This is a genomic window from Micromonospora sp. WMMD980, from assembly GCF_029626035.1.
Taxonomy (GTDB): Bacteria; Actinomycetota; Actinomycetes; order Mycobacteriales; family Micromonosporaceae; genus Micromonospora.
In genome coordinates, this window is record NZ_JARUBE010000003.1 from 4,508,862 (window position 1) to 4,966,468 (window position 457,607).

General features: G+C 71.7%; 431 protein-coding genes, 4 tRNA genes, 13 pseudogenes and 1 riboswitch (2 of these 449 cut by a window edge). Of the genes and pseudogenes, 181 read left to right on the top strand and 267 right to left on the bottom strand.

What is annotated here, in order from left to right:
* Positions 1-828: the 5' portion of a tryptophan--tRNA ligase gene (gene trpS, locus O7618_RS21115; RefSeq protein ID WP_278107855.1), read on the bottom strand. The gene continues 198 nt to the left of window position 1, outside the view; the window shows 828 of its 1,026 coding nt (coding positions 1-828); its start codon is at positions 826-828; the stop codon falls past the left edge of the window.
* Positions 829-861: 33 nt separating this feature from the next.
* Complete coding sequence (locus tag O7618_RS21120) at positions 862-1,878, bottom strand: hemolysin family protein (RefSeq protein ID WP_278107857.1); 1,017 nt, start codon at positions 1,876-1,878, stop codon at positions 862-864.
* Between the two features lie 174 nt (positions 1,879-2,052).
* Here O7618_RS21120 and galE point away from each other — a divergent pair, with 174 nt between their 5' ends.
* Positions 2,053-3,039 (top strand): UDP-glucose 4-epimerase GalE, encoded by a 987-nt coding sequence (galE, locus tag O7618_RS21125; protein ID WP_278107859.1) that lies wholly within the window; start codon positions 2,053-2,055, stop codon positions 3,037-3,039.
* Positions 3,036-4,193, top strand: coding sequence for a galactokinase (gene galK, locus O7618_RS21130; protein WP_278107860.1), 1,158 nt, complete (start codon positions 3,036-3,038; stop codon positions 4,191-4,193). The genes galE and galK overlap by 4 nt, the downstream gene beginning before the upstream one ends.
* Before the next feature lie 57 nt (positions 4,194-4,250).
* Here the strand turns inward: galK and cysN are convergent, their stop codons facing one another.
* The 8 genes and pseudogenes from cysN to O7618_RS21170 form a co-directional block, all read right to left on the bottom strand.
* A complete protein-coding gene (gene cysN / locus O7618_RS21135) occupies positions 4,251-5,555 on the bottom strand; it encodes a sulfate adenylyltransferase subunit CysN (protein ID WP_278107861.1) in 1,305 nt (434 codons plus the stop codon).
* Positions 5,555-6,466: a sulfate adenylyltransferase subunit CysD gene (gene cysD, locus O7618_RS21140; protein ID WP_278107863.1), complete on the bottom strand. Its 912-nt coding sequence runs from the start codon at positions 6,464-6,466 to the stop codon at positions 5,555-5,557. Before cysD ends, cysN begins: the two co-directional genes overlap by 1 nt.
* Before the next feature lie 79 nt (positions 6,467-6,545).
* Positions 6,546-7,379 (bottom strand): inositol monophosphatase family protein, encoded by an 834-nt coding sequence (locus tag O7618_RS21145; RefSeq protein WP_278107864.1) that lies wholly within the window; start codon positions 7,377-7,379, stop codon positions 6,546-6,548.
* A gap of 75 nt (positions 7,380-7,454) precedes the next feature.
* Positions 7,455-8,045, bottom strand: a complete 591-nt coding sequence (gene pth, locus O7618_RS21150) for an aminoacyl-tRNA hydrolase (RefSeq protein WP_278107865.1) — start codon at positions 8,043-8,045, stop codon at positions 7,455-7,457.
* A gap of 102 nt (positions 8,046-8,147) precedes the next feature.
* The gene (locus O7618_RS21155; protein ID WP_278107866.1) at positions 8,148-8,840 is read right to left on the bottom strand and encodes a 50S ribosomal protein L25/general stress protein Ctc; all 693 of its coding nucleotides are present in this window, start codon (positions 8,838-8,840) and stop codon (positions 8,148-8,150) included.
* Positions 8,841-9,123: 283 nt separating this feature from the next.
* Positions 9,124-10,104: a ribose-phosphate diphosphokinase gene (locus O7618_RS21160; protein WP_269693872.1), complete on the bottom strand. Its 981-nt coding sequence runs from the start codon at positions 10,102-10,104 to the stop codon at positions 9,124-9,126.
* A gap of 56 nt (positions 10,105-10,160) precedes the next feature.
* A pseudogene (glmU, locus tag O7618_RS21165) lies at positions 10,161-11,723 on the bottom strand (bifunctional UDP-N-acetylglucosamine diphosphorylase/glucosamine-1-phosphate N-acetyltransferase GlmU); the annotation flags it as partial.
* 63 nt (positions 11,724-11,786) lie between these two features.
* Positions 11,787-11,858, bottom strand: a tRNA-Gln gene (locus O7618_RS21170).
* Positions 11,859-12,275: 417 nt separating this feature from the next.
* Here O7618_RS21170 and O7618_RS21175 point away from each other — a divergent pair.
* A complete protein-coding gene (locus O7618_RS21175) occupies positions 12,276-12,941 on the top strand; it encodes a TetR/AcrR family transcriptional regulator (protein WP_278107868.1) in 666 nt (221 codons plus the stop codon).
* Here O7618_RS21175 and O7618_RS21180 read toward each other — a convergent pair.
* The 6 genes from O7618_RS21180 to O7618_RS21205 all read right to left on the bottom strand — a co-directional run bounded on the left by O7618_RS21180 (position 12,931) and on the right by O7618_RS21205 (position 18,813).
* Positions 12,931-13,407 (bottom strand): DUF4383 domain-containing protein, encoded by a 477-nt coding sequence (locus tag O7618_RS21180; protein WP_278107869.1) that lies wholly within the window; start codon positions 13,405-13,407, stop codon positions 12,931-12,933. The genes O7618_RS21175 and O7618_RS21180 overlap by 11 nt on opposite strands.
* 115 nt (positions 13,408-13,522) lie before the next feature.
* The gene (locus tag O7618_RS21185; RefSeq protein WP_278107870.1) at positions 13,523-13,978 is read right to left on the bottom strand and encodes a DUF4383 domain-containing protein; all 456 of its coding nucleotides are present in this window, start codon (positions 13,976-13,978) and stop codon (positions 13,523-13,525) included.
* A gap of 85 nt (positions 13,979-14,063) precedes the next feature.
* Positions 14,064-15,863, bottom strand: a complete 1,800-nt coding sequence (locus tag O7618_RS21190; RefSeq protein ID WP_278107871.1) for an ABC-F family ATP-binding cassette domain-containing protein — start codon at positions 15,861-15,863, stop codon at positions 14,064-14,066.
* Between the two features lie 64 nt (positions 15,864-15,927).
* Entirely contained in the window at positions 15,928-16,881 is a 954-nt protein-coding gene (locus O7618_RS21195) for a 4-(cytidine 5'-diphospho)-2-C-methyl-D-erythritol kinase (RefSeq protein ID WP_278107872.1), read from the bottom strand.
* A gap of 84 nt (positions 16,882-16,965) precedes the next feature.
* Entirely contained in the window at positions 16,966-17,835 is an 870-nt protein-coding gene (rsmA, locus tag O7618_RS21200; RefSeq protein ID WP_278107873.1) for a 16S rRNA (adenine(1518)-N(6)/adenine(1519)-N(6))-dimethyltransferase RsmA, read from the bottom strand.
* Between the two features lie 81 nt (positions 17,836-17,916).
* A complete protein-coding gene (locus O7618_RS21205; protein ID WP_278110102.1) occupies positions 17,917-18,813 on the bottom strand; it encodes a TatD family hydrolase in 897 nt (298 codons plus the stop codon).
* An 81-nt stretch (positions 18,814-18,894) separates the two neighbouring features.
* On the opposite strand from O7618_RS21205, the gene O7618_RS21210 reads away from it, so the two are divergent.
* On the top strand, positions 18,895-20,139 hold the full coding sequence (locus O7618_RS21210) for a hypothetical protein (RefSeq protein ID WP_278107874.1): 1,245 nt from the start codon (positions 18,895-18,897) through the stop codon (positions 20,137-20,139).
* Between the two features lie 60 nt (positions 20,140-20,199).
* Positions 20,200-21,051, top strand: coding sequence for an alpha/beta hydrolase (locus O7618_RS21215; protein ID WP_278107875.1), 852 nt, complete (start codon positions 20,200-20,202; stop codon positions 21,049-21,051).
* Between the two features lie 54 nt (positions 21,052-21,105).
* Here the strand turns inward: O7618_RS21215 and metG are convergent, their stop codons facing one another.
* Positions 21,106-22,908: a methionine--tRNA ligase gene (metG, locus tag O7618_RS21220; protein ID WP_278107876.1), complete on the bottom strand. Its 1,803-nt coding sequence runs from the start codon at positions 22,906-22,908 to the stop codon at positions 21,106-21,108.
* A 127-nt stretch (positions 22,909-23,035) separates the two neighbouring features.
* Between metG and O7618_RS21225 the strand changes: the two genes are divergently transcribed.
* Positions 23,036-23,860, top strand: a complete 825-nt coding sequence (locus O7618_RS21225; RefSeq protein ID WP_278107877.1) for a hypothetical protein — start codon at positions 23,036-23,038, stop codon at positions 23,858-23,860.
* Positions 23,861-23,953: 93 nt separating this feature from the next.
* Here O7618_RS21225 and rsmI read toward each other — a convergent pair whose 3' ends face one another.
* Positions 23,954-24,802 carry a 16S rRNA (cytidine(1402)-2'-O)-methyltransferase gene (gene rsmI / locus O7618_RS21230; protein WP_278107878.1) on the bottom strand — a complete coding sequence of 283 codons (849 nt, stop codon included), beginning with the start codon at positions 24,800-24,802 and terminating at the stop codon, positions 23,954-23,956.
* Positions 24,803-24,885: 83 nt separating this feature from the next.
* Here rsmI and O7618_RS21235 point away from each other — a divergent pair, with 83 nt between their 5' ends.
* The 3 genes from O7618_RS21235 (at position 24,886) to O7618_RS21245 (ending at position 29,008) form a co-directional block, all read left to right on the top strand.
* Entirely contained in the window at positions 24,886-26,562 is a 1,677-nt protein-coding gene (locus O7618_RS21235; RefSeq protein WP_278107879.1) for a phospholipid carrier-dependent glycosyltransferase, read from the top strand.
* A 380-nt stretch (positions 26,563-26,942) separates the two neighbouring features.
* Positions 26,943-28,232, top strand: coding sequence for a VWA domain-containing protein (locus tag O7618_RS21240; protein ID WP_278107880.1), 1,290 nt, complete (start codon positions 26,943-26,945; stop codon positions 28,230-28,232).
* 2 nt (positions 28,233-28,234) lie between these two features.
* Positions 28,235-29,008 carry a peptidase gene (locus O7618_RS21245; protein WP_278107881.1) on the top strand — a complete coding sequence of 258 codons (774 nt, stop codon included), beginning with the start codon at positions 28,235-28,237 and terminating at the stop codon, positions 29,006-29,008.
* Between the two features lie 58 nt (positions 29,009-29,066).
* Here O7618_RS21245 and O7618_RS21250 read toward each other — a convergent pair whose 3' ends face one another.
* Positions 29,067-29,336, bottom strand: coding sequence for a hypothetical protein (locus O7618_RS21250; RefSeq protein WP_278107882.1), 270 nt, complete (start codon positions 29,334-29,336; stop codon positions 29,067-29,069).
* A gap of 117 nt (positions 29,337-29,453) precedes the next feature.
* On the opposite strand from O7618_RS21250, the gene O7618_RS21255 reads away from it, so the two are divergent.
* The 6 genes from O7618_RS21255 (at position 29,454) to O7618_RS21280 (ending at position 34,852) form a co-directional block, all read left to right on the top strand.
* Positions 29,454-30,110 (top strand): 4'-phosphopantetheinyl transferase superfamily protein, encoded by a 657-nt coding sequence (locus O7618_RS21255; protein ID WP_278107883.1) that lies wholly within the window; start codon positions 29,454-29,456, stop codon positions 30,108-30,110.
* Between the two features lie 75 nt (positions 30,111-30,185).
* On the top strand, positions 30,186-31,535 hold the full coding sequence (locus O7618_RS21260; RefSeq protein ID WP_278107884.1) for a hypothetical protein: 1,350 nt from the start codon (positions 30,186-30,188) through the stop codon (positions 31,533-31,535).
* A 130-nt stretch (positions 31,536-31,665) separates the two neighbouring features.
* Positions 31,666-32,385: a VOC family protein gene (locus tag O7618_RS21265; protein WP_278107885.1), complete on the top strand. Its 720-nt coding sequence runs from the start codon at positions 31,666-31,668 to the stop codon at positions 32,383-32,385.
* A 278-nt stretch (positions 32,386-32,663) separates the two neighbouring features.
* The gene (locus O7618_RS21270) at positions 32,664-33,395 is read left to right on the top strand and encodes a G5 domain-containing protein (protein ID WP_278107886.1); all 732 of its coding nucleotides are present in this window, start codon (positions 32,664-32,666) and stop codon (positions 33,393-33,395) included.
* An 80-nt stretch (positions 33,396-33,475) separates the two neighbouring features.
* On the top strand, positions 33,476-33,940 hold the full coding sequence (locus tag O7618_RS21275) for a hypothetical protein (RefSeq protein WP_278107888.1): 465 nt from the start codon (positions 33,476-33,478) through the stop codon (positions 33,938-33,940).
* 216 nt (positions 33,941-34,156) lie between these two features.
* Positions 34,157-34,852 carry a proteasome protein gene (locus tag O7618_RS21280; protein ID WP_278107889.1) on the top strand — a complete coding sequence of 232 codons (696 nt, stop codon included), beginning with the start codon at positions 34,157-34,159 and terminating at the stop codon, positions 34,850-34,852.
* Positions 34,853-34,911: 59 nt separating this feature from the next.
* Here the strand turns inward: O7618_RS21280 and O7618_RS21285 are convergent.
* The 6 genes from O7618_RS21285 to O7618_RS21310 form a co-directional block, all read right to left on the bottom strand.
* Positions 34,912-34,985 (bottom strand) — tRNA-Ala (locus tag O7618_RS21285).
* A gap of 184 nt (positions 34,986-35,169) precedes the next feature.
* Positions 35,170-35,952: a hypothetical protein gene (locus O7618_RS21290; protein ID WP_278107890.1), complete on the bottom strand. Its 783-nt coding sequence runs from the start codon at positions 35,950-35,952 to the stop codon at positions 35,170-35,172.
* Positions 35,953-36,130: 178 nt separating this feature from the next.
* Positions 36,131-36,769, bottom strand: a complete 639-nt coding sequence (locus O7618_RS21295) for a GNAT family protein (protein ID WP_278110103.1) — start codon at positions 36,767-36,769, stop codon at positions 36,131-36,133.
* Between the two features lie 25 nt (positions 36,770-36,794).
* Positions 36,795-38,108 (bottom strand): gephyrin-like molybdotransferase Glp, encoded by a 1,314-nt coding sequence (gene glp / locus O7618_RS21300; RefSeq protein ID WP_278107891.1) that lies wholly within the window; start codon positions 38,106-38,108, stop codon positions 36,795-36,797.
* Positions 38,105-39,058 carry a UTP--glucose-1-phosphate uridylyltransferase gene (locus O7618_RS21305; RefSeq protein WP_278107892.1) on the bottom strand — a complete coding sequence of 318 codons (954 nt, stop codon included), beginning with the start codon at positions 39,056-39,058 and terminating at the stop codon, positions 38,105-38,107. The genes glp and O7618_RS21305 overlap by 4 nt, the downstream gene beginning before the upstream one ends.
* Before the next feature lie 9 nt (positions 39,059-39,067).
* Complete coding sequence (locus O7618_RS21310) at positions 39,068-41,236, bottom strand: diguanylate cyclase (RefSeq protein WP_278107893.1); 2,169 nt, start codon at positions 41,234-41,236, stop codon at positions 39,068-39,070.
* An 84-nt stretch (positions 41,237-41,320) separates the two neighbouring features.
* Here O7618_RS21310 and O7618_RS21315 point away from each other — a divergent pair, with 84 nt between their 5' ends.
* The 3 genes from O7618_RS21315 (at position 41,321) to O7618_RS21325 (ending at position 43,317) form a co-directional block, all read left to right on the top strand.
* Positions 41,321-41,968: a 5-formyltetrahydrofolate cyclo-ligase gene (locus tag O7618_RS21315; protein ID WP_278107895.1), complete on the top strand. Its 648-nt coding sequence runs from the start codon at positions 41,321-41,323 to the stop codon at positions 41,966-41,968.
* A 63-nt stretch (positions 41,969-42,031) separates the two neighbouring features.
* Positions 42,032-42,391, top strand: coding sequence for an FmdB family zinc ribbon protein (locus tag O7618_RS21320; protein ID WP_278107896.1), 360 nt, complete (start codon positions 42,032-42,034; stop codon positions 42,389-42,391).
* Positions 42,392-42,834: 443 nt separating this feature from the next.
* Complete coding sequence (locus O7618_RS21325; protein WP_278107897.1) at positions 42,835-43,317, top strand: flagellar biosynthesis protein FlgA; 483 nt, start codon at positions 42,835-42,837, stop codon at positions 43,315-43,317.
* Positions 43,318-43,333: 16 nt separating this feature from the next.
* Here O7618_RS21325 and O7618_RS21330 read toward each other — a convergent pair whose 3' ends face one another.
* Positions 43,334-43,516 (bottom strand): hypothetical protein, encoded by a 183-nt coding sequence (locus O7618_RS21330; RefSeq protein ID WP_278110104.1) that lies wholly within the window; start codon positions 43,514-43,516, stop codon positions 43,334-43,336.
* 163 nt (positions 43,517-43,679) lie between these two features.
* Here O7618_RS21330 and O7618_RS21335 point away from each other — a divergent pair, with 163 nt between their 5' ends.
* Positions 43,680-44,324 (top strand): hypothetical protein, encoded by a 645-nt coding sequence (locus O7618_RS21335; protein WP_278107898.1) that lies wholly within the window; start codon positions 43,680-43,682, stop codon positions 44,322-44,324.
* Positions 44,325-44,348: 24 nt separating this feature from the next.
* On the opposite strand, the gene O7618_RS21340 is transcribed toward O7618_RS21335, so the two are convergent.
* Positions 44,349-44,831, bottom strand: a complete 483-nt coding sequence (locus O7618_RS21340; RefSeq protein WP_278107899.1) for a DUF2231 domain-containing protein — start codon at positions 44,829-44,831, stop codon at positions 44,349-44,351.
* Between the two features lie 119 nt (positions 44,832-44,950).
* On the opposite strand from O7618_RS21340, the gene O7618_RS21345 reads away from it, so the two are divergent.
* Entirely contained in the window at positions 44,951-45,802 is an 852-nt protein-coding gene (locus tag O7618_RS21345) for an oxygenase MpaB family protein (protein WP_278107900.1), read from the top strand.
* A 6-nt stretch (positions 45,803-45,808) separates the two neighbouring features.
* Here the strand turns inward: O7618_RS21345 and O7618_RS21350 are convergent, their stop codons facing one another.
* The 11 genes from O7618_RS21350 to O7618_RS21400 form a co-directional block, all read right to left on the bottom strand.
* Positions 45,809-46,642: a PD-(D/E)XK nuclease family protein gene (locus O7618_RS21350; RefSeq protein WP_278110105.1), complete on the bottom strand. Its 834-nt coding sequence runs from the start codon at positions 46,640-46,642 to the stop codon at positions 45,809-45,811.
* Positions 46,643-46,774: 132 nt separating this feature from the next.
* Positions 46,775-47,389 (bottom strand): MarC family protein, encoded by a 615-nt coding sequence (locus O7618_RS21355; RefSeq protein WP_278107901.1) that lies wholly within the window; start codon positions 47,387-47,389, stop codon positions 46,775-46,777.
* A 31-nt stretch (positions 47,390-47,420) separates the two neighbouring features.
* Positions 47,421-48,287: a PHP domain-containing protein gene (locus O7618_RS21360; RefSeq protein ID WP_278107902.1), complete on the bottom strand. Its 867-nt coding sequence runs from the start codon at positions 48,285-48,287 to the stop codon at positions 47,421-47,423.
* Between the two features lie 10 nt (positions 48,288-48,297).
* The gene (locus O7618_RS21365) at positions 48,298-49,569 is read right to left on the bottom strand and encodes a hypothetical protein (RefSeq protein ID WP_278107903.1); all 1,272 of its coding nucleotides are present in this window, start codon (positions 49,567-49,569) and stop codon (positions 48,298-48,300) included.
* Positions 49,566-50,303, bottom strand: coding sequence for a SigE family RNA polymerase sigma factor (locus O7618_RS21370; RefSeq protein WP_278107904.1), 738 nt, complete (start codon positions 50,301-50,303; stop codon positions 49,566-49,568). The genes O7618_RS21365 and O7618_RS21370 overlap by 4 nt, the downstream gene beginning before the upstream one ends.
* Before the next feature lie 102 nt (positions 50,304-50,405).
* A complete protein-coding gene (locus O7618_RS21375; protein WP_278107905.1) occupies positions 50,406-51,278 on the bottom strand; it encodes a PH domain-containing protein in 873 nt (290 codons plus the stop codon).
* A gap of 6 nt (positions 51,279-51,284) precedes the next feature.
* Positions 51,285-51,443, bottom strand: a complete 159-nt coding sequence (locus O7618_RS21380) for a hypothetical protein (protein ID WP_278107906.1) — start codon at positions 51,441-51,443, stop codon at positions 51,285-51,287.
* Between the two features lie 116 nt (positions 51,444-51,559).
* Entirely contained in the window at positions 51,560-52,258 is a 699-nt protein-coding gene (locus O7618_RS21385; RefSeq protein WP_347405389.1) for a TFIIB-type zinc ribbon-containing protein, read from the bottom strand.
* Between the two features lie 89 nt (positions 52,259-52,347).
* Complete coding sequence (locus tag O7618_RS21390) at positions 52,348-52,971, bottom strand: RNA methyltransferase (protein WP_278107907.1); 624 nt, start codon at positions 52,969-52,971, stop codon at positions 52,348-52,350.
* Between the two features lie 35 nt (positions 52,972-53,006).
* Complete coding sequence (locus tag O7618_RS21395; RefSeq protein WP_278107908.1) at positions 53,007-53,501, bottom strand: hypothetical protein; 495 nt, start codon at positions 53,499-53,501, stop codon at positions 53,007-53,009.
* Between the two features lie 91 nt (positions 53,502-53,592).
* Positions 53,593-54,108, bottom strand: coding sequence for a MaoC family dehydratase (locus tag O7618_RS21400; RefSeq protein WP_278107909.1), 516 nt, complete (start codon positions 54,106-54,108; stop codon positions 53,593-53,595).
* A gap of 546 nt (positions 54,109-54,654) precedes the next feature.
* Here O7618_RS21400 and trxA (O7618_RS21405) point away from each other — a divergent pair.
* The 3 genes from trxA (O7618_RS21405) to O7618_RS21415 all read left to right on the top strand — a co-directional run bounded on the left by trxA (O7618_RS21405) (position 54,655) and on the right by O7618_RS21415 (position 56,669).
* A complete protein-coding gene (gene trxA, locus O7618_RS21405) occupies positions 54,655-55,017 on the top strand; it encodes a thioredoxin (protein WP_278107910.1) in 363 nt (120 codons plus the stop codon).
* A 150-nt stretch (positions 55,018-55,167) separates the two neighbouring features.
* Positions 55,168-55,608, top strand: coding sequence for a hypothetical protein (locus tag O7618_RS21410; protein ID WP_278107911.1), 441 nt, complete (start codon positions 55,168-55,170; stop codon positions 55,606-55,608).
* On the top strand, positions 55,605-56,669 hold the full coding sequence (locus O7618_RS21415; protein WP_278107912.1) for an HTTM domain-containing protein: 1,065 nt from the start codon (positions 55,605-55,607) through the stop codon (positions 56,667-56,669). The genes O7618_RS21410 and O7618_RS21415 overlap by 4 nt, the downstream gene beginning before the upstream one ends.
* 200 nt (positions 56,670-56,869) lie before the next feature.
* On the opposite strand, the gene O7618_RS21420 is transcribed toward O7618_RS21415, so the two are convergent.
* On the bottom strand, positions 56,870-57,289 hold the full coding sequence (locus tag O7618_RS21420; protein WP_278107913.1) for a DUF393 domain-containing protein: 420 nt from the start codon (positions 57,287-57,289) through the stop codon (positions 56,870-56,872).
* A 91-nt stretch (positions 57,290-57,380) separates the two neighbouring features.
* On the opposite strand from O7618_RS21420, the gene O7618_RS21425 reads away from it, so the two are divergent.
* Genes O7618_RS21425 through O7618_RS21440 form a run of 4 tightly spaced genes read left to right on the top strand, consistent with a single transcriptional unit; the run spans position 57,381 to position 61,176 of the window.
* Complete coding sequence (locus O7618_RS21425) at positions 57,381-59,495, top strand: intein-containing Rv2578c family radical SAM protein (RefSeq protein WP_278110107.1); 2,115 nt, start codon at positions 57,381-57,383, stop codon at positions 59,493-59,495.
* 39 nt (positions 59,496-59,534) lie between these two features.
* Complete coding sequence (locus tag O7618_RS21430) at positions 59,535-60,242, top strand: hypothetical protein (protein ID WP_278107914.1); 708 nt, start codon at positions 59,535-59,537, stop codon at positions 60,240-60,242.
* 38 nt (positions 60,243-60,280) lie between these two features.
* The gene (locus O7618_RS21435; protein ID WP_278107915.1) at positions 60,281-60,685 is read left to right on the top strand and encodes a CoA-binding protein; all 405 of its coding nucleotides are present in this window, start codon (positions 60,281-60,283) and stop codon (positions 60,683-60,685) included.
* Between the two features lie 47 nt (positions 60,686-60,732).
* Complete coding sequence (locus O7618_RS21440; RefSeq protein ID WP_278107916.1) at positions 60,733-61,176, top strand: hypothetical protein; 444 nt, start codon at positions 60,733-60,735, stop codon at positions 61,174-61,176.
* Between the two features lie 13 nt (positions 61,177-61,189).
* On the opposite strand, the gene O7618_RS21445 is transcribed toward O7618_RS21440, so the two are convergent.
* Positions 61,190-61,789 carry a TetR family transcriptional regulator C-terminal domain-containing protein gene (locus O7618_RS21445; RefSeq protein ID WP_278107917.1) on the bottom strand — a complete coding sequence of 200 codons (600 nt, stop codon included), beginning with the start codon at positions 61,787-61,789 and terminating at the stop codon, positions 61,190-61,192.
* Positions 61,790-61,878: 89 nt separating this feature from the next.
* On the opposite strand from O7618_RS21445, the gene O7618_RS21450 reads away from it, so the two are divergent.
* Positions 61,879-62,535: a PH domain-containing protein gene (locus O7618_RS21450; RefSeq protein ID WP_278107918.1), complete on the top strand. Its 657-nt coding sequence runs from the start codon at positions 61,879-61,881 to the stop codon at positions 62,533-62,535.
* A 45-nt stretch (positions 62,536-62,580) separates the two neighbouring features.
* Here O7618_RS21450 and O7618_RS21455 read toward each other — a convergent pair whose 3' ends face one another.
* Positions 62,581-63,777 (bottom strand): acyl-CoA dehydrogenase family protein, encoded by a 1,197-nt coding sequence (locus O7618_RS21455; protein WP_278107920.1) that lies wholly within the window; start codon positions 63,775-63,777, stop codon positions 62,581-62,583.
* 153 nt (positions 63,778-63,930) lie between these two features.
* Here O7618_RS21455 and O7618_RS21460 point away from each other — a divergent pair, with 153 nt between their 5' ends.
* The gene (locus O7618_RS21460) at positions 63,931-64,332 is read left to right on the top strand and encodes a DUF4190 domain-containing protein (RefSeq protein ID WP_278107922.1); all 402 of its coding nucleotides are present in this window, start codon (positions 63,931-63,933) and stop codon (positions 64,330-64,332) included.
* Between the two features lie 4 nt (positions 64,333-64,336).
* Here O7618_RS21460 and O7618_RS21465 read toward each other — a convergent pair whose 3' ends face one another.
* Positions 64,337-65,227, bottom strand: a complete 891-nt coding sequence (locus O7618_RS21465; RefSeq protein WP_278107923.1) for an SDR family NAD(P)-dependent oxidoreductase — start codon at positions 65,225-65,227, stop codon at positions 64,337-64,339.
* 116 nt (positions 65,228-65,343) lie between these two features.
* Between O7618_RS21465 and O7618_RS21470 the strand changes: the two genes are divergently transcribed.
* Positions 65,344-65,820, top strand: coding sequence for a DUF4190 domain-containing protein (locus O7618_RS21470; RefSeq protein WP_278107925.1), 477 nt, complete (start codon positions 65,344-65,346; stop codon positions 65,818-65,820).
* Between the two features lie 43 nt (positions 65,821-65,863).
* Here the strand turns inward: O7618_RS21470 and O7618_RS21475 are convergent, their stop codons facing one another.
* Positions 65,864-66,820 carry a CoA ester lyase gene (locus O7618_RS21475; RefSeq protein ID WP_278107926.1) on the bottom strand — a complete coding sequence of 319 codons (957 nt, stop codon included), beginning with the start codon at positions 66,818-66,820 and terminating at the stop codon, positions 65,864-65,866.
* A 126-nt stretch (positions 66,821-66,946) separates the two neighbouring features.
* Between O7618_RS21475 and O7618_RS21480 the strand changes: the two genes are divergently transcribed.
* Positions 66,947-67,771: an SDR family NAD(P)-dependent oxidoreductase gene (locus O7618_RS21480; protein WP_278107927.1), complete on the top strand. Its 825-nt coding sequence runs from the start codon at positions 66,947-66,949 to the stop codon at positions 67,769-67,771.
* A 193-nt stretch (positions 67,772-67,964) separates the two neighbouring features.
* Here the strand turns inward: O7618_RS21480 and O7618_RS21485 are convergent, their stop codons facing one another.
* From O7618_RS21485 to O7618_RS21500, 4 genes are all read right to left on the bottom strand, one after another.
* The gene (locus O7618_RS21485) at positions 67,965-68,216 is read right to left on the bottom strand and encodes a hypothetical protein (RefSeq protein WP_278107928.1); all 252 of its coding nucleotides are present in this window, start codon (positions 68,214-68,216) and stop codon (positions 67,965-67,967) included.
* On the bottom strand, positions 68,120-69,178 hold the full coding sequence (locus O7618_RS21490; RefSeq protein WP_278107929.1) for an amino acid permease: 1,059 nt from the start codon (positions 69,176-69,178) through the stop codon (positions 68,120-68,122). Before O7618_RS21490 ends, O7618_RS21485 begins: the two co-directional genes overlap by 97 nt.
* A 47-nt stretch (positions 69,179-69,225) precedes the next feature.
* Positions 69,226-69,369, bottom strand: a complete 144-nt coding sequence (locus O7618_RS21495) for a hypothetical protein (RefSeq protein WP_278107930.1) — start codon at positions 69,367-69,369, stop codon at positions 69,226-69,228.
* A gap of 66 nt (positions 69,370-69,435) precedes the next feature.
* A complete protein-coding gene (locus tag O7618_RS21500; protein ID WP_278107932.1) occupies positions 69,436-70,131 on the bottom strand; it encodes an HAD family hydrolase in 696 nt (231 codons plus the stop codon).
* A 106-nt stretch (positions 70,132-70,237) separates the two neighbouring features.
* Here O7618_RS21500 and O7618_RS21505 point away from each other — a divergent pair, with 106 nt between their 5' ends.
* Positions 70,238-71,194, top strand: coding sequence for a DMT family transporter (locus tag O7618_RS21505; RefSeq protein WP_278107933.1), 957 nt, complete (start codon positions 70,238-70,240; stop codon positions 71,192-71,194).
* Positions 71,195-71,230: 36 nt separating this feature from the next.
* Here the strand turns inward: O7618_RS21505 and O7618_RS21510 are convergent, their stop codons facing one another.
* Positions 71,231-71,764, bottom strand: a complete 534-nt coding sequence (locus tag O7618_RS21510) for a hypothetical protein (protein WP_278107934.1) — start codon at positions 71,762-71,764, stop codon at positions 71,231-71,233.
* A 476-nt stretch (positions 71,765-72,240) separates the two neighbouring features.
* Positions 72,241-73,110, bottom strand: coding sequence for a PhzF family phenazine biosynthesis protein (locus O7618_RS21515; RefSeq protein WP_278107935.1), 870 nt, complete (start codon positions 73,108-73,110; stop codon positions 72,241-72,243).
* 33 nt (positions 73,111-73,143) lie between these two features.
* On the opposite strand from O7618_RS21515, the gene O7618_RS21520 reads away from it, so the two are divergent.
* From O7618_RS21520 to O7618_RS21530, 3 genes and pseudogenes are all read left to right on the top strand, one after another.
* Positions 73,144-74,424, top strand: coding sequence for a CBS domain-containing protein (locus O7618_RS21520; RefSeq protein WP_278107936.1), 1,281 nt, complete (start codon positions 73,144-73,146; stop codon positions 74,422-74,424).
* Positions 74,417-75,031 (top strand): DUF1003 domain-containing protein, encoded by a 615-nt coding sequence (locus O7618_RS21525; protein ID WP_278107937.1) that lies wholly within the window; start codon positions 74,417-74,419, stop codon positions 75,029-75,031. Before O7618_RS21520 ends, O7618_RS21525 begins: the two co-directional genes overlap by 8 nt.
* 10 nt (positions 75,032-75,041) lie before the next feature.
* Positions 75,042-76,188 (top strand): annotated as a pseudogene (locus O7618_RS21530) (Mrp/NBP35 family ATP-binding protein).
* A gap of 75 nt (positions 76,189-76,263) precedes the next feature.
* On the opposite strand, the gene O7618_RS21535 reads toward O7618_RS21530, so the two are convergent.
* Positions 76,264-76,689: a preprotein translocase subunit TatB gene (locus tag O7618_RS21535; RefSeq protein WP_278107938.1), complete on the bottom strand. Its 426-nt coding sequence runs from the start codon at positions 76,687-76,689 to the stop codon at positions 76,264-76,266.
* Between the two features lie 72 nt (positions 76,690-76,761).
* Complete coding sequence (locus O7618_RS21540; protein ID WP_278107939.1) at positions 76,762-78,054, bottom strand: trypsin-like peptidase domain-containing protein; 1,293 nt, start codon at positions 78,052-78,054, stop codon at positions 76,762-76,764.
* Between the two features lie 233 nt (positions 78,055-78,287).
* Between O7618_RS21540 and O7618_RS21545 the strand changes: the two genes are divergently transcribed.
* Positions 78,288-78,932 (top strand): O-methyltransferase, encoded by a 645-nt coding sequence (locus tag O7618_RS21545; protein ID WP_175441281.1) that lies wholly within the window; start codon positions 78,288-78,290, stop codon positions 78,930-78,932.
* Positions 78,933-78,942: 10 nt separating this feature from the next.
* Here the strand turns inward: O7618_RS21545 and O7618_RS21550 are convergent, their stop codons facing one another.
* Together O7618_RS21550 and O7618_RS21555 are read right to left on the bottom strand one after the other, a co-directional pair.
* Entirely contained in the window at positions 78,943-80,400 is a 1,458-nt protein-coding gene (locus tag O7618_RS21550) for a leucyl aminopeptidase family protein (RefSeq protein ID WP_278107940.1), read from the bottom strand.
* Positions 80,401-80,544: 144 nt separating this feature from the next.
* Positions 80,545-80,712 (bottom strand): DUF3117 domain-containing protein, encoded by a 168-nt coding sequence (locus O7618_RS21555; RefSeq protein ID WP_013283866.1) that lies wholly within the window; start codon positions 80,710-80,712, stop codon positions 80,545-80,547.
* 190 nt (positions 80,713-80,902) lie between these two features.
* Here O7618_RS21555 and O7618_RS21560 point away from each other — a divergent pair, with 190 nt between their 5' ends.
* Positions 80,903-81,721, top strand: coding sequence for a PaaX family transcriptional regulator C-terminal domain-containing protein (locus O7618_RS21560; RefSeq protein WP_181571519.1), 819 nt, complete (start codon positions 80,903-80,905; stop codon positions 81,719-81,721).
* Positions 81,722-81,725: 4 nt separating this feature from the next.
* Positions 81,726-82,517 carry an enoyl-CoA hydratase-related protein gene (locus tag O7618_RS21565; protein ID WP_278107941.1) on the top strand — a complete coding sequence of 264 codons (792 nt, stop codon included), beginning with the start codon at positions 81,726-81,728 and terminating at the stop codon, positions 82,515-82,517.
* 6 nt (positions 82,518-82,523) lie between these two features.
* On the opposite strand, the gene O7618_RS21570 is transcribed toward O7618_RS21565, so the two are convergent.
* The 4 genes from O7618_RS21570 to O7618_RS21585 form a co-directional block, all read right to left on the bottom strand.
* A complete protein-coding gene (locus O7618_RS21570) occupies positions 82,524-83,147 on the bottom strand; it encodes a hypothetical protein (protein ID WP_278107942.1) in 624 nt (207 codons plus the stop codon).
* A gap of 25 nt (positions 83,148-83,172) precedes the next feature.
* Positions 83,173-83,757: a DNA-3-methyladenine glycosylase I gene (locus O7618_RS21575; protein WP_278107943.1), complete on the bottom strand. Its 585-nt coding sequence runs from the start codon at positions 83,755-83,757 to the stop codon at positions 83,173-83,175.
* 61 nt (positions 83,758-83,818) lie between these two features.
* On the bottom strand, positions 83,819-84,316 hold the full coding sequence (locus O7618_RS21580) for an SRPBCC family protein (RefSeq protein ID WP_278107944.1): 498 nt from the start codon (positions 84,314-84,316) through the stop codon (positions 83,819-83,821).
* A complete protein-coding gene (locus O7618_RS21585) occupies positions 84,313-84,933 on the bottom strand; it encodes a DivIVA domain-containing protein (RefSeq protein WP_278107945.1) in 621 nt (206 codons plus the stop codon). The genes O7618_RS21580 and O7618_RS21585 overlap by 4 nt, the downstream gene beginning before the upstream one ends.
* Positions 84,934-85,303: 370 nt before the next feature.
* Here O7618_RS21585 and folP point away from each other — a divergent pair, with 370 nt between their 5' ends.
* The gene (gene folP / locus O7618_RS21590) at positions 85,304-86,173 is read left to right on the top strand and encodes a dihydropteroate synthase (RefSeq protein WP_278110108.1); all 870 of its coding nucleotides are present in this window, start codon (positions 85,304-85,306) and stop codon (positions 86,171-86,173) included.
* Positions 86,174-86,175: 2 nt separating this feature from the next.
* Here the strand turns inward: folP and ndhC are convergent, their stop codons facing one another.
* The gene (gene ndhC, locus O7618_RS21595) at positions 86,176-86,553 is read right to left on the bottom strand and encodes an NADH-quinone oxidoreductase subunit A (protein WP_278107946.1); all 378 of its coding nucleotides are present in this window, start codon (positions 86,551-86,553) and stop codon (positions 86,176-86,178) included.
* Between the two features lie 128 nt (positions 86,554-86,681).
* On the opposite strand from ndhC, the gene O7618_RS21600 reads away from it, so the two are divergent.
* The 3 genes from O7618_RS21600 to O7618_RS21610 all read left to right on the top strand — a co-directional run bounded on the left by O7618_RS21600 (position 86,682) and on the right by O7618_RS21610 (position 91,192).
* Positions 86,682-88,118, top strand: a complete 1,437-nt coding sequence (locus tag O7618_RS21600) for a hypothetical protein (protein WP_278107947.1) — start codon at positions 86,682-86,684, stop codon at positions 88,116-88,118.
* Positions 88,119-88,317: 199 nt separating this feature from the next.
* Positions 88,318-90,165 (top strand): 2-oxoacid:acceptor oxidoreductase subunit alpha, encoded by a 1,848-nt coding sequence (locus O7618_RS21605; RefSeq protein WP_278107948.1) that lies wholly within the window; start codon positions 88,318-88,320, stop codon positions 90,163-90,165.
* Positions 90,158-91,192, top strand: coding sequence for a 2-oxoacid:ferredoxin oxidoreductase subunit beta (locus O7618_RS21610; RefSeq protein WP_278107949.1), 1,035 nt, complete (start codon positions 90,158-90,160; stop codon positions 91,190-91,192). Before O7618_RS21605 ends, O7618_RS21610 begins: the two co-directional genes overlap by 8 nt.
* A gap of 66 nt (positions 91,193-91,258) precedes the next feature.
* Here O7618_RS21610 and O7618_RS21615 read toward each other — a convergent pair whose 3' ends face one another.
* Positions 91,259-91,906 carry an NAD(P)H-dependent oxidoreductase gene (locus O7618_RS21615; RefSeq protein WP_278107950.1) on the bottom strand — a complete coding sequence of 216 codons (648 nt, stop codon included), beginning with the start codon at positions 91,904-91,906 and terminating at the stop codon, positions 91,259-91,261.
* 83 nt (positions 91,907-91,989) lie between these two features.
* On the opposite strand from O7618_RS21615, the gene O7618_RS21620 reads away from it, so the two are divergent.
* On the top strand, positions 91,990-92,457 hold the full coding sequence (locus O7618_RS21620; protein WP_278107951.1) for a MarR family winged helix-turn-helix transcriptional regulator: 468 nt from the start codon (positions 91,990-91,992) through the stop codon (positions 92,455-92,457).
* Between the two features lie 70 nt (positions 92,458-92,527).
* On the opposite strand, the gene O7618_RS21625 is transcribed toward O7618_RS21620, so the two are convergent.
* On the bottom strand, positions 92,528-93,541 hold the full coding sequence (locus tag O7618_RS21625) for a potassium channel family protein (protein ID WP_278107952.1): 1,014 nt from the start codon (positions 93,539-93,541) through the stop codon (positions 92,528-92,530).
* 489 nt (positions 93,542-94,030) lie between these two features.
* Between O7618_RS21625 and O7618_RS21630 the strand changes: the two genes are divergently transcribed.
* The 3 genes from O7618_RS21630 (at position 94,031) to O7618_RS21640 (ending at position 96,461) form a co-directional block, all read left to right on the top strand.
* Positions 94,031-94,963: a hypothetical protein gene (locus tag O7618_RS21630; RefSeq protein ID WP_278107953.1), complete on the top strand. Its 933-nt coding sequence runs from the start codon at positions 94,031-94,033 to the stop codon at positions 94,961-94,963.
* A 106-nt stretch (positions 94,964-95,069) separates the two neighbouring features.
* Positions 95,070-95,702 carry a helix-turn-helix transcriptional regulator gene (locus O7618_RS21635; protein ID WP_278107954.1) on the top strand — a complete coding sequence of 211 codons (633 nt, stop codon included), beginning with the start codon at positions 95,070-95,072 and terminating at the stop codon, positions 95,700-95,702.
* 168 nt (positions 95,703-95,870) lie between these two features.
* The gene (locus O7618_RS21640; RefSeq protein ID WP_278107955.1) at positions 95,871-96,461 is read left to right on the top strand and encodes an ATP-dependent Clp protease proteolytic subunit; all 591 of its coding nucleotides are present in this window, start codon (positions 95,871-95,873) and stop codon (positions 96,459-96,461) included.
* A gap of 47 nt (positions 96,462-96,508) precedes the next feature.
* Here O7618_RS21640 and O7618_RS21645 read toward each other — a convergent pair whose 3' ends face one another.
* Together O7618_RS21645 and O7618_RS21650 are read right to left on the bottom strand one after the other, a co-directional pair.
* Entirely contained in the window at positions 96,509-98,302 is a 1,794-nt protein-coding gene (locus O7618_RS21645) for an adenylyl cyclase (RefSeq protein ID WP_278107956.1), read from the bottom strand.
* Between the two features lie 197 nt (positions 98,303-98,499).
* Positions 98,500-99,276 (bottom strand): HAD-IIB family hydrolase, encoded by a 777-nt coding sequence (locus O7618_RS21650; RefSeq protein WP_278107957.1) that lies wholly within the window; start codon positions 99,274-99,276, stop codon positions 98,500-98,502.
* A gap of 276 nt (positions 99,277-99,552) precedes the next feature.
* Here O7618_RS21650 and O7618_RS21655 point away from each other — a divergent pair, with 276 nt between their 5' ends.
* Positions 99,553-100,092, top strand: a complete 540-nt coding sequence (locus tag O7618_RS21655) for an AAA family ATPase (RefSeq protein ID WP_278107958.1) — start codon at positions 99,553-99,555, stop codon at positions 100,090-100,092.
* Positions 100,025-100,411, top strand: coding sequence for a VOC family protein (locus O7618_RS21660; RefSeq protein ID WP_278107959.1), 387 nt, complete (start codon positions 100,025-100,027; stop codon positions 100,409-100,411). The genes O7618_RS21655 and O7618_RS21660 overlap by 68 nt, the downstream gene beginning before the upstream one ends.
* Positions 100,412-101,633: 1,222 nt before the next feature.
* On the opposite strand, the gene O7618_RS21665 is transcribed toward O7618_RS21660, so the two are convergent.
* A complete protein-coding gene (locus tag O7618_RS21665) occupies positions 101,634-101,831 on the bottom strand; it encodes a hypothetical protein (RefSeq protein WP_278110251.1) in 198 nt (65 codons plus the stop codon).
* 213 nt (positions 101,832-102,044) lie between these two features.
* On the opposite strand from O7618_RS21665, the gene O7618_RS21670 reads away from it, so the two are divergent.
* The 8 genes from O7618_RS21670 (at position 102,045) to O7618_RS21705 (ending at position 112,374) form a co-directional block, all read left to right on the top strand.
* Positions 102,045-103,970 (top strand): glycosyltransferase, encoded by a 1,926-nt coding sequence (locus O7618_RS21670; protein WP_278107960.1) that lies wholly within the window; start codon positions 102,045-102,047, stop codon positions 103,968-103,970.
* Between the two features lie 139 nt (positions 103,971-104,109).
* The gene (locus O7618_RS21675) at positions 104,110-105,084 is read left to right on the top strand and encodes a DUF692 domain-containing protein (protein WP_278107961.1); all 975 of its coding nucleotides are present in this window, start codon (positions 104,110-104,112) and stop codon (positions 105,082-105,084) included.
* The gene (locus O7618_RS21680) at positions 105,081-105,911 is read left to right on the top strand and encodes a hypothetical protein (RefSeq protein WP_278107962.1); all 831 of its coding nucleotides are present in this window, start codon (positions 105,081-105,083) and stop codon (positions 105,909-105,911) included. The genes O7618_RS21675 and O7618_RS21680 overlap by 4 nt, the downstream gene beginning before the upstream one ends.
* Before the next feature lie 2 nt (positions 105,912-105,913).
* The gene (gene asnB / locus O7618_RS21685; protein ID WP_278107963.1) at positions 105,914-107,665 is read left to right on the top strand and encodes an asparagine synthase (glutamine-hydrolyzing); all 1,752 of its coding nucleotides are present in this window, start codon (positions 105,914-105,916) and stop codon (positions 107,663-107,665) included.
* Between the two features lie 11 nt (positions 107,666-107,676).
* Complete coding sequence (locus tag O7618_RS21690; protein ID WP_278107964.1) at positions 107,677-109,386, top strand: ABC transporter ATP-binding protein; 1,710 nt, start codon at positions 107,677-107,679, stop codon at positions 109,384-109,386.
* A gap of 17 nt (positions 109,387-109,403) precedes the next feature.
* Positions 109,404-111,203, top strand: coding sequence for an ABC transporter ATP-binding protein (locus O7618_RS21695; protein ID WP_278107965.1), 1,800 nt, complete (start codon positions 109,404-109,406; stop codon positions 111,201-111,203).
* A gap of 9 nt (positions 111,204-111,212) precedes the next feature.
* Entirely contained in the window at positions 111,213-111,350 is a 138-nt protein-coding gene (locus O7618_RS21700; protein ID WP_278107966.1) for a hypothetical protein, read from the top strand.
* Positions 111,351-111,600: 250 nt separating this feature from the next.
* Positions 111,601-112,374 (top strand): IS5 family transposase, encoded by a 774-nt coding sequence (locus tag O7618_RS21705; protein ID WP_278107967.1) that lies wholly within the window; start codon positions 111,601-111,603, stop codon positions 112,372-112,374.
* A gap of 19 nt (positions 112,375-112,393) precedes the next feature.
* Here O7618_RS21705 and O7618_RS21710 read toward each other — a convergent pair whose 3' ends face one another.
* Positions 112,394-113,908, bottom strand: coding sequence for an amino acid adenylation domain-containing protein (locus O7618_RS21710; RefSeq protein WP_278107968.1), 1,515 nt, complete (start codon positions 113,906-113,908; stop codon positions 112,394-112,396).
* A gap of 262 nt (positions 113,909-114,170) precedes the next feature.
* Between O7618_RS21710 and O7618_RS21715 the strand changes: the two genes are divergently transcribed.
* Together O7618_RS21715 and O7618_RS21720 are read left to right on the top strand one after the other, a co-directional pair.
* Positions 114,171-115,340, top strand: a complete 1,170-nt coding sequence (locus O7618_RS21715; protein WP_278104995.1) for an ISAs1 family transposase — start codon at positions 114,171-114,173, stop codon at positions 115,338-115,340.
* Between the two features lie 67 nt (positions 115,341-115,407).
* Complete coding sequence (locus O7618_RS21720) at positions 115,408-115,575, top strand: hypothetical protein (protein ID WP_278110252.1); 168 nt, start codon at positions 115,408-115,410, stop codon at positions 115,573-115,575.
* A 657-nt stretch (positions 115,576-116,232) separates the two neighbouring features.
* Here the strand turns inward: O7618_RS21720 and O7618_RS21725 are convergent.
* Entirely contained in the window at positions 116,233-118,641 is a 2,409-nt protein-coding gene (locus O7618_RS21725) for an AAA family ATPase (protein WP_278107969.1), read from the bottom strand.
* 792 nt (positions 118,642-119,433) lie between these two features.
* On the opposite strand from O7618_RS21725, the gene O7618_RS21730 reads away from it, so the two are divergent.
* From O7618_RS21730 to O7618_RS21740, 3 genes are all read left to right on the top strand, one after another.
* A complete protein-coding gene (locus O7618_RS21730; protein ID WP_278107970.1) occupies positions 119,434-119,622 on the top strand; it encodes a hypothetical protein in 189 nt (62 codons plus the stop codon).
* Positions 119,623-120,242: 620 nt separating this feature from the next.
* Positions 120,243-121,775, top strand: coding sequence for a hypothetical protein (locus tag O7618_RS21735; protein ID WP_278107971.1), 1,533 nt, complete (start codon positions 120,243-120,245; stop codon positions 121,773-121,775).
* Between the two features lie 138 nt (positions 121,776-121,913).
* Positions 121,914-122,843: a hypothetical protein gene (locus O7618_RS21740; protein WP_278107972.1), complete on the top strand. Its 930-nt coding sequence runs from the start codon at positions 121,914-121,916 to the stop codon at positions 122,841-122,843.
* 209 nt (positions 122,844-123,052) lie between these two features.
* Here O7618_RS21740 and O7618_RS21745 read toward each other — a convergent pair whose 3' ends face one another.
* Together O7618_RS21745 and O7618_RS21750 are read right to left on the bottom strand one after the other, a co-directional pair.
* On the bottom strand, positions 123,053-124,222 hold the full coding sequence (locus O7618_RS21745; protein ID WP_278104995.1) for an ISAs1 family transposase: 1,170 nt from the start codon (positions 124,220-124,222) through the stop codon (positions 123,053-123,055).
* Between the two features lie 286 nt (positions 124,223-124,508).
* A complete protein-coding gene (locus O7618_RS21750; protein ID WP_278107973.1) occupies positions 124,509-126,362 on the bottom strand; it encodes a DUF262 domain-containing HNH endonuclease family protein in 1,854 nt (617 codons plus the stop codon).
* A gap of 665 nt (positions 126,363-127,027) precedes the next feature.
* Here O7618_RS21750 and O7618_RS21755 point away from each other — a divergent pair.
* Both O7618_RS21755 and O7618_RS21760 read left to right on the top strand, forming a co-directional pair.
* Positions 127,028-128,428 (top strand): PIN domain-containing protein, encoded by a 1,401-nt coding sequence (locus tag O7618_RS21755; RefSeq protein ID WP_278107974.1) that lies wholly within the window; start codon positions 127,028-127,030, stop codon positions 128,426-128,428.
* A gap of 399 nt (positions 128,429-128,827) precedes the next feature.
* Entirely contained in the window at positions 128,828-129,037 is a 210-nt protein-coding gene (locus O7618_RS21760; RefSeq protein WP_278110109.1) for a PepSY domain-containing protein, read from the top strand.
* Here O7618_RS21760 and O7618_RS21765 read toward each other — a convergent pair.
* From O7618_RS21765 to dndA, 3 genes are all read right to left on the bottom strand, one after another.
* On the bottom strand, positions 129,034-130,059 hold the full coding sequence (locus O7618_RS21765) for an IS3 family transposase (protein WP_347405420.1): 1,026 nt from the start codon (positions 130,057-130,059) through the stop codon (positions 129,034-129,036). The genes O7618_RS21760 and O7618_RS21765 overlap by 4 nt on opposite strands.
* Complete coding sequence (locus O7618_RS21770) at positions 130,056-130,280, bottom strand: hypothetical protein (RefSeq protein WP_278104785.1); 225 nt, start codon at positions 130,278-130,280, stop codon at positions 130,056-130,058. The genes O7618_RS21765 and O7618_RS21770 overlap by 4 nt, the downstream gene beginning before the upstream one ends.
* A gap of 444 nt (positions 130,281-130,724) precedes the next feature.
* Positions 130,725-131,861, bottom strand: coding sequence for a cysteine desulfurase DndA (dndA, locus tag O7618_RS21775; protein WP_278107975.1), 1,137 nt, complete (start codon positions 131,859-131,861; stop codon positions 130,725-130,727).
* 127 nt (positions 131,862-131,988) lie between these two features.
* Between dndA and dndB the strand changes: the two genes are divergently transcribed.
* The 9 genes from dndB (at position 131,989) to O7618_RS21820 (ending at position 142,798) form a co-directional block, all read left to right on the top strand.
* Positions 131,989-133,149 carry a DNA sulfur modification protein DndB gene (gene dndB, locus O7618_RS21780; protein ID WP_278107976.1) on the top strand — a complete coding sequence of 387 codons (1,161 nt, stop codon included), beginning with the start codon at positions 131,989-131,991 and terminating at the stop codon, positions 133,147-133,149.
* Positions 133,146-134,693 (top strand): DNA phosphorothioation system sulfurtransferase DndC, encoded by a 1,548-nt coding sequence (dndC, locus tag O7618_RS21785; RefSeq protein ID WP_278107977.1) that lies wholly within the window; start codon positions 133,146-133,148, stop codon positions 134,691-134,693. The genes dndB and dndC overlap by 4 nt, the downstream gene beginning before the upstream one ends.
* 7 nt (positions 134,694-134,700) lie before the next feature.
* A complete protein-coding gene (gene dndD / locus O7618_RS21790) occupies positions 134,701-136,716 on the top strand; it encodes a DNA sulfur modification protein DndD (RefSeq protein WP_278107978.1) in 2,016 nt (671 codons plus the stop codon).
* Entirely contained in the window at positions 136,713-137,132 is a 420-nt protein-coding gene (gene dndE, locus O7618_RS21795; RefSeq protein WP_278107979.1) for a DNA sulfur modification protein DndE, read from the top strand. Before dndD ends, dndE begins: the two co-directional genes overlap by 4 nt.
* A gap of 113 nt (positions 137,133-137,245) precedes the next feature.
* The gene (locus O7618_RS21800; RefSeq protein ID WP_278107980.1) at positions 137,246-137,716 is read left to right on the top strand and encodes a hypothetical protein; all 471 of its coding nucleotides are present in this window, start codon (positions 137,246-137,248) and stop codon (positions 137,714-137,716) included.
* An 8-nt stretch (positions 137,717-137,724) separates the two neighbouring features.
* Entirely contained in the window at positions 137,725-139,926 is a 2,202-nt protein-coding gene (locus O7618_RS21805; protein ID WP_278107981.1) for a DEAD/DEAH box helicase family protein, read from the top strand.
* Positions 139,923-140,108, top strand: coding sequence for a hypothetical protein (locus O7618_RS21810; RefSeq protein ID WP_278107982.1), 186 nt, complete (start codon positions 139,923-139,925; stop codon positions 140,106-140,108). The genes O7618_RS21805 and O7618_RS21810 overlap by 4 nt, the downstream gene beginning before the upstream one ends.
* Positions 140,105-142,234 (top strand): AAA family ATPase, encoded by a 2,130-nt coding sequence (locus O7618_RS21815; protein WP_278107983.1) that lies wholly within the window; start codon positions 140,105-140,107, stop codon positions 142,232-142,234. Before O7618_RS21810 ends, O7618_RS21815 begins: the two co-directional genes overlap by 4 nt.
* 9 nt (positions 142,235-142,243) lie before the next feature.
* Positions 142,244-142,798, top strand: a complete 555-nt coding sequence (locus O7618_RS21820; RefSeq protein WP_278107984.1) for a hypothetical protein — start codon at positions 142,244-142,246, stop codon at positions 142,796-142,798.
* A 165-nt stretch (positions 142,799-142,963) separates the two neighbouring features.
* Here the strand turns inward: O7618_RS21820 and O7618_RS21825 are convergent, their stop codons facing one another.
* The 3 genes from O7618_RS21825 to O7618_RS21835 all read right to left on the bottom strand — a co-directional run bounded on the left by O7618_RS21825 (position 142,964) and on the right by O7618_RS21835 (position 144,515).
* Entirely contained in the window at positions 142,964-143,680 is a 717-nt protein-coding gene (locus O7618_RS21825; protein WP_278107985.1) for a prepilin peptidase, read from the bottom strand.
* A 30-nt stretch (positions 143,681-143,710) separates the two neighbouring features.
* Positions 143,711-144,061, bottom strand: coding sequence for a helix-turn-helix domain-containing protein (locus O7618_RS21830; protein WP_278107986.1), 351 nt, complete (start codon positions 144,059-144,061; stop codon positions 143,711-143,713).
* Positions 144,062-144,155: 94 nt separating this feature from the next.
* Positions 144,156-144,515 (bottom strand): hypothetical protein, encoded by a 360-nt coding sequence (locus tag O7618_RS21835; RefSeq protein ID WP_278107987.1) that lies wholly within the window; start codon positions 144,513-144,515, stop codon positions 144,156-144,158.
* Between the two features lie 343 nt (positions 144,516-144,858).
* On the opposite strand from O7618_RS21835, the gene O7618_RS21840 reads away from it, so the two are divergent.
* The 13 genes and pseudogenes from O7618_RS21840 to O7618_RS32270 all read left to right on the top strand — a co-directional run.
* A complete protein-coding gene (locus O7618_RS21840; RefSeq protein ID WP_278107989.1) occupies positions 144,859-145,395 on the top strand; it encodes a hypothetical protein in 537 nt (178 codons plus the stop codon).
* Entirely contained in the window at positions 145,395-146,255 is an 861-nt protein-coding gene (locus tag O7618_RS21845) for a hypothetical protein (protein ID WP_278110110.1), read from the top strand. The genes O7618_RS21840 and O7618_RS21845 overlap by 1 nt, the downstream gene beginning before the upstream one ends.
* Positions 146,256-146,356: 101 nt before the next feature.
* Positions 146,357-146,932, top strand: coding sequence for an SAF domain-containing protein (locus O7618_RS21850; RefSeq protein ID WP_347405427.1), 576 nt, complete (start codon positions 146,357-146,359; stop codon positions 146,930-146,932).
* Positions 146,933-146,952: 20 nt separating this feature from the next.
* The gene (locus O7618_RS21855; protein WP_278110112.1) at positions 146,953-147,687 is read left to right on the top strand and encodes a hypothetical protein; all 735 of its coding nucleotides are present in this window, start codon (positions 146,953-146,955) and stop codon (positions 147,685-147,687) included.
* A complete protein-coding gene (locus tag O7618_RS21860; RefSeq protein ID WP_278107991.1) occupies positions 147,684-148,994 on the top strand; it encodes an ATPase, T2SS/T4P/T4SS family in 1,311 nt (436 codons plus the stop codon). The genes O7618_RS21855 and O7618_RS21860 overlap by 4 nt, the downstream gene beginning before the upstream one ends.
* Positions 148,995-148,996: 2 nt before the next feature.
* On the top strand, positions 148,997-149,845 hold the full coding sequence (locus O7618_RS21865; protein WP_013289172.1) for a type II secretion system F family protein: 849 nt from the start codon (positions 148,997-148,999) through the stop codon (positions 149,843-149,845).
* The gene (locus tag O7618_RS21870; protein WP_278107992.1) at positions 149,845-150,717 is read left to right on the top strand and encodes a type II secretion system F family protein; all 873 of its coding nucleotides are present in this window, start codon (positions 149,845-149,847) and stop codon (positions 150,715-150,717) included. The genes O7618_RS21865 and O7618_RS21870 overlap by 1 nt, the downstream gene beginning before the upstream one ends.
* Before the next feature lie 27 nt (positions 150,718-150,744).
* Positions 150,745-150,951, top strand: a complete 207-nt coding sequence (locus tag O7618_RS21875) for a hypothetical protein (protein ID WP_170839468.1) — start codon at positions 150,745-150,747, stop codon at positions 150,949-150,951.
* A 2-nt stretch (positions 150,952-150,953) separates the two neighbouring features.
* Positions 150,954-151,406 carry a TadE/TadG family type IV pilus assembly protein gene (locus O7618_RS21880; RefSeq protein WP_278107993.1) on the top strand — a complete coding sequence of 151 codons (453 nt, stop codon included), beginning with the start codon at positions 150,954-150,956 and terminating at the stop codon, positions 151,404-151,406.
* A gap of 80 nt (positions 151,407-151,486) precedes the next feature.
* Entirely contained in the window at positions 151,487-151,870 is a 384-nt protein-coding gene (locus tag O7618_RS21885; protein ID WP_082171467.1) for a TadE family protein, read from the top strand.
* Positions 151,867-152,313: a pilus assembly protein TadG-related protein gene (locus O7618_RS21890; protein ID WP_278107995.1), complete on the top strand. Its 447-nt coding sequence runs from the start codon at positions 151,867-151,869 to the stop codon at positions 152,311-152,313. The genes O7618_RS21885 and O7618_RS21890 overlap by 4 nt, the downstream gene beginning before the upstream one ends.
* Positions 152,314-152,346: 33 nt before the next feature.
* Positions 152,347-155,679 (top strand): BTAD domain-containing putative transcriptional regulator, encoded by a 3,333-nt coding sequence (locus O7618_RS21895; protein WP_278107996.1) that lies wholly within the window; start codon positions 152,347-152,349, stop codon positions 155,677-155,679.
* 44 nt (positions 155,680-155,723) lie between these two features.
* Positions 155,724-155,981 (top strand): annotated as a pseudogene (locus tag O7618_RS32270) (hypothetical protein); the annotation flags it as partial.
* A 119-nt stretch (positions 155,982-156,100) separates the two neighbouring features.
* On the opposite strand, the gene ltrA reads toward O7618_RS32270, so the two are convergent.
* On the bottom strand, positions 156,101-157,558 hold the full coding sequence (gene ltrA / locus O7618_RS21905) for a group II intron reverse transcriptase/maturase (protein ID WP_278107998.1): 1,458 nt from the start codon (positions 157,556-157,558) through the stop codon (positions 156,101-156,103).
* 601 nt (positions 157,559-158,159) lie between these two features.
* On the opposite strand from ltrA, the pseudogene O7618_RS21910 reads away from it, so the two are divergent.
* Positions 158,160-158,315, top strand: a pseudogene (locus O7618_RS21910) (DUF2637 domain-containing protein); the annotation flags it as partial.
* Between the two features lie 1,130 nt (positions 158,316-159,445).
* On the opposite strand, the gene O7618_RS21915 reads toward O7618_RS21910, so the two are convergent.
* From O7618_RS21915 to O7618_RS22030, 24 genes and pseudogenes are all read right to left on the bottom strand, one after another.
* Complete coding sequence (locus O7618_RS21915; protein ID WP_278107999.1) at positions 159,446-160,039, bottom strand: hypothetical protein; 594 nt, start codon at positions 160,037-160,039, stop codon at positions 159,446-159,448.
* An 87-nt stretch (positions 160,040-160,126) separates the two neighbouring features.
* The gene (locus O7618_RS21920) at positions 160,127-160,798 is read right to left on the bottom strand and encodes a carbon-nitrogen hydrolase family protein (protein ID WP_347405390.1); all 672 of its coding nucleotides are present in this window, start codon (positions 160,796-160,798) and stop codon (positions 160,127-160,129) included.
* 61 nt (positions 160,799-160,859) lie between these two features.
* Positions 160,860-161,279: pseudogene (locus tag O7618_RS32275) on the bottom strand (nitrilase-related carbon-nitrogen hydrolase); the annotation flags it as partial.
* Positions 161,195-161,656: a DUF4262 domain-containing protein gene (locus O7618_RS21930; RefSeq protein WP_278108000.1), complete on the bottom strand. Its 462-nt coding sequence runs from the start codon at positions 161,654-161,656 to the stop codon at positions 161,195-161,197. The gene O7618_RS21930 and the pseudogene O7618_RS32275, both read right to left, overlap by 85 nt.
* 14 nt (positions 161,657-161,670) lie before the next feature.
* Positions 161,671-162,039 (bottom strand): hypothetical protein, encoded by a 369-nt coding sequence (locus O7618_RS21935; RefSeq protein ID WP_278108001.1) that lies wholly within the window; start codon positions 162,037-162,039, stop codon positions 161,671-161,673.
* A gap of 107 nt (positions 162,040-162,146) precedes the next feature.
* Complete coding sequence (locus O7618_RS21940) at positions 162,147-162,689, bottom strand: hypothetical protein (RefSeq protein WP_278108002.1); 543 nt, start codon at positions 162,687-162,689, stop codon at positions 162,147-162,149.
* Positions 162,686-163,297, bottom strand: coding sequence for a hypothetical protein (locus O7618_RS21945; RefSeq protein ID WP_278108003.1), 612 nt, complete (start codon positions 163,295-163,297; stop codon positions 162,686-162,688). Before O7618_RS21945 ends, O7618_RS21940 begins: the two co-directional genes overlap by 4 nt.
* A gap of 296 nt (positions 163,298-163,593) precedes the next feature.
* Positions 163,594-165,231, bottom strand: a complete 1,638-nt coding sequence (locus O7618_RS21950; protein ID WP_278108004.1) for a VWA domain-containing protein — start codon at positions 165,229-165,231, stop codon at positions 163,594-163,596.
* Between the two features lie 37 nt (positions 165,232-165,268).
* A complete protein-coding gene (locus O7618_RS21955) occupies positions 165,269-166,429 on the bottom strand; it encodes an AAA family ATPase (RefSeq protein ID WP_278108005.1) in 1,161 nt (386 codons plus the stop codon).
* A gap of 348 nt (positions 166,430-166,777) precedes the next feature.
* Entirely contained in the window at positions 166,778-167,251 is a 474-nt protein-coding gene (locus tag O7618_RS21960; RefSeq protein ID WP_278108006.1) for a hypothetical protein, read from the bottom strand.
* 112 nt (positions 167,252-167,363) lie between these two features.
* On the bottom strand, positions 167,364-168,455 hold the full coding sequence (locus O7618_RS21965; protein WP_278108007.1) for a DUF4314 domain-containing protein: 1,092 nt from the start codon (positions 168,453-168,455) through the stop codon (positions 167,364-167,366).
* A gap of 74 nt (positions 168,456-168,529) precedes the next feature.
* Positions 168,530-169,192, bottom strand: coding sequence for a hypothetical protein (locus O7618_RS21970; RefSeq protein ID WP_278108008.1), 663 nt, complete (start codon positions 169,190-169,192; stop codon positions 168,530-168,532).
* Between the two features lie 112 nt (positions 169,193-169,304).
* Positions 169,305-170,375, bottom strand: a complete 1,071-nt coding sequence (locus O7618_RS21975; RefSeq protein ID WP_278108009.1) for a M23 family metallopeptidase — start codon at positions 170,373-170,375, stop codon at positions 169,305-169,307.
* Positions 170,376-170,476: 101 nt separating this feature from the next.
* Positions 170,477-171,514, bottom strand: a complete 1,038-nt coding sequence (locus O7618_RS21980; RefSeq protein ID WP_278108010.1) for a hypothetical protein — start codon at positions 171,512-171,514, stop codon at positions 170,477-170,479.
* A 22-nt stretch (positions 171,515-171,536) separates the two neighbouring features.
* The gene (locus O7618_RS21985; RefSeq protein WP_278108011.1) at positions 171,537-171,983 is read right to left on the bottom strand and encodes a hypothetical protein; all 447 of its coding nucleotides are present in this window, start codon (positions 171,981-171,983) and stop codon (positions 171,537-171,539) included.
* 195 nt (positions 171,984-172,178) lie between these two features.
* Complete coding sequence (locus tag O7618_RS21990) at positions 172,179-172,478, bottom strand: hypothetical protein (protein ID WP_278108012.1); 300 nt, start codon at positions 172,476-172,478, stop codon at positions 172,179-172,181.
* A gap of 287 nt (positions 172,479-172,765) precedes the next feature.
* The gene (locus tag O7618_RS21995) at positions 172,766-173,413 is read right to left on the bottom strand and encodes a GGDEF domain-containing protein (protein WP_278108013.1); all 648 of its coding nucleotides are present in this window, start codon (positions 173,411-173,413) and stop codon (positions 172,766-172,768) included.
* Positions 173,414-173,507: 94 nt separating this feature from the next.
* The gene (locus O7618_RS22000) at positions 173,508-174,509 is read right to left on the bottom strand and encodes a MarR family winged helix-turn-helix transcriptional regulator (RefSeq protein ID WP_278108014.1); all 1,002 of its coding nucleotides are present in this window, start codon (positions 174,507-174,509) and stop codon (positions 173,508-173,510) included.
* Between the two features lie 227 nt (positions 174,510-174,736).
* The gene (locus tag O7618_RS22005; RefSeq protein ID WP_278108015.1) at positions 174,737-176,650 is read right to left on the bottom strand and encodes a TniQ family protein; all 1,914 of its coding nucleotides are present in this window, start codon (positions 176,648-176,650) and stop codon (positions 174,737-174,739) included.
* Positions 176,647-178,596, bottom strand: a complete 1,950-nt coding sequence (locus O7618_RS22010; RefSeq protein WP_278108016.1) for a TniQ family protein — start codon at positions 178,594-178,596, stop codon at positions 176,647-176,649. Before O7618_RS22010 ends, O7618_RS22005 begins: the two co-directional genes overlap by 4 nt.
* Complete coding sequence (locus O7618_RS22015; protein WP_278108017.1) at positions 178,593-179,864, bottom strand: TniB family NTP-binding protein; 1,272 nt, start codon at positions 179,862-179,864, stop codon at positions 178,593-178,595. The genes O7618_RS22010 and O7618_RS22015 overlap by 4 nt, the downstream gene beginning before the upstream one ends.
* On the bottom strand, positions 179,861-182,161 hold the full coding sequence (locus O7618_RS22020) for a hypothetical protein (protein WP_278108018.1): 2,301 nt from the start codon (positions 182,159-182,161) through the stop codon (positions 179,861-179,863). Before O7618_RS22020 ends, O7618_RS22015 begins: the two co-directional genes overlap by 4 nt.
* The gene (locus O7618_RS22025; protein WP_278108019.1) at positions 182,158-182,817 is read right to left on the bottom strand and encodes a TnsA-like heteromeric transposase endonuclease subunit; all 660 of its coding nucleotides are present in this window, start codon (positions 182,815-182,817) and stop codon (positions 182,158-182,160) included. The genes O7618_RS22020 and O7618_RS22025 overlap by 4 nt, the downstream gene beginning before the upstream one ends.
* Positions 182,818-183,066: 249 nt before the next feature.
* Positions 183,067-184,251 (bottom strand): ISAs1 family transposase, encoded by a 1,185-nt coding sequence (locus O7618_RS22030; protein WP_278104195.1) that lies wholly within the window; start codon positions 184,249-184,251, stop codon positions 183,067-183,069.
* On the opposite strand from O7618_RS22030, the gene O7618_RS22035 reads away from it, so the two are divergent.
* A complete protein-coding gene (locus O7618_RS22035; protein WP_278108020.1) occupies positions 184,239-184,682 on the top strand; it encodes a hypothetical protein in 444 nt (147 codons plus the stop codon). The genes O7618_RS22030 and O7618_RS22035 overlap by 13 nt on opposite strands.
* A 15-nt stretch (positions 184,683-184,697) precedes the next feature.
* Here O7618_RS22035 and O7618_RS22040 read toward each other — a convergent pair whose 3' ends face one another.
* Positions 184,698-185,153, bottom strand: a complete 456-nt coding sequence (locus tag O7618_RS22040; protein WP_278108021.1) for a hypothetical protein — start codon at positions 185,151-185,153, stop codon at positions 184,698-184,700.
* 264 nt (positions 185,154-185,417) lie between these two features.
* On the opposite strand from O7618_RS22040, the gene O7618_RS22045 reads away from it, so the two are divergent.
* Positions 185,418-186,134 (top strand): ABC transporter ATP-binding protein, encoded by a 717-nt coding sequence (locus tag O7618_RS22045; protein ID WP_278108022.1) that lies wholly within the window; start codon positions 185,418-185,420, stop codon positions 186,132-186,134.
* The gene (locus O7618_RS22050; protein ID WP_278108023.1) at positions 186,131-188,587 is read left to right on the top strand and encodes an FtsX-like permease family protein; all 2,457 of its coding nucleotides are present in this window, start codon (positions 186,131-186,133) and stop codon (positions 188,585-188,587) included. The genes O7618_RS22045 and O7618_RS22050 overlap by 4 nt, the downstream gene beginning before the upstream one ends.
* Positions 188,588-188,967: 380 nt before the next feature.
* On the opposite strand, the gene O7618_RS22055 is transcribed toward O7618_RS22050, so the two are convergent.
* The 12 genes and pseudogenes from O7618_RS22055 to O7618_RS22110 form a co-directional block, all read right to left on the bottom strand.
* Complete coding sequence (locus O7618_RS22055; protein ID WP_278108024.1) at positions 188,968-189,318, bottom strand: Lsr2 family protein; 351 nt, start codon at positions 189,316-189,318, stop codon at positions 188,968-188,970.
* Between the two features lie 27 nt (positions 189,319-189,345).
* Positions 189,346-190,482, bottom strand: a complete 1,137-nt coding sequence (locus tag O7618_RS22060) for an FAD-dependent monooxygenase (protein WP_278108025.1) — start codon at positions 190,480-190,482, stop codon at positions 189,346-189,348.
* Between the two features lie 260 nt (positions 190,483-190,742).
* On the bottom strand, positions 190,743-191,060 hold the full coding sequence (locus O7618_RS22065; protein WP_278108026.1) for a hypothetical protein: 318 nt from the start codon (positions 191,058-191,060) through the stop codon (positions 190,743-190,745).
* Positions 191,057-191,902 (bottom strand): hypothetical protein, encoded by an 846-nt coding sequence (locus tag O7618_RS22070; protein ID WP_278108027.1) that lies wholly within the window; start codon positions 191,900-191,902, stop codon positions 191,057-191,059. Before O7618_RS22070 ends, O7618_RS22065 begins: the two co-directional genes overlap by 4 nt.
* A 440-nt stretch (positions 191,903-192,342) precedes the next feature.
* On the bottom strand, positions 192,343-193,155 hold the full coding sequence (locus tag O7618_RS22075; protein WP_278108028.1) for a hypothetical protein: 813 nt from the start codon (positions 193,153-193,155) through the stop codon (positions 192,343-192,345).
* 480 nt (positions 193,156-193,635) lie between these two features.
* On the bottom strand, positions 193,636-194,538 hold the full coding sequence (locus tag O7618_RS22080) for a replication-relaxation family protein (RefSeq protein ID WP_278108029.1): 903 nt from the start codon (positions 194,536-194,538) through the stop codon (positions 193,636-193,638).
* A 327-nt stretch (positions 194,539-194,865) separates the two neighbouring features.
* Positions 194,866-197,385, bottom strand: coding sequence for a DUF87 domain-containing protein (locus O7618_RS22085; RefSeq protein ID WP_278108030.1), 2,520 nt, complete (start codon positions 197,383-197,385; stop codon positions 194,866-194,868).
* Positions 197,382-199,215 (bottom strand): annotated as a pseudogene (locus O7618_RS22090) (ATP-binding protein). Before O7618_RS22090 ends, O7618_RS22085 begins: the two are co-directional and overlap by 4 nt.
* Positions 199,215-200,177 carry a PrgI family protein gene (locus O7618_RS22095; RefSeq protein ID WP_278108031.1) on the bottom strand — a complete coding sequence of 321 codons (963 nt, stop codon included), beginning with the start codon at positions 200,175-200,177 and terminating at the stop codon, positions 199,215-199,217. Before O7618_RS22095 ends, O7618_RS22090 begins: the two are co-directional and overlap by 1 nt.
* Entirely contained in the window at positions 200,174-201,088 is a 915-nt protein-coding gene (locus tag O7618_RS22100; protein WP_278108032.1) for a conjugal transfer protein TrbL family protein, read from the bottom strand. The genes O7618_RS22095 and O7618_RS22100 overlap by 4 nt, the downstream gene beginning before the upstream one ends.
* 2 nt (positions 201,089-201,090) lie before the next feature.
* Entirely contained in the window at positions 201,091-201,507 is a 417-nt protein-coding gene (locus O7618_RS22105) for a pilin (protein ID WP_278108033.1), read from the bottom strand.
* Between the two features lie 648 nt (positions 201,508-202,155).
* A complete protein-coding gene (locus O7618_RS22110) occupies positions 202,156-203,040 on the bottom strand; it encodes a hypothetical protein (protein ID WP_278108034.1) in 885 nt (294 codons plus the stop codon).
* Between the two features lie 488 nt (positions 203,041-203,528).
* On the opposite strand from O7618_RS22110, the gene O7618_RS22115 reads away from it, so the two are divergent.
* The 9 genes from O7618_RS22115 to O7618_RS22155 all read left to right on the top strand — a co-directional run bounded on the left by O7618_RS22115 (position 203,529) and on the right by O7618_RS22155 (position 213,098).
* Positions 203,529-204,272: a TnsA-like heteromeric transposase endonuclease subunit gene (locus tag O7618_RS22115; protein WP_278105928.1), complete on the top strand. Its 744-nt coding sequence runs from the start codon at positions 203,529-203,531 to the stop codon at positions 204,270-204,272.
* 59 nt (positions 204,273-204,331) lie between these two features.
* A complete protein-coding gene (locus tag O7618_RS22120) occupies positions 204,332-206,314 on the top strand; it encodes a Mu transposase C-terminal domain-containing protein (protein ID WP_278105929.1) in 1,983 nt (660 codons plus the stop codon).
* Positions 206,311-207,366 (top strand): ATP-binding protein, encoded by a 1,056-nt coding sequence (locus O7618_RS22125; protein ID WP_278105930.1) that lies wholly within the window; start codon positions 206,311-206,313, stop codon positions 207,364-207,366. Before O7618_RS22120 ends, O7618_RS22125 begins: the two co-directional genes overlap by 4 nt.
* The gene (locus O7618_RS22130) at positions 207,363-208,397 is read left to right on the top strand and encodes a hypothetical protein (RefSeq protein WP_278105932.1); all 1,035 of its coding nucleotides are present in this window, start codon (positions 207,363-207,365) and stop codon (positions 208,395-208,397) included. The genes O7618_RS22125 and O7618_RS22130 overlap by 4 nt, the downstream gene beginning before the upstream one ends.
* A 668-nt stretch (positions 208,398-209,065) precedes the next feature.
* The gene (locus O7618_RS22135; RefSeq protein ID WP_278108035.1) at positions 209,066-209,992 is read left to right on the top strand and encodes a hypothetical protein; all 927 of its coding nucleotides are present in this window, start codon (positions 209,066-209,068) and stop codon (positions 209,990-209,992) included.
* Positions 209,976-210,977 carry a DNA methyltransferase gene (locus O7618_RS22140; RefSeq protein WP_278108036.1) on the top strand — a complete coding sequence of 334 codons (1,002 nt, stop codon included), beginning with the start codon at positions 209,976-209,978 and terminating at the stop codon, positions 210,975-210,977. The genes O7618_RS22135 and O7618_RS22140 overlap by 17 nt, the downstream gene beginning before the upstream one ends.
* A 278-nt stretch (positions 210,978-211,255) precedes the next feature.
* Positions 211,256-211,328: transfer RNA gene (locus tag O7618_RS22145), tRNA-Arg, on the top strand.
* A 523-nt stretch (positions 211,329-211,851) separates the two neighbouring features.
* A complete protein-coding gene (locus O7618_RS22150) occupies positions 211,852-212,076 on the top strand; it encodes a hypothetical protein (RefSeq protein WP_278104785.1) in 225 nt (74 codons plus the stop codon).
* A gap of 32 nt (positions 212,077-212,108) precedes the next feature.
* Positions 212,109-213,098 carry an IS3 family transposase gene (locus O7618_RS22155; RefSeq protein ID WP_278109923.1) on the top strand — a complete coding sequence of 330 codons (990 nt, stop codon included), beginning with the start codon at positions 212,109-212,111 and terminating at the stop codon, positions 213,096-213,098.
* Between the two features lie 572 nt (positions 213,099-213,670).
* Here O7618_RS22155 and O7618_RS22160 read toward each other — a convergent pair.
* The 25 genes from O7618_RS22160 to O7618_RS22280 form a co-directional block, all read right to left on the bottom strand.
* Positions 213,671-214,561, bottom strand: coding sequence for an IS3 family transposase (locus tag O7618_RS22160; RefSeq protein WP_278108037.1), 891 nt, complete (start codon positions 214,559-214,561; stop codon positions 213,671-213,673).
* Positions 214,558-214,857, bottom strand: a complete 300-nt coding sequence (locus tag O7618_RS22165; protein WP_018829231.1) for an IS3 family transposase — start codon at positions 214,855-214,857, stop codon at positions 214,558-214,560. Before O7618_RS22165 ends, O7618_RS22160 begins: the two co-directional genes overlap by 4 nt.
* A 224-nt stretch (positions 214,858-215,081) precedes the next feature.
* Complete coding sequence (locus O7618_RS22170; RefSeq protein WP_278108038.1) at positions 215,082-215,348, bottom strand: acyl carrier protein; 267 nt, start codon at positions 215,346-215,348, stop codon at positions 215,082-215,084.
* A 55-nt stretch (positions 215,349-215,403) separates the two neighbouring features.
* Positions 215,404-216,255: an LLM class flavin-dependent oxidoreductase gene (locus tag O7618_RS22175; RefSeq protein ID WP_278108039.1), complete on the bottom strand. Its 852-nt coding sequence runs from the start codon at positions 216,253-216,255 to the stop codon at positions 215,404-215,406.
* 52 nt (positions 216,256-216,307) lie between these two features.
* Positions 216,308-217,042: a hypothetical protein gene (locus tag O7618_RS22180; protein WP_278108040.1), complete on the bottom strand. Its 735-nt coding sequence runs from the start codon at positions 217,040-217,042 to the stop codon at positions 216,308-216,310.
* Positions 217,042-218,328: an ATP-grasp domain-containing protein gene (locus O7618_RS22185; protein WP_278108042.1), complete on the bottom strand. Its 1,287-nt coding sequence runs from the start codon at positions 218,326-218,328 to the stop codon at positions 217,042-217,044. Before O7618_RS22185 ends, O7618_RS22180 begins: the two co-directional genes overlap by 1 nt.
* A 170-nt stretch (positions 218,329-218,498) precedes the next feature.
* Positions 218,499-219,653: a DegT/DnrJ/EryC1/StrS aminotransferase family protein gene (locus tag O7618_RS22190; protein WP_278108043.1), complete on the bottom strand. Its 1,155-nt coding sequence runs from the start codon at positions 219,651-219,653 to the stop codon at positions 218,499-218,501.
* Positions 219,650-220,450 (bottom strand): inositol monophosphatase family protein, encoded by an 801-nt coding sequence (locus O7618_RS22195; RefSeq protein ID WP_278108044.1) that lies wholly within the window; start codon positions 220,448-220,450, stop codon positions 219,650-219,652. The genes O7618_RS22190 and O7618_RS22195 overlap by 4 nt, the downstream gene beginning before the upstream one ends.
* The gene (locus O7618_RS22200; protein ID WP_278108046.1) at positions 220,447-221,430 is read right to left on the bottom strand and encodes a phosphotransferase; all 984 of its coding nucleotides are present in this window, start codon (positions 221,428-221,430) and stop codon (positions 220,447-220,449) included. Before O7618_RS22200 ends, O7618_RS22195 begins: the two co-directional genes overlap by 4 nt.
* On the bottom strand, positions 221,427-222,719 hold the full coding sequence (locus O7618_RS22205) for a M20/M25/M40 family metallo-hydrolase (protein WP_278108047.1): 1,293 nt from the start codon (positions 222,717-222,719) through the stop codon (positions 221,427-221,429). The genes O7618_RS22200 and O7618_RS22205 overlap by 4 nt, the downstream gene beginning before the upstream one ends.
* A gap of 395 nt (positions 222,720-223,114) precedes the next feature.
* The gene (locus tag O7618_RS22210; protein WP_278103967.1) at positions 223,115-224,395 is read right to left on the bottom strand and encodes an IS701 family transposase; all 1,281 of its coding nucleotides are present in this window, start codon (positions 224,393-224,395) and stop codon (positions 223,115-223,117) included.
* Positions 224,396-224,477: 82 nt separating this feature from the next.
* On the bottom strand, positions 224,478-225,383 hold the full coding sequence (locus O7618_RS22215) for a DegT/DnrJ/EryC1/StrS family aminotransferase (RefSeq protein WP_278108048.1): 906 nt from the start codon (positions 225,381-225,383) through the stop codon (positions 224,478-224,480).
* A complete protein-coding gene (locus tag O7618_RS22220; RefSeq protein ID WP_278108049.1) occupies positions 225,380-226,276 on the bottom strand; it encodes a TIM barrel protein in 897 nt (298 codons plus the stop codon). Before O7618_RS22220 ends, O7618_RS22215 begins: the two co-directional genes overlap by 4 nt.
* Entirely contained in the window at positions 226,273-227,184 is a 912-nt protein-coding gene (locus O7618_RS22225; RefSeq protein ID WP_278108050.1) for a GNAT family N-acetyltransferase, read from the bottom strand. The genes O7618_RS22220 and O7618_RS22225 overlap by 4 nt, the downstream gene beginning before the upstream one ends.
* Positions 227,181-228,455, bottom strand: a complete 1,275-nt coding sequence (locus tag O7618_RS22230) for a condensation domain-containing protein (protein WP_278108051.1) — start codon at positions 228,453-228,455, stop codon at positions 227,181-227,183. Before O7618_RS22230 ends, O7618_RS22225 begins: the two co-directional genes overlap by 4 nt.
* On the bottom strand, positions 228,456-229,415 hold the full coding sequence (locus O7618_RS22235; RefSeq protein WP_278108052.1) for an NAD-dependent epimerase/dehydratase family protein: 960 nt from the start codon (positions 229,413-229,415) through the stop codon (positions 228,456-228,458).
* Between the two features lie 54 nt (positions 229,416-229,469).
* Positions 229,470-230,759, bottom strand: a complete 1,290-nt coding sequence (locus tag O7618_RS22240; protein WP_278108053.1) for an MFS transporter — start codon at positions 230,757-230,759, stop codon at positions 229,470-229,472.
* Positions 230,756-232,006: a nucleotide sugar dehydrogenase gene (locus tag O7618_RS22245; protein WP_278108054.1), complete on the bottom strand. Its 1,251-nt coding sequence runs from the start codon at positions 232,004-232,006 to the stop codon at positions 230,756-230,758. The genes O7618_RS22240 and O7618_RS22245 overlap by 4 nt, the downstream gene beginning before the upstream one ends.
* 172 nt (positions 232,007-232,178) lie before the next feature.
* A complete protein-coding gene (locus O7618_RS22250) occupies positions 232,179-233,567 on the bottom strand; it encodes an AMP-binding protein (protein ID WP_278108055.1) in 1,389 nt (462 codons plus the stop codon).
* Between the two features lie 5 nt (positions 233,568-233,572).
* Positions 233,573-234,742, bottom strand: coding sequence for an ISAs1 family transposase (locus tag O7618_RS22255; RefSeq protein WP_278104995.1), 1,170 nt, complete (start codon positions 234,740-234,742; stop codon positions 233,573-233,575).
* 1,547 nt (positions 234,743-236,289) lie between these two features.
* Complete coding sequence (locus O7618_RS22260) at positions 236,290-237,315, bottom strand: IS3 family transposase (RefSeq protein WP_347405420.1); 1,026 nt, start codon at positions 237,313-237,315, stop codon at positions 236,290-236,292.
* Positions 237,312-237,536, bottom strand: coding sequence for a hypothetical protein (locus tag O7618_RS22265; RefSeq protein ID WP_278104785.1), 225 nt, complete (start codon positions 237,534-237,536; stop codon positions 237,312-237,314). Before O7618_RS22265 ends, O7618_RS22260 begins: the two co-directional genes overlap by 4 nt.
* A gap of 312 nt (positions 237,537-237,848) precedes the next feature.
* Complete coding sequence (locus O7618_RS22270; RefSeq protein ID WP_278108056.1) at positions 237,849-239,054, bottom strand: IS110 family transposase; 1,206 nt, start codon at positions 239,052-239,054, stop codon at positions 237,849-237,851.
* Positions 239,055-239,410: 356 nt separating this feature from the next.
* Positions 239,411-240,568 (bottom strand): hypothetical protein, encoded by a 1,158-nt coding sequence (locus O7618_RS22275; protein ID WP_278108057.1) that lies wholly within the window; start codon positions 240,566-240,568, stop codon positions 239,411-239,413.
* A gap of 6 nt (positions 240,569-240,574) precedes the next feature.
* Positions 240,575-240,886, bottom strand: coding sequence for a hypothetical protein (locus tag O7618_RS22280; RefSeq protein ID WP_278108058.1), 312 nt, complete (start codon positions 240,884-240,886; stop codon positions 240,575-240,577).
* A gap of 61 nt (positions 240,887-240,947) precedes the next feature.
* Here O7618_RS22280 and O7618_RS22285 point away from each other — a divergent pair, with 61 nt between their 5' ends.
* The 3 genes from O7618_RS22285 (at position 240,948) to O7618_RS22295 (ending at position 244,634) form a co-directional block, all read left to right on the top strand.
* Positions 240,948-243,296, top strand: a complete 2,349-nt coding sequence (locus O7618_RS22285; RefSeq protein ID WP_278108059.1) for a DEAD/DEAH box helicase — start codon at positions 240,948-240,950, stop codon at positions 243,294-243,296.
* A 96-nt stretch (positions 243,297-243,392) separates the two neighbouring features.
* Entirely contained in the window at positions 243,393-243,959 is a 567-nt protein-coding gene (locus tag O7618_RS22290; protein WP_278108060.1) for a hypothetical protein, read from the top strand.
* A 3-nt stretch (positions 243,960-243,962) separates the two neighbouring features.
* Positions 243,963-244,634, top strand: a complete 672-nt coding sequence (locus O7618_RS22295) for a nucleotidyl transferase AbiEii/AbiGii toxin family protein (protein WP_278108061.1) — start codon at positions 243,963-243,965, stop codon at positions 244,632-244,634.
* A 205-nt stretch (positions 244,635-244,839) separates the two neighbouring features.
* Here O7618_RS22295 and O7618_RS22300 read toward each other — a convergent pair whose 3' ends face one another.
* The 4 genes from O7618_RS22300 to O7618_RS22315 all read right to left on the bottom strand — a co-directional run bounded on the left by O7618_RS22300 (position 244,840) and on the right by O7618_RS22315 (position 246,809).
* On the bottom strand, positions 244,840-245,247 hold the full coding sequence (locus O7618_RS22300) for a hypothetical protein (protein ID WP_278108062.1): 408 nt from the start codon (positions 245,245-245,247) through the stop codon (positions 244,840-244,842).
* A gap of 216 nt (positions 245,248-245,463) precedes the next feature.
* Positions 245,464-245,697: a hypothetical protein gene (locus O7618_RS22305; RefSeq protein ID WP_278108064.1), complete on the bottom strand. Its 234-nt coding sequence runs from the start codon at positions 245,695-245,697 to the stop codon at positions 245,464-245,466.
* A 136-nt stretch (positions 245,698-245,833) separates the two neighbouring features.
* Entirely contained in the window at positions 245,834-246,280 is a 447-nt protein-coding gene (locus O7618_RS22310; RefSeq protein ID WP_278108065.1) for a hypothetical protein, read from the bottom strand.
* A 103-nt stretch (positions 246,281-246,383) separates the two neighbouring features.
* Positions 246,384-246,809 carry a hypothetical protein gene (locus O7618_RS22315; RefSeq protein WP_278108066.1) on the bottom strand — a complete coding sequence of 142 codons (426 nt, stop codon included), beginning with the start codon at positions 246,807-246,809 and terminating at the stop codon, positions 246,384-246,386.
* A gap of 189 nt (positions 246,810-246,998) precedes the next feature.
* On the opposite strand from O7618_RS22315, the gene O7618_RS22320 reads away from it, so the two are divergent.
* The 4 genes from O7618_RS22320 to O7618_RS22335 are packed head-to-tail and all read left to right on the top strand — an operon-like array spanning position 246,999 to position 255,375.
* Positions 246,999-248,567 carry a TIGR02677 family protein gene (locus O7618_RS22320; protein WP_278108067.1) on the top strand — a complete coding sequence of 523 codons (1,569 nt, stop codon included), beginning with the start codon at positions 246,999-247,001 and terminating at the stop codon, positions 248,565-248,567.
* Positions 248,564-249,955: a TIGR02678 family protein gene (locus O7618_RS22325; protein WP_278108068.1), complete on the top strand. Its 1,392-nt coding sequence runs from the start codon at positions 248,564-248,566 to the stop codon at positions 249,953-249,955. The genes O7618_RS22320 and O7618_RS22325 overlap by 4 nt, the downstream gene beginning before the upstream one ends.
* 12 nt (positions 249,956-249,967) lie before the next feature.
* Positions 249,968-254,092 carry a TIGR02680 family protein gene (locus O7618_RS22330; RefSeq protein ID WP_278108069.1) on the top strand — a complete coding sequence of 1,375 codons (4,125 nt, stop codon included), beginning with the start codon at positions 249,968-249,970 and terminating at the stop codon, positions 254,090-254,092.
* Positions 254,089-255,375 (top strand): TIGR02679 family protein, encoded by a 1,287-nt coding sequence (locus O7618_RS22335; RefSeq protein ID WP_278108070.1) that lies wholly within the window; start codon positions 254,089-254,091, stop codon positions 255,373-255,375. The genes O7618_RS22330 and O7618_RS22335 overlap by 4 nt, the downstream gene beginning before the upstream one ends.
* Positions 255,376-255,710: 335 nt before the next feature.
* Here the strand turns inward: O7618_RS22335 and O7618_RS22340 are convergent, their stop codons facing one another.
* Together O7618_RS22340 and O7618_RS22345 are read right to left on the bottom strand one after the other, a co-directional pair.
* A complete protein-coding gene (locus O7618_RS22340; RefSeq protein ID WP_278108071.1) occupies positions 255,711-256,244 on the bottom strand; it encodes a transposase in 534 nt (177 codons plus the stop codon).
* Entirely contained in the window at positions 256,169-256,714 is a 546-nt protein-coding gene (locus tag O7618_RS22345) for an MFS transporter (RefSeq protein WP_278108073.1), read from the bottom strand. Before O7618_RS22345 ends, O7618_RS22340 begins: the two co-directional genes overlap by 76 nt.
* A 74-nt stretch (positions 256,715-256,788) precedes the next feature.
* On the opposite strand from O7618_RS22345, the gene O7618_RS22350 reads away from it, so the two are divergent.
* Positions 256,789-258,051, top strand: coding sequence for an ATP-binding protein (locus O7618_RS22350; RefSeq protein WP_278108074.1), 1,263 nt, complete (start codon positions 256,789-256,791; stop codon positions 258,049-258,051).
* Between the two features lie 26 nt (positions 258,052-258,077).
* Here the strand turns inward: O7618_RS22350 and O7618_RS22355 are convergent, their stop codons facing one another.
* The 5 genes and pseudogenes from O7618_RS22355 to O7618_RS22375 all read right to left on the bottom strand — a co-directional run bounded on the left by O7618_RS22355 (position 258,078) and on the right by O7618_RS22375 (position 261,714).
* Complete coding sequence (locus tag O7618_RS22355; protein ID WP_278108075.1) at positions 258,078-258,356, bottom strand: superoxide dismutase; 279 nt, start codon at positions 258,354-258,356, stop codon at positions 258,078-258,080.
* A 5-nt stretch (positions 258,357-258,361) separates the two neighbouring features.
* A complete protein-coding gene (locus O7618_RS22360) occupies positions 258,362-258,994 on the bottom strand; it encodes a superoxide dismutase (protein ID WP_278108076.1) in 633 nt (210 codons plus the stop codon).
* A 457-nt stretch (positions 258,995-259,451) separates the two neighbouring features.
* On the bottom strand, positions 259,452-260,201 hold the full coding sequence (locus tag O7618_RS22365) for an ABC transporter permease (protein WP_278108078.1): 750 nt from the start codon (positions 260,199-260,201) through the stop codon (positions 259,452-259,454).
* Positions 260,202-260,235: 34 nt separating this feature from the next.
* Positions 260,236-260,858: pseudogene (locus O7618_RS22370) on the bottom strand (VTT domain-containing protein).
* A gap of 493 nt (positions 260,859-261,351) precedes the next feature.
* On the bottom strand, positions 261,352-261,714 hold the full coding sequence (locus tag O7618_RS22375; RefSeq protein WP_278108080.1) for a histidine kinase dimerization/phospho-acceptor domain-containing protein: 363 nt from the start codon (positions 261,712-261,714) through the stop codon (positions 261,352-261,354).
* A 369-nt stretch (positions 261,715-262,083) separates the two neighbouring features.
* Between O7618_RS22375 and O7618_RS22380 the strand changes: the two genes are divergently transcribed.
* Both O7618_RS22380 and O7618_RS22385 read left to right on the top strand, forming a co-directional pair.
* Positions 262,084-262,929, top strand: a complete 846-nt coding sequence (locus tag O7618_RS22380) for a hypothetical protein (protein ID WP_278108081.1) — start codon at positions 262,084-262,086, stop codon at positions 262,927-262,929.
* A 32-nt stretch (positions 262,930-262,961) separates the two neighbouring features.
* The gene (locus O7618_RS22385) at positions 262,962-263,351 is read left to right on the top strand and encodes an LPXTG cell wall anchor domain-containing protein (RefSeq protein ID WP_278108082.1); all 390 of its coding nucleotides are present in this window, start codon (positions 262,962-262,964) and stop codon (positions 263,349-263,351) included.
* A 63-nt stretch (positions 263,352-263,414) separates the two neighbouring features.
* On the opposite strand, the gene O7618_RS22390 is transcribed toward O7618_RS22385, so the two are convergent.
* From O7618_RS22390 to O7618_RS22400, 3 genes are all read right to left on the bottom strand, one after another.
* Positions 263,415-264,062: a D-alanyl-D-alanine carboxypeptidase family protein gene (locus O7618_RS22390; protein WP_278108083.1), complete on the bottom strand. Its 648-nt coding sequence runs from the start codon at positions 264,060-264,062 to the stop codon at positions 263,415-263,417.
* 145 nt (positions 264,063-264,207) lie between these two features.
* Positions 264,208-265,449: a hypothetical protein gene (locus O7618_RS22395; protein ID WP_278108084.1), complete on the bottom strand. Its 1,242-nt coding sequence runs from the start codon at positions 265,447-265,449 to the stop codon at positions 264,208-264,210.
* Positions 265,436-265,969 (bottom strand): SigE family RNA polymerase sigma factor, encoded by a 534-nt coding sequence (locus tag O7618_RS22400; protein ID WP_278108085.1) that lies wholly within the window; start codon positions 265,967-265,969, stop codon positions 265,436-265,438. Before O7618_RS22400 ends, O7618_RS22395 begins: the two co-directional genes overlap by 14 nt.
* Before the next feature lie 39 nt (positions 265,970-266,008).
* Between O7618_RS22400 and O7618_RS22405 the strand changes: the two genes are divergently transcribed.
* Positions 266,009-266,440, top strand: coding sequence for a hypothetical protein (locus O7618_RS22405; protein ID WP_278108086.1), 432 nt, complete (start codon positions 266,009-266,011; stop codon positions 266,438-266,440).
* A 131-nt stretch (positions 266,441-266,571) separates the two neighbouring features.
* Here the strand turns inward: O7618_RS22405 and O7618_RS22410 are convergent, their stop codons facing one another.
* Positions 266,572-266,718, bottom strand: coding sequence for a hypothetical protein (locus O7618_RS22410; RefSeq protein ID WP_278108087.1), 147 nt, complete (start codon positions 266,716-266,718; stop codon positions 266,572-266,574).
* A 121-nt stretch (positions 266,719-266,839) separates the two neighbouring features.
* Between O7618_RS22410 and O7618_RS22415 the strand changes: the two genes are divergently transcribed.
* Entirely contained in the window at positions 266,840-267,607 is a 768-nt protein-coding gene (locus tag O7618_RS22415; protein WP_278108088.1) for a L,D-transpeptidase family protein, read from the top strand.
* A gap of 60 nt (positions 267,608-267,667) precedes the next feature.
* Here O7618_RS22415 and O7618_RS22420 read toward each other — a convergent pair whose 3' ends face one another.
* From O7618_RS22420 to O7618_RS22435, 4 genes are all read right to left on the bottom strand, one after another.
* Positions 267,668-269,077, bottom strand: coding sequence for a glycoside hydrolase family 6 protein (locus O7618_RS22420; protein ID WP_278108089.1), 1,410 nt, complete (start codon positions 269,075-269,077; stop codon positions 267,668-267,670).
* 145 nt (positions 269,078-269,222) lie between these two features.
* Positions 269,223-269,657, bottom strand: coding sequence for a DUF4913 domain-containing protein (locus O7618_RS22425; protein ID WP_278108090.1), 435 nt, complete (start codon positions 269,655-269,657; stop codon positions 269,223-269,225).
* 26 nt (positions 269,658-269,683) lie between these two features.
* The gene (locus O7618_RS22430) at positions 269,684-270,010 is read right to left on the bottom strand and encodes a hypothetical protein (RefSeq protein ID WP_278108091.1); all 327 of its coding nucleotides are present in this window, start codon (positions 270,008-270,010) and stop codon (positions 269,684-269,686) included.
* Between the two features lie 210 nt (positions 270,011-270,220).
* Positions 270,221-270,487 carry a hypothetical protein gene (locus tag O7618_RS22435; protein ID WP_278108092.1) on the bottom strand — a complete coding sequence of 89 codons (267 nt, stop codon included), beginning with the start codon at positions 270,485-270,487 and terminating at the stop codon, positions 270,221-270,223.
* A 155-nt stretch (positions 270,488-270,642) separates the two neighbouring features.
* Here O7618_RS22435 and O7618_RS22440 point away from each other — a divergent pair, with 155 nt between their 5' ends.
* Positions 270,643-272,217: a mucoidy inhibitor MuiA family protein gene (locus O7618_RS22440; RefSeq protein WP_278108093.1), complete on the top strand. Its 1,575-nt coding sequence runs from the start codon at positions 270,643-270,645 to the stop codon at positions 272,215-272,217.
* Positions 272,218-272,280: 63 nt separating this feature from the next.
* Here the strand turns inward: O7618_RS22440 and O7618_RS22445 are convergent, their stop codons facing one another.
* Positions 272,281-272,550 (bottom strand): GlsB/YeaQ/YmgE family stress response membrane protein, encoded by a 270-nt coding sequence (locus O7618_RS22445; protein ID WP_278108094.1) that lies wholly within the window; start codon positions 272,548-272,550, stop codon positions 272,281-272,283.
* A gap of 157 nt (positions 272,551-272,707) precedes the next feature.
* Positions 272,708-273,628, bottom strand: coding sequence for an ion transporter (locus O7618_RS22450; protein WP_278108095.1), 921 nt, complete (start codon positions 273,626-273,628; stop codon positions 272,708-272,710).
* A 176-nt stretch (positions 273,629-273,804) separates the two neighbouring features.
* On the opposite strand from O7618_RS22450, the gene O7618_RS22455 reads away from it, so the two are divergent.
* The gene (locus O7618_RS22455; RefSeq protein ID WP_278108096.1) at positions 273,805-274,998 is read left to right on the top strand and encodes an MFS transporter; all 1,194 of its coding nucleotides are present in this window, start codon (positions 273,805-273,807) and stop codon (positions 274,996-274,998) included.
* Here the strand turns inward: O7618_RS22455 and O7618_RS22460 are convergent.
* The 8 genes and pseudogenes from O7618_RS22460 to O7618_RS22495 form a co-directional block, all read right to left on the bottom strand.
* Positions 274,965-276,083 (bottom strand): magnesium and cobalt transport protein CorA, encoded by a 1,119-nt coding sequence (locus tag O7618_RS22460; protein ID WP_278108097.1) that lies wholly within the window; start codon positions 276,081-276,083, stop codon positions 274,965-274,967. The genes O7618_RS22455 and O7618_RS22460 overlap by 34 nt on opposite strands.
* A 57-nt stretch (positions 276,084-276,140) precedes the next feature.
* A complete protein-coding gene (locus O7618_RS22465; protein WP_278108098.1) occupies positions 276,141-276,821 on the bottom strand; it encodes a response regulator in 681 nt (226 codons plus the stop codon).
* Positions 276,818-277,987: pseudogene (locus O7618_RS22470) on the bottom strand (ATP-binding protein); the annotation flags it as partial. The pseudogene O7618_RS22470 and the gene O7618_RS22465, both read right to left, overlap by 4 nt.
* A pseudogene (locus O7618_RS22475) lies at positions 277,979-278,757 on the bottom strand (potassium-transporting ATPase subunit KdpA); the annotation flags it as partial. The pseudogenes O7618_RS22470 and O7618_RS22475, both read right to left, overlap by 9 nt.
* Positions 278,757-278,846 carry a K(+)-transporting ATPase subunit F gene (gene kdpF / locus O7618_RS22480; protein WP_036343797.1) on the bottom strand — a complete coding sequence of 30 codons (90 nt, stop codon included), beginning with the start codon at positions 278,844-278,846 and terminating at the stop codon, positions 278,757-278,759. The pseudogene O7618_RS22475 and the gene kdpF, both read right to left, overlap by 1 nt.
* A 216-nt stretch (positions 278,847-279,062) precedes the next feature.
* Positions 279,063-280,169 (bottom strand): FUSC family protein, encoded by a 1,107-nt coding sequence (locus O7618_RS22485; RefSeq protein ID WP_278110114.1) that lies wholly within the window; start codon positions 280,167-280,169, stop codon positions 279,063-279,065.
* A gap of 145 nt (positions 280,170-280,314) precedes the next feature.
* A complete protein-coding gene (locus O7618_RS22490; RefSeq protein WP_181571469.1) occupies positions 280,315-280,533 on the bottom strand; it encodes a hypothetical protein in 219 nt (72 codons plus the stop codon).
* 67 nt (positions 280,534-280,600) lie between these two features.
* Positions 280,601-281,635: a PHB depolymerase family esterase gene (locus tag O7618_RS22495; RefSeq protein ID WP_278108099.1), complete on the bottom strand. Its 1,035-nt coding sequence runs from the start codon at positions 281,633-281,635 to the stop codon at positions 280,601-280,603.
* Between the two features lie 160 nt (positions 281,636-281,795).
* On the opposite strand from O7618_RS22495, the gene O7618_RS22500 reads away from it, so the two are divergent.
* Genes O7618_RS22500 through O7618_RS22510 form a run of 3 tightly spaced genes read left to right on the top strand, consistent with a single transcriptional unit; the run spans position 281,796 to position 283,059 of the window.
* On the top strand, positions 281,796-282,221 hold the full coding sequence (locus O7618_RS22500; protein ID WP_278108100.1) for an ATP-binding protein: 426 nt from the start codon (positions 281,796-281,798) through the stop codon (positions 282,219-282,221).
* A gap of 26 nt (positions 282,222-282,247) precedes the next feature.
* Positions 282,248-282,610 (top strand): hypothetical protein, encoded by a 363-nt coding sequence (locus O7618_RS22505; RefSeq protein ID WP_278108101.1) that lies wholly within the window; start codon positions 282,248-282,250, stop codon positions 282,608-282,610.
* Positions 282,511-283,059 (top strand): PP2C family protein-serine/threonine phosphatase, encoded by a 549-nt coding sequence (locus tag O7618_RS22510; RefSeq protein ID WP_278110115.1) that lies wholly within the window; start codon positions 282,511-282,513, stop codon positions 283,057-283,059. Before O7618_RS22505 ends, O7618_RS22510 begins: the two co-directional genes overlap by 100 nt.
* Here the strand turns inward: O7618_RS22510 and O7618_RS22515 are convergent.
* The 4 genes from O7618_RS22515 to O7618_RS22530 all read right to left on the bottom strand — a co-directional run bounded on the left by O7618_RS22515 (position 283,056) and on the right by O7618_RS22530 (position 286,491).
* The gene (locus tag O7618_RS22515; RefSeq protein ID WP_278108102.1) at positions 283,056-284,033 is read right to left on the bottom strand and encodes an aldo/keto reductase; all 978 of its coding nucleotides are present in this window, start codon (positions 284,031-284,033) and stop codon (positions 283,056-283,058) included. The genes O7618_RS22510 and O7618_RS22515 overlap by 4 nt on opposite strands.
* Positions 284,034-284,078: 45 nt before the next feature.
* A complete protein-coding gene (locus O7618_RS22520) occupies positions 284,079-284,570 on the bottom strand; it encodes a DUF2231 domain-containing protein (protein ID WP_278108103.1) in 492 nt (163 codons plus the stop codon).
* 140 nt (positions 284,571-284,710) lie between these two features.
* Entirely contained in the window at positions 284,711-285,592 is an 882-nt protein-coding gene (locus tag O7618_RS22525) for a histidine kinase dimerization/phospho-acceptor domain-containing protein (protein ID WP_278108104.1), read from the bottom strand.
* A 170-nt stretch (positions 285,593-285,762) separates the two neighbouring features.
* On the bottom strand, positions 285,763-286,491 hold the full coding sequence (locus O7618_RS22530) for a DUF3152 domain-containing protein (protein ID WP_278108106.1): 729 nt from the start codon (positions 286,489-286,491) through the stop codon (positions 285,763-285,765).
* Between the two features lie 254 nt (positions 286,492-286,745).
* Between O7618_RS22530 and O7618_RS22535 the strand changes: the two genes are divergently transcribed.
* Both O7618_RS22535 and O7618_RS22540 read left to right on the top strand, forming a co-directional pair.
* Positions 286,746-287,936 carry a DUF2786 domain-containing protein gene (locus tag O7618_RS22535; protein WP_278108107.1) on the top strand — a complete coding sequence of 397 codons (1,191 nt, stop codon included), beginning with the start codon at positions 286,746-286,748 and terminating at the stop codon, positions 287,934-287,936.
* 648 nt (positions 287,937-288,584) lie between these two features.
* The gene (locus tag O7618_RS22540; RefSeq protein ID WP_278108108.1) at positions 288,585-288,878 is read left to right on the top strand and encodes a hypothetical protein; all 294 of its coding nucleotides are present in this window, start codon (positions 288,585-288,587) and stop codon (positions 288,876-288,878) included.
* Positions 288,879-288,938: 60 nt separating this feature from the next.
* Here the strand turns inward: O7618_RS22540 and O7618_RS22545 are convergent, their stop codons facing one another.
* The 4 genes from O7618_RS22545 to O7618_RS22560 all read right to left on the bottom strand — a co-directional run bounded on the left by O7618_RS22545 (position 288,939) and on the right by O7618_RS22560 (position 292,584).
* A complete protein-coding gene (locus tag O7618_RS22545; RefSeq protein ID WP_278108109.1) occupies positions 288,939-289,112 on the bottom strand; it encodes a CsbD family protein in 174 nt (57 codons plus the stop codon).
* Positions 289,113-289,181: 69 nt separating this feature from the next.
* Positions 289,182-291,437, bottom strand: coding sequence for a heavy metal translocating P-type ATPase (locus O7618_RS22550; protein ID WP_278108110.1), 2,256 nt, complete (start codon positions 291,435-291,437; stop codon positions 289,182-289,184).
* Positions 291,434-292,342 carry a hypothetical protein gene (locus O7618_RS22555; RefSeq protein ID WP_278108111.1) on the bottom strand — a complete coding sequence of 303 codons (909 nt, stop codon included), beginning with the start codon at positions 292,340-292,342 and terminating at the stop codon, positions 291,434-291,436. Before O7618_RS22555 ends, O7618_RS22550 begins: the two co-directional genes overlap by 4 nt.
* Before the next feature lie 35 nt (positions 292,343-292,377).
* The gene (locus O7618_RS22560; RefSeq protein WP_278108113.1) at positions 292,378-292,584 is read right to left on the bottom strand and encodes a heavy-metal-associated domain-containing protein; all 207 of its coding nucleotides are present in this window, start codon (positions 292,582-292,584) and stop codon (positions 292,378-292,380) included.
* 79 nt (positions 292,585-292,663) lie between these two features.
* Between O7618_RS22560 and O7618_RS22565 the strand changes: the two genes are divergently transcribed.
* The 3 genes from O7618_RS22565 to O7618_RS22575 all read left to right on the top strand — a co-directional run bounded on the left by O7618_RS22565 (position 292,664) and on the right by O7618_RS22575 (position 295,707).
* The gene (locus tag O7618_RS22565; protein WP_091062541.1) at positions 292,664-292,963 is read left to right on the top strand and encodes a metal-sensitive transcriptional regulator; all 300 of its coding nucleotides are present in this window, start codon (positions 292,664-292,666) and stop codon (positions 292,961-292,963) included.
* Between the two features lie 127 nt (positions 292,964-293,090).
* The gene (locus tag O7618_RS22570) at positions 293,091-294,392 is read left to right on the top strand and encodes a YibE/F family protein (protein ID WP_278108115.1); all 1,302 of its coding nucleotides are present in this window, start codon (positions 293,091-293,093) and stop codon (positions 294,390-294,392) included.
* Positions 294,393-294,546: 154 nt separating this feature from the next.
* Positions 294,547-294,677: riboswitch (cyclic di-AMP (ydaO/yuaA leader) on the top strand.
* A gap of 4 nt (positions 294,678-294,681) precedes the next feature.
* Positions 294,682-295,707, top strand: a complete 1,026-nt coding sequence (locus O7618_RS22575) for a hypothetical protein (protein WP_278108116.1) — start codon at positions 294,682-294,684, stop codon at positions 295,705-295,707.
* A 60-nt stretch (positions 295,708-295,767) separates the two neighbouring features.
* Here O7618_RS22575 and O7618_RS22580 read toward each other — a convergent pair whose 3' ends face one another.
* Positions 295,768-296,421, bottom strand: a complete 654-nt coding sequence (locus O7618_RS22580) for a carbonic anhydrase (RefSeq protein ID WP_278108117.1) — start codon at positions 296,419-296,421, stop codon at positions 295,768-295,770.
* Positions 296,422-296,588: 167 nt separating this feature from the next.
* On the opposite strand from O7618_RS22580, the gene O7618_RS22585 reads away from it, so the two are divergent.
* The gene (locus O7618_RS22585) at positions 296,589-296,930 is read left to right on the top strand and encodes a helix-turn-helix domain-containing protein (RefSeq protein WP_278108118.1); all 342 of its coding nucleotides are present in this window, start codon (positions 296,589-296,591) and stop codon (positions 296,928-296,930) included.
* Positions 296,931-296,990: 60 nt separating this feature from the next.
* Positions 296,991-298,229, top strand: coding sequence for a type VII secretion-associated serine protease mycosin (mycP, locus tag O7618_RS22590; RefSeq protein WP_278108119.1), 1,239 nt, complete (start codon positions 296,991-296,993; stop codon positions 298,227-298,229).
* Positions 298,230-298,311: 82 nt separating this feature from the next.
* On the opposite strand, the gene O7618_RS22595 is transcribed toward mycP (O7618_RS22590), so the two are convergent.
* The 3 genes from O7618_RS22595 to eccCa all read right to left on the bottom strand — a co-directional run bounded on the left by O7618_RS22595 (position 298,312) and on the right by eccCa (position 303,102).
* Positions 298,312-298,593 (bottom strand): WXG100 family type VII secretion target, encoded by a 282-nt coding sequence (locus O7618_RS22595; protein ID WP_278108120.1) that lies wholly within the window; start codon positions 298,591-298,593, stop codon positions 298,312-298,314.
* A 28-nt stretch (positions 298,594-298,621) separates the two neighbouring features.
* The gene (locus O7618_RS22600) at positions 298,622-298,930 is read right to left on the bottom strand and encodes a WXG100 family type VII secretion target (RefSeq protein ID WP_278108121.1); all 309 of its coding nucleotides are present in this window, start codon (positions 298,928-298,930) and stop codon (positions 298,622-298,624) included.
* Positions 298,931-299,136: 206 nt separating this feature from the next.
* Positions 299,137-303,102 carry a type VII secretion protein EccCa gene (gene eccCa, locus O7618_RS22605; protein WP_278108122.1) on the bottom strand — a complete coding sequence of 1,322 codons (3,966 nt, stop codon included), beginning with the start codon at positions 303,100-303,102 and terminating at the stop codon, positions 299,137-299,139.
* Between the two features lie 155 nt (positions 303,103-303,257).
* Between eccCa and eccD the strand changes: the two genes are divergently transcribed.
* Entirely contained in the window at positions 303,258-304,655 is a 1,398-nt protein-coding gene (eccD, locus tag O7618_RS22610) for a type VII secretion integral membrane protein EccD (RefSeq protein WP_278108123.1), read from the top strand.
* Here the strand turns inward: eccD and O7618_RS22615 are convergent.
* Positions 304,639-305,814: a type VII secretion protein EccE gene (locus O7618_RS22615; RefSeq protein WP_278108124.1), complete on the bottom strand. Its 1,176-nt coding sequence runs from the start codon at positions 305,812-305,814 to the stop codon at positions 304,639-304,641. The genes eccD and O7618_RS22615 overlap by 17 nt on opposite strands.
* Before the next feature lie 143 nt (positions 305,815-305,957).
* Here O7618_RS22615 and eccB point away from each other — a divergent pair, with 143 nt between their 5' ends.
* From eccB to O7618_RS22655, 8 genes are all read left to right on the top strand, one after another.
* Positions 305,958-307,427: a type VII secretion protein EccB gene (eccB, locus tag O7618_RS22620; protein ID WP_278108125.1), complete on the top strand. Its 1,470-nt coding sequence runs from the start codon at positions 305,958-305,960 to the stop codon at positions 307,425-307,427.
* A 116-nt stretch (positions 307,428-307,543) separates the two neighbouring features.
* Positions 307,544-307,915: a hypothetical protein gene (locus O7618_RS22625; protein ID WP_278108126.1), complete on the top strand. Its 372-nt coding sequence runs from the start codon at positions 307,544-307,546 to the stop codon at positions 307,913-307,915.
* Complete coding sequence (locus tag O7618_RS22630) at positions 307,908-309,191, top strand: WXG100 family type VII secretion target (protein WP_278108127.1); 1,284 nt, start codon at positions 307,908-307,910, stop codon at positions 309,189-309,191. Before O7618_RS22625 ends, O7618_RS22630 begins: the two co-directional genes overlap by 8 nt.
* 111 nt (positions 309,192-309,302) lie before the next feature.
* Positions 309,303-309,722 carry a hypothetical protein gene (locus O7618_RS22635; protein WP_278108128.1) on the top strand — a complete coding sequence of 140 codons (420 nt, stop codon included), beginning with the start codon at positions 309,303-309,305 and terminating at the stop codon, positions 309,720-309,722.
* A gap of 127 nt (positions 309,723-309,849) precedes the next feature.
* Positions 309,850-310,674: a hypothetical protein gene (locus O7618_RS22640; protein ID WP_278108129.1), complete on the top strand. Its 825-nt coding sequence runs from the start codon at positions 309,850-309,852 to the stop codon at positions 310,672-310,674.
* 40 nt (positions 310,675-310,714) lie between these two features.
* Positions 310,715-311,059 carry a YkvA family protein gene (locus O7618_RS22645; protein WP_278108130.1) on the top strand — a complete coding sequence of 115 codons (345 nt, stop codon included), beginning with the start codon at positions 310,715-310,717 and terminating at the stop codon, positions 311,057-311,059.
* 43 nt (positions 311,060-311,102) lie between these two features.
* Positions 311,103-311,516, top strand: a complete 414-nt coding sequence (locus O7618_RS22650) for a TIGR03618 family F420-dependent PPOX class oxidoreductase (protein WP_278108131.1) — start codon at positions 311,103-311,105, stop codon at positions 311,514-311,516.
* A gap of 141 nt (positions 311,517-311,657) precedes the next feature.
* Positions 311,658-312,269 carry a C39 family peptidase gene (locus tag O7618_RS22655; protein WP_278108132.1) on the top strand — a complete coding sequence of 204 codons (612 nt, stop codon included), beginning with the start codon at positions 311,658-311,660 and terminating at the stop codon, positions 312,267-312,269.
* Between the two features lie 78 nt (positions 312,270-312,347).
* Here O7618_RS22655 and O7618_RS22660 read toward each other — a convergent pair whose 3' ends face one another.
* Positions 312,348-312,530: an antitoxin gene (locus O7618_RS22660; protein ID WP_181571440.1), complete on the bottom strand. Its 183-nt coding sequence runs from the start codon at positions 312,528-312,530 to the stop codon at positions 312,348-312,350.
* A gap of 125 nt (positions 312,531-312,655) precedes the next feature.
* Here O7618_RS22660 and O7618_RS22665 point away from each other — a divergent pair, with 125 nt between their 5' ends.
* Positions 312,656-313,876 carry an AI-2E family transporter gene (locus tag O7618_RS22665; RefSeq protein ID WP_278108133.1) on the top strand — a complete coding sequence of 407 codons (1,221 nt, stop codon included), beginning with the start codon at positions 312,656-312,658 and terminating at the stop codon, positions 313,874-313,876.
* Between the two features lie 48 nt (positions 313,877-313,924).
* Here the strand turns inward: O7618_RS22665 and O7618_RS22670 are convergent, their stop codons facing one another.
* Positions 313,925-314,623 (bottom strand): dienelactone hydrolase family protein, encoded by a 699-nt coding sequence (locus O7618_RS22670; RefSeq protein ID WP_278108134.1) that lies wholly within the window; start codon positions 314,621-314,623, stop codon positions 313,925-313,927.
* Positions 314,624-314,769: 146 nt separating this feature from the next.
* On the opposite strand from O7618_RS22670, the gene O7618_RS22675 reads away from it, so the two are divergent.
* The 3 genes from O7618_RS22675 (at position 314,770) to O7618_RS22685 (ending at position 315,723) form a co-directional block, all read left to right on the top strand.
* Positions 314,770-315,162: a MerR family transcriptional regulator gene (locus tag O7618_RS22675; protein WP_278108135.1), complete on the top strand. Its 393-nt coding sequence runs from the start codon at positions 314,770-314,772 to the stop codon at positions 315,160-315,162.
* Positions 315,132-315,479 (top strand): thioredoxin, encoded by a 348-nt coding sequence (gene trxA, locus O7618_RS22680; protein WP_278108136.1) that lies wholly within the window; start codon positions 315,132-315,134, stop codon positions 315,477-315,479. Before O7618_RS22675 ends, trxA (O7618_RS22680) begins: the two co-directional genes overlap by 31 nt.
* Positions 315,480-315,543: 64 nt before the next feature.
* Complete coding sequence (locus tag O7618_RS22685) at positions 315,544-315,723, top strand: hypothetical protein (protein ID WP_278108137.1); 180 nt, start codon at positions 315,544-315,546, stop codon at positions 315,721-315,723.
* 48 nt (positions 315,724-315,771) lie between these two features.
* On the opposite strand, the gene O7618_RS22690 is transcribed toward O7618_RS22685, so the two are convergent.
* Genes O7618_RS22690 through O7618_RS22700 form a run of 3 tightly spaced genes read right to left on the bottom strand, consistent with a single transcriptional unit; the run spans position 315,772 to position 319,408 of the window.
* Complete coding sequence (locus O7618_RS22690) at positions 315,772-318,144, bottom strand: glycosyl hydrolase family 65 protein (RefSeq protein ID WP_278108138.1); 2,373 nt, start codon at positions 318,142-318,144, stop codon at positions 315,772-315,774.
* Positions 318,141-318,893, bottom strand: coding sequence for a beta-phosphoglucomutase family hydrolase (locus tag O7618_RS22695; RefSeq protein ID WP_278108139.1), 753 nt, complete (start codon positions 318,891-318,893; stop codon positions 318,141-318,143). Before O7618_RS22695 ends, O7618_RS22690 begins: the two co-directional genes overlap by 4 nt.
* 47 nt (positions 318,894-318,940) lie before the next feature.
* Entirely contained in the window at positions 318,941-319,408 is a 468-nt protein-coding gene (locus tag O7618_RS22700; RefSeq protein WP_278108140.1) for a DUF4442 domain-containing protein, read from the bottom strand.
* A gap of 82 nt (positions 319,409-319,490) precedes the next feature.
* On the opposite strand from O7618_RS22700, the gene O7618_RS22705 reads away from it, so the two are divergent.
* Positions 319,491-320,012 carry a hypothetical protein gene (locus tag O7618_RS22705; RefSeq protein ID WP_278108141.1) on the top strand — a complete coding sequence of 174 codons (522 nt, stop codon included), beginning with the start codon at positions 319,491-319,493 and terminating at the stop codon, positions 320,010-320,012.
* Positions 320,013-320,030: 18 nt separating this feature from the next.
* On the opposite strand, the gene O7618_RS22710 is transcribed toward O7618_RS22705, so the two are convergent.
* On the bottom strand, positions 320,031-320,879 hold the full coding sequence (locus O7618_RS22710; protein WP_278108142.1) for an AAA family ATPase: 849 nt from the start codon (positions 320,877-320,879) through the stop codon (positions 320,031-320,033).
* Between the two features lie 190 nt (positions 320,880-321,069).
* On the opposite strand from O7618_RS22710, the gene O7618_RS22715 reads away from it, so the two are divergent.
* Positions 321,070-321,771 carry a hypothetical protein gene (locus tag O7618_RS22715; RefSeq protein ID WP_278108143.1) on the top strand — a complete coding sequence of 234 codons (702 nt, stop codon included), beginning with the start codon at positions 321,070-321,072 and terminating at the stop codon, positions 321,769-321,771.
* Positions 321,772-321,947: 176 nt separating this feature from the next.
* Here O7618_RS22715 and O7618_RS22720 read toward each other — a convergent pair whose 3' ends face one another.
* Both O7618_RS22720 and O7618_RS22725 read right to left on the bottom strand, forming a co-directional pair.
* Positions 321,948-322,136, bottom strand: a complete 189-nt coding sequence (locus O7618_RS22720; protein WP_278108144.1) for a DUF397 domain-containing protein — start codon at positions 322,134-322,136, stop codon at positions 321,948-321,950.
* Complete coding sequence (locus O7618_RS22725) at positions 322,127-322,927, bottom strand: helix-turn-helix transcriptional regulator (protein ID WP_278108145.1); 801 nt, start codon at positions 322,925-322,927, stop codon at positions 322,127-322,129. The genes O7618_RS22720 and O7618_RS22725 overlap by 10 nt, the downstream gene beginning before the upstream one ends.
* Positions 322,928-323,082: 155 nt before the next feature.
* Here O7618_RS22725 and O7618_RS22730 point away from each other — a divergent pair, with 155 nt between their 5' ends.
* Positions 323,083-323,418 carry a hypothetical protein gene (locus O7618_RS22730; protein ID WP_278108146.1) on the top strand — a complete coding sequence of 112 codons (336 nt, stop codon included), beginning with the start codon at positions 323,083-323,085 and terminating at the stop codon, positions 323,416-323,418.
* A 47-nt stretch (positions 323,419-323,465) separates the two neighbouring features.
* Here O7618_RS22730 and O7618_RS22735 read toward each other — a convergent pair whose 3' ends face one another.
* From O7618_RS22735 to O7618_RS22760, 6 genes are all read right to left on the bottom strand, one after another.
* On the bottom strand, positions 323,466-324,788 hold the full coding sequence (locus O7618_RS22735) for an ABC transporter ATP-binding protein (RefSeq protein WP_278108147.1): 1,323 nt from the start codon (positions 324,786-324,788) through the stop codon (positions 323,466-323,468).
* 156 nt (positions 324,789-324,944) lie between these two features.
* On the bottom strand, positions 324,945-327,128 hold the full coding sequence (locus tag O7618_RS22740) for a bifunctional glycosyltransferase family 2 protein/CDP-glycerol:glycerophosphate glycerophosphotransferase (RefSeq protein ID WP_278108148.1): 2,184 nt from the start codon (positions 327,126-327,128) through the stop codon (positions 324,945-324,947).
* Positions 327,129-327,144: 16 nt separating this feature from the next.
* Positions 327,145-329,061, bottom strand: coding sequence for a DUF5941 domain-containing protein (locus tag O7618_RS22745; RefSeq protein WP_278110116.1), 1,917 nt, complete (start codon positions 329,059-329,061; stop codon positions 327,145-327,147).
* 113 nt (positions 329,062-329,174) lie between these two features.
* Entirely contained in the window at positions 329,175-329,918 is a 744-nt protein-coding gene (locus O7618_RS22750; RefSeq protein WP_181571425.1) for an ABC transporter ATP-binding protein, read from the bottom strand.
* Positions 329,919-330,746: an ABC transporter permease gene (locus O7618_RS22755; RefSeq protein ID WP_278108149.1), complete on the bottom strand. Its 828-nt coding sequence runs from the start codon at positions 330,744-330,746 to the stop codon at positions 329,919-329,921.
* Positions 330,747-330,811: 65 nt separating this feature from the next.
* Positions 330,812-332,182 (bottom strand): L-serine ammonia-lyase, encoded by a 1,371-nt coding sequence (locus O7618_RS22760; RefSeq protein ID WP_278108150.1) that lies wholly within the window; start codon positions 332,180-332,182, stop codon positions 330,812-330,814.
* Between the two features lie 989 nt (positions 332,183-333,171).
* On the opposite strand from O7618_RS22760, the gene O7618_RS22765 reads away from it, so the two are divergent.
* Positions 333,172-333,375: a PspC domain-containing protein gene (locus O7618_RS22765; RefSeq protein ID WP_278108151.1), complete on the top strand. Its 204-nt coding sequence runs from the start codon at positions 333,172-333,174 to the stop codon at positions 333,373-333,375.
* Positions 333,376-333,426: 51 nt separating this feature from the next.
* On the opposite strand, the gene O7618_RS22770 is transcribed toward O7618_RS22765, so the two are convergent.
* From O7618_RS22770 to pdxH, 7 genes are all read right to left on the bottom strand, one after another.
* Positions 333,427-334,194, bottom strand: a complete 768-nt coding sequence (locus tag O7618_RS22770; RefSeq protein WP_278108152.1) for a DUF4230 domain-containing protein — start codon at positions 334,192-334,194, stop codon at positions 333,427-333,429.
* Between the two features lie 99 nt (positions 334,195-334,293).
* Complete coding sequence (locus tag O7618_RS22775) at positions 334,294-335,454, bottom strand: acyl-CoA dehydrogenase family protein (protein WP_278108154.1); 1,161 nt, start codon at positions 335,452-335,454, stop codon at positions 334,294-334,296.
* 31 nt (positions 335,455-335,485) lie between these two features.
* Positions 335,486-335,791 carry a type II toxin-antitoxin system VapB family antitoxin gene (locus O7618_RS22780; RefSeq protein WP_091062625.1) on the bottom strand — a complete coding sequence of 102 codons (306 nt, stop codon included), beginning with the start codon at positions 335,789-335,791 and terminating at the stop codon, positions 335,486-335,488.
* A gap of 54 nt (positions 335,792-335,845) precedes the next feature.
* Positions 335,846-336,448, bottom strand: coding sequence for a nitroreductase family protein (locus O7618_RS22785; RefSeq protein WP_278108155.1), 603 nt, complete (start codon positions 336,446-336,448; stop codon positions 335,846-335,848).
* Between the two features lie 2 nt (positions 336,449-336,450).
* A complete protein-coding gene (locus tag O7618_RS22790; protein ID WP_278108156.1) occupies positions 336,451-337,377 on the bottom strand; it encodes an aldose 1-epimerase family protein in 927 nt (308 codons plus the stop codon).
* 15 nt (positions 337,378-337,392) lie between these two features.
* Positions 337,393-338,685, bottom strand: a complete 1,293-nt coding sequence (locus O7618_RS22795; protein ID WP_278108158.1) for an MFS transporter — start codon at positions 338,683-338,685, stop codon at positions 337,393-337,395.
* Entirely contained in the window at positions 338,682-339,311 is a 630-nt protein-coding gene (gene pdxH / locus O7618_RS22800; protein ID WP_278110117.1) for a pyridoxamine 5'-phosphate oxidase, read from the bottom strand. The genes O7618_RS22795 and pdxH overlap by 4 nt, the downstream gene beginning before the upstream one ends.
* 273 nt (positions 339,312-339,584) lie before the next feature.
* Here pdxH and O7618_RS22805 point away from each other — a divergent pair, with 273 nt between their 5' ends.
* The 5 genes from O7618_RS22805 (at position 339,585) to O7618_RS22825 (ending at position 345,458) form a co-directional block, all read left to right on the top strand.
* Entirely contained in the window at positions 339,585-340,691 is a 1,107-nt protein-coding gene (locus tag O7618_RS22805; protein WP_278108160.1) for a citrate synthase 2, read from the top strand.
* Positions 340,692-340,854: 163 nt separating this feature from the next.
* Positions 340,855-341,763 (top strand): IS5 family transposase, encoded by a 909-nt coding sequence (locus tag O7618_RS22810; protein ID WP_278108161.1) that lies wholly within the window; start codon positions 340,855-340,857, stop codon positions 341,761-341,763.
* Positions 341,764-341,993: 230 nt separating this feature from the next.
* Complete coding sequence (serC, locus tag O7618_RS22815; RefSeq protein WP_278108162.1) at positions 341,994-343,121, top strand: phosphoserine transaminase; 1,128 nt, start codon at positions 341,994-341,996, stop codon at positions 343,119-343,121.
* A 191-nt stretch (positions 343,122-343,312) separates the two neighbouring features.
* Complete coding sequence (sepH, locus tag O7618_RS22820) at positions 343,313-344,401, top strand: septation protein SepH (RefSeq protein WP_278108163.1); 1,089 nt, start codon at positions 343,313-343,315, stop codon at positions 344,399-344,401.
* A gap of 70 nt (positions 344,402-344,471) precedes the next feature.
* Entirely contained in the window at positions 344,472-345,458 is a 987-nt protein-coding gene (locus O7618_RS22825; RefSeq protein WP_278108164.1) for an aldo/keto reductase, read from the top strand.
* A gap of 73 nt (positions 345,459-345,531) precedes the next feature.
* Here O7618_RS22825 and thpR read toward each other — a convergent pair whose 3' ends face one another.
* The 5 genes from thpR to O7618_RS22850 all read right to left on the bottom strand — a co-directional run bounded on the left by thpR (position 345,532) and on the right by O7618_RS22850 (position 350,115).
* Entirely contained in the window at positions 345,532-346,098 is a 567-nt protein-coding gene (gene thpR / locus O7618_RS22830; protein ID WP_278108165.1) for an RNA 2',3'-cyclic phosphodiesterase, read from the bottom strand.
* A gap of 4 nt (positions 346,099-346,102) precedes the next feature.
* Complete coding sequence (locus tag O7618_RS22835; RefSeq protein WP_278108166.1) at positions 346,103-346,612, bottom strand: hypothetical protein; 510 nt, start codon at positions 346,610-346,612, stop codon at positions 346,103-346,105.
* A 112-nt stretch (positions 346,613-346,724) separates the two neighbouring features.
* The gene (locus tag O7618_RS22840; protein ID WP_278108167.1) at positions 346,725-348,011 is read right to left on the bottom strand and encodes an MFS transporter; all 1,287 of its coding nucleotides are present in this window, start codon (positions 348,009-348,011) and stop codon (positions 346,725-346,727) included.
* A gap of 69 nt (positions 348,012-348,080) precedes the next feature.
* Complete coding sequence (locus tag O7618_RS22845; RefSeq protein WP_278108168.1) at positions 348,081-348,530, bottom strand: MarR family transcriptional regulator; 450 nt, start codon at positions 348,528-348,530, stop codon at positions 348,081-348,083.
* A gap of 61 nt (positions 348,531-348,591) precedes the next feature.
* A complete protein-coding gene (locus tag O7618_RS22850) occupies positions 348,592-350,115 on the bottom strand; it encodes an NCS2 family permease (protein ID WP_278108169.1) in 1,524 nt (507 codons plus the stop codon).
* Between the two features lie 51 nt (positions 350,116-350,166).
* Between O7618_RS22850 and O7618_RS22855 the strand changes: the two genes are divergently transcribed.
* Positions 350,167-350,415, top strand: coding sequence for a DUF2530 domain-containing protein (locus tag O7618_RS22855; protein WP_278108170.1), 249 nt, complete (start codon positions 350,167-350,169; stop codon positions 350,413-350,415).
* A 4-nt stretch (positions 350,416-350,419) separates the two neighbouring features.
* Here O7618_RS22855 and O7618_RS22860 read toward each other — a convergent pair whose 3' ends face one another.
* Complete coding sequence (locus O7618_RS22860) at positions 350,420-351,259, bottom strand: DUF3027 domain-containing protein (protein ID WP_278108171.1); 840 nt, start codon at positions 351,257-351,259, stop codon at positions 350,420-350,422.
* A 65-nt stretch (positions 351,260-351,324) separates the two neighbouring features.
* Between O7618_RS22860 and O7618_RS22865 the strand changes: the two genes are divergently transcribed.
* A complete protein-coding gene (locus O7618_RS22865; RefSeq protein ID WP_278108172.1) occupies positions 351,325-352,998 on the top strand; it encodes an MFS transporter in 1,674 nt (557 codons plus the stop codon).
* Positions 352,995-353,645, top strand: a complete 651-nt coding sequence (locus O7618_RS22870) for a futalosine hydrolase (protein ID WP_278108173.1) — start codon at positions 352,995-352,997, stop codon at positions 353,643-353,645. Before O7618_RS22865 ends, O7618_RS22870 begins: the two co-directional genes overlap by 4 nt.
* Here O7618_RS22870 and O7618_RS22875 read toward each other — a convergent pair.
* Complete coding sequence (locus tag O7618_RS22875; RefSeq protein ID WP_278108174.1) at positions 353,617-354,507, bottom strand: GNAT family N-acetyltransferase; 891 nt, start codon at positions 354,505-354,507, stop codon at positions 353,617-353,619. The two genes, O7618_RS22870 and O7618_RS22875, sit on opposite strands and share 29 nt — an antisense overlap.
* A 727-nt stretch (positions 354,508-355,234) precedes the next feature.
* On the opposite strand from O7618_RS22875, the gene O7618_RS22880 reads away from it, so the two are divergent.
* Positions 355,235-356,065 (top strand): 1,4-dihydroxy-6-naphthoate synthase, encoded by an 831-nt coding sequence (locus O7618_RS22880; protein WP_278108176.1) that lies wholly within the window; start codon positions 355,235-355,237, stop codon positions 356,063-356,065.
* Here the strand turns inward: O7618_RS22880 and O7618_RS22885 are convergent.
* Positions 356,026-356,412 carry a cold shock domain-containing protein gene (locus O7618_RS22885; protein ID WP_073826071.1) on the bottom strand — a complete coding sequence of 129 codons (387 nt, stop codon included), beginning with the start codon at positions 356,410-356,412 and terminating at the stop codon, positions 356,026-356,028. The two genes, O7618_RS22880 and O7618_RS22885, sit on opposite strands and share 40 nt — an antisense overlap.
* Positions 356,413-356,440: 28 nt before the next feature.
* Positions 356,441-357,064 (bottom strand): HAD hydrolase-like protein, encoded by a 624-nt coding sequence (locus O7618_RS22890; protein ID WP_278108177.1) that lies wholly within the window; start codon positions 357,062-357,064, stop codon positions 356,441-356,443.
* Positions 357,065-357,101: 37 nt separating this feature from the next.
* Here O7618_RS22890 and O7618_RS22895 point away from each other — a divergent pair, with 37 nt between their 5' ends.
* Positions 357,102-359,567 carry a helicase-associated domain-containing protein gene (locus tag O7618_RS22895; protein WP_278108179.1) on the top strand — a complete coding sequence of 822 codons (2,466 nt, stop codon included), beginning with the start codon at positions 357,102-357,104 and terminating at the stop codon, positions 359,565-359,567.
* Between the two features lie 3 nt (positions 359,568-359,570).
* On the opposite strand, the gene O7618_RS22900 is transcribed toward O7618_RS22895, so the two are convergent.
* Both O7618_RS22900 and O7618_RS22905 read right to left on the bottom strand, forming a co-directional pair.
* Positions 359,571-359,804: a hypothetical protein gene (locus O7618_RS22900; protein WP_278108180.1), complete on the bottom strand. Its 234-nt coding sequence runs from the start codon at positions 359,802-359,804 to the stop codon at positions 359,571-359,573.
* 113 nt (positions 359,805-359,917) lie between these two features.
* Positions 359,918-360,793 carry a L,D-transpeptidase family protein gene (locus O7618_RS22905; protein WP_278108181.1) on the bottom strand — a complete coding sequence of 292 codons (876 nt, stop codon included), beginning with the start codon at positions 360,791-360,793 and terminating at the stop codon, positions 359,918-359,920.
* 174 nt (positions 360,794-360,967) lie between these two features.
* Between O7618_RS22905 and O7618_RS22910 the strand changes: the two genes are divergently transcribed.
* Positions 360,968-362,647 (top strand): DNA repair helicase XPB, encoded by a 1,680-nt coding sequence (locus O7618_RS22910; protein ID WP_278108182.1) that lies wholly within the window; start codon positions 360,968-360,970, stop codon positions 362,645-362,647.
* A 53-nt stretch (positions 362,648-362,700) separates the two neighbouring features.
* On the opposite strand, the gene O7618_RS22915 is transcribed toward O7618_RS22910, so the two are convergent.
* Positions 362,701-363,642 (bottom strand): zinc metalloprotease, encoded by a 942-nt coding sequence (locus tag O7618_RS22915; protein WP_278108183.1) that lies wholly within the window; start codon positions 363,640-363,642, stop codon positions 362,701-362,703.
* Between the two features lie 294 nt (positions 363,643-363,936).
* A complete protein-coding gene (locus O7618_RS22920) occupies positions 363,937-364,164 on the bottom strand; it encodes a winged helix-turn-helix domain-containing protein (protein WP_278108184.1) in 228 nt (75 codons plus the stop codon).
* A 367-nt stretch (positions 364,165-364,531) separates the two neighbouring features.
* On the opposite strand from O7618_RS22920, the gene O7618_RS22925 reads away from it, so the two are divergent.
* Positions 364,532-364,801: a hypothetical protein gene (locus tag O7618_RS22925; protein ID WP_278108185.1), complete on the top strand. Its 270-nt coding sequence runs from the start codon at positions 364,532-364,534 to the stop codon at positions 364,799-364,801.
* Between the two features lie 101 nt (positions 364,802-364,902).
* On the opposite strand, the gene O7618_RS22930 is transcribed toward O7618_RS22925, so the two are convergent.
* The 5 genes from O7618_RS22930 to O7618_RS22950 all read right to left on the bottom strand — a co-directional run bounded on the left by O7618_RS22930 (position 364,903) and on the right by O7618_RS22950 (position 368,719).
* Positions 364,903-365,784: a GNAT family N-acetyltransferase gene (locus O7618_RS22930; RefSeq protein ID WP_278108186.1), complete on the bottom strand. Its 882-nt coding sequence runs from the start codon at positions 365,782-365,784 to the stop codon at positions 364,903-364,905.
* Complete coding sequence (locus tag O7618_RS22935; protein WP_278108187.1) at positions 365,778-366,434, bottom strand: hypothetical protein; 657 nt, start codon at positions 366,432-366,434, stop codon at positions 365,778-365,780. Before O7618_RS22935 ends, O7618_RS22930 begins: the two co-directional genes overlap by 7 nt.
* A complete protein-coding gene (locus tag O7618_RS22940; protein ID WP_278108188.1) occupies positions 366,431-366,835 on the bottom strand; it encodes a YbaB/EbfC family nucleoid-associated protein in 405 nt (134 codons plus the stop codon). Before O7618_RS22940 ends, O7618_RS22935 begins: the two co-directional genes overlap by 4 nt.
* Before the next feature lie 20 nt (positions 366,836-366,855).
* The gene (locus tag O7618_RS22945; RefSeq protein WP_278108189.1) at positions 366,856-367,908 is read right to left on the bottom strand and encodes a hypothetical protein; all 1,053 of its coding nucleotides are present in this window, start codon (positions 367,906-367,908) and stop codon (positions 366,856-366,858) included.
* A gap of 73 nt (positions 367,909-367,981) precedes the next feature.
* Positions 367,982-368,719, bottom strand: coding sequence for a TIGR03089 family protein (locus O7618_RS22950; protein ID WP_278108190.1), 738 nt, complete (start codon positions 368,717-368,719; stop codon positions 367,982-367,984).
* Between the two features lie 75 nt (positions 368,720-368,794).
* Between O7618_RS22950 and O7618_RS22955 the strand changes: the two genes are divergently transcribed.
* A complete protein-coding gene (locus tag O7618_RS22955) occupies positions 368,795-369,031 on the top strand; it encodes a hypothetical protein (RefSeq protein ID WP_278108191.1) in 237 nt (78 codons plus the stop codon).
* Positions 369,028-370,182, top strand: coding sequence for a hypothetical protein (locus tag O7618_RS22960; RefSeq protein WP_278108192.1), 1,155 nt, complete (start codon positions 369,028-369,030; stop codon positions 370,180-370,182). The genes O7618_RS22955 and O7618_RS22960 overlap by 4 nt, the downstream gene beginning before the upstream one ends.
* Here the strand turns inward: O7618_RS22960 and ligD (O7618_RS22965) are convergent.
* The gene (gene ligD, locus O7618_RS22965) at positions 370,112-371,023 is read right to left on the bottom strand and encodes a non-homologous end-joining DNA ligase (RefSeq protein WP_278108193.1); all 912 of its coding nucleotides are present in this window, start codon (positions 371,021-371,023) and stop codon (positions 370,112-370,114) included. The two genes, O7618_RS22960 and ligD (O7618_RS22965), sit on opposite strands and share 71 nt — an antisense overlap.
* Positions 371,013-371,951: a non-homologous end-joining DNA ligase gene (gene ligD, locus O7618_RS22970; protein ID WP_278108194.1), complete on the bottom strand. Its 939-nt coding sequence runs from the start codon at positions 371,949-371,951 to the stop codon at positions 371,013-371,015. Before ligD (O7618_RS22970) ends, ligD (O7618_RS22965) begins: the two co-directional genes overlap by 11 nt.
* Positions 371,952-372,038: 87 nt before the next feature.
* Between ligD (O7618_RS22970) and O7618_RS22975 the strand changes: the two genes are divergently transcribed.
* Entirely contained in the window at positions 372,039-373,031 is a 993-nt protein-coding gene (locus O7618_RS22975) for a Ku protein (protein WP_278108195.1), read from the top strand.
* A 55-nt stretch (positions 373,032-373,086) separates the two neighbouring features.
* On the opposite strand, the gene O7618_RS22980 is transcribed toward O7618_RS22975, so the two are convergent.
* On the bottom strand, positions 373,087-373,479 hold the full coding sequence (locus O7618_RS22980; protein WP_278108196.1) for a PPOX class F420-dependent oxidoreductase: 393 nt from the start codon (positions 373,477-373,479) through the stop codon (positions 373,087-373,089).
* Between the two features lie 168 nt (positions 373,480-373,647).
* Between O7618_RS22980 and O7618_RS22985 the strand changes: the two genes are divergently transcribed.
* The 4 genes from O7618_RS22985 to O7618_RS23000 all read left to right on the top strand — a co-directional run bounded on the left by O7618_RS22985 (position 373,648) and on the right by O7618_RS23000 (position 377,111).
* Positions 373,648-374,310 carry an FKBP-type peptidyl-prolyl cis-trans isomerase gene (locus O7618_RS22985; RefSeq protein WP_278108197.1) on the top strand — a complete coding sequence of 221 codons (663 nt, stop codon included), beginning with the start codon at positions 373,648-373,650 and terminating at the stop codon, positions 374,308-374,310.
* 139 nt (positions 374,311-374,449) lie between these two features.
* Positions 374,450-375,298, top strand: a complete 849-nt coding sequence (locus tag O7618_RS22990) for a hypothetical protein (RefSeq protein WP_278110118.1) — start codon at positions 374,450-374,452, stop codon at positions 375,296-375,298.
* 28 nt (positions 375,299-375,326) lie between these two features.
* Positions 375,327-375,983 (top strand): HAD family phosphatase, encoded by a 657-nt coding sequence (locus tag O7618_RS22995; protein ID WP_278108198.1) that lies wholly within the window; start codon positions 375,327-375,329, stop codon positions 375,981-375,983.
* 114 nt (positions 375,984-376,097) lie between these two features.
* Positions 376,098-377,111 (top strand): NADPH:quinone reductase, encoded by a 1,014-nt coding sequence (locus tag O7618_RS23000; RefSeq protein WP_278108199.1) that lies wholly within the window; start codon positions 376,098-376,100, stop codon positions 377,109-377,111.
* Between the two features lie 175 nt (positions 377,112-377,286).
* Here O7618_RS23000 and O7618_RS23005 read toward each other — a convergent pair whose 3' ends face one another.
* Positions 377,287-378,921, bottom strand: coding sequence for a fatty acid--CoA ligase (locus tag O7618_RS23005; RefSeq protein ID WP_278110119.1), 1,635 nt, complete (start codon positions 378,919-378,921; stop codon positions 377,287-377,289).
* A 100-nt stretch (positions 378,922-379,021) separates the two neighbouring features.
* Between O7618_RS23005 and O7618_RS23010 the strand changes: the two genes are divergently transcribed.
* Entirely contained in the window at positions 379,022-379,513 is a 492-nt protein-coding gene (locus O7618_RS23010) for an NUDIX domain-containing protein (RefSeq protein WP_278108200.1), read from the top strand.
* Positions 379,514-379,519: 6 nt separating this feature from the next.
* Here the strand turns inward: O7618_RS23010 and O7618_RS23015 are convergent, their stop codons facing one another.
* Both O7618_RS23015 and O7618_RS23020 read right to left on the bottom strand, forming a co-directional pair.
* Positions 379,520-381,193 (bottom strand): MDR family MFS transporter, encoded by a 1,674-nt coding sequence (locus tag O7618_RS23015; RefSeq protein WP_278108201.1) that lies wholly within the window; start codon positions 381,191-381,193, stop codon positions 379,520-379,522.
* Positions 381,194-381,247: 54 nt separating this feature from the next.
* Positions 381,248-381,805, bottom strand: coding sequence for a type 1 glutamine amidotransferase domain-containing protein (locus O7618_RS23020; RefSeq protein WP_278108202.1), 558 nt, complete (start codon positions 381,803-381,805; stop codon positions 381,248-381,250).
* A gap of 132 nt (positions 381,806-381,937) precedes the next feature.
* Here O7618_RS23020 and rfaE2 point away from each other — a divergent pair, with 132 nt between their 5' ends.
* Complete coding sequence (gene rfaE2 / locus O7618_RS23025; RefSeq protein WP_278108203.1) at positions 381,938-383,863, top strand: D-glycero-beta-D-manno-heptose 1-phosphate adenylyltransferase; 1,926 nt, start codon at positions 381,938-381,940, stop codon at positions 383,861-383,863.
* Entirely contained in the window at positions 383,860-384,732 is an 873-nt protein-coding gene (locus O7618_RS23030; RefSeq protein WP_278108205.1) for a glycosyltransferase family 2 protein, read from the top strand. The genes rfaE2 and O7618_RS23030 overlap by 4 nt, the downstream gene beginning before the upstream one ends.
* On the opposite strand, the gene O7618_RS23035 is transcribed toward O7618_RS23030, so the two are convergent.
* From O7618_RS23035 to O7618_RS23045, 3 genes are all read right to left on the bottom strand, one after another.
* Positions 384,707-385,828, bottom strand: a complete 1,122-nt coding sequence (locus O7618_RS23035; protein ID WP_278110120.1) for a glycosyltransferase family 9 protein — start codon at positions 385,826-385,828, stop codon at positions 384,707-384,709. The two genes, O7618_RS23030 and O7618_RS23035, sit on opposite strands and share 26 nt — an antisense overlap.
* 151 nt (positions 385,829-385,979) lie before the next feature.
* Positions 385,980-386,507, bottom strand: a complete 528-nt coding sequence (locus O7618_RS23040) for an Hsp20/alpha crystallin family protein (protein WP_278108206.1) — start codon at positions 386,505-386,507, stop codon at positions 385,980-385,982.
* On the bottom strand, positions 386,504-387,004 hold the full coding sequence (locus tag O7618_RS23045) for a DUF2231 domain-containing protein (RefSeq protein WP_278108207.1): 501 nt from the start codon (positions 387,002-387,004) through the stop codon (positions 386,504-386,506). Before O7618_RS23045 ends, O7618_RS23040 begins: the two co-directional genes overlap by 4 nt.
* Positions 387,005-387,169: 165 nt before the next feature.
* On the opposite strand from O7618_RS23045, the gene O7618_RS23050 reads away from it, so the two are divergent.
* A complete protein-coding gene (locus O7618_RS23050) occupies positions 387,170-387,790 on the top strand; it encodes a pyridoxamine 5'-phosphate oxidase family protein (protein ID WP_278108208.1) in 621 nt (206 codons plus the stop codon).
* Between the two features lie 72 nt (positions 387,791-387,862).
* A pseudogene (locus tag O7618_RS23055) lies at positions 387,863-388,309 on the top strand (SRPBCC family protein); the annotation flags it as partial.
* Between the two features lie 239 nt (positions 388,310-388,548).
* On the opposite strand, the gene O7618_RS23060 reads toward O7618_RS23055, so the two are convergent.
* The 6 genes from O7618_RS23060 to O7618_RS23080 all read right to left on the bottom strand — a co-directional run bounded on the left by O7618_RS23060 (position 388,549) and on the right by O7618_RS23080 (position 391,963).
* Positions 388,549-389,169, bottom strand: coding sequence for a hypothetical protein (locus tag O7618_RS23060; RefSeq protein ID WP_278108209.1), 621 nt, complete (start codon positions 389,167-389,169; stop codon positions 388,549-388,551).
* 103 nt (positions 389,170-389,272) lie between these two features.
* Positions 389,273-389,671: a VOC family protein gene (locus tag O7618_RS23065; RefSeq protein WP_278108210.1), complete on the bottom strand. Its 399-nt coding sequence runs from the start codon at positions 389,669-389,671 to the stop codon at positions 389,273-389,275.
* 95 nt (positions 389,672-389,766) lie between these two features.
* Positions 389,767-390,912, bottom strand: a complete 1,146-nt coding sequence (locus O7618_RS23070) for a hypothetical protein (RefSeq protein ID WP_278108211.1) — start codon at positions 390,910-390,912, stop codon at positions 389,767-389,769.
* Positions 390,909-391,067 (bottom strand): sigma factor-like helix-turn-helix DNA-binding protein, encoded by a 159-nt coding sequence (locus tag O7618_RS32280; protein WP_347405391.1) that lies wholly within the window; start codon positions 391,065-391,067, stop codon positions 390,909-390,911. The genes O7618_RS23070 and O7618_RS32280 overlap by 4 nt, the downstream gene beginning before the upstream one ends.
* A gap of 12 nt (positions 391,068-391,079) precedes the next feature.
* Positions 391,080-391,415 (bottom strand): sigma factor, encoded by a 336-nt coding sequence (locus tag O7618_RS32285; protein ID WP_347405392.1) that lies wholly within the window; start codon positions 391,413-391,415, stop codon positions 391,080-391,082.
* A 239-nt stretch (positions 391,416-391,654) separates the two neighbouring features.
* Complete coding sequence (locus O7618_RS23080; protein WP_278108212.1) at positions 391,655-391,963, bottom strand: hypothetical protein; 309 nt, start codon at positions 391,961-391,963, stop codon at positions 391,655-391,657.
* Between the two features lie 550 nt (positions 391,964-392,513).
* On the opposite strand from O7618_RS23080, the gene O7618_RS23085 reads away from it, so the two are divergent.
* Entirely contained in the window at positions 392,514-392,894 is a 381-nt protein-coding gene (locus O7618_RS23085; protein WP_278108213.1) for a hypothetical protein, read from the top strand.
* 2 nt (positions 392,895-392,896) lie between these two features.
* Positions 392,897-396,589: an AAA domain-containing protein gene (locus tag O7618_RS23090; RefSeq protein ID WP_278108214.1), complete on the top strand. Its 3,693-nt coding sequence runs from the start codon at positions 392,897-392,899 to the stop codon at positions 396,587-396,589.
* A 14-nt stretch (positions 396,590-396,603) separates the two neighbouring features.
* Here the strand turns inward: O7618_RS23090 and O7618_RS23095 are convergent.
* The 3 genes and pseudogenes from O7618_RS23095 to O7618_RS23105 form a co-directional block, all read right to left on the bottom strand.
* Positions 396,604-396,878, bottom strand: a pseudogene (locus O7618_RS23095) (ATP-dependent RecD-like DNA helicase); the annotation flags it as partial.
* Between the two features lie 3 nt (positions 396,879-396,881).
* Positions 396,882-400,151, bottom strand: coding sequence for a DEAD/DEAH box helicase (locus O7618_RS23100; RefSeq protein ID WP_278108216.1), 3,270 nt, complete (start codon positions 400,149-400,151; stop codon positions 396,882-396,884).
* Positions 400,152-400,494: 343 nt separating this feature from the next.
* Positions 400,495-400,568, bottom strand: a tRNA-Thr gene (locus tag O7618_RS23105).
* Positions 400,569-400,700: 132 nt separating this feature from the next.
* Between O7618_RS23105 and O7618_RS23110 the strand changes: the two genes are divergently transcribed.
* Positions 400,701-402,437, top strand: a complete 1,737-nt coding sequence (locus tag O7618_RS23110; RefSeq protein WP_278108217.1) for a metallophosphoesterase — start codon at positions 400,701-400,703, stop codon at positions 402,435-402,437.
* An 88-nt stretch (positions 402,438-402,525) separates the two neighbouring features.
* Here O7618_RS23110 and ricT read toward each other — a convergent pair whose 3' ends face one another.
* The 6 genes from ricT to tmk form a co-directional block, all read right to left on the bottom strand.
* Entirely contained in the window at positions 402,526-403,368 is an 843-nt protein-coding gene (gene ricT / locus O7618_RS23115; protein WP_278108218.1) for a regulatory iron-sulfur-containing complex subunit RicT, read from the bottom strand.
* 262 nt (positions 403,369-403,630) lie between these two features.
* A complete protein-coding gene (locus O7618_RS23120; protein ID WP_278108219.1) occupies positions 403,631-404,299 on the bottom strand; it encodes a hypothetical protein in 669 nt (222 codons plus the stop codon).
* Positions 404,299-404,604 carry a hypothetical protein gene (locus O7618_RS23125; protein WP_278108220.1) on the bottom strand — a complete coding sequence of 102 codons (306 nt, stop codon included), beginning with the start codon at positions 404,602-404,604 and terminating at the stop codon, positions 404,299-404,301. Before O7618_RS23125 ends, O7618_RS23120 begins: the two co-directional genes overlap by 1 nt.
* Position 404,605: 1 nt before the next feature.
* A complete protein-coding gene (locus tag O7618_RS23130) occupies positions 404,606-404,935 on the bottom strand; it encodes a YbaB/EbfC family nucleoid-associated protein (protein WP_278108221.1) in 330 nt (109 codons plus the stop codon).
* A gap of 152 nt (positions 404,936-405,087) precedes the next feature.
* Positions 405,088-406,404, bottom strand: coding sequence for a DNA polymerase III subunit delta' (locus O7618_RS23135; protein ID WP_278108222.1), 1,317 nt, complete (start codon positions 406,402-406,404; stop codon positions 405,088-405,090).
* On the bottom strand, positions 406,401-408,626 hold the full coding sequence (gene tmk, locus O7618_RS23140; protein ID WP_278108223.1) for a dTMP kinase: 2,226 nt from the start codon (positions 408,624-408,626) through the stop codon (positions 406,401-406,403). Before tmk ends, O7618_RS23135 begins: the two co-directional genes overlap by 4 nt.
* Before the next feature lie 148 nt (positions 408,627-408,774).
* Here tmk and O7618_RS23145 point away from each other — a divergent pair, with 148 nt between their 5' ends.
* The gene (locus O7618_RS23145) at positions 408,775-409,983 is read left to right on the top strand and encodes an amino acid deaminase/aldolase (protein ID WP_278108224.1); all 1,209 of its coding nucleotides are present in this window, start codon (positions 408,775-408,777) and stop codon (positions 409,981-409,983) included.
* A 53-nt stretch (positions 409,984-410,036) separates the two neighbouring features.
* Here the strand turns inward: O7618_RS23145 and O7618_RS23150 are convergent, their stop codons facing one another.
* Positions 410,037-410,612: a TetR/AcrR family transcriptional regulator gene (locus O7618_RS23150; protein WP_091062759.1), complete on the bottom strand. Its 576-nt coding sequence runs from the start codon at positions 410,610-410,612 to the stop codon at positions 410,037-410,039.
* A 226-nt stretch (positions 410,613-410,838) separates the two neighbouring features.
* Here O7618_RS23150 and O7618_RS23155 point away from each other — a divergent pair, with 226 nt between their 5' ends.
* Together O7618_RS23155 and O7618_RS23160 are read left to right on the top strand one after the other, a co-directional pair.
* The gene (locus tag O7618_RS23155) at positions 410,839-412,146 is read left to right on the top strand and encodes a D-arabinono-1,4-lactone oxidase (RefSeq protein ID WP_278108225.1); all 1,308 of its coding nucleotides are present in this window, start codon (positions 410,839-410,841) and stop codon (positions 412,144-412,146) included.
* Positions 412,147-412,191: 45 nt separating this feature from the next.
* Positions 412,192-413,118: a hypothetical protein gene (locus tag O7618_RS23160; protein ID WP_278108226.1), complete on the top strand. Its 927-nt coding sequence runs from the start codon at positions 412,192-412,194 to the stop codon at positions 413,116-413,118.
* 41 nt (positions 413,119-413,159) lie between these two features.
* Here the strand turns inward: O7618_RS23160 and O7618_RS23165 are convergent, their stop codons facing one another.
* From O7618_RS23165 to O7618_RS23215, 11 genes are all read right to left on the bottom strand, one after another.
* On the bottom strand, positions 413,160-414,194 hold the full coding sequence (locus O7618_RS23165) for an NlpC/P60 family protein (RefSeq protein ID WP_278108227.1): 1,035 nt from the start codon (positions 414,192-414,194) through the stop codon (positions 413,160-413,162).
* A 45-nt stretch (positions 414,195-414,239) separates the two neighbouring features.
* Positions 414,240-414,674, bottom strand: a complete 435-nt coding sequence (locus O7618_RS23170) for a poly-gamma-glutamate biosynthesis protein PgsC/CapC (RefSeq protein WP_278108228.1) — start codon at positions 414,672-414,674, stop codon at positions 414,240-414,242.
* Between the two features lie 44 nt (positions 414,675-414,718).
* Complete coding sequence (gene pgsB, locus O7618_RS23175; RefSeq protein ID WP_278108229.1) at positions 414,719-416,512, bottom strand: poly-gamma-glutamate synthase PgsB; 1,794 nt, start codon at positions 416,510-416,512, stop codon at positions 414,719-414,721.
* Positions 416,481-418,643 (bottom strand): hypothetical protein, encoded by a 2,163-nt coding sequence (locus tag O7618_RS23180; RefSeq protein WP_278108230.1) that lies wholly within the window; start codon positions 418,641-418,643, stop codon positions 416,481-416,483. Before O7618_RS23180 ends, pgsB begins: the two co-directional genes overlap by 32 nt.
* 219 nt (positions 418,644-418,862) lie before the next feature.
* Positions 418,863-420,140, bottom strand: coding sequence for a CapA family protein (locus tag O7618_RS23185; RefSeq protein WP_278108231.1), 1,278 nt, complete (start codon positions 420,138-420,140; stop codon positions 418,863-418,865).
* 95 nt (positions 420,141-420,235) lie between these two features.
* A complete protein-coding gene (gene topA / locus O7618_RS23190) occupies positions 420,236-423,049 on the bottom strand; it encodes a type I DNA topoisomerase (RefSeq protein WP_278108232.1) in 2,814 nt (937 codons plus the stop codon).
* 313 nt (positions 423,050-423,362) lie between these two features.
* A complete protein-coding gene (locus O7618_RS23195) occupies positions 423,363-423,962 on the bottom strand; it encodes a hypothetical protein (RefSeq protein WP_278108233.1) in 600 nt (199 codons plus the stop codon).
* Positions 423,953-424,492: a hypothetical protein gene (locus tag O7618_RS23200; RefSeq protein ID WP_278108234.1), complete on the bottom strand. Its 540-nt coding sequence runs from the start codon at positions 424,490-424,492 to the stop codon at positions 423,953-423,955. Before O7618_RS23200 ends, O7618_RS23195 begins: the two co-directional genes overlap by 10 nt.
* Positions 424,493-424,588: 96 nt before the next feature.
* Entirely contained in the window at positions 424,589-426,937 is a 2,349-nt protein-coding gene (locus O7618_RS23205) for a sodium-translocating pyrophosphatase (protein WP_278108235.1), read from the bottom strand.
* A gap of 293 nt (positions 426,938-427,230) precedes the next feature.
* The gene (locus tag O7618_RS23210) at positions 427,231-427,668 is read right to left on the bottom strand and encodes an ATP-binding protein (RefSeq protein WP_091062769.1); all 438 of its coding nucleotides are present in this window, start codon (positions 427,666-427,668) and stop codon (positions 427,231-427,233) included.
* Positions 427,668-428,018 (bottom strand): STAS domain-containing protein, encoded by a 351-nt coding sequence (locus O7618_RS23215; protein WP_278108236.1) that lies wholly within the window; start codon positions 428,016-428,018, stop codon positions 427,668-427,670. The genes O7618_RS23210 and O7618_RS23215 overlap by 1 nt, the downstream gene beginning before the upstream one ends.
* Before the next feature lie 132 nt (positions 428,019-428,150).
* Between O7618_RS23215 and O7618_RS23220 the strand changes: the two genes are divergently transcribed.
* From O7618_RS23220 to O7618_RS23230, 3 genes are all read left to right on the top strand, one after another.
* Positions 428,151-430,583, top strand: coding sequence for a DEAD/DEAH box helicase (locus O7618_RS23220; RefSeq protein ID WP_278108237.1), 2,433 nt, complete (start codon positions 428,151-428,153; stop codon positions 430,581-430,583).
* Between the two features lie 261 nt (positions 430,584-430,844).
* The gene (locus O7618_RS23225) at positions 430,845-431,051 is read left to right on the top strand and encodes a hypothetical protein (protein ID WP_089154522.1); all 207 of its coding nucleotides are present in this window, start codon (positions 430,845-430,847) and stop codon (positions 431,049-431,051) included.
* A gap of 173 nt (positions 431,052-431,224) precedes the next feature.
* Positions 431,225-431,803, top strand: a complete 579-nt coding sequence (locus O7618_RS23230) for a hypothetical protein (protein ID WP_278108238.1) — start codon at positions 431,225-431,227, stop codon at positions 431,801-431,803.
* A gap of 91 nt (positions 431,804-431,894) precedes the next feature.
* On the opposite strand, the gene O7618_RS23235 is transcribed toward O7618_RS23230, so the two are convergent.
* The 9 genes and pseudogenes from O7618_RS23235 to ssd all read right to left on the bottom strand — a co-directional run bounded on the left by O7618_RS23235 (position 431,895) and on the right by ssd (position 438,176).
* Positions 431,895-432,179 carry a hypothetical protein gene (locus O7618_RS23235; RefSeq protein WP_278108239.1) on the bottom strand — a complete coding sequence of 95 codons (285 nt, stop codon included), beginning with the start codon at positions 432,177-432,179 and terminating at the stop codon, positions 431,895-431,897.
* 31 nt (positions 432,180-432,210) lie between these two features.
* Complete coding sequence (locus O7618_RS23240) at positions 432,211-432,876, bottom strand: hypothetical protein (protein ID WP_278108240.1); 666 nt, start codon at positions 432,874-432,876, stop codon at positions 432,211-432,213.
* Between the two features lie 140 nt (positions 432,877-433,016).
* Positions 433,017-433,370 (bottom strand): annotated as a pseudogene (locus O7618_RS23245) (Rv3654c family TadE-like protein); the annotation flags it as partial.
* Positions 433,371-433,486: 116 nt separating this feature from the next.
* Positions 433,487-433,885 carry a TadE family type IV pilus minor pilin gene (locus O7618_RS23250; RefSeq protein ID WP_278110121.1) on the bottom strand — a complete coding sequence of 133 codons (399 nt, stop codon included), beginning with the start codon at positions 433,883-433,885 and terminating at the stop codon, positions 433,487-433,489.
* A 59-nt stretch (positions 433,886-433,944) separates the two neighbouring features.
* Positions 433,945-434,112 carry a DUF4244 domain-containing protein gene (locus O7618_RS23255; protein ID WP_088997060.1) on the bottom strand — a complete coding sequence of 56 codons (168 nt, stop codon included), beginning with the start codon at positions 434,110-434,112 and terminating at the stop codon, positions 433,945-433,947.
* A 23-nt stretch (positions 434,113-434,135) separates the two neighbouring features.
* The gene (locus O7618_RS23260; protein WP_278108241.1) at positions 434,136-434,864 is read right to left on the bottom strand and encodes a type II secretion system F family protein; all 729 of its coding nucleotides are present in this window, start codon (positions 434,862-434,864) and stop codon (positions 434,136-434,138) included.
* Positions 434,864-435,403: pseudogene (locus O7618_RS23265) on the bottom strand (hypothetical protein); the annotation flags it as partial. The pseudogene O7618_RS23265 and the gene O7618_RS23260, both read right to left, overlap by 1 nt.
* A gap of 461 nt (positions 435,404-435,864) precedes the next feature.
* Entirely contained in the window at positions 435,865-437,076 is a 1,212-nt protein-coding gene (locus tag O7618_RS23270) for a TadA family conjugal transfer-associated ATPase (RefSeq protein ID WP_278108243.1), read from the bottom strand.
* Complete coding sequence (ssd, locus tag O7618_RS23275) at positions 437,073-438,176, bottom strand: septum site-determining protein Ssd (RefSeq protein ID WP_278108244.1); 1,104 nt, start codon at positions 438,174-438,176, stop codon at positions 437,073-437,075. The genes O7618_RS23270 and ssd overlap by 4 nt, the downstream gene beginning before the upstream one ends.
* 329 nt (positions 438,177-438,505) lie before the next feature.
* On the opposite strand from ssd, the gene O7618_RS23280 reads away from it, so the two are divergent.
* Positions 438,506-439,198 carry a hypothetical protein gene (locus tag O7618_RS23280; protein ID WP_278108245.1) on the top strand — a complete coding sequence of 231 codons (693 nt, stop codon included), beginning with the start codon at positions 438,506-438,508 and terminating at the stop codon, positions 439,196-439,198.
* Between the two features lie 679 nt (positions 439,199-439,877).
* A complete protein-coding gene (locus O7618_RS23285; protein ID WP_278108246.1) occupies positions 439,878-440,684 on the top strand; it encodes an HAD-IB family hydrolase in 807 nt (268 codons plus the stop codon).
* 10 nt (positions 440,685-440,694) lie between these two features.
* Here O7618_RS23285 and O7618_RS23290 read toward each other — a convergent pair whose 3' ends face one another.
* Positions 440,695-441,441 carry an oxidoreductase gene (locus tag O7618_RS23290; RefSeq protein WP_278108247.1) on the bottom strand — a complete coding sequence of 249 codons (747 nt, stop codon included), beginning with the start codon at positions 441,439-441,441 and terminating at the stop codon, positions 440,695-440,697.
* A gap of 196 nt (positions 441,442-441,637) precedes the next feature.
* Here O7618_RS23290 and acs point away from each other — a divergent pair, with 196 nt between their 5' ends.
* The 5 genes from acs to O7618_RS23315 all read left to right on the top strand — a co-directional run bounded on the left by acs (position 441,638) and on the right by O7618_RS23315 (position 451,011).
* Positions 441,638-443,626, top strand: coding sequence for an acetate--CoA ligase (acs, locus tag O7618_RS23295; RefSeq protein ID WP_278108248.1), 1,989 nt, complete (start codon positions 441,638-441,640; stop codon positions 443,624-443,626).
* 205 nt (positions 443,627-443,831) lie between these two features.
* Positions 443,832-446,624 (top strand): immune inhibitor A domain-containing protein, encoded by a 2,793-nt coding sequence (locus O7618_RS23300; RefSeq protein WP_278108249.1) that lies wholly within the window; start codon positions 443,832-443,834, stop codon positions 446,622-446,624.
* A 347-nt stretch (positions 446,625-446,971) separates the two neighbouring features.
* Positions 446,972-449,374, top strand: coding sequence for an immune inhibitor A domain-containing protein (locus O7618_RS23305; protein WP_278110122.1), 2,403 nt, complete (start codon positions 446,972-446,974; stop codon positions 449,372-449,374).
* A 110-nt stretch (positions 449,375-449,484) separates the two neighbouring features.
* Entirely contained in the window at positions 449,485-449,994 is a 510-nt protein-coding gene (locus tag O7618_RS23310; RefSeq protein WP_278108250.1) for a hypothetical protein, read from the top strand.
* An 84-nt stretch (positions 449,995-450,078) separates the two neighbouring features.
* The gene (locus tag O7618_RS23315; protein WP_278108252.1) at positions 450,079-451,011 is read left to right on the top strand and encodes an alpha/beta hydrolase; all 933 of its coding nucleotides are present in this window, start codon (positions 450,079-450,081) and stop codon (positions 451,009-451,011) included.
* Position 451,012: 1 nt separating this feature from the next.
* On the opposite strand, the gene O7618_RS23320 is transcribed toward O7618_RS23315, so the two are convergent.
* Together O7618_RS23320 and O7618_RS23325 are read right to left on the bottom strand one after the other, a co-directional pair.
* Positions 451,013-451,378, bottom strand: a complete 366-nt coding sequence (locus O7618_RS23320; protein WP_278108253.1) for a hypothetical protein — start codon at positions 451,376-451,378, stop codon at positions 451,013-451,015.
* Entirely contained in the window at positions 451,375-454,371 is a 2,997-nt protein-coding gene (locus O7618_RS23325) for an SseB family protein (protein WP_278108254.1), read from the bottom strand. The genes O7618_RS23320 and O7618_RS23325 overlap by 4 nt, the downstream gene beginning before the upstream one ends.
* 152 nt (positions 454,372-454,523) lie before the next feature.
* Here O7618_RS23325 and mycP (O7618_RS23330) point away from each other — a divergent pair, with 152 nt between their 5' ends.
* Complete coding sequence (gene mycP, locus O7618_RS23330; RefSeq protein WP_278108255.1) at positions 454,524-455,729, top strand: type VII secretion-associated serine protease mycosin; 1,206 nt, start codon at positions 454,524-454,526, stop codon at positions 455,727-455,729.
* A gap of 43 nt (positions 455,730-455,772) precedes the next feature.
* Here the strand turns inward: mycP (O7618_RS23330) and O7618_RS23335 are convergent, their stop codons facing one another.
* Together O7618_RS23335 and O7618_RS23340 are read right to left on the bottom strand one after the other, a co-directional pair.
* Entirely contained in the window at positions 455,773-456,066 is a 294-nt protein-coding gene (locus tag O7618_RS23335) for a WXG100 family type VII secretion target (protein ID WP_091062807.1), read from the bottom strand.
* A gap of 23 nt (positions 456,067-456,089) precedes the next feature.
* The gene (locus O7618_RS23340; RefSeq protein ID WP_091062809.1) at positions 456,090-456,407 is read right to left on the bottom strand and encodes a WXG100 family type VII secretion target; all 318 of its coding nucleotides are present in this window, start codon (positions 456,405-456,407) and stop codon (positions 456,090-456,092) included.
* A gap of 242 nt (positions 456,408-456,649) precedes the next feature.
* Here O7618_RS23340 and eccE point away from each other — a divergent pair, with 242 nt between their 5' ends.
* Positions 456,650-457,607, top strand: partial view of a type VII secretion protein EccE gene (gene eccE / locus O7618_RS23345; protein WP_278108256.1) — the 5' portion only. It continues 836 nt past the right edge of the window; 958 of the gene's 1,794 nt are visible here — the first part of the coding sequence; it begins with the start codon at positions 456,650-456,652; its stop codon lies off the right edge, out of view.

Below are 457,607 nucleotides of genomic sequence, written 5' to 3' on the forward strand. Positions count from 1 at the left end.
GTCGCCGTAGCCCCGGCCGTCGTACGCGCCGACCAGGTCGTCGATGCCGCGACCGGAGAGCGCGGAGTAGATGGTGAGCAGGTTGGAGACGCCCGGTTTCCCCTCCGCGTCGAAGACGATCTCGCGGCCGGTGTCGGTGACCGCCGAGCGGATCTTCTTGGCCGAACGGGCCGGGTCCTCCAGCAGGTCGATGATGCCGGCCGGCGAGGAGGACGACTTCGACATCTTGGCCGTGGGATCCTGCAGGTCGGTGATCTTGGCGGTGTCCTTCACGATGTGTGGCACCGGCACCGTGAAGGTCGGGCCGAACAGCGAGTTGAACCGTTGGGCCAGGTCACGGGAGAGCTCCAGGTGCTGCCGCTGGTCCTCGCCGACCGGCACCGCGTGCGCCTGGTAGAGCAGGATGTCGGCGGCCTGCAGGATCGGGTAGGTGAACAGGCCGACGCTGGCCCGCTCGCTGCCCTGCTTCTGCGACTTGTCCTTGAACTGGGTCATCCGGCCGGCCTCGCCGAAGCCGGTGATGCAGCCGAGCACCCAGGCCAGCTGCGGGTGCTCGGGCACCTGCGACTGGACGAAGAGGGTGCTGCGCTCCGGGTCGATGCCCAGCGCGAAGAGCTGCGCGGCCGCCACCCGGCTGCGCCGCTTCAGCACCGCCGGGTCGTGGCCCGCGGTGATCGCGTGCAGGTCCACCACGCAGTAGAACGCGTCGTGGCTGTCCTGCAGGGCCACCCAGTGCCGCAGCGCGCCCAGGTAGTTGCCGAGATGGAACGAGTCGGCCGTCGGCTGGATGCCGGAGAAGACGCGCGGGCGGACGGGTACGTCGGACATGGCGGTGATTCTGTCAGCAAGCCCCGGGATCCGTCATGACGGGCCGGCGGGTCGGGCCGGTACGGGTGGTGGCGGGCCGCTGACCTCGCGCCGGGGTTCGGGCAGGCGACGGGTGGAGACCGCCAGGCGGGACACCCGCCGGCCGTCGAGCGCCAGCACCCGCAGCAGCCAGCCCTCCGGATCGGTGGCGCCCGATCCGTCCACCGCGTCGACGGCCACCGGCACCTCGTCACCGGCCACCGGCAGGCGGCCCAGCGCGGCCATCACGTACCCGCCGACCGTCTCGTACGGGCCGGCGGGCAGGGGGACACCCGTGCGTTCGGCGAAGTCGGTCAGGTTGAGCCGGCCGTCGACCACGGCGGGCAGCCCGTCGGCGACCGGGTCGGGTGGGCCGCCGCCCTCGTCGTGGATCTCCCCGACCAACTCCTCGACCAGGTCCTCGCAGGTGACGATGCCGGCGGTGCCGCCGTACTCGTCGACGACCACGGCCAGGTGGTGCCCCTCGCGGCGCATCTCGGTGAGTGCCGCGAGCACCCGTTTGCTGCCCGGCAGCCGCTTGACCTCGCGGGTCAGGTCCCCGACCGTGACCGGACCGGCCGGCTCCGGGCGCAGCAGCACGTCCCGCAGGTGCACCAGGCCGACCACGTCGTCGTGGGTGCCGTCCACCACCGGGTATCGGGTGTGCGGCTCGACCCGCACCAGGCGCTGCGCCTCGGCCACGGGCAGGGCGGCGGGGAGGAAGACCACCTCGGTGCGGGGCACCATCACCTCGCGGACCAGCCGTGCGCCGGCCGCCAGCACCTCGTCGATGATCCGACGCTCGTCCGCGTCGAGCAGCGTGTTGGCGGCCACCAGGTCGCGCAGCTCGGACTCGCTGATCCGTTCCCGCCCGGCGGTGGGGCTCGCCCCGAGCAGTCCGGTCACCAGGCGGGTGGCGCCGTCGGCGGCGCGCACCACGACCCGGGCCACGGCCCGGGCCAGCGGGCGGGGTTCGCGCCGGGGTTGCCCCGACGGTCGCCGCCGGAGCCCGGGACCACCCGCTTCCCGCATGAGAAGCATGGTAGACAGCGCCCGCCGGAGGCCTGACCCGATGTGCGGATCTGTTCAATCCTGATGGTTCGTGGTGGAATAGCGCGGGGCTCACTCGACAGCGGCGGCACAGCCCCCGGCCGTAGGGTGATCACGAACGGCCGACGCGGACGCGGGCCAGGCAGGAGGACCGACGTGAAACTGCTCGTCACCGGCGGCGCCGGCTACATCGGCAGCGTGGTGACCCGGATGCTGCTCGACCACGGCCACCGGGTGACCGTGCTGGACGACCTGCGGACCGGCCACCGCGAGGCGCTCGCCCCCGACGCCACCCACGTCGACCTGCCGGTGTACGAGGCGGCCCGGGTGCTCACCCCCGACGCCGGGTTCGACGGCGTGCTGCACTTCGCCGCCCTGATCGCCGCCGGCGAGTCGATGACCCGCCCCGAGCTCTACTGGCACACCAACACCGTCGGCTCGCTCGCCCTCATCGACGCGGTCCGCGCCGCCCGGGTGCCGCGGATGGTCTTCTCCTCCACCGCCGCCGTCTACGGCAACCCCACCGAGCTGCCCATCCCGGAGACCGCAGTCAAGGCCCCCACCAGCACCTACGGTGCGACGAAGCTGGCCGTCGACATGGCGCTCACCTCCGAGGCGATCGCGCACGAGCTGGGCGCGGTCTCGCTGCGCTACTTCAACGTCGCGGGCGCCTACCGGCACGGCGGCGGGACCATCGGCGAGCGGCACGACCCGGAGACGCACCTCATCCCGATCGCGCTCGACGTGGCCGCCGGCCAGCGCGAGAAGCTCCAGCTCTTCGGCGACGACTACCCCACCGCCGACGGCACCTGCGTGCGCGACTACATCCACGTCGAGGACCTGGCCCGCGCCCACCTGCTCGCGCTCGACGCGGCCACCGGAGGCCGGCACCGGATCTACAACCTGGGCAACGGCAACGGCTTCACCAACCGCCAGGTGGTCGACGTGGTCCGCGAGGTCACCGGCCACCCGGTGCCGGTCGAGGTGGCGCCCCGCCGCGAGGGCGACCCGGCCGAGCTGGTCGCGTCGTCCGCGCTGGCCCGCGACGAGTTGGGCTGGGCGCCGGCGAAGCCGACCCTGCACGACATGGTCGGCGACGCCTGGGCGTTCTACCGCGAACACGTCGCGGGTCGTCGCGCATGAGCGGCGACGTCGCGGACCGCGCCACCGAGGGCTTCCGGCAGCGGTACGACGCCGAGCCGGCCGGCCGCTGGGCGGCTCCCGGACGGGTCAACCTGATCGGCGAGCACACCGACTACAACGACGGCTTCGTGCTGCCCTTCGCGCTCCCCCTACGTACCGTCGTCGCCGCGACGCCCGGCCCGCACGGACGCTGGACGGTCTGGTCGGAGCTGGACGACGAGCCTGTCGAGTTCGGGGCCGCGGAAGCCGACGAACCCGGCCGGGTCGACGGCTGGGCCGCCTACGTGGCCGGCGTGGTGTGGGCGCTGCGCGCCGCCGGCCTCGACGTCCCCGGCGCGCGACTCGCGATCGCCTCCGACGTGCCGGTCGGCTCCGGGCTCTCCTCGTCCGCCGCCATCGAGTCGGCCGTGCTGGCCGCCCTGGTCGACCTCGGCGGGCTCGACCTGCCCACCGACCGGTGGCCCCGGCTCGCCCAACGCGCCGAGAACGACTACGTCGGCGCGCCGACCGGGATCATGGACCAGTCCGCGGTCGTCCGGGCCGAGGAGGGGCACGCGCTCTTCCTCGACTGCCGCACCGAGGAGATCGAGCAGATCCCGTTCGACCTGGACGCCGCCGGGCTGGCCGTGCTGGTCGTCGACTCGCGCGCGCCGCACCGACACGCCGACGGCGAGTACGCCGCCCGGCGCGAGAGCTGCGAACGGGCCGCCGCGACGCTCGGGGTGACCGCCCTGCGCGACGTGCCCACCGCCGACCTCGACGCGGCGCTGGCCCGCCTCGACGACGACGAGACCCGCCGCCGGGTCCGGCACGTGGTCACCGAGAACCAGCGGGTGCTCGACACCGTCGCGCTGCTGCGCGCCGGGCGGGCCCGCGACATCGGCCCGCTGCTGACCGCCTCGCACGCCTCGATGCGTGACGACTTCGAAATCACCGTGCCGGAGGTCGACACCGCGGTCGAGGCGGCGCTGGCCGCCGGCGCGCACGGTGCGCGGATGACCGGCGGCGGCTTCGGCGGCTGCGTCCTCGCCCTGGTCGACGCCGCCGACGCCGACGCGGTGGCCGACGCCGTGACCGCCGCGTACGCCGAGCGCGGCTTCGCCGCCCCCGGCACCCTCACGGTGCTCCCCGCCCCCGGCGTCACCCCCGTGTAAGGAGGGGCCCCTTCTTAACGCCTGGCGTCAAGAAGGGGCCCCCTCTCACACAGCGGCTCAGCCGGCCTCGACGATCATGCCGGCGCCCACCGTACGGTTGGTGGACTCGTCGATGATCACGAAGCCGCCCGTGGTGCGGTTGCGGCGGTACTCGTCGGCGAGCAGCGGCACGGTGGTCCGCAGCCGAACCCGGCCGATCTCGTTGAGCTTCAGCTCGCCGGCCGACTCGTCCCGGTGCAGCGAGTTGATGTCCAGCCGGTAGTGCAGCTCGCGCACGATCGCCCGCGCCGACCGGGTGGTGTGCTTGATCGCGTACTTGCCGCCCACCTGGAGCGGCCGGCTCTCGTCCATCCAGCAGACCATCGCCTCGATGTCCTGCGCGACCATCGGGGCGTTGTTCGGCCGGCAGATCATGTCGCCCCGGGAGATGTCGATCTCGTCGGTCAGCCGGACCGTCACCGACATCGGCGGGAACGCCTCGTCCACCGGCCCGTCGGCGGTCTCCACCGCGGCGATCCGGCTGGTGAAGCCGGACGGCAGCACCATCACCTCGTCACCCGGCTTGAGCACGCCCGAGGCCACCTGGCCCGCGTAGCCCCGGTAGTCGGTGACGGTGGTGGACTGCGGCCGGATCACGTACTGCACCGGGAAGCGGACGTCGACCAGGTTCCGGTCCGAGGCGATGTGCACCCGCTCCAGGTGGTGCAGCAGCGAGGGGCCCGCGTACCACGGCATGTTCTCCGAGCGGGAGACGATGTTGTCGCCCTTCAGCGCGGAGACCGGCACCACGGTCAGGTCCGGCACGTCGAGCTTCGCGGCGAACGCGGTGAACTCGTCGGCGATCCGCTCGAAGACCTCCTGCGACCAGTCGACCAGGTCCATCTTGTTGACGCACAGCACCAGGTGCGGCACCCGCAGCAGCGAGCACAGGAACGCGTGCCGGCGGGACTGCTCGACCAGGCCCTTGCGCGCGTCCACCAGGATCAGCGCCAGGTCGGCGGTGGACGCCCCGGTGACCATGTTCCGGGTGTACTGGATGTGCCCCGGGGTGTCGGCGATGATGAACTTCCGCCGCGGCGTGGCGAAGTAGCGGTATGCCACGTCGATGGTGATGCCCTGCTCCCGCTCGGCCCGCAGGCCGTCGGTGAGCAGCGCCAGGTTGGTGTATTCGTCGCCGCGCGCCGCGCTGACCGCCTCGACCGCGGCCAACTGGTCGCTGAAGAGCGACTTGGTGTCGTAGAGCAGCCGGCCGATCAGCGTCGACTTGCCGTCGTCGACGCTGCCGGCGGTGGCGAAGCGCAGCAGGTCCATCGGCCGGACGGCGGTCTCGCCGTCGGCCGGGGCCAGGGTGTCGACACTCATCAGAAGTAGCCCTCCCGCTTGCGGTCCTCCATGGCGGCCTCGCTGACCCGGTCGTCGCCGCGGGTCGCGCCGCGCTCGGTGATCCGGGTGGCGGCCACCTCCTCGATCACCTTCTCCACCGTGTCGGCGTCCGAGCGGACCGCCGCGGTGCAGGAGGCGTCACCCACGGTGCGGTAGCGCACCTGGGTCTTGAACGGCTGCTCGCCGGCGCGGGCCCGGAAGAACTCGTTGACCGCGTAGAACATGCCGTCGCGCTCGATCACCTCGCGCTCGTGCGCGAAGTAGATCGACGGCAGCGGGATCCGTTCCCGGGCGATGTAGTGCCAGACGTCCAGCTCGGTCCAGTTGGACAGCGGGAACACCCGGATCGACTCGCCCGGGTGGTGCCGGCCGTTGTAGAGCGACCACAGCTCCGGGCGCTGGTTCTTCGGGTCCCACTGGCCGAACTCGTCGCGGAAGCTGAACACGCGCTCCTTGGCCCGAGCCTTCTCCTCGTCCCGCCGGGCGCCACCGAAGAGCGCGTCGAAGCGGTGCTTCTCCACCGCGTCGAGCAGCACCGGTGTCTGGATCCGGTTGCGCATGCCGTCCGCCGACTCACGAACCATGCCCCGGTTCAGCGCCTCCGGGACGCTCGCCACGATGAGCTGCAGGCCCAGCTCGGCCACCCGCTGGTCGCGGTAGTCGAGCACCTCGGGGAAGTTGTGCCCGGTGTCCACATGCATCACCGGGAACGGGACGTTGGCCGGCGCGAACGCCTTCTGCGCCAACCGGAGCATCACGATCGAGTCCTTGCCGCCGGAGAAGAGCAGCACCGGCCGCTCCATCTCGGCGACGACCTCGCGCATCACGAAGATGCTCTCCGCCTCGAGCGCGTCGAGGTGCGACACCTGGTAAGCGGCGGGGGACGTCATGACACGAACTCGATTTGCTCGGATCCGCACATCGGATTCCAGACCTTTCCGGTCGGACTCGTGAAGAAGAACGCTCAGGTTACCCGGAGTGCCGCTGCAACGCTGCAAGCAACCGACTCGCGAGATCCTTGCGGCAGACCAGCAGATCCGGTAGACGCGGGTCGGCCTCGTTGTATTCCAGCGCAGAACCGTCGATCCGGGAAGCGTGCAATCCGGTGGCCGTCGCCACAGCCACCGGAGCGGCCGAATCCCACTCGTACTGCCCGCCCGCGTGGATGTACGCGTCGACCTCACCGGTCACCACGGCGGCGATCTTCGCGCCCGCCGAGCCCATCGGAACCAGATGAGCGCCGACGTCCGCCGCCAGATCGGTCAGGAAAACCGGCGGACGGCTACGACTCGCCGCCAACCGGATGGTCCGCGACCCACCCGCCGTGGCCGCCTCCACCCGCATCGGCGGGTAGGCCGGCGGGTAGTCCGTGCCCAGCACCCGGTGCTGCGCCGGCAGGCCCACCGCACCCGCCACCAGGCCGTGCGGCGTGGGCGCGTGCCGCGACCAGAGCGCCACGTGCACCGCCCAGTCGGCGCGCCCCTCCTCGGCGTACTCCCTGGTGCCGTCCAGCGGGTCGACGATCCACACCCGGTCCGCGGTCAGCCGGGGCATCGCCTCGCTGCTCACCTCGGCGGTCCAGGCCAGGCGCGCGCCCTCGTCCTCCTCCGACAGCACCGCGTCCGCCGGACGCCACCGCGCCAGCTCGGTCCGGATCAGGTCGTGCGAGACCTTGTCCCCGGCCGACCGCAACGCGCCGGCGTCCGCGAAGCCCATCTCCGCGCGCAGGTCCGTCAACGCCTGCCCGGCCCGCGACGCCAGCCAGCGGGCGAACGCGCCGTCAATCATCGGAGGACTGCCCATCGTGTTACCGCTCCCGTCGCCCGCCTTCGCTCACGTCGAAAGGCGCAGACTACCGGCAGGCGCCGGGTCCGCCGGTCACGCCCCGTGGTACAGGTTCTGCGTCGGCTCCACACCCTTGGTGACCACCGACTCCACCACGTCCGCCGCGCGGTCGACCAGGAACTCCAGCTCCTTGCGCTCCGCCGCGGAGAAATCCGAGAGTACGAAGTCAGCCGGGTCCTGCCGGCCCGGCGGGCGTCCCACGCCGAACCGCACCCGCGCGTAGTCCTTCGTGCCGAGCGACTTCGACATCGACCGCAGGCCGTTGTGCCCGCCCTCGCCACCGCCGCACTTCACCCGCACCTGCCCGTACGGGATGTCCAGCTCGTCGTGCACCGCGATCACCCGCGCCGGCGGGATCTTGTGGAACTGGGCCAGCCCCGCCACCGGACCCCCCGAGAGGTTCATGTAGGTGAGCGGCTTCAGCAGCACCAGCTTCGGACCGCCGAATCCCAGCCGTCCCTCGGCCGCCTCGGCGACCGCCCGCTTGTGGCGACCGAACTTCGCGCCCATTCGCGCGGCCAACAGGTCGGCCACCATGAAGCCGACGTTGTGCCGGTTGTTCGCGTACTCCCGACCGGGGTTGCCCAGGCCGACCACCAGCCACGGCCCCGCCTCGTCCGTCACCTGAGACACCCCTTCCCGCTCACTTCCCCGACGATCCGCCCCGATACGCCGACAGGCGCCCCCGGAACACCGGGGACGCCTGTCGCACAGCCTGCGGACCGATCAGGCCTCGGTCTTCTCCTCGGCCGGAGCCTCGCCCTCGGCGGCCGGGGCGCCCTCCGGAGCCTCGGCGGTCTCCTCGCCGGCCTCGGCCTCGGCCTCCTCGGTGGCCTCCTCGACCTCGGGGAGGGTGGCCTCGAGCTGCTCGGCGGTCGGGGCGGCGGTCACCGAGGCGACCGGCAGCTCCGCGTCCGCGGCCAGCTCGACGCCGGACGGCAGCTCGACGTCGCCGGCGGTGATCGTGGTGCCCGGCTCGGCCCCCTCGATCGACGCCTCCAGGTGGTCCGGCACCTTGGTCGCGTCCGCGGTCACCGACAGCGTGTCGTGGTCGTGCACGATCAGGGTGTCCTTCGCGGCCTCACCGGTCAGCTGCACCGGGACCTCGACGGTGACCTTCTCGCCGCGGCGGACCAGCAGCAGGTCGACGTGCTCGAAGCTGTCCTTGATCGGGTCACGCTGGATCGCCTTCGGCAGCGCCAGCACCTGGGTGCCGTCGCTGACCTCGATCGCGAAGAGCTGGTTCGCGCCACCCTTGCGGATCGCGGCGGCGAACTCCCGCGCCGGCAGCGCGATGTGCTTGGGCTTCTCGCCGTGGCCGTACAGCACGGCGGGCACCTTGCCGGCCCGGCGGGTACGACGGGCACCACCCTTGCCGAACTCGGTACGGGGCTCGGCGCTGATCTTTACCTCGGACACGGGGAAACTCCTGATGCTTCGCTGCGGCGGCTTGTCGTCTGGCGGTGCTGGGCGAGGGGCTCGCTGGGGCTCAAGGTCATGAACGACCGCCCGGAGCACCGCGTCGATGACGGCGCCTCCGTGCGGTGCTATTCAGCAGCCCGCCGGGCACCCTCGCCGTGGCAACCGCACCAGTCTACCCGAGCGAATTCCCGGCTCTCCGGCAGTCCCCATATCACCGCTCCGGCCGGTCCGCAGGGCAACGGCGCGGCCGCCGGACGACGCCGACGGCCGCGCCCCACGATCAGCTCAGGCCACCGAAGAGGGTGGTCACCGAGCCGTCGTCGAAGACCTCGCGGATCGCCCGGGCCAGCAGCGGCGCGATCGACAGCACGGTCAGCTTGTCGAGCTGCTTCTCCGGCGGCAGCGGCAGCGTGTTCGTCACCACGACCTCGCTGATCGGGCTGTTCTTCAACCGCTCCGTCGCCGGGTCCGACAGCAGCGCGTGGGTCGACGCGACCACGATCTCCGCCGCGCCCGACTCCTTCAGGATGTCGGCCGCCTTGCTGATCGTGCCACCGGTGTCGATCATGTCGTCGACGATCAGGCACACCCGGCCCTCGACCTCACCGACCACCCGGTTCGCCACCACCTGGTTCGGCTTCATCGGGTCCCGGGTCTTGTGGATGAACGCCAGCGGGCAACCGCCCAGCCGGTCCGTCCACCGCTCGGCCACCCGCACCCGGCCCGAGTCGGGGGCCACCACCGTCATCGGGCGGCCCGCGTACTTGTGCTCGACGTACTCGGCCAGGATGTCCATCGCGAACAGGTGATCCACCGGGCCGTCGAAGAAGCCCTGGATCTGCGCGGTGTGCAGGTCGACGGTGAGGATCCGGTTCGCGCCCGCGGTCTTCAGCAGGTCGGCCACCAGCCGCGCCGAGATCGGCTCCCGCCCGCGGTGCTTCTTGTCCTGCCGGGAGTAGGGGTAGAACGGCAGGACCACGGTGATCCGCTTGGCCGAACCGCGCTTCAGCGCGTCCACCATGATCAGGGTCTCCATGACCCAGGTGTTCACCCCGTGCGTCACGGACTGCACCACGAAGGCGTCCGAACCACGCACCGAGTCCTTGAACCGTACGAAGATCTCACCGTTGGCGAAGTCGTAGGCGTCGGCGGGCGTCGGCGCGACGCCGAGCACCTCACCGATCTCCTTGGCCAGCTCCGGAAAACCCCTTCCGGAGAAGAGCATCAGGCTCTTGCGGTTCTCGGCGACGATGCTGCCCATGGGCCCGTCTGCTCCCGTGTGTCGGTGGTGCCCGGCGGCGGTGGGGCCGGGGACTGTTCGGTTGCAGTATCCCCCGGGTTCACCGGTCCACCCATGGCCCGGCAGCCCCCGTGGATTCAGTCACCTTCGCTTGCGGACCCGCCCGACTCCGACGCACCCTCGACGGCCCGTCGCGCCGCCTCCGCGGCCGCCGTCCCGGCCCGCTTGCGCAGCACCCAGCCCTCCACGTTGCGCTGCTGACCCCGGGCCACCGCCATCGCGCCGGCCGGCACGTCCGCGATGATCACCGAACCGGCCGCGGTGTACGCGCCGTCGCCCACCCGCACCGGCGCCACGAACATGTTGTCCGCCCCGGTGCGCGCGTGGCTGCCGATGGTGGTGTGGTGCTTGCGCACCCCGTCGTAGTTGACGAAGACGGAGGCGGCGCCGATGTTGCTGTGGTCGCCGATCGTCGCGTCACCCACGTACGACAGGTGCGGCACCTTCGAGCCCTCACCGATCGACGCCTTCTTGGTCTCCACGAACGTGCCGACCTTCGCCCTGCGGGCCAGCCGCGACTCCGGCCGCAGGTAGGCGTACGGGCCGACGCTGGCCTGCGGGCCCACCTCGGCGCCCACCGCGTGGCTGCGCACCACGCTCGCGCCCTCGCCCACGGCGGTGTCGACGAGCGTGGTGTCCGGGCCGACGAGTGCGCCCGCACCGACCGTCGTGCCGCCCTGCAACTGGGTGTTCTGGTCGATGACGGCGTCCCGCTCCACGGTCACCGTCACGTCGATCCAGGTGGTGTGCGGGTCGAGGATGCTCACGCCGGTGCGCATCCAGCTCTCGTTGACCCGGTCGCGCAGCAGCCGGCGCAGCCCGGCCAGTTCCACCCGGTCGTTGCAGCCGAGCGTCTCCACGTGGTCGGCCGCGACGTGCACCGCGACCGGCTCGCCCGCGTCCCGCAGCAGGGCGAAGACATCGGTCAGGTATTCCTCGCCCTGGTCGTTGTCGGTGGAGAGCTTGCCCAGCGCCTCGCGCAGCCGGGCCAGGTCGAACGCGTAGATGCCGGCGTTGATCTCCCGCAGCGCGCGCTGCTGTGACGTGGCGTCACGCTCCTCGACGATCTGCTCCAACTGCCCCTGCACGTCGCGCACGATCCGGCCCAGGCCGGTCGGCTCCGGCACCTCGGCGGCCAGCACGGTCGCCGCCGCGGCGGCACCCTCGTGCGCCTCGACCAGGGCCGCGACCGTCTCCGGCCGCAGCAGCGGCACATCACCGTTGATCACCACGACCGTGCCGGCGGCGTCCGGCACGGCGTCCAGCGCGATGCGGACCGCGTGCCCGGTGCCGAGCTGCCGCTCCTGGAGGACCGGCGTGGCCGCCGGGGCGACCTCGGTCAGGTGGGCGCGCACCTGGTCGGCGCCGTGGCCGACCACCACCACGGTGCGGTCCGCGGCCAGCGGCTCGGCGGCGACCAGGACGTGACCGAGCAGGGTGCGACCGAGCAGCGGGTGCAGCACCTTGGGCAGGGACGACTTCATCCGCTTGCCCTCACCGGCGGCGAGCACGACAACGGTGCGGAGGTGGGGCTGGGACACGAGTGGCTCCCGTCGGGACGGCGACAGTCTCGCGGTCATGCTAACCAGACCGGCGGGTAGGTTTCCGGGTACCCCAAGAAGGGTGCCTATACCTGGAAATTGCTCGGCCGCCAGGATTCGAACCTGAAACACAAGAACCAAAATCTTGGGTGTTGCCAGTTACACCACGGCCGAAGGGAACCCTGACAGCTTAGCGGGTCTCGCTCCCGCGGGGAGACCTCGGTCGAGGGGCCTCGTCACCCCGGCGGGTCTCCCTCGACGGCCCTACGGATCCGGCGATCACACCCTCCACACGCCAATAGAGCCGGTGACTACGAGGAACGGCAATCACCAGGCAGCCCTGGTAGTCCTCACCGTTGTTGCGCCGCACAGTTGCCGGATTGTGGTGTTTGAGCGTCGCTCGCGTGAACCGGTCCGACGGGAGCCGATGCCCAGCCGGGCCTGGCTCTGTGCGACGGAAAGCTGGTTCTCGACACGCAGCCGGCGCGCCTCGGCGGCAAGGGGATCGACCACCACATGAAATTGGAACGGGCGTACGACAGATCGTGGACCGGTCGGCCCGCGCGCACCGGGCCTGGCAGGATGGGGCGGGTGACCGATGTACCCGGCAGCGACCGCGCTCGCCGGCGGGCCGTCCCGGCAGCCAAGCCCTCCCGGGTCCGGATGTCCGCGACGCAGCGACGCGAGCAGTTGATCTCGATCGCTCGGCAGATCTTCGCCGAGCGCGGGTTCGACGCCACCTCGATCGAGGAGATCGCGGCCCGGGCCAAGGTCTCCAAGCCGGTGGTCTACGAGCACTTCGGCGGCAAGGAGGGGCTCTACGCGGTGGTGGTGGACCGGGAGGTCCGCTCCCTGCTGGACCGGATCACCACGGCGTTGACCGCCGGTCACCCGCGGGAGTTGCTGGAGCAGGCCGCGCTGACGTTGCTGACCTACATCGAGGAGGAGACCAGCGGGTTCCGGGTGCTGGTCCGTGAGTCGCCGTTGATGTCGGCGACGGGCAACTTCAGCAGCGTGATGAACGACGTGGCGCACCAGGTCGAGCACATCCTCGGCGCGGAGTTCTCCAGCCGGGGCTACGACCCGAAGCTGGCGGAACTCTATTCGCAGGCGCTGGTGGGCATGGTGGCGCTGACCGGGCGCTGGTGGCTGGAGGTGCGCCGACCGCGCAAGGAGACGGTGGCGTCGCACCTGGTGAACCTGGCCTGGAACGGACTGTCGCACCTGGAGTCGAAGCCGGGCCCGATCAGCGGTTAGGGCCCTCGGCGACCGGGTGGTGCCGGCGGCGGCGCTCCTCATCCGCGTGCTCGGGCGGCCCGACCTTGTCGTAGAGGCCGGTGGCGAGCAGGATCAGCCCGAACAGCATCGACACGATGACGGTGGACATCGAGAAGTTCAGGAAGTTCGCCGAGGTCTGCAGCACCGACATCATCAGGATGCCGGTGACCAGGAAGACCGCGCCGGCGGTGAGGTTCATGTAGTGCCCGAGGTTGTCGCGCCGGGACGCACCGAGCATGAGAACCGCGCCGAAGACCACCGAGACCAGCGAGAAGGCCAGGTTGGTGCGCAGCCCGAGGGCCGAGTTCGCGCTCCGGCCGAACAGGCCGTCGCCCCAGGTCTCGAAGACACCCCAGACGCCGAAGGCCAGGATGTAGAGACCGATGAGCCCGGACAGCACCCGGTAGAGCGGACGCGCGGGGTGGTTCACCGGGAAGTGCGCCATGGTGCCCTCCAGTCGTCTGACTGATTCGGGGCAATTGTCGCCTGAGTCGCCCGCCTCCGTCCTGGAAAACGCCGACGGCCCGGCGCTACGCGCCGGGCCGTCGGGGCGAACCGGATCAGAGCACCAGGCGGGCCTTCTGCCAGGCCTCGTGCTCGTCGTCGGTGCCGACCTTGCCGTACATGCCGACCACCAGGAGCACCAGCGACAGGGTGAGGACCACGACCACCGTCATGATCGAGAAGTTGAGCAGGTTGGCGTCCGTCTGGAGGAACGCCAGCGCGGCCAGGCCGACGACCATCAGGGCGTAGGCGATCCACTGGTTGATCACGACATCCAGGTTGCGGCCGATCGCGGCGCCGACCAGGATCACCACGCCGATCAGCACGGACAGGAGCGAGAAGCCCATGTTGGTGCCCTGGCCGAGGGCCTTGGTGTCGTCCTGGGCGAAGAAGTCGCCGCCGGCGGCGGCGATGACACCGAGCCCACCGAAGACGACGAAGTAAAGACCGACCAGCCCGCCGATCGCCCGGAAGATCGGCCGCGCGGGGTGGTTGACGGGGGTGTGGGCCATCTCTGCGTCTCCAAGACCGTTCGGATGAGGGTTCCACCGCAGATTGTCCCGTACGCCGGTCAGTGACGCCGCACACCCCCACTCCTCAGCCGCCGGGCAACTCCTCGGCCAGCGCCAGCCAGGTCTCCTCGGTGCGGTCCCGCTCGGCCCGCACCTCCTTGAGCTGGGCGTCCAGCTCGGCGACCCGGGCGTAGTCGGTGGCGTTCGCGGCGAGCTGCTCGTGCAGGCCCGCTTCCTTCTGCTCAAGCTTCGCGATCTGCCGTTCCAGCCGGTTGAGCTCCTTCTTCGCGGTGCGCACCTCGGCGGCGGACATGCCGTCTCGGGCCGGGGCGGCCGAGCCCGACGTGAGGTCCGCGGGCGCCGGACCGCCGGCCGCGGCGGCGCGCGCCAGGTATTCGTCGACGCCGCCGGGCAGGTGCACCAGCCGGCCGTCGCCGAACATCCCGTACGCGACGTCGGTGACCCGCTCGATCAGGTAGCGGTCGTGGCTGGCCACCACGATGGTGCCGGGCCAGGAGTCGAGTAGGTCCTCCAACGCGGCGAGGGTGTCGGTGTCCAGGTCGTTGGTGGGCTCGTCGAGCAGGAGCACGTTGGGCTCGCCGGCGAGCAGCCGCAGCATCTGCAGCCGGCGACGCTCGCCGCCGGACAGGTCGCTCACCGGGGTCCAGAGCCGCCGGTCGTCGAAGCCGAAGATCTCGGCGAGCTGGGAAGCGCTGATCTCCCGATCGCCGAACTGCACCCGGCGGGCCACCTCCTCGACGGCCTCCAGGACGCGTAGATGCCCGGGGAGTTCGGCCAGCTCCTGGGAGAGGAACGCCGGCCGCACGGTCTGCCCGGCGGCGAAACGCCCACCGTCGGCCCGGGTCACGCCGGCGAGCAACCGCAGCAGGGTGGTCTTGCCGGCGCCGTTGCGGCCGAGGATCGCCACCCGGTCGCCGGGCCCGACCTGCCAGGTCGTGTCGCGCAGGATCTCCTTCGGGCCGGCGTGCAGGGTGACGTGCTCCAGGTCGTACACCTGCTTGCCGAGCCGGGCGGTGGCCAGCCGTTGCAGCGACATGGTGTCGCGCGGTTCCGGCACGTCGGCGATGAGCGCGTTGGCCGCGTCGATACGGAACTTGGGCTTGGAGGTCCGCGCCGGCGGGCCCCGCCGCAGCCAGGCGATCTCCTTGCGGAGCAGGTTCTGCCGGCGGGCCTCGGTGGCCGCGGCGAGGCGCTGGCGCTCGATGCGGGCGAGTGTCCAGGCGGCGAAACCGCCCTCGTAGGCCCGGACGGTCTGGTCGGCCACCTCCCAGGTGGTGGTGCAGACCGCGTCGAGGAACCACCGGTCGTGGGTCACCACGACGAGCGCGCCCTTGCGAGTGACCAGGTGCCGGGCCAGCCAGTCGACGCCGCCGACGTCGAGGTGGTTGGTGGGCTCGTCGAGCACCAGCAGGTCGGCGTCGCGGACCAGCAGGGCGGCGAGCGCGACCCGGCGGCGTTCCCCACCGGACATCGGGCCGATCGGGGTGTCGAGGCCGAGGTGGGGCATGCCCAGGCCGTCGAGGATGGCCCGGACACCGGCGTCGCCGGCCCACTCGTGCTCGGCGCCCATGCTCTGGTCGAGCCACGCGGTGCCGAGCACCACGTCGCGCACGGTCAGGTCGCCGGCCAGGTCCAGGCGCTGCGGCAGCCAGGCCACGCGCAGGTCGCGACGATGGGTCACCCGGCCGTCGTCGGGCTCCTCGGTGCGGGTCAGCATCCGCAGCAACGTCGACTTGCCGGCGCCGTTCAGGCCGACCACACCGACCCGGTCGGCGTCGTCGAGGCCGAGCGACACGTCGGTGAGCAGCGGCCCGGCGGCGCCGTACCCCTTGGACACCCGGTCCAGGTTGACGATGTTGGCCACAGACCCACCCTTCATGACTCAGGCGCCCCGGGGGCCGGGACGCCTGAGTCAAGGGTACGGGTCCTCAGACGATGCGGGCGCCGTGCACCGGACCGTGCGCGACCCGGGCCTCCCGGCACACCTCGGCGGCGGTCAGCTCGTCGGCGATCCGCCCGGCGTCGGCGGCGTCGGCGGCGAGGAACACGCAGGTGGGCCCGGAACCGGAGACGATGCCGGCGAGCGCGCCGGCGGCCTCGCCGGCCTTCAGCGTGCCGGCCAGCGCCGGCCGCATGGTCAGCGCGGCGTCCTGGAGGTCGTTGCCGAGCGTGGCCGCGAGCACCCGCGGGTTCCGCTGGCGCAGCGCGCCGAGCAGCGCGTCGGTGCTGCCCAGCGGCGTGCCGGCGGCCCCGGTGTCGCGCAGCCGGTCCAGCTCGCGGTAGGCGGCCGGGGTGGAGAGGCCACCGTCGGCGATGGCCACCACCCAGTGCCAGGAGGTGGGTCGGGCCAGCACCGGGCTGACCGCCTCGCCCCGGCCGGTGCCCAGCGCGGTGCCGCCGTGGATCAGGAACGGCACGTCGGAGCCGAGGTCGGCGGCGATGCCGGCCAGTTCGTCGCGGGACAGGCCGGTGCCCCAGAGCGCGTCGCAGGCCACCAGCGCGGCGGCCGCGTCGGCGCTGCCGCCGGCCAGCCCGCCGGCGAGCGGGATGTGCTTGCGCAGGTGCAGCCGGGCGTGCGGGGCGACACCGGCATAGCCGGCGAGGGCGTGCGCGGCGCGCAGCACCAGGTTGGTGTCGTCGAGGGCCAGCTCACCGGCGCCCTCGCCCTCCATGGTGAGGGCGAGGGTGTCACCACGGCGGGCGGTCAGCTCGTCATAGATGGAGATCGCGTGGTAGACGGTGTTCAGCTCGTGGTAGCCGTCGCGGCGCAGCGGTCCCACCCCGAGGTGCAGGTTGACCTTGGCGGGCACCCGCACCTTGACCGGACCGCTGGCCCCGCGCCGCTGCCCGTCCTCGTCCTCCGGTCGCCAGGCCTCGGTCACCGGGGAAACTCCCGTGGACGCAGGCGGATGTCGAACGGCTTCTGCACGGTCAGCTCCTCGGCGGGGTCGGGCAACGGCGCCAGCCTACTGGGCGGCGGCGGGGCCGTCCGGGGCCGACGCGGCGATGGCGGCGAACTGCTCGACGGTGAGTGACTCGCCCCGTGCGCCCGGGTCCACGCCCGCGGCGGTCAGGGCGGCGGCGGCCCGGTCCGCGCCGCCGGCCCAGCCGGCCAGGGCGGCGCGCAGCGTCTTGCGGCGCTGGGCGAATGCGGCGTCGACCACCGCGAACACGGCCCGCCGGGGTACGTCCGGGAGGGGCGGCTCGCGGCGGGTGAACGCGACCAGCCCGGAGTCGACGTTCGGCACCGGCCAGAACACGTTCGGCGGAACCTTGCCGGCGGCCCGGGCGCGGGCGTACCAGGCGAGCTTGACCGAGGGAATGCCGTACACCTTGGAGCCGGGACCGGCGACGAGCCGGTCGGCGACCTCCTTCTGCACCATCACCAGGCCGTGCCGCAGCGTGGGCAGCTCGGCGAGCAGGTGCAGCACCACCGGCACGGCCACGTTGTAGGGCAGGTTCGCCACCAAAGCGGTCGCCGGCGGGCCGCCCAGATCGGCGGCGGTGACCCGCAGCGCGTCGGCGGGGTGGACGGAGAGCCGGGCGGCGTCCCCGCCGGCGAACCGCGCGGCGGTGTCCGGCAGCGCGGCGGCGAGCGCCGGGTCGAGTTCGACGGCGTGCACGTGCGCGGCGACCGGCAGCAGGGCCAGGGTGAGCGAGCCGAGGCCGGGGCCGACCTCCAGTGCCACGTCGTCCGGGGCGAGCCCGGCGGCGGTGACGATCCGGCGCACGGTGTTCGGGTCGTGCACGAAGTTCTGGCCGAGCTTCTTGGTCGGCGTGACGCCGAGCCGCGCGGCGAGTTCCCGGATCTCCGCCGGGCCGAGAAGTCCGGTCACGCCCCGTAGCGTAAGCGCCCCCGCCTCGGTGAAAGGAGGGGCCCCTTGTTAACGCCTGGCGTTAACAAGGGGCCCCTCCTTTCACCACGGGCCGAAGGCGCGGTCACCGTTGGTGGAAAGCGCGGCGCAGAGGGCGTCCAGGTCGGCGCCGGTGGTGTCGGCGAGGAAGCGGACGGTCAGCGGGATCAGGTACGACGCGTTGGGCCGGCCCCGGTGCGGCATCGGCGTCAGGTAGGGCGCGTCGGTCTCCACCAGCATCTGCTCGGGCGGGGTGACGGCGGCGGCCTCCCGCAGCGCACTCGCGCTGCCGAAGGTGACCGTGCCGGCGAAGCTCAGCAGGAAGCCGCGTCGGACGCACTCGCGGGCGAAGGCGGCGTCGCCGGAGAAGCAGTGCATCACCACGGTGTCCGGCGCGCCCTCGTCGTCGACGATCCGCAGCACGTCGGCGTGGGCGTCCCGGTCGTGGATGACCAGTGCCTTGCCGTGGCGCTTCGCGATGGCGATGTGGGCCCGGAAGCTCTCCTCCTGCGCGGCCCGCCCGTCGACGCCGGTGCGGAAGAAGTCCATGCCGGTCTCGCCGACGCCGCGGACCCGGTCCCGCCCGGCGAGGGCCTCGATCTCGCGCAGCGCCTCGTCGAGGTCCGCCAGGCGCGGCGCCTCGTTCGGGTGCAGTGCCACGGTCGCCAGCACCGCCGGGTGCCGGTCGGCGACGTCGACGCCCCAGCCTGACGACTCGACGTCCACTCCGACCTGGACGAGTCGGTCCACGCCGACGTCGGCGGCGAGGGCGATAGCGGCGGCCACCGGGTCGCCGGCGCCGCCCGGCGGCGTGCCGTACTCGCCGACGGTGATGTCGAGGTGGGTGTGGCTGTCCGGCACGGGCACCGGCAACGGCTCGGGGGCGGGCGGGAATTCGCCGGCCCGGCGGGCGGCGCGCTGCTTGCGGGTCTCGGTCTGCTCGGTCATCGCGGCCAGCATCACACACCCGCCGCCGGCGGCGTTCCCGGACCGCCACCGTCCGTTCACACGCCCCACATCTGGCCGGCTTAGCTTCCCGGGGTGACCGTCACTGACCAGGCCGGCGGGGCCGCCTCCGAGCGGACCGGGGTGCGCGTGACGTACGACGGCCGGGTGCACCCGGCCGAGGAGATCGCCCGGGGCGCGGCGTACGAGTTGTTCAGCGCCGACGAGGCGCCCGGCTTCGAGTGGTGCCCCCGGCCGGGGAGCGGCTACCCGTGGCGCAGGTTCGTGCACGCGACCGAGGTGGCGGCGGTGCACGGGGCGGCGGAGCCGACCGACGAGGCCGACGCGCCGCTGCTGATGCCGGTGCACCGCGAGCACGGCTGGGCGTACGTGCACCAGCTCAGCCAGCGCCCGGCGGCGGCCGGCGACCCGACGCTGGCCGCGGTGCGGGCGTCGGCGGTCGTCCGGCCGGGCACCCGGATGATGAAGGTGCTCTCCGCCCGGCAGCTCGCCGGTTACGTGCGGGGTTGGCTGCCGCACGGCTTCTGCTACCGAGAGCACGACGTGGCGCACCTGCGCACGCCGGCCGGGATGGCGGTGCTGCGGGGCGACCCGGAGGGCGGCGACGTGGCGTACGCGTTGCGCTGGCGGGCGGCCGACCCGGCCGACTACGACGTGCCGGTCGGCCCGGCGCACCGCGGGTTGACCGTCCTGCCGCCCCGCGACCGGCTCGGGCCGCCGGTGCTGGGCACCGGTTTCGTGCCGAGCGACGCGCAGCTCGTCCCGGAGTTCGTCACCCGGGACTTCGCCGACCTGCCGATGCCGGCGAACGCCACCCTGCTCGCCTACCCGGCCGAGGGGGTGGAGGTGGTGCTCTACACCTATCAGGCGGAGCAGCGCGGCTGGCTGCGGCTGGCCGGCCCGCAGTGGCGACACCTGCTGGCGGCGGTGCCGGGGCTCTCGGCCGACCAGGAGTACGTGCCGACCGGCGACGCGCCGCGCTCCACCCAGCTCGTCGGCGCGTATGCCGGGGTGGAGTACGAGGCGGTGGCCGACCAGCCGGGCGGGTTCCGGGTGCTGGCGATGACCCGGGCGGCCCGCTACCCGGTGGAGGCGGCGGCGCGTCGGCTGCGGACGGCGGCCTGGCGCGGGGTGCCCTGCCTGGTGCTGCGGGAGGAGGGGGGCTGGCTGCGGTTGCGGCTGCGCCGCCCGGATCCGGACGCGGTGGCCCTGACCGGGGCACAGTGTCACGAACGCGGCGTCTACGAGGTCTGGGCGCCGGGCGCCGAGTTGACCGACGACCGGGTGGTGGACCTGCCGTATCCGGGGCCGCACGAATAGACGGCGGCGGGTCGGGAAGGCGTCGGGGGTCCGAGACCCACGCGTAGGGGGAATCCCGACATGCCTTTCGTCACCGTCGGTACGGAGAATTCCGCACCCATCGACCTGTACTACGAGGATCACGGTTCCGGTCAGCCGATCGTGCTGATCCACGGTTTCCCGTTCAACGGGGCCACCTGGGAGAAGATGAGCGGTCCGCTGCTCGCCGCCGGGTACCGGGTGATCACGTACGACCGGCGCGGGTTCGGTAGTTCCGCCCAGCCGGCGTCCGGCTACGACTACAACACGTTCGCGGCCGACCTGGACGTGTTGATGACCGAGTTGGACCTGCGCAACGCGATCCTGGTCGGGCACTCGATGGGCACCGGCGAGGTGACCCGCTACCTGGGCGCCTACGGGTCGGACCGGGTGGACCGCGCGGTGGTGATGGCCCCGTTGGCGCCGTTCCTGCTGAAGACCGCCGACAACCCGGAGGGCGTCGAGAAGAGCCTGTTCGACGGGTTCCAGCAGGCGATCATCCAGGATCGGTTCGCCTACCTGACCCAGTTCTGCGACGCGTTCTTCAACGCCAGCGAGAACCGGGGCAAGCTGGTCAGCGACGAGGCGTACCACGCGCACTGGCAGATCGGCGCGCAGGCGTCGGCGAAGGGCACCCACGACTCGGTGGACGCCTGGCAGACCGACTTCCGCGGTGACCTGCCCAACATCGACGTCCCAGTGTTGATCGTCCAGGGCGACAAGGACAACGTGCTGCCGTACCCGAAGACGGGTCAGCGGCTGGTGAACATGCTGTCCGACGCCAAGTTGGTGACGTTGAAGGGCGCGCCGCACGGCACGCCGTGGACGCACCCGACCGAGGTCAACAACGCGATCATGGAGTTCATCGGCAAGCCGAGCATGGCCACCGCCTGACCCGGAACGACGAGCGGCCCCGGGGGTTCCCCGGGGCCGCCGCCGCGTCGGTGGTCACCCGGCGAGGCGGGCCAGCTCCTCGTCGACGATGGACGGGTCGAGCTTGCGGAACACCGGCTTGGGCGCCGCGAGCGGCCGGCCCACCGCCAGGGGTACGGACTCCCAGCGCGCGCCGACCGTGTAGTCACCGGTCAGCACCGGGTACGCCGGCCCGCCGTCGAGGTCGTCGACCTCCTCGATCACCGGCATCGGCGCGTGCACCCCGGTGCCGCCGAGCAGCTCGTGGATCTGCTGCGCGGAGTGCGGCAGGAACGGGGTGAGCAGCGTGTTGGCGTCGCTGACCACCTGGAGGGCGACGTGCAGGATGGTGCCCATCCGCGGCTTGTCGTCGTCGCCCTTGAGCTTCCACGGCGCCTGCTCGGACAGGTATTTGTTGGCCTCGGCGACCACCTTCATGGCCTCGCCGATGGCCTGCTTCTGCCGGTGCCGGGCGATCAGGTCGCCGACGACCCCGAAGCCGGCCTTCGCGGTGTCCAGCAGCGCCCGGTCGGCGTCGGTGAGCCCGGCCGGGTCGACCGGCGGGATCGCGCCGAAGTTCTTCGCCGCCATCGAGACGGACCGGTTGACCAGGTTGCCCCAGCCGGCGACCAGCTCGTCGTTGTTGCGGCGCAGGAACTCGGCCCAGGTGAAGTCGGTGTCGTTGCTCTCCGGGCCGGCGACCGCGATGAAGTAGCGCAGCGCGTCGGCGTCGTAGCGCTCCAGGAAGTCCCGGACGTAGATGACCACCTTGCGGGAGGAGGAGAACTTCCGACCCTCCATGGTCAGGTATTCGCTGGAAACGACCTCGGTGGGCAGGTTGAGCCGGCCCAGCTCGCCGGGCTCGCCGTCGCGGGCGCCCTCGCCGGAGTAGCCGCCGAGCAGCGCCGGCCAGATCACCGAGTGGAAGACGATGTTGTCCTTGCCCATGAAGTAGTAGCCCCGGGCGTCCTTTCCCTCGCCGTCCGCCGACCACCACTTCCGCCACGCCTCGGGGTCGCCGGTGCGCCGGGCCCACTCGATGGACGCGGACAGGTAGCCGATCACCGCGTCGAACCAGACGTAGATCCGCTTGTCCGACCGGTCCTGCCAGCCCGCCAGGGGGATCGGCACGCCCCACTCCAGGTCCCGGGTGATGGCCCGGGGCTGGAGGTCGTCGAGCAGGTTGCGGGAGAACCGGAGCACGTTGGGCCGCCAGCCCTCCCGGGTGTCCAGCCACTGCCGCAGCGCGTCGGCCAGGGCCGGCAGGTCGAGGAAGAAGTGCTCGGTCTCCACGAACTCCGGCGTCTCGCCGTTAATCTTCGACTTGGGGTCGATCAGGTCGATCGGGTCGAGCTGGTTGCCGCAGTTGTCGCACTGGTCGCCGCGCGCGCTGTCGTAGCCGCAGATCGGGCAGGTGCCCTCGATGTAGCGGTCGGGCAGGGTGCGGCCGGTGGACGGGGAGATCGCCCCGGTGGTGACCTTCGCGACGATGTAGCCGTTGCGGTGCAGCCCGGTGAACAGCTCCTGCACCACCGCGTAGTGGTTGCGGGTGGTGGTGCGGGTGAACAGGTCGTACGACAGGCCCAGCGCCCGCAGGTCCTCGGCGATCACCCGGTTGTATCGGTCGGCCAGCTCGCGCGGGGTCACCCCCTCCGCGTCGGCCTGCACCTGGATCGGGGTGCCGTGCTCGTCGGTGCCGGAGACCATGAGCACGTCGTGGCCGGCCATCCGCATGTACCGGGCGAAGACGTCGGAGGGAACGCCGAATCCGGATACGTGGCCGATGTGGCGCGGGCCGTTGGCGTAGGGCCAGGCGACCGCGGCGAGAACGTGACTCATGAGCGTCAAGACTAGTGATTGCCGTGGGCGCCCCGCGAACCAATAGGGCGGGTGCCGCCGTCGTACGCCCGATTTGTCGCCGACACGCGGCTTGAGCTGCCCGACGAGCCCGGCGTGCCGGTGTCCAATGAACGTCGTGACCAGCAGACCAGCGGCACCCGAGCCGGCCGCGGCCGCGCGGGCCGCACCCGGCGCTCCGGTCGCCCCGCAGCCCCGGCTGGACCCGGCCGACCCGCCGGTGGAGGTGGAGCCGACCACCGGCGCGCCGCGGGACGCCGTGCCCCGACGGGTGCCGGTGCGGCAGCCGCGCTGGCAGCGGCGCTCCGCCCGGGCGGGCGACGAGGCGACCGGCTGGGCGCCGATCGAGGAGGTGCACTGGGACGGCACGCCGCTGCGCGACGAACCGCGCCCGCGCGCGGTGGACGCGCCGGGCCGGCGCCCGCCGCCCCGCCCGGTGCACCCGCCGGACCCGCCCGTCGGGCTGACCGTGCTGCTGACGTTGAGCCTGCTCGCCGCGTTCTTCGCCTGGGTGAGCGCCGGCCCGTTCTGGCTGGCGGTGGGCCACTCCACCGGCGGCACGGTGATGATCACCGAGTGCGCCGGGGGCGGGCTGGCGCAGCGCTGCCGGGGGATCTTCGAGGCCGAGCACGACCGCTTCCAGGCCCAGGGGGTCCGGGTCAGCGGCGTGCCGGCGGGACGGACCGCCACCGGGAGCACGCTGCCGGCCCGGATGACCGGCCCGGATGGGGTCACCGCGTACGCGGACCGGGGCGTGGGCCGGCACCTGCGCTGGCTGCTCGGGTTGACCCTGGTGGTGGGCTGCGCGGCGGGGATCGCCAGGTGGACCGGAGCGACCCGGCTGACGGATCGGCGGCAGCGACGCTGGGCGGTCGGACTGGCGCTGGCCGGCCCGCTGCTCATCACGGTCGGCTTCCTCGCCGCCGCCTGGTGAGCGGGTAAGGAGGGGCCCCCTGTTAACGCCTCCGGTAGAGAAGGGGCCCCCTCTCACACCGAGGTGTTAACAGGGGGCCCCTCCTTGCACACCTCAGCGGTGCACCACCGCGTAGACCTCGCGGCGGCGCAGGCCGTACGCGGTGGCGACCTCGGTGATCGCGTCCCGCCGCGACGCGCCGGCCGCCTCGCGTTCGGCCACCGCGGCACGCAACGCGTCGTCGTCCGGGCGGACCGCCGGCGTCGCCGGCGCACCGGCCACGACGAGCGTGATCTCGCCGCGTACCTCGTTGGCGGCGGCCCACTCGGCCAGCTCGCCCAGCGGCCGGCGGACCACCTCCTCGTAGGTCTTGGTCAGCTCCCGGCAGAGCGCGGCGGGCCGGTCCGGGCCGAAGGCATCGGCCAGGTCGGCGAGCGCCCCGCCGATCCGGTGCGTCGCCTCGAAGAGCACCAGCGTGCGCTCCTCGCCGGCGAGCGCGCGCAGGCGGGAGCGGCGGGCGCCGGGGGTACGGGGCAGGAAGCCCTCGAAGCAGAACCGGTCGCAGGGCAGCCCGGACAGCGCCAGCGCGGTGGTGACCGCGCTCGGCCCCGGCGCGGCGGTGACCGGGACGCCGACCTCCAGCGCGGCGCGGACCAGGCGGTAGCCGGGATCGGAGACGCTCGGCATGCCGCCGTCGGTGACCAGGGCGACCGTGTAGCCGGCGGCGAGCACGTCGGCGAGTTCCGGGGTGCGCCGTTCCTCGTTGCCCTCGAAGTAGGAGACGATCCGGCCGGCGACGGTGACGTCGAGGTCGCGGGCCAGCCGGGTGAGCCGGCGGGTGTCCTCGGCGGCGACCACGTCGGCGGTGGCGAGCACCTCGCGAAACCGGGTGGAGGCGTCGGCCGGGTTGCCCAGCGGCGCACCGAGCAGCACCAACCGCCCTAGCTCGGACATTTCCCCCACGGTGCGCGCTCCCTCATCGATGGTCGTACCAATTTCGGGGACGACGGACGCCACCGGGCACCCTCGCAGCCTACGATCGCCGGGTGACGAGTGCGTCGACAGCACAGGAGCCCTCCACCACCGACCGGGCCGCCGGCTCGCCGACCGACGACGGCGGGGGCGGCGGGATCCCGGCCGCGGTCCGGCGGCGACTCGCCACCGTCGACGACCACCTGGGCCGGGGGCAGGCGTGGCTGGCCACCGCCGTGGTGGTGGGGATCGCCGCGATCCTGCGCTTCGTCGGGCTCAGCCATCCGTCCGGCAAGATCTTCGACGAGACCTACTACGCCAAGGATGCCTACGGGCTGATCGACCGCGGCGTCGAGTGGAACTACAAGGACAACGGCCCGTCGTACGTGGTCCACCCGCCACTGGGCAAGTGGCTGATCGGGATCGGCGAGTGGGCCTTCGGCTACCAGGACGCGGAGACCAACGTCTCGGTGCCCGGGCACCTGATGACCACCGCGCCGGAGTTCGGCTGGCGTTTCGGCGCGGCGGTCTGCGGCACGCTGTCGGTGCTGCTGCTGGTGCGCATCGGCCGGCGGATGTTCCGGTCCACCACGCTGGGTTGCGCCGCCGGCCTGCTGCTCGCGTTGGACGGCTTCCACCTGGTGCTGTCCCGCACCGCGATCCTCGACATCTTCCTGCTGCTGTTCGTGCTGGCCGCGTTCGGCGCGCTGGTGCTCGACCGGGACGCCCGGCGGCGACGCTGGGCCCGGGCGTTGGCGGACGGCCTCGACCCGACGGCGCCGGGGCGCGCCGGGCGACCGGCAGGGGGCTGGCGCAACTGGCCGTGGTGGCGCCTGGCCGCCGGGGTCCTGCTCGGCTGCGCCTGCTCGGTGAAGTGGAGCGGGATCTACTTCGTCCCGGCGTTCGCGCTGCTGGTGCTGCTCTGGGAGGTCGGCGTCCGCCGCTCGTCCGGCGTCCGCCGGCCGTGGCGCGACGCGGTGCTCGACGAGCTGCCCTGGCTGCTCGCGGCCGGCGCACTGATGGTGGTCACCTACGTGGCCACCTGGTCGGGCTGGCTGCTGAGCGACGAGGGCTACTACCGGCTGGCCAGCCGCTACCCGAACGTGCCGGGGTTGAGCGACACCCCGTTCCTCGGTCCGCTGATCAACCTGTGGGAATACCACAAGGCCGCCTACGGCTTCCACACCCAGCTCGACGACCCGCACAAATACCAGTCCTGGCCGTGGCAGTGGCTGCTGCTGGGCCGGCCGGTCGCGTTCGCCTACAACGGTGACGGCAGCTGCGGCGCGTCGAGCTGCGCCTCCGAGGTGCTGCTGCTGGGCACTCCGCTGCTGTGGTGGTCGTTCCTGCCGGCGCTGGCCGCGACGGCCTGGCTGGGCCTGGCCCGGCGGGACTGGCGCGCCGGGGCGATCCTGCTGAGCGCCGCCGCCGGGCTGCTGCCCTGGTTCTGGTTCGCCCTCGACGGCCGGACGATGTTCTCCTTCTACGCCGCGCCGGCGGTGCCGTTCCTGGTGCTCGCGGTGGTCTACGTGCTCGGCGCGATCGTCACGCCCGCGCCGGTCACCGGTTCCGCCCCACCGCCGACCGCCGAGCAGGCGAACGACCGTCGCCTGGTGGGCGGCATCATCGCGGGCGCCTACGTGCTGCTGGTCGCGCTCTGCTTCGGCTACTTCTATCCGATCTTCGTGGGGAGGATCCTCCCGTACGTGGACTGGTCCGCCCGGATGTGGCTGGACGGTCGCTGGATCTAGGCGGGGGCGAGCGCACCACGGCCCGGCGGGGATCTCCCCGCCGGGCCGGTTATTTGGTTGCGATCACTCGGCCGCGGCGTTCGAGCCCGTCGGGGCACGAAAAAGCACGCCCCGATCGCCTGCCACGGGGGAAGCGGGCGATTGGGGCGTGCAAGACAGAGCTTAACCACAGTGTGCCAGCCGCACAACGGGTGCAGCTGGGTCAGATTTCCGACCGACGCGCCACCCCCCGAAAGGTTTACATCATGCATTTAACGGTGGGTCATCCCGCCGGAACATGACGGGTCCGGCGGGATCACCGCTCGGGTCGGGCCCCGGCCGGCCCGGCCGGGGCCCGACCCGGATGATCTTCCAAAGTGGATCTCACTACACTTCGCCCGGTGATCAACAAGAGACGATCGACGGCCGTCCTGTGGGGACTGCTGGCGGCGACCGCGCTGATCGGTCCGAGCCCCGCCGGGGCCGACGACGAGACCACCGAACCCGCCGCCGAACCACCGAAGGTCGAGCTGGTCCTCGACGTCAGCGGCTCGATGCGGGCCCGCGACATCGACGGGCGCAGCCGGATCTCCGTCGCGCAGCAGGCGTTCAACGAGGTGGTCGACGGCCTGCCGGACGAGACACAGCTCGGCATCCGGGTACTCGGCGCCACCTACCGGGGCAAGGACAAGAAGCAGGGCTGCCGGGACACCCAGCAGATCGTGCCGGTCGGGCCGGTGGACCGCACCCAGGCCAAGGCCGCCGTCGCCGGACTGCGTCCCACCGGGTTCACCCCGGTCGGACTGGCACTGCGGTCCGCCGCGCAGGACCTGGGCACCGGCAGCACCGCCCGCCGGATCGTGCTGATCACCGACGGTGAGGACACCTGCGCCCCGCCCGACCCGTGCGAGGTGGCCCGGGAACTCGCCGCCCAGGGCACCCGGCTGGTGGTCGACACGCTCGGTCTCGCCCCCGACGAGAAGGTGCGCCGGCAGTTGCTCTGCATCGCCGGCGCCACCGGCGGCACCTACACCGCGGCGCAGAGCGCCGAGGAGCTGACCGGCCGGATCAAGCAGCTGGTCGACCGGGCCCGCGACACCTACACGGCCACCCCGGCGGTGGTCGGCGGCACGGCGGCGTGCGACGGCGCCCCGCTGCTCGCGCCCGGCGTCTACACCGACCGGGAGACCTTCTCCGAGCACCGCTGGTACCGGGTGCCGGTGCGCCCGGGGCAGGAGCTGCGCGCGTCGGTGAGCGTCGCGCTGGACCGGCCGGTGAACCCCGACTACGGCGTGCTGCTGCGCGCCACCGCGCCGGACGGGCGGGAACTGGTCCGCGGCGTCGACGCCGGTAGCGGACGCACCGACGTGGTCTCCGCCGGCCTCCGCTGGTCGGCCGCCGAGGAGGAGGAAGCGGCCACCCCCGAGCCGACCCCCAGCGGTACGCGGGCCGCCCGGACCGTCTGCCTGGTGGTCAGCAACTCGTTCGCGGCCCGGCCGGGCACCCGGGCCGAGCCGGGCATGCCGGTGGAGCTGACCGTGGACGTGGTCGCCGCCTCCCCCGCGCCGGACGGGCCGGACCTCGGCCGCGGCTGGGCCCTGCTGCTCCTGCTCACCCTGGCCGGCCTCGTCACCGGGCTGGTCGCCGGGCTGCTCACCCGCTGGTGGGTCGCCACCTGGAGGGAGAACTGAGGATGCGTACCCTGATCCGCGCCGCGGCGGCGACGGTCGCCGCCGGCCTCGCCCTCGCCCCGACCGCCGCCCTCGCCGCACCGAGCCCCTCGCCGGGCGCGACGACCGTGGCCAAGGCCGGCACGTCGTTCCTCACCGCCACCACCATCGCCGCCGGCCAACCGGTGCGGGTGGGCGCCTCCACCGGCGACCACCTCTACTGGTCGTTCCGGGCCGACGCCGGGCAGGTGCACGAGGTCGGCGTCACCGTCACCTTCGGAAAGCCGCGCTCCGGCGTGTCCACCTGGACCGTCGACGTGTTCGACGGGCTGCGTCGCAGGCAGGCCTGCACGGCGGGCGCGCAGACACCGACCGCGGAGGCGACGGCCACCAGCGTGACGCTCGGCTGCACGTTGCGTCGGGTGCGGCCGTGGGCCGAGCCGTGGTCGGGCGACCCGCTGCCCGGCACCTACTACGTCCGGCTGTCCGTCACCGACCTGCCCGAGCCCGACCTGGGCGCGCCGATCGACGTGGACCTGGTGGTCGGCGCCGCCGACGCCGGCGGCGGGTCCGGCGACGACGGTGAGCTGGCGGCGCCGCTGGTGCCGAACACCCGGGCCGGGACGGTGCTGGCCGCCGAGCCGACGCCCGAACCGGTCGCCGAGGAGAAGACCGACCTGACCGGCTGGCTGCCCCAGGCCGGTTCGCGCTGGGTCTGGACCGGCGTCGGCGGTGTGCTGGCCGCCGTGGCCGGCGTCGTCGGCTTCGCGCTCACCCGGCGGCCCCGCCGCCGCTGAGACCGCGACCGGTGGTCGCCGCGAACCCGACGCGGCGGCCACCGGAAGCGCCGGCGGGTCAGAGCGGACGCGGACCGCGCGGCACCCAGCCGATGAACCGGTCCTGCAACGCGGTGACCGGTGCGCAACGCAGGTCCTGCGTGGCGGCGGCCAGACAGGAACCGAGATAGACGCTCAACGACGCCCGGTCCACCTGGTACTCGATGAGCAGGTGCCGGCGTTTCGTGGCGCAGGGCCAGTCGTCGCCGCACGAACCGCAGGTCCAGTCGGGCGTCACGGGGACGTGCTCGCCGGACCGGGGTTCCGACGCCTCCGCACCGGGGGTCATCGGCCACTCCTTCCATGGATGTCGACACTGCCTCCCCCCGCAACGTTCCTTCAGCGCCACATCGCGCTAGGGCGTTACGGTACGGTCACCGCGTGTTCCCGTCACCCACCGACGCTCGTGCGTGATTTGTTGCCGCCCATCGTCGCCGTGGCGGTGGCCGGCCCGGCCGACTGGTCCGGCGAGTTGCTGCCGGCCGAGCGCGCCGCCCTGGGCGACCGCGCGGTGCCCAGCCGCCGGCGCGACTTCACCGCCGGGCGGGTGTGCGCCCGCCGGGCCCTCACCGCGCTCGACCTGCCGGTCACGCCGGTACCCGCCGCCACCGACCGCGCCCCGGTCTGGCCCGCCGGCGTGGTCGGTGCGATCACCCACACCGACGGCTACTGCGCGGCCGCCGTCGCCCACGCCGCCGACCTGCGCGCCGTCGGCATCGACGCCGAGCGGCACCGCCGACTCTCCGAGGGGGTACGCCGGAAGGTGTGCCGCCCCGACGAGGAGGCGGACCTGGCCCGGCTGCCGTCCGGTCCGCCCTGGCCCACCGTGCTGTTCAGCGCCAAGGAGACCGTCTACAAGGTCTGGTACCCGCTCGTCGGCACCTGGCTGGGATTCCCGGACGCCCGGGTCACGCTCGACCCCGACTCGGGGACGTTCCACGCGGAGATCGCACCGGCCCGGCTCGCCGCCGCTCCGGTGCCCGATCCGCCGTCGTCGGTGACCGGACGGTTCGCGGTGGACGACGACCTGGTGCGCACCGCCGCCGTCCTGGCACACCGGTGAGGGCCTGACGGCCGGGTTGCCTCCGGCTTGTACCGTCGTTCCGACTGAAAATCCCGAAGGTGCCCAAGGAGTACGGTGAGCCACCCTCAGCCTCCGTCCGGGTCGCAGGACCCGAACCAGCAGCCGCCGGAACCGCCGACCGAGGCGTTCTTCACCGCGCCGATGCAGCCGGTGTCCGGCAGCCCCTGGGCGAAGCCCGCCCCGGACGCGCAGCCCACCTCGGGCGCGCCGCAGCAGCCGATCTCCGGGGCCCCCGCCTCCGGGACGCCGCAGGCGCCCACCTCGGGCACGCCCTTCCCGGCACCGCCGACCGAGGCGTTCCCGCCCGCGCCGCCGACCGAGGCGATTCCACCGGCACCGCCGACCGAGGCGTTCCCGCCCGCGCCGCCGACCGAGGCGTTCCCGCCGGCACCGTCCACGGCGGCCTTCCCGCCGGCGCCGCCCACCTCGGGCGCGCCCTACCCGCCGCCGGGCGGCGGCCAGCCACAGTCGGGAGGGGACTACCCGCAGGCCGGCGGCTACCCACCGCCGAGCGGCCCGTACCCGCAGGCCGGCTCCTACCCGCCGCCGGGTGGCTCCTACCCGCCCGCCGGCGGCTCCTACCCGCCCGCCGGCGGCTCCTACCCGCCGCCGGGTGACTCGTACCCGCCCGCGGGTGGCGGCTACCCGCCGCCCGGCGGGGCGCAGCCGCCGTACCCGCCCACCTCGGGCGCGCCCTACCCGCCGCCCGGGCAGTACCCGCCGGGGGACGCGTACCCGGCCGGGCCGTACCCGCCGCCGGCGCAGCCGTTCGGGCCGCCGGCGAAGAAGTCGAACAAGAACGTCTGGCTCACCATCGGCATCGTGGCGGCGGTCCTGCTGCTGCTCTGCTGCGGCGGCGGCATCTTCGCCATCTACAGCGGGGCGAAGAAGACCCAGGAGGCCATCGACAACCTGCCCACGCCGGGCATCACCTACAGCGACCCGGTCGACGCCCCGACGACCGGTGCGCCGTCCGCCACGCCGCAGCCGGGCACCACCGACAACGAGACGTTCAACATGCCGGCCGGCGACAAGCTGATCATCAACGACGATGAGGGCACCATCGAGATCACGGTCGGCAACTTCCGCACCAAGGACGCCGCCTGCCGGGAGTTCATGCCCGGCCCGAAGAACGGCATGTTCCTGATCGCCGACGTGACCGCCGAGGTCACCAAGGGCATCGGCTCGATCAACCCGTTCTTCTTCACCTGGAAGGGCGCGGACGGCACCGAGGAGAGCGGCATCGGCGGCGCGTTCTCCGGCTGCGGCAAGCTGATGACCTCGGGCAACAACCTGCCGGCCGGCTCCAAGCGCAGCGGCCAGCTCATCTTCGACGTCAAGGACCGCAGCGGCGTCGTCGAGTACGAGCACCACCTGCGTACCGCCGGGTCCTGGAAGCCCTGACGCCCGCGCGACCCCGCACGAGGGGGCCGGTTCCGCCCGGGACCGGCCCCCTCGCCGTTCGGACGGTCCCGCCGCGCCGTTCGGGCCTTTCCATGTGCGCGCGCCGGCCGACGACCGGCAGGCTCGAACGATGGCGAACGAGACCACCATCCCCCTGCTGCCCTGCCGGCTCCTCGACGACGTGGCACCCTTCTACCAGGCTCTCGGCTTCGAGGTGACGCACCGGCAGGCCCGCCCCAACCCCTACCTGGCGCTCCGCCGGGAGGACCTGAACCTGCACTTCTTCGGCATGCCGGAGTTCGACCCGGCCGACTCGTACGGCAGTTGCCTGGTCGTGGTGGACGACCTGGTCGGCCTCCACCGCGCCTTCGCGGCGGGCCTGCGCGCCGCGTACGGGAAGGTGCTCGTCTCCGGGGTGCCCCGGATGACCCGGCCCCGGGCCCGGGGCAACGACCACGGGCACACCGGCTTCAGCATCGTCGACCCCGGCGGAAACTGGATCCGGTTCGTAGCCCGCACCAGGACGCCCGGTGCCGACGAGGACCCCACCGGGCTGGCCCGGGCGCTGCGGAACGCGGTGGTGCAGGCCGACTCACGGGGCAATCCCCGGCAGGCCGCGAAGATCCTCGACGGCGCGCTGGCCCGGCCGGACGCCGCCGACGATCCCGCCGTCCAGGTGGAGGCGCTGGTCTACCGCGCGGAGCTGGCACTGCTGCTCGACGAGCCGAAGGCGGCGCGGGACCTGCTGCGTCGGGCCGGCGCGGTGCCGCTGGGCGAGGAGCCACGCGAGCGGCTCGCCGACACCCTCCAGCACGCCGCCGACCTGTCCGCCGCGCTGCCGGCCGGCTGAATCCCGCCGCTCCCCCGAGGATCTTGGTACGACACGGCCCACGGAGGGGCCGAGAACTACCAAGATCTCGCGAGGGCGGCCGAACGGGTGGGCCTCTGCGGGACCGCCGGCCGTCGTGGCTCGGGCCGAACCGTCGCCTGTGCTCGGCGGGGCGGCGGCGGCTCTCATCGGTCGGTCCGAATACCGCCACCATCGTCATGGCTGGTTGCCGAACTGTCGCCACGGAGCGCTCCGGTCGACCGCTGGCAACTGTTGAGAACGCAAGCAGACTGGAGCGCGTGACGTATCCATCACCGGCTCCCGCCGGGTCGGCGCACCCCACGCCGCAACAGTCGAGGTGGCGTCGGCTCTCCGGCGGCGCGAAGGTCGCGGTCGTGTCCGCCGGCGTGCTGGTGCTCTGTTGCTGCGGCGGAGTGGCGATCGGCGCGGGCAGCGACTCCCCGGCCGCCCCCGGCAAGAAGGGCGCCGCTCCGGCCACGTCGGCGACGAGGACTGTCGAGGCTGCCGCGCCCGCGCCGGCGATCGTGGATCCGACCGCTTCGGCCCCGGCGCCGCCCGCGTCGCCGCCCGAGTCGAGCCGGAGCGCGTCCCCGCCACCCCAGGTTCAGATCAGAACCGTCTCCTCGACTACGAGGATCGCCTACCCCACCAGGACGGTGAAGGACGCCACCCTGGCGCGCGGGACGAAGAAGGTGCGCATCCGCGGCGTCGCGGGCGTTCGCACCCTCACCTATCAGGTGACGGTCACCGACGGGGTGCAGACCGCGAAAAAACTGATCCGCTCGGTGGTCACCAGGCAGCCCGTCGCACAGGTCGTGGCCGTCGGCACCAAGCAGACGCGCAGTTGCGATCCGAACTACAGCGGGGCCTGCGTACCGATCGCGAGCGACGTCGACTGCTCGGGCGGCAGCGGCAACGGTCCGGCGTACGTGGACGGTCCGGTCCGCGTCATCGGTAGCGACATCTACGACCTGGATCGGGACGGCGACGGAATCGGGTGCGACGACTGAGGGACCGGTGCCACCCACCCGGCGTTCGAGCACGTCGGTCGCGGACGGTGGTGCGTCCCGCGCACACCTATGCTGGGTCGATGGTTCTCGCGGACGTGACCGGCTCCTGGGTCGGCACCAACGGCTTCCGGTTGATGCCCGCCGACCCGCTCGTCGAGTCGCCCGCGACGCTGACCGTCGCGACCGCCGCCGGGGGTCATCTGACCACCGTGGCCTACTCCTGGGTGCATCCGGACGACGGCCCGCAGGACGGCCTGGTGCTGATCGCCGCGGGTGAGTCGCCGGGTTCGCTGGTGGCCTGGTGGGGCGACTCGTGGCACCAGCAGCCGACGACCATGTCGCTGACCGGCGCGGCGGACGACGCGAGCCCGGTCGAGCTGAGCGGCGAGTACGGCGGCGGTTGGGCCTGGCGGATCGTGTTCGAGACCGACGGGCCGGGCCGCCTGCGGATGCGAATGGACAACGTCGTTCCGGCCGACCAGGCCGAGCCCGACGCGCCCGCCGGCCCGTATCCGGTCATGGTCACCGACCTGCGCCCCGCCTGACCGCGCCCGGCAAGCCCCGCTGCCGGGAAGCCGCGCAGGTGTCAGCTCACCGTGCCGGTGACGGTGCCGCCCGACCGGGTGAGACGGTCAGCTTCGTGCCGCTCCGGAGGTGGGACGTCTGGGTGACCCGGTGGACGCGCCGGCGTCGGGGTGTAGGCGGGCGGACGGCCGGGTACCTCGCGCCCGACCCCTCACCCCCTGCTCAGGAGGCTCTCCATGACCGTCGTACTCGCCGTTGTCTGCAGCGACGGGGTGGTGATCGGCGCGGACTCCCAGATCACCGAGAGCGGCCGCGGTCTGAGCTTCCCCGCCCAGAAGTTGCACCCGCTGGGCTCCTGCGCGGCCTGGGGCGGCAGCGGCGCGCGGGGAGTACTCAACGACCTGCGCCCCCTCCTCCAGGACTCGGCCACCGCCATCCTCGAAGCACCGGACATCGGCGGCGAGTTGCAGGAGCGCGTCCTGCCCGTCTTCAAGAAGCACTACGAGAACTACATTCCGGACGTACCCGGCGAGGGCAGCGGCGGCGGGGTGTCGGCCTACCTGCTCGCGGCCGGCTACAGCCAGGGCGCACCGTGGATCGTGGAGATCAACCCCAACGGGCTCATCGGTCGCTACGAGGACGTCGGCTTCCACGCCATCGGCTCCGGTGCGCCCATGGCGCAGCAGGCCGGCGCGCTGCTGTCCCACTTTCGGATGACCACCCGCCCCGTCGAGTTCGGCGTGGTGGGCGTGGTGCGCGTGCTGGAGGCGCTGGAGCGGACCTCGCCGTCGGTCGGCGGTCCGTTCAGCGTCGCGTGCATCCGCGAGGAGGGTGCCCACCACCTCGACGAGAAGGAGATCACCAAGGCGCTGAAGGACGCCCAGCGCTGGCGCGACCTGGAAGAGGAAGCGCTCGATCGGCTGTTCGACTGACGCCGCACAGGTTCGAAGAAGGCCGTCTCCCAACCCGGGGAGACGGCCTTTGAACTGGGTGGAGCTGAGGGGATTTGAACCCCTGACCCCCTCGATGCGAACGAGGTGCGCTACCGGTCTGCGCCACAGCCCCTCCGCCGGCGGACCGGCGTTGATCCCACCCGGCTTTCACCGGGCGGGTCGGCGACAAGGCTAACAGGTCGGGCACCCGGCACGCGAACCGCCCCACCGCGCCCGACGGCGCCACCCCGGGGCGGTGGCGGGGCCCGCCGGGCTCGAACACCGCCACCTCGCCGGGCTGGAGTCGATCACGAGGGTCAGGCACCCCGGCCGGACTGGTAGGGGCGGCCGCGCAGGCCGCCGGCCCGGCGGTAGGAGACCGAGCCGCCGCTGGCGGCGGGCGGCAGGTCCGCCGGGCGGTCCAGGCCCATCGCGGTACGCCGGACCGCCTCCCGCTGGGCGGCCAGCCGGCGTTGCGCCTCCCGGCGGGCCGCCGCGCGCCGGGCCTGCTCGCGGCGCACCTCGGCCTGGCGGGCGGCCAGCCAGGCCGCCTCCCGGGCGTCCGCGCGCCGCCGCCGGCGCTCGGCCAGCGCCCGCTGCCGCAGGTGTACGACGTACGCGACGAGCAGCGCGCCGGTGACCGAGACGCTGATCCAGAACCCCGGGCCGACCAGCATCACGCCGCCCAACTCGACCAGGTTGAGCAGGAGCAGCGCGGCGAGCACCCGACGCCGGCGGTAGACCGCCGGGGTGTGCCGGCGTCGGCGCGGGTGCCGTCGGCGGGACTGCGCCGGGACCGCCGAAACGGGTCGGAGTCGGCCGGAGCGCCGCCGGACGGGCGGGGCGGAAACCGGTCGGGCAAGACCACCCGTGTCGGCGTCCTCACTCAAGGTGACGACAAGCGCCCGCGGTGGGTGCAGCGGGCGTCGTCCGGGCACGGTGCGGCGACGACGCTCGCGCTGGAGCACCCGCGCCGTCGACTGCGCCCGCTCCGCCACCAGCCGCTCGGTGGCGTCGTACCGGCGGACCAGCGCCGGAGCGAGGGCGAGCAGCCCGGCGGCGGCGAGGACGGCGAGGAGCACCGACGTCGGCACCCTCACCCCTCCCGTCACCAAGTTCGGGGCGAGCGCCGCACAGCCGCAACTTCTTCCGTCGACTCTCGTTAACGGCGCACATCATGCGGGCGGACAGCGCTTGCCACAGCTTGCAGTTACTTGAGGTTACGGGCCGCCGACCCGGTTCACCGTGCGCCGCGCCGGTCGGTCACCAGAGGAAGGGTCAGCGCCGGTTGTCACGTACGCGGTGCCAACGGGCCAGCAGCCCGCCCTCGGCGGCCACTTCCTCACCGGTCATCGCATATCCGATGTGGTCCCGCCAGGCACCGTCGATGTGCATGTACCGCACGTGGTAGGCCTCCTCGCGGAAGCCGAGCTTCTCCACCACCCGCCGGGACGGCACGTTCTCCGGCCGGATGTTCACCTCGATCCGGTGCAGGCCACCGGCGCCGAACGCGTGGTCCACGGCGAGCGCGACGGCGGTCGGGATCACGCCCTGCCCGGCCACCCGGGAGTCGACCCAGTAGCCGACGTACCCGGAGCAGAACGCGCGCCGCACGATGCTGCCCACGTTGAGGTGGCCGACCAACCGCTCCTGCCCCTCGGAGCGCAGGCAGACCGCGAACGGCATGCCGTCACCGGTGCGCGCGGACTTCCGCTGGTCGGCGTGGACCAGGCGGAACGCGGCCGGCGAGTTCGTCTCGTCCCAACCGCCCGGCACGTGCGACTCCCACGGGGCCAGCCACTCCCGGTTGGCCCGCCGGATCGTCGACCAGGCCACCGCGTCGGAACGCCGGTAGGGCCGCAGCACCACCGGGCCGTCCACCAGCACCGCCGGCCACCCCGGCGCCCGCCGGAACATCACCGGATCAACCTTCCGATCGCGCTCACCGGCGCCGGTCCAGCAGCAGAACATCCACGGTGGAGCCGGCCGCCGCGGTGGTGACCCGCTCGCCGAGCACCAGCAGGCCGTTCGCCTCGGCCAGGCCGGAGAGCGTGAACGGGCCGCCGGTCAACGGCTGCACGGTGTAGCCGCCGCCGCGCCGCTCGGCCACGTGTGCGGGGCGGAACTCGCGCAGCCCCACCGGGGACGAGACGGTCTCCAGCAGGTGCGCGCGCACGCTCGGCCGGAACACCGGCTCGGCCCCGGCCAGCAACTGGATGGCCGGGCGGGCCAGCACCTCGAAACCAATCAACGCCGCGCCGGGCTCACCAGGAAGACAGACCACCGGCACCTCCTCGGCGCCGACCGTACCGAACCCGAGCGCCGTTCCGGGATAGAGGGCCACCTCTGTGAAGGTGACCGGCCCGGCCCGGCCGCCGTCGCGCCGGGACAGGATCCGGCGGACCATGTCGCCCGGCCCGGTGCCGGTGCCGCCGGTCGTGATGATCAGGTCGGCCCGCAGCGTCTGGTCCTCCAGCAGGCCGCGCAGCGCCTCCGGGTCGTCGTCGCAGATCCCCACCCGGTAGGCGAGCGCGCCCGCCTCGGCCGCCGCCGCGGTCAACGCGTGCGAGTTGGTGTCCACCACCTGCCCGGGCTGGCTGCCCCGGCCCACGTCGACCAGCTCGTCGCCGGTGGCCACGATGACCACCCGGGGACTGGGTCGCACCACCACGTGCCCGATGCCGGTGGCGGCGAACACCGCCACCAGGGCCGGCGAGACGTACGCTCCGGCGCGGGCGAGCAGCGTGCCGGCGACCAACTCCTCCCCGGCGCGGCGCAGGCCGTACCCGCGCTTGGGGGCGCGGAAGATCTCGACGGCGGCCATGCCCTGGTCGGTCCACTCCACGGGGACCACCACGTCCGCGCCGATCGGCAGCGGCGCGCCCGCCGCCACCGAGAAGCACGCCCCGGGGGTGAGGCGGACCGGCCGCCAGCTCGCCGCGCCCAGGTCGCCGACCACGTTGAGCCGAATGCTGCGCCCGCCGGGCATACCGGAGGGGGCCGGGACGTAGCCCGGCCCCCGGCTCCCTCCGGAGATGTCCTCCCAACGCGCGGCGTACCCGTCCACCGCCGCCTGGTCGAAGGCGGGGAACGAGTGCGGGGCGACCACGTCCTCGGCGAGCACGTTGCCGTACGCCTGGGTCAGGTCGAGGTCGAGCGGAGGCAGCGCGCGTAACCTGCGCAGCACGCTGCCCAGGTAGTCGGCGAGCGGCGTCAACTCGTTCGCGGCCGCCTCGGCGTCGGCCGTCGCGGTCATGTATCGGCACCGCCGGACGCGTCGGTGTTGACGAACTCGGCCAGCCACTTGCGGAACTCGGCGCCGAGGTCCTCGCGCTCGGCGGCGATCTGGACCACGGTCTGGAGATAGCCGAGCGGCATGCCGGTGTCGTAGCGGGTGCCCCGGTAGACGATGGCGTGCACCGGCACGCCCTCGGTGCGCAGCAGCTCCATCGCGTCGGTGAGCTGGATCTCGCCGCCGCTGCCCGGCTCGGTGCGCCGGATCGCGTCGAAGATCCGCCCCGGGAGCACGTACCGGCCGAGGACGGCCAGGTTGCTGGGCGCCTCCTCCGGACTGGGCTTCTCCACCATCCCGGTGACCTTGACGACCTCGGCGATGTCGGCGTATTCCGACTCGGCCGGCTCGACCGAGGCGATGCCGTAGCGGCTGGTTTCGGCCGGGTCGACCTCGAAGAACGCGAGCACCACCCCACCGGTGCGGGCCTGCAGCTCCAGCATGGCCGGCAGCAGCGGCTCGGAGGGCTTGACGAACTCGTCGCCGAGCAGCACCGCGAAGGGCGCGTCGCCGACGTGCGACTCGGCGAACCCGACGGCGTGGCCCAGGCCGAGCTGCTCCGGCTGCCGGCAGGTGTAGATCGCGGCCAGCTCCTCGGTGCGCTTAACCGCGGCCAGCAGGTCGGGCTTCTTGGCGAGCCGTTCCTCCAGGTCGGGCCGGCGGTCGAAGTGGTCGACCATGGAGGTCTTGCCCCGCCCGGTGATCAGCAGCACGTCGGTGATGCCGGCCTGGGTGGCCTCCTCGACGATGTATTGCAGGACCGGCCGGTCGACGACCGGCAACAACTCCTTGGGGACCGCCTTCGTGGCCGGCAGGAACCGGGTGGCCAGGCCGGCGGCCGGGATGACGGCCTTGACCGCACGGGAGCGACCGGTCGCGGCGGTCGCTGAGGGGTTCGCTGAGTGCTCCGACATGCCGCGAGACTATCGGCCACGGCTCTGCCGCGGCGGGTGAGGACCGGAAGACGTGCCGCCCGACGGCTCCGCCGCGCCGGCCCTCGGCAGCCCGTCGGGCGGGGTGACCGTGGCCGCCACCACCGGAATCTCCTGGGTGGGCACCGGATCCCCGGCGGGCGCCAGCCGGTAGCCGTCCCGCCCGGCGGCCTTGGCCGCGTAGAGCGCGTCGTCGGCCGCGTCGAGCACCTGCTGACCGCCGCCGGCGTGGTCCGGGTAGACGGCGATGCCGATGGAGACGGTCACCGGCACCCGCAGCGGCTCGTCGCCGTGCCCGTCGACCGACACCGGCTGGTCGCGCACCACCGCGCCGATCCGCTCGGCGACGATGGTGGCGCCCCGGGCGTCGGTTTCCGGCAACAGCACCACGAACTCCTCGCCGCCGTGCCGGAACGCCAGGTCCACCTCGCGGATCACGCCGCGTACCCGGCGGGCGAACTCGACCAGCACGGCGTCCCCGGCGGCGTGCCCCCAGGTGTCGTTGACGTGCTTGAACCGGTCCAGGTCGAGGGCGAGCACGCTGAGCATCCGGCCGAACCGGTTCGCCCGCTCCACCTCCCGCCGGATCGACTCGCGCAGGTAGCGGTAGTTCCACAGCCCGGTCAGCGGATCGGTGAGGGAGAGCCGCTGCGCCTCCTCGTGCACCCGGACGTTCTCCACCGCCACCGCCGCGTGCCCGGCGAACGTCCGCAGCATGACCAGGTCGTCGTCGTCGAACTCGTCCCCGCCGAGCCGGTCGTAGAGCGCCAGCACGCCGAGCGCGGCGCTGGGTGGGGCGGCCGGGTCGCCGTCGGCCGGCGGGTGGCCGGGCCGCTCCGGGCCGCGCGGGTCGGGGGCGGCGAACGGCACCGCCACATACGTCTCGCAGGTCGGCTCCCCGGTCGGCGCCTCCGGCGGGGCCCACCGGCCGCGCAGTGGCTCCCCGGTGGCCGCCACCGCGCCCACCACCCCGGTGCCGACCGGCACCCGCAGCGTCGCCGGGTCGGCCGGGTCCTCGGTCGGCCAGCGCCCGGTCAACCCCTCCACGCACTGGCCGACCAGCACGCCGTGGCCGTCGAGCAGCAGCACCGCCCCGGCCCGCGCGCCGGTCCCGGCGACCGCGCTGTCCAGGATCACCCGCAGGATGCGTTGCAGGTCGTGCGTGCTGGCCAGGGTGTCGCCGAGCACCACGAGGTGGTTGCGGAGCTGGTCCCGACTGCTGGTCAACGCCGCCACGTAGCTGCCGGTCTCCCGGGTCATCCGGTTGAACGCGCCGGCCAGCCGGCCGATCTCGTCCCGGCTGCGCACCGGCACCCGCGCGGTCAGGTCACCGTGCGCCACCCGGTCCACCGCGCCGGCCAACTCGACCAGCGGGCGGGTGGTGACCCTCGCCAGCCGCCAGGCGGCCAGCACGGCCAGCAGCGCGGCGAGCACCACCGCGGCGACGAGCGCGCCGTACAGGCCGGGCGGGCGCTGCTCCGGCACCGAGAGCACCAGCGGCAGCGGCTGCCCGAGGGACGGTCCGACCCGGCGCACGTACCGGCCGTCGCCGGCGCCGGTCACCCGGTCCCCGGCGACCCGGCGGGCGGCGGCCAGCACCGCCGCGCGTACCTCCTGGTCCTCGGTCGTGTGGGCGATCCGCCCGGGGGCGCCGAGGAGGGTGACCCCGACGCCCGTCACGGCCGCGAGCCGCGCCACGAAGGCCGGGTCGACGGGCTGCGCGGCGGCCACCGCGCCGAGGTCGGCGCCGGCCTGGTCGCGGAGCCGGACCTGGACGGCGAGCGCGCCAACCGGGCCGGTCGGCGCACCGGCGCAGTCCTGCCAGGGGCCGGGCGGCCCGCCGGCGGTGGCGTAGCTGGTCCGGCCGGTCGGGTCGGCGATCACCACCGCGGCGGCCAGCCCGCGGCCGACCACCTGGTCGGCGGCGCGCGACCGGGCCGCCGGGTCCGCGACCAGCGCGACCGCGTCGGCCGCCGCGCGCAGTTGCTGGCAGAGGGCGTCGACCGAGGTACGCACGCCGGCCGCGGCCAGCCCCAGCCGTTCGGTGGCGCGGCTACGGTCCACGGCGCTCAACGTGGTGCCGACGAAAAAGGCGCCGAGCAGCACGGGGCCGAGCACCACCACGAGGAAGGCCACCGTCAACCGCCCGCGTAGCGTCAAGCCTTCCCCCCGGAAGTTCCGCGCCCCTTGGTGCGATGCTGACACAGAGCGACCGGTAGACAAGCGTTGCGTCAGGAGTGTTGCGTGCCGGATTTTTCGGATGAGGTGCACGAGGCGAAGCGGGAACTGCGCGGCACGCTGCTCGCCGCCCGCCGGTCGCTGTCCGCGACCCGCCGCGCCGAGGCCGCCGCGTCCGTGCAGGCCGAGCTGACGTCCCTGGTACGCCGGCTGCGGCCGGCCCGGATGACCGCGTACGTGCCGGTCGCCTCGGAGCCCGGTGGGCCCGACCTGCCGGAGGTGCTGCGCGCCGCGCTGCCCGACGACGCCGAACTGCTGCTGCCGGTGCTCGCCGACGACCTGGACCTGGACTGGGCCGCCCACACCGACCGGGAGTCGCTGCGGGCCGCCGGGCGGGGGCTGCGCGAGCCGACCGGCCCGCCGTGGGGCCGGGCGGCCGTGGCCGGGGCGGACCTGGTGGTGGTGCCGGCGCTGGCGGTGGACCGCCGGGGCGTCCGGCTGGGCCGGGGCGGCGGCTCGTACGACCGGGCGCTGGCCCGGGTGCCCGCGACCGTGCCGACGGTGGCGCTGCTGCACGACGGCGAACTGGTTCCGGCCGTTCCCGCCGACCCGCACGACCGGCCGGTGCACTGCGTGATCACGCCCGGGGACGGACTGGTCGCGGTGCCGGGTGTGGGACCGGGCGCTTCCGCTGGACGAATCCGGGTGCGATGACGCACCATTGGCACTCGAAGACCACGAGTGCCAGACCGGCCGTGCCGAGATCCGGAGGAGAACGTGCCCACGTACCAGTACGCCTGCACCACGTGCGGCCACCAGCTCGAGGCGGTGCAGTCCTTCTCGGACCAGCCGCTGACCGAGTGCCCCGCGTGTGAGGGGCGGCTGCGCAAGCTCTTCAACTCGGTCGGCATCGTGTTCAAGGGCTCCGGCTTCTACCGCACGGACTCCCGTTCGTCCGGTTCCGACAACGCCGCCGGCACCACGAACAAGCCGGCCAAGTCCGAGTCGTCGACCTCGTCGTCCTCATCCGACTCCTCGTCGTCCGGGTCGTCCTCGTCGTCCGGTTCGTCCTCGGGCTCGTCGGGGTCCGGTTCGGGCTCGACCGCGGGCAAGGCCTCGGCCGCCAGCTCCTCCTGATTCCGCACTCTCCGAGAAGTGGCCGCCCCGGTTCGGGGCGGCCACTTCTCGCGTTTCGCGCCCGGGTGCAAGGCGGGGCCCCCGGTTAACGCATTCGGTAGAGGCGGGGGCCCCTGTTAACACCTACCTCGTGGGCGAGCGGGCTGGCGGCCTGAGCGCACCCGGAGACAGCCGCCCGGCCCGGGCCCGCTGCTGAGCGGGACGGGGCCGCTCGCCGTCCACAGGGTGGCGGGTTATCCACAGGCCGAGTGGGCGGGGCGGCGCGGAGCGGCGGAACGCGCCTAGCCTGCTGACGGACCGAGCCGGGCCGGGAACGGGCGGGCCGGGCCGGGAACGGGCGGGCCGGGCCGGGAACGGGCGGGCCGGGCCGGGAACGGGCGGGCCGGGCCGGGAACGGGCGGGCCGATCGACGGTCGGGTGGCGGGACAGGCGGGAGGCCGGCGGTGGCGGATGCGGAGTCGACATTGCGACCGGTGCGCTGGCGCGGGCTGCCCCGACGCCGCGCGCTGATTCGGGTGACCCTGGTCGCGGTGCTGCTGGGGCTGGCCGCGGCGGTGCTGCAGACCCCGGCCGGCTGCCCACCCGGGCCGACCCCGGCCGACGCTCCCCCGACGCCCGACCCGGCGCGCACCACCGGGTCGCCGACGCTGCCCGCCGGCGCGGTGGGGGTGCCGATCCGGCTGGCCGAACCGGCCGCCCTCGCCGTGCTGCGCCCGGGCGCCCGGGTCGATTTGCTGGTGGTGCCGGCCGGCGGCTCGACCGACCCGAGCCTGCTCGCCCCGCGGGCGCTGGTGCTCGACGTGGTGGGTGCCACCGGGGCGGTCGACGGTTCCTCGGCGCTCTACCTCGCGCTCCCACCGGAGCAGGCCCGGCGCGCCGTCGGCCTGCCCGAGGGCAGCCGCTTCGCCGTGGTGGTGCGGGGCTGACCTCGACCGCGGCCACTCACTCCCAGTGTGGTGGGCGCTCGGCGAGCAGCCAGTCGTCACTGCCGCCGGGGCGCTCGCCCCAGCCACGGTCGGTGTCGTCGGTGGTCTGCTCGGGGAGCACCACGAAGTCTTCGCTGAGGTCGACCACGCGGTCGTCGTCGCCGCGCGGGACCCGGATGCCGGGTTCGGTCACGAGCAGCAACGATACCGCCGCCGGACGCCCACCTCGACCCTCCGACCGTCCGAGGTCCGCCGCGCCCTCGCCGCGCCGCGCCGCGCCGGCCGAGCATGATGCCGTCGGTGGATCGACGCTCGCCGCGTCGGGCGGCCGTCCGGCCGAGGCGTTGGTAGCGTCGGTCGGCGTGACGACGCCGAGCGGTGGCACCTCCGACGACGAGACCTGGCGACGCCCCGAGCAGACGGCCGCGGCGGACGGGGCACCGGCCCGGCACCGGCCGGCCGCCGATCGGACGGACGGCGCCGGTCCAGCCTTCGCGGGCACCGCCGGGGAAGCGAAGCCGGCCCCCGGAGGCGGCCGCGCCGACGCCGAGCGCCCGGCGGGAGCGAGCCCGACCGTTCCGGAGCCCGCCGAAACGAATGACCCGCCCGGCACGGACACCGGCACCACCCAGGGCCGGCCGCTCGACGCGGCAAGCCCGCGGTCGCGTGCGGGTGCCTCGGAGAGCCCGTGGGCCCGGCCGGACCCGGCCGCACCGGGCGGAGGCTGGACCGCGACCGGCGGTGAGTGGCCCTCGCCGGCCGGTCACACCGGCCGCCCGGCGCCGGACGGGTACGCCGGACCGCCGCCCAACACCCCGCCGCCGCCCGGCTGGCGGCCACCGGTGCACGTGCAGGTGCCACCGCCCCGCCGGCTGCCGCCGCAGGACATGGCCGCCATGGACCGTTCCGAGCAGCGCGCCCAGCAGCTCACCTACGGCATCGGGGCGGTCGTCGGCGTCGTGCTGCTGCTGCTGACGTGCCTGCTCTGCTCGCGGATCCTGTTCTGAGCGACAGCGGCTTCCGAGCGGGCGTCAGACGACGCCGTCCCAGACCGTCTGGGCCCCGCTGTCGCCGGTCAGGTAGACGTAGACCAGCGCGAACACGGCGAGCACGACCGCCACGGCGGTGAGCGCGATCGGCACCCACCGGGGCAGGTCGCGGAGGCGGGCGTAGCCCTTGGTGCTCAGCACCAGCAGGAGCGCGACGACGGCCAGGCCGATCGTGAACCAGAGCAGCGTCTCGCCGTACTCGGAGTGCTCGTGGATCTTCCGGAGCCCCTCGGCCGGGTAGCCGCGTGACTCCAGCACCTCCTCCAGTTCCTCGCCGGACTCCGTCGCCACCCAGGCGAGGATCGGGGTGATCACGGCGAGCGCCAGCACCGCCCAGTCCAGCCGGGGCCGCCAGCGGGGCAGCACCCCGTACGCGACGGTGAGCAGCGCCAGCAGCGGCACCAGCACCACCACGGCGTGAATGACCAGAACGTGGCCTGGGAGACCATTGACTTCCCTGAACACCGACACCTCCGGCGAGTGGACGGATTCGGGCGCGGTCAGCGTACGACGCGGCGTGGTCGCACACCGAGGTCCACGCGGTGCGAACCGTTCCGGTTCATCCGGCGTGGCACTCTTGACCGGTGGACACCGACGACATCGGCCTGTTCGGTCCGGGTTCGGTCACGTGGAAGGTGCACGAGGAACCGGTCCTGATCGTCGCCGGCCTGCGCTCGCTCTACCTGCAGGCGCTGCACCCGCGCGCGATGGCCGGGGTGGCGCAGAACAGCAACTACCGCTCCGACGCCTGGGGCCGGCTGGTCCGCACGGCCACCTACGTGGCGACGACGATCTACGGCACCACCGCCGAGGCGGAGGCGGCCGGCCGGCGCCTGCGCGGGCTGCACGCCCGGATGCGCGCCACCGATCCGGCGACCGGCGAGGAGTTCCGCGTCGACGAGCCGGACCTGCTGCGTTGGGTGCACGTCACCGAGGTCGAGTCGTTCGTGAGCACCGCGCGGCGGGCCGGGCTGACGCTGACCGACGACGAGGTGGACGGCTACTACACCGAGCAGCGCCGGGCGGCCGCCCTGGTCGGGCTGGACCCGGCGGACGTGCCGGGCACCGCCGCCGAGGTCGAGGCCTACTACCGGGACGTACGCCCGGAGCTGCGGATGACCCGGGAGGCGGCCGAGACCGCGCTGTTCCTGACCGCGCCGCCGATCCCGTGGAAGCTCAGCCCGCCGGTGAAGCTGGGCCTGAATGTCGGCCCGCCGCGCTGGGCGTATCTCGGGGTGGCCGGCACCGCGCTGGGGTTGCTGCCGCGGTGGGCGTTGCGGCTCTACGGCGGGCTGGGCCTGCCGACCACCGCGCTCTCGGCGGAGGTGGGCGTGCGGGCGTTGCGGCTCGCCCTGGCGGCGGTGCCGCGGCGCTACCGGGAGGGGCCGTTGCAGCAGGCCGCCAAGGAGCGCGCGGCCCGGCTCACGGCCGCCTGAGGCGACTCAGTCGGCGTCGGCGAAGCGTTCGACGGCCGACCACGGGTCCTTGCCCGGGGCCTGCGCGCCGGCCGGGCAGGTGCGCCGGTAGTCGCACCAGCCGCAGCGCGGGCCCGGCTCGGTGGGGAACTCCTCGTCGGGGTCGGCGCCGCCGGCCACGGCCCGCTCGGCGGTCATGATGTCGCGGGCGGTCTCCTCGGCTCGGGTGAGCTGCCGGTGCAGCGACTCCGGCGTGTGCTCGTGCGCGGCGACGGTGCCGGTGGGCAGGTGGTGCAGTTCGACCCGGCGGCACGGCCGGCGGAACACCCGCTCCGCCGCGTACGCGTAGAGCGCGAGCGCCTGCGAGCCGCGGGCGTCGTCGGCGTCGAGCCCGGTGCGGCCGGTCTTGTAGTCGACGATGACCAGCTCGGGCCGGCCGTCCGGGTCGGGGCGGGAGTCGATCCGGTCGGTGCGGCCGTTGAACGCCAGCACGGCGGTCTTGACGGCGACCACCCGCTCCACGCCGATCGGCTCGTCGGCCGGGTCGAGGCCCGCCACGTAGGACTCCAGCCAGCCCAGTGCCCGCCGGAAGGCGTCGCGTTCCTGCTCGTCGTCGCGGTAGCCCTCGCGGACCCAGACGCCCTTGAGCAGGGTGCCGAGCGTCTCGGGCCGGCGACGGTCGGGGGCCAGCGCATACCAGTTCTTCAGAGCGGTGTGGACGCTGGCGCCGAGTGAGTTGTGCGCCCACGGCGGCCCCTTCGGCGGGGCGGGCCGGTCCACGTAGGCGTAGCGGTAGCGCCGGGGGCAGTCGGCGTAGGCACCGAGCTTGCTGGGGGTGCAGACGAACAGCCGCTCGGGCATGCCCTCGAAGCCGAGCTGCTCGGCCTGCTCGGCACGGGGCCGGGGCGCCCGGCCACCGGTGGGTCGTCCGGTCGGTGAAGGTCGTCGCACACCGCAGATCCTGCCACCCGGCTGTGACACCGGCCGGACGGCTCAGGCGTTGTTGAGGTATTCGGTGACGAACGCCGCGATCGCGTCGGCGATGAGCTGCACCGCGATGGCGGCCAGCAGCAGGCCGGCGATCCGGGTCAGCACCTCGATGCCGCCCGGGCGGAGCACCTTGACGATCCCGCCGGAGAAGCGCAGCACCACCCAGACCGCGACCATCACCGCGACGATGGCCAGCGCGATGGCCACATAGTCGGTGACGCCGCCGGCCTGCTGCACGAACAGCATGGTGGCGACGATCGCGCCGGGGCCGGCCAGCAGCGGGGTGCCCAGCGGCACCAGCGCGATGTTCGAGGTGACCTGCTGGCTCGGGTCGTCGGCCTTGCCGGTCAGCAGTTCCAGCGCGACGAGCACCAGCAGCAGGCCGCCGGCGGCCTGCAACGCGGGCAGGTCGACGTGCAGGTAGGCCAGGATCTTCTGCCCGGCCACCGCGAAGATCACGATGACCCCGAGCGCCAGCGCCACGGCCTGCCAGGCGGCCCGGTTCCGGTCGCGGGCGGGCAGCGGCCCGGTGAGCGCGAGGAAGATGGGCATCATTCCGGGCGGGTCGACGATCACCAGCAGGGTCACGAAGACCTCGCCGAAGAGCTTGAGATCCACGCGGACACGGTAGCGGTGCGACCGGAACGCTTCAGCTCGAAGCGACCGGGGTCACCCCCCGGGCCAGCGCGACGATCCGCTCGTACGCCTCGGGGCTCGTGGTGTGCGCGCCGAGCCGGACGGTCTTGTGCGTGCCGTGGAAGTCCGACGATCCGGTGACCAGGAGGCCCAACTCGGCGGCGAGGCGGCGGACGTGCTCCCGCTCGGCCGGGCTGTGGTCCTCGTGGTCGGCCTCCAGGCCGGCCAGGCCGGCCGCCGCCAGGTCGACGATCAGCTCGTCCGGCACGATCCGGCCGCGCCGGCTGGCCCGCGGATGGGCGAAGACGGGCACCCCGCCGGCCGAGCGCACCAGCGCGACCGCGCGGAACACGTCGATGTCGTCCTTGGGCAGCCGGTAGCGCTCCCCCAACCAGTCCGGCCCGAACGCCTCGGTGGTGGTGGCGACCAGGCCGGCCCGGATCAGCGCCTGCGCGATGTGTGGCCGGCCGACCGTGCCGCCGGCCGCGCCGGCCAGGATCTCCGTCCAGCTCACCGGAGCGCCGTCGGCCTGGAGCAGCCGGACGATCCGCTCGCCGCGCTCCTCGCGGGCCAGCCGGACCCGGGCCAGCTCCGCGACCAGTTCCGGCGACTCCGGGTCGAAGAGGTACGCCAGCAGGTGCAGCGGGATCGCCGGTTCGGCGCCGAACCAGCGGCAGGAGAGTTCGGCGCCCCGGATCAGGGTGAGGCCGGGCGGCAGCGCGGCGACCGCGGCGGCCCAGCCCGCGGTGGTGTCGTGGTCGGTGAGCGCCACCACGTCGAGCCCCGCTCCGGCGGCGGCCGCGACCAGCTCGGCCGGGCCCAGCGTGCCGTCGCTGGCGGTGGAGTGGGTGTGCAGGTCGACGCGGGCGGGAACGCTCACCCGCCCGACGCTACGCCCCGTCCGGCACGACCGGGGTGTCGGCCACCACCACGGGCCGTTGCCCCGGCGACACCCCGTCGAGCGTCGACGGGGTGGGCCGCTCACCGGCCAGCACCCGATCGGGCGTGACCCGGACCAGGCCGCCGGCGGCGTCCGCGTGCAGGGCAGCGCCGGTGCGGGTCCAGGCCGGCGTGCCGGCCAGCAGCGGACCGGCCGGGTGGGCCGTCGGGGTGCCGGCCAGGTCGACGAGCACGGCGGTGCCGGCGGCGCCGTTCGCGAGCAGCCAACGGCCGTCCGGCGAGACCGCGCCGAGCCCGTCGGCGGACAGCCTCGGACCACAGCCGGTGCGCGCCGGGGTGAGGTCACGAGCCGGGTCGAGCAGCGCCAGGCAGGGCTGCCGCGACGGCCCGGTGGCGACCAGGCCGACCACCAGCCCGTCCGGGCGGTTGCCGTAGACACCGCGCACGTCCGGGTTCACCGTGCCGGGCACCCCGCCCAACGCGCGCCGCCAGACGCTCATGCCGCCGCGGTCGGGTTGGCTGACCAGCACGTCGTCGCCGGTGAAGCCGACCGGCACGACGCCGGTCGGCGCGGTCACCCGGCTGGGCGCGATGAGCTGGCCGGCGACCACCCCGGCGGCGACCAGGTCCGAGCCGTCCCGCCAGGCCACCTGGCGGCCGTCCGGGGAGACCGCGACGGCGTCCGCGGCGGCGAGCATCACCTGCGGCGCGCCGCCCGCGGCGGACACCCACCAGAGGGTACGACCGGCGGCGGTGGCCGCCGAGGTGAGCAGCCAGCCCTCCCGGTCGTGGATGCGCTGCGCCCGTTCGACGCGGCCCACCCCGGTCAGGTCCCGTCGTTCGCCGCCGCTGGTGTCCAGCAGGTCGCCGACGAGCAGGTCGAGTTCGGCGCGGACCGGGCCCGCCCGGTAGACCCGGGCGGACGCGGTGGGCAGCGGGGACGCGGAGGACCCGTGCGGGTCGCCGAGCACCACGGTCGGCGTGCCACCGCGCCCGCCCGGCTCGCCGAGCTGCGCCATCCCGGTGGTGACCAGCACCGTCGCCAGGCCGGCCAGGGCCAGACCGGTGAGCGCCCGGCGACGCCCGCTGCGACGGGCCCGCCGCAGCACGTCCCCCGCCGGGTCGGCGCGGAGCGGGCCGGGCCGGTCGACGCGGCGGGCGAAGGTCTCCCGCAGCGCCCGTTCCAGCTCGTCCTCGCCCACGCGGAATGGACGCTCCGGGCCGCGCGTCCGGTTGTCATCGGTGGGTCGGATGCCGCTCATCGGGTCTCCGCCGGAATTCCGACGGCCGGACGGACCGGGGCCGGCGTGGGCAGTGGGGTGGCCGGGCGGGACGCCGGGGCCGCGGGCCGGCGCGCGGTCTGGCCGGCGGGCACGGGCTGCCGTACGAGCGCCGGACGACCGGTGGGCGTGGGCCGGGCAGGCGCGGTGGCCGGGGCGGGGCGGCCGGCCGGGGTGGTCGACGTCGCCTCGGGCTCCGACCCGGCCGGCAGGCCCAACGCGGCCTCCGAGCCGAGCCGGCGGCGCAGGGTGTTCAACGCCCGGGAGGTCTGGCTCTTGACCGTGCCCGGGGAGATCTCCAGCAGGGCGGCGGTCTGCGCCTCCGACATGTCCTCGTAGAAGCGGAGCACCAGGACGGCGCGCTGCCGGGCGGGCAGCGCCCGCAGGTGCCGCCAGAGCGCGTCCCGGTCGAGCTGGTGCTCGATCTCGTCGACGCCGGCCCGTTCCGGAAGCACCTCGGTCGGCCGCTCACCGTGCCAGCGGCGACGCCACCAACTGGTCGACGTGTTGACCAGGACCCGGCGGGCGTACGGCTCGATGGCGTCGATCCCGCCGAGCCGTTTCCAGGCCAGGTAGGTCTTGGTGAGCGCGGTCTGGAGCAGGTCCTCCGCGGTGGCCCAGTCACCGGCCAACAGGTAGGCGGTGCGCAGCAGGGCGCCGGACCGGGCCGCGACGAACTCGCGGAACTCCTCCTCCAGCGGATCCCTGCTCGCCACGCTCACCTCCGCGCCCCGTCCTGCCTGGCAGGTTCCCACGGCCGAGCGGGTCGGGTCGACGGCGAAAGGTGCGCAGTCCTTCCGATGTTCGGACGAAAAGTTTCAGGCGCCGTCGTCGGCCTTGGCCTCGTCGGCCTCCTTGCCCAACCGCGCCTCCACGGCCTGCGGCTCGTACATCTCCTCCACCACGCGCAGGTAGAGCTCGTTCGGGTTGGGCAGGTTCTTGACCTCGCGCAGGGCCTGCTCCTGGCCCGCCGACTCCAGCACGAACGTGCCGTAGTTGAGGGCGCGGCCGGTCGGGGTCTGCTCGTATTTCATGTCGGTCACCCGGACCAGCGGCATCATCGCGACGCGACGGGTGATGATGCCGTTGACCACCATCACCCGCTTGTTGGTGAGGATGAAGCGGTCGTACCACCAGTCGGCGACCCGCCAGGCGACCCAGCCCATCACGGCGAACCAGAGCAGCACCGCGACGGTGGTCAGGGCGCCGACGTCCCGCCCCGCGAGGAAGCCGGAGAGGTAGCCGAGCACGAACGTGGCCGCGATGCCGACGATGATCGGCGTGGTGAGGTGGATCCAGTGCCGCTTCCACTCGCCCCGGTAGCGCTCGGTGGGGAAGAGGTAGCGGGCGACGAGCGAGCTGGGCTCGTCTTCCAGGGGCAGCACGCGGCGTGGGGCCATGCCGGACGCGTCGACCCGGAGACCGGCCAGCTCCTCCTCGGAGATCGGCTGCTCCGGGTAGCCCTCGGGGTCGCGCGCCCAGGCCCGGCCGGAGCGACCCTCACCCGCGTAGCCGGGACCGTCGCCGAACGCGGCGTCGTCCGACAGGGAGGGCCCGGCCCCGTAGCCGGGGCCGGAGCCGTAGCCGGGACCGTCGTCCGGGTCGATCCGCGGGATCGGCTCGGTGTCGCGCTCCCGGCGTGCCCGGTCGGGATCGTCCGGGTCGAAGGGGGGACCGGAAGGGCTGCCCATCGGTGGCTAGGCGACGAGGTTGGTGAAGAAGTCGCCGAAGCCCTGCGCGATGTCCATGATGCCGCCACCGAGAGACTTGAACACGTCGGCGGCCGAGTTCGGCCGGTAGGCGACGAAGAAGATCAAGAATGCGATGCCGACCCAGGTGAGGACCTTCTTGACCATAGCGGGCCATCCTCTCGCGGAGCCGGGTCCGTTTACCGCAGCGGCACCCAGAGTATCAGCATGGTGTCTTACCGTGAATATCTGCGTCCGGTCCCCGACTCGTCGGTGCCGGCCGGTCAGGCCCGCCCGTGCAGGTACGGGGATGGTGCGCCGTACACGAGCTCGGGCGGCGTCCACTCGGTGAGGTCGTGCAACACGACTTCTTCCGCGAGGAGGTGACCCGCGCTCGCCGGCCAGGCTATCGCATGGAGCCACATTCCCCGAGCCTCGCCGGCGTACGCGCTTCGATCCGTTTCGGACCGCACGAGCCACAGTGGAGCCGGATGACCGTCCACCCGGATCTTCGCGTGCGGCACACGCTCGGGGTGACCAGGGCCGGGATCGGTCAGCGCCTCCTCGATCTGGGGGCCGGGATCGGGGCCGGGCAGTCCCGCGAAGCGGGAACCCAGGCCGACGCCGGGCTCCTCGGCGACGAAGATCAGGTCGGCCGGCCCACCGTCGAGGGGCGCCGGACCGGCACAGGCGACCGCCGTGGCGCGGATCCCGACCCGGTCGTCACCCGCCCACGCCACACCGGTCAGCGTCCACCCCGGCGGGAGCGGCCACGGGCACCACAGCGGCATGCCGGGCCGGTCGGTCGGCCGGGGCTCGGCGGCCACCCGCTCGACCACGCTCGCCATGATCTCGGCGCCGACGTGCTCCGGCACGTGCAGGGGCACGACCGGGCCGCAGCGCAGGCACCGGTACTCGCCGTGCATCAGGTCCGGCTCGCGCACCGGGCCCGCGCACCTCGGACAACTCACCGCGACTGTCACGCATTCACCGTCGCCCCGGGCCGGCGAGGCGTCAAGCGGGCCGGGCCGACGAAGATGGGATTTCCACCCGGCGAGAAGACCGCCGAGCGTCAGTCAGGCGGCGGACCGGCGTACGACCGGATCCAGGCGTGCATGGCGATGCCGCTGGCCACCCCCGCGTTTATCGACCGGGTCGAGCCGTACTGGGCGATCGAGAAGAGCGCGTCGCAGGCGGACCGGGCGACCGGGGAGAGCCCGGGCCCCTCCTGCCCGAAGAGCAGCACGCAGCGGCGCGGCAGGACGCCGGTCTCCAGCGGGCGGCAGCCGGGCAGGTTGTCGATCCCGACCACCGGCAGTCGCTCACCGGCCGCCCAGGAGACGAACTCCTCGATCGTCGGATGGTGCCGGACGTGCTGGTAGCGGTCGGTCACCATGGCGCCCCGACGGTTCCACCGCCGGCGCCCGACGATGTGCACCTCGGCGGCGAGGAAGGCGTTGGCGTTGCGGACCACCGTGCCGATGTTGAAGTCGTGCTGCCAGTTCTCGATCGCCACGTGGAAGTCGTGCCGGCGCCGGTCCAGGTCGGCCACCACGGCCTCCCGCCGCCAGTAGCGGTAGCGGTCCACCACGTTGCGCCGGTCCCCGACGGCGAGCAGTTCCGGATCGAGGCGCGGGTCGTCCGGCGGGTCGCCGGGCCACGGCCCCACCCCCACGTCGAGCTGGTCGTCGGTCACGGTCTGCAGAGGGTACGGGCCGGTCGGGCGCTCCGTCAGCGCAGGTCGAGCGCGCCGCCGAGCCGCTCCAGGAAGCGCCGGTCGGCCGGGCCGGGCGAGGTCTGGCCGGCGTGACACACCCGGGCCGCCACCGATTCCACCCACTGCCGGTACGCGGCCGAGTCGGCCGGATCGGCCCGCCGCCGCAGCACCCGCACCGCGGCCCGGGCGGCGGCCAGCAGGTCCACCAGGTCGGTGAGGCGAGCGCCGCGCTCGGCCGCGCCGTCGTGGCGGGCGTAGATGGCGGTGACCACCGCGCGGACCAGGTCGCTGTCGAAGGCCCGGCCGGCGGCCACCGCGTCCAGGCCGGCCAGCCCGGCGGAGACGTCCCGGTGCGGGCGCCCCGGGCCGGGCGAGGCGGCGGCGACGAGAACCCGGCCGGGCAGGTCGGTCAGCAGGTCCCACTCCGCCGCGGTGTACGCGGCGGCGGTGGTGGGCGGTGCGGCGCGGCGACCGGCAGAGGACGGTTCTCCGGCGACGGAGTGGCTCATGGGCACCTCCAGCCAGAGCATATGCCCCGCGCACGGTCGCGGGCCCCGTCCCCGCCGAACGACGACGGGACCCACGTGGCGGCCGTGCGGGTCAGCGCGGCTCGGGGAAGCTCGGACGCTCCGGGTCGACGCCGTCCGGCGCGGCGGCGGCCGCGTACTCCCGCTTCGGGACCATGACCTTGCGCCGGAAGACGCAGACCATCGTGCCGTCCTGGTTGTAGCCCCGGGTCTCCACCGCCACCACGCCGCGATCGGGCTTCGAGGCCGACTCGCGCTTGTCGAGCACCGTCGTCTCGCCGTAGATCGTGTCGCCGTGGAAGGTCGGGGCGACGTGCCGCAACGACTCGATCTCCAGGTTGGCGATGGCCTTGCCGCTGACGTCGGGCACCGACATGCCCAGCAGCAGCGAGTAGACGTAGTTGCCGACCACCACGTTGCGCTTGAACTGGGAGGCGGACTCCGCGTAGTGGGCGTCCAGGTGCAGCGGGTGGTGGTTCATGGTGAGCAGGCAGAAGAGGTGGTCGTCGTACTCGGTGACCGTCTTGCCCGGCCAGTGCCGGTAGACCGCGCCGACCTCGAACTCCTCGTAGTAGCGGCCGAACTGCATCCTGGTCCCTTCGACGGGCGGCGATGGAGTTCGGCACAGCATGCCTTACCGCTGGTTAAGGCCGGGGCCGGGGCGCTCGCGCGGCGGAAATGTCACACCGGGCGCCACCCGGGGGGAGACGCAATGAGCGGCGGGGCCCTCCCCGGCACCCGCCGCCCACGCTCTGATGCAGAGGATTCTGCCGTACGGGGAGCGTCGACCAACAGAGATGGACGTCACATTTATCTTTTCGTAACACTACTCACCGTTACAGGAGCCCCCCTCCCAAGCGATCTCCGCAGGCCGGATACCCCCTCGTCAGAGCGCAAGTTACCGATTCGTAGCGAGAACTCAGCGTGATCTCCTTGGAAACGCTCCCATCACGTCCCGTCACGCAAATGCGTCCTGCACTTGCGATCCGCACGACCGCCAGGGACAGATGGAGTTCGATGTGCCGAAGATCACCTCCAGCCGGTCCGGTGTTTCGCCGCGCAGGTCACGGGAATTCCCCTGGACCGAGCGTGGTTCCACCGGACGTACGGCAATCCGCGGTGATCGGAGAGAGCAATGTCAACGGTTGAGCTGACCACGGCCAACTTCGACGAGGTGACCGGGCGCGACGGCATCGTCCTGCTCGACTTCTGGGCCGACTGGTGCGGCCCGTGCAAGCGCTTCGCCCCCGTCTACGAGCGCTCCTCGGAGAAGCACCCGGAGATCGCCTTCGGCAAGGTCGACACCGAGGCGCAGCAGGAGCTGGCGGCCAAGTTCAACATCAGCTCCATCCCGACCGTGATGGCGATCCGCGACGGCGTCATCGTGTACGCCCAGCCCGGCGCGCTTCCCGAGTCGGCGCTGGAGAACCTCATCGAGCAGGTGCAGCAGCTCGACATGGAGGACGTCCGTAAGAAGCTCGCCGAGCACAAGCACTGAGCACACGTTCCCGCCGCCGGTCGGCCCCCACCACGGGGCCCGGCCGGCGGCGTTCGCGTGCCGCGCCCGGCCCCCGGCGGGACGGACGGTCAGAAATGACCGACTGAGGGACAGTTGCGGACGGTTCACGCGGCGTATCGTCACGGACTGATGCAGACCTTGACCCCGCGCGGGCGTGCCGTCCGGCTGGCCGCCACCCTGCTCGGGCTGGCACTGCTCCTTATCGGCACCGTCCACGGCACCGACGACGACTTCCCGTTCGGCCCGTTCCGGATGTACTCCACCTCCGACCCGCCGGACGCCCCCGCCCCCGACACCCGGGTCGAGGGCGTCGACCGCACCGGCGCGGTGGTCTCCCTCGGCCAGGACGCCACCGGCATCCGCCGCGCCGAGATCGAGGGTCAGCAGGACCGCTACGCCGCCGACCCGAGCCTGCTGCGCACCGTCGCCGAGGCGTACGCCGAGCGCCACCCCGCCGCCCCGGCGTTGGTGGAGGTGCGCATCGTGGTCCGCTGGTACGACATCCAGGGCGGGCGCCCGACCGGCGAGTGGACCGACCGCACCGCCGTACGCTGGGAGACCGCCGGATGACCGGCTGGCTCACCGAGGCGGTGCCGCGCGGCCGGGTGGCCGCCTTCCGCACCCTCGTCTACCTCTTCGTCGCCGCCGACCTGGTCGTCTTCACCCCCTGGGTGCGCACCCGCGTCGACGTTCCCGGCGACCTCTACCAGCCGCTGCTGATCGGCCGGCTGCTGCCGCTGCCGACGCCCGACCCGGTGCTCGTCGGCGCGGTCTTCTGGGTGCTGCTGGTGGCCGCGCTGCTCGCCGCCACCGGCCGGGCGCCGCGGCTGCTCGGCTGGACGGTCTTCGCGCTCTACCTCGAGTGGATGATCGTGGCGATGAGCTACGGCAAGGTCGACCACGACCGGTTCGGCCTCCTGGTGGCGCTGGTCGCGCTGCCGACCGCCGGCCGGGCCCGGCACGGCGACCCGACCCGCACCGAGGCGGGCGGCTGGGCGCTGCGGGTCACCCAGATCGCGGTGATCTGCACCTACTTCCTCGCCGCCTGGGCCAAGTTCCGCTTCGGCGGCCTCGACTGGGCGACCGGCTCGGTGCTGGCCCGGGCGATCATCCGGCGCGGCACCGACCTCGCCGACCTGATCGCGCAGGTGCCGCACCTGCTGATCGTCGCCCAGTTCGGCATCCTGGCCTTCGAACTGCTCAGCCCGCTGGTGTTCGTGGTGCCGGCCCGGTGGCGGACGGCCGTCGTCGGCTTCTTCTACTCGTTCCACCTGGCCACGATCGCCACCATCACCATCTCGTTCGCACCGCACCTGGTGGCGATGACCGCGTTCCTGCCGCTGGAGAAGGTCCGCCCGCTGCTACTGGCCCGCCGCCTGCTCGGTCGCCGCACCGACCCGTCCGCGACCGCGCCGCCGGCGTCTGCCGGGCCGGCGCCGGCCGTCGAGCCGGTCGGTCCGTCTGCTTCCGCTGCCGACGACCCCCGGACCGTGACGTCGCCCGGTTCGGCTGCGTCGCCCGGTTCGGCTGCGTCGCCCGGTTCGGCTGCGTCGCCCGGTTCGGCTGCGTCCGGCGGGGTGGCCGGCTCGGCGTCCCTGGTGGCCGGACGCGACCCGACTGCCGGTCCATGACCTGACCCGATCACTCTCCGTGCCGCGCGGGGAAAGAGACTCCAGAAGAATGCGGTATGCCTCTCAGTCATAATTATGACCATGCGGCATATCGCTCAACAGCGATATCTTGTTTTCGGCGCGACACGCCCGCCGCCTCACCGCCCAGCAGCCGGCGGACCGCCGGCCACGCCCACCGCCCAAGGGTGGCGGCGGGTCGGTCAGGAGGTGGGGCCGGGTCGTCCCGTCGGACCGTACAGCCGCTCCCGCGCCTCCTGCGGCAGCGCGCACGCGGCGGTGCCGCCGGGCAGGCGGTGACGGTTGCGGGCCACCCAGCGGTACGCGGGCCAGGCCGCCGCGCGCACCGGCGCGAGACGCAGGCCGCCCCCGGCGACGCGCCAGAGCGGCCCGCTGTCGGCGAGCAGCCGGGCGATCGCGTCCGGCCCGGCGGCCCGGGAGCCGTCGGCGCCGACCCACTGGACCGCCTCCTCGCACTCGGCCTCGGTCAGGCCCAGCGCCGCCAGGTCGGCGAACTGCCACGGGACCACGCGGGCGCCGGTCGGGACACGACGCTCGATGAACTGCGCGCACCGGGTGCAGAAGGCGCAGTCGCCGTCGTAGACGAAGGTCGACGTCTCCATGTCACCATCCTGCACCCACGCCGGGCCCGGCGGCGCGCGGTGTCCGGCGCGTCACTTGCACTTCGTTCGTACACATGTTCGAATGAGATCCATGCGCTGGGACAACCTCTCCGCTCCCCCGGACGAGGGGACTCCCGATCGGGCGACGCCGGCGGCTCCACCCCTGCCGCTGGCGTTGCCCGGCGCGGTCGCCCGCACGTTCGACACCCCCGACTTCGCCGGCATGACCTTCTACGAGGTGCGGGCCAAATCAATCATCAACCGGGTGCCGGGCCGGTCGCGTGTGCCGTTCGAGTGGACCGTCAACCCCTACCGCGGTTGCTCCCACGCGTGCACATACTGCGTCTCCGACGACACGCCGATCCTGATGGCTGACGGGCGCACCCGACCGATCAGCGAGTTGGAGCCCGGCGACCGGATCTACGGCACCCAGCGGCGCGGCGCCTACCGCCACTACGTCGTCACCACCGTGCTCGACAAGTGGTCGACGGTGAAGCGCGCCCACCGGGTCACCCTGGCCGACGGCACCACGCTGGTGGCCAGCGGTGACCACCGCTTCCTGACCGAACGCGGTTGGAAGCACGTCACCGGGAGCATGCGGGGCGGTGCCCGCCGCCCCTACCTGACCACCCGCAACCGCCTGCTCGGCACCGGCCGCTTCGCCGTCGCGCCGAAGCGCTCCGCCGACTACCACCGGGGCTACCTCCACGCGTTGTTCCGGTGGCCCGAGCACCCCCGCCGGCAGCAGCCTGCGCACGACGACACGGCAACCCCCGACGTGCCCGACCACCGGCAGCCCGAGGACGCCGGGGCCGCCGGCGCGCGCCGAAGCTTCCGGCTGGCCACCGCCGAGGCGGAGGCGGTGGAGCGCGCCGAGCGGTTCCTCGCCGAGACCGGCGTCGCCGTCGAGCGGGTCGCCGGCCGGGCGGCGCGCCGGTCCACCGTGGTCCGCGTGGTGCGGCCGGCCGACGCCGAGGCCGTCGCGGCGCTGATCCACCCACCGGACGAGCCGACCGACGACTGGCTGCTCGGTTTCCTGGCCGGCTCGTTCGACGCCGGCGGCAGCTGCGGCCGGGGCGTGTTCCGGATCGGTGTCGCCGATGACGGGAGCCGGCGACGGGCGTCCGCCGCCCTCGACCGGTTCGCCTTCCGGTGGGTGCTCGACGACCCCGGCAGCCGCGGCGCGGCCTGCCAGCTCCGGCTGACCGGTGGCCTGCCGGCACGGCTGCGCTTCTTCCACCTGACCGACCCGGCCGTCACCCGGAAGCGTTCGATCGAGGGCGCGGCGCTCAAGTGCGCGGCCCGACTCCAGGTGACCGCCGTGGAGGATCTGGGCCTGGAGCTGCCGCTGTGGGACATCACCACCGGCACCGGCGACTTCATCGCCAACGGAGTGGTCAGCCACAACTGTTTCGCCCGCAACACCCACACCTACCTCGACCTCGACGCCGGGTCGGACTTCGACCGCAAGGTGATCGTCAAGGTCAACGCCGGCGAGCTGGTCCGGCGTGAGCTGGCCGCTCCCCGGTGGCGCGGCGCGCACGTCGCGATGGGCACCAACGTGGACTGCTACCAGCGGGCCGAGGGGCGCTACCGGCTGATGCCGCCGATCCTCGAGGCACTGCGCGACTTCGCCAACCCCTTCTCCATCCTGACCAAGGGCACCCTGCTGCTGCGCGACCTGCCCCTGCTGCGACAGGCCGCCGAGGTGACAGCGGTCGGGCTGTCCTATTCGGTCGGTTTCGTGGACGAGACGCTCTGGCGGCTGGCCGAGCCGGGCACGCCGAGCCCACGCCGCCGGCTGGACGCGGTCCGCCGGCTGACCGACGCCGGCTTCCCGGTCGGGGTGCTGATGGCCCCGATCCTGCCCGGCCTCAGCGACGACGAGGAGTCCATCGACGCCACGGTGGCCGCGATCACCGCTTCCGGGGCCGCCGACGTGACCCCGCTGGCGCTGCACCTGCGACCCGGCGCCCGGGAGTGGTACGCCCGATGGCTGGCCCGCGAGTTCCCCCACCTGGTGCCCCGCTACCGGCGGCTCTACCAGTCCGGCGCGTACGCGCCGCAGGTCTATCAGCGGGAGGTGACCGCGCGGGTCCGGATGGCGGCGCGCCGGCACGGGCTGCACCGCGGCGAGGTCGGCGACAACCGCCGGCTTCCCGACCCGCCGCCGGCACCGGCCGCCGAGCAGCTCTCGCTCCTCTAGGGACGGCAGGCGGCGACGCGCCTGTGTACGCTCCGAACCGTGCGGGAGATCATCGACGCGGCGCTGCAGCGGCAACGGACCACCATGCTCGTCGCGCTCCTGGTGGGCCTGGCCGCCGGCCTGCTCTCCCGCTGGGCGGATTCGCGGGGCACCCTCCCATCGTTGCTCGCCATGATCCCGCCGCTGGCGGTGATCGCCCTCGTGTTCCGGGAGCTGCGCAGCCACCCGGTCACCGGTGACCTGCGCGTCGACGAGCCCGGCGCGGTCTTCTTCGCCCCGCCCCGGCACCGGCTCGGCTTCCCACCGGTCATCGCGGCCTGGATGGTCGTCGTGGCGGTCGACGGCATCGGCCCACTGCCGTTGACGGTGCTGCTGGCCGCGACCCTGGTGGCGTTGGTGGTGACGCACTGGATCCGTATCCCGCTGGTGGCCCTGGACCCGGCGGGCGTGCGGGTCGGCAGCTCGGGTGCGCTGGTCGTTCCGTGGGACGCCCTCGACCCGGCGGCGGTCGCGGTGGGCCGCGGCGGTCGCGTCCGGTTGGTGGTGGCCCGGCCGGAGCGGGTCGAACCGCGCCGCTCGGGCCGATCCGAGATCGACCTACCCGTCCGGGACCTGGCCGTCGCGCCGGCCCTGCTGGTCGCCGCGATCCGTCACTACGTCATCCACCCGGAGCACCGTCCGGCGATCGGGACCACCGCCGAGCACGCGCGGCTGCGGCAGGAGCTGTCCGGCGGCGGGGCGACGTGACCGGACCGGGCGCGCGTCGCCCGGGATAGGCTCGGATGATGCGTTCCGCCCAGCAGCTCCTGGCCGACTCCGCCGTGATCGCCGTCGTCGGGGCCTCCCGTGACCCGGGCAAGGCCGCGCACCGCGTACCGCTGGAGATGCAGCGGCACGGCTGGCGGATCATCCCGGTGAATCCGACCGTGGACGAGTTGTTCGGCGAGAAGGCGTACCCGACGCTGGCCGACATCCCGCACCCGGTCGACCTGGTGGATGTGTTCCGGCCGGCCCGGGACGCGGTCGAGGTGGTGCGGCAGGCGGTGGCGATCGGCGCACCGGCGGTCTGGCTGCAGCTCGGGATCGTCTCCGCCGAGGCGCGCGGGATCGCCGAGGAGGCCGGCATCGACTACGTCGAGGACCGGTGCCTCATCGTCGAGCGGGCCGCGGCCGGTCTCTCCCGCCGCTGAGAATTCCGGTACGACGGGCGCTGGCGCGCGCCGCGTACCCTCCGGGCGTGTCTCTCTCCGGTCCGGTCGTGGGGTCGGCGGCACCCGGCCGCGACGGGCTCTGGTCCCGCCGGCTGCTCTCGCTCCTGGCGGGCACGGCAGTGGCCGTGGTGGTCGGCCGTGGCCTGCTCGCCCTGGGACCCGCATCCGTCCACCGGTTCCGCGACCTGGCGTGGGTGGTGACCGGCCTACACCTGGCGCAGCGGTACTGGCGACCCCGGCGGACCGGTCGACTGGTCCGGGCGGCCAGGCCGAACCCGGACCGGCGGGAGGGCGGGGTGATGCTGCGCCTGGACCCCGTCGAGATCCCCGGGCCGGTCGTCGGTGGGCGGGACGTGGCGGTGTCGGACGAGCGGCTGCTGGCCGCGATCGAGCGGTTCCGCGTCGCGCCGGAGACGTTGGCGGTGGGGCTGCCGGTCACTCCGCCGGAAGCGACCTCCCAACGGGGCTGACCCCGCCGGCCGTCTATTCGGGTCCGAAGAGCAGGTCGAGCTGGGCGTCGAGGGCGGCCAGCGCGGTCTCCGGCGGATAGTGACCGCCGAGCACGTGCACCCCGAGCCCTTCCATCACGGCGAGCAGGCCGACCGCGGCCCGCTCCGGGTCCACCCGGCCGTCCGCGGCGAGCGGTGATCCGGCGGCGATCTGCCCGGCGACGAACGCGTGCAGCGCGGCCGTCTCGCCGTGCAGCGCCGCGGCGACGGTGGGCCGGACCGCGGTGTACGCGAGGAAGGCGAGCGCCACGCGGCCGTCCGCCCGCCGGTCCTCATCGAGCGGCAGCAGCTCGGCCAGCATGGCGCGCAGCAGCGCCCGGGGGGCGGGGGCCGCGCCGAGCGCCTCGACCGCCCGGCGGACCCGGGCCTCGTTGCGCTCGCTCACCACGGCGAGGGCGAAGGTCATCATCTCGTCCCGGGTGCGGAAGTAGTGCTGCACCATCCCGGCGCTGACCTCCGCCGCGGCGGCCACGTGCCGCAGGCTGACCGCCTCCAGCCCCTGCTCGGCGGCGACCCGCATCAACGCGTCGGCGATCAGCGCCCGGCGCTCCCGGTGGTCGACCCGTTTCGGCATGCCCTCCCGCTTTCGCAATACGACTGCATTGACATGATCGCCGCTCGGCGTTTACATTACGAGTGTATTGCAAAGAGAGGGGTGCGGTGATGAGCCGAGCGGCCCGGTTGACGCGACGCGTCGTGGCGTACGAATGGGGCATGTGGCGCAGCCTGACCCGGTGGGTGCTGCGCCGGCCCTACCCGGTGCCCGCCGGCGCGGCGACGTTCGCCTACGTCGGCGGCGTGCAACCGATCCTGCTGGCCTTCATCGCCCTGTCCACGATCGAGATCCCGATCCTGGACGTGATCCTGCGGCACGCCGTCGACTCGCCGACGATCCGGCACGCCGCGATCGTGATCGGCGTCTGGGGCGTACTGTGGATGGTCGGGCTGCTGGCCAGCCTCCGGATCCATCCGCACGTCGTCGACGACGCGGGCCTGCGGGTGCGCAACGGCGTCTCGATCGACGTGACCGTCCCGTGGGCGGCCGTCGCGGAGGTCACGGTCCGCCGCCGGTCGCTGGTGTCCAGCCGCGCGGTCCAGTACGACGAGGACGACCCCACGGTGCTCAACCTCGGCGTCGGCGGCCAGACGGCGATCGACGTGGTGCTGCGGGAACCGCTGACGGTGCCGCTGCCGAAGGGGCCGAGCGCGCCGGTCCGGGAGATCCGGGTGTACGCCGACGACCCGGCCGCGCTGGTCGACGAGGCCCGCCGGCACCTTCCCGCCGCCGACCACGCCTCGCCCCACCGGCCCAAGCGTTAAGAGGGGGCCCCTCCTCTACCGAATGCGTTAAGAGGGGGCCCCGCCTTACAGCTTGTACTCCTTGAGGAGGCCGCGGGAGATGATGGTCTTCTGGATCTCCGAGGTGCCCTCGCCGATCAGCAGGAACGGCGCCTCGCGCATCAGACGCTCGATCTCGTACTCCTTGGAGTAGCCGTAACCGCCGTGGATGCGGAACGCCTCCTGGACCACCTCGGCGCAGTATTCCGAGGCGAGCAGCTTGGCCATGCCGGCCTCGACGTCGTTGCGCTGGCCGGCGTCCTTCAGCCGGGCCGCGTTGACCATGAGGGAGTGCGCCGCCTCGATCTTCGTGCCCATCTCGGCGAGCTTGAACGCGATCGCCTGGTGCCGCGCGAGCGGCTGGCCGAACGTCTTGCGCTGCTGGGCGTACGCGACGGCCAGCTCGAACGCGCGGATCGAGATGCCGCAGGCGCGGGCCGCCACGTTGACCCGGCCCACCTCGATGCCGTCCATCATCTGATAGAAGCCGCGGCCGACCTTCTCCTCGCCGCCGAGCACGGCGGAGGCGGGAACGGTGACGCCGTCGAGCACCATCTCGGTGGTCTCGACGCCCTTGTAACCCATCTTGTCGATCTTGCCGGGGATGGTCAGGCCGGGCGCGGTCTCGCCGAAGCCGGGCTCCTTCTCCAGCAGGAACGTGCTCATGTTGCCGTAGACCGAGTCGGCCCCGGTGTCGGTCTTGACCAGCGTGGCCACCACCGAGGAGTACGCCCCGTTGGTCAGCCACATCTTCTGGCCGTTCAGGACGTAGGAGTCGCCGTCGCGGACCGCCTTCGACTTGATCGCCGAGACGTCCGAGCCGCACTCCGGCTCCGACATGGAGAACGCGCCGCGCACCTCACCGGTGGCCATCTTCGGCAGCAGCCGGGCCTTCTGGTCCGCCGAGCCGTGCTGGGAGATGAGGTACGCCACGATGAAGTGCGTGTTGACGATGCCGGAGATCGACATCCAGCCCCGGGACAGCTCCTCGACCACCAGCGCGTAGGTCAGCAGCGACTCGCCGAGCCCGCCGAACTCCTCGTCGATGGTGAGACCGAACAGCCCCATCTCGCGCATCCCGTCGAGGATGTCGGCGGGGTACTCGTCGGCGTGCTCCAGCCGCTGGGCGTGCGGGATGATCTCCTTGTCGGCGAACTCCCGAACGGTTTCCAGGATCGACCGCTGCACGTCGGTCAGGCCGGGCGTCTGGGCGAGTCGAGCCATCTCAGCCTCCGGGGTCGGCGCATTACTCATGGGTAACTGAACGCTCGGTAAGTATCGGCCCCGGGACCGGCCGCGCCAAGGTGACCAGTCCACACAACCTCTGTGAAAAGGTTCACCGCTGCGGGTAGCGTCCGCAAGAGAGAGGGGGCGAGGGTGACCGACGAGCAGCCACCGTCGCCGTACGAGCCGCCGTCGCACGGCCAGCCGTACGGGCAACCGCAGTACGGGCAGCAGCACCCCCAGTGGGGCCAGCAGCCGCCGTACGCCCCGCAGCCGCCCTACGGCCAGTACGGCCCGCCCGGCGAGCCACCGCGACCACGCGGCCCGAACGTGCTCGCCATCCTGTCGCTGGTCTTCGCGTTCGTCTTCGCCCCCGCCGGCATCGTCTGCGGCCACCTGGCCAAGCGGCAGATCCGGCAGACCGGGGAGGAGGGCGACCAGCTCGCCACCTGGGGGCTGATCCTCAGCTACGTCTTCACCGCGCTCGGCCTGCTGGCCTGCTGCGGATGGATCGGCCTGGCCATCTGGGCCAACACCGACAACAACGGCTACTGACGGCTCAGCGGAACTGCGCCTCCCGCACGCTGTTGCCGCCGTCCACCACGAGCATCTGCCCGGTGATGTACGACGCGGCCGGCGAGGAGAGGAACGCGATCGCGGCGGCCACCTCGTCCGGCGTGCCGGGCCGTCCGACCGGCGTGCCGTGCCCCTGCTTGATCTCGGCCAGGGTGGACGCCGCGGTGTGGATGATGCCCGGCGCCACCGCGTTCACCGTCACCCCGTCGGCGATCATCTCCATCGCCAGCGCGCGGGTCAGCCCGACCACCCCGGCCTTCGCCGCCGCATAGCCGGCCTCGGTGGGCAGCGCGTTGACCGGCCCGGCGGTGGCCGCCAGGTTGACGATCCGCCCCCAGCCGCGCTCGGCCATGCCGCCGATGAACGCGCGGCTGCACAGGAACGCGGTGGTCAGGTTGCGGTCGATCTCACCGCGCCACTCGTCGTAGGTCAGCTGGGCCACCGGCCGCAGCACCTCCGGGCTGGCCCGGCTCGCCAGGCCCGCATTGTTCACCAGCACCTCGACGTCGCCGAGCTGCTCGGCCACCGCGTCGGCCAGCGCGCCCACCTCGGACTCGTCGGTGAGGTCGGCGACGAAACCGGTGACGCCCAGCTCGCCGGCGCGCTCGTGGATGCGCCTGGTGGTCGACACGATCGCCACCCGGGCGCCCAGGTCGGCCAGCCGGCGGGCGGTCGCATAGCCGATGCCGTCGGCGCTGCCCGCGCCGGTGACCAGCGCCACCCGGCCGTCCAGCCGCGTGGTGGCGGTCTCCGGGAGCGGCTCGGCCCGGTCCTGGTCGGCGGGGCCCGCCGGCTCGCCGGCACGCGGACGGCGCACCGACCCCGGCCGGCTCATGTCCCGTCGTGACCGACCGCCACGCGCGTCAAGTGCCATGCCGAGGATCCTGCCCGCTGTGGACCTTCCGGGCAATGCGGCACCCGGAAAGGGGGTCCTCCGGGTTGTTCCCGGGTGGCTACCCTGACCCGGACCACGTACCTGGAGATGATCAGATGAGCTATCCCCCACCCCCCGGCGGTTGGCAGGACCCGCAGTCGGCCCCGCCGGTCGACCCCTATGCGCCGGTCGACCCGTACGCGGGCGCGAAGTCGCCGTACCCGCCGCCCGCCGGCGACCCCTACGCGGCGCAGGCCGGCTACCCGGCGCAGGTCGGCTACCCGCCGCCGGGCGCCTACCCGCCCCCGTACCCCGGCTACGCGCCGGCCGCCCGGACGAACACGCTGGCGATCGTGGCGCTGGTGCTCTCGCTGGTCGGCTTCGCCTCCTGCATCACCGCGCCGATCGGCGCGATCATGGGGCACGTGGCCAGCAGGCAGATCCGGGAGACCGGTGAGCAGGGCGAGGGCATGGCCAAGGCGGCGATCATCGTGGGCTGGATCCTGACCGCCCTGCTGGTCGCCGCGATCATCTTCTACATCGTGGTGATCGTGCTCGCGATCAACTCGGGCAGTTCCTCCGTCGACTACTGACCCGGATCGGGCCGCCCCCGGCGAGGGGCGGCCCGGCGCGCGGTCACTGCGACGGCGGGGTGAACGACGAGGTACGCGCCATCCCGGCGGCCCGGCCCTTCGCCGCGATCACCAGCGCCATCTTGCGGGACGCCTCGTCGATCATCTCGTCGCCGAGCATCACCGCGCCGAGCTTCCCGCCCGCCTCCGAGGTGTAGTAGTCGTAGGCGTCGAGGATCAGCTCGGCGTGGTCGTAGTCGGACTGCGCCGGCGAGTAGACCTCGTTCGCCGCGTCGATCTGGCCCGGGTGCAGCACCCACTTGCCGTCGAAGCCCAGCGCCGCCGAGCGCTTCGCCACCTCGCGGAACGCGTCGGTGTCGCGGATCTGCAGGAACGGCCCGTCGATGGCCTGCTTGTCGTGCATCCGGGCGGCCATCAGGATCCGCATCAGGATGTAGTGGTAGGGGTCGCCCGGGTAGTCCGGGATCAGCGCGCCGACGACCAGCGACTTCATGTTGATCGAGGCCATGAAGTCGGCCGGGCCGAAGATGATCGTCTCCACCCGGGGCGAGGCGGCCGCGATGGCGTCCACGTTGACCAGCCCGGCGGCGTTCTCGATCTGCGCCTCGATGCCGATCCGGCCGACCTCCAGCCCCAGCGTCTTCTCGATCTGCGTGAGCAGCAGGTCCAACCAGTGCACCTGCTCGGCGTTCTGCGCCTTCGGCAGCATGATGCAGTCCAGGTTCGCCCCGGCGCCCTCGACCACCTCGATGACGTCGCGGTAGGTCCACGGCGTGGTCAGGTCGTTCACCCGGACCACCCGGGTCTTGCCGGCCCAGTCCCCCTCGTTCAACGCGGCCACGATGTTCTTGCGCGCGTCCGGCTTGGCCAGCGGGGCGACCGCGTCCTCCAGGTCCAGGAAGACCTGGTCGGCGGGGAGGCCCTGGGCCTTGCCGAGCATCTTGACGCTGGAACCGGGTACCGCGAGGCAGGACCGGCGGGGACGACCGACAGCGGCCATGGATGCGCTCCTTCCCGCGTCCAGCGGCAGCACGCCGACGCGGCGGTGGATGTCGAGAACTTAACGATCCCAAAGGACGGGGCCACGCCACGGTAACCTCGTGCCGTGACCGGGGTGAATGGACCTGTGGAAGATCTCACTGAGCGTCGGATCGTGGTGCTCACCGGCGCCAGCTCCGGCATCGGGCTGGCCGCCGCCGTCGAGCTGGCCCGGCGCGGCGACCAGGTGGTGCTGGTCGGCCGGGACCCGGCCCGGCTGCGCGCCGCCGGGGAGCGGGTGCGCGAGTCCTGCGGCGAGCAGCCGGAGCTGTTCCGCGCCGACTTCGCCGTGCTCGACGACGTACGCGGGCTCGCCGAGCGGCTGCGCGCCGGCTACGACCGGATCGACGTGCTGGCCAACAACGCCGGCGCGATCGTGTTGGAGCCGATCACCACGGTCGACGGCTTCGAGCTGAGCATGCAGGCCAACCACCTCGCTCCGTTCCTGCTCAGCCACCTGCTCCGGGACCGGATCGGGCGGATGGTGGTGACCGGCTCCGACGCGCACCGCAGCGGCGTGCTCGACCCGGACGACCTCAACGCCGCGCTGCGCCACTACCGACCGTTCCGCGCCTACGGCACCAGCAAGCAGGCGAACATCCTGTTCACCGCCGAGGCGGCGCGGCGCTGGCCGGAGCTGCCGTCGTACGCGTTCCACCCCGGCGTGGTGAGCACCCGGTTCGGCAACGAGAGCCGGATCGTGGCGCTCGGCATGCGGCTGCTGCCGTTCCGCACCCCGGAGAAGGGCGCCGAGACGCTGGTCTGGCTGGCCTGCCAGGACCCGTCCCGGCTGACCGACGGCGGCTACTACGCCGACCGCAAGCCGCACCGGCCGCGCCCGAAGGCGGCCGACCCGACGCTCGCCGCCCGACTCTGGACGGCCAGCGCGAAGGCCGTCGGGCTCGACGACTGACGGGTCCCCACGACGGCCGTCGCGCTGCCACACTCGACGCCATGACGTGCAACGAGGTGCTGCTGGTCGCGCTGGTCGACCTGAGCGCCGGCGCGGAACCGGTCCGCCTCCGCCGCCTCCGGCGCGATGTGCACCGCGAGCATCGGCCGGCCCAGCGACGCCGCGTACGCCAAGGCCCGCAGCGACGCCCGGTTCAGCCGGGCCACCGGCACCACCACAACGTCGCGCCGACCGCGTTGACCGCGAGCCGGCGCCGCCACCCCCGCCCCCGCCGGCGCCGCCAGTGCACCACCATCCCGCTCTGCGACAACGTGAAGGCGAGGAAGACGCCCACCGCGTAGAGCGGGATCAGCCGCGCGGTGTGCCCGCCGAAGGCCACGAAGACCACCACGGCGGCGAGCGCCAGCGCGACCAGGCCGTTGCTGAACGCCAGCCGATCACCCATGTGCAGGAACCGGCGCGGCGCGTGGCCGTCGCGGGCCATGAAGAACAGCAGCCGGGGGAGTCGTTGAACGCGGTGTTCGCCGCCAGCAGCAGGATCAGCGCGGTGGTGGCCTGGAGGACCGCGTACCACAGGTCGGTGGGGAACGTGACCCGGCCGAGCTGGGACAGCACGGTCTCGTCCGCCCGCGGCACCAGGCCGTCGAGGTGGATCAGCCCGACCAGGTCGGCGAAGAGCGTGACCAGCAGGGCGACCATCCAGCCCAGCGTGGTGCGGGCGTTGCGCCACTCGGTCGGACGGAACGCCGGCACCGCGTTGGACACGGCCTCGATGCCGGTCATCGACACCGCGCCGGAGGCGAACGCGCGCAACACCAGCAGCAGCCCCAGCCCTTCCGCCGCCGGCACCGCCGGCGGCGGCACCGATGCGAAGCCCCGCGCCGCGGCCTTCGCCCAGCCGACCGCCAGCACCGCGAGGACCACCGCCACGAAGGCGTACGTGGGCAGCACGAAGATGTTGCCGGCGGTGCGGACGCCGCGCAGGTTGCCGGCGAGCAGCACGGCGATCACCAGCACCCCGAGCGGCACGGTCCACCGGGCGAGCCCGGGCAGCGCCAAGGTGACCGCGTGCACGCCGGCGGCGATCGACACCGACACGGTCAGCACGTAGTCGAGCATCAGGCCGGCCGCGGCGGCCAGACCCGGCGTACGCCCCAGGTTGTCCCCGGCGACGAGATACGACCCGGCGCCGTGCGGGTAGGCCGGGATGGTCTGCCGGTAGGACAGGCCCACCGCGACCATCAGCACCACCAGCAGCGCGGCCAGCGGCAGGGCGAGCCCGAGCGCGGCGCTGCCGGCCAGCACCAGCACGGTGAGCATCGCCTCCGGCCCGTACGCGACGGAGCTGAGCAGGTCCGACGAGAGCACCGGCAGCGCGACCAGCTTGCGCATCCGCTCGTAGAGCACGGAGCTGCTGGCCAGCGGCGGGCCGACCAGGGTCCGGCGCGCCCGGGTCAGTGCCCGGCCGCGCGGGGGCCGTGCCAGCGCGCGCCGAGGCGGCCGAGCGCGGCCCGCTCCTCGGCGCCGAGCGGCGGGAACTCGGCCGAGGGCGTGACGACGGTGCCCTGTCCCGCCGCGTCGTCCCGGTCTGGCTCCACCCTCCGCACTTTCGCCTACGACGGCGGGGCCGGTGACCGCTTCGGCCACAGTTCGGCCGACCGGCGTCAGCCGACCGCGACCGGGTCGAGCAGGTCGAGCACGCCGGTGAGCGAGGTCAGCACCGGCCCGTCCCAGTCGCGCTCGGCGTTGAAGACCATGTGGCCGGCGAGGTCGGGGGCGGCCAGCCGGACGGCGCGCAGGCCCACCCGCGCCGCGCCGGTGAGTTCCTGGCTGCCGCCGTCACCCACGTAGAGGCAGTCGGCCGGGGCGTGACCAAGTCGGTGGCAGGCGGTCAGATAGAGCGCCGGGTCCGGCTTGCAGCGGCCGAGCCGCACCGAGAAGACCACGGAGTCGAGCAGCGGGGCGACCGCGAGCTGGGGCAGGAATGCCGGCAGTTCGTGGGTGCAGTCGCTGACCAGCCCGGTGCGTACGCCCCGGCGGCGCAACGCCGCCAGCACCGGCACCGCCTCCGGGCGCAGCCGGGTGTCGGCGCGTACCGCCCGGTGCCGGCTGGCGACGGCGGCGCGCACCGCCGCGTCGGAGGGGCGCACGCCGGCCTGGGCGCAGACCCACCGCATGGTCGACTCGGCGTCGCCGAACAACCCGCTGGCCCGCGCGTAGTAGCTGCCGTCGAGCACCTCGACCAGGGCCTCGGTGGAGCAGCCGAGCTGTTCCGCGATGACGTCGTGGGCGGCTCCGCGCCGGACGCTCTGGGTCAGCGTGCCGAAGAAGTCGAACAGCACCGCGTGGAACCTGGGCATGGGGAGATGCTCCGGACGTCGAGGGGGAGGACCGCCGGGTCGCGCATGATCGTAACGGAGTGCTGACGTTCCGTGTCGCCGGTCCCTCGTGTGAGGATTGCTCCCCGTGTCCACCGCTCCCCACCGCCCGCCGCCCGACGCGCTGACCCTCGGCGCGCTCGCCCTGGCCGTCGCCGCCGTCTCGTCCTCCGCCCCACTGATCGCGTTCGCCGCCGCGCCGGCGCTGGCCGTCGCGTTCTGGCGCAACCTGCTGTCGGCGGCGGCGCTCGGCCCGGTCGCGGTGCTCCGGCGGCGGGCCGAACTCCGCGCGCTCACCGTCGGAGCGGGCCGCCGCGAGGGGCTGTACTGCGTACTCTCCGGGGTCGCGCTGGCCGCCCACTTCGCCACCTGGATGCCGAGCGCGAAGCTCACCTCGGTCGCGGCCGCGACCGCGCTCGGCGCGACGCAGCCGGTGTGGCAGGGGCTGATCGCCCGCTGGCAGGGGCGGCGCCTGCCGGCGGCGGCCTGGGCCGGCATCACGGTCGCGGTCCTCGGCGCGGTGCTCGCCACCGGCGCTGACTTCGCCGTCTCCGGCCGCGCCTTCGCCGGCGACCTGCTGGCCGTGGCCGGCGGCATGTTCGCGGCCGTCTACACCGCCCTGGGCGAACGGGCCCGGGCCAGTATCAGCACCACCACCTACACCACCATCTGCTACGGCGTCTGCGCGGTGATCCTGCTGGTGGTGTGCCTGCTCGGCGGCGTGCGCCTGCACGGCTGGAGCGGCGGTACCTGGCTGGCCGTCCTCGGCCTGGTGGCCGGCGCCCAACTGCTCGGCCACTCGATGTTCAACTACGCGCTGCACCGGGTCTCCGCGACCACGATCAGCGTGCTGATCCTGCTGGAGGCGCCCGGCGCGGCCCTGATCGGCTGGGCCTGGCTGGGGCAACTCCCCCGGCCGCTCGCCCTGCCCGGCCTGGCGCTGCTGCTGGCCGGCGTCGCCGTGGTCGTACTCGGCGGGGCGCGAGCCGGACGCCGCGCCGCGCCGCCCACCGTGCCCGCCGACGCCATGCCGCCCGGCGGCTGATCGGACGCCGCACCGGCCGGGTGACCGACCAGACGGTCAGCGGCGGCGGACCCGGTGCAGGCGGAACGGCTTACGCACGACCCGGACCGCCGCCGCCGGCCGGGGCTGCTCGGTCAGCGGGCCGGCCGGCAGGTCGGCGCCGGTGACCGCCGTGCCCGCCGGGGTGAGCCGGTTGACCGCGCAGCCCTCGGCCGCCCAGCGCGCGACCAGGTCGGTGGCGGAACCGGAGGCGTTGAGCCGTTTCGCCGCGACCAGCGGCGCGGCGGCGTCCCACTCGTCGGTGCCGGGCCGCAGCCGGGTCACCCGCGCCGGCCAGGTGACGATCCGGCCGCCGTGGTCGCCGCGCAACGTCACCTCGGCCGCGTCGCTGTCGGCCAGCCCGGGCGCGGCCTGCTCGCCGGGGCCGGTCACCACCAGCAGCGCGCCGTCCAGCGGCAGGCACCACAACGCGTACGCCGGGCCGCCGTCGACGCCGACCCAGCACACCGCCGCCTTCTTCACCGCCTCGTCCACCAGCGGCGGGGTCACCCGCTCGTCCACCTCGTCGCTCACTCCGCCATCCTCCCGCATCCCGCGCCCGTCCGGGCCGACGACCGGACCGCCCCGGCCGACCGCGCCGGAGCGACACGAGCATGGCCACCCGTCCCCCGCGAGCCGGCCGGCGTGCCGCCACGCTCGGGGCTCGCCCACAGCCCCCGGCCCGCACGCCCACGGCCCCGCCTCTGACCGCGAAAGCCCTGGCCGGATCGCCCCTCAGCCCCCGTGGACGCAGCGGATCTGGCGCGCGCGGAACACCGCTGGCCAGTGCCTTTGGAGCTGACATCAGAAACGACTCAACCGGAGTTCACGCGTCTACGGCCCGGTACAGAACCGCTTGATATCACCAACGACTCAGCTCTAAAGGCGCTGGAACCGAACAACCTGCACAGCGCCGGAGCGCAGGCACAGGCCCAGCGACCGAGCCCGGGTACGAGCCGCCGCCCCAGCGCGGGGACAAGCCGCCGCCCGAGCGCGAGGACCAACCCGGCGCCGAGGCCGGGAACACCTCAGCCGATGAAGGGTGGGACGGCGATCTCGCCGCGCGCCACCGGCATCACCTGGCCGGAGACCGTCGCGCCGACCGCCGTCCCGCCCGCCGCGGTCACCGTGCAGGACAGCGACGAGGGCCGGTTGATCTCGATGCCCTGGCGCACCGCGTAGGGCGTCCGGCCCTCGCCGGGCAGCAGGCCGCTGGCGACCAGCCAGACACCCAGGCCCAGGGCGGCCGAACCGGTGGCCGGGTCCTCCGGAACGCCGATCCCGGGCACGAAGACCCGGGCGTGCGCGGTTTGCGACTCGGGGTCCCAGGAGAAGAGGCTGACGTGCTCGACGCCGTACCGCTCCGCCGCCGCCGTGTTCAAGCGTGCCCGGGCCACGGCGTCGGGACGTACCGGAAGGTAGGGAAACTCCAGCCCGCATCCGGCGACCCGCGGCGGCGGACCGGCGTGGTCGGCAGCGGTCAGGCCGACGATCTCCAGCAGCGGCTCCGGGTCGAGTTCCGGGCCGAGGGTCGGCGTGCCCCCGGTCAGCGTCGCGCCGGTCGCGGTCACCTCGATCGGCAGCACGCCCGCGCCACACTCCTGGGTGACCCTGCCCACACCGAAGACGCCGCGCCGGCCGGCGGTCACCGCCGCACCCACGCTCGGGTGGCCGGCGAACGGCAGCTCGTCGGTCGGCGTGAAGATCCGGGCCCGGTAGGTCGCGCCGGCCTGCGTGGGCGCCAGCACGAAGACCGTCTCGGACAGGTTGAACTCCAGCGCGAGCGCCTGCATCTGCTCGGTGGCCAGACCCTCCGCGCCGAACACCACGGCCAGCGGGTTGCCGGCGAACGGGCGGTCGGTGAAGACGTCCACGATCTCGTAGGCCAAGGTCGACATGCTGTTAGAGAGTAGGCCCTTAGGCTGGTACCCGTGAGCACGCCGAACCGGGTCTACATCGCTCGACTCGCCGGAGTCGCCGTCTTCGACCCGAACGGCGACCAGGTGGGCCGTGTCCGGGACGCGGTCGCCCGGATGCGTCCGACCCAGCGCCCGCCGGAGGTGGTGGGGCTGGTGGCCGAGATGCCGATGCGGCGACGCATCTTCCTCTCCATCAACCGGATCACCTCGATCGAGCCGGACGCCGTGGTGCTCGGCAGCGGCACCCTCAACCTGCGCCGCTTCGAGAAGCGCCCGAACGAACTGCTGGTCCTCCAGGAACTGCTCGACCGGCGGGTCCAGCTCGACACCGGGCGGTCCAGCTCGGTGGTGGACGTGGGCATGGAGTGCAGCCGGGGCGGCGAGTGGGCGCTGACCCGGGTCGCCGTGCGCGAGCAGACCAGCCGGCTCACCCGCCGCGGCCACCTGCACCAGGTCGAGTGGGACCGGGTCCGGGGCCTCGGCGTGGTGGGCGACAACCGGGGTACGGCGAACCTGCTCGCCGTGCTGGAGGACATGCGCCCGGCCGACCTCGCCAACGCACTCCAGGATCTGCCCGACGCCCGGCGCAACGAGGTCGCCGCCGCGCTGGACGACGAGCGCCTGGCCGACGTGCTCAGCGAGCTGCCCGAGCGCGACCAGGTAGAGATCCTGGCCGCGCTGGACCGGGAACGCGCCGCCGACGTGCTCGAGGAGATGGACCCGGACGACGCCGCCGACCTGCTCAACGAGCTGCCCCCGCCGGAGCAGGACGTGCTGCTCGACCTGATGGAGCCGGACGAGGCCGACCCGGTGCGGCAACTGCTGCGCTACGCGTCGGGAACCGCCGGCAGCGTGATGACCTCGGAGCCGGTGATCCTGCCGCCGGACGCCACGGTCGCCGAGGCGCTGGCCCGGATCCGCGAGGTGCAGCTCTCGCCCGCGGTGGCCGCGCAGGTCTTCGTGGCCCGTGCCCCGTTGACCACGCCGACCGGGCGCTACCTGGGTATGGTGCACTTCCAGCGGTTGCTCCGCGAACCCCCGGCCGACCTGCTCGGCGGGATCGTGGTCAACGACATCGACCCGCTCCGCACCTCGACCCCGCTGACCGAGATCACCCGCCGGATGGCCACCTACGACATGGTGGGCATGCCGGTGGTGGACCGGAACAACCGGCTGGTCGGCGCGGTGACCGTGGACGACGTGCTGGACCACTCCCTGCCGCGTGACTGGCGGGACCGGGACGCGGCGCCGACCCCGTCCGCCACGGACGACGGGACCGTGGACGATGACTGAGCAGCGACGCGGGGAACGGCTGGACCAGCCGCGCGCCCCGCGGGGCCTGCACCTGCCCCGGATCGACGCGGATTCGTTCGGCCGCTGGGCCGAGGGCATCGCCCGGGGCATGGGCACGGCGAACTTCCTCGTCTACATGACGCTGATCCTCGCCGCCTGGTTCCTGTGGAACACGCTGGCCCCGGCGCACCTGCGCTTCGACCCGTACACGTTCACGTTCCTGACCCTGGTGCTCTCCCTGCAGGCGTCGTACGCGGCCCCGCTGATCCTGCTCGCGCAGAACCGGCAGGCGGACCGGGACCGGGTCTCGCTGGACGAGGACCGGCGGCGGGCCACCATGCAGAAGGCCGACACGGAGTACCTGGCCCGCGAGATCGCCGCCCTGCGGATCGCGATGGGGGACGTGGCGACCCGAGATTTCCTCCGCTCCGAACTGACCCGGCTGGCCGAGGAGTTGGACGAGGCGGCCGAGCGGCGGCGCAAGCTGGACCGGCGGCAGCAGGAACAGAAGATCCGGCGACCGGCCGGCGGCGAACCGCTCGACGAGCCCCGCGACGAGCTGGACGGTGATTACGCCCACGACGGCCGGCAGGAGAGCCCGACGTAACATTGCGGGCATGTCAGCACCCGTCAGCACCGTCTCCGACGCGATCCAGGCCGCGCTGGCCACCGTCAACGACCCGGAGATCCGTCGGCCGATCACCGAACTCGGCATGGTCCGTTCCGCCGAGCGCGACGACGACGGCCTGGTCCGGGTCGAGCTGCTGCTCACCGTGGCCGGCTGCCCGCTGAAGGACAAGCTGCGGACCGACATCACGGCCGCAGTCGGCGCGGTGCCCGGGGTGAGCGGCGTCGAGATCATCTTCGGGGTGATGAGCCCGGAGCAGCGCCAGGAACTGCAGTCGAAGCTGCGCGGCGGCGGCACGGCCGAACCGGTGATCCCGTTCGCCCAGCCCGGCTCGCGGACCCGCGTCTACGCGGTCGCCAGCGGCAAGGGCGGCGTCGGCAAGTCCAGCGTCACGGTCAACCTGGCCGCCGCGCTGGCCGCCCGGGGCCTGTCGGTGGGCGTGGTGGACGCCGACATCTACGGCCACTCGGTGCCCCGGATGCTCGGCGCGGACGGCGCGCCGACCCGCGTCGAAGACATGATCATGCCGCCGCAGTCGCACGGCGTGAAGGTGATCTCGATCGGCATGTTCACCCCCGGCAACGCGGCCGTCGTGTGGCGCGGCCCGATGCTGCACCGGGCGTTGCAGCAGTTCCTCGCCGACGTCTACTGGGGCGACCTGGACGTCCTCCTGCTCGACCTCCCGCCGGGCACCGGTGACATCGCGATCTCGGTGGCCCAGTTGCTGCCGAACGCGGAGATCCTGGTCGTCACCACCCCGCAGGCGGCCGCCGCCGAGGTGGCCGAGCGGGGCCGGCGCCATCTCGCTGCAGACCCACCAGCGGGTGGTCGGCGTGATCGAGAACATGTCCTGGCTGGAGCTGCCGGACGGCACCCGGATGGAGGTGTTCGGGTCCGGCGGCGGCGCGGCGGTGGCGGAGTCCCTGACCCGGACCATCGGCGCGCAGGTGCCGGTGCTGGGGCAGATCCCGATGGACACCCGGGTCCGGGAGGGCGGCGACGCGGGCCGGCCAATCGTGCTCTCCGAGCCGGACGCGCCGGCCGCCAAGGCCATGTTCGACGTCGCCGACCGGCTCGCGGTGCGCCGTGAGTCACTGCTCGGCAAGCCGCTCGGCCTCAAGCCCGCTGGCCGCTAGACGCGATCCACCGCTCCCCCGCCGCCCCTTCCCGGTCCGACCGGGGAGGGGCGGTCCACGTCGTGGGCCGGTGGATCAGGTGGCGTCGTCGTAGGAAGGGCGGGGCGCCGGCGGGGTGGGCGCGGCGGGCGTCGCCACCGCCGGGCGCGGGGAGCCGTTGCGCAGGTCGGCCGCCTTGGCCACGTCCTTCAGCTCGTCGTGCACACCGGTGACGTCGGAGCGGAGGTTGTCGTACATGCTCTGCAGCGGCTTGCGGATCGCCTGTTCGTCGTCCTCGCTGAGGAGGTGCTTGCGGATGAACGCCTTGGGGTGCAGATCCTCCAGCTGGATGTCCGTGCCCAGCTCGCGGCTCAGGTCACCGGTGGCGTTGCGCGCCATGTTCCGCAGGTTGCGGACCATCCGGAGGCCGTCGTTGATCACGTTGGGCAGCCGGTCCCCGAAGATCAACAGTGCCAGGAGCAGCAGGACGCCGATCTCCCACCAGTTCAGGTTCTCGAACACTCCGGCCTCCTCGTCCGTGTCAGGGCAAGCCTACGCACGTGCGGGGATCCTCGGGGAGGGGGTGACCGGTCCTCACTTCGCGTCCGCGGCGAGCGTCACCGAGGTGTTCTGCCGAGCCGACCCGCGCCGGTACTCCACCGCCACCACCGACCCCGGCGCGTACTTGCGCACCAACGCCACCAGGTCGGTCGGGTCGGTCATCGGATGGCCGTCCAGCCGGAGCACCACGTCGCCGGTGCGCATCCCGGCCGCCGCCGCCGGGCCGGCCGGCTCGACCGCGTTGAGGCGGACCCCGCCGCCGGTGGCGCCGGTGCCGCCGACCGCGGCGCCGATCACCGTACGCCGGGCCTTGCCGGTGCCGATGATCTCCTCGGTGACCCGCTTGGCCTGGTTGATCGGGATGGCGAAGGCCAGGCCGATGTTCCCCGCCTCCTGCCCGTCGGCCACCAGCGACTTGATGGTGGAGTTCACGCCGACCACCCGGCCGCCCCCGTCCACCAGCGGACCGCCGGAGTTGCCGTGGTTGACCGCCGCGTCGGTCTGGATGGCCGCGTAGTAGCGGGTCGGGCCGCCCGGCTCCCCCGCCTGCATGGTGCGGTCGAGCGCGCTGACGATGCCGGCGGTGACGGTGTTGGTCAGCGACAGCGGCGAGCCCATGGCCAGCACCGGGTCGCCCACCGCGAGCGCGTCCGAGTCGCCGAACTGCACCGGGGTCAGGCCGCTGCGGCTCACCTTGATGACCGCGATGTCCGACTCCGGGTCCTGCCCGACCACGGTGCCGGCCGCGGTGCTGCCGTCGTTGAACAGGACCGTGGCCTTGCCCGGGCCGTCCGCGACCACGTGGTCGTTGGTGACGATGTGCCCCTCGGCGCTCACCACGAAGCCGGAGCCCTCGCTGGTGCCGCCGAGACTGGCCACCCGGATGGTGACCACGCTGGGCAGCACCCGCTCGGCCACCCCGGCCAGCGACTCGGGCTTGCGCTGGGCGAGCGCCGGAGCTTGACCGGCCTGGGCGCCGAGCGTCGGCACGTCCCCGCCGCGCAGCACCGCGTAGGTCAGGGCGCTGCCGAGCGAACCGGCGAGCAACGCGGTGATCAGTGAGACGAGCACCACCTGGCGCAGGCCCGGCCGGGTCGGCAGGTCCGGGTCGGTGACCGGCTCCGGCTCGGCGGACCCGTCGGGCGCGGCGGCCGGCACCACCACGGCCGCGGGCGCGTAGGGATCCCGCCACGGGTCCGCCAGCGCGTCGGTCCACCAGGGCGACGTCGTCGCTCCCCCGGCACCCTGCGGCGGCGGCCCGGGGGCCGGCCCACCCGCCGGCGCCCCGGCTCCGCCGGGCCGGCGCCAGTCCCAGCCGTCGGTCACGTCGTGCCTCCCACTCCGTCCCGCACGCCCCGCGCCGGGCGCCGGCGGAGCCGGACGACCGTGGCGCGCGGGAACCCATCCAGGATTGCACGGATGCCCCGGCTGGAGTCAGGGGTTGCCGCCGGTGATCGTCCGGCGGCCGACTCGCGGCTGCGCGGCTACCGGGTCGCCTCTACGCTCACAGTGCCAACCGACCCTTCCCACCAGACCCACCCCGGAGGTGTCCCATCGCCATGGTCGCCGGTCACGGCAGTTCGACGGCCCAGGCGCTGCAGTTCGCCGAGTCGTACGTCACCGAGGACATCGTGCTGCGCACGGCCCGTGCGCTCGCCCACGAGGTGGGCGTGGAGGCGGTGACGCCGGGCGCCGGCGCCGCGCTGCGGCTGCTCGCCGCCGCCGGCAACGCCCGGGCGGTGGTCGAGATCGGCACCGGCACCGGGGTCAGCGGCGTCTGGCTGATGCGCGGCATGCGTCCCGACGGCGTGCTCACCACGATCGACGTGGAGGTCGAATACCAACGCCTCGCCCGGCGGTTGTTCCAGGAGGCGGGCTTCCCGTCGGGGCGTACCCGGATCATCACCGGTCGGGCCCTCGACGTGCTGCCACGCCTCGCGGACGGCGTCTACGACCTGGTCTTCGCCGACGCGGCGGCGACCGGCTTCGCGGCGTACGTGGACGCCGCGCTGCGGCTGCTGCGCCCCGGCGGGGTGCTCGCGCTCAACGGCGCGCTGGCCGCCGGCCGGATCGGCGACCCGGCCGCGCGGGACGTGGAGACGGTCACCGTCCGCGAGACGATCAAGGCGATCCGCGAGTCGGAGCACTGGGTGCCCGCGCTGCTGCCGGTCGGCCACGGCCTGCTCGCCGCGGTGAAGAGCTGACCCGAGCCGGTCAGCCCAGCGTCGCCAGCCAGCGCAGCAACCCGCGTACGCCCCAGCCGGTGGCACCCTTGACCAGTTCGCCGTGCACGTCGTCGGACCACGAGGGGGCGGACATGTCCAGGTGTGCCCAGCGGTCCCGCAGCTCGCCGGTGAACTCCCGGAGGAAGAGCGCGGCCACCACCGAGCCCGCACCGCGCGCCGGCGAGCTGTGCAGGTCGGCGACGTCGCTGGCCAGGTATTCCAGGTAGTCGTCGGGCAGCGGCATCCGCCAGGCCCGCTCGCCGGCCGCGTCGATCCCGGCCAGCAGGCTGGCCGCCAGGTCGTCGTTCTCGCTGTAGAGCGCCGCGTGCCGCTTGCCCAGGGCCACCGCGTTCGCCCCGGTCAGGGTGGCCAGGTCGACCAGCAGGTCGGGCTTCAGCTCACGGACGGCGTACGCCATCGCGTCGGCGAGCACGAGCCGGCCCTCGGCGTCGGAGTTGGTGCTCTCGCTGGTCAGCCCGCCGTAGTGGCGGATGACGTCGCCGGGGCGGAACGCCGAGCCGCTGACCATGTTCTCGGCCAGCGGGGCCAGCGTGGTGATCCGGACCGGCAGCCGCAGCGCGGCGGCGCCCAGCGTCGCGGCGACCACGGCGGCAGCGCCGGCCATGTCCTTGCGCATCAGCTTCATGGCCGGCACCGGCTTGATCGAGATGCCGCCGGTGTCGAACGTGATGCCCTTGCCCACCAGCACCACGTGGGTACGCGCGTCGGCCGGCCGCCAGTCCAGCTCGACCAGGCGCGGGCCGCGGGCGGAGCCGCCCCCGACGGCGAGGATCCCGCCGAAGCCCTCGTCCGCCAGCTCGCGCGGGCCCCGGACGCGCAGGTGCAGGTCGGGTCGGCCGGACGCGGCGGCGGTCACCTGGTCGGCGAACCACTCCGGGTGCTTGGTCGACGAGGGGGTGTTGGTCAGGTCGCGGGCCAGCCAGGTCATCTCGGCGGTGGTGCGGGCCCCGGCCAGCGTGTCGGCCAGCGCCTCCGGATCGGCCACCAACAGGTCCACCCGGGCCAGGGCGGGTCGCGGGCCGGCCTCGGTGAGCCGGAAACGGTAGGAGCCGAGCAGCAGGCCCTCGACGAGCCCGCGCAGCGCCGCGGCGTCGTCGGCGAGCGAGATCGTGATCTGCGTCTCATCCACCGCGGCGCGGGCCAACGCGGCGCCCGCGCAGCGCCAGGCCGGCTCGTCGCCGTCGCCCACGCCGAGCAGCCAGAGGCGGGACGGGGCGCCACCGGGGCGAAGGTGCTCGCGCACCTCGCCGGCGGCGCCGGTGAGGCGGGTGGCGGGCAGCAGCGCGGCCGCCTCGGCCCCTACGTCGTCACCGGGCGGGCGCGCGGTCGGCGCCAGCTCGGGCGGGGCGTCCGGCCCACCGGGACGCACGGGCAGGACGAGGGTGTCGGGCCGGGTGGACCCGCTCACCAGACGAATGGCCAGCACGCTGGACCGTACCTCCGAAAACGCTCTAAGCGGGACACATTGCCGCTTGCCGGCCGATGAAGGCCCTGAGCCACCGGCCAAGCCGGTGGCTCAGGGTAGGACGAACCGCCCGCGCGGCGCGTGCCGCGCGGACCGCTCCTCGCATCAGCCGGCGGCCGCCTTCAGCGCGTCACCCAGCGCGGTGGCCTCGTCGGGAGTCATCTCGACGACGAGCCGGCCACCACCCTCCAGCGGGACCCGCATGACGATGCCCCGACCCTCCTTGGTGACCTCCAGCGGACCGTCGCCCGTCCGCGGCTTCATCGCCGCCATGTTGTCTCCCCTCAGACCTACGCCAGGGTCGGTGGGTTGCCCCACAGCCACTTCGCCATCGCCGCCCGCAAACGTCGCGGAGGCGTCGAGAGACGATTTTCCCTGATGAACACCGCCGGACCCAAACCGAAGCAGCATTGATGTAACAGCATCTAGCTTATCTTGGATAGGCCTGTCACAATGTGCGGTCATGCAGGCACGGTCGGCACTCTTCGACCTGTACGGCGACCACCTCCGCGCCAGGGGTGGCCGCGCACCGGTCGCCGCGCTGGTCAAGCTGCTGGCGCCACTCGGGATCGCCCCACCGGCGGTGCGCACCGCCGTCTCCCGGATGGTCCGCCAGGGCTGGCTGGAACCCCTCCGGCTCGCCTCCGGACCGGGATATTCGATCACCCCGAAAGCGGGCCGTCGACTGGACGAGGCGGCCTCCCGGATCTACCGGACCGGTCGGCACAGTTGGGACGGACGGTTCGATCTTCTCGTCCTCGCGGCCCCCGCCTCGCGGCGGGACCGGCAGCGGCTCGCCGCCAACCTCACCTTCCTCGGCTACGGCACCCTCGACGACTGCACCTGGGTGGCCACCCGCCCGGGAGAGGACGTCGACCTGCTGCTCGCCGAGGCGGGCGTGCGCTTCGAACGGTTCACCGCCGCCCACGCGGCCGGCACCCCCGGCGCGATGGGCGTGGTCCGCCGGGCCTGGGACCTGACCGAGATCGGCCGGGCCTACGAACGCTTCGTCGCCGAGCAGAAGCCGCTGCTCTCCGGCGTCACGGTCCGCAGCAGCGACGAGGAGGCGTACGCGGCCCGGTTCCGGCTCGTGCACGCGTGGCGTACCTTCCTGTTCCGGGACCCGCAACTGCCCCCGGCGCTGCTCCCCGAGCGTTGGCCGGGCACCAGCGCGGCCGGGTTCTTCGACCGCCACGCGGCCCGGCTCCGGCCCGCCGCCGACCGGTACGTCGAGCAGTGCCTCGACGCCAGCAACCGCCTCGCCCGACAGAAGGGTCGTTAGAAACGTGACCGAGCCGTTGCTCGTCGACCGCACCGACGCCGTCGTCACCCTGACGCTGAACCGCCCGACGGCGATGAACTCGCTCGACGTGGCGCTCAAGGAGGCGCTCCGGGACGTCCTGGCCGAGTTGGAGACCGACCGCTCCTGCCGAGCGGTCGTGCTGGCCGGCGCGGGCGGCTCGTTCAGCGCCGGGCAGGACCTGCGGGAGCACGTGCGGACCCTGGAGTCGGCGGACGCCCGACCGCTGGACACCGTGCGGGCGCACTACAACCCGATCGCCGCCCGGCTGGCCAACCTGCCCAAGCCGGTGGTCGCGGCGGTCCGGGGCATGGCCGCCGGCGCCGGCGCGTCGCTTGCGTTCCTGGCCGACTTCCGCATCGGCGGCCCGAAGACCCGGTTCCTGATGGCGTTCGCCGGCGTCGGGCTCGCCGCCGACACCGGCGCCTCCTGGACGCTCCCCCGCCTGGTCGGCCACGCCAAGGCGGTCGAGCTGCTGATGCTCGCCGAGCCGGTTGGCGCCGAGGACGCCTGCCGGCTGGGTCTGCTCACCCGGCTGGTGGACGACGACGAGCAGGTGCTCCCGGCCGCGCAGGAGCTGGCCGCCCGCCTCGCCGCCGGCCCGACCGTCGCCTACGGGGCGATCAAGCGCCAGCTCTCCGTCGCCGACGCCGGCACGCTCGCCGACGCGTTGGCCGCCGAGGCGCAGGCCCAGGCGATCTGCGGGGCCACCACCGACCACAAGGCCGCGACCATCGCCTTCGTCAACAAGCAGAAGCCGGTCTTCGAGGGCCGCTGAGCGCGGTCAGTCGTCCTCCTCCGGATCCTGGTTGGCCTCGACGCCGAGCACGAACGCCTGCATGGCCAGCTCGTCACCGGAGGGCGAGACGAACGCCGGCAGCTCACGCGGGCCCAACTCCTGCACGTAGGACCAGAAGATGCGGACCGCCTCGGCCCGCGAGGCCGCCTCGATCGGCAGGTCGAGGCTGACCAGCCAGGTGCGTCGCGCGGGCGGCGGCCCGAGCCGGTCGGCCAGTGCCCGCCAGCGCGCCGGGTCGAGCGCGACGACCGGGCCGTCCAACGCCGGGCCGTCGACCGGCACCGGCTCGTCGAGCGCCCGACGGATGTATGTCACCACGAGCGCGCCCGCCGTCGCGTCGGACTGCGGGTCGTCCGGGTCCTCCCGGCCCCCGACGCCGGCCCGGGTGACCCGGCCGAGCGCCACCAACCGCAGCGGCTCACCGATCAGCACCGCCACCCGGTCACCGGGGCGGGGGCGGGCCGCCGCCGGCAGCCCGGTCAGCTCCAGCACGTCGTGGTGCACCAGCCGCTCGGCCTGGTAGCGCTGGTCGGGCAGCAGCACCGCCCAGGCGCCCGCCGTGGGATCACCGTCGGTCGTCCCGCTCGTCCGCGGCTCGGTATCGGTCATGCCCCAATCCCATCACGCCGCCGGGTCACCGCTCGGGCCGGTCGCCGTTCACGTGGCAGTCGGCGAGGTGGTCGTCCACCATGCCGGTGGCCTGCATCAGCGCGTATGCCGTGGTCGGGCCGACGAAGCGGAAGCCCCGCTTCTTGAGCGCCTTGGCCAGCGCGGTGGACTCCGGGGTGAGCGCCGGAACCTCGGCGAAGGACCGGGGACGCGCCGGCCGGGGCGGGGGAGCGAACGACCAGAGCAGCGCGGAGAGGCCCTCGGGCAGGTCGAGCGCGGCGCGGGCGTTGGCGATCGCCGCCTCGACCTTGGCCCGGTTGCGCACGATCCCGACGTCGGCCAGCAGCCGGGCCTGCTCGGCCTCGCCGTAGCCGGCGACCGTCTCGATCCGGAACCCGTCGAAGGCGAGCCGGAACGCCTGCCGCTTGCGCAGGATGGTCAGCCAGGACAGGCCGGACTGGAACGCCTCCAGGGTCAGCCGCTCGTAGAGCGCGTCGTCGCCGCGTAGCGGCCGCCCCCACTCCTCGTCGTGGTAGACGGCGTAGTCGGGGGTGCTCGCTCCCCAGGCGCAGCGGGGCAGCCCGTCGGCGCCGGTCACCAGGTCAGTCACGCCGTACACGGTAGGCCAGGGCACCGACAGGCCGGGCCCGCCGCCCAGCCCGGCGTGCGGCTCAGGGCAGGCGGCCCTGCTCGACCAGCCGGGCGAACCGCTTCAACGCCTGGGTCAGGCTGAACTTGGAGCCGGGCCAGAGCACCGGCCAGGCCACCCGGCCGGCCGCCCCCCCGGGCAGGTGGAACCACTCGTGCCAGACCACCTGGGTGCGGTCGCGGTCCATCGGGGTGCAGCGCAGCACGCCCGGACCGCGCAGCAGCCGGCCGCAGTGCACCACCCCGACCTCGTAGGGCGCGTCGACCCGGACCACCCGCATCTCGTCGCGCAGCGCGGCCGGACCGAGGGCGGTGACCGCCTCGATCAGGCTCCCCTCGCCGCCGTCGCCCTCGACCACCCGGACCGTGGTGAACGGGATCCAGTCCGACTGCCGTTCCCACGCGGTCAGCGCGGCGAACACCCGCTCGGCCGGCGCGTCGACGATCACCGTGGCGGTGACCTCCGCGGCGCCGGGCTGGGCCGCCTCGGCGAAGCCGGCGGAGCCCTCCGCGCCGGTCACGCCGACTCCGAGCGGACCGCCGCCCCGCGCTCCCGGTCGCCCTCGACGGTCGTGGGACCGGTCGTCCCCACCGGGCCGGCGTCGCTCGCGCCCGCCGGGACGGTGTTGTCCTTCACCGCGGCGGCGGCCGGCGCTTCCGCCACACCCGCCTCCGCGGCCCCGGTGCCCGTGTGGTCAGCGCCGGCCGACGGCCCGGGCGCCGACAGGTCGATGGTCATCGGGTCGGCGGTCGACTGGTCGGCTTCGTCGGGGATGGCCGTGGCGGCCTCCTCGCGCGCCCGGCGGAGCGCGTCGGCGTCCTCGGTCCGCCCCTCCCGCAGCGCGGTGTTCTCGGCCTCCAGCACGCCGATCAGCTCCGACTTGTAGCCGATGTCGTAGGCGGCCCGCCGGAGCGCGGCGTCGACCTGGGCCATCCGGTAGCCGCGCAGCGCGGTGTCGAACCGGACGTCGGTCACGTCCGACTCGTCGAGCGGGCGGGCGCCCGGCAGGGGCACGGACCGCCCGTCCGGCTCGGCCGGCACCAGGCCCGGGTCTCGCCCGGAGACCAGCACCGTCACTCCGAACACCACTGCCGCGACGGTCAGCGCGACGACCAAGAGGAGGAGAACCTGACCCATGCAGAGATCGTGGCATGCTGACCGGGTTCGGGCGAGCCCTCCGCGGCCTCCGGTCCGGAAACAACGCGACCGCGCGCCAGGCGACACACCACATCGACGCTGCTCGATCAGCGCCGCTCACTCTCCGTGTCGAGTTTCAGAAGAGACTCCAAGAAAATGCGGTATGCCTCTCGGTCATAATTATGACCGAGAGGTATACCGCTCACCGGCGATGCCCTCTCTCCGGCGCGACACGCCCACGGCGCCGGCCGGGCAGTCCGCAAGACTGCCCTTCGAGCCGCGATCTTCCACACTCGAAGGGCCGTTTCGTACCACGATCTCGGAGCGGGTCGATGCGGGGCGCGGAGACGAGGAGACGGGTATGGCGGGCATGGGCGGGGCGTTGCGGCTCGGTGGGCGGACCTTCGCCCCGGGCGAGCTGGTGGTGATGGCGATCGTGAACCGCACGCCCGACTCGTTCTTCGACCGGGGTGCCACGTTCGCGCAGGACAGCGCGTTGCGCGCGGTCGAGCGGGCGGTGGCCGACGGCGCCGAGATCGTCGACGTCGGCGGGGTGAAGGCCGGCCCGGGCGACGAGGTGGACGTGGCCGAGGAGATCCGCCGGACGGTGGACACCATCGCCGCGGTCCGGTCCGCCTTCCCGGACGTGGTCCTCTCGATCGACACCTGGCGGGCCGAGGTGGCGGTGGAGGCGGTCGCGGCCGGCGCGGACCTGCTCAACGACACCTGGTCGGGGGCCGACCCGGCGCTCGCCCGGGTCGCCGCGGCGACCGGCGCCGGGCTGGTCTGCTCGCACGCCGGCGGGCTCGCGCCGCGGACCCGGCCGCACCGGGCGGCCTTCGACGACGTGGTGGCCGACGTGCTCGACACGGTCACCGCGCTCGCGGAACGGGCGGCCGGGCTGGGGGTACGGCGGGACGGCATCCTGATCGACCCGGCGCACGACTTCGGCAAGAACACCAGACACTCGCTGGAGATCACCCGGCGGCTCGCCGAGCTGGCCGACAGCGGCTGGCCGCTGCTCGTGGCGCTGTCGAACAAGGACTTCATCGGCGAGACGCTCGACCTGCCGGTGCCCGAGCGGCTGGAGGGGACGCTCGCCGCCACCGCGGTCTCGGCCTGGCTCGGCGCCCGGGTCTTCCGCGCCCACCAGGTCCGCGAGACCCGACGGGTGCTCGACATGGTGGCGTCGATCCGGGGTGACCGCCCGCCGGCGGCGACCCGGCGCGGGCTCGCCTAGGATCACGTCCAGCGCAGGACGCCACGCCGCCAGGCGTAGAGGATGCCGAGCGCGACGATCGCCACGAAGACGCCCATCTCCACCACCGTGGTCTCACCGAACCCGGGCCGGTCGAAGACCAGTGCCCACGGGAAGAGGAAGACCGCCTCCACCGCGAACAGGACGTAGAGATAGGCGTAGACGTAGTAGCGGATCTGCATCTGGGCCCAGTCGCCGCCGACCGGGTCGAGCCCGCACTCGTACGAGGCCCGCTTGCCCCACGGCTCGGCCGGGCGGGCCGGACGTAACACCCGGTTCGCCGAGAACGCCGTGACGAAGAAGAGCACTGCGGCGATCAGCAGCAGACCGAGCGTGGCGTACGAGCCGAGATATCCGGTCACGACCGGAGCGTACCGGTCCCGTCGAGGCGTCTCGGACACGTTACGAATTCGTTTCCTGGCGGGACTAGTGCCGGATGGCGACGGTCCCCGAATAATGAGAGCTCGTCGCAACGTCCCCCGGAGGACAGATGACCCGCCCACGCGTCCGACCCGTACCACGGGTCGCGCTCCGCCGAACCCTCGCGCTGTTCGCGCCCGCGCTGATCGCCGCGGCCGCAGCCGTCGTGGCGGTGGCACCGGGCTGGGCCGCGGCGGCCCCGGCCGCCGCGGGTGGGGTGGTGCGGCTGGCCGAGCCGGCCGCGCCGGGTGACCCGGGCGGCGATCCCGGCGGCGAGCCGACCGAGCCGACGCCCACCGGCGACGCGACCACCACCGCGCCCACGCCGACCACCGCGCCGCCGACGGAGGAGGCTCCGCCGCCCACCACCCCGCCGGCGCCGGCCACCACCACCGCGGCGCCCCCGCCGCCGACCACGGTCCCGCCGGTGCCGACCACCACCGCGCCGACCACCACCGCCCCGGCGCCGCCGCCGGTCATGCCGCCCGTGCAGCCCCCGCCCCCGCCGCCACCGCGCACCCAGCCGGCCGGCGGGCCGCTCGGGGTGCAGGTGAGCACGGACGACGTGGTGCTGACGCCGGACTACTGGAACGCCGACAGCACGGTGACCACGCTGCGGGTCACGGTGACCAACACCGGCGCGCGGGCGGAGCAGGTCAGCCTCGGCTACACGCTGCCGGCCGGCCTGGCCGACGCCGGCACTCCCGGCTGCGTCGCCGCCGGCGGCGGCAACCACCGCTGCGGCGGGTGGACCGCCTCGCCGGGCGCCCGGTTCAGCACCACCATCCGGGTCCGGATCGCCGGGGACGCCTGGCGGACCATGCCGCTGAGCGGGTCGGTCCAGGTCACCGCCGTCGCGCCCGGGGTCGACGGCGCGGCGTACGACGACGAGGGCTTCGCGGTGCTCTTCCCGCCCGGGCCGCCGGTGCCCGGCATCTCGCTGCGCGCCGACGAGGTCCTCTTCGACATCAGCGGCGCGCCGAGCACACTCACCGTCCGACTGGGCAACACCGGCGAGGTCGACGCCGCCGGCCGGGTGGAGGTGCTCCTTCCCGCCGGGGTGACGGTGAACGGCGACGGGTGCGCGCCGGCGGCGCCGGACCGGACCCGGTGCGAGATCGGCACGCTGCCGGCCGGCCGGACCGCCACCCTGCGGCTGCCGGTGACCGCGTCGGCGGAGGCCCAGCGCATGGCCCCGCTCGCCGGCGCGGTGATCGGCCGGTTGGATCCACGCAGCGGGCACCAGCGGCAGGTCCAGATGAGCTTCCGGATCAGCGCGGCGGCGGCCGGCTCCACCCCGGCGGCCGGGGCGCCCACGCCCACCGGCTCGCAGGGGGTGTTGGCCTCGTCCGGTCGCTCCGCCGACGACGACTCCTCGACCCGGCGCATCGCGATCGCCCTCATTGTCATGTCGGGACTGCTCGTGGTGCTCGCGCTGGCGTTGGCCACCCGTTCGCTGCGCCGCCGTAGCGACATCACCGTGCCGGGGCCGACGGCGGACCACTGACCACCCCCTAAATGTGGTGACCTGGATTACGGGGTGCGGTACTAAACCCCGCAAAGCAGGGCATACACCGGCCGAATCGAGTCTCACACGTCGGACCTCCACCAAGGCGGCCCTAACCGGCCGACGTAGGCTCTGACGTGAGAAACGGAGCGGGCCGTGCCGGCGGAGGTGACGGCGCTCAGCGAAGCGAGGTGCGGGAGTGACCAAGCAGATCCGTCAGCTGGACCGGGTGGTCATCCGGTTCGCCGGCGACTCCGGTGACGGCATGCAGCTCACCGGCGACCGATTCACCTCGGAGACGGCGCAGTTGGGCAACGACATCTCCACGCTGCCCAACTTCCCGGCCGAGATCCGGGCGCCCGCCGGCACGCTGCCGGGCGTCTCGAGCTTCCAGGTGCACTTCGCCGACTACGACATCCTGACGCCCGGCGACTCCCCGAACGTGCTGGTGGCGATGAACCCGGCCGCGCTCAAGGCCAACCTGGCGGACCTGCCGCGCGGCGCGGACATCATCGTCAACACCGACGAGTTCACCCGGCGCAACCTGGCCAAGGTCGGCTACGCCGGCAGCCCGCTGGACGACGACTCGCTCGCCGGCTACGCGGTGCACCCGGTCGCGCTCACCTCGATGACGGTCGGCGCGCTGGCCGAGCACGAGGTCTCCAAGAAGGACGCCGAGCGAGCCAAGAACATGTTCGCGCTCGGGCTGTTGAGCTGGATGTACTCCCGCCCCTACGAGTCGACGCTGCGGTTCCTGGAGCGCAAGTTCGCGGCCCGGCCGCAACTGGTGGCGGCGAACGTGGCCGCGTTCCGGGCCGGCTGGAACTTCGGTGAGACCACCGAGGACTTCTCGGTGCGCTACGAGGTCAAGCCGGCGAAGATGCTGCCGGGCACCTACCGCAACATCACCGGCAACGCGGCGCTGTCGCTGGGCCTGGTGGCCGCCGGCGTCCGCTCCGGGCTGCCGGTGTTCCTCGGCGCCTACCCGATCACCCCGGCGTCGGACATCCTGCACGAGCTGAGCAAGCACAAGAAGCTCGGCGTGGTCACCATGCAGGCCGAGGACGAGATCGCCGCGGTGGGTGCGGCGCTCGGCGCGTCGTACGGCGGCTCGTTGGGCGTGACCACCACCAGCGGCCCGGGCGTGGCGCTGAAGAGCGAGACGATCTCCCTGGCGGTGGCGCTGGAGCTGCCGCTGGTCATCGTCGACGTGCAGCGGGCCGGGCCCTCCACCGGTATGCCCACCAAGACCGAGCAGGCCGACCTGAACATGGCCCTGTACGGCCGACACGGTGAGGCGCCGGTCGCGGTGATCGCCCCGAAGTCGCCGTCGGACTGCTTCCACGCCGCGCTGGAGGCGGCCCGGATCGCGCTGACCTACCGGACCCCGGTCATCCTGCTGTCGGACAACTACGTGGCGAACGGCTCCGAGCCGTGGCTGCTGCCGGACGTCGAGTCCCTGCCCGACCTGCGGGTCGAGTTCGCCACCCGACCCAACGGCGAGGACGGCACCACCTTCCTGCCCTACCTGCGCGACCCGCAGACCCTGGCCCGCCCGTGGGCGGTGCCCGGCACCCCCGGCCTGGAGCACCGCATCGGCGGCCTGGAGAAGGCCGACAAGACCGGCGACATCTCGTACGACCCGACGAACCACGACTTCATGGTCCGCACCCGGGCGGCCCGGATCGAGACCATTCCGGTGCCGGACATCGAGGTCGAGGACCCGGACGGCGACGCCCGGGTGCTGGTGCTCGGCTGGGGCTCGACGTACGGGCCGATCGGCGCCGCCTGCCGGGGGCTGCGTCAGCGCGGCCTCCAGGTGGCCCAGGCCCACCTGCGGCACCTGGCTCCGATGCCGGCCAACCTCGGCGAGGTGCTGCGCTCCTACGAGCGGGTGGTCGTCCCCGAGATGAACCTCGGCCAGCTCGCCCACGTGATCCGGGCGCGGTACCTGGTCGACGCGATCGGCTACAACCAGGTCCGCGGCCTGCCGTTCACCGCCGCCGAGCTGGAGACGACGCTGGAAGAGGTCCTGAAGAATGTCTGAGCCCGTCGCCCTGAAGCTCACCGCCAAGGACTTCAAGTCCGACCAGGAGGTGCGCTGGTGCCCCGGCTGCGGCGACTACGCCATCCTGGCGGCCGTGCAGGGTTTCATGCCGGAGCTGAACATCGCCCGGGAGAACACCGTCTTCATCTCGGGCATCGGCTGCTCGTCGCGCTTCCCGTACTACATGAACACGTACGGCATGCACTCGATCCACGGCCGCGCCCCGGCGATCGCCACCGGCCTGGCGGTCTCCCGACCGGACCTGTCGGTCTGGGTGGTCACCGGTGACGGCGACGCGCTGTCCATCGGCGGCAACCACCTGATCCACGCGCTGCGCCGCAACGTCAACCTGAAGATCCTGCTGTTCAACAACCGGATCTACGGGCTGACCAAGGGCCAGTATTCGCCGACCTCCGAGGTCGGCAAGATCACCAAGTCGACCCCGGTCGGCTCCGCGGACGCGCCGTTCAACCCGCTGTCGCTGGCGCTCGGCGCCGAGGCGACGTTCGTGGCCCGGACGCTCGACTCGGACCGCAAGCACCTCCAGTCGGTGTTGCGGGCCGCCGCCGAGCACAAGGGCTCCGCGTTCGTCGAGATCTACCAGAACTGCAACATCTTCAACGACGGCGCGTTCGAGCCGTTGAAGGAGCCGGCCACCCGGGACGACTTCCTGATCCGGCTGGAGCACGGGCAGCCGATCACGTTCGGCCGCGACGGGCAGTTCTGCGTGGTCCACCCGCCGGGCGGCTTCGGGCTCGAGGTCCGGGAGACCGCGACCACCCCGGCGGAGGAGATCGTCGTGCACGACACGACCGTCGCCGACCCGGCGTACGCGTTCGCGCTGTCCCGGCTGCCCGGGCTCGACCTGCGCAACACCCCGCTCGGGGTGTTCCGCGCGGTGGAGCGGCCGGCCTACGACACGGTGGTGCAGGAGCAGGTCGCCGCGGCGCGGGCCGATGTCGACCAGACCCCGGAGCAGCAGCTCTCCGCGCTGCTCGGCAGCGGCGACACCTGGACCATCCTCTGATCCTCGGCTGATCCGCGCAGGCGTGGGCGGGCCGTTCCGACCCGGAACGGCCCGCCCACGGTCGTCTCAGACCCCGGCGGTAACCGGCGTCCACAGCTCGTCGATGGCCCGCTCGGCGGCCGCGAGGCTCGCCTCGTGCAGCGGGATCAGCTCGGCCATCGCCGGGTTGACCGGGGCGAGGGTCAGCTCGGCCGAGATGAACCGCGGCTCCAGGCCGGTGCGGGACAGCCCGTGCGGCAGCCAGGGCTCGGCGTGGTCCCACCCCTCGCGCGGGGTGCCGGCGCCGTAGCCGCCGCCCCGGGTGCCGAACACGATGAACTCACGACCGCCGAGCAGCCCGGCGCCGGTCTCCGGGTCGAGCGCGATGCCGGGTGCGATCAGGTGGTCGACCCAGGCCTTGACGCTGCTCGGCGGCCCGAAGTTGTAGAGCGGCAGGCCGAGCAGGACCGTGTCGGCGCCCTTGACCTCGGCCACCAGCTCCTCGGTGAGCCGCCAGGACGCCCGCTGCTCCGGGCTGTGCTGATCGGGTGGGACCGACCGGGCGAGGCCACCCGCGGTGTCGAGGTGCGGCAGCGGGTGCTGGCCGAGGTCCCGGTAGGTGACCGTGCCGCCCGGGTGGGCGGCGCGCCAGGCCGCGGCCGCGCGGGCGGTGAGCCGCCGGCTGACCGACCGCTCGCCGGTGATGCTCGAGTCGATGTGCAACAGGTGTGCCATTGATTACTCCTCCACAGATCGTTCGTGTAGCACCAACTATTTATAGCAGGCCGATGTTCCTCGTTCCGCGTAGACTGAGTCACATGTCAGCCGGGCCCGCCGAGTCGGGGCGTCGCTCCGGGCCACTGCTGCAACATCTGGCCCGGCGGATGCTGCTGCGCTCGGAGTCGGCGCTGACACCGCTCGGGCTGCGCCCCCGGCACCTGGTGGCGCTCACCGTGCTGCGCGAGTCGGACGGCATCAGCCAGCAGGGTCTGGCCGGCACGCTCCAGATCGACGGCACCAACGTGGTCGGGCTGCTCAACGACCTGGAGGCGGGCGGCCTGGTCGAGCGGCGCCGCTCTCCGGAGGACCGCCGCCGGCACGTGGTGAGCCTGACCGCGGCGGGCGCGAAGCGGCTACGCGAGGCGGAGTGCGCGCTCGCCGACGCGGAGAACGACGTGCTGGGCGCGCTGGCACCCGACGAGCGGGACCAGCTCTACGATCTGCTGCGGCGCGCCAGCCAGGGCTGCGCGGCGCAGTGCACCGAGGCGGTGCCCGACACCTGCTGAGCGGAGCGTGACGGGCCCGCCCACCGCCTCGGCGGAGGCCGGCGCCAGGTGTGACGCGGGACGGCCGGGTTCAGACCGTGGTGGTCGCCTGCGGCCGGTCGTCGCGGACGTGGACCAGCATGTCGCCGGTCTCGATCACCGCGCCGGCGCGGTCGTTGAGCGTGACCACCTTGCCCCGGCGCACCAGCGCGATGACCAGCGACTCCAGCTCACGCGGCGAGCGGCCCACCTCGCTGCGCTCGGCCGAACGCATCGCCAGCGCCATGCCCTGCCCGGGAGTGAGCAGGTCCTCCACCACGTCGATCAGCGGCGGGGCCGAGGTGGAGAGGCCGAGCAACCGGCCGGCCGTCGCCGACGAGACGATCACGTGGTGCGCCCCGCTCTGCTTGAGCAACGGCGCGTTCTCCGCCTCCCGGACCGCCGCGATGATCCGGACCTGGCCGGCGGTGAGCTGCCGGACGGTGAGCGCCACCAGCACCGACGCGTCGTCGCTGTCGGTCGCGATGATGACCGCCTTGGCGGTACGGACGTGCGCCTCCTCCAGCACCGACGAGCGGGTCGCCGAGCCCTCGATCGTCACCAGTCCGTTCGAGGTGGCCTGGCGCAACGCCGGCCCGCTCCGTTCGACCACGACGATCTTGGACTTGTCCGCCCCGTTCTCCAGCAGCGCAGAGACCGCACTGCGGCCCTTGGTGCCGTAGCCGCAGATGATGACGTGGTCCTTCACGGTTCTCCTCCACCGCGACAGGCGACGGCCGGTCCGGTACTGCTCGGTCAGGACTTCCAGGGTGGTGCCGACCAGGATGATCAGGAAGATCACCCGGGCCGGGGTGATGAAGAGGACGTTGATCAGGCGGGCCGAGGGGCTGGCCGGGGTGATGTCGCCGTAGCCGGTGGTGGAGAGCGAGACCACCGTGTAATAGAAGCAGTCGAGGAGGCTCAGCCCGTCCTCGTTGACGTCGCGGTAACCGTTTCGGTCGAGCCAGACGACGAAGACCGTGGCGAAGACCAGCCCCAGGGCGGCGAGCAGGCGCAGACTCAGCGCGCTCAGCGGCCCACGCCGTTGCGCGGGAAAATGGATCACCGTCGGTCCCGCTCCGCCACCGTCGCCTGCACGCCCTCAAGATAGCCGGTACGCCCCGAGTCGGCCGGGCGGGCCGGGGACCGGCCCTCGCGCCACGAGCGGTAAAGATCTCGTCACATTCATCGACGCGTTGGCGGGTGAGACTCAGAACCCGATCGTGACGAGGGGGAGTCGCATGCGCGCACGTATGGCACTGACCACGCTGGCCGTGGTCCTGGGGACGGCCCTGGTGGGGACGCCGCCCGCGGTGGCGGGCCGGCCCGGGGACCGCCCGCCGGAGACGACCCGGCCGACCCGGCCGAAACCCACGGTCGCCCCGTCGCCGACCGTCTCCCCGCGCCCGACCGCTCGCCGACGCCCACGGTGCGCCCGACGCTGTCCCCGTCGCCCACCGTGCGCCCGACGCCGACCGTCTCCCCGACACCCACCGTGCACCCGACGCCTACCGCGTCACCGACCGTCATCCCGGCTCCCACCACGCCGGCACCGATGCCGACGGCCGACCGGGCGGCCGTCGTGCTGCCGGGGCTGGACGGCCCGGGCAGCACCGCGTACGACGTCAACACCGCCGGGGTGGTGGTGGGCGCGGCGGAGTTGGCCAGCGGCTACTGGCACGCGGTTCGCTGGGTGGACGGTCGGATCGAGGACCTGGGCACGCTCGGCGGTCCGAACAGCCAGGCAGAGGCGATCGACGAGCAGGGCCGGATCGTCGGCACCGCCCAGGCCGCCGACGGCAACAGCCACGCCGTGGCCTGGGTCAACGGGAAGATCCAGGATCTCGGGCTGACCGGTGGCATCTTCTCGATCGCGTTCGACACGGCCGGGGACCGGGTGGTGGGCACCTACCACGTGACCGACAGCTTCAGCGGGCGGCGGGCGTTCGTCCGGACCGGGAACACCGAGATCGCGATCGACGCGCCGCCGGGTGCGAGCGCGGCCGCCGTCAACGAGGCTGGCACGGTCGCCGGCACGTACGGCTTCAAGGACTGGACCGATCCCCCGTTCGTCAACCAGGCGTTCGTCTGGCGCGACGGGGTCCTCCGGTCACTCGGCACCCTGGGCGGCCCCACCAGCACCGCCAACGGCATCAACGACCTCGGTCAGGTGGTCGGCACGAGCTGGACCGCGGACGACCAGTTCGCCGCGTTCTTCTGGGACGGTTCGACGATGCGGCGGCTGGCCACCAGCTCGGCCTCCCCGACGGCACAGTCGGTGAACGACTCGGGTCTGGTCGTCGGCACCGGCGGCGTCGCCAGCCGGGCGATGATCTGGCCCACGCCGACGACGAGTTCACAGCTGCTGCCGCTGCCGGACGGGGCGGTGAGCAGCGTCGCGATCAACGTCAACGACGCCGGTCTGATCGCCGGTCAGGTGGACTACCTCTCGCCGAGCTTCCACAGCCGCGCCGTCGTCTGGCGTTGACCGGCACCGGCCCGGTCGGCGCCACGGGGCCGACCGGGCCGGTCCACACCGCCGGGACGGGGCATGATGGGTGGCGTCGGCGAACGGCGACCGCGAGGAGGCCGGCATGTCGTTGCTGCGACGGGTGATCGGTGGTGTGCTGCGGCGCATCCGCCTGCGCCAGGGCCGCACGCTGCGCGAGGTGGCGCAGGCCGCCGGCGTCTCCCTGCCCTACCTGTCCGAGGTCGAGCGGGGCCGCAAGGAGGCATCCTCGGAGGTGCTGGCGGCGATCTGCCGGGCGCTCGGCATCCACCTCGCCGACCTGCTCGAGGAGGCGCGCGACGAGCTGCGCCGGGAGCGGCCGACGCCGGTCGGCCCCGGGGTCCCGCTGGCCCGGATCGAGCGGGTCCCCGCCGCCCGCGGCGGCCCGCAGCTGCGGGTCGGCCCGCCCCGGCTGCACGCCACCCGCCGCCCGGCCGGCCCGCACGCGCCGCTTCCCGCCCGTCCGGCCGCCCCGACGCCGGCGCCCGCCGACCGCCCGGTCGGCCGCACCCCGCTCTTCGGCGGTGCGCTGCGTCCGACGGGCTTCTCCCCCACGCCTGTCGGCCCGCCGCTCGGTGACGGTGCGCCGGCACTGTTCGGTGCCGGCAGCCGGATCTGGCTGATCCCGACGCCGGCCGTGCGCCCGCGTCCGCGTACCTCACCGGCGCTGGCCCGGCGCCGGGCCCGAGCGGCTCGACGGCGCCCGGTCGCGGCGTAGCCGTCGAGGTCGGCGCGGCGCCGCGCCCGAGGCCGGCCCGGCTTCTGCCGAGGGGCGAATCTGCCCCCGGCAGAAAGCCTGGGTCGCGAGCCGATGCCCGACGGACGCTGGAGACCGCCGGCTCGCCGGGCGGTCCCCCGCCCGCCGGCGCTACGGAGGTGGGCGGTCATGGGCAGCGTCTGGATGCGGGACGAGGGGCAGCCGGTCTTCGGGGACCGGGTCTTCGAACGACTGCTCAAGGAACGGATCATCTTTCTCGGCACCGAGGTCACCGACGAGTCGGCCAACCAGATCTGCGCGCAGATCCTGCTGCTCGCCGCCGAGGACCCGGAGCAGGACATCTTTCTCTACATCAACTCGCCCGGCGGTTCGGTGAGCGCCGGCATGGCGGTCTACGACACGATGCGGTACGTCCGCAACGACGTGGCGACGCTGGCGCTCGGCATGGCCGGTTCGATGGGCCAGTTCCTGCTCTGCTCCGGCGCGGCGGGCAAGCGGTTCGCGCTGCCGCACTCGCGGATCATGATGCACCAGCCCTCCGGCGGGATGGGTGGCACCGCCGCGGACATCACCATCCAGGCGGAGAACATGCTGCACGTGAAGCGCACCATGCAGGAGTTGATCGCCGAGCACAGCGGCCGCACGCTGGAGGAGATCCAGCGCGACTGGGACCGCGACCGCTGGTTCACCGCCGAGGAGGCCCGCGAGTACGGGCTGGTCGACCAGGTCCTCTCCCGCGTCGACCAGCTCGCCGCCTGACCGGTGCGGCCCGGCCGGTGTGACACCAGCCGGGCCGCCCGCGCCGGTCAGGGGTAGCTGACCACCGGGCTGGTGCCGTAGGAGCCGACGACCGGGGTGCCGACCTCGTTGATCGTGCGCTCGATCCCGCCGCTGCCGTCCAGGAACACGGTGATCGCGTCGTGGAACCGCACGCCGGCCCGGCGCGGCGCCTCGATCGCCCGGTCGCAGCGGATGTCCACGCCCTGGTTGAAGTAGGCGTAGACGCCGAGCCCCCACGCCTCGTGCGTGCGTACGTGCGGGGACACCCGGTAGGAGGCCCAGCCGTCGCCGGTCGGGCTGCGCCAGGCCGCCTGGCTGGGCGGGTCGTAGGGCAGTTCGCTCTGGTAGAACACGGTCCGGCCGCGCTCGCCGTTCCACACCGTCTGCCAGCGCTGGTAGTGCTCGACGAAGAGCCCGTACGCGGTCACGTCGTCGCCGTTGACCACCACGCCGGTGGCGGCGGTGTTCACGGTCCAGCCGATGGTGCCCGGATTGCCGTGGTCGCCGCGCCAGGCCCAGATGTTGTCGATCAGCGTGTGCCGGCTGTTGACCACGAGGCTGGTCGCCGCGCGGCCGGCGTACGGGCCGCCGATGCGGAAGAAGACGTCCTGGAGCGAGATCGGGTTGGTCGCGTGCGAGCGGTGGCTGTGCCGCCCGCCGACCTCGACCAGCACCTCGGACTCGACCGGCCCGGCGTCGACGAGCACCCCGGCGATCCGTACCCCGTCGACGTCCTCGATCCGCAGGGCCGCGTCGCCGGTGACCGGCGCGAGGCTGGGCATGCCGAGGCCGAGCACGACGGTGTTCGGCCGGCGGATCCGCAGCGCCCGGTCGAGGCGGTAGACGCCGGGGGTGAGCAGCAGGTGCCGCCCCCGGGCGAGTTCGGCGTTGATCCGCTTCGCCGAGTCGGTGGGCCGGGCGAGGTAGAAGTCGGCCAGCGGCAGCGAGGGCGTCGGCGCGCCGCCGGCGGCCCAGGTGGTGCCCGCGGTGTCCCGGCGCAGCCTCGGCACCGCGACCCGCCAGCGGCCGGCGCCGTCGACGAAGAGGTACGGCTTCTCCCGGATCACCGGGCTGGTCGGCAGCGTGGTGTACGGCGGGTCGGGAAAGCCCTGCGCGGGCGCGCCGACGACGCCGGAGAAGACCTGGTTCCACACTCCGTTGGTCCAGTCGCCGCCGAGTTCGCTGTCCCGGGTGAGCCACTGCTGCTGGGAGCCGTTGATGGTGATGCCGTCCACCTTGGAGTCGGCGATGAAGCCGCCGCTGGAGTAGCCGCCGTTGCCGGGCTCCAGCCAGAGGATGCCCTTGACGTGCACCCGGCGCATCGGCGACGCCTGCGAGACGGCCCACTGGTTCGACCAGTCGGTCGGGGTGACGGCGAGGTTCTCGGCCGAGCGCCAGAAGTTGGTCAGCGCGGAGATGCCGGCCGGCGAGTTCGGGTCGGGCTGGCCGACCACCCGGACCGCGCCGTGGATCTCCACGTCGTCCGGGTGGGCGCCGAGACCGGCGACGGTGGTGTAGTAGCCGAGCCGGGCGTCCACCTCGTAGCGGCCGGGCTTGAACAGCACGGCGTACCGGTCGAGGCCCATCTCGTTGTGCTCCTGGGCGGCGAAGATGCGGTCCAGGTCGGACTGGATCTCCGCGACCGGCGTGCTCGGGTCGTAGACGAGGACGTTCGGGCCGAGGTCGGGCTCGTGGGCGGGCCGGCCGGGTCGCGCGGCCGGGGACGCGGCGGCGGCGGCCGGAAGGCCGAGGGCGGTGAGCGAGGCCGCCGAGGCGGTGAGCGTGAGGAAGCGGCGGCGGGAGGGGTCGGGTGATCGCATCTGCCTGCCTGTTCGGTGATGGGAACGGAGAGCGCTCTCCGAGCTGTTCCTACCTCACCGTCGTCGATCCCACCAGACTTCTGGGTTCCGGAACCGGGAAGCCTCGCGACGCTGCTCGGGCGCGCGCCGACCACGCCGGCCGAGGCGATCCGCGCCGCGCTCTGCCGAACGGCCCGGCCTGCTCGCCCGAGCGGCGGTCAGGCGCGCTCGGCGCGCTGCTTCACGAGGTCGTCGACGAGGGTCTCGACGTAGTCGGCGGTCTCCTCCCAGCGGGTCACCGCAACGCTGCGGATGCCCATCGCCTTCACCGGGTAGTCGTTGCCGCCCACGTCGAGCCGGTCCCCCACGAAGAGCACGTTGTCGGTCTTCAGGTCGAGATGCTCCAGCAGCTTCCGCATGCCGTACGCCTTGTCCACGCCCTTGCGCGTCACGTCGATCGAGGTCGAACCACCGCCCCGGACCTCCAGGTCGGGCAGCTTCGCGGCGACCGCGTCCCGCAGCTTCTTCTTCTTGCTCCCGTCCGGGTCCCAGCCGTACTTCTCGGCCGGCGGGGCGGACTGCCCCAGCGCGGAGAACGTGATCTGGCTGCCCCGGTCCTCCACGATGTCGCCCCAGGTCTTCGACTCCCACAACCCGAGCGCCTGCGCCGATTCGGTCAGCGCGGCGACCACGCGGGCCTTGTCCGCCTCGCTCAGGTCCTCCGCGTAGACCAGCCGCCAGTCCCCGTCGGACCAGCGGTAGTAGCGGGTGCCGCAGGTGGGCATCAGGTGCAGCCGGTCGCGCTGCTCCTCGGTGAGGTCGAGGTGGGCCAACACCTGCGCCTGGAACTGCTCGAACCGGCCACCGGAGATGACCAGGACGTCCACCTCGGCGAGCAGGTGACCGAGCAGGTCCGCCATCCGACGATCGATCTGGGACTTGGAAATCGCCAGGGTGTCGTCCAGGTCGAACGCCACCACTCGAAGATCGTTCACGAATACCTCATGTGTCGTCGCGGGCCGGCCGGGACTAGCAGGGTACCGGTGCGACCTGGCACCTCTCTGAGCGCCCGCGAACTGGGCCTGTTGACGGAGGGTAACAAGACGACCGCGAGCGGCGGCCCGAAAAGGCGGTGACACACGCCGCGGCACGCCACCTCGTTCCCGGTGGGCGATTCGGTCGGGGCGGTGTGCGCCGACGTCTCCGGCGCCGAGTTCACCGGGGAGTCCCGCTCCCACGTGTCGGTCTACCGGCTGGCCTAGGCTTCGATGATGGCGAAGGTCCTCGTCACCGGCATGTCCGGCACCGGTAAGTCGACAGTCCTACGCGCCCTGGCCGCGCGCGGCCACCGCGCCGTCGACACCGACACCGAGCGCTGGAGCCGGTGGGTGACGCTACCCGACGGCTCGACCGACTGGGTGTGGCGGGAGGACGCGGTCGTCGCGCTGCTGGAAGGGCACCACGCCGGGCATCTCTTCGTGGCGGGCTGCAAGAGCAACCAGGGCCGATTCCATCGCAGCTTCGACCAGGTGGTGCTGCTCAGCGCCCCGGCCGAGGTGTTGCTGTCGCGCATCGCCCGCCGCACCGACAACCCGTACGGGAAGCGCGCCGAGGAGCGGGCCGAGATCCTGCGGAACCTGACCGAGGTCGAGCCGCTGCTGCGGGCGACCGCCACCGCCGAGATCGACGCCTCCGGGCCCGTCGAGGCGGTCGTCGGGCACCTCGAACGCCTAGCCTGTACGCGTGTTCAACTCAGCGCTGGTCAATCTCTACACCACCGACATCGAGGCGGGCATCCGCTTCTACCGTGACCTGCTCGGCTTCACCGAGACGTTCCGGACCCCCAGCGAGGGCGTCCCGGAGCACGTCGAACTCCGGCTCGGCGGGTTCACCGTCGGGCTCGGCACGGTCGAGGCGGCCCGGCGGGCGCACGGCGTGACTGCCGAACCGGGCCGCCCCGCCATGGCGCTGGTCATCTGGACGCCCGACGTCGACGCGGCCTTCGCGCGACTCACCGCTGCCGGCGTGCCGACGGTCCAGGCCCCGCACGACTCCGGCAACGCCAACCGCAACGCGCTGCTCCGTGACCCCGACGGCAACCTCGTCGAGATCGTCTCGAGGGTCGCCTGAGCGGACCGCCGGTGGCGACGGCGATCGACGCACTGACACCGATCCATGCCCTCCGCCACGATCGGCAATCGATGCATCGCCATGGGCAGCGATTTTGCTGATTTTCGAGGTGCCCCCGGCAGGATTCGAACCTGCGACACACGGTTACCAACCGTTACCCTGTCAGGCTTGCCATCGCTGGTCGCATTTTGGCATTGACCTGCACGAACACTGTCTTGTACTTATCGCTGCTTGTCACTCGTAGTAAGTTCTGGGGAGGGGTTTTCGGGGGGTAAACGGGGGCACCCTGCCCGGTGCCATCAGCGAACGGATGCTGGCGCAGGCTGGTGCCCTGGGGTGGGGATGCATGGATCAAGGAGCATCTCGTCGTGCGGACTCCGGACGTCGAGCGGTACGAGACGCTCCTGCGTTCCTGGCTCACACGAGTGCAGCTGGGTGCAACTCCTGGTCAGGTACCGAGATCGGCCACTGAACGAGGAGCGCCGTCGTCGATGCATGGACGAGCGCGGGTGGTGCATACTCGGCGGCGCCGTTTCGTCTTTGCCAGAGAGGGACGCCGTAGGTGGAGTTCCGCAAGGCAACGCCGGGGCCCGCGACGGCATCGCCGACAACTTCGTGCAAGTGCGACCGCGGCGCAGTCACGCGGCGGTGTTGGAGATCCGGCTGCCGCGTAGCGGCGACGAAACCAGTGCCCTGTTGGACGCTTCCGGCCTCGACGTGTTGGCGTACGCGGCACGGTGGGGCCGGTACCGGATGAGCGTGAACTCAGCCCACGTCGCCGCGCACCAGCAGCTGCTACTGGACCTGATCCGGCAAGCGGCCGGAACTCCAGCGCCAGCCAACGACCGACATCGCACATCAGCGCCACCTCGTTCGGCCGGCCCTGGGACTGCCGTCGGCCGGACTGCCGCGCACCCGCCGCCTCCGCGAAGAGGGTCGCACGCCCAGAACGACCCGCGTGCGTCGCAGCTGGCCGTCCGCGTGGTGGGGTTGAACTGACCGATGACGAGCGTGCCTGATCCGGTGGGCGCGGCGGGCTAAGTCGTCGCAGGCGCTGGCGTTGCGGCCCAAGATCGTCCTGTTGTGCGCCGATGATCTAGTGAAAGCGCATGCCGCGCAGCGGCTTGGGGTGTCGCGGGACATGGTGGGACAAGTGGCGCAGCCGGTTCCTTGCGCGGCGGCTGGAGGGCCTGGTCGACGAGCCGCGGCCGGGAGCGCCCTATCAGCGGACGATGAACCAAGTCCCGCCAGGCCGGCCGGTGGGCTCGAGCAAGCCGGTGATCTTACAGCTTTCGACGTGCTCGCGTAGGTCCCCGTCGGCGTCGAGGGCGGGGACCCAGTCGGTGGCGGCGGTGATGACCTGGGCGACATGTTGCGGCTCAAGTGGATCACGCAGTTCTGCATCGCCGCCTGGGGTCATCTGTTTGTGACGACCTACGGCAGGCGACGGGGCCGTCGCAAACGAGGAAGAACTCGTCGTTGACGTCCCGGGGTCAGGTGGGCAGGTCGTCAATCAAATGCACCATTCAGCATTCCCGCTCATGGGATTTGCAGTAATGAATACATTGACGCCGCGCTCCGCCTCCCTTACTCTGCATCTTGTGACTCCCGACCGATTCGGAGGAGTAGATCATTGAAGATCTGTTTCGTCGGAAAATATCCTCCGATCGAGGGTGGAGTCAGCGCGCAGAACTACTGGGCTGCCGCAGCGCTGGCATCACGTGGTCACGAAGTCTATGTCGTAACCAATTCAGATGAGGTCGAAAAACGTTTTCGACAACGCCTTGACGGCGTCGAGGCGGCAGATTTCGAACCGCAATTCCCAGCCGCGGGCGGCGCGGTCAGGGTGATTCGTCCGGAGCCGATGACGCCACGTCGAATGGCGCACATCCCGTCGAGCAACCCGTTTGTGTCGAAGCTGGCTGGCCTGGCTGCCGCAACCATCCACGAAAATGGCTGTGAACTCATCGTCGCCTACTACTTCGAGCCCTACGTGGTGGCCGGTCACCTGGCGTCGACGTTCACCCGCACGCCGATGATGGTCGAGCACGCCGGCAGCGACCTCGATCGGCTCATGCGCGTGCCCGAACTGGCAACGGTCTACAAGGAGATTCTGCGGTCGGCGGCCGCCGTGGTGACCAAACCGTCTCTGGTGCACCGGTTCCTCGGCATGGGGGTGGCCCGTGAGGCGCTGCGGTTCGGTCCTCCGTACCCGCTGCCGACGTCGGCGTTCTCACCCGAGGCCGTACCGCTGGACACCGGGGAAATCGCCGCGGCCTCGATCGACGAGTTTGGCTCGCGGTTCGACCCGGCGTTGCCGACGATCGGCATGTACGGCAAGCCCGGCGACCGGAAGGGCACGTTCGACCTGATCGCCGCGCTGGCCGTCCTCGCCGGTCGCGGGCTCCGGTTCAACGCGCTCTTCCTCAGCGGGCGGTCCCAGTTGGACCGAATGCGCGCCGAACTCCGCGCCGCCGGCCTCGCCGACCGGACCGCGATCCTCGACTTCATGCCGCCGTGGCGGGTCGGCCGCTTCATTCGCACCTGCAACGCCGTGTGCTTCCTGGAGCGCGACTTCCCGATCGGCATCCACGGCCCGGTGGTACCGCGGGAGGTGCTCGCCTGCGGCGTCTGCCTGGTGCTCTCCGGAGAGATCCTCGAAAAGCAGTCGTACGCCCACCGCCTCACCGACCAGGGCAACGTTCTGGTCGTCACCGACCCCAAGGAACACGACAAGTTGGCGGCCCAGCTCGAGATCGTCGTTCGGGACCCGGTGGGGGCGGCTCGGATCGGCGCGGCCGGCGGTGTGCTCGGAGCCGACTTCGACAGTTTCGAGACCTTCGCCGATGCCTGGGAGTCGCTTGTCGACATCGGGTCGCCGGCCCAGCGGATTCCCGCACCCCGCACCCCGGCCGACCTGCTGGCCGAATTCACGCCGAAACTGGCCGGGTTGTTCGGGCCCGCGTGGCCGGGCGTCGTCGCCGAGTTCGAGGCGGCGTGCGACATCGACGCTGCTTCCGGCGACTTCGCCGCTGCGGAGGCGTTCTGTCAGCATCTGACCCGACGACTCGACCAAGCCGCGCTGGACGCAGGCGTCAGTCCCGCGTACCTGGCCGACGCGCTGCGCTTCCAGCAGGCCCGGCTCTGGGCCGGTCAGGACGGTCCGCATGACCGGGACGGGCACGCCGGCATCCGGTTCTCCCCGGCGCTGCTGCGGCAGATGGCCCCCCGTCGCGCCGGCACGGTCCGGGTGGAGTCGTTCGACCACAACGTCACCGACCTGTTCTGTCGGCCGACGGGCCCGGTTGGCGTCCAGACCACGCAGCCGGGCGAGCGGAGTTTCGTCTGCTTCGTCCGCCGGCCGAACCTTGACCACCACGAGCTGCGGCTCAACGCTGCTACCTATCGGCTGCTCGGCCTCTGCGACGGCACCCGCACCGTCGGTGAACTGGTGGCCGTGTTGGCTCCGGCCGCGGAGGCCGACGCTCTCCGGGCCCTGGTCGACCTCCGGCGAGAGGGTGTCGTGGTGCTGGAGGACGCCGCCCAGGGCGCGCCCTGATACCCCGGCAGCGCGGCCCGCGCCGCCGGTCGGCAACTGCCAACGGGAGGGAGGTGAATCACATGGAGACCTTGGAGAACATCGTGTTCGAGATGGAGGAGCTTTCGCTCAGCAACGTTTCGGACATCGAGGCCCCCGGTTGCGCGAGCTGCTCGAGCTGCGGTGGGTGCACGGGCTGCGGCATGGAGAGCTGACCGGCCGTCCCGCCCACGCCGCGCAGGCCCTAGGCCGGCACCGCAGCCCGCACCCTCACAAGCTTCCACAGGAGGATGCAATGAGCAAGGCTCTACCACGGCTCGGCGCCGGCCTGGGGTACCGCACGGCGCTGCATCAGGACATCGTCGCCAACGCCGACCGGATCGACTTTCTCGAAGTCATCTCCGACCAGTATCTGTACGCACCGCCGGAGAAGCTCCTGCGGCTGTTGGAGCTTGGCGACGCGTTCCCACTCATTCCTCACGGGGTCGGCCTGTCCGTCGGTACGGCGGCACCCCTCGACGGCGAATACCTCGATCGGTTGGCGCAATTCGTTGAAGCGACGCGGGGCCACTGGTTCAGCGACCATCTCAGCTTCACCAAGACACCCGACGTCGATGTCGAGCAGCTCACCCCCGTGTGGTTCACGGAGGAGAGCCTCGAAGCGGTCTGCCGCAACGTCCGGCAATTGAAGGCGCGAATTCCGGAACCGCCGTTCCTGCTGGAGAACGTCACCTACTACTTCCCGATCCCGGACAACGACCTCAGCGAGGCTGACTTCATCACGCGGGTGCTCGAGGAAACCGACACCGGTCTGCTCATCGACGTGAACAACATCTGGATCAACTCAGTAAACCTGGGCTTCGACCCGTACGAGTTCCTGAACTCGATTCCATTGGAACGGGTTGTGCAGATGCACATCGCCGGCGGGGTCGAGTTGGCCGGCATGCTCGTCGACACCCACAGTAGCGCGGTCAACGAGCAGGTGTGGGCGCTCGCCGCCCACGTCATGGAACGGGCGCCGGTCAAGGCCATCCTGCTCGAATGGGATTCCGACTGGCCGGAGTTCGCCGAACTGCTGGACCACCTCGACCGGGCTCGTGACCTGTTGCCCACCCCGGCGAAAGCCGGGTCATGAGCCTGCTCGACATGCAACGGGCGTTCAGCCGGCTGCTCACCGATCCCCACTTCGAACGGGAGTTCTTCGGCGAAGGGGCGGACGCGCCGTCGGAGTACGACCTCACCGAGCGTGAGCTGGACAGCCTGCGTCGGATGGACCGGAAGCGGCTCCGGCTGCACGCCGGCAACCTGGCTCACGCCCGGCTGGGCCTGGCGCTCAAGTCGGTGCCGCTTTCCGCGCTGGTCCTGCACGGTCAACTCGACCGGCACCTGGTGCGCTTCTGCCGGGAGTATCCGCCGGTCCCGGCTGCGGAGAGCGCTGTCATCCTGGCCACGACACGGCTGTGCGACTTCGCCGAGCGGCTCTTCGCCGACGGGGACCTGCGACCCGCGTACGCCTGGGACCTGCTCCGTTACGAGAAGCACCTACTGGTGCAGGGATTCGGCACCACGTCCTGTCACGCCGCCGCCGAGTTCGCCCGGCGGCCGGCACCGCCGGAGCTGCTCGGCGACTGCGTCCCGATCACCGGCGCGCACGTGCTCGTCGACCACTTCCGGCATGACCTGCCCAGCCTGCTGCCCAGGTTGCAGGCTGGCGAGGTGCCCGAGGACGCGCCGCCGCTCGCGGAGCCGATGCGGATGATGTTCGTGAAGCGGCCGTTGAAGGCACTCGTCCAGACCTGCCGGCTCAACGCCGGGATGGAGTCGGTGTGGCACCTGTGCGACGGCACCCGCACGGTGGACGACATCGCGTCCCGCTACCCCGACCCGCAACCGGTCGTGACGGCGCTCCGCGCCCTCAACCGCTTCGGGGCGATCGCCTTCACCACCGAGAGGACGTGTTGAGGATGTGCGGCATCACCGGGATCTTCGGGACGGCCGACCGGTCGGCCCTGACGGCGATGACGGACTCGTTGCGTCACCGCGGCCCCGATGACGAGGGCCGGTACCTCGGGAAGCTCGCGGGCATGGGCCACCGGCGGCTGAGCATCATCGGGATCGACAACGGTGCCCAACCGATCCGGGGCGACCGACGCGACGTGTACGTGGTGGCCAACTGCGAGATCTACAACTACCGGCAGCTCCGCGACGAACTGCGGCGGCGGGGACACCACTTCGGCACGGACTCGGACGCCGAGGTCATCGTGCACCTCTACGAGGAGTACGGAGACCGTTGCGTCGAACATCTGCAGGGGATGTTCGCGTTCGCGGTCGCCGACGGGGACCGCCTGCTGCTGGCCCGTGACCGCTTCGGTATCAAGCCGCTGCACTACGCCGAGGTCGGTGCGGGCCTGCTGTTCGCGTCGGAGGTCAAGGCGCTGCTACAGAGCCGGCTGCTGACCCCGCAGATCGACGAGGAAGCGCTGGCCGACACGGCCGTGTTCGGTCATCCCGCCGGCCCCGGCACCCTGCTGCGGGGGGTGGCGAGCTTGCCACCCGGCCACACGCTGAGCGCGGTTCTGGCGGACGACCAGGTTGTCACCACCGTCACCCGCTACCACACGTTGCCCGAGGCGGAATCCGACCCGATGCCGTTCGCCGATGCCGCCGCCGGCCTGACGGAGCTGCTGCGGGCCACCGTCCGGTCGCACCTGATGGCCGAGGTGGAGATCGGGATCACTCTCTCCGGCGGCCTCGACTCGACGATCCTCGCGCGGCTCATGCGCGAACTGCACGACGGTCCGATCCGCGCCTACACCATCGGGGACCACGCGGACCATCCCGACGTGGTCCAGGCCCGGCGGCTGGCCGCGCGCCTTGGCCTGGATCACCATGTGTCGATCCTGACGTTCCAGGATTTCGTCGCGACCATCCCGCGCTACCTCACCGCCGCCGAGCAGCCCGCCGGCCTCGGCGGCATCGCGCTCAACTTCCTGTGCCGGCGGATCGGCGGCGACGTCAAGGTGTGCCTCAACGGAGAAGGCGCGGACGAGGTTTTCGGCGGCTACGGCGAGTACGTCAACCGGTCTTTCCGAACCCGGCGGATGGTCGAACGTCTCGCCGCTCTCGATGCGTCGGGTCGTCCGGTCAGCGGGCGGGGGCGGGAATACCTCGATTCGCTCACCGCCGACCAGCCGTTCCCTCAGTACCTTCGGATGCTGTTCGCGGAGAACATGCGGGAGCAGCTCACCCGGGACCACCTCGAACTCCTGGACGCTTCGTCGATGGCGGCGAGCCTGGAGATGCGGGTGCCGTTCCTCGACCACCACGTGGTCGAGTTCGCGTTTCGTCAACCGCTGGCATACCGGGTCGACTGGGAGTTGGGCATCACCAAGCGACTGCTCAAGCAGGCCGTCCTGAGGACCTGGGGCGACGAGGTCGATCTGGTGGGCAGTGTGCTGCGACGCAAGATCGGAGCCCCGACCTCCGTCCTCGGGCACCGGGAGCGGTTCATCCGCCTTTGCGAACAGGTGTTGCCGGCGGACTACCTCCGCGACGACGAGTACGGCACGTTCTTCGAACAGAAGTCCGACCTGCTGGTCTTCAACCTCTACCAGGAGATCTTCGTCCGATGCCGTGGTGTGCTCCCCGACGGGTTCACCATGCTGGACTTCATGGCGCAGCAGGCTCGCCGGCCGGCCCTGTCCGTGGCCGGCTGAGTTCGCCCGGCATGCCAACCGACACCGCGCACCAGCGGGACGCCCTGCTCCGCGTCCTGGGCCTGCTCCGACGGCAGCGGTGGGCGGCGGCAACCGCGGTGGCACTCGGTGTCGTGGTCATCCTGCTGACCAATGCGCTGCCGCTGGTGATCCGGCGCATCATCGATCACGGCCTGTTGCACGACAGCGACGCCACGACCTCCGGGCTCGCGCTGCTGCTCGGGCTCGCCGCTCTCCGCTGGCTCGGAGACGTGGTACGCCGAGAGGTTAGCGGCCAGGTCGGGCTGCGCCTGGAGGCGGACCTACGGGCTCGGCTCTTCGGGCACCTGCTCTCGCTGGACGCCGGGTGGCACGGCCGCACGGAGGCCGGGCGGGTGCTCTCCCTCGTCGGCTCCGACCTGCGAATCGTCCGCGCCTTCGTCTCCTACTCCGCCTTGTTCATCCTCCTCAACACGCTGACCGCAGCCGCCGCCCTGATCCAGATCTGGCGCCTGTCTTGGCCGGTCGGGGTGGCCGCCACCGCTGTCCTGCCGCTGTTCGGGCTGGTCACCATCGGCTATGGGCGTCGGACGTTCGCCGCCTCCGCCGGGCTTCAGGAACGGGTGGCCGCCCTCACCACGCACGCCGAGGAGAACGCGGCCGGGATGCGCGTCGTCAAGGGCCTCGGCCGCGAGAACGAGGAAGTTCAGGCGTTCACTCGCCGGTCGGCCGAGGTCCGTGACCACAACGTGGCCCTGTCCGCGCTCCAGGCCCGTTACCTGCCGTGGACGATCGGCCTGCCCGAGGTCGGCCTGGTGCTCATCGTGTGGTTCGGCGGCTACCTGACGATCCGGGAATCGCTGACGGTGGGCACACTCGTGGCGCTGAGCACCTACATGGCATTGCTGGTGTGGCCGGTCAGCTCCATGGTCGGGCTGTTCGGCTCCGCCCGGCGAGCCGCCGCCAGCGCGGCTCGGGTCTTCGCGGTTCTGGACGAGCCCCTGACGGTGGCTGACCGTCCCGGTGCGGTCGACCTGCCCCGAGCGTCAGGTGGCGCCTCCGTCACCTTCGACGACCTCTGCTTCCGGTACCCCGGCGGGACCTGGCCCGGCCTGCGGCGGATCCGACTGGACGTGGCCGCAGGTGAACACGTGACAATCGAGGGCGTCGGTGGTTCCGGCAAGTCCGCGCTGGCCGGGCTGCTGGTGCGACTCTGGCTGCCGGACTCCGGCCGCCTGATGGCCGACGGCATCGACGTCGCCGACCTCACGCTCGACTCGGTGCGCGCCGCGGTGGGTTACGTGCCACAGGACGCCGTCCTGTTCAACGGCACCGTCCGGGAAAACCTCCTCGTCGGTCACCCGACCGCGACCGCGACCCAACTCGACCGGGCCCTGCGCCTGGCCGCCGCCGACGAGTTGGTGCGGACGTTGCCCAAGGGGTTGCAGACCGTCGTCGGTGACCACGGGCATCTGCTCTCCGGCGGGCAGCGCCAGCGGTTGGCCCTGGCCCGCGCGGTACTACCGGAACCCCGGGTTCTCGTCCTCGACGACGCACTGACCCAAATCGACACGGAAACCAGACGGCGTGTTCGCAACCGGCTCGAGGAACTGGCCGGCGCGGTCACCGTCCTGCACCTGACCCGACCCGGCGCTACGGGACAACCCCACGGGCGGGTGGTCACCCTGACTCCCGACGGCGCCTTGCGCGAGATCACCGGCGCGGGCGGTGGGCACCGGTGACCGCGCGACGAGGTCGCGTGATCGCGCTCCTGCGACCGCTGCTCCGGACCTACCGGGGGTCGGTTCTGCTCGGCATCGGGGCGGCCATCCTCCAGACCGCTGCCGCGCTCACCATTCCGTACCTGATGAAGGTCGCCATCGACGACGGGATCCTGGTCGGAAACGTCACGGTGCTGTCCCTCGCGGCGCTGGCCGGCGTCGTGCTGGCCGGCCTGGAGGTGCTCGCGGCCCGTACCCAGATCCGCGCGGTGGCCCGCGCAGGGCACGGCATGCTCTCCAGCACTCGGGTCGCGCTCTTCGCACACCTGCAACGGCTGCCGATGCAGTACCACGAACACAACCGTCCGGGCCGGCAGGTCGCCAGCCTGACCGCGGACATCGAGGCGATGAGTGGGTTCCTGACCCAGGGATTCGTCACCCTCTTCGTCAGTACGCTCACCCTCACCGGTACGGCGGTCGTGCTCTTCCTGCTCGACGCCGGGCTGGCGGTCGCCTGCCTCGTCGTGATGCCGGTGCTGGCACTGGCGACGAGGTGGTTCCGCCGTCGGTCCGCGGTCGCCTGGCGACAGGTGCGGGAGACCGCGACCGCAGTCACCGTCGAGCTGCAGCAGGCCCTAACCGCCATTGCGGTCATCCAGGCGTTCCGCCACGAGCGGGCAACACTCGACCGGCTCGCCGCGGCTGACGGCGAGGAGCGGCGGGCCAAAGCCGCCACGGTCCGCACCGCCGGGATCTACTTTCCCACCCTCGACCTCTGCTCCGCCCTGGCCACCGTCGCCGTCCTCGCCATGGGGGCTCGTTCCGTCTCCGCCGATGGTCTGGAGATCGGCACCCTCACCGCCTTCCTTCTCTACCTGCGCGGCTTCTTCAGTCCGATCTACGAGTTGTCCTCCGTGTACGACACCCTCCAGTCGGCCGTGGCGGGGGCCGAACGGGTCATCGACATCCTGGCGACACCGGTGACGGTGCCCGAACCGGCGTCGCCGGTGCAACTCCCGGACCCACGCGGCGCGGTCACCCTGTCCGAGGTGACCTTCGGCTACCCCGACCACGACGGCCTCAGCGGACCGGATGTGCTGCACGACGTCAACCTGGCCGTCGCCGCGGGCAGCACCGTTGTCATCATCGGCCCCAGCGGAGCCGGCAAGTCCACGCTGGTGAAGCTAATGCTGCGCTTCTATGACCCCCAGTGCGGGCGAGTCACCCTGGACGGGGTCGACGTCCGTCGACTAGCCCACTCGGACCTACGTCGCGCGATCGCCTACGTGCCACAGGAGGGGTATCTGTTCACTGGCTCCATCTCGGACAACATCCGGATGGGCAACCCGACGGCCACCGACGACGAGATCGAGGCCGCCGCACGCACGCTTGGCGTCTGGTCAGTCCTGTCCACCACACCTGAGGGCCTCGACACACCCGTCGGCGTACGTGGTATGGCTCTGTCCGCGAGCCAGCGCCAGGTGATCGCGATCCTGCGCGCGTGGATGGCGGACCCGACGGTGTTGATCTGGGACGAGGCGACCAGCAGCCTGGATGTCGAGACCGACCAGAGGGTTCAGGATGCCACCCGCCTGCTGCGGGCCGGGCGCACCATGATCGTCGTAACCCACGACCTGCTCCGGAGCCTGGACGCCGACTCGGTGGCGCTGGTGCGGAACGGGCGGGTGGTGGCGTACGGGACGCCTGCGGAACTGCTGGCCACGGAGCGCTGGCTGTCCGAGGGCATCCAGCGGCCGACCCTCGCAGCCCACGGCCAGCCCACCGCCTATGCCGAGGAACCGGCGCGGACGGTCGGCATAGGGACGGATCCGAGTTGATCTCCACTGATGTGCACAGCGGATGACACCGCCGCGAGTGCAGCAAGCCGCCTGGTCAGCGCCTTCACGGTCGACGGTTTCGGCTTCCGCTCGGCGCTCGACGGCGACGCCAGTTCCAGCGCCGATACCGATCACTCCATTGGCTGAGGGACGTGCCCAGGGCTGCGGACGCGCGCATCGGCGGGAAGAGTGCCAGCCAGCCCTTGACGCTCGACCACTGCGCAACGATGACAAGAGTCAACAACACACGGTTACCATACGTAGCTCCGCCGGGCTTGCCATCGCTAGTCATACTATAGCGTTGAGCTGCACAAACGTCGTCTAGCGTTGCTCGCTACTTGTCACTGGTAGTCAACTCTTGGGAAGGGTTTTCGGGGGGTAAACGATCATCGAGCCGATGCTGCCGTCCCCGCAGTGGATGGGCAGACCGGAGAAGCATCCACGGCGGGCGGTCATCGACGCCATCTTGTACGTGGTGCGCACCGGTTGCGCGTGGCGGTACCTGCCGGTGGACTTCCCGCCGTGGCAGACCGTGTACGCGCACTTCGCCCGGTTGAACAGGCGGGGTGTGACCGAGCGGATCCTGACCGAGTTACGCGAGCAGATCCGGGTGGCTCACGGCCGCGAGCCCGAGCCCACGGCGGGAATCATCGACTCGCAGAGCGTGAGAGGCGCCGACACCGTGCCACGGGACTCCCGCGGCTACGACGCCGGGAAGAAGATCAACGGCCGGAAACGGTTCATCGTCACCGACACCCTCGGCTTGCTGGTCACCGTCTGGGTACTCGCGGCGTCATGGCAGGACCGCGACGGCGCCAAAGGCGCCCTGCTCGCCACCTACGCGGCCACCCCCATCCGGCACGTCTTCGCCGACTCCGGCTTCGCCGGCCGTCTCGTCGACTGGGCCCGTGACCTGCTGCGCACGACCGTCGAGATCGTCCGCAAACCCGCCGACCAACGAGGGTTCGTCGTGCACCCACGCCGCTGGGTCGTGGAGCGGACCCTGGCCTGGCTCACCGCGCACCGCCGCCTGGCCCGCGACTACGAAACCCACCGCGCGACGTCCGAGGCCATGATCAGATGGGCTGCGCTCGGCGGCATGCTCCGCCGCCTTGCCCGAGGCGAAGCCGCCACCCGCCAACAACGCCTCACCTTCAACACACCCGACTGACAGCAATGTGAAACGCGCTCTAAGCCTCGGGGGTCACTTCCGCGCTCAACTCACGCAAAGCACGCTGATCAAGTTTACCGTTCTGTGTGAGCGGCAGCCGGTCTACTCGGACATACTTGCTGGGCACGATGTGCAACGGCAGCGCCTGCCTGCACCAGTTGCGCAACTCGGAGTCGTCCGGGCCGGTGCCCTCTCGGAGAACGTAGTACGCCACCAACCGCTCGATCCCAGCCGCGCCCGCCGACACGATGACGGCCGAACTGGCCACAGCGCTGTGGGCATTCAACCGCTCCTCGATCTCCACTGGCTCGACCCGGTAGCCGCGAAGCTTGAACTGTCGGTCTTGCCTACCCAGGAAATCGAGCCCTCCGTCGGGCAGGACACGCGCCATGTCGCCCGTCCGGTACATCCGCAGCCGACGGCCGTTGACTGTCCGCCATTCGAAACGTTCGGCCGTCAAGTCCGGTCGGTTGAGGTAGCCCCGCGCCATACCCGGAGTGGTGAAGAAAAGGCCACCTGCCACACCCACCGGCACCGTCTCGCCCGAGTCGTCGAGCACGAACGTTTCCGCATCGAAGATCGGCCGACCGATCGAGATGACATGGGGAACCTCGGTCATGAGACAGGCCGTGATGTCCTGGACTGCCTCGGTCGGACCGTATACATTCAACAGCGGCACCGAACTGTGCGCGAACCAGTGGCGCACCAGTGACATGGTGAGCGCTTCGCCACCGCTGCGCAGCAACCGCAACGGTGGCCCGAGCCGAGCGATCGACGCGTCATCTCGTTGGGTCAGATATCTGATCATCGAAGGCGTCAACCACAAAACCGTCACACCCTGATCACTGATGTACTTCACAAGCTGCGCGGCACTGTACTGCCGGCCCTTGAGAACGACCCGGCCACCGGAAACCAGCGGCGCGAAAATCTGCCCGATAGAAGACGCGAATGACAGAGACGAAAATTGAAATACGACGTCGTCCTGGGCCAACCCGAATAGCCGCGCTGTCTTGGTCGCGTTGTCCCGCAGCGCATCCTGCTCGATCTCCACACCTTTCGGCTCACCAGTGGAGCCGGAGGTGTATATGATGTACGCCAGATCTGATCCCGCGTACGACGCATCCGGATCATCTCGAGGTGAATCCGCCAAGCTCGCATCGGACCAGTTCAGAACGACCTCGCTCGGGCCATGCTCGCCGAACCGTCCCTTCGCGCGCTCCTGGGTCACAAGGAACGCCGCGCCGGAGTCCCGCAGCATCAACTGAAGCCGTTCGGTCGGATATTCGGGATCCAAGGGAACGCAACAGCCGCCAGCCTTCAGCACGCCCAGCAACGCGACCACCGCGTCGCTACCGCGATCGACATGCACTCCCACCGGTGAGGACGATCCGATTCCATTCTTCAACAGCAGATGCGCCAACTGGTTCGCGCGCTCGTTCAACTCACCGTAGGACAGGGCCTCACCTTCCGCTGACAGTGCCATACGCTCGGGATGCGCCACCACACGTCGCTGAAATATCTCCACAAGGTTCATCGAAAGCCCCCGAGGTGCCAAGAGTCAGAACAGTGCGAGTCGACAATTACCCCCGACGGTTTGAATCGACAAGCGTCTGCCCGATACTATCACTGGCTGCTATGTATGAGGGTGTCAGTGCAGGGCCCCGGCAAAGTCGTAACGGTGTCCGACTTGTGAGGCTTGGGGTAGAAGCGCCGTTGGTGGTGGCAGCAAGGCGGGCATGACCGGCTCAGAAGATCATCAAGGTTCTCTACGCCATGCTGATCGCCCGAAGTGAGTCATGCCCGCGCTGCCATCATCGCTGATCTCGTCCCTGTCCTGCGCACCGGCTCTGACCGTTGCCGAAACCGCTGGTGGGCTGCCCGAAGCGCTCGCTGGTCTGCCTGATCCACGGGCCCGGCGAGGTGTCCGGCATCGGCTGACGGTCGTGGTCACCGCAGCCGTGTGTGCTGTGGTCGCCGGCTACCGCTCGTACGCCGCGATCGCCGAATGGGTCGCCGACGTGCCGGCCACGACGGCTCTCGCCCTGGGCATGCCTGCCGACCGGCGCCCGTCGGAGGCGATGATCCGCCGGCTGTTACAGGCCATGGACCCGCAGCTACTGACCGCGGCGATCAGTGTCTGGCTCGCCGGCCGGGCCACCGCCACCACCTCAACGGCCGGCCGGGCGATCGCCGTCGACGGCAAGACCCTGCGCGGCTCCCGCACCACCGACACCCCTGCCCGGCACGTGATGACCGCCTGCGACCAGGCCACCGGTGTGGTCCTGGCCAGCATCGACGTCGACGGCAAGACCAACGAGATCACCCGGTTCGCGCCGCTGCTCGACCAGATCAGCGACCTGCGCGACACGGTGATCACCGCCGACGCCCTGCACTGCCAACGCGAGCATGTCGACTACCTCGCCGAGCGCGGCGCGCACTGGATCCTGACCGTCAAAGGCAACCAACCCCACCTGCACGCCCAGCTCACCGCACTGCCCTGGCGGGCAGTCCCCGACGCCACCCGCGACACCGACCGCGGACACGGCCGCCGCGAGATCCGCAGCTGCAAGATCCTGACGATCTCCACCGGCATCGACTTCCCGCACGCCGCCCAAGCCATCCAGATCCGCCGCCGCAGACGCCGCCTCGACCAGCCGAAACGCTTCACCACCGAGACCGTCTACGCCATCACCGACCTCCGCGTCCACCAGGCAAAACCAGCACAACTGGCAGCGTGGACCCGCGAGCACTGGTCGATCGAGAACAAGGTCCACTGGGTCCGCGACGTCACCTACGACGAGGACCGCAGCCAGATCCGCACCGGCACCGGACCCGAGGTCATGGCCGCTCTACGCAACGCCGCGATCGGCGCACTCCGCACCGCTGGCGTCACCAACATCGCCGCCGCCAACCGGCATCACGCCCGCGACAGCATCCGCCCGCTGGCACTGCTCGGCATCACCTGACGACTTTGCCGGGGCCCTGGGTGTCAGGGACAGCACCGCCGACGCGTCTTGACAAGTAGGTTTGGCGTTGGTCGGGGATCGGTGGGAGCGCATGGTCCGGCTCGCCGACCGGTACGCCGCCGCGTTCGTGCCGTTCACCCTGCTGCTGGCCGGGCTCGCCTGGCTGCTGTCCGGCCAGTTCCTCCGGACCGTGGCGGTGCTGGTGGTGGCCACCATGAAACGAAGCGTGCGCTGACTTACTCGGCGGGCCTCGCCTTAGGCTGAGGGCTGACTGCGTCGGTCACTGCCGTCGGCGCGGGCCGCCGGGTTCCGGGCTGAGCGAGCGCACATCGTGATCTTCGATGATGTGCGCGGTGTGTGCTCTCCAGCGGATGCCAACCCGGGTCAGCGGGTACCAACGCGGGTCACCGCAACCAACCGCTGGTCGCAAACCGGGGTTCGTGTGCTCGAGCTGTGGTCCTGGCTTGGGCAAACGGGTGTCCGGGGAACGTAGGTGAACGCGGGCCACTCCCTGCCACCCCAGGTGAACCCCCAGGTCGCTAGACTAGGCCCTCGCGCCCTCGTAGCTCAGGGGATAGAGCATCGGTTTCCTAAGACGACGCTCTATCTGCATCCAGAGGCTCACTACCTGCGGCTTCCTATTCCTTGTCCATATTAGTGGGTCGCAGACGGGCGTTGCTGTGCTCGCTTGCCGAAGATCAGCAGGACAGGCGTAAGCCCTGCTCAGGACCTTCTTCGGCCGTGGGACGCGTCCCTTGCCGAGATCCCGTGAAGTTGCCGCGCCGCGTCAGTTTACGGTGCCGCAAGAGCTCGGGTCAGCAGCGTGGCGAGCTTGGCTGCGCGTGCCAAGTGGTGCTGACCGACCCAGGCAATTCACTGAGCGGCGTTGGGGCTAATAGCCGGGGCCGATGTCAATGTCGGGGTCCTGGTTGGCGAGGCGTTCCTGGCGAGTGAGGTCTTCAAGCCGTTGCCGGAAAGCCGGGAAATCGCTGATGTTCCTCGTCGGGTCAGTGCGGAGTGAGAAGTCTCGCCGTAGCGCCGTGATCTTGATTCTGAGGCCGTCGTGGGCTGCGGAGTCGTCGAGGCTGCTCTCGATCTCGCGCAGGCGGCTGTCGGCGACAGTGCGACTTGCGCCGTCTTGATAGTCGTCGAGAAATCCGCGGACGATGCGTCCCATGCGCTTCTCGCGACGGCGTTGGGTTTCGCTGACCGCGGCGTCTTCGAGCAGGTCGGTCAGGTCGCTCAAGAGCGCGATGAAGTTGTCCTCCAGGGTCTTAACCTCTGCTGGGCGTCGACCGTCACGTGGGATGTGGTTGAGATAACTGACAACTTCGCGGGCGAAGCCGACCTTGTCGATATTCGCGTCGAAGGCCTCGGCGAAGCTGTCCTTCAGGCAATCCCACAACGAGCGGCCTGATTCGAGTCTTGTCTTGAGGCCCGTTTCCTTCAGTTTGGCGGCGTCCTCGTCACCGAGTCCTAGCAGACGGGTGGCGTAGTTCCGCGCGGCGTAGACCGCAATGCGTGCAGGGACAAGATCCTCGATCTCGGTCACGTCCCCGGACTTGGTCGAAGCGGCCACCTTGATGTCATCGGGTGCCGATGCTGCGCGATTGGCAGCCCAGGTGTCCAGGCAAACGACGAACTTCGGGTCGAGGACCGGTTTGCGGTTCGCCTCGCTGCGCCTCAGTTTGCCGACGGCCCTTCGGCCGGCGTCGTCACCGTCGAGGAGCGCTACGCACGGGGGCTTGATCGGGTCGCGGCCGCGGGCGAGGTAGGCGATGTAGGGGACGCTGTCGGCGCTGCCGGCGGGCACGATCGTGACTTCGTTGAGGTCCAGCATCCGGGCGACGTCGGGCCGCCGGACGCGCAGCGCGTTGGACATCCCGGCCAGCATCACTTGGTCGGCGGATCCTTCGACGATGAGGTTCTTGCCACCGATGAAGGCGGTCTCGGCCACGTAGCTGCCCAGGGAGGAGCGCAGGGGCTCGTAGTGGGTGCGGGCGACGTCCCTGACTACGCGGGTGCCTTCTTCTTGAGCTCCCTTGTCGAGGACCCGCAGTCGATCCGCGGCGTTCTTGTTGATCAAGAAGGGTGAGTGGGTGACATAGATGACCTGGTCCGTCCGGCGTCGGTCGTCGGGAATCGCGAAGTTCTCCAGCACGCGCAGGAGGTCCTGCTGGCCGGAGTTCGACAGGTAGGCGTCGGGTTCATCCATGAGCAGGATCTCGTCGCGGTCCTCGGCCGGCCGGTGGGCCCGGAGCTGAACGAAGTAGGCGAGGAAGTGCGTCAGACCCCGGCTGCGTTCGCCGAAGGAGTACTCCGCCCCGGTGCGGTCGCGGATGGTGAACACGAGCTCCCGCTCACGAGTGGTGACGCGGAGTTTGAAGTCGTTGTCCTGGCTCCACCAGCGTGAGAGGTTGAGGTGTCGCGCCAAGCTCTCATTGATCTTGCCCTCAAGGCCACTGACTTCGCCCTCCTTGCCTTCGTTGATGGCCTTCTGGAGCTCCTTGAAGATGCTCTCGTCGATGCGGGCGACATCGACGAGCAGTTTCTTGGCTAGGGCTTGTGCGTTACGTTGAAGTGCTTGCTCGCGGCTGTCCGCCGTCGAGGTCGGGCGACGGAAGAACGACCACAACCGCCGGCCCCACGCCGTTGTGTCGGCGTCGTCGTCGGCATCAATTTGCTCGGCGGCTTCCAGGAACTCACCACGGAGGCGGCGGTCAGCGAGGTTGCCCAGCCGGCCACCCCAGAGCGACGCGATCGGCACGCTGTCGGGAACGGCGATGCTGGTGGAGAACCGTAATACCTGCGGCAAGATGCCTTCGAGCGCCTTCACCTCGGCCGGGTCGTCAAGCTCGACGATGGTCTCGTCCGCCACGATGAAGGGAGGCCCTTCCCCGGGCCGCATGAACAGGAACGTCTCGCCTACCGCCCTGGTCACGTCGAGTGTCGCCAGCAACTCGGACTCCGCCTGCCGGGTGACCATGAAGACGGCGCCCACGTCAGGTATCCGGACTTCGTCGGTCTCGACCGAGAACAGCTGCGAGTAGCGACAGAAGTCGCTACGCGTCACCTCGCGCTCACCCATGACGCACTCGATGGCGTCCAGCAGGTGGCTCTTGCCCGACTCGTTTGCTCCGACGATCGCGGTGATCTGGGGGTCGACGTCGAGGCGCACATGGGGATACCAGCCCTCCGGCAGGATCTCCCACGTCGCACGCTGAGCCTTTTCGTTCGCGCGGCGCTCATAGTCGAAGTTGAAGGACTTGAAAAACCTGACGTACACCCGCGTGAGGCGCACCGGCCCTCCTCGGCATCCCATGTCGCCTGGCACCACACGCCAGCCACGTACGAGGAACCTAGCCGGGGCGTACGACAGAAGGGCAGAGCTGCCCGTCTCGGGCCCCGCCGGATCGATACGTGGTCGATACGTGGCAGCGTGTCCCGACTCTGCCCGGTCGGGCGGGTGCATAGGCTTGCGGCGGAGGTATGGGCGGCGCGGCGCCGGGTACGAAGCCGTGGGTGGCAAGCTGGAGTGGGACGGGGCTGAGGAGCTCGGCGAAGAGCCCTCGTTGCAGCGCGCGGCGTTGGAATTTGGGGTGCTTCGATTAGTCGGCCGCGATCGGTTCATCCGGGGTGTAGTGGTGCAGCCGGACCTGCGGCAAGGCAGTTGACAGAGAAAGCTTGGCCCGGCCCGGTTGGCTTGTGCGAGCGCCGCGGACTGGCGAATGACTGTGGCGCCGGTCTGCTTGTGTACACCGATGCCCGCCTTGCTGGACAAAGGTGCGTAAGCCGCAAATAAGGAACCCTGGCCGACTTCCAGAGTAGGTGTGGCTGAGGCACCGGAACGCCGGCCATGCCGACACCAACGTTGGTGCTCGGGGATCCCTCGGTCGTGCCCCCGCCTACGGAGGCTGAGGACAACGAGGGGCTTGGCCCTTGAGGCAGTCCCAGCACCTTCCGGCAGCCTGGGCCCCCGTTGGTTAAGTCCTCTTTGCTGAACACTCAGACATATTCTCAGGGCCGGTGGGGATACAGGAGCGGAGACGAATAAACCGCCAGGCTATGAACGAGATTAGGAGGGATAACAGCCATGAGCGAGAAGTCCTGGACAGTTGAGCAGCTTCGCGCTGAGGTTGAGCGTTACGAGCGGGCGATTCGCCAAGCTGACATGACCGAGGATACGGTGGAATCGTATGTGAGCCGGGCAAACCGATTCATCTCTTGGCTTGGTCATGACTGGAAACCCTATCGCAATGAATATCAGCACTTGCACAAGTGACATTCCGAGTGCCACGGATCCTGGGGCGCGCGGTACGCGGTGTTCCGCCACTGGCGCCGCGATGGGAACTGGGCGAAGATTCTTGACCGCGTGACAGGCGGTGGCCGACGTGGCTGGGCCGATCACCTGGGACATGTCGGCGGTGCCTGTCACGCCTGCGTCGACAGTATCTCCCCCGGCGGGCATCCTGCCGAGGGTGCGGACATGGACGGGTCGTACGACAGGTTCGGGCGCGGCGGCGCTATCGGCGTTACAAGTTCTCCGCCAGTTGGGCGCGGATATTCGTTGCCGATCCAGTTCGAGGGTGGCTGACCAACGCGCCAGGCTCGTGGGAGGACGTTGTCATCTGCTCGGACGGGCCGGCGGCCGCGGCCATCGACAGGACGGAAATCTCAGACACGAAGTGGAACTTGCGTCTAGCGCACCAGGGCGGTAGGCAACCGGGTCGGACCGCCTCACCAGCCGCCGCCCTGGGTGATCGGCGCTGTGCTACCAGCGGCGTGGGAGTGAGCTCCAGGAAGAGCTTCAGTGGGCGCCGGTTCGGTCGCTTGCTCCGACCGGGATGCCATTACAGCCGTGTCCAGCTCCATCGAGTACGCCGTGCCCCTTACTGTCGGGTGGTGCAGCGATGGGATTCGCTCAATGAGCGGCAGCTCGACCTGCTTCGCCGGATCCACGGCGGTGATGACCTCAGCGGCCCGGATAGCGTCGAGTACCGCCGGTCGGCGCGTGCGCTCCAGGACCGGGGCTTGGTGACGGTGACACGCAAGGCAGGGGTGTGGAGGGCGTGCTCTACCGACGCCGGCCGCTTCTACCTTGAGCATGGCCACCATCCCGATCATCCCGACCACCGTGCTTCCCTCCCGCGGTCCGAGACGCCGGCACTCGGCGGCATCGCCGGCGGCGCTTCGTCGGAGGACCTGCTGCGATCGGCTCGCGAACTGCTCGACCGCCTACAGCACGAGGGCGGCATGGTCCGTATCGAGAGTCCCGACAGTGGAACGCGGGCCCGGTACCGGCGGATTATTCACGCGTTCAAGCAGCAGGGACTTGTGCCATCGGGCCACCATCTGCGCCACACTGGCCGCGACGCCGGGGACATCGTCATCCGCCTCTACGACGATGCAGGTCCGGACGAGACCGACTGGAACCGGATCCGGCTTAACACCCGACGTGTCACCACCGACCCGCATCTGGCGTTCAGCGCTCTCGAAGCCGATCCGACCAATCTCGCCGTCAGCCGGGACTCACTGCCCCGGGCGTTGCTGCTGATCAGGCAGCTCGCCGGCGAGGCGGCCCGGCGTGGGCACCGGCTCGGGGTCAACACCAAGGCGAAACACCCGCGGGTGTTCCTCCAGGCCGGGCAGGTCCGACGCACGGTCACCCTGACCGAGGAACGCGACCAGGTCCCGCACGAACCCACCGCCGAGGAGTTGAAGGTGCTGCGCCTGCGGCCGTGGATGAAACCCGCGGAGTTCGACGTCGTCGACTCCGGCAGGCTCCGCTTGGAGATCGCCCGGGCCGGACACGACAACCGGGACACCTGGACCGACACCGCACGCGTACGTCTGGAACAGCGCGTCGCGCAGATCATCCAAGGGTTCGAGGCTGGCGTCACCGCTGATGAACAGCAACGGCGGGCAGCCGAAGCCGCCCGGGAGAAGGTTGCGGCCGAGCACCGGCGGCGGCAGGAGGAAGCAGCGGCCGAGCGCAGACGGCAGGAGGAGGCCACCCTCGCGCAATGGCACGCCGCGATGGCCGACGCCCGCGTCCGGGCCGCGGACAACATCCGCGCGGAAACCTTCCGCAATGCCTATCAGGCGTGGACCACCGCAGCCGGCATCCGCGCGTTCTGCACCGCCCTTGAACAAGCGGCCGAGGGGAGGACCGGCGCCGGCGGGTACCTCGCCAGCTGGGTCGCGTGGGGCAGGGCCGCCGCCGACCGGATCGACCCCATCCGCAGTCCCCGTGTGCTGGCTGACATCGACTACAACCCCGAACCCGGACCCGACGACCTGCGCCCGTTCCTCGGTGACTGGAGCCCCCACGGGCCACGCAAGGAGCACCGCCCTGATCACGACCGGCAGGCCCACGCCGGCATCCGCCGACAGGCCGAATCGTGGCACCACGGGCTGCTCGACCACGGCGCCTGAAGGGCGTCGAGACCGCAACCGTCGCCACTCCGGCCGGATGCGCACGAGCCTGCGCCGGGACCTGCCGCCATCGCGGCGCGAACCGCCAGCACGACCCGGTACCACGCAACAAGTGACGCTTACCCGAAGGACGGCTGGATGAGAATCGACCCCTCCCGCTTCACCGTCGGCGACGAATGGGCGTACCGGCAGTCGGACCACGCACCGTCCGAACGCGTCCGCATCCTGGCAGTCGAGCCGAAGAAGACCAGCGCCCGCCTCGAGATCAGATTCCTCGACGACCCCGACGAACGGGTGGAGAAGGTCCCCGGGTCGCGGCTGCGGGTGCCGTGGAGCGAGGTTGGGACCTTCGACGCGCTGATGGCGAACTGGCAACGCATCGACGACCTGAGCCTCGATCGCACAGAGGAAGCCTGCGTGGAGGAGATCTTCGGCCTCTTGATCAGCGATGACGTAGCCGAACTGCTCTGGTCCCCGGTGTCATGCGCCACCGATATCCGCGACAGGGCCCGGCTGAGCGAGATCATCGACGGCCCGGTCGACGACATCCTCGCCTCGGCCCAATGGTTCGACCACGACGGCCGGACCATCCTGTCACCGGCCGGCACCCTCCAACTGGTCGAGGCCGCGTCCCGGGCCCATCCAACCCAGGTCCTCGACCTCGTCATCGAGCAGGAAGCCCAGTCCCGCCACAAATGCAAGTTCGGCGATGAGCACCGCGTCGGCCGCGACAGCCGGTCGACGACGCCGGCATGGGAGTACGACTGGTACCGCCGCCACGACCGGCCCCGTCACGAACTACTACGCCAGTGGTGCGGTCACCGGGCAATCACCCACCACGAACGGTTCCTCGCCGCCGAAGCCGAAACCCACCGCCTCGACATCCTGGTAACCGACCTCCTCAAGGCCCTGGACAACCTCGGCGAACACGATCAGGCCGCCCGGTTCGCCGAGGAGCACGAACGCGACCGCATCACACCCCACACGATGCGCCCCGTCGTCGAACGCCCCCTACACCCCTCCGAGATACCCGTACGCGAGATCAAGGTCAGGCGCCGCTGGTGGTGAACACCACCGCGCGACATGGACCGCGATGTTGTCCCTGCGCTCAGCGGGCAGGGACGGTGGCTGCCCGTTGATTTGGATGAGCGGGCGCGTTGCTGTGCTCGCTTGCCGAAGATCAGCGCACAGGCGTAAGTCCTGCTCAGACCGCTCTTCGGTCGGTTTAGAGCGTCCAACAAGCGTAGAGCAACGAGACCAGGGCCCCGGCAAAGTCGTCAGGTGATGCCGAGCAGTGCCAGCGGGCGGATGCTGTCGCGGGCGTGATGCCGGTTGGCGGCGGCGATGTTGGTGACGCCAGCGGTGCGGAGTGCGCCGATCGCGGCGTTGCGTAGAGCGGCCATGACCTCGGGTCCGGTGCCGGTGCGGATCTGGCTGCGGTCCTCGTCGTAGGTGACGTCGCGGACCCAGTGGACCTTGTTCTCGATCGACCAGTGCTCGCGGGTCCACGCTGCCAGTTGTGCTGGTTTTGCCTGGTGGACGCGGAGGTCGGTGATGGCGTAGACGGTCTCGGTGGTGAAGCGTTTCGGCTGGTCGAGGCGGCGTCTGCGGCGGCGGATCTGGATGGCTTGGGCGGCGTGCGGGAAGTCGATGCCGGTGGAGATCGTCAGGATCTTGCAGCTGCGGATCTCGCGGCGGCCGTGTCCGCGGTCGGTGTCGCGGGTGGCGTCGGGGACTGCCCGCCAGGGCAGTGCGGTGAGCTGGGCGTGCAGGTGGGGTTGGTTGCCTTTGACGGTCAGGATCCAGTGCGCGCCGCGCTCGGCGAGGTAGTCGACATGCTCGCGTTGGCAGTGCAGGGCGTCGGCGGTGATCACCGTGTCGCGCAGGTCGCTGATCTGGTCGAGCAGCGGCGCGAACCGGGTGATCTCGTTGGTCTTGCCGTCGACGTCGATGCTGGCCAGGACCACACCGGTGGCCTGGTCGCAGGCGGTCATCACGTGCCGGGCAGGGGTGTCGGTGGTGCGGGAGCCGCGCAGGGTCTTGCCGTCGACGGCGATCGCCCGGCCGGCCGTTGAGGTGGTGGCGGTGGCCCGGCCGGCGAGCCAGACACTGATCGCCGCGGTCAGTAGCTGCGGGTCCATGGCCTGTAACAGCCGGCGGATCATCGCCTCCGACGGGCGCCGGTCGGCAGGCATGCCCAGGGCGAGAGCCGTCGTGGCCGGCACGTCGGCGACCCATTCGGCGATCGCGGCGTACGAGCGGTAGCCGGCGACCACAGCACACACGGCTGCGGTGACCACGACCGTCAGCCGATGCCGGACACCTCGCCGGGCCCGTGGATCAGGCAGACCAGCGAGCGCTTCGGGCAGCCCACCAGCGGTTTCGGCAACGGTCAGAGCCGGTGCGCAGGACAGGGACGAGATCAGCGATGATGGCAGCGCGGGCATGACTCACTTCGGGCGATCAGCATGGCGTAGAGAACCTTGATGATCTTCTGAGCCGGTCATGCCCGCCTTGCTGCCACCACCAACGGCGCTTCTACCCCAAGCCTCACAAGTCGGACACCGTTACGACTTTGCCGGGGCCCTGGCAACGAGACGTCGTCAGCCGGTGTCTGAGCTGAAACAGCTCCGCCCTTCCGCCAAGCCGACGACGGCCCCGGCCAAGGAAGCCGGCCAGGCGGGAACGACATCGTCGTTCCCGCCGCGGCGTGTAAGCCGTACCAAGTACAAGCTATAGGCGGATTAGGTAGCACGCCTCATCGATGAGCTCCTGTTCGCGCCTCTCTAACGCAGCTAGATCCCAGCCTGGCAGCTTCCCCAGATCGCGGTTAAGGCCCACTTGACTTGCCGAATATTGCGGCTGCTTGGTCAGGAAGTCGTCATTACCTGCAGCGGAGTTGTCAGCCGGCGACCAATATGACAAGTTGCCCAACCGGTGAACATGGTCAGCCATAGCAGGATCCGGCACGGTTGGGTTCTGCGGATGAATGTGCTCAATACTTGCTTCGCTTAGGTCGAAGGTCGCCAGCTTGCTGGGTTTCGGAGAACCCTGAGCGCCAGCCTTGAGCCAGCCCCGATAATCTTCGAGAAGGGAAAGTAGTTCGCGAATATTGGGGCGCGCGGAGCCGTTCTGATAGTTCAGCTTGTTCCGCAGGCCGCTCCGGAAGATGTCATCAGAAGCCCGCTTTTCAAGCTGGACACGTAGGAGATTCTTCAGCTCGAACCAGTCTAGCTTGCTTCCGCGGGGCAGCCCGCGAAGACGTCTGCACTCTTTATAGTAAGCACTACTGGCGGGAGCGGTATGTGCACCGCAGATATTCTTATAACGGAAAGCGAATAGCTCGATTATGTGAACGAGTTCGGCGAACCCGGCTTCATCATTGTGAAAACGGGCTGCGAGGAGTAGGGGATCGGCCAGGTCGTGGCGAACGGTATTGACGAGCCGGCTTAGCCGTGAACGATCCCAATCGCCAACCGCGGATTGCGTATTACCCTTCTGTACGGCGAACGGCCAGGTGCCAGAACTGATATCTTGATAGTGCTGGAGCGACTCGTAAAGTGCGTAGAGTTCTTGGTACATCGCATGCGCATGCGCCTGCGACATCGGCACTTCGCGAAACAAGAGTTTCTTCACATCGTCAAACAGGCTCTGGGGTTTGGGTCTGGCACCCACAAGCGAAGCGTGATATACACCTAAGAAGCGATCGACATCCTCGCCACCGATAACTAGAATCTCATCCCAAAGAAGTGCCGCTTGCTCTCGCAGCTGGTCGTAAGCATCCAACATTTCTAGACTATGGCTTCGCAATAGATCGGCGACCGTCAGTCGAGCACCACGATCGTTCAACACTGCGAAAAGACGGTAACCACTAGCCCGGGAATCGCCGACGATATGAATGATGAAGGAGTCTAGCAGAACGGCAGTCTGGAGACGGAGCAAGCTCTGACGAGCGCTGGCAAAGCTTGTTTCGTCTACCGCCTTATCTACGAGCTCCATCCGGAGAGTATGCACGGCATCGACGAGCAGTTGGTGGCTCTCGCGTTCAGTCGTTGGAGGGTCTCCCATGAGAAGCGCTTGGAAGACCGGGTCATCAACCTTACTGAGTCGTAGTCTTGGTTCGGGCTCCTCGCTGCCCTTTTCCACGTCATAACGCTCAAAGTAGAGATAGGAATTCCGGATTTGTTTCGCATAGATGCCAAACTTGTTCGCGTCCTCATTCTCTCCGGCAACTTTCGCCGCCTCTTGGAGGCGATCTGCCTTTCGGGCCAGCTCTGCGAGTAGTAAGCAGAAGGTGGCTAGTCGCTGCTGCCCATCGACAACTTCGAAATAAGAACCACGCGGTTCGCTTGTGTCAGGAACAGAAATTGCCACCATCCCGCCATAAAAATGTCCCGCTTCTCCAGGGTTCTTTGCCAGCAGCCGCTTCAGGTCTTCTATTAAGTCGATGACGTTTTCGTCGGTCCATGCATAGCCTCGTTGATAGCGTGGCACCCGGGCGGGGTACCGGGAGTCCAGCAGGTCTCGGATTCTGAGGCTGGTGGGCTTAACGCCGGCTGCTGTCATGACTGGGCTTGGGTTGCTCACCGCAGGGTCCTCGCTATCGGATCGCATTCTTAGGTTATTCCTCACGTCCGCACCGTTCGCTGCTAATTCTCCCGCTGCGTGCTCTCAAGCTCAGTGACATGAGGTCTCCCAGGCTAGTCAGCACGCTTCGATCGATCATGCGGCGACAGTCCGGACACAGTAAGGTGAGATCTGCGCGTGTGTGGGTCCGCTGACGCGGAGAGGCGTGTGGCGACAGTACTCGACGTAGTCGTTGTCGCGTCCGCCGCATCTTGCGGAAGGTAAAGCCCGTGGCTTTGACAGGCGACTACCGAACGTCGGCGCTTATACACGTCGACTACCTCCAACGCAGCTTTGGGTCTCGTTTCCGACAGAGGTGCAGTCGCTGGGGCGTCCACCCCCTCGCCGGCGCTGAGCCCGTCGAGTTCCATGTTCGCCACCTCCGTCGTGCTGGCTGGCTCGTCCACAGTGCCTCGCCGGATCGCGACAGCCTACCGTTCCATCTTGGCGGCAACTGGGCGCGGCATCCACATGGCACTTAGGGGCACGCACCGTCCAGGTGGGGCTGAGTGCCAAGGAGGTCCTAACGGCCGATCCGGCAGGTCAGGTTCTGTTGATCTTTGTCGTGCAACTGTGCGCGAACCCCGAGTCCTCTCATCCGCGTTCGGTCGTGTAAGCATGGTTCGGTGGCCGACACGAGGCAGGAGACCGGGCGTGGACTTTTTGACGGCTTTGAAGGGTACCGAACCCCGACAGCCGAAAATTACAAGGAAGTTCTACTGCGCGGCATGGTGGTACCCGACGCCAATGTCCTGCTAAACCTGTACCGATATAACACGCAAACGAGAAAAGACCTCTTCGCAGTATTCGGCAAGCTAGGGGCTCGGCTGTGGGTCCCCCATCAGGTGGCGCGCGAGTTCTGGCGAAACAGGGAATCAGCGTCACGAGACCTGAGGGATTCGGCGAACGGAACCATTGCTACCCTTGAGGAGAATCGAAATCGGGCGCTGCAGGAAATCCGAACTTGGGCGAATAGGATAGCTCTCCCATCGGAGCGAATCGCAAGCATGCGGAAGTTGCTGGAAGGCGCATTCGAAGCCGTCGTCGAAGAGGTCAGCGAAGTGGTTAGCGCTGAAACCCTGGGCCCAGCGGCAGACACGAACCGTGATTCAATTCTGCAGTACTTAGAAGCTGTTTTAGATCAACGCGTAGGCCAACCCCTAGACGCCGCCCTCGAGCCTGACGCTGTTAAGGAAGGGTTGCGGCGCATTGCGGAGGAAATACCGCCTGGCTACAAAGACAAAGGGAAGTCAGATGGTCGTGAGGTCGGCGACTACCTCCTGTGGGCGCAGGTTCTTGAAGAAGCGGAGCGGCGAAAGTGTGACGTTCTGATAGTTACCGGCGACGTCAAAGAAGACTGGTGGCGAAAGGAACGCGGAGAGTTGCGCGGCCCCCGGCTAGAGTTGATCGCCGAACTAAGAAGGCGGACCGGATGCAACTTATACATGCTACGTCCCGACAGCCTACTCATTCATGCCAAAGACGTGCTGCGGCTTGCCATCAGTGACAAGTCTGTCCAGGAGGTTGAGCGCGTTGAGCGTTCCCTGTCTACAGGCTTTTCAACAGATGGCAGTGGGTCTGATGGTCGATTCCTCTTGGACAAACTTCCTGAGGGCCGTAAGGGTGGGTACCTGAATATCATTGCCGAGATGACTCGACTTGCAAGGGACTCTCCCGGACTGGATGAATTTCTCTCGCGATTCCAGGACCGTTTTCCATCCATCACGCTTAAGGATGTTGCTCGCCGACGCATGCGCGTCCTCGTGTCGCTTGGACTTGCAAATATCGCCGACAACTCGGTTGTGCTCACGTCCTTCGGTCGTGCCCTCGTGCGTGAGCCGCGCCTCGAGGCCCTTCAAGAAGCGATGCTAAGTCGAATTCAAGGCGCTGCGGAGGTAATGGATTTGGCCCAGAGCTACCCGATGAGCGAGCTGCGCGCTAAGTTGCATGCTGGACCGCCCGCAGGGCTGAGCGCCACTCAGGCGAGGCTGGTATTGCGCTGGCTGGAGCAACTGGAGCTTATCTAGCGAGTCCCTAATGTGGATCGGCGGCCAGCCAGATCGCAGACCTTGCTGACGCCGAACCTTCGTGGTGCTGCCCCGACCCTGGGTCGTCGAGCGAACTTCGTCTGGATCGGCAAGAAACGCCGCTGCGCCTGCGACTACGAACACCCGCCCAGCACCCACGCCGCATTCGTCACCTCGGCCATGATCCACGTCATGGTTACCCGCTCCACCTTGTAGCCACCAGCGATCCCGTTACCGCTGCTCGAATCCCGTTCCTGGCGGTCGCTGCATGTCGCAAGTCTCACGTAGACGATGACCCCACAGCTGGACCCCCTTGACTATGCCGAGCAGCTCACTGTCAATCGGGTCACCGGCACCGCATGTCCACTCACCCAGCAGGTCCCCGCCCGCTAGGACGACCTGCACCGCAACCTGCACCTCGGGGTCGTCGGCCGCTACTACTCCGAGGTCGACGCGAGTTGTCTGGGGGTCCTCGTACTCGGCGGGCTCGTGTTGTGGTGGCGCTGGCATCGTCCCCGGACAGGCGGGCACGGCGGCTGTTCGGGCTGGACCTGGGCGCCCGAGCGGAGCCTGTCAAGTCAACTGAGACATTTTCTTGATTTTGTTTAGCTTTGTGCTGCTGGTTGGTTGGGCACGGGCGAGGCGGTGGTCTGTTCGGGGTCGCTGTTGTCGGGTTTGTTGATCCATGCCCGGTCCGGGAGGCGGGGCGGGCGTGGACGGCGGCGGCCGAACCGTTGCGGGTGCGCTGCCCAGGCCGCGTCGAGGGTCTGTTGCCGCTGTTCACGGATCTGCCCGGCGGTGCCGTGATGCACCGATGCCGGGGTGTGCAGGCCGACCCCGGAGTGCCGGTGCTCGTGGTTGTAGTAGGTGTAGAACGCCTCGCAGTGCTGCCGGGCGTGCTGGATCGACCCGAACCGCTCGGGAAACGTCGGGTCGTACTTCAACGTCTTGAAGCTCGCCTCGATGTACGGATTGTCGTTCGATGTCTTCGGACGGCTGTGGCTACGGCCGATCTTCAGATCGGTCAGCAGCTGGGTGACGGTCTTGCTGGTCATCGCGGCGCCACGGTCGGCGTGCACGGTCAACTGATCGGCATCGACGCGTTCGCGGGCGGCCGCGTCAGCGATCAGCGCCTCGGCGAGCTGGCCGTCCTCGTGCGCGGCGACCAGGTGCCCGACGACGTAACGGGACCAGATGTCGATCACGGTGTAGAGGTGGAACCAGACGCCCTTCTGCGGGCCGCGCAGCTTGGTGATGTCCCAGGACCAGACCTGGTTCGCCGCGTCGGCCACGAGTTCGGGTTTGGTGCGGGCCGGATGGCTGGCCTGGCTGCGGCGTTCGCCGCTCTGCCCGGCAGCCCGCAAGATCCGGTACATCGTGGACTCCGAGCACCACCAGCGGCCCTCGTCGAGCTCGCGGGCCCACACCTGCGCCGGCGCCAGATCTTGGTACTCGGGCCGGTTTAGCAGTTGCAGCACCTGCTCACGTTCCGCCTCGGACAACGCCGACGGCGGTGGCCTGCGCGCGGTCCGCGGCCGTGAGATTAGCGGTGGTACGCGGTGCCGGTAGAGCGTCGCGCGGGAAACACCGGTCAGCCGGCAGGCCCCGGCGATGCCCCACGCCGGGGTCAGCGCCTGCTGTGCCTCGGCGAGGACGGGTTCGGCATCGGCGCGGAATCCGCGCTCTCGGAGAGCAGTTCCAAGAGCGCGTGCGCTTTTCCCATGATCTGCAAAGCGGTCTCAGTCTTGGCCAGCTTGGCCTGCAAGCGGGCGTTCTCCCGCTGAAGACGGGCAAGTTCGGCGCTCTCGGCCTTCTTCGCTGCCCGCGCGGCCGATTGCCGCCGGTCCGTCAAGCCGGCCGACGCTCCGGCGTCTCGGGCCTTGCGCCAGTCGAGAATGTGTGACCCGTACAACCGTTCCCGGCGCAGAATCGCCCCGCGAGCCGCCGCGTCCGGCGCCGCGTCGTACTCGTCCAGGATCCGCGCCTTGAACTCTGCGGTGAATGTCCGCCGCTGGGGCCGGGCGTCCGGATCCAGGCTCTCGTGGGGCTTCGACGTTATGCTAATGATCTCTCCTCAGGACCGTCCAGGAAGAGTATCCCCTGGTAGACGGGCTGTCTCACATCAGCGTGACAGGGAGGGGAGGCTGGGTACGGCGCGCACGCGGTTGGCACGCCGCCACTCCCTGGGGTCGTTGGCCGAAGGTTGGCTGCCTGCGCTGCCGACCAACAGGGACAATTCGCGGACCAGGTAGTCGATGGTCTGACCGCTACCGGCCGACCGGGTCAAGACACGATCTCAGGCCGTAATGAGGTCTCGCACTCGAGCCACCGCTTCCTGCCAGTCGACCGACTCGGTCATGTGGGTCCAGGACAGGCGCAGCGCGCTGCGCACCTGATCTTGTGGTAGCGCCATCGCGGTCAGTACGTGGCTGGGTTCGTACGAGGCTGAGGTGCAGGCGGATCCATTGGACACGGCGAGTAGACCACGCCAGGCGACCATGACGGCCTCCGAGTCGAGACCGGGGAGTGAGAGGTTCAGCACGTGCGCCATGGTGTGTTCGGCAGCACCGTGGACCTGCGGGTGTAGCGGCGCGAGGCCGCGAAGGACCTCTTGCCGATAGGCGGCGCAGCTTGCTTGCCGGTCGGCGTGTTCAGTCAGGGCGAGTTCGCTGGCAAGGCCCAGTCCGGCGATGAGCGCTACCGGCAGAGTGCCTGGTCGGAGGCCGCGCTCTTGGCCTCCCCCTACCAACAGCGGGGTCAGCGGGGGGCGACGGAACCCGCGCTTGCGAGCGATCAGCGCGCCGACGCCTTTGGGAGCGAAGATCTTGTGCCCGGAGGCAGAGATTAGGTCAATACGGTGGTGCTGTAGTTCGGGCACGATCTTGCCGAACGCCTGGGCCGCGTCGATGTGTAGGTACGGCGGCTCGTCCTTGAGCAGGCGGCACAACTGAGGGACTGGCTGGATGACCCCCGTCTCGTTATTAGCTGCCATCATCGACACCACGAGAGTGTCCGGCCGAACCTTTGCGGCGATCTGTTCTGCCGACACCCGGCCAGATGGATCTGGTTTGACCAGGTCAACCTCGAAGCCGCTGCTCGCCAGTCGCTGGAGCGGCTCGAGGACCGCTTTGTGTTCGATGGCGGTGGAGACGATGTGCCGCTTGCCGGTGCGCTCCCCTTCGGACGCGAGGCCGAGAAGTGCAATGTTGTTCGCCTCCGTCGCGCCAGAAGTGAAGATGACCTCGTCGTCCGTGCAATGGACCACCTGGGCGACCTGTCGCCGCGCTCGTGCCACGGCGGTCTGCGCGGCGTGTCCGATCTCGTGCGTCCGGCTGCCGGCGTTGCCGAACTCTTCCGTGAGGTATCTCATGACGAGGTCAGCAACGCGCTTGTCGACGGGCGTGGTGGCGCTCGCGTCCAGGTAGACGGTCATCGACGGGTACCTCCCTGGTCGAGCATGGCGGCGACCGCCATGCCGGCGACCTGCCGGCGGCTTGACTCACCCATCGGCGAAACCGTGGCAGGTTTGACGTTCGTACGTTTCTAACTTAACGTAGGGCGTGCGTGATCAACGGGAGGGCGGCACCGGTGAACTCGACGTGCCGAACATGAGCGCTGCAGCGCCTCTTTCAGGAATCTACGAGTATGCCTTTCCCGCTATTCGTGGGGTGCAGGCCGGTCGGGTGTACTTCGTGTCGATGTGTCCGCTCAAGCTGCTTGCCAAAATGTTCGTGTGGGATGACGACGACCTGCCGGTGCAGCTGCGTGCGCAGCGCACCTTGAACAAAGGGCGGATACCCGAGATCACCCGCTACATCGAGGAGAACGCCACCTCGTACACGTTTTCCGCAATCACCGCATCGGTGGATGCCTCGGTGCGGTTCGTCCCGGCGCAAGCTGCCGAAGCGAACTCCGGGCTGGGCACGTTGCGCATCCCGATGGACGGCCGGTTCGTAATTAACGACGGCCAACACCGTCGCGCGGCGATCGAACAGGCGTTACGCAACAGTCCGGAACTCGGAGACGAGACGATCGCAGTGGTGTTCTTCCTCGACAAAGGCCTGGAACGCTGCCAGCAGATGTTCGCCGACCTCAACCGGCACGCGGTTCGACCCTCCCCGTCCATAGGCGTGCTCTATGACCATCGCGATCCGCTGGCGGCGGTGACTAGGGCGGTGGTGGAGCAATCTCCGATCTTGCGCGGGGTGGTTGAACATGCATCGACCTCGCTTGCGAAGGCCTCGCGGAAGATGTTCACGCTCTCTGCCGTCCACGGAGCACACAAGGCCCTTTTCGCCGGGGTAACCGGCCTGAGTCAGCATCAGATGATCGACACCGCGCTAGGCATGTGGGAAGCGCTCAACGCGCAGTTCCCGGAGTGGACGATGATCCGTGCCCGGGAAGTCCCTGCCCCTGAAATCCGCCGCGACTTCATCCACACCCACGGCATCCTGCTGACGGCCCTGGGACGGGTCTGCAACACACTGCTGCTCGACGAAATCCCCTGCCAGCAGTGGCCGCAGCAGCTGCGACCACTGTCACAGATGGACTGGTCACGGACCAACACCGCGTTGTGGGAAGGCCGCGCCCTGGTCGGCGGCGTCGTCAGCAAGGCAAGCTCGAACATCGTGCTCACCACAGCAGCCCTGCGTAGCCACCTCGGCATGGCCCTGTCGGCTGAGGAAGAGAAGGCTGAACAACACCGGAAGGCACAATCATGAGCAAGGTGATGGTCCCGGCACCCCGGCGCCGGCCGTTCGGTGAGCTAGGCCTCGCCAAGACTGTGCAGGCCGTTGTGAACGAGATCGCTGAGCTGTACAAGGCCGACAGCATCCCGTGGGTGATCGGATACTCCGGCGGCAAGGACTCGACCGCAACCCTGCAGCTGGTCTGGACGGCTTTGCAAAAACTTCCCGCCTCGGCGTTGACCAAGCCCGTTCATGTGATCAGCACGGACACGCTGGTGGAGAACCCCATCGTCTCGGCATGGGTGAACCGCAGTCTCGACGTGATGGGCACTCGGGCCGCCGAACTCGGGTTGCCGCTGACGCCCCATAAGCTCACACCGGAACTCGCCGACACCTTCTGGGTGAACTTGATCGGTAAGGGGTACCCCGCTCCTCGGCCGCGTTTTCGTTGGTGCACCGAACGGCTGAAGATTAAGCCGTCCAACACCTTCATCCGCTCGATGGTACGAGCACACGGTGAGGCCATCCTCGTCCTCGGAATGCGCAAGCAGGAGTCAGCGACTAGGTCACGGGTGATGACGGCGCACGAGGCGTATCGGGTCCGCGAACGTCTCGCGCCGAACGCCAGCCTGCCGAACTCGCTGGTTTACACGCCGGTTGAAACCTGGAGTTCCGATGAGGTGTGGATGTACCTCATGCAAGTCGACAACCCGTGGGGCTATTCCAATCGCGATCTGCTGACCATGTACCAAGGGGCATCAGAAGACAACGAGTGCCCCCTGGTCGTTGACACCTCGACGCCCAGCTGCGGTGACAGCCGCTTCGGCTGTTGGACCTGTACACTGGTTGATCAGGACAAATCCATGACGGCCATGGTGCTCAACGACGCGGACAAGGCCTGGATGGAGCCGTTGCTGACACTGCGCAACGAACTCGACCTTCAGGATGACCGTCAGCTGCGCGACTTCCGGCGGATGAACGGTTCGGTACAGCTGTTCAACGACGAACCGCGGCCGATCCACGGTCCCTACACACAACCATCGCGGCAGCGGTGGCTACGCCGGCTGTTGGAGGCGCAGGAGGAGGTCCGCCGGACTGGGCCGCCAGAAGTCGCGCAGATCGACCTGATCACCCTCGCCGAGCTCGAGGAGATCCGCCGCATCTGGGTCGTGGAGAAACACGAATTCGAAGACACGCTTCCACGTATCTACGCCGAAGCGACCGGGCGACCGTACCCCGGTAAACCTCTTGATGAGGCGTTGCCGCTCGGGGCAGTCGAGGTGGAACTGCTCGCCGAGATTTGCGGCGACGACCGGCTTCAGTTCGAAACCGTCCGTGAACTGCTGGACGTAGAACGCCGGCACCGTAACCAGGTCCGTCGCGCGGGGCTGTTCACGGCGTTGGAGAATGCCTTGGCCAAGGGTTTCTACCGCGATCAGGACGATGCCGTCGACTACGCCCGCCGTCAGAAGGCGACCCGCGAGGCATTCAACGCCGACGACCTCGCCAGCGGGAACTTGCAGCTGATCCTCGACGCCGGTGCCGGCGACACGTCCGCGTTCGACGACATCTCCTAGGCGACTGATGATCTTCCAAGAACTCGTCCTGACCAACGTTGGCCCGTTCGCGGGCCGGCAAGCGATGCGCCTGGCACCGAAGGAGCCTGACCGCCCGATCGTGTTGTTCGGCGGCCTAAACGGCGCGGGTAAGACGACGGTGCTCGAGGCTCTGCTGCTGGTGCTGTATGGGACCCTTACTCCTGGCGCGAACCGGCGATCGACAAGCTATGAGAAGTATCTGACACAGCTGATCAACAACACGGCAGACCCTGCGGACGGCGCATCGATCGAGCTGCTTTTTCGGGCTGTGCATGACGGGGCTTGGCAGGAGTTTCGGCTGACCCGCCAGTGGGCGGTGGTCAGCGGAAAATTCCGCGAGCGGGTCGAGGTCAACCGCGACGGCTACCCGGACCAGGTGTTGACCGAAGGCTGGGCCGATCACGTCGAGACCCTGGTGCCGCGAGGTGTGGCCAATCTGTTCTTCTTCGACGGCGAGCAGATCGAGGCCTTCGCTGAATCAGATGTGTCTCAGGAGCTCGTCCGCGCCGCCGTCAGTGGGCTGCTCGGCCTGGATCTGGTCAACCGTCTGCAGGAAGACCTCATGGTGCTCGAACGGCGTCATCGCCAGGAAGCTACCCAGGGTGATCAACGCGAGACAATCACCGCCACGCAACACGCCCTGCAGCGGATGAAGCAGGACGAGATTGCGATGGTCCAGGAGATCGAAAGCGCCGAGCGTGAACTCAAGACCGCCGAGGAAAGCGCCGCACACGCACGCACTCGGCTGTACCGCGAGGGCGTGCAGCACTATCAGGACCGCGAGAAGATCACACAGCGAGCACACGAGGCGAAAGCAGCGGCAAAGATGGCCCGGCAAGCGATGATCGATGCCGTCGGTGGGTTCGGTCCCCTGCTGCTGGTGCCCGACCTACTCGCCGCCGCAGTCGCCCAGGCGACCGCCGAGCGCGATCATGCCGCCAACCTGATGCTGACTCGTATGCTTGCCGAGCGTGACGCTCAACTCCTCGAGTATCTTCGCGCACAGCGCGCCGGCGTCAAGGCACAGACGGCCGCCGCCGAGTTCCTCGCGGACGATCGCGCAAGTCGCGAGAGCAACGCCAGCACGGAAACCCTCCTCGGTGCGGACGAGGCGACGCTTACGACCGCTCGAGAACTACTCGACGGTGGCCTCACGGTAGCGCGGCGTGATCTAGAGGATCACGTCGCCGCTCTCGACAAGGCGCGCGTTGAACTCGACGCGGCAGAACGAGCAGCCGCTGCGGTCCCCCACGAGGACATTGGCAACGAACTCGTCGCGGAGTACGAGGAAGCTAACCACGTCGTGGCAAACATCCGCGGGAGGATCAATCGCCTGCACAACGACCTCGCCGCCGCCCGCACGAGCTACCAGAACTCGAAAAAGGCATTCGAAGCTCAACTGAAGCAGGCTTCAGACCAACAGCTGCGGACGGAGCGGTTGCGGCGCATCGTCGAGCACGCCGAACGGGCCCGCGCGACGCTGGCCATTTTGCGCACCCGAGCCACCGACCGGCACATCCAGCGGATCCAGTCCATGGTGCTGGAATCATTGCAACTGCTGCTGCGCAAGGACGGCCTCGTGCAGGAAGTGATCATCGACTCCGACACCTGCGAGATGGAACTCATCGGTCCGGAGGGACGTCCCGTACAACCCCGGACCCTATCCGCTGGCGAGCGTCAGCTATTGGCCGTCGCTCTGCTCGCCGGCCTCGCCAGAGCATCGGGACGCATGCTGCCCGTCGTCATCGACACGCCCCTGGGGCGCCTCGATAGTGATCACCGTGACCGATTCGTCCAAAGTTACCTGCCCAACGCCAGTCACCAGGTGATCGTTTTATCGACCGACACCGAGATCACCCCTGAGCTACTGGGCACCCTCGACGGCGCCGTTAGCCATACCATCCGTCTCGAGCACGATCCCGACAGCCACGCAACCTACCCCGTAGAAGGCTATTTCGCTGGCGCGCGTGAGGCCCAGCGACGCGAGGAGATGGCCCGATGACGCACCGGAGTAAGAGGTTTATAGCGGATGGCGCCGTCGTGGGCCCCCCGGACGCCGTCCGCATTGGAGCAGACGTTCGCGAGCAGCTGATCACAATGAAACGGCGGACCGGGGTGATGAATTGGAACGTGTTGTGCCGATGGGCGCTGTGCCGATCCCTCGCCGAGCCCACGGCTCCGACGGCCGCCTCGCTGAGCAGTGACACCGCAGTCGAGATGACCTGGAAGACATTTGCCGGCAACACCGGCGACCTCTACTGGTGGCTCATCAAACTGCGTACGCAGCAACTCCAGCTGTCACTCGATGAGCCCTCACTGCACGTTCAGCTGCGTGCTCACATCACCCGAGGCACGCAATATCTCGTCGGTGATGCAGGTATGCGCGATACGCCTGATCTCATCGCGCTCGTACGATGACGAAAGCCCATAGCAGAAGCGCGACGGGCTCAGGCACACATGGGATGCCCGATTCGCTGGGGCGAACGAGAGGCGCGACGCGGATCTGACCCCGGAAGGGTAGGCGAGTGGGTGTGGCGTATGAGCAGGCGGTCGTCGAAGTCTCACAGGCCGGCTCGGCAACAGACCGCCGCAGTACGGCGGCAACCTGGGCCCGGGTCCTAGCGTATGCGGACGACTCGGTGCCGCTCGGCACCCTGCTCGGCGGCCCGTCATTTGTCGATACCGACATCAGCGGCTGGTGCCGAACGCGTCGGGCTCAACGGGTTCTGGCCCGCCACGACCTCACCCATCTCGGAAAGCTGGTGGTCACGACACTCGGGCAGTTGCGCAGCATTCCCGACTGTGGTGCCGTCAGCGTCGACGACATCCTGGAAGCAGTACTGCTTGCGGTCATCGGTGACCACGAGTCCGCACTGCATGGCATTCTGCCCCTGCCGCGTGCGGAAAAAGATCAAGCCGTGCCCCTGGATGCAGCTCCGCCCATCGCCCGACAGGACACACCGGTATCGGACCCGCTGCTCGACATCCTCGAGAGTAGGTAGGAGTGAACATGCTGCCGTCCTGGGACCCGAACTGGAAGCGCCGCTACAACTCTCCCCCTGACAACCTGATCAACGACTTCTACATCCCGTCGTTCGCTCGGTCCACTACGTACGACCGAGCCGTCGGCTTCTTCTCTGCCAAGCTCCTAGCGTCTATCGCGCCCGCCATCGACCGGTTCGTGCTCAACGGCGGCAGGATGCGCCTCATCACCTCCCCAGCACACCTGAACGACGAAGAACTCGAAGCCATCGGTGAAGGCGAGGAGCTGCGGCAGCGCATCCGAGAAGACCTCATCGCAGCCGTCGCCAAGCCCATCCCTAACCCCGTCCTCGTCGACCGGCTGAAACTACTCACTTGGATGGTCGCAAACGACAGGCTCGACGTGCGCATCGCGCTACGCGAGCACCCGCGAGGATACGGTCTCTTCCACGAGAAGATCGGCGTGTTCGCAGACCATGAGGGCAACTGGATGACCTTCACCGGAAGCCCCAACGAAACGCTCGGCGGCGCCCAACTGCACTCAGAGTCATTTCCGCTGCACCGAAGCTGGGCCAACGAAGACCAACGCGCCTACGCGCAGGAGGAACGTGATCGCTTCGAGCACGTGTGGCAGGAACAGATTGACGGCATCGCACTCTGGCGAGTGAACGACTGGATCGAAGATCCCATGCGTTCGACCTTCGGCGTCCGCGCCCCCTCAGCGGCCCAGGCCAGAATCCACGAGCAAGGCGAACCCGACCGACTATACGTGTCGCTTGTTGATGACGCGACGTTCGTTCCGTCGCTCCCTGAGGACCTTGTTCTGCGAGACTATCAAAGGACCGCAGTCAATGACTGGCTCAAGGCCGGCGGCAAAGGCACCTTCGCCATGGCTACAGGGACCGGCAAGACACTGACAGCGCTCGCCGCCACAACCCAGGCTTCGATCTATGTCGCCAAAAGTGATCGTCCCCTACTGATCCTGGTCATCGTTCCTTCGATCGATCTCGTAGGACAATGGTTGTCTGATGCGGAGCGGTTCAACTTCCGGCCCGCCGTCTGCCATGGGGACCTGCGGCGCGGCCAAGAGGAGCATCTCAAGTCGGTTTTCTCGGCTGCTCGATCAAATCACGGACGCCGCACTGAGATGGTGATCACGACGGCCGACAGCCTAACCCCGCGCACCAATGAAGGCGGCTCAGATCATTTCCTGCAACGCCAGCTCGGGCGCCATAAGGGTCACCTGCTTGTCATCGGCGACGAGATGCATTCCCTGGGAACATCGAGCCGGTTGGCAGCGCTGCCCACCCACGCAACCATGCGGCTGGGACTGTCGGCCACGCCGAAACGCCATGGCGACGAAACCGGCACGGAAGCGCTGCTGGACTATTTTGGTGCCCCGGTGCTCTCCATCAGCATCAAAGAGGCCATCTACAGGTATTACGCCTTGGTGCCGTACGACTACTACCCGCAGCCGGTCGAGCTTACCGACGAGGAGAGCGTTCAATATCGCCTCATATCACAGCGAATCGCCCGGGCTTTTGCTGCCGAGGACGACCAAGCCGCCGAAGCGCACATTAGGGCACGCACTCGGTTGATCCAGCACGCGGCGAACAAGCGAGTGCGCTTGCGGCAGCTCATGGCGCAACGGCTGAGAAACGAGAGTCATCAGATCATCTACGTCGCGGAAGGCCGTGACCCTGAGTCGGACTTCTCGCAGCTAGAAGAAACCGAGCGGATGTTGGCCTCGGAGTTCGGCATGCGCGTTGAGCGCTACTACGGAGAAACTGACCGGCGCCGTCGAGAGCTGCTGCAGGCACGCTTGGCGTCCGGCGACATCCAAGCCCTGCTGGCGATGAAGTGCCTCGACGAGGGTGTCGACATCCCCTCGGCTCGGATCGGCGTGATCACCGCCTCCACCCAGAACCCACGGCAGTTCGTCCAGCGCCGCGGCAGGCTCCTGCGTCGGGATCCCGACAACCCGAAGTCACATGCGGTGATCTACGACTTCATCGTCATGCCGCCACGCCCGGACGGCGCGGCGTCGGAATCTGAGAAACGCCTGATCGGAGTCGAGCTGTCACGCGCCGCCGAGTTGGCGGATGCGGCTCGCAACAGCGAGGCTCTATCCTCAGTGATTGCCTGGGCGTACGAGTATGGGCTGCGCCCTGCCGAGTACACGTGGATGGACCTCACCGCTGAGGGCGACATGGAGGAGTGGGCGCAATGAGAGCCTTCGAGGAGCACATGAAAGAGCTGGCAGCACAGCTGAGCCCTCAAGCACTCCTCGTCACCAAGTTCATCATCGAGGCCGAGCACCGGCGCAGGTTCTCCGATGACCGCACTGACCTGCAGGAAGAGTTCGCCCTGCGCGCGTTGCAGACGGTGCAGAAGGCAGGGGAAGGTCAGTGAAGTTCACCTCTCTGACCATGAAGAACTGGCGGCCCTTCCACGGCACCCACCGCATCGACTTTTCCACCGACCCCGAACGGCCAGTGACGTTGATCCTTGGCCCCAACGGGGCGGGCAAGACCGGACTGCTCAACGCCTTCACGTGGGCTCTGTACGGTGACTTCACCGACGGCTTCGAGATTAAGGAGAGCCTCGTCAACATCGAGGCCCTCAAGAACGATCCTGATGCAGAAACCGTCGTCGAACTCGAGCTCGAACATGCAGGAGCGAACTACAAGGTCAAGCGGAAGACCGACGCCCGAAAGCAGCTCGACGGCGACTACCCCGTGACAGTCACCAGGAACGGTGAGCTGACGATCATGGATGAGATATACCGGATCTTGCCGAAGCCACTCAAGGACCTGTTCTTCTTCCCGGCGGAAACGTTTAACAACGCAAGTGTTCTGCAGGGCGATCGGCCGGGGGAAGGCGCATCTCTGAATATCGGGTCGGCAATCAGGGCGTTGCTGGCAGGAGACATTTACGATCACGCGGCCGAGGATCTACGCGGCGCCCTCGCGAGCGAGGCCCTGCGCCCGACTCAGAAGTACACCAACGAGACAGTGGACGCGGCGCGCCACGCCTGGGAGCAGGCACAGATCGAACTCACTGCCGCCGAAGACAGGCGCGACAAGCTCCCGGACCTGCTTGCACAGGCCCGGGATCAGGCCGCCCGGGCTAAGCGGGAGGCGGAAAAGTATAATCCCGACGAGGTAAAGAAGTGGGAACGCAAGTACTCCGCGCTCAAGGTTGCGGTAGATGCCGCCGATGGTATGGCACAGCGCGCTCATGATCTCTACCTCGCTTTGGTCCGAAACGCATACCTCCACTTCAGTCAACGCGCTACCGAATCAGCCGTTCAGCGGCTTGATATAGCCGAGAAGTACGGTCTGATGCCGCCGCGTATTCACGACTCAGTACTGGAGAAGTCCCTCGCTGACGGCGTGTGCGCGCTGTGTCGGACACCGCTCGCCGACGAAACGCGCACACGAGTCGCAGAACTGCTGTCCCACGTGACCGAGCACGCGATCGCCGTTCTCGGGCTGGAGACGCGAACAGAACTCAAAAGCCATCTGGAGCAGTTCGAGCGCCAGATCACCGATCTGCGCGTCCAGGTCGGCTCGCTCGCTGACGACCTAGGAGTGGCCGGGCCGGCAAAAGACGCGGACATGCGAATGCTGCAGTCGGTGCTGCGCATGAGCATCGAGGCGGCGAGCCGTGCACAGACCAAGAGTCGGCGCGAACTCAAGGAATTTATGGAGGAGCAGGACGCTCCGAGCGCGGTTGGCGGAAACAGCCCTGTTGACATCGCCATGTTCAAGCAACAGGCCGTCGACCGGCTCGAGCAGGAGTTCCGAGAAATCGATGCAGCCATCGAGGCCGCCAAGCTGCTCGAACGTGAGAAAATGGCCGACTACACCCGGAAGTCGTCCAAGCTGGACACTCATAATCGGCGGACGGCGGCTATCGAGATTCTTCGTGCAGCCAAAGATTTCTTCGATGCGGCCCGCAAAGGGTTGAGTATCCATGGTCGGCAGGATTTCGCCAATGCAATCAATGAAACCTATACTGATTTGATTGCTAAGCAATACGAGATCCGCGTTGGTGAGGACTTCAGTATCACTGTGGCCGCAGAGGGTCGCGACGAGCCGATGCCGCTGTCGCAATCGGAGAAAGTTCTCCTGCTGATCGCTTTCCTCGGCGCCATCGCGCGACTCGCGCCAGTCTATGCCGAGATTGCACGCAGGAACGAGCAGTTCCAGCGGGCAGGCGAAGTGAAGACATCTTCGAAGGAGGGTTTCCCCGTCGTGCTCGACTCTCCGACCAGTCCGCTGGACGACGAGTACGAGGTCGACGTAGTGCGGGCGCTTCCGCACCTCCTCCCGCAAACTATCGTCATTGTCTCGGCGAAGTCGGTCGAGACATGGGAGACGATCTCCTGCGATGTCGGGAGCGTCAATATCATGGAATTGACGTCCCATAAGCAAAGCAACCGGCATGTCCGCTGGAATGGGAAAGATCACATCTACAGCACCCAGGACGACGGTGTCGAACCGGCACGTACACGCATGACGAAGATTGGCTGAGGAGCCGTCGTGGCGAGTGTCTACATTTACCCTATGCACCGGCCGCTGCTCGATTCCCTGATCGCGACAGGGAAGGCGAAATCTGTTGCCGCAGGGACTAAGACAGGGCCGTTTCGAGAAATGCGCGACGCTTACGTATTCGTAGCCTCAATGGCGCTCGCGATGAATCAGCCCGCTACGCCGAACGCTATGCCTGATTCCAGGAAAGACGCTGTTGAGATTCAGGACCGGGTATTCCTGCGCGCCGAAGGTGCTCGCGAGTTGGCTGCTGCGGCGGTACTAACTAGCGCGGAGGCGGGCGATTTCGAGCGCGACACGCTGCGACACGAGCTGGACCTGCTCTCTGAGCAGTTGCTCGTAGAACGGCTCGCCCTTCTGGACCGCTACGCCTTCGCCGGCTTTGAGTGGCTGCGCGAGCGGCAGGACGACGAGAGTGGTGTTCGGGACCTGATTTTATCCGCGATCGACAGCGTCGACTGTGTCCAGCGGCAAGTGGACGATGATTCGGACGTTCAAGACCCGCTGTGGTCAATGCTCAGTGGTCTCCAGGACGAGGCGCTCTAGCCCAGCGCTCCCGTAGTAATAGTGGGAGCCGCGTCCTCGCGTACGAGGCGGTTCGCGGCTCAAATACGACGGTTGCCGTGCCACCGGGACTTCTCGACGGCACCGCTATTTCAGTATCGGGATTGTCAAGCCCTTAGTGCTCCCAAGGTATTTCGCGGCACGTGATCAGCTGTTTGCCAACGCGGCTATGAGCGTCCCGGTTACCAGGTATGGACCTAAGGCAATGTTGTGAGCATGGCGCAGCGCCAAGCGTGCTAGCGCTTCGGGTAGTGCGAGCACGAAGGGCAATAGGCTGCCGAGGAGAACCGCGTGCCAGCTGATGGTGCCCAGGGCAGTGCCGAGCAGGGCGGCTAGCCGCACGTCGCCCAGGCCCATTCCGCTGCCTGCCACGACGACCAAGGCCAGGTAGAGCCCGCCCAGCGCAGCTGCGGCGAGCGCGGCGGTGACCAGCGTTCGAGTCTGACCCGTGGTCGCCGCCTGGCCGGCCAGCACGACGCCGACGGTCAGGGCGGCGACGCTGATCACGGGCGTGGGCAGCCTGCGGACCGCGACGTCGACGGCGGCGAGCAGCACGCCGGTGTGCATCACCACCAGCCAGACCGCCAGTAGGGGCAGGCCGCCGGGGGCGTCGCGCAGAATCCAGGCCAGGCCGGCAGAGGCAACAGCCAGCCCGATGCCACACAGCTCCGATACGGCCACCAACGTCAACGCGCTCCTAGCCGGAACACGGCTGAAAGCCGGGCTGCCCATCCTGGCCGTCCCGGACGCGGGCGAGCCTGCGATGGCTGGCGGGTTGGTCACCAGCCAGGTGTACGCGTATGGCAGCGCCAAGCCGGCGAGGGCGCCGCCGGAGAGTGCCAGCCCCAGTACTGCGGGATTCATCGGCTGCGGTTGCCGTGGCGCGCGATGGGCCTACGCCGGGCCGGTATCGGCAGCGGTCGGCTGGGCACAGCCGTCGCGGTAGGTGTCCGACCAGCGCCGCATCTCGCGCATGAACGACGAGAGCAGCGGCAGCAGGTGCGTGCCGGCGGCAGTCAGGGAGTAGGTGCCGGCACCTGCGTCGTCGGTATGGTGCACCAAGCCGCCGTCGCGTAGGCGGCGCAGGGCGTCGTTGAGCGACTTGGAGCTCGGTGCCGGTTGGATCTCGCGCAGCAGCTCTGAGAATCGCATCGGCCGTTGGCCGAGTGCCGTGAGGATCTCCAGGGTCCACCGCTGGGCGCACAGTTTGATCGCGTCGTGCACGGCGTGAAGGTCGTCGTCCATCCGCCTCCCCTCCCCGTCAAGGTCGGCCAAAGGACGAGTCTAGGTGATCGACTGCTCTACGTGAACAAAGAATTCACGTTGAGTCAGGTGGAGATCATCGAGGCATCGAGTCACGTCGTTGAAGAGCTGGTGCGCCGGTAAGGTGGCGGCAGCCCTCCGCGAGCGCATTCAGGGCGCCCGCCAGAGCGTTCCCCATAGTGGACAGGCGATAGGCGCCCGTGGTGGCGACCACGTCCCAACTGCCGTGCGGTTCGCGCCGCAGAAGTCCGGTCGCCGCGAGCCAGCACAGGTCGGCCCGCAGCGCCTCACGGGAGGCCTCGTCCACGCCACCGAGGTCACCGACAGTGGCGGCAGCGCGGTCACGCAACGTCACGAGAGCCGCGATGGCTGTGGGCCGACGGGCGAGCTCCGCAGCAAGGTCGGCGGGCTGAGGACCCTCGGCGGTGCGGCTCATAATGCGCGCTCCCTTGAGATTTTCTGAGGATTCTAAGGCCTTCGATCCCTGCGGGCATAGTGTCGCGAATACGACACCGGCTGGTCGGATTGCGTCGAAAGACTCGCATTATCGGTGGCCTCGAGGTGAGCACCTGACGGTAATCACCGGAAGGTAAGCACGTTGCGGTAACCGTGGGGGCCGGGTGTAGAGGTGGGTTCAGGCATCCGTGCGTGCAACTTCCACGACAGCGGGGCGGGCCCGCGTCGCTGTGGCCAGGAACCGTCAGGAGGCAGGGCGGCAGATGACGAGCCGTAACAGACAGCGAACTTCCACCGTTCGATCGCGAGGCCGCCGCTCTCGCGTGGCGGGCTCGGCGATCGGCCTGTGCCTGGTGGTCGGCACCGGAGCGTGCGACGCCGGGAACACCGGGCAAGAAACTTCTCCCACCACCTCCGTCACTGTTCCCGCGCCCAGCCAGGATCCGCGCGGCGCCGCCGAAGGCGCAGCGCTGGATGCGTACCGCGGCATGTGGGCCGCGTACGCGGAGGCCGGCCTCACTGCCAACCCCGACGAGCCTGACCTCAGCAGGTTCGCCGGCGACGGCGCGCTGAAGACGCTGCGGAACGGCCTGGCCGCCTACCGGAGCAAGAAGCAGGTGCTCAAGGGCAAGTACGTCCTGAACCCGGAGGTGGCCGAGGTCGCGCTTACCGCCTCGCCCGCGACGGTGACGGTCACTGACTGCATCGACGACAGCGCCTTCCTGGTCTACAACCTGTCGGGTGAGCCGATCAACGACGTGCCCGGGGGCCGGCGGAGTGCGCGGGCCACGGTCACGAACCTCGCTGCCGGCGGCTGGAAGGTCACCAGCTTCGGCGTCCAGGACGTGGGGTCGTGCTGATGCGTCGCGCCGTCCAATCCCTGATCGCCGCGGGCGCGGCAGCGGTCGTGCTGGCATCCGGAAGCCCGGCACGTGCCGACGGCGGTATCGGCGGGGTCAGCTGCACGCAGAACCCGTCGGCCCCCGAATGCGAAATCAACGCCGGCACCCCCGGCGGCCCTGGCGGCTCCACCGGCGGCAGCCAGGGCGGCGGCGGGTCCGATGACGGCTCGGGTGGCGGCGGCGAGGACGGCTGCTACTGGGCGCCGGTCGACGTAGACCTCCCGCCCCCGCCGGGCAAGGGCCCAGAGGGCGGCTGGTATTCGCGGACCTGCGTGGGCAACGGGCTGGGTTCGCAGGAGGTGCCGGTGTGGCTGGACCAGGCGCCGACGGTGAATCTGACGGCGTTGGCGCAGACAGCGCGTTCTCGTCTGCGCCTGCCCTCGCCGCAGATCCGCACGAATCCCACCACGGCGCCGTTCGTGCTGGTGCAGGTGCCGGTGTGGCTGTGGGTGGACCCGGCGACGTGGGGGGCCCAATCGGCGACCGCGTCCGTGCCTGGGGTGTCGGTCACCGCCACCGCGACGCCGACCCGGGTGGTGTGGTCCTTCGGCGACGGCAGCGACGACCTGACGTGCACTGGTCCGGGCAAGCCGTGGAAGCCGGGCACCGATCCGCGGGCATCATCGCTGTGCGGGCACACCTACACCTCCTCGTCCGCTGCCGCGGCGGGGGCGGCGTTCCGGCTGCGGGCGACGGTGACGTGGTCGGTCACCTGGTCCGGTGCCGGTAGTGGGGGCACTCTCGCTCCGCTCACGACGACCTCGACGGTGTCCGTGCGGGTGGCGGAGTCCCAGGCGATCGTCGGAGCTGTCCGGTGAGCGTCACCACCGACCGTCCCCGGGCGGTGAACACCGCCGCTGCGGACCTGCCGCCGGTGCCCGCCGGTACGCGGCGGGTGGGGCGGCGCAGCGGGCGGCGTGTGGTCGCGGGGCTGCTGCTGGTCCTGGCGACGGTGGTGACGTTCTGGCAGGTGGACCTGCGCCGGCACGCCGATGAGCAATTCCTCGCCGTCGCGCGGGACGTACCGGCGGGTCAGGTCATCACCGACGCCGATGTGCGGGTGGTGCGGGTGGCGAACCCGTCCGGCCTGGACCTGGTCCCGGCCGAGCGGCGCGGCGGGATCGTCGGCCGTTCGGCGGCGGTGCCGCTGGCGGCAGGGAGCCTGCTGGTGTCGGCGCAGGTCGGGCCGGCGGCGTGGCCCGCGGCGGGGCAGGCGGTGATCGCGGTTCCGGTCAAGCCGGGCCGGGCCCCGACGAGCCTGACCGCCGGGTCGCGGGTGGTGGTGCTGGTCGCCCCGCCTGCGGGGGGCGGGCAGCAGGCGCCGCAGCAGAACAACGGTGTGCGCCGGGCGGTGGCCACGGTCGTGTCCGTGGCGGCAGGCGCCGACCAGGTGGGCACGCAGTTGGTGACGGTGCTGCTCGCCGCGGATGCGGCGGAAGCGGTCGCGGCGGCCCCGGGGGACGTGTCGCTGGTGCAGCTCGGCCCGTCCCAATGAGCTACGAGGAGGCGCGGGAGATGTTGGTGGTGGTGGCGTCGGTGTCCGGCGCGCCGGGCGCGTCGACGGCCGCGTTGGGGATGGCGGCGTTGTGGCCGGACCGTCCGGCGTTGCTGGTGGAGGCCGATCCCGGTGGTGGGGTGGTCGCGGCGCGGTTCGGGCTGGCGCAGGAGCCGGGACTGGCGTCCCTGGCGGCGGCCGCCCGGCACGGCGGGCACACCGGCGGGGCGGCACCGTACGTGCAGCAGGCGCCGTTGGGTTTGCACGTCCTCGTCGGGCCGGGTGCCGCCGAGACCGCCGCGGGGGCGGTGTCGGTCCTCGCCGGCCAGGCCGACGCGGTCGCGCGGTTGGCGCCGGTAGTGGTCGCCGACGCCGGCCGCCTCTACGCCAACAGCCCCGCGTGGGGTCTGTTGCGCTCCGCCGACGCGGTCGTGCTGGTCACCTCGAGATCGACGGAGTACCTGGATCACCTGGACACCCGCCTGCCGGCGCTGCGCGCCGCGGCGCGGCCGGGTGGTGTCGGGCTGGCGGTCTGCGGCAGGTCCGCCTACACCCCGACCGAGATCAGCGGGCGCCTCGGTGTCCCGGTGTGGGCGCAGCTGCCCGCCGACCGGTGGGGCGCGGGTGTCCTCGCCGGGCGGATGACGGGGCGGGCGTGGACACGTACCCGCCTCGCCCAAGCTTTGCGCGCCCTCGCCGCGTCCCTCGCGGCCGGCGGGCGGCCCACCGGTGCGGCGCTGGAGGTCGCGCGGTGACCGCCCCGACCCTGAACGGCGGCACGACCGCGGCGCCGCCGGAGGTGGTGGCGCGGCTGCGGGCCCGGGTCAGCGACCGCCTGGCCGCGCACGGCGCGCAGCTTCCCGACGGCGAGCGCCACGCGGTGATCGCGGGATACATCGCCGAGGAACTCGTCGTCCACGCCCGAGAGGACATCTCCGCCGGCCGTGTCCCGCTCACGCCGCAGGCCGAGGCGGCCCTGGCGCGGGCGTTGCGGGACAGCTTCACCGGCCTGGGCGGCCTGCAGAGGTTGATCGACGACCCGCGGGTGGAGGACATCTTCGCCAACGGCTGCGACAACGTGTGGATCCGCACCACCGACGGGCGGGTGCAGCGAGTGCCGCCGGTCGCCGCCTCCGACGACGACCTGGTCGACCTCGTGCGGGTCGCGGCGGCGCGCAGCGGGCAGGAGGAGCGCCGCTTCGACCGCGGTTCGCCCGGCCTGTCGCTGCGGCTGCCCGGCGGGCAACGCCTGTTCGCCGTGATGGCGGTAGCGAAACGTCCCTCGCTGTCGATCCGCCGCAACACCCTGCACCGGGTGACCCTGGACGACCTGCTGCACCGCGGGGAGATCACGGCGGGGTTGCGGGAACTCATCCGGGCGCTGGTGCGGGCGCGCAAGAACATCGTGATCTGCGGAGGCGTCGGCGTCGGCAAGACCACCATGCTGCGCGCCGCCGCCGGCGCGATCAGCCCCCACGAGCGGATCGTCACCGTCGAGGACGCCTACGAACTCGGCCTCGACGAGGACACCGACGCCCACCCGAACACCACCGCCCTGCAGCAGCGGGAACCGAACCTCGAAGGCGTCGGCGGCATCGACATGTCCACGATGGTGCGCTGGGGCCTGCGGATGCGCCCGGACCGGGTCATCGTCGGCGAGACCCGCGGCGCCGAGGCCGTACCCATGCTCCTGGCCATGTCGCAGGGCAACGACGGCAGCATGTGCACCCTGCACGCCTCCTCCAGCAAGCAGGCCCTGACCCGGCTGGCCATGTACGTCATGCAGTCGCCGGAGAAGCTGACCTTCGACGCGGCCAACGTGCTCATCGGCCAGGCCGTCGACTTCGTCGTGCACCTGGATGTCGCCACCGACGGCACCCGGGTGGTGTCCTCCATCCGCCAGGTCCTGGAGACCGACGGCACCCAGGTCCCCTCCAACGAGATCTACCGACCCGGCCCCAACCGGCGCGCCGTCCCCGCCGCGCCGATCCGCGCCGACACCCTCGACGAGCTCACCGCCGCCGGCCTCAACCCCGACCTCCTCGTCCGGGACCGGTGGTGAGCATGGACCTGCTGCCGATCCTGCTCGGCCTGGGCTGCGCCGCAGGCCTAATCCTCGTCGCCGACGGGCTACGCCGCCGCCCACCCGGCACTCCGACCACCCGGACACGGCAACGGTGGACGTCGGCCGACCGCACCCGGCTCCTCGCGGCCATCGTCGCCGGATTCGCCGCCGCGGCAGCGACGCGTTGGCCGGTCGCGGCGCTGCTGACCGCCGCCGCGGTGTGGGCGCTGCCCCGCGTCCTCGGCCCCGACCGGGAGCACACCCGCGCGATCGCCCGGATCGAGGCGATCGCCACCTGGGCCGAGCTGCTGCGCGACACCCTGTCCTCGGCCGCCGGCCTGGAGCAGGCCATCACCGCCACCGCCCCTGTCACACCCCAGCCCATTCGCCCCCAGGTGCAGGCCCTCGCGGGGGCGGTGCGCGGCGGAGCACGGCTGCCCGACGCGCTGCGCGCGTTCGCCGCCGACCTCGCCGACCCCACCGCCGACCTCGTCGTGCGCGCCCTGACGCAGGCCGCCGGCTACCACGGCGGGCAACTGTCCCAGTGCCTGACCAGCCTCGCCGCCACCGCTCGCGAGCTCGCCGGAATCCGGATGCGGGTGGCCACCAAACGGGCCGCGACCCGCACGGCCGCCCGGGTCATCACCGGCACGTCGGTGGCGATGGTCGCCGGGCTGATCCTGCTCAACCGCGGGTTCCTCGCCCCGTACCGCAGCGTCACCGGGCAGCTCGTGCTCCTCGTCGTCGGCGCGGTGTTCGCCGGCGGGTTCTGGTGGCTGGCCCGCGCCTCCCGCGTGCCGCAACCACCACGGGTGCTCTCGGCCGACCAGCCCGGGCAGGTGGCGTGATGGCCGCCTTCGTGGTGGCGTGCGGCGTCGTCGCCGGGCTCGGCCTGGTCCTGGCCGGCACCGGCCTTCATCCCGCCCGGCCCAGCCTCGCCCAGGCCCTCGACGCCCTGCGCCGCACCCCGGCTGCCCCGGAAGAACCAGTGGGGGCCAGGACCCGGCTGCTCGCCGCGCCCCTGCGTGCCCTCGGCCTGCCCCGGCAGCGGATGCGCGCCGACCTCGCCGTACTCGGACGGCCGACCGCCACCCACTTGGCCGACCAGGCCCTCGCGGTCCTCGCCGGCCTGCTGCTGCCCCCGGTCGCGATGGCCGTCCTCGCCTCCGGCGGGGTCAGCTTCGCCGCCGGCATGCCGCTGTGGGCGTCGCTTGCTGGCGCGGCCGGCGGCTGGTGGCTGGCCGAGACCACCGTGCACGCCGAGGCGCAGCGGCGCCGCGACGAGCTGCGCTACGCCCTGTCCGCCGTGCTCGACCTCGTCGTCATCTCCCTCGCCGGCGGCGCCGGTCTCGAACAAGCCCTCGACGACGCCTGCGCCGACACCCACGGCTGGGCCGCCGGACGCCTGAACCGGGCCGTGGCCACCGCCCGGCTGCTGCGCATCCCGCCCTGGCAGGCCCTCGGCCAGCTCGGCGAGGACACCGGCGTCGTCGAACTGCAGGAACTCGCCGCGACGATGAGTCTCGCCGGCACCGAAGGCGCCCGTATCCGCGACTCCCTCACCATCCGCGCCGCCACCCTGCGCGCTCACCAGGCCGCCGCCCTGGAGGCCCGGGCCAACTCCGCCACCGAACGTATGTCCATGCCGGTCATGCTCCTGGCCGCCGCCTACATGCTGTTCCTCCTCTACCCGGCTGTCACCGCCGTCGACAGCTTCTGACCCCGACACACCAGAAGGAGAAACGCCGTGCACCCCAGCAAGCTGATGGCCCTGCTGACCCTGGCACACCTCACCCTCGTCGACCGGGCCCGCCGGCTGCGCGACTCCGGCGACCGGGGCAGCGAGACCACCGAGAAGGTCATGTGGATCGCCCTGCTCGTCACCCTCGTCCTGGCCGTCTACGCCATCTTCCAGGGCAAGATCATCACCAAGATCACCGGAATCAACCTCTAGCCATGAACCGCACGCGACGAGGCAGGCGACGCCGGCTCGGTGGTGACCGCGGGTCGGTCACCACCGAGGTGGTCCTCTACGCGCCCCTGCTGTTCCTGCTCGTCCTCGTCGGCGTGCAGTTCGCCCTGTGGGCCCTGGCCCAACTCGGCGTCCAGCACGCCGCGAACCACGCCCTGCAGACCACCAGGGTATCCGGCGGCACCGCCGCCGCCGGCCGCGCCGACGCCGCAACCATCCTCGACCAAGTCGCCGGGCAGGTCGTCGTCGACCCGCGCGTGTCGGTCACCCGCACCGCCGACACCGCCACGGTGGCCGTGGCCGGCCGGGTGCCCGCCGTCGTGCCGTTCCTGCGCCTGCAGGTCAGCACCCACGCCAGCGCCCCGGTCGAGCGTTTCCGCCCCTCGACCCTGTCGCTGGCCCCCTCGCCGCCTGGAGTGGAAGGAGACTCGACATGACCCGCGAGCAGCGCCGCAGCCGACACCCACGCCGCTGGGCGCCGCGGCTGCGGGGAGACCGAGGTTCGGTCAGCGTCGAGATGGCGCTGAGCTACGTACCGCTGATGGTCCTGGCCGCCCTCGCGGTGGTGGCGTGCCTGCGCCTGGCCTCGGCCGCTATCGACGTCAACTCCGCCGCCGCCGCGGCGGCCCGCCAGGCGTCCCTCGCCCGCACCCCCGGCGAGGCCCGCGCCGCAGGCGCCGACGGTGCCTCCGCCACCCTGGCCGGGCGGGCCTTCACCTGCCAGCCGTCCACCGTCACCGTCGACCCCGGCGCGTTCGTCCCCGGCGGGCAGGTCAGCGCCACCGTGGCGTGCACCGTCCGCCTCGAAGACCTCTACGGCCTTGGCCTGCCCGGCACGATCACCATCCGCGGCACCTCACACCAGCCCCTCGACACCTACCGCGGAACAACGGCGCCATGAACCGGCTGCGTACCCGCCTGCGGCAGGCCCGCCACGACGACCGCGGCCAGATCACCCCGTGGACGATCTTCGGCGTCGTACTCGTCCTCATCCTCGCCGGCCTGGTCCTCGACCTGGGCCTGGGCATGTCGGACAAGGTGCGGCTGCTCGACGTCGCGCAGGGCGCCGCCCGGGCCGGCGCCCGCGAGATCGACCTCGCCACCTATAGGGCCACCGGCACTGTCCAGCTCCAGCCCGCCCAGGCCGCCGCAGCCGCGCGGAGCTTCGCCCAACAGGCCGGTGTCGACGGGCAGGTCACCGCGTCCGCCACCCCCACCGCCGTCACCGTCACCATCAGCGACACCCGGCCCACGCAGCTGCTGCACCTCGTCGGAATCAGCGCCCTGCCGGTGTCCGCGACCGCGACCGCCAGCCCTCTGACCGGCGTCACCGCACCGAACTGACCAGGACCGCCACCCCAACGACCGGGAGCCCCAGTGTTCGCATTCCTCGCCGCCACCGCCCGCCGGCTGGCCGGACTCGGGATCCTGGTGCTGCTCACCGCCGGCGTGCCGTACGCGCTCATCCGATACGTCGGCTGGCCGCTACCCCGCCAGGTCCCCACCTGGCAGGACGTCGGCACCGCCCTCACCTCACCGCTGACCGACGCCATGCTCGGCAACGCCGTCGTGTGCCTGCTCTGGGCGGTGTGGGCGGCGTTCATCTGGTCGCTGATCGCCGAGGTCGCCGAAACCGTCACAGGCATCCGCCTGCCGCAACCCCGAGCCATCGCGCCGGCCCGCGGGCTCGCCGCCATCCTGGTGGCCGCCATCAGCGGCGGCGTCCTCGCCACCGCCGCCCAGGCCGCACCGACCCTCACCCAGCCAGCACAAGCGACAACCGCCCACACCAGCGCCACCGCTACGGCCCCGGCAACCACCCTGCCCAGCAGCACCGTGCGGCTGGTGAGCACGGATGGGCACCACACGCAGACCGGGCAGGCACCCGCGTCGACGGCCGCCCTGCCGGGCATGGGAGATCCGGTGCCGGCCCGGCTGGTAGCGGGCCACGTGACGCTCGTGTCGTCCGGGCAGACCTACACCTGCGAGGTGCGGCGCGGGGACACCCTGTCGAAGATCGCCCAGCAGTGGCTCGGCGACGCCAACCGGTGGCCGGAGATCTTCGCCCTCAACCGGGGCACCCACTTCCGCGACACTGGCGGCACCCTCACCAACCCGAACCTGATCTACCCCGGCTGGACCCTGGAACTGCCCGACGACGCCACACCACCCGCCGGCACACCCCGGACCCCGCCACCCGCCGACCCCCCGGCGGCAGGCCCTGAACAGCCGACACCCGGCACCGCCGCGCCCGCGCCGACACCACCGAGCCAACCCAATCCGCTGCCACCCGACGCGCCGTCCGTGAGCCCGTCGCCAGGCTCCACCACCCGGGCACCGCATGACGGTGACGACGGCGTAGTCCACGTCCCTTCACCGCCGGTCTCCACCGCGCCCGCTGAGCAGCCGTCGGCCTCCGGAGCCTCGACGACGCCCAGCCCCGCGGTCGACGGGCAGCAGACACCCGGGCCGCGCACGGAGGCGTCCCCCGGTGTCTCACTCGGCACCGGCAGCTGGCTCGACGCCGGGCTCGTCGCCGCGATCCTCGCGGCCGTCGCCCTCGTCTGGGCCCATCGCCGCCGCCGCTACACCCGCCGGCCCGTGTCGGTCGACCTGCGCCTGGACGACCCCGACGTGGCGCCCATGCCGCCCGTGGTGAACCAGATCCGCCGCCTGCGCCACGCCACCACGACCCCCACCGACCCGGCTGGCCACGAGGTTCCGGACGAAAACCTCGGCCTGTTCACCGACCCGGCCGGCACCGAAGCGAACGACAAGACCGACGACGGCACCTCCGCACCGGACAGCCCTGACGCCTCCGATCAGGACGCCGGCCTGCTCGACGTCGACCGTCCGGGGATCGCCGGGCGGTACGACGAGGACGATCCTAAGACGCCGGCGCCTGCCGCGGACCCGAGCCTGGGCGATGACGCTGCGCTTCGCCCGGTGGTGCCGTCGCTGGCGCACCCGCTCGCCGCGGTCTGGCCGCCCGCCGGCCTGGGGCTCACCGGTCCCGGCGCGGAGGCCGCCGCCCGCGGGTTCATGGCCGCCGCCCTGGCCGCCGGAGGCCTCGACGCACCAGAGGACCGCACCTGGCTGGTCATGCCATCAGCGACCGCGGCGACGCTGCTCGGCGCCGGTGCCGTCGCGCTGCCCCGCACCCCGCGGCTGACCGTCACCGGTGGCCTGGACGAGGCACTCGACCTGCTCGAGGCGCAGACCCTGCACCGCAGCCGCATCGCCTACGCCCACGAGGTCGACACCGCCGCCGAGGCCCGCGCGGCGGACCCGACCGGGGAGCCGATGCCGCCAGTCCTGCTGCTGGCCGACGCCGACACCCGCCACCAGCGCACCCGTATCGCCGCGCTCCTCGCCCAGGGCCAGCGCCTTGACATCCACGGCGTGCTGCTGGGCACATGGCCCGACGGCGACACCGTCGTCGTCGCCGAAGACGGCACCACCAGCCGCGCCCACGGCGAAGGCTCCCGCCACAGCGGCCACCCGGCCGATATCGGCCGACTGGCCGTCCTCACCGCGTCCGAGACCAGCGACCTGCTCGTCACCCTCGCCGAATCCCACACCGGCCAGCCGCAGGCTCCCGCTCCGATCGAACCCGTCACCACCGCCCAGGCCACGACCGCCCCACCCGATGCGCAACCTTCTCCCGACACCGAGCCGGCGCCAGCCGACGTCCCCGTCCGCGAGGGTAACCACCTGCCGGCATCCGGCCCCGAGCCCGTGCCCGTCGCCCCGACAGCAACAGCGGGCAGCGCCAGCAGCGAGACCGCCCCGGCCACCCAGGCAGCTCCGCCCACCGACGCCCATGCCGGCGGCGCGGACACTGCCCGCGACGGTGCGCCCTCGCCCGCCGTGGAGGAACCGGACAACGACGGCGGGGCCGAGAACAGCCAGGAGGCCAGCCACGGGAGGGTGCAGGTCTCCGTCCTGGGCACCGCCGCGATCGTCGACGTGCCGCCCGGGCCGACGCTGCGCAAGAAATCCCTCGAAGTGCTCGTCTACCTGGCCGTCCACTACGGCGACGCCTCCGCCGAGGCGATCCTCGACGACCTGCTCCCCGACGCCCCCGCCAACAAGGCACCCGGCCGGCTCTACACCTACGTGTCCGACCTGCGCACCATCATGCGCCGCACCGCAGGACGCGGCAGCTACCTCACCCACCCCCACCAGCGCTACGTCCTCAACCGCGACGCCGTCGACGTGGACCTGTGGCGCATGCGCGCCGCGATCCGCGACGCCAACCAGGCCACCGACCCGGCCGAGCGCCTCGCCGCGCTGCGCCGCGCGGTCGACGCCTACCGCGGGCACCTGGCCGACGGCGCCGACTACGAATGGATCGAGCCCTACCGCGAAGCGGTCCGGCAGCAGGCACTCGACGCCTACCTCGCCCTGGTTGACGCCCTCACCGGTGACCCCGCCGAGCAGCTCACCGTCCTGGACGCCGCGATCGGCCACAACCCGTACGCCGAAGAGCTGTACCAGCAGGCGATGCGGGCCCGCGCCGCGCTCGGGCACCTCGATGCGATCCGCAGCCTGCGCCGTTCTCTGACCCGCGCCCTCGGCGAGATTGACGCCGAACCCAGCGACGAAACCATTGCCCTGGCCGACGAGTTGGTCGCCCAGGTGCAGCGTCCCGCCCGCCGACCCGACCTGCGGCCGGCACCCCGGCCCGGTGACGGAGCCGCCGCATGACCGCCACACCGCTACCCCGGCACACCTCCGCCCGTACCCCGGAGATAACAGAGGCCGACCTCCGGCACCTGACCCGCCTGCGGTGGGCCGTGCGGGCGGTGCTCGCCCTCGGCGTCGCCGCGTCGATCGCGGCGAACGTCCTACACGCCCGGCCGAACCTCATCAGCCAGGTCATCGCCGCGTGGCCGCCGCTGGCGCTGCTGCTGACCGTCGAACTCATCTCCCGCGTACCCGCGGACCGCCGCGGCCTGGCCGCCGCGCGGCTGATCGCCGCCGCCGTCATCGCCGGCATCGCCGCCTGGTGGGGTCGGGTCAGGGCGCGGTGCCGGCCTTTCGGTCCGGTCGTCTCCCTGACCCGCCCGCCCGAACCGGACGTGCGCGTCTCCGCGCATCCGGCTCTCCACGAGCACATGCCGTCAGGTCAGGTGCTGGTTGTGGCCGCCGGTTGATGCCATCTGTCCCACGGGGTGGGGATCTTCGTCCCGCGGTAGCGGTAGCGGTTGATCGCCACTTTCTGCGGGTCGAACAGGGTGATCCCCTCGTGCGTCGGTTTCCATCCAGGCAGGTACCGACGGATCAGGTGCTTCCACGGCACTCCGTCGTGGCGTTTGCGTATCCACCCGAGCACTCGCCGCCAGGCGTAGCGCGACAGGTAGCCGAAGGTGGCATTGGAGACGCCGTGACGGAAGTAGTTGCACCAGCCGGCAAGCGTCGGGTTCAACGCTTGCAGCAGGTCGGACAGATGCGCGTGTGCTGTTCGTCGGGTGATCGTCCGCACCTTGCCGACGATCGAGGCCAGGGCCTTCTTCGCCGGGTAGGTGTAGACGTACCGTTTGTTCGACCCCTGCTGTCGCCGGCGCTGGATGTGCCAGCCGAGGAAGTCGAACCCCTCGTCCAGGTGGACCACCTGCGTCTTCGGCCCGGACAGGCGAAGCCCGATCCGCGCCAACACCGCAGCGACTGTCTCCCGAAGCTCCTCGGCGTGCTCACGCCCGCCGGCCACCATGACGACGAAGTCGTCTGCGTAGCGCACCAGCCGCCAGTTGCAGCGGCCGGTGCGGAGCCGGTTGTGCCGCCGCCACGGGCTGCCCATCTCGTCCTGCCACGCCGCGACGAACCAGTCGTCGAGAGCGGACAGGGCGATGTTGGCCAGCAGCGGTGACAGGATGCCCCCTTGCGGCGTGCCAGTGCTCGTCTCCTGGTAGCCGGTATCGGCGCTGAGCACCCCGGCTTTCAGGAACGCCTTGACCAACGCCAGCACCCGCTTGTCTGCGACCCGTCGACGCACCCGGTCCATCAAGGCCGCGTGGTCGATCGAATCGAAGCACGCCTCGATGTCCGCTTCCAGCACCCACTCGTAGCCCTTGGCGCCGAAGTGGCGGATCTCAGCGATAGCGTCGTGCGTGCGCCGTCGAGGCCGGAACCCGTACGAGCACGGGCGGAACCCGGCCTCGAAGACCGGCTCCAGCACCAGCTTCAGGGCGGCCTGGACCACCCTGTCCCGCACGGTCGGGATCCCCAGCCGGCGCAGCCTGCCGCCGGACTTGGGGATCATCCGCTCCCGCACGGGCAACGGGGTGAACGCACCGGCCTTGACGTCGGCGCGCAGCTCGGCGAGAAACTCATCCTCGCCACGCAGCACCCGAATGTAGTGGGCGGTCTGCCCGTCCACTCCGGCGGTGCGGGCACCCTTGTTCGTCCGCACCCGCTCCCACGCGACCATCAGGAACGCGGGATCGGTGACAAGGCCGAACAGATCATCGAACCGGCGGGCCTCATCCTCGCCCGCCCATCGGTGCAGCTTCGCCTGGATCTCCAGTACCCGCCGCTCCGCCTGACCCAACTCGGGCCACCCGGACGGCGGCGCGCCAGTATTCACCGGCGACCTCCTGGCATTCCAGCATCTCCGCTGCGTACTCGCTGTCGCCCTTCGCCCCGTGGTCGGCTTTCCCGACCTCCGACTACTACGGCGACTCCGCCCCCAGCCGGAACCGTCAGCTGACGGTGCGCCTGCCCCACCGGCACGGCCTGGCTGGCCGACAGGCGGGGCGGTCCCGGACGGGTTCCCACGTTCACCACACGATCGTTCATCGGGTTAGGTGCCCAGCTCTGCCCCTGCGACCTCGCCACGGCTACGCCGCAGACCTTCACCGTGGCCTCCCCGCCAGCCAATACCAAACCAGCCAAGGAGTTACCCGACACCGAACCGGTGCCGGGATACGCGCCGCAACCCAGCCCACATCCGCCAGATTCGAGCTGGTGCCTAGTCTTGAGAGGCTTTACACGCTGGTTCCTCACGTACACCTTCCCAACTTGCTTGCCGGACCCGAGCCGTCTGGCAGTGCCAGCCCGTCCCGGCGTTGTCAGGGCCGCTTCCCACCCACACCCGGCACCTCCCGGAGCAGGCTGCCCTCAGCTACACCGCCCTGCTGCGACAGGAACGGCGGTGGCGGTCTTTCACCTCCACTCGATCGTGCAGCGCCTCGTGGCGCACGGTGAGTTACTGGCACATGGTCGGCGTCGCCGCCCGCTACGGCGAAACTGGCGCCGCCGCCTCCTACCTGCTGCCCATCTCCGTCGACGGATTGGTCGTCGTGGCTAGCATCAGCCTGGTCGAGATCGCGGGACGGATCCGCACCCCCTCCTTCAGCCCGGTCGACGGCCGGCAAACCGCTACCGCTCCAACGGAGACGCCATCCCCGCCGGCCGAACCCCCAAGCCTGGAAGCACCGGCCCCCGCATCCGAGCCGGTCGGCGCGACGCGGCTGGCCGGAGGCTACGACGCCTCGCCGCCGCCGCGGCCGGAGGCTGCGAACCGTGGCGATGAGGACAAGCAGCTGGCTACGGAGATCGCCGCGGACGCGTCGACCGGTTCGCGCGGCACCGAGGAGGTGGCACCCGAACCCGGACTGGTCGACGCCCGCGACCACGACGACGCTCACCACTTCCGGACCGGCGATGAAGCCTCGGCGCCCGGAGACACGACCCCGTTGCGGGGAACGGACCTGTCTCACCTCGACGCGGACCGACCTGGAGCCAACTGGTCCCGCACCACCGGGTATCCGGCCACGCCGATCGAGAACTCCGACGAGCGGGACTTGGTGAATCCCCCGGCTGACGCCGAGGACGCTGAACCGGACACCATCGAGGACCAGGGACAAGACCCCGAACCTGACCCGGGCGACGGCAGAAGCGGCCCAGTGGTGCCGTCCGACACCGCCGGGGCCGTGGCCTACTGGTACCGCCACGACCCGTCCCTGCACCCGGCCGACATCGCCACCAGAATCGGCCGCTCGGAACGCACCGTCCGCCGGTACTGGCCGCCCGTACCGCGAACCGCCAACGGACACGACATCAGCCGTTCCACCGAGCAGGTAGGCGCCTCGTGACCACCGCGTGACGCAGACCGGCAGCGCCCCCGCGCCCGCAGCCCTCGCCGCCAACCACCCAGACCCCGGCCCTTGAGACGCGAGAAGCACGAATCGCCTGGGGGCGCAGGGCGCCCATGTCGGCCTTGTCGACATCCGCAGCTCGCCGGCGACCTGACCGCTGAGTCGCCGCAGTAGACAGAATCTCGACCGTATACGGTGACTTCGCCGAGCCCCAGTGACGCCGGAATCTGCCGAGTTGAGTGCACTTGATCATTAGATGTGGACACCAAGTTTTGTGGTTGCATACGCCCAGATGCAGAGTGACTTGGGTAGCAGTCAACCGTGCGTCCTCATTCCCCCTGGCCGGGTAATGTCTGGCCAGGTACACAACGCGATTACTGCGGAGCCTCACCATGCTCGAAGCGAGCGGAACGGGCTTTAGTTAGAGCGGCAGCCAAATCCGTGTTAGTCCACCCCTCAGCGGTCCAGAACGATTTCCTGAGTCTCCAGTGCTCTAGTGGAATTCCCCTATATGAGGTCGGGCCGACCGCGAAACCCTCTGGGGTCTGTTGTATACCCTGCTGATCCTTAGGCGCGGCTCCGATCGGCTTCATATCCTGGATTGGCACGTACTCGGTCATGGCACTGAAGCACGGCACGGCTGCGATGCCCGGCTTGCCCGGGACGGGTGACGGAGATCGAGGAATGCCGCCCGCCAGCATCCGGTAGCGCCACCCGTCGACACACGCTTCACTGGCCAACTCTAGGGCGAGGTTCACTTCACGCTGCGTCGGAGTCTCACCCTTGATCTCCAGATGAACCTTTGCATGAGGCAGTCGGAAGTCTGGCAGGTAGCGGCCAGACGGCAACTCCCACCCCTCATGCTCGTACTCCCATCGCACGTCCATCAGGTCCATGAAGAAGGCCCACCGGGCCTCCAGGCGGCTGCGAAAACGGCAGCCCGCGTAGTGGGTCTCGATCGCCTTCATCAAGTCATTCTCCTAAGCAACGTCGAGCTGGGTGCATCCGGGCTCACTCATCTAATCGCGATCTAGTTACCAGCCTGCGTCCGCCGATTACTCATCAGGAATAGGGACCGCGGGTCGTCGGCCCAGCCGTCGTCGCAGCGTCCCGGATATTTCGCGCCTGGACCTTTGCGCATCCGGCGCACCTGACGCTGTACAGGAAGAGCGGTACGCCGATAGGCCTGACCGAATCGCGCTGCCAATGAAGAAAGGACCGGTCTCCTTACTCCGGACACGGTGAGCTGCCGGGTGCGTGCGTCCGCTCGGGCCATGTGACCGGTGCCGGTGGGTTATCTCAGCGATGGCCATGCTGGTGGTCCCTGTGAGAACGTGGGCAACCACCTGACAAGTCGGGTTAATGACGCGGGTTGGCCCCAGGCCTACCCGGAACTCGTCGCGTTCGCCGGTGACGTCGGCGGAGGCTAGCCACAGGCCGGGTTCGCGGGCTCGTCGGATCCTGATCTGGTTGTGCCGTTCCTGCCACCAGAGTGCTTTGTCTCGACGCATCATGTTCTGAGCGGGCATCAGCAACAGCTCCGCTCCGCCTCCGGCGACGGCGGCTGCCGCGTGCGGGAACTGGGTGTCGTAGCAGATGTTGGTGCCGAACCGTACGTTGGCGTGTTCGAAGACCGGGTAGGTGTCGCCCGGAGCAAAGATCGACTCCCCGCTGGTCAGGTGCGTCTTGCGGTATGCGCCCAAGGCCTGTCCGTCGGCGATGACCAAGCGTGTTGTGGTACCGGCCGCGGTGCCACTCGATGATGCCGAGCACCAGCATCTGCCGGATCCCGGCCAGCCGGTCCAGCAGCGAGATCAGTTCCGGGGAGGCCAGCTCGAGGGCCTGGTCGCGGACGTGTGGCTCGGTGACCAGGTAGCCCTGCAGGAAGCATTCGGGGAACAGAAGCACGTCAAGCTCTGCGCGTGTTGCCTGCACGGCGAAGCCGTGGATCGTGTCCACGGCCGCGTCCACGTCACCGAGGATCTCCGGGGTCTGGCATGCGCCGATTCGCACGACGACACGGTACCCGTCGATGTGGGCCGGCGGGCCTGGTCGTGCGCGGGCTCCGGGCGCCTGTGGCGGCGTCCGGAGCCCGGGCGGCGGTGGTCGGTCCGGTGGTCCGGTTACAGCTGGGCGATGAGCGGCTGTGCCTGAGGGTCGAAGTTGTACCCGCTGTCCCAGGGGAATCGGCCCTGCCGGTCGGGCCACACGAGCTGCTGGAGGCGGATCTGGTCGCGGCCGTAGCGGTTGATCGCCATGCTAGGCAGCAGCTCGTCGGTGGGTGGTCCGTCGATGATGATCGCGTCGTAGCCGGCGATGAGGTCGTTGATGCGCTGGCCGTGGGTGAACCGTTCGGCCTTGTCGTAGACCCGGCGGGCAAGGTCGTTGAGCAGGCTGTGGGCGACCTCGGGTGGCAGTCCGGCGGTGATCAGTTCGGGGTAGTCGTGGGCGGTGAGCCCGACGGTGTAGGCGAACGGGGCGGTGGTGTCGGGGTCGTCGTCGGTGGGCAGGACGTGGGTGACGGCCCAGCCGGTGGTGTCGATGATCCGTTCTTGGCGTTGGAGGAAGTCGTCGGTGTTTGGCACGTACTGTCTCCTGGTCATTCGGGCGTACGGGTGGAGTCCGGGTCGGGTGGCTCGACGTCGACGAAGCCCCAGAGTCGTTCCATGACCTGGAGTTGCCAGGTGCGGTAGCGGTCGGCGAATCCGCGGCAGATCGCGGGCGGGACCGCACTATCGGCGTAGGGCAGTGTGGAGTGGCAGATGATGTATCCCGCCGCACCCCGTGCCTCGGCGACCATCTGCTTGAGTCGGCCGGGGTCGAGGTGCATCGGGTTGCCGGGCTTGAAGATGCAGGTGGAGCACTCGCGGGCGAGCAGGCGAGTCTTGCGCAGTTCCGGGTCGCCGACGCTGAGCCGGGATGACCGGTCGGTACCCGGTTCGTCGACGGGATCGAACATGCTGTCCATAATCAACTCCTGGCGTAACGGCGTGGGGCCCGCATCCGTCGATGCGGGCCCCACGAATCCGAGTGAGCGGAAGGCCTCGGTGCCCGGGCGGCGCCGGTATGGCCTGGTCAGAGCCGGCGCAGCCAGGTCAGCACCGTGTCGATGTCGGCACGGCGCAGCCCGTGAGACGGGTTGACGGGGTGGAGCAGGGTGGGTACGCCGTCGCGGGTGCGCTGGTCGGCGGTGGTGGGGTCCTTGCCGCCGAACTCGTCGTCGAGGACGGCAAGTGCCCGCCGCGTGGCCCAGGGGTAGAGGGCGGAGAGTTTGCTCTGGTGGCCGAAGCGGACCCCGCCCGCGTGGACGGGGACGTGCGGCCAGGTGGTCGGCAGGTCGAGTCGTGGGGCGATCCATTGGGCGGCGAGGTGGTTCCAGCTGGTGCACCACACCGGTTGGGCGTGTTCGGCCAGTTCCCGCAGCCATGGCCCGTGGTCGGGGTGGAGCCAGACGGTGCCGGTGACGTGCTGCCCGTCGGGTCCGGGTCCGTCGTAGCGGTGCGGCTGGTAGCCAAGCGCTGCGGCGTGGGCCGGGTTGGCGGGGTTGAGGACGCCGTCGACGTCGAGGTCCACGATCGGCGGAAGCTCTGGGTGTGCCAGGGGTCGGGTGCTGGTCACGGCTGGGCCTCCTGAAGGGTGACCGGGTGCAGCGGCACGATGAGCCGGTCGGCTGCGCGGCCGGGTCCGCCGTCGGGTTGCCAGGTGTCGGCGGCGGTGTGGGTGGCGAACGGGCCGATGGCGGCGAGCCAGCCTTGGGTGCGGTCGAGTAGCACGAGGACGGCGGTGCGGGCGTCGTCGAGGGCGGGCCGTAGGGCCGCGGCGAGGGTGGTGGGCAGGTCGACCCAGCAGGTGGCGGGTAGGGCTGTTGTGGCGGGGTCGTGCAGCGGCACGGGTTTGGTCGCGGCGAGTGTGGTGCTGTCGAGCGCGAGCATGGGGGCGAGGGAGCGGGCTGTTTCGGCGCCGCTGGTGGGGCCGTGTGCGGCGAGTTCGCCGCCGGTGTGAACGGCGAGCAGCGCGTACGGGTCGCGGATCTCCAGGGAGTCCAGGACTGCGAGGGTGATCATGTCCCCGGTTCGCAGGTCGCCCAGGGTGAGCAGGACCGGCCGTCCGTCCGGGTCGCGGGTCCAGGTGATCACGTCGAAGTGTTCGCTGGTGACGTCGCCGAGACGTCGCCAGGCGCGGTTGTCGGTGTCGAAGGGGTGTTCGTTGTCGGTGCCGAAACGCATGGGATGAGCTCCTTGTGATGGGCGGCGTCGTATCGCGTCCGGACGTGGCCCACCGGGTCATTGGGGACGCGATGCATGGACGCTTCGATGGCGCGGGATGGTCAAGTCGCGGACCGGCGGCGAGGGCCGTCCGCTGCCGGCCCCGCGAGACGTGGCGGGTTGCCGGCGGCAGCCCGCCTCTGCGGGGCTTGGGTACGTCGTTGGGGGTGGCCGCGCGCGGCGCTGCCCGGCCACGGCCGTTGCAGCGCCGCGGCGCGGGGGTGGGACTGGTCGGTCGCCGGACGGCTCGGCTGGGCTTAGGCCTGGGTGAGCGCGGTGACGGCGGCGTCGGCGATCGCCGCGACGGCCTCGACGGGATCGGCGACAGTGAGGGTGGTGGTGTGCGTGAAGGTGTGCCTCCACATCTGGTCGGGGCCGGTCAGTTCGCTGTCGGCGAGCGGGTCGGCGGGGTGCAGCCACAGCACGGCACAGCCGGCCTGGTGCAGGGTGGTGACGAGTTGTTGCCCGGCGGGGATGTCGTCGAGGTAGCCGTCGGAGACGACGGCGAGCATCCGCACGGTGCGGCCGTGGCGTAGGTCGAGGAGTTGGTCGGCGACCTTGACCGCTTCCGGGAAGGTGGCGGTGGCGAGGCCGCTGCGCATGGTCAGCACCTGCGTGGGGCGGGTGCGTGGGGGTACCAGGACGGTGGTTCGGTCGCCGAAACCGATGGTGGTGGTCGTCGCGTCGGCGCGGCGTGCCGCGGTGGCGAAGATCCACGCGGCGGAGGACATCGCCTCGGTGTAGCGGTCCATCGAGCCGGACAGGTCGACCAGGACGGCCAGGTGCAAACGGGGTTTCTCCGGCGGCAGCTGGGCGCGTTGCTGCCAGGGAGCGGCGGTCGGGAGTTGCCCGGCGGCGATTTGTGCTTCGGCGGTGATGGCCTGCCGGGTTCGCAGCCGGCCGGGTGGGATTACCGAGGGGCGCCGGCCGGGTTCGGGGTGTTGGGTGCGGGCTTGCCGCAGCCGGTTGGCGAGGTCGCGGGCCGCGCGGTGTTCCTGCTCGGTCGGGTCCCGGCGGTTCCACTCCGACGGTGGGCTGTGTCGGTGGGCCAGCAGCGCTGCGGCGTACTCGGCCGGGGTAACGCCGGCGGCGACGGCGAGGTAGTCGACGAGGGCCGCGGCGAGGCGGTCGGCGAATTGCCCGGCGTCCGGTACGGGGGTGTCGTACTGCTGGTCGGGGTCGATGCCGAGGACTTGGCACCACCGGCGGGCCAGGCAGATCATGGTGTCGGCGTCGGTGTCGTCGCAGGTGTGGGCCTCGCGCCAGATGTCCCGCAGTTGCCGCAGGCGTTTGCGTCCGAGGACGCCGGTGACGGCGGCCCGGACCGGGCGGACGTCTTTGCTGGTGACGATGCGGGCGTCGACGCGGGCGAGCAGCAGGGCGGCGAGTTGCCCGGCGTGCCACGCGTCGTCAACGGCCGCGTCCTCGGGGTCGAGGAGGGTCGTCACGACGTGGCGCAGCCAACGGCGGTCGCCCCGGCGGCGGGCGCGTTGGCGTCCTTCGGCCCGGGATTCCTCCAGCATGTCGGCGACAGCGGCGAGGATCGGCGGGGTGCCGGGCGGGGTGGTCCAGCGGCTGTGCGCGGCGTGCGCGGCGCCGTGCACGAGCAGCCCGTATCCGGTGGGCACGAGGCGCTTGTGTCGGGCCTTGGCCGGGTCGGTGACGTCGGGGCTGTCGGCGATGTAGGTGGCGTCGACTTCGATCCGGTTCAGGGCGGGGTAGAAGCACTCGGGGGCATCTCCGGCGGCGCCGGGGGCGACGAGGACGGTGAGGTCGGTACGGCCGGTCAGCAGCGGAACGTGCTGGGTCCACGCCGCGGACCAGTCATGCCAGTCGCTGGCGCCGGCCGGCGTCGGCGGTGCGCCGTGCTGGAGGTGGGTGCGGGGGTGTGACACGGATTGGCTCCTTCCAGAAGTCTGAGGTGGGCGGCGGTTAGCGCTTGCCGATGGCGAGCGCGGTGATGGGCGTGCCGGTGTGTCGGGACAGGGCGGCGGTGACGTCGTCGCGGGCGTCCTCGGGCGCGATGCCGGCCAGGTTGGCCAGGGCGGCGGTCATACCCAGGTGGTCGCGGACTTTGACGAAGCCGAGCAGTTCGCGCAGCTGCGGCGCCCACATCGTCTTGCCGGCGGCGAGGTCGGTGTTGAGGTCGATCGCGGCGGCCACGACCTGTTTGGGGACGCCGAGTTGGCGGGCGAGGTCCCAGTCGGTGGTGACGTGCAGGTGGACGGTGAACCGGGAGGCCAGGGCCTCAGTGAGGACCGCGCCGTGCACGCCCGGGTTGTGGCCGGCGACGATGTAGAACCCGTCGACGGCCTGCACGCTCTCGTTGCCGTTTGCGGGGATGGTGATCACTCCGCGGCCGTCCATGGCCGGGTACAGGACTGCCAGGACGCGGGGTGGGATGAGGGTGGCGTCGTCGACCAGCAGCACCCGCCCCTCCCGCATCGCAGTGATGAGCGGTCCGTGGACGAACTCGTAGCCGCCGCCGGGGATCGGGTTGTAGGAGCCGAGGAAGTCGTCGACGACAGTGTCGCCGGTTCCGGCGACGGTCAGCAGGTCGGGAAACGCCGCCTCGACCATGGCCGTCTTGCCGGTCCCGGGCGGCCCGTACAGCAGCACGGGCACCTGCTGGGTACGCAGTCGCCGCAGTTCCTCGACGTCCCAGCCCCGGCCAAGCCGCCGCGGGTGGTACAGCGTGCCGTTCGGCCGCGCCACCGGCGCGGGCCGCGCCTGCCGGCCACCACCCTTGCTGGCGCGGGCGCGGGGTGCGGTGGCGGGGAGGGTGCCGGCGGCGTCGATGCCGGCCTGGGTGATCTGGAAGCGGTGGTGCGGGTCGCGGTGGTGGGTGGCGTGCCCGGCGGCGGCCATCTTCTTCAGTACCTCGAACACCGCGCCGGAGGACGGCGCGCCGATCGCCCGGGTGATCTCGCCGGTTTTGAAGATGTCGTCGGGGTGGTCGGCCAGGTGCAGGGCCACCTTCCGGTACAGGTAGCCGGACCGGCCGGGGGCGGCCTCAGCGGTGGGCGTGTCGGTCGCGGCCGGGTTGTTCTGCGGTGCGCCGGCCTGGGGGGCCGGTGGGGTTGGTGTGGTCATGGTGATGCCTCGATTCCAGGGTCGGGCCCGCGCACCCGTCTCCGGGTGCGCGGGCGGTGGGTACCGCACAGCGGAGACGGGTGGGGCCAACCCGTGCCTGCCTGGTCGGGCCGGGCGGGTGGGCGACCACACCCCGGTGGTGCTGAAGAGTTACGGCGGCACGTCGGGTCGCCGCCGGTGCGTGCTGGTCGGTGTTGACGCCGCGCGGGCGGTGTCTGCGCCGACGATGGAACGCCCCACAGCCCAATCGATCAAGTCGAATTGGTGCGGGGCGCGGGGTCGCTGACGTGCCGGTTGTCTACGCGGGCACGTCGAGGGTCGGGAGCTGGGCCGGTGGCCAGGTCGTGGTCAGTCGGCGCAGCCCCGTTCGCAGCCCTGCGGGTCGCACTGCTGACCGTCAGCCATCCGGGCCAGGGCCAGCCCGTCGTCGCCGTCGAGGAACGGCCAGCCGAACCCGTCGGCGAACGCCTTGACCTTGGGCGCCCCGTACATTGGGTAGCCGGCGTGGTCCATCGCCGCCACGATGTCGTCGCGGCCGAGGAGCCAGGCGAGTTCGCTGAGCTTGTCCACCGACCGGCTCGCCGAGTTGCCCCGGTGGTCGAGGATCTTCCCGATGGCGAACTCGAGGTAGTCCCGGGCGTAGGTCTCGTGGTCGACCCGCTGGGTCCACTCAACCGGGTGGCGGGGGGTGATGACCTGGCGGGCGTGGTCGAGGTCGAGTGACTCCACGAGCACGTCCTCCCGGAAGCCGAGGATGTCCTGTCGGTTGGCCCGGAGAGCCCAGACCCGGGTGACGATCTCCTCTTGGGTACGGATGGTCACTGGTTTTCCTTCCTGTTGGTCCTACCTGTCGTGGTGGTGTGTCGGGTGCCGCAGCCGGAGACGGCTCGGCTTCGGGTGACGCGGGGCGCGGCCTGGTCAGGGGCCGGCCGGCCTATGCCTGGTCGGGGTCAGGCAGGTCGCCGACGATCCGGTCGCAGGCGTACGGGTCGACGGCCTCCCAGCACCAGCTGCGGCCCATCACCACGTACCGGCCGTCACCGTCCGGGGCGACGCGTTCGATGGCTTCCGGATCGTCTGATAGGGCGCGCTGGTCGACCACGAGGACGTCTCCGTCGAAGGACAGGTCAGCCAGATCCGCGTCGACCCGGCGATCCAGGTCGTCCTCCGGTACGCCCTGCTCGCGCAGGCTGCGGCGGTGCTGGTCGCGGAGCCGGTACTGGTCGGTGACGATCGCCTCCGCCACCGAGCGGGTGCAGGAGAACACCCCCCACCCGTTCCAGTGGTCGATCAGTGTGCCGACGAAGCCGATCTCGAAGCGGTCATCGCCGTCCGGGCCGACGGTCATCGCCCACTCGCCGGAGAACACGCCGACGTCGCCGACGTGTACCCGGTCGGGGTGCAGGTGGGACACGTCGCGGCCGGTGGGGCTGGCCGCGAGGTGACACAGTGCGGCGACACGCTCTTCGGCCGCGGTGGCGAAGGCGTCGCGGTAGACGGTCATCGCCTCGTCGCGCTGCTGGAGGCGCAGCCCGAACCAGCCGGAGACATCGCCGGTGGCGTCGGCGAACAGCTCCCACCCGGCGGTATCGACCGACTCTCCAGCCGAGGAGAAGTGGGGCAACGTGTCGAGGACGGCGGGATCGGCGTCGTTGATGCCGGCCAGGATCCGGCGGGCGGCCAGGCGGGTGTCGCCGCTGACCCTGGCGCCGATGGTGTCCTGCGCCCACCACTCGGCGGCGGTTTGGCCGGCCTCGGTGCCGGCGGCCCGCATGCGTCGCAGCGTGGCGGCCCATTCGGTGGCCTCGGCGACCGGATCGCCGGTGGGCGGCGGGGTGGTGGCTGGTGCGATGCGGTCGCCGTCGTCGAGGCTCATCGACAGTGTCGAGCCGCTGTCCCAGGCGACCTCGACGATGTTCTGCCGCTGGTCGTGGCGGCGGACGGTGCCGGTGTCTCCGGGCCGCAACAAAGTGTGCGGGTCGCTGGTGTGGACCAGCGCGACGCGTTGGCCAGGCTGGTACCTCATGGTGGTCTCCGATCGGTAAGGGGACGGGCCATCGCTGCCGCTGGTGGGCGGCGACGGCGTGGGGTCGGGTGTGTTCATCGGGCGCTGCCTGTCGCGTCACCCGTCGTAGGGTTGTGCGGCGGCCAGGGCTTGCGGGTGACGTGGTCGCCGAACATCGGGTCGGTGACGACCGAGGAGCCGCAGCGGGTGCAGCTGGTGGCGGTGTCGTAGCCGTAGCCGGCCATGGACGACACCTCGATGTGGTCGATCTCGTCGACCGCGCCGCAGACGGTGCACACAGTCATCTCCGGGCCGCCGTCGTCAGCGGGTGCGGTGACGAACAGTTCCTCGGCGGGGTCGAGGTGGTGGGCGCTGTGCCGCAGCCAGCGGCCGTGGACCGTCGCCTCGTACACCACCAGTCGCCGCTGGTCGAGGTGCAGCAGGTACAGCCATTCGAGGGCCCCGTCAACGTCCTCGCGCAGCGCGCCCCGCCGGACGGTGTCGTTGTCGGCGGGGTAGCCCAGGCCCGGCACGGGCGGCTGCTGGTCCCAGCGGCGGGGCTTGGGGTTGACGGCGAGGGACCACCAGTTGCGGGCCAGCAGCGCCGTGGCCATGGCGTCGGTGTCGCGGCTGAACGTGTCGGTCCAGATCCGGCGCAATAGCGGCACCAGAACCTGCGGGTCCTCTCCAAACTGGATGAAGCGGGCGGTGTACCTGCCGCGGAACGCGGCGACACCGATGAGCGTGGGTGTGCTCACGGGCATTTCCTCCTCAGGTATGCGTGGATGGGGTTGCGGCGGTCGTCCCGGGGCGGGACGACCGCCGAGTTGGGGTGGAACACGCAGCCGCCGCCGGCATCCTCGATGGCGCCTACTGGTTGAGGGGCGCGCCGACGGAGGCCATGAAGGCGACCGGGTCGACGGCCGTGCCGGAGGTGTGGTCACCGAGGTGCACCTCGAAGTGCAGGTGCGGTCCGGACGAGTGGCCGGAGCTGCCGGAGACGCCGATGACGTCACCGGCCGCGACCTGTTGGCCCTCGGCGACGGAGGGGTGGGTGAGCATGTGGCAGTAGCGGGTGATCACCCCACCGGGGTGGGTGATGTCGACGTACCAGCCGCAGCCGCGGGTGAGAGCGGGGTCGCCGTCGCGGTCGCAGCCCCACTCGGCGCCGGTGCGCACGTCGACGGCGTTGCAGCGCACGACGGTGACGGTGCCGGCGGACGCGGCGTGGATCGGGCTGCCCTTGCCCACGATCAGGTCGACGCCGTCGTGCCCGGGCCGATCCGGGGTGCGGAAGCCGGAGCCGACGTCTCCGTGCAGCGGTTGGGTCCAGCCCTGCGCGCTGACGGTCACGCCGCAGGCGGCGAGGCCGGCGGTGACCCCGGTCAGGGCGGCGACGATGCGGCTGGCGTCGGGTTCCCACTTGGCGTAGGCGTCCGGGTAGGCCGACCGCTGCACCGCCTGGGCGGCCTCGGTCAGCGCCATCGCCTGCCAGCCGTCGACGGCCTGCAACTTCTGGTAGAACTTCGTCGCCGCGTACTGCGGGTCCCGTAGCTGCTCGGGGGTGCCCCAGCCCTGGGAGGGCCGCTGTTGGAACAGGCCGACCGAGTCGCGGTCCCCACCCGGGGTGTTGATCAGCGAGGATTCCTGCATCGCGGTGGCCACGGCGATGACCCAGCCGCGGGGCGGGACGCCGAGGCGCATGCCGACGGCGGTGATGGTGGCGGCGTTGCCGACCTGCTCGGCGTTCCAGTCACCGATCGGACCGATCCCGCCCGGGGCCGGGCTGCGCGTCGCCGACAAGGTAGTGGGTGTGACGCTGGTTGCCGTACCGCAGGCGCCGGCGCCGCCGCCGAAGATCAGGGTGGCGGCCAGTCCGGAGCACAGCAGCAGGACGCCGACGACCGCTATGGCGATCCCGGACAGCACGCGGGTGGTCATGACTGGTCACTCCTTCAAAGCGGCGGCCGGGTGGTGGGCGGGGACGGCGAAGGCCGCGCGGGCCAGTGGGAGGCGTCGCGCGGCCTTCGGGCGGGTGCGGGTCAGCGGGCGAGGACGGCGACTTTCTCGCCGTGCAGCAGGGGTGCCCCGTCGGGGCCTTTGATGTGGGCGTTGATCCAGATGCGGTAGGGGTGGCCGTCGCGGTCGATGAGGCGTCGCCAGTGGCCGCGGACGACGAACCGCACCCGGTAGTGCCACTTGGGTTCCCCGTCGGTGGGTTCGGCGAGAGGGCTGGTGCGGCGCAGCATGACCACGCGGGTGTCGTGGCGGATGCTGGCCCGCACGGCGCGACGTCGGGCGGCGCGGTCCAACGGGGCGGCGGCGACGGTGGCGAGGGGTTGGGCCTGGATGCGCCAGAAGGCGTAGGCGATAGCGGCGCAGGCGCGCATCGCGGTGGTGGTCTCGTCGATGCAGAACCGGCCGTCGGGGGCCGGTTCCCAGTCGCGGTCGTCTCCGTCGAGGACGGGCACGTCGGGGCGGGGGTCGACGGGCTGGCCGATGGGGATCTCGGTGAAGTCGGTCAGCACGTAGGGGGCGAACTGGCGGGCGAGGTCGGGCCGGTCAGCGAGCTGCTGCCGGCGGCGGACGGCCGCTGGGTCGTGCGGGTCGTGGTGGTCGGCCCAGCCGGCGATGGCCCAGAAGGACCGGCCGCTGTTCGTGTTGGTGGTGCGGGCCCAGGTGATCGCACCGATCGAGGACACCTCGCCGCTGAGGCTGCGGTGGTAGATCGGTTCGGGGAGGAAGAGCACCCCGCCGTCGTCGGGGGCGATGTCGGCGGGGAGCACCTCGCCGGTCAGGTCGAGGGCCGTCGCGGCGGCGGCGATGATCGCGGTCATTGCGGGGGCGATGACGTACGGCTCGCCGGATCGCCACGGGTTGGCGGTGATGGCGCGGACTGCATCGAGGACCTTCGCCATGCCCGCTGGGCTGGGGCTGGGGTGGTTGGCGAGGCGGCTGCCGAAGAACGCCTGCAGGTACTGCGCCGCGAGCGGGCTGCGGTGGTAGTCGACCATGCGGGTGCGCAGGTCCACCGCAGCGCGGGCGTAGCCGGCGAGAGTGTCGTTCGGTAGGAAGTTCACTGGTTGCCTCCAGGGTGCGTGCTCAGGCGGCCAGCGCCGCCACGGGTGGACGCCGGTAAACGCGGGATTCCGGCGGCACCGCGTCCGGTACGGGCGCGGGCCGCGTCAGGGGTGCCGGCGGGTGGGCCGGGGTGAACCAGCCGGTGAAGCGGCGCGGCGGGGCGGGCACGGGGGCGCGTCCCCGTACGACCCCGACCGGGCGCGGCGACGGCGGCGGGGGCGCCGGGGCGAGGGTGGCAGGGGCGCGGCGGGCGTGTTGTTCGGCGCGGCGGGCGGTGCGCAGCGCCCAGCAGGGGCCCTGCTGCCCGCGGCACTGCAGGTTCGTGCAGGCGCCGTCGGGTCCGGGTTGGTGGGCGGCGGCGACGTCGACCGCGAGCGCCCACAGGAGCCGGTCAGTGACGTCGTCCGGTACGGCGGTGCGGTCGCTGGGGCGCCGGCTGCGGCCCTTGGGCTGTGCGGGGTGTGCCATGGCGGGTGGCCCTTCGGTCGGCGGATCGCGGGCATGCGCGGTCGCCGCCCGACTCGCGTCGGAGCCCTTGGGAGTGCTGATGTCCGCACGATGGCCGACGACCAGCGATGATCGACGCTCATCTCTCGAAGAAGGTCAAGTCATGTCGGGCGGGCAAGGTTCTGCCCGCCCGGCACGGCAGCGTGGAGTCGTGGTTCAGGTGGTCTGTTCGGGGTCGAGGCGTACGCGGGTGGGGTCGACGGTGGTGAGCAGGTGGCGGGAGACGCCGCGCCAGTAGCGGCCGTTGTTGCCGCCGAGCGAGACGAGGGAGACGCGGCCGGTCCCGGTGTCGCGCAGCACCACGTACAGCTCGCCCGGAGGCTGCTTCCAGCCCGCGCCGGCGACGGTGACGAGGGTGCCCGGATGCAGCGGCGCCTCGTGGACCATGGTCAGCTCACGGCCGGTGGTGGTGTCCGCCGGGGAGGCGGGCCGCAGGTAGGTGGGGTTGACCTTCACCGGTCGGCCGCCGTCGACGGGTTCGACGACGACGTTGACCGGCAGCAGCCGGGTGACGCGGTAGGTGACGCCCCGGGGTGCTGGCGCGGGCCACCGCCGGGTCGGCGGTCACCCGGTCGCCGATGGAGTACGTGTGAGGGCTGCTCATGGCGGATGCGCTCCTTATCTGCGTCTCGGCGACCGTCGCCGAGGACGGGGAAAGCAGGGCTGGGCGGATGGAAGCGGGCACGGTGAGGACCTCACGCACGTCGACGGGCGCGAGGTCCTCTTGGTGTGTCCGTGAGCGGTCAGCGGCGGCGCAGGTCCCGCAGGCGGGTACCTGGCGGCGGTCCGGCGTGGCCGGTGGTGGCGGTGGCTCCGTGCACCCCGGCTCCGGTTTGTTTGGCCTGGTACATGGCGGTGTCCGCCTGGTGCAGCAGGGTGCGCGGGCCGACGCCGAGGGCGGCGCTGGTGTACCCGACGCTGGCGCGCACGGCCAGCGCATGGTCGCTGAGGTCGACGGGGTGGCGGCCGACCGCCCGCCAGGCGGCGCGGGCAGCGGCGGCGACGTCGTCGGCGCCGCCGTCGACCAGCAGGGCGAACTCGTCGCCCGACAGCCGCGCGGCGAGCCGTACCGGCCCTCGTAGGGCGGCCAGCCGTCGGCCGACCTCGGTGAGGACGTCGTTGCCGGCCTCGTGGCCGAGGGTGTCGTTGACGGCTTTGAAGCCGTCGAGGTCGAGCAGGACGAGCCCGAACGGGGCATCTGTGCGGGTGGCGCGGGTGAGGGCGGCGAGCAGTGCTCGCCGGTTGGGCAGACCGGTGGTGTCGTCGTGGTCGGCGGCGTGGCGGGCGCGGATCAGTGCCTGCTGTTGGCGCCACAGCAGCGCTGCGGCGAGGGCGAGACCGGCGAGGACTCCACCGGCGGCGGTGACGATCGAGGTCAGGATGGGAGACACTTGGGGAGCTCCTTGTCTGTGAAGGAGCACCGGGGGCGGGCGTGGTTCCGGGAAGTTCGACGCCCGCCTCCGAGCTATTGGCTGGCGGGGTCGTTCAGGCGGTGGTGTCGGCGAGGGCGAAGGTGGCGGGTTTCTCGGCGGCCAGCACTGCCCGCCCGGTCCCGACGAGTTTCACGGCGGCGTTGTGGACCGCGCCTGCGCTGGCCTTCTTCGCGCCGGTTCCCTCGTTGGCCCGGTCGACGAGCTTGCACAGTTCGCTGACCTTGTACTGCTGGCCGGGGTTGGCCTCGAGGATGTCGAGGATCGCGCCGCGCAGGGTGCCCAACGCTCGCCGTGTACGGGCCTGCGCCGCCTCGCCCGCCGCCTCCGTGGCCGGCGGTGCGGCGGGTACTTCCGTGGCGGGTTCACCCGTGGTGCTGTCGATGGCCCCGCCAGCAGGGGGAATATCCGGTGTGGCCGGTCCGGCGTCCGTTTCGTTCGCTGCGGGCGTCGTTCCGGTGGCCGGGTCGGTGTCGTCGGTCGTGACCGGTGCCTCGGGTTCGGCAGTCGAGCGGTCGTCATCGTCGCCGTCGTGGATTTCGGTGTCCTCGGCTTCAGCGGCCTCGTCGGGTGCCGCCTCGACACCATCAGGAGCCGGCGATGTCGACTCCTGAATGGCGTCCGGCTGCCCGTCGGCGGGAACCTCGGCGGCTGGCCGCTGGCCGTGGTCCTGCCCGGCGGCCTCTTCGCTGTTCTGCGTGTCGTCGCCGTGCGGCCCGTGTTCTGTGGCGGTGTCGGGTGTGTCGGTGTCGCGGGTGGCGGGCTCCGGTTCGGGCTGGCCGTGACCGCCGCACTGTTCGGCGTGAGAGCGGCCGGTGTCGGTCAGCCGCCACAGGCTGCGTCCGGTGTCGCTTCGGGTGGGCTCGGCCAGTCCCGCGGTTTCCAGGGTGCGCAGTTTCGGGGTGGTGGTGGAGTAGCCGAGGCCGGCTTCGGTGGCGATGGCGGCGGCGGTGGCCTCGCCGAGGCGGTGCAGCGCGGCGAGGACCTTCGCGACGCTGGGTGCCAGTGGCGCTGGTGCGGCCGTATCGGTGGTCGTGTTGGTTGGGGTGCTGGTCATGGGCGCGTGGCCCCCTTTCTCCTGCCGTCGGCAGGGGTTGGTGAGTGAGGCGTGTGCACTGATGCACGCTTCGGTTCGGGTTTTGATCAAGTCGTCTGCCCGGAGTGCGGGACTGCGGCGACGCGCACGGGTTGTGACGGTCAGCTATAGATGTCACTTTTCGACGGTGGTTGTCACCGGGGCTGATGCGGCGCTTCGGACTTGCTGGCTCGGAGACGATCGAGCGCTTATCGAAGCGACGGCTCGTTCGCGTCGATCTCGTAGGCGAGTCGGCCGATCAGGAGGTTGAGCTGTTCGCGGAGTGCGCGGAAGTGGCCGTTGACTGATGGCCGCAGGAGGTGGTTCCAGCGGGAGTAGATGTAGCGGGTTTCATCGCCGGGTGATCGTCGAGCGTGAAGGTCGGGGCGGATGGTGGGGGCGTAGATGTGGTCCCCGTGGGTGATCTCGGTCCAGACCCAGGTGCTGGCGAGTCGGCGTTTGCCGTGGCCCCAGTCGGTGTGTGGCACTCGCCGCTTGTTCACGAGTTGTTCGGGGAGTCCGTCGGTGATCTCGCGCCACTGGTCTTCTGGGATCTGCCAGTTGGCGAGCGCGTCGCGGCGTCGGCCGTAGTCGAGCAGTTCGGCGTCGGTGTCGAGGTGGTGGGCGAGCGCGTCGACAGCGTGGTGGAACGCGGCGGTGCGGGCGGAGGTGGTGAGCGCGCGGTGCACGACGTTCATGGCGTTGACGGCTGCATGCCGGGGTATGCCGAGGTGGGTGGCGGCGTCGGTGCTGGTGCTGTCGGAGGCGATGTGCGCGAGGCGTATGGCCACTGCGTGCTGAAGCAGCCGGGTCTTGAGGTCGGTGAAGTCGCTGAGGTAGTTGTCGATCCAGTGCTGTGGTGGCCGCTGCGGGATGTGCTGGACGCGCAGGCGGGTGGGTGGTGGTCCGGTCAGGCCTTGGCGGCGGGTGGCCCGGCTGGGCACTCCTGTGCGTTTGATGATGTGCAGGGCGCCGACTTCCGGGCCGAGCGCGGTGTGCAGGCCGGGTGAGCAGTAGCCGTCTCCGGGGAGGTACTGCTTGATCCACGGGCGAAGGCTCGGCGTGTTGTCGAGGAGGTTCGCGAGGAGATGCCGGACGGTGTCTGAGTCACCGGCTGAGGTGATGGCTGAGGCGGTGGTGAGCAGGGCCGCGTTCGTGGCGGCGTCGGTGGGTGGTTTGTCGTAGAGGGCGTTGTCGCGCGCTCGTCCGCGCTGCTGGCGGTCCTTGGCGATCTGGCGGCGGATGTGCTCGACGTGCCGGTCGATGAGCGCCGCGTTCCGGGTTGTGGTGACGAGAGGGCGGGCCAGCGGCCAGGATCCACCGATGACGCAGCTGAGGATGCGCAGGTCGGTGACGTATTGTCCGGCGGTGGCGTGTCCGCCGGCGCTGCGGGTGGGGCTGTTGTCGTGCAACAGGGTGAGCAGGCGCTCTTGCAGCGCGAGTGCCGCGGAGTCGGCGTCGTGGACGGCTGGCGGCGATTGATCGAGCCGTTGGCCGCAGCCGCGCTCGGCTGAGCGGCAGGGGCTTGGGCGGAGGTTGGCACGGCAGGCGACGGGATGCAGGGTGGCGTCAAGGCGCCGAGGCAGCATCCTGGTGCCGCTGTCACGGGCCAGCGCGGGTTGGCCGCAGGCCGGGCAAGCGTGGGCGAGCAGCCGCTGGTGCGCGGTGCAGGCGAACACGACGGGTAGCCGCCAGAGCTTGCTCCAACCGCCGCCGTGCTGGTTCTGGATGTCGCTGCCGTCGCCGGCCAGGCATTCGGGGCAGTGTCGGGTGAACCGGGCGAAGATCCAGTTCTCCTTGACGAGCATGCCGTGGGCGAGGCGTCGGTGCCGTCCGGTGCGCAGCGGGTTCAGTGGCGGGTAGGGGGTGCTCAGGCTGTCCAGGGTCAGGGCTGCGACTTCGTTCGGGGTGAGCCGGGTGGTGCGGGCGAACGTGGCCGCGCCGTGGCGGGTGAGGGTGATCATGTTGCTGGCGCGGGCGCCGTCGGGTGGTTGTGCGAGACCGGTGAGGTGTTCCAGTCGGGCGGGAGTGAGGTCCAGCCGGTGCGCGAGGCGCAGGATGTAGCCGGGCAGCGACTCGTCTGGCAGTGGTGTGAGGCTGCGTGGCAGCGGTGTGCCACTCACGGGCCGGCGGGGGTGTTGCGGGGAACGGCGAGGTTCGCCTGGCGGTGGTCGCGGCTGTCGATTTCGACGGCGAGTTGGGTGGCGTAGTCGACGAGCAGGCGGTCGAGGGCGATGTCGTGCAGGCGGATGCAACCGTCGCGGAAGCGGGCGACCATCGCGTAGGCGCTCAGCCGCCAGGCGTTGTGCAGGTGAGGGGGCTGCCGGTCGCGGATGGGATGCGGGGCGAACAGGTGTTCGCTGCCGGTCAGCCGTGACCAGACGATGATGGAGGCGCTCTGGCGTTTGCGGTCGCCGAGTTCGGGTTCGCGTCCGTGGATCCACTCCGGCGGTGGCAGCTGTTGCGTGAGGTGCCGCCAGGTGGCGGGGTCGATGCACCAGTCGCGCAGTGCGGTGCGCCGTTGGTGGTAGTCGGTGCGGCTGGAGGCGGCTTCGATGTGGTCGGCGAGGTCGTGGATGGCTGCCTCGAACTCGTGGGGGTCGCTGCGCTGGCGCGCCCACGCGTGCACCGCTTTGACGCTGGAGTAGCAGCGGGAGCGTGCGGCTGCGGTGTCGGGCAGTCCGAGACGCGCGGCGGCCTGGCCGATCGAGCCCCCTGCGGTCGTTTGACACAGGTGCAGCGCGGCGGTTCGTCGCAGGTGCACAGGGTTGACGTCGTCGAAGTGGGCCAGGAACCGCATGAACCAGTCGGGTTGCAGGAACTGGGCGATGTGTTCGGGGCCGAAGGGTGTGCGTCGGATCGGGACGCGCAGACCGCGGGCACGCCGTGGGCGGGCGTAGGTCTGCAGGGCCGGGGCGATGGCTTGGCGTAGCCCTTCGGAGCTGTTGGGACGTTCTTCGAGGAATTGGCGGCTCCAGTCGGCGCGGGCCGGGCGGCGCGGGTCGTGGGTGAGCAGGCCGCGCAGGTGGCCGGTCAACTCGCGCGGATGCGCGAGGGTCAACAGTCGGTCGGCGGTGGCCAGCAGCGCCGCGCAGGCGATTGCGTTGGCGGGCGGGCTGCGGTGATCGTCGATCGTCGGCGTCCGGTGCTCGCTGCCGGAGCGGTCCGTCGGGTGGTGTGGGGCTGCGGTGAGGTGGCGTTCGAGCACGTCGGCGAGCTCGATAGTGGGCACCAGGTCGTGGGCCAGCGGCCAGGAGCACCGGATGAGGTAGCTGAGTTGGATCAGGTCGGTGAAGTACTGGATGGCGGTGGTGCGTTGACCGAGGACGACGACGTTGTCGGGTCGGGTGGTGTCGAGCGCGTCGCGGATGCGCTGCTGCAGGCGCAGCGTTGCCGGTGGCGGCGTGACTGCGGTGACATCGCCGGTCAGCCAGACCCCGCAGCCGGCGGCCTGGTCTCGCCGGATCGGGCTGATGGTGGCCCGGCACTGGCTCGGGTGCAGGGTTTCATCGGACCAGCGAGGTAGCGCTCCGTTCTCCTTGTGGTGAGCGAGGTGCCCGGCGCTGCACTGGTGGTTCAGGTAGCAGCGATGCACGGGGCAGGCGAACACGACGGGCAGCCGCCAGGCGCGTCGCCAGCTGCCGGCATGCGGCCACGAGGCGGTGGAATCCGGCGGGGCCAGGCAGCGCGGACAGTAGCGGGAGTAGTTCGTCAACAACCAGCCGTCGAGGTGGCGCTTGACGCCGCGGCGTCCGCTCGGCTGCGGCCGGGGTCTGGCAGCGGGGTAGCGGGGTGCGTACGCGGCGAGGAACAACGCCTCGGTCTCGGCGTGGGTCAGCCGGGTGGCGTGCGCGAAGCGGTGACGCGCGGCCGGCTCGCCGTCAACGAGCAGCCCGGTCCGCGCCGCTGCGCGGTATCGGCTGCCCGTTGGCGGACAGACCAGGCCGGTGGCGACCACCAGCCGGGCCGGCGACCTCTCGAGCCGGCGCGCTAGGCGCAGCACGTAACCGACGATCGATTCGTCGGGAAGCGGGTCCAGGCTGCGGGGCAGTGGCAGGCGGCCGGTCACGCGCTGCGGGCGGAGTCAGCGGCGGGGATGCCTCGATCGTCGAAGACGGTGTTGCGGCCACGTTTGGCGGGCCGTCGGCGTGCGGCGTTGTCGGTGTCGACCGGGGGGACGGGCGGAATCTCACCGGCGGACGCATCGCGGGTCGGGTCGTCGCCGACCTCGACCACGACCCTGTCCAGCAGCGCCTGGGTGAGGCGTTCCTCGCCGCTGTCGAGGGCTTCGGCGCAGCCGTCCTCGATGAGCCGTTCCAGCAGGCCGACCACCCCGCCGGTGCGGCGGAACAAGTATTCGGGCATGGTGGCGTCGGTGAGCATCGCCGGGGCGGCGTTGAGCAGCCGCAGGTGCTGCTCCAGGCCGGTCAGGTGCGCGGTCCACGCGGCGATGCGTCCTGCGGTGTCGTAGCGGAAGGGCTCGAGATGGACGAGGTCGAACCGGCGTTCGGTCTGGGTGGAGAGGCCCTCCCCACTGGGCGGGGGTGGGAAGACGATTTGACCGGTGCGCCGGTCGTGGCGGCCTTCGCGCAGCAGGCCGGAGCCGGGGATGTCCACGCCGATGAGGATCAGCGTGGTGTGCATGCTCATGAACGCCCGCAGCAGGTCGAGGGTGTCCTGGTCGTCGGCGCGGTGCATCTTCAACCGGGTGATGTCGTCGAGCAGCAGCGCCCGGACGCCGTGGTCGTGCAGCGAGGTCCGCACCGATCTGGTCAGCTGCGGCAGCGTCATCTTGTGGTGATCGGCGCCGAAGAAGTCCAGGATCGCCTCGCAGGTGCTCTTCGGCTTCGCCGTCACCGGGGTCTGGACGTAGGCGACCGGCGCGTGCAGGTCCCGTGTGCCGGGGACTGCATTCGGGTTGAGCTGGGCGTGTAGCTCCAGCCAGGCGTCCTCGAACGCCGCCGCGATCTCGCAGGCGGTCTCGGTCTTGCCCTGGTATCCGCCACCGGTGATCATCAGTCCGGCGCGGGTGGTCGGTTTGTGTTTGAGGGCGTTGCTCTGCAGCCGCGAGCGCATCATCCGGGTGACCGTGAGGCTCATCGGAGTGTCCTGCATCGGCAAGTTCGCGTGGGTGGCGGCCCGGTGCAGATCATGCAGGTGACGTCGGCGGGGGCTCAGCAGTCGGTAGTCGGCCAGACTCAGCCGGGGTGCCGGAACGAAGGCGTGCCGGTTCAGCCGCCACCGCCGCCACCCGTCGACGGTCTCCCGGTCGGTGATCGGCCCGGGCAGGATGAACGGTGCCGTCCCGGTCGTTGGCTGATCGTCTGCGGCACTCACCGCTCCTCCGTGCGGTGCTGCCGCTGTCCCGGACCGTCGGCGTCGACGTCCGCGGTGTCCTCATCAGGCAGTAGGAACAGGTTGCGGCGTCGGAATCCGTCACCGAGGCGCGCCGAAGCGGCAGCGGGTTGCCCGGTAAGGGCTTGGCGGCGTCGGTGGGCGCGGTCATCGTCGACGGCTTGCTGCGCCTGCCGGGCCCGGTCGCGCCAGCGGTGCTGCTCGACGGATCCGTCACCGCCGCGGCTGGCACGACGACGCGCCGCCTGGTCACCGGCGAGGGCGGGGCGGTCAGTGGCGGCGGCGCCGGCCTGGGTGCTCTCCCGTGCGTGGGTGGTGCGTTCGGTCTTGCTCATCCGGGTCGGCCAGGCCTCCACGGGAATGTGCGCGCCGATCAGGTCCAGCAGCAACGGAAGCAGTTCGGCGTCCGAACGGGGCCGCAACCCGGCCCGGCGCGCCGTGGTGAGCAGCTCGCGTACGCGGGCATCGCTGAACGCCGGCACCTCACCGTCCGACGGCGATCCGACCCAGTCCAGGCGATGCCACTGATGCGTCGCCGGGTCCTGGAAGAACACCGCGCGGGCATCTCGCGGATCCCGGCGCACCACCCACTTCCCGGCATTGCGGCCACCGCGCCCGGACGGAGTATGGCGGTAGGCGTCCAGCGCAGGGCCGTCGTACCACAGTCCGCGGACCTTGACCCCGCGCTGGCCATGGATCGCGACGTGGTGGGCCGGCAGCAGTTGGTAGTAGAGCTCTGGCGACGGGATCTGCATGGCGAAGCCGCCCTGCGCCATGGCCGCCGCGAACAGCGTGTTCGGGCTGTGGTCCCCGGCCGGGTCCCAGCACGGGGCGTGCTCACCCAGGCGGCGGTTCTGCCAAATCTTCACCGTCCACGTCGCGATCAGGTGCTCCATCGCGTCGATGGTCAACACCGCGTCGGCTTCCGGGTCGACGCCGCGGTCGGCGACGTCGACACCGCTGTAGCCGAGCAGCTGCTCGAACAGCAGACTGCGCACCGCGCCGAAGGCCCGCTCGACCGCCTGCTTGTCGGTCGGGCGCAGCACCCGCGCCGGCAGGATGTTGGCCCCCAGCACACGCTGCACCTCCACCAGGTGGTGGTTGCGGTAGACGCTGCCGTGGTCGGTGGTCACCGTCTCCGGAGCGAAGAACGGCAGCCCGGCCACCTCGTAGCCGGCGAACTCGGCCATCACCGCACCGGGCAGTCCCGGGTAGGGCCAGGCCATGTCCTCGTCCCAGTCCGGGCGCATCGGCAGCGGCATGGTCACATCACGCAGCAGCATCGCCACGTCCACGGCACTGTCGGACACCAGCGTCAACCGGAACGCCACCATCGAGTGCGTGTAGACATCCAAGGCGAGGGTCAGATGCACTGAGACCGGCTCCGCGAAGACCGTCTCACGGACCTTCACCGGCAGGACCGTGGTGTCCAGCGCGAGGACCTGCCCCGGCCGGTGCACCACCACATGTCCGCCGCTGGCCGGTAGCTCGCCGCCGCGGGCGTAGCGCTGCCGGGCACCGCCTGGCCCGAACCACTCTCGCCAGACCAGCCGCAGCGTGCCGTAACTCGGCACCGCGGCCTGCGCGTCGGCGCCGAAGCGCTCCCGCACGTACTGATGGATCATCCGCTCGCGGGTGCGCATACTCACCCGCGAGCGGTGCAACGTCTCCTGACGCACCGCGTAGATGGCCTCACGGACCTGCTCACCGACGCTCGGATGACCGCTGCGGGGCCGCAGCCACCGGTCGTCGGCGCAGCCGACCGGCCCGAACCGTCGCCGCCGGGCCTCCCACCGCAGCAGCGTGCGGTAACCCACCCGCTGCAACGCCAACAGCCGCGCCTGCTCCGCGTCCAGCAGGGCCAACTCGGCGGCCTTCGCCCGTCGCCGCTGCGTCACCGTCGTCGCCGTCGGGTCATAGCAGGCCTTCGGCTCGCCCGGCCCCGGCCGCAATGGATCCCCGCCGCGGAATCCGGTCTCCACCTCCAGCAGATGCGCGACCCGCAGCGCCACCCACTCCCGCTGCCGCTGACTCAGGTCACCCAGCACCGCCGGCTGCCGACCCCGGTCCGCAGCCGCAAGCAACGGCGATCGGCTCGACTGCCGGCAGCCGGGGTTGCCGACCAGGAACCGCAGGCTCACCGGCATCCGCCGGCCCGCTGCGGACAACAACACCACCCGCCCGTGATGCGGCTCTGCCCGCTCGACCACCCATTCCGTCCCGTCGAGCACCAGAGCTGCGCCTGGCGACAGGTCCAACACCGCCGCCGCCGCGGTCACCGCCCGCGGCCTTCCGTCGCGCACAACAGCGTGGCATCAGTAAGCGGACGACTCAGCTCCATGCCTAATCGTCGATGCCACAACAGGTGCAGCAGATACGCCCGCGCGACCGCCGGAGCCGACGTCGCGTCCGCGACCTCGGCGAACCCGCGCGGCCCCGCGGACACCACCGCCAGCACCTGATCGACCATCCCCAACCGGTCGATCAGCGGACGGCGCTGCGCCGACATCGCATCCAACGAGGCCGGCACGTGCCGGTGCCAGCCGGTCACCACCGCGTAGCGCCACCCCAGACTCAGCGCCACCTCCGCGGTGGCGGCGAACGCCACCAGGTCCTCGTTCCGCACCCGTGCCGCCGGGCGCACGTCAATCAGCCACCGCCCCGCCCGCGTGTAGGCGAGAAAGTCCGGGATGTGCTCCCGAGAACCGGCGTCGGTCACATACCGCAACCGCAGCGGCTGCGCCAGCACGTCAACCAAGTCGCCGGCGAAGTCCAGCGCCAGCAACAGCCGCGCCTCCTGCAACGACTCGAACCCGTGATGGCGGCCAGTGCTCACCAGGAACTGCAACCCCGAGCGGTGCCGCTGCCCCCGCCGCCACGAGAACCGGCGCATCGGCTGACAACCCGAGGCCGGCATCGAGGCCAGATCACGCACCGGGCAGAGCACCTCACCGCCGGCGTACCGCCACGCCGCCGTCCACCTCCGCGTCCAGCCATCCCGCAGATCCAGGACCTCACGCAGGCCGTCCAGGCCACGACACAGCACGGCGAGATCATTCCAACGACACACGTGTGACCACTGCCGCTCTTGATCAGCGCGACGCGCACAGCCGGCACCTACGCCTTGTGTTCCTTCAGCCACCGTGCCATCGCAGGGCGTTCGCAAGGTTGAGGTATGTCCGTTCTAGGTGAGTCCGAGTATTTGTAGGGATCGGTGTGGGTCTCGGCTGTTTCGGCGCAGGGTTGGTGCGATCGAGGTGGCGCCGCTGAGGCGGAGCATGCTGATCGCGGTGTTGCGGAGGGTGGCCAGGGCGCGGGGCGCGTTGCCGGTGCGTAGCCGGCCGGCGTCCTCGCGGTAGGTCGTGTCGCGAATGTGGTGAAGGACCTCGATGGCCCAGTGTCCGCGTAGCCAGTTGGCCAGGTCAGCGGGACTGGCCGCGGCTGCGGTCAGGCTGGTGATCGCGTACACCGTGACGGTGGACCAACCTCCGGTGAGCGGGTTGTGTCGGCGGCGCCGGATGCGCAGGGCCTGGGCCGCGTGGGGGAAGTCCAGCGCGAGCGGCCCCAGACAGGTGACCGCCTGCAACTGCCGGATGTCGTAGCGGCCGTGCCCGCGCTCGCGGGTGGCGTCCAGGGTGGGGATCTTCCCCCAGGGCAAGGCCTTGACCTGCCGGTACAGCCGTGGCTGATTGCGCTTGACGACGAAGACGTAACCGGCATGCTTGTCCTCGACCAGCCAGCGGGCATGCTCGCGCTGGGTGTGCAGCGCGTCCGCCGTGATGACCGTCCCGGCCAGGTCCAGGCCGTCGAGCAACGGCTGGAACCGGCTGATCTCATTCGTCTTGCCATCGACGTCGATCTGCGCCAGGACGATCTGCTCGGCCTGGTCCAACGCGGCCAGCAGGTGCACCTGAGACCCGGCCGGGCCGCTACCACGCAGCGTCTTACCGTCAACGGCGATCACCCGCCGGCCCCGCCCGGCCAGACCGGCCCGGCCCAGCAGCCAGCGACCCACCGCGGCATCCAACGCGTCGGCGTCGATACCGGCCAGCACCCGACCCAGGGTGCCGTCATCAGGCACCCGCCGGGCCCCGGTCAAAGCGTCGCGGACCGCACCGAGACGATCCCACACCACGTCCGGCAGATCCGCAGCCCACTCCACGATCTCCACGACCCGGCTGGATCCCGAGAGCACCGCCGCGATCGCCATCGCGAGCAGCCCCGGCAGCGAATAGATCCGACCTCGGGCATCACGCGGGTCCGGAACCTCGGCAAGAACCTGCAGCAACCCCGGCGTGTCCCGCTCCGACAGCGGCGACACACCACCCAGACGTGCGGACAACCCGCCGATCAACGATGATGCTTCCACGAGCGCGGTCCTTCTCGATCATCCAGTCTAGACACCTGAATGATCACCAGAAGGCCGCGCTCTCCTACGTACCCGACGGAACCGGCGTGGCTACCCCACAACCGGCAATCCGGTCATCTCGCTACCTTGCGAACGCCCTGCGTGCCATCGAAGCCTACGACGGCCTCACGGTCGCCGCGACGCGCCGTCGCGAAGTGTGCGGTGGATCAACCAACGACGATCAGCCACAGCTCGTCAATGCTGCACTCTGCGCCGCGTCCGTCTCGCTGATAGAGCACAATACAGCGGACATGCCGGCGGTGCGCAAACGGCACGAACCAAGATGGGAAAGCGATTCTCTTTCGCGCTTCTGCCTGAACGGCGCCCACCCAAAGGTGGACGCCGTTCAGGGGTGCGTCATCCTGAGCGACACGAAGGACCCGCCGGCCTGACTGCCGCCAGCGAGATCAGACCGTGTAGGTGTAGACCTCGGCGGCGTTGCCCGGGCCGGACCAGCTGAAGTACTTGGTCGTTCCGCTCGGACAGGCCTTCTCGCTGTAGTTCCAGCTCCCGTTGATCAGCGCCTTGACCTGAACGCACTTGCCGTCGGACTTGGTGTCCTTGACTCGGCCGTCGACGTAGACGCTGCCACCGCTACAGGAGATGGTGTAGTGGGACTCGCCCCCAGGGATGTACACGTCCCGGGTCTTCGGGCACGTCTCGGCCAGCGCGGGGGCTCCGTCGAGAACCACAGCACCCATACCGGCCATCACCGACACGCCGGCAATCCCCAGCATTCGACGAACATTCATGTTGAGCCCTTTCTGATTGATGGGCTTCGCTGCGCGCGCGATAAACAACCTATAAAATCCAATTGCATAGAGCAAGGTCGCTGTCAAGTCGCGTAATGCCAGGTAGGTCATTTCGGCCATCCGACCACTCGCGCGTGATTTATTGATCACCGAGGATGGTCGCATCCTGGGCATTGGGCTACCTTGGTCCTGATTCACCGAGCGGGCAACAGGGCGGTGCGGGACGACCAGGATCCTTGGGGTGAACTAGCCTGGCCGATGACGTCGCCCCTGTATATTGATCAGCAGCCCGGGGGTTGCTTGCCGGGTGTCCGGCCGGGCGGTGACCGACGAGCCGTCGATATTGAATATTGGCGAGGGGTATGGTGATTGTCGATGACTACTCCCGTTTTGTGGTTCGACTCGGTGCGGAGGGACTACGTCACGGGTCCGGTGACGGTGCGAGCACTCGACGGTGTTGATCTAGCCGTGTCGGAAGGCGAATTCGTGGCCGTGATGGGGCCGTCGGGATCAGGCAAGTCGACACTGCTGGCTCTTGCGGGAGGCTTGGACTCGCCGACGGCAGGTGAGGTGTGGGTCGAAGGGCGACCGTTGTCGGGTCGCTCGATGGCCGACCGCGCACGACTTCGTCGCGACCACGTCGGGTACGTCTTCCAGGACCTCAACCTCATCAGCGCGCTGACCGCCGCCGAGAACGTGGCCATGCCTCGGGAACTGGCCGGAGTGGCGTCTCGTGTTGCACTGAGCGAGGCGCACGCGGCGCTTGACGAGGTACAGCTGGGCGATCTTGTCGACCGGTATCCGGACCAGATGTCTGGAGGGCAGCAGCAGCGTGTCGCGATCGCGCGAGCGTTGATGGGTGATAGGCGGCTTGTCCTGGCCGACGAACCAACGGGTTCGCTGGACAGTGAGACGGGGGACACCGTGCTGGCGGTGTTGCAGCGCAGGGTGCGAGACGGCGCGGCTTGCGTTCTCGTCACGCATGACGAGCGGTTAGCGCGTTTGGCCGACAGAGTGATCAGGTTGAAGGACGGCAGGGTGACGTCCGCTGGCCTCGCAGACCAGACTGAGACGGCTGGGTCCGCGTCATGACCGTGCCCGCACGACGCAGCGGACTTGCACCGTGGCTGCTGGCGATGCGCATCGCGCGTAGGTCCGCCATCCGCAACAAGGGTCGCGCCCTACTGATCGCTCTCCTGCTGGCCGTCCCGGTGTACGCCGGTGCGACCCTGCTGCTGGTGTGGCAGGCCAGCTACGCCTCGACGCAGAGCGAAGCTAGCTGGAAGCTTGGTCAGGCAGACCTTCGCCTAGACGTTCCTTCGACGGACGCCGTGACATCCCAGCTGCCGGCCGGCAGCAACGTCGTGGCGTTCAGTTCCGGCGAAACGGTGATCGAGGCACCCGCCGGCTATCGGGTCACCACGTTCGATGCTGCCGACGTGAGTGATCCGATGCATCAGGGGCGATATGTGGTGAGATCGGGCCGGCCCGCAGGACACGCGGGAGAGGCCACACTCTCCTCCTCCTTGGCTGAATCGATCGGTGTCAGACCGGGGTCGACGATCAGTCTGGGAGGCGCACCCGGGCGCGCACTCGCCGTCGTCGGAGTAGTGGACACGGCCGACCAGCTCAGTCGGCAGATGATGGTCGTGAGCAGCGCCGACCCGCTTGCCCAGCGGGGCACCCAGCACCTGCTCGTAGATTTACCCGGTGACCAGGCGCGGTGGGAACCGCCGGCGATCAACGGGCTCAGCTATGCCGACCGGGCCTCGATCGAGCCCACAGCCGCCCAGCAAGCAACGCGTATCGCCGGACTCGTCGTCGTAGTCGGATTCGCCGGGGTCCAGGTGGGCCTGCTGGCCGCGACCGCGTTCTCCGTCGGAGCACGCCGTCAGCGGCGTGAGATGGCCATGCTCAGCGCCGTAGGCGCCACACCGCCACAGGTGACACGAGTACTCCTGGCAGATGGTGCACTGCTGGGACTCCTCGGTGGCGCGACCGGGGTGATCGCCGCAGTCGCCACCTTCGCAGCCGCCCGAGACACCCTCGAACGGTTGGTCAACCACCCCCTGAAAGACACCGCACCGCCGGTCACGGCGTTACTCCTGCTTGTCGTCGGCGCGATCGGGTTCGGCCTGCTCGCCGCCCTCGGACCTGCATGGAACCTCGCGCGACTGCAAGTGTGGACGGCTCTCGCTAGCCGCGAACTCAAGCCGCGCGCACAGGCACTGCGGCTGACCAGGGCAGCGGGGGCGTTGGCCGCAGTGGGACTCCTCATCGTGCTCTACGCCGTCCGGCCCCAGGTCAGCGACGCCAAATTCGCAGCCATCGGCGCAGGACTGATCCTGCTTGGACTCGCTGCCGCCGGCCCGGCATTGGTAGCCGTTGCCAGCCGGGTAGTGACACGCCTGTCATTTCCTGCACGCATGGCGGTGCGACACGCAGACCGACACCGGCTCCGCACCGGCGCAGCCGTCGCCGCCATCTGCGCCGCAGTCGCCGGTAGCACAGCGATCGTTCTTTTCTTCTCGGCCGACACCAGCACCGGGGCGGCACGGCAACCCAACATCCGCTCCGGGCAACTCCTCATCCCAGCTCAAGGCGCCAGCGCGCTCACCGAAGGTGACCAGACGGCACTTCGGCAGCGCCTGCCCATTCGGGCTCTCGTGCCCATCACCACCGCACCCGCGACTGCCGGCTACTTCAGCCAAGGAGGCCCGTCGAATGAGCCTCCGCCGGACCTGTCCCAGGCCGTGGCCGTTGGTGGGGAGGACTTGATCAGCGCGGTCACCGGACGCGCCGCAACCGCCGAGGCACGCGACGCACTCAACCGCGGCGACGCGGTAGCGTTCTACCCGGCCTTCGCCAAGGACGGGCGCGCACGACTCGACATCAACGGCAAGAACGTCGACCTTCCCGCCCTCGTCGTACCGATCGACAACTACTACCGGCAGCTACCAGCAATCATGATATCCGCTGCCAGTGCTCAGCGACTGAACCTGTCCACGTCTAGCGCGGGCCTGATCATCGACACCATGCGTCCTCCCACGACGGAGGAAACCCAAGCCGCCGAGTCCGTCGTGCTCGGAGCCCAGGTCCGCGCCGAGGGCAACTCCCTTAGCCAGCCTGCCCGACTCGTCTCGCCGACCAAGGTCAGCACCGGTCAAGCCACGGACCCCTTGCTGTACGTCCTCGCGATCGTCAGCGGCGTCGTCACCATCGTCGCCACCACCGTGGTCGTCGGCCTAGCCCGCGTCGAGATGCGCACCGACCTGAGCACTATGTCAGCGATCGGAGCCGGACCTCGCATACTCAGATTCGTCAATGCTGTTCAAGCAGCGTTTATCGTCGGGCTCGGAGCGCTCGCCGGCACTGTGGCCGGGATCGCCCCTGCAGCGGGACTTGTCGCGCTTCGTCCCGACATGACGTGGCGCATGGCATGGGGACCCCTCGTCATCATCGTAGTCGGAGCCCCCATCCTCGCCATGGCCGTCGCTGCGACACTCCGCCAGCCCAGACTTCTGCTAACGCGACGTCTAGGTTGACGCATCCGACGCCCAACTACGCTCTCAGCGAATGACTGCCCCATCGTCGTCGCTGATCAGCGCCGGTAGATTTCCGTCAGCGCCCGGACGAGCCAGCCTGCGACCGAGGGACCGACAGCGGTACCGCTGCCCGGAGTCGCGGCATGAGAACGCCGAGGCCCGGGCAAGGCGTGCCCACAGCGACGAGAGACAGCATTCCCTTCTCGCTCGCTCCGACCGACGCAGGTGCCAACTATCTGTGAAATCAAGTGACACCAAGCTGGAACCAACCCAACCAGGACAGCAGGCCCGCTCCATGATCCGGTGACAACTACAGCTGATAGTCACACGGGTGTGCCGCCCCGGTGATCGCTCGCCGGGCGGCACGTTGGGGACCGGGGTCAGTGCGCGGCGCGGTAGGCGTCGCGCACCGCGGCGGGGATGACGCCCCCGGTTCGTGGTCGGGGCAGGTTCAGCTCCTGCCAATTCGTGGTCCACCACCAGGTGCGGATCTCCTGGCTCTGGGTGCGGCCGGTCGTGGTGCCGTGCTGCCGCCGTGGTGCCCGGGGCTGTTTCGGCAGGCGCCGTCCGGCGGTGATGAACGGGCCGAAGGCCGCGGCCATCCGGTCGAAGTTGCTGGCGGACAGGTCGATCTCGTAGGTGACGCCGTTGAAGGCGAACTGGTAGGTGCCGACGTCGTCGGTGGAGCCGTCGAGGTCGTCGACGACGATCGCGGTGGTCTTGGTGGCCACAGGGCCACCTCCTTCCTCTCGGGTGGGTTACTGGGCGAGGTGGTGGGTGCCGAGGCCGAGTTGGTGGCCGATGGCGGGTCCGCGGCGCACGGCGGCGACGGCGGCGGGCAGGTGCCGGCGTTGCCAGCCGTGCAGGGCGGCGGTGAGGTCGGCGGCGTACTTGCGGTGCTGGGTGAGAGCGGCGGCGAGGCCGGCGGCTTGTTCGATGCCGTTGTTGGCGCCGCGGGCGGTGTGCGGGCGGACGGGGGCGAGGGCGTCGCCGAGCAGGACGGCGTGGCCGCCGCCGACGGGCCAGACCATGCGCTCCGGTGGGGTGATGTCGAGGACTGGCATCGCCATGCGGGTGGTGGTGGCGTGGACGACAGCGGCGTGGTCTGCCGGGAGGAGCTGGTCGGCGTGGGTGTCGACGTGGGTGCGGGCGGCGGGGCTGACGTGTCGGGGTAGGGCGAAGACCCGGCGGGTGGGGTCGGCGCCGAACCGCTGTGTGTACTCGTTGCTGGTGCAGTTGAGGTAGAAGGTCCAGTCGCAGCCGCCGGGTACCGGGGCGAGGTTGAACTGCGCACCGGGGCAGGGCTGCAGCCGCAGGAAGTCCCGCAGGCCGGGCTGGGGGGTGGTGTCGGCGATGCCGCGGTGGGCGACGTAGCCGGCGTACCGCAGGGTCCGGTCAGGGTCGAGGATGCGGCGGCCGGTGGAGGACCGGCCGTCGGCGAACACGACCAGGTCGGCGGCCTCGGTGTGGCCGTCGCGGAACCGCAGCACCGGCTGGCCGGCTTGCTCGGCCAGGGCGGTGACCTTCATGCCGGAGTGCAGGACACCGGCGGGTAGGCGGCGGGTCAGGGCGTGGTGCAGCAGCGTCCAGGTGGTGTTGCGGCCCGGGTAGGTACGCCTGATCGTCTCGGCGGGGTGGCGGTCGCGGATGGTCATCTGGACGATGGCCTCGGAGTCGTGGGCGACGAACTCGTGCTGGCCGATGTCGAGGCGGTCGAGCACGTCGAGGGCGGGGTGTTCCAGACCGATGAGGCCGCCGCCCAGGGGCGCGGACGCCGGCGCGGCCTCAAAGACGGTGACGTCGTCGAATCCGGCGTGCAGCAACAGCAGCGCGGTGACGGGGCCGGTGAGGCTGCCGCCGACGACGGCGATGCGGGGCCTGCTGGTGGATGTCATCAGGGTTCCCTTCTACGGAGGGTGGGAACCCGGGCACGGCCGTGCCCGGGTGTGCGCGAGTGCGCGGGTGGCCGGGCATCGGCCAGGTCGTGCCAGTGCGAAAGCGCGTCAGCGGCGGTGGGCCGTGGACGCGCTGAGCAGTCCGCCGTGGTGCGGCGGGCGGATGAGGTTCGGAAGGTCCGGCGCCGGGGTGGGTCCGCTGGTGCGTGAGGTGGCGACCGGGCGGGCAGTGCGGCGCGGGAGGGCGTGGTCTTGGCGGGTTACCGGCCGGGCGTGGTGAATGGTGGCGGCACGGGAAGGATCTGCCGCGCCCGCTGCAGCACCTCGTCGGCGACCGGGATCAGCGGCGTCGCGTCGGGTGAGGTGGTCGGGGTGGTGCGGTGCCAGCCGCTACCGGGGCTGCTGGCGATGATCGTCCAGATGAACAGCGGGGTGAGGACCTCGGCGACCGCCGTGCTCTGCTTGGCGTAGCTGTCGCGGTAGACCCGGACCCGCAGGACGTACCCGTCGATGTGGTGCACCCGGGTCAGCTCGTAGCTGCCAGGGCCGCCCTGGTGGAACACCTCGTCGACGATCACCGCGACCGGTCCGTCGGGTCGGCGGCGCGGGAGGTTGCCTCGGAGGCGACGAGGGTCCAGGGCCACTGGTAGGCGCCGATGGCGTAGCAGCGGTTGGCGTCCGGGGTGACCCGGTCGTCCTCGACCCAGCGACTGTTCAGGCCGTCGTCGTTCTCCCACTCGACGGCGACCTCGTCGCCGTCGAACCGCAGCTGGGGGTGCTCCCCGGGCATGTCACCGGGGTGCAGGCCGTCGAGGTGGGCGGCCATGCGCTGCACCGCGAACAGGGGGAAGCGACACAGCACCCCGCTGCGGGTGAGGGTGGTGTAGCCGGGGGCGACCATGGCGCGGTAGGCGCCACCGCCGACCACGTCGCAGGTGACGGCCGCCGGGGTCCAGGTGGACAGCGGCGGGGTGACGTCGCCGCGGTGGCGGGAGACGCGGTAGCGGTCGTTGGTGTCGTCGCTCGCCGGGTCCGGGTGCAGCCCGAACCAGTGCATCCCGTGGTGGCAGGCGTAGCGGAGCAGGTCGAGCAGGTCCCGCCGGCCGTCGACGTGATCGGTGCGCAGGGGCAGGAATCCGTGCCCGTCGTCGGCGGGGACCGGGTTGCCGGTGGCGCCGGTAGCGGTGTGGGTCCAGGTTTCGGCGAGGGCCCGGTGGTCGGTGCCGTCGGCGTCGTACCAGCGGGGGACGCCGTTGGAGGACAACCAGTCACCGTCGGTGTCGTGGGACCAGATGAGCGCGGCCTGGTCCGGGACACCGGCCCGGTACTGCTGCCGGGTGCGCAGGTGCGCGCTGGTGGCGGCGGCGTGTTCGGCGAGGGGAACTATGTCGTCGACGCGGAACCACAGTCGGTCGGACATGGCGAAGGAACCTCCTGATGAGGGAAGAGGGAAAGGTCGGCCGTTCGCTGGCCGGGCTTGCGGGGCGCCCCAGCCCGGGGCGCCGGGCCGTGCGCGGGCGGCAGCGTGCTCACCCGCCGCGGCGACCCGACGTACGGCGTCGGACCCGGAAATCCGGATCGAGCGCGAGTGCCAGGTGGAGCTGAGGTGCGGGTGGCGGTGTCGGCGAGTACCCCGACAGGCGGTGAACTGCGGTGGCGGTCTCGCCGCGCTGGCCGGGTTAGGGGTGTGCGTCGCAGGCCGGCGGGGCTCATGGGTGCGGCTGGTAGAGCTCGCCGCCTGCTGCCAGGGCCGGCGCGGTGCGGTTGGGAATGGGGTGGAGCCGGTCGGGCCGCCGCCGATCCCCAGGGAAGAGGGGGATGGGTGGCGGTGCCCGACCGGATCCCGGATCCGGTGGTGCCTTACAGGGCGACGGCGAGCAGCCGCTGGTCGGTCTCGACGGTGTCGAGGTACCGCATCGCCTGCTCGAGGTAGGTCACCCGGTGGGCGAGGGCGTCGCTCGCGGGCGCGAACTTGTGCCCGTCCGGCGTGAGCAGGGCGTCGCCGCACACGGCGGTGGTGGCGCTGTAGTGCTGGTAGGCCATCGGGCCTGCCTGGAACATCTCCAGCTCCCCCACGGCGAGGTGGGCGGCGCCGTAGCTGGCCGCGTTGTGCATCCGCATCGCGTTGACGCGGGCCTGCTGGTGGAAGTCCGCCTCGGCCCGCTCGCGCGGGTAGCGGGCGGGGTCCGCCAGGTGGCGGGCCAGCAGGGTCGGCCACGGGGTGGCCGGCCGGGTGCCGTGCACGACCTGCTGCCACAGTTGGTGGCGGATGCCGGCGCCGACGCCGGCGGCGTGGCGCATGGCGGCGAGGTCGAGCAGCTTGACCGGTCCGCCGGCGCAGTACACCGGACGTCCCTTGCGCGGTGCGACCAGGTCGCGCCGCTGCCACAGCCACATGTCCGGGATGGCCCAGAAACGGGGCTGCAGGGTGCCGGACACGCCGAAGTGCCGGTCGAGCTGGGTGGCGGTCAGGGCCTGCGACGGCAGTCCGTCGGGCAGGCAGACGATCATGGTGTTGATCGTCGCGGTCGGCGTGACCATCGGGCTGGTGGGCGCCGTGGTGCTGGCGGTGGTGGCTGCGGGGGCGGGCTTGCGGCCCGGGCGGGGCGTCACCGTCGGCACGCGGGTGCCGTAGCGGCTCAGCGGGGTCGCGGCACCGTTGGTTGCGGTCATCTGGGGTTCCTCCTTCGGTAGGGCGCGTTGTTGGGCGCGCGGAAGCGGCCGGCCCACCGGGTACATGGGTCGACTCACGGGACGAACAGCGGATGGGTGCAGCAGAGTCGCTGCTGGTGGAGCGGGATGGTGCGGGGTGGTGCGGGTGGTGCGGTGCGACCTGGGGGTCGCCGCGCGGCGCGGGCGCCGACCGGCCGAGAAGGCGGGTGGGCGGAGCGCACCGTTGGGGTGCGGCGGTGGTTCCCGAGGTGGGACCGGACCGGGTGGAGCGATATATGGGTGAAGGTGGTGCCGATGAAGGTAGCGGCCGGATCTGTCAGCGCCGGCCGCCGTCATGATCGTCAGTAGTGCCGTTGACCTGCACTGTCAGACGACCGCCCGATTCCTCGGGCAAGGGACGGCGAGGCTGTGAGATCCGGGCGGTCTCACAGCCGCCCACGACGGTGGACGGCCCCCCTCCGCGTGCGGTGAAGGTGAATGTCAGGGCTCCGGGTCGGCGGGGCCGCTGAGGTCGGTGTCGGGGAAGCGGTGCGGGTTGGTGGCCGGGTTGTCCGGGCCGTGGTCGGACGGCAGTTCGTGCAGCCAGCGTCGCGGCCCGGGGTCGGTGGTCAGCGTCCAGGCAGGCCCGGCGGGGTGCTCGCCGTGGAGGCCAGTGGCCACGGGCATGGCGGTGGGCACCCCGGCGAGGGCGTCGAGGAGGTGCTGCTCGCGGCGGCGGCCGGGGACGCGCAGCAGCACCGGATACCGCGGCCCGTAGATGGCCAGCTGCTCGTACGCGCGCAGCTTCCGCAGCACGGTACCGAGAGGTTCGGTGCCATTGTCGTGTTCGAGGAAGAACCCGACGGTGCGCCCTCCGGCATGCCAGATGCCGTGCCCGTCGGGCTGGACACCGGTGCCGCTGCCGGCGGCGTAGGAGGCGGCGGCGAAGGCGGCAGTGGTGTGCTGCTCGGACCACCACCGGCGCAGCCGGGCGTTCCCGTCGGTGCGGGCGTAGCCGAGCAGGTCGGTGAACAGCTGGTTGGTGCCGAGCAGGTGGGCCAGGCGGCGGCTGCCGATGATGCGTTCGGTGCGGTCGATGCTGGTGCGTGGGGCGCGGGCGTCGGCGTGGTTCGGGTCGTTGAACTGGGTGGGGTGGACCACCGCGCCGAGCGGGCCGAGGGTGTAGAGGTACTGGCCGCTGCCGGTGGTGACGTCGACGAACCGGCTGACCGCCTCCATCTGGTGCAACTGGGCGAGGCGGAGCCGGGCCGAGCGACGCGACGGGAACAGCGCCGCCGTGACCTGGTCGGTGGACAGCACGTAGTGCTCGGCGAGCCACCGCAACAGCTGATGATCACGGACGGTAAGCCGACGAAGCCGGTCAAGACGAGCGAGACGAGACAACGAACGGGAACCTGACGAAGAGGCGCAGGAAGAGGCGGAGGATGAGGCAGAAGCCGAGCGGGAGACGGAGTTGTTGGTGGACACGATGGATGCTCCAGGCGGAAGAGGAGTTCCCTCCGAGGGAGGGTGTCTGAGTTCGGTGAGGTGGTCACCGGAGGCTGGACACGGCCGGTGAGCGGCACTGACAGAACCGGACGGCCGGATCTGTCAGTGCGGTGTGGTGATCGGTGGTGAAGGGCTGGTGAAGCCCGCACGGAAGGGGCAACCGGGACGCGGTCGGCCCCGGTCGACCGATCTGTCGATCTCGCGTCAACCGCCCTCCGGAGTTCAGGCGTTCGCCTCCGGACCGCTCTTGCCCCGGGACCGGCGGTTGTCGTCAGGTCGGGCCGAGAACCGGTCGACGAGGTCGTCGATCGCGCTGGTGTCCTGCGCCGGCACCGCCTGCGCCGCAGCCTGCCGGATTGCCGTCGCCTCGCCCACGACCGGCTTCGGCGGCCGGGTCTTGAAGGTGAACGCCGGCGTCTGCCGCCCACCGACGACGAGCCGCCCAACAGCGGTGTAGGCGTCCAGGTGCGTCAGGTCGTGCTCATCGAGCTCGGGCAGGGTATGCCGGGCCAGCACGCGGGCGTCCTCCGGTGCGACGGAGAAGTACAGCTTGTTACGGGCGTTCGCCGACGCCGCTGCCAGGAGGTCCTTCGGGAACTGGGCCAGGTCCTGGTGCGCGAGGACCATCGACAGCCGGTACTTCCGCGCCTCCGCCAACATCGAATCGAGGGAGTTGGCGAGAGTCAGGAAGTTCTGACACTCATCGATGATCAACGTGGCGTCGCGGCGCTTGTCCGCCGGCACGGCCGCCCGGGCGGTCGCCGCCTGCCACACCTGCGCCAGAACGAGGGAGCCGAGCAGCTTGCTGGTGTCCTCACCCAACTGCCCCTTCGGGATGCGCACCAGCAGCGCCCCACCATCGAGGACCTTGCCCATGTCGAAGCTGGACCGGGGGTAGCGCATGGTGCGCTTGACGAAGTCCCGCAGCAGGAACGCCCGCAACCTCGCGAGGACGGGACCGATGACCTGGGAGCGCAGGGCCGGGTTGAGCTGGTCGTACCACTGCCAGAACCCGGACAGGCCGGCCGGGTCGTCCAGGCCGACGGTCATCGCCGACCGGAACTGCGCCGAGTTGAGCAGGGGTGGGATGTGCTGGAGGGTGACGTTGGCGTGCCGCAGCAGGGTCAGGCAGGCCACCCGCATGACGTCGTCCATCCGCGGCCCCCACGCCTTCGCGAAGATGTTCCCGAAGATGCTGACGAGATTGTCGACGACCAGGTCCGGGTCGGTGCCGGACAGCGGGTTGAGGGTGGGCGGGTTCGGCTGGTCGGGGTCGAACAGCACCACCCGCCCAGCGACGCTGGCGGGGAGCCGGTCGAGGATGTCCAGGACCATGTCGCCGTGCGGGTCGATGACCACGGTACCCCGGCCGGCTTTGATGTCCTCGACGGCCATGTTGACCAGCAGGGTCGTCTTCCCGGAGCCCGTCGATCCGACCACATGCATGTGATACCTCGCATCGGCGACGGACAGGGCCACCGCGTGCCCACCAACTTCGGCATCGCCGAGGACCTTCATCCCGCGGCCGCCGGTCGGCACCGCCACCGGGGCAGGCATGGACTTCGCCCGCGCCCGATCCAGCCCCGGCACGGCCAGATCCCGCGGCAGCGCCGCGAGGACGGCCAGCTCGGGGGTGGAGGCCAGGAACCCCGCCCCGAGCCGCCGGGCGGCCAGCACAGCCACCGGCTGCGCCATCCGCGCCCGGTGCGCGAGCCGGTTGCGGCCGGCGTAGACGGCGAACGACGAGGCGACCGCGTCCGCGACACCCCGCAACCTGGGGTAGGGGTCGCTGCCGGCGCGGCGCGTGTTCTTGGCGACCGCGTAACGGATGCCGATCGTCCACAGCGGGTGGGCGGTCTTGTCGAGGATCGCCCGCACGTCCCGCTCCACGCCGGGGTCCCGGCGGCCGGCCGGCTGGCCGCCGCTGCGGGTGGTGGCGGTGCGGCCGGGTAGGAACGCCTCGATGAGCCACAGCAGCGGGGCGGCGGGGTTGATGGCCGGTACGGCCGTCTTGCCGTCGCGCATTCGGCCGGCGGTGCGGCGCGCCCGGACCGCGCGGCGGGGGGTGGCGGGGCGGGCGAGGACCTGCACGCAGGCGTACTCGTCCGGTTTCAGTTGCGACCCGGCCGACATGAGTGCCCGCAGCGGGTCGTTGTCGTGGTCGGTTTCGAACGGCAGCCACTCCGCGGCGGTCGGCAGCAGGTGCCCGCCGACGGCGGCCGGCACGTCGAGCGGGATCGGCGGTGGCGCCTGGTCGTCGGTGGTGCAGGCGGCGCCGGGCCACGCGGCGCGCACGGCGGCCTCGACGGCCCCGGCCGGCACCGTTCCGGGTACCCAGATCGAGATGAGCAGCTGCCGGCCGGTCCAGGTGTACTGCCACGTCACGTGTGGGCTGCCGTACAGAAGCCGGCGGCGGCGGGACGGGGTGAGGGTGCCGTGCAGGTTGGCCCACAGCGCGGCGGCGCTGTGCGGGTCGACCTCCGGCGGTGGGGCGACCGTGACGAGGCGGGCGCCGTCGGCGTGGCGGCGGTGCCGCCACCCGTCGACCAGGTTCCGCCCGGCGACGTAGACGACAAGTAGGAGGGCGGCGACGCCGAGCAGCCACGGCCGGTCGGCCGCCCAATCCGCAGCGTGGAGAACCCACCGCGCGGGTGCGCCTGGCGGAGAGATGAGACCGGCGCCCGGCCCGGACGGGCTGGGCGCCGGCGTCGGCGTCGGCGAGAGGGCACATAGGGATATCACAGCTCCTCCTCCCCATCGTCAGGGTCGAGGTCGGCGAGGTCAGACGGCTTCGTCGTGGCGAGGAGATGTTCGGCCTGCGAGGAGATCGACTCGAACGCGGTCCGGTTGGTGCCGGAGATCAACAGGCCATGCCCGACCCGGGCCGACAGCAGCATCCGCCGCTCCCCGGCTGTCAGACCGAACGCGTCGGCGACCTGGTCGATGGCCTGCGGGGCCTGCTTGAGCAGCACCTGCGTGGCCGCGTTCGAGACGACGGCGTGGCCGAGGTCGGTGCCGAGCACGTCGGCGACGTCCTGGGTGATGACCGACAGGCCGGCGTTGCGTTTCCGGCCGGCCTTGGACATCTTGAATAGGAACCGGGCGCCTTCCCCGTCGCGCATCAGCAGCCAGGCCTCATCCACCACCACCAGTCGCCGCCCCTGCGGGCGGGATCCCTCGCGGGACCGCCGCCGATACTGAGGTGGGAGGTCGACCTGCCGCCAGATCTCGTCTAGGGCCAGGAGGGTGCCGACGGCGCGGAGCTCATCGGGCAGGTTGCGCAGGCTCCAGACGACGAGGTGCCCGTCCGGGCGGGTCGTGGTCGGCGAGTCGAACAGGTCGGAGTACGAGCCGGCCACCCACGGGGCGAGCCGGGCGGCCAACTCTTGGGAGGCGGCGTTGTCGTCGGCCCGCAGGGTCGCGGCCAAGTCCTTCAGCAGCGGTGAGGGCCGGTGGTGGGTGGCCGGGTCGGCCGTGATGCCCGCCTGCCGGTAGACGGCGAGGATCGCCCGGTCCAAGGCGGCGCGCTCGGCGGGCGGCGGCACATGCCCCACCAACACGCTGATCAACGTGTGGAGGAACAGGCCGCGGCGGGTGAGCACGTCCGGGCGAATGTCCCCGACCGGCAGATCCAGGGGGTTGATCTTCACGCCGGGTGCGCCGAGCCGCACGATGGTGCCGCCGACCGCGTCGGCCAACCGGAGGTACTCGTCCTCGGGGTCGACGACGGCCACCTGCACTCCCTGGTACAGGTTGCGGAGCACGTCGAGTTTGACGAAGTAGGACTTGCCGGCGCCGGAGCGGGCCAGGATCACGCTGTTGTGGTTCTCCTGCGCCCACCGGTCCCACCAGACGATGCCCTGCGAGTCCGGGTTGACCCCGTACAGGACCCCCGCCGGTGGTGGCCGGGTCGCCGGGCAGCGGCGCGGGCAGATCGGCGCTGGCGAGGGGGAACGCGGCGGCCAGGGCTTGGGTGTCCATGGTGCGGCGCATCTGCAGGCTGTCGGTCGCGAGGGGCAGGGTGGTGGTCCAGCCGGGCAGGTGCCGCCACGTCGCGGGCTGCACTTCGATCAGAGTGGACGCGGCGGCGGCCTTCACCTGCGCACACGCCTCGAGGACCTCGGCCTCGGTGCGGGCGTGCACGGTCAGGTACAGGCCGACGCGGAACAGCTTCGCCGCCCCGCGAGCAAGGCGTTCGGCCAGATCGGCGGCGTCGTCGGCGGCGGCCTCCACGTACGGGTCGGCCAGCTTGCCCTTCTGCTCGTCGGCGCGCCGGCTGGATTCGAACCGGGCCCGCTGGTTGCGCAGCCGCGATGCCGCCACCGGCGCGGGAATCGGGTCGATGTGCAGGGCCAGATCGAGGCGGCCCGGCCAGGACAGCAGCGGCTCCAGCCACGCCGGCCCGACCTCCGCCGGATATCCGGTCACCACCAGGGTGGCCGCGTAGCCGTCGCCGACCCGCAGGAACCGCGGCGTAACCTCTACCGAGGCCGGAGCTACCGTCGCCGCGAGTCCTGCGGATGGCGGGCTGGTGCTGTCGTCGTTCGGGGTGCGTCGGCGCTTGACGGAGATCACGATGTCCTCCTGGTGCGTGGCCTCCTCGCCGGAGGCGCGGTGATGGTGGTGTCGGGTGCGGCGAGGCCCCCGGGGCGAGGCGGCCGGTAGGGGTCCGCCGCGGCGGCCAGGGCGGCGGTGGTCGCATGGCCGTCCAGGGCGCGGGTGGTGACGCCCAGCCCGGACAGGGACCGAACCGTCTGGTCGGCGCGGCGCCGGGCGGCGTGCTCGCTCCGTTCACCGCTGGTGGTGCGGGTGACGATGAGGACCTGCCGGCGCAGCGGATCCCGCCGCTCGGCGAGGTCGTCGAGGAAACGGGCGTGGTCGGCCGCCGCGTCGGCGAGAGCCGGGTGCGGCATCCCGTCCGCCGCCTGGGCGAGGGTGCGGGCGGCCGAGTGCAGGTCGACCGGCTGCGCCGACACCACGATCTGCGTCGGCGTGGACAGGCTGTTGAGCCACCGGCCGAAGGTGTCGACCAGGGCGGCCTGCTCGTCGGCGGTGCGCAACGCGAGGTTGACGCTGGTCGCCGCGACCATCGCCGCCTTCACACCGCCGAGGCTGATCTCCCCGTCGTCGTCAATGGCGTCGGCGGGCAGTTTCAGCGGCGCCGGCAGCATCACCTTCGACGCCGGGGCCTGCACCCAGTCGGGTGTCTTCGCGGTGGTGTCGGTGGTGGACAGCGCGCGTGGCGCCCGGGAGTGGCGGACCGCGGAGACCAGCCACACATCCATGGGCAGTCCGTCGCGGCGGCCGACAGCGAGGCCGAACACCAGGCCGCCGAGGACGACCGCGGCGCCGAGTAGCACCGGTGCGGGCACGATCGCGTGGAGGGCGCGCCAAGCGCCGTAAAAGATGACGGCGGCGACGGCGAGGATCGCCAGTTGCCGGAACGTCAGCCCATAGAGCACCTTGTCCGGCGCGTCCACATCGGCGGGCATGCGGGCGGTGACGGCCTGTTCGTCACGCCGGTCGCGGCTCATCGTCGCACCGCCCCCAGGCCGGGGATGCGAAGCCCGCGGGTGAGCTGCTGCACCACGACGACCCGCACGACCGCGCCGAGCACGTTGCCGCCACGCCCGCCTCCGCCGCTGGTGGCATAGCGGCGCATCAACCCCGGCACCTTGACCGTGGTCCACAGCAGGACCATCACGACGAACAGGTTGAGCACACCACCCGGTTCGACCGGCAGGCCCAGCAGCGGCAGCATGCTGCTGGTGTCCAGCAGCATCCACTGGCCGGCGAACAGCACGATCGCCTGCACCACCGGGATCGCCAGCATGGCAACGTACGACCGCCACCACATGCGGGCCACGCCGTCGGTCTGCGGCAGGGCGTGACACGCCAGCGCGATCGGCGCGACCGCGGTGAGCACCAACGCGACCGCGAAGCGGACGATCACACTGCAGGCGGTGGCGGCGAGCAGGAACACGATGATCGCCAGGCAGACGACGAACAGCAGACCGGCGGTCTGGTCACGCGCGGCCATCAGGTGGGTCCTGACGGCGTTCAACGCCCCGTCGCCGTTGAAGTCCTGCGCGGTCAGTGCGGCGGTGAACGCGTTGGCGTACTCGATGAGCGTGCCGGCGATCAGTTGAGAGAAGTGGGCGGTGACGAACCCGACGACGCACCGCGGCAGCAGATCCTTGGCGGTGTAACGGGCGCGTTCGTCGCCGCCGGCGACCATGGTCAGGACACCCGCGGCGACGAACACCAGGACGAACACTGTGTCGACGACCCAGATCGACCGCCCGGTCAGCGCCTGCACCTGCGGCAGGCTGGTCACGTCCGGGGTGATCAACAGCGCGTGGGTGATCGCGGTGATCAGCCCGTTCAGACAGTCCAGCAGCAGACCGGCGAACCAGTCCAGGATCTGGTCGAGCGCCCAGGCCATCGTCAGCCTCCGACGATTCCCTGGACGACCTCCAGCAGGATGGGCGCGAGCACGGCCAGGCCGTAGCCGACCAGGGCGTTCTTCAGTGCGCCCTTGGCCTTGTCGACCTGGGCCGGATCCCCGCCGGCGGTGGCCCAGTACACCCCGGCCAGGACCAGGAACAGGGTGGCGACGGCGGCCAGGATGCCCATCACCCAGGTCTGCAGGTTGGCGATGACGGTGGGCAGGTCGTTGGCGGCCAGCACGACCGGGCCGCCGGCGTCGGCGTAAGCGACGGCCGGCACGGCCAGCGTCACCACAGCCGCCGCCGCGGCGGGCGCGGCGACCCGGGCGACGAGGCGAAGCGCGCGGGTCGTCATCAGTGCGTGGGAGAGGGCGATGGTCAGGGCACGTGAACGTGCCAACAGCGGGCGGAACATGATGGCTGCACCTCCCACCCCGGCTCGCAGCCGGGGCGATTCGTCGAAACGGTGGGCGGAGAGCCGCCGCCGGGGCTCGGAAGACACACGTCGGCCGGGAACCGTGGTGAACCTCGGGAGGAGCTCGTCCTCCCGTTCGGGTTGGCGATGATCGATGAGGTGTCAGCGCATCAACGTGGCGCAGCACCCGAGGCACCCGGTCCCATGCCGACCCGGCCTCCCGGCCCGGCGGCGGGCGGAATCAACCCCCTGCGTGACGCCGTGGTGGCGTCGGAGGAGTTCCGCACCCTCAAACCGGCGTTTGTGAGCTGTGGCGAACACCTGCCGATCCCACAGCGCTCCGACACGACCTCACGAACCTCTGACAACCCTGGTCAGCGGCCTGTCCGACGATCGTGCCGCTGCTGGCGGACCTCGCCGTCGGCATCGGCACCGGGGTCTCACAGCCGCCGCCTCAACTCCTCGTGGGCGCCGCTGTCAGATCCGTGAGAGATCCGACGGGCCGCCCGAAAGTGAGTACGACGGCCCTTCCCGCACCAGGGTGGGAGCCGGTCGAAGTGGTGCGGCGCGGCGGGTTCGCCGTACGCGCTCGCGGGCCCGACCAGATGGTCGGGCCCGCGTCGGGAGAGCCTGCGGGATGGTCGGCGGTCAGGCGGCTGCCAGCGTCACCTGCGCCACAGGATGCCGTGCGCTGCCGCCGCGGGCGGCCCGGATGTGCTGCCGTCGCTCGGCCGCGGCGGTGAGGTCTTTTCGCGCCCGGGGTGAGGTCGCCTCGGTGAGCATTCCGGCGGCGAGCGCGTCGGCGATGCGGACGTCGATGCGCTCGACGCGCCGCCGCAGCGTGTCGACCTCCAGGCCGAGGCGGGCGGCGATGGGTTCGATGGCCCGGTGGCCCAGCCGCACGTCAATGTAGGGCTGCTCATCGCACTCGTCGACGATGCCCAACTCGACGGCCCGGCGTACGAGGAGGTCCGGATGGCCGTAAGGACGCTTCGGGGTGCGGGGGCCGGTGACGTGTTCGAGGTCGTCCACCGGAACGGCCTCGGCGCCGTCACGCTGCCGCAGCTCGTGGCCGGCCCGCCACGCCGCCATGCACAGCGCCGCGTACGGCGCCGGCTTGGCCAGGTCGACCCGGTCCCGCAGGGCGCCCAGGAAGCCGGTGAGGATCTCAGCGTCCAGGTCGTGAGCGTCACCGGCCCAGCCAGTGTGCAGCCGGCCGGCGTAGCGGCGCAGCGCCGGCATCGCCAGGGCGACCGCGGCGATGACCCAGGCGGGCCCGTCGAGACGGGCGCGGCGGACCAGCTCCCGCCACACGACGTCACGTGCCGTGTAGGCGCGGGGGTGCTCCAGCAGCCACTGCCGCAACGCCGGCAGCGCGATGACACCGCCGGGCAGACCACTGTCATCGCCGAGCTGATCGGCCAGCGGGTCGAGGTCCAGTGACAACGGGTCGGGGTCGCAGGTCAGGTCGGCGAACGCGGTGTCCACGGCGTCCAGAGGCGAGTCGGGCCAGTCCTTGGCGGACACGGTCATGTCACGAACTCCCATGTCAGAGACGAATGTCGATGACGGGCCGGAGGTGTACGGCCGGCGCGCCTGACCGCCATTGCGCCACCTCGGTCTCACCGGCCCCTGACAACGCAGGCCAACAGGCATGAATCCTCGGCTCGACAGCACCAGCCGCCACCGGCCACCCGCTGACTGACGACCGACGCTGGCGCGCGTCACCGTTCTGACAAAGCCGCCTTGACCTGCGCGTTGACACGACAGGAGACGAAGGGCACGGGACAAGGCCGCGAGGGACACGACATCGGCCGAGGGGTCTGACAACGGGGACCCAGCCGGTCTCACAGCGTCTAACAGCGCCCCGCGGGCAGCACGGTGTCAGATCGCGACAGGTGTCCGTTGCCAGCGAAGTTGAACTCCTTGCCATCGAATCTGGTTCGGATGGATTTTCTGCCACTACAGTTGGCCCACCCCGGTGATCGAGTCTGGAGTGGATGGTGGGATTGGCTCGGTCTGTGGCGGTGGAGCCCGGCCAGCAGGAGGTGGTGCTGGAGTTCGTCGGTGCCGCCGGGCGGCAGCGTGAGCCGTTGCTGGCGTGCCGGGCGATGGCGTTCGAGGACGTTGAGCCGGTGCGGCGTTTCCGCTGGTCGAGGGGTCGGCGGGATTTCGCCGGGTGGTGGTGGTCGGCCACGACGGGCCGGCACGTGGGCTACGAGTCCTGGCTCGAACGTGACCATGTGATGTTGCTGGACTTCGACCAGGAGGTGGTGGGTGTCGCGTCGCAGCCGTTCTGGTTGCACTGGTCGGACGGGACGCGGTCGCGTCGGCACGCGCCCGACTACTTCGCGCGGAGCGTGGACGGGACCGGCGTGGTGATCGATGTGCGGCCGGACGAGCGAGTCGCACCTGCTGACGAAGAGGCGTTCGCCGTGACGGCGTGGGCTTGCGCGCAGGTGGGGTGGGAGTTCCGCCGGGTTGGGGTGCTACCTGGTGTGTTGCTGAGTAACGTGCGGTGGTTGTCGCGGTATCGGCATCCCCGGTGCGGCCAGGACATCGATCTGGCGGACCGGTTGGGTGAGGTGTGTCAGCGGCCGAGGCCGTTGTTCGAGGCCGCCGCGGAGGTCGGTGACCGGCTCGCGGTGCTGCCGGTGCTGTTCCACCTGCTGTGGTGGCGGGTGCTTCGGGTTGATCTGGAGATCGAGTTGTTGCATCCGGGCAGCCTGGTGAGCGTCGCCGCCCAGGGCGGGGCCCTGCGGTGACCGGGCGGGGAAGGTTGGGGCCTGGTGATCGGGTCCGGGTCGACGGGGCGGTGTTGACGGTGGTCGGTGTCGCGGGGCCGGCGGTCCGGCTGGCCGATGCGATGGGCGTGGTCAGCACGGTGCCGTTGGCGGTGTTGCAGGCGTCACCGGGTTTCGCCGTGGTCGGCGCGGGAGCGCCGGCGGTGGTGCCGGCGGCTGGCCAGTTGGAGGATGTCCCGGCTGCCGTGCTCGAGCAGGCGCTCTGGTGGGAGCAGCACATTCTGGAAGTGCTGCATGGCCGCCGTCGTGACGGTGACGTCGGCGAGGGGCCGCGTCCGGAGTATGACCCGGTGGTGCAGTCGCTGGCCCGCAGGGAGCGGGCGAAGGTGGCCGAGCTGAACGCCGCTGGTTGCCCGGCGGCGATTAGTACGGTGCGTCGGTATCGGCTGCGTTATCAGGCGCAGGGGTTGTTCGGGCTGGTTGATCAGCGGGCGGCGCGGCGCACGCCGGTGTTCGGGCGGGTGGACGAGGCGGTGGTGGAAGCGATGCGCGCGGCGATCGCCGAGACCACGGACGCGTCCTCACGCACGGCCGGTTTCGTGCTCTGGCGCACCGAGCAGCTGCTCGCCGCCCGCGGTGATGCGGTGGTGGTGCCGTCGCAGCGCACGCTCTACCGGCTGTTCGACAAGCTCGCCGCGGGCAAGCACGTGACCGGGGCTGCGCGCACCCGCCGGTCGTTGGCCAACCGCCCGGACGGGCCGTTCGGGCAGGTGACGGTTTCCGCACCGGGTGAGCTGATGCAGATCGACTCGACCCCACTGGACGTGCTGGTCCTGCTCGATGACGGGGTGGTCGGCCGGGTGGAGCTGACCGGCATGATCGATGTCGCGACCCGCACGGTCACCGCCGCGGTGTTGCGTCCGACGACGAAGGCGGTGGACGCGTCGGTGCTGCTGGCGCGCACGGTGACGCCCGAGCCGATGCGTCCGGGGTGGGTCGACGCGCTGCGGATGTCCCGTTCGGTGCTGCCGCACCAGCGGCTGCTGAGCATCGATGAGCGGCTGGAACACGCCGCTGCCCGTCCGGTGATCGTTCCGGAGACGATCGTGTGTGATCACGGCAAGGTGTTCGTGTCGCACAACTTCCGGGCGTCCTGCCGGTTCCTGGGGATCAACTTCCAGCCGGCGCATAAGGCAACGCCGACCGACAAACCCCACATCGAGCGGATGCTGGCGTCGGTCGCGACCGGGTTCACGCAGTTCGTCGCCGGTTACACGGGCGCGAACGCCGAACGTCGCGGACGCAAGGTCGAGGACGGACCGTTGTGGTCGCTGCTTGAGCTGCAGGAACTACTCGACGAGTGGATCGTCGCGGCATGGCAGAACCGGCCGCATGACGGCCTGCGGGATCCGGTCAGCCCGGGGCGGGCGTTCACCCCGAACGAGAAGTACGCGGCGCTGATCGAAGCGGCCGGCTACGTCCCGGTGGCGCTGTCCGGCGCCGACTACATCGAGCTGCTACCGGCCCGCTGGCAGGCGATCAACGCCTACGGCATCCGAATCAACTACCGCACCTACGACGCCGAGGCGCTCAACCCGCTGCGCGGGCAGCCCTCCGGGGTGACGGCCAAGAACGACCGGTGGGAGATTCACTACGACCCTTACGACGTGTCCCGGGTCTGGGTGCGTGACCCGGCCGGCGGCTGGATCCGGGCGGGCTGGAAACACCTGGACAGGGTCATCAGTCCGTTCGGGGAACTCGCCTGGGACCACGTCCGCAAGGGCCTGCCGGAGGCCACCGAGGCCGAGCTCGCCGACGCGGTCAACGCCCTGCTGCAACGCGCGCATCGCGGACCGCCTGAGTCTTCCGCTGCTGCCGCGCCCTCGCGGCGAGACAGGCGGGTCGTCGCCCGCACCCGCGCCGCGACCCCTGCCGTCCCTCTGCCGTCGCCGCCCTTCGACGGCGCTCAGGACGAGGCGGACGGCGAGGACACCGGCCCGATCGCCCCGGTGATCCCGCTGGGAGTGTTCGACGCTCACGAGGAAGCGAAGAAACGCTGGTGACCGCCCGGCCCCAAAACTCCGACGACGGCACGCACCGGCAGCTGACCACCCTGGCCGGCTGGCGGGCGTTCGTGCAGGAGGCCCCGGTCGCGTCGAAGTTGCTCCCTGAGCGGGACTGGAACCAGCTGTCCGACCACGATCGCCTGACTTACGACGAGCGGCGCCTGAACTATCACGCCTACCTGCTGGTGGTGGCCACACCCACGATCCGGCAGGTCATCACCGAGGGACGCCGCCTTACCTACCTCAACCGCAACGCCCACTCCGGCCGCAGCGGACTGATCCTGTCCGGGGCCGCCCGCACCGGCAAGACCACCGCCCTGACGCAACTGGGCAAAACCCTCGACGTCATCCACCGGGGACGCCGCCCTGAATCCGCCGGTGACATTCCGACCGTCTACATCACCGTCCCACCGGCCGCGACGGCGAAGATGATCGCGATCGAGTTCGCCCGGTTCCTCGGCCTGCCCACGGCCCCACGAGCGAACATCACCGACATCATCGAGGCCGTCTGCGGGGTCTGCATCGACGCGCGCACCGCTCTGATGGCCGTCGACGAGATACACAACCTCGCCCTGGCCACCCGCACCGGCGCCGAGGCCTCCGACATGCTCAAGTACTTCTCCGAACGCATCCCCGCCACATTCGTCTACGCCGGCATCGACGTCGAACGCGCCGGTCTGCTGGCCGGCACCCGCGGCGAGCAGATCGCCGGACGCTTCAGCATGATCCGCACCGAGGCGTTCGCACCCGGCGAGCACTGGACCGGGCTCATCGCCGTCCTGGAAGACAGCCTCCGCCTGCACCGCCACCACCCCGACACCCTCACCGGCCTGGGCGACTACCTGCACCAACGCACAAGCGGCATGATCGGCAGCCTGCTGAGGCTCATCCGCGGCGCCGCGGTCCAAGCCGTCCTCGACGGCACCGAACGCATCACCCGCCGCAGCCTGGACTCCATCCAGATCGACATCGCCGCGCAGACCGCCGCCAGCAGGGCCACCCGCAGACCCCGCCAGCCCGCGAGCAGGCAAACCGCCCCGATCCCATGAGCCGCGACACCACGCCCGACCGTCCGCAGCGGCTACCCCGGCACGTTGCGCTGAGCCCAGGGGAAAGCCCAGAGTCGTTCCTGCGGCGTCTAGCCACCGCCAACCACCTGCGCCCCAGCTACCTGCGCACCTATCTCAGTTCCACGCCGGGAACCGTTGGTGGTCTCCAGGTCTCACGCCTGGCGGCCGTGACAGGCCGCACGACCGACGAGCTCACCCGGGTGATGCCCGCCCTCCGACCGGCAGCGCCCGGCCCCCCACTGCGCACACCGCGGCCAACCGACGCGACGCCCGTCACGCGGGAACCCCACGATCCGGCGGGCCTGCCCTCGGCCCTGCGCCGCGCAGCCGGCGCAGACGAAACCGTCAACCGACTGAGCAGGCAATTCGCGGTCCCGCGACGCACGATCATCCGAGCGCTAACGAACCAGACCGGGCCCCGCCACCACAACCGCAGCCCATGGAACAACCCCGTGCTGAACCACGTCGCCGGCCACCTCGACCACCTCATCGCCCAGAACCCGACGGCGACGATCTGGTCGATCTGGCAGCAGCTGCAAGCCGAGCAGGCCCTGACGGTCTCCTACTGGACCGTCCGCAACTACGTCAACCGCGCCCGCGCTGACCCCGCCGACACCGCATCCGCCCAATTCCTACTCAGCAGAGCCGAACTGTTCACCGCGATTCGCGCACACGCAGCCGGCCACGACCTCATCACCGCACTGGCCAGCCAGTTCCTCACCGACCCCGCAGTCGTCGAGCAAGCCCTCACCGGCCGGGCACCGGAACCAGCCACACCAAAAGCGCAGAGCACCTACAGCAACCCCATCCTGGATCGGCTCCGCCCCCACATCGACCAGATGATCACCACCGAACCAGACATCACGATCGTGTCCATCTGGCAGCGCCTCGTCGACGACCACCACGCCGAGACCTCGTATCACACCGTCCGTGACTACGTCTCCCGCGAACACCGCCAGCACTCCATCGGCAGCCGAACCCGTCAACGACCGAACCCGAACGCTCCCTAACCCGGTCGCAGCGCGACGGCCAACACCACGATCAGGTTCAGATTCGGTGGCACAGATCTCAAGCCCGACGGCCACATCTGAGCACGCGAACCAACTTCTTTGCCATCGAAGATGAACCGTCCCTGGTCACGACGACCAACACGGTTCAACTTCGCTGTCAACGGACAACAGGCTGACACTGCAGCCGAATGCCATCGTCAGCCCTGCGCGCCGCGGTGGCGCGCCGTCTGACGGCGTTCGTCCGGCGTGGGGAAGGTCTGACACGGCCGCCGCCTCCGATGACAATCCAGCACCGGTGTCCTCCGTGACGCCGCCGCCGTCAGGACAGACGCCGCCGCCGTCCGGGACATCGGACGGCGATCTGACAAGACCGGCCAGCGCCTCCGTGTCATCGATGCAAGTCGCTGTCATGGTCGAGGTGGTCGTGACCGTGCGTGTCTGACAGCCGGGGGCGGCCGATCGCTCTGACGATCTCACGACGCCGACCCCGGCCCGGTCGAGCCGGCGACAGCCGGATCATCCCGCGTTCCCGAGGCCAGCCGAGCGGACAGGAATCGGTTGTCAGACATTCGTGAGATCCCCGTGAGATCGCTAGGTGTTCGCCACAGCTCACAAACACCGGTTTGAGGGTGTCAGCGCACCACAGCGCGGCGCGGAGCCGACACCACATGAGCGAGCACACGCCGCAGCACCACAACCCGCAGCACGATCCCACCGTCGACACCGGCCTCCTGGCCGGGGTCGACCCGACACCGACCGACCTGGTCGCCGGCGACCCGCCGGTCCCGCTCACCGTCTGGCGCACCGCCCGCACCCCAGGCGACGCCGGCCGCAGCATCGGCACCCGACTGGCCGACCGCCTCATCGCCGCCTACAGCCGCCCCGGCGAGGCGGTCGTCGACCTCACCACCGACCACGCCCTCATCCAGGCCTGCACGGCCGGGGCGCGCCGTCACCACCCGGCGTGGTTCACCGACGCGTCCAGCCTGATCATCGGCCCGGCCACTGCGGTCCCGCCCGCCGGCACCACCGGCGGCGCGGAACCGGGCGAGGAGGACGACCTGCCCGAGATGGGCGCCTGGTTCGGTGACGATCTCACCGACCCGCAGCTGCACCCACCAGCCGACTCGGTGGCCGACCTGCCACCCGGCGGCTCCCTGCAGGCAGCGACCAGTCTCGTGGTCGCCTGCTGGCCCCTGCACGAGAGCGTCGCCGCGAACCGAGTGCGGCTGGCGTGGCTGCTGACCGGCTGCGCCGCGTTGCTGCAACCGGGCGGCTGCCTGATCCTCGTCGTCACCGTCCCGGCCGGCACCACCGCCGGCCCGGAGGACTTCTCCGGCGTGGTCCAGGCCGCCGCCGACGTCGGACTGGGCTACCTGCAGCACCTCGTCGCCGTCACCGCCGACACCGACGGGGACGCGTTCGTCTACCACGTCACCGACGAGGAACTGCTCACCCTCACCACCGCCATCAACCAGCGCTGGCAGGTGGCGCACCTACGAGTCCACGCGGACCTGATGGTCTTCAGCCAGGCCCAGAGCCAGCGCCACGCCCCGCGACAGGGCGGGCGCGAGGGCGGTGGTCGCCGTGGCTAAGCACCGCGCGGACTCTGTGGCGCCCGAACCCGACGAGCCGACCACCGCCAGCGGCGCCGCCGACAGGGCCGCCGGAGGACGCCACCGCGCCGCTCCGCCCGAGCGGCTGTCGGTGTGGGCGACCGCGCAGGCAACCGGCCCGGTCCAGCGCCGCGGCCGGTACGTGCGCGAATCGGTGCAGCACCCGGCACGGATGCTCCCGGCGATCGCCGCGCACGCCGTTACCGCCTACACCGCGCCCGGGGACCTGGTGCTCGACCCGATGTGCGGGATCGGCACCACCCTGGTCGAGGCGATCCACGCCGGCCGGGACGCGATCGGGGTGGAGTACGAGTCCCGCTGGTCCGACATCGCCGACGCCAACATCAAGCACGCCCACACCCAGGGCGCGACCGGCCGGGCCGGTGTCATCCGCGGCGACGCCACCAGCATCCTGTCGTTGGTGCCGGCGGCCCTGACAGGGCAGGTCGCCCTCGTGGTGACCTCGCCGCCGTACGGGCCGACCGTGCACGGCTTGGTCCGGCCCGGCGCCGACGGGGTGGCGAAGTTCGACAACGCCTACAACGACGGCACCGACCGCGGGAACCTCGCCTACCGCGACCTCACCGGGCTCGCTGACGGGTTCGCCCAGATCCTCGCCGGCTGCCACACCCTCCTGCGCCCCGGTGGCGTCGTCGTCGTGACCGCCCGACCGTGGCGCAAGCACGGCGAACTGGTCGACCTGCCGTCGGCCGTCATCGGCGCCGGCATCCGGGCGGGCCTCACCCCCGTCGACCGGTGCGTGGCGCTGCTCGCCGCCGTCCGCGACGGCGGTCTCGTCGCGCGGCCGTCGTTCTTCCAATTGCAGGCGGTCCGTAAGGCGCGGGCCGCCGGCACTCCCATGCACCTGATCGCCCACGAGGACGTCCTCGTGTTCATCAAGAGCCAGACCGACTCGGGTTCAGGAAGCCTGGGGGGCACCCTCGGGGGAGGGGTGGTCGCGTGAGTGCGCCTGCCCACCGCCACCCGAGCCGCGCGGCGGGAGTGCACAGCTGCTGCCTTCTGCGGTTGGCCGCGCGCGGTGAGACTCCTCCAGCGGATGCCAACCCGGGTGAACCGGTGCCAACGCGGGTCAACGCGGCCGACCGGCGGTCGCAAACCGGGGTTCGTGTGCTCGGCGTGTGCTCCTGGGCTGCGACAACGGCGGTCCGGGGAACGCGGGTGAACGTGGGCCACTCCCTGCCACCCCAGGTGAACCCCCAGGTCGCTAGACTAGGCCCTCGCGCCCCCGTAGCTCAGGGGATAGAGCATCGGTTTCCTAAACCGTGTGTCGCAGGTTCGAATCCTGCCGGGGGCACGTCACAGAACTGCAACAGCGGAACGTGGTTGATCGACACCTGATCGTGAAGGCCACCTTCGCGCTCTAGTAACTACGTGAGGATGCCCCGGCCGATCGGCCGGGGCATCCTCACGTAGTGGCGCGGTCGTTCTCGTGAGCCGTACAGGTTGGGGCTTCGGATTGCTCAGAGCCAGCCGTCGTCGGTGGAGGTAGCCGGGTTGGTGGCGTGTGCCAGAGCGCACGCGCAGAGCCCCCCTCCCTGTCACGCTGATGTGAGACAGCCCGTCTACCAGGGGATACTCTTCCTGGACGGTCCTGAGGAGAGATCATTAGCATAACGTCGAAGCCCCACGAGAGCCTGGATCCGGACGCCCGGCCCCAGCGGCGGACATTCACCGCAGAGTTCAAGGCGCGGATCCTGGACGAGTACGACGCGGCGCCGGACGCGGCGGCTCGCGGGGCGATTCTGCGCCGGGAACGGTTGTACGGGTCACACATTCTCGACTGGCGCAAGGCCCGAGACGCCGGAGCGTCGGCCGGCTTGACGGACCGGCGGCAATCGGCCGCGCGGGCAGCGAAGAAGGCCGAGAGCGCCGAACTTGCCCGTCTTCAGCGGGAGAACGCCCGCTTGCAGGCCAAGCTGGCCAAGACTGAGACCGCGTTGCAGATCATGGGAAAAGCGCACGCGCTCTTGGAACTGCTCTCCGAGAGCGCGGATTCCGCGCCGATGCCGAACCCGTCCTCGCCGAGGCACAGCAGGCGCTGACCCCGGCGTGGGGCATCGCCGGGGCCTGCCGGCTGACCGGTGTTTCCCGCGCGACGCTCTACCGGCACCGCGTACCACCGCTAATCTCACGGCCGCGGACCGCGCGCAGGCCACCGCCGTCGGCGTTGTCCGAGGCGGAACGTGAGCAGGTGCTGCAACTGCTAAACCGGCCCGAGTACCAAGATCTGGCGCCGGCGCAGGTGTGGGCCCGCGAGCTCGACGAGGGCCGCTGGTGGTGCTCGGAGTCCACGATGTACCGGATCTTGCGGGCTGCCGGGCAGAGCGGCGAACGCCGCAGCCAGGCCAGCCATCCGGCCCGCACCAAACCCGAACTCGTGGCCGACGCGGCGAACCAGGTCTGGTCCTGGGACATCACCAAGCTGCGCGGCCCGCAGAAGGGCGTCTGGTTCCACCTCTACACCGTGATCGACATCTGGTCCCGTTACGTCGTCGGGCACCTGGTCGCCGCGCACGAGGACGGCCAGCTCGCCGAGGCGCTGATCGCTGACGCGGCCGCCCGCGAACGCGTCGATGCCGATCAGTTGACCGTGCACGCCGACCGTGGCGCCGCGATGACCAGCAAGACCGTCACCCAGCTGCTGACCGATCTGAAGATCGGCCGTAGCCACAGCCGTCCGAAGACATCGAACGACAATCCGTACATCGAGGCGAGCTTCAAGACGTTGAAGTACGACCCGACGTTTCCCGAGCGGTTCGGGTCGATCCAGCACGCCCGGCAGCACTGCGAGGCGTTCTACACCTACTACAACCACGAGCACCGGCACTCCGGGGTCGGCCTGCACACCCCGGCATCGGTGCATCACGGCACCGCCGGGCAGATCCGTGAACAGCGGCAACAGACCCTCGACGCGGCCTGGGCAGCGCACCCGCAACGGTTCGGCCGCCGCCGTCCACGCCCGCCCCGCCTCCCGGACCGGGCATGGATCAACAAACCCGACAACAGCGACCCCGAACAGACCACCGCCTCGCCCGTGCCCAACCAACCAGCAGCACAAAGCTAAACAAAATCAAGAAAATGTCTCAGTTGACTTGACAGGCTCCGCCCCCTGATGACCGCTGAGACGAGGACGCGCATAAGGACTGCCCAGTCATGTCGCGGAGCCGCCCTCGGCTCGGATGGTTGGGCCTTTATTTTTGCAAGAGGGCGGCGGCGCGTTGGTCGAGCTGCTTGGCGAATGCGGGAAGCCGGGCACCGAGGCCGCCGAGGCGTGTTCGGATGTTCTTTACGGCCAGGTGGGCACGCCCAGATCTAATACCCGCCATCGTGTCCATGGCGTAGTTCCAGTTCTTGGAGGCCTCGTGAAGTCGACCTTGACTGCATTGGACATCCGCGATGTTCGCCAGCGTTAAGGTATGGATTCGGCGGTATGCGTCAGCGTTTCGAGTAGCAATCGATCGTCGGAGTTGTGTCTCGGCTCCGGGGAGATCGCCCAGGTCTCGAAGGGCCTGGCCAGCTTGGCTGGCGAGGGAGGTTTCGGTGAAGCCGCTGGTACGGATCCACATCGGCTCGTCGTCTGGGGAGGCGTTCGCCAGGTGCGCCTCTGTCAATCCCCTGGAATCGTGGAGGACTCGGTTATGCGGCCTGGTTTTCCAGGACGTGGGTAGTTGACCGTTCGTAGTCGATCGGTGAGCGTCCGTCGCAGACGGAGTGGCGGCGGCGCCGGTTGTAGAAGTCGGTGATCCAGGTGGCGATCTTCAGCCGGGCCTCGGTACGGGTGCGGAACTGGTGGCGGTGGACGTACTCGACCTTGATGGTGGAGAAGGTGGCCTCGGCCACGGCGTTGTCGAAGCACGAGCCGACCCGGCCCATCGACTGGCGTACCTTCCAGCGGGCGCACGCCCGGGCGAAGTCGGCCGAGCAGTATTCGCTGCCCCTGTCGCTGTGGAAGATCACTGCGGCGACGTCGCCGCCACGGGTGACCGCGGCCATGTTCAACGCGGCGACGACCAGACCGGCGTCGTGCCGGTCGCCCATGGCGTAGCCGAGGATGCGCCGGGAGTACAGGTCGATGACGGTGGCGAGGTAGAGCTTGCCCTCCTGCGTAGCGATCTCGGTCATGTCGCCGCACCAGGCCACGTCCGGCGCGGATGCGGTGAACTGACGCTTGACCAGGTCCGGGGCGGCTGGCCGCTTGCCCTGCCGAGTCAGCCCACGCCGGCGCCGTTTCGCTCTGGCGACCAGGCCCAGATCAGCCATGACCGCGGCGATCGTGTTGTCCGACACCCGCCAGCCCTGCTCACGTAACTCGTCGCCGACGCGTGGACTGCCGTAGGTGCCGCCCGAGGCGTCGAAGACGCGCCGGACCGCGTCCGTCAGCCTGGTCCGACGATCCTGGCGAGGCGTCGGCCGACGGTCGCGCCACTTGTAGAACCACGACTCGGACACCCCCAACGCCCGGCAGGCCACCGCGTGCGGCACATCGTGCTCGGTCCTCTGGGAAACGATGAAGGCGGCCACGCTCACCGGCCCGTCGCTTCCTTGACCCACAGGACCACGGATCGCTTGAGGACATCACGCTCCATCGCCAGCTCGGCGTTCTCCCGCCGCAACCGCGCCAGCTCCGCCCGCTCGTCCTCGGCCAGCTGCCCGGCAGCGGCTTCGCCACGAGCGGCACGATCCTGCTGAACCCAGTTGGCCAGGGTGCCGCTGTTGATCCCCAGATCACGCGCTACCTGCGCGATCGACTTCCCGGTCTCCCGCACAATCCGGACCGCGCCCGCGCGGAACTCCGGATCGAACCGGCGTCTCGTCTCAGCCATGAACCTCTATCCCCCAAGCTCTGGCCTCCACGTTACGAGGGGAACCACACTACCGACCCGGCTACAACCATCGACCGGACCCACTGTGCGACACACCCGACCCACCCACAAACCAAACGCGCTCTTAGACGCCGAGATCGGTGCGGTGCCTGCATCCGCGCAGATTCGCCGGCGTAGGCGCCCGATGCCGGTGCGGCGCCTACGCCCTGACAGCGGCGAAGCGCTCAGGTGGTGTGCGAACGACTGGAGAGATGACGGGCGAGGTCCACGGGAACCGGGTGCTCGAACACATCCTCGGGGAAGCATTCGAGGGGAAATTGATCCTCCATCGTGGCGCAGATCTCCAGAGCGCTCAAGGAGTCTAGTCCGAGGTCGAACAGATCGTCATTCGCGGTCACCGGTAGTTCAAGGGCCTCCGTCGCGGTCCTTAACAAAGCGTCCAGGACGGCGGGCTCGGAAACCTGGTGCTGGTTGGTCGGGTTCTCGATCATGTCTTCTCCTCAACGTCGGAAACGGGTCCGGCTAGGACGATCGGCCGGGTGTGGATCACAGGTTCGATGAGCGCGTCGGTGCTGCTCCGCCACCCGCCGGCCCTTGTCGGATGCGTTCGTATGCTGCCGCCGGTCCCCCTCGCCGCCAACCCACGTACTCCAGGAACCAGTCGGCTCCGGCACCGGCGTAGCCGTCGAATCTCGATTCCTCTCCGTCGGTCCGACCCTCGACGATCAGCTCGGTCCTCAGCCCGTCCGGTCGAGCGATGCCGTCCACGACGGCGCGCATCTGCGCGACGTCGTCAGGGGTGAGGTCACCATCCCGCTTTTCCGGGAACACACCGTCCGCGGTGGCGGCAAGCTCCAGGATCGATCGGCCTGGCCAGTAGCCGCCGGCCCAGATCGGAATGGGTGTGATCGGGAGCGGCAACAGCTTGACCGCTGCCACCTGGTAGTAGGTGCCCACATGGCGCGCCGGTGTCCCGTTCAGGAACTGCCGCAGAAGTCCGAGCGCCTCCAGCATTCTGTCGCGCCGCTGCTGGTATGACGTCTCGCGACCGAACGCACCGAAGTCCGCCTCCGCCGGACCTCCGGCTCCGGTCCCGAACCTGATGCGTCCGGGGGCGAGCTGCTGGAGCGCCACGAGTTGCTTTGCCACCGTCCACGGGTCGCGGCGGGCCAGAGCGGTGACCATGGGGCCGATCACGATTCTCCTGGTTTTCGCGGCGATGGCCGCCAGCGCCACCCAGGTGTCCGTGACCGGGGTGGGCACATCCCGCTTGTAGAGCAGGTAGTCGTTGAGAAAGAAGCCTTGCCAACCGTGTGACTCGGCCGCGACGGCTAGCGACACCAGCACTTTTGGGTCCGCGTACTCGCCGACTGTCGATACCATCAAGCCGCGCTTCACGTCTTTTCCTGTCTCTCCCGCGGTATCTTGCGGTCCGCGCGCCATCTGCCGGTCACCGCAGGAGCGCCCGGTGGTGCCGCCAGAGCCAGTCGAGGTAGGCCCGCAGTTCTTCGGGGCTAGCAACCCAACCTAGGTCCACGTATCTCAGCATGCGTAGGGCTTCTCCCGGCACGAGATCAAACTGGCTCATCCCGGTCTCGGGGCTCGGGCTTGTCGGTGCGAGTGGCACCGGTAGCGGCACGAGAGGCAACAGTTTGCCGCGCTTGACGAACTCCTTCAGGACGGTGAGGTAGACCCGGGGAAGGTGGTACGCCGCAACGGCGACGCCGACGACCTCTACGTCGAACTCCTCGACCCGGTCGACGATCCACGCAGCCTGGATCGCTGTGTTCGGCGCTGGTTCCCGCTGGACGTGGACCCCGTCCAAGCGGCGCAGGCCGAGCTCGTGTAGGTACTCCAGGGTGATCTCGCGGTACGTTCGCTCTGCCGGGTTGCCATTAGTGATCAGCAGCCGGCGTGCAGCGTCGTTCCTCTCCCACTTGTCGATGGCTGCTTTGAGGCGAGACTGCTCGCCCTGGCCGACCGGTACGGCGAGAGCGTCGGCGTGGTCGCTCGCGACCGCCGGTATTGTCAAGATCGACACCATTGCAGCCATTAGGTCCATCAAACGACCCGCGTCCAGGCCTGCAAGGTCGGTTTGCGCTACCACCCTTGACGTCCTCCGGCTTCCGATCATCGCCGCGTCCGCCCTCTTCCCCGGCTGTCCGCCCTCCACCGGCACGAGCACTAGGCCACCGCTTCCCGATACGTGACGTTGAGGTGCGCCAGGGCGGCGTCCGCGTCGGCGGCGGCCTTTGGGGCCGTCGGGGCACACGTCATCACGTACCCGATGCGGTCGTGGCTGTTGGTGGGCCAGCGCGTGTGCCAGCCGGGCGCGACCTTGATGCGGGACGACACGACGGTGGGAAAGTTGCTCAGGATACTCAAGTCTGGCACCGCTTCGACCACACCCCGACGACCCACCAGGAACCTGATGGCAGCCCCTCTCTTCCGCTTCGGGCGCAGGTCTGGCTCTCCGCCCGCATGGGCGGTGATCGACTCTTCGAGCAGGGCAATCCCGGTGGCGTGGTGCACGAGGTCAGGCACGAAGTCCCCTCCCGAGCGCGCGTTTATCTCGATTAGGAACGGGCCTTGCCCGGTCAGCTTGACCTCAGTGTGGGCTGGGCCGAAGTCGAATCCGATCGCGTCAAGGGCGGCCACCGCCAGATCGGCGACCGCCCGACGAGACGTCTCCGGCAGGAAGGACGGGAAGGTGTGCCCGAGTTCTATGAAGTGAGGTGTCGGGCCGAGCAGTTTGTCGGTCACTCCGAGCACTCTGGTCTGGCCGCCATAGGTGAAGGTCTCCACGCTGACCTCATGGCCGAAGAGGCACTCCTCGATGAGCCCTCCAGGGGTCCTGCGCTGGCCCCGGGAATTGATCGGGCTGATCATCAGCAGGCTGATCCGGTCATGCACCTCCTGCCGGGTCCGGCACAACGCCACACCGATGCTCGCCGACTCGTCGACCGGCTTGAGCACGCATGGCAGTCCGACAACGTCGAGAGCGGCGTCGATTTCCGCTGGAGACGAAACGAACCGGAAAGCTGGTACGGCGACGCCCCGCTCCGCACATGCGACGCGCGTCCTGAGCTTGTTCCGTGCCTTGTCCGCGGCCTGTGGACTCAGGCCCGGTAGTCCCAACCGCTGGGCGGTGGCCGCCGCGAGTGGTACGAAGTGATCCATGACGGTCATGACGCCGAGCACCGGGACGGGCAGGCTCCGCAACACCTTCTCCATGGCGTGTACGTCCTGGGTGTCGCACGTGACGACCTCGTCGGCCTGGCTGACTATGGTGTCGATGGCGTCCAGGTCGGCCGCGTAGCGGTCGAAGTCGGCGGTGAGAAAAGCGACGCGGTAGCCGTTGGCGCGGGCGAGCTTCAACGCCTGAATGCCGGTACCGGTCATGTTGCTCTCGATGAAGGCCAGGAACCGACGGGGTGGCGTCGTGTCGGTGCCTTGCGGGGCGGTTCTCATCATAAATCCTCCGTTGCGTCTGGTGGGCCGCTGAACGGTAGAGATGTCCCTGTGATGGGTGACGGCCCGGACACGAGGTGCCGCTGGGGTGGCGAGGCGGTGCCGCCGCGGGCGAGGCACCTCGGGCGAGCGGGGTGCCTAAGACGAGTTACTGGCTCTGCTCGGCGGGGTTAGCCCTTGAGCTCGGCCTCGGCGATGTCCAGTACAGCGGTGGTCACCGCGCTGATGTCGCGCGCCGTCATGCCGGGCCACAGGGGCAGGGAGATCATCCGTTGGTACTCCCCTTCCGCCTGAGGAAAGTCGCCGGGACGATAGGCATAGCGGCGTTGGTACGCGGAGTGCAGGTGCAGGGGTATGAAGTGCACGTTTGCTCCAATCCCGCGCTGTCTCAGCTGGTCGAGGAACGCGTCACGGGAGCAGTGGAGGCGATCGAGGTTGAGCCGCAGCACATAGAGGTGCCAGCTGTGCGACTCCTCGTCAAGCCGGCTCGGCAGTTGGAGAGCTGGATGACTCGCGAAGGCCGAGTCGTAGGCGTCGACAATCGTCCGGCGCGCGCTTCGTCGTGCTGTCAGTGTCGTCAACTGCTGTCGGCCCAACGCGGCCGCCACGTCGGTCATGTTGTACTTGAAGCCAAGATCCTCGATGTCGTACCACCACGACCCCGAGCCGTACCGGTCCAGCGCGCCCTTGCTCATGCCATGCAGCAACAGTTTCCGAGCACGGGCAGCCTGCTCACGGTCGGGCAGGATCACCATTCCGCCCTCGCCCGTGCTCAGCGTCTTCGTGGCGTAGAAGCTGAAGGCGGCGCCGTCGCTGACGGCGCCGGCGTGCCGTCCGTCACGGCTCGATGGGAGGGCGTGTGCGGCGTCCTCGAACACCAGGCGGGACGGACCGGCGGCGGCGGTGAGGTCCTTCATGTCACCGTGCAGCCCGGCGAAGTGGACCATCAGTACCGCCCGGGTCTGGCTGGTCAACCGGCGTTCGATCTCAGCGCCGGTCAACATCAGCGAGTCGGGGTCGACGTCCGCGAGTACCGGGCGTGCGCCCACATGGGCGACGCTGGCCGCCGTGGCGGTGAAAGTTAGCGTGGGAACGATCACCTCGTCGCCGGGTCCGATGCCGGCGGCGAGTAGGAGGAGGTGTAGCGCCGCGGTGCCGGACGAGACCGCGATGGCGTCCTTCACTCCGACGGCGCGGGCGAACTCCGACTCGAACTCTCGCACCTGCGGGCCGGTGGTCAGCCAGCCGGACCGAAGCGTCCGCACCATCGCCTCGATTTCGTCGTCTGAGGCGATCAGTCGGTGAAAGGGAACCTGGTGGGTCACGATGCCACCACCTCTGCCGTCAGCGCGGCGGACACGAGCGGACCCAGAGGACCGTTGGCGGTCACGGACACCTGTCCCGGCTGGTGGACGGAGTTCTGCCCATTGAGGCCGGACCAGGATCCTCCCGCCTCGACGACGCAGACCGCGACCGCGGCGATGTCGTGCGGCTCGGCGAGGAAGTCGATCATGACGTCGGCATGTCCCCGGATGACTTCCGTGTGGCCGAAGGAGTCCGCGTAGCCGCGCTCAGCCTCGGCCGATTGCACGATGCGGCGCAACTGGTCGAGCTTGTCCGTCCGGCAGGCGAAGTCTATGCCGTTGTGGAGAACGTACGCGTCCTCGATCCGGTCGACCAGGGATGTGCGTAACCGCTCCTCCCGTGCTCCGGTGCCGGCGTGGCATCCCTTTCCGCGTTCGGCCCACACCACCTCCTGTCGAGCGGGGTGAGCGATGATCCCTAGGTCGGGGACGTCGTCGGCGACGCAGGCCACGAGGATGCCCCAGAAGTCCTGACCGCGTACGTACTGCTGGGTGCCGTCGATGGGGTCGACCAGCCAGACCCGCCCGGATCGGGACGCGACGGCCTTGCCTTCCTCGCCGGCGAACCCGTCATCGGGAAAGCGCGCGCGGACGAACTTGAATAGCCTCTCCTCGATGTAAAGGTCCATCTCGGTAACCACGGTGCGATCGGGTTTGCGCCGAGTTGCGATGCCTGCGGCACGGGCCTGTACTGCCTTGTCACCCAGTTCGTTGACTAGCTGCAGCAATTCTTCGACGGGGTACCGGTAGTAACTCACGGGCAACGCCTCCCGAGTCGGTGGAGCATGTCGCGCCTGAATTTGGAGTCGCTGAACAGGGAGATGCGTCGGGCGTAGACGTTCGTCTCCGCCGGTTCATCGGCTTCGAGGGTCAACGGCAGGGTGTAGGCGAAGAAGCGGAAACAGTTCAGCAACATCGCATCCAGCAACATGTTGTTGTCTATCTTGGCCTGGGTGGCCTCGTATGCGGAGACGAAATCCCGGACGATCTCGACGTCAAGGTCGACGTCGCCGCGGAACGCGAACTCCATGGCAGCGATCGCCACGTCGAAGAACTGCGTGCCGTAGTAGGCGTCATCGAAGTCGATGACACCGACCACAGATCCGTTCCGGAGGATGACGTTGCCTGGGTAGAGGTCGGCGTGCACGAGCCCGAGGGGCAGCTCATCCGCGAGGAAGGGCTCGCGGGCTTGCTGCCACCTTGCGGTGATGCTCTCGGCGAGTGGGACCTCGCCGCGGGCGTGGAGGGCGCCCACCGCCTCCCGCACGAGATTGTCGATGAAGTCGCCGTCGCACCGTGCTTTTTGGCCGGCGGGCACGAAGCCCTCCAGGGCGTTCTGCATGTCACCAAGGAACCGGCCCATCTGCTTGCCGATGGCCGGAGAGACTTCCGCCTCGTCCATGATCTCACCCTCAATGAACGTGAGGATGGTGTACAACCGGCCTTCGAGTTCCCTCGGTCGATTTTCGACCGGGTCGACCGGGCGCTGAACCGGAATCCCGCCATCGTGGAGTCGCCGCAACGCGGACAGCTCGAACTCGATCTCGTCAATGCTGCGTTCAGCTTGGTAGATACGTAGCAGGTACGGCCGGTCCGTGCAGTCGACCCGGATGTTGGTATTGATGATCCCACCGCTCATGGGGGTCACTCCGACGGCCGTGAGAGTGTGGCTGGCGAATAGTTCCCGAACCACCTCCTCCCGAATATCGACCGTCGCGTGGAGTCGTGGTTCCGTCATGGCGTAACGTCCTCTACCGAGTTGTCAACCGTGAAATTCAAGATCAGCCGCGTGATCACCTTAGCGAAGGCGACGAGTGCGTCCACCTCGACGTGTTCGTCCGGTGCGTGAGCCTGCGCCAAGTCACCCGGTCCGCAAACCACTCCCGCTGCGCCAAAGGCGTGGTAGAGCCGCAGGTCGCAGGGGGAAGGGAAGCCGGTCCACTCGGGTTGTTCTCCGGTTGAGCGCAGGCAGGCCGCCAGGGAGGTTGGGAGGCGACGGTCGGCGGATGGGGGGTTTCCTGGAAACGACATCCGGGTGAGCCGGGGATCGGCCAATTCCGTGCCTCGCTCGCGTAGACCTGTGGCCAACAGTTCGCGCACGTCACCGATCGACATTTCGGGAGCAGAGAAGGCCACTCCCTCGACTCGGCAGGCCAGGGGAGGTACCGCCGCGTCGGACCCTCCTTGGACCTTGCCGATCGCCAGCGGGTTGCTGCTATATGCCGCGAAGCCCGGACTGTTTCGAATGCGGTTGGCGAGGTCCTGCCTAGTTGCGGCGACGGCGGTGATCGCTGCCGCCGCCCGCTCGATCGCCGAGTCTGCGTCGGACGACTCCGCCATGTGGGTCCGCCGGCCCTCGACGTTGAGGACGAAGTGGTGGAAACCCAGTGTCGCCTCGCAGATCCGCATGGACGTTGGCTCTCCGACGAGCACGTGATCCGGGGTGGGATGCGCCGCCAGCAGCGCCAACGTGCCGTTGCCGCCCAGCTCCTCATCAGGCACGCTGTGCACCTCAAGATTGACCAAAGGGCCGCCGAGCCGTGCTGCGGCACGGACGGCGACGGCGTAGGCCGCGAGTGAGCCCAGCATGTCGGAGGCGCCTCGGCCGAAGACTGCTCCGTCACGCAGGCAGCCCCCGGCGAGTGCCGGGTCCGTCCACTCCTGCTCGTCGACGGGCTCTACGTCGATGTGTCCGCTGAGCGCCAGCGTCGGTAGGGCGGGGTCGACGTCCACCCGCGCGACGACGAGGGGGTGTACGCCCGGCTCGTAGTGCGCGAAGTCGTCCGCCCATTCCTCTACGCCGACGTAGAGGGGGTGGTGTCGCAAGTTGGGAGCGGCTGGAACGTCGACGAGCCGCATGCCTGCGTCGCGCAGCGCGCTAGCCATGATGCTCTGCGCTTTGCGGATTCCCGTTGTCGGGCCCGCGTAGGTCGGGCGGCAGCCGATGAGTTCGGTGGTCAGTTCCACCATCAAATTGCGGTCTCGCTCGATTAGCCGGTCGACGTCTCGATCGATGTGTCGGGTCATTGGAAGTACTCCCGAATCGAGGCGGCCAGGTGAACACGCCGTGTGGGTGTCAGGGAACGGCAGGGGATCAGGAGGGTGCGTCGCCACAGGTGTTCGGAGCCGGGGTGTTCCTGGCGCGCGTACCGGGCATAGCGCCTCTGGCGGTGCAGCGGATAGTGCACCCAGCTGGTCTGGAACCCTCGCCAGCTGAGGAAGGCTCCTAACGGCCAACGGTGCTCGGGCGGCACACGGAGCACGAATGAGGCTCCTGACCACTGTTCGCCTCGCATCGCCGGCAGCCCGATGGGAAGATCCTCGAGCAGTTCGGCTAGAGCTTCTGCGCGGCGGCGCCATCGGATCACGTTCCGTGGCAGTTCCTGGATTTTGTGCCCTAGTACGGCAGCCGCCATTCGTGATCATGGTGGGAATTCGAGGTTGAGGCGGCGGGCGTAGTGGGCTCGTTTGGCTCGTGCTTGGTGTCGGCGTCGCCATGTTGACCAGCGCAAACGGTAGGCGATGCTGCGGGTCGGCCGGATGAGCAGGATGTTGATCAGGCGGCGGATCTCGTTGACGGTCAGCTCGATCATGTCGGGTTGACCGTGACGGTCTGCTGTTCGGGCGTCGGCGGCGCAGATCGCGAGGACCGCGAGGGCTGCCAGGGCCAGGGTGGTGAACCGGTGCCAGGACGTCCAGCGGCGGACTTGGTGCTGGTCAAGACCGACCTGACCCTTTCCGGCCTGGAACGATTCCTCCACGACCCAACGAACTCCCGCTACCCGCACGAGCTGGGCGAGGGTGGCCGGGCCGGGTGTCCAGCAACGGTAGAAGGCCAGCTCACCGGTGGTGTTGTTGCGGCGGATCAGCAGACTGTGCCGGCCGTCGTCGTCCGAGTCGCCGTCGGCGCCGACGTCGGTCAGCCATGCCCAGTCGTAGAACCGTGGCCCTTTCGACCCGTCGCCGGCACTGCGCCGGGTCCACGCGGTGGCAGGCAGGTCGGCGGCCAGCCGGTCGGCGCGACAACGGGTCTTCCCGCCGTCGATCGGCACGAGATGATCGCAGGAGACCGCCAGGACGTAGCCGAGGCGCAGTTTGCGCAGTTCACCCCGCAGCCGAGTGTTGTTGCCGTAGGCCTCGTCCGCGGCGACCCATCGGGCCGGGACCAGGGCTTGAACAGCGGCGGTGATCATGTCGTCGGCCAGCTCGGATCGGGTGGCGAACGCGACGTCGTCCGGGACGCCGGCCTGCTCACACCGCTGTCGATCGTCGGTCCAGGACTTCGGTAGGTAGACCCGGCGGTCGATCAGGGTGTGGCCGTGTCTGCTCGCGTAGGCCAGGAACACGCCAACCTGCGCGTTCTCGATCCGCCCGGCGGTGCCGGTGTATTGGCGCTGGACACCGACGGTGTGCACACCTTTTTTCAGATCGCCGGTCTCGTCAACGACGAGGACCCCGTCGGGGTCGCCAAGCCGGTCGACGACGACCTGTCGCACGTCGTCACGCACCGCGTCGGCGTCCCACTTCGCCCGATACAGCAACCTCTGCATCGCGTCCGGCCGGCCATGCCCGGCCTGCTCCGCCAACTGCCAACACGTCTTGATTTCGATATTCGTGAGCAGCCCTGTCACGAACGCCGCCGCCGCCCGCCGCGGCTCCACCCGCCCGAACCGTCCCGCGAACGCATCGCACACCCCGGCCAGGACCTGCCGCCACCGGGCAGGGTCTACGCTGTGGCACGCGGCCACCGCCAGATCTGAAGTTATGTCCACAGCAGACAGACGATCACGCGGTGGCCGCACCTCGTCTACCGACCCCCACCAGCAACATCTCAAACGGCGGCTGCCGTACTAGCAGCATGACCGACGCTGGAGCCATCGGCGTGGGCGGATTCGCACCCGCCGGCCGGGCCGCCAGCGCCTCCGCGACGTCGTGCAGGAGTGGACGTGGCGCGAGAACGCGTGACAGAGCTCGCCGTGCGGCAGGGCCGCGTGCGCGCACAAAACGCTCGTAGCCCAATCTCAGCGCGTGACGGCGTACGGTGTTGCGGCCGGGAGGAGCCATCCGGGGTGGCTGGAAGCGGGACGTCAGGAGCAGCGCGCCGCCGCCGAAGCAGTTCACCGGCTTGGTCCGCCCGAAGCTCAGGACACCGATGTCGCCCAGCCGGCCCGCCGGGATGCTGTGCAGGCTCGCGCCCAAGGCTTGTGCCGCATCATCGATGACGGGTATCGCCGCCGATCGCGCGAGGTTCAGCAGTTCGCCGGTGCTGTCGGCCACCGCACCGAAATGGTGGGTGAGGAGGATGGCGCGGGTCCGCCCTGTGATCGCGCGAGCCAGGCTAGCGGGGTCCGGCGCCCCCGTGACGGAATCGCTGTCGAACAGCACCGGCACCGCGTCAACGGCCAGGATCGCGTCGACGACTTGGGGGCAGTTGAACGTTGCGAGAGCAACCTCGTCCTCGGCGCCGATGCCCAGGCACCGCAGCGCCAGGGTGAGTGCGCTGGTGCCCGAGTCAGTCAGCAGCACCGGGTCGGGAGACGCGAGGTGCCGCGCGAGCGCACGGCCCGCTGCGGCCGGGGTGTTCTGGTGCGGCCGTCGGGCCAATCGCAGGAGGTCCAGGGCGGTGGGCGCGTCGTCGTACACGGCCTCGCGCAGCCGGGCCGGCATTGGAATGTAACGGGTGTCGCTCACGCCGGGGCCTGCCCGCCGGCGACGAAGCCGCGGTTGCTCAGCCAGTCGAGTCCTCGCCACAGGTTCACGCGTCGGCGGTAGTCCGCCTCGGTCAACTCCAAGCTCATCGTGAGTCCGGCACCGCACATGGACTGTGCCAGGGCGGCGTACCGCGGATCATCGCCGGGCAGATCGCCACCCTGCGCCCGCGACCGGCGGATCGGGAGCGCAACGCCGGATACCGCGCCGAAGTGTAGATGTTTGATCCTGTCCCGGAGGGCGGTGACGTCGAGCAGGTCGCAGTGCTGCACCGGCGGCAGGATCTCCGCAGGCAGTTCGTGCCTGGCGGCCTGATGGCTGCTCTCCAGCGCGCCGACCCAATGGGCGAGGTCGAAGGTGATCCCGACGTTGTTGAAGCGAAGAGCGGCGAAGTCGGACGGGTAGACGAAGACCGCGTCCACATCGTCACCGAGGTCGCCGATCAGCGGCATGTTCTCCACGCCGAGCCAGAGCCCCGTCCCGGCAAGGTACTCGTCCACCTCGCTGAACAGGTCGAGGAACCGCTGTCGCAACGCGGCAAGGTCGTGACGGTACAGGCGCTCCACCGGAATGAGGTAGTTGGTGTGTACCACCACTCCCCTCCCGCCATGGCGCAGCGCGATGTCGATGAACTCGTACAGCCGGTCCCGGATCCAGCGATCTTCGAGGTAGTTGGCGTCCATTGGGAAGTGCATGGTCAGGGGACCAGTCGGTGCTACGGTTGACAGATTGCGTTCCAACACGGCTAGCTCGTGCAGTTCGTCAGCGCGGAACAGCAGCGCCTCGACGCCGTGTCCGCAGTCGAGCCAACGCTGGTCAAGCTGGCTGACGTCCAAGCCCCAGAACGGCATGAGGGGGTGGATTCCGGCGGTCACGAAGTTGCCTCCTCGTAGACTTGGTACGGCCGCTCCACGGCTCCCCAGCGCGACTTGGCGAAGAGCTGACCCTCGGTCATCGAAGCGCCGAGGTCGATCACCGTCGTGCCCCGTTCTACGGCCTCTTTCACTGCGGCGCCGAGGATCGCGTGCGTGGACATGAGGTGACGATCCGCCGACCGGTAGGCGCCTATCCAATGGAACAGATGGTGTGAGTGTCGGAAGAACATGCCGATCCCGATTGGTCGCCCCTGGCAGTCGGCCCGCAAAAACCAGACGTGGTCGTCGCCGAGCGATACCAGGGCCCGCAGCAAGGCGGGTGGCGTGCGGTAGGTGGCACCGACGCGTTCCATCGACTCGTCGTAGATGTCGTAGACGCTGTTCACCTCGGCCGCGTCCCGGACCATGGTCACCGTGACACCGTTGTGCCGGCACGCGCGCACCGCCGTTCGCGCGTTGCCGGTTAGTACGGAGGACCAGGTGAGGTCCCAGGAGCGGGCTGGGCGCACGATGCTGGTCCTCTGCTCGCGACCGCCCGCCCGATTCAGCGTGAGTTCCAGGTCCGGAGAACAGACGATCCTGGTGAACCGTGTTCCCACCGCTTCCTCCACGGCAGCGAGGACGGCTTCCGGGTGGTCGGCCTCCGCAGCGTCGGATAGCGGCAGCGGGCCGCCGTATCCGATGGGCCCCGACTCGAGTCCGCGGGAGGTCTGGAAGCTCTGGCACAGCCAGCGGCCGCGAGGCGTGTCAATCACATGCCGGTGGGGTCGCCAGCCGAACTCGCGGCTGACGCACTCGGCCCACTCCCAGCTGTGAAAGAAGGTGGCGCCGACCGCCTGTGCTGCCAGAGCAGCCCACGTCCTCCGGTCCGTCACCGTACGTAGCCCCGTGACGGTCGCGGCGCTCACGCCAGCCCTCGATGCTGCGATTGGGTCATCTCCACAAGGTTCGCCCGGATGTCCGACCAGAGAGATTCGGCGCGCTGCGGGAGGAACAGGTCCGCGTCGTACGTCAGGGAGCCTCTGATCCGGTCGCCATCCGGGATGAGCCTAAGCTCGTAATCAAAGTTCGCGGTGCCGTTGTCTATCAGGGCCACGCGGGACAACTCGAGGTGGGGGAACGCGTAGGAGATGCCGGGCGGGGCTTGCACGTTGAGGCAGAACCGATAGGGCAGGCCCTCCTCGCCGTACAGGGTTCGCATGATGACCTCGGGTGGGATGCCGGGATGGCGCATAGCTGCCGTACTCACGGCCCGAGCGCGCTGAAGGCTTGCGACGGAGCAGCGGCCGGTTAGGTCGTTCAGGGCCATGGGCAGCACATTGGCGGTGTAACCGACCATCGCCCTCTGTTGCCGGCGGGTCCGGTTGTGAAACGGCACGCCGAGGATCACCTGGGAGGTCCCCGCCTGCGAGCCGGTTGCGGCACCGACCGCGTCAAGGATGACGTTGAAGACGGTGCACCGGTGTTCCCTGGCGAGATCACTCATCGCGAGGGACAGGCCTGCGTCGATCGAGAGCTCAATCGCTGCGCCGCGGCTCTCCGCGCCGTTCACGCGGGGTCGGTCGGAGGGCATGTCCAGAACGGGCAGCTCCTCGGGGAGCAGACGCCGCCAGTGCTCGATACGGGAGGCGAGCGGTTCCGATTCGGAAGATCGCGATTCTTCGGCGCAGTAGTCGGCGTACGTGTAGCCGAGCGGCGGAAGGTCCGCTGGTTTGCCGGCGAGCGCCAGGGCATACGCCTCTGACAAGTCCCGCAGGAACAAGTAGAGCGACCATCCGTCGACCATGATGTGATGGAACACGTATCCGAGCACGTGGTCGTCGGGTGCGAGGCGCAGCAGCCGGACCTTCCACAGCGGGAGTTCGTCAAGTTCGATCCTGGTAGCGGCGTCGGCGTTGACTGTTGCGATCGCCTCTGCGAGATCGGAGACCTCTTGGACAGGGAGCCCGAACACTCGCTCCTCGATCCGTTGGACCGGGTTGGTGCCACCCGTGATGCAGGTGCGCAGCGGCTCGTGCCGACGCACCACGGCGTCCAACGCTTCGGTGAGCGCCGGCATGTGCAGCGGGCCACGTAGCCGGAGCGCGCCGTAGACGTTTTCGCGGGCCGAATCGGTCGTTTGCTCGGCGCGCCACATCTCACGCTGCAGCGGTGAGAGAGGAATCTCGCGGTATGGCACTTAGCTCACCCCGGCCAACTCGACCGGTTGCCGCATCGCCGCAGCTACCTTGCCGATGCCTTCCATGAGGGGCACTTGCGGCACGTATCCCAGCTGGCGACCGGCGAGGCTGTGCGAGGCAACCCGGTGCTTGATCTCGATGTCCGGCGGCCGGTGGAGGTCTGCCGGATCGACGATGACGATCTCGCTGCGGGAACCGAGTGCCCGCACGACGCCGACGGCGACAGCCTCCAGATTCCAGGTGTCCGCTCCCGAGATGTTGTAGATGGCTGGGCCATGGCTTTTCTCGGCTACGGCGGCCAGGGTGCCCGCAACGAAGTCCGTGATGTAGGTGAAGGTGCGCAGCTGCTGGCCGTCTCCGACGAGCGTGATGGCCTTGTCGCGAAGCGCCAGGGACACGAAGCGGGGAATGACGAAGTCGAGACGCTGGCGAGGGCCGTAGACGTTGAACGGGCGAATGATCGTCGCCCGCATGCCGTGAGCTTTCGTCTGCTCCTGGACCAGCCGCTCCGCCGTGGACTTGGCCTTGCCGTAGGCGGACAGCGGGGCGTGAGGCGTCGATTCGGTGATGGGGAACGCGACCGCTTCTCCATAGACCTCCGACGACGACACGAACACGAAGTGCCGGCAACCGGCGCGCGCGGCCGCATCGAGGACTTCTCTCGTGCCGCCGACGATGGCGTCGGTCGTGATGTCCGCATCGGCAGCCGCCTCGGTCACGCCCACGACGGATGCCAGGTGGAACACGAGTTCCGGCTGGATCTCGCGAACGATCGAGGGATCGAGTGTGGTCACGTCGCCGACGAGGTGACGCTCGCCAGGGAACTCGGCGGCGGGTACGCGGTCGAGACCCACGACGGCCGCTCCGAGCGCCACCAGACGATGCACGAGGTGTCCGCCGATGAAGCCGGCGGCTCCCGTGACGAGGATCCGTTTCCCGCGGAAGTGTTCGAGGTTCATGGACGTCGTTGGCAAGGAACTCTCCGAGGGGTAGGGGCCGGTAGCGGCGGTCGTTCAGCGAAGGGTGGGCGATGACGGCGCGGCCGCCAATCGGCTGGGTGGCGTGAAGGCAAAGGCCAAGGCAGCGACCACGAGTGCGGCTGCGGCCACCGCGAGGCTCTCCCGGAAGCCGAGCCAACCGCCGAGGATTCCCGCGGTCGCGGCCCCGAGTGGCAGGCTGCCGTGAGCGACTACCCTGTAGCTCGCGTTGACCCTGCCCATGATCGACGGCGCGACCATGAGCTGCCGAAGGGTGACGGCATGGACGTTGAAGTGGGTGAACCCGAATCCGTAGATCGCGAACCCCAAGGCCATCACTCCGATGGCCACTGGGCCGCTGCCGGCCAAGACAACGAGGACCAGCGGGCCTGCCGCCGCGACGAGTCTGCCGAGCACGAGGTTCGTGCCCAACCTCAGCTTCGCCCCGATGCGGTTCGCGCAGATTCCGCCAATCAGCGAGCCAACGCCGATGGCGGCCAGCAGCACGCCGATGACGCTCGGCTTGAGCTGCAGGGTGCTTGTGGCGAACAGCAGGAAGTTCGCCATGATCACCTGGTCGAAGAAGTTGCCCCACGCGCTGAAGCCGGCGAGTGTCCCGAGCACCCGGTTTCCCAGGGTCTTGCGCAGGCCGACGCGGATGTCGACGAGCACCCCGCGCATTCCTCGGCGGGCTACCGGCTCGCGGGGAGGTTCGCGGCGCCTTATTGCCGTCATGGCTAAGGCGGACAGCAACATGCCGATCGCGTCGAACGTGATGGCGCCCGGCGCGGTGAGCAACGCGATCAGCAGGCCGCCGATGGCGGGCCCGGCGGTGTCGGCGATCGACGTGGTCGTGCTCAAGACCCCGTTGGCCCAGGTGAGCCGGTGGCGGTCGACTAGCGTCGGGACGTAGGCCAGGTAGGCGATGTTGAATACCGCGGCCAACACCCCGACGAGGAACGCGACGACCATGAAGTAGAGCAGGTGGAGATCGGTCAGCCAAGCCAGCAGCGGGATGGAGCCCAGTAACAGCGCCCGGGACAGGTTGATGCCGATGAGCAGCGGACGCAGCCGTACACGATCGACTAGCACCCCAACGAACGGTGTGATCAGCAGCAGCGGCAGCGTGGCGACGCTACCGAGACCGCCCACCTGCTCGGGCGTGGCATCGAGGATGTAGATCGCGGCGAGGGGCAACGCGATGAGGGTGACCCTTGCAAACAGGTCTGACACTGCTTCGCCGGCCCAGAACAGGTAAAAGTCCGTCTCGGCCCGTCGCGTAGGGATGCGTTGGCCGGAGTCGGCGGTGGTGGAGACAGCGTTCACAGCCGCACCACGTTGTCGCCGTGCAGGAAGCCGCGGGTGTCCAGCACCAGTCTTGCCGGGCTGAAGCTGGTGTTCACGTACTGGCTGTGTCGTTGAAGTACGACGACCACGTCCGCGAAGCGGAACGCTTCGTCCAGCGACCGGAGCGGAGCCAGGTCGGCGCCGCGCACCGGCAGGTACTCGATGTACGGGTCGTGGAACCTGACGTCGGCTCCTGCGGCGACGAGATGCTCGGCGAGAGGTACGGCAGGGGACTCCCGTGCGTCGGCGACATCCTCCTTGTAGGCGACCCCGAGCAGCGCGACCGAGGCGGGGCGGTCCTCGGGGGGTGGAAGCAGCTTCATCACCCGGGCAGCGACGTAGCGTGGCATGCGCTCGTTCGTCCGATCGGCGATGTCGATGAACTCTGAGTTGCTACCCAGGTCTCGTAATCGGTGGGAGAGATAGATCGGGTCGACCGGTATGCAGTGACCGCCGACTCCCGGGCCCGGAGTGAACGACTGGAAGCCAAAGGGCTTCGTCGCCGCGGCGCCCACCACCTCCCAGAAGTCCAAGCCCAACGCGTCACTGAGCAACAGCATTTCGTTGATGAGCCCGACATTGACGTACCGGTAGGTGTTCTCGAGGAGTTTTGCCATCTCGGCCTCCCGCGTGCCCCGCACCGGAACCACCTTGTTGACGATGCGGGAGTAGAAGCTCTCGGCGACCGTCGCGCAGGTTGCTGTATGGCCACCTACGATCTTGGGTGTGTTCCGCAGGCTGAACTCGGGATTCCCTGGGTCGATCCGTTCCGGCGAGAAGGCCAGGAAAAAGTCCGTGCCGGCGGCCAGACCGGACTGTTCGAGGATCGGCAGGATCACCTCCTCAGTGGTGCCCGGATAGGTCGTGGACTCCAAGACCACCAGGGTGCCGGGAGCGAGATGGGCTGAGACCCGCCGGGCGGCGGCCTGGACGGCCGAAATGTTGGGGCGACGTTGATCGTCCAACGGGGTCGGGACGCAGATCACCACCGTCGCCGCGGCGCTGATGACGTCGGCGGCGATCGTAGCGGTGAAGCCACCTGCAAGCATCCGGCTCAGGTCTTCGTCGGACACGTCTCGAATGTGCGAGTGGCCGGCCATGAGGCCATCCACGACGTCACCGTCGATGTCAACGCCCACCACGCTCAGCCCGCTCAGGGACGCCTCATACGCGAGCGGCATGCCGACGTAGCCGAGGCCCAGGACTGCTAGATCAAGTTGAGGCATTCGTCGTATTCCTCACTGAGAATGGGGCTATCGCCCGAGGGGTCCTGGCCACTGCGGCGCGCCGGTTCGGACCAGGTAAGGCTCCGGACAAGGCGCTCGTGCAGCGCAGTTAGTGCGCCGCGCCGCCTCGATGCGGCTGGCGAGGGTGTGCGCAACTCGCCCGGCGGCGAAGTCAGGTGCGCCGGGGTGGCGCGTCGGGCATCCGGGGCCGACGGTCGATCGGGATGTTCCGCAAGCTTTCGAAGGATTCCGCTTCGAGCTTTCCGTTCGGGCTGATCGGTATGTCGGTGCGGACGTCGAGCACGGACGGGACAGCACCCATCGGCAGCAGGGTCGCGAGGTGGGCGGCTAGTTTGCGCTTGTCGAGCTTGGCGTCCGGTGCGACGACTGCGGTGGCGCCGAGGGTGGCCTCCGAGACGGGATCCGCCGGGTCGGCCGGTATGACCGTGGCGATGGCGTCTTTGACGCCAGGGCACCGGCGGAGAGCCTCTTCCACCTCGCCCAGCTCGACCCGCAGGCCGCGAATCTTCACCTGGCGATCGGTGCGGCCGTCGAAAATCAGTTCACCGGTTTGAGTGAGATGCCCACGGTCGCCAGTCGCGTGCTCTTGTCCGAGCGGGGTTATCCGTCCGTCGACGATGCGACCGAGGGCGAGGTGGGGCGATCGGACGATGATCTCGCCCGGCTCGCCCAGCGGCGGCTCCGACCCGTTCGGGCCTACCAGCCGTACGTGGAACCCGGGCGCCGGCTTTCCCAGTGGCACTGGGCCATCACCCGTGGCGATGTCCTCATCTGAGGGCGTCAGGTGCATCGCTACTTGTGGTGTCTCGGTGGTTCCGTACACCGTCGTGAGCCGGGTATTCGGGGCGGCCGCCCTGAACTGCTGGAGATCGCGCCAGCGCAGCGGCTCGCCACCTAGGAGAATGCGGCGAAGTCGGGGCAGGCGAGTGAGTGCCGGTACGAGCACGCGCCGGGCCACGCTAGGGGTCAGATGCGCGGACGTGATCTCCTGCTCCGCGAGCCATTGTGCGAGGGCTGCTGGGCGGGCCCAGGTGCGCCCGTCGGGTATGTGCACGCTCGCGCCGATGGACAGCGGGAGGAAAACGTCGCGCAGGAGTGGGTCGTGCGACAACCCCGAGATCATGCTGAAACGGTCGTCCGCCGAGTACTCGAACTCGTCGACGCTCCACCGTAGGTAGTGAACGACGGCATCATGACCACCCACCAGGCATTTCGGCACTCCGGTTGTGCCCGAGGTGAAGGCTAGGTAGGCGACGTTTGAGGCGGCGCCGACCGCGATGCCACCACCGCCGCTGCTGATGGCAGTCACATCGATGTGCGGAGCGTCGACTTGTGGATGGCTCGCAACCCCGGAAGCGACGACCGCGTGCGGCTCCATCAGCTCCGCCATGGACTGCAGCCGCCGGCGTGGGTACGACTGATCAAGCACGGCGAAGCAGGCCCCGGCCAGCAGCGTACCGAGGATGCAGACGATCAGGTCCGGGCTGCGTCTGCCGAGCACCGCCACCCTCGATTCGGGTGTGACGCAGGGCCCCGGCAAAGTCGTCAGGTGATGCCGAGCAGTGCCAGCGGGCGGATGCTGTCGCGGGCGTGATGCCGGTTGGCGGCGGCGATGTTGGTGACGCCAGCGGTGCGGAGTGCGCCGATCGCGGCGTTGCGTAGAGCGGCCATGACCTCGGGTCCGGTGCCGGTGCGGATCTGGCTGCGGTCCTCGTCGTAGGTGACGTCGCGGACCCAGTGGACCTTGTTCTCGATCGACCAGTGCTCGCGGGTCCACGCTGCCAGTTGTGCTGGTTTTGCCTGGTGGACGCGGAGGTCGGTGATGGCGTAGACGGTCTCGGTGGTGAAGCGTTTCGGCTGGTCGAGGCGGCGTCTGCGGCGGCGGATCTGGATGGCTTGGGCGGCGTGCGGGAAGTCGATGCCGGTGGAGATCGTCAGGATCTTGCAGCTGCGGATCTCGCGGCGGCCGTGTCCGCGGTCGGTGTCGCGGGTGGCGTCGGGGACTGCCCGCCAGGGCAGTGCGGTGAGCTGGGCGTGCAGGTGGGGTTGGTTGCCTTTGACGGTCAGGATCCAGTGCGCGCCGCGCTCGGCGAGGTAGTCGACATGCTCGCGTTGGCAGTGCAGGGCGTCGGCGGTGATCACCGTGTCGCGCAGGTCGCTGATCTGGTCGAGCAGCGGCGCGAACCGGGTGATCTCGTTGGTCTTGCCGTCGACGTCGATGCTGGCCAGGACCACACCGGTGGCCTGGTCGCAGGCGGTCATCACGTGCCGGGCAGGGGTGTCGGTGGTGCGGGAGCCGCGCAGGGTCTTGCCGTCGACGGCGATCGCCCGGCCGGCCGTTGAGGTGGTGGCGGTGGCCCGGCCGGCGAGCCAGACACTGATCGCCGCGGTCAGTAGCTGCGGGTCCATGGCCTGTAACAGCCGGCGGATCATCGCCTCCGACGGGCGCCGGTCGGCAGGCATGCCCAGGGCGAGAGCCGTCGTGGCCGGCACGTCGGCGACCCATTCGGCGATCGCGGCGTACGAGCGGTAGCCGGCGACCACAGCACACACGGCTGCGGTGACCACGACCGTCAGCCGATGCCGGACACCTCGCCGGGCCCGTGGATCAGGCAGACCAGCGAGCGCTTCGGGCAGCCCACCAGCGGTTTCGGCAACGGTCAGAGCCGGTGCGCAGGACAGGGACGAGATCAGCGATGATGGCAGCGCGGGCATGACTCACTTCGGGCGATCAGCATGGCGTAGAGAACCTTGATGATCTTCTGAGCCGGTCATGCCCGCCTTGCTGCCACCACCAACGGCGCTTCTACCCCAAGCCTCACAAGTCGGACACCGTTACGACTTTGCCGGGGCCCTGGGGTGTGACGCCCCTGGTGACGAGTGCGGCGGCCACGTCTCCCGCGCGCTCCCGGAGTTCCCGGTACGTCAGCCTTGTGCTCGGCGACTGGACGGCCGTGCGGTGAGGCCCGTCCTCGGCCATGGCAAGGAATCGGGAGTGAATGCGGTCCCGGTCTGCGGTAATCCCCGTTGTAACTAGCACATTTCCCCGTTCCTGCGATGCCGCAACGCGGTTGGCGCGCGCAGCACCCATCACCCACTCTCCTCGCGGAGGTTGAGGGTGACGCCTCCTTATCTGTTGCGGTCGCACGACGTGTGATCATGGCGACCTGCCCGCAAACGGTAGTCGATGCCTCGACCGTCGGCAAGACCCGTGTTGGCTACCGATTAAGGCCGCAGATTTCCCACACTATCCCCAACCGGCGCGGCAACGAATTTGCGCATGTGAGCGCCGCCTCGAGCATACAACGAAGGGCTGATGTGAAGGCAGTCACATTGACATCTACGCCATCGCACCGGACCGATCACCGAGGATCGTGACCCATGTGACCTGCAAAAACCTGATGCGATGGGGAGCTTGACGGCGAGTCCCGAAGGACACGCGACCCTCGCCAGCGCTTCCGTCAGCAGATCTGACGAGCACTCGGACCACAGCCTTCTCGTCACGGCAGAGCCACGAAAAAATTCAGCTCTAATTACAGCTCTTAGAGAACCGTGATTATTAGAGTTGCCTCCGTTGAACGCATTTTTATACGCGGGTCGCAGCACAGGTTTGGAGAGCATCCGACGGCTCATGTGACGGGTTCCGCACCCGCACCCGCAAAGATGCGGGCGATCCAATCCACAGGATAAGCAGCTACCGCGTGGATCGCCGATGACTGTTCAATCACCCAACAGACGACGTCCCGGTAGCAGTTACTGGCGTCCAGTCCGCCATTCTTCAAGGGTGATCGACTGGCAACCCTTGGTAACATCTACCGAGGTCATGGGTCTTGGCGACCGGCCGTCGCCCCCTTCGGCATCCGGGCCTGGTAACGACTAGAGCTGGCAACGGCCGCTTTTGCGAAAGCTCCCTCCTCGCCGCAACCACACTCGAGTTGCACCTGCGACAGGTGGCCCAGCGGACAATCCCGCCCTACCCCATCCCGTGAGGCGGTCGCTTCATTCGCAGGAATTCTGGGGTTACGAGCAGGCGGCGAAAATCTTCGGGCACTCCCCGCGAGCCAAAAAGGAGCTACATTGATGGGTGTCGACGGTGCCTCCTCGACCGGGTTAGCGCTAGCCGCATGTGCCGTCTGTGTCAGGCTCCTGCTCACAGGAACCGCGGCCACCACAGCGAGCCTCCTCCGTCGTGATCATGCTGGTCAAAACGGGCGCCCAGAGCGGAGCCTGTCAAGTCAACTGAGACATTTTCTTGATTTTGTTTAGCTTTGTGCTGCTGGTTGGTTGGGCACGGGCGAGGCGGTGGTCTGTTCGGGGTCGCTGTTGTCGGGTTTGTTGATCCATGCCCGGTCCGGGAGGCGGGGCGGGCGTGGACGGCGGCGGCCGAACCGTTGCGGGTGCGCTGCCCAGGCCGCGTCGAGGGTCTGTTGCCGCTGTTCACGGATCTGCCCGGCGGTGCCGTGATGCACCGATGCCGGGGTGTGCAGGCCGACCCCGGAGTGCCGGTGCTCGTGGTTGTAGTAGGTGTAGAACGCCTCGCAGTGCTGCCGGGCGTGCTGGATCGACCCGAACCGCTCGGGAAACGTCGGGTCGTACTTCAACGTCTTGAAGCTCGCCTCGATGTACGGATTGTCGTTCGATGTCTTCGGACGGCTGTGGCTACGGCCGATCTTCAGATCGGTCAGCAGCTGGGTGACGGTCTTGCTGGTCATCGCGGCGCCACGGTCGGCGTGCACGGTCAACTGATCGGCATCGACGCGTTCGCGGGCGGCCGCGTCAGCGATCAGCGCCTCGGCGAGCTGGCCGTCCTCGTGCGCGGCGACCAGGTGCCCGACGACGTAACGGGACCAGATGTCGATCACGGTGTAGAGGTGGAACCAGACGCCCTTCTGCGGGCCGCGCAGCTTGGTGATGTCCCAGGACCAGACCTGGTTCGCCGCGTCGGCCACGAGTTCGGGTTTGGTGCGGGCCGGATGGCTGGCCTGGCTGCGGCGTTCGCCGCTCTGCCCGGCAGCCCGCAAGATCCGGTACATCGTGGACTCCGAGCACCACCAGCGGCCCTCGTCGAGCTCGCGGGCCCACACCTGCGCCGGCGCCAGATCTTGGTACTCGGGCCGGTTTAGCAGTTGCAGCACCTGCTCACGTTCCGCCTCGGACAACGCCGACGGCGGTGGCCTGCGCGCGGTCCGCGGCCGTGAGATTAGCGGTGGTACGCGGTGCCGGTAGAGCGTCGCGCGGGAAACACCGGTCAGCCGGCAGGCCCCGGCGATGCCCCACGCCGGGGTCAGCGCCTGCTGTGCCTCGGCGAGGACGGGTTCGGCATCGGCGCGGAATCCGCGCTCTCGGAGAGCAGTTCCAAGAGCGCGTGCGCTTTTCCCATGATCTGCAAAGCGGTCTCAGTCTTGGCCAGCTTGGCCTGCAAGCGGGCGTTCTCCCGCTGAAGACGGGCAAGTTCGGCGCTCTCGGCCTTCTTCGCTGCCCGCGCGGCCGATTGCCGCCGGTCCGTCAAGCCGGCCGACGCTCCGGCGTCTCGGGCCTTGCGCCAGTCGAGAATGTGTGACCCGTACAACCGTTCCCGGCGCAGAATCGCCCCGCGAGCCGCCGCGTCCGGCGCCGCGTCGTACTCGTCCAGGATCCGCGCCTTGAACTCTGCGGTGAATGTCCGCCGCTGGGGCCGGGCGTCCGGATCCAGGCTCTCGTGGGGCTTCGACGTTATGCTAATGATCTCTCCTCAGGACCGTCCAGGAAGAGTATCCCCTGGTAGACGGGCTGTCTCACATCAGCGTGACAGGGAGGGAGCTTGGGCATGGATGAGGAGTCTCTACGCGAGTTCGCATGGCACCAGCTCCGCTGATCTTGGTTGTTTGGGCTGGTAGGGCCTCTTGTCGCGGATGCAGGCCCAGAGGACGTTGAGGCGTTGTCTGGACAGGGCGGCGGTGGCTTGGCGGTGGGTCTTTCCTTCTGCTCTCTTCTTGTCGTAGTAGGCGCGTGATCGTGGGCAGTGGGTCAGGGCGGTGAAGCTGGACATGCTGAACACCCGGCGTAGGCCCCGGTGGTAGCGGTGCGGCCGAATCTGGTGACCCTGCCTGCGGCCGGAGTCGCGGGAGATCGGCGCGAGGCCGGCGTGCGCGGCGAGCGCTGCGGCGCTGGGGTAGGTGGTGAGGGTGCCGGCGTGGGCAAGGAACTCGGCGGCGAGGGTGGTGCCGATGCCGGGCAGGCTGGTGACGATCTCTCCCAGCTCGTGCTCCGCGACGATGCCGGCGATGGTTTCCTCGATGGCGACGATGCGATCGTTGACCGCTTCCAGGTCGGCGGCCATCTGTGCCAGAATCCCGGCTGCGGTGGCCTCACCGGCGACGTTGGCGGTCTGCGTCCGCGCGGCGGTGAGAACCTTGGCGGTGAGTGCCTTGGCTGCCCGCACGCCGTGCTCACGTAGGTAGTCCAGGATGCGGGCTTCACCGGCGCGACGCAGTCCGGCGGGTGTCTGCCACTGGGCGAGGAGCCGCAGCGCGCCCTTGCTGCGTAGGTTCAGCGCCTTCTCCAGGGCAGGGCTGATCATCGTCAGGAGGTCCTGGATGCGGGCGGTGATGCGGACTCGGTCGGCGACCAGGTCGAGGCGGCGGGAGACGAGCAACTTCAACTGCTGCTGCACCCCGTCCGCAACGGTGAGGGTCGGTAGGTCGCCGCGCATGCGCAGGGTCTGAGCGATGACGTACGCGTCGTGGGCGTCGGTCTTGCGTTCGCCGTGGAATGCCTCCGCCATCCGTGAGGTGACCGTGCCGCTGACGTAGCGCACGTCCGCGTTGCGGTCGAACAGGACCGCCAGCAGCAGTGCCGCTGGTCCGCCGCGCAGGTCGACGGCCCAGCGGATCGACTTACGGCGTTTGCCGAGCCGGCCGGCGATGCCGGAGATGGCCCGCTGATCGTTGGGAATCTTCTCGGACACCACCACGGTGCCGTCGTCGTCGACGACGCACACGTGGTGGTGGGTCTTGCCGACGTCGACGCCGGCCCACAGGCTGCCCATCGGGCATCACCCTCTTCGGTTGTCTGGTCAGGGGGCGTGGACCCGCCGCGGTTCAGTAGTCACAACTTCGGAAAGGGCGATCGGTCGCAAGTCTCCATCCAGTGCTGATATAGCGGTCATCAGCGAGGGCCGGGGCGTCCTACTCCAAGCTGGCCATGACATCGGCAGCACACACCCAGACAGTCACCCGACCCTCCGGGTCCAACCAGCAAACGACACAATTCGATGTCCGGTTGCGGGTCCCGACGGACACCCGGAGCCCAGGCCGCCGCTATCAGGGGCGTCGCGCCGGAGCGCCAGCGGTCCAGGATCTTGCGCACCTCGGTGATGGTCACCGGGCGGCGTGGACCATGCCGTCAGGTTTCGAGGCTTGCGAGGTTGAGGCGTTCGAGCAGGCTGGGCTTGCGGGCGTGCGCCGCCCGTAGCTGGGCCAGCCGGTGCTGGAACGACGAACTGTCCCCGTCGCGTTCGCTGAGTTCGCGCAAGTCGACGAGGAGTTGCACGGCGGTGTCGTATTCGCGGGGTTTCTTCGTGGCGATGAGTTCGTCGACTCGCTGCCATGCGGCGGGTTGGTCGACCGTGAGGGTGTCGAGGTGCCGTTGCCGGGCGGCTGCTGCGGACCGTTCCCGGCGAACCCGCTCGCGTTCGCGCTCCTCGGCGTCCCGTCGATCCCGCTGGGCGCGCAACTCCGCAGCGGTGGCGAGCAGTTGCCCGGCGGTGCGGGCGGCTGTCGGGGCCGGGTTATCGGTGCGGTGTGCGGCGCGGTAGCGGCGCAGCAGTCGGTTGCGCAGGTGGCTGTCGCCGCTGGTGATCAGGTCGGTCAGGATGGCGTCCTTGTCCCGAGCGGGCAGCCCGAGGACCCAGGTGCGTAGTTGCGCAGCGGTCGGTTCACCGGAGGCGGCCGGCGCCGACCCGACCGCCGCAGCCGCGATCAGGTCGGGGTCGATGCGCAGGAACTCGGTGATGGCGGTGAGGGGCGCGTCGAGGGTGCCCAGCCCGGCGGGGACGGGTGGTTCGGGCTCGTCGTCGGCGACGTCCTCTGACTGTACGCAGCGGAGCCAGGCCAGGTAGAGCAGGCGCAGGTCGCCGGCGGCGAGGCTGGCCCGGACCGGGATGATCGAGGCGAGCAGGCCGTGGCCGTCGAGGTCCCACTCGTCGGTGCCGTCCTCGTCCTCGTCCTCGTCGCGGAGGTCGATGATGACGTGCTTGCCGGCGGTCCACGCGGATGCGCTGTCACCGTGGCAGTACTGGGCGACGATGTCGCGGTCGAGCACGTGTGCCGGTAGCCGGAGCATGAGCCGGCGGGTGCCCCAGTTCGCCAGGTACAGGTGCGCGTCGAAGTACCGTTCCATCAGCGTGCGCGGGTCGCCCTTGAAGTCGCCCCACTCGTAGGTGTTGACGAAGCTGGTGGCGGTGATGTCGGCGCGGGTAGACAGCGACCGCAGCTCGGCCCGCTCCCGGCCGCTGAGGGGCCGGTCGACGGCGGCGAATTCGTAGTACTGGTACTCGCTCACCGTGGCCTACCGTCCGGCCCAGTGCCGGTAGGCGTCGATCCAGGCGGTGCCGTCCGGCGGCGGAGTGGGGAGCGGCAGGTCGAGTAGGTCGATCCGCTGCCGGTGGCGACCTCGGATGCAGACCGCGACGATGGTGTCCGCGGTCAGCTCGACCTTTCGCACGGTGACCTCGACGCCGAGGACGGTGGTGGTGAACGGCACCGCCAGATGCTCCTCGATCACGGTGAACAGGCCGGCGAGCTGCTCGTCGTCGCCGTACGCGTCGACGGTGGCTTCCTCGATCATCGCCTCCAGCGCGGCGGTTCCCTTCGATGCCATCGGTGGAGGATAGCGGACCGGTGCTGGGGTGTTCGGCGCCCGATGCGCGAGGATGGTCGGCATGGGTTCGGTGGCCGAGTTCGTCGATCTTCGACGGGAGGTGGAGCGGTTACGGGCGGAGAACGCCCGGCTGGCACGTCTGCTGGAGTTGCGCGGCCAGGACACGTCTGCGGCACCGGAGCAGTTGTCCGCTCCGGTCGAGCCACCGGGACTGGTCACCATGGCTTCGCCGACTCGGGACAAGCTGGCGTTGTTCGCCGACCGGTTCCGAGCACGGGCCGACGTGTACGCCGTGCGGTGGGACAACGCCCGTACCGGCGCTGCCGGGTGGATGCCCGCGGTGGCCGGCGGCTGGCGTAAGGGTATGGACCGGCGGGGTGCCACCTACCTGCCTCGCACGACGGAGGTCGTCGCGGCGCATCTGGTCGGCGACGTGTTCATGGGCCTGTACCCACTGATGCCCGGCAACACCTGCCACTTCGTCGTGGCCGACTTCGACGGGCCGACCGCAATGCTCGACGCCCTCGCCTACGTGAAAGCGGCACGAGCCAGCGCGGTGCCCGCCGCGTTGGAGATCTCCCAGTCCGGCCGCGGCGCCCACGTGTGGATCTTCTTCACCGGCGCTGTTCCCGCGGCCACCGCGCGGGCCGTCGGCACGGTCCTGCTGCGTGAGGCGATGGTGCTGCGCGGGTCGATGGACCTGCGGTCGTACGACCGGCTGTTCCCCAACCAGGACGTGCTGCCCGAGGGTGGCTTCGGCAACCTCATCGCCGCACCGCTACAGGGCCGCCGCCGCAAGGACGGGCTGACCACCTTCCTCGACCTCGGCACGCTCGAGCCGTACGCCGACCAGTGGGCGTTCCTGTCGACGCTGGACCGGCTCAGCCCCGGTGACGCCGAACACATCGCCCGGCAGGCCAAGCAAGCCGTCACCGGTGCCGACGTCGCCACGATGAGCCGGTCCGCCGCGACGCAGGTCCACCCTCCGCTACCTCCGGTGGTCCACGCGGAGGCCGGTGCCGGGTTGAGCCTCGACGCCGGACAGCTCACCCCTGCCGCGCTGGCGACTCTCAAGCACGCCGCCGCCATGGCCAACCCGAAGTTCTACGAGTTGCAGCGGCTCCGCAAGTCCACCTGGGACACCCCACGCTTCATCCAGGGCTACGACCTCACCCTCGACGACCGCCTGGTCCTCCCACGGGGCCTGCGGCACACCATCGCCGCCATCGTCGAACATGCCGGGTCACGGCTGGCCGTCACAGACGCACGAAACCCCGGGAGCGAGATCGACACCGCGTTCACCGCCGAACTCACCAGCAGGCAGGCCACCGCGGTCGGCGCGCTTCTCGCCCACGACGACGGGATCCTGGTCGCCCCACCCGGCTCCGGCAAGACCGTCATGGCCTGCGCCATGATCGCCGAACGCAGCACCTCCACCCTCGTCCTCGTCGACCGCAAAGCCCTAGCCGACCAGTGGCGCACTCGTATCGAGCAGTTCCTCAGCATCAAGCCCGGTCAACTTGGTGGCGGCCGACGCAAGCTCACCGGCACCGTGGACATCGCGCTGCTGCCCTCCCTCGCCCGGCGCGACGACGTCGCCACCCTGACCCAGGGGTACGGCCACGTCATCGTCGACGAATGCCACCACCTCGGCGCCGCCGCGTACGAGCACTCGGTCAAACGGATCGCCGCGCAGTTCTGGCTCGGCCTCACCGCCACCCCCACCCGGCGCGACGGCCTCGGCCAACTCGTCACCTGGCAACTCGGACCCGTCCGGCACACCCTGACCGACGAGGAACAAGGCACCCTCGCGGCAGCGATGCACGCCGACGCCGGACCCCGACGAGCGCTGTTCATCCACGAGACCACCTTCCAGCCCGGCGACGTCGACCTTGACGCCCCCGGCGCGCTCGCCGAGGTACACCGGCGACTAGCTCTCGACGAGCCCCGCAACACCCAGATCACCGACGATGTTGCCGTTGCCCTGACCCGCGGTCGCAACTGTCTCGTCCTGACCCGGCGGGTCGCCCAGGTCGAGGCTCTCACCGCTCTACTCGCCGCACGCGGACACCAGGCGCTCGTGCTCCAAGGCGCGATGAGCACCAGCGAACGGCGGATCATCGTTGACAGGCTCGACGGCGCCAAGACCGGCGACGGCCTGCTCGTCATCGGCACCACACCGTTCATCGGTGAAGGCTTCGACGCCCCCGCCCTCGACACCCTCTTCCTCGCCGGCCCGATCTCCTACGACGGCCTACTCGTCCAATGCGCCGGCCGCGTCATCCGCGCCGCGCCCGGCAAGGACCTCGCCGAGGTCCACGACTACCACGACCTGGCCACCCCCATCCTCGCCGCCTCACTCCCACGCCGCATGCCCGGATACCGGGCCCTCGGCTTCACCAAAACATGAGCGCATTCCACCGCCATCACCACGACTGGTCCCGCCTGTCACAGAGATACGACCAGACGCCAAGCATGCTGGGCCTAGCGTAGTAGGCTGAGGGACATGGGCCGGTTCTCCGAGGATGAACTGCACGCGGTTGTCTCCCGGTACGAGGCGACGCGGGCGCAGGCATTGACCGAGCGCGACGAGCAGCTGCGGGCATTTCACGCGGCCGGGTGGCGGCCGGTGGATCTGCAGCGGGTCACCGGGTACAGCCGAGAGACGATCCGCCAGGCACTCCGACCGGAGGTCCGGCGGGCGACCAACCTCAGCCGGCGCCGCACATCGCCCCAGCCGCCGGCGGACTACCGGACCTACGGTGACCGGAAGCCCTACGTGGTGGCCGAAGCCTTTGCGCACCTGCAGGGCCCGACCGAAGGTGCGGTGACGCTTCCGCGTCATCTGGACTGGTCCGGGCATGCCGAGTACGACCTTGACCGGCCCGCACGCCTGGCCAGCATGTACAAGGTGGTGCTCACCGAAGCCAGCACGGTCGAGGACCTCAACACCTGGCTCGATGCTGGCCTCCTCCGGCGACTCTGGCCCACCCTCTGGCTGCCACCCCAGCTCCGCCAGCGCTGGGAGGAAGCCTTCCCCGAACTCGCCGCCACCCGCAGCGACGCGGCGTAGCGGGTGGACCCCTTCCACGAACGCCTCGCCCGCACCGGGCTCGCGGCGGCCGACCGATACGGCTTCGCGCTGGCCGGCGGCTACGCGGTTCAGGCCGCCGGACTTCTCGAGCGGCCCAGCGAGGACGTCGACCTGTTCACCGCCTGGGACCGCCGCAACGAGTTCACCGCCGCGGTCACCGCCGTCGTGCGCGCCTACCGCGACGACGGCCTCACCGTCAAGGCCGAGCGCCAGTACGACGCCTTCACCCGACTGGCCGTCACCGACGGCATCCGGGTTTCCAAGGTCGAACTCGGCGTGGATTGGCGTGCCAACGAACCGATCCTCATGGCGATCGGATCGGTCCTGCACCCCGACGACGCGGTCGCGAACAAGATGAGCGCACTCTACGGACGAGCGTTCGCCCGGGACTTCATCGACATCGACGCCACACTCCGATCCGGCCGCTACACCCGCGACGCCCTCCTCACCCTCGCCCAGCGCGCCGACCGCGGTTTCGACCCGCGCATCTTCGCCGACGCCCTCGGACAAGCCGCCCAGCTCGACCCCGACGACTTCGCCCAGTACGGCGTCACCGGCCAAGCGCTCGACAATCTCCGAAGCCGATTCACCCAATGGCGCCGCCAACTACTCAGCGAGAAGGAGCCCCCGCGACCTGACGGCTCCGCCAGCTGATCTCCCAGCGCCCGGTAAAGAGGAATCCCAGCAGGAAGCCGCCGCCGATCACCGGCCGCGACCGTGCTCCGGTGGGGCTCGGCGAAATGGTTCTCTGCGCCGCGCCACATGCAGCGCGGACACCGATGACAGTCTCCGTTCTCTACGCTGCTCCCATGGCAGCGTGTCCCGAGCTGACCAGGCCGGCCCCCCGCGTGGGGTCCGGTCACGGTCTCTCCGGGGCAACCCCGGGGACGCGATACTCACCTCGGCACCACACCACAGGTGCGTCGGCACGCTCCGCGAGCCTGTGCACCCGCACGACCGGGCATCGTCGGGACACGCTGCCACCACCGGCCCCGTCATGACCACCATCCATGCCCTCGCCACCGCGCTCGCCGACGCGTTCCTCGCCGGCGACGGCTGGCGCCGCGCCGATCTCGTAGGCCAGGGTGGGCTCGTCCTCGGCGTCCGGCGGCGATGGCTGTGGCCGGTCGCCGACGCGGTGCTGGTCGCCTACCCGCGCCCACCCACCGACCGGCCACGCGAGCTGGCCACGTTCCTGAGCACCTTCGACCCGCTCCGTGCGGCAGTCGCCACCGCCCGCCAGCACCAGCGGCCGATCGTCATCCACGCGCGGCCCGCGACGCCGACCCGCACCGTCCACCGACCCTGGCACACCCCCGTCATCGACACCGTCGGCGATCTAGCCGCGATGCTCGACCTGAGCATCGAGCACCTCGACTGGTACGCCGACCGACGTGCCATGAACCGACGCGCCTTCGCCCACCGGCTGCACCACTACCACTACCGCTGGACCGACCGGGGCCGGCTGATCGAGGCACCGAAATCACGGCTCCGCGCCCTGCAACGCCGGCTGCTCACCGAGGTCCTCGGCCCCATCCCGGTCCACCCCGCCGCCCACGGCTTCGTACCCGGCCGCTCCGCACACACCTTCGCCGCCACCCACACCGCACAACCGGTCGTCGTCCGGATCGACCTGCTCGCCTTCTTCACCCACATCCCCGCCACCCGCGTCCACGGACTGCTCCGCACCGCCGGCTACCCCGAACCCGTCGCCCACACCCTCACCGGACTCTGCACCACCCGCACCCCGCACCCCGCACCCCGTCCTCCGCCAAGCACCCACCGACCTACCCCACCGGACAACCCGGCTCGCCGCGCTGCGCACCGGCCACCTGCCCCAGGGCGCGCCCACCTCACCCGCACTGGCCAACCTGTGCGCCTACCGACTCGACCGACGCCTCACCGGCCTCGCCCACGCGTTCGACATCACCTACAGCCGGTACGCCGACGACCTCGCCTTCTCCGGCGACCTCACCACCCGACGCATCGACGACCTGATCGCCGCCGTCACCGACATCGCCCGCGACGAGGGCTTCCGAGTCCACCCAGCCAAGACCCGCGTCCGTAGCCGAGCCGACCGGCAACTCCTCGCCGGACTCGTCGTCAACCACCACCCCGCCACACCCCGCGACGAATACGACCAGCTCCGCGCCATCCTCCACAACGCCACCCACACCGGCCTCACCGCGCAGAACCGGACCGGCCACCCCGACTTCGCCCAATACCTCATCGGACGAGTTACCTGGGTCAGCCATCACCACCCGGCACGCGCAGCCAAACTCGCCACGCTGCTGGCCCACGCTCTCGCGGCACCGTAAACTGACGCGGCACGGCACCTTCACCGGATCCCGCAAAAACGCGTCGAACCGACCGAAGCAGAGCCTGACCAGGACTTACACCTGATCATCGATGATCATCGTGCGCGCTCCAAGCACGGTCGGCGGCGGCGATCTGGTCGTGGAAGCGGGTGTGCACCCAGCAACGTTCGCCGAGGATGTTCAGCTGTGCCCACCGGCCGGAGGCAGGGCCGACCCGGGTGCGGCGGGGCAGGGTGCCGAGCAGACGTTCCGGTCGTGCGCCGCCGGATGACTTGGTGCTCTCCAGCACGTAGATGGCGTCGTCGGTGACCGCCACGCACCGGTACTTGTTCCACGCCGTGACTCCCACGAGGTAGGTCAGCATGACGAACATGAAGAAGCCGAAGTTCGGTGCGGTCTGGTAGGTGAACGCCTGGCGGATCACACTGCAGGCGGGCAGGAAAGGGGGCGCGCGTTCGACCAGATCTTTGCGTGGCTCGGATTTGCTTGTCACCACTGTCTGGTAGCACACGCCGCGTTCCGGCGGCAGGGGGGACAGCGCCGCGGTGTCCGGTCAAGAGGGCTGGCCACAGCACTCACCCAGGCGCAGCAGCCCGTGACGCACGTTTCACGATCACCCCGGAGTCCGCTGCTGCCGCGCACGCCGCGCCGAGGCCGGCTGGGTAGGGTGGGTAGCCGTTCGCGTCCCGTGAGGAGAACGATGACCGCGCAGCCATCCAGGCCCACGTTCGGCCTCGACGACTTCGGGCTGGACGACCGGATGCGGCTGTTCGGTTACGTGACGGCGGAGAACCGGTTCGCCTATCTGTGGCTGCTGCGGGCGTTCGATTCGGCACGGTCCAGCTACCACGTGGTGCTGCACACCTCCGACGTGGCGGCGGCGCTGGCGACGCTGCACGAGGCGGACGCCGACTGCCCGGATCCGGCCGGGCTGGAGTTGCCGCGGCTGCTCGACGCCCTGGTGGAGTGGGGGGTGCTCGACCGCGGGCAGGACGGTTCCCGGGCCACGACGCTGGCGGAATACCGCAACCGGCACTCGGTGTACCAGTTCACCGAGGCGGGCTACCGGGCGCACCGGGCGGTGGAGGCGGTGCTGTCGGCGAGCATGGACGACTCGACGCTGTCCCGGCTGGTCTTCGCCGACCTGCTGGCGGACCTGAACGCGCTCGCCGCGGCCAACGAGGCCGGGGACGCGGAAGAGGTCTACCGGAAGTTCAACCGGTTGGACCGGGCGTTGGCCGACATCGCCGAGCGGGCCGCCCGCTTCTACCACATGCTGGGCGACCTGGGGCGGACCAACGACGTGCGGCCGGAGGCGTTCCTCGCGCACAAGGACGCGCTGCTGGCTCATCTGCGGGACTTCCACGACGAGTTGCAGCGGTACACGCCCCGGCTACGCGCGGCGGTGCACGAGGTGGAGGCGACCGGCCTGGAGCGGCTGATCGAGGCGGCCGCCGAGGCCGACGAGCGGCTGTTCCACACCCCGGTGCAGCGGCTGGAGGACTGGCGGCGCCGCTGGGCCGGGCTGCGGTCCTGGTTGGCGCCGCCGGGCCCGGAGCAGCCCAGCGAGGCGGACCGGCTGTCGGACGCCACCATCGCCGCGATCGGTGACGTACTCGCTCTGCTGCGCCGGGTCACCGAGGCCCGACGTGGCGGGGTGAGCCGGGAGTCCCAGTTGCGGCACCTGGCCGCCTGGTTCACCTGCACCGGCACCCAGGAGGCCGCGCACGCCCTGTTCGACGTCGTGTTCGGTCTCGGCGCTCCGCGCCACGCGGGCGTGGCGCACCCGGATCCGGAGGCGATCGCCAGCCGGCTGTCGTGGTGGGAGGCCCCGGCGGTGGAGCTGTCCCGCACCCTGGTGACCACCGGTCGGGCACCGGGGCAGGGTCGGGGAAGGCCCGCCCGGTTGGACCGGGTCGACGAGCGCCGGCACCGGTTGCGCAGCGATCAGCTGGCCCGGGAGCACCGGTTGGCCGACGCGGCGACGGCGCTGACCGGCGTCGGCGTGGACGATCACCAGTTGGACCGGTCGCAGACCCAGGTCCTGCTGCGCCTGCTCGACATCGCACTCGCCGCCCGGGTGGGTGGCCGAGCCGGAGTGCCGCTGGCGGCCGCCGCGCACGGCGTCCGGCTGACCCTCACCCCGACGCCGGGCCGGTTCACCACAGTGCGCACCGCCGAGGGCCGGCTGCATCTGGACGGGTACGCGTTAACGGTCACCGCCGCGCAGCACACCGCGGTCCGCCGACCCGAGCTGGTGCCGGCGTGACCGCGGAGGCAGGGGCGCCGCGGCCGGCGGCCCACCGGTTCGCCGTCGACGTCCCCGAGTTGGAGTTGGCGGACTACCAGCGGGCGGTCCGGCTGGTCCTGCGCCACCCGCTGATCACGGCGACCTGGCCCGACGAGCGGGCGCTGCCCCGGGTACGACGGTTCGCCGCCACCCTGCGTCGGGATCTCGCCGAGGCGTTCGGATACCGCCTGGAGCTGCACGGTTCCACGGCCCGGCTGGTACGGGCGAAGGACCAGCTCGACGGCACCCAACCGGCGGTGTCGCGCACCGGGCGGCCGTTCGACCGGCAGCGCTACGCGTACCTGTCGTTGTGCCTGGCGGTGCTGGGCCGCGCCGGGATCCAGATCACCCTCAGCGAGTTGGCCGACTCGGTGGCCGCCGACGCGAACCGGATCACCGGCCTGGGGTTGGATCCGGACCGCGGCCCGGACCGGAGGGCGTTCGTGGACGCGGTCGGCTGGCTGGAGGAGCGGGGCGTGCTGCGGCTGGCCGATGGCTCCAGCGCCGCCTGGGCCAGTGACCCCGGGGCGGGTGAGGCGTTGTACGACGTGGCGCGGGACGTGGTGTTCGCGCTGTTCCGGCCGCCCCGGGTGCTGCAGCACGTCGACTCGGTGTCGGCGATGCTCGATCGGGCGATGAGCAGCAGCGGCAACGCCGAGCGCCGGCAGGCGGCCCAGGCGGCCCGGCGGGCGGTGGTGGAATTACCGGTCGTCTACCACACCGACGTCGACCCGGCGGTCGCCAACCATCTACGCGGCTCCGCGCTCGCCGCCGACCTGGCCCGGCTGACCGGTCTGCGGGTGGAGCGGCGGGCCGAGGGCGTGCTGCTGGTGGACACCGCCGGGTTCACCGCGGAGCGGTTCCCGGGCACCGGCTCGGTGGCGCAGGCCGCGGTGCTGCTGGCGGTGGAGATGGCCGACCGGGTGGCGGACCCCGACGGCCGCCGGGTCAAGCGGCTGACCCCGCCCGACGGGCGGGCCCGGCAGCAGGTGTTGGCGGGCCACATCGACACCGGCCTGCCCACGGCCACCCTGATACGCCTCGACGACGCCGGCTCGGACGAGCACTGGATTGTCGAAGGCGAGAGCGGCCTCGACGAGACCGACAGCGCCGGCCGGTTGCCGTTCATCACCGACAGCTTCCTGCGTACCGCCGTCGGAGAGATCCTGCAGCGGTACGGGACCGCGTTCGGCGCCCAGTGGCACGCCGACCCGGAGCGCCTGCGCGCCGAGGCGGTCGCGCTGCTGGAACGCTTCAATGCGGTCACCGCCGTGCCGGGCGGGGTGCTCGTCCGGCCGCTGGTGGGCCGCTACCGCCACACCGTCGCCACGGTCAAGCCCCGCGCCTCCACCGAAACCCTGTTCTGAGGGAAGTCGATCGTGATCGAGCAACGCGCCGTCCACCGGTTCGCCCCCACCCGCGCCGGGATAATCAATCTGTGGGACTACCGGGACGAGGAGTTCAGCTTCGTCGACGGGTGGCTGGTGCTGCGCGGGCCCAACGGCTCCGGCAAGACCAAGGCGCTGGAGGTGCTGTTCCCGTTCGTCCTCGACGGGCGGATCGAACCCCGCCGGCTCAACCCGTTCGCCAGCGAGGACCGGACCATGAAGTCGAACCTGCTCTATCGGGGGCAGGAGGTCACCCACGCGTACGTGTGGATGGAATTCGGCGACGGCGAGCAGTACGTGACGGTCGGCATCGGGTTGCGGGCGCACCGGCACGTCGATCGGGTCACCCGCTGGCACTTCGTGTTCGACGGCCGGGTCGGGGTGGACTTCTCCCTGCTGGACGCCGACGACCGGCCGCTGACCCGCCGCGACCTGATCGACCGGCTGGGCGCGGACGCGGTGCGGGACTCGGCGGAGGACTACCGCCAGCTCGTCGATAACAGGCTGTTCGGCCTCGGCCCGGCCCGCTACGAGCAACTGCTGGACCTGGTGCTGACCCTGCGCAAGCCGCAACTGGCCAAGGACCTGAACCCGGTCGAGCTGTCCCGCACGCTGCAACGGGGGCTGCGCCCGGTCGAGGACCACCTGCTGGTGGAGGCCGCCCGCTCGTTCGACGACATGGAGGCGGTCGCCCGTACCCTCGAAGGGCTGGTGGCGGCGGACGGCGCCACCGCCGCGTTCCTGACGGTCTACTCCACCTATCTGCGCACCCACGCGCGGGCCGCCGCCGACGCCCTGACCGCCCGCCGCGACGCGGTCGCCACCCGGTCGACCGCACTCGGCGACGCCCGTCACGCGGCCGACACGGCGGTCGAGGCGGAGGCCGCGGCGGGTGAGCGGCTGCGGACCGTCGAGGGCGGGCCCGGACGGCTGCGCGCCCACCTGGACAGCCTGAAGGCGTCGGCGGCCTACCAGTCCCACGAGCAGCTCGCCGACCTGCAACGGCACGTGCACGACCTGGCCGAGGCGGCCGGGCGGGCCGACGAGGGCGTCGCCGCCGAGGAGAGCGCGGCGGCCCGGCGGCGTACCGAATCGGAGCGGGCGACGGTCGCGGCCCGGGACACCCGGACGGCGGCCGACCGGCTCGCCGCCGATCTCCTGCTCGACGCCGAGGCGGCCGGGATCACCTGGAGCGCCGACGACGCCGCCCCGGACGACCTGGCGGCCCGGATCACCGCCCGGGCCGCCGCCCGCCGCGACGATGTGCGCGCCGTCCGCGCGCAGGTGGCGCGGCACGACCAGGCCGACCGGGACCATGCCCGGGCCGCCGCCGACGCTGCCGGCGCCACGGCCGCCGCCGCCGGGGCCGAGCAGGCCGAGCGGCGTGCCGAGGACGCCGTCGCGCAGGCCCGCGCCCGGCTGCGCGCCCAGCTCGAACAGTGGGCGCAGGGCAACGCCGGGCTGCTGGCCGACCTCGCGCGCCCGGACCTGGCTGCCGGGCTGATTGCCGCCGTGGACATTACCGGCGAACCGGGCGCGCGGACCCTGCGCGAGGTGTACGCCGAGGCCACGGCCACGGCGGTGGTCCACTGGCAGGAGCGGCTCGCGGCGTTGACGGCGCAGCGGGCGGCCCTGGCCGACCGGCGGGCCGAGGTGGCCGCCGAGCGGGACCGGATCGCCGCCGAGCACGACGACGCGCCGCCCGCCCCGGTGACGCGGCCCGCGCCACGCGCCGGCCGACCCGGCGCACCGCTGTGGCGGCTGGTCCGTTTCGCCGACGGGTTGACCGGCGCGGACGCGGCGGCCGTCGAGGCGGCGCTGCACGCCGCCGGGCTGCTGGACGCCTGGCTGCACCCCGACCCCGGGACCGCGACGGCCGCGCTGGCCGGCGACGACCTCGACGGCTACCTGCTGCCGCTGCCGCCGCACCGGCGGCCCACCGGGGCCACCCTCGCCGACGTGCTGGCCCCCGAGGAACAGGACGACGTGCCCGCCGCGCGGATCACCGAGGTGCTCACCTCGGTGGCGCTTGCCGACGTGTCCACGCCTGACGCCGCGCCGGTCATCGGCGTGGACGGCCGGTACGCCCAGGGCATCGCCGCCGGCCGGTTCGCCAAGACCTCCTGCGAGTACATCGGCGCGACCGCCCGGGCCACCCGCCGCGCCGCCCGGGTCACCGAGTGCGAGCGGCTGCTGGCCGTCATCGACGCCGACCTCGGCGCGGTGGACCGCGACCGCGCGTCCGTCGAGGCGCTGCTGGCGGCGGTGGACGCGGCCGCCGCGCACCTGCCGGCACCCGCACCGGTCCACGCGGCGCTGCGCGAGCTGGACCGGGCCGCCGCGACGCTGCGCGCCCGGCAGGAAGCCAGCGCGGCCGCCGCCGCCCGCCTCGACCAGGCCCTGGCCGAGCGGGCCGCCGCCGCGGCCGCGCTGCGCCGCAGCGCGGCGGAGCGGTCGCTGCCGGTCGACCGGCTCGACGACACCGCCGAGGCGGTGAGCCGCTTCGAGAAGCGAGGGGTACGCCTGGAGGGCGCGCGGACCGCCGCCGCGCATGCCGCCGAGCAGGAGGACCAGGCTCGCCAGCGACACGACGAGGCAGTCGACCGGTTCACCGCCGCGGCGGAGACCGCACGCACCGCCCGCGCGCGGCACCAGGAGAAGGCGGAAGCGTACCGGACGCTGCGCGACAGCGTGGGCGCCGACGCGGAACGGGTGCTGGCCGACGTGGCCCGGACCGCCGATGCGATCATCGAGGCGGAGCAGGCCGTCGAGCAGGCCCGTAGCTCACTCGGCACCGCCCGGGAGCGGCGGGTAGCCGCGCTGACCCGGGTGGAGCTGGGCGAGCACGCGCTCATTGCCGCCGTCGCCGAGGCGCAGCACGACGCCCGACGGCTGCGCCCGTACGCCCAGCCGGACCTGCTGGGCCTGCTGCGCTGCCCCACCGACCTGCGCTGGCCGGCGCAGATGTCGGACGACGACCTGCATCCGCAGGTGGCGGCGCTGCACGAGGCGATCCTCGCCGCCACCCGGGAGCTGAGCCCCACCGAGACGTCACTCAAGCAGAGCGCCACCCGGCTCACCACCGCGCTGGCCGAACTGCAGGCTCAACTACCTGCCGCCGGCCTCGACCACCGGCCCGAGTGGGACACCGACGACGGGGTGATCGTGGTCCGGGTCGCCGACGAGCAGGGCCTCACCCCCGTCGCCCACTTCGCCGACCGGATCGCCCGCGAGCGTCGCGACCAGGAACAACTGCTCACCGACTCCGAGCAGCGGGTGCTGGAGGACGCCCTGCTCGGGCAACTTGCCCGGCAGATCCACCACCGGACCATTGAGGCCCGCGACCTGGTGGCGGCCATGGACAGCCAGATGCGGGCCCGGCGGATGTCGTCGGGGCTCACCGTCGGCGTCGGCTGGCGGCTCGCCGACGACCTGGACGCCGAGCAACGCGACGTCTGCAAGCTCCTCGAACGCGACCCGGCCCGGCTCGGGCCGGCCCAGCTCACCACCATGCGCCGGCACTTCGCCGCCCGGATCAAGACAGCGCGGGCCGCCGCGCCAGAACGGCCCTACCGGGAACTGCTCGGCGACGTCCTCGACTACCGCCAGTGGCGGACGTTTGCGTTCACCCTCCACCGGCCCGGCGGCGGCACGGAGGCACTGACGCGGGCCCGACACAGCCAGCTCTCCGGCGGCGAACAGTCGGTCTCCCTGCACCTGCCGCTGTTCGCCGCCGCGAATGCGCTGTTCGGCTCGGCCCGACCCGACGCACCCCGGCTGCTCGGCCTCGACGAGGCGTTCGCCGGCGTGGACGACACCGGCCGGGGTGAGCTGATGGCCCTGGCGAAACAGTTCGACCTGGACCTGTTCATGACGGGCTACGACCTCTGGGCCACCCACCCGGCGGTCAGCGGCGCCGCCCACTACGACCTGTCGCACTCCGCCGTGGAACACGCCGTGTCCACTGTGCTGCTGGTCTGGGACGGCTCGACCAACATCGCCGACTTCGACGGAACCCTGGCCCGCGCGCTCGGCTCCCCGGAGACCCGCCGCGCCCCCGGTAATCAAGCCGGAACCGACCGGACCGGTGTCCTGCTCGACCTCACCGACGAATGACCGACGGGCACGGCGAACGGCCGTCGGATCGGGCCGCCGCACACCCGCCGCTGGTGCCGGCCGGGCGGGACCTGCCGGGCGGCCCGGTAGATCTCGTCGAGCAGCCCGGCTGGCGGAGATTGCTGGCGGCCGCACGGCGCAGCCTGGAACGCAGCGGTGGCCGGCTCGACACCACCGTGACGCTTTCCATCCCCACCGACGACGAACGTCTCGTGATCATCGGCATCACCGGCACCCACCGCTCGGCCGCAGCGGCCCGCCTCAGCATCCGACTCGGTGAGGTGGACGAGCACCTGCGCGGCGCGCACGGAGTCGGCCTGGTCGAGGTGCTCACCATGACGGCGCCGCTGCGCAACCGGGCGTCCGACCGGACACGCGAGGCGGTGGCCCGCGACGCCGTCCTCGCTGCGGCCCGCGAGGGCCGACACGCCGGCACCGCCTGGTACGCCGAGTGGCTCGACGGGCTGCGCCGCGACGGCACCCTGACCCGCATCGTCCGCGCCGGACTGCCGTTCCAGGACGTGGTCCGTGTCCTGGATGCGCTGCCCGCGGCCGACGAACCGATTCCGGTCTTCGCCGACCGGGTGCTGGACGACACGAAGGCCCTCACCGACGGTCCGCTGCGCGGGCTCGTCCTCCGTGCCGCCGCCATCTGGCAGCAGACGGCGCTCCCGGTCGATGGCGAGCGGGAACGGGCGTTGTGGGAATCGGTTGGTCTGGTCCCGGACGACCTCGCCAGCCAGGTGCTGGTGCTCAACGTACGGGCCACCGGCGGGCTGGTCGGGCGGTGGCTGACGGAGGCCGCGCAGGCGGGTGTTCCGATGCGGGTGACCCTGCACCAACTGCGCTTGGCACCGCTCACACTGGACTGCGACGAGGTGTACGTCTGCGAGAACCCCGCGGTGCTTCGCGCGGCCAGCACAACGCTCGGTGCCCAGGCCCCACCGCTGATCTGCACCGAAGGAGTGCCGTCGGTCGCCGTCCACACACTGCTCGGCGCCGCTCACGGGGCGGCGATCCGGTGGCGCAACGACTTCGACTGGACCGGCGTACGACTGACTGCGGCGGCTCTCCAGCGGTATCGGGGCGCGGTGCCGTGGCGGATGACCGCGGCTGACTACCTGCCGAGGGCGGGCACCGGCACGGCACTGATCGGTACGCCCACCCGGACGCCGTGGGACGAGTCGCTGGGCGAGTCGATGCGGCGGACCGGCCGCGCGGTGATGGAGGAGCGGCTGCTCGACCTGCTGATCGCCGACCTGCGCGTGACCGGAGCCGGGTAACGGCAGGCAGGAGTTGACCGACCTGCTGGATGCCGTAAGTCGAAGCCGCAGGCCCGCGTATCGAACACGGATGTAGCCGCAGATCGAACGAGCGCCTCCTCGCAGATCGAACGTGCGCTGGTTGAGTTGACCGGTCATCGACGAGGTAGGGCGAAGGCCCGACGTCGAGCCGGACGCGGCAGATCGCAAGAGACCCTACGGCGGTCGATGGAGAAGTGATGCTGATCAGCACTTACGCACTTCGCTGAGCTTCAGCAGGCGATCACAGCGGCGCGCACGTGCGACCGGCGCAGGACACCCAGAGGAAGGAGAAGCCGCAGGTCAACTGCCCGCGGCTACAGATAGAGCGTCGTCTTAGGAAACCGATGCTCTATCCCCTGAGCTACGAGGGCGCGAGGGCCCAGTCTAGCGACCTGGGGGTTCGCCTGGGGTAGCAGGGAGTGGCCTGCGTTCACCCACGTTCCCCGGACCGCCGTTGTCCCAGCCCAGGACCACAGCTCGAGTCTCCATGTGACTCCGGTTGATCTTGGCGGGCAGGGTGAAGCGGCCGGCGCGATGGGGTCGCGCCGGCGGAGAGCGAGCTTCTTCAGGCTGCGGCGCGGACGGGTTACTGCCGGTCGGCTGAAGGTCTTGCGGTCGCGGATGAGTGCCCAGAGGACGTCGACGCGTCGTCGCGCGAGAGCGAGAATCGCTTGGCGGCGATTCTTGCCTTCGGCACGTTTCTTCTCGTAATAGGCGCGCGATATAGGGCATTCCCTGGCGGCGGTGAACGCCGCCATCCACAGAATGTGCCTCAATCTTCGGTGGTAGCGGCGAGGCTGCCGATGGTTCCCGGAAACCGTTCCCGAGTCGCGGGAGACCGGCGCCAACCGCCCAGTACCTGCAGCCCGAGCGCCAGGAACGGGCCGATCGCGGCCCCGGTGCCCAGCGCACCACCCCAGACGCCGGTCGCCCGGGCCCGCTCCGGGCCTTCCGGGTAGGCGCTGCTGATCAGACCCAGGCTGCAGGCCAGGATCGCGGCACCCCCGATGCCTTGCACGATGCGTGCCGACACCAGCAGCGTCGAGGTCGGGGCGGCCGCACCGAGCAGGGAACCGGCGGCGAGGACCACCGCGCCGGCCAGGAAGATCCGACGACGGCCGTAGTCGTCGCCGAGAGCGCCGCTGATGAGCAGGCCGGCGGCGCAGCCCACGCTCATTCCACTCAGAATCCACGCCTGCGCACCCGCGCCGGCCCCGGAGGGACCCGAAGCTCGCGGTCGGACCGGCTGGCGGTGGTCACCTGCCGCTGTAGACGGGGAGGCACGAGACCGCGCAAATCGAACACCAAGCTGCCGCATTCCGAACGCATTCTCACCGCAAATCGAACGCGAAGACCCTCGCAGATCGAAACCTTACTGGCTATCATGATGTCGTGCCGACACCGCACCTGATTCCACGTCGGGCCGCCGCGCAGGTCGACGCCGCGCTGACCGACACCCGCGTCGTCCTGATCAGCGGAGCACGCCAGACAGGCAAGAGCACGCTGGTCCGCATCGTCGCCGGCGATCGTCTCGCCGAGCGCCGCGATCTTGATCGGGCTCAGGACCGGGCGGCGGCGATCGCCGACCCGGTCGGGTTCGTGGACTCCTCCGAGCTCTTGGTCATCGACGAGATCCAGCGCGCTCCGGAGCTCCTGTTGGCCATCAAGGCAGCCGTCGACGAGGACCCGCGCCCTGGCCGGTACCTACTCACCGGATCGTCCCGCCTCTTCGGCATGGTGGCCGCCCCGGACGCCCTGCCCGGCCGGATGGAAACCGTCGAACTCTGGCCGCTGTCTCAGGGCGAACTCGACCAAGCGCCGGACGGATTCGTCGATGCCGTCTTCACGCTCGGTCCGGACCTGCGACACGAGTCGGACGTGACCCGCGCCGACTACGCAGCCAGGATCGTGCGCGGCGGCCTACCCGAGGCCACCACCCGCACCGACCCACGCCGCCGCCAACGATTCCTCGACGCCTACGTCCAGGCGCTCATCGACCGCGACGTCCGCCAACTGTCCGACATCCAGCACAAGGGCGAACTCCGCAAGCTGGTACGCCTCCTCGCGGCCAGGTCCGCGACCATCATCGCCGCCAACTCCCTCGAATCCGCACTCGGGCTGAGCCGGCCGACGATCGCCCGCTACCTCCAGGCGCTGGAAGAGATCTTCCTGATCAGACGGATTCCCGGCTGGTCCCGCAACATCGGCACCCGCGCCACCGCCGCGCCAAAGCTGATCTTCGTCGACTCGGGCATCGCCGCCAACGAGACCGCGACCGACGCCCGGGCACTGCTGCGGCCGGGAGCACCGTTCGGCCCGCTGCTCGAATCATTCGTCCTGTCCGAACTCTCCCGCCAGCTCACCTGGTCCGAGCAGCCCGTCGACCTGTCCCACTACCGCGACCAGAGCAGGTACGAAGTCGACGCGGTGCTCGAGAACCGAGCTGGTCACGTGGTCGGGATCGAAGTCAAAGCAGCCACCACCGTCGGACCCGACGACTTCCGCGGACTACGCCGACTCGCCGACCGCCTCGGCGACGACTTCCTCGCCGGCATCGTCCTCTATACCGGATCGTCCACGCTGCCGTTCGGCGAAAGACTCCGCGCCATGCCGGTCAGCGCCCTATGGCAGGTTTCCGCCTCGACAGCAGGCTGACCTCGCTCGTAGGCGCTCCTCAGCCGTCATGGGAGTGGGCATGCCTCAGCCGGGCGGGGCGGTGGTGTGGTGGCGACGAGCAGGGTGAGTTCCCGGACCAGGTCGTCCAGGGACTGGCCGGTCTGCGCGCGGACCAGCCCGAGGGCGAGATCGGCGAGCAGGTAGAAGCCGAGCGTGCGGGCCTGGTCGGTGTCGAACGAGGCGAGCAGCGCTTTGGCGCCGGCGAGGTCACCGCGGTGACGGGCGGCGATGACCCCGGCGGCGCGTTGCACGAGGTCGGCGGCGACCGGATGCGGGCCGGTCACGCCGGTCAGAGCTTCGGCGCGGCGGCGCGGGCGGCGTCGAAGCGGGCGGTCACGTCGGCCCAGTCGACGAGGTTCCACAGCCGGTCGACGTAGTCCGGGCGCACGTTGCGGTACTGCAGGTAGTAGGCGTGCTCCCACGCGTCGAACACCAGCAGCGGGGTGGAGCCCTGCCCGACGTTGCCGTGGTGGTCGTAGACCTGCTCCACGATCAGCCGCTGCCCCAGCGGCTCCCACGCCAGGACACCCCAGCCGGAGCCCTGCACGCCCTTCGTCGCCGCGGACAACTGCCCGGCGAAGCCGTCGAAGGAGCCGAAGTGCTCCTCGATCGCCGCGGCCAGCTCGCCGTCGGGGCGGTCACCGCCGTCCGGAGACAGGTTGTTCCAGAAGATCGAGTGCAGCACGTGCCCGGACAGGTTGAACGCGAACGTCTTCTCCAACCCGACCAGCGCCGCGAAGTCACCCTTGTCGCGGGCCTCCGCCAGCCGCTCCAGGGCATCGTTGCTGCCCTTGACGTACGCCGCGTGGTGCTTGCTGTGGTGCAGCTCCAGGATCTCACCGGACATCGCCGGCTCCAGCGCACCGTAGTCGTACGGCATGTCGGGCAGAGAGTAGACGGCTACCAGCAACTCCTCGATCACTCGTCGTCGTCGTGAGCTGGGCGGGCACCCCGGCGGCGGTTCAGATCATCGCAATTGCTGGAGCACCCGCCCGCTGATGCCAGCATTACGCAGTTGCCAACTTGTGGCAATAAGCAGCATCCGGGCTAAGACGAGGTCAGACGCCTCCGCCCACAGCCCGGCTGCCCGCGCTGTTTGACCCCGCCGCTCATCGACGCTCTGCGAAGAGCCTGTACCAGCTCCGCGACTTTCCGGAGGATGGCGCCCGGTCCCACGAGGCGGCATCCCTCAGCGCCAGCCCGGTAACGACCGTCGTCGTAGCCGCATGGATCGGGATCGCTCGTCGCGGCGGCGACCTGATGGCCGCGTCCGTCGGTCTGCGCGGCCTGGCCGGCGGCGCGTGCGGCCGGGCGTCGAAGCGGCCTTGATCGAGGGACCACCACAGGTCGCCGTCGCGAGGCGGCACGTTTCGCTCGGCTCACGACAATCGCGGGCGTAGCCGCCCCCGCGCCATCAACTCGACGGTGAGGACGATGGCGGTGGCTTCGACGGCGAGGAGGCCGACGAGAACGAACAGTTGGGTGATCCCTGCGGTCAAGGGACTCGCGCCGCCGAGGAGCACGCCGACGAAGGCGCCGGGGAGGGTGACGAGGCCGACGGTGCGGGTCTGGTCGAGGGCGGGGATGAGTGCCTGGCTCGCGGCGGGGCGGCAGACGAGCAGCCGGGCGTCGCGGGGAAGTAGTCCCAGCGCGAGCGCGGCTTCCACCTCGCCGCCCCGGCCGCGAAGGTCGTCGTTGAAGCGCCGCCCGGCGAGGCTGGTGGCGGTCATGGCGCCGCCGGTGAGGATGCCGGCGATCGGGATGATCGCGATGCCGCGCAGGGGCACCAGCCCGGCGAGCAGGAGGGCGGCGACGACGGTCAGGCTGGCGACGGCGATCGGAACGGCCGCCCACCAGCCGTACGGCCCGCCGGTTATCCGCCGGCCGGAGGTGCCGGCGGCGACCGCGCACATGAGCAGGACGAAGGCCCGGGTGGCCCAGAGCGAGCCGACGATCGCGGTGATCACCAGCGACACGGCGGCCAGTTGCAGCGCGGCGCGGACCGCGGCAACGACGATCTGCCGGCCGTGCCCGAGCCGTCCGATCATCGCCACGCCGGCCGCGCAGGCGGTCAGCAGCACCAGTGCGAGGGCGAGTCTCGGCCCGACTACCAGCATCGACGAGGTCACCCGGCCAGTGTCGCCTCAGCCGCCGACGGAGCGTTCAGTCCGTGCGGGAGGATTTTCTGGCCGCCGCTGCCTCGGTTGGGGGGGTCGCCGCGCGGTGGCGGGAGCGCAGGAGCTGGATGCCGATGGGCAGGACGGAGACGAGCACGATGGCGATCAGGATGAACTCGATGTTCGACTTGACGAAGCTGATCTGCCCGAGGAAGTAGCCGAGCACGGTGACGCCGGTCCCCCACAGGACGCCGCCGAGGACGTTGTAGGTGACGAAGGTGCGGTAGTGCATGCGGCTGACGCCGGCGATGACGGGGGTGAAGGTTCGCACGATCGGGCCAGCACGATCGAGCGGGCGCCGTAGCGGGCGAAGAAGTCGTTGGCCCGACGTACGTTCTCCTGCTTGAACAGGCGGGAGTTGGGGCGACGGAACAGGCTCGGGCCGACGCGCTTGCCGAACAGGTAGCCGACCTGGTCACCGATGACTGCGGCGACTGCGGCGAGCAGGCAGAGCAGCCAGAGTGGTTGGTGCAGGTAGCGGCCGTCGGCGACAAGGAGGCCGGCGGTGAACAACAGCGAGTCGCCGGGGAGGAAGAGCCCGATGAGCAGCCCGGATTCGGCGAAGATGATCGTGAGGATGCCGATCAGCCTGAGGCGTGGAGATGGCATGACCTCCGGAACGAGGGGGCGGGGTGGTGCTCAGGCGCTGGCGACTGCCACGGCGGCGATAAGCGCATCTCCGGGGGTGCACCCCGGTCCAGACACGGGCGAATCCGATGATGGCGGCGAGTACGGTCAGGGCTACCCCCATCGGCGGGACAGAAACACCCGACGGCGAACGCCACCACGAACGCCGCGGTGGCGTGGTCGCTGGGCAGCGACGGTCCGGCTTCATGGGGGATCAGCTGGTGCACGGTGTGGGTCTGGAAGGGGCGTACCTCGGTGCTGAGCGCGGCGATGAACCGCCCGAGGGCGAACGCCAGCCCGAGGGACGCGACGACACGCACCGGGGCGGCACGCCCAGCACCGCAGGTGAGCCAGGACGGGTATGGCCGCGAGAGCGGCAAGGGCGTAGATCAGCCACCCCGCCGACCACTCGAAGACGTCGTCGACGAGGTCGCTGCGTCCGGCGGCGGTGTCGACGATCGTGACAGGTGATAGTTCATGGCACCCCGCAGCCGGTGGCGTCGATGCACGCGAGCAGCGGCAGATCCGCGACGAGATCGCCGAGCCGGCTTGTCTCGCGGCGCAGCAACGCGACCAGGTCGCGCTGCCCGTCGGGTACGCGCGCGAACGCCAGGCGGTCGAGACCGGCGCACAGGGTGGCCAGCGGGCTGCGCGGTTGGTGGCTGGCGTCGGCGACGTACCGGGCCTGGGCCGCAGCGGGGACAGCGGCACGGCGTCGCCGAGCGCGGCCGAGGCCGCCTCGACCCGTCCCGCCGGGTCGAGGACCTGCACCAACGTCTACTTCTCCCGGGCTGGGCTTCCGCGTCTGGGCGAGCGCGGCCTGATCGCCGGCGGCCACCGCCGCGACCACCTCGGCCGCCCGTTGCCGGCGGCGTCCACGTTGCCGGCGAGATCCTCGCGGGCGAAGTATCGGAGTGGGCTCTACCGAAAGCCTGAAGGCGGCGCGGCTGGGCGGGCGGCGTCGTCGGCGACTCGGACTGTCGACCACACCACCGGGGGAACCCGCCCGGTGCCCCACCCGATGGAGGAAACAACCCGGGGGACCCGGAGCGGAGGCGACCGCCCGCCCCACCCAGGACAGCGCAAACCGGTTACGGCAGGCGGCCGTCCCGGGTGACCCGCCGGGCGCCGGCACGGAGCAGTGACCGAAGCCGATTGCCGATAGTGTTCTCCGGCACACTGTCCGCGTGTCCTGAAGGGTGTCGCCATGAGCTTCGACCGTCGACGGCTGTCGCGAACCGTCGCCACCGCGCTGCTCCTGCTCGCCGGGGTGGCTGTCCCCGCCGGTCCCGCCGAGGCGGCGAAGAAGGGTCCGGACCTCACGGTCGACGCGTCCGGGACCACGATCCCGCTCGGGGTCGAGCGGAAGGTCGTCCATCTGAAGATCAGCAACCTCGGGGACCAGACCCCGAGCGACGTCGTCGTCCGAGTCCGCCAGCCGGCGGAGGGCCCCGACCCGTTGCCGGTCGCCCTGATCTGGCATTCCGGGGGTGTGGGCGAGTGCGACGGGGATTTCGGCGGGTTCTACTGCCAACTGTCGTGTGAGCTGATTCCGGGGCCGGGTGAGACCGTCGACGTCCCCGTCGACGCGACCGTCTCCGGAGCTACCGAGCCCTACGAGGGCACGTTCGAGGTCTCGGTCACCATCAGGCCGGAGAAGGACGCGAATCCGGCCGACAACACCAGGTCGTTCCCGCTGGTGCTGGTCGACCGGCCGGACGCCGACCTGTCGGTGGTCGCCCGGGACGTGAAGCGGTCGGTGCGGATCGGCGCCGGCGGCAGGCCCGAGCCCACCGGGACGTTGAACCCGGGCGAGACGGGCGCGGTGTGGCAGACCGTCGCCAACCAGAGCCGGAAGGCGGTCAGCGGGGTGCGGGTCACGTTGCGCCTGCCCGACGGGGTGACCTTCACCAGGCAGCCGACCGAGTGCGTGCTCGCCGACGCCGGGCGGTCGGCGGTCTGCGCCTACCGGAACCTGACCCTCGTGCGGTCGCCGAGGACACCGACCCGAACGACACGATCTACTCGGCGGTCGAGCTCTACAACCTGGTGACGACCGCGGCATCCGCCAAGGCGCCAGTCACGTTGCGGGGCGGAACCGCGCGGGTGGAGGGGCTCGCCGAGCGGTCGACGGACAGCCGCTCCGCGTCCGCGCGGAGCGGGCTGCCCGCGAACGCGGTCGCCACGCGGGTGGCCGACGTGGATCCCGGCGACAATCAGGACGGCTTCGCCGTGGTGCTGGCCGCGAGGAGCGGCGGCGGTGACGGCGGCAGCGGCGACGGCGACGGTGGTGGTGGCGAGAGTGGTGGTGGCACCGGTGGCGGTGACGGCGGATTGCCGGTCACCGGGCCGCAGGCCGGGCTGATCGGCGGAGTGGGCATCGCGGCGCTGGTGGCCGGAGGTGTGTTGTTCCTCGTCTCCCGGCGGCGCCGAATGGTCCTGGTGACCCCCGACGACGAGCCTCCGGCGGCCTGATCCGCATCGACGTGCGGGCGGGGCGATAGACCGTCCCGCCCACAGACGCGTGGACCCGGGCCGTCACGCGGACGCGCTCCGGGCGGCCCTGCCGCGGGTCGGCGGCGCACCCGGATGAGCGCGCCGCATCGGCGGCCCGTCGGGACGGTACTCGAAGTGCCACCACTCGTTGTCATACACGCGATGCAGGTGGTGGACCCGCCCGTACCGCTCCAGCCACCGCGCGCCCTCGGCGGGCCGGACGTCCAGCGCGGTGCCGGCGACGTGGCGCGACTCGTGCGGCGGCAGCGCCCACACCCGAGCCAGCGCCACCGACCCGGTGCGTCGGACCGCCTCGTCGAACAGGCGGGCCTGCACCCGCGCCTCCCGGTGCCCGGAGGTGAGGCCGATGAGTTCCCCGTCCCGCCACAGCGCCTGGGTACGCGCGGCTCGGAAGGCGGCGCTCGTCGCCGGCGTCAGGCCGGTGAGGTCCTCGGCCGGGAAGCGCGCCGCCAGCGCCCACTGGCAGGCCACGTGGCGAGCCCGGCGCGGCGCCACCAGGAACGCCACCGGCAGCAGCGACACCGCGAGCAGCCGGACGACGACCCGGTACACATGGTCGCGGTGCCGGGCCGGTTGCATCGCCGCGGTCGGGTCCCACGCCGCGCGGGGTCGCCTGCCGGGTGAGGCATTCTCGATCCGGCCGGCCGCCACGTTTCCAGGAGGAGGCATGCCAGCATGCTTCCTCGGTCGCCGGCCTGGGACCTGAGCCCGGTACTCAGCCCCGATGGGTACGGTCACCCGGATCGACGGGAAACCGCGACAGCGGCACCGCTCGTGCGCGGTGCCGCTGTCGCGTGCCGGTCGACGCGTGTCGTCACGGCCGCAGGGCGGTCGCGGCGGGGGTCCACGTGGACTCGTCCTCGACGTCGGCGACCGTGATCCCCCGGGCCACCTTCTCCAGTTCGGCGCGCGGCAGTTTGTCGCCGAGACCCGAGGCGCTGACCTGGAGGGCGACCGTGCCGTCGGCGTTCCAGACGTTGCAGAAGCCACCGACCGCCGGGCCGCCGTCGGGGACCCGCCGGTCGGATCCGTCGTAGCACCTCGTCGTGCCCGGCTCCGGCGCCTGGTTGGAACTGGTGCTGGGCGTGACGAAGATGTGGAACCCGTCGGCGATGGTGCCCTCGACCGCGTCGTAGGGCGCGGTCAGGCCCGTGGAGGGCACGGCCGGCCTGGTGTACGTCGCGCCGCCGTAGTCGCCGGCGCGGGCCGTGGCGATGCCGCTGAGGCCGGGCATGGCGTGCGTGCCGGTCTGCAGCGGCACGTAGCCGGCCGGCACGTAGCCCACCGTGAACGGCACCTTGGCCGGCGTCGGCCGGCTCGGCTTCAGCCCGTCGACCAGGCCCCCCAGGTCCGCGAAGGTCGGGGTGGCCGCGTCGCTGGAGAACGACGTGACGGCCGCCCAGGCGTTGTCGGCGTACTCCCAGGCGAACAGCTTGTTGCCCTCGTCCACCGGATTCCGCGGGTCGAGACCGACCGGTAGCCTCGCCTGTACCGCCTTGTGTCCGGCCACGGTGACGCGCCGTCCGTCCTTGATCCCGGCCGGGTCGAAGACACCGGGCCGGTAGACGGTCAGGTACGCCCACAGCGACGGCTTTCCGCCGGCGGACGCCTTCGTCCGCTCCAGGGTGCCGCCCTGCGCCTCGGCCTCCTCCGCCGTGAGGGGTTTGTCGTTCGAGGTGTGGCGGTCGGAGTAGACGGAGGCGATCTGGTAGCCGACCGAGGTGACGATGGGGTCCTGCACGTGCAGCGTGCCCGCGTCGTACCCCTGGAAGGTGAAGGTGAACGGCCCGCCGGTGGCCCACGTCGCCACCGCGGGCCGCGACGCCGCCGCACCGGCCGGGGCCGGGGCGGCCGGGGTGTTCCGCCCGCCGCCCAGGGCCGGCAGCACGAACGCGCCGGTGACCGCGACCGCGACGAGGCCGGCCGCGCCGGCCGACGCGAACCCGGCGCGGCGACGCCGCTCGGCGCGCCGCCCGGCCGCGACGATGTCGTCGGCGGTACGGGTCAGCGGCGGCTCGTCGCCGGTCACCGCGTCCACCAGTTCACGCAACTGCATTGGTCCGCTCCTCCATCGGCTGTGCGGTGAGGTTGATGCGGTCGCCGCCGAGTGACTCGCGCAGCTTCGCCAGGCCACGGGAGACCTGGCTCTTGGCCGTGCCCACCGTGCAGTCGAGGACGCGGGCGGTGTCCTCCAGGCTCAGGTCCAGGTAGTGCCGCAACACCACGGCGGCCCGTTGCCCGGCCGGCACCGCGTCGAGCGCCGCCCGCAGGCGCAACCGTTCGTCGGTCGTGCCGGCCGGGTCGCGGAACGCGACGTCGGGCATGGCGTCGCCGGCGGACCGCTCACGCCGCCAGGGGCGACGGGTCTCGTCCACGGCCGCCCGGTAGACCATGGTCTTCACGTAGAGATCGGGCCGGTCCAGCTTTCGCCAGCGGGGATAGAGCTTGACCAGCGCGTTGGCCACGGCGTCCTCCGCCGCGTGCCAGTCGCCGCAGGTCATGTACGCCAGCTTCCGCAGCGACGCCATCTGTGACGTCACGAACTCGCGGAATGCTTGCTCGTCTTCGGCTTTCACGTCGACTGCCTCCTCGTGACGGAGGTAGAACGGAGCCACGTGCCCGGAACGTTGCACCGACCGGGGAAGTGGTTCGCCGCGGTCGTCAGCGGGCGGGGCGGCACCACCATGCGCACCGACCACCCCGCACCGCGGATCGTCACGGTCAAGCCCGTCCCGGTTCCCACCACCGGACGCGACCTCGAACTGGCGGTCAAGGTCACCGCCCCGGCAACCGGCGACCACCTCCCCGTGATCGTCTTCTCGCACGGCAACGCCTGGTCGGTGGACGGCTACGAGCCGCTCGTCGACAGGTGGGCCGCCGCCGGGTTCGCCGTCGTCCAGCCGACCCGCCTCGACTCCCGTCGCCACGGCATCGGGTTCGACGACCCGAGGTTCGGCACCATCTGGCGGGTCGACGACAGCGCCTGGACCGCCCTCGGTGAGCGCGCCGCGACCGGCGACGGGAGCTGCCGCGTCACGTCCAGGTAGCGCTGTTCGGCCATTTCCCCGCGCGCCGCGTCGCACACCACAAGCGCCGGCGGCCCGAACCGGGCCCCGGTGTGCCGAACGGTGGCCAGCACCAGCAGGACGACGAGCAGTGCGGCGAGCAGGCGCGTGCCCTACCCGGTGATCACCGGCCAGGCGTAGGCCAGCAGGGCGCAGGCCGCCCCGAGCAGCGCGAGCGAGATGCCCCGGGTGCGCACGGGCAACGCGGCGAGCGCGAGCAGGATGACCGCGACCAGGTAGAGAAACGCTTGCACCGACACGGCAGTCTCCTCGGCTCGGCTGACGGACGGTGTGACCTCTACCCCCGCCGGTCCGCCCGCGAAACCCGATCCTCGTGCCGGGTGAGGCCGTCGACGTGCTCGCGGTGGGAGGATCGGGCGCATGAAGCGGAGATCTTTGATTATCGGTGCGGCCGCCGGCGCCGTCGCTCCCGTCGTCGCCGGCGCGGCACCGGCCGCGGCGGCCCTCGGTGCCGGCACCGGCCCGACCCGCCCGCGGCCAGGGGCGTCGCTGGCAGGCAACAAGGCGAGCCGGCTCACCACACTGCCGGCGGCCACCCGACAGGTCGTGGTGGTGACGGCGACCAGTTGGAAGACCAGTTACGCCACACTGGAGACGTTCGCCAAGGTGAGCGGGCGGTGGACCCCGGTGTCGGCGGCGCTGTCCGCCCGGATCGGGTCGAAGTTCTTCAGCGACCACCACGTCGAGGGTGTCCCGACCACACCGACCGGTGTCTACGCGTTCGGCCCGACGATCTACGGCATCGCCGCGAACCCGGGCGTCAGATACCCCTACCACCGGCTCGTGACGAACGACTGGTGGAACGAGAACCCGAAATCGTCCGCCTACAACACGTTTCAGCACCGGGCGACCAACCCCGGCGGCTACAGCGAGGCACTGTGGAAGGAGAAGCCGGCCTACACGCACTTCGCGGTGCTCACCTACAACATGGCGCCGAACGTGCCGAAGCCGGTCCCGAACGCGGGCAGCGGGATCTTCCTGCACGAGTTCAGCAGGACGCCCTCCGGTCCCACCGCCGGCTGCGTCAGCCTGGCGCACGCCGACCTGGTCCGCGTGCTCCGGTGGCTCGACCCGGCGGCCCAGCCGCGGATCGTGATGTGCCCGCTGGACAGCCTCGGCCGTTACTGACCGGTCGGCCCGGCGCGGAGCTGGTCCTCCGCGCCGGGCCGCTGGTGCGGTCGGGCGAGGTCAGCCGGCGGTGCAGCTGGCGGTCGCGCCTGGGCCGGTACCGGTGCCCTGGAAGCCGAAATTGGTCGACTGACCGGCGCCGACGCTTCCGTTGTAGCTCACGTTGCTGAACCGGACGGTTCCGCTGGTGCCGCTGGCCTGCGCGCTCCAGACGCCGGTGACCGCGGCGCCGCCGGGCAGCGTGAGGGTCACGCTCCAGCCGTTCAGGGCGGCCGAGCCGGCGGTGACCGTCACGCTCGCGGTGAAGCCGCCGGACCACTGGTTGAGCGACACCGACGCGGAGCAGCCGTTACCGGTCGGCGGCGGCGTCGTGGTCGGCGGGGTCGTCGTCGGCGGGGTCGTCGTCGGCGGAGTGGTGGTCGGCGGCGCCGTGGTCGGCGGCGCCGTGGTGGGCGGGGTGGTGGTCGGCGGCGCGGTGGTGGGCGGGTTGGGCGCGCCGTTGGCCAGGCTGAAGGCCAGGTCCGGCTGGAACGAACCGGCCGTGTAGCGGCAGCCGTCCGCCTCGCCCGGCGGCTTCACCCAGAGGTACGCGTCGATGTTGGCGTCGCCGGTGTTCGTCGTCGGGTACGTCCCGATGCGCCGGTCGGTGTTGTCGTCCGCGCACCAGTCACCGCTGGCGCCGCCGTTGCGGCTGGTGTCGATGACCTGGCGCTTGCCGGAGATGCCCATGCCGTTGAGCGCGGAGATGACCGCCCGGCCGAAGTTCGCCTCGCTGGAGGTGGGGTTGAAGTTCGACACGTTGGTGAAGAAGCCGTCGGCGTACTGCACGCCGGCGTTCCGGAGCCGGTTGGCCGTCTCGTTGGCGCTGTTCCAGGTGGAGTGACCGCCGTCGAGGTAGACCTTGGCGTTGGGGTTGCCCGCCTTGATGGTCCGGGTGGCCGTCGAGATCGCCTGGTTGCGCGCGTTCAACTCGGCGCCGCCCAGGCAGGTCTGCAGGGCGAGCGAGTCGGTCTCCAGGATGATCAGGACGGTCTGGTTGCCCAGCCCACGGGCGAAGTTGGACACCCAGGTCTGGTACTGGTTGAGGTCCGGCGCCCCACCGGCGCTGGCCCCGCCGCAGTCCCGGTTGGTGATCTCGTAGACCGACAGCACCGGGATCTGCTGGGCCGCGTTGGCCGCGCCCACGAAGCTGGAGACCTCGGACTGGATGGTCGAGGGGTTGAAGTTGGCGTACCAGCGGGCCTGCGGCTGGCTCGCGATCTTGTCGCGGATGGCGGCGGCGCGCGAGTCGCCGGGGTTGGCGGCGACCCAGCGGACGACTGCCGAACTCGGGTCGCGGTAGAGCGAGCCGGACACCGTGCCGGCGGACGCGCCGCCGACGGTGAGGCAGATCCCGGCGGCGGTGAGCCCGGCGACGGCCGCCGCACCGAGAGCCGCCGATCTGCGACGCCGGAAGGAGAGGATAGCCACGACGTGTTTCCTCCTGATCACATAGATGTATCTAAGTTCATGGGAGCGTTCCCATGAACGTAGCGGAGTGCGGCACCGCTGCCAAGACGGGAAAACGTCGAAGGGCGGGCCCGCGACGCTCGCGGACCCGCCCACAGCGGCTGCCTCACTCGGCGAAGTAGTCCTCCACCTCCGGACCGTCCTTGGCGCGGTGCACCCCGGTCTTGCACCCGGCGAACGGGCCCGCCGGGTCGCGCAGCGACGTCATCACCGGGTTGAGGTGGTCGCGGTGCCAGGACGCCGGGCCGGAGAGCCCGCCCCCCGGCCCGGTCAGCTCCTGCCAGGCCAGCCAGAGGCCGTGCAGGACGGCGATCGCCTCGGCGTGCTCCCACCAGCGCGGGCACCAGGGCGTCCCCGAAGTGACCTCCCGCCCGTAGATCGGCAGCAGCAGGTGCTGGACCCAGACGGCCAGCCCGGCCAGCGCGGCGTCGTACTCGTCGCCGTCCAGGTGCACGATGAACGGCGACCGGCGGGCCGGCGGGGCCGGCGGTGGCGGCGGCAGCTCCGGCACGCGGTCGGCGTCGACGACCGTGTCGGTCATGTGGTCCCCTTCCGCTCCGCCCGGGCTCACTTGCCCCGCGCCGCTCCCTTCCCCTTCGCCTCGGTGTTGGTGTAGGCCGACGTCCGGGTGGAGGCGGTCGCCTGGACCGGACCGATCCGGGCCACCTCACCGCCGGACACGCGCCGGGCGGACGCCTCGTTGTAGATCGCCCGGAGCTGGTTGGTGACCGGCCCCTGGAGCCGGGCGCTGTTCAACGTGCCGATCATCTCGGCGGCGACGCTCTCGTTGTGCTGGTGCGGCGTCGCCTGGACGTACTGCACCCGCTGTTCGACGTACGCCGACCAGCGGGGATCGCTCTGGATGCCCCGGTCACGGGCGGACGCCGAACGCACCTCGTCCCAGTTCGCGGAGATGGTGTCCGCCTGCCGGCCATAGGACTGGGCGAGCGCCGGCGCGTTGGCGTCGTTGCCGGGCAGGTGGAAGTTGGCCCCGTGGAGGTCACGGTCGACCGGGTGCTGATAGACCCGTTCCGCGTCCTGGTGGTGCAGCTCGTGGTCGAACGTCGCCTGCGAGGTGTAGCCGGGCGTCCCGGACTGCGGGTATTAGGAGTAGTTGGGGTCGTAGGTGATCGTGCCCGACCCGGCCTGGCCCGGTGCCCACTGGGCCGACTGGCCGTCGTTCTGCGCCTGGAACTGGACCCCGCCGACGTTCTGCGCGGCAGTGTCGCGGATGCGTGACGTCTCCGAGTCCGAACTGGACCGGCTCGACGACGCCCGGCCCCCGCTCACCTCCCGCAACCGCCGCTCGTACTCCACCCGGCTCATCTTGACGCTCTCGCCGTTGTCGTGCTTCTTGTCCTTCTTCCCCATCGCACCGTTCCTCATCCACTCGGGTCCGGCCCGCCTTGCCCGGCGCCGGACGATCGACACACCCCCACGACGTGGCGGTACCGGCTCCGGTTCACCGGCGCCGCCGGGAAACCGGACGGGACCGGCGCGAGCGCCGCTGAACTACCCTCGCCGCCGTGGACACCGCAGAGATCGAGGCGCCCGTCGTCGGCGTCACCGTCTATCCGGACCGCGCGCGGGTCACCCGCCGCGGCGGCCTCCGGCTCACCGCCGGTGAACATCGGGTACGCGTCGGGCCGCTCCCCGTCGGCCTCCGGCGCGACTCGATCCGGGTCGGTGGGCGGGGCGCGGCCATCGTGCTCGGCGTGGACGTCACCACCCGGCGCCTGCCACGCAGCACCGACACGCAGGTGGTCGACCTGGAGCAGCGACGCCGCGAACTGACCGACGAGCTGGCCGAGATCGGGGACGCGGACGGGATCGAGGAGCAGCGCGGCGAGTTCCTCGCCCGGCTGGCCGAGCGCGCCGGCGGCACGTACGCCCGGGCGCTCGCCGCCGGCGACGCGGCGCCGACGGACGTGGCCGCCTTCGCCGACTCGGTCGCCGGCCAGCTCGCCGACTCCCGAAGCCGACGGCGCGGGCTGGCCCGGCGGCGCACCGAGCTGGCCGAGGTGCTCGCCGCGGTCGAGCGCGACCTCGGCGACGCGTCCGGCAAGCGCGAACCGGACCACCTGGCCGCCGAGGTGACAGTCGCGGTGCAGGCCGACGACGCCGAGGTCGAGCTGGAACTGACCTACCTGGTGGACGGCGCCCGCTGGCAGCCCTCCTACGACCTGCGGCTGGTCGACGAGACCGTGACCGTGACCTGGTTCGGGCTGGTCAGCCAGAGCACCGGCGAGGACTGGCCGGAGTGCGAGCTGAAGCTCTCCACCGCCCGGCCGGCGGCGACGGCGGGCGTACCCGACCTGTCGCCCTGGTATCTCGACCGGGTCGCGCCGGCGATCCCGCGCGCGGCCACCGCGGACATGCCGCTCGGGATGCCGGCGCCGGCGGCGCCGGCCGGCGGCGGCCTCGCCCGGTCCGCGGCGTCCCTGCCCCGGCTGCGGAAGAGCGTCGCCGAGGTCGAGCCGGGGGTCAGCGCGGCCACCTACCGGCCGGCGCGGCCGGTGGCGGTACCGGCCGACGGCAGCGCGCACCGGGCCACGATCGCGGTGCTGGAACTGCCGGCCCGGCTGGACCACGTGACCGCGCCGGTCCGCGCCGCCGACGCCCACCTGCGGGCCACGGTCCGCAACGACTCGGACCACACGTTGCCCGCCGGCCCGGCGGCGGTGTTCCACGGCGCGGACTTCGTGACGTCGACCCGGCTGCCGGTCTGGGCGCCGGGCGAGGAGGTCGAGCTGGCGCTCGGGGTGGACGACCGGTTGCGGGTGGAACGCAAGCTGCACCGGCGCACCGAGACCAAGGCGACGCTCGGCTCGACCCGGCGGCGGGAGGTGGAGTATCGGATCACCGTCGCCAACCACACGCCGCGCCCGGCGGCGGTGGAGGTGCGCGACCAACTACCGGTGTCGCGCCACGAAGCGGTGGTGGTGCGGGAGACGGCGCTGACGCCGCCGCCGGCGGAGCGTACCGAGCTGGGCGAGGTGACCTGGCGGCTGGCGCTCGCCCCCGGCGAGAGCGGCGAGGTCACGCTGGGCTTCCGGGTGGAGCTGGCCAAGGGCGTCGAGGTGACCGGCTGGCGGGAGTAGGACGTTAGCAGGGGCCCCTTTTTATGCAGAATGCGTTAAGAAGGGGCCCCTGCTGACAAGGCGTCAGTGGCGACGGCGCCCGTAAGCCCCGGCGGCGATGTAGACACCGGCCGCGGCGAAGATGACCTGCAGCAGCAGCTCGATCCAGTCGATGCCGGCGGTGTCGTCCACACCGAACAGGCCGGCGACGAGCGTGCCCAGGATCGCGGCGACCACACCGATGACCAGCGTGAGCCAGATCGGGATGTTCTGCTTGCCCGGCACCACGAGGCGGCCGAGCGCGCCGATGACGAGACCGATGATGATCGCGGTGAGGAAACCGGTAACTTCCACGAGAGCCGTCCTGTTCTTCCGACTGAACTGTCGTCTCGTCCGGTGCCCCGATCGGGCTGCCGCCCAAACGCGAGGCGCTTTTCTTCACAGAACTGTCATGGCCCGGTGAAGAGCGGGATCAGGCCCGGAACAGGGCGCACGGCGACGCCGCCGCGCCTCAGCGCCGTGGCACGTCCTCCCGGTCGATCCGCAGCTCCCGTTCCAGCTCGGCGACCACCGTACGCAGGTCGTCCAGGCGTTGGCTGATGGCGATCCGGTCCACCTCGTCCGGCACCCCGTCGCCGTCGGAGTCGTAGTCCGGGGACAGCCCCTCGGTCATCTCCAGGCGGCGCGCCTCCTCCATCGAGTTGACGATGACGGCGATGAGGATGTTCAGCAGCAGGTTGACCGCGATCATCACGAAGCTGATGTAGTAGAGCAGCGTCCACGACGACACTTCGAGGCCCTGTTCGAGCAGGTCGGGCAGCGTCTCCAGGGAGAGCAGCACGAACAGCGTGACGAGCGAGCGGCCGATGTCGCCGTACTGCTCCGGATAGCGGTCACCGAAGATGAGCCAGCCGGCCATGCCGTAGACGTAGAGGGTGACGCCGGCCAGCGCCAGGAACGCCGCCACGCCGGGCAGGCTGCGCCACAGCGCCGTGACGATGGTGCGCAGGCCGGGCGAGAAGCGCACCAGCCGCAACACCCGGGCCACCCGGACGAACCGCAGCACGGCCGAGTCGCCGTGCAGCCCCGGTACGAAGATCGCGACGGTCACCAGCAGGTCGAAGACGTTCCAGCCGTGCCGGAAGAAATCCTGCGGCCGGCGGCCGTGGGCGAGCACCCGGATGGTGATCTCCACGACGAAGACCACCCGGAACATCCACTCGGTCCCGCGCAGCACCGACGCCGTGGTGCCCGCGTGCGGGTACGTCTCGATGCCCAGCACCGCCCCGTTGGCCATGATGAGCACGACGATCGCGACCTCGAACGGCCGGGACCGGACCATCCGGGCGCACCGGTCCGCCAGTCCCCGTCGCGCGCCGTCCGGACGACGCTCCCCCCGCTGGGCCGGCACCTCACCTCGCCGGTCAACCATCCCGACACCCTATTGGGTTACCGTCGGCGGGTGATCCCGACGGCGACGTACGCGCAGTGGATCACGCCTGCCCTCCCGCTCTACGGCGACGACCACGAGCGGGCCGACTTCGCTCCCTGAGGCGCGCGACGCACCGACGCCCTCCACCCGAACCCCATCTCCGGGAGCGATGCCCCATGTCCGTCGACACCTCCATCCGGGCGGTGCTGCGCACGCCGCAGGTCGTCCGGGTGCTGCTGGGCAGCCAGATCGGTCGGCTGCCCACCGCCAGCGGCCCGCTGGCGTTGCTGCTCTTCGCCCGCCAGTCGCTGAGCCTGGCCGCCGCCGGGTTGCTGGTCGCCGCCTACACGGCCGGCATGGCGGTGGGCACGCCGCTGCTGGCCCGGGCGGTGGACCGGTGGCGGCAACCACCTGTGCTCTGGGCCGCGGCGGTCGTCTCCGGCCTGGGCTTCGGCGCGGTGACGCTCAGCGGCGGGCGCCTGACCGGCGCGGCGACCGGCGCGGTGGTCGCCGGACTCGGCACGCCGCCGCTGGAGGCGTGCCTGCGGACGCTCTGGCCGGCCCTGCTGCCGTCGGCCGCGGTGCCCACCGCCTACACGCTCGACATCGCGCTGCAAGAAATGATCTTCGTGGTAGGACCGCTCGTCACGCTGCTCGCGGTGACCCTCGGCGGGCCGTCCGCCGGGCTGCTCGCCGCCGCCGTGGTGCAGCTCGCCGGCACCGCGATGTACGCGCTCAGCCCGGCCGCCCGGGTCTGGCGCGGGGTGGCCGCGGTGCGGCACTGGGCCGGGCCGCTGCGCGTACCCCGGTTCACGGTGATGATGCTCGGCGTCGTCGGCGTCGGTGCGGCCGTCGGCAGCATCGCGGTGGCGGTGACCGGCTACGCCGAGGCGGCCGGCGACCGGCGGCTCAGCGGCTGGCTACTGGCGGCGCAGGCGGTCGGCGCGCTGGTCGGCGGCCTGGCCTGGACCCGGGTCCGGCCGGGCGGGCCCGGCCGGCTGCCGCTGCTCGCCGCCGCGCTCACCGTCGGTTTCCTGCCGCTGCTGCTGGCGCCCGGCCCGGTCCCGATGGCCGGCCTGCTGGCGGTGAGCGGGCTGGCGCTGCCGCCGGTGCTGACCGCCGTCTTCCTCACCGCCGAGCGGCTGGCCGAGCCGGGCACGGTGGCCGAGGCGTTCGCCTGGGTGAGCACCGCGTTCGTGGTGGGCAGCGCCGCCGGCTCCGCGCTCGCCGGCGTGTCGACCGGCCTCCGGTACGGGCTGGTCGTCGCCCCGGCGGCCGCGCTGCTCGGCACCGCGGCGCTGGCGACGGTCGCGGCAGGGCACCCCCGCGGCCGGGCTCACAGCCAGCCGCGGCGCTTGAACAGCAGGTAGAGCGCGCCGCAAACGGCGACCATCAGGGCGACCGCGAACAGGTAGCCGTAGCGCCAGCCCAGCTCCGGCATGTGGGTGAAGTTCATCCCGTAGACGGTGCCGATCAGGGTGGGCGCGAACAGGATCGCCGCCCACGCGGAGACCCGCTTGACCTCTTCGTTCTGCTCGAAGCTGGCCGCGGTGAGGCTGCGCATCTCCTCGTTCTGCGCCTGCGAGACGAGCGTCGCGTTGACGGTGAGGATGCTCTGCAGCAGGTGCCGGAACCCGTCCACCCGCTCCACCACCTGGGTGAGGTGGTCGGCCACGTCGCGCAGCCGGCGGCGCAACTCCTCGTCGGTGCCGTAGCGGTCGAAGCCGCCGGTGAGCGCCTCGACGACCTTCAGCAGCGGCCGGGCCGCCCGCTGGAACTGGATCACCTCCCGGCTCAGCTCGTAGATCCGGCGGCTGGCGTTCGGGTCGCCGCCGAACACCTCGGTCTCGATCTCGTCGATGTCGTTCTCCAGGCCGGCCACCACCGGGGCGTAGCCGTCGACCACGCGGTCGAGCACCGCGTACAGGACCGCCTCGGGGCCGAGCGCGAGGACGTTCGGTTCCGCCTCCAGCCGGCGCCGCACGGCGGCCAGGTCGGGCGGGCCCCCGTGCCGGACCGTGATCACGAACCCGGGGCCGAGGAAGAGGTGCAGCTCGGCGAACTCGACCGCCTCCCGCGCGTCCAGGTAGCGGGCGGCGCGCAGCACCACGAACAGGGTGTCGTCGTAGCGTTCCAGTTTCGGCCGCTGGTGGGCGTTGATCGCGTCCTCGACGGCCAGCTCGGGGAGCTGGAACTCGGCGGCCAGCGAGGCGATCTGCTCCCGTCCGGGCCGGCGCAGCCCGATCCAGGCCATCGCCTGGTCGAGCTGCTGGAGGCAGCGGAACGTGTCGGCGAGGCCGGCCGGCGACGCGCGTCGTACGCCGTCGACGTAGACGCCGCTGTCGACCAGGCCGTCGGGTCGCTCCGGCTCCGCCGCTCCGGCGTCGATGGCGTGCTCGTCCAGCCGCCTGCCGAAGCCCTCCGGCGGTGGTGCCGCGAACCGGTCGTCCGCCATGCCCCTCCCCGCTGCTCGGCCGGCTCGCCGAGTCCCCCACGGCGGGCGGCGCAAACGTCAGGGGCGGTAGCGGTAGCCCATGCCCGGCTCGGTGATCAGGTGCCGGGGTCGGGCCGGGTCGTCCTTCAGCTTGCGCCGGAGCTGGGCCATGTACTGCCGGAGGTAGTTGGTCTCCTGCTCGTAGCCCGGCCCCCACACGTCGAGCAGCAGTTGCCGCTGGCTGACCAGCTTGCCGGGATTGCGCAGCAGCTTCTCCAGCATGGCCCACTGGGTGGGGGTGAGCTTGACCTCCGTGCCGTCGTCCCGGGTGACGCTCCGGTCGGACAGGTCGACGCTGTGCCGGCCGACCCGCAGCGCCGGGACGGTCGGCGTGGTCGGGGCCAGCCGGCGGGTCACCGCGCGGATCCGGGCGAGCAGTTCGTCCACCCCGAACGGCTTGGTCACGTAGTCGTCGGCGCCGGCGTCCAGCGCGGCGACCTTGTCCTCGCTGCCGGCCCGGCCGGAGAGCACGATGATCGGCACGGCGGTCCAACCGCGCAACCCGCGAATCACCTCGGTGCCGTCCAGGTCGGGCAGCCCGAGGTCGAGCACCACCAGGTCCGGCGGGTGGCCGGCGGCGGCCTTCAGCGCGGCCGCGCCGCTGTCGGCGACCTCGACCTCGTATCCACGGGCCCGCAGGTTGATCCGCAGGGCGCGCAGGATCTGCGGCTCGTCGTCCACGACCAGGACGCGGGTCATCGCTGCGGTCCTCCCGACTCGGTGGCGGCGGGCAGCCGCAGCACCATGGTGAGCCCGCCACCGGGCGTGGTCTCCGGGGTGATGCTGCCACCCATCGCCTCGGCCAGCCCCCGCGACAGCGCCAGCCCGAGCCCCACCCCGGTCTGGTTGTCCCGGTCGCCGAGGCGCTGGAACGGCAGGAACACGTGTTCCCACTGGTCCTCCGGGATGCCCGGACCGGTGTCGATCGCCCGCAGCTCGACCTGGCCGGCGTGCGCGCTGCCGGTGATCGTCGGCGGCCGGCCGGGTGGGCTGTGCCGCAGCGCGTTGGCGACGATGTTCACCAGCACCCGCTCCAGCAGGCCGGGGTCGGCCAGCGCGGCCGGCAGGTCCGGCGCGATGTCCGTGGTGACCTCCGCCGCCGCGGCGCCCAGTTCGTCCAGGGCCCGGGGTACGGCGTCCTCCAGCCCGATCGCGGTCGCGGTGACGCCCAGCGCGCCGGCCTGCAACCGGCTCATGTCCAGCAGGTTCGCCACCAGCCGGCCCAGCCGGTCGAGCGACTCGTCGGCGGTGGCCAGCAGCTCCTCGGAGTCGTCGGCGTCGAACTCGACGTCGTGGCTGCGCAGGCTGCTCACCGCGGCCTTGGCCGAGGCCAGCGGCGTCCGCAGGTCGTGGCTGACGGCGGCGAGCAGCGCGGTCCGCATCCGGTCGGCGGCGGCGAGCGGACGGGCGGTGGCGGCCTCCTCGGCCAGCCGCTCCTGGCGCAGTGCGACGGCGGCCTGGGCGGCGAACGCCTCGACCACCCGGCGGTCGGCGGCCTCCAACCGCCGGCCGGCGAGCACCACGCTGAGCCGGTCGTCGACCGGCACCACCGTCTCGCCCGCGCTCGGGCTGCCGGGCGGCCGGTCGCCGACGCTGGCGACCACCCGCCAGGCGGCCTCCTCGGCGGACCGGCCCGGCCGCCGCTCCGCCTCGGCGGCCAACTCCAGCACGCTCACCGCGCGCACCCCGAACGTCTCCCGCAGCCGGTCCAGCAGGGCGGGCAGGGGACACGCCCCGCGCAGCACGCTGCCCGCGACGGTGGCCAGGGTCTGCGCGTCGGCGGACGCCCGCGCCGCCTCCCGGGTACGCCGGGCCGCCACGTCGACCACTCCGCTCACCGCGACCGCGACGCCGACGAACACGCCGGCGCCGACGCCGCCCGGCGCGACCTCGCCGAGCATCATGTTGCCGAGCGTCATCATTCCGCCCAGCGCGGTGTACGAGTCGTGGAACGAGTTGACCGCGCCGGTCGAGGTGAGCGTGGTGGCCGCCGCGAAGGTGGCCGAGTTCGACACGTCGAAGCGCACCTCCTTGCCCTCCATCGCCGCGCCGACGGCCTGCGGCACCGTGCCGTGCCCGGTCAGCTCGAAGACGTTGGTCAGGGTGATGCTGGCGAGCGCCAGGATCGCCATCACCGCGGCGATCGCGTGGCCCTGCCGGGTCTGCCCGACCATCCGGCCGAAGACCACGGCCACCGCGACGGCGATACCGACCGCGGCGGAGACGAAGTTCTGCACCGCCAGGCCGGCCATCTGCACCAGGTGACCCATTGTCGACTCACCCGAGTACCACTGCCAGTTCGTGTTGGTCGTGAACGACACGGCCGTGTTCCACGCGCCGTGCGGCACCACCGGGTCGAAGCCCAGCGAGAGCCACAGGTGGTTCTGCAGGCGCTGGAACGCGTAGAGGAAGAGGACGGAGACAGCCGAGAAGGCGAGCACGCTGCGGACGTAGACGCCCCAGGTCTGCTCGGCGGCCGGGTTGACCCCGACCAGGCGGTAGATCCCCCGTTCGACAGGGAGGACCGGGTGCCGGAGACCGCCCGGTACATGTGGTCGCCGAACGGCCGGTGCACCGCGACCAGCGCCACCACCAGGGACAACACGAACAGCACGCCGGCTGTGGTCATGCTCATCAGAAGCGCTCCGGGAACAGCAGGGCGACGACCAGAAACACGCCCAGCCCGATCGCCAGCACCAGGCCGACGGCGTTGACGGCGCTCACAGCTTCTCCACACCCCTCACCACGAGGGCGAGAGCCGCGAACAGCCCCACCGTCAGCAACACGAACAGCACGTCAGACACGGCTGGTCTCTCCTAGCGGAAGATGTCCTCGCGACCGCCTGCCGGCCGCGCCGGGCAATCAAAACGCCAGGTCGCGCGAACGGACAGGGGCTATAACGCGACCATCACGCCGGGCGGCGGTTTCTTCACGCGCCTTTCACGCCGGCCGGTCGAGCGGCCCGAACGCGCTGCGCACCAACCGGTTCGCCTCGTCCTGGTCGACGTCGGTGGCGACCAGGAGGTCGCTGGCCGTGGTGCGTACCTGGGCCACCACCACCGCGCCGGAGAAGTCCACCCCGGCCCGGTAGGCGCGGCCGGCCTCGGCGACCGCCCGCAGCGCGGACTCCCGGCACCGGGTCGGTTCCGCCGCGCCACGGGCGAACTCCTTGCGCAGCTTCCGGGCCGCCTCGGCCAACGCGGAGACCGCGGCCGGCATGGCGTCCGGCACCCGCTCGCCGTCGGCGAGCAGGGTGACCGCACGCCGGATCAGCGTGCCGCTGTTGCGCATGGCCCGGTCCACCGGCTCCACGGACTTGGCGTACCGGCCGAGCGGCCCCTCCCGGGCGCTCCAGTAGACCGGCGACAGCGTGGCGGCCTCCCGGGCACCCTGCGCCGCCTCGCCGAAGGAGCCCATCTCCGCCTTGTTGTCCCGCAGCCGGTCACGGGCGACGCGGGCCTTCTCCGCGTCCCGCTCGCGCAGCGCCTCGGCGGCGCTGTCCAACTGGTCGGCGAGAAGGTCGAGCGCCGGGCCGGCCGCCCGGTTGATGATCCGCAGCGGGTTCAGCGGCAGCAGCACGGCGGTGACCAGCAGCGTGGCACCGCCGCCGATCAGCGCGTCGACCACCCGGGGCACCTCGAGGTTCGGCACGGACGGCGTCAACGTGCCGATCAGCACGGCTGTCGCGCCGGCCTGCACCACCAGCGCCGGGCTCCGGCCGACGAACGCCGCCACCACCACGGCGAACGCCACGATGACGCCGAGCTGCCACGCGCCGACCCCGACCAGACGGATCAGCAGGTCACCGATCAGGATGCCGACGGCGACCCCGATCACCAGCTCGATGGTACGGCGCAGGCGTTGGCCGACCGACGCGGCGAGCGCCACCACCGCCGAGATCGGGGCGAAGACCGGTTGGGCGATGTGCAGCAGCGAGTCCGCGACCCACCAGGAGAGGCCGGCGGCGAGCCCGGCCTGTGCCGCCAGCCCGGCGCCCGCGCGTACCCGACGGAACCGGTCGGCCGCCAGCGCCGGCACGGCACGCAGTCGGCCGGCGAGCGCCTGTCCGCCCCGCCCGCCCGTCTCCGCACCGGCCACGGCCCCGCGTACCCGTTTGCCGGCGGGTCAATCCGCGCCGCCGCGAGTCAGCGGGCGACGGCGACGGCGGCCGGGACCGACCGCCGGGCCGGGTTCAGCGGGGCATCTCCCGCCAGCCGGTGCCGCTCGACCGCCAGGCGCCGGCGAGGATGCTCGCCGAGACGCGGCTCGGGCACTGCTGGACCTTCGACCGGCCGGCGGCGCCACCGATCTGGGCTTGGACCTGCCACTGCTGTCCGTCGGTGCAGATGTAGACGTCGCGGCGCCCGCGAGGGATGCTGACGCCGTTCCACCAGTGTTCCTCCACGACCATGGGGTGACCGTACCGTAGGCGACCCGGTCCGGCCCAGACCCGCAGGTCGGGGCCGGACCCAGCCGGTTCAGCCGTCGAGCCGGCGGACCATATTCATGATCGTCTCAACCTGCGGGCCGCCCTTGATCGGGTAGTTCGTGAAGCCGAGGTAGCCCCACCAGTCCCAGCAGCCGTTCGGGTTCACCGCGGTGGCGGTCGCCTGCGGATAGAGCACGATCAGCCGGTTGGTGTCGGCGTACTGGTTGAGGTTGGCACGGTCGACGAAGGCGGTGCCGACCTTCGCGTACCCCTGGGCGCAGCCGTGCAGCGCGACGAGCAGCCGGCAGGTGCTGCCGGCGGCGCAGGCGCTCGGCACGTACGCGAACCCGTTGGCGTCCATGCTCAGTCCGTTCGCCCAGCCGTTGACCGCGAAGCTGTCCTGGCTGAATCGGATCAGCGTGCCGCCGAGCGGGCCGGTGTTCGGGGCGGAGACCGAGCCGAGCAGGTGCCCGAGGAACGCGCCCTGTGGATCGGTGCCGCAGTCGGCGAGGTACGGCGAGGCGGTGGCGGTGCAGCCGACCGTGCCGTAGGGGGTGACCCAGGAGTGCCCGGCCGCGCTGCCGGAGTCGTACCGGACCCGCGCGCCGAAGTCCTGGTAGTACCGGACCAGGTCGTCGCTGACCGATTTCTTCACGGTGGCGTCGCCGTTGCCGTGGTAGACGTACACCGGCTGGCCGGAGAGGTTGCCGGTGCCGTCGATCCACCCGTACCCGGCCCAGGTCCGGGTGTACGCCTCCAGGCTGCTCACGTGCGTGGGGTAGAGGTTGTCGCCGCAGCCGTAGAGCGCCTGCGGGATGCTGTTCTGCGCGCAGTAGTACGGCCCGGCCGCGAAGATCGCCGCGCCCCGGATCCGGGACGAGTAGGCGACCTGGAGCTGGGTGGCCAGGTAGCCGCCGGAGGAGACCCCGGCGACGTAGACGGCGGAGACGGGATACGCGCGCAGCGTGCCGGCGACCGGCGGCTTGGTGGACGGCGTGCCCGCGGCCCGGGCGGCGACGCCGCCGGGCAGGATCAGCAGGAGCGCGGCGGCGAGGGTGGTGACGGCTTTCCACGGTGTTGTCATGGCATGCTCCCGTCGGAGCGCCGGCGGGACGGCCGGCGTGCCGGCACCGTAGCGTGACATCGACCACAGCAGATATCCGTGCGGTCGACACGTCACCGGTCACCGCGGTGTGGGTCACCCACCGGGCTTAGCCGATCGCTACGGAGGGTAAAGGCAGATCATGGGACAGCTGCGCACGTCGCCGCCGCCGCCGCAGGCCACCGAGCTGGAGCGGTGGGTGCTCGACACCCCCGAGGAGCTGCGCGACGTGCGGGCCTCGCTGCGCGACGCGTTGAACCGGCACGGGCTGGTGCAGGGCGAGGACCTGGACGAGGTGCCGCACATGGTCCTGCTGGTCGCCACCGAGCTGTCCAGCAACGCGCTGCGGCACGGCCGGCCGCCCACCATCGTCACGCTGCTGGCGAGCGACGACTGTTTCCTGCTCGACGTGGCCGACCACGACGTCAGCTCGGTGCCCGAACTGACCGACATCCACCCGATGGACTCCGGCGGACGCGGGCTGTTCCTGGCCCAGTCGATCTCACTGGACGTCGGCTGGTACGCCACCGAGACCACCAAGCACATCTGGGCCTCGTTCTCCCGGTGACACGGCCGATCGACGGAAGGGCGGGGATGAGCGCACGCGACGCCCTGAACGACCTGCTGCGGCACGCCCGGCACGCCCGGCCGGAGGATCTGCCGCTGATGGCGCGCCGGGCCGCCGAGCGGCTCGGCGCCACCGACATGCTCCTCTACCTGGTCGACCACGAGCAGCGGGAACTACTGCCGATGCCCGCGCCCGACTCGCCGCACCGGGAACCGCTGGCCGTCGAGGGCACGCTCGCCGGCCGGGCTCGCAGGGCGGCCTGCGTGCCGTCACGCTGGCCAGCCTGGCGCTGGCCGCCTATCGCAACGCCCGACGGGCCCGCCTCGACCTCGTCGACACCTACCACCACATCGACTCCGCCGTCCGGGAGCACGACAGGCGTGGTCTGATCACCGGGGTGCTGGCCGAACTCGACCAGCGCACCGGCCGGCTCCGGGTGATCTCCGCCGGGCACCCGAACGGGCTGGTGCTGCGCCAGGGCCGGCTCGCCACGATGCTGCCCACCCCGACCGCGCTGCCGGTCACGCTCGGCGACCAACGCCCGCCCGTCGTGGTCGAGGAGGTGCTGGAACCCGGCGACGACCTGCTCCTCTACACCGACGGGATCATCGAGGCCCGGTCCGCCACCGGTGAGCTGTTCGGCACGGACCGGCTGATCGACTTCGCCGCCCGGGCTCTCGCCGACGATGTGCCGCTGCCGGAGACGGCGCGCCGGCTCGTGCACGCGATCCTCGCCTGGCAGGACGACAGGCTCGCCGACGACGCGACCGTGCTGCTGGTCCGGTGGCTGGGCCCGCCAGCGGCGGACCCGGAGCCGCCGGCAGACCCGCCGATCTAGAAACCGGACACCGGGTGCGGGACGTACGGCGCCTCCAGCTCCGCCACCTCCGCGTCGGTCAGCTCCAACTCCAGCGCGGCGACCGCGTCGGTCAGGTGGTGCGGCTTCGTCGCGCCGACGATCAGCGCGGTCACCGCCGGGTGGCGCGCCACCCAGGCCAGCGCCACCTGCGCGCGCGGCACGCCCCGCTGCGCGGCCACCCGCCCGACCGCGTCGATGACGGCCCGGTCGTGCTCCTCGGTGCGCGCGTAGAGCTTGCGGCCGAACTCGTCGGTGTCCGCCCGCGCGGTCCGCTCCCCCGGATCCCGGGTCAGCAGGCCCCGGGCCAGCGGGCTCCACGGGATCACCGCGACGCCCTCGTCGAGGCAGAGCGGCAGCATCTCCCGCTCCTCCTCGCGGTAGAGCAGATTGTAGTGGTTCTGCATGGCGGCGAACCGGGTCCAGCCGTGCCGCTCGGCGGTCCAGAGCGCCTTGGCGAACTGCCACGCGTACATCGACGAGGCGCCGAGGTAGCGGACCTTGCCGGCCCGGACCAGGTCGTGCAGCGCCTCCAGCGTCTCCTCGATCGGCGTGGCCGGGTCGAGGCGGTGGATCTGGTAGAGGTCGACGTAGTCGGTGCCGAGCCGGCGCAGGCTCGCGTCGATCTCGCTCATGATGTGCTTGCGGGACAACCCGCCCCGGTTCGGTCCCGCGCCCATCCGACCGTGCACCTTGGTCGCGATCACCACGTCCTCGCGGTCGGCGAAGTCCTTCAGCGCCCGGCCGACGATCTCCTCGCTGGTGCCGTCGGAGTAGACGTTGGCGGTGTCGAAGAAGTTCACCCCCAGCTCCAGCGCCTGCCGGATGAAGGGGCGGGCGGCGTCCTCCGGCAGCGACCAGGGATGCGTGCCCCGCCCGGGCTCGCCGTAGCTCATGCACCCCAGGCAGAGCCGGGACACCTGAAGGCCGGTGGAGCCGAACGTCACGTAGTCCATGCGTCCATCACACCACCGGCCGGCGAGGGTCGCAGTCCCGGCGGATCAGTCGCCGTGCTCCGCGGTGGCCGCCGGGACGTCGCCCCAGACCGCCTTCGCGCCGGAGTCCCCCACCCGGTAGACCTGCACCAGGTTCGCCGCCGCCACCACCACCGCGAGCACGGCCACCACCACGCCCAGCGCGCCCGCCCCGGCGTTCGGCCCGTCACCGGCCGGCCGTTCCGCGCGGCGGTGCAGCCAGACCAGCGCGAGCGCGACGACCAGCAACGGCAGCGCGAACCAGATCAACTGGTCGCCCAACTCGGCGTGTCGGCCCGCGTCGCCCACCCGGCGCTCCAGGCCCTCGCCGCTCTCCGTGGCCAGCGGGATCGCGGCCGTGGCCACCGCGGCGACCAGCACCACGAGCCAGCCGAAGCGTCCCCGCCAGACGGGGCGTACGGCCAGCGCGACCACGCCCAGGGCGGCCAGCGGCAGCAGCACCACCACGGCGTGCACCACAAGCGGGTGCAACGGCAGTCCGTTCACGGAGTCGGGCACGGTGATCTCCTCGGCGGTCGGGTTCCGATCCGGCTCCCACAGTGCCCGGTACTTCTTGTGAAGTTCTTGCGCCGCCCGCGGGACCGCTCAGGCCGGCGGCAGCGACACGGTGAAGGTGGCGCCGCGCCCCGGCGAGCCGGTCACCTCCACGGTCCCCCGGTGTGCCGACGCCACGTGCTGCACCAGGGCGAGCCCGAGACCGAACCGCCGGCCGTCCACCCCAGCTCCACCTGCCGCTCCGCGGCGTACGCGGACATGCTCGCCACCACCTCGCGGGCCACCTCGGCCAGGTCCACCTCGGTGTCCGGCAGCGGCTGGTGCTCGGCGGCGGCCGACACCAGCAGGTCCTCGACCACCTCGCCGAGCGCCCGGGTGTCCGCCACGAGCTGGTCGAGCTGCCCGGCCAGCCGCTCCGCCGGCCGGTCCCGGGCGCGCCGGGCCAGCAGCTGCGCCCGGGTGTGCAGCACGGTCAGCGGGGCCCGCAGCTCGTGCGAGGCGTCCGCCACGAACCGGCGCTGCATGCCCAGCGCGGTGGCCAGCGGGGCGACCGCCCGCCGGGCCAGCAGCGTGGCCGTGACCAGCGCGCCGGCCAGCCCGGCCAGCTCGGCGACCAGCAGCGCGAGACCGAGCTGCCCCTGTCGTCGACGCAGCGGGGCCAGGTCGGCGGCGACCGCCCAGCGGGTGCCGTCCGGCCGGCGCTCCGTCGCCACCCGGACCGGCCGGTCGTCGCCGGCCGTCGCGTCGAGACGGCCGGGCGTGCCCCGTACCGCCCGGCCGAGCACCCGGGTCAGCTCCGGCGACGCGCCCGGGGTCACCTCGACCGCCTGGTCGCCGGGGCGCTGCCGGGCCAGGAACTGCCGGGGCGGCGGGTCGTCCACGTCCTCGGCGGCGGCCAGCACCCGGCTCAGCTCGCCGTCCAGCGCCCGCGACTCCTGCCGGCTGGTCAACACGTACATCAGCGCGCCGACCAGCAGCAGCACCAGCCCGATGGCGCCGGCCGACCACCATGACCTGGTAGTCACGGGTCAACGCCCGGTGCAGACCGAGGTGCCCGTCGCCGGCCACCTCGACCTCGTACCCCTCGTCGGCGAGCAGGTCGGCGAGCACACCGGAGAGGGCCCGGTCGTCCTCGACCAGCAGCAGGCGGGGGTGGCTCTCCACCGGCCCAGTATCTATCCACCGACGCGGCGGCTCACCGGTCCCCGGACGGGATCGGGTCGTCGTACTGGCCGGACGGCCCGGCCAGCGGCTCGCCGCCGACCAGCGGCCAGGCGTTCGGCGCGCAGCCGTGCAGGCCGAGCGTCTGCTGCACCATCACCGGGGCCGGGCCGCCGGAGCGGGGGCAGCGCTCGTGGCCCCGGCCCAGCCGGTGGCCCACCTCGTGGTTGAGCAGGTACTGCCGGTAGAGATCCAGGTCGGGCACGTGCGGCACGCCGTACACCCAGCGGGCCACGTCGATCACGACCCGGTCGCCGTTGCGGCACGAGGTGTAGCGGTCGCTCGGGTCGCCGCACAGGTCGCCCCGGGTCGCCGGCGTGGTCAGCAGCACGGTGAAGTCGGCCGGCCCGTCCTGGCCCACCCGTTGCAGCCGCCACCGGCCGTCGCCGGTCCAGCCCCGCCGGTCGGCGAGCGTCGCCGCGACCTGCCGGGCGAAGCGCTCCACGTCCACGTTGCGGATGCCGTCCTCCACCGCGACCCGGTATCGCAGCAGCTCACCGGAGCGCCCGGCCACCGCGCCGACCGTGTCGGCGGTCCGGAAGCCGCCACCGCCGCGCGCGGGGTAGCTGATGCCGGGTGGGACCCGGCCGGCCACCGGGACCGGCGAGGGCGCGGCCGTCGCCGGCGGGCGCGCGGACGGCACCGCCGCCGGCACGGTCCGCTCCACGCCGCCCGAGGCCAGCAGGTCGGGTCGGGCACGCACGGCGTACCCTCCGCCGGCCGTGAGGCCGGTCACGACGAGGACCGCGACCAGCGCGCGGACGCCGGCCCGCGACCTCCGTCGCCGTCGATGCACGCCCCGGTCCCGCCCGCCCACGTCGCTCTCCGTCCGTCGTCCCGCCCGCGCTCCGCAGGAGAGTACGGGCGGCGGGGCCGGTCGGTTGAACCGATGGGCCGGGTACCGTCGAGTGCGGGGTGGGCGACCTGCCGCCTGTCGGAGTCCAGGGAGAGCCACCCGTGTCATCAGCCGAGCCGCTGCTCGACGCCGCCCTCGTGGCGGCGCGCGGCACCGACGTACGCGCCGCCGAGCGGGCCCTCGACGCGCTGGTGGTGCGCGACGGCGCGGCGGTGGACGCGGCGCTGCTCACCCGCCTGTGCCGCACGCTGGGCCGGCTCTGGCCGCGCGGCTGGCAACCGGTCGACCTGGACCGGCTCGCCGCCCGGCGACTCACGTCGCGCGGCGCCCGGCTGCTGCGTGACGCGCTGGCCGCCCAGCGGCGCACGCTGCCCGACCCGGTCCCGGCCTGGTTCGACGACCAGCTCGCCGACCTGGGCACCCGCTGGGACACCGACGCGGGTTGGCTGGACCGTCGCGCGGACGGCGACCGGATCACCGCGCTGCGCGACGCGGTCGACGCGCTCGTCCTGATCGAGGGGCTGCCCCCGATCGCGCTGCTCCGCCCGCCGCCCGGTGCCGCCGCCGTCCCGCTCGCCGCCGTCCCGGCCACCGGCTCCCGGATGCTCGACCGGGTACGCGCGCTGCTGGCCAAGGCCGAGTCGACCGCCTACCCGGCCGAGGCGGAGGCGTTCACCGCGAAGGCGCAGGAGCTGATGGCCCGGCACAGCATCGACACGGCGCTGCTCGACGCCACCGCGGCCCGCCCGGATCGGCCGGGCGGCATCCGCCTGGGCACCGACGCCCCGTACGCGGCGGCGAAGGCGCTGCTGATCCAGGAGGTGGCGGGCGCGAACCGGTGCGAGTCGGTGTGGTCCGACGACCTGGGTTTCGCCACCGTGCTCGGCTTTCCGGCCGACCTGGCCGCGGTGGAGCTGCTGCACACGTCGTTGCTGGTGCAGGCCACCGCCGCGATGCTGCGCGGGCGCGCCGCCCGGGGCCGGACCAGCGGGCGGCGCACCAAGGGCTACGATGAGTCGTTCCTCAACGCGTTCGCGCTGCGCATCGGGGAGCGGCTGCGGGCGACCAGCACGGCGGCGGCCGAGGAGCACGCCGACGGCCGGTTGCTGCCGGTGCTCGCGGCTCGCACGGACGCGGTCCGGGAACGCACCGAGCAGCTCTTCCCCGGCACCACCCGGCACCGGCTCCAGGTCCGCGACTCCGAGGGCTGGAGTTCCGGCACCACCGCCGCCGACCGCGCCTCCCTCGACGCCAACCACCCGACACCGCGCCCATTGCGCGGAGCCCGCTGAACCAGGCCCGCCTCGTCCTGCGGCGATCACGAGTGGTGGGCCCGTGTTTGAACCATGCGGGCAATCACCAGGCGTGACAGCGACGTCGGGGCCAGAGGTGACCGATCCGCGCCTTTGCTCTGCAGCCATCCGCGCAGCGGTGACGGATCGTCACCGAACCGGGCCATCACCGGTATCGGCGACTCTGACGTCAGCACAGGTCAACCGCCCGGTGCGGATATGGCTGCAGAGCAAAGGCGCCCAGATGCTCGGGCCACTCCCGGGCGATGCCATTACTCTCCGCACCCACCCGAACCGATCGCGCTGCGTAACCGACCGCTGGATCAGCTCAAGCCGAGCAGGAGCAGCGGAAGACCTTCAGGTCATCGCTTCTGCAAGGTGATCGACGCGTAATGGGCGAACCGCTCCACCGCCCAGTCGAACTGCGCACAGGCGTACCATTCCTGGCACTGCAGGCAGCCGCGCCTCGGCCCGAGCGATCACGAGTGGACCGCCGCAGGGGGCAGAGTCTGCACGTCGTGCTCCCCCACGGCGGGGCGGACGGAGCCCTCGGATTGCTGAAGTCCAGGAGCGCCCGACCGCTGTCTCACTGTCTCCACTTTGCCGCGCTGCCCGATGAGATCCGCCACCGGAGGTGGTCCACCAGGCATGGGAGATGTCTTCAGTCAACTGTCGGTGTCGCTGGACGGCTACGTGGCCGCGCCGGGTCAGAGCGTCCAGGATCCGCTCGGCCGGGGCGGCCTGCGGCTGCACGAGTGGGCCTTCGCCACCGAGAGTTGGCGCGCGCAGCACGGTCTCGCCGACGGGGAGCGCACCGTCGACGCCGAGGTGATCGGCGGCGGCACGCCGCTGTTCGACGGGCCGCTGGACGTCGCCCTGGCGCCGGAAAAGGTGGTGGCGGCACCCGGCGTCACCCACCTCCGCTACCGGGTACGCCACTGACCACAACACGCACGCCGGGCCGGCCCGAAGGCCGGCCCGGTGGGTTGTGCAAGTCGTACGTCAGCTCTTGAAGGCGTCCTTGATCTTCTCGCCGGCCTGCTTGAGCTTGGCGCCGGCCTGGTCGTTGCGGCCCTCGGCCTCGAGGCGCTCGTCGTCGGTCGCCCGGCCGACGCCCTCCTTGACCTTGCCCGCGGTGTCCTGGGAAGCGTTGTCGATCTTGTCGTCGAGACCCATGGGAACCTCCACCTCAGCTGTTGCGTGACGACAACTGGTTACCCCGGCGGTCGCCGGCCCAATCCCACGTCACCCGATCGGGCGAAACCGCCGCAGCCGGAGGCTGTTCGCCACCACGAAGACCGACGAGAAGGCCATCGCCGCGCCGGCGAGCATCGGGTTGAGCAGCCCGGCGGCCGCCAGCGGCAGCGCGGCCACGTTGTAGGCGAACGCCCAGAACAGGTTGCCCTTGATGATCGCCAGGGTGCGGCGGGAGAGCCGGATGGCGTCCGCCGCGGCCAGCAGGTCACCGCGGACCAGGGTCAGGTCGGCGGCCTCGATCGCCACGTCGGTGCCCGTGCCCATGGCCAGGCCGAGGTCGGCCCGGGCCAACGCGGCGGCGTCGTTGACCCCGTCGCCGACCATCGCCACCACCCGGCCCTCGCGTTGGAGCCGCTCGACCACCGCCACCTTGTCGGCCGGCAGCACCTCGGCGATCACCTCGTCGATGCCCACCTCGGCGGCCACCGCCGTCGCCACCGTGGTGTTGTCGCCGGTGAGCAGCACCGGGGTGAGCCCCAGGCCGCGCAGCCGGTCGACCGCCGCCCGGCTGGTCGACCTCACCGCGTCGGCCACCGCGAGCACCCCGCGGGCCCGCCCGTCCCAGCCGACCAGGACCGCCGTCCGACCGGCCGCCTCCGCGCCGGTCACGGCCCGCGCCACCTCGTCGGGTACGTCGAGACCGCGCTCCCGCAGCAGCCGGAGCCGCCCGACCAGCACGGCCCGGCCGTCGACCGTGCCGGCCACGCCCAGCCCCTCGGTGTTGGCGAAGTCGGCGACCGCCGGCAGCGGGCCGGCAGCCGTCGCTGCCTCGGCCACCGCCCGGGCGATCGGGTGCTCGGAGGCCGCCTCCAACGCGCCGGCCAGCCGGAGCAGCTCGCCGGCATCCTCGCCGGGCGCGGGCCGCACCTCGGCCAGCGCCATCCGGCCGGTGGTGACGGTGCCGGTCTTGTCCAGCACCACGGTGTCGACCCGGCGGGTGGACTCCAGCACCTCCGGCCCCTTGATCAGCACACCGAGCTGGGCGCCGCGCCCGGTGCCGACCAGCAGCGCGGTCGGCGTCGCCAGGCCCAGCGCGCACGGGCAGGCGATGATCAGCACCGCCACGGCGGCGGTGAACGCGGCGGTCGGCCCGCCGCCGGTGCCGAGCCACCAGCCGAGCGTGGCGGCGGCCAGGGCGATCACGATCGGCACGAAGACGCCGGAGATGCGGTCGGCGAGCCGCTGCACCGCCGCCTTGCCGGTCTGCGCCGCCTCCACCAGCCGCGCCATCTGGGCGAGCTGGGTGTCCCCGCCGATCCGGGTGGCCCGGACCACGAGCCGGCCGCCGGCGTTCACGGTCGCGCCCACCACGGCGTCGCCCGGCCCCACCTCGACCGGCACCGATTCGCCGGTGAGCATGCCGGCGTCGACCGCCGAGGTGCCCTCCTCGACCATGCCGTCGGTGGCGATCTTCTCGCCCGGCCGGACCACGAACCGGTCGCCGACCGCGAGCTGGTCGACCGGGACCCGCACCTCCTGCCCGCCGCGCCGCACCGCGACGTCCTTCGCGCCCAGTTCGAGCAGGGCCCGCAGCGCGGAACCGGCGGTGCGCTTGGCGCGGGCCTCGAAGTAGCGCCCGGCCAGGATGAAGACCGTGACGCCGGCGGCGGCCTCCAGGTAGATGTTGCCGGCGCCGTCGCCTCTTGTGATGTCGAACCGGAACGGGTGCGTCATCCCCGGCATCCCGGCATCGCCGAGGAAGAGCGCCCAGAGCGACCAGCCGAACGCGGCAAGCGTGCCGAGCGAGACCAGGGTGTCCATGGTCGCCGCGCCGTGCCGCAGGTTGACCAGCGCGGCCCGGTGGAACGGCAGCCCGCCCCAGACCACCACCGGCGCGGCCAGCGTGAGCGAGGCCCACTGCCAGTGGTCGAACTGCCAGGCCGGCACCATGGCCAGCACGATCACCGGCAGGGTCAGCACGGCGGAGACCCACAACCGGGTACGCGCGCCGCGCAGCTCGTTCACCGGCTCACCGGCCGTGGTCGCCTCGGTCCGGGTGGGCGGGGGCGGCACCACTGCCGTGTAGCCGGTCTTCTCCACGGTGGCGATCAGGTCGTCCGGCGCGACCTCGTCGGCGTACCGGACGGTGGCCTTCTCGGTGGCGTAGTTCACCGTGGCCTCGACGCCGTCCATCCGGTTGAGCTTCTTCTCGATCCGGGCCGCGCAGGACGCGCAGGTCATGCCACCGATCGTGAGTTCGATCTGGTTCGGCGCGGTCGGCAGCGCCTTTCCCGTGGTGGTCATCGCGGCACCTCCCCGGTGGGGTCGCCGGCCACGACGGTGAACTCGGCGGTGTGCACCGCGTCGCCGTGCCGGAAGTCCAGGTAGAGACGGTACGCCCCGGCGGAGGGCACCTCGGCCGCGAACGTGACCGCCGGTCCGGCCGGGGTCCGCCCGTCACCGAGCTCGCCCTCCGGGTGCACGTGCAGGTAGGCCAGGTCGCCCTGACGCAGCGCCACCAGGTGCCCGTACGCCCCGAGGTAGGGCTGGAGGTCGGTGACCGGGCGGCCGCCCCGGCTGACCGAGAGCGTGAGCCGGCTGGTGCGACCCGGCTCCGGCGTGCCGGTGAGCGTCACCGTGTAGCCGTCGACCGTCGTGCTGGTCGCCGGGGACGGCAGCGGCCGGGCGGCCAACAGGCCGGGAACGGTGACGTCGACCCCGAGGGTCAGCGCCTCCCCGCCGGTGGGGGTGAAGTCGGCGAACGCCCGCCAGACGCCGGGCGCGGCGAGCGGCGAGGCGACCCGCCAGGTGCCGTCGTCGGCCAGCTCCGGGTGCACGTGCCGGAAGCCGGACAGGTCGCGTCGGGCGACGATCAGGTGCATGCGCCTGTCGTGGGCCACCTCGTAGCGGGTGACCGGCTTCCCGTCCGGGCCGGTGATCCGGAACGCGAACTCGCCGGCCGGGGCGGTGACCGGCTGGAGCGTGTAGCCACGCTCGGCGACGAGCAGCCCGCCGGGCAGGTGCGCGGCGTCGCCGGAGCCCCGGTCGCCGTGTCCGGCGGCGCCGGTCCCGTGGTCGGTGTCGGTGGGGTCGTGGCTGGTCTCGGCGGCCGGGGCGACGGGACCGGCCAGGTGACCGATCCCGTACGCCCCGCCGAACACCGCCGCGAGGCCGAGGGCGAAGCCGCTCAGCTTCGTCGCCGTGTTCATGGTGCCTCCTCCGGTTGACGGATGCGTTGGGCCCGTCAGGCCTCGGCGAGGTCGTAGCCGGCCTCGTCCACCGCGGCGTGGACGGCGTCGGCGTCCATCGGGCCCTGGCTGGTGACGGTGACCCGGCCGGTGGCCAGGTCGACCTTGACGTCGGTGACGCCCGGCAGCGCGGTCAGTTCGGCGCTGACCGCGTTGACGCAGTGGCCGCAGGTCATGCCGGTCACCCGGTAGGTGGTCTCCATCTCGCCCTCCGATCTGATACCCCCTAGGGGTACATGGTGAACCTTACCATACCCCCGAGGGGTACGGTATCCTCGGCACATGACCACCCCGTCCACCCCGACCCGGGGCTACACCGCCAGCAAGGACCAGCTCCTCGCCCGGCTCCGTCGCGTCGAGGGGCAGGTCCGGGGCATCGAGAAGATGGTCGAGGACGACCGCTACTGCATCGACGTGCTGACCCAGATCTCGGCCATCCAGGCCGCGCTGGACAAGGTCGCCCTGGGCCTGCTCGACGGCCACGCCCGGCACTGCATGCACGAGGGCGCCGCCGAAGGCCGTGCCGACGAGATGGCGACCGAGATGATGGCCGCCGTGGGCCGCCTCATGAAGCGCGGCTGACCCCCTCCCCCCGTGGGGCTGGCTACCATGGCCCGGCGACGAACGGGCGTGGCCAGCACGCGCCCGCGCCGGCCGAGGACCAGTCGGGCCGGCGACCGGGTCGCGCCGTCGACAGTTGGGAGACGCCGTGGGCGCCGACCACAGCCGTCCCGCCCCCGCGCCGCCGCGCGTACGCCGGCTCCTCGTCGCGACAGTGGTGCCGCTCTTCGTGCTCACCGTCGTCGCGGCGCTGGCGCTCTGGCCCCGGCAGGGGCCGGAACCGGCGGGCGGCGAGAACGTGCCGCGCCACCACGGCACGGTGACCCGGGTGGTGACCGAGCCCTGCCCGCCGACCCCGGAGGCGCCGACGGGCGCCGCGGGACGGTGCGGCACCGTGACCGTCGCCGTGGAGCAGGGCCCTGACGCGGGCCGGCAGGTCGAGACGCCGATCCCGGACGGCCCCGGCGCGCCCCGGGTCGAGGTCGGCGACAAGGTGATCCTGGTCGAGCTGACCGACCCGGCCGATCCGACGGTGAAGACCTACAACATCGCCGAGCATCAACGCGGGACGTCGCTGATCTGGCTGGTGGCGCTCTTCGCGGCCGCGATCGTGGCGTTCGGCCGCTGGCGCGGGCTGGCCGCGCTCGGCGGGCTGGTGGCCAGTTTCGCCATCCTGCTCGGCTTCGTGCTGCCGGGGATCGGCGCCGGCCGGTCCCCGCTGCCGGTGGCGATCGTCGGCGCCGCGCTCATCATGTTCGTGGTGCTCTACCTGACGCACGGGATCAGCGCGCAGACCTCGGTGGCCGTGCTCGGCACACTCGGCAGCCTGGTGGTCACCGGCGTGCTCGGCACGCTCGCCACCGGCGCCACCCACCTGACCGGCTTCGGCAGCGAGGACGCCACCACACTGTCCATGTTCCAGGGTGACGTGGACCTGCACGGGCTGCTGCTGGCCGGCATCATCATCGGCTCGCTGGGCGTGCTGGACGACGTGACGGTCACCCAGTCGGCGACCGTCACCGAGCTGGCGCGGGCCAACCCGGGGCTGTCCCGGCGGCAGCTCTACCGGGCGGCCACCCGGGTCGGCCGGGCACACATCGCGTCCACCGTCAACACCATCGTGCTCGCCTACGCGGGCGCCTCGCTGCCGCTGCTACTCCTCCTGGTCGCCGACTCCCGCCCGGTCGGCGAGATCCTCACCAGCGAGTTCCTCGCCCAGGAGATCGTCCGCAGCGCGGTGGCCACGCTCGGCCTGATCGCCGCCGTACCGCTGACCACCGCGCTGGCCGCGGTCGTCACCACCGCCGGGCGGCGCGGGCCGGACGCGGACGCCGCGTCGCCGCCCACGGCCCGGCCGCCGCGCGGGCCGAACGAGGCGCTGGAGGCGCTCGGCGGCGGGTCCGCCGCGCGACGGCCCGGCGAACCGAGGAGTACGGAGGCCACATGGTGACACTCCGCAGCGTGACGGCCGACGTCAAACGCGATCCTGCTCACGCTGGGCAATGTCGAATTCTCGCGATTGGTCGGCTTCCGGACGTAGATCCCCGGTCGGGATCTCGGGTAACCTCGCCCCCGGTCACCGCCGAAGGCGCGCACCGGCGCCTGCGGTGCCGCCGCCCAATCGCCTCCGGGCGAACCGGGGAACCAGGTACATGGGGTGAATCCGCGCGAGCGGTAGGGGCCGCTTCCGTCCCGAACCCGTCAGCTAACCCGGTCGGCGGTCGACGGAAGGGAACACTGTGACGGCACCCCTGCGCCGCTGGTCGACACCCGTGGTGGCCGTGCTCGCCGCGTTCGCCGTGCTGGTCGGGCCGACCTCGGCGACGGCCGCCCCGCACGCCGCCGCTCCCAAACCCTCCGGGCACGCGGAGGACGACGAACCGCCGCTCATCACCGAGGCGATCGACTCCGCCAACCGGTCCTACCTCCAGGCGAAGTCGAAGCTCGCCAAGTCGCAGGAGCGCCAGAAGCGGCTGACCGCCGAGAAGGCGGCGGCCGAGGCCGAGCTTGCGGCGCTCAGCCCGCAGGTCAACCAGATCGCCGCGCAGTCCTACCGGACCGGTCGGATGGGCGCGATGGCGATGCTGCTGGAGAGCCGGTCGCCCGACTCGTTCGTCGAACGCGCCAGCGCCCTGGACGAGCTCAACCTCTTCAACGCGCAGCGGCTCGCCGCCATCAACGCCGCCAAGACCCGCGCCGAGCAGGCCCAGATCGCCGCCGACGCCGAGGTGCGCGAGCAGGAGAAGCAGACGAACGCGATGGCCCGCGAACGGACCGCGGCGCAGAAGGCGCTGAAGCTGGTCGGCGGCCTGGGCTTCACCGGCGGTCTGGTCTCGGCGACCTCGCCGGTCGCCAGGATCGGTCCCGGCCGCACCGCCGACGGCGGCTGGAAGGCGGAGTCGTGCAGCGAGAACGACCCGACCACGTCCGGTTGCGTCACGCCGCGCACGCTGCACGCCTACAAGGAGGTCAAGCGCGCCGGCTTCGACCGCTTCGTGGGTTGCTACCGACCGGGCGGGCCGTGGGAGCACCCCAAGGGCAGGGCCTGCGACTGGTCGCTGCAGAACAGCGGCTTCTCGCCGTGGCACAACAACGACACCCGCAGGTACGGCAACGAGGTGGCCGCCTTCCTCATCCGCAACGCGGACCGGTTGGGCATCTACTACGTGATCTGGAACCGGCAGATCTGGTTCCCGGCGACCGGCTGGAGTTCCTACAGCGGGCCCTCCAACCACACCGACCACGTGCACATGTCGCTGCTCTGACCCGACCGGCACGAAGAAAAGGGGCCGCCCGAGGGCGGCTCCTTTTCGGGTTTCCGCGACTCAGCCGGCGAGCGCCGGGTCCGCCGGCGCGGCCGGCGCGGGCAGCGCGGCCGGGGACTGCGCCACCGTCCGCACCTCGCCGCCGCTGAGCCGGTACGACATGCCGACCACCGCGCACGACCCGCCGGCCACCCGCTCGGCGAGCACCGTCGAACGGGCCAGCAGGGTCTCCACGATCTGCGCGATGTGGACGTCGACGATCCCGTCCAGATCCTCGATGCCCTGCCGGGCGGCGCGGAGCAGGCTGGGCGACACGGCGTCCACCACCGCGCCCAGGTGCCCGGCCGGGGCGGAGCCGGTGCGGACCGCCTCACGGGCCGCCTGGACCGCGCCGCAGGAGTCGTGACCGAGCACCACCACGAGCGGCGTGCCGAGCACGGTCACCGCGTATTCCACGCTGCCGAGCACCTCGGGGCCGGCGGTGTGGCCGGCGGTGCGCACCACGAAGAGGTCACCGAGACCCCGGTCGAAGATGATCTCGGCGGCGAGCCGGGAGTCGGAGCAGCCGACCACCACCGCGAACGGGTGCTGGCCCTCGGCGACCGCCGTCCGGCGTCCGGCGTCCTGGTTCGGGTGCTGCGGCACACCGGTGACGAACCGGTGGTTACCGGCACGCAGTTCGCCGAGTGCCTCGTCGGGGGTGGCCGGGATCATCGCTGCTCACCTCGTTCTCGCGCGGAACGACCAGGCCGGCGGCGGTGTCGGCCACGCGACCCACAGTCACACGCGGCCGAAGGCACGTCAAGATTTCGTGATCCGCATTTCATACGTCGCCGTTCGGACTCCCGCCGGGTCCGGGCACCGGCCGGGGACGCCATACGATGACCACCATGGCGACCACACCAGGCGAGGACGGGAGCCGCCGCAACTGGACCTTCCTCACCAACCACGGGCACGTGCTGCTGGCCATCGCGCGCAACCCCACCGCGCGCCTGCGGGACGTGGCCGACGAGGTCGGCGTCACCGAGCGGGCCGCCCAGGCCATCGTCGCCGACCTGGAGAGCGGCGGCTATCTCCACCGCACCCGGGTGGGCCGCCGCAACGAATACACCATCAACCCCAGCGGTCGCTTCCGGCACCCGGCCGAGGCCGACCAGCAGGTGGGCGCGTTGCTCGACCTCTTCGCCAGCGAGCCGGTCAAGGACGACACCGGCGACGCGTGACAGCGGCCGGGCGGCCCGCCCGTGCCCGCGCGCCGACGCTCGCGACGGTAATCTCACCGCGTGCGCGACAGCTTGCGGCCGAACGGGACGACGGGGCGCGTCCCCACCGGGCACCGGATCAGGTCCGTCCTCTCCGGAGCGGCGGTGACCGCGCTGCTCGGCGCGGCGCTGGCGGCACCCGCGCCCGCCGCGGCCGCGCCGGCCTGCGGCCCCACCGGCGGCCCGGCTCCCACCGAAGTGCCCTGGGCGCTGAGCCGGCTCGACCCGGCGGCCGCCTGGCGGGTCGGCAAGGGAGCGGGCGTCACGGTCGCGGTCGTCGACTCCGGCGTCTCGCCGAGCCACCCGCTGCTGCGCGGCCGGGTGCTCCCCGGTGAGGACTTCAACCAGTTGGTCCACCTCAAGGGGCAGTGCGACCTGGTCGGCCACGGCACCATGGTGGCGGGCATCATCGCCGGCCGAGAGGGCAGCGGCTCGCCCTACACCGGCATCGCGCCGGAGGCGCGAATCCTGCCACTGCGGGTGCTCGCCGAGAACAAGGAGAACTTCGACCCGGACGTGCCGGGCGAGATCGGGCGGGCGATCCGCTGGGCCGTCGACCACGACGCCGACGTGGTCAACCTATCCCTGGTCACGCTCGACGACCCGGCGCTGAAGTCGGCCGTCGACTACGCGCTCGGCAAGGGCGTGGTCGTGGTGGCGTCCGCCGGCAACCGGCAGGAGAACCGGGAGGACCGGCCGGCCTACCCGGCGGCCTATCCCGGGGTCATCGCGGTCGCCGGCATCGACGAGCAGGGCGGCCACGTCGGCAGCTCGGTCAGCGCCGACTACGTGGACATCGCCGGCCCCGGCCTGAACATCGTCGGCCCGGCCCCGCGGGGGTCCGGCTACCGCGCCGAGCCGCAGGGTGGGACGAGCTTCGCCACCGCGTACGTCTCGGGCGCCGCCGCGCTGGTGCGGGCGGCGCACCCGGACATCAGCCCGCAAGAGGTGGCCTACCGGCTGACGCGCACGGCCGACAACCCGCCCGAGGGGCACAACGCCCAGGTCGGGTACGGGATGGTCAACCCCTACCGGGCGGTGACCGGGCTGCTGGGCACGCGGACGGATCCGCCGCTCGGCGCGATGCCGGCCCCCGCGCCGCACGCCGACCCGCTGGCCTGGCAACGCACCGTCGCGGTCTGGGTCGCCGTCGTCGGCGCGCTGCTGGCCGGCGTCCTGCTGACGTTGCGGCCGATCCTGGTGCGCGGGCGGCGGCGCGGCTGGCGCCCCGGCCGGCGCGACCTGCCCCGGGGCGCCTGACCGGACGGGTTCCGGGGCCGGACAGGCGCCGCGGCCCCGCCCGGCGCGAGCCGGAACGGAGCCGCGGCGGACCCGTCGAGGGTCAGTTGCCCCAGACCTTGGAGTTGCTCATCTCCGTGGTCATGTAGTTCTCGCGGGCGATGCCCACCGCGCCGCCGATCTCGTTGAGGACCTTGTTGATGTCCCGCACGGCGGCGTCCCACTGGGCCTGGTGCTGCTGGTAGGCGACCCGGTCCTGGCCCTCCCACTCGAGCTTCGTCAGCATGGCCCGCAGCGTGTCCAGCTTCTCGTCGAGGGTCCGCGAGATGGCCTGCATCTGCTGGTTGCTGCTCTCGAGGACAGCGTAGTCAACCTTGATGCTCATCGATTCCTCCTCTGCCTGTCTTCGCGGATCACGGGTTGAGCGCAGCGTGGAACTTGTCCAGCATCTGCTGCTGCTCCTCGTCGTTGACCTGGTGAGTCGTGCCGGACTTGTCGAGCAGGTCCGCGATGTTGTCCATCGCGGTCAGCAGCTTGGCAGTGTCCTCGGTCCAGCGGTTCATCAGGCTCTGGAAGCCCGTGGAAGCCTGGCCCTTCCAGGCCATGGCCAGGTCGTCGACCACATTCCACAGCTTCTTGAGCTCGCCGTCGACATCGCTGCGCGTGGACCGCACGTCACTCGCGGCGGTGTGCAGAGTCGCTGCACTGACCTCGAACGCCATGCTTCACACCCTTCCGTCATGTTGTGGCGGCGGATCCGCCGCGCCCCTCCCCCGCGGCAAGGCGAACACACCCCACCGACGGACACTTCATCCGAACCGTAGCGGACGACGTCCAGCCCGCGCAGCCCTGCCGTCCCATCGTCGAATTCCGACAGGACAACGCGATCCGGCCGGCACCGTACGAGTTGGACGGTGCCTCACCGAGGTCAGGCCGGCTCGGCCCACGCGGTCTGGATCAACTGCTGGCCGTCGCGGCGGCGCACGAGCGTGCCCCGCCCCGGCGGCTGCGGGCTGGGTCGCAGATTGCCGAAGACCGCGCCCTCCTCCCGGCTGCCGGACATCAGCAGGCCCGGCGAGTCCAGCTCGCGCAACCGTTGCAGCACCGGCTCGTAGAGGGCCCGGGCCACACCACCCACCCGCCGCGTGACGATCAGGTGCAGGCCGATGTCCCGCGCCTGCGGCAGCAGCTCGTGCAGGGCGCTGAGCGGGTTGTTGCCGCCGGAGGCGACCAGGTCGTAGTCGTCCACCAGGATGTAGAGCTCCGGCCCCTTCCACCAGCTCCGGTCGCGCAGCTGGGCGGTCGTCACGTCCGGACCCGGCAGCCGGTTCTGCAGGGCGCTGCGGATCGAGCCGAGCCCCTGACTGAACACCTGGTTGGACGGCGCGTAGTCGAGCAGGTGGTCGCCCTCGACCGCGCCCAGCAGGCCACGCCGGTAGTCGGCGATGACCAGCCGCGCCTGGGCCGGCGTGTAGCGCTCGGCGATCCCCCGGGCGATCAGCCGCAACAGGTTGGTCTTGCCGCACTCGGCGTCGCCGAAGACGGTCAGGTGCGGCTCGCTCGAAAGGTCGAGGTGGACCGGGGCCAGCGCCGACTCGTTCACCCCGACCGGGATGCCCGGGGCCGCCCGGTCGACCACCCGGGCCAGCTCGTCGACGGTCAGTCTGCGCGGCAGCAGCCGCACCTTCGGCGCCGGCCGGCCCGGCCAGTTCGTCGCCACGTGCCCGGCCAGCGCGACCGACGCCTCGGTCAGGTCCTCGATGTCGCGCCGGCCGTCGATCCGCGAGATCGCGGTTAGGAAGTGCAGCTTGTCGCGGGTCAGGCCGCGCCCGGGCGCGCCGACCGGCACGTTCTGCGCGGCCCGCCGGTCGATCTCCGACTCGGACGCGTCGCCGAGCCGCAGCTCCAGCTTGGTGCCGAGCAGGTCCCGCATGTTGATCCTGATCTCCGCCCAGCGCACCGCCGTGATCACCACGTGCACGCCGAAGCCCAGGCCCCGGTTGGCCAGGTTGGTGACGGTCTGCTCCAGCTCCTCGTACTCCTGGCGCAGCGTGTTCCAGCCGTCGACCACGAGGAAGACGTCACCGAACGGGTCGTCGGCGAACTCGCCGGCGGCGCGCCGCCGGCGGTAGCTGGCCACCGAGTCGATGCCGTGCTGGGTGAACCGGTTCTCCCGCTCGTCGATCACGGCGACCACCTCGGCCACCGTGCGGCGGACCGCCTCGGTGTCGCGCCGGCCGGCCACCCCGGAGGTGTGCGGCAGCCCCTCCAGGCTGCGCAGCGCGCCGCCGCCGAAGTCGAGACAGAAGAACTGCACCTCGCGCGGGGTGTGGGTGAGGGCCAGGGCCGCCAGCATCGAGCGCAGCATGGTGCTCTTGCCGCTCAGTGACGCGCCCACGATCACCACGTTGCCGCCGGCGCCGGCGAGGTCGACCATCATCGGGTCGCGGCGCTGCTCGTAGGGTCGGTCCACGATGCCCACCGGGACGGCCAGCCGACCGCGACCCGGCCAGTCGGCGGTGGTCAGGCCGAACGTCGGGTGCACGCTCAACGGGGGCAGCAACTCGGCCAGCCCGGACGGCTCGGCCAACGGCGGCAGCCAGACCTGGTACGCCGGCCGGCCCCGGCCGTTGAGCTGCGCGATCAGCACGTCCAGCATGGACAGCGCCTTGCCGTCGCCGGCCCGGTCCGGCTCCGGCGCGGCCTCGGCCGGCGTGGGCAGCGCCGGCACCGGCACGTAGTCGATGCCGTACGGCACGATCCGGCGCTGCACCTGCGCCCGGGCGGAGCGCTGCGCCTGCCCCGGCGCCCGGTACGGACCGGACACGTAGGCGGCCCGGAACCGCAGCATGGTGGCCGTGTCGGTCTTCAGGTAGCCGTGCCCCGGCGCGCTCGGCAGCTCGTACGCGTCCGGCACACCGAGCACGATCCGGCTCTCCACCGCCGAGAAGGTGCGCAGGCCGATCCGGTAGGACAGGTGGGTGTCCAGCCCGCGCAGCTTGCCCTCCTCCAGGCGCTGGGAGGCGAGCAGCAGGTGCACGCCGAGCGACCGGCCGAGCCGGCCGATCATCACGAACAGGTCGATGAAGTCCGGCTTGGCGGCCAGCAGCTCGGAGAACTCGTCGCAGATGATGAGCAGGCTGGGCATCGGCTCCAGCGGTTCGCCGGCCGCCCGCGCCTTCTCGTAGTCGTAGCGGGAGACGTAGTTGCCGGCCGCCCGCAGCACCTCCTGCCGGCGGGTCATCTCGCCGGCCAGCGCGTCGCGCATCCGGTCGACCAGCGGCAGCTCGTCGGACAGGTTGGTGATCACAGCGCTGGTGTGCGGCAACGCGTCGAGCGAGGCGAACGTGGCGCCACCCTTGAAGTCGACCAAGACGAAGTTGAGCTCCTCCGAGGAGTGCGTCACGGCCAGCGCGCCGACCACCGTGCGCAGCAGTTCGCTCTTGCCGGAGCCGGTCGCGCCGATGACCAGACCGTGCGGGCCCATGCCCTCGTGCGCGGACTCCTTGAAGTCGAGCTCGACCACGTTGCCGTCCGGCCCCAGGCCCAGCGGGATGCGCAACCGGTCGCGCTGGCTGCGCGGGCGCCACGTCGACCGGGTGTCCACGGTGGCCGCGTCGCCGACCCCGAGCAGGTCGGGCAGCTCCATGCTGCGGGCCAGCGGCTCGTCGGTGCTGGCGCCCTGCTGCTGGGAGAGCCGGAACGGGGCGATCTGCCGGGCCAACCCCTCCGCCGCGGTCAGGGTCAGCCGGTCCGGCCGGCCCAGCCGGGAGGACGTGGCGCCGCGTACCAGGTCGAGCCCGTTGCCGTCCCCGGCGTCCAGGCAGAGCAGCCAGCGGCCGGCGTCGCGCGGCACCGCGCCGGACAGGTCCACCACTGTGGTGCCGAGCAGTCCCGGCCCGGTCAGCGCGCAGGTCGCCGACACCTCGCCGCCGTCGAGCACCACCACCAGGTGCGCCGCGCTGGTGAGCGGCTTCGCCTCGGGCGCGAACCGGGGGCGGCCGCCCAGCTCGTTGGCGAGCGCCGACTCCGCCTCACTGAGGCCGGCGAAGACCATCCGGCGCGCGCCGGCCGCGTCCGTCCGACCCGGGTGCTGGGCGTGCGGCAGCCACTTGACCCAGTCCCAGGCCGGCTGCCGGTCCGGCGCGGCCACCACGACCACCAGCAGGTCCTCCGGCGCGTGGAACGTGACCAACTGGCCCAGCGCGGCCCGGGCCAGGTCGAGCACCGCCTCCCGGTCACCGCGCAGCGCGATCCGGCTGAACGCGCGCAGCGACAGCGCGGTGGGCAGGTCCGGCACGCTGGAGTGGGCCCGGACGAACCGGCGCAGCGCGATCGCGCTCATCGGCTCCAGGTCCTCCACCGGTTTGGTCTCCGGCGGCACGATCTCCACCGCCAGCCGCTGCGGGCCGAGCGCGATCCGCACCTCGCCGAAGTCGTCCTCGGTGATCCGCCGCTCCCACAGCCGGCGCGACGCGGCGATCGACCAGAGCGCGTCCGGCTCCGGGTGCCGCCAGGTCATCGCCGCGCGCTGCTGCTCGGCCGCCCGCCGGGTGCGCCTGCGCATCTGCGCGAGGTAGCGCATGTAGTCGCGTCGCTGGGCGTTCAGCTCGGCCTTGTCGTTGCCGCCGTTGCCCAGCGTGCCGAGCGCCATGCCCAGCATCGAGACCCCGAACAGGCCACCGGCCACATAGGTCATCATGCCGCCGCCGCGGCCGGCGTAGAGGAAGGCCATCGCGCCGACGCCGCAGAGCATCGGCAGGATCATCAACACCTGGCCCATGCCCTTGGCCTGCGGCTCGGGCAGCTCGGGTGGGGACTCCAGCAGCACCTCGCCGCGTGGCAGCGCCGGCCCCGGTTGACGCGGCAGTCGGCGGAACACCACCGTACTCACGGCTCTCCCCTCCCCAGAAGGTCTGCCACCGCCGGCGAGCGTCGGGTGGGCAACCTGTGCGAGGGCCATCGTAGGTAATCTCCCGGAGGCGTCGTGGACCCGTGGGGGCGACGTCGACGGCCGGGTGGAGCGTAGGCGAGCACGAGGAGGCCACTGTGGCGACGAAGACGGCGACCGGCGGCCTGAGCCGGATCACCATCGTGGCGCCGCGCACCAGGATGGACCTGGCGTTGCCGTCCGACGTGCCGCTGGCCGACCTGCTGCCCACGCTGCTGCGCTACGCGGGTGAGGATCTCGCCGACGAGGGTGTGCGGCACGGCGGCTGGAGCCTCTCCCGGCTCGGCGGGCAGCCGCTCGACGGCGGGCGCACCGCCGCGCAGCTCGGCGTCCGCGACGGCGAGGTGCTCTACTTCAACCCCCGGGCCGCCACTGCACCCGAGATCGTCTTCGACGACGTGGTGGACGCCGTCGCCACCTCCACCACCCAGCGCCCCGGCGCCTGGCAGGTGGGCACCACCCGGGCGTACGCGGTGCTGCTCGCCTCCTCGGCACTGGCCGCCGGCGCGGTCGCGACGCTGTTCACCGGGCCGCCGCACCTGCCCGGCGCGGTGGCCGCCCTGGTGGTCGCGGTCGCGCTGCTGGTCGGCGCCGCGGTGCTGTCCCGGGCGGCCGGCGACAGCCGCACCGGCGCGGTGCTGGCCCTGGTCGGGGTGGGCTACGCGGCGGTCGGCGGCCTGCTGGTGCTCGCCGGGGACCGGCCGCTCGCCGAGCTGGCCAGCCCACACGTGCTGCTCTCCGGCACCGCCGTGGTGCTCGTCGCGGCGATCGCCGCGCTCGCCGTCGGGGACCGGTTGCCGCTGTTCCTCGGCGCCGTCGGTGTGGGCGCGGCGGTCAGCCTGGGCGCGGTGCTCAGCCTGGCGTTCGGCATCGGCGCGGCCGCGTCGGCGGCGGTGGTCTCCGCGGTGGCGTTCGGTGCGCTGCCGGCGCTGCCGATGCTCGCCTACCGGCTCGCCCGGCTGCCGGTGCCGTCGATCCCCACCGGCCCGGAGGACCTGAAGACCGACACCGAGTCGGTGGACGGGCCGTCGGTGCTGCGTGACAGCGAGCGCGCCGACGGGTTCCTCACCGGTCTGCTCTGGACCGTCTCCCTGCTGGTGCTCGGTGGTGAGGTGGTGCTCGCCGCCGAAGGCCGGCTGCCGGCGATCCTGCTCTGTCTGGTGCTGGCGCTGCTGTCGATGCTGCGGGCCCGCCCGTTTCTCGGCCGGGGCCAGCGCGTCCCGGTGCTGCTCGCCGGCAGCGCCGGTCTCGGGTTGACCGCCTGGGCGGTCTTCGACGCCGGGTCGCTGGCGGTCCGGTTGGGGCTGATCCTCGGCGGCCTGACCGTGCTGGCGGTGATCAGCCTGGTCTACGGGCTGACCGTGGCCGGCAAGCGCATCTCCCCGGTCTGGGGACGGACCCTGGACATCGTCGAGATCCTGCTGATCATCGCCTTGGTGCCGCTGGCCGTGTGGGTCTGCGGCATGTACGGCTGGATCGTCAACCTTCGACCGTGACGGTGCCCATCGCGGTGCCGACCGGCGCGGTGGCGTAGACGCCGGGGCCGTGCTGGCCGTCCAGCGGTCGGGCCGGCACCCCGGCCCGCCGGGCCGTCTCCCGGACCACCTTCACCAGCGCCTCGGCATGCCCGTCCATGGCCGCGACCCGCAGCAGCGGCGGGACCCGCCGGCCGCCGGGGAGCACCACGGCGGCGACGGTGTGCGAGGGCGCGGAGGTCGCGGTGACGGCGTCCACCAGCGCGCCCAGCGAGCCGTTGGGGCGGACCCGCAACGCGAGGCACCGCTGGGTCCAGCCGCCCCCGCGCAGGCTGGTCCAGGACTCGACGGGCGGCTCCGGCGCCAGATCGAGCCCGGCGCCGGAGACCACCGCCGCGTGCAGCTCGTCGCGGCCGAGCACCCGGTGGCCGAGCCCGGCGGCGTTGAGCGCCTTGCCGAGCCGGCCGACCCCGGCCGCCACGGTCCGGTGCACGCCGTGCAGACCACCGCCGCGGCTCACCGTCTCGGCGCGGGCGTCGCTCACCGACAGGCGCAGCGCCACCCACACCGTGCGGTGCGCCGCGGGTGGCGCGCCGGGCGCGGGATACCAGACCAGCGTGTGCGAGACGACCTGCGTCTGGGTGACCGGGCCGGCGAAGTCGGCGAGCACCGCGAGCGCCCGGTCCACGGTCGCCGCCTCGACCGGTCCGGCGGGGGTGCCGGGCCGGCCGGCCAGCGCCACCGCGGCGAACCAGCCGCGGTCGTCCTGGCCGATGCCGAGCCGGGTCCCGCGCTCGGTCAGCTCCACCACGGTCAGCTCGGGGGCGAGCGCGGCCAGCCGGGGGTCGCCGCCGGGCACCGCGCCCCGGGCCCGCCCGCGGCGGCGACCCAGCCGGCGGCGGAGCATCAGGTCCTCGTACCACCAGCGGCCGCCCCGCCTGGTGAACGCGAGCACCACGGCCAGCAGCGCCACCGTCGCGACGGTGGCGAGCAGCCAGACCGGGCCGGCGGTGGCGAACCAGACGGCGAGCGCCGCGCACTCGACCACGACGAGCTGACCGACGACGACCGGGCCGAGCCGGCCCCGCCGCCGCCCGTCGGCCGGGGTGACCGACCGGTCCGCCGGCGTCGCGGCGGACGCGGTGGCGGTACGACCGGGTGGCGCCTGGAGCTGCGTCATCGGTGAGCGTCCCTTCTGGACATGCTGGGGAGCCGGGGGCGGACGGGGTCCGGCACACCCCCGACAGCCCCTTATCGTAGGGAAGCCCGCGGCGCTGTTCGGACCTGATCGCCGCGTGGACCCACCCCTGTCGGAGGTTAGTCATGCGGACCCGCCGCGATCAGGTGCAGGCGTACCGCTTCGTCACCCGCCGCATCGTCTCGGCGCTGCTCTCCGGCGACCCGGAGACGAACGACCTGCCGATGCGCCGCCTCGGCATGGCGGTGTTCGGCAGCGTCATCGCGGCGGCGGTGGTGCTCGGCGGCGTGGGCGCGTACGGGCAGTTGACCAGCAACTCCGCACCGCTCGCGGCGAACACGGTGGTGATCGAGCGAGAAACCGGCGCCACCTACTACTTCGGCGACGACCAGGTGTTGCACCCGACGCTCAACTACGCCTCGGCCCGACTCGTCGTCAACGACGCCTCGGCCGAGGTGCGCACCATGTCGCAGGCGTCGATCAAGGACCGGCCGCGCGGCCGGATGGTCGGGATCATGGGCGCGCCGGACGACCTGCCGGACCGTGGGTCACTCGTCGGGCTCCCCTGGTCGGTCTGCGACGTGCCGGACCCGAACGACCCGCGGCGCTCGACCACCCGGCTGCTGGTCGACCGGCCGTTGCCCGGCGGCACGCCGCTCACCGACCGGGCCGTGCTGGTCCGCACGAGCGACGCCCGCTACCTGCTCACCGGCGGTGCCCGGCTGCGGGTGGCCGGCGACGAGCAGGCGCTCGTCGCGTTGCGGATGGCCGGCGCGACGAACCTCACCGTCGGGCAGCAGTTGCTGAACGCGGTACCGGTGGGTCCGGTGCTGCGCAAGCCCACGATCGATTCCGACGGTCGGCCGAGCGGGCTCACCGTGGCCGGCCGGCCGGCCCGGATCGGGCAGGTCTACCAGGCCGCCGGCCAGTACTACGTCCTCACCCGGCAGGGTCTGGCCACGGTGCGCGAGGTGACCGCGCTGCTGCTCCAGGGCGGTGGCGGCGGGGTGACCCCGATCACCCCGGACGAGGCCGGGCGGCTCTACACCGACCAGCGGTTGGAGCCGGAGGGGTTGCCGGCCCGGATGCCCACGTTGCACGAGGTGCGCCCGGGCCGCACCGTCCTCTGTGCCACCTACCGGTCCGGTCCGCCCGGCCAGCCGCCGACCACCACGCTCGAGGTCTTCGACGCGCCGCCGGCGGAGCTGACCGCCTCGACCGCGGTGCCGGCCCGGCAGGGCGCGCGGGACGCGGTCCGCACGGCCGAGAGCGTGCTGCTGCCCGGCGGCAAGGGTGTGCTGGTGCAGGCCACCGCCGGCGAGAGCGGCAAGCCGGCGGCCGGCGCCACGGTCTACCTGATCACCGCGCAGGGGATCCGCTACCCGCTCGGCGCCGACGGCGGCGGCGCCCGCAGCGCACTCGGCTACGGCGACGTGCCGCCGGTGGCGGTGCCCGCCTCGCTGCTGGCGCTGGTGCCGACCGGGCCGACCCTGGACCGGGCGGGCGCGCTGGCCTACTTCGATGCCGGGGCGGTGCCGACGGGCGCCTCGCCACCCCCGGCCGGTGGGGAGGCGGCCCAGGTCCAGGGCGGTTGACCGGCACGCGTCGGTCCGACGTGGAGCACCACGCCGACGGGTCGCCCGGGTTGGCGCGGTTCGACTAACCTGAGCGTGGCTCCAACGCTCTCGACGATGACAACGGGGATTCAGCGATGACCGGGCGCACGACAGTTGACGTACTGTCCCTGGAGGACTTCCACGGGCGACTTGAGCGGCGTCTGCACGAGGCGGAGTCGGTGCTGCGCAAGCTCAACACCGAGATGCAGTGCCGGCCGCCCGCGCTCGGCACCTTCACCGACGCCACCGACAACTCGCGTCGCTACTCCGAGATCCACCAGAGCTACGTCGACCACGTCGACCGGCTGCGCCGGGCGATCCTGGCCGCCCGTGACGCGACCGCGACGATCATGGCGAACTACAAGACCGCCGAGGCCCGCAACGCCGCCGCGGCGGCCGACATCGCCGCCGCCCTCGCCGGGCTCGACGAGGCGATGAAGCAGCCGAAGGAGGATCCTCGTGTCTGAATACACCCAGCGCTACCAGCACGTCAGCCACGAGGAGCTCTACCAGGGCGTCAACGCCGGCGACCCGACCCAGATCGAGGGGCTGAGCGCCCAGTGGACGTCCCTCAAGGGCACGCTCGACGACCTCACCCGTGATCTCACCGCCGATCTGGACGGGTTGACGAAGACCTGGTCCGGCGACGCGGCACGCGAGTTCCAGCGCCGGCTCACCATGGTCTCCGGCTACTCGGGCAACCTGGCCGAGGGCATGACCGGCATCCGGCAGGCGCTGGACATGATGGCCGGCGACCTGCGTGCCGCCCAGACCACTGCCGAGAGCCCGGAGAAGACCGACGACAACGACAAGCTGCTCTCCGGAGCCGGCAAGGGTTTCCTGCTCGGCGGCGCGCCGGGCGCGGTGATCGGCGGCATCATCGGCCACCAGCAGGACGAGGCCGAGCAGGAGAAGGCGCACCAGCGGATGGTGCAGGTCGTGGCGAAGCTGGCCGAGGGCTACGACTTCTCGGCCTACGGCCGGATCGTGGTGCCGGAGCCGCCGGAGAGCGAGTTGCCCGGCCACCACGACCGCACCGGTCCGACGCTGCACGACGGCCCGTCGGTCAAGACGCCGTCGTCCGGCCCGAGCCTGGGCAGCTTCGGTCCCGGGGCGAACGGCACCGCGACCACGTCGGGCGTGCACCACACGGCCCCCACCAGCGGCACGCCGGGCGACGGCGGTCCGGGCGGCGGCGACCCGGGCGGCCAGACCGGCGCGGGCGCTCCGGGTTCGGTCACAACCGGCGGCACGGTCGACCCGACCGGCACCTCGCTGGCCGGCGCCGGCCCGCTGACCGGCGGCACGGGCGGCCCGACGGTCGGTGGCGGCCCGGGCTTCGGGTCCGGCGCCGGCAACCCGCCGACGGTGACGGCCGGCGGTGGTGGCGGCGGGCTCTTCGGCGGGCCCGGCGTGCTCAGCACCGGCTCGCTCGCCGGCACCGGCCCGAACGCGACGTCCTCGGCCCGGCTTGGTGGCGTGCCCGGTGCGGAGAGCAGGTCGGCGGCCGGCACCGGGCGGCTCACCTCGGGCCGTGGCCTGACCGTCGAGACGGAGGGCAGGTCGAGCGGTCGCGGCAACGCCGCCGGGCGGCCCGCGATGGCCGGTCGCAACGGGGTGCTGGGTTCGCGCGGCCACCACGACGACGACGAGTCGGAGGGCCGGCTGACCTGGCTCACCGAGGACGAGATGGTCTGGGGTGACGGCAGGGCCGTCCCGCCGCCGGTGCTCGGCGGCAACTGACACCGCCGTCCCGCCGTCACATGGTCCGTCCACAGCGATCCGTGGGGCGGCTCACGCAACCGGCAAGATCGTCGAGCTGCGCGATCGAGCGTTGACCGATAGGTTGATGTGGTGCTGCCCGTAGCGTTCGCCTCGTCCACCTGGACGGCGATGCTGCGCCGGATCGCCCGCACCGCCGTGACCACGCTGGCGTTGATCGCCGGGTTGCAGGGCCTGGCGGCCGCACCCGCCGACGACGCGACGACGACGCGCGCCACGGTCGCGGTGGCCGACGTCGGCAGGGCGGCCACGACGGTGGCCTCCGACGGTGTCGACGCCGCGCCGCGCCGGCCGGTCTTCACCGCACGGGCGGCCGTCGTCGCACCGTCCACGGCGTCCGCGACCCACACGGCCGGGTCGGTCTCCACCGGGCCGACCGTCCCCGCCCGCACCGATGCCGGCGGCACCGAGCCGATTCCCGGCGTCGAGGTCGCCGCCGCCGCCGATCCGCTCCGGGCGACCATCTCCCGCCGCGGGCCGCCGCGCGCCTGACGGGCCGCCTTTCCGGCACGCCCCGGCGCGACCGCGCCGCCGCGCATCCCGTCGCGCCCCCGCGCACACCGCCCGCCAGCCGGGCCGAATCCTCGATCGACAATCGTTCCACCGTGAGGTGCCGCAGATGCAGACCGTCTTCTCCACCGTCCTGCCGGACGTCCCCGCCGCCGCCGTGATCTGGCTGGCCCTGCTCGCCCTCGCGGCGGTGGTGGTCGCCGCGCTCGTGGTCCGCCCGACCCGGTTCCGCGCGGTGTTCGGCGAACGGATCAGCGAGGCCGCGCGCCCGAGCAGCATCGACCTGGCCGAGCAGTCCCGCGAGCGGGCCCGGGAACGCAGCCGGTACGCCGACGAGGTGTCGGTGGCCGCGTCCCGCGCCGCGGTGACCGCCGAGCGGCGCCGGGCCGACTGGTCGACGGCCCAGGACGAGGCCGAGGAGACCTGGCTGGCCTACCAGGCGGCGGAGGAGGACGTGCGGCGGTTGGCCGCCGCTGCGGCGCTTCCGCTGCCCCGGACCGCCCGGACCCCCGCCGAGTACGCGGACCGGGAGCGCTGGCTGCACCGGGCGGCGCTCGACGCCCAGTGGCGCAAGGAGATCACCGTGCAGCAGCTCAGCGACATCCTCGGCGGGCGTGGCTGGGACCCGAGCCGGCACCCGGTGGAGCAGGAGCTGCTGCTGCGCCGGCTGGTGCGGGACAATCTCCGGGCCCGGCACCACGCCGCCGCGGAGCGGGAGCAGGCCGCGTGGCGGGCCGCCGAGACGGCCGCCTCGGCGGCGCGGAGCCTCCGCGAGGAGGCGTTCGCGGCGCTGCACCCGGTGGTCGAGCCGCAGGCGGCGCTCGCCGTCGTGGGCCTCGCGGGCCCGGAGAGCACCCGGGAGCTGTCGACCGGTGAGATCACCCGCGAGCTGGCGCCGGTGGCCCGGGGCCGGGCCGCGGTGGCGGCCTACTGATCGTCCGGCGGCGATGGCCCGGCTGGGCTAGCGTGATGCCGTGTCCCGTGAATCCTGGTTGCTGGTCGGCCTGGCCGTCGTCGTCGCGGCGGCGACGCTTGTCGGAGCGGTGCTGCTCGCGATCCGGGTGGTCCGCACCCGCCGCATGCTCGGGGCGCTCGGCGCCGGTGGCAAGGTCGCGTTCTACGGCGCGCTGATCTACACGATCCTGCCGATCGACCTGCTGCCCGACCCGATCTACCTGGACGACATGGGCGTGCTGGCCGGCGCGCTGTTCTATCTGGGCCGGCTGGCCGCCAAGCACCGGGCGGCGCAGCGGGTAACCCACGATGCCCCGACCACGTCGCTGCCCGCCGCCCCGCCGGGCGACGTGTCGCGTCGATGACCGATCATCAGCTCGACGGCCAGGCAGCGAGCGAGGAGACGGCATGCCCGGGGATCACCGGTTGGACCCGCACGACGGGCGGGTCACCCGCTTCTTCGCCGATCGGCACCTCGCCACGCTCACCACGTTGCGCGCCGACGGCACCCCGCACGTCGTACCGGTCGGGGTGACCTTCGACCCGGAGGCCGGGCTGGCCCGGGTGATCACCTCGGGTGGGTCGACCAAGGCCCGGCACGTGGCCGCCGCCGGGTCGGCGGGCACGCCGGTCGCGGTGTGTCAGGTCGACGGCCGCTGGTGGCTGACCGTGGAGGGCCGGGCGGTGCTGCGTCGTGACCCGGAATCGGTGGCCGAGGCCGAGCGGCGGTACGCCGCCCGCTATCGCCGGCCGCGTCCGAACCCGGAGCGGGTGGTCCTGGAGATCAGCGTGACCCGCCTGTTGGGGAATCTGCCCGACTGAGGCGTGCGTCCGGTTCTCCGGTGGCCGCGCTCACCCCCGGAATGGGGGCACCACCAGGGCCGTTGCACTCTGGCGTACGCCGAGCGCCACTGAAGGTGCCGCGTCTCCCCGTGGAGCGTCGACCCCCGAATGGAGCCCTGCATGAACCCGATCGTTCGTAGGTGCCTGCTCTCCGTCGCCGGCCTGGCCGCCGCCGGCAGCGCCGTCGCCGGCCCGGCCGCGGCCGCGCACGCCGCCCCGGTCAAGGGCAAGGGTGACCGCAGCGCCGACTACGAGTACCAGGCGCAGCCGAACTTCTTCTACTGCGGGCCGGCCTCGGCCCGGATCGCGCTCTCGGCCGAGGACAAGGATGTCAGCCAGGACGAGTTGGCCGCCAAGCTGGGCACCACCGAGAGCGGCACCGACTCCGCGATCGACATCACCCGGGTGCTCAACGAGTACACCGGCGGCAAGTACAGGACCACCGAGATTCGCGACGACGTGGCCACCCGCGAGCAGGTCGAGCGGCTGCGCGCGGACGTTCGCGCCGCGGTGGACGCGGACCGGCCGGTGGTGGCGAACATCCTGGGTGGCGCCCGGGACGTCGACGGGGTGGAGCACTACTACCCCGGCCACTACCTGACCGTGGTGCGGTACGAGGACGACGGGAACCGGGTGCTGATCGCCGACCCGGCCCGTCCGGACGAGCCGACGTACTGGATGAGCGTGACCGAGCTGGCCAACTGGATCGCCGGTCGCGGCTACAGCTCCTGACCCACCGACCGATCGTCGCGGCGGCCACGCTCCCCACCGGAGCGTGGCCGCCGTCGCATGTGGTGCCCTGAGGGGTGGTCAGCGTGCGGTGTCGCCCTGACCGGTGCGCTGCTGCGCCATGTCGACGCCCTTGTCGATCTGCTGGTCGTACTTGCCGCCGGTGCGCTGGTCGGCCATGTCGCCGGCCTTGTCGAGACCCTTGTCGACCTGCTCGTCGTGCTTGTCGGCGAAGTCCTTGGCCTTGTCCATGAAGTCACTCATGTCGCAATCTCCCTTCGGTACCTTGAAAACCTTCCCTGAGGCCGGGGGCGCAAACACCGGGCGGTCAGGCCCGGGTGTCGGATTCACCCGTGTCGGGTACCAACGGCCACGATCGAGGAGGCGACGTGGACGCTGGCAGGCCCGACCCGGCCCAGGTTGACCCGGCCCGGCAGGAGCCGGCCCGGCCGGACGACGCGCGGGCCGCCGAGGCGCGGGCCGGTGCGACGCAGCCGGGCGAGACGCGGCCGGCGGACGCGCCGTCGCAGGCGCGGGTCGGCGTGGCGCAGCCCGGGCCGCGACAGACCTGGACGGGGTTGCCCTGGCCGGTGCGGACGGCGGTCACCTGGAGCGCCTGCCTGCTGGTGGTGGCGGCCGGCCTGTGGCTGCTCGGGAGGGTCGCGGTGCTGCTGGCCCCGCTGGCGGTGGCGCTGGCCGGCACGCTGTTCCTCACCGCGCTGCTCGACCCGGTGCTGGTGCGGTTGCGCCGGCTGCGCGTGCCGGCCGCGCTCGCCGCGTTGCTCTCCCTCCTGCTGCTGCTCGGCGTTCTCGTCGGTGCCGGGGTGCTGGTCTGGAACCTCACCGCGAGCCAGTTCGGCGAGTTGAGTCAGCAACTCGACCAGGGCCTGCAACGCGGCCGCGAGTTCGTCACCTCCACCCTGCCGGTGTCCGACCAGCAGCTCGACGAGCTGATCGAGCAGATCCGCCAGGGGGTCAGCGCCGGCGCCCCCGACCCGGTGGCCGGCGCGCGGAAGGCGGCCGAGGTGGCCGGGGCGCTCCTGCTCGGTCTGGTGTTGCTCTTCTTCCTGCTCAAGGACGGCCGGTCGATGTGGCACTGGGTGCTGCGGCGGCTGACCGGGCCGCGTCGCGAGGTGACCGCCGCGGCCGGCCGGGCGGGTTGGCGGACGCTCGGGGCATACAGCCGGGGCACGATGATCATTGCGGCGATCGACGCGATCGGCATCGGGTTGGCGCTCGTCGTGCTGCGTGTCCCGCTGGCCCTGCCGCTCGCCCTGATCACCTTCGTCGGCGGGTTCGTGCCGATCATCGGCGCCACCGTCGCCGGCGCGGTGGCGGTGCTCGTCGCGCTGGCCGCGAACGGCCCCACCACCGCCCTGCTCACGCTCGCCGCGGTGATCGCCGTGCAGCAGATCGAGGGCAACCTGTTGGAGCCGCTCGTGATGCGCCGCCAGGTCCAACTGCACCCGGCGGTCATCCTGGTGGTGGTCACCGCCGGCACGCTGGTGGCCGGCGTCGCCGGCGCGTTCGTCTCGGTGCCGATCGCCGCGGTGCTCTGGCGGGTGCTGGACACCGTGCAGCGGCACCGGTCCGCCGAGGCCGCCGGCTGAGCCGGCCGGCCCACGGACGCCCAGCTCAAGGGCCGTCCGCGCCCCCGCTCAGGCTGGGTGCGGCTGGCGCAGGTGGCTGACGAACCAGGCACCGGCCTGGTCGGCCACCTGCTCCAGTGTGCCGGGCTCCTCGAAGAGGTGGGTGGCGCCGGGCACGATCCGCAGCTCGGCCACCTCGCCCAGCGCGTCGCGGGCCTGCTCGTTCAGCGTGATCACCTCCTCGTCCAGGCCACCGACGAGCAGCAGCGTCGGTGCGCGTACCGCCGTCAGTGAGCTGCCGGCCAGGTCCGGACGCCCGCCCCGGGACACCACCGCGCCCACCTGCTCGGGCCGGGTCGCGGCGGCGACCAGCGCGGCGGCCGCGCCGGTGCTGGCGCCGAAGAGCCCGACCGGCACCCGGCCCAGCTCCGGGTCGGCGCCCATCCAGTCGACGATGCCGGCGAGCCGCTCGGCCAGCATCCCGATGTCGAAGCGCAGCTCGGCGGTGACCTGGTCGCGGGCCTCCTCGTCGACGGTCAGCAGGTCGACGAGCACCGTTCCCAGCCCGCGTGCGGTGAGCGCCCGCGCCACGGCCACGTTGCGCGGGCTGTGCCGTGAGCTGCCGCTCCCGTGCGCGAACAACACCACGCCGACCGCTCCCGGCGGCACGACCACGTCCCCGACCAACCCGCCGTCCACCACCGGCACCGAAACCTCACGCACGCCCCTCACCTCCGCCACCCGCATACCCCCCACCCCGCCGATCATGAAGTTGGCCGCCGGGAGAGCGCTTCCCCAGCCGGCCGACCTTCATGATCGCCCCAGAGGGGTGCGGGGGGCGCGGGGTTGCGTTGACGTCGGCGGCAAGGTTTAGCGTCGAGCTGGAACGGGGGCGGGCGGGGCTGGAGGCGTGGATGCGGATCGGGGAGTTGGCGCGGCGGGCCGGCACGAGCACCCGCACGCTGCGCTACTACGAGACCCACGGGCTGGTCCGGCCGGGCCGGTCCGCCAACGGCTACCGGGTCTACGACGAGGCGGAGTTGCGCGTCGTGCACGAGATCCGGTCGCTGCTGGCGATCGGCTTCGGGCTGGACGACATCCGCCCGTTCGTCGCCTGCCTGCGGGCCGGGCACGACTCCGGCGACGTCTGCCCCGACTCCGTGGCGGTGCTGCGGCGCAAGCTCGCCGAGGTGGACGACTACCTCGACCGGCTCGGTTCGGTCCGCCGCCGACTGCACGACCAACTCGCCCGCGCGATCGCCCAACGGGAGGAAACATGCCTCAGGACACGCGGACCGGCACGCTGAGCCCGGTCACCGACGCCACGTTCGCGGCCGAGGTGCTGGCCGCCGACCGGCCGGTCGTTGTCGACTTCTGGGCCGAGTGGTGCCCGCCCTGCCGGGTGGTGTCGACGCACCTGGCCGAGCTGGCCGGGGAGTTCGGCGACGCGATCCGCTTCGTCACGCTGAACACCGACGAGAACCCGGCGACCACCCGCGCCTACCAGGTCATGTCCGCGCCGACGCTGCTCGTGTTCAAGGGCGGCGCGGTGGTCGGCTCGACCGTCGGCTCCCGGCCCAAGAACCACCTGCGGCAGAGCTTCGCCGGCCACCTGGACGGTTGAGCCACACCTCCGACGGGAACGCGCGGGGTGACCACGGACCCCGACCGATCGCGAGGTTCTGACGATGGCGAAGAAGGACAGGACGCGGGAGCAGGAACCGACCGACCAGAAACGGCGCGAACAGGAGTTGGAACGCTCGCCGGACTGGGCCGACCGCGCCGCGTCGGCGCGTACCCCCGAGGACCCGCGGGCGGTCGCGCCGCGCGACACGGGCGGACGTCCGTCCAACGGACCCCAGTTCTGAGGTACGCGGACCGCGCGGTCCCGCCCTCCGGGGCGGGACCGCCCGGCCTCAGCCGGCGTGCTCCGGCAGGTGCATCAGCGGTGCCCGGCCCGGCGGCTGCTCCGGCTGCGGCCCGGACGGGTGCGCCTGCGGCACCGGCACGGTGACCGGCCGGGCGCAGGTGACCCGCAGTGGCTCGCCGTGGTGCAGCAGGTCCAGCACCGTGTCCGGCCCGCCGTTGCGCAGCGAATATGTCGTCTGGTGCGGCCGGACGTCGACGCGCAGCCGCATCGACCGCCACTGCAACGAGAACTCCAGACGGCTGAGCCGGCTGGAGAGCCGGGGCGCGAAGGACAACGTCCCGTCGTGGTCGCGCAGCCCGCCGAAGCCCGCGACCAGCGCGATCCAGGCGCCGGCCAGCGACGCCATGTGCACGCCGTCGCGGGTGTTCTCGTTGAGGTCGTGCAGGTCCATCAACGCGGCCTCGCGCAGATAGCGGTGGGCCAACTCGGGGAACCCCACCTCGGCCGCGAGCACTGCCTGGGTGCAGGCGCTCAGCGACGAGTCGCGGACGGTGCGCCGCTCGTAGTAGGTGAAGTTGCGCAGCTTCTCGGCGGCGCTGAACGCGTCCCCGCGCCAGTGCATGGCGAGCACCAGGTCGGACTGCTTCACCACCTGCTTGCGATAGAGGTCGAAGTAGGGGTAGTGCAGCAGCAGCGGGTACTTCTCCGGCGGCGTGTGCTCGAAGTCCCACTCCTGCAACCGGGTGAAGCCCTCCACCTGCTCGTGCACGTCGATCTCGGAGTCGTACGGGACGTGCATGTCCTGTGCGGCGTCCCGCCAGGCGGCGGCCTCCTCCTCGGTGACGCCGAGTTGGAGCGCCTGGTCGCGGTAGCGCATCGCGCAGTCGGCGGCGGTGAACAGGTTCCGCTGCGCCATCAGGTTGGTGTAGACGTTGTCGTTCTTCACCGCGGTGTATTCGTCCGGCCCGGTCACCCCGTCGATGTGGAACCGGCCGGCGCGGTCGTGGTGGCCGAGCGAGCGCCACAGCCGGGCGGTCTCGACCAGCAGTTCCAGCCCGATCTCCCGCTCCAGCGCCTCGTCGCCGGTGACCAGCACGTAGCGGCGCAGGGCGTCGGCGACGTCGGCGGCGATGTGGAACGCGGCGGTGCCGGCCGGCCAGTAGGCCGACGACTCGGGTCCTTCGATGGTGCGCCACGGGAACGCGGCGCCCTCCAGGTTCAGGGTGCGGGCCCGTTCCTGCGCCTGGGCCATCGTGTCGTAGCGCCACTGCAACGCGTCGCGCACCGCGCCGGGCTGGGTGTAGGTCAGCACCGGCAGCACGAACATCTCGGTGTCCCAGAACGCGTGCCCGTCGTACCCGGGGCCGGAGAGGCCCTTGGCGGAGATGGGCCGCCGTTCCGCGCGGGCGCCGGCCTGGAGCACGTGGTACAGCCCGAACCGGACCGCCTGCTGCACCTCCGGGTCGCCCTCGACGCGCACGTCGGCGGCGTCCCAGAAGGTGTCCAGGTATTCGCGTTGCGCGCGGCGCATCCCGTCCCAGCCGTCCAGGCGGGCGGAGGACAACGCGGCGCCGACCTGGTCGCGCAGCGCCGGCAGCGACCGGCGGCTGGACCAGCCGTACGTCAGGAACTTGACCACGCGCAGCTTCTCGCCGGGCTTGAGCACGCAGCCGATGGTGGTGCGGACCCAGTCCTGGAAGCCCTCGGACTCGATGGTGGTGTGTTCCGGGCCGTGCACGTCGTGGCCCATCGCGGCGGCGACCCGCAGGCCGCTGACCTTCGTGCGGTGGATGAGCAGGCCGCCGTCGTCGGTGGTCAGCTCCTCCTCGGCCTGCAACGGCGACTCGAGGACGGCGGCGACCCGGGGGTCGCGGCTCTGCGGGGGCAGCGACTCGTTCGCCACCAGCTCGGACTGGAGGATCAGCCGTAGGGGTCCGTCGACCGCCTCCACCTCATAGTTGATCATCGCGACCGAGCGGTGGGTGAACGACACCAGCCGGGTGCTGCGCACCTTGACCTCGCGGCCGGCCGGGGAACGCCAGTGCACCTCCCGCTGAAGCGTGCCGGCCCGCAGGTCGAGGACCCGTTCGTGGTCGAGCAGCTCGCCGTAGCGGACGTCGAGCGGTTCGTCGTCGACGAGCAGCCGGATCAGCTTGCCGTTGGTGACGTTGACGATGGTCTGCCCGGACTCGGGGAAGCCGAAGCCGGCCTCCGCGTAGGGCAGCGGGCGCAGCTCGTAGAACGAGTTCAGGTAGGTGCCGGGCAGGCCGTGCGGCTCACCCTCGTCGAGGTTGCCACGCAGCCCGATGTGACCGTTGGACAGCGCGAAGACCGACTCGGACTGGGCCAGCACGTCCATGTCGAGCCGCACCTCGCGGACGTGCCAGGGCTCGACCGGGTAGGACCGTTCCCGGATCATGCGGCGGGCTCCGTGGTGAGCAGCTCGGCGAGATCGGTGACCACCACGTCGGCGCCGTGCGCGCGCAGCTCGTCGGCCTGGCCGACCCGGTCGACGCCGATCACGTAGCCGAAGCCGCCGGCCTTCCCGGCGGCCACCCCGGCGAGCGCGTCCTCGAAGACGGCGGCGTTCGCCGGGTCGACGCCGAGCACCCGGGCACCCTCCAGGAACGTGTCCGGGTGTGGTTTGCCCTGGAGCTTGCGGTGGCGGGCGACCACGCCGTCGACCCGCGCCTCCAACCAGCGGTCCAGCCCGGCGGCGCGCACCACGGCCTCGCAGTTGGCGCTGGCGGAGACCACCGCCCGGCGCAGCCCGGCCCGGGTCGCCGCCTCCAGGTAGCGCACCGAGCCGTCGTAGACCTCGACGCCGTCGTGCGCGATCCGCTGGAGCAGGACGACGTTCTTGCGGTTGCCGACGCCGTTGACGGTGTCCGCGTCCGGCGGGTCGTCGGGGGTGCCCTCGGGCAGCGTGATGCCGCGCGAGGCGAGGAACGAGCGCACCCCGTCGGCGCGTGGTTTTCCGTCCACGTACCGGTTGTAGTCCGGTCCGGGGTCGAACGGGCGGAACGGCTCGCCGGTCTCGGCCGACCGGTGCCGGAGGAACGCGTCGAACGTTTCGGCCCAGGCGGCGTTGTGCACCTTGGCGGTCTGCGTCAGGACGCCGTCCAGATCGAAGAGACACGCGGTCACGTGCGCGGGTAGGCCCAGCATTGCCTGAATCTATCCAGGCGGGTCACCGGGCAAACCCGATTCGGATGTCAGCGGTTCGGGCGCAGCGTCCAGGTGACGGTGAGTGTCGAGGTGACGACGCCGTCCTCGGTGCCGATCTCCACCTCGACGCCGAACTCGGGCCGCTGCCCGGCGTCCAGCTCGGCCAGCACGTCGGCCGGCGGACGGCCGAGCCGCGCGGTGGCCAGCACCGGCCCCATCGCCACCTTGCGGTAGCCGATGGTCGCGGTCACGGCCAGCGGTACGGCCCGGTCGAGCACCTGCCCGAACGCGGCGAGCACCACCGCGCCGGAGGCGGTCTCGCCGAGCGTGAACATGGCGCCGGCGTGCGGGCCGCCGACGTGGTTGTGGTGCGCCGGGTCGTCGGGGAGCCGGACCACGGCCCGGACGCCGCCGGCGGCCTCGGGCGCGACCTCGAGGATCTCGATGCCGAGGGTACGGGCGAACGGCACCGCTTCGAGGAGACCGGCCGCCACCTGCCGAGAGTCGATGGACATGCCCGAACGCTACTCGCCGGTAACTTCCTGGGCAAGCGGCCGGGCGTTTCGCCGGCCCTCGCCTCCGGGTAGCGGACGGCCCATGAACCGCAATCTCGTCACCGGTCTGCGGGTTGCGTGGGAGTCGCCGGAGTTCCGCGACGGGCTGCGACACCTCATCGACCTCGACGAGATAACGGTGCTTCTGGCCACGCTGGCCGACCCGGATCACGAGCGCGAGGTCGAGCGCAGCCTGCTGGGCCTGCTGCGGTCCGGCCTGGACACGGTGGAGATCCGGGAAGCCGTGTTGCTGCTGCTGGAGCGGGACGCGGTCCGCCGGCCACTCGTCGCGGCGGCGGTGGAGCCACTCGCGGACCGCCCGGGCCGGGCCGCCGCGATCACCTCGGCGACCGAGGACCCGGAGGTACGCCGTGAGGTGCGGAGGACGCTCGACAGCGCCGACGTGCGCGAGTTGATCTGGCGGGCGGTCGACGACCAGTTGAGCGAGAACCGGTTCGGCCTGATCCGTCGCGCGGCGGTGCTGTTCGTGCGGCATCCGAGCGCCCGGCGTCTCGCCTGGGCGCTGCGCCGGCACGGCGTGCTCCGCGAGCTACGCCGGACGTGATCCCGACACACGTCTGCGTCAGTGGCCGCGCACGAGGAGCCGGGCCCGGGACTGGGGCCAGGTCGTCCGGAGATAGAAGTCCTCGGCGGCACGCCACCGCGTGATCCACTCTTCGCTGTGCTCGCCACGCGCCCGCATCCGGCGCAGGCAGATCTCACGCGGCGTGTCGACATAGACGGTGAGGTGGTAGTAAGGGCTCAGCTCCGGCCGGGCGGAGTAGACGCCCTCCACGATGACCGGGGCTCCTGGGGTGACCTCCGTCCAGCCGGCGAGTCGCCCGGTGTTCCAGTCGTAGCTCTGGTAGCGCGCCGTCCGATCGGCGCGCAGCGGCACCAGGACCTGGTCGCGGAGCCGCTGCCAGTCGAAGTGCCGCTGGTAGCCCTGCTGCGGGTCGAGTTGGGCACGTTCGTGGTCGGGCATGGGTCGACAGAAGTCGTCGCCGTGGACGATCGTCGCGCCGTCGAGCAGTTCCGCGACGGTCTCCGCCAGCGTCGTCTTGCCCGATGCGCTCGGGCCGTCGACGGCGATGACTGTCGTCCGGTCGGCACCGATGACGACCTGTACGGCTTCGGCGACGTCCTGCGCGCGTTCGAGGGTGTCCACGAGCTGCTGGTGTGATCGCCGGACATCATCACGGGCGGGGCTGCTGAGCACGATCGCCTTGGCCTCACCGAGATCGCCCGCGCGGGCGCCCAGCAGTTCCCGCGTGATCAGGATCGCGTCGAAGACGCCGACGTCCCGGTCCCGCAGTAGCCGCTGGACGACCTCCCTGCCGTCGTCCTGGTCCCACAGCGGCAGGCATTCCCGGACCAGTGCGGTGAGCCGCGCGGCCCGCTCCGGATCGACACCAGGAGTCGGGTCGAACATCGGAACTCCTCGGGGGAACCGGTCACCACAGGTGGGACATCACGGCCGCCGCGCTGGCGGCCGGGCGGCCACCGGTACCCGCCCGGGCGAGCCGACGACCCGGAAGAACGCGCTCGGACGATGATAGATGCTCCTCAGCAGGTCACCGAGCCGGCGGGGTGAACCCACAAGGCACTTAGAATCGACGTCCATGCCGGACAGGATGTGGTCGCTTGCCGAGTCTCGCTTCGACGAGGGGATCGAGGCTGCCGAGGTCTACCTCGACAGCGGTTCGGGCCTGGCGCTGACGCCCCGAGACGAGGCGATCGCGTTCGCCCACGAGCGGGGGGCCAATCTCGTCGCCTGGTGGCCGTCCACCGTCGACGCGGAGGTTCCCTCGTGCGTCGTGGCGAAGGTGAGCCTGCCGCTGCGTTGGGAGCGGGCACCGCTCGACGAGCCCGCGGTCGACGAGCGGCTGTGGTTCGACGCCAACTGCGGCGGGCGCGATTTCCTCGTCGGGAACGGCCACACCTTCGTCGGTCGGATGGCCGCGTGGTGTCCCCACACCGGCGTGGGCTACAACGTCTCACGCGCCGGGATGGGGGCGATGTCGGAGGAGGCCCGCTATTTCGTCGCCGGTTTCCTGGCCGGCAGTGAGCCCGGGTGCCCGGAGGTCGACGGCGAGACTGACAAGGTCGACCTGGCCGCCTGGCGGGGCCGCCCTCGCCCGATTCCGCCGTACCGGGTCCTGGTACGGCCGCTGGGGAACCTGCCACGTGTGCGGGTGCGTCCTCCTGCCGGACACCACCGGCGACCGGTGCCACGAGCACCTGAGCACGGGTTGAGCCGACCAGGAGTGGCGGGAGCTGTGGATCATGCGATTCGCCGAGGACGGTCGGTGCAGGCCGGGTGAGGAGCCGCCGTTCTCGCCGGAACAGTCGACCGCCGACGCCGGGTGAGGCCGACACCGCGGCCCGGCCGGGTCATCCCCAGGCGCGGATACGCGCTGGTGCGAAGCGGCGCGCCGGGCGGAAGCCGCCTCGTCCCTCGCTGACCCCGATCATCACAGCGATGACGGCGACACACATGTCAAACCCGCTTGGTGTACGCGACGAACGCCGCCCAACTCGCCGGCGTGAACGCCAGCGCCGGCCCCCGCCGGTCCTTGCTGTCGCGGACCCCGACCACGCCGGGCAGGTTGTCCGCCACCTCGACGCAGTTACCGGAGTTGCCGCTGCTGCGGGTGCTCTTACGCCAGGTCGCGCCGGTCAGCTCCATCGTTTCGCCGCCTCCGAGATCGCCGCCAGGGTCGCCCCGTGCGGCATCGCCTCCGCGCGGACCGACTCCCAGGTCTGCCGCAGCGAGTTTATGTCCACCGTCCGCTCCACGATGGAACCGTGCAACTGGTTATCCAGATAGCCGACGTCATCCCCGTCCGCCGGGGTGGCGAGCACGAACGCGCCGTTGAGCCCCGGATAGGCACCGACCGTTTCCGGCACCAGATGCAGGTGCACCCGAGGCCGCCGCCCCATCTCGACCAGGTGCGCCAACTGCTCGCGCATCACCTTCGGCCCGCCGACCGGACGGGTCAGCACCGAGTGGTCGAGCACCGCCACGAACTGCGGCGGCGCCGGCCGGTCCAGCACCGCCTGCCGGGCGAGTCGGGCACCCACCTGCTGTTCCAGCGCCTCGCCGACGAGCGGGCTCGCGCCCTCGTGCAGTGCGCGGACGTACTCCTCGGTCTGCATCAGGCCGGGGACCACCAATGGCTCGAAGCTTCGCAGCGCGGCTGCCTCCTGCTCGATGCCCACCCACTCGCGGAACCACGGCATCAGCGCCTCCTGCACCAGCGCGTCCCGGATGCGGACCAGCAGGCCGCCGCCGTCGAGCACCTCGTCACAGCGCTCGGTGAACTCGGCGCGCGGCGCGCGGCGGCACTGCTCGACGGCCGCCACCAGCGAGGCCGAATAGCTCACCCGCTCGGCCAGCGCCTCCTGGGTCAGCCCGGCCTCGGTGCGAAGTCGCCGCAGCTCACCGGCGAAGAGTTCCCACAACGGCACACGGATCATCTGCACACCTCTGCACACGGCTGCACACGGAAGTCGGCCGGTCGGACGGCCCGGACGGTGGGGGCGGAACACCTTCCGACCCTAGCCACGCCGTGACGACACTGTCACGCAGTGAAGCCGAATTCGTCCGTTACCCGCCAACGACAGGAGCACCCGTGAGAAGCCAACCGCCGGACGGGCCGGCGGCGAACCGCCCGCGGCCGTACCCCGGTCACGCCGCGCCGCACACGCCGCTGCGTCCGATGTGGTGCTGCCGGGCGTGCGGCCAGCGGTGGCCCTGCCCGAGCGCCCGCCTGCTGCTCCGCGCCGAGTACGAGGACAACCCGGTCAGCCTCTCCATCTACCTGTGCGGGCTGCTCTACGAGGCGACGCGGGACCTCTACCGCCTGAACCCGGCCGGCGCTCCGTCGCCCACCGACATGTTCACCCGCTTCGTCGCCTGGGGGCCGTACCGCCGGCCACCGGTCGCGTCACCGCCCGACGAGCGTTAACAGGGGCCCCCGCCTATGCGGAATGCGTTAACAGGGGGCCCCTCCTTTCATCTCCAGCCGACGTCGATGCGGTCGCCGCGCTCGTCGAAGAAATGCAGCGCGTCCATCCGCACCTGCACCGCCAGCGGGTGCCCGGCCGACACCTGCGGGTAGGGCGCCAGCCGCACCGCCAGCTCGGCCGGGCGGCGGTGGTGCCGGCCCGGGTCGGGCAGCACGCTGGTGCGGTTGCCACCTCCCCCGTTGCCGTTGGACGACGGCGCGGCGGCGGCGTCGGGCGAGCCGGACCGGCCGGTGAGCCGCTGCACCACCTGGCCGAAGCGGCGCAGGCTGCGCTGGCCGGGGGCGGTCCGCTCGACCGGGGTGCCCATCTCGTCGACCACGATCGCGGTGGCGCCGATGTCGAGGAAGGCCAGCGACTCGTGGCCGTGGTGCTCCAGATAGCGGATCCGACCGTGCAGCACGTCACCGGCGGTGTCCGGGGCGACCGGGGTGAGCGCCTCGGCGCGCAGCCCGACCACGATCCGCTCGCCGTGGTAGTGCGCCACCGCGCGGCTGCGGATGTCGTCCCAGGGCAGATAGAGCGCCTGCTCACCGAGGTTCAGCGCGACGTAGCGGTCGAGGTGGACGTAGACCGACGCCTCCAGCAGGTTCATCCGGGGGCTGCCCAGGAACGCGGCGACGTAGAGCGTCGCCGGTCGCCCGTACACCTGGGTGGGGGTGCCCACGTCCTGGAGCACGCCCTTGCGCATGATGGCCACCCGGTCGGCCATGGTGAGCGCCTCGGCCTGGTCGTGGGTGACGTAGATGGTGGTGACGCCCAGCTCCCGGGTGAGCGCGGAGATCTCCGCCCGCAGCTCGGCGCGCAGCCCGCTGTCCAGGTTGGAGAGCGGCTCGTCCATCAGGAACAGGCCGGGCCGGCGGACTATCGCCCGGCCCATGGCCACCCGCTGCCGCTGACCGCCGGAGAGCTGGCTCGGCTTGCGCGCCAGCACGTCCCCGATGCCCAGCGCGCCGGCCACGTCCTGGATCCGCTCGCCGCGCGGCCCGGACTCGATGCCGGAGAGCCGCAGCGGGAAGCCGATGTTGTCGCCGACGGTCATGTGCGGATAGAGCGCGAAATCCTGGAAGACCATGGCGATCTTCCGGTCCCGCGGCGGCAGGTCGTTGGCCAGCTCACCGCCGAGCATGACCGCGCCGGAGGTCGGATCCTCCAGCCCGGCCACCATCCGCAGCACGGTGGATTTGCCGCAGCCCGACGGCCCCAGCAGCACCATGAACTCGCCGTCGTTGACGTCCAGATTTATGGTGTCGACCGCGATGGTTCCGTCCTGGAACACCTTGGTGACATCCTTGAGCGCGACGGTGGTCACCGTCACCTCCCCAGTCGCTTGCCCGAACTCGGGAATGACTGTGACCAGGATCATTGGATTCGCACATCGGGTAAACGTGCCATGTTCGGCTCGTGACAGTCCTATTAAGCGGTATTCGCCGGGCACCACGGTTAAGTGACCAACCAGTAACCCCTTTCAGGGGTTTTCGCCGAGGAACACCCGGCGCACCACCCGCTCGGCGGCGTACCCGTCGTCGAGCGCGCAGAACCGCGCCCGGAACGCGGCGCGCGCCCGACCTGCCGCCTCGCCGGCGACCGCGCCGGAGCGGAACAGGTCCAGCAGCCCCGGGAAGTCGACCGCAACCGCCCCCGGCGGCTCCGCCAGCAGGTCGAAGTAGACGCCCCGCGCCACCCGGTAGGCGTCCCAGTCCGGCGCGTAGACGACGATCGGCCGGTCCAGCACCGCATAGTCGAACATCGCCGACGAATAGTCGGTGACCAGCACGTCCGCGGCCAGGTAGAGATCCTCCACCCGCTCGTACGCGCTGACGTCGAGCACGCCGCCCGCCGCCGGCCCGCGCGGTCGGCGGTCCCGGTCGTGGAAGTAGTGGCTGCGCATCAGCAGCCGCCCGGCCGGGCCCAGCACGTCGCGCATCCGGTCCGGGTCGAACGGGGGTCGCCAGCCGGGCAGGTGCTCCCGGTGGGTCGGCGCGTAGAGCACCACGTACTCGTCGGGCCCGATGCCCAGCGCGGCGCGGACCTGGCGGCCCTCGTCGGCGGTGGCCCGGGCCAGCCGGTCGTTGCGCGGATAGCCGACCTCCAGCGTGACGTGGTCGGCCGGGTACGCCCGCTCCCACATCTGGGTGGAGAAGCTGTTCGAGGTGATGCTGTAGTCCCAGCGGTCCACCCGGCGCAGCAGGCCGGCGAAGTTCATCCCCATCGCGCCCCCCGGGTAGCGCTGCTGGTCCAGCCCCATCACCTTCACCGGCGTGCCGTGGTGGGTCTGCACGTGCACCGAGCCGGGGCGCTTGCGCACGAAGTCCGGGAAGTTCACGTTGTTGACCAGCCAGTGCGCCCGGGCCAGCACCCGGTGGTACTCGCGGGTGCCGGCGACGACGTACTCCACGCCCGGCGGCAGCGTGCCCACCCGGTCGCGGCGGACGATCCAGACGCCGCGCACCTGCGGGGCGAGCCGCCGGGCGGCCTCGTAGATCGCCGCCGGGTTGCAGGAGTAGCCCCGGTACCAGTAGGCCGCGTAGACCGCCAGCGTCGGGTCGATCGGGCGACGCAACTCGGCCCGGTAGTACTCGCGCAACGCGGTGTCCCGGGCCCGCCGGGCGGTCCGGCGCACCACCGGCGCCACCCGCCGCCGGGCCCGGCCGGCCGTCCCCCGCGCGGCGTCGCGCACCTGGTGGACCTCGCGCAACGCGCTGAACGTCCGCCACCGGCCGGCCGCCACCAGCCGGTGCTTCACCCCCTCCGCGCCGGGCGGGACCGGATAGCCGCCGGGCGGCAGGAAGTGGACGTAGTCGGCGTGCATCTGGGCGAAGAACGGCGCCCGCAGCTCCGGCGCGATCCGCTCGCCGTTGCCGAGCACGGTCAGGTAGTGCCAGATCATCCGCTCGAAGACCGCCGGCCGCAGCCCGTCCGCGCCCCACCGGTCCATCAGCCGGAACACCCGGTGCCACTGGGCGAAGACCTCGAAGTGCCGGTCGCCCCGGGTCCGGGTGATCGCCCCGGTGCGGCGCTGCCGGTAGTTGAGGCAGACCCGGTCCAGCACGCCGATCCGGTCGGCCGCCATCAGCGCCGGATAGCTGAACGAGACGTCCTCGTACCAGCCGGGCGCGAAGCGGAGCCCGTGCTCGGCGAGGAACTCCCGGCGGATCAGCCGGTTCCAGGCGGTGTGCAGCAGCTTCAGCGTCTCCGGCCGGTCCCGCAGCGCGAACGTCTCCGGGCCGGGCGGCTCGGGGAACACGTCGCGCATGGCGCTGCGGGTGCCGACGTTGTTCCAGTGCGCCCGCACGTGGTCCACGATCAGCACGTCCGGGCGGGTGTCCCGGAGCCGGTCGGCGACGTGCGGCAGGCAGCCGGACACCAGCCAGTCGTCCCCGTCGACGAACCACACGTACTCGCCGACGGCCCGGTCCAGCCCGATGTTGCGGGCCGGACCGAGCCCGACGTTCTCGGCGAGCCGGACCGGGCGCACCCGGGGGTCGCGGGCCGCGTACTCGGCCAGGATCTCGCCGCTGTCGTCCGGTGAGGCGTCGTCCACCCCGATCACCTCGACGTCGGCGAACGGCTGGTCGAGGATCGAGTCGAGGCATTCCCGCAGGTAGCCCTGCACCCGGTAGGCCGGCACGACGAAACTGATCAGCGTCATCCCGGCCCGCCCTCCGTCAGCCCGGCGAGGTGGCACCCCCACGGGCGCGGGCCGGCAGGACCACCCAGGCGAGGACCACGCTCGCGACGAAAACCACAAAAAGGTACGCTGTCATTGTAGTCAGAGCGAAGCTCACAACTCCGGCAGTTGCCGCTGCTGCCAGCAGCAGCGAGCGCCCCTCCCAGCCCAGCGTGGCGGCGTGCAGCGGCGGGACCGCCTGCCGCTTCTCCAGCCGCGCGGTCAGGTCGTAGTGGTGCAGCGTCAGCACCAGGACGTAGGCGAAGATCAGCCAGGCCGGCGCCCGCCCGGCCACCCCGACCGCGATCGCGAACAGATACTCGGCGGCCCGCAACGCGGCCGGCACCAGCCAGTCCAACGCCCCGGCGTGCGGCGCCCGGGAACCCTGCGCCGCGCCCAGCAGCAGCACCATCGCGACGATCACGCCCCAGCCGGGCAGGTCGCGCCCGTCGTGCACCGCCCACAGCGCCCAGACCAACAGCGCCGCCGCCGCGAACGCGCCCACCAACGCCGTCACCAGCGGCCGGCGGGTCGTCGGCAGCGTCCCGGTCAGCAGGCCGTCGTCGCGGTGCAGGTCGGCATCGACAGTGGTCAGCACCGGCACCCGCATCCAGCGCGCCCGCAGCGTCCGCAACGCCCCGGTGTACGCGAACGCCGACGTGCCCCAGACCAGCACCGCGCAGAGCGCCACCAGCGGCCCGAACAGCGCGGCGGCCACCGCGATCAACGCCCACCGCTCACCGATCGGGAACACCACGGTCCGCTTCAGCCAGTACGACACCGAGCCGGTGTCCGCCTGCACCCGCGTCGACGCGGCGTTCAGCTTGCCGCCCAGCCCGCCCACGTCGCCGGTCACCACCTTCGGCCGGCGCGCGGCCTCGTCGTGCAGCGCGCCGTACCAGGTGTCGGTCATGTGCCGCACGGTCTGCAACGTCATCGCGGCCAGCGCCAGCGCCCACCCGTAGCGGAACCCGGCGTGCGTCGCCCCGAAGCCGAGCCCGGCGTAGACGACGTACTCCTTGAACCGGTCCGCCATCGTGTCCAGCCAGCCGCCCCAGGCGCTGAAGTGCCGGGTGTAGCGGGCCACCTGCCCGTCCACGCAGTCGAGCACGAACCCCAGGTAGAGCAGCACCGCGCCGGCCACCAGCGCGGGCCGGCCACCGACGCCGAACAGCACCGCCGCCGCCACCGCGAACAGCACCGAGAACAGCGTCACCCCGCTCGGGCCCAACCCGATCCGGGCGGCGGCCTTCGCGACGTACGGGGACCAGGTGCTGACGAAGAACGTGGTGAAGAAGTCGTCCCGCTCCTTCACCGACAGCTTCAGCTCGGCCCGGTCCTCGTCGACCGCCGCCACCGCCGCCTCGGCGGCGGCCCGCCCGGCCGCGTCACCGACCCGGTGCGCAACCAGGAGGCGTACCCGATGGGCGAAGATCAGCGACCCCCGGGCGGCGAGTTCGGCCACCAGCCGGTCCACCGCGCCCAGCGGCCCGCCGGTCGCCGGCCCGGTCGCCGCGGCGCCGAACTCCGCCGCCTCGACCGACGCGGTGGCGACCGACGCCGGTCCGGCCGCCGCGCGGGCGGCGTCGACGAGCGCCGGCAGGTCGGCCGCGCCGACCCGCAGCGCGCCGCCGAACACGCCGGTCGCGTCCGCGTCGTCGCCGACCGCGACCACCTGGCCGCGTTCCTCCCGCACCGTCGCCTGCCCGGCGGCCGGCGGATCGGTGAGCACCAGCGCCACCGTCGGCCCCACCGGGCTGGTCGCGAGATGCCGGAGTACGGCCGTGTGCGCCACCAGGTCGACGCCGCCGACCAGCACCGGACCGGTCGCGCCGGCCACCAGGTCGGCCAGCTCGGCCAGGTCGGCGGCGACACGCACGTCGTCCGCCCCGGCCCGACGCCACTGCGCGGCCAGGCGTTCGGTGGGCGGTTCCCCGTCGGGTCGACCCGGAGCCGGCTCGGCCGGCGGGCTCGACGGCTCGGTGAGCCGGCCCGCCGCCGGCCCGGCGGCGAGCACGATCGCGAGCGTCACCGCTGCGCCGCGTCGGCGTAGGCCCGCAGTGCCTCGTCGATCGTCCCGTCGACCGTCAACCGTCCGGCGTCGAGGTAGAGCCCCCGACGACAGAACCGGGTGAGGTCCTTGTCGTTGTGTGACACCAGCACCAGCGTGCGCCCTTCCGCGAGAAGTCGCTCGATGGTCGCATAGCACTTCGCGCGGAACTCCGCGTCCCCGACCGCGGTCACCTCGTCCACCAACAGCACCGGGTGCGGCAGGTGCGCGATCACCGCGAACCCCAGGCGCACCTTCATCCCCGACGAGTAGTGCCGCACCGACGTGTCGATGGCGCGTTCCACCTGCTCGCCGGCGAACGAGACGATCTCGTCGAAGTGCCGGCGCAGGTAGTCGGAGGAGAGCCCGTGCAGCCCGCCGACCAGGTAGAGGTTCTCCCGGCCGGTCAGGTCCCCGGAGAATCCGGCGGACAACTCCAGCAGCGGCGCCACCCGGCCGTGCACCCGGATCGCGCCCTCGTCCGGGATGAGCACGCCGGCGATCAGCCGCAGCAGCGTGCTCTTGCCGGTGCCGTTGCGCCCCACCACCCCCACCGTCTCGCCCGGCTCGATCCGGAACGACAGGTCCCGCAGCGGCCAGAACCGCCCGGCGTCCGGGTCGCGGGCGCCCCGGTGCACGATCAGCTCCCGCAGCCGCAACTGGCGACGCCGGTTCCGGACGAACCGGATGCCCAGCCCGTCCGCCTCGATGATCGGCGCCACTCAGAGTTCCTTCAGCACGGCCGGTTCCAGGCGGCGGAACGCCCACCAGCCGAGCGCCAGCACCAGCAGGCTGCCCACCACGGTGATGGTGAGCAGCCGGGCGTCCGGGAACTCGTCCGGATACCAGACGGAGTGGTGCAGTTGGAAGATCCCGACCAGCGGGTTCAACTCGTAGCCGACTGTGAGCCAGCCCGGCATTCCGGAGTCCCGGACCAGGTTGAACGGGTAGATGATCGGGGTGGCGTAGAACAACAGCCGGATCGCCAGCCGCATGATCCGTTCGATGTCGCGCATCAGCACGTTGCCCGCCGACAGCAGCAGCGCGAGGCCCACCAGCAGCACGAACTGCACGGCCACGGCCAGCGGCAGGGCGAGCAGGCTCCAGCCCGGGTGGATCTTCCCCTGGGCCGCGTAGATCGCCGCGATGGCGGCCAGGATCGGCAGCCCGGCCAGATACTCGGCGAAACGGCCGGCGACCCGGCCGATCGGGAAGATCGGCCGGGGCAGGTTCATCGTGGTGATCAGCCGGGCCTGCCCGGTGAGCGCGCCGGCCGCCTCGGTCAACGCCGAACTGGCCCACATCCAGGCGAAGATCCCGGTGATCAGGAACAGCGGGTACGAGCCGGCCGCCTCGCCCAGATGCCGCCGGGTCGCCCCGGAATAGAGCACCCCGAAGACGAACCAGTAGATCAGGCCCATGCCCAGGGGTTCGATGAGCGACCAGAGGTAGCCCAGCACCGACTGCTGGTACTTCACCGCGAGATCCCGCCGGATGAGGATGCGCAGCGAGGTGCGGGCCGACCAGAGCGCCGCGACGCCGGACGTCACCGCACCATCGTCGCCTTCCTCCCCGCCGGCGCGGCGGTCGTCAGCGGGAGGTCACCCCAACGGGGTCAGCACTCGATGACGTTGACCGCGAGCCCGCCCCGCGCCGTCTCCTTGTACTTGACCTTCATGTCCGCGCCGGTCTCCCGCATGGTCTTGATGACCTTGTCGAGCGACACGTGGTGCACCCCGTCACCGCGCAACGCCAACCGGGCCGCCGTGATCGCCTTGATGCTCGCCACCGCGTTGCGCTCGATGCACGGGATCTGCACCAGCCCGCCCACCGGGTCGCAGGTGAGCCCCAGGTTGTGCTCCATGCCGATCTCGGCGGCGTTCTCCACCTGCTCCGGCGTGCCACCCAGCGCCTCGGCCAGCCCGGCCGCCGCCATCGAGCACGCCGAACCGACCTCGCCCTGGCAGCCGACCTCGGCCCCGGAGATCGAGGCGTTCTCCTTGAACAGCACCCCGATCGCGCCGGCGGCCAGCAGGAACCGGACCACCCCGTCGTCGGAGGCGCCCGGCACGAACCGCGTGTAGTAGTGCAGCACGGCCGGGATGATCCCGGCGGCGCCGTTGGTCGGCGCGGTGACCACCCGACCGCCGGCCGCGTTCTCCTCGTTGACCGCGAGCGCGAACAGCGTCACCCAGTCCATCGCGCGCAGCGGGTCGTCCGCGCCGTGCTCCGCCTCCAGGCCGCGCCGCAGCTCGGCCGCGCGGCGGCGGACCTTCAACCCACCCGGGAGTACGCCGTCGCGGGAGCAGCCGTTCGCCACGCACTCCCGCATCACCCGCCAGATGTGCAGCAACCCCGCGCGCACGTCCGCCTCGCTGCGCCAGGACAGCTCGTTGGCGAGCATCACCTCGCTGATCGACAGCCCGGTCTCCTGGGTGACCCGCAGCAGGTCCGCGCCGGTGAGGAACGGGTACCGCACCCGGGTGCTGTCCGGCTTGATCCGGTCCGCCCCGGCCGCCGCCTCGTCCACCACGAACCCGCCACCGACCGAGTAGTAGGTGCGGGACCGCACCTCGTTCCCGGTCGCGTCGAAGGCCGCGAACGTCATCCCGTTCGGGTGGTACGGCAACGAGCGTCGACGGTGCAGCACCAGGTCCCGGTCCGGGTCGAAGTCGACCTCCTGGCTGCCGAACAGGCTCAACCGCCGCTCGGCCCGGATCCGGGCGATCCGCTCACCGACCGCGTCCGTGTCGACCGTCTCCGGCGCCTCACCCTCCAGGCCCAGCAGGACCGCGCGGTCGCTGCCGTGGCCGTGCCCGGTGGCGCCGAGCGAGCCGAACAGCTCCGCCTGCACCCGGGCCACGTCGGCGAGCTGCCCGTCGGCCTTCAGGCCACCCACGAACGTCCGGGCGGCCCGCATCGGCCCGACGGTGTGCGAGCTGGACGGCCCGATACCGACGCTGAAGAGGTCGAAAACACTGATCATGGCTGCACTTTCCTCGCCGTCGTCCCCGTTGTGCGGTTCCGAGCCGGTGCGATGCCGCGCCCTCTGTCCGGGGTCGGCACGGCCGGCGCCAAGGGTGGAGGCGCCGACCGGCGAGCCTACCCGCCCAGCTCAATACCCGCCCCGACCCCGCCCCACGCCCCCCGCTCGCCTGCCCCCACCAGCCCCCTCTCGCCACCGTCCACCGCCCACGCCTCGCACCCGCCCCGTCGCCGCTCCTCGGCCCACGCCTCCGCTCACCGCCCAACGCCCGGCCCACGGCCCACGGCCCACGGCCCACGGCCCACGGCCCACGGCCCACGGCCCACGGCCCGAAAAGATCTTGGTAGAAATCGGCCCCTCCAGGGGCACTTTCCTTCCAAGATCTCCTCTTATCTCAATAAATGGAGCGTGGATCCCAAAAACACCCCCACTCACCCGATCCCGCCGCCTCCACATGCGGCATCGGGACACACACCCCACCCGCGTCGATCTTGGGGTTGTGGCACCTCCGATAAGGAGTTGGAGCCGACACACCATGGCACCACGACTCCTGGATCGACGGGATCGAGCCGATCGCGGCGGCCGGCGCGAGGACCCGGGCGCAAAGCGGGCAGGGCGGAAGGGGCGGCAACGGGGCGGAACCCCCGAGCCGAGCGAGAGCCATGCCAAGCGAGGCGAGCCGAGCCGAGCGGGGTCGAAACTTGAGCGGGGCGGAAGTAAGGGGCTGGTGGAAGCAGGTGCGGGGCGGATACGGGCGAGGCGCGAGGACGGGTGTCACGGAGACCGGAGCGTCCGACGGACGGCGGGCGGCGGGCGGATCGCTCGTCGATGTATCGGCGAATGTCGGTGGACGCGTCGGTGCGGGTGCTCCGGGGTAAGCACCTACGGGTGCCCTGGTTGCCGATCCTCCTCGGGGCCGAGGGCGCGGCGCGCACCCCTGCCTACCGTGGAATCAGCGCGGCGGATCGCCGCAGAAGTGGGAGACGACGATGAGTCGCAAACTGGTCCGGCCCCGTGAGGGGCGCATGCTCGCCGGCGTCTGTGCCGGCCTCGCCCGGCGGTTCGGCATGTCGGCCGGCATGGTCCGGCTGCTGTTCCTGCTGTCGCTGCTGCTGCCCGGCACCCAGGTGATCATCTACCTGATCCTGTGGGTGCTGATGCCGAACGAGGACCGCTACCTCGCCACCCGCTGACCCGCACGCGACGACGCGCCCGCCCTCCGAGGGCGGGCGCGTCGGGCCGGGTCAGGGCGCCGTGTAGGTGACGGTCACCTTCTGGTAGCCGAGGGAGCGCAGCAGACCCTCCAGCATCTTGCGGGTGTTCTCCTGCGCGCGGTCGGTGAGCCCGCTGTCCCGGGCGGCCGAGGTGATCCGGTCCTCGGCCAGCTTGTAGATCTGCTGCTGCCGGTTGGGGTCGCCCGCCACCAGGTCGTTGAGCCGGTTGATCAGGCCCCGCTCCTCCGCGAAGACGTAGCTCTTGTCCATGTCCAGGTCGGTCTCGCCGAGCTGCGGCGCGGGCAGCTTGATCTCGACGGACTTGCCGTCGTCGGAGACCACCACCGCCCCGTCGCCGATCTTCGCGAAGTCCACGTATGCCTCGACCCGGCCCGCGCCCACGAAGAGCGTGCGCTCGTTGAGCAGGAAGTCGGGCACGTTGCGTCGGTCCTTCTGCACGTCGACCACCACCTGGAAGTTGCCCTCCGCCGCCACGTAGCGGCTCAGGTCGCGGATCGACTTGAGCAGCGGCGGCTGGCTGCGGTCGGTCTGCTCCTTGGCGAACGGGTTGCGGAAGTCGGGCAGCAGGTTGGTCGCCTGCACGCCGAGCAGCACCACCACCGCGAGCGCGGCGGCGCCGAGCACCCAGAGCAGACCACGGGGACCACCGCCGCCGCCCGGCGCGGGGACGCCGGGCTGCGGGTCGGGCTGGTATTCCGCCCGGTCGTGCAGGGACTCGCTGGTCGGGTATTCCGGGAACTCCCTGGTGGGCTGCTGGGTGTCACCGTCGCGGGCCATCGCCCTCACCGTCCTCGTCCGACACATCGACTGACAATGACGGTACGGGCACCGTGCGACACTCGCTCGTTGAGCGCCACGATCGAGTGAAAGAGCAGGTCAGGCGAATGCGGAGAGCCCGGTCAGCCGCTGCCCGATGACGAGCTGGTGGATTTCCGAGGTGCCCTCGTAGGTGAGCACGCTCTCCAGGTTGTTGGCGTGCCGCATCACCGGATAGTCACCGGAGACGCCGTTCGCGCCGAGGATGGTGCGGCACTGCCGGGCGATGGCGAGCGCCTCCCGGACGTTGTTCAGCTTGCCCACGCTCACCTGCTCGGGGCGCAGCGCCCCGGCGTCGGCGAGGCGGCCCAGGTGCAGCGCCAGCAGCAGCCCCTTGTTCCACTCCACCGCCATGTCGGCGAGCTTCGCCTGGGTGAGCTGGAAGCCGGCCAGCGGCCGGCCGAACTGGGTGCGGGTTCGCGCGTACTCCAGCGCGGTCTCCAGGCAGTCGCGGGCCGCGCCGAGGGCACCCCAGACGATGCCGTGCCGGGCCTCGGTCAGGCAGCTCAGCGGCGCCTTCAGCCCGGCCGCCCCGGGAAGCTGCGCGTCCGCCGGCAGCCGCACGTCGTCGAGCGCGATCTCGCCGGTGAGTGAGGCACGGAGGGACATCTTCCGACGAATTTCTCGCGCGCCCACCCCGGGGGTTGCCATGGGTACCACAAAACCGCGCACGCCGGAGTCGGTGCGGGCCCAGATGACAGCGACGTCGGCGATCGGCGCGTTGGTGATCCACATCTTGCCGCCGGTGAGGATCCAGTCGTCCCCGTCGCGGCGGGCCCGGGTCGCCATCGACGCCGGGTCCGAGCCGTGGTCCGGCTCGGTCAGCCCGAAACAGCCGATCGCGTCGCCGGTCGCCATGGCCGGCAGCCAGCGCTGCTTCTGCTCCTCGCTGCCGAAGCGCCAGATCGCGTACATGGCCAGCGAGCCCTGCACCGAGACAAGCGAGCGGACGCCGGAGTCGCCGGCCTCCAGCTCCAGGCAGGCAAGCCCGTACGCGACGGCGGAAGCCCCGGCGCAGCCGTAGCCGGTCAGGTGCATGCCGAGCAGGCCCAGCTTGCCGAACTCCCGGGCCAGGTCGCGGGCCGGCACCTCGCCGTCCTCGTACCACCCGGCGACGTGCGGACGGACCCGGTCGGTGACGAGCTGGCGCACGACGGCGCGGATCTGGCGCTCCTCCTCGCTCAGCGACGCGTCGAGGTCGAGCAGGTCGAGAGGAGTCATGGCGTCACCTTAACGAAGACTCAGGGGGGCGTCACTCGCCCTGTTCGCCGAGGACCAGCACCCGGGCGTGGATCTGGTTGCGCTGCTGCAGGGCGGCGCGCAGCGCCCGGTGCAGGCCGTCCTCCAGGTAGAGCCCACCGTTCCACTGCACCACGTGCGGGAAGAGGTCGCCGTAGAAGGTGGAATCCTCCGCGAGGAGCTTGTCCAGCGCCAGTTCCCGCTTGGTGGTGATGAGTTCGGCCAACCGCAGCGGACGCGGCGGGATCTCGGCCCACTGCTTCAGCGTGTAGTTGTGCTCCGGGTAGGGACGCCCGTCCCGGACCGCCCTGAAGATCACGGCGCGCTCTCCTCCCCCAGGCCCGGCTGACGATGTGGGTGCCAGCCTAGCGGCTCAGCTCCACCGCCCCCGCCGCACCACATCATCCACCGGACGCCGCCCCCGCCGCAGCGACGGTGACCGGTGGTCGACGGCGCGGTAACCGATGGTGAGGGCACCGATCGGATGCAGCTCCGGCGGCACCCCGAACGCGTCCCGGTATTCCCCGATCCGCTGCGGCGGGATCCCGAAGAAGCAGGCGCCGAGACCCTCGTCCACGGCGGTGAGCAGCATCAGCAGCGCGGCGAAGCCGGTGTCCACGTACCAGTAGGGCACCGGCCAGCGCTCCTCGGCGCGGTCCGCCCAGCCCTTGTCCGGCTCGGCGTAGCGGTCCAGGTAGGCGTCGCGGTTGGCGTGCGGCACCACGATCAGCGGGGCCCGGCGCATCCCGGCCAGCCAGCGTTCCCGGCCGCCGCCGTCCGGCGTGGTGGCCGCCCAGAACCGTTCCCGGTCGGCCGGCTCCTCCAGCACCAGAAAGCCCCAGCCCTGCGCGAACCCGGCCGACGGGGCCCGGATCGCGTGCTCCAGCAGCCGTTCCACGGTCTCCGGCGGCACCGGCCGGTCGGGGTCGTAGTTGCGGACCATCCGGCGACGCCGGACCACGTCGGCGAACTCCACGCTCAGACCTCTGGCCGGACGCCCCACGCGCCCCGCCAGGTCTGCCCCGGGTCGAGCGTGATCAGGTCCTTGCCGGACCGGAACGCGTCCGGCGGGCAGGTCATCGGCTCCACCGCGACCGAACGGCGGTGCCGCTCCCCGCCGAGCGTGTCCCCGGTGAACACCTGCCACCAGCCGAACTCGCGGTCGGCCCAGATCCGCAGCCCGGACGCGGCGTCCGGGGCGCCGAGCGTCACCGCCGAACCGCCGTCGGCGTCCCGCGCCACGTCGCCGAAGGCCAGGTCGAGCATCAGGTCGCCGATCGGGCGGGGCGCGGTGAAGTCGTACTCGGTGCCGGTCACGTCGGTCGCCGCCACCGGCAGCAGCCGGCCGTCCGTCAGCACCCGGTTGCGCCCCGGCACCCGCAGCAGCAGGTCGTCCACCGCCACCTTGGGCAGGTGGAAGTAGGGGTGCACGGAGAAGCCGAACGGCGCCGGCTCGGCGGCCAGGTTGGTCACCTCGTGCTCGGCGCGCAGGCCGTCCGCGCCGACGCTCCAGCGGCTGCGCAGCCGCAGCGCCCAGGGGTAGCCGGGGGTGGGCGGCAGGTCGTAGCCGATCGTCACGCTCCCCGGCGACTGCTCGACCAGCTCCCACCGGACCCAGTTGACCAGGCCGTGCAGGGCGTTGTGCCGCTCCGGCTCGGTCAGGTCGAGCTGGAGCGAGCGGTCGGCGAACGTGTACTGACCGTCGCGGATCCGGTTCGGCCAGGGCGCCAGCACGTGGCCGGCCGAGCCGGGGCTGAGCTCGTCCTCGGCGTACCCGTCGAGGTAGTCCACCCCGTCGTGCCGGTAGGCCCGCAGCCCGCCGCCGACCTCCACCACGACGGCCTCGTGGCCGTCGGCGGAGATGGTCCACTGTGCCCCGGAGGGTGCCCGCACGTCTTTCCCCATTCGGCGACCCTACCGTCAGCGGCGCTCCCCGGAGGGGACGGAGGCGCGATAACGGACCAGCGCGGGGAACGCCACCACCAGCAGCGTCGCCAGCACGGCGGCGGCGATGCCACCGCCGACCATCGCGACGCCGGTGCCGAAGCCGGCGGCCGTGGCGCCGGCCCGCAGGTCGCCCAGGCGCGGCCCCCCGGCCACCACCACCGTGTTCACGCCCTGGAGCCGGCCGCGCATCCGGTCCGGCGCGTAGACCAGCAGCATCGACTGCCGCAGGGTCGCGCTGACCAGGTCGGCCGCGCCCGCCACGCCGAGCAGCAGCACCGCCAGCCAGAGCCGGCCGGCCAGCCCGGCGAGCGCGATCGCCACGCCCCAACCGACCACCGCCACGGCCAGCGCCAGCCCCTGCCGGCGGACCCGGCCGATCCAGCCGGAGGTGAGCCCGCCCAGCATCGCGCCGATGGCGATCGAGCTGTAGAGCCAGCCGACCGCCGCGCCGCCGCCGAAGCGTTCCTGCGCCAGCTCCGGGAAGAGCGCCCGCGGCATGGCCAGGATCATCGCGATCAGGTCGATGGCGAAGGAGAGCAGCAGCACCGGCGTGGTGGCCAGGTAGCGGAAGCCGTCGACGATGCTGCCCAGCCCGGCCTTGCGGACGCCGCCGCCCGGGTCCGGCTCGGGCGGCATCGCCGGCAGTCGCAGCGTGGCCCAGAGCGAGACGGTGAACAGCAGCGCGTCCAGCCCGTACGCGACGGGCAGCGCGGTGTCGACGCGCCAGGTGGCGAAGATCAGCCCGGCGGCCAGCGGGCCGAAGACGGCCGCGGCGGTGAACGTGGTGTAGTTCAGCGTGGTGGCCGCCGGCACCAGCTCGGCCGGCACCAGCCGGGGCAGGATCGCGCTGCGGGCCGGCGAGGTGATCGCGAACGCCACCGCCTGCACGCCCACCAGCAGCAGGAGCAGCACCGGGCTGCGCGCCCCGGCCAGCGACTGCACCAGCAGCCCGAGCGTCGCCGCCCAGAGCAGCGTGCCGGCCGCGAGCAGCACCCGACGCCGGTCCCGGGCGTCGGCGACCGCGCCGCCCCAGAGCCCGAAGACGAGCAGCGGCACGAACCCGGCGACGCCGAGCAGCCCGACCCAGAACGAGCCGCCGGTGAGGTCGAACATCTCCACCGGCACCGCCACGGCGGTGAACTGGAAGCCGAACATCGCCACCGCGTTGCCCAGCCACACCCGCCGGTACGCGGGCACGCCCAGCGGGCGCAGGTCGATCGCCCAGCGGCGCGGTCCCCGCGACCGGGCCTGCTCGACCTGCGTCACGGCGCGAGCCGCTCGACGACCCAGCCGCCACCGTCCGCCAGCCGGAACCGCAGCCGGTCGTGCAGTCGACCGGCCCGGCCCTGCCAGAACTCCACCGTCTCCGGGCGGACCCGGAACCCGCCCCAGTGCGGCGGCGCGGGGATCGGCTCGACGCCGGCGAAGCGCTCCGTCGCGGCCCGGTACTCCGCGTCCAGCGCGGCCCGGCCCGGCACCACCGCCGACTGGGTGCTGGCCCACGCGCCGAGCTGCGACCCGCGCGGCCGGACCGCGAAGTATGCCTCGGTCTCCGCCCGGGTGACCTGTTTCACCCGGCCGGTGACGGTCACCTGCCGCTGCATCGGGAACCACGGGAAGACCAGGCTGGCCCACGGGTTGGCGGTCAGCTCGGCGCCCTTGCGCGACAGGTGGTTGGTGTAGAGGACGAAGCCCTCCGCGTCGTAGCCCTTGAGCAGCACGGTGCGGCCGCTGGGCCGCCCCCGGTCGTCGGCGGTGCCGAGCACCATCGCGTTCGGCTCGGGCAGCGGGTGGGCCACCGCCTCGGCGAACCAGCGGGCGAACTGGGTGTGCCAGTCCGCGGCCAGGTCCGATTCGGTCAGGCCCAGGTCCGCGGCGTACTCGTTACGCATGCCGCCCGGGGCGGGTGTGTCGCCTGTCACTCTCGCCGTTCCTCTCCCGGGCACGCCCGCGTCCCCCGACGCTGGCCAGGCCCCGCCACCCAGTCTTCCCCCACCCACACCGGTGTCCACCGGCGGGGATGTCGCGTGGCGCACAGTGGCTGCGGGTCGCGCACGTGGTTACTCACCGGGCAAGATGTCACGAACCACATCCCTGAGGGTCGCCTGAGCTGCGGGGCCGGATCGGTCCCACCGGGCGCACCGAGCCGGAAGCCAGGAGACGACATGTCCGATTTCAAGCCGGGCCTGGAGGGCGTCGTAGCCTTCGAGACCCAGATCGCCGAACCCGACCGTGCGGGCGGATCGCTGCGCTACCGGGGCGTGGACATCGAGGATCTGATCGGCCAGGTCTCCTTCGGCAACGTCTGGGCGCTGCTGGTCGACGGCCGGTTCGGCCCGGGCCTGCCGCCGGCCGAGCCGTTCCCGGTGCCGGTGCACTCCGGCGACATCCGCGTCGACGTGCAGTCCGCGGTCGCCATGCTGGCCCCCTACTGGGGCCTCAGTCAGCTCCTGGACATCTCCGACGAGCAGGCCCGCGAGGACCTGGCCCGGGTGTCGGTGACCGCGCTCTCCTTCGTCGCCCAGTCGGCTCGCGGGCTGGGCCTGCCGGCCGTGCCGCAGAAGGAGATCGACAAGGCGGAGACCATCGTCGAGCGGTTCATGAAGCGCTGGCGGGGCGAGCCCGACCCGCGGCACGTCAAGGCCGTCGACGCGTACTTCATCTCGGCCGCCGAGCACGGCCTGAACGCCTCCACGTTCACCGCCCGGATCGTCGCCTCCACCGGCGCGGACGCCGCGGCCTGCATCTCCTCCGGCATCGGCGCGCTCTCCGGCCCGCTGCACGGCGGCGCCCCGTCCCGGGTGCTCACCATGCTGGAGGCGGTCGAGCGCAGCGGCGACGCCGAGGGCTACGTCAAGGGCGTGCTCGACCGGGGCGAGCGGCTGATGGGCTTCGGCCACCGGGTCTACCGGGCCGAGGACCCCCGCGCCCGCGTGCTCCGGCGCACCGCCAAGGAGCTGGGCGCGCCGCGCTTCGAGGTCGCCGAGGCGCTGGAGAAGGCCGCCCTGGCCGAACTCCAGGCCCGCCGCCCGGACCGCGTGCTCGCCACCAACGTCGAGTTCTGGTCGGCCGTGGTGCTCGACTTCGCCGAGGTGCCGGCGCACATGTTCACCTCGATGTTCACCTGCGCCCGGATGGGCGGCTGGTCCGCGCACATCCTGGAGCAGAAGAAGCTCCAGCGGCTGGTCCGCCCGTCCGCCACCTACGTCGGCCCGGGCACCCGCAAGCCGCAGCAGGTCGAGGGCTGGGACGCCATCCCACACAACGTCTGAGGTGTAAGGAGGGGCCCCCGCTTAACGCATTCCGCATAGGCGGGGGCCCCTCTTAGTGAGTGTTTGAGATTGGGGTGCGGCGGCGTGTCGGGTTGAGGTGAGGGAAGGCCCTCGGTAGGTCCGGTGGTGTCGAGCCAACCGTCTGCATACCGAGGGCCTTCTGATGACGTTGTACCCGATCACTGTCACGCCGTCCGCGTCGCCCCGCCGTTATCCGCCGCAGCGGGTGCGGCGGGAACGGGAACGGGCGACGCAGCGGCGGTATCCCGGTGAGCTGACCGATGCGCAGTGGGCGGTGATCGCGCCGCTGCTCACGCCGGCGCCGGCCGGCCGGCGGGGACGGCCGCCGGCGCATCCGATCCGGGCGATCGTCACGGCGATCTTGTACGTGACCTGCACCGGTTGCCCGTGGCGGGCCCTGCCGAGGGAGTTCCCGCCACCGGGAACGGTGTACTGGTGGTTCGCTCGATGGCGCGACGATCACACGTTGATGCGGCTGCACGACCGACTGCGGGAGCAGTGCCGCACCGCCGCCGGACGGCACCCGCATCCCACCGCCGGCGCGATCGATTCCCAGTCGGTGCGCGCCGCGGACACCGTGCCCCGATCCAGCCGCGGGTTCGACGTGGCGAAGAACGTCAACGGCCGTAAACGCCACATCGTCGTGGACACCATGGGCCTACTCCTGGCCGTCATGGTCACCGGCGCCCACGTCAACGACCGCACCATCGCCCGTGACCTGCTCTGGCGCACCCGACTGTTCCACCCCCGCCTACGCCTGATCTGGGCAGACGGCGGCTACATCGGCACCCTGAGCACCTGGGCCCGCCAAGCCCTCGACCTCACCGTGCAGTTGGTCCACAAACTCCCCGGACAACACACCTTCGTCGTGCTTCCCCGACGCTGGGTCGTCGAACGAACCTTCGCCTGGATCAGCAAGAAACGCCGCTGCGTACGCGACTACGAACGCCTACCGGTCAGCCACGCCGCCTTCGTCACCTGGGCCATGATCCACCTCATGGTCACCCGCCTAGCCCGACACACGAAACCGGCCCAGGCAACCCACACCTGAGCCGGAATCTCAAACACTCACTTAACACCTGAGCTGTGGCGTACGCCTCAACGGCCGGCGTGGGACCAGCGGCCGGGCGGGGCCGGGCGGGTGCGAGGATGGGGGCCGGCAGCGCTGCCGGCCGGGCTCGGATCCCGGCCGTCCCGTGCGTCCGGCGCACGAGCCGGTCGTCGGTCCGCGCCCGCAGGAGAAGGGCCCGCCCTCGCCCATGCGGAAGGATCGAGACAACCGTGGCTGACGCACCGACCATCCGGATTCCCGACGACCTCAAGCCCGCCGACGGCCGTTTCGGCTGCGGCCCGTCCAAGGTCCGTCCGGCGGCGGTCTCCGCGCTCGCCGACGTCGCCACCAGCTACCTGGGCACGTCGCACCGGCAGAAGACGGTCCGCGACCAGGTCGCCCGGCTGCGCCGCGGGCTCGCCGAGTTCTTCGCCCTGCCCGAGGGCTACGAGGTGGTGATCGGTAACGGCGGCACCACCGCGTTCTGGGAGGTCGCCACGTTCGGCCTGATCCGCGACCGGGCCCAGTTCGCCAGCTTCGGCGAGTTCGGCGCTAAGTTCGCCAAGTCGGTGGCCGACGCGCCGTTCCTGGGCGAGCCGACCGTCCGCAAGTCCGCGGCGGGCAGCGCGCCGTCCCTGGTCGCCGAGGCCGGCGTGGACGTCTACGCCACCCCGCACAACGAGACCTCCACCGGCGTGGCGGTGCCGATCAGCCGGGTGCCCGGCGCCGACGAGGGCTCGCTGCTGCTCGTCGACGCCACCTCCGGCGCCGGCGGGCTGGACGTGGACGTCGCCGAGACCGACGTCTACTACTTCGCCCCGCAGAAGTGCTTCGGCTCCGACGGCGGTCTCTGGCTCGCCCTGATGTCGCCGGCCGCGCTGGCCCGGGCCACCGAGGTCAAGGAGTCGGGCCGCTACGTCCCGGCCTTCCTCGACCTGGTCACCGCGATCGACAACTCGCGGCTGGAGCAGACCTACAACACTCCGGCGCTGGCCACCATCTTCCTGGCCGCCGAGCAGACCGACTGGATGAACGCACAGGGCGGGCTGGCCTGGGCGGCCAAGCGCACCGCCGAGAGCGCCGCCGCCGTGTACGGCTGGGCCGAGCGCTCCCCGTTCGCCGACCCGTTCGTGTCGGACCCGGCGCTGCGCTCCAACGTGGTCGCGACCGTCGACTTCGCCGACGAGGTGGACGCGACCGCCATCGCCAAGGTGCTGCGCGCCAACGGCATCGTCGACACCGAGCCCTACCGCAAGCTCGGCCGCAACCAACTGCGGGTGGCGCTCTTCCCGGCCGTCGAGCCGACCGACGTCGAGGCGCTCACCGCATGCATCGACCACGTGGTGGAGCGACTCTGATCACGCCGTGACGCTGGGTGGTCGCCGGGCCTCCGGCGACCACCCACCGTGACCATCGCCGCAGCTCAGTCGCGACATGCCGGGGTGTCGCTCTCCCCACCGCTGGGAAGATGAGCGTACGGTGGTTCGAGACGCCCGGGTGGCCGGCTCGTGGCGTGTGACGGCCAGCGAAGCGGGACGGAGGCAAGCCGATGCGCCCAGTACGCTTCGTCGCTCTCTCCGAGGACGGCCAGGCCCTGGTGCTCACCGACGAGGTGGGTCGCCTGCTCGCGCTGCCGATCGACGAGCGCGTGGCCTCGGTGCTGCACGCCGAGCCGGGCGCGACCCCGCTCGCGGTGGTGCCCGCCGCCACCGATCCCACGCCGTCGCTGTCCCCGCGCGACATCCAGGCCCGGATCCGGTCCGGCGAGTCCGCGGAGGACGTCGCCCGCATCGCCGGCGTCCCGGTCGACCGGGTGCTGCGCTACGCCGGCCCGGTGCTCCAGGAGCGGGCCATGCTGGCCCAGCACGCCCGCCGCACCCGGCTCAAGGGCGCCGAGAAGCCGACCCCGCTGGCCGAGGTCGTCAACGGCCGGCTGGCCCAGCACGGCATCGACACCGAGAAGATCTCCTGGGACGCCTACCGCCGCGACGACGGCACCTGGCGGATCATCGCCACCTGGCCGTCCGGCAAGGCCACCGCGCAGGCGGTGTGGGATCTCGACAAGTCCCGGCAGAACGTGATCGCGCACGACGACATGGCGCAATACCTGTGCGCCGAGCGTCCCACGCCGATTCTCGGCCAGGAGCCCGCGCCGGAGCGGGGCGGCCACGCGCTGCCCGGCCCGTCGCGCGGCGAGCCGAGCCGGGGCGGCCACGGCCTGCCGTCCGGGGTGGAGCAGGCCCGCCCGGGGCGGGACCCGATCCGCGCCGGCCGGGACGCGCTGCTCGCCTCGCTCGACCGTCCGCTCGGCGGCACGTCCGGGCGCGGGCTCGACACCCGCTCCCCGGCCGCGCTGGCCGGTTCGGACGCGCCCCGTCAGCGGGCGGTCGCCGGGGGCGCCGCCGCGCTGCTCGGCGGCGGTCAGGGCTCGGCGTTCGACGACGACTCGGACGCGCCGAAGGAGATCCCGGCGGTGCCGTCGCTGGCGGTGCTGCGGCCCCGCCGCACCGGCAACCCGCCGGCGTCCGGTGGCAACGGCACCGAGGCGGCCGAGGCCGGCGGCAAGCCCCGCAAGCGGCTGCCGAGCTGGGACGACGTCCTCTTCGGCAGCGGCCCGGCGGCGCGCGAGTCCTCCTGATCCACCGGTCCCCCCTGGCACGCTCACGTGAAGTGAGGCACTCGAAGTGCCCGCGTGCCAGGGTGGACCCATGGAGTACACGAACCTGGGACGCACCGGCCTGTCGGTGAGCCGGCTCTGCCTCGGCACCATGAACTTCGGGCCGCAGACGGACGAGCCGGACAGCTTCGCCATCATGGACCGGGCGCTGGAACACGGGATCAACTTCTTCGACACCGCGAACGTCTACGGCTGGAAGCTCGGCGAGGGCGTCACCGAGCAGATCGTCGGCCGCTGGTTCGCGCAGGGCGACGGGCGCCGCGACAAGGTCGTCCTGGCCACCAAGGTGTACGGCAAAATGAGCGAGTGGCCCAACGACCAGGGCCTGAGCGCCCGGCACATCGTCCGGGCCTGCGAGGATTCGCTGCGGCGTCTCCAGACCGACACCATCGACCTCTACCAGATGCACCACGTCTCCCGGACCACGCCGTGGGAGGAGATCTGGCAGGCGATGGAGACGCTCGTCGCGCAGGGCAAGGTGCTCTACGTCGGGTCGTCCAACTTCGCCGGCTGGCACATCGCCCAGGCCCAGGCCGCGGCCGGCAAGCGCAACTTCCTCGGTCTCGTCTCCGAGCAGTCCATCTACAACCTGCTCACCCGGCACGTCGAGCTGGAGGTGATCCCCGCCGCGCAGCACTACGGGCTGGGCATCATCCCCTGGTCGCCGCTGCACGGCGGGTTGCTCTCCGGGATCATCCGGAAGATGGCCGACGGCAGCGCGGCCCGGGGCACGTCCGGCCGCTCGGCTGACGCGTTGGCCGAGCACCGGACCACCATCGAGGCGTACGAGAAGCTCTGCGCCGACCTGGGCAGCGACCCGGCGGACGTGGCGCTGGCCTGGCTGCTCTCCCGGCCCGGGGTGACCGCCCCGATCGTCGGTCCGCGCACCATGGACCAGCTCGACCGCAACCTCGGCGCGCTCGATGTCCACCTGGACGAGCCCACCCTGACCCGCCTCGACGAGTTGTTCCCGCCGATCGGCAACGGCGGCCCCGGCCCCGAGGCCTGGGCCTGGTAGGTGTGTAAGGAGGGGCCCCCTGTTAACGCCTCAGGTATAGGAGGGGGCCCCTGTTAACCACTCGACGGCGGAGTCAGAGCGGCCAGGCGGCGAGCCGGGTGTAGCGCGCCGGGCGGCCGAGGTGACTGCGGACCAGCACCAGCTCGTCGGCCGACCACTCCGGTCCGGCGTACCCGTGCAACGTCTCCCGGTCGGCCCGCACCTCGGTGCGGGTCACCCGGTCGCCGGGACGCGCGATGGTCAGGTGGGCCCGGAACGGCTTGTCGTCGTACGGCAGCTCGGCCCGGCGCAACCCGTCGCGCACCAGCCCGGCGAGCGTGCCCAGCGCCTCGGTCTCACCCCCGACGTCCACCCAGAGCACGGTGGACCGGCCCTGACCGAAGCTGCCCCCGCCGCCCAGGCGCAGCCGAGGCGAGCTTCCCCGGCCGTCCCGGAACGCCTGTGCGGCCCGCCCGAGCGTGCTTTCCGCGTCGACCAGCCGGTCTTCCGGCACCTCGCCGAGGAACGCCAGCGTGAGGTGGAGGTGCGCCGGGTCGGCGAGCCGGACTCCCGGGGCCGCGGCGACCCGTAGCTCGGCGACCCGCGCGGTCAGGTCGGCGACCGCCGCCGCAGGCGGGTGGACCGCCGCGAAGAGCCGCACCCGGTCAACGGTGCCGCTGGTGGTGCGCCGCCCGGGCGGCCGGCAGGGTCAGCCCGGCGGCGTGCAGCAGCCCTTCGACGCGTACCCGTTCGATCTCCCGGTCGACGCCGTCCAGCTCGGCCAGGTGCTCGGCGATGCCGAGCGCGCGGCAGGCCGCGCGCAGCCGGTCGTCGTACGCCCCGATGACCGCGCCGTGCCAGACGACCGAGCGGTCGGCGGCGGCCAGCCGGTGGCCGCCGAGCCGGCGCAGGTCGACGGCGAGTTGCTCCAACGGGCGCCGGCCCTCCCGCTCGAACTCGGTCAGGTCGATGTCGCGGGTCAGGGCCTCGGCCTCGATGGCCCGATCGAGCCGGGCGATGGTGCGGCGCTCGCGGCGTTGCTCCCGCCACTCGGCCCAGCCGCACGCGACCCGGTCGATGATCTCGTCGGCGCAGAAGATCAGCGCGAACAGGGCGGGCAGGCAGCAGACGGCGAGGATCGCCAACGCCAGCAGAAGCCCCTGCCCCAATCCCACACATCGACGCTAAGCCCTGCCGCACCCACCCGCCACCCGTTTGCCAAAACCGACCCGGGTGTTAAGCGGGGCCCCCTGCTATGCAGAATGCGTTAACAGGGGGCCCCGCCTTTCACTCGGCCCCGGGGGACACCACGTAGAAGCGGGGCATCGGCAGCACCCGCATCCGCAGGCGCGCCCCGGAGCGGCGCAGTTGCCAGGTGAGCGCCAGCAGCGCGGCGGCCAGCGAGATCAGTCCACCGATCCAGATGCTCGCGCCGGCGCCGAACCGCTCGGCCACCCACCCGATGATCGGCGCGCCGACCGGGTTGGTGCCCAGGAACACCAGCACCCACAGCGCCATCACCCGTCCCCGGAAGGACGCGTCGACGCCGAGCTGCACCCGCTGGTTGGCGGCCTGGGCGAAGAAGACCATGAAGAAGCCGGTGGGCAGCAGGAGCGCCACCACCATCCAGTACGCGGGGGCGAGCCCGACCAGCGTGCCGAAGCTGGCACAGCCGACCGCCGCGCCGAGCACCAACCAGACCGAGGGCCGGCTGCGCCGGCCGGTGCCGGCGAGCGCGCCGACCAGCGCACCGACCGCCAGCGCGGTGCTGAACAGGCCGAACGAGGCGGCACCGGTCCGGAACACGGTCTTGGCCAGCGCGGCGAGGGTGAGCTGGAAGTTGAACAGGCTCATCCCGATCACCGACATGACGACCATGGGCAGCAGCAGGTCGGGGCGGCGGGCGACGTACCGCAGGCCGTCCACCACCCGGGCCTGGTCGCGTTCTCCGGTCGGCGGCAGGTCCTTGCGGTGCAGCTCGGCCGGACGCATCCGCACCACGTTGACCAGCGGGGCGATCGAGCTGAGCGCGGTGACCATGAAGACCGGGCCGACGTCGACGGCGGCGATGGCGAGGCCGGCGACGGCGGGGCCGACGATCCGGGCGGAGTTGAACACCGCCGCGTTGAGCGAGAGCGCGTTCGGCAGCAGCGGCACGCCGACCAGTTCGGAGACGAACGCCTGCCGCACCGGGGTCTCCACCGCGTTGGCGACGCCGAGCAGGGCGGCGAACGCGAAGACGTGCCAGAGCTGCACCAGGCCGGTGACGACGAGCAGGCTCATGCCGAGCGCCAGCACGGTCCAGAACGCGTTGGCGACGAAGAGCAGCATCCGCTTGTCGTACCGGTCGGCGAGGCGGCCGGAGAGCAGGGTGAGCAGGAGCACGGGGGTGAACTGCAACGCGGTGACCACGCCGAGCGCGGTCGCGGAGTTGTCGCTGAGCTCGAGGACGAGCCAGTCCTGGGCGATGAACATCATCCAGACGCCGATCAGTTTGATCAGCTGCCCGGTGGCGAAGAGTCGATAGTTACGGACTCGTAGGGACTGGAACATCGTGCTCAGCTTGGCCTGCACTCTAGGTGCGCCTCCTCGCGTCGGGTACGCCTCATCCACAACGGACGAAGCGGACCGCGCGACGCGGTTTCAGGCGCGGGCGATCCCCTGGAGGATGTCCGCGGCCCGCCGTAGCGTGTCGCGTTCGGACTCGGTGAGCGCGGCCAGCCGGCTGGCCAGCCATTCGTTGCGGGCCCGCTCGAACTGCTCGAGCACGGCCCGTCCCCCTTCGGTCGCCGCCAGGATGACCTGCCGTCCGTCGGTCGGGTGGGGGGTGCGCTGCACGAGGCCGCGCTCCTCCAACTTCGCGACGATCTTGGTCATCGTCGGTGGCTGCACCCGTTCGACGTCGGCCAGTTCCCGTGGCGTGAGGGCGCCCGCCAGGTTGAGGCTGGTGAGCGCCGACAGCTGGGTGACCGTGAGGTCGCCGACCGGCCGGGCCTGTCGGACCCGCCGGTTGAGCCGGGTGATCGCATCTCGCAGTTGGGGGGCCAACTGCGCCGGCGGCACGCGTCTCGCCGTCACCGTCCGCTCCGTCACACTAGTTAGCCTAACTAATGAGCCTGGCTAACGACACGCGTTATGACCAGGCTCACCAGCGTCAGAGCAGCACGGACTCGATCGGCCCGCGCAGGAAATAGAGAACGAAGAGCGCGGCCACGCCGTACAGCAGGGGGTGGACCTCCCGGGCCTTGCCCTTCGCCAGCTTCACCAGCACATAGCTGATCACGCCGGCTCCGATGCCGTTCGAGATCGAGTAGGTGAACGGCATCAGCACGATCGTCAGGAACGCCGGGATCGCGATCTCGTAGTCGGTCCAGTCGATGGTCCGGACCGCCGTCATCATCAGGAAACCGACCACCACCAGCGCCGTCGACGCGGCCTCGAACGGCACGATCGCCGACAGCGGCGCCAGGAACATGGCCAGCAGGAACAGCAGACCGGTGACCAGGTTGGCCACCCCGGTCCGGGCACCCTCGCCGACACCGGCGGCACTCTCGATGTACGACGTGTTGCTCGACACCGACGCCGCGCCACCCGCGGCGGCGGCGATCGAGTCGACCAGCAGGATCTCCTTGGCGCGCGGCGGGGTGCCCTGCTCGTCGAGCATGTCCCCCTCCTGGCCGATCGCGACCATCGTGCCCATGGTGTCGAAGAAGTCCGTGATCAGCAGCGTGAAGACGAACATCAGCGGGACCAGCCAGCCCACCCGGGTCCACGAGTCCAGCACGTTGAAGTGGCCCAGCAGCGACAGGTCCGGCAGGTCCACCACCTGCTTCGGCAGCTCGGGCACGTTGAGCGCCCAGCCCTTCGGGTTCGGCTTCCCGTCGACGAACGACGGGCCGATGTTGCCGATCGCCTCGACCACCACGGCCAGCACGGTGGAGGCCAGGATGCCGATCAGGATCGCGCCGCGCACCCGGCGGACCACCAGCACCACGGTGACCAGCAGGCCGACCACGAACACCAGCATCGGCCAACTGACGATCTTGCCGTTGATGCCGAGCCCGACCGGCACGGTGCTGTTCGCCGCGTCCGGCACCCGCCGGACGAACCCGGCGTCGACCAGGCCGATGATGGTCAGGAACAGCCCGATGCCGACGCCGATCGCGGTCTTGAGCTGCGTCGGCACCGAACGGAACACCGCGGTCCGCAGGCCGGTGAGCACCAGGATGCCGATCAGCACGCCCTCGATGACCACCAGGCCCATCGCGTCCGCCCAGGTCATCTGCGGCGCGATCTCGAACGCGACGAGCGCGTTCACCCCCAGCCCGGCGGCCAACGCGATCGGGAACCGGGCCACCACCCCCATCAGGATGGTCATCAGGCCCGCGACCAGCGCGGTCGCCGCGGCCAGCGCCGGGATGGCGAGGGTACGACCGTCCGCGTCCTCGGCGCCGCCGAGGATCAGCGGGTTCAACACCACGATGTACGCCATCGTGAAGAACGTGGCGAAGCCACCGCGGATCTCCCGCCCCGGTGTCGACCGGCGGGCGGAGATCTCGAAGTAGCGGTCGAACGCGTTGCGCGGGTGGGCGGGATCGGGCGGTGTGCCGTGTTCCGCCGGCGGAGCAATGGACATCGTGTCCTCATCTGGTTGATCGACCGGTCTCGTCGCGCGCATCGTGCCAGATCACCCGGCGGACAGGGAAGGACGATCACGTACGCTGGGCCGGTGCCCCAGGAGCAGCAGCCGCGGCCCGAGCCGCTCGACCCGCCGATGGTGCCGTTCGCCGTCGCCGGGCTGATCGCCTGGGCGGTGGCCGGCCTGGTGCTGCTGCTCTTCTTCCGCGACTGGCTCACCGCGCACGGTCATCAGAACTGGCTCTGGACCTGCCTCGCCGGTTTTCTGTGGGGCTTCCCCGGCCTGGCCACGATGATCCGGCACGACGCCAACCGGCGTCGCCGGCGGGCGCAGCGCTGATCGGTCAGGAGTGGCCGTACGGCTCCGCCGGTTCGGTCGACTCCACCGAGCCCGGCGCGCGGCTGACCGACATCGCCTCGACCGCGCTGTCGTCGTAGACCGTGGGCAGCTCGTCGACGGGCGTCTCGACCGCACCGACAAGCGTCTCCGAGTGCGCGCCGCAGCCGTGGTCGGCGCTCACCACCCGGCCGTCGTCGGGGGCGAAGAAGTTCCCGCACGCCCCGAAGGACAGCCGCAGCGAGCCGGCCAGCGGCAGGTAGAAGCCGCAGGTGCCGCAGCGGGCGGCGGCCGGCGCGGCGGTCGAGATGGCGGCGTCCGGCCCGTGGTCGCCGTCGTACCAACGCTGGGCGGTGTCGGCGCGCCCCTCCCGGGACATCACCCGGGCCCGGCCGAGGCCCAGCTCCCAGGCGGTCTCCTCCACTGCCGGGTCGTCGGAGCGCAGGTAGCCCGGGGCGAGCCGCTCGTCGTCGGCCGGGGTGGTCAGCAGGTCGCCGGGGCCCAGGTCGCCGGGCTGGAGCCGCTCCTGCCAGGGCAGCCAGCCCGGGGCGAGCAGCGCGTCGGGGCCGGGCAGCAGCACGGTCTCGCAGATGGTGACGTGCTTGCTGCGGGCCACCCGGGTCACCGTGACGGCCCAGCGCCAGCCGCGGTAGCCGGCCATCCGGCACTCGAAGTAGTGGGTGACGAGCCGATCGCCCTCGGCGACGGCCTGGAGGTGGTCGCCGATGTCGGTCGGCTCCACCTCGGTGATGGCGTCGCGGGCCACCTCGACGGCGGCGGCGCAGACCTGGTCGAGCCGGGGAGCGCGGGCGGATACGGGCCTGGTCACCATTCCATTGTTCCCCATGCCCGTAGGCGGGTTCTCGCCGGGTGAGGCGGCGCGGGCGGAGCGGATGGGCGAGGATGGGACACATGGCGCTGTCCTCCCGCTCCGGCCGCTCCTTTCTCGGGCGGACCGTCGGCACCGGCATCCGCGCCACCCGGCTGCTGCTGCGGGGGTCGCTGCACGGCGGCCGCTGGATGACCCGCCGCGCCGGCACCGCCCGGGCCCGCAGCGCCGGCAACGAGGTCGGCATGGTCCGCCTGTTCGACCTGCACGCGCTCTCGTGCGCCGGGGACACGCTGATCGCCATCGGCCTGGCCGGGACGATCTTCTTCGACGTGCCGCTGGGCGAGGCCCGCAACAAGGTCGCGCTCTACCTGCTGGTCACCATGGTCCCGTTCGCGATGCTCGCCCCGGTGGTCGGCCCGCTGCTCGACCACTTCCGCCACGGCCGCCGCTACGCGCTGGCGACCACCATGCTCGGCCGGGCCTTCCTGGCCTGGCTGATCTCCGACTACATGGGCGGCCTCGGGCTCTATCCGGCGGCGTTCGGGGTGCTCGCCCTGTCCCGCGCCTACGGCGTGGCCCGGTCGGCGGCGGTGCCCCGGCTGCTTCCCGAGGGGCTGGGGCTGTCCCAGGTCGGCGCCCGGGCCAGCGTCTACGGCACGGTGGCCGGCGCGCTGGTCGCCCCGATCGGGCTGGCCGCGTTCTGGCTGGGGCCGCAGTGGCCGCTCCGGGTCGCCTCGGTGATCTTCCTGCTCGGCATGGTGATCTCGCTGCGGCTGCCGCCGAAGGCCGACTCGGAGCCGCCGGAGCGGATGCCGCACCCGTGGCGGGCGATGCGCCGCCGCGACGGCGAGCGCCCGCTGGGCCGGGGCCGCCCGGCCGGTCGCCTGGTGATCGCCACGCTGATCGGCGCCGCGGCGCTGCGCGGGCTCTACGGCTTCCTGCTGCTGTTCCTCGCCTTCGCCATCAAGGCCGGCGACCTGACCACCGACTTCTTCGGCCGCGAGCTGGGCGCACAGGCCGCGCTGGGCCTGGTCGGCGGCGCGTTGGCGGTGGGCACGTTCCTGGCCACCGCGCTCGGCACCCGGCTGCGGATCCACCGGCCGACCGCGATCCAGTCCAGCGGCACGATCGTCGTGGCCGGCGTGGCACTGCTCGCCGCGATCAAGTTCTCGCTGCCCATGGTGGCGCTGCTCTGCCTGGTGGCGGCGCTGATGAGCGGGATCGCCAAGCTGGCGGTGGACGCCTCGATCCAGGAGCGGATCCCGGAGCGGCTGCGCGCCAGTTCCTTCGCGCACTCCGAGACCGCCCTGATGCTCGCGTTCGTGGCCGGCGGTGGGCTCGGCCTGGTGCCGTTCACCGGCCTGATCGGGGTGGCGATCGCCGCCGGCGTGGCCGCGTTGGTGGCGCTGCGCGGGGTGTTGGTCGCCGGCCGGCTGCGCGGCGAGCATCTGGCCGGCCGCCCCTTGGACGACGACGAGTTGGCCACTGGCCGGCCCCTGGGCGACGACGGGCCGACCCGCCCGGCGGACCCGACGCGCGACCCGGCGGCCGGCTCGTTCCCGGAGCCGCCCGTCACCTCGTTCGACGACCCGGCGCCCACCTCGCCGGCGCCGCAGCGCGTCGACGCGCCGCCGCCGGACGACGACGACCTCGCACCGCCCGGCTTCCACATCTACCGCCCCTCCTCGTCCGTGGGCGGTCCTGGCGCTGCCGAGGACGAGAACCGGCGCGACCCCCGAGGGCCGGTCGCGTGAGCGGTCTGCTGGTGGTCACGGCGGTGCCCGCCGAGGCCGAGGCGGTCCGCGCCGGCCTCACCGACCCGAGCGTGACGGTGCGACCGGTCGGGGTCGGCCCGGCCGTCGCCGCCGCCGCCACGGCCCGGCTGCTGGCGCTGGCCGAGGCGGCCGGCCGGCCGTACCGCGCGGTGGTCAGCGCCGGCATCGGCGGCGGCTTCGTCGGTCGGGTCGCGGTCGGCGACATCGTGCTGGCCGACCGCAGCGTCGCCGCCGACGTGGGCGCCGAGTCACCGGCCGGCTTCATCCCGGTCGAGGAGCTGGGCATGGCCCCCGAACTGCTGGGCGTCGGCCGGACGGTGCCGGCCGACCCGACGCTGCTGGTGGCCCTGCGCGCGGCGCTGCCGGCGGCCACCGTCGGCGCCGTGCTGACGGTCGGCACGGTGACCGGCACCGCCGCGAGCACCACGACCCTCGCCGACCGGCACCCGGACGCCGTGGCCGAGGCCATGGAGGGGTACGGCGTGGCCGTCGCCGCCGCCCTGGCCGACGTGCCCTTCGCCGAGCTGCGCACGATCTCCAACCCGATCGGCCCCCGCGACCGCGCGGCGTGGCGCATGCGCGAGGCGTTCGCGGCGCTCACCACCGCCGCTGCCGCACTCCGCTGACCGCCTGGTCGAACCGCATCGCCGCCGGCCGGCTCCACTCGGTCTCGAAGCCGCACGCGCGCAGGAAGTCGATGCCCGCCAGCTCGGTCAACGCCCGGACGCAGACCACGCCGCGACTTTCGGTGATCGCCGCGACCAACGCCTCGACCAGCCGCCGACCGATCCCCAACCGCCGGTACGCGGCGACGACCAGCACCCCGTCGAGCACGGTCTCCCGTTCCTCGCACAGCAGGCTGTCACCCCACCGCAGGTGCGGGCTCTCGTCGTGGGCCCGTAACTCACCGATCAGCTCGCCGCCGGGAAGCTCGGCCGCGAACCGCCAGGCCGTTGGCGGCACGGTCGGACCGGTCACCCGGCGTACCGTCACCGACCGTCGGACGCGCTCACGATCCCGGCGCTCGTCCCGGTAGTCCCGGTTCAGTCGATAGGTCGCCGACGGCACGGGCAGCGGCCACAACCGTGGCGGCAACGTGTACCACTCGGCCCACCACGCGCCCGGCCAGTCGCGGGGCTCGCGCACCTCCCAGACGTCGAGGTGGGCGGGGTAGCGGCGGCCCGCCTGGTCGCGCAGGTCGTCATGTGGCACCGGCCCCGGATCGGTCGATGTCGCCGCCCGCGTGTCGGTTCCGGGTGCGGGGCCGAGTTCGACGCGCATCCCGCCGCCGGCTGCCCGCACCAACCGTTCGACGGTGCGGTAACGCGGATTGCTGGCTCGCCCGGACTCGATCCGGGCAACCGCCGCCTGCGGAAGACCCGCTCGCCCAGCCAACTCGCGTTGGCTCAGATCGGCGCGTCGCCGCAGCCGCCGGAGCAGGTCGCCCAGGTTGATTCCCGGATCGGTCGGCGGTGTCGGATCAGTCACGACGCCATGGTCCCGAGGGCGGTCTCCGTTCTTCAACAGGTCGCACCCGCCTGTGGATAAACCTGTGGACATCGACGTTGTCGCGGATCGGGATGTGGACAGTTGAGTGCCTTTGGAGCTGAGTCGTTGGTGATGTCGCGCGGCCCGACAGACCTCCGGCGAGCGAGGCGGGCCGGGCACCCGATCGGATTGAGCAGCCGACCGAGCCGGATCCGGCCGAGCGGACCGGACACGACACGACACGACACGACACGGAACCGTACGAGGCCGAGCGGGACGAGGCGCAGCGGGAACAGGACCAGGCGCAGCGGGAACGGGACCAGGGCGGGATCGTCGGGCCGGCCGGTCATGGCGGGACCGGGACTTGGCAAGGAGTCCAGGGCCGGGCGGCAGCGGCGCGCAGCTGCGGCGGACACGCCGGGTGGTCGGCCGGGACGGGCGAGCTTGAGTCGTTTCTGACGTCAGGTCCAAAGGCATCCGACACCAGTCATCGCGCCGGCTCGGGCGGGAGGTCAGGCTCCGGCGAAGGCGGACCCGGACCGACCCACCAGCACCCACCCGCGACGACGATCACCCAGCCCGGCACACCGGCACGCCGGCACACCGGCACGCCGGCACACCGGCACGCCGGCACACCGGCACGCCGGCACACCGGCACGCCGGCACGCCGGCACGCAAGGGCTCACACCTGCCGAGTCGGGGTAGCGGGCGGAGTTACGGTGGGGGCGTGACGCTCTCCCTGGCGATCTCCCCCTGCCCCAACGACACGTTCGTCTTCGACGCCCTCGTGCACGGGCGGGTGTCCGGCGCGCCGCCGGTCGAGGTGACCTACGCGGACGTGGACGTCACCAACACGGCTGCCGAGCGGGGCGCGTTCGACCTGGTGAAGGTCAGCTACGCGGCGCTGCCGTGGCTCCTCGACGACTATCACCTGCTGCCCTGTGGGGGCGCGCTGGGCCGAGGCTGCGGCCCGCTGGTGCTGACCCGGGGCGACCGCGCCGACCTGTCCGGCGCGACCGTGGCGGTGCCCGGCGAGCGGACCACGGCGTACCTGCTGTTCCGGCTCTGGGCGGCGGACCAGGCGCCGACGCGGATCGAGGTGGTGCCGTTCCACGAGATCATGCCCGGTGTGGCCGCCGGTCGGTACGACGCCGGCCTGGTGATCCACGAGGCCCGCTTCACCTACCCGCGCCACGGGCTGACCGCCCTGGTCGACCTGGGCGAGTGGTGGGAGGGGGACACCGGGCTGCCGATCCCGCTCGGCGCGATCCTGGCCCGCCGGGGCGCGGTCGACCCGGTCGAGGCCGCCGCGTGGGTTCGCGAGTCGGTGCGGCAGGCCTGGGCCGACCCGGGGGCCAGCCGGGAGTATGTCCTCGCGCACGCGCAGGAGATGGAGCCCGACGTGGTGGACCGGCACATCGGCCTCTACGTCAACGAGTTCACCGCCGACCTGGGCGAGGCCGGCTTCGCCGCCGTGGAGGCGCTGCTGGGCCGGGCCGCCGACGCCGGGCTCGTCCCTCAGACCTCCAGCTCGCGCGCCACCGCGTGGACGAGCTGAGCGATCTTCTGCGCGGCCTTGCGGTCCGGGAAGCGACCCCGGCGCAGGTCCGGCTGCACCTTCGCCTCCAGCACCTTGATCATGTCTTCGACCAGGCCGTGCAGTTCCTCGGCCGGCCGGCGCCGCAGCTCCGCCACGGACGGCGGCGCCTCCAGCAGCTTGACGCCCATGGCCTGGGCGCCCCGCCGGCTGTCCACCACGCTGAAATCGACCCGCTGGCCACCCTTGAGGTCGGCGACACCCGCCGGTAGCGCGCCCTTCGGCAGGAACACGTCGCCACCCTCGTCGCTGGTGACGAACCCGTATCCCTTGGCCGCGTCGTACCACTTCACTCGACCCGTCGGCACCTGTCGAACCCCGCTCCACTCGAACCGTCTACCCCTCCAAGGCTAGCCCGATGATCCGGTCGACCGCCTTCGGGAATTCGGCAAGATCATTGAGCACCAGGTAGGCGCCCGCCGCACTCAACTCCGCCGCCCGACAGGGCCCGGTCGCCACTCCCACGCCCGGGATTCCTGCCGCCCGCGCCGCCGCCATGTCGGCCACGTGGTCACCCACGTAGAGCGTGGCGCCGTGCTCCCGCAACGCGGTCGCCTTCTGCTCGGCGAACAGGTCACCCGCCAGCTCGTCCACGGCCAGCCCGAGGTGGTCCAGGTGCATACGCGCCAACCGCCCGATCTTGGAGGTCACCACCATGACCCGTCCCCCACGCTCGTGCACCGCGCGCACCGCGGCCTCCGCGCCCGCCATCGGCGTCGTCGGCGTGATCGCGTACGCCGGGTACAGCTCGCGGTAGAGCGTCACCGCCTCCTCGATGCGCTCCGGCGGGAACCAGTGCGCCAGCTCGGTGCGCAGCGGCGGGCCCAGCCGGGACACGGCCAGTTCCGCGTCCACCGGAACGCCCGTGCGCTCGGTCAACGCCCGGTAGGCGGCGGCGATGCCGGGGCGGGAGTCCACCAGGGTCATGTCGAGGTCGAAGCCGACCATCAGCGGAGACATGCCGAGAACCTACCCAGCGGGCTAGCGTGGTACGACGATGACCACCTCACTCGCCGACCACCTGCGGGCCCTCCCCGACGAGTCCCTGGCCGCCCTGCTCCAACTGCGGCCGGACCTCGTCGTGCCGGTGCCGGCCGATGTGTCCGCCCTCGCCCTACGCGCCCAGTCCCGGGTCTCCGTGGCCCGCGCCCTCGACGGGCTGGACCAGTTCACCCTGCAGATCCTCGACGCCGCCCGGCTCACCCGCGGCCCCGAGGGCGGCACCTCCACCGACCAGATCCTCGCCATGGCCACCGCCGGCCCACACCCGCCCGCCCCGACCGCGGTCCGCGCCGCGATCGACCGGCTCCGGGCGCGGTTCCTGCTGTACGGCCCCGAGCACGACCTCCACGTGGTCGGCGGCGTCGACGAGGTCTCCCCGTACCCCGCCGGGCTGGGCCGGCCGGCGGCGGAGCTGGACCCCCGCGCGGCGGCCCTCTGCGCGGACCCGGCGAAGCTACGGCGGACGCTGCTCGCCGCGCCGCCCTCGGCCCGGGCGGTCCTGGACCGGCTCGCCGCCGGGCCGCCGGTCGGCACCGTGGCCCCGGGCGCGTTGGAGGCGCCCGCCACCGGCGTCGAGGACGTGCTCCCGCCCGACCTGGTCAACGGCGGCGCGCCCACCGGCTCCCCGATCCGCTGGCTGGTCGAACACCGGCTGCTGGTGCGAATGTCCGGCGGCCCCCACGGCACCGTCGAACTGCCCCGCGAGGTGGGGCTGGTGCTGCGCCGCGAAGCCGGGCCGCTCGGCCCGCTGCGCACCGGCCCGCCGGAGGTCTCCGCCCCGGCCCGCGAGATCAAGGCCGTCGACTCGGCCGGCGCCGGGCAGACCATGGAGGTGGTCCGGCACGCCGAGGCGCTGCTGGAGGCACTTGTCGTCGAACCGGCCCCGGTGTTGCGGTCCGGCGGCGTCGGCGTGCGCGACCTGCGCCGGCTCGCCCGTGGCCTCGGGCTGGACGAACCGACCACCGCGCTGATCTTCGAGGTGGCGTACGCGGCGGGGCTGACCGGTGAGCTGGAGCTGACCGGCGCGACCACCACCCGCTACGGCGGCGACCAGCAGATCCTCCCCACCGGCGGATACGAGGTGTGGCGCGCGGCTTCGCTGGCCCAGCGCTGGGAGCAGCTCGCCCGGGCGTGGCTGGCGATGCCCCGTCAGGTCGGCCTGATCGGCCAGCGCGACGACCGGGACCGGCCGATCTCGGTGCTCTCACCCGAGGCGGAACGCGCCGCGGCGCCCGCCGCCCGCCGGGCGGTCCTCGCCGTGCTGGCCGACCTGCCGCAGGCCACCGCGCCGACCCCGGACGAGGTGCTGGAGCTGCTGGACTGGCGGGCCCCCCGCCGGGCCCGGGGGCGGGAGACGGCGCACCGCGAGGTGCTGGCCGAGGCGGCCCGGCTCGGGCTGACCGGGCTGGGCGCGCTCACCTCGTACGGGCGGCTGCTGCTGGCCGAGCTGACCGACGCCGACGAGCGGGGCGACGACCCGCTGGGGCTGCGCTCCGACACCGAGTCGGGCGACCCCTCCACGGCGGTACGCGCGCTGGACGGGCTGCTCCCCGCGCCCGTCGACCACGTGCTCGTGCAGGCCGACCTGAGCGTGGTGGTGCCCGGCCCGCCCGACCCGGCGCTCGCCGCCGAGCTGGACGTGGTGGCCGAGCACGAGTCGGCGGGCGGGGCGAGCGTGCACCGGGTCACCACGGCGAGCATCCGGCGGGCCCTGGACGCCGGCTACACCGCCGACGACCTGCACGCGCTGTTCCGCCGCCGGTCCCGGACCCCGGTGCCGCAGGGGCTGAGCTACCTGGTCGACGACGTGGCCCGCAAGCACGGCGGCCTGCGGGTCGGCTCGGCCGGCGGGTACGTGCGCAGCGACGACGAGGCGCTGCTCACCGAGGTGCAGGCGGACCGGCGGCTGGAATCGTTGGCGTTCCGCCGGCTCGCCCCCACGGTGCTGGTCACGCCGTACCAGGTGAACCGGATGCTGCTCGCCCTGCGCGACGCCGGGTACGCGCCGGTGCCCGAGGACGCCAGCGGCGCGACGGTGCTGGCCCGGCCGAAGACCCGGCGGGCGCCGGCCCGGACACCGCTCACCGGTCGTGCGGTGGACCCGCTGGCCACGCCGAAGCTGCCGATGCCCCGCCTACTCGGCGTGGTGGAGCAGATCCGCCGGGGTGACGCGGCGGCCCGGGCGGCGCGGCGGGCCCCGGCGGTGGTCCGCGGCGCGGCGGCGACCGGCGGCCCGGCGCCGGTGACCGGGCACGGCGACGCGCTGGCCGTGCTCCAGCAGGCGGTACGCGACAAGGCGCTGGTCTGGGTGGGTTACGTCGACGCGCACGGGGCGACCGCGTCCCGGCTGGTCCGGCCGGTGTCGATCGGCGCCGGCTACCTGCGCGCCGAGGACGACCGCACCGAGATGCTGCACACGTTCGCGTTGCACCGGATCACGGCCGCCGTGCTGGAGGAGTGACGGCTATTCCCCGTTGCGTCGCAGCGTCCCGATCACCGAGACGGCCAGCAGCAGCGCGAACGCCGCCCCGGCGGACTCGCCGACCGAGTCGACGAAGCCCTGCCGCTGCACCAGCAGCCCGAACAGGAACCACCCGAACACGCCCACGGCGGCGACCGCGTAGCCGACCACCGCCGCCGTGGAGACCTGCTGCGGCGCCCGCTCGGCCTCTCGAAGCACGTCCTGATCGACGGTCATGCCAGCCCCTCCCCGCCCCGTGGTGGACCCGGCTTCCAGAGTGGCACCGACCGAACCGCGCGGACAGGGGTTAAAACCCTGATCCGGGCGGTCCGGTCACGGGGCGGGCGGGCTCAGGTGCCGGGACGTCGGCCGATCACCACCACGCGGGTGCCGATCGAGCCCAGTTCCCAGAGGCGTACCGCGTCGCGGTGCAGCAGGTTGACGCAGCCGTGCGAGCCGATCGCGCCGTTGTGCAGGTAGGTGGTGGTCTCGTGGAAGCCGATCCCGCCGTTGAACCGCTGCCAGTAGGGCAGCCACACCTCGTACGGGTTGGACCACTCGCGCGGGTTCCGGCCGCCGACGGAGTAGGTCCCGGCGGGGGTGGCGTAGCCGGACATGCCGGTGCGGGTGACGGTCGGGCCGAGCACCACCTTCCCGCCGCGCATCGCCCACACGGTCTGCCGGGTCAGGTCGACGCAGAACGTGAGGCGGGAACCGGCCCGGCACCGCGACACGTCCGTGCCCGCCAGTCGCTTCGCCACGTCGTACGTGGTGGGGCCGGCGCGGCCGGCGGCCGGGCTGATGCCGTAGCGGGTCTGGAACTTCTTGATCGCGGCGCAGTCGGCGGCGGACTGCGTGCCGTCCACGGTCAGCGTCCCGAAACCGCCCAGCCGGCTCAGGTAGCCCTCCACGGCCCGCTGGTGCTCGCCCTGCGGGCACCCGGCCGACCGGGACGGCTTGGGCCGGGGCTTCGGTGACGCGGTCGCCGACGGCGACCGGGAGGGTTTCGGCGTGGCCGTCCGGCTCGGCTGCGCCGACGGGGACGTCGCCGGCCGCTCGGGCGTGGGCGGCGCGCTCGCCCCCGATGCTCCCTCCGTCAGCCCGACCGGCGCGGGGGTGGTGACCCCGGCGCCCTCCGTCTGCGGATCGAGCGCGCACGCGCCGACGCCGACCAGCACGACCACCGCCAGGCCGGCGACCCGGGCGAAGAACCGGACACGCTGCATGGGCCCTCCCTGGTCAGTTGTCCCGCTTGCTAGACGTGTGGGGCGAGTATGACGTTGCCTGTCCAGCGAGACTTTTTTCCGGTGTTCCGCGCCGTGCAACACTTGATGGTCCGCCATCGGCAGGTCAGCCACCGTGCGGGCAGGGAGCCCGGGACGATGCGAGGAGGACGCGGCGTGAGCGGTGGACCACTGATCGTGCAGTCGGACAAGACGCTGCTGCTGGAGATCGACCACCCGGACGCGCATGCCTGCCGGATGGCCATCGCGCCCTTCGCCGAGCTGGAGCGCTCGCCCGAGCACGTGCACACCTACCGGCTCACCCCGTTGGGCCTGTGGAACGCGCGGGCCGCCGGCCACGACGCGGAGGGCGTGGTCGACACCCTGATCAAGTACTCGCGCTATCCGGTGCCGCACGGCCTGCTGGTGGACGTGGCCGAGACGATGGACCGGTACGGCCGCCTCCAGCTCGCCAACGATCCGGCGCACGGGCTGGTGCTGCGCGCCCTGGACCGGGTGGTGCTGATCGAGGTGGCGAAGAGCAAGAAGCTCGCCGGCATGCTCGGCGCGAAGCTCGACGACGACACCATCGCGGTGCACCCGTCCGAGCGGGGCCGGCTCAAGCAGGCGCTGCTGAAGCTGGGCTGGCCGGCCGAGGACCTGGCCGGCTACGTGGACGGCGAGGCGCACCCGATCGAGCTGGCCGAGTCCGGTAAGGACGGCGGCAAGGCGTGGACGCTGCGGTCCTACCAGCGGGAGGCGGTGGAGGCGTTCTGGGCGGGCGGCTCCGGCGTGGTGGTGCTGCCCTGCGGCGCCGGCAAGACGCTCGTCGGCGCGGCGGCGATGGCGGAGGCGAAGGCGACCACGTTGATCCTGGTCACCAACACGGTGGCGGGCCGGCAGTGGAAGCGCGAGCTGATCGCCCGCACGTCGCTGACCGAGGAGGAGATCGGTGAGTACTCGGGCGAGCGCAAGGAGATCCGCCCGGTCACCATCGCCACGTACCAGGTGCTCACCTCGCGGCGCGGCGGCGCGTTCACCCACCTGGACCTGTTCGGCGCCCGCGACTGGGGCCTGGTCGTCTACGACGAGGTGCACCTGCTGCCCGCGCCGATCTTCCGCTTCACGGCGGACCTCCAGGCCCGCCGCCGGCTCGGCCTCACCGCGACGCTGGTACGCGAGGACGGCCGGGAGGGCGACGTGTTCAGCCTGATCGGCCCGAAGCGGTACGACGCGCCGTGGAAGGACATCGAGCAGCAGGGCTGGATCGCCCCGGCCGAGTGCACCGAGGTACGGGTGACGCTCACCGACGCGGAGCGGCTGGCGTACGCGACGGCGGAGGCGGAGGAGCGCTACCGGATGGCGGCGACCGCCCGCACCAAGCTGCCGGTGGTGCGCGCGCTGGTGGAGCGCCACCCTTCCGAACAGGTCCTCGTCATCGGTGGCTTCCTCGACCAACTGCACCAGCTCGGCGACTACCTGGACGCGCCGATCGTGCAGGGCGCCACCACCAACAAGGAGCGGGAGCGGCTGTTCGACGCGTTCCGGTCGGGTGAGATCCGCACGCTGGTGATCTCGAAGGTGGGCAACTTCTCGATCGACCTGCCGGAGGCGGCGGTGGCGATCCAGGTGTCCGGCACGTTCGGGTCGCGGCAGGAGGAGGCGCAGCGGCTGGGCCGGGTGCTGCGGCCGAAGGCCGACGGCCGGCAGGCGCACTTCTACACGGTGGTGTCCCGGGACACCATCGACACCGAGTACGCCGCGCACCGCCAGCGCTTCCTCGCCGAGCAGGGGTATGCGTACACCATCGTGGACGCCGACGACGTGCTCGGCCCGCCGCTGCCGAGCGTCGACTGACCGGCGCGGACGCCGGGCGGGCCGCGTGTTCCGCGACCCGCCCGGCGTCGCGGTCAGCCCCTGCCGCTGGCGCGGAACGCGACCCAGGCGTCGCTCATCCGGTCGGCCTGGCCCGGGGTGAACATGTTCATGCAGGAGTCCTGCGTGTAGTCCATGAAGTTGTGGATCGGGTCGAGCCCGGGCGCGGTGCAGGTGTCCGCGCCGACCGGGCAGTTGAACTGCGGCGCCGCCTCACGCGGCGTGTCGGCGACGAAGTCGCCGGAGGCGGAGCAGCCGTGCGCGAACGTGTGCTCCAACATCAGCCAGTGCCCCACCTCGTGGGTGAGCGTGTCGCCCTCGGCGTACTTGCCGGCCGTGCCGCCCGGCATCGACTCGTCGAGCATCACCACGCCGTCGATGTAGTCGCGGCCGTTGTTGTAGCCCTTCGGGAAGTACGCCCAGCCGAGCAGCCCGCCGCCGATGTTCGCCGCGTAGACGTTGAGCGTGCGGGAGTCACCGGTGTAGAGCGCCTTCTTCATGTCCCGCTCGTTCTTGCCCGGCACCACCGTGTACCAGGCGCTGTTCACGGTCCACGTGGTGTCGACGAGCGAGAACCGGAACGGCGTGTCCGAGGCGTCGGCGGCGGTCCGGCCCGCGTACGAGTCGTTGAGCACGGTCATCTGCGCCGCGATGAGCGTGTTCCACCGGGCCTTCTCGGCCGCGCTCAGCTCGTGGTCGGAGACCATGTGGAAGACGGTCGGGACGGTGACGCTGCCGTTGGCCAGGCGCGGCGAGTCCTTGATCACGCCGTAGGCGTTCGCCTCGTTCTTCGAGTAGAGCTCCGGCTCCTGGGCGGTGGCGCCCGCGCCGACCCGGGCGGCGCTGTGCGTGTCGGCGCCCGGCGCGCAGGTCGCCGCCGGGGTGGCGGAGGCCGTGGCGGGCGCGCCGCCGGCGGTGAGGAACGTGGCGGCGGCAGCGGCGAGCACTGCCAGGTGGATGGTCGGTTTCCTGTGCATCGCTGCACCTTTCGAGAGGCAGGAAGGAACACCGACGCGGGGTTGTCAACGCTGCGGATCGATGACGCCGTCGTCCCGACATAAGACCACGTCAACGGCGTTCACAACACCCCCGTACGCGCGCAACGGCACTGCCTCTCGTTCCTACGAACTTGATGGCACGCATGGTTCACCGGCTACCGACCAGGAGCCCCTCCCACCCAGGAAGATTCGCGTTCCAGCTCTTGGACAGCGTGGAAATCTTGGTACGAAATGGCCCCTCCAGGGGCCGATTCCTACCAAGATCTCGCACGGTCAGCGGTGATCGGACTCGGCGACGAATACGCCTCGGCCCGGGCGGCCCACCAGCACACCCTGCTCCCGCAGCTTCGCCACAGCTCGGTGGATCGTTGCCACGGACACGTCATAGTGGTCGGACAACTGCTGGGTGGACGGAATCTGCGAGCCGGGCAGGAACTCGCCCTCCTTGATCCGCCTCAGCAGATCCTCGATCAACTCAGCCATGGTCGGCGGAATCGGCACGTGAAGGCCCCTTGCGGTCGGTTGGCCCTCCCAGTATCGAGCAACAGGTGAAACAGCGGCAACAACTGAAGTAGGAGCAGAGAGAGTCGGGCTAGCTAGATTCGATAGGTAAGGGAGCGTCGACATAGGTGATAGGTATCGGTAGCGTCGCTCTCGGTGATGCGGTGCTGTTGCGGTCGGTTGGCGCCTCTCGTACCGGTCTCGCATCGCCGCCGAGACCTCACCCAACGCGCCCCGCCGGTCCGGAACGGCGGAAGCCGCCTCACTGCTACCACCTTCCGAAGGGCGGTCACCTCGTGCGCAACCCGTTCCTCCCGCCCGCGCTCTGCGCCTGGCCCGGCGCACCGTCGACGCGGCACCGCCACCGATGACCGAGCGTTGGGTGATCCACCTGCCGGTGACCGCGCCGGACCTGCACCGGGCACGCATCTTCGCGCGTACGGCCGCCCGGGTGTTGGCCCAGCTCAGCGCGCGGGTGGAGCCGGGCGGGGCGACCGTGTCGGCCGAGGACGCGCAGTGTGTACGCCATTGGGTCTTCTGCGATCGACCGTTGCCGGACGGCGGCGGCCGGTGTGCGCTGCCGGTGGATCACGTATCGGCGTGCGCCCGCCGCGCACCCTGGCTTCGGCGACGGTGATCCATCCGCGCCATCAAGTTCGTAGGCGCCGGAGAGAGCACCAGCCGAGGACCCTCAGCGCTCGGTCGGCGCCGACGTCACCGGGTCGGCCCGGGGCACGGTCAGCGGCGCAGGTAGCGGGCGCGGCGACCGGCGTCGCGGAACCCGAGCCGGCGGTACAACCCCGCCGCCGGATTGTCGTCGTTGACGCAGAGCCACGCGCCGTCCGCGCCCGCCTCGGCCAGGCCCCCCAGCACGCGCGCCACCAGGTACGCGCCGATCCGCCGGCCGCGCCAGCCGGGCACCACGCCGACCTGGTCGATCCAGTTGCCGAGCACCGTGACGAAACCGGCCGTGTCACCGTTCGGCCCGCGCGCGACCAGTGACAGCTCCGGCCGGTAGTCCTCGTCGTCGCGGAGGTCGCCCAGCCACTCGTCCGCCGCCGGCTCGACGAACCCGGGCCGGTCGGCGAACGACGCGCGATAGACGCCGAACAGCTCCGGCCCGAGCGTCGCCGGCTGCACCGTCACGCCGTCCGGCGCGGCCACGTCGGGCGGCGCGTCGAGGTCGTGCCGCAGCACCCACTCCAGGAACGTCCGCTCGAAGCCGCGCGCGGTGAACAGCACCTCCGCGTCGGCGGTCCACGTCTCGGTGGTGAGCAGCAGGTTCGCGCCGGCCGCCTGCTCGTCGGCCCAGTCGAGCAGCCGGGTGCCGATCCCCCGCCCTCGCCAGGCCGGATGCACCAACCCGGTGGCGGTGGCCGGCGTGCGGTCCGCGTCGACGCTCGCGGCCGCGACCAGGTCGGCGCCGTGCCAGACGCCGAGGGTACGCGGTTGCAGCAGGCGCGCCCGCAGCAGCGGCACCGTGGTGAACAGCGGCAGCCCGCCGTCGGCGGCGAGGGCCGCCTCGACCAGCCCGGCCAGCGCCGGCAGCTCCGCCTCACCCAGCTCGTGCCAGTCCCCCTCGTCAAAAGGGGGCCCTTTCTCTACCGGAGGCGTTAACAAGGGGCCCCTCCTTGCACGCCGAGTGCGGCGAGCAGGGTGCGGAGCTGGCGTTCGCGGCGGAGCCGGCCGACGTAGAGGCCGACCTGCCAGGCAGCCGGACTGTCCACCCGCTCGTTCCAGTGTCGAGCCAGCTTGCCGGAGTCCTCGTCGGCCAGCAGCGCCGCCGCCGGCTCGGGCGGCAGGTCGAGGATCAGCAGCGGGCCACCGGGGCGGTCGCGTTCCACCCGCACGCCGGTGAGCGCGGCGATCGGCATCCGCAGGTCCCACCAGGAGGGGTCGGTCGGGTCGGCGGCGGCGACCTCGCCGGCCCACACGCCACGCAGCCGGCCCCGGACCTCCCCGTCCGCGACCGAGAGCATCGGGTGCCCGGCGCCGTAGGCGTACCAGGTGACCGCGGCGAGGGTCAGGACCGGGTACGGCAGCGCGATCCCCGCCGCCACCACGAACGCGAGGACGTAGGGCAACGCCGAGCCGCGCCGGCCCAGCGGCGCGCCGACGATGACGAGCAGCACGAACGCGACCGCGGCGAGGACGAGGAGCGGCAGCAGGATCGCCGGGCGCATCTGGTAGCCGGCGGGGACCGGGCGCAGCGCGCCGAGCACCCGCAGCAGCGGGCGACGCAGGCGCAGCTCCGCGGTCGCGCGGCTCATGACCGGCCGAGGTCGGCGCGGAGCTGTTCGAGCTTCTCCCGCTGCGCGTCGACGAGCCGCTGGTACTGGGCCACCTGTTCGCGGGCCTGGCGGACGGCGTCGCCGCCGTACACGTCGGCGCCGCCGGTCATCTGCGCGACCACCTCGGCGAGCTTCGCGGCGGCCGAGTCGGTGGCCCGGCCGGTGGCGGCCAGGATCGCCGCACGCAACTCGTACGTCTGCATCCGCCGGGTCTCCGCGGCCAGCTCGATGTCGACGAGGCGCCCGCCGGCGGCGCACGACGCCCGCACCAGCCCGGCGTCGTCGCTGCCCTCGCCGGTGAGGTCCGACATGGTGGCGGCGAACCGGTTGGCCTGCTCGGCCATGCCCTCGATGCGGCGCCGGGCGTCCGGGTCGATCATGGCGTCTCCTCTCGCACGGCTCAGGCGAAGTTCTCGCCGACGCGGAACTCGGTCAGGTCCGGAGTGCCGGCCGCGCCGTCGTCCGGCAGCGTCATCAGCTTGAGGAAGTCCTTGGCGAGACCGTTGACCAGCGCCAGGGCCAGCCCGCCGACCGCGCCGACGGCCGCCACCATCGAGGTGACCGAGCTGGCCACGGCCACCCCGGCCGCCTCGATGAGCGGTTCGAGGGCGACGGCGGCGCCGGGGATCAGCTCGGCGGCGCGCATGGCGATCAGCCAGGTCAGGAACGGCACGGTCATCGCGCCCAGGGCGATCCACAGGCCGCTGAGGGCGATCTCCAGGGAGTGCAGCGCCTCGCCGAGGATCCGGATGTACGCGCCGAGTTCGTCCAGGTGCGCCTTGAGCTTGGTGGCCATGACGACGAAGCTGTCCTTGCCCTCGCCCTTCCAGGTGCCGGTGGCGGCGGAGCAGATCTTGTCGAAGTTGGCGTTCAACGCCTTCTGGAGCTGGTCGCCGTGGCGGATCAGGTCGGCGCCGGCCTGGGCGATGCCCAGCGGGTTGGCGACGAAGAGCACGGCCCCGGCCAGGCCGATGACGAAGGTGGGGCAGAGCGCCGCGCAGGCCGCCATGCCACCGACGACCCCGCCGATCTCGGCCAGCGTGATCGTCGCGCCGACGGTGGCGGCGGCGCCGAGCGTCGCCGGGTCGGTGACGAGTTGCGCGGTGCCCGTCCGGCCGTACGCGTCGCCGTAGGAGCCCATCGGGGCCGGCGTGCCGCCGAACCCGCTCACGTGCAGGTCCTCCGCGCGCTCGTACTGGTCGGCGACGACCCCGAGCTTCGCGCCGATCTGCCGGCACACGTCGGCCGCGCCGCGCACGTCGTCGATCAGGAACCCGACGTGCTGGATGTAGAGCGCCTCGAACGGCGACAGAGCGATGCCGAACCCGGGCGGGTCGATGACGCTGTCCCGGGAGATCTCCTCCGCCCGCTGCGCGTAGTCCTCGGCGACGGTGCGGCCCAGCGTCCGCCCATGGATGCGGACGTCGTCCGGATCCACGGTGAAATCGGCCATGCTGCCCTCCCGGTGCGCTCCCCGGGCATCGTAGGCGAACCGCCGCGCCCCGGGGTGCCCGAAGATCAGCGGCTCAGAGGACGCGGGTGGCCCGGTCGGCGGCGAGGTGGGCGTCCAACCGGGAGCGGTCGAGGTGGGCGTGGACGACGACCGAGGCGCCCGCGGCGAGCGGGGCCAGCAGCCACTTCAGCGGCTGCTCGTGCTCGGCGGCGTCGACCAGCAGCCGGTCGCCGGGGCGCAGGTCGAGCTGCGTGGCGACCGCCGCGGCCAGCCGCCGCCACGCGCCGAAGCTGGTGCCGTCCGGGGTGGCCGGACCGGCCGGGTCCACGGCGGTGTAGTCCGGCGGGTCGGCGCGGTGGCGCAGCACCTCGGCCGACCAGTCCAGCCAGCCCGGCGGCACCTCGTCGAGCGGGCCCGGCCCGGTGCCGACCAGGTAGCGGTGGGTCCCCTCCGGCACGTCCTCCAGCCAGTCGTCGAGGCGTTCCGGGGTCACGAACACCGCGTCGTACGGTCGGTCCGCGCCCGGCTCCAGCACCGGCAGCCCGGCCAGCGCCCGGGGCCGGAAGGAGACCGTCAGCCCGACCGACCAGGCACCCAGCAGCAGCGCCGCGGTGCGCCAGTGCGGGGGCAGCAGCACCGCCGCCCGGTCGCCGGGGCGCAGCCCGCAGCCGTCGCGGAGCAACCCGGCGCTGCGGGCCGCCCATGCCCCCAGTTGCGCCGCGTCGAGATCGGCGTGCTCGCCGGTCGCGTCGTCGCGGTAGCTGAGGAGCGGCTCGCCGGTCGGCACGGCGGTGGGTACTGGTGCGGCCATCGGGTGCGCTCCTCCGTTGCGGTCAACTCACCCTAGCCGGGCGAACCGGTCGACCAGGAGGGCCAGCCGCCGCTCGTGTCCGGCCCGTCGCAGCCGCCCGTCGCGCATCAGCGTGACCAGGCCGTGCAGCCCGCTCCAGAAGGTCTCGGCGAACGTCTCCAGGTCGTCGTCCCCGGCGAACGGGCGCAGGGCCTCGGCCAGCCGGGCGAAGCCTCGGGCGAGGTCGACCGGCGCCGTCGACTTTGGTCGTGGATCCGATCGGCCGATGGCCGTATCGACGGGCCGGACGGTTACGGCACGGTGCGGGCATGACGACCGAACCGCTGCGCCGCCGGCTCGCCCCGGCCGTCGCGTTGCTGCTGCTCGCGCCCTGGACCGCGGAGTGCGTCTGGGGCGGCTTCACCCTCCCCGGGATGCCGTTCGTCGTGGTCCTGCTCGCCCCCATGTACGGCGGGGCGGCGCTGCTGATCCGGGAGACCGCCCGACGCCTCGGGTTGGGCTGGCCGGGGATCGTCCTGCTCGCCGCCGCCTTCGGCGTGGTCCAGGCCGGCCTGGTCGACCAGTCGCTGTTCAACCCCGACTACCTCGACGACACCCAGTTCGCCGACGCCCGCGCCACCGCCGAGGCGACGCTGGTGCCCGGCCTCCGGTTCAGCGCCCGGCAGGCGGTCGACTACGTGGGCAACCACGTGGCTCTGACCATCTGCGCGGCGATCGCGCTGGTCGAGTCGTACCTCGGTCCGGGTCGCCGGTCGCGGCCCTGGCTGGGCCGCCCGGGGCTGGCCGTGACCGCGTTGCTCTGGCTCGGCGGCAGCCTGCTGGTCTTCGCCGACGACGGCGGCCGCAAGGGCTTCCTGGCCTCGCCGGTCCAGCTCGCGGTCGCGACCGGGGTGGCACTGGCCCTGACCGCCGTCGCCCTGCTGCGGGCCCGGCGACCCGCCGACCGGTCGCGCCCCGGCCGGAGCGGCGCGGCCGATTCGCCCCTCGCCGCGCCCGGCGCGACCGACCCGGACGTCGAACCGGCGCGGCCGTCCGGCACCGGTTCGGAACCGGCAGTGGCCCGGAAGGTGCCGGCCGCGCCCTGGCCGGTCTGCCCGGGGGCGGTGGTGCTGGTCGCCTACCTGGGCGGCGGGATCGTGCCGGGGTGGCCGGGAATCGTCCTCGCGCTCGCGCTCGCGGCGGCTACCGCAGTCCTGCTCACCCGCTGGTCCCGGCGGACCGGCTGGGGACCGTCCCACCTGCTCGCCGCCGGCTCGGCCAGCGTGCTCGCGGCCGCCGCCTCCGCCTACGACGTGCCGACCTACTCCCCGTCGAGCCCGGCGGCGGACCTGGTGGGCGACGTGGCGATCAGCGTGATCGTGGTGCTCCTGGTCGGCGGGGCGTGGTGGCGGGTCAGGCGGGCAGCTCGGGACCGCCGTCGAGCAGCGGGGCCAGCAGATCACCCTGCTCCGCCACCCGCCTGAGCACCTCGGCCGCGGTGTACGGCCGGCTCGCCGGGCGCTTCCCGGCCGCGCCGGCCGCCACCTCGTCCCAGGTCAGCGGCGTGGACACGGCGGGCACCGGCTGGGCCCGCAGCGAGTAGGGCGCCACCGTCGTCTTCGCCGCGTTGTTCTGGCTCCAGTCGATGAAGACCTTTCCCGGGCGGAGGTTCTTCGCCATCTTCGACAGGATCAGCTTCGGGTGTGCCTGCTCCAGTTCCTGGGCGATCCGCCGGGCGTAGCCGGAGACCAGCTCCGCGTCCTGGGTGCCGGCGATCGGGCAGCAGAGCTGCATGCCCTTCTTCCCGGACGTCTTCGGGTAGGCGTCGATCCCGTCGTCGGCCAGCCGGTCGCGCATCAGCAGCGCCACCTGGCAGCACTGTTTCAACGCGGCCGGCGCCCCCGGGTCCAGGTCGACCACCATCAGGTCCGGGTGCGCGCCGATCTTCCACTGCGGCGTGTGCAGCTCCAACGCGGCCAGGTTGGCCAGCCAGACCAGCGTGGGCAGTTCGTCGCAGACCACGTAGTCGATCGTCTCCCGCCCCTTGCTGGACCCGGGGGCGGGCAGGTTCTCGGTGCGTACCCAACCGGGGGTCGCGGCGGGTGCGTTCTTCTCGAAGAACGAGCCGCCGTCGACGCCGTTGGGGAAACGGATCCGGGTCAACGCGCGGTCGGCCAGGTGCGGCAACAGCACCGGCGCGATCCGGGTGTAGTAGTCGATCACCTCGCCCTTGGTGAACCCGGCCTGCGGGAAGAGCACCTTGTCCAGGTTGGACAGCTCCAGCGCGCGCCCCTCGACCTCGACCTTGAACCGGTCAGCCGGCATCGTCGACCTCCTCGGGCGGCTTGTCCGGGCGCAGGCGCAGAATCCGCGGGAAGCGCAGCCGGCCGTCCGGGGTGCGCTGGCCGTACTTCACCTCCACCACCACCCGGGGGGACACCCAGATCGCCCCCCGGGCATCCTCGCGCGGCACACCCGCGGCGAACGGCGAGGCGTCGGCGCGCAGCGGCTCCAGCTCGCGCAGCAACTCCCGCTCGATCGCCGCGCCGATCCCGCCGCCGACCCGCCCCCGGTAGACCAGCCGCCCGTCCGGCCCCGGCACGCCGACCAGCAGCCCGCCGATCCGGCGCGCGCCGGGCCGCCAGCCGCCGACCACGAAATCGCCGGTGACCTCCAACTTCACCTTCACCCAGTCCGGCGAGCGCACCCCGGGCCGGTAGAGCGAGTCGGCCCGCTTCGCCATCACCCCCTCCAGCCCGTGCTCGCCGGCCGCCGCCCAGGTGGCCGGGCCGTCGGTGAAGACCGGCGGCACCGCCCAGCGGGCGGCGCCGAGCCCGAGCGACTCCAGCGCCGCCCGCCGCTCCCGCCACGGCCGGGCGGTCAGGTCAACGCCGTCGAGCCGCAACAGGTCGAAGATCATGTACGTGACGGGGGCGGTCGCCGCCAGCCGGGCCGCCTTGGCCGGGTTACGCACGTGCATCCGCTCGGCAAGCGCGGTGAACGACGGCTGCCCGTCGGTGAAGAGCACCACCTCGCCGTCGAGCAGCGCGTCGTCGACCTGCTCGGCCAGGTTGAGCAGCTCCGGGTAGGCGGTGGTCACCTCGACCCCGGACCGGGCGTACAGGTGCCGGCTGCCGTGCGAGAGGTCGGCGAGCGCGCGGATGCCGTCCCACTTGAACTCGTACGCCCACGCGGCACCGGCCGGGAGCTGCCCGGTCATCGCGAGCATCGGCTTCAGCGGGGCGCCGGGCACCTCCTGACTGTAGTTGCACGCCGAAGGGCGTGCGTCCGGTTCGATCGTTTGCGATTCTGGTCTTCAGCCGGGGAGAGGAGCACGGGGATGCGGGCCATCTGGAAGGGAGCGGTGTCGTTCGGCCTGGTGTCGATCGGGGTGAAGGTCTATTCCGCCACCGAGGAGAAGGACATCCGGTTCCACCAGGTGCACCGCGAGGACGGCGGCCGCATCCGCTACAAGCGCACCTGCTCGGTCTGCGGCGAGGAGGTGACCTACGACGACATCGCCAAGGGCTACGACATCGGCGGCGGCGAGATGGTCATCCTGACCGACGAGGACTTCGCCGACCTGCCGTTGAGCACCTCGCACGCGATCGACGTGCTGGAGTTCGTGCCGGCCGAGCAGGTCGACCCGATCCTCTACAACAAGGCCTACTTCCTGGAGCCGGAGGGCACCGCCACCAAGCCGTACGTGCTGCTGCGCGACGCGCTGACCGACTCGGAGCGGGTGGCGATCGTCAAGGTGGCGCTGCGCCAGCGGGAGCAGTTGGCCACCCTGCGGGTCCGCGAGGGGGTGCTGCTGCTCAACACCATGCTCTGGCCGGACGAGATCCGCCGGCCCGACTTCGGCTTCCTCGACGAGGACCTGAAGGTCCGCCCGCCGGAGCTGGCCATGGCCAGCTCACTGATCGACTCGATGGCCGGCGAGTTCGAGCCGGACGCGTTCACCGACGACTACCGGGCCGCGTTGCAGGAGGTCATCGACGCGAAGGTCGAGGGCCGCGAGGTGGTGCAGCCGGAGGAGGAAGAGGCCGCGCCGGCCGCCGCGGTGGACCTCATGGCGGCGCTGAAGGCGTCGGTCGAGCGGGCCCGGGCGGCCCGGGGCGAGACACCGTCCGGCGGCGGGGCCGAGCCGACGCCGATCTCGTCGGCGCGCTCGGCGAAGAAGACCACCGCGAAGAAGACGCCGGCCAAGAAGGCCGAGCCGGCGAAGAAGACCACTGCCAAGAAGACCGCCGCGAAGAAGACCACGGCCAAGAAGACCGAGCCGGCGAAGAAGGCCGCGAAGAAGGCCCCCGCCCGCAAGAAATCCGCCTGAGGTGCAAGGCGGGGCCCCCGCTTAACGTTTCCGGTATAGGAGGGGCCCCCGCTTATCAGCCGCGGCCGAGCTTCTCGGTGGGCGTGATCCGGACGATGACGCGTTCCTCGCCGGGGCGCCGCCACGGGTAGGTGTCCTGACCGAGATACTTCTTCGCCATCCGGTCGATGTGCTCGTCGGCGCCCTCGGTGACGAACTCCGCGGTGCCCTTGACCCAGAGCGTGCGGAAGTCGTCGGCCTTGTCCACCACCGACACCGCGACCACCGGGTTACGGGCCATGTTCAGGTGTTTCTGCCGGCCCTTGGCGGTGTTGAACAGGATGTGCTCGCCGTCCGTGTCCACCCAGACCGGGGTGACGTGCGGGGTGCCGTCGGACTCGACGGTGGCCACGTGCGCGAGCTGCGGCTCGCCGAGCAGGGCCAGGTCTTCTTCGGTGAGGATCGCCATGGTCGAGAACGTACCTCGATGCGTCGGCGGCCGCCGCCGGTACGGCTGAGCTGTTAACCGGGGGCCCCGCCTATACCGAATGCGTTAAGAAGGGCCCCCGCCTTTCCGCACTGCGGGGGTGTGGGCGGGTACCGTTTGCGCGCATCCACCCACCTGCAGGGAGTCGACGTGAGCGAGCGTGTGGAGAACCGGTCGGAGGACCAGGCCGCCCCGGCCACCAAGGCAGGGCGGCGGCTGGCCGCCCAGCTGGCCGAGAAGAAGGCCGCCGAGGCGCGACGGCGCAGGCAGTCGATGCTGGGCGCGGCGGCCGGTGTGCTCGCCGTGGTGGCCCTGGTCGGCGGCCTGGTCTGGTTGAACAGCGGGGACGACGACAAGCAAACCGCCTCCGCCACCTCGGCCAGCCCCAGCGCCCCGGTCGAGCCAACCGCGCCGCCCGCCCCGGAGCTGCCCGCGAACATCGACCCGGCGCTGAAGACCAAGCCGACCGTGAAGGCCGGCACCGGCGAGCTGACGAAGCTGACCGTCACCACCCTGGTCAAGGGCACCGGCCCGGCGGTAAAGGCCGGCCAGACCATCACCACGAACTACGTGGGCGTGTTCTACAAGGACGGCAAGCAGTTCGACGCGTCCTGGGACAACGGCCAGCCGGCCACCTTCCCGATCGGCGTGGGCCAGGTCATCAAGGGCTGGGACCAGGGCCTGGTCGGTGTGCCGGTCGGCAGCCGGGTGCAGCTCGACCTGCCGGCCGCGCTGGCGTACGGCGACAAGGCCGAGGGCGGTCGTCCGGCTGGCCCGCTGCGCTTCGTCGTCGACGTGCTGGCTGCGCAGTAGATCACTCCAGGCTTCCGCCCGGTCACCCACCGGCAGTAGGTTCATGGTCACCGCGGGCGGCCCGACCGCTCGCGGTGACCTGTATACCGACGCGGAGGTGCACGTGGCGGCGCTGGACGACCCCGGGGTGGCCCGGCAGATGTGGACGCTCTTCGAGCCGGTCCACGCGGTCACCTACTTCCACCCGCGGGCGCGGGCCGCGTTCGAGACGGTCGGGCTGCGCGGCTACTGGCGCGGCTACTTCGCCGGCCGGGCCGCGCCGCTCGGGCCGGCCGACGCGCCCACGGTGACCGCGGCATTCTTCAGCTTCGCGCCGGGCATGGTGGCCCGGGCGTTGCCGTCGGTGTGGCGGCTGGCCTCCCCGGAGGAGGCGTTGCGCGCCCGGCTCACCGGCGCCGTACAGGCGCTCGCCGAGTTCACCTACGAGCTGCCCGAGTCGCACCTCGTCGAGGTCGCCGGCCTGCTGGAGGAGGCGGCCGGCCGGGTCGACACGGCCGGGCGGGTGCTCGGCGCCGTCAACGCCGCCCTGCCCCGTGGCGAATACCCGCTGGCCCGGCTCTGGCAGGCCGCCGCCACGCTGCGCGAGCACCGGGGCGACGGGCACGTCGCCGCGCTGGTCGGCACCGGCCTGGACCCGGTGGAGGTGGTGGCCTGGCGGTGCCGGGTGGACCAGTTCCGCGAGTTCCACCAGCCGGCCCGGGGCTGGACCGACGAGGAGTGGTCGGCGGCCGAGGAGCGGCTGGTGGACCGGGGTTGGCTGACCGACGAGCACGGCCCGACCGCGCACTCCACCGCCGCGTTCCGGGCGGTCGAGGAGGCCACCGACCGGGCCGCGTCGGGCCCGTGGCGGGCGCTGGGCGCGGAGCGTACGGCGCGGCTGCGGGAGCTGCTCGAACCGATCGCGACCCGGTGCCGCACGATCATTCCGCCGAAGGCCCCGATCGGCCTGCCGGCGCAGCGCTCCGCCGGGGCGCCGCTTCCGGGCTGAGCCGGGCCGGCTGGGGCAGGATGGCGGCATGGTGGACGCGGTGCTCTTCGACCTGGATGGCGTGATCGTGGACTCGGAGCCGGTCTGGGAGGAGGTCCGGCGGGCGTACGTGGCCGCGCACGGGGGCACCTGGCAACCCGACACGCAGCGACGGCTGATGGGCATGAGCACCGGCGAGTGGGCCCGTTACCTCAGCGGCGAGCTGGGCGTCGACCGGTCGGCCGAGCAGGTCGCCACCGAGGTGGTGGCCGAGATGGTCGGGCGTTACGCGGAGCGCGTACCGCTGATCGACGGGGCCGACGCGGTGGTGCGCGAGGTGGCCGCGCGGTGGCCGCTGGGCCTGGCCAGCTCGTCGCCGACCCGGCTGATCGCGGCGGCGCTGGACGCGACCGGCCTGGCCGACGCGTTCGGCGCTACGATGTCGACCGAGGAGACGGCCCGGGGCAAGCCGGCGCCCGACGTGTGGCTCGCGGTGGCGGCCCGGCTGGGCGTCGACCCGGCCCGGTGTGTGGCGGTGGAGGACTCGTCCAACGGGGTCTGTTCGGCGGCGGCGGCCGGGTGCCGGGTGGTGGCGGTGCCGCACCTGTCGTACCCGTTGGATCCGGACGCCGAGGCCCTCGCGGACGTGCTGCTCCCCTCGATCGACGCCCTCACCCCCGAGCTGCTGGCCGGATTGCGGCGTTAAGCGGGGCCCCTTCCTCTACCGGAAGCGTTAAACGGGGGCCCCGCCTTTCCGCGGAGCGGCATGTTCGCGTGGGGTTCGGGTAGCGCAATCGACGACGACGGCGGAGGGACGGCGATGAGGGCGATCGTGTACGAGCGCAGTGGGGACGCCTCGGTGCTCCAGTTGGTGGAGCGGCCGGTGCCGGAGCCCGGCCCCGGCGAGGTGCTGGTGCGGATGGCCGTCTCGGGGGTGAACCCGACCGACTGGAAGGCCCGTGAGGCGTGGCCCCTGCCGGCCGGCTGGCAGATCCCGCACCAGGACGGCGCCGGGGTGGTGGAGGCGGTCGGCGAGGGTGTCGACCGGATCCTGATCGGCGAGCGGGTCTGGGTGTGGGAGGCGGCGTGGCAGCGCCCCTGGGGCACCGCCGCCGAATACACCGTGGTCCCGGTGCGGCACGCGGTGTCGCTGGGCTCGGCCTCGTTCGACCTGGGCGCGGCGCTGGGCATCCCGTTCATGACCGCGCACCGCTGCCTGACCGCCGGCGAGTTCATGCCGGAGAAGCTGCACGCCGGCGCGCTGAGCGATCACGTGGTGCTGGTGCAGGGCGGGGCGGGCGCGGTGGGCAACGCGGCGATCCAGCTCGCCCGCTGGGCCGACGCCTGCGTGATCACCACGGTGAGCACACCGGAGAAGGCGCAGCTCGCCGCCGCCGCCGGGGCCGACTTTGTGATCAACTATCGCGAGCAGGACGTGGTGGAGGAGGTCCGCAAGATCGCGCCCGACGGGGTGCACACGATCGTCGAGGTCTCCGCCGCCCGCAACGCCGCCGCGGACGTGCGGATCCTGCGGACCGGCGGCGCGGTCTGCGTCTACGCCGACGATGGCGGCGACGAGGTGACGTTGCCGATCCGGCCGCTGATGGGCCCGAACGCGCGCTGGCAGTTCGTGCTGGTCTACACCGCGCCGAAGGTGGCCAAGGCGCAGGCGGTCACCGACGTCGCGGCGGCGGTGGCGCAGGGCGCGATCCGGGTCGGCGAGGAAGCCGGGCTGCCGGTGCACCGTCACCCGCTGGCCGAGACGGCGACCGCGCAGCAGGCGGTGCGGGACGGTGCGGTGGGCAAGGTCCTGGTCGTCACCGCCGACGAGTAGCCGATTTCCCTGACATCAGGACAGAGGCGAACAAGTTTCGCAACAATGGCGGTGCGGGTCACCCCGTGACGGACGGGCGGCCCCGGCGCGGTGCGAACGCCGGGGCCGCCCTCTGGGAGGAATGTCCGTTTGAAACATGTTCCTACCCGTGTTGGCGACGGTACGCCGGAAAGTGTTACGGCGCGGTCAGTTCCCGCACCTCCAGCCCGCCGTCGGCATAGCGGGAACGCACCACCTTCTTGTCGAACTTGCCGACGCTGGTCTTCGGCACCGCGTCGATGAACGCCCAGCGCTCCGGCAACTGCCACCGCGCCACCGAGCCGGCCAGGAAGTCGCGCAGCTCCTCGGCGGTCACCGAGGCGCCCTCGCGGACCACCACGGTGGCCAGGGGCCGCTCGTCCCACCGCTCGTCCGGCACGCCCACCACGCACGCCTCCAGCACCGCCGGGTGCGCCATCAGGGCGTTCTCCAGCTCGACCGAGGAGATCCACTCCCCGCCCGACTTGATCACGTCCTTGGCGCGGTCGGTGAGCGTGATATAGCCGTCCGGCGAGAGCGTGCCGACGTCCCCGGTCCGCAGCCAGCCGTCCCGGAACTTCTCGGGGTCCGGCACGTCGTCGCCGACGTACCGGGCGGTCACCCAGGGCCCACGGACCTCCAGCTCGCCCACGGACGTCCCGTCGGCGGGCAGCGGCTCGCCCAGCGGGCCGACGATCCGCGCGGCCACCCCGGCCGGGACGCGGCCCTGGGTGTAGCGGTAGCGCCAGGCGTCGTCGCCGGTGGCGCCGGCCGGGGCGCGGGACACCGAGCCGAGCGGGGACATCTCGGTCATCCCCCAGGCGTGGATGACCTCGACGCCGTGCCGGTCGTGGAACGCGTGCATCAGCGCGGGCGGGCAGGCCGAGCCGCCGACGATCACCTCGGTCAGCGAGGAGGTGTCCACCTCGTGGCTGTCCAGGTAGGCCAACAGGTCGGTCCAGATGGTCGGCACCGCGCCGGCCAGCGTGGGCCGCTCGGCGGCGATCATCGCGGCGATCGGCTCGGCCTGGAGGAACCGGTCCGGCATGATCAGCGAGGCGCCGGAGAGGAACGCCGCGTAGGGCAGACCCCAGGACATGGCGTGGAACATCGGCACGATGGCCAGCTCCCGGTCCTTCGGGCCGAGCCCGAAGCCCTCCGGCATGCACACCTGGAGCGAGTGCAGGTAGATCGAACGGTGCGAGTAGGCCACACCCTTGGGGTTTCCGGTGGTCCCGGAGGTGTAGCAGAGCGCCGCCGCGTCCCGCTCGTCCACCTCCGGCCAGTCGAAGACATCCGGCCGGTCGGCCAGCAGCGCGTCCCAGTGGTGCACGGTGATCCGCTCGCCGGCCGCGGACACCAGCGGGGCCGGGTCGCCGCCGCCGACCACCACCACGTGGCGCACCGTGGTCAGCTCGCCGATCACGCGGGCGAGCAGCGGGATCAGCGTGCCGTCGACGAGCACCACCCGGTCCTGCGCGTGGTTGGCGATGTAGGCGACCTGGTCCGGGAAGAGCCGCAGGTTGAGCGTGTGCAGCACCGCGCCCATGCTCGGCACGGCGAAGTAGGCCACCAGGTGCTCGTTGTTGTTCCACATGAAGGTGGCGACCCGCTCGTCGCCGGTCACGCCGCACTCGTCGCGCAGCGCGTGCGCCAGCCGGGCGGCGGCGCGACCGACCTCCGCGTAGGTCATCCGGCGGGGTTCGGCGCCGGTCCAGGTGACCACCTCCGCCGCGCCGTGCACGGTGGCGCCGTGCTCGAGGATCCGGGAGACCTGGAGGGGGGCGTCCATCATCGTGCTACGCATGGGTAACAACGTAGTGTCGCCGTTCACACGAACGGAACCCCCGGAACGGCCGAGGGGGTACGGAATGCGTGCGTAGATTGTCCGGGTGAGCATCTCGTGGGCCGACTCGTACGTTGGGCAGCTCCGCGCACTGGCCGGTGATCGCACCCTGATGTTCGTCGGCGCCCGTGCCGTGGTGCGCGACAACGCCGCCCGGGTGTTGCTGATCCAACGCTCCGACAACGGCCAGTGGGCGCTGCCCGCCGGCGCCATGGAACTGGGCGAGTCGATCGCCGACTGCGCGGTCCGGGAGGTCCGCGAGGAGACCGGCCTGCGCGCGCTGCGGGTCAGCGCGTTCGCGCTCTACACCGGCCCGGACCGCACCCACACCAACATGTACGGGCACACCTACCAGGTCCTCACCACCGCGTTCCGGGTCGACGAGTGGGACGGCGAGCTGTCCCGGTTCACCGACGAGACCACCGACGCGGGCTTTTTCCACCCGGAGGAGTTCCCCGCCCCGCTCTCGTCCAGCGTGCACGAGACGCTCGCCGACCTGGACGTCTTCGAACAGACCAACCGCCTGATCCTGAAATAGGACGGCTCAGAGCATCGTCTGCGACTTCGCCTCCATCTCGGCGGCGGCCTCCTCCGTCGACTCCTTCGGCAACGGCTTGCCGCCCGGCGCGGCGGCCTTCCCGCCCAGCGGGTCGGCCCCGCCGGTGGCGCCCTGCGGGCCGGCGCCGCGCAACTGGTGATTCGGCATGAGCAGGGTGACCAGTACCGCCAGCACCGCGACCAACCCGGTGGTCAGGAAGACCAGGTGCAGCGCCTCGACGAACGAGGACTGGATCGCGGCGCGCACCGGCCCGGGCAGGGCGAGGATGGTCGCCGGATCGTTGATCGAGATGTTCTCGGTGCCACCGGCCGCCACCGCCGCCCGCTGCTGCGGCGGGAGCTGGGCGAGCGCGCCGGGCAGCCGGTCCGCCAACGCGGAACTGAGCCGCGTGGACAGCACCGCGCCCAGGATCGCCACCCCGAACGAGCCGCCCAGCGACCGGAAGAACGTGGCCGACGAGGTGCCCGCGCCGAGGTCGCGGACGTCCACCGCGTTCTGCACCGCCAGGATCAGCGACTGCATGCACAGGCCCAGCCCGACGCCGATCACCACCATGTAGCCGAACGCGACCCAGAGCGACGTCGCCACCTGGAGTTGGCGGAACAGCAGCATGCCGGTCACCAGCACCGCCGAGCCCGCCACCGGGAACCACTTGTAGCGGCCGACCCGGCTCATCGCCCGGCCGGTCAGGATCGACGTGACGATGATGCCGGCCATCATCGGCAGCATCAGCAGACCGCTGCGGGTCGGCGAGGCGCCCTTCACGATCTGGAGGTAGAGCGGGATGAAGATGATCGACCCGAACATCACCAGGCCGAGCACGAAGCCGGCGGAGTTGGCGAGCGCGAACGTGCGGCTGCGGAACAGCCGCAGCGGCAGGATCGGCTCCCGGGTCCGCGCCTCCTGGAAAAGGAACGCCACGCCCAGCACCGCACCGGCCACGAACAGCCCGACGATCACCGCGGAACCCCAGGCGTACGAGGTGCCGCCCCAGCTCAGCGCCAGCAGCAGGCAGCTCACGCCGGCCACCAGCAGCGCGGCGCCGATCCAGTCCACGGTGTGCTCGCGACGCTGGAACGGCACCAGCCGCATGACGTGCCAGCAGACCACGATGGCGAGGATCGCCAGCGGCACGTTGAGGTAGAAGATCCAGCGCCAGTTCGTCTCCGCGAAGTAGCCGCCGACGAGCGGACCGGCCACCGACGAGAGGCCGAAGACCGCGCCGAACAGGCCCTGGTAGCGGCCCCGCTCCCGGGGCGGCACCACGTCCGAGATGATGACGAACGCCAGCGTCATCAGGCCACCCGCGCCGAGGCCCTGCACGCCCCGCGTGACGATCAGCTGGGTCATGTCCCGCGACAGGCCGGCCAGCAGCGAGCCGAGCAGGAACGCGCCGATCGAGAAGAGGAAGACCGGCCGCCGCCCGTACAGGTCGGCCATCTTGCCGTAGAGCGGCGTGGAGGCGGTCGACGCCAGCAGGTAGGCGGTCACCACCCACGAGTAGTGATCGATTCCGCCCAGCTCACCGACGATGGTGGGCAACGCGGTGCCGACGATGGTCTGGTCGAGCGCGGCCAGCAGCATGCCGGTCATCAGACCGAACATCAGCAGGCGGATCTGGCGGGCGGGCAGGGCGGGTCGGGCGGCCTGGGCGGTCATCCCGCTTCCTATCCCACCGGGGGCGGATCATGCCCCCGGTGGGATGTCGAGTTTTCAGCGTGCGTCGTGCCGGCCCTCGGCGAACTCCTCCACGATCTTGGCGCAGAACGCCGGCAGGTCGTCCGGCTTGCGGCTGCTGACCAGCCCGTTGTCGGTGACGACCTCCTGGTCCACCCAGTTGGCGCCGGCGTTGGTGAGGTCGGTGCGCAGGCTCGGCCAGGAGGTGATCGTGCGGCCGCGCACCACGTCCGCCTCGACGAGCGTCCACGGCCCGTGGCAGATCACGCCGACCGGCTTGCCGGCGTCGAAGAACGACTTCACGAACCGGACCGCGTCCGGGTCCGTGCGGAGGAAGTCCGGGTTCGCCACGCCGCCGGGCAGCACCAGCCCGTCGTACGCCCCGGCGTCCGCCTCCTTGGTGGTGACGTCGACCTGGTACTGCTTGCCGTGGTCCAGGTGGTTGAACGCCTGGATCGAGCCGGACTCGATGGAGACCAGCTCGACCCGGGCACCGGCGTTCTCCACCGCCTCGCGGGGCTTGGTGTACTCGACCTCCTCGACGCCGTCGGCGGCCAGGAAGGCGATCCGCTTGCCCTGAAGTGTCGCTGCCATGCTGCTTCTCCTCTCCGGGGTGTGTCTGCACCGTTCCCCCGGCCGATGCCCCGAAACCGGACGCAACGGGTGGCCCCCGTCGCACCCTGACGGCCAGGTTTGCCGGGTCGACGCCGGGGGACCCGGAGGGGCATGGCAGGAGCAGCGGCGGAAGAGCGCCGGCTGGCCACCGTGGTGGCGAGCTGGCAGGAGCGTCCCGTGCTGGTCGTCGGCGACGCCATGCTGGACGAGTGGCGGTTCGCCGAGTCGGAGCGGCTCTGCCGGGAGGCGCCCGCGCCGGTGCTCACCCTGCGCCGCCGGATCTCCGCCGCCGGGGGCGCCGCGAACACGGCCGTCAACGTCGCCGCTCTCGGCGGCCGGGCCGCGCTGGTCGCCCCGGTCGGCGCCGACGTCGCCGGGGACGAGCTGCACGACTGCCTGGACCGGGCGGCGGTCTGGGACCGCACGGTGAGCCAGCCCGGCCGGCCCACCCCGGTCAAGCGGCGGATGCTCGCCGGCAACCAGATCCTGCTCCGGGAGGACTCCGGCGGCCCGGATGACGGTCTGGACGAGGACGGCGTGGCCCGCCTGCTGACCGCGCTGCACTGCGCCACCGAGGAGCTTCGGGCGGTGGGCGCCGGGCGACCGGTCACACTCGTGGTCTGCGACTACGGCCTGGGCGCGCTGCCCTCGACGGTACGCGCCTGGCTGGTCGCCAACCGCGACCGCTATGGCACGGTGGCCCTCGACGCGCACGACCTCGCCGACTGGCACGGTCTCAACCCGACAGTGGTGACCCCCAGCTTCGCCGAGGCGACGAGGCTGCTGGCCCGTGCCGCGGCTGGCTTCGCGCACTCCGGGCGGGGCGCCGTCCGCGGCGGCGGTGATCTGCACCTGGACCATCCGGGGGAGCCCGACGGCCCGTCCGAGCTGGTGGTCGGCACCGCGCCCGGCACGGCCGGCGAACGTGCGGCCGGTGGCCCGGCCGGCGCGACGGGCGACCCGGCCGGCGGGCGGGTCGCCGGCAGCCCGCACCCGGCGTCCGGCGCGCCGACCGGCGGGGCCGCCGGGCCGTCCACCGCCCCCGGGCCGACCGGCGAGCCGACACCCGGCGAGGAGCGGGTGGCGCTGACCGGCAACGGGCTCAGCGTCACCGGCACCGGGGTGACGGTGAGCGCGTCGGCCGGCGAGGGCGTGGACCGGGCCGTGCTCGCCGAGTCGCGCCTGTCCGAGCTGCGCGCGCACACCGGCGCCGACGTGGTGGCGGTGACCCTGGACACCGAGGGCGCGGTGGTCGGCGGCGCGGACGGCTCGCCCCGGCGCAGCCACAGCACCCCGGTCCCGGCCAGCCACGCCGTCGGCGCCGGTGACGCCTACCTGGCGGCGATGACGCTGGCGCTCGCCGCCGAGGCGGGCCTGCCGACCGCGGCACAGCTCGCCCAGCTCGCCGCCACCATCACGGTCGCCGACACCGGCACCTGCGTGTGCCGGCGGGAGGACCTGCTGGCCGCGCTCGGCACCGGCGGCGAGGAGGCCGGGCACCCGGCCCTGGTCGGCGCCGAGGAGCTGACCGCACTGGTCGCCGAGCACCGCGCGGCGGGCCGCTCAGTGGTGTTCACCAACGGCTGCTTCGACGTGCTGCACCCCGGGCACGTCCGCTACCTGACCCAGGCCCGCGCGCTCGGCGACCTGCTGATCGTGGCGGTCAACTCGGACGGCAGCGTACGCCGGCTCAAGGGCCCGGACCGGCCGGTCAACCCGGTCGAGGACCGGACCGCGCTGCTGGCGGCGCTGGCCTGCGTCGACCATGTGGTGATCTTCGAGGAGGACTCGCCGGCGCGGCTGATCGAGGTGGTCCGCCCGGACGTCTACGTCAAGGGCGGCGACTACCCGCCGGAAATGGTGCCGGAGGCTCCGCTGGTGCGCCGACTCGGCGGCCAGGTACGCACGCTCGGCTACGTGCCGGACCGCTCCACCTCGGCGATCATCGACCGGATCCGCGCCCAGTCGGCCGGTGAGGGCCGTGCGGCTCTGCCCGACGGGCACGGCCCCACCGTCGGCGAGAGCAGGCCCGCGTGACCCGACCGCTCGACCCCGGCACGCCCGAGCAGTTCCGCCACCCCCGGCGCGTGGACGTGCTGATCCCGACCCGCAACCGGCCGGCCGAGCTGGCGGTCACCCTCTCCGGGCTGGCCGCCCAGGAGGGTGTGCCCGGGTTCGGGGTGGTGGTCAGCGACCAGTCCGACGGCGAGCCCGCGTACGCGCACCCGGCGGCGGCCACCATGGTCCGGGCCCTGCGCCACCGGGGGCACCCGGTGCTGCTGACCCGGCGGCTGCCCCGGCGCGGGCTGGCCGAGCACCGCTCCTACCTGCTGGCGCAGTCGGCCGCCGACGCGGTCCTCTGCCTCGACGACGACGTGTGGCTGGAGCCGGGCAGCCTGTCCCGGCTGGTCGGCGCGCTCGACGAGCTGGGCTGCGGGTTCGTCGGCAACGCGGTGCACGGCCTCTCCTACACGGACGACGTGCGTCCCGACACGCACCGGCACTACGAGGAGTGGTCGGGCCGACCGGAGCCGGAGCGGATCCGCCCGGGCACGCCGGAGTGGCACCGGGCGTCGATCCACCCGGCGGCGAATCTGCTGCACGTCACCGAGAAGTTGGCGCTGCCGGCGGGCGCCTGGCGGGCGTACAAGGTGTCCTGGATCGGCGGCTGCGTGCTCTACGACCGAGCCAAGCTCGTCGACGCCGGCGGCTTCGACTTCTGGGAGCGGCTGCCCGAGCGGCACCAGGGCGAGGACGTGGCCGCCCAGCTCGCGGTGCTGGAGCGCCACGGCGGTGCCGGCGTGCTGCCCAGCGGGGCCTACCACCTGGAGTCGCCGACCACCGTCACCGAGCGGGACGTGGAGGCGTGGGAGGTCGTGCTCAGCGAGTCGAACGCGGAGGTGTGAGCAGGTCGCGGGCCGCCTCGACCACCTCCACGGCCGGCACGTCGCCCACGAACGACACCCGGTGCGGGCAGTCGCCGTCGCCCGGCCGGTGCGGATAGATCCCGGGCGTGCAGTCGACGCCGCAGACCGGGCACCTGGTGGTCCAGGCGGCGATCGGGCGGTGCCGGCCGCGCAGCGGCGACGCGCCGTTGATCAGGTTGCCGATCCAGAAGATACCCACCGTGGGTGTGCCCACCGCGGCGGCCAGGTGCAGCGGCCCGGTGTCGTTGGAGACCACCAGCGCGCAGTCCGCGTAGGCGGCGGCGAGTGCGCCGAGCCCCAGCGTGCCGACCTGCGGGCGGACCGGCACGCCGGCCGCCGCGACCACCGCGTCCACTGTCTCGCGCTCCACGGGGGTGCCGGTGACCAGCACCTCGTACCCGTCGTCGACGAGCGCCCGGGCGACCTCGGCGAAGCCCTCCGCCGGCCAGCGCCGCCGGGTGTCGGTGGCGCCCGGGTGCAGCGCCACCCGGGGCCGGGTGGGCGCGCCGAGCACCGAGGCGGCCTCGGCCCGGTCGGCCCCGGTCACCGCCAGCGTCGGGGTGATCGTGGTCGCCGGCGCCCCGACCAGCGCGGCCACCTCCAGGTAGCGGATCACCTCGTGCTGGTAGTAGACATAGCGCAGCCAGCGGTCCAGCGGCGGCGCGTCGTCCGCCCGCAGCCCGGCGGTGACCCGGGCGCCGAGGCCGGCGACGAACGGGTTGGAGTTGGCGCCGCCGCCGTGCACCTGCACCGCCAGGTCGAACCGTTCGGCGCGGGCGGCGGCCAGGAAGTCGGCCGGGTCGACCGGGGGCTCGTCGGGGCCGGCTTCGCGGATGCCGGGCCCCGGCGGCACCACCAGCACCCGGTCCACCGGGCCGGGCCGGTCGCGCCAGAGCGCCGCGTGCCACGGCGCGCCGAGCAGCACGATCTCCGCCGAGGGGTACGCGGCCCGCAACGCCTCCAGCGCGGGCAGCACGAAGATGAAGTCGCCGAGCGCGTTGGCCCGCAGCACGGCGATCCGCTCGACGTCCGGCACCCGCTCGCCGACCGGTCCGAGCACCGACGACGGCGACAGACGCGCCGAGCCGGAGTCGTCGGACGACGGCCCCAGGTCGCGGCGCGGCGACGGACGCGCCGAGCTGGAGCCGTCGGACGACGGCCCCAGGTCGCGGCGCGGCGACGGACGCGCCGAGCTGGAGCCGTCGGACGGGTTGGTCACGGCCGGCCTAGGGACGGTCGATCTCGTCGACCGTGGTGTCCGGGTGGTGCAGCTCCCGGTCTGCGGCCGGGTCGGCCTGGCTCGGCGTACGACCGGTGGCGGCGTGCGGGCCGGTGCGGCCGACGGTGATGGTGCGCGGCGCGGGCCTTGCCGCCCGGGGCAGCCGCACCCGCAGCAGGCCGTGGTCCATCACCGCGTCGATCCGCTCCGGGTCGACGCGGGACGGCAGGTCGACGCGGTATTCGAAGCCGCGGGTGGTGAAGCCGCCCGGGATGCCGTGGTCGGCGTTGACCTCGGCCTCCGACCGGGCCCGGACGCACAGCTCCCGGTCGTCCAGCTCGACGGCCACCTCCTCCGGCGCCACACCGGGTAACCGGACCAGCACCTCCCAGCCGTCGGCCGTCTCGGACGTCTCCACGTCGGGGGTGCCGGACCGACCGCCGACCAGGCGGCTCAGCTCGGCGCGCAGCGACTGCAGCTCGCCCATCGGGTCCCAGCCCTGCTGGCGGCCCCGCCAGCCCTTCGGCTCCGTCATCGCGCGTCTCCGATCCGCCGGGCGCCGGGGCGCAGCGAGCTGGACGCGTTGAGGTCGTGCTCCGGGTCGACGCCGACGCCGAGGCGGTCCACCAGTTCGCCGCCCAGCCAGGCGCTGATCCCGAGGATCGCCACGGCGACCACCTCGATGGCGATCAGGGCGCCACCGGCGGCCCGCGACTCGGCGTTGAGCCGGACCACCCAGACGGCCGCGAAGAGCAGGATCACCGCGATGTTCGCGGCGGCGTGGAGAAGCCCGACCCGCTTCGCCCGGGTGCCGGTCGGCAGCGCGAGCAGGTCGAACGCTCCGGCCACGGCGGCCAGCAGGCCACCGATCAGACCGACGGTGATGTTCCAGTAGGCGACCTCGCCGAGAAAGTCCGGCCCGCCCACGGTGTCGATCACATCGAAGATCACCGCGGTCACCAGGAGCGCCACCGGGAACATCACCAGCATCGGATGCACGGGATGGCCGAGCACCTTCAGTCGGCTCTCCATCTCGACCTCCAACCGTCGCGTCCGGACACGCGCTGTGATCCGGTCCCTACCCGCCGGCGTCGGGGGCAAACCCGGCGGTCGACGCGCTCCTACACTGACCATGACGGATCCCGACCCGTCGCGGGCCGGAACCGTCATCAAGGTCAACGGACGGGGGAGGACAACGTGACGACGCACGAGATCACCAGCCCGGAGGAACTACGCGACCTGCTGGGCACCCCGGCGGGCCGGGCGCTGGCCAAGGAGCGCCGGACGCTGCACCAGCGGGACCGGGAGTGGCTGGCCGCCTCACCGTTCTGCCTGGTCGCCACCGCCGCCGCGGACGGCACCTGCGACGTCTCCCCGAAGGGTGACCCGCCCGGCTTCGCGCTGGTGCTCGACGACACCACGGTCGCCATCCCGGAGCGGCCCGGCAACCGGCGCGCCGACGGCTACCGGAACATCCTGGAGAACCCGCACGTCGGGCTGATCTTCCTGATCCCGGGCCGCACCGACACGTTGCGGATCAACGGCCGGGCCCGGCTGGTCCGCGACGCGCCGTGGTTCGCCGAGATGGAGGTCGAGGGCCACCGGCCGGTGCTCGCCGTCGAGGTGGCCGTCGAGCAGATCTTCTACCACTGCGCGAAGGCGTTCCTCCGCTCCGAGCTGTGGCAGTCGGAGACCTGGCGACCGGACGTGCTGCCGTCCCGGCCCCGCCTCGTCAAGGAGGTGGAGGCCCCGGCGGAGAGCCTGGCCGACCTGGAGCGACACTACGGCCCGGACTACGCGAAGAAGCTCTACGTCTGATCGCCGGCCGGTTAGGTTGGGCGCGCCGGGGTACCGATCCCGGTGTAGACGACGGGACGACAAGGAGTGGTCATGACCAGGAAGGTCGAGAAGTCGATCGACGTCGACGTGCCGGTCAGCACCGCCTACAACCAGTGGACCCAGTTCGAGGACTTCCCGCGGTTCATGGGCGGCGTGCGGGAGGTGCGGCAGCTCGACGACCGGCGGATGCACTGGGTCGCCGAGATCGCCGGCGTGCAACGCGAGTGGGACGCCACGATCGTCGAGCAGGTGCCGGACCGGTCGGTGGCGTGGGCCGCCACCGGCGGCACCCCCAACGCCGGCCTGGTCCGGTTCGCGCCGATCGACGCCGAGCGCACCCAGGTCGAGCTGCTGCTGGAATACGAGCCGGAGGGCCTGGTCGAGCAGGCCGGCGAGAAGCTGCACATGGTGGACCGGCAGGCCGAGTCCGACCTGGAGCGGTTCAAGGAGTTCATCGAGAGCCGGCAGGTCGAGTCGGGCGGCTGGCGCGGCACCATCGTCCCCGGCGGCATCGTCGACCCGGCCGCCGAGGTCGGCGCGGCGGAGCCGGTGGCTCGACACCGCGCGGACACCGACGAGGAACCGCCGCCGCCGGAGACCGAACCCGAGTACGCGCCGGCGCCCCGGTAGACCTGCCTCCCTGCCGGAGCGAGCCCGGTGGGCGCGCCGATACGGGTCGCGCCCGCCGGGCTCCCTTCGTCACCGCGCGGAGGAGAAGCCGGATCCTTCCCACCGGGTCAGCGGCAGTCCACCTCGTGCAGGGCGGGCCAGACCGGCTGACCGACGTCGCCGTGCAGGATCAGGCTGCCGCCGTCGTCGCTCCACTTCAGCTCGTACGCGTGGTCGGTGATCGGGGTGCCGCCGTCGTCGGCGGTCCAGGAACTGACCCGCCATCCGATCCCGGTGGCCGGGACGGCGTACACCTCACCACTGCCGGCGAAGAGGAACGACATCTGCCGCGCGACCGCCCGGCAGCCGTCCGGTCCGACCGGCTCCAGCACCCGGTAGGTGACGGGAAGATCGTAGAACAGGCCGAGACCGGTTCCCGACCAGGCGAGGACCGTCAGCAGCGTGAGCACCCGGCGCATCCCCACGCTCCGGCCTTCGTCGTCCGGCACGCGCGCCCACCTGTCGACGAGACCCCAGACCGGCTTGATCACCAGCGGGGTGAGCAGCAGGGCGCCGCTCACCAACCACGTCGGGACGACCTGGCCGGCGACCACCAGCACCATGCCGCCCCAGGAGCCAACCACGACGAGCAGCGCAAGCAGCACGCAGGCCGCGGTGACGGGGACGGGCAGCGCGGTCGGGTCCTTCCCACCGGATGCTCCGCCCCGCCGGGTCGGATCGGCGGTCACCGGCCACGCACCCGTATCCCCGTCATCCACTGCATGCTAGGGCAGGGTCGCCCGCGGCGCGCTCTCCGTCGTGGCCGCCTCCGTGCTCCGGGTCGCCGCTGGCTCAGCCCGTCGTCACCATCAAGAGGTGACCGTCCGGGTCGGCGAACGTGGCGGTGAAACCCCACGGCTGCTCGGCCGGCGGCGTCACCACGCGGGCGCCCGCGGATCGGGCCCGGTCGACGATCCGCCGGACCTCGTCGGGATCTGCGGCGACCCAGCTCAGCACGCACTCGCTGTGGCCCCGCTCGGCGACCTCGTGGTCGCCGATGACCCAACCGAAGCCCCCGCTCGGCACCAGCATCAGCCGCAGGCCGTCGTTCACGGCGAACTGGAGCGGCTCGGGAATCCCGTCCGCCGCCGGCTCACCGATCGCCGTCCAGCCGAGGGCGTCGACGTAGAAGCGGTGTGACGTGACGCGGTCGGCGATCGGCAGGCTGACGGTCACGGTCGGATCGGCCATGGTGGCAACTCCAGATCTGGGCGAAGAGCAAGGTCACCGAGGTGGACCGCGCGACCGGTCCGAACTCATCGGCCGCTCCCCCCGGTGCCCACCGGTCAACCGACACCTGGTGCGAAGCCGATCCGCCAACCCGCCACGGCGAAGCTGTCGGCGATGACCGTGACGGTCACCCGCTTCCCGGTCCGGACCGGCACCTTGAACCGGGGCGGCAGGTCGTATTCGGAGGCCAACGCGGTTCCCGTCGCACACTCGCCGGACCAGTCGTAGAACGCCCGCCGCTCCACCTCCTTCCCGTCGACCAGCACGCGGATCCGGCCGGGCGCCACAGCGCAGAGGTAGATGTTCAACTGCAGCGGCATGGCCAGGTCGAGCCGGTACGACCCGTTCGGCGACGCGGCGGTGCGGGCGTCGATCTCACCGAGTTCGTTCGGGAAGGGCTCACCAGGGTTCCCCGTCGCCGACTCCGCGACGGTGTCCAGATCAACCATTTCGGCGGGCCGGGACGGCATCGGGAACTGCTCGAACGGCACCGGTGTATAGACACCGACCGCCAACGTGCCGACGAGGTGGGTCGCGGCGCCCGGCCGGGCATCCGCGTTGTCGGTCGCCAGCGGCTTGCCGATCTTGACCACGATCGTCACCGGCTTCCCCGCACGGACGCCCAGTTCACTCCAGTGGGCGTAGTGTCCGTTCATCCCGGCGTCGACAAGCGCCGGCCCCGGAAGCATCGACGAGCCGCAGTCTCCGGTGCCGACGACCTTCCTGCCGACAGTGACCTGGATCAGGTGGTCGGACCGGCCGGGAGCCGCCCCCGCACGCAGTCGGTCGTCGCAGTCGATGCCCAGTCGGAAGTCCGCGGCATCAGGCGTGAACGTCAGAGTGATGGTCGACCGCCCCGGCAGGACCACCTCGCGCGCCAGCACTCGACGATGCCCGCGTAGGTACTCGGGGAGCAACCCGCCGGCGGGAGTGGGCGCCGGACCCGGTACGACGGTCGGGGCCGGCGACGCCGAGGACGTGCTGGCCAGAGGCGACGGCGTCGAGTCGGCGGGCTGGCGCGCGACCAGGCCCACCGAGGTCGCGCTGCTGGCCAGCACCACGGCGGCGGCGACGCCGGCGGCGCGTACCCGTCGTTGCCGGGTGATGCGCCGGTGCAGCACCACCAGACGGTCCTCGCCGGACGGAACCTCCGCGCTCTGCACCGTCAGGAGACGGCGCAGGCGCTCCTCTTCGACGGTCATCCGATGAGCTCCTTCTCGTCCCGGCGATCGGCAAGTGCGGGGTGCGCGCGCAGCTTCGCCAGGCCCTTGCTGGCCTGGCTCTTGACGGTGCCGACGCTGATGCCGAGCGTCTCGGCGATCTGCGTCTCGGTGAGGTCCTCGAAGTAGCGCAGCACGAGGACCGCCCGCTACCGCCGCGGAAGCTCGGCGAGCATCCGCCACAACGCGTCCCGCTCGACGTACTGCGTGACCCGGTCGGCCGCCTCGACGCGCTCGGGCACCGCCTGCGGGATCTCCCCGGTCCAGCGACGGCGGCGCCACGACAGGTAGGTGTTGACGATGGTCCGGCGGACGTACGCCTCGGCGTCCCCGCGCACCCGGGGCCACGCGAACCAGACCTTGACCAGGGCCGTCTGCAGCAGGTCCTCGGCCGCCGCCCAGTCGCCGGTGAGCAGATAGGCGACGCGCAGCAACCGGGCCGATCGGTCGACCACGAACTGGTCGTACTCGGTGCGGTCGGCCAACCGTCCTCCTCCGTCGGGCCTGCACCTCATCTACGCGTCGACCCGACGCGATGGTTGCCCCGGCATGACCTCGACGTCGCCGCGCTACCCGGTTCCAGTCGTCGACCTGCCTTTCCAGGTCCGCGCCCTCGCCGGCGGTCCGGTGCCTCCCGCGCATTCCACGCCACGCGTCCATCATGGCCCGCCCCGCAATGATCAAGACTCCTGTCGGCCGGCGTCGGGAACTGCGGCCGATGCGGCTACCAGTACGTCAGGCGGAACACGTCTCGGGCAACCAGGCCGCCCGGCGGCCGCAACGGGTCGTAGCCGTCACCGAAATACCCCGCTCGCTGATGAGAGCGGAGCACGAGACGATGGCCGACGAGCATCAGGATGAAGCCAACGGCAGCCATCGTCGCCGCCCCCGGTGGGGACATCAGCCGCACATCCACCGCCCGGAACGGCCACGGAAAAACAGCCAAGACGATCGCCAAACGGTAGACCCAGATCCCCGCACGGTAGGTGAAAAGCCGCCGGCACGCCTCGAAACCGCTGCTGTTGATCGACACCGCGTCAGGCTAGCCCGTGCTCTGCGCTCATCGCCGACCCTGCCGTCGGCGCTGTCGTCGACCTCGGGAAACGGCGAAGCCCAGGCCGATGACCTGGGCTTCCGTGCCGAGCCGCCTGACGGAATCGAACCGTCGACCTACGCTCCCCGACCACGGCACTTGTTTTACTTGCCATCAACCGTCAGGAGCTGGCGTTGACCTGCACAAACGCCGAAGCAAAGTGATCATTATTCGTCAGCGCCCGTCAGCAGTATGCAGGGGTTTTCGGGGGGTAAACGGGGGTCTTGATCAGCACAACCACAGCTGGCTGGGGATGGGGCGCAGTTTGGCGCCCTGCCGGGACACAGTGACACGTCGCGATCTCACCCGGCTATGGGCGTGGGCTTGCCTGGAACGAGCTTGGCGGGTTCGACCACTTGCGGTACCGGCCAGTCGGATAGCTGACACGGGAGCGAGAGGGATCGATATGTCGCGATCCGGCCCATAGGCTGGGGAGCGCTTCGACCGGTCTCGAGAAGAGCCGACCGGTTCAGGGACAATTGGAGGCTTCGTGGCGGACCACCCGGAGGTTGAGGTCGAGGTTCTCGCGGACGGTGACGTCCTGCGGGGCGAGCGACTGGCTCGATCCCTGTTCCGGAGCCTGTCCGAGGCCGAAGGGCTGGCGGTGCGGTTGCCAGCGGACACCGCTGCGGTCGAGCCTGGCGCCAAGGGGATGGAAGTCGTTGCCGATGCCTCGATGTGGGTCTTCCTGACGGCGGGGGTGCAGGCCGGTTCGCGGATCCTGCTGGCCACCATTCAGGCGTGGACCCAGAGGGAAAGGCATCGCACCGTACGATTGAAGATTGGTGATCGCAGCATCGAGGTGCCGGCGGCGGCGACGCCCGGCCAGGAACGCATCGTCGAAACGTTCCTGCGCGGCGACGAGCACTAATCGTGCTCGCTACGGGCCGCAAAGCGCTGTTGATCGGAGTTGAGCGCTACGAGGACGGCCGGTTCGCCGCCTTGCCGTCGTGCCGAGCCGACGTGTCGGCGATGCACCAGGTGTTGCGCCACCCAGCAATTGGCAGCTTCGACATGGTGACCGCACTGCCCGACCCGAGCGCCGCAGAGATGCGCCGGGGCATCTACGAGTTCTTGGAGGACGCCGGCCCGGGAGATCTGGTTCTGCTGTACATCAGCGGGCACGGTACCCGGCTGCGACACAGCTCGGGAGAGTTCTTCTTCGTCGCCCGGGACACGGACCACGACCGCCTGGAGGAGACGGCAGTCTCAGCCAGCTTTGTCAACGAGCAGCTAGAGGCGTGCCGGGCACCGCAAAAGGTGACGATCATCGATGCTTGTGAGAGCGGTGGCTTCGCGGTCGGCCTGCGGACGCGGGACGCCAAGGGCTCGTCATCCGAGCAGGCGCCGCTGCAAAGTCGCGGAGTATACGTGCTGTCCTCGTCCGGCGTGGGCGAGGCTTCCTACAGCGGCCCGACGACTGACGCCGGCCCCCAGCCGTCAGTGTTCACCGGCGAGATCGTCCGGGCACTTCAGGATGGCGAAGCCGATCATGACGGCGACGGAAAGATCTCCGTCGTGGACCTGTTCCACCACGTCTCCGCACGCGTCCGCAGCCAGGAACGCGGCAGTCGACAGGTCCCGGTGTACTCGGCCATCGGGGTCAACTCCAAAATCGTCATCGCGGACGTGATCGCGGGTGGCGCCGTCCGGCTCGACGCGGCGCCGACCGACCCGGTCGCGCGCCCATCGCCCACCGCCCGCAAGAATCCCGTCCAGCCACCCACCTGGGAACGTCTCCTCGACTATTACCAGCGCTGCCTCCAAGTTGAGACGCAGGAAACTCCGCTCCTTCGGATCGGCGAGGTGGGGGACCGATTCGTGTGCCTCCCCGGCCGGGAACGCTTCCTGTCCGGCGGCTCCGCCGACAGCGATCAGCTGATTCTGGACGCCGAAACGGCCGCGTGGGTTCGGCGTGTTGCGGAGTCGGATGACGAGTTGTGGGCCGGTTATCCCGCCGTGCTGTTGTACGGGCCACCGGACCGCCCTTGGCGGGAGCCGCGGTTCGCCCCGCTCGTGGTGCGCCGGGTGGAGATCGTGGCCGACGCCACCGGGCTGCGACTGGAACCGGTCGGCCCGGCCCAACCACATCGCGGCCTGGCCCGCGAACATCTTGGCCCCGACCAGGCCCGACACCTGGCGGAGACGTACTACGCCAGCTGGCATGCCGGCGGATACGCCCAGATGGCCAAAGACATGCGCGAGCTGCTCCGCGGCGAGTTCGAGTTGCCCATGGTCGAGGAACTACGGCCAGAGCACCTGGCGGCCACGATCGATCAACGTACGCCGACCGCCGGGGCACGCAACGTCGCTGTGCTATATCGGGTGTCCCGCCGTGAGGAGGCAGTAGCCAACTTGATGAAGGACCTGGCTCACCTGCGTGGTAGAACCGCGGACTTCGGCGGTACGGCGCTGGCCGGGCTGTGGTCGCCGGAACCGGCCGACGTGCCGGGAAGTTCGGGCGAACCGCCGCTGCTGGCCGCTCCACTGGCGTGCAACGAGGCACAGCAGGAGGTCATCGTTTCGGCGCTGATGGCGCGGCTGACCGTGGCCACCGGCCCACCCGGCAGCGGCAAGAGCCAACTGGTCGCCAACGCGGTGGCCACGGCGGTCCTCCACAATCAGAAAGTCCTGGTCGCGTCCACGAATAACACCGCGGTGGACGAGGTTTGGCGCCGGTGTCAAGAGTTGGTACCCGGCCTGTTGGTACGTACGGGCAGCCGAGCCGGACAGATCAACTACGCGGAAAACGAGACCACCGAATTGATCGAGTTGGCCGGTGTTGGCCCGGCGGACCGCAACCGAGCAACTGCGCGGATGGCGCTCGTCGAAGAGGCGCACCGGGTGGCACGGATTCGCGCGCGGCTCGCCGACGTGGCGGACCGAGAGCGGGTGCTGCTGGGGTTGGCGCAAGACCGGGACCAGCTGGCCGCCGCGTTGGGCCGCCCGGTGGACGATCTCGCTGAGGACTTGGGCGACGTTTCCGACCTGCTCCGGTGGCAACGACGAGCCCGACGCTGTGCGGATGCCCGAATACTCGCGCGATGGCGGCGGACCCGATTGCTCCGAACTGCGCAGCTTTCGGGCGAGCCGAGCGCCGAGACCTGCCAGGCGCTGGCTGATTTCGCTGATGCCCAACAACGCTGGCTCGAGCTGCGCAGCACCGATCGGGAGATGCGCGACGACGCGACGCTCGCCGCCGAGGTTGCGGCGGCCGAAGTGGCCCTGCATACCGCGTCGCTTGCCGCGATCGACACCACCGTCCGAAGTAACGCCCGGAACGGTCGGCAGCAGATCCTCGCCCTGCTCCAGGCCAAACAGGCCGCCGGCAGTGACTGGCCGGAGGTCAAGCGGGCCCTGTCGGCGGTACGCGGTTGGGCCGTGAGCAGCTTGGCGGTGCGACGGTTCCCCACTGAGGCGGCGCTATTCGACCTGGTTGTCATCGACGAGGCCAGCCAATGCTCGATACCGCAGATACTGCCGCTGCTGTTCCGAGCCCGTCGCGCCCTCGTGATCGGTGATCCGATGCAGTTGCGGCACATCGCCGCGATCACTCCCGACCGGGAGGCGGAGGCCCGACGCACCGCAGGGCTGGCAGGCGATTGGCTCGACCAGCGTCATCTGGCCTACCGTCGGCACTCCGCGTTCCACGCCTTAGAGCACGCCGCGGGTGGCAGCCGGCTGCTCGACGAACACTATCGGTGTCACCCCCAGATCGCCGAGGTGGTGAACAGGCTCTTCTACGGCGGCCAGCTCACCGTCCTGACCGACACCAAGAATCGGCGCGGGCTCGATCGTGGTCCGATCATGTGGGCGCCGGTCCAGGGGGAGCCGCGGCGCCCGCGGAACGGCGGATCGTGGGTTAACCTCCTCGAGGCAGAGAAGGTTAACGACTGCGTCCGATACTTGCTTCAGCAGTTGCCGGACGAGGCGACGGTAGGAGTGGTGACCCCCTACAAGGCGCAAGCCGACCAGATCGCCCGACAGTGGATCGACGAGCCGCGGGTGCGGGTCGGCACCGTGCACACATTTCAGGGCGGCGAACGCGATGTGATCGTTCTGTCCCTGGTCGCCGGAGCCTCGATGCCTGGCGGCAGCGTCGCATGGCTGGAAGCAGAGCGGAACCTCTGGAATGTGGCGATCAGCCGGGCGCGTGCCCACCTGATCGTCGTGGGCGACCGTGCATTCTGGACGTCCCGTCAGGGCGCCGGAGCCGAACTCGCCGCGGTCAACGCCGCGGCCGACGGACCGGCTGCCGATGATGACCCGTTGCTCCAACGCCTCTACGCGCGGCTGAGCGGGATACCGGGTGCCAGCGTCGAACTCGCCGTGACCGTGCACGGGCATCCATGCGATGCCCTGGTGAAGATCGACGGCGACTCGAAGGCCGTCCTGCTCGATCGGCCCGCCCCGACTATCGATCCCGCACGACACCTCCGCCTTCAGTATCGGCGCCTCGAGCTGCTCACTCCGCCCCACAACGCCGTTCGTCTTCCGGCGTGGCAGCTGTACGACACCGCCTCGAGTCTCCTCACCCCCGGCCCCCCGGAGGTGTCGACCGTTTAGCCACGGGCGTTTCAGCGAATGCCCTGGATCGTCGCGGGCAGGGCCGTCGTGTACGAGAGGATCTCGAACTGGCGGCCGTACTGCGGATGCGAGACCACCACCCCTGCAACCGCAAACTCTCACCGGGCTGCGCCCCCAGCAGCGCGCCGACCACGGTCAGCAGATCTGAACCACGCCCGGTCGCCACCCGTGCGACGGTGTACCCGGTCTCCTCGTTGACGTACGTCAGCCGCTCCAGCACCGCCTCAAGCACATGCGGAGACGGGTGGGACGAGACAGCCCTGGGCACGGGTCAGTCGAGCAGGCTGCGGATGTCGGCGGCGGTCAGTTCGGCGGTGGCGAACTCTCCGCCGTCGAGGACGCTACTGAACAACTCGGCCTTCCTGGCTTGAAGCGCCATGACCTTCTCCTCGATGGTGTCCTTTGCGACCAGGCGGTAGACCATGACCTTGCGGGTCTGGCCGATGCGGTGAACACGGTCGACCGCTTGAGCTTCGGTCGCCGGGTTCCACCACGGGTCCAGTAGGATGCAGTAGTCGGCCTCGGTCAGGTTCAGACCGAAGCCGCCCGACTTGAGGCTGACCAGGAAGGCTGGCGCCGTCCCGTTCTTGAAGTCGGCGATGACCTCCGCCCGCCGCCGCGTCTTGCCGTCGAGATAGCAGCAGGCGACGCCGGCCTCCTCGAGGCGTTGCCGGGCGGCGGCCAGGAACCGGGTGAACTGGCTGAAGATGAGAACCCGGTGCCCCTCGGCGGCGAGGTTGGTGACCCGGTCGCAGAGCGCGTCGAGTTTCGTCGACGCGATGGCGTGGTGTTTCGGGTCGACCAGGGTCAGGTCCAGGCTGGCCTGGCGCAGCAGAGTCAGCGAGCGGAAGATTTCGAAGCGGTTCTTCTGCATGTCGCCGAGCAGGCCGAGGACCTTCTGCCGTTCCCGCTGCAGATAGGTCTGGTACATCCGGCGATGCTTGGGGTTCAGATCCAGTTCGATGACCTGTTCAAGCTTGACCGGCAGCTCGGTGACCACCTCAGCCTTGCGGCGGCGCAGCATGAGCGGGCGGATCCGGCGACGTAGCTGCGCGAGCCGCTCCTCGTCGTGGTCCTTCTCGATCGGCCGGCGGTAGTAGTCGGTGAAACGGTCGAGCCGGGGCAGCAGGCCGGGCGCGGTGATGGAGAGCAGGGCCCAGAGCTCGGCCAGGTTGTTCTCCATCGGTGTGCCGGTGATCGCGAGCTTGAAGGCGGCTGGCAACTGCTTCGCGCACCGGTACGTCTGCGACTGAGCGTTTTTGACGAACTGCGCCTCGTCGAGGATCAGTCCGGTCCACGGCAACGCCGCGTAGTCGTCGTTCTCGATCCGGAACAGGGTGTACGACGTGACCACGACGTGCGATCCGGTGACCGCTTGTTCCAGCGTGCCGGACCGACGCGCGCCGGTCTGAACGATGGGCGTGACGGTGAGATGCGGGGCGAAGCGCGCCGCCTCGTGCGTCCAGTTGCTGACGACACTGGCGGGGGCGACCACCAGGAACGGGGCACCGGCGGGCGCATGCTCGACCGCGCGGCAGATCAGGGCCAGCGCCTGCAACGTCTTACCCAGCCCCATGTCGTCGGCCAGCACCCCGCCGAGATCATGCCGGTGCAGGGTGGCGAGCCACCGGAAGCCTTCCAGCTGGTACGGCCGGAGGGTAGCGTCCAGCCCCACCGGTGGCGGATCGGCGGGACCCGCCTCGACGTCGCTGAGCGCGCGCACCGACTCCTGCCAGACCGCCGCCTGACCGGTGACCTCGCCCAACTCGGACAACTCCTGCCACAGCCCCGCCTGAAAGCGTCCGACCCGCAACACAACGGGCGGGGCATCCTCCAACTCACAGGACTCCGCTATCAGGTCGCGCAGCTGCCGGAACTCTGGCTGCTCCAACCGGAAATAGCGACCGCTGGGCAGGATCATGAACTCCTGTTCCGCGGCGAGCGCGAGGAACAGCCCTTCGAAGCCGACCTCCTCACCATCGACGGTGACCCGGACGGACAGGTCGAACCAGTCCTGCGTGCCGGCGCTGCCCCCGGTCGCGCCCGCAAACGAAACGACCGGGGCTTCCTGCGTCTCGACATACTCCGGAACGTCGTCATGCGGCTTGACGACCACGTCAACGCCGTCCATCTCGACGAGTCGGGGAAGCACGTCGCGTACGAGCCGCAGCATCGCGTCGTCGGCGACGACGGCGTGCTCCAGCAGCCGCCGTCCGGCAGGAAACGGCTCGGTCAGCCCGTACGCCGGGTCCGCCAGCAGGGCCGTGACGCGTTGCAGCGTCGCGGTCCGGTCGGAGCCGTCGTGCACACCGGCGTGCAGCGGCTCCACCTGGCGTTCCGAACCGACGACGGCGACCCACTCCCAGAACAACGACATACGGTGATCCGGTAGCGGCCGCACCGACAGCGTCAGCGTCGCCTTCCCGAGCTCAGGCAGGCCCACCGTCTCGTCGGCCGGCACCACCTCGACCTGACGAACGAGCCCCGGATAGTACTGCCGCAGGAATCGAGGCTCTTCGGCGGCGGGAACGACGATCCCTGGCGCAGCAAGCGCCTCCATGGCCCGCGAATGCAGGGGTCTCGCCAGGGGCGCGAGCCGCAGGGTACCCGGATCGGTCGAGGAACCCGGCCCCGTCGTACCCCACCAGGCAACGCCGTGCGCCGGCCGCCCGACCACGATCAGCTTCTCGGGATCGATCGTCCCCGCATCGTCGCTCAGGGCCGGACGGAGCCGCAGGCCCGCAGCGACTCGATCGGCCCGCACGGAAAATCGCACCGGCCCTGCCGAGACCTGAACCGGTGACGCAGCCCGGCCGCTCTGCACCAGCGGCAGCCCCGCCTCCCGCGCCTCGGCCAGAACGTCCCACACCCGCCGGCTACGGAACTCATCCAGATACACGACGCGCTGGCCCGAGCCGTAGTAGCGGTATGCGTACGGGTCGCTTCCTTCGTCGTCCGCCAGCGCGAGCAACTCCGTCAAGAGATTGACGTGATGCTGCGTGTGCGGTGAATCGGGAACGTACCCGAAGCCGAGGGTCCCCCACGAGACACCGCTCCGGATCCAGCCCCTCTTGCCCGGCACGACCGGCCGGAGCGCGATCCGCCACCTTCCCCGGCCGTCACCGTCCTCAAGCTCGAACTGCAACGCCAGTTCTGCAAAACCTGGTACGACGGCCGGGCTGTCCAGGCTGACCAGACCAGCCAACGCCAACTCCCACGACGACGCCAGCTCCGGTCTGGACGCCTCGGAGGTGCAGACGATCAACGCCAAGGCAGCCGGATGCGCGCACACCGGAGCTGCCGAGCACGTGCACATTCCACTGACGCTCTTGAGCGCACCGTCGGCGCCGACGACGACCGACACCGTCGCCCAACCAGATCTCTCGCCCTGTACGGCGGCCCGCCCGCGGCCGTAGCGCGGGTCCCAGCTCACCTCGGCCAGCGCGCCGCTCGCCACCAGTGAACGAGCCTGCACGAACGATCTGACCCCGACGGCCTCACACACCGCCGCCTCATCAGCCGTCAGCACCAGCCGTCCCACAAGGAACCTCCGCCAGGTCGGTGATCGGACACCCACGCTACCGAGTGACCAGACGCCACCGACGCAGGCACCATTCACCCGAGAAACCGGGACCACAGTCCGCGCCCGGCCGGGGAACCTCTGGCCCGGCTGAACGACGTGACCAACGACCCTGCCCGAACTGTGTCCGCACCTCACGCCTCGTCCGCGATGCACCGTCGCCGCCGGCCGGCCGCGCTCGCACGACGTCCCGATCTGACTCCGTCCAGCCGACACCAGAGGCCGTTTTCGGGGGGTGACTCAAATCCTCATCGATGCAAACGATGCCCTGACCAGCTTCTCCGCTGGTCAGGGCATCACACCGAGCCGCCTGACGGAATCGAACCGTCGACCTACGCATTACGAGTGCGTCGCTCTAGCCGACTGAGCTAAGGCGGCAACGATCGTCAAGTGTACGGCACGTCCTGCCGGGAGCCGAACCGGATCCCCCTCCCGGAGAAGCGGACATCGAGGCCCGGCCGGCGCGACTCGGGAGAGACTTCCCGCCCGTCGCGGACTACCCTGCGGCGGGTGAGCGACGACCACGTACCGCCGCGACAGCCCGACCCCGAGACGCGCCCCGGCGAGCGGGCCACCCGCCGGCCGCACAGCCTGGACCCGCGGGAGCTGGGGTTCACCCCGCGCCGGCCGGTCCCCTGGCTCGCGCCGCTGCTGCTGATCAGCACCGGCCTGCGAACGCTGCTGGCCATGCTGTTCGGGGCGTACCTGGACAAGCGGGAACTCCAGAACGCGTTCGGCGACGACACGTTCCGGCAGGTGGGGCCGGACGGCGGGCTCTGGTTGGACTACGTGGCCGACCTGGGCGACGGCTTCGACGCCACCTACTCGATCGCCTACCTGCTCGCCCAGCCCGAGCTGACCGTGGACGGGCACCGGCTGCCCCGGGCGCAGACGCTGGTGATGGGCGGCGACCAGGTCTACCCGTCGGCCGGCTACGAGGCGTACGAGGACCGGTGCAAGGGCCCGTACCAGGCGGCGCTCCCGGTCGCCCCGCCGGAGCGCCCGACGCTCTTCGCGGTGCCTGGCAACCACGACTGGTACGACGGCCTGACCGCGTTCCTGCGCCTGTTCGTGCGCTCCCGGGACCGTCACTTCGCCGGCTGGGGCACCGGCCAGTCCCGCTCGTACTTCGCCATCGAGCTGCCGGCCGGCTGGTGGCTGCTCGGCCTCGACGACCAGTCCGGGTCGTACCTGGACGATCCGCAGCTCACCTACTTCGACGAGGTGGCCCGGAAGCTCACCCCGCGGTCCCGGGTGATCCTGGCGGTGCCGGCGCCGACGTGGGTCAAGGCCGCGGAACACCCCAACGCGTACGACTCGGTCGACTACTTCATCCGTACCCTCGTGGCGCCCACCGGGGCGCAGGTCCGGCTGCTGGTCTCCGGCGACCTCCACCACTACGCCCGGTACGCGGGCCCGGAGCGGCAGCTCATCACGTGCGGCGGCGGTGGCGCCTACCTGTATCCCACGCACCGGCTGCCGGAGAAGCTGGAGGTGCCGCCGCGGGACACGTTGACCCGGCGCGCCAGCCGCACCCGCGAGTACGACCTGACCGCCCGCTATCCGGAGAAGGCGCGTTCCCGTCGGTACGGCTGGGGCATCTTCGGCCGGCTGCCGTTCCGCAACCCGGGTTTCACCACGCTGCTGGGCACCCTGCACACCCTGCTCATGCTGGCCATGGCCGGGGTGGCGGCGCAGCGGGCCGACTCCACCGCGCAGCGGCTGTTCAGCGTCCCGCTGGTGGCGATGCTGGTGGTGACGCTGCTGGGCGCGGCGTTGTTCGCCAAGCCGCCGAGCGCGGGCGGGAAGCGGCACGCCCGGCACTGGATCCTCGGGGTGGCGCACGGGCTGGCCCACGTGGCGCTCGCCGCCGGCGGCACCTGGCTCTGGCTGCACCTGCCGTTCTACGAGTGGCCGTGGCCGTTGCCGGCGGTCGCCGCGGTGGTGCTCTACGGCCCGGTCAGCGGGCTGGTCGCCAGCCAGTTGGTGGCGCTCTATCTGCTGGTGGCGGGCGGGTTCGGGGTGAACCTGAACGAACTCTTCGCCGCCCAGGGCATCGAGGACTCGAAGGCGTTCCTCCGGTTCCGCTTCGACCCGGACGGCACCCTCACCATCTATCCGATCGCCCTGGACCGGGTCGCCCACGCCTGGCAGCTCAACCCGGACGACTCCCCCACCGCCTCCTGGCTGACCCCGAAGACCCCCCTGGCCCCCCGCCTGGCCGAACCCCCCGTCACCCTCCGCTGACCGCCCGCCCCTGGTTGACCAAGGAGTTTGTGTCACACGGGCGCGACCGGTGACACGAACTCCTTGATCACCACTGGAACGGGTGGGGTCAGGAGGGGTTGTAGTGCTGGTCGTGGGACTGGCGGGGGGCGCAGACGGAGGCACGGCTGCACTGGCAGCGGGAGCCGTCGGCGTCGAGACGGACCGTGACGGCGTCGCGCGGGACGCTGTGGCCGACCACCTTGCCCTCGCCCTGAGGCGTGTCGACACGGGTGCCGACCGCCGGGGCGGACTCCTGGAACCGCTGGTAGAGCGGGTGCTCGTATTTGAGGCAGCACATCAGGCGCCCGCACGCGCCGGAGATGCGCAGCGGATTGAGCGGCAGGTCCTGGTCCTTCGCCATCCGGATCGTCACCGGCTCGAAGTCGGTGAGGAACGTGGCGCAGCACAGGTCGCGCCCGCAGGAGCCGATGCCGCCCTGCACCCGCGCCGAGTCACGGGCGGAGAGCTGCCGCAGCTCGACCCGGCAGTGCAGGGTCGCGCCCAGGTCACGGACGAGGGATCGGAAGTCCACCCGGTGCGGCGCGGTGAAGTAGATCGTGGTGCGGTCGCTGCCGCTCTCCGGCGTGGCGAGGACGTGGTCGACGGCGACCACCTTCATCGGCAGGGCGTGCTCGCGGATCAGCCGCTTGGCGGCCACCTTGGCGTCGGCCTTGCGCCGGCGCAGCACCTCGTCGCGGCGCAGGTCCTCGTCGCCGGCCGGGCCGGCCAGCTTCGGGAAACCGTCGGTGTCCTCGCTGACCCACTGCGCGGCCCAGACGCACTCGGCCACCTCGGGGCCCTCGTCGGTGGGCACCAGCACCCGGTCGCCCACCTGCGGGCGCAACTCACCCGGGTCGAGGTAGTAGAGGCGCCCGTACCGGTTGAAACTGACCGCACAGAGCATGCCCATGCGTCCACCCTACGCGGACCCGCGCGGCCCGCACGGCGCACCGGTCGCCGTCCGGTCACCCCGCGCAGCGATCCATCCCGATCGAACCGACCGAAGCGACCCCCACGCCTCGCCCGGACGGTTGAAACCTGGGCCACCCCCGGGACAAACGCCGGCCGACCGCGTTGAGTGAAGGCATACCTGCGGGGGGTGCAGGGGAAGGCCACGGCGTCGCACGCCGGTGCCCGGCCACGGCCGGATCGACGTGCGACGTCGTGGACCGTCAGTAGCCGATCCGGGTGGTGCCGCCGTAGCGCGGCGCGGTGACGGCCCGCTCCCGCCAGGTCGTCTCCGCCAGGCTCGGCCCCCACTGGCGTAGCAGCGTCTCGGCGCCGTCGTAGGCCACCCCGAGCACACCAAGCACCCGCGTGGCGATCTCCGCCGCCGCCCCGGCACCGACCGGACCGGCCTCGGCCCCGGATCGGGCGGCGGCGTGCACGGTGACCGCCTCGGCCGAGCCGATCACCTCGGCGAGCGCCCGCGCGAGCGCGGCCCGGCTGCTCTCCACCCAACCGGCCAGCGCGTCCGCGTAGCCGGCGGACGACTCCAACCGGCCGACCAGGCTCTCCGGCCCCTCGTCGAGGTGCCGGAGCAGCGCGGCGCGCGCGTCGTCGTAGGCCGCCGCGGCCGGCCCGGACCAGGCCACCTGGTCGGCGAGGACGGCACAGGCGTCGTCGTATCCCCGGACGAGCCGACGCACGGCGTGGCCGGCGCCGGTCAGCGGCGCGGGGTGCAGCTCGAGAAACTCGCGCACGGCCGCGCCGGGGAGCACCTGCATCCGGCGCAGCAGCGGCCAGAGCCGGTGCCCCTCGGGCGCGCCCGCGGCAAGCAGCGTGTCGACCCGGGTGAGCAGGTCGAGGCCCGGCTCGGCGAGGCGGTCCAGCGCGTCCATCAGGCCTCCCGGGCCAGCCGGCGCGCCACCGCGTCGTCGGCCGCCGCGTAGCGCTCGGCGGCGCCGCGCAGCGCCGCCGCGGCGGCGGCCAGCCGGTTGGCGGCGGCCTGCGCCTCGCGCGCCCGGTCGGCGGTGGCGGCGGTCCACTGCCGGTGCAGGGCCCGCCCCACCTCGCCGGGGCGACCGGCGGCGTGGGCGCCGAACGCCGGATGCGGCGGATCGGTGGCGGTCACCGTGCGGGCCAGCGTGGCGAGCGTGGCGCCGGCGTCGTCGAGGCGGGCGGCCAGCGCGCGCAGCGATTCCATGTCAGGCTCCCGCCAGCGGCCGATAGGCCGCGAACGTCTCGTTGTGCAGCTTCTCCCGGGCCCACTGCGCCGCGTCGGCGGCGGCGGTCACCGCGGCCTGCACCGAGCCGGCCACGTCGCGCTGGTGGCGCTGGTGCAGCGGCCCGAGGAAGCGGACGTCGGTGATCCGCCCGCCGGCGGTGACCACCACCTCGACCAGGCCGTCGGGTGACCGGACGGTGACCTCCACGGTGGCGACCGCCTGGTCGAACTCGGCCTGTAGGGCTTCGATGCGGCGGTAGCGCCGCACCGCCTCCTCGATCCAGGCCTCGTCGATCTCCCCCCGCGCCATCGGCGCACTCCTCCCGGCCGGTCGGCGCCGCCGGCCCCACCCCGACGCCACCCTCACTGAGCGTGCCGTCTCGGTCACCACGGCATCACCGGACCGTACCGCACGTCAATCGCGCGTGTCGATGCCCTGTGGACAGCGTGCGGGCGGCCGGTTCAGCCCCGCCAGAGGGAGAGCATCATCGCCTCGACCGCGATCCGCGGCTTGACGTTCGCCTCGATCGCCGCCCGGCACTCCAGCACCGCCTCCAGGCGGCGCAGCGCGCCCTCGGCGTCCCACTTCTGCGCACCGGCCGCGGCCGTCGTCGCGGTGTCGGTGTGCACCGGGGCGACCGGCGCCCGCAGCGCCATGGTGAGCGCGTCCCGGTAGAAGCCGGCCAGGTCGACGAGCGCGCGGTCCAGGGCGTCCCGCTGCGCGCGGGTGGCCCGCGACTTCTGCCGCCGCTCCAGTTCCTTGAGCTGACCGGCGGCGCCCCGCATCGCCCCGGCCGCGCCTCGACCGGTGCCGCCCGCACCGAGCGCGGTCTGCAACGCCGCCCGCTCCGCCTCGTCGGCCTCGGCGACCGAGGCAGCGGCCTCCGCCTCGGCGGCCTCGATCAGCGCCGAGGCGGCGTCGAACGCCGCGCCCACGCCGGTGAGCCGGCGCGGCACGGCGAGCACGGCCTCCCGCCGCTGCCGGGCCTCCGGGTCGCGCGCCAGCCGCCGGGCCCGACCGACGTGCCCCTGCGCGGCCGCCGCGGCCCACTGCGCCACGTCCGGGGCGATGCCGTCCCGGCGGACCAGCACCTCGGCCACCGCGCCGGCCGGCGGCTGGCGCAGCGGCACGACCCGGCACCGCGACCGGATGGTCACCGAGATGTCGTCCGGGTGGGTGGACGGGGCGCAGAGCAGGAAGACGGTACGCGGGGGCGGCTCCTCGACCGCCTTGAGCAACGCGTTGCCGGCGGCCTCGGTGAGCCGGTCGGCATCCTCGATGATCACGACCTGCCAGCGGCCGCCGGAGGGTGTGCTCGCCGCGCGCAGCACCAGCGCGCGCATCTCGCCGACGGAGATGGAGAGGCCCTCGGGCACCACGAGCCGCACGTCGGCGTGGGTGCCGGCCAGCGTGGTGTGACAGCCGGGGCAGTGGCCGCAGCCGGTGCCGTGCACGCACTGCAGGGCGGCGGCGAACGCGCGGGCGGCCACCGAGCGGCCGGAGCCGGGCGGCCCCGTGAAGATCCACGCGTGCGTCATCCCGGCGCCCGGTTCGGCGGCGGCCGCCTCCCCCGGCCCACCGTCGGGCGCGCCCGCGCCGGGCTCGTCGAACTCCTCGGCGAGCGCGTCGAGGTCGTCGTACCCGTCGGGCTCCCCACCACCCACGCGGACCGCCACGGGCGCGCCGGCCCGCAGCAGCGCGGCGGCCGACGCGGCGGCCCGCCGCAGCGTCGCCACCGCCTCGTCCTGCCCGACCAGGTCGGCGAAGACGTCGGTCATCTTCGGCGTTGCTCCATCGTCACCAGCTCCGATTCGGATAACTCGGGCTGGACCGAGGTGTCCGGGCCCTGCGCCGGACGCGGGTGCACGATGCCGGCCGGGTCGACGAGGAACTCGTCCACCCGACGCGCCACCGCGTCGGCGATCTCCTCGACCGGGCGCGACGCGTCGAGGACCAGGTAGCGCTTCGGGTCGCCGGCCGCCAGGTCGAGGAACGCGTAGCGGACCCGCTCGTGGAACGCCACCGACTCGGCCTCCAGCCGGTCGGCGTCCGCGCTGCGGGCCGCCACCCGGCCCAGCCCGGTGTGCGGGTCGATGTCGAGCAGGACCACCAGGTCGGGCTTGAGCCCACCGGTGGCCCAGGAGGAGAGCCAGGAGACCTCGTCGACCGGAAGCGTCCGGCCGGCGCCCTGGTAGGCCAGGGACGAGTCGACGTAGCGGTCGCTGATCACCACGGCACCGCGGACCAGCGCCGGGCGGACCACGGTGGCCACGTGGTGGGCCCGGTCGGCGGCGTAGAGCAGCGCCTCGGCGCGCGGCGACGGCGCGTCGTCGTGGGCGGTGCCCAGCACCAGCGAGCGGATCCGCTCGCCGACCCCGGTGGCGCCCGGCTCGCGGGTGACCACGACCTCCCGGCCCCCGCCGCGCAGCCGCTCGGCGAGCGCGGCGAGCTGGGTGGACTTGCCGGCGCCCTCGCCGCCCTCGAAGACCACGAACAGGCCGGCCGAGACGAACGGCTCGGCCGGCATCAGCGGGCGGCCCCGGATCGAGCCCCAGAGGTCGGCGAGGACCGGTACGCCCTTCTTGTCGTCCATCTGGCCGAAAGCGCTGATTCCGGCGAAGATGCCGGCCGCGCCGGCGGCGAGCAGCAGCAGCCGGGTCGACGAGATGGAGATGCCCAGATCGGCGATGGTGAGCTGGCGGGAGCCGCCGACGCCGACCAGGAGGCTGCTCAGCGCGATGGCCAGGATCAGCACCAGCCGGGTGCCGATCTGCACCACCGCGAAGACCCGGCCGCGCACCTCGTCGGCGACCTCGCCGCCGAGCAGCGTGGTGCCGGCCAGGAACGCCATGCCGGCGCCGGCCCCGACCAGGATCGCGCCGACGATGGCCATGGACAGGTGGATGGCGAACGCCAGCACCAGCACGGAGGCGCTGGCCAGCACGATGCTCATGCCGAACCAGCGGCGGCGGGACATGTCCCGCACGATCATCGGGCCGAGCCCGATGCCGAGCGCCAGGCCGACGAAGATCGCGCCGAAGAGCAGCGAGAAGGCGGCGTCGCCGGCACCGAGCGAGTTGGCGAAGAACTTGCCCGTGCCGACCACGATGCCGCCGCCGGCGAACGCGCCGAAGATGCCCAGCACCAGACCACGGACCAGCGGCGTCTGGCCGATGAATTTCCAGCCGTCGGCGAACTGGCGGAACATGCTCTGCTCGGCGCGCTCCGCCTCGCCGCGCTGGGCCTCGCTGATCTCCTTGATCCCGAAGGCCACCACGAGCGCGGTGGCGAGCCGGGAGAAGGCGTTGAACCAGAGCGCGAGCTGGGCCGGCTCGGCCCAGTTGGGCAGGCCGCCGCCGACCACGGCGGGCAGGCCCCGGGTCAGCACGGCCAGCGCGACGGCGGCGGCCACCGGGGTCAGGCCGTACGTGGTGATCAGCGTGAGCTGGTTGGCCGCCTCCAGCCGGGTGCGCGGGACCAGGTTGGGAACCGCGGCCTCCTTGGCCGGGATCCACAACAACGTGATCGACTCGATCAGGAAGGTGGCGATCAGCGCCCAGCCGACCACCAGGCCGCCGGCGGCGCCAGTCAGCGCGTAGAGCGGGATCGAGGCGAAGAGCACGAAGCGCAGCAGGTCGCAGATGACCATGGTCCACCGGCGGTCGAACCGGTCGGCGAAGACGCCCGCGATCGGGCCGAGCACCAGCGCCGGCAGCAGCCGGATCGCGGTCACGCCGCCGAAGGCCGCGCCCTGGGCGGTGCTGCCGGACACCTGGGAGGCGGCGAAGAGCGCGGTGGCGAGCAGGCCGAGCCAGTCGCCGAAGGAGGCCGCGCTGAGCACGATCCACAGCCGGCGGAACGGCCGGATGCGCAGCACCGCGCGGATCGCGGCGAAGCCGGACCGGTCCGCCTGTGTGCCGGGCGACGACACGCCGGACGACTCGCCGTTCTTCTGGCTTTCGATGGCCGTACCTCCACGTGCCGGCCCAGGTCTGGGCATCCCCGGTGGAACACTCTAGCCGCGCGGAGGGTACGCCCTCCCGCGACATTCGCCTGCTCGCCGAGCCTAGGCCGCCGGGGCCACCGCCCGCAGCCCGGACAGACGCGAGGGTATTTCGCATTGCCGTCCCGACAGTTAGCGTGCAGACGTGGCCATCGACCGTGCCGAACTTCGCGATCGTCTCGACCGGGCGACCGCCCACCTCGACCCGCCGTACGCGGTGGTCGACCTCTCCGCGTTCGACGCCAACGCCGAGGCGCTGGCCGCCCGGGCCGGCGGCAAGCCGCTGCGGGTGGCGAGCAAGTCCGTCCGGGTCCGCGAGCTGCTCACCCGGGCGCTCAGGCGGCCCGGCTGGCACGGCGTGATGGCCTTCACCCTGCCCGAGGCGCTCTGGCTGGCCCGCGGCGGCGTCGCCGACGACGTGCTGGTCGCCTACCCGACCGCCCACCGGGGGGCGCTCGCCGAGCTGGCCGCCGACCCGGCCGCCGCCGAGGCGGTCACCCTGATGGTCGACGACGTCGACCAGCTCGACCTGACCGACCGGGTCTGCCCGCCCGGCAGCCGGCCCGCGCTGCGCGTCTGCCTCGACCTGGACGCCTCCTGGCGACCGCTGCGGGGCCGGGTGCACGTCGGGGTGCGCCGCTCGCCGGTGCACAGCGCCCGGGCGGCCGGCGCGCTCGCCGCCGCCGTCGCCGGCCGGCCGGGCTTCCGGCTGGTCGGCCTGATGTCGTACGAGGCGCAGATCGCCGGTCTCGGCGACGCCCCGCCCGGGCAGGCGCTCGTCGGCTCCGCGATCCGGGTCGCCCAGCGCGGGTCGTACCGGGAACTGCTGGCCCGCCGCTCGGCCGCGGTCGCCGCCGTCCGCGAACACGCCGACCTGGAGTTCGTCAACGGTGGCGGCACCGGCAGCGTGGCCGCCACCAGCGCCGACCCGGCGGTCACCGAGGTCACCGCCGGGTCCGGGCTCTACGGGCCGACGCTCTTCGACGCGTACCGTGCCTGGCGGCCGACCCCGGCGGCGTTCTTCGCCTGCGCGGTGGTCCGCCGGCCGGCGCCCGGGCTGGCCACCGTGCTCGGCGGCGGCTGGATCGCCTCCGGGCCGGCGGCGGAGAGCCGGCTGCCCCGGCCGTGGCTGCCGGACGGGCTGAAGCTGCTCGGCCCGGAGGGTGCCGGCGAGGTGCAGACCCCGCTCACCGGCGACGCGGCCGACGCGCTGCGGGTCGGCGACCGGGTGTGGTTCCGCCACGCCAAGGCGGGCGAGGTGTGCGAGCACGTCAACGAGGTGCACCTGGTCGAGGGCGACGCGGTGGTCGCGACCGCGCCCACCTACCGGGGCGAGGGCCACGCGTTCCTCTGACGTGACGACGGCGGGCCCCGGCGCACTTCGGGAACCCGCCGCTCGCGTGCCGCTCAGCCCTGGTGCGCGGCCTCCACCGGGGCGTTCACCTGCCGGTGCAGGTATTCCCGGATCAGCGCCTTCGCCTCGACCAGCACCCGCTCGTCGCCGTCGGCGCGGCGGCGGAAGGCCAGCTTGATCAGGGCGTCCGCGGCCTCGACCGCGACCTCCAGGTGGAACCGCAGGTCGGGCACCCCGGCCAGGCCGAACCGCTCGGTCAGCACGCGGGCGAGCTGCTCGGCTATCACGCCGTTGTTGTCCCGCTGGTCGTCCAGCAGGTGCAGGTCGACCACGTCGCCGAAGTGCAGGGTACGGAAACCGGGGACCGTGCGGTGCATCGAGATGTACTCGTCGATCGCCGCGTCGACCCCGTCCCACCAGTGGGTCAGGTCGTCCGAGGCGAAACGCTCGTCGAGCCGCTGGAGGTAGGACTCCATCGTGCGCAGGGTCAACGCCTGCACGATCGCCCGCTTGTCCGGAAAGAACTGGTAGACCGACCCGATCGCCACCTCGGCACGCTCGGCGAGCAGGGTCGTGGTCAAGCCCTCGTACCCCACCTCGTCGACGAGCTCGGCGCAGGCGTCCAGCATCCGCTGGACACGCGCGACACTTCGACCCTGCACCGGTACCCGACGCAGCGGCCCGGTCGTGGCGGCTGGTGTGGACACTCGGCGCCACCCCCCTTCGACGGATGAACATATCTGCACGTCACGAGTCCGTGACTACCGGTACAACGAGCCGGGCTCGATTGCGGTATTTACCAGGCACAACGTTCCTGATATGAATTCAGTTCATATTCATGTCGAGGAGTTCGCCATGGCCGGTCCCCCCGCCGCCTGGTCCAACTGGGCCGGCAACCAACACAGCACGGCGCTGGTCACCGAGCGCCCCCGCACCGTCGCCGAGGTGGCCGAGGCGGTCCGTCGGGCGAACGCGGCCGGCCGGACCGTCCGCGCCGTCGGCAGCGGCCACTCCTTCACCGCCGTCGCCGTCACCGACGGCCACCGGCTCGACCTCGCCGACCTGGCGACCGACGTCACCGTCGACGTGGCGCGCCGCCTGGTCACCGTACCGGCCGGGATGACCCTGCACATGCTCAACGACCTGCTTGCCGGGCACGGGCTGGCGGTGCCCAACCTCGGCGACATCGACGCGCAGACCATCGCCGGCGCGCTCTCCACCGGCACCCACGGCACCGGCGCGAAGCTCGGCTGCCTCTCCACGTTCGTGGCCGGGCTGACCCTGGTCACCGGCACCGGTGAGGTGCTGCGCTGCTCCGCCGACGAGAACCGCGACGTCTTCGACGCGGCGCGGGTCGGCCTCGGCGCGGTCGGCGTCCTCGTCGAGGTCACCCTGAGCTGCGTGGACGCGTTCGTGCTGCGCGCACACGAGCGGCCGGCCGCGCTCGCCGAGGTGCTCGACGACCTGCCCGGCCTCTACGAGCCGCACGACCACGCCGAGTTCTACTGGTTCCCCTACACCAACCGGGTGCAGGTCAAGACCAACGACCGGGTGACCGTCGACGACCGGCCGCTGCCCCGCTGGCGCGGCTGGCTCGACGACGAGTTCCTCGCCAACACCGTCTTCGCCGGGGCCTGCCGGCTCGGCCGCGCCGTGCCCGGCCTCGCCCCCCGGATCAGCGCCGTCTCCGCCCGCGCGCTCACCGAACGCACCTACACCGGCCGCTCCGACCGGGTCTTCTGCACCCCGCGCCGGGTCCGCTTCGTGGAGATGGAGTACGGGCTGCCGCGCGACGCGCTGCCCACCGCGCTCACCGAACTGCGCCGGATCGTGGACCGGCTGCCGTTCAAGGTGCTGTTCCCGGTCGAGGTGCGGTTCACCGCCGCCGACGACATCTGGCTCTCCCACTCCTACGGGCGCGACTCCGCCTACATCGCGGTCCACCAGTACGTGGGCATGCCCTACGAGCCATACTTCCGCGCGTTCGAGCAGGTGGCGACCGAGCTGGGCGGCCGGCCGCACTGGGGCAAGCTGCACTGGCGCGACGCGGAGTCCCTCGCCACCGCGTATCCGAAGTTCGCCGCCTTCCTTGCGGTCCGCGACCGCCTCGACCCCGGCCGGATTTTCACCAACGCCTATCTCGATCAGGTTCTCGCGGACTGACTCCGACTCCCCGGCCGCCGGCACCGCCCGGTACCCTCCGGAGCAATGTCTGGCAACCGTCTGCCCCGTGGCCGAAGGGTCGTCGCCCACCTGTTGTCCACCATCCTCGCCGTCCTGCTGGCGGGCTGCGACGTCGCGAACCCGCCGGGCGCGCAGCCCTCCCCCACTCCGGTCGACCCGGCCCGCGTCGTCGAGGACTTCGTGCGGCAACTGGAGCCGACCGCGCCCTACCGTGACCCCACGGCGGCGGAGCGCCAGCACACCGCGGAGGCGGTGCGCCTGCTGATCGACGGGGACGATCTCACCCGGGCCACCGCCCTGCTCGGCGACGTCGGTTACGCCGGCCGCGTGCACGTCGACCCGGGAACCGGCCGGACCTACGCGATGTTCACCACCGAGGCCGGCGGTGACCGGCCCTGGGGGATCCTGCTGGTGGACCTGTCCCGCACACCGGAACTGGCGATCGAGGTGCCGCACCCCAACTCCGACCTGCTCACCGAGGACGTGGGCCTACGCCTGTTCCGGGCGGTGCCCGGATCGGTGTTGGTGGTCGCCGGGGCGCATCGCCGGGCCGGTCACGACCAGGCGGACGCCGCACACAACGCCGACGGCCTCTTCCAGGTCGTCGCCAACCGGTTCGCCGCCCACGGCCTCAACCAGATCCAGCTGCACGGCTTCGCCGAGGCGAGCCTGCCCCGGGAGGAGGTGGTGATCTCCAACGGCCAGCGCCGCTCCAGCGCCCCGCTGCGTCGGGCGGCGAACGCGCTCCAGGACGCCAACTTTGTCACCTGCCGGGCCTGGTCGGCCGACTGCGGTCAGTTAGAGGGCACCACCAACACGCAGGCGGATGATGCCCGCCGGCAGGGCTCGGTCTTCATCCACCTCGAGATCACCTGGGCGGTCCGCCGCGACGCCGACCGCCGGGAAGATCTGGTGCAGGCGCTCGCCGCGGTCGGCCTGTCGCGCCGCTGAGCGGCGCCGTCACCGGAGGCACGACGACCCGCCCGCCCGGGTCAGATCCGGCGCGCGGTGAGGAATCGGCCCGACCAGTAGCCGGGTCCGTCCAGAAGCGACTCACCACCGAGGTCGCCGAACGTCGGGCCGTCCGCCTTCACCCGGCTGGACATGAAGCGGTGGTGGCCCGAGTCGTCGACGCCGACGTAGATGGCGGAGTGCTGGATGGTCGGCCCGGCCTCCTCGCCGTGACTGAAAAAGATCAGATCGCCCTCCTGGAGCAGGCCGTAGTCGCGGGCCGGCCGACCCGTGTTGGGGATGAGCAGCTTGCCGGGACCGAGTGCGGCCATCGCGTACGCGCGCCGTGGCAGACCGCTGCCCTTGGTGTTCTTGCCGAGTAGGGGATACTTCATCCGGTAGCCGTAGACCATACGGATGAAGCCGGAGCAGTCGAGGCTCCGGTAATGGGCCTTGTCCGGGCGTTCGTGCTTGCCGTCGGGGGAATCCCAAGCAACGCCCATGTAGTCGTAGAAGTCTGAGTTCTCCGCGCGACCGTCCGGATCGTTGGCCGACAGCGGCCCGAACGAGGCGTCACCGCTGTAGACCACACCCTTCGCGTCCTTACGGACCGGAGCGCCGTCCGCGTATTCCATGGCGAGGGCCAAGGCGTCGGGGGTACGGTCCCGCAGTTCCTCGCTCAACCACGGTCGGAACCAGGGCTGCCGCTCGGCACCCGCCGCCCACGGCTTCGGGGCGAGCCGGATCCACCCGTCGGTGGTGACCGTCGCCGAGGTGAACCGCTCTTCTTTGAAGACCCGCTCGGGACCGGAGATCCGCACCGTACGAGCACCGTCGGTGAGCACCGCCAGCAACCGGCCGGCGCTGTCCCGCACCTGGGTCCGGGCCGGCCGGGTCAGCCGGCGGTAGGTCAACTCACCGGCGGCGTCGGCCGACCCGGGTGCGGGGTTCGCCTCCGCCGGGGCCGGAACCCGGACCGACGCTTCGTGGCGGAGCGTCACCACACCCATCACCGCCGCCAGCGCCAGCACGGCGACGACGGTCGCCCAGATCCACTTGCTGCTCTGCGACCCCATCAACGGTCCCTGCCTTCCTCTGGCCGGCTGCACGTGAACGGACTGTCAACTGACCGGCACCAGACCGGCAAGCACACCACTGACGATGATCAGGTATGAGCCGACGGAGACGGCCCCGGTGGCGAGCATCGTCGCCACCGGGGGTTGCCGCACCAACTGGTAGGCGATCAGGCCCGGCGCGACGAAGCCGAGGGTCTGGTGCGAGAAGAGCAGCGGGAAATCCTGCTGGATGACGAGGAACAGCGTCGTCTGCAACAGCACGCTCAGCAGCACGATGGCGGCGAAGAGGCGCTTGCCGTAGAGGATGACAACTCGCTGCATCGCCCTGGTCAGGGCCCAGGTCAACCCGGTCATCACCAGGATCACCAACGCCTGCCGGTACTCCTCCACCAACGTCAACGCCAACCAGCCGGGTGTGATCATGCCGCCCGGCGACAGGTTGGTGGTCAGATAGCAGGCCAGGGCGAGCACAAGCCCCACGCCCAAACAGAGCGTCGAGAGCTCGGGCGTCAGTTCTCCACTCATCACGAGGAGCTCCAGTAGCCGGACGGCCGCTGCGGCGGCTGTTCATCAGGATCGGGCGGGTCGGGCCGGCGGGCCGGCGGACGGGGTTGTCCGGGCGGGCGGCGGACGGCCGGCTGCGCCGGCACCGTCTGGTCGGGGTCGTGTCGAGCCTGCGGGGCGGCGGGTGTCCGGCCGGGCCCGTGCGGAGTGACCGGGAATGCCGCCGACGGAGCCGGCCGCTGGAACCTGGGCGGTCCGTCATGCCGGCCGTCCGAACGGCCGTCGTACGGCATCGGCGCGGCGGCTTCCGGCCGGTGCGCGGGTCGCTGCTGCGGGCGCGGTCCGGGGCCGTACGGACGGCGCGTGTCGTGGGACGCCGCGACGTGCGGTCCGCGGGCGCCGTAGGGCTCGGCCGCGGGTGGCCGGCCGTACTGCTGCGGCTCGCGGGCGGCACGGGCCGCCGGTGACGGGTGGTTTCCCGTGCGCGCCGGCGGGACATCGTGCGCCCGCGGGCGGGGCAGCGACGCGCCCGGGGACCTCGGCGCGCCGTACGGCGTCGGGCCGGGGGTGGCGGGCAGGGCGGGCGGCGCCGCCCGGTCCTGCGGTCCCGGCCGCGTGAGCCCGGCGAGCTGGGCCAGCAGGACCTCACCCTGGCCGTGGATGTTGCCGATCGCCAGCACCGAGGCGAACTGGTCGATTCCGTCGAGCACACCGTCGAGCAGCTCCCGCGCGCCGCGCTTGCCGCCCAGGTCGACGACCCGGTCCTGCCACCTGTCGTCGATCTTCAGGCGGGCGCTACGGGTCGGCTCACCAATCAAAATAATCTTGTCGGGACCGATCCGGGAGATCAAGCCACCCATCTGGCCGTTGCGCTCCACCCGGTCCGGCCGGCAGTTGATCAGGACGTGCAGCGGACGAGGTATCGAGTTCTGGTCGGCCAACTGCTGAATGTTCATGAAGGTCGACTCGGGGTCGTTCGCCGCGAAGATGTTCGCGAAGCGTAGCGACTTGGACCCGGCGCGGTACTCCTCCACGCTGAGCACGCCCGGGTCCGGCGGCGCGGTCCACATGCCGGCAAGCGCGGCTCGGCGGGGCACCCCTAGCAGCTCAGCCACCTTGAGGGCGATGGCCACGTTCTCCTTGAACGTGGTCCAGGTGAAACCCTTCATCTCGTCGTCCGTGACCGAACCCGGATCGACGGAGATCAGCTTGCAGCCGCGCTTGTCCGCCTCCTTCTCGAGGATGTGCAGCCGATCCTGCTCGGCGGTGACACAGATTCCGCCCACCGGCATGGATCGGCTCAGCGAGCGAGCCACGTCGTCGAGCGTGGGGCCCATCTCGGCGAGGTGGTCCTCCCGCACGTTGCACAGGATGCCGATGGTGGACTGGATCAGCTTGGCCTGGTTCAGCTCCTGTAACGGCGGCATGACCGCCATGCACTCGATGACCAGCACGTCCGGATAGTACGAGGCGGCCCGGCGCACGATGCCGATCTGCTCCACCACGTTCGCGATGCCGAACTTGCGATAGACCGGCTCCTCGCTGGCGTCGGGAAAGATGAACCGCGCGGCTGTGCCCGTCGTCTTCGCGACCACCACCAGCTTGCCGCCGCGCAGCGCGCCGGCGGTCAGCCGGGTGATGGAACTCTTACCGCGGATGCCATTGACCAGCACCCGGTGCGGGATGCCGTGCAGACCGCGCTGATGGTTGCGCTGCTCGATGATGCCGGCGACCAGCAACCCCAGGCAGGCCAGGAGGAACACCAGATAGAGGAAGAGCATCTCAGTCACCCCGCCGGCGGGTCTGGCCACCATGGCGCCGTTCCGGCACCTTGTTCATGATCGTCGTCGGGATGCCCTCCGTGCCGCGGAGCCGGGCCGCCCCGCCCAGCCGCTGCTCGCCGTGAAGCGCCGCCTGCCGACACACCTCCAGGCAGACCGCCACCGCGCCCACCTCGTCGTGCCAGCGCGGTGAGACCACCCGGGAGGTGTCGCCACCCATCAGCACGGTCGCCTCCCGCGCCAGATTCCGCAGCGGGCGGAGTTGGAAGAAGTAGAGCCAGCCGAACAGCAGCAGCCCCACACCCACCGCTACGACCGCGACCAGCAGGGCGCCATGGTGCATCTGGTTGCCGGGCAGCGCGAAGCCGGTCACCGGCCGCTCGGCGACCACTGTCCACTCCAACTGCGCGGCCGAGCCGTCGAGGGCGACCGGCGCGGCGAGGAGCAGGCTGCGCGCACCGTCGACATCGGTCACCTCCGCGTACGCCCGGCCGGTGAGCGCCTGGGCGTGAGCGGTCTCCACCACCGGCGTGGTGATCTGGTCGAAGGCCAGATAACCACCGGTGTCCAGAATGTCCCTGCGGTCCACGTCGAGCACCCGCAACCGCCCGTTCATCCGCTCCAGCAGCCGGGACAGGTAGCGCACATCGAACTCCGCGACCAGGGAGCGGCCGTCAGAGAGCGGATGGTACGCGTAGACGATCGGAATGCGCCCCTGCACATCGTGCAGCACCACGCCGCCCTCACCCGGCGCCGCGATCTCCGGCCGCAGCGGCTTCCGGCCGGCCCTGGTGACCACACTGCCGTTCGCGGAGAGCACATAGGCACTGCGGAACCGGTTGTTCTCGTCGAGCAGGCGAGCCAGCGCCCCGCGCATCTGGTCGGTGTCGGCGCGGCCGTTCTCCCCACCCAGCAGGACGAGCTTCCGGTAGCCACCGTCGAGCGTGTCGCCGACGGCGTCGGCCACCGCGCCCACCTGGTTCTCGCTGTCCCGGATCACCTGGCTGGGTAGGTCCCGCTCAGCCGGGATCAGAGTGGCCATGACGCCACCCGCCGCTCCGAGCACCGCGACCACAGCGAGCACGACGGCTCCTCCCGCGGGAACGCCGCCGGACGAGCGGTCACGGACCGCCGCCCGCGGGCGCTGCCCGGAGGCCAGCGCGCTGAGCGCTTCGACGATTCGGTTGACCTGCGCGTTCGGGGTGCGCGGTGGAGTGCCCGGTGAGTTGCCTGAGGCCACCGCCTTGGCGTACGCCAACAGCCGTCGGACCGGTCGGGACAGGCCGTGGTGGAGGATCAGCAGCACCGCGACGGCCGCCACCAGCAGAGCCAGCGCAGCGATCATGGGTTCCCAGGTCACTGCGGAGTCGACGACATCGGTGTAGACCAGGGAGACGATCGCGAACCCGAGCTTGCCGACGGCATCGGCGGTGATCAGTGGCGCCACCGCAGTGTTCGAGCTCCTGTCGGCCGGGGGTGCCGCCGGGCCGACCCGGCTCGCCGTCGCCTGGCGGGCCGTCCCGTCGACCGCCTGCCTGATCAACGCGTCCAGTTCCGGCTGATCCTGGACCGGCGCGCCCTGGGCCAGCGCCCTGCCACCGTCAGGAACCACGATCAGGATCGCCTGCTTGGCGCGCGGTTCCAGCCGCAGGGACCGCACGTTGAGGTCCAACTCCGCGATCAGCAACTTGCCGTCGGCGAGTGGCTCGACGAGCAGCAGGCGGGGGGCGTTTCCGTCGACCAGCGGCAGCGCGGCGCGAGTGGGAAGGGTACCGGGTGGCAGGGGGACCGGCTGACCGACGGCCGCTGACGCGGTCTGCCCGCCGGGGGCGAAGATGGCCGCGCTCCGCCACTTCGGCTGGTCCTGGGTCAGGGCGGCGAGCTGCGCGGCGGCGTGGTCCGGCCGCTTGTCGTACGCCTCGACCGTCCGGGACAGCTCGTCACGGCTGCGGGCCACCGAGTTGTTCAGACCACGAGAGATCTCGTGAACGAACTCCCGCTGGGAGTCCACCACCGCCTTCGGCACGCCGTTGGCGTCACCTTGGCTCAGGTACGCGAACGCGAAGACGGCCAGCAGCACGAGCAGCACCGAAACCACCAGAGCCGGAGTGCCGATGCCGGTCAGCATGCGGGGCCGTGGGAGCTGCTTCTCCAGGCTGATCATACGCCAGAGGGCGAGCTGGTTCCGATCGTTTCCCGGATGCCGGTTATCCGGGCGTTGCGAGATCGACGCGAGGTTCATTCCCGTACCCCGGTCAGGCCGGTGTCACGCAAGCCAGTTCCTCCCCGTTTTAGCCAGCAGGCGAGGCTAGCAAGCCCGACCCACGCCGCCTAGGCGGATCGGCCATTCGACGCACAGTATTAGCCGAGCCGCCACTCGTGCTCATCCGTCCACAGAGTCCACACTCTTCGACTCGGGCACAATCGCGACGTTGTCGTTTGCCGGCGCGGGCCCGAGCACCTTGAGGCCGGCCTCCGCCCCGCCCCCGGCGAGCAGGTGACCGCGGATCCTATCCAGCGCCGCCCGATAGATGATCTTTCGGCCCTTGGCGGTGGCGGGTTCGGCCAACGCGACCGGCAGGTCGACCAGCCGAGCGTCCGGGTTGAGGTCCATCCAGATGGGAATGGCCTGTGCCAGGGTGACTCGCCACCTGCCGGGCGCGACCTCGGTGAAGGTGAAGCGGGTCAGCACTCCCTCCCGGTTGGCGAAGATCGGTTCGGCGTGCCGGGCCACCTGGTTGCCGTGGCCGAACGCCACCCAGTCGCCACCGAACCTCCGAACCGGCTGCACCACGTGTGCGTGGTGGCCCAGGATCAGGTCGATGTTCGGCGAAGAGATCAGTGGCTTGACCCACTTCTCCTGACCGGCGTCCGGTTGGTTCATGTACTCGGTGCCCCAGTGCAGGCTCAGCACCACGATCTCGGCACCCGCCGTCCGGAGCCGCTTGGCCGCCGCCAGGATCTCCCTCGGTTCGATCAGGTTCGCCACCCAGTCCCTGCCCGCCGGCCGCTTCAAGCCGTTGAAGTGCAGGGCGTACGCGAGATGGCCGACCTTGACCCCGTTCTTGACGTAGATCGACGGGGTGAGCGCCTCACGCGCGGTCCGGGCACTGCCGGTGTGCCGGATCTTCGCGGCGTCGAGCGCGTCCAAGGTGCGCTTGATCCCCCGCTCACCCTGGTCCAGCGTGTGATTCGAAGCGGTGGAACAGGCGTCGAAGCCGGTTTCCCGGATGGCGTCCACGATCTGCGGCGGGACACTGAACCTCGGAAAGCCGACAAACGGTCCGTTCGCCGGCGCCACCGGCGTCTCCAGGTGACAGATGGCCAGGTCGGCCGCGGAGACGGTCGCCCGCACCTGGTCGAAGAGCGGATTGAAATCCAGTTCGCCCGGGTGGCCAGCGCGCTCGGCATCCCGGCGGGCCTGTGAGGTGAGTTCGGGGTGGATCAGGATGTCGCCCGCACCGAGCACGGTGAAGAGCCGACGTCCGGAGGCGTCCCGGCGGATCGCCGGCTCGGGTGGCGTGGGCGCCACCCCGGCCGGCGACGACACCCGTGCCTGCGCCGGGCCGCCACCGGGCTGGCCCTCGTCACGGTGCCGCAGCACCAGTGCAATACTGCCCACCAGCACCACCAACACCACCAGTAGGCCGGCAACAATCATCCTGCCGCGACCCCACCCTGCGCTCGCAGCTCCCCGCTTCGACACCGCGACAGACTAGGGCATCCCGAAGAATCTTTCACCTTCGGTGAGCGGTCTCACTCGGCTTTGGTGGCGGCCTTTCCCGGCGCTGCCTTTCTCGCCGGGGGCTTCGCCGCCGTCGTCTTTTTGGCCGCCGTCGTCTTCTTGGCCGCCGTCGTCTTCTTGGCCGCCGTCGTCTTCTTGGCCGCCGTCGTCTTCTTGGCGGGAGCGGCCTTCTTCTTCGGGGCCGGCCCCTTCGCCCGCTTCTCGGCGAGCATCTCCGACGCTTCTTCCAGCGTCAGCGCCTCCGGCGTCTGCGCGCGCCGCAGCGACGCGTTGAACTCCCCGTCCGTGACGTACGGACCGAAGCGCCCATCCTTGATCACCAGCGGCTTCTCGGTGAGCGGGTCGACGCCCATCTCCCGCAGCGGCGGAGCGGCGGCCCGGCGCTGGCGCGTCTTCGGCGCGGCCAGCAGCGCCAGCGCCTCGTCCAGCGTGACGGTGAACATCTTGTCTTCCGAGTCCAGCGAGCGGAACTCGTCACCGCGCTTGACGTACGGGCCGTAGCGGCCGTTGTTGGCGAACACCTCGACGCCGTCCGGCGCCACCCCCACCAGCCGGGGCAGGCTGAGCAGCCGCAACGCCTGCGCCAGGGTGAGGTCGTCCGGCGACTGCGACCGCAGCAGCGACGACTTCCGCTCGCCGCTGGCCACGTACGGGCCGAAGCGGCCGGACTTGAGCAGGATCGGCTCACCGGTCGACGGGTCGTCGCCGAGCTTGCGCTCGCCGCCGCCGCCGAGGAACAGCTCGTGCACCTTTTCCGGGGTCAGCTCGTCGGGAGCCAGGCCCTCCGGGATCGGCGCGCGGTCGCCCGGCGAGCCGCCCTCCTCACCCTCACCCGAGCCCGCAACGGCGCCCGGAACCGCCCGTTGCAGGTAGGGCCCGTACCGGCCGACCCGGACGACGACCTCGCGGCCCTCGTCGTCGGTGTGCAGCGGGATCGAGTTGACGCTGCGCGCGTCGATCTCGCTGAGGTTCTCGGTGACCAGCTTCTTCAGCCCGCCGGCGTGCGCGATGGCCTGGTCGCCGGTGCCGTTGGCGCTGCCGAAGTAGAAGGAGGTGAGGAAGTCGACGGCCGCGTGGTCGCCGCCGGCGATCTCGTCCAGCTCGTTCTCCATGCTGGCGGTGAAGTCGTAGTCGATCAGGCGCGGGTAGTGCCGCTCCATCAGCCCGATCACGGCGAACGCCAGGAACGTCGGGATCATCGCCTGACCGCGCTTGTTGACGTAGCCCCGGTCCTGGATCGTCTGCATGATCGACGCGTACGTGGAGGGACGCCCGATGCCCAGCTCTTCCAGCGCCTTGACCAGCGAGGCCTCGGTGTAGCGCGACGGCGGCTGGGTGTGGTGGCCCTGCGCGGCCAGCTCGTCGGCGGTCAGCGGCTGGTCCTTGACCAGCGTGGGCAGCCGCCGCTCGGCGTCCTCGGCCTCGGCGTTCTCGTCGTCGCTCGACTCGACGTAGGCGCGCAGGAGACCCGGGTCGGTGATGGTCTTGCCGGTGGCGCCGAAGTCGGCCTCCTCCTGCGCCGACGAGACGGCCCGGATCCGCACCGACACGCTGGAGCCGACCGCGTCGGTCATCTGCGAGGCGATGGTGCGCCGCCAGATCAGCTCGTAGAGCTTGAACTCCTCGCCGGAGAGTTCCTTGGCCACGTCGCCCGGGGTGCGGAAGTTGTCCCCGGCCGGGCGGATCGCCTCGTGCGCCTCCTGCGCGTTCTTCACCTTGCCGGTGTAGCGGCGCGGCTCCGGCGGCACGCTGCGCTCGCCGTACAGCTCGACGATCTGCCGGCGGGCCGCGGCGATCGCGGTCTCCGACAGGTTCACCGAGTCGGTACGCATGTACGTGATGTAGCCGTTCTCGTAGAGCCGCTGCGCGGTACGCATCGTCTGCTGCGACGAGAACCGCAGCTTGCGGGCCGCCTCCTGCTGGAGCGTGGAGGTGATGAACGGCGCGTACGGGCGGCGGCGGTAGGGCTTCTCCTCGACCCGGGTGACCGTGAACGGCCGGTCCGCCAGGCGGGCGGCGAGCCCTCGGGCGCCGCCCTCGTCGAGGTGCACGACGCCCGAGCCGGCGCGGACGCGCCCGGTGGTCGGCTCGAAGTCCTTGCCGGTGGCGATCCGGTCGCCGTTCAGCGCGACGAGCGTGGCGTGGAACGTGCGCGGGCCCTCGCCCGGCTTCGCCACCGCCAGGGTGGCCAGGATGTCCCAGTACTCCGCGGTGCGGAACGCCATCCGCTGGCGCTCCCGCTCGACCACGATCCGGGTCGCCACGGACTGCACCCGGCCCGCCGAGAGCTTCGGCATGACCTTCTTCCACAGCACCGGGGAGACCTCGTAGCCGTAGAGCCGGTCGAGGATGCGCCGCGCCTCCTGGGCGTCGACCAGGTCGCGGTCGATCTCCCGGGGGTTGGCCACCGCGGCCTGGATGGCCGGCTTGGTGATCTCGTGGAAGACCATCCGCTTGACCGGCACCTTGGGCTTGAGCGTCTCGACCAGGTGCCAGGCGATCGCCTCGCCCTCGCGGTCCTCATCCGTGGCCAGGAAGATCTCGTCGACCTCCTTGGCCAGCTTCACCAGCTTGTTGATCTGCTGACGGCGGTCGGCGGAGACCACGTAGAGCGCGTGGAAGCCGTTGTCGACGTCGACGCCGAGGCGCGCCCACGGCTCACCCTTGTACTTGGCCGGCACGTCGGCGGCGTTGCGGGGCAGGTCCCGGACGTGGCCGAAGCTGGCCTCCACGACGTACCCCGGGCCGAGGTAGCCCGAGATCGTCTTGGCCTTCGCCGGTGACTCGACGATGACCAGACGGGTGGTTCCAGCGTTGCTCGGCACGTCTCTCCCCGACCTCACTCCTACGCCATGCCCGCTTCGGGCCGTGTTGCAGCACCCGGACCACCGCTGGCCCGGACGGTCCAACGTAACGCGCCGTCCACGTTCCGGGTTTCGTGGGCGGCAAACGGGCCGCTCCCCGGCGACCGCCGGCCGAACCCTGCCGGACGGCGCCACCGTACACCGTGGGTAGGGCGCCGAGCGGGTCACTGTGACGATCGCACACCCCCCGGCGGAGGTGACGCCGGTCGTTTCCTGCGCGGAACCGCCGGAGCGGGTGTCCGTGATCGGACAGCCGGCGGAGTTGTGCGACCGGTCAGCCCGGCCAGTCGGCGGCCGGCGCGGCCGGGGGCCGTTCCCCCACCAGCTCGGCGAGCCGGGTCACCCGTCGCCCACCGATCCGGTACGCCGGCCCACCCTCGTCCGGCTCCACGAACGCGGCGGGCAGCCCCACCGCGGCCAGCGCGGCGCGTACCGCCGGCCAGCCCGCCTCGTCGGCCGGGCCGAGCCGGAGCCGGAACGCGCCCGGCTCGGCCGCCCCGGCCGCGGCGACCCAGAGCCGCAGCCGCCGCCCGTCCAGGTGGAACCGGGCCGGTGGCCGCTTCGCCGCGCCCCGCAGCCAGGCCCGCGCGAGCGGCGCAAGCGTGGTCGAGTACGCGGTGCGCACCCGGTGCCGGCCGTCCTCGGTCGGCTCCCAGCTCGCCGGCACCCCCCGGGCACGCAACTCCGCCACCAGCACGTGCACCCGCCAGGCCGCGTCCACCACCACCGAGAGCCGCGCCGTGCCGCCCATCCGCACCACCTCCCCCGGCCCGGCGAGCAGGCCGGCGAGATCCGCCGGCGCGGGGTCCGCCGCCTCGGTGGAGAACAGCGAAGGCTGGCGGGCCGGGTTCTTCGCCGGCGGCGTCAGCGACACTCCGGGACCTCGTCGAAGGCCTGTTTGAGCTCGGGTGAGTTGAGCCTGCCGGTGTCCAGCGCGCTCGCGTCGTACTCCTTGTTGAGCGTGTCCACGGCGGCGCGCACGCCGTCGTAGAACGGGCCGGCCTGGGCGGTGTCGAGCCCGTCGATGGTGCTCCGGGCCCGTCCGTAGGCGTCCCGCATCTTGCCCAGCGAGCCCTGGAACCCGGCCGACACCTCGGTGCCGCGCTCGACCTCGGGCACGCCCGCCTCCTCGACCTTGCGCCGAGCGGTCTCGCTGGCCTCCTCGGCGCCGGCGAAGAGCCGCACCAGGTTCTCCTTGGCCTGCGCCGGAGTGGTCTGCGCGGTCATCTGCTGCTGCGTGCTGCTGGTCAGCTTGGAGATCTCCGCGCGCCACGGGCTGAGCGCCTGGCAGACCGAGGCGGCCCAGGCGCGCGGGCTGGGGCCGCCGCAGCCCGCGACGACGAGGACCAGCGTGGCCAGGACCACCGTGAGCTTTCCGGCGGTTGCCGCCCGGCACGTACGCATGCGTTGCAGCGTACGACCTCCGGGTGGAACTGCCACCGGTCAGGTTTGGCGCGGTTCCCGGCCGGCCGGCGGCCGACCGGGAACCATCGGGTGAGATCAGGCGTTGACCGTCTCCGGGCGCTGGTCCGGAGTGCCGGCACCGGTGTCCGAGTCGTCCATCGCCACACCCTTGCGCTTGCTGAACACCACGGCCGCCACGATGATCAGCGCGGCCACCACGGCGATGGTGATCCGCAGCGGGGTGTTCCGGTCGTCGCCCACGCTCCAGGCCACCACGGCCGGCGCGATCAACAGCGAGACCAGGTTCATCACCTTGATCAGCGGGTTGATCGCCGGGCCGGCGGTGTCCTTGAACGGGTCGCCGACGGTGTCGCCGATGACGGTCGCGGAGTGCGACTCGGAGCCCTTGCCGCCGTACGCGCCGTCCTCGACCAGCTTCTTGGCGTTGTCCCAGGCGCCGCCGGAGTTGGCCAGGAAGACCGCCATCAGTGTGCCCGCGCCGATCGCGCCGGCCAGATAGGAGGCGAGCGCGCCCGGGCCGAGCCCGAAGCCGACCGCGATCGGCGCCAGGATGGCCAGCAGGCCGGGGGTCATCAGCTCACGCTGCGCGTCCCGGGTGCAGATGTCGACGACCTTGCCGTACTCGGGCCGCTGGGTGCGGTCCATGATGCCGGGCAGCTCGCGGAACTGCCGGCGTACCTCCATCACCACGGCGCCGGCCGAGCGGGAGACCGCGTTGATGGCCAGACCGGAGAAGAGGAACACCACCGCGGCACCGATGATCAGGCCGACCAGGTTGCGCGGGTTGGCCACGTTCAGCGCGTTGAGGATCTCGGTGCCGACGTCGCCCACGCCGGCGTCGGAGTACGACGAGCGCAGTGTGTCGGTGTACGAGCCGAACAGCGCGGTCGCCGCCAGCACCGCGGTGGCGATCGCGATGCCCTTGGTGATCGCCTTGGTGGTGTTGCCGACCGCGTCCAGCTCGGTGAGCGTCCGCGCGCCGTGCTCGTCGATGTCGCCGGACATCTCCGCCACGCCCTGCGCGTTGTCCGAGATCGGGCCGAACGTGTCCATCGCGACGATGACGCCGACGGTGGTGAGCAGGCCGGTACCGGCCAGCGCGACCGCGAACAGCGACAGCGTGATCGAGCTGCCGCCGAGCAGGAACGCGCCGAACACGCCGGCGCCGATCAGCAGCGCCGAGTAGACCGCCGACTCCAGGCCGATGCTGATGCCGGCCAGGATGACGGTGGCGGCGCCGGTCTGCGAGCTCTTGCCGATGTCCTGCACCGGGCGGCGGTTGGTCTCGGTGAAGTAGCCGGTGAGCGCCTGGATCGCGGCGGCCAGCACGATGCCGATCACGACCGCGCCGATGGCCACCAGCCGCGGGTTGCGGTCCACGTCGGTCAGCCCGCCCTCCAGCTCACCGAAGGTGGCCGGCAGGTAGGCGAACGCGGCGATCGCCACCAGCACCGCGGAGATCACCGCGGAGAGGTAGAAGGCCCGGTTGATCGCGGTGAGGCCGCTGCGGTCGCTGGTGCGCAGCCGGGTGATGAACACGCCGACGATCGCGACCAGCACGCCGATGGTGGAGATGATCAGCGGGAAGACCAGGCCGTCCTCGCCGAACGCGGCGCGGCCCAGGATCAGCGCGGCGACCAGCGTGACCGCGTACGACTCGAAGAGGTCGGCGGCCATGCCGGCGCAGTCACCGACGTTGTCGCCCACGTTGTCGGCGATGGTGGCGGCGTTGCGCGGGTCGTCCTCCGGGATGCCCTGCTCGACCTTGCCGACCAGGTCGGCGCCGACGTCGGCGGCCTTGGTGAAGATGCCGCCGCCGACCCGCATGAACATGGCGAGCAGCGCGGCGCCGAAGCCGAAGCCCTCCAGCACGGTCGGCGCGTCACCCTTGAACAGGATGACCACGAGCGCCGCGCCGAAGAGGCCGAGGCCGACGGTGAGGAAGCCGACCACGCCGCCGGTGCGGAAGGCGATCTTCATGGCGCCCTCGCGTCCGCCTTCGCGCTCGCGCGCGGCGGCGGCGACCCGCAGGTTGGCGCGGGTGGCCAGCCACATGCCGGCACCACCGATGAACGCGCTGAACAGCGCACCCACCACGAAGAACGCCGAGCGGCCGATCTTCACCAGCGTCTGGTTGCCGTCGGTGTCGTGCACCGGCAGCAGGAACAGCAGCACGACGGCGATCACCACGAAGATCGCCAGGGTGCGGAACTGCCGCAGCAGGTACGCCGACGCGCCCTCCTGCACCGCCCCGGAAATCTCCTGCATGTTGGTGGTTCCCGTACCGGCCGCCAGGACCGCCCTGGTGAGGGCGGCCGCGAAGACGAGGGCCACCAGCGCGATGACCGCGGCGATGACGACGTACGTCACGTTGGCTCCGGTAAGGGACAGTGCGCCGCCGTCGGCGGCCAAGGTCCCGGACATCTGTGTCCTCCTGTACCGAACACTCGCGCCGGCTCGTGGAGACGCACGGCCGACGCCTGGATGCGAACTCGCCAGCGCGCGCCATCCACCCGTTCCCGCTGGCTGCGGGCAGCGATCACGTGCTGACAACCCGGGTACTGTAGCCCTCCGGCGTGGTGAGGGTCACACCGAGGGGGCACCGTGTCTCGATGATCTTCGTAACTGTGTTATGCGAGGAAATCTGATATATAGGGCGGTCGACGCGACGAGGCCGCGCTCCCCGACGGGGAACGCGGCCTGCGGAAAAGAACGGGTCAGGCGCGGCCGGCCGGCCAGGCCATCCGGACCTCGGTGCCGACACCCTCGTCGACCGGGCGGACCTGGAGGTCCTCCACGAAACCGGCGAGCAGGGCGAAGCCCACGCCGGTGGTGAGCGCGTCCTCGCTGAGCGACTCCTTCGCCAGCTCGTCCGGGCCGAGCGCGGCCAAGCCGAGGCCCGCCTCGATCGGGGCCCGGTCCACCACCCGCACCGTGTACGGCCCGCCGTCGGACATCTCCACGTACACCGGCTCCGCCAGCCCGTACTGCCGGTGCAGCGCGACCGCCCGGGTGCACGCCTCACCGATGGCCAGGCGCACCTCGTCGAGCAGGTCCTCGCGCACCCCGGCCCGCCGGGCCACCGCGACCCCGACCAGCCGGGCGGTGCGGACGTGGACCGGGGCCGGCGAGAAGGAGAGCTTGACGGTGGCCATCACGCGCCGGTGGAGTCGGCGGCGATGGCCGCGTCGACCGTCGGGTGCAGCGGGAAGACCTGGTCCAGGGCGGTGATCCGGAAGATCTTGAGCAGCGGCTCCTTGTCGCAGACCAGGGCGAAGGAGCCGCCGGCCGACCGCAGCCGCTTGAGCGCGCCGACGAGCACGCCCAGCCCGGTCGAGTCGAGGAAGTCCACCCGGCCCAGGTCCACCACCACGTGGCGGGCCCCGCCGTCGATCAGCTCGATGAGCCGTTCCCGCAGGCGGGGGGCGGTGTAGACATCCACCTCACCGCCGACGGAGAGCACCGTGTGCTCCCCCACGGCGTGGGTCGCCAGCGACAGCTCCATCGGCCCCTCCTCGGTAAACTCTCCTGGGCATCTAACCATCCCCCGGGCGACCGCTTCGGGTCACCGGTCTGCCCTCCCCATACCCCCACCCTGCGGTTCCCAATTCCGAACACCAGTGCGAGAGTGCAGGACGTGACCGACGACAGGCCCGGCCCGAGGCGTGCGCCGGCCGAGCTGCTGCGGCGGCTGCGGCTGCGCCACACCACCGACCCGGTCACCCACGTCGAGCACGTGCCGGCCCGCGTCGGCGAGCCGGCACCGTGGCCCGACTGGACCCCCGAGGACCTCCGGGCGGCGTTCGCGCGGCGCGGCGTGGTCGCCCCGTGGCGGCACCAGGCCGAGGCCGCCGACCTGGCGTACGCGGGACAGCACGTCGTCGTGGCCACCGGCACCGCCTCCGGCAAGTCACTGGCCTACCAGCTGCCGGCGTTGAGCACCCTGCTCGCCGACCCGCGCGCCACGGTGCTCTACCTGGCGCCCACCAAGGCGCTCGCCGCCGACCAGTTCCGCGCCGTCGCCAGCCTCGAACTCGACGGGATACGCCCCGCCACCTACGACGGCGACACGCCACGCGCCGAGCGGGAGTGGATCCGCCGGCACGCCCGGTTCGTGCTGACCAACCCGGACATGCTGCACCACGGCATCCTGCCCGGGCACGCGCACTGGTCCGGCTTCCTGCGCCGCCTCGCGTACGTGGTGGTCGACGAGTGCCACACCTACCGGGGCGTGTTCGGCTCCCACGTCGCGCACGTGCTGCGGCGGCTGCGGCGGCAGTGCGCCCGCTTCGGTCGTACGCCGGTCTTCCTGCTGGCCTCGGCCACGTCGGGCGACCCGGCGACGGCGGCCGGGCGGCTCACCGGCCTGCCCGTCACCGCCGTCACCGAGGACACGTCGCCGCGCGGCGGGGTGACGTTCGCGCTCTGGGAGCCGCCGCTGCTGCCGCCCCCGGCGGAGAGCGAGGTCGCCGACCTGGTGTCGGTGCGGCGCTCCGCGCTGCGGGAGACCGCCGACCTGCTCGCCGACAGCGTGGTCGAGGGGGTCCGCACGCTCGCGTTCGTCCGGTCCCGCAAGGGCGCCGAGGTGGTCGCCGCGACCGCCCGGCGGTCGCTCGACGAGGCGGTGCCCGGGCTGGGTGGCCGGGTGGCCGCCTACCGCGCCGGCTACCTGCGCGAGGAACGCCGGGAGCTGGAACGGGCGCTGCTGCACGGCGACCTGCTCGGCCTCGCCTCCACCAACGCGCTGGAACTCGGCGTCGACCTGGTCGGGCTGGACGCGGTGTTGATCTGCGGCTGGCCGGGCACCCGGGCCTCGCTCTGGCAGCAGGCCGGGCGCGCCGGGCGCAGCGGGGACGAGGCCCTCGCGGTGCTGGTGGCCCGGGACGACCCGCTCGACACCTATCTCGTGCACCACCCGGAGGCGCTGTTCGGGCGGCCGGTCGAGGCCACCGTGCTCGACCCGGCGAACCCCTACGTGCTCGCGCCGCAGCTCGCCTGCGCCGCGCACGAGGCCCCGCTCACCGCCGCCGACCTGGACCTCTTCGGCGAGGGCGCGAAGGAGGCGGTGGACTCGCTGGTCGAGGCCGGCGCGCTGCGGCAGCGGCCCACCGGCTGGTACTGGCGGCACCGGGAGCGCCCCGAGGTCGACCTGCGCGGCTCCGGCGGCGCGCCGATCTGCGTGGTGGAGGAGTCCACCGGCCGGCTGCTCGGCACCGTCGACGGCGGCTCCGCGCACTTCCTGCTGCACACCGGCGCGGTCTACCTGCACCAGGGCGTCTCGTACGTGGTCGACTCGCTCGACCTGGCCGACGGGTGCGCGCTGGTGCACGCCGAGGAGCCGGACTGGTCCACCCACGCCCGCGACGTCACCTCACTCTCCGTGGCCTCCGTCCGCTCCTACACCGACGCCGGCCCGGTCGGGCTGTTCCTCGGTGAGGTGGACGTCACCAGCCAGGTGGTGTCGTACCAGCGGCGGAGAATCGCCACCGGCGAGGTGATCGACACCCGCCCGCTGGACCTGCCGGCGCGGGAGCTGCGCACCGTCGCGGTGTGGTTCACGCTCTCCCCCGGGTCGCTGGCGCGCGCCGGGGTGGAGGCGGCGGACGTGCCGGGGGCGCTGCACGCCGCCGAGCACGCCGCGATCGGCCTGCTGCCGTTGATGGCGACGTGCGACAGGTGGGACATCGGCGGGCTGTCCACCGCCCTGCACCCGGACACCGAGGCGCCGACGGTCTTCGTCTACGACGGTCACCCCGGCGGGGCGGGCTTCGCCGAGCGGGCGTACCGGACGGCCGCCGCCTGGCTGCGCGCCACCCGCGACGCGATCGTCGAGTGCGGGTGCGAGACCGGGTGCCCGTCCTGCGTCCAGTCCCCGAAGTGTGGCAACGGCAACAACCCGCTGGCCAAGCCGGAAGCGGTGCAGGTCCTCGACGTGGTGCTGACCCATCTCGCCGCCGCGACGGCGGGCGGTGCCCCGCCCGGTGACGCCGCGCTGCCGGGCGCGCTGCCGCGACAGGGCGATCGAACAGCCGCCCAGCCCTCGACGCCCGGCCCCGCCCCGCCGAACTGACCCCAACCCCACCTCCCCTCGATCTTGCAGCTTCGACCCCCGCCTCACCCCTTCTAACCCGACTTGCCCGCTCACCAAGTGCAAGGTCGACGAGGGCTGCCGGTTCGGCGCGCCCGCCGGGCCGGCAGGGGCGCGAGTCTGGTGGGTGGGATGGGGGCATGAGGTCGGCGGCGTTGGGGCATTGATGTATGGGAGCGCTTCCATGCATCATTTCGGTAGCGCAGACGTGACCCCCGAGACCCGTCCGCCGGAGGTGCCGCCGTGGCCGACACGATCGCCGAGACCGTCGAGCTGCTCTACACCATCGACCAGGAAAGCCTCACCCCCGACCAGCAGATCGCGCTGGGCACGGCGCTGGCGAACCTGGCCCAGGCGGAGCGGCTGGAACAGATCAACGAACGCCTGCGCGGCATCCACCAGGTGTTGAACACGTGGGCGATGAAGGCCACGGTCGACGGCGGACGCTGAACCGCCGGTCCTGCCACGCGCGGTCGCTCCGGTGCCGCCGACCGGGCCCCGTCGGCTCGCCGAAATGCGGGCCGGGGGCGACCGGGCGGGCTGCTCCCGAGGGTGGGCGCTTCGCGGGCGCACGCTGGTGGCGGCGCTGTGCGACACTCCGGCGACCCCTCGAAGGAGATCAGATGTCGCTCGACAACCTGCAGGCGCAGCACCGCTTCATCGTCCGTCAGCGGATCCGGATGATGGTCAACCAGTACGAGGTGCACGCCGCGGCACCGGACGGCTCCGAAGCCGGCCTGCTCGCGTTCGCGCAGCAGAAGCGGCTCGCTTTCAAGGAGCAGGTGACCATCTACACCGATGACACCAAGCAGCACCCCCTGCTCGGATTCAAGGCCCGCCAGCGCCTCGACCTCGGTGCCACCTACGACGTGACCGACCACGCCGGCAACCCGATCGGGCTGTTCCGCAAGGACTTCGCCCAGTCGCTGCTGCGGTCGACCTGGCACGTCGAGCAGCCCGGCCTGCCGCCGGCGACCGGGCAGGAGCGCAGCCTGCCGGTGGCGCTGCTGCGCCGCTTCGTCGACTCGCTCTCCTGGCTGCCCTACCACTTCGACTTCGTGGCCGGCGGCCAGCCGGTCTTCTCGGTCGACAAGAAGTGGGGCCTGCGCGACCGGTACGTCGTGGACATCCAGCACCCGCACATCGACCGTCGCCTGGTCATCGCCATGGCGGTGGGCCTGGACGCCCTCCAGTCCCGCTGACCCGTCGCCGGCCGGCGGAGCCCGTCACGACGGGGTTTCCGCCGGCCGACGCACGGTCGCGGATGCAACCTCGCGGACCGGACCGTCCGTGTCATCGCCTCCTGCGACGGCGGCGACGACGCCGCCACCGACGAGGGAGCGTCGGCGAGGGCGGCTCCCCGGCCTGTCGGTCCTCATCCGCGGCACACAGCTTGCCCACGATCTCGATCGCGTCCCGTCGGCGGTTCTGCCCGCCGAGGACGCCGAACAGCGTCGCGATGGAGAGGGGCGACTCAAGAAGACGGCGGATCGCTCGGTACACGAGGTAGGCCACCACCAGGGGCACCAGGGCTTCCGAAGGAAGATGGCCGATCAGTTCCGCAGGCCAGGTCGGCATGGAGTGGCTCCCAGGACGAGGGAGCGCGGACCTATCCGGCCGCCAGCTCCCGAAAGACAAGGAAGGTCGAGGTCTTTCGGGTGTTTCCAGGCGCACGGCTGCGATGACTCTCGGATGAGTGATCGACGCCGGTGTAGTGCGCGCCGTCATCGGTGGGCACCACGCTCGTGATACCGAGCCGGCGGCGTAGGCAGATCTCGATCCGCCGAAGTAGGTACCGGTATGTCCGGTCGCTGCGGATCAGCACCCGCCGCCACCCGGCGCTGACGACGGTGCGCCCGTCCTGCCCGTATGCGTCCGTCGACGACGTCGACACGCGTGCCGTCACGGACCTCGTGCGGTGAAGCCTGCGCTCGAGGGCGATGAGCCGCTTCACGAGCCGACACACGTCACCGAACCTGTGCCAGCGCAGCGGCTGCAACTCAGGTGCGACGAAGCGCCCGGCGCGCTGAACGGGCGCCTCGACGAGGCGGCCGTTGATTCGCACGGAGAAGGGCGAGGGCGCGTCGCCCGGTTCGGCAAGCAGACCCATGAGCAGACGGGCGGCGACCAGCGTCCTGCCGGAGCCCGCGGACGCCATCACGACCAAGGGCCGCTGGAGGGCGAGAGCGGCTGCCGCCTTGGCCAGGGCTCGGACCTCAGAACCGTCTCGGAACACCGCGAGGTAGTCGCGTGCGCCGATCAGGTCTGCCGACATGACGCGAAGTATAGGTCAGGCCCGCCGAGGTCCAGGGGTTGTGCTCCGTCGCGTTCAGCGGAACTCGTGCGGGCCGATCCCCCTTGTCGGACAGCCCCGCCCGGCCGCCCGCGCGGGCCTCCCGCCTGCCCGGTCCGGCTTCAGGCGTCGATCCGGGCCGGGCCGGCTCGTGATGTCGCGATGGCGACGCGGACCAGCCCGGGCAGGGGCGTGACCCGCACCTGCGCCGTGACGATCAGATCCAGCCCGTCGGCCCGGCAGCCGGCCAACCGCCCGCCGTTGACTGCCACCAGCTCGGCGGCCCGCTCACATGCGGCGTCCGGTCCGTCGAGCGCACGAGCCGCACCCGCGAGCGCCCCGAGGTCGGCCGCGATCCGCGCTTGGTGACGCGCGCACCGGGCGGCCCCGAGCCCGGCCCCGAGCAGCCCGACGAGCACGAACACCAGACCGAGCGCGAGCAGGCACACCGTCGCCCCACCACGCTCAGCCGCGACCCCGGTGGCGAACGGCCCGCGAGAAGCGCGGTTCGTGGACGGTCCGGGAAGTGCCTCGCCGGCGGCCGACCCGGAAGCGCACGGCCCGACACCGGACGGCGACGACCTCCCGGCCCTCACAGCGGAGGGCCAGAAGCGCCCGGTTCCATGGCGGCCACCGCGACGCCCGACACGGTCAACCGGGGCAGCCGCGCGCCGACCGTCCGCACCGGCGCCCGGACGGTGGCGACCACCCGATCACCGTCGACGGTCACCGTCACCTCCGCACCGGCGGGCGCGTAGCGGGCACCCGCGGGAACGCCGGGCTCGCCCCGGGAGGCGGCGAGCGCCGCCTCCCGGGCCGCGTCGACGCAGGCCGCCCGGGTGGTCACCGCGTCGACCGAGGTGAGCCCGGCGAAGAGGAGAAGCATCAGCGCCGGCAGGCCGGCCGCCAGCTCGGCGGTGAACGACCCCCGCTCCCGGCGACCGCAGGAACGACGCCGCGCGGAACCGTTCGGGTCGTCGGAGGGCGCCACCGCACCGAGCAGCGGGGCCGTCGAGACGCCGGACCGTCGGCCGGCCCGCCGGCGCCCGGTCACTTCAGGGCCCGGTCGATCACCGCGGTCAGGGCGGACTGCACGTTTCCGGAGGTCAGCACCTTCAGCAGGATGCCGGCGAAGGCGACCGCGGCGAGGGTGCCCACGGCGTACTCGGCGGTGTTCATGCCGGCGTCACCCCGTAGGCGGGCGAAGAGCTTGCGCATGTCGGACGTCCCTTCTGGATGGTTCACAACACGTCGCCGAGGACGGCGACGATCACCGGCACCAGACCGGCGAGAATGAAGGCGGGCAGGAAGCACAGCCCGAGAGGCAGCACGATGAGCACCCCCGCACGCCGGGCGGACGCCTCGGCCGCGGTCGCGCGTTCGGCCCGCAGGTCGTCGGCGAGCCGGGTGAGCGCACCGGCGAGCGCGGCGCCACTGTTCGACGATCGGATTGCGGCAGCGACCAGGCTTTCCGCTCCGGGCACCCGCCGCAGGTGCGCCCATGCCTCCGTCGGCGTACCGCCCAGGCTCAGCGTGCGGCCCACCCGGCCGAGCCGGTCGGCGAGTGGCCCGCCGAGCGCCTCCGCGACCGCGACCGCCGAGCGGTCCACGGGCGCGCCGGCCCGGAGCGCGGCGGCCAGCAGGTCGGCGGCGAGTGGCAGGTCGGCGGTCTCGCGCAGGCGCCGCTCCCGCGCGGCGCGCGGCTCGATCCGGCGGAGCAGACGGTCGGCGGCCACGCCCGCCAGCGGCCCGGCGAGAAGACCGGCCCAGCCGCCGACCACCACCGCCACGGCCACCGCGGCCAGTCCGGCGCCCAACCGGATCCGGTCCGGCCACCAGGTCGGACGGGTCCGTGCCGGGGCGGACACGAGCCGGCGTAGTCGCCGCGCCGGACGGACGACCGGCCCGGCCACGACGACGAGCGACGCGGCACCGCCGAGGCAGACGGCAGCCACCACCTGGCGGGACATCAGGCGGCCCGCCCGGGCCCGGCGCCGAGCCGCTCCGCCCAGAGCAGGCCACCGATCTGGAGGACGACCGCCGCCGAGGCGCTGCCGCCACCGACCGGCGTGTGCAGGAGCACGGCCAGCGGGTCGACCCCGATCGCGTAACCGAGACCGATCCCCCCGAGCGGCAGGGCGGCGAGCAGCCAGGCGGTCGCCCGAGCGCCGGCGGCCTGGGCGGTGGCCGCCGCCAAGCCCCGATCCGCCGCCCGGGCGTCGGCCTCGATCCGCTCCAGCAGGTCGGCCAACGGTGCTCCGGTCCGGTCGGCCAGCCGCACCGCGGCGTGGCACAGCCGGGCGATCCGGCCCGCGCCCCCGTCGAGCACCGGGCCGGCGGGCAGACCGGCGCGCAGGTCGGCGGCGGCCGCACCGAGCCGGTCGAGATCGCGACGGTGTGTCCGATCGGCCTCCCGCTGTGCGCGTCGGCGCAGTGCCGCGCGGGCGGCGAGCGTGCCGTAGGCGGCCAGCACCAGCGCGGCCACCGGGCCGCCGAGAACGGCGCCGACACCGCCACCGAGCACCGCCGCTGCCGGCAACACGCGCCGGGCCGGCCCCGTCGCGGACAGGCGGTGCGCGGCACCGAGCGATCGATCGACAAGCGCGAACCCGCTCGGCGGCCGGCCGTCGACACCGGGCCGGTGGCTCTCGGCGCCGGGGAGCCGCCCGTCGCGACCGGGCCGGTGACCATCCGAGCCGGCCCGCCGCCGGGCACGGCTCCGCCCGATGCCCGGTCGACGCCGCCGATCAGCGTCGCCGGGCGACCACCCGGGGCGAATCGGAGACGGGCGCACCGGCCCGCGGGCACCGGTGTCGGCCGTTCTCCCACGACCGAGCCGCCGGGCACCGCCTCCCGGGGCGGCTGGCACGTCGAGGACCGCCCGCCGCCGGATCCGAGCGGCGCGCTCCGGCCAGGCGACCGCCACGGCGGCGCCCGCCAGGAGCACGCACGCCAACCAGAGCTGCCCGGTCACGACGAGCCCGCCGAGCTGGGCCAGACCACCCGGAGAATCGGCGGTACGGGCACACCCCGCTCGCGCAGCAGATTGCCGAGCGGCCGGGCGGCCAGGCCGAGACCACGGCCTCGGATCCAGGCCGGGACCACGGTCACCACCCGGTCGGGCCCTTCCGGCAGGAGCAGCCCGATCGAGTCGAGCACCCGGCCCGTCCCGGTCCGGCGGAGTTGCAGGACCACCTGCAACGCGGCGGCGACCTGGGCGTGCAGCGCGACCCGGGGCAGCCCACCGAGCATGCCGAGCGCCTCCAACCGGGCGGGGACGTCCATCGGAGCGTTGGCGTGCAACGTCCCCGCCCCACCGTCGTGACCGGTGTTCAAAGCGGCCAGCAGGTCGACCACCTCGGCGCCCCGACACTCACCCACCACCAACCGGTCCGGGCGCATCCGCAACGCCTGCCGGACCAGGTCGCCGAGCCCGACCACACCGACGCCCTCGACGTTCGCGGTACGCGCCTGCAACCCGATCACGTGCGGATGCACCGGACGCAACTCGGCGGCATCCTCGACCAGCACGATCCGCTCGTTGCCGGGCACCAGCCCGAGCAGCGTGTTGAGCAGGGTGGTCTTGCCGGAACCGGTGCCACCGGTCACCAGGTAGGCGAGCCGCGCGGCCACCACCGCGTCGAGCAACGGGGCGACCGACCGGGGCACGGTGCCGTGCTCGACCAGCTCGTCGAGCCTGAACGGTCGCTGCCGGAAGGTACGCAGCGACAGGTAGGGACCGTCGGTCGCCACCGGCGGCAGCACGGCGTGCAGCCGGGTGCCGTCGGGCAACCGCGCGTCGGCGAAGGGCGAGGCGTCGTCGAGTCGGCGACCGGCGGCCGAGGTCAGCCGCTGCGCCAACCGGCGAACATCGTCGACGGTGCCGAGCGGCACGGCCACCTGGTGCAGCCCCCGCCCCCGGTCGACCCAGACCCGCACCCCGTTCACCAGCACGTCGGTCACCTCCGGGTCGGCCAGGAGCGGCGCGAGTGGACCGGCGCCGACGAGGTCGTCGTGCACCCGGTCGGCGATCCGCAGCAGAGTGGTGTCGCCCAGCACACCGGCGGCCGGCTCGGCGCGTACCGCGGACACGACCGCGGCGGACGTGACCGGCGTGGCCTCGGCGGCGAACCGGTGCCGGACGCGGGCGGCCAGGCCCTCCGGGTCGGCCGGCCCGGTCACGCCGCGCCCGCCGCGGATCGTCCGGTCAGCTCGTCGACGAGCCGCTGGCACAGCACGGCGAGCGGCCCCTTGCCGGTGGCGCCCGGCGCCTCGCCGCGTTCCAGCCCCCGGCACAGGCCGGGCTCGGGCCGGAGCGTCCCGGCGAGCGGAAGGCCGAGCGCACGCGCCACCTCGGCCGCCCGGAGCCGGCCGGGTGCCGGGCCGCGCACGATCACCGACAGGTCGGTGCAGTGCGGGGCCACGACGGCAGCCACCCGGGCCGCCGCCGCGGTGGCCCGCAGCTCCGCGGGCACCACGAGGAATGCCCGGTCGGCGGCCTGGAGCGCGATCACGGCCGCGTCGTCGAGATGCCGGGGCAGGTCGAGGACGACCAGGTCTCGCCCGCGCCGACCGGCGTCGACAGTCGCGGCCATCGCCTCGGCCGGCAGGCGCCGCAGGTCGCCCCGGTCCCACGAGAGCACGACCAGGTCACCTCGGCTGGGCAGGGCGCGGACCAGCGCGGGCGGATCGACGCGACCGTCGGCGCCGGCCAACTCGGGCCAGCGCAACCCGTCGAGCTGCTCCCAGCCGAGCACCAGGTCGAGCCCGCCGCCCAGCGGATCGGCGTCGACCAGCAGCGTGCGCAGCCGGGCGCGGGCAGCGGTGACGGCGAGCCCGCCGGCGAGCACGCTCGCCCCGGCGCCGCCGCGCCCACCGAGCACCGCCACCACCCGCGCCGGGCCCGCGCCCACCGGCCCGGCCACGCACTCGGCGAACCGGTCGACCAGCCAGGGCTCCGCCGCGGGCAGGGACGCGACGTGCTCGGCGCCGATCAGCTCGGCCAACTCCGTACCCGGATCGAGCTGACCGGAACGACCGACCAGGACCGTGCGGGGACGTCGTGGCAGGCGGGCCCGCAGGCAGGCCGCCGCCTGGTCGGCGCCGACCAGCACCAGCGGCGCCGGTGCCCACCGGGCGCGGGCGGCGGCCGGGTCGGCCGCCAGCTCGACCTCGGTGCCGCCGGCCGCCGCGAGCCGGAGCAGCTCGTCGAGCAGGTCACCGTCGGCCGTGACGAGCAGGGGCAGTCGACGGTACGGCGGGAGCGGGGTACGGGGCGGCATGGCGGCCTCCATCGGTCGGACTCGGACGTGCCACGACGCAGCCTGCCCAAGTCGCCCGACCCGGACGGGGTCGACGGACACCCGCCTGTGGACAGCGACCCCATGTGGACAGACCTCGGCGAACGAGTCGATCTGCTATGCCCCGCACCACCGGACAGGCGGGTTCTCCCCGGCGGCACGGCCGTGCCCAGCCTCCGAAGAGACGGATTCATTCGGACCCGCCGGTCGACGCGGTCGGACCGCCAGCCATTGACGGCGGGGATCATCCGTCCCGCACAATCGGATCCCTTGCCGCAGCACGGACGGCACCGGCTCGTGGAATCGAGGCCATGACCGATCCACCGCAGGGCGCCGGAACACCACCCGCCCGCCGCCACGCCAGCCCCGCTCCCCCGCCCGGCGACGCCTGGCTCCGCAACCCGTCCCCGGCCACGCTCGCCTCGGTCGCGATCGGCATCGTGGTCGTCGTACTGGTCGGCACGCTCAGCTTCTTCGCGATGCCCCGCCGACCCGACCTGCCGCCGCCGATCGGCAGCGAGGCGATCCTGGCGTCCCCGGGCAACTCCACGCCGGCCGCCGACGTGCCGACCGAGTCATACTCGCCGGCGCCCGTGTCGCTCTCCACCCGCGCCGCCCAGCCGACCCGCCGGCCCGCGCCGCCGCGCCGCACCACCCCGGCCGCGCGCCCTCCGGCGCCGAAGCCGTCGGCGAGCCGCACGACGGCGCCCGCGCCCCGGCCGGACGAACTCACCCCGCTCCCGGCCTCCCGGGAATCGACGCTGCGTTCCCGCAGCGGTGGGCCGGAGACGTTCGTCGACTTCGTCAACGCCAGGTCGGGGACCGTCGTCGTCTACTGGCTGGACTACGGCGGAGCACGCCAGCGGTACGCGGTGCTGCGGCCGGGGCAGACCCACCGGCAGCAGACGTACGTGGGGCACCCGTGGGTGGTGACCGACGACCGGGGTCGGGCACTGGTCTGTTTCGAGCCCGTGCCGCAGACCAGGCGCGCGGTGATCCGCTGACGACGGGCCGACGCGGTTGTCCAGGCGGACGGGGGCAGCCGGTCGTCGAAGGCCGCGCTGGTCGAGGCTCAGGACCAGAACAGCCACCGAGACGGCGAGGACCACGGCCGGCCCGACGATGTCCAACCGGCCCCGGGACAGGAGTGGCCAGCCGGCCAGGTCGCGGCCGCCCACCGATGAGTACGGCGGTGACGACGGTGACCGTGAGAGCGTTTCTCAACCAGCTGATCGCGGTGACTCGTCGGTCCCTTGATCTTGAAGCCGGCCAGCCGGACGGCCGGCGTGTGTCCATCAGTGCGCAAGCACCGTTTCAGAGGGCGCCGACGGCAACCAGGAGATTCCCGGGCCGAGGGTCTTCCACCTACGCCACAAAGGGACGACCCCCGTCGGGGGGAGACGGGGGTCGTCGGGTGGTTCGGCTCCGGGGGGGTCGAGCCGAACCGACTCAGCGGTCACGGGGGGTGCAACCGCCGAGGGTCTGCGGGCGACCGGACGTGAACTCCCGTCGCGAGGACAAGCATGCCGCAGCCGACCCTTATACGTCGAGTGGTGTTCACTCCACGCAAAGCTAATTTCTCGCACAGAGATGTGACCGCTGTCACTCCGCCGGGTACACCTCGCCCACCCCGACCCCGGGGTGGGCGGCCGGGAGCGCCCCGTCCGGCTAGACTTTCGCGCCGTGGGCCGCAGTGCCGCTTTCTTCGATCTCGACAAGACCGTCATCGCCAAGTCGAGCGCCCTGGCGTTCGGTCGGCCGTTCTACCGGGACGGGCTGATCACTCGGCGTGACGTGGTCAAGTCGGCGTACGCGCAGCTGATGTTCCGGCTGGGCGGCACCGACGAGCAGACCATGGCCCGCACCCGGGACTATCTGGCCACGCTCTGTAAGGGCTGGCCGGTGGAACAGGTCCGCCAGATCGTCGCGGAGACGCTGCACGAACTGATCAACCCCTATGTGTACGCCGAGGCGGCGGCCCTGATCGAGGAGCACCAGGCCGCCGGGCGGGACGTGGTGCTGGTCTCCGCCTCGGGCGAGGAGATGGTCCGGCCGATCGGCGAACTGCTCGGCGTGACCGACGTGATCGCCACCCGGATGGGGGTCGTCGACGGCCGCTACAGCGGCGAGGTCGAGTTCTACGCGGCCGGTCCGAGCAAGGTCGACGCCGTGGGCGAGCTGGCCGGTGAGCGCGACTACGACCTGGCCGATTCCTACGCGTACTCCGATTCGTACAGCGATCGGCCGTTGCTGGAGTGCGTGGGGCACCCGAGCGTGGTCAACCCGGACCGGACCCTGCGCAAGCTGGCGGCGGAGAACGGCTGGCCGGTCCTGGAGTTCCGGCACCCGATCCCGCTGGGCCGCCGGCTGCGCGAGCGGCCGGCGGTGCCGGTCGCGGCGGCGGCGCTCGGCGTCGGTGTCGGTGTCGCCATCGGCATCGCCTGGTACGGCCGGCACCGGCGCACCCGGGCCGCCGCACCCACCGCCTGACGGCCCGGCCTCAGGAGGCGGCGAGCAGTTCGTCGCCGATGAGCGTGATCTGGTCCGCGCCGATCTCCACCGCGTTCATGTAGTGCCGCAGCCAGGAGCGCAGGCCGTCCGGGGTGCCGGTGGCGAAGGCACCGGCCGCGCCGACATACTCCGGTTCCCGCTCGCGGTGTCCGACGTCCACGGCGACCAGCCCCCGGGGGTCGAAGCCGGTGGAGATCAGCACCAGCCGCGCGGCGGCCCGGGCCACCACGCCGGAGGGGCCGGGGAACGGGCGCAGGTTGAGCAGTTCGCCGTGCACCACGGCGGCCAGCACCAGCGGTGGCACCCTGGTGCCGCCGGCCACCAGGTCGGACAGGGCGTCGAGCCGGGCCGCCACCACCGGGTCGGTCACCGGCCGGCCCAGTTCCGCCTCGGTCACCACGTCGCGGGCGGCGAGCACGTGGAGGCGGGCGAGCACCTGCCGGGGGGCCTTCGGCCAGAGGTCGCTGAGGCCGGGCAGCGCGCCGGCCACCCGCAGCGCGCCCTGGAGCACCGGGTCGGTGACCGTGCCGGCGCGTACCTCCTCGCGGTCGTGGACCCGGCCTTCCAGCGCCGCGCTGGCGACCGCCGAGCGGAGGCTGACCTCGGCGGCGAGCGGGCCGCCCTGGCGGCGCAGCGCCCGGTGCCGGTGGGCCTGGTCGACCCGGTCGCGGGCGCGCTCGACGGCGGGCGCGACGTCGGCGAGCGCGAGCAGCGGGGCCAGCGGATCAGTGGTCACCCTGACACGGTACGGGGTGTTAATAAGGGGCCCCTCCTCTACCGGAGGCGTTAACAGGGGGCCCCGCCTTACACCTCAGCGCGGAGGGGGAGCCGCTGAGCGCGCGGAGCGGGGCGGGCGGTCGCGGGTGCGGTACGGCGGGGCTAACCTTCCCCGGAGTAGGGAGACGCAGGTCACGCGACGAAGGAGTCACCGTATGAGCGAGGCATTGGCCAATCTGCTGAACGAGACGCGCCAGTTCCCGCCGCCGGCCGAACTCGCCGCGAACGCCAACGTGACCGCGGCGGCGTACGACGAGGCAGCGGATGACCGGCTCGCCTTCTGGGAGCGCCAGGCCGGCCGGCTGACCTGGGCGCAGCCCTGGGAGCAGGTGCTCGACTGGTCGAACGCGCCGTTCGCGAAGTGGTTCACCGGTGGCCGGCTCAACGTGGCGTACAACTGCCTGGACCGGCACGTGGAGGCGGGGCACGGCGACAAGGTGGCGATCCACTGGGAGGGCGAGCCGGGTGACACCCGGACCGTCACCTACGCGGACCTGCACCGGCTGACCTGCCAGGCGGCGAACGCCCTGACGGAGCTGGGCGTGACCGCCGGCGACCGGGTGGCGATCTATCTGCCGATGATCCCGGAGGCCGCGGTGGCGATGCTCGCCTGCGCCCGGATCGGCGCCACGCACAGCGTGGTGTTCGGCGGCTTCTCCGCCGACGCGTTGACCAACCGGATCCAGGACGCCAGCGCCAAGGTGGTGATCACCGCGGACGGCGGGTTCCGCCGGGGCAAGCCGTCGGCGCTGAAGCCGACCGTGGACGAGGCGGTGGCGAACTGCCCCTCGGTGGAGCACGTGCTGGTGGTCCGCCGCACCGGCGAGGAGGTCGGCTGGTCGGCGAAGGACCACTGGTGGCACGACGCGGTGGAGAACGCCTCGCCGGAGCACGAGGCGCAGCCGTTCGACGCCGAGCACCCGCTGTTCATCCTCTACACCAGCGGCACCACCGCGCGGCCGAAGGGCATCCTGCACACCACCGGCGGCTACCTGACCCAGGCGTCGTACACCGCGCACGCGGTCTTCGACCTGAAGCCGGAGACGGACGTCTACTGGTGCACGGCGGACATCGGCTGGGTGACCGGACACTCCTACATCGTCTACGGACCGCTCGCCAACGGCGCCACCCAGGTCATGTACGAGGGCACCCCGGACACCCCGCACAAGGGCCGGTTCTGGGAGATCGTCGACAAGTACCGGGTGACGATCCTGTACACGGCGCCGACGCTGATCCGCACCATGATGAAGTGGGGCGAGGACGTCCCGGCCGGGTACGACCTGTCGTCGCTGCGCCTGCTCGGCAGCGTCGGCGAGCCGATCAACCCGGAGGCGTGGATCTGGTACCGGCAGTTCGTGGGCCGGGGTGAGCTGCCGGTGGTGGACACCTGGTGGCAGACCGAGACCGGCGCGATGATGATCTCGCCGCTGCCGGGCGTGACCGAGGCGAAGCCGGGTTCGGCGATGGCGCCGCTGCCCGGCATCGTGGCCGACGTGGTCGACGACCAGGGCGAGTCGGTGCCGAACGGCGGGGGCGGCTACCTGGTGCTCACCGAGCCGTGGCCGTCGATGCTGCGCACCATCTGGGGCGACGACAACCGGTTCCTGGAGACCTACTGGTCGCGGTTCGGCGCGGGCGCCAACACCGGCGACAAGTGGGTCTACTTCGCCGGCGACGGCGCCAAGAAGGACGACGACGGGCACATCTGGCTGCTCGGCCGGGTCGACGACGTGATGCTGGTGTCCGGGCACAACATCTCCACCACCGAGGTCGAGTCGGCGCTGGTCAGTCACCCGTCGGTGGCGGAGGCGGCGGTGGTCGGCGCGACCGATCCGACGACCGGGCAGGCGATCGTGGCGTTCGCGATCCCGCGCGGCAGCGCGGAGACCTCCGGGGACGCGGGCGAGCAGCTCATCGCGGAGCTGCGCAACCACGTGGCGAGGACGCTCGGCCCGATCGCCAAGCCGCGGCAGATCATGCTGGTGCCGGAGCTGCCGAAGACCCGCTCCGGCAAGATCATGCGTCGGCTGCTGCGGGACGTGGCGGAGAACCGGTCGCTCGGCGACGTGACCACGCTCCAGGACTCCTCGGTGATGGAGTTGATCTCCTCGGGGATGAGTGGCGGCAAGTCCGACGAGGACTGACCTCGGCGGAACCGGGGGGCGGGTCGCACGGCGGCCCGCCCCTTCGCGTACGCGGGGATCATGCCGGTCGATCGGCGGAGGGGCACTGGCCTGTTCACCCCTGTCTATGCCACGCCCGGTCGGCTACCTTCAGCCGCAACCGGCGGATTTCGACAGATGTCACTGGGACGGCTGGCCCTTCACCATTCCCTACGAACGGAGTGGCATGCTCCCCATTTCGCAGTCCCGGGCACGTCGGCGCCTACTCGTCGCGCTGCCCGCCATCGCCCTCGCGGCCACGTCGCTGACCGCGGCGGGCAGCGCGGCGGCCCAGCCGTCCCGGTCCGCGCCGACCACCATCGCCGCGGACGAGTACTACATCAACTACGCCGAGCCGGAGGTGCAGCCGGACACCGGCGGCAAGGAGACCAGGGGCAAGGACGGGGTCTTCTCGTCGCCGGCCGACGAGGCCCGCGCCTACGACCGCAAGTACACGGGCGGCAACCCGATCGCGGCACGCGAGCTGGCGAAGCTGGAGGCGAAGTCGATCCGGACCGGCCAGAGCCCGCGCAAGATCAAGAAGGCGAAGAACACCCAGACCGCCAAGCTGTTGACGTTGCTGGTGGAGTTCAACGACAAGGCCAACGACGACTTCACCGACGTGATGGTCCCGAAGACGGTCTTCGAGGACCGCACCTGCGTTCCCGGCACGGTGCAGAACGGGCCCCGGCACAACACCATCCCGAACCCGGCCACGCTGCCGCACAAGGACAACAACTCGATGTGGGTGCCGGACTTCTCCCCGGCCCACTACGACAAGATGCTCTACACCAAGAAGGGCATCACCGAGCGGGTCCGCAAGGACCTCAAGGGGCCGGACGGCAAGCCGGGCATCAGCCTCGCCGGGCGGACCATGCACAACATGTACCTGGAGATGTCGAAGAACGCGTACACCGTGGACGGGCAGGCCAGCCCGTGGATCACGGTCCCGCACTCGGAGGGCTGGTACGCGGCGTCGCGCTGCTTCCAGGACGAGAACGGCAACTGGGTCGCCGGGCGTGAGCAGTCGATGAACGGCCACCCGGACAACCCGCAGGGCGCGGGCCGGCTGGCCACCGACGCGATCGACGCGCTGGCCGCCGCCGACCCGAACTTCCCGTGGGCCGACTACGACATCGAGGACCAGAGCGACCGCGACGGCGACGGCAACTTCCACGAGCCGGACGGCGTGATCGACCACCTGGTGCTGGTGCACGCCAACCAGGGCAAGTCCCGCGGTGGCGGCGACATCGGCGTCTACTCGGTCTGGGCGCACTCGTCCACCGTGGCCGGCGGCTACACCATCCCCGGCACGAACCTGAAGGTGTCCAACTACATCGTGCAGCCGGAGGACGCCGGCGTCGGCGTCTTCGCGCACGAGTTCGGGCACGACCTCGGCCTGCCCGACCTCTACGACACCTCCGGCAACGCCGACTCGGACGTGGACTTCTGGGACCTGATGGCGTCCGGCTCGCACTCCGGCGAGATCTTCCAGGCGCTCCCCACCCACATGGGCCTCTGGGACAAGTGGGTGCTCGGCTGGGCCGAGCCGAAGACCTTCGGGCCGGGCGACCGGGCCAAGCTCGTCAAGCTCGGGCAGACCTCGCGTACGCCGGTCGGCACCGAGGACGGCATCAAGATCGACCTGCCGGACAAGGTGATCACGCTGGCCGAGCCGCACAGCGGTGCGAACATGTGGTATTCCGGCGCGGACCAGGCGTGGGCGGACGTCAAGCTGAGCCGCACCGTGACGGTCCCGAACGCCGCGGACGCGAAGTTCTGGCTGTGGAACGACTACGTCATCGAGGACGACTGGGACTACGGCTTCGTCGAGGTCTCCACCGACGGTGGCGCCACCTGGGCCGAGCGCAGGGTCTACGACGAATCCGGGGCGTTGGTCTCCACCGACGACGGCTACTCCGACCCGAACGGGCGGATGGTCGACTTCGGTAACAAGAAGTACGGCCTGACCGGCAGCACCGGCGGCTGGCGCCACGACTACGTGGACCTGTCGCCGTACGCCGGGCAGACCGTGCAGGTGCGGCTGCGCTACGCCACCGACGAGGCGTTCCAGGAACGCGGCTGGTTCGCCGACGACTTCTCGGTGACCGGCGGCGGCGCCACCACCTGGAGCGACGACGTCGAGGGCGGCGCGGCCGGCTGGACGCAGACCGGCGGCACGTTCACCGACACCAGTGGCGCGGGCTGGCACACCGACACCGGCACCCAGGTCAGGTCGCACTACTACCTGTCCGAGTGGCGCAACTTCGACGGCTTCGACAAGGGCCTGAAGTACGCCTACGACACCGTCTACTCGCACGAGGCGTGGAAGGTGGACCGGATCTCCTACAACGCGCCGGGCATGCTGGTCTGGTACCGGGACACCGAGCTGGGCGACGTCAACCACGTCACCGGGCAGATGACCGCGCTGCCCAGCTACGGCGCCAAGGGCGGCCTGCTGATCGTCGACTCGCACAACGACCCGCTGCGCCGCACGGGCACGGCGGCCACGAAGGACCCCTCGGTGCTGAAGAACCTGCCCAGCCGCCCGCAGTCGTCCAACGCCGCGTTCGGGTTGACGAAGACGTACCCGTTCAAGGAGTGTCTGGAGGCGGCGGACGAGCCGTACAGCGAGTACTGCACGAAGTTCGGCGCCCAGGCGCCGGTGCGGGCCTTCACCGACGCCAAGGGCTGGTACCCGGGCATCGAGATCCGCGACGGTTCGGCCTACGCGCGGGACAACGACGCCTCGGTGGTCGTCCCGTCGAAGGGCAACCAGCAGTACACCACCCGGGTGGTCAACCCGGACGGCACCCCGGCGACCGACTGGTACGGCACCGAGCTGGGTGGCGGCGCGATCGTGTTGGGCACCGGCAACCCGCGGGACGCGGGCGTCGCCTACGGCACCTCGATCGTCATCGTGAAGGCCGCCAAGGACAACGCGTACGCCACGGTGTACGTGGTCCCGCCGCGCAGTTGATCGACCGCCCGAAACCGGTACCGGAATGACCGGAAAATGGGCTGAAGGGACCGGATGAGGTAAGGGTCGGGAGCCGCAGCGCTCCCGACCCTTACTGCACATCCATCGGTGTCGTTGCGTTCGAGCGGGCAGACATCGGCCCTGGTCAGAGCCGTGGCGACGGGTCGGGGTGTGACGGGGAAAGACGTCCCCAACAAAAAGTTGCTACAAATCGACGCGCGCATCTTCACACCGGTCCCAGCAGTGTCTATGTTCACCAGGGGTCCCACTTGTGGGACGTTCCACCGGCCCGTACCCCCAAGGGGCCGGTTCCCTCACACCGGAGGTACCACGTGCGCAAAGTCGCAGTGGGTCTGCTCGGGCTTTCGCTGACCGCGACGGGGCTGATGGCAGGTACGTCCGCCAGTGCCGCGCCGACGCCGAAGCTGCCGACCACCGCCCCGTCGGTGGCCGAGCCTGCGCAGGCTGAACACGACCTGCCCAACCCGCTCGAGGACAAGCGGCGCGCGCTGCGCCAGGAGGGCCTCAGCGAGGTTCTGTCCGGCAGGGCGAAGGCCCAGAAGATCAACGGCAGCACGGTCGTCAAGGTTGGCGAGAAGGCTGCCGAGGGTGCCGCGGCGGGCAAGGCCGCCCGGAGCACCAAGGCCGGCAAGGGTCCGACCGAGGACCAGTACGTCGAGCTGTCCCGCGAGAAGACCGACAAGATCTTCGTCATCCTCGCGGAGTTCGGCGACGAGCGGCACCCGAACTACCCGGACCAGGACACCGACCCGAACGTCGCGGGTCCGACCCGGTTCGACGGGCCGCGCGTCAACCAGATCCCGCAGCCCAACCGGGCGGTGGACAACTCCACCATCTGGCAGCCGGACTACAACGCCGATCATTACCGGCAGCTGTACTTCGGCACCAACCCCGGTGACGAGTCGCTGAAGCAGTACTACGAGGCCCAGTCCTCGGGTCGGTACAGCGTCGACGGCGAGGTCACCAACTGGGTGAAGGTGAAGTACAACGAGGCTCGCTACGGCCGCTCCAACGGCTACCCGTGCGCCTCGAACGTCTGCAACAACACCTGGGCCCTGGTCCGCGACGCCGCCAACCAGTGGGTCGCCGACCAGAAGGCGCAGGGCCGCTCGGACGCGGAGATCGCCGCCGACGTCAAGTCGATGGACGAGTGGGACCGTTACGACTTCGACGGCGACGGCAACTTCAACGAGCCGGACGGTTACATCGACCACTTCCAGATCGTCCACGCCGGCGGCGACCAGGCCGACGGTGACCCGATCCAGGGTGAGGACGCCATCTGGAGCCACCGCTGGTACGCGTTCGCCAGCGACCAGGGCAACACCGGCCCGGCGAACTTCCCGGCCGGTGGTACCCAGATCGGCAACACCGGCGTCTGGATCGGCGACTACACGATCCAGCCGGAGAACGGTGGCCGGAGCGTCTTCTACCACGAGTACGGCCACGACCTCGGTCTGCCGGACGACTACAACGTCATCAGTGGTGGGGACAACAACAACGAGCACTGGACCCTGATGGCCCAGAGCCGGCTCAGCGCCAAGAACGACGGTGGCATCGGCGAGCGCGGTGGCGACCTGGGTGCCTGGAACAAGCTCCAGCTCGGCTGGCTCGACTACGAGGTGGTCGTCGCCGGTCAGAAGCGCACGCTGGCGCTGGGCCCGCAGGAGTACAACTCCACCAAGGCGCAGGGCGCCGTGGTGGTGCTGCCGCAGCGGGAGTACAGCTTCCAGAACGGCAAGCCGTTCGAGGGGACGAAGCAGTTCTTCTCCGGCAACGAAGACGACCTGAACACCACGATGACGCGGACGATCGACCTCACCGGGAAGACCAGCGCCGCGCTGTCGATGAAGGGTCGTTACAACATCGAAGAGGACTACGACTACCTCTTCTTCGAGGTCTCCACCGACGGTGGCCAGACCTGGGTCGCGCTCCCGGGCACGGTCGACGGCAAGCCGCTCAAGGAGATCTCGCCCGGGCGCTACGCCCTGGACGGCTCCAGCGACGACAAGTGGGTCGACGTCAACATCCCGATGGACGCGGTCGCGGGCAAGTCCGTGCAGTTCCGCCTGCGCTACCAGACGGACGGCGGCGTCTCCGCCGGTGGCTTCTACGGTGACGCGCTCACCGTGACCGCCGACGGGCAGACGCTGCTCAGCGACGGCGCCGAGACCGGTGCCGCCGGCTGGACGCTGGCCGGCTGGAGCATCGTCGAGGAAACCTACATCCGCAAGTTCGACAACTACTACATCGCCGGCAACCGGTCGTACACCTCGTACGACAAGTACCTCAAGACCGGCCCGTACTACTTCGGCTACGCGAACACCCGCCCGGACTACGTGGACCACTACGCGTACCAGGAGGGTCTGCTGATCTCCTACTGGAACCTCCGGTGGGCGGACAACGACACGTTCGCGCACCCGGGCGAGGGTCGCAACATGATCATCGACGCTCACCCGCGGCCGATCTACAACCTGACCGGGGCGCCCTGGCGGGCCCGCGTCCAGGTCTACGACGCGCCGTTCGGCCTGAAGAAGGCGGACTCGTTCACGCTGCACATCAACAGCCAGCCGCAGTACATCCGTGGCCAGGCCGCGCAGCCGCTGTTCGACGACACCAAGCAGTACTGGTACCCGGAGCTGCCGAACCACGGCGTCAAGGTTCCGGCCACCGGCACCAAGATCAAGGTCCTGGAGCAGAACGGCACCTCGCTGAAGGTCCGCTTCTCCTGAGCCACTGATCCACCCAACACCACGGCGAGGCCCGGGCAGGTCACCTGCCCGGGCCTCGCCCGTCGTCGGCCGGACGGGAACCGTGCCGGCCCGCCGCGCGTCCCAGGCAGGTGACCACGACCCTCGACCGCCGCCTGACCGCGGTCCTCGCACTGCCCCTGGCCCTGGCCCTGGCCGGCTGCGCCGACCGGGACGCCGACCCGCAGGAAGGAGCCGACGTGCCCGCGTCCGAACGGCCCGCCGAACCCACCGCCGCAGCCACACCCGAGCCCGCGACGACGCCACCCACCCCGGCGGCGCCCACCCCGGCCGCCTCCTCCGGCCGACCCCCGCTCTCCGCGACCGACCTGCCGACGCTCCGGCCGCCGACCGGGCCCCCACGGCACCCGACCGACCAGACGAAGCCGAACGTCCTCGCCGGGCGGATCAGCCACGGTGGCGGCGGCCCCTGCTACACGCTCGTCACCGACGACGGTCAGGAGCACGCGCTCTACGGCCGGGACAAGGGGACCTGGCCCGCCGGCACCTGGGTCCGGGTCACCGTCGGCCCGGCGCCGGCGGGCGTCGAATGCGGACCGGGCCGGCCGGCCGCTCTGGTGAGCATCGAACGCGTGGCCTGACCGGCGCTCCCCCGTCCCGGAGAAACCCCTGATCCTGCGCACCTGCGGGGCCGGCGCGCGACCCCCGGCCCTAGGCTGTGCCTCATGACCGACCAGCGCGGCGGGGCCGCCGACGAGTCCTGCGTGATGCCCGAAGGGCCGTGGACGCACCGATTCGTCGGTGCCAACGGCAGCCGGTTCCACGTCGTCGAGGCGGGCACCGGCCCGATGGTGCTCTTCCTGCACGGCTTCCCGGAATACTGGTACGCCTGGCACGAGATGCTCCCGGCGGTCGCCGACGCCGGCTTCCGCGCGGTCGCCGTCGACCTGCGCGGTTACGGCGCGAGCGACAAACCACCCCGGGGGTACGACGGCTACACGCTCGCCGCCGACGTGGCCGGGCTGATCCGGGCGCTCGGTGAACGCTCGGCCACGGTGGTCGGTACCGGCGCGGGCGGCCTCATCGGCTGGACCGCCGCCTCGTTCCACCCCACGCTTGTCCGCCGGTTGGTGGTGCTCGGCGCGCCGCACCCGCTGCGGCTGCGGACCGCCATCGTCGCCGACCCGCGCGGCCAGTTCGCCTCGGCCACGGCGACGCTGAAGTTCCAGCTCCCTCGCTACGAGCACGTGCTGACCCGGGACGACGCCGCCGAGGTGGAGCAGATGCTGCGCCGCTGGGGCGGACCACGCTGGGTGACCGGGCCGGACTTCGCCGACTACGCCCGGTGCTGCCGGGTGGCCATGCAGATCCCGCAGGCCGCGTTCTGCGCGCTGGAGGGCTACCGGTGGGCGTTCCGGTCGGTGCTGCGGCTGCACGGCTACCGGTTCGTCAAGCTGATGCAGAAGCCGCTAATCACACCGACGCTGCAACTGCACGGCGCGCTGGACGAGGCGTCGCTGCCCCGCACCGCCCAGGGTTCCGGCCGCTATGTCAGCGCGCCCTACGAGTGGCGGCTGCTCGACGACGTGGGCCACTTCCCGCACGTGGAGGCCCGGGACCTGGTCCTCGGCGAGATCCTGCGGTGGGCGAAGTCCTGACTCAGACCCGCTGCTCGCCCAGCCCGGCCACCTCGGTGGCGGGCGCCCAGCCCTGGTAGACGCCGAAGTCGAACGCCTCCAGCCCGATCGCCTCCGCCACCGGCCAGCGCCCGCCGGTGTACTCCACCCGCAACCAGCCCTCGTGCTCCGCCAACACGATGAACGGCTGCCCCTGCCAGGTGCAGATGGTTCGCACGTACGCCAGGTCGTCGACCTCGGCCGCCGGCACCACCCGGACGTACCGCCCCGGGCGGGCCTCGGTGAAGCCCTCGTCCGGTTCCGGCTGGTAGAGGCGGACGTCGTCGCCGTCCGGGCTGGCCTGGTACTCCCGGCCGCGCCAGCGGGCCACGTAGCCGTCGCGGGTCACGCCTCGTCCGCCTTCCGCCAGAGCAGCGCGTCGGTGTCCAGGACCGCGACCAGCCGGGCGTCGCCGTCGGCGCCGATCCGCCACAGCTCGGCGCCGTGCGGCAGCCGCGCGCTGTCCACCTTGAACTCGGCGACCACGTCGCTGCTCTCCCCCGGCGCGAAGCCGTTGCCGCGGAACGGTGGCCGCTCGATCACCCAGCCCTCCATCGCGCGCATCGCGGCCTCGTGCTGCCCGCCGTACGGGATCCGGTAGAGGCTCGGCCGGTAGGCCGGCCAGCGCAGCAGGTAGAGCTCCTCGTCGTCGCGGGAGAACGGGGAACCGGGGTGGCCGAGGCCGAGGGCGTCGTACAGCTCCGCCGGGGTACGCAGGTGGGCCAGCTCACCGGCCCGGTGCACGAAGCCGGAGACCCGGTCGTAGCCACGCTCCAGGTAGTAGGCGAGTTGGCTCGCCGCGATCGCCTTCTGCATGGTCACCGGCCGACTCGGCCGCGCCGCCGGCACGTCCGGCTCGGTCCGGGTCTTCGGCGCCGGCCCGGTGGCGGGCGGCTCCGGCTCGGTCTCCGGGTCGTCGCCGAGCCCCACCTCGGCGGCCCAGTTGGCAAGCGCGAGAACCTGCTCGCCCGGGTACGCCGCGCCGACCGGACTGCCCGGGTTGATGAGGAACGACCAGTTCTCGTCCGGCCAGCGCCGGATGAGCTGGACGAACTTGACCCGGATCGTGTCGACGGGGCCTTCGGCGTGCTCGGCGAGCCGTTCCGGCGAGGTGAAGACCGCCACGTACCGCACCCCGTCGACCGTCTCGGTCCGCCAGGAGAACCCCGGATCGCCGGGGCGGCTGCCCGCCGCCGAGTCGAACGCCACCGGCAGCAGCACCCGGGCCAGCAGCAGCGTGGTGAGGAAGCCGTCGGTGTTGCCGCTGCCGGCGGCGGCCAGCAACTCCTCCTCCACCTCGTTCGCCGGCTCGAAGTCCGGCTCGACCGTCGGGGCCGGCGCACCTGCGGTCACCGGCTCGGCATCGGTCCGCTCGGCGTCGTCGGGACGGTTGGCCGCCGCCGGCACCTGGCCCGCCTCGGCCGTCGTGAGCAGCGTGGTGGTCTGCTCCTCGGGCGATGCCGGGGCGAACAACGCGGTCGTCGACTCCTCCGTCGACGCGAACGACGCGGTCGTCGAGTCCGCCGCCGACCCTGGCCCGGACGACGACGCGGCCGGGGCCGCCGGTGCGAACAGCGACGCGGCCGGCTCGGCCGGGGCCGCCGGCGCGAACACCGACGTCGACTCCTCCGCCGGACCCGACCCGAACAGGGACGTCGTCGGCTCCTTGGACGACGCCGGCGCGAACAGCGAGCCGGTGGGCTCGGCCGGCGACGGCTGCGCGACGGCCGGTTCCACGCGGGAACTCGGCTCGAACAGCGAGGTCGTGGCCGCTCCGACGGAGGCCGCCGCCGGGGACGGCTCGTCGGCGGGAGTCGACTCGAACAGCGGGGTGGCCAGCGCGAACGGCGACGCCGCCGGCTCGGCCGAGGGCGCGGCCGGCCGGCGGAGTCGCACCGTCACGTCGTCCGGCCCGGCCGCTGGCGAGAGCGGCGCCGTGACCTCATCCACCGGCGCGACCAGGTCCGACAACGGTTCGCTGGCTGTCGCCCACGGCGCCGCCCCGCCGACGGCCGACCCGGTGGCGGGCGGGCCGGCGGCGGTGGCGTACTCGTTCGTCGTCGGCGGTGACCAGGCGGGCACGGGATCGCTCAGGTCGCGAGCCTCGATGACGACGCCCTCGATGACGATCGGCGTGAAGTCACGACGCGGCGGCGCGGGCGGCCCGGACACCGGCTCGGCGATCGACGGCGGCAACTCCTCCGCCTCCGCCGGCCCGTCGAGGCTGCGCCGGCTCGCGGTCGCCTGGTCCGGGGCCGGCGGGGCCGGAGCGGCGTGCCGGCGGGGCAGCGCCCCGGTGGCGTCCTCGGGTGGGCGGGCCGGCTGGAACGGCGCCGCCGCCTCGGTCGGATCGGACTGCGGCGTCTCCTCCGGACCCACCCCGAACGCCCGGGTCGGCTCCTCGCGTACCGGCTCGTTGAGCGGCCGGCGCCTGGGAAACGGCTGGCCGCCGGCGAATCGGGACGGCGGCGTCGCCCGGTCGGCGGGCCGTCGGGGAGCGTCCAGCGGCGAGGACCGCCGGCCCGACCGGCCGGAGGTGGGTTCGAAGAAGGACCGGGCCGGTGGTGGTGCCGGCGCGACCGGCTTCTCGGCGGCCGGCGTGGTGCCCGCGGCGGCGAACGGATCCGGCTCGTCCGGATGGCGGCGCAGGTCGGTGAGCCAACCGTCGAGCGCATCCACGTCGGCTCCGTCACCCGACGCGGCACGACCCCGCTCGCCGGCGGCCGGCTCCGGACGGCGGGGGGCCGCGGTCGGGACGCGGCGGCCCAGGATCGGGGTGGTCCGCATCGGCACGGTGGGGGACTCGTCCGGCTCCGCCACCCGAACGCGCCGGGCCGGCGGCACCGGGGGCGGCGGCGGGGAGGCGGCGGGAACCGGGACGGTCGGGTCCTCGGTGGCACCGTCGCGGGCGGCCCGCGCGGCGCTCTGCACGCGCTCCAGGCGGGCGCGGGCGCCCATGGTCCGGCCGGGCAGCCGGACGTCGCCCCGGGCGAGCTGCGCGACGTACCAGGCGGGCAGGTAGCCCTCGACCGGCAGGCCCGGGTTGACCGCCAACCACCACTCCTGGTTGGGCCAGGTGGCGGCCAGGTCCGCGTACGGAAGGCGGCGCGTGGCGCCGGCGTTCTCGCCCAGGCTGGCACGGAGCGCGGCGACGGAGGTGAACGCCAGCACGTGGGTCCGGCCGCCGGAGGTCCAGGTGCCCCACCCCGCGGTCGACCCGCCGGCGACCGGCAGCACCAGATCGACCTGGGTCAGGACGCGGAAGTATTGTTGCTGGTCCTGGGCGCGTAGCGCGTCCCGCATCGCCACCTCGGCCTCGGTGGCCGGTTCCCATCCGGTCACGGCCACCTCTCCTTCCGTGAACAGGCCACAGGCATCGCCTACAACCTACAAGGTGGCATCAAGATCACAATGCCTGGCCATCGACGGTCGGCCGTGGCGTCGGCGAGGCGCTAACATCCCGTTCCGGAGTCGACACGTTACGGAGGTCGTCGATGGCTCGGCCCCTCGCGCGCCCGGCGCTGGCCGCCCTGGCGACCCTCCTCGTCACCGGCCTGCCCGCCGCTCCGGCGGCGGCCGGCAAGCCGTCCGGGTGCGCCACGCCGCCCGCGCCGGCCCGTCCGGTGGCCGAGCGGCCGTGGCCCCAGCAACGGTACGCGCCGGACCGGCTCGCCCCGCTCGCGACCGGCGCCGGCGTGGTGGTGGCGGTGGTCGACTCGGGCGTGGACCGGAGCCATCCACAGCTCGCGGGTCGGGTGCTGACCGGCACGGACTTCCTCGACCCGGGCGGGGACGGCACCCGCGACTGCGCTGGCCACGGCACCGGCGTGGCCAGCATCATCGCCGCCACGCCGCGCCCGGGCATCGCGTTCCGCGGGCTCGCACCGGGCGCACGCATCCTGCCGGTACGGGTCAGCGAGCAGCAGGTGGTCGACGGTCGGGAGTCGGGGCGCACGGTCGACGCGGCCGGATTCGCCCGAGCCGTCCGGTGGGCGGTGGACCACGACGCGGACGTGCTCAACCTCTCGGTGGTGCTCTACGCGGACGACCCGGCCGTACGCGCCGCCGTGGCCTACGCGGTGCGGCGGGACGTGGTGGTGGTGGCCGCCGCCGGCAACCTGCACGACAACGGTGATCCCCGGCCCTACCCGGCGGCGTACGACGGGGTGCTCGGCGTGGGCGCGATCGGGCCGGACGGGACGCGCGCCGCCTTCTCACAGACCGGCGCGTACGTCGACCTGGTCGCCCCCGGCGGCGAGGTGCTGATGGCGGCGCCTCGGCAGGGCCACCACCGGGCGGAGGGGACCAGCTATGCCACGCCCTTCGTGGCCGCCACCGCGGCGTTGCTGCGGCAGTATCGACCGGAGCTGAGCGCGGCCGAGGTCGCCGACCGGATCGTGGCCGGAACCGACCCGGCGCCGGGCCGGGACGAGGGCTACGGCGCGGGGGTGCTGAACCCGTACCGCGCGGTGACCGAGGTGCCGGGTGACACCGCCGCCCGACCTCGGGGCGGGGCGGCGCTTGCGGCCGACCGGCCGGACCCGGCGGCGCTGGCCCGCGAGTCCCGCCGGGCCTCGGCTCGGAATCGGGCGCTGCTGGTGGCCGGCGTGACGGGTGGCGCGACGACACTCGTGGCACTGCTGGCCGTGGTGCTGCCCCGGGGCGCCCGCCGACGCTGGCACCCGGCCGGCCCGGCCTGACCGGCGGAGGCGGCCCGGGTGCCGCACCCGGGCCGCGCTCGACTCAGTGGAACAGGTTGGCGTTGCGCTTCTCGGTGTCGAGGTAGTCGGCGGCGGAATCCTCCACCGCGAGCTTGATGTCACGCAGCATCGCCTGCATGTCCTGCGAGGCGGCCCGCCACCGGGACTGCCGCTGCTCGTACGCCTCGCGGGCCTCACCGTTCCAGCTCGCCACCAGCGGCGCGGCGTCGCGCTCGAGCTGCCCGAGCTGGCTCTCGAGGGTGGTCAGCGCCCGTTGGATGTCCGCGCCGGCCTGTTGCAGGGCGGCGAAGTTGACGACCAGCACACCGTGCTCCATGGGTTCGATCCCTTCCGAATGCTCTAGAGCGGCAGCTGGATGCCGCGGTTGGTGCCCGCCACCCGGCCGGCGGCCTCGGTGTCGGAGACGTCGTAGTGCCGGCCGGCGCTGCGGATCGCGGTAGCGGTCTCGCGAAGCGCGCGCTGCAGGGCCGCCTGGTCCTGCGCCCACTGCTGCTTGACCTGCGTGAACGAGCGCCCACCGGCGCCTCGCCAGGCCTGCTGCAGCACCTCCAACTCGGCCATCAGGCCGCTGAGCATGGTCTGCAGCGACTGGTCGACCTGCTCGAACTTCGCGGCGGTCTGCTGCATCACCGCGGCTTCTGCCTGGGTCTGGGACATCCCGGACGTCACCTCGTCTCCTCGGTCGTGGCTGGCCACTCGGAGTGGCCACCGTGGACTCGTCGACGCGGCGCTCGCGGCCGCCGGAGGGGAGGGGACGGCGGGCGCGCACGTGACGATTTCGTCGCTGACGGTAGCCGCCCCCGTCCGGTTCTGCTACCCCCCGGGGCCTCCCCTGTGGACAAGGACGTCACTACGATGAGCCACGGCGGCATCACCCGACGGGCCGGCGAGGAGGTGCGGTGACCGCGACCCCGACCGAGCGGACCACCGCGTCCGCCGCGGCTCCACAGTGGAGACGACACCCGCCCGCCGGGGTCCGCGCCGGCCAGGTGGTGGCCACGCAGATCGCGGCAGCCGTGCTCGTGGCCGCCGTGGGACGCGGCGTCGTGCCCACCGCCGGGGCGCTGCTGACGGCGACGCTGCTGCTGCCCGCCGCCTGGGTCCGGTTCCGGGGCCGCTGGTCGCACGAGTGGCTGACCGTCGCCGCGGCGTACCTCGCTCGTCGCCGCACCCTCGCGTCGGCGGCCGACCCGGCGGCGTTGCTGGAGCTGGTCGGGCCGGGCACCGTGGTGCACGCCGCGGAGCTGGCCGGCGGTCCGGCCGCCGTGCTGCACGACGCGGCCGGGCTGACCGCGCTGCTGGAGCTCGGCGACCCGGACGATCTGCTCGGTGACCACCCGCTGGCCCTCCCGGCACCGCTCGACCTGCTTCCCCCGGCCGGCCCGGAGAGCCCTCCGCTCCGGCTTCAACTGCTCTTCGCGGCCTCGTCCGCGCCCGCGCCGGCGGTCGCCGCCGGCCCGGCCGGGACGTCCTACCGCCAGCTCACCGACGGTCGGCTGGCCGGGCGTGCCCGCGTGGTGCTGGCGGTCCGGGTGGTGCGGGCCGACGGCTGGTCGGACGAGGAGTTGCTGCGGGCGCTCTCCGGCACGGTCCGGCGGATCGTCCGCCGACTCGGATCGCTCACCGGCCGGCCACTGGGCGTGCCGGCGGCGCTGCGGGTGATCGCCGAGCTGGCCCACCACGACGGCGGCACGCCGGCCCGGGAGTCCTGGTCGCTGCTCGCCGTGGGTGGGCTGCCGCAGGCCACCTGGCGGCTGCGCCGCTGGCCGGATCCCCGGGGTGAGGCCGCCCGTTCCCTGGTGCCCCGACTGCTGGCGGTGCCGGCCACCGCCACCACCGTCGCGCTCTGCGTCGGTC

Coding starts and splice junctions, on each gene's coding strand:
- O7618_RS22095 (WP_278108031.1), bottom strand. CDS start 200,177: ATGAGCCGCGACCGGCGTGACGAACAGGCCGTCACCGCCCGCATGCCC.
- O7618_RS22900 (WP_278108180.1), bottom strand. CDS start 359,804: ATGACCGTCGATCAGGACGTGCTTCGAGAGGCCGAGCGGGCGCCGCAG.
- O7618_RS22935 (WP_278108187.1), bottom strand. CDS start 366,434: ATGAGCCGCGCGACCGCGGAGCTGCGCCTGCGTCGCCCGCTGCTGCGG.
- O7618_RS23210 (WP_091062769.1), bottom strand. CDS start 427,668: ATGGCCACCGTCAAGCTCTCCTTCTCGCCGGCCCCGGTCCACGTCCGC.
- O7618_RS23000 (WP_278108199.1), top strand. CDS start 376,098: ATGAGGGCGATCGTGTACGAGCGCAGTGGGGACGCCTCGGTGCTCCAG.
- O7618_RS23260 (WP_278108241.1), bottom strand. CDS start 434,864: ATGTCCCGCCAGGTGGTGGCTGCCGTCTGCCTCGGCGGTGCCGCGTCG.
- O7618_RS21305 (WP_278107892.1), bottom strand. CDS start 39,058: ATGTCGGAGCACTCAGCGAACCCCTCAGCGACCGCCGCGACCGGTCGC.
- O7618_RS21470 (WP_278107925.1), top strand. CDS start 65,344: ATGAGCTATCCCCCACCCCCCGGCGGTTGGCAGGACCCGCAGTCGGCC.
- O7618_RS23235 (WP_278108239.1), bottom strand. CDS start 432,179: ATGCCGACCTGGCCTGCGGAACTGATCGGCCATCTTCCTTCGGAAGCC.
- O7618_RS21380 (WP_278107906.1), bottom strand. CDS start 51,443: ATGGTCAAGAAGGTCCTCACCTGGGTCGGCATCGCATTCTTGATCTTC.
- O7618_RS22425 (WP_278108090.1), bottom strand. CDS start 269,657: ATGACCGACACGGTCGTCGACGCCGACCGCGTGCCGGAGCTGCCGCCG.
- sepH (WP_278108163.1), top strand. CDS start 343,313: ATGCGCCCAGTACGCTTCGTCGCTCTCTCCGAGGACGGCCAGGCCCTG.
- O7618_RS21665 (WP_278110251.1), bottom strand. CDS start 101,831: ATGACCCCAGGCGGCGATGCAGAACTGCGTGATCCACTTGAGCCGCAA.
- pgsB (WP_278108229.1), bottom strand. CDS start 416,512: ATGGTGGCCAGACCCGCCGGCGGGGTGACTGAGATGCTCTTCCTCTAT.
- O7618_RS23205 (WP_278108235.1), bottom strand. CDS start 426,937: ATGTCCGGGACCTTGGCCGCCGACGGCGGCGCACTGTCCCTTACCGGA.
- O7618_RS23065 (WP_278108210.1), bottom strand. CDS start 389,671: ATGGCCGATCCGACCGTGACCGTCAGCCTGCCGATCGCCGACCGCGTC.
- O7618_RS21145 (WP_278107864.1), bottom strand. CDS start 7,379: ATGGGCAGTCCTCCGATGATTGACGGCGCGTTCGCCCGCTGGCTGGCG.
- O7618_RS21705 (WP_278107967.1), top strand. CDS start 111,601: ATGCTGCCGTCCCCGCAGTGGATGGGCAGACCGGAGAAGCATCCACGG.
- O7618_RS22915 (WP_278108183.1), bottom strand. CDS start 363,642: ATGCACAGGAAACCGACCATCCACCTGGCAGTGCTCGCCGCTGCCGCC.
- O7618_RS23255 (WP_088997060.1), bottom strand. CDS start 434,112: ATGCGCAAGCTCTTCGCCCGCCTACGGGGTGACGCCGGCATGAACACC.
- O7618_RS23160 (WP_278108226.1), top strand. CDS start 412,192: ATGTCTGGCAACCGTCTGCCCCGTGGCCGAAGGGTCGTCGCCCACCTG.
- O7618_RS21700 (WP_278107966.1), top strand. CDS start 111,213: ATGTGCACAGCGGATGACACCGCCGCGAGTGCAGCAAGCCGCCTGGTC.
- O7618_RS22435 (WP_278108092.1), bottom strand. CDS start 270,487: ATGGGGAAGAAGGACAAGAAGCACGACAACGGCGAGAGCGTCAAGATG.
- O7618_RS22975 (WP_278108195.1), top strand. CDS start 372,039: ATGCGGGCCATCTGGAAGGGAGCGGTGTCGTTCGGCCTGGTGTCGATC.
- O7618_RS21455 (WP_278107920.1), bottom strand. CDS start 63,777: ATGGCTCGACTCGCCCAGACGCCCGGCCTGACCGACGTGCAGCGGTCG.
- O7618_RS22540 (WP_278108108.1), top strand. CDS start 288,585: ATGGGAGATGTCTTCAGTCAACTGTCGGTGTCGCTGGACGGCTACGTG.
- O7618_RS21935 (WP_278108001.1), bottom strand. CDS start 162,039: ATGGACAGCATGTTCGATCCCGTCGACGAACCGGGTACCGACCGGTCA.
- O7618_RS22500 (WP_278108100.1), top strand. CDS start 281,796: ATGGGACAGCTGCGCACGTCGCCGCCGCCGCCGCAGGCCACCGAGCTG.
- O7618_RS21680 (WP_278107962.1), top strand. CDS start 105,081: ATGAGCCTGCTCGACATGCAACGGGCGTTCAGCCGGCTGCTCACCGAT.
- glp (WP_278107891.1), bottom strand. CDS start 38,108: ATGACCGCGACGGCCGACGCCGAGGCGGCCGCGAACGAGTTGACGCCG.
- O7618_RS22890 (WP_278108177.1), bottom strand. CDS start 357,064: ATGTCTCCGCTGATGGTCGGCTTCGACCTCGACATGACCCTGGTGGAC.
- O7618_RS21880 (WP_278107993.1), top strand. CDS start 150,954: ATGAACCGCACGCGACGAGGCAGGCGACGCCGGCTCGGTGGTGACCGC.
- O7618_RS22495 (WP_278108099.1), bottom strand. CDS start 281,635: ATGACAACACCGTGGAAAGCCGTCACCACCCTCGCCGCCGCGCTCCTG.
- O7618_RS21635 (WP_278107954.1), top strand. CDS start 95,070: ATGTCGTTGCTGCGACGGGTGATCGGTGGTGTGCTGCGGCGCATCCGC.
- O7618_RS22585 (WP_278108118.1), top strand. CDS start 296,589: ATGACCACCATGGCGACCACACCAGGCGAGGACGGGAGCCGCCGCAAC.
- O7618_RS23335 (WP_091062807.1), bottom strand. CDS start 456,066: ATGGAGCACGGTGTGCTGGTCGTCAACTTCGCCGCCCTGCAACAGGCC.
- ssd (WP_278108244.1), bottom strand. CDS start 438,176: ATGCCGCCCCGTACCCCGCTCCCGCCGTACCGTCGACTGCCCCTGCTC.
- O7618_RS22110 (WP_278108034.1), bottom strand. CDS start 203,040: ATGACCGTGTCCGCCAAGGACTGGCCCGACTCGCCTCTGGACGCCGTG.
- O7618_RS21395 (WP_278107908.1), bottom strand. CDS start 53,501: ATGAGCCACTCCGTCGCCGGAGAACCGTCCTCTGCCGGTCGCCGCGCC.
- O7618_RS21965 (WP_278108007.1), bottom strand. CDS start 168,455: ATGAGGTACCAGCCTGGCCAACGCGTCGCGCTGGTCCACACCAGCGAC.
- O7618_RS21835 (WP_278107987.1), bottom strand. CDS start 144,515: ATGAGCCGCACCGCCGAGGGTCCTCAGCCCGCCGACCTTGCTGCGGAG.
- O7618_RS22505 (WP_278108101.1), top strand. CDS start 282,248: ATGAGCGCACGCGACGCCCTGAACGACCTGCTGCGGCACGCCCGGCAC.
- O7618_RS21975 (WP_278108009.1), bottom strand. CDS start 170,375: ATGACCACCCGCGTGCTGTCCGGGATCGCCATAGCGGTCGTCGGCGTC.
- O7618_RS21690 (WP_278107964.1), top strand. CDS start 107,677: ATGCCAACCGACACCGCGCACCAGCGGGACGCCCTGCTCCGCGTCCTG.
- O7618_RS22695 (WP_278108139.1), bottom strand. CDS start 318,893: ATGCTGGGCCTACCCGCGCACGTGACCGCGTGTCTCTTCGATCTGGAC.
- O7618_RS23070 (WP_278108211.1), bottom strand. CDS start 390,912: ATGACCGTCGAAGAGGAGCGCCTGCGCCGTCTCCTGACGGTGCAGAGC.
- O7618_RS22995 (WP_278108198.1), top strand. CDS start 375,327: ATGGTGGACGCGGTGCTCTTCGACCTGGATGGCGTGATCGTGGACTCG.
- O7618_RS22905 (WP_278108181.1), bottom strand. CDS start 360,793: ATGCAGCGTGTCCGGTTCTTCGCCCGGGTCGCCGGCCTGGCGGTGGTC.
- O7618_RS22740 (WP_278108148.1), bottom strand. CDS start 327,128: ATGACGCTGATCAGTTTCGTCGTGCCGGCCTACCGGGTGCAGGGCTAC.
- O7618_RS22550 (WP_278108110.1), bottom strand. CDS start 291,437: ATGACCACCACGGGAAAGGCGCTGCCGACCGCGCCGAACCAGATCGAA.
- O7618_RS21180 (WP_278107869.1), bottom strand. CDS start 13,407: ATGGCGCACTTCCCGGTGAACCACCCCGCGCGTCCGCTCTACCGGGTG.
- trxA (WP_278108136.1), top strand. CDS start 315,132: ATGCCTCAGGACACGCGGACCGGCACGCTGAGCCCGGTCACCGACGCC.
- O7618_RS22415 (WP_278108088.1), top strand. CDS start 266,840: ATGAAGCGGAGATCTTTGATTATCGGTGCGGCCGCCGGCGCCGTCGCT.
- O7618_RS22070 (WP_278108027.1), bottom strand. CDS start 191,902: ATGTCCGACCGACTGTGGTTCCGCGTCGACGACATAGTTCCCCTCGCC.
- O7618_RS21610 (WP_278107949.1), top strand. CDS start 90,158: ATGTCTGAGCCCGTCGCCCTGAAGCTCACCGCCAAGGACTTCAAGTCC.
- O7618_RS21415 (WP_278107912.1), top strand. CDS start 55,605: ATGACCGGCTGGCTCACCGAGGCGGTGCCGCGCGGCCGGGTGGCCGCC.
- O7618_RS23180 (WP_278108230.1), bottom strand. CDS start 418,643: ATGATCAGCCTGGAGAAGCAGCTCCCACGGCCCCGCATGCTGACCGGC.
- O7618_RS23155 (WP_278108225.1), top strand. CDS start 410,839: ATGGCCGGTCCCCCCGCCGCCTGGTCCAACTGGGCCGGCAACCAACAC.
- O7618_RS23340 (WP_091062809.1), bottom strand. CDS start 456,407: ATGTCCCAGACCCAGGCAGAAGCCGCGGTGATGCAGCAGACCGCCGCG.
- O7618_RS22625 (WP_278108126.1), top strand. CDS start 307,544: ATGACCGGGCGCACGACAGTTGACGTACTGTCCCTGGAGGACTTCCAC.
- O7618_RS21985 (WP_278108011.1), bottom strand. CDS start 171,983: ATGGCACACCCCGCACAGCCCAAGGGCCGCAGCCGGCGCCCCAGCGAC.
- galK (WP_278107860.1), top strand. CDS start 3,036: ATGAGCGGCGACGTCGCGGACCGCGCCACCGAGGGCTTCCGGCAGCGG.
- O7618_RS21280 (WP_278107889.1), top strand. CDS start 34,157: ATGACCGTCGTACTCGCCGTTGTCTGCAGCGACGGGGTGGTGATCGGC.
- O7618_RS21205 (WP_278110102.1), bottom strand. CDS start 18,813: ATGCTGGCCGCGATGACCGAGCAGACCGAGACCCGCAAGCAGCGCGCC.
- O7618_RS21730 (WP_278107970.1), top strand. CDS start 119,434: ATGAGCGAGAAGTCCTGGACAGTTGAGCAGCTTCGCGCTGAGGTTGAG.
- O7618_RS22130 (WP_278105932.1), top strand. CDS start 207,363: ATGAGCCGCGACACCACGCCCGACCGTCCGCAGCGGCTACCCCGGCAC.
- O7618_RS23135 (WP_278108222.1), bottom strand. CDS start 406,404: ATGACCGACGTCTTCGCCGACCTGGTCGGGCAGGACGAGGCGGTGGCG.
- O7618_RS22035 (WP_278108020.1), top strand. CDS start 184,239: ATGATGCTTCCACGAGCGCGGTCCTTCTCGATCATCCAGTCTAGACAC.
- O7618_RS22805 (WP_278108160.1), top strand. CDS start 339,585: ATGTCCGATTTCAAGCCGGGCCTGGAGGGCGTCGTAGCCTTCGAGACC.
- O7618_RS22960 (WP_278108192.1), top strand. CDS start 369,028: ATGACGACCGAACCGCTGCGCCGCCGGCTCGCCCCGGCCGTCGCGTTG.
- O7618_RS22345 (WP_278108073.1), bottom strand. CDS start 256,714: ATGCGGCAGCTTGGTGTTCGATTTGCGCGGTCTCGTGCCTCCCCGTCT.
- O7618_RS23120 (WP_278108219.1), bottom strand. CDS start 404,299: ATGGACGCGCTGGACCGCCTCGCCGAGCCGGGCCTCGACCTGCTCACC.
- O7618_RS21570 (WP_278107942.1), bottom strand. CDS start 83,147: ATGACCGATACCGAGCCGCGGACGAGCGGGACGACCGACGGTGATCCC.
- O7618_RS21890 (WP_278107995.1), top strand. CDS start 151,867: ATGAACCGGCTGCGTACCCGCCTGCGGCAGGCCCGCCACGACGACCGC.
- O7618_RS21500 (WP_278107932.1), bottom strand. CDS start 70,131: ATGCCCAGGTTCCACGCGGTGCTGTTCGACTTCTTCGGCACGCTGACC.
- O7618_RS22760 (WP_278108150.1), bottom strand. CDS start 332,182: ATGATCAGTGTTTTCGACCTCTTCAGCGTCGGTATCGGGCCGTCCAGC.
- O7618_RS21810 (WP_278107982.1), top strand. CDS start 139,923: ATGAGAGCCTTCGAGGAGCACATGAAAGAGCTGGCAGCACAGCTGAGC.
- O7618_RS22170 (WP_278108038.1), bottom strand. CDS start 215,348: ATGATCGAGAACCCGACCAACCAGCACCAGGTTTCCGAGCCCGCCGTC.
- O7618_RS23045 (WP_278108207.1), bottom strand. CDS start 387,004: ATGGAGAGCCGACTGAAGGTGCTCGGCCATCCCGTGCATCCGATGCTG.
- O7618_RS22395 (WP_278108084.1), bottom strand. CDS start 265,449: ATGCAGTTGCGTGAACTGGTGGACGCGGTGACCGGCGACGAGCCGCCG.
- O7618_RS21555 (WP_013283866.1), bottom strand. CDS start 80,712: ATGGCGGCGATGAAGCCGCGGACGGGCGACGGTCCGCTGGAGGTCACC.
- dndC (WP_278107977.1), top strand. CDS start 133,146: ATGAGCAAGGTGATGGTCCCGGCACCCCGGCGCCGGCCGTTCGGTGAG.
- O7618_RS22565 (WP_091062541.1), top strand. CDS start 292,664: ATGACCACCCCGTCCACCCCGACCCGGGGCTACACCGCCAGCAAGGAC.
- cysN (WP_278107861.1), bottom strand. CDS start 5,555: ATGAGTGTCGACACCCTGGCCCCGGCCGACGGCGAGACCGCCGTCCGG.
- O7618_RS22655 (WP_278108132.1), top strand. CDS start 311,658: ATGAACCCGATCGTTCGTAGGTGCCTGCTCTCCGTCGCCGGCCTGGCC.
- O7618_RS22925 (WP_278108185.1), top strand. CDS start 364,532: ATGACCGAGCGTTGGGTGATCCACCTGCCGGTGACCGCGCCGGACCTG.
- O7618_RS21265 (WP_278107885.1), top strand. CDS start 31,666: ATGGCGAACGAGACCACCATCCCCCTGCTGCCCTGCCGGCTCCTCGAC.
- O7618_RS21275 (WP_278107888.1), top strand. CDS start 33,476: ATGGTTCTCGCGGACGTGACCGGCTCCTGGGTCGGCACCAACGGCTTC.
- O7618_RS22205 (WP_278108047.1), bottom strand. CDS start 222,719: ATGACCCGACACATCGATCGAGACGTCGACCGGCTAATCGAGCGAGAC.
- O7618_RS22200 (WP_278108046.1), bottom strand. CDS start 221,430: ATGACGGAACCACGACTCCACGCGACGGTCGATATTCGGGAGGAGGTG.
- O7618_RS23215 (WP_278108236.1), bottom strand. CDS start 428,018: ATGGAGCTGTCGCTGGCGACCCACGCCGTGGGGGAGCACACGGTGCTC.
- O7618_RS23315 (WP_278108252.1), top strand. CDS start 450,079: ATGACCGACCAGCGCGGCGGGGCCGCCGACGAGTCCTGCGTGATGCCC.
- O7618_RS21295 (WP_278110103.1), bottom strand. CDS start 36,769: ATGTTCCGGCGGGCGCCGGGGTGGCCGGCGGTGCTGGTGGACGGCCCG.
- O7618_RS22860 (WP_278108171.1), bottom strand. CDS start 351,259: ATGGGGAACAATGGAATGGTGACCAGGCCCGTATCCGCCCGCGCTCCC.
- O7618_RS22810 (WP_278108161.1), top strand. CDS start 340,855: ATGACGTTGTACCCGATCACTGTCACGCCGTCCGCGTCGCCCCGCCGT.
- O7618_RS21600 (WP_278107947.1), top strand. CDS start 86,682: ATGACCCGCCCACGCGTCCGACCCGTACCACGGGTCGCGCTCCGCCGA.
- O7618_RS22465 (WP_278108098.1), bottom strand. CDS start 276,821: ATGACCCGCGTCCTGGTCGTGGACGACGAGCCGCAGATCCTGCGCGCC.
- O7618_RS21245 (WP_278107881.1), top strand. CDS start 28,235: ATGCGTACCCTGATCCGCGCCGCGGCGGCGACGGTCGCCGCCGGCCTC.
- O7618_RS21510 (WP_278107934.1), bottom strand. CDS start 71,764: ATGCGGGAGGATGGCGGAGTGAGCGACGAGGTGGACGAGCGGGTGACC.
- O7618_RS22660 (WP_181571440.1), bottom strand. CDS start 312,530: ATGAGTGACTTCATGGACAAGGCCAAGGACTTCGCCGACAAGCACGAC.
- O7618_RS21400 (WP_278107909.1), bottom strand. CDS start 54,108: ATGCAGTTCGGCCGCTACTACGAGGAGTTCGAGGTCGGCGCGGTCTAC.
- O7618_RS22185 (WP_278108042.1), bottom strand. CDS start 218,328: ATGAGAACCGCCCCGCAAGGCACCGACACGACGCCACCCCGTCGGTTC.
- cysD (WP_278107863.1), bottom strand. CDS start 6,466: ATGACGTCCCCCGCCGCTTACCAGGTGTCGCACCTCGACGCGCTCGAG.
- O7618_RS22595 (WP_278108120.1), bottom strand. CDS start 298,593: ATGAGCATCAAGGTTGACTACGCTGTCCTCGAGAGCAGCAACCAGCAG.
- O7618_RS22720 (WP_278108144.1), bottom strand. CDS start 322,136: ATGGAGCTGACCGGCGCGACCTGGCGTAAGAGCACCCGCAGCAGCGGC.
- O7618_RS22335 (WP_278108070.1), top strand. CDS start 254,089: ATGACCGACGGGCACGGCGAACGGCCGTCGGATCGGGCCGCCGCACAC.
- O7618_RS21465 (WP_278107923.1), bottom strand. CDS start 65,227: ATGGCACTTGACGCGCGTGGCGGTCGGTCACGACGGGACATGAGCCGG.
- O7618_RS23015 (WP_278108201.1), bottom strand. CDS start 381,193: ATGACCGCCCAGGCCGCCCGACCCGCCCTGCCCGCCCGCCAGATCCGC.
- O7618_RS22700 (WP_278108140.1), bottom strand. CDS start 319,408: ATGTCCATCGACTCTCGGCAGGTGGCGGCCGGTCTCCTCGAAGCGGTG.
- dndE (WP_278107979.1), top strand. CDS start 136,713: ATGACGCACCGGAGTAAGAGGTTTATAGCGGATGGCGCCGTCGTGGGC.
- O7618_RS22895 (WP_278108179.1), top strand. CDS start 357,102: ATGACCACCTCACTCGCCGACCACCTGCGGGCCCTCCCCGACGAGTCC.
- O7618_RS22790 (WP_278108156.1), bottom strand. CDS start 337,377: ATGGGGAAAGACGTGCGGGCACCCTCCGGGGCACAGTGGACCATCTCC.
- O7618_RS21870 (WP_278107992.1), top strand. CDS start 149,845: ATGGCCGCCTTCGTGGTGGCGTGCGGCGTCGTCGCCGGGCTCGGCCTG.
- O7618_RS21525 (WP_278107937.1), top strand. CDS start 74,417: ATGACTGAGCAGCGACGCGGGGAACGGCTGGACCAGCCGCGCGCCCCG.
- O7618_RS23280 (WP_278108245.1), top strand. CDS start 438,506: ATGACCGATCCACCGCAGGGCGCCGGAACACCACCCGCCCGCCGCCAC.
- O7618_RS23200 (WP_278108234.1), bottom strand. CDS start 424,492: ATGCGTACGTGCCGGGCGGCAACCGCCGGAAAGCTCACGGTGGTCCTG.
- O7618_RS21615 (WP_278107950.1), bottom strand. CDS start 91,906: ATGGCACACCTGTTGCACATCGACTCGAGCATCACCGGCGAGCGGTCG.
- O7618_RS21445 (WP_278107917.1), bottom strand. CDS start 61,789: ATGCCGAAACGGGTCGACCACCGGGAGCGCCGGGCGCTGATCGCCGAC.
- O7618_RS21375 (WP_278107905.1), bottom strand. CDS start 51,278: ATGGGCAGCCCTTCCGGTCCCCCCTTCGACCCGGACGATCCCGACCGG.
- O7618_RS22545 (WP_278108109.1), bottom strand. CDS start 289,112: ATGGGTCTCGACGACAAGATCGACAACGCTTCCCAGGACACCGCGGGC.
- mycP (WP_278108255.1), top strand. CDS start 454,524: ATGGCTCGGCCCCTCGCGCGCCCGGCGCTGGCCGCCCTGGCGACCCTC.
- O7618_RS22670 (WP_278108134.1), bottom strand. CDS start 314,623: ATGATCGGCGGGGTGGGGGGTATGCGGGTGGCGGAGGTGAGGGGCGTG.
- O7618_RS22640 (WP_278108129.1), top strand. CDS start 309,850: ATGCAGACCGTCTTCTCCACCGTCCTGCCGGACGTCCCCGCCGCCGCC.
- O7618_RS22285 (WP_278108059.1), top strand. CDS start 240,948: ATGGGTTCGGTGGCCGAGTTCGTCGATCTTCGACGGGAGGTGGAGCGG.
- eccB (WP_278108125.1), top strand. CDS start 305,958: ATGCGGACCCGCCGCGATCAGGTGCAGGCGTACCGCTTCGTCACCCGC.
- O7618_RS22380 (WP_278108081.1), top strand. CDS start 262,084: ATGAGCTTCGACCGTCGACGGCTGTCGCGAACCGTCGCCACCGCGCTG.
- O7618_RS22460 (WP_278108097.1), bottom strand. CDS start 276,083: ATGGCGGACGACCGGTTCGCGGCACCACCGCCGGAGGGCTTCGGCAGG.
- O7618_RS21825 (WP_278107985.1), bottom strand. CDS start 143,680: ATGAATCCCGCAGTACTGGGGCTGGCACTCTCCGGCGGCGCCCTCGCC.
- dndD (WP_278107978.1), top strand. CDS start 134,701: ATGATCTTCCAAGAACTCGTCCTGACCAACGTTGGCCCGTTCGCGGGC.
- O7618_RS22690 (WP_278108138.1), bottom strand. CDS start 318,144: ATGATCCGGGAACGGTCCTACCCGGTCGAGCCCTGGCACGTCCGCGAG.
- O7618_RS22650 (WP_278108131.1), top strand. CDS start 311,103: ATGCCCGGGGATCACCGGTTGGACCCGCACGACGGGCGGGTCACCCGC.
- O7618_RS22490 (WP_181571469.1), bottom strand. CDS start 280,533: ATGGTCGTGGAGGAACACTGGTGGAACGGCGTCAGCATCCCTCGCGGG.
- O7618_RS23125 (WP_278108220.1), bottom strand. CDS start 404,604: ATGGAATCGCTGCGCGCGCTGGCCGCCCGCCTCGACGACGCCGGCGCC.
- O7618_RS22050 (WP_278108023.1), top strand. CDS start 186,131: ATGACCGTGCCCGCACGACGCAGCGGACTTGCACCGTGGCTGCTGGCG.
- tmk (WP_278108223.1), bottom strand. CDS start 408,626: ATGCCCAGACCTGGGCCGGCACGTGGAGGTACGGCCATCGAAAGCCAG.
- O7618_RS21120 (WP_278107857.1), bottom strand. CDS start 1,878: ATGCGGGAAGCGGGTGGTCCCGGGCTCCGGCGGCGACCGTCGGGGCAA.
- O7618_RS21855 (WP_278110112.1), top strand. CDS start 146,953: ATGTTGGTGGTGGTGGCGTCGGTGTCCGGCGCGCCGGGCGCGTCGACG.
- O7618_RS21160 (WP_269693872.1), bottom strand. CDS start 10,104: ATGGGCAGCATCGTCGCCGAGAACCGCAAGAGCCTGATGCTCTTCTCC.
- O7618_RS22555 (WP_278108111.1), bottom strand. CDS start 292,342: ATGAACACGGCGACGAAGCTGAGCGGCTTCGCCCTCGGCCTCGCGGCG.
- O7618_RS21365 (WP_278107903.1), bottom strand. CDS start 49,569: ATGAGCGGCATCCGACCCACCGATGACAACCGGACGCGCGGCCCGGAG.
- O7618_RS21420 (WP_278107913.1), bottom strand. CDS start 57,289: ATGGAGACGTCGACCTTCGTCTACGACGGCGACTGCGCCTTCTGCACC.
- O7618_RS21865 (WP_013289172.1), top strand. CDS start 148,997: ATGGACCTGCTGCCGATCCTGCTCGGCCTGGGCTGCGCCGCAGGCCTA.
- O7618_RS21250 (WP_278107882.1), bottom strand. CDS start 29,336: ATGACCCCCGGTGCGGAGGCGTCGGAACCCCGGTCCGGCGAGCACGTC.
- O7618_RS21885 (WP_082171467.1), top strand. CDS start 151,487: ATGGCGCTGAGCTACGTACCGCTGATGGTCCTGGCCGCCCTCGCGGTG.
- O7618_RS21640 (WP_278107955.1), top strand. CDS start 95,871: ATGGGCAGCGTCTGGATGCGGGACGAGGGGCAGCCGGTCTTCGGGGAC.
- O7618_RS22770 (WP_278108152.1), bottom strand. CDS start 334,194: ATGGCCCGCGACGGTGACACCCAGCAGCCCACCAGGGAGTTCCCGGAA.
- O7618_RS22000 (WP_278108014.1), bottom strand. CDS start 174,509: ATGACCAGCACCCCAACCAACACGACCACCGATACGGCCGCACCAGCG.
- O7618_RS22075 (WP_278108028.1), bottom strand. CDS start 193,155: ATGACCGCAACCAACGGTGCCGCGACCCCGCTGAGCCGCTACGGCACC.
- O7618_RS22765 (WP_278108151.1), top strand. CDS start 333,172: ATGAGTCGCAAACTGGTCCGGCCCCGTGAGGGGCGCATGCTCGCCGGC.
- O7618_RS22685 (WP_278108137.1), top strand. CDS start 315,544: ATGGCGAAGAAGGACAGGACGCGGGAGCAGGAACCGACCGACCAGAAA.
- O7618_RS22990 (WP_278110118.1), top strand. CDS start 374,450: ATGTGGACGCTCTTCGAGCCGGTCCACGCGGTCACCTACTTCCACCCG.
- O7618_RS22270 (WP_278108056.1), bottom strand. CDS start 239,054: ATGGGCAGCCTGTGGGCCGGCGTCGACGTCGGCAAGACCCACCACCAC.
- O7618_RS23040 (WP_278108206.1), bottom strand. CDS start 386,507: ATGACGGAGCCGAAGGGCTGGCGGGGCCGCCAGCAGGGCTGGGACCCG.
- trxA (WP_278107910.1), top strand. CDS start 54,655: ATGTCAACGGTTGAGCTGACCACGGCCAACTTCGACGAGGTGACCGGG.
- O7618_RS21805 (WP_278107981.1), top strand. CDS start 137,725: ATGCTGCCGTCCTGGGACCCGAACTGGAAGCGCCGCTACAACTCTCCC.
- pdxH (WP_278110117.1), bottom strand. CDS start 339,311: ATGCGTAACGAGTACGCCGCGGACCTGGGCCTGACCGAATCGGACCTG.
- O7618_RS22865 (WP_278108172.1), top strand. CDS start 351,325: ATGGCGCTGTCCTCCCGCTCCGGCCGCTCCTTTCTCGGGCGGACCGTC.
- O7618_RS21225 (WP_278107877.1), top strand. CDS start 23,036: ATGAACGTCGTGACCAGCAGACCAGCGGCACCCGAGCCGGCCGCGGCC.
- O7618_RS22825 (WP_278108164.1), top strand. CDS start 344,472: ATGGAGTACACGAACCTGGGACGCACCGGCCTGTCGGTGAGCCGGCTC.
- O7618_RS21945 (WP_278108003.1), bottom strand. CDS start 163,297: ATGCGTTTCGGCACCGACAACGAACACCCCTTCGACACCGACAACCGC.
- O7618_RS22455 (WP_278108096.1), top strand. CDS start 273,805: ATGTCCGTCGACACCTCCATCCGGGCGGTGCTGCGCACGCCGCAGGTC.
- O7618_RS22600 (WP_278108121.1), bottom strand. CDS start 298,930: ATGGCGTTCGAGGTCAGTGCAGCGACTCTGCACACCGCCGCGAGTGAC.
- O7618_RS22705 (WP_278108141.1), top strand. CDS start 319,491: ATGAACCGCAATCTCGTCACCGGTCTGCGGGTTGCGTGGGAGTCGCCG.
- O7618_RS22105 (WP_278108033.1), bottom strand. CDS start 201,507: ATGTTCCGCCCGCTGTTGGCACGTTCACGTGCCCTGACCATCGCCCTC.
- O7618_RS21545 (WP_175441281.1), top strand. CDS start 78,288: ATGGTCGCCGGTCACGGCAGTTCGACGGCCCAGGCGCTGCAGTTCGCC.
- O7618_RS21845 (WP_278110110.1), top strand. CDS start 145,395: ATGCGTCGCGCCGTCCAATCCCTGATCGCCGCGGGCGCGGCAGCGGTC.
- O7618_RS21450 (WP_278107918.1), top strand. CDS start 61,879: ATGAGCCGAGCGGCCCGGTTGACGCGACGCGTCGTGGCGTACGAATGG.
- O7618_RS21740 (WP_278107972.1), top strand. CDS start 121,914: ATGAGAATCGACCCCTCCCGCTTCACCGTCGGCGACGAATGGGCGTAC.
- O7618_RS22135 (WP_278108035.1), top strand. CDS start 209,066: ATGAGCGAGCACACGCCGCAGCACCACAACCCGCAGCACGATCCCACC.
- O7618_RS22715 (WP_278108143.1), top strand. CDS start 321,070: ATGCCGGACAGGATGTGGTCGCTTGCCGAGTCTCGCTTCGACGAGGGG.
- O7618_RS22775 (WP_278108154.1), bottom strand. CDS start 335,454: ATGACTCCTCTCGACCTGCTCGACCTCGACGCGTCGCTGAGCGAGGAG.
- O7618_RS22245 (WP_278108054.1), bottom strand. CDS start 232,006: ATGCCTCAACTTGATCTAGCAGTCCTGGGCCTCGGCTACGTCGGCATG.
- O7618_RS21585 (WP_278107945.1), bottom strand. CDS start 84,933: ATGGGTCAGGTTCTCCTCCTCTTGGTCGTCGCGCTGACCGTCGCGGCA.
- O7618_RS22615 (WP_278108124.1), bottom strand. CDS start 305,814: ATGACGCAGCTCCAGGCGCCACCCGGTCGTACCGCCACCGCGTCCGCC.
- O7618_RS22235 (WP_278108052.1), bottom strand. CDS start 229,415: ATGAACCTCGAACACTTCCGCGGGAAACGGATCCTCGTCACGGGAGCC.
- metG (WP_278107876.1), bottom strand. CDS start 22,908: ATGAGTCACGTTCTCGCCGCGGTCGCCTGGCCCTACGCCAACGGCCCG.
- O7618_RS22580 (WP_278108117.1), bottom strand. CDS start 296,421: ATGATCCCGGCCACCCCCGACGAGGCACTCGGCGAACTGCGTGCCGGT.
- O7618_RS21435 (WP_278107915.1), top strand. CDS start 60,281: ATGCGTTCCGCCCAGCAGCTCCTGGCCGACTCCGCCGTGATCGCCGTC.
- O7618_RS22450 (WP_278108095.1), bottom strand. CDS start 273,628: ATGGTTGACCGGCGAGGTGAGGTGCCGGCCCAGCGGGGGGAGCGTCGT.
- acs (WP_278108248.1), top strand. CDS start 441,638: ATGAGCGAGGCATTGGCCAATCTGCTGAACGAGACGCGCCAGTTCCCG.
- O7618_RS21425 (WP_278110107.1), top strand. CDS start 57,381: ATGCGCTGGGACAACCTCTCCGCTCCCCCGGACGAGGGGACTCCCGAT.
- O7618_RS22100 (WP_278108032.1), bottom strand. CDS start 201,088: ATGGCCTGGGCGCTCGACCAGATCCTGGACTGGTTCGCCGGTCTGCTG.
- O7618_RS22255 (WP_278104995.1), bottom strand. CDS start 234,742: ATGCCCGCGCTGCCATCATCGCTGATCTCGTCCCTGTCCTGCGCACCG.
- folP (WP_278110108.1), top strand. CDS start 85,304: ATGGGCGGGGCGTTGCGGCTCGGTGGGCGGACCTTCGCCCCGGGCGAG.
- O7618_RS21185 (WP_278107870.1), bottom strand. CDS start 13,978: ATGGCCCACACCCCCGTCAACCACCCCGCGCGGCCGATCTTCCGGGCG.
- O7618_RS23240 (WP_278108240.1), bottom strand. CDS start 432,876: ATGTCGGCAGACCTGATCGGCGCACGCGACTACCTCGCGGTGTTCCGA.
- O7618_RS23130 (WP_278108221.1), bottom strand. CDS start 404,935: ATGGCGCGGGGGGAGATCGACGAGGCCTGGATCGAGGAGGCGGTGCGG.
- ligD (WP_278108193.1), bottom strand. CDS start 371,023: ATGCCGGCTGACCGGTTCAAGGTCGAGGTCGAGGGGCGCGCGCTGGAG.
- O7618_RS23005 (WP_278110119.1), bottom strand. CDS start 378,921: ATGGACGCCCCCCTCCAGGTCTCCCGGATCCTCGAGCACGGCGCCACC.
- O7618_RS22390 (WP_278108083.1), bottom strand. CDS start 264,062: ATGCCTCCTCCTGGAAACGTGGCGGCCGGCCGGATCGAGAATGCCTCA.
- O7618_RS22725 (WP_278108145.1), bottom strand. CDS start 322,927: ATGATCCGTGTGCCGTTGTGGGAACTCTTCGCCGGTGAGCTGCGGCGA.
- O7618_RS22045 (WP_278108022.1), top strand. CDS start 185,418: ATGACTACTCCCGTTTTGTGGTTCGACTCGGTGCGGAGGGACTACGTC.
- O7618_RS23230 (WP_278108238.1), top strand. CDS start 431,225: ATGTCGCTCGACAACCTGCAGGCGCAGCACCGCTTCATCGTCCGTCAG.
- rfaE2 (WP_278108203.1), top strand. CDS start 381,938: ATGGCAGGAGCAGCGGCGGAAGAGCGCCGGCTGGCCACCGTGGTGGCG.
- O7618_RS22945 (WP_278108189.1), bottom strand. CDS start 367,908: ATGGCCGATTTCACCGTGGATCCGGACGACGTCCGCATCCATGGGCGG.
- O7618_RS22940 (WP_278108188.1), bottom strand. CDS start 366,835: ATGATCGACCCGGACGCCCGGCGCCGCATCGAGGGCATGGCCGAGCAG.
- O7618_RS21915 (WP_278107999.1), bottom strand. CDS start 160,039: ATGAAGGCGATCGAGACCCACTACGCGGGCTGCCGTTTTCGCAGCCGC.
- O7618_RS21350 (WP_278110105.1), bottom strand. CDS start 46,642: ATGCCCGAGCGGCTGTTCGTCTGCACCCCCAGCAAGCTCGGTGCCTAC.
- O7618_RS21645 (WP_278107956.1), bottom strand. CDS start 98,302: ATGCGATCACCCGACCCCTCCCGCCGCCGCTTCCTCACGCTCACCGCC.
- O7618_RS21710 (WP_278107968.1), bottom strand. CDS start 113,908: ATGAACCTTGTGGAGATATTTCAGCGACGTGTGGTGGCGCATCCCGAG.
- O7618_RS21630 (WP_278107953.1), top strand. CDS start 94,031: ATGCCGACGGCCGACCGGGCGGCCGTCGTGCTGCCGGGGCTGGACGGC.
- O7618_RS21410 (WP_278107911.1), top strand. CDS start 55,168: ATGCAGACCTTGACCCCGCGCGGGCGTGCCGTCCGGCTGGCCGCCACC.
- asnB (WP_278107963.1), top strand. CDS start 105,914: ATGTGCGGCATCACCGGGATCTTCGGGACGGCCGACCGGTCGGCCCTG.
- O7618_RS21715 (WP_278104995.1), top strand. CDS start 114,171: ATGCCCGCGCTGCCATCATCGCTGATCTCGTCCCTGTCCTGCGCACCG.
- O7618_RS22320 (WP_278108067.1), top strand. CDS start 246,999: ATGACCGCGCAGCCATCCAGGCCCACGTTCGGCCTCGACGACTTCGGG.
- O7618_RS23165 (WP_278108227.1), bottom strand. CDS start 414,194: ATGGGGTCGCAGAGCAGCAAGTGGATCTGGGCGACCGTCGTCGCCGTG.
- O7618_RS21655 (WP_278107958.1), top strand. CDS start 99,553: ATGGCGAAGGTCCTCGTCACCGGCATGTCCGGCACCGGTAAGTCGACA.
- O7618_RS23150 (WP_091062759.1), bottom strand. CDS start 410,612: ATGCTGGACGCCTGCGCCGAGCTCGTCGACGAGGTGGGGTACGAGGGC.
- O7618_RS22290 (WP_278108060.1), top strand. CDS start 243,393: ATGGGCCGGTTCTCCGAGGATGAACTGCACGCGGTTGTCTCCCGGTAC.
- O7618_RS21955 (WP_278108005.1), bottom strand. CDS start 166,429: ATGACCACACCAACCCCACCGGCCCCCCAGGCCGGCGCACCGCAGAAC.
- O7618_RS22980 (WP_278108196.1), bottom strand. CDS start 373,479: ATGGCGATCCTCACCGAAGAAGACCTGGCCCTGCTCGGCGAGCCGCAG.
- O7618_RS23185 (WP_278108231.1), bottom strand. CDS start 420,140: ATGATTGTTGCCGGCCTACTGGTGGTGTTGGTGGTGCTGGTGGGCAGT.
- O7618_RS21830 (WP_278107986.1), bottom strand. CDS start 144,061: ATGGACGACGACCTTCACGCCGTGCACGACGCGATCAAACTGTGCGCC.
- O7618_RS22560 (WP_278108113.1), bottom strand. CDS start 292,584: ATGGAGACCACCTACCGGGTGACCGGCATGACCTGCGGCCACTGCGTC.
- O7618_RS22850 (WP_278108169.1), bottom strand. CDS start 350,115: ATGCGCGCGACGAGACCGGTCGATCAACCAGATGAGGACACGATGTCC.
- dndA (WP_278107975.1), bottom strand. CDS start 131,861: ATGACCGTCTACCTGGACGCGAGCGCCACCACGCCCGTCGACAAGCGC.
- O7618_RS21475 (WP_278107926.1), bottom strand. CDS start 66,820: ATGGCCGCTGTCGGTCGTCCCCGCCGGTCCTGCCTCGCGGTACCCGGT.
- O7618_RS22280 (WP_278108058.1), bottom strand. CDS start 240,886: ATGGCATCGAAGGGAACCGCCGCGCTGGAGGCGATGATCGAGGAAGCC.
- O7618_RS22515 (WP_278108102.1), bottom strand. CDS start 284,033: ATGGACTACGTGACGTTCGGCTCCACCGGCCTTCAGGTGTCCCGGCTC.
- O7618_RS21515 (WP_278107935.1), bottom strand. CDS start 73,110: ATGTCGACCTTGGCCTACGAGATCGTGGACGTCTTCACCGACCGCCCG.
- O7618_RS21745 (WP_278104995.1), bottom strand. CDS start 124,222: ATGCCCGCGCTGCCATCATCGCTGATCTCGTCCCTGTCCTGCGCACCG.
- O7618_RS23020 (WP_278108202.1), bottom strand. CDS start 381,805: ATGGCAGCGACACTTCAGGGCAAGCGGATCGCCTTCCTGGCCGCCGAC.
- O7618_RS22060 (WP_278108025.1), bottom strand. CDS start 190,482: ATGACATCCACCAGCAGGCCCCGCATCGCCGTCGTCGGCGGCAGCCTC.
- O7618_RS22040 (WP_278108021.1), bottom strand. CDS start 185,153: ATGACCTACCTGGCATTACGCGACTTGACAGCGACCTTGCTCTATGCA.
- ricT (WP_278108218.1), bottom strand. CDS start 403,368: ATGGGCATGCTCTGTGCGGTCAGTTTCAACCGGTACGGGCGCCTCTAC.
- O7618_RS21485 (WP_278107928.1), bottom strand. CDS start 68,216: ATGGGTGATCGGCTGGCGTTCAGCAACGGCCTGGTCGCGCTGGCGCTC.
- O7618_RS22675 (WP_278108135.1), top strand. CDS start 314,770: ATGCGGATCGGGGAGTTGGCGCGGCGGGCCGGCACGAGCACCCGCACG.
- O7618_RS22710 (WP_278108142.1), bottom strand. CDS start 320,879: ATGTTCGACCCGACTCCTGGTGTCGATCCGGAGCGGGCCGCGCGGCTC.
- O7618_RS23300 (WP_278108249.1), top strand. CDS start 443,832: ATGCTCCCCATTTCGCAGTCCCGGGCACGTCGGCGCCTACTCGTCGCG.
- O7618_RS21560 (WP_181571519.1), top strand. CDS start 80,903: ATGCAGGCACGGTCGGCACTCTTCGACCTGTACGGCGACCACCTCCGC.
- O7618_RS22165 (WP_018829231.1), bottom strand. CDS start 214,857: ATGGCTGAGACGAGACGCCGGTTCGATCCGGAGTTCCGCGCGGGCGCG.
- O7618_RS22950 (WP_278108190.1), bottom strand. CDS start 368,719: ATGGCCGCACCAGTACCCACCGCCGTGCCGACCGGCGAGCCGCTCCTC.
- O7618_RS21620 (WP_278107951.1), top strand. CDS start 91,990: ATGTCAGCCGGGCCCGCCGAGTCGGGGCGTCGCTCCGGGCCACTGCTG.
- O7618_RS21215 (WP_278107875.1), top strand. CDS start 20,200: ATGCCTTTCGTCACCGTCGGTACGGAGAATTCCGCACCCATCGACCTG.